401 protein-coding genes, 4 tRNA genes, 1 other RNA gene, 6 pseudogenes and 2 riboswitches (2 of these 414 running past the window's edge) are annotated in these 461373 nt (G+C 73.3%); of the genes and pseudogenes, 216 read left to right on the top strand and 196 right to left on the bottom strand.

Features of this window, described 5'->3' with window-relative positions; genetic code table 11:
• Both F0L17_RS07395 and F0L17_RS07390 read right to left on the bottom strand, forming a co-directional pair.
• A protein-coding gene (locus F0L17_RS07395) for an ABC transporter substrate-binding protein (protein WP_155070442.1) crosses the window boundary here: on the bottom strand, positions 1–349 show its 5' end (the start). Its footprint begins 992 nt before the window's first position; only the first 349 of its 1341 coding nucleotides appear in the window; it begins with the start codon at positions 347–349; its stop codon lies off the left edge, out of view.
• A gap of 200 nt (positions 350–549) precedes the next feature.
• Complete coding sequence (locus tag F0L17_RS07390; RefSeq protein WP_155070441.1) at positions 550–1617, bottom strand: LacI family DNA-binding transcriptional regulator; 1068 nt, start codon at positions 1615–1617, stop codon at positions 550–552.
• 231 nt (positions 1618–1848) lie between these two features.
• Between F0L17_RS07390 and F0L17_RS07385 the strand changes: the two genes are divergently transcribed.
• The gene (locus F0L17_RS07385; protein WP_238419290.1) at positions 1849–3198 is read left to right on the top strand and encodes an endo-1,4-beta-xylanase; all 1350 of its coding nucleotides are present in this window, start codon (positions 1849–1851) and stop codon (positions 3196–3198) included.
• A 162-nt stretch (positions 3199–3360) separates the two neighbouring features.
• Here F0L17_RS07385 and nirD read toward each other — a convergent pair whose 3' ends face one another.
• The 9 genes from nirD to F0L17_RS27455 all read right to left on the bottom strand — a co-directional run bounded on the left by nirD (position 3361) and on the right by F0L17_RS27455 (position 13661).
• Entirely contained in the window at positions 3361–3774 is a 414-nt protein-coding gene (gene nirD / locus F0L17_RS07380) for a nitrite reductase small subunit NirD (protein WP_155070439.1), read from the bottom strand.
• Positions 3771–6371 carry a nitrite reductase large subunit NirB gene (gene nirB / locus F0L17_RS07375; RefSeq protein ID WP_155070438.1) on the bottom strand — a complete coding sequence of 867 codons (2601 nt, stop codon included), beginning with the start codon at positions 6369–6371 and terminating at the stop codon, positions 3771–3773. The genes nirD and nirB overlap by 4 nt, the downstream gene beginning before the upstream one ends.
• A 2-nt stretch (positions 6372–6373) precedes the next feature.
• Entirely contained in the window at positions 6374–7732 is a 1359-nt protein-coding gene (locus tag F0L17_RS07370; protein WP_155070437.1) for an NAD(P)/FAD-dependent oxidoreductase, read from the bottom strand.
• An 82-nt stretch (positions 7733–7814) separates the two neighbouring features.
• Complete coding sequence (locus F0L17_RS07365; protein WP_155070436.1) at positions 7815–9101, bottom strand: cytochrome P450 family protein; 1287 nt, start codon at positions 9099–9101, stop codon at positions 7815–7817.
• The gene (locus F0L17_RS07360) at positions 9098–10516 is read right to left on the bottom strand and encodes a cytochrome P450 (protein ID WP_238419287.1); all 1419 of its coding nucleotides are present in this window, start codon (positions 10514–10516) and stop codon (positions 9098–9100) included. Before F0L17_RS07360 ends, F0L17_RS07365 begins: the two co-directional genes overlap by 4 nt.
• The gene (locus F0L17_RS07355) at positions 10513–11223 is read right to left on the bottom strand and encodes a GTP-binding protein (RefSeq protein ID WP_155070435.1); all 711 of its coding nucleotides are present in this window, start codon (positions 11221–11223) and stop codon (positions 10513–10515) included. Before F0L17_RS07355 ends, F0L17_RS07360 begins: the two co-directional genes overlap by 4 nt.
• The gene (locus F0L17_RS07350) at positions 11201–11557 is read right to left on the bottom strand and encodes a DUF742 domain-containing protein (RefSeq protein ID WP_155070434.1); all 357 of its coding nucleotides are present in this window, start codon (positions 11555–11557) and stop codon (positions 11201–11203) included. Before F0L17_RS07350 ends, F0L17_RS07355 begins: the two co-directional genes overlap by 23 nt.
• Positions 11554–12000 carry a roadblock/LC7 domain-containing protein gene (locus F0L17_RS07345; RefSeq protein ID WP_162465920.1) on the bottom strand — a complete coding sequence of 149 codons (447 nt, stop codon included), beginning with the start codon at positions 11998–12000 and terminating at the stop codon, positions 11554–11556. Before F0L17_RS07345 ends, F0L17_RS07350 begins: the two co-directional genes overlap by 4 nt.
• A complete protein-coding gene (locus F0L17_RS27455) occupies positions 12000–13661 on the bottom strand; it encodes an ATP-binding protein (RefSeq protein ID WP_338017995.1) in 1662 nt (553 codons plus the stop codon). Before F0L17_RS27455 ends, F0L17_RS07345 begins: the two co-directional genes overlap by 1 nt.
• A gap of 408 nt (positions 13662–14069) precedes the next feature.
• On the opposite strand from F0L17_RS27455, the gene cutA reads away from it, so the two are divergent.
• Positions 14070–14453, top strand: coding sequence for a divalent-cation tolerance protein CutA (cutA, locus tag F0L17_RS27450; protein WP_338017994.1), 384 nt, complete (start codon positions 14070–14072; stop codon positions 14451–14453).
• Between the two features lie 4 nt (positions 14454–14457).
• On the opposite strand, the gene F0L17_RS07330 is transcribed toward cutA, so the two are convergent.
• The gene (locus F0L17_RS07330) at positions 14458–16674 is read right to left on the bottom strand and encodes a molybdopterin oxidoreductase family protein (protein ID WP_155070432.1); all 2217 of its coding nucleotides are present in this window, start codon (positions 16672–16674) and stop codon (positions 14458–14460) included.
• Positions 16675–16835: 161 nt separating this feature from the next.
• Here F0L17_RS07330 and F0L17_RS07325 point away from each other — a divergent pair, with 161 nt between their 5' ends.
• Both F0L17_RS07325 and F0L17_RS07320 read left to right on the top strand, forming a co-directional pair.
• On the top strand, positions 16836–17618 hold the full coding sequence (locus F0L17_RS07325; RefSeq protein WP_155070431.1) for a sirohydrochlorin chelatase: 783 nt from the start codon (positions 16836–16838) through the stop codon (positions 17616–17618).
• Between the two features lie 112 nt (positions 17619–17730).
• Positions 17731–19035, top strand: coding sequence for a deoxyguanosinetriphosphate triphosphohydrolase (locus F0L17_RS07320; RefSeq protein WP_155073288.1), 1305 nt, complete (start codon positions 17731–17733; stop codon positions 19033–19035).
• A gap of 75 nt (positions 19036–19110) precedes the next feature.
• Here the strand turns inward: F0L17_RS07320 and F0L17_RS07315 are convergent, their stop codons facing one another.
• Positions 19111–19863 (bottom strand): lytic polysaccharide monooxygenase, encoded by a 753-nt coding sequence (locus tag F0L17_RS07315; RefSeq protein ID WP_155070430.1) that lies wholly within the window; start codon positions 19861–19863, stop codon positions 19111–19113.
• Positions 19864–20510: 647 nt separating this feature from the next.
• On the opposite strand from F0L17_RS07315, the gene F0L17_RS07310 reads away from it, so the two are divergent.
• From F0L17_RS07310 to F0L17_RS07290, 5 genes are all read left to right on the top strand, one after another.
• The gene (locus F0L17_RS07310; protein ID WP_155070429.1) at positions 20511–23516 is read left to right on the top strand and encodes a LuxR family transcriptional regulator; all 3006 of its coding nucleotides are present in this window, start codon (positions 20511–20513) and stop codon (positions 23514–23516) included.
• A 242-nt stretch (positions 23517–23758) separates the two neighbouring features.
• Positions 23759–25117, top strand: coding sequence for a PucR family transcriptional regulator (locus F0L17_RS07305; RefSeq protein WP_238419286.1), 1359 nt, complete (start codon positions 23759–23761; stop codon positions 25115–25117).
• 247 nt (positions 25118–25364) lie between these two features.
• Positions 25365–26627: an FAD-dependent oxidoreductase gene (locus F0L17_RS07300; protein ID WP_162465919.1), complete on the top strand. Its 1263-nt coding sequence runs from the start codon at positions 25365–25367 to the stop codon at positions 26625–26627.
• 114 nt (positions 26628–26741) lie between these two features.
• Positions 26742–28655: a DNA primase gene (gene dnaG / locus F0L17_RS07295; RefSeq protein ID WP_162465918.1), complete on the top strand. Its 1914-nt coding sequence runs from the start codon at positions 26742–26744 to the stop codon at positions 28653–28655.
• A 175-nt stretch (positions 28656–28830) separates the two neighbouring features.
• Positions 28831–30210, top strand: a complete 1380-nt coding sequence (locus F0L17_RS07290; protein ID WP_420802392.1) for an RNA polymerase sigma factor — start codon at positions 28831–28833, stop codon at positions 30208–30210.
• A 58-nt stretch (positions 30211–30268) separates the two neighbouring features.
• On the opposite strand, the gene F0L17_RS07285 is transcribed toward F0L17_RS07290, so the two are convergent.
• From F0L17_RS07285 to F0L17_RS07260, 6 genes are all read right to left on the bottom strand, one after another.
• Entirely contained in the window at positions 30269–31750 is a 1482-nt protein-coding gene (locus tag F0L17_RS07285) for an FGGY family carbohydrate kinase (RefSeq protein WP_155070427.1), read from the bottom strand.
• A 43-nt stretch (positions 31751–31793) separates the two neighbouring features.
• Positions 31794–33050, bottom strand: coding sequence for a cation:proton antiporter (locus F0L17_RS07280; RefSeq protein WP_155070426.1), 1257 nt, complete (start codon positions 33048–33050; stop codon positions 31794–31796).
• A gap of 2 nt (positions 33051–33052) precedes the next feature.
• On the bottom strand, positions 33053–33526 hold the full coding sequence (locus F0L17_RS07275) for a cation:proton antiporter regulatory subunit (RefSeq protein ID WP_155070425.1): 474 nt from the start codon (positions 33524–33526) through the stop codon (positions 33053–33055).
• 179 nt (positions 33527–33705) lie between these two features.
• Positions 33706–34227: a hypothetical protein gene (locus F0L17_RS07270; RefSeq protein WP_155070424.1), complete on the bottom strand. Its 522-nt coding sequence runs from the start codon at positions 34225–34227 to the stop codon at positions 33706–33708.
• Positions 34228–34390: 163 nt separating this feature from the next.
• Positions 34391–34464, bottom strand: a tRNA-Ile gene (locus F0L17_RS07265).
• A gap of 211 nt (positions 34465–34675) precedes the next feature.
• Positions 34676–34748, bottom strand: a tRNA-Asn gene (locus tag F0L17_RS07260).
• 202 nt (positions 34749–34950) lie between these two features.
• Between F0L17_RS07260 and F0L17_RS07255 the strand changes: the two genes are divergently transcribed.
• Complete coding sequence (locus F0L17_RS07255) at positions 34951–35262, top strand: YtxH domain-containing protein (protein ID WP_155070423.1); 312 nt, start codon at positions 34951–34953, stop codon at positions 35260–35262.
• A gap of 12 nt (positions 35263–35274) precedes the next feature.
• Here the strand turns inward: F0L17_RS07255 and ligD are convergent, their stop codons facing one another.
• The gene (gene ligD / locus F0L17_RS07250; RefSeq protein ID WP_155070422.1) at positions 35275–36177 is read right to left on the bottom strand and encodes a non-homologous end-joining DNA ligase; all 903 of its coding nucleotides are present in this window, start codon (positions 36175–36177) and stop codon (positions 35275–35277) included.
• Between the two features lie 183 nt (positions 36178–36360).
• Between ligD and F0L17_RS07245 the strand changes: the two genes are divergently transcribed.
• Positions 36361–37140 carry an IclR family transcriptional regulator gene (locus F0L17_RS07245; protein ID WP_155070421.1) on the top strand — a complete coding sequence of 260 codons (780 nt, stop codon included), beginning with the start codon at positions 36361–36363 and terminating at the stop codon, positions 37138–37140.
• A gap of 76 nt (positions 37141–37216) precedes the next feature.
• The gene (locus tag F0L17_RS07240) at positions 37217–38089 is read left to right on the top strand and encodes an SMP-30/gluconolactonase/LRE family protein (protein ID WP_155070420.1); all 873 of its coding nucleotides are present in this window, start codon (positions 37217–37219) and stop codon (positions 38087–38089) included.
• 15 nt (positions 38090–38104) lie between these two features.
• On the opposite strand, the gene F0L17_RS07235 is transcribed toward F0L17_RS07240, so the two are convergent.
• Positions 38105–38575: a MarR family winged helix-turn-helix transcriptional regulator gene (locus F0L17_RS07235; protein WP_155070419.1), complete on the bottom strand. Its 471-nt coding sequence runs from the start codon at positions 38573–38575 to the stop codon at positions 38105–38107.
• An 84-nt stretch (positions 38576–38659) separates the two neighbouring features.
• On the opposite strand from F0L17_RS07235, the gene F0L17_RS07230 reads away from it, so the two are divergent.
• The 6 genes from F0L17_RS07230 to arfA all read left to right on the top strand — a co-directional run bounded on the left by F0L17_RS07230 (position 38660) and on the right by arfA (position 45995).
• Positions 38660–39676, top strand: coding sequence for an NADP-dependent oxidoreductase (locus F0L17_RS07230; protein WP_155070418.1), 1017 nt, complete (start codon positions 38660–38662; stop codon positions 39674–39676).
• Positions 39677–39949: 273 nt separating this feature from the next.
• A complete protein-coding gene (locus tag F0L17_RS07225) occupies positions 39950–41302 on the top strand; it encodes an extracellular solute-binding protein (RefSeq protein WP_155070417.1) in 1353 nt (450 codons plus the stop codon).
• Positions 41299–42270 carry a carbohydrate ABC transporter permease gene (locus tag F0L17_RS07220; RefSeq protein ID WP_155070416.1) on the top strand — a complete coding sequence of 324 codons (972 nt, stop codon included), beginning with the start codon at positions 41299–41301 and terminating at the stop codon, positions 42268–42270. The genes F0L17_RS07225 and F0L17_RS07220 overlap by 4 nt, the downstream gene beginning before the upstream one ends.
• A 149-nt stretch (positions 42271–42419) precedes the next feature.
• Positions 42420–43223, top strand: coding sequence for a carbohydrate ABC transporter permease (locus F0L17_RS07215; protein WP_338018245.1), 804 nt, complete (start codon positions 42420–42422; stop codon positions 43221–43223).
• Between the two features lie 143 nt (positions 43224–43366).
• On the top strand, positions 43367–44368 hold the full coding sequence (locus F0L17_RS07210) for an arabinan endo-1,5-alpha-L-arabinosidase (protein WP_155070415.1): 1002 nt from the start codon (positions 43367–43369) through the stop codon (positions 44366–44368).
• Positions 44369–44492: 124 nt separating this feature from the next.
• A complete protein-coding gene (gene arfA / locus F0L17_RS07205) occupies positions 44493–45995 on the top strand; it encodes an arabinosylfuranosidase ArfA (RefSeq protein ID WP_155070414.1) in 1503 nt (500 codons plus the stop codon).
• Between the two features lie 73 nt (positions 45996–46068).
• Here the strand turns inward: arfA and F0L17_RS07200 are convergent, their stop codons facing one another.
• The 8 genes from F0L17_RS07200 to F0L17_RS07165 form a co-directional block, all read right to left on the bottom strand.
• Positions 46069–47232, bottom strand: a complete 1164-nt coding sequence (locus F0L17_RS07200) for an aldose epimerase family protein (protein WP_338017993.1) — start codon at positions 47230–47232, stop codon at positions 46069–46071.
• A complete protein-coding gene (mmsB, locus tag F0L17_RS07195) occupies positions 47229–48374 on the bottom strand; it encodes a multiple monosaccharide ABC transporter permease (protein ID WP_202917959.1) in 1146 nt (381 codons plus the stop codon). Before mmsB ends, F0L17_RS07200 begins: the two co-directional genes overlap by 4 nt.
• A 143-nt stretch (positions 48375–48517) precedes the next feature.
• A complete protein-coding gene (mmsA, locus tag F0L17_RS07190) occupies positions 48518–50080 on the bottom strand; it encodes a multiple monosaccharide ABC transporter ATP-binding protein (RefSeq protein ID WP_155070413.1) in 1563 nt (520 codons plus the stop codon).
• Between the two features lie 26 nt (positions 50081–50106).
• A complete protein-coding gene (gene chvE, locus F0L17_RS07185; protein WP_155070412.1) occupies positions 50107–51240 on the bottom strand; it encodes a multiple monosaccharide ABC transporter substrate-binding protein in 1134 nt (377 codons plus the stop codon).
• A gap of 5 nt (positions 51241–51245) precedes the next feature.
• Complete coding sequence (locus tag F0L17_RS07180; RefSeq protein ID WP_338017991.1) at positions 51246–52241, bottom strand: hypothetical protein; 996 nt, start codon at positions 52239–52241, stop codon at positions 51246–51248.
• A gap of 146 nt (positions 52242–52387) precedes the next feature.
• Complete coding sequence (locus F0L17_RS07175) at positions 52388–53380, bottom strand: alcohol dehydrogenase catalytic domain-containing protein (RefSeq protein ID WP_162466759.1); 993 nt, start codon at positions 53378–53380, stop codon at positions 52388–52390.
• Between the two features lie 175 nt (positions 53381–53555).
• On the bottom strand, positions 53556–54716 hold the full coding sequence (locus tag F0L17_RS07170; RefSeq protein WP_162465916.1) for an enolase C-terminal domain-like protein: 1161 nt from the start codon (positions 54714–54716) through the stop codon (positions 53556–53558).
• A gap of 111 nt (positions 54717–54827) precedes the next feature.
• Positions 54828–55778, bottom strand: coding sequence for an SGNH/GDSL hydrolase family protein (locus F0L17_RS07165; protein WP_155070411.1), 951 nt, complete (start codon positions 55776–55778; stop codon positions 54828–54830).
• A 352-nt stretch (positions 55779–56130) separates the two neighbouring features.
• Here F0L17_RS07165 and F0L17_RS07160 point away from each other — a divergent pair, with 352 nt between their 5' ends.
• Complete coding sequence (locus F0L17_RS07160; RefSeq protein ID WP_162465915.1) at positions 56131–56625, top strand: DUF3145 family protein; 495 nt, start codon at positions 56131–56133, stop codon at positions 56623–56625.
• Between the two features lie 139 nt (positions 56626–56764).
• Here the strand turns inward: F0L17_RS07160 and F0L17_RS07155 are convergent, their stop codons facing one another.
• Positions 56765–57409, bottom strand: coding sequence for a TetR family transcriptional regulator C-terminal domain-containing protein (locus F0L17_RS07155; protein WP_162465914.1), 645 nt, complete (start codon positions 57407–57409; stop codon positions 56765–56767).
• Positions 57410–57555: 146 nt separating this feature from the next.
• On the opposite strand from F0L17_RS07155, the gene F0L17_RS07150 reads away from it, so the two are divergent.
• Complete coding sequence (locus F0L17_RS07150; protein ID WP_162465913.1) at positions 57556–58509, top strand: beta-ketoacyl-ACP synthase 3; 954 nt, start codon at positions 57556–57558, stop codon at positions 58507–58509.
• 143 nt (positions 58510–58652) lie between these two features.
• Here the strand turns inward: F0L17_RS07150 and fabF are convergent, their stop codons facing one another.
• The 5 genes from fabF to F0L17_RS07125 all read right to left on the bottom strand — a co-directional run bounded on the left by fabF (position 58653) and on the right by F0L17_RS07125 (position 63641).
• Positions 58653–59915: a beta-ketoacyl-ACP synthase II gene (gene fabF, locus F0L17_RS07145; RefSeq protein WP_162465912.1), complete on the bottom strand. Its 1263-nt coding sequence runs from the start codon at positions 59913–59915 to the stop codon at positions 58653–58655.
• 89 nt (positions 59916–60004) lie between these two features.
• The gene (locus tag F0L17_RS07140; RefSeq protein ID WP_155070408.1) at positions 60005–60253 is read right to left on the bottom strand and encodes an acyl carrier protein; all 249 of its coding nucleotides are present in this window, start codon (positions 60251–60253) and stop codon (positions 60005–60007) included.
• Between the two features lie 68 nt (positions 60254–60321).
• The gene (locus tag F0L17_RS07135; protein WP_155070407.1) at positions 60322–61356 is read right to left on the bottom strand and encodes a ketoacyl-ACP synthase III; all 1035 of its coding nucleotides are present in this window, start codon (positions 61354–61356) and stop codon (positions 60322–60324) included.
• Between the two features lie 43 nt (positions 61357–61399).
• Positions 61400–62338, bottom strand: a complete 939-nt coding sequence (locus F0L17_RS07130; protein ID WP_162465911.1) for an acyltransferase domain-containing protein — start codon at positions 62336–62338, stop codon at positions 61400–61402.
• A gap of 100 nt (positions 62339–62438) precedes the next feature.
• The gene (locus F0L17_RS07125; protein ID WP_162465910.1) at positions 62439–63641 is read right to left on the bottom strand and encodes a helix-turn-helix domain-containing protein; all 1203 of its coding nucleotides are present in this window, start codon (positions 63639–63641) and stop codon (positions 62439–62441) included.
• A 216-nt stretch (positions 63642–63857) separates the two neighbouring features.
• Between F0L17_RS07125 and F0L17_RS07120 the strand changes: the two genes are divergently transcribed.
• Positions 63858–64925 (top strand): aldo/keto reductase, encoded by a 1068-nt coding sequence (locus F0L17_RS07120; RefSeq protein ID WP_238419285.1) that lies wholly within the window; start codon positions 63858–63860, stop codon positions 64923–64925.
• Here the strand turns inward: F0L17_RS07120 and F0L17_RS07115 are convergent.
• Entirely contained in the window at positions 64877–65761 is an 885-nt protein-coding gene (locus tag F0L17_RS07115; RefSeq protein WP_155070404.1) for an NAD(P)-dependent oxidoreductase, read from the bottom strand. The genes F0L17_RS07120 and F0L17_RS07115 overlap by 49 nt on opposite strands.
• A gap of 179 nt (positions 65762–65940) precedes the next feature.
• Between F0L17_RS07115 and F0L17_RS07110 the strand changes: the two genes are divergently transcribed.
• On the top strand, positions 65941–66909 hold the full coding sequence (locus tag F0L17_RS07110; protein WP_420802463.1) for a GlxA family transcriptional regulator: 969 nt from the start codon (positions 65941–65943) through the stop codon (positions 66907–66909).
• Between the two features lie 59 nt (positions 66910–66968).
• On the opposite strand, the gene F0L17_RS07105 is transcribed toward F0L17_RS07110, so the two are convergent.
• The gene (locus F0L17_RS07105) at positions 66969–67829 is read right to left on the bottom strand and encodes an NAD(P)H-binding protein (protein WP_155070402.1); all 861 of its coding nucleotides are present in this window, start codon (positions 67827–67829) and stop codon (positions 66969–66971) included.
• 131 nt (positions 67830–67960) lie between these two features.
• Here F0L17_RS07105 and F0L17_RS07100 point away from each other — a divergent pair, with 131 nt between their 5' ends.
• Both F0L17_RS07100 and F0L17_RS07095 read left to right on the top strand, forming a co-directional pair.
• On the top strand, positions 67961–68395 hold the full coding sequence (locus F0L17_RS07100; protein WP_155070401.1) for a winged helix-turn-helix transcriptional regulator: 435 nt from the start codon (positions 67961–67963) through the stop codon (positions 68393–68395).
• A gap of 284 nt (positions 68396–68679) precedes the next feature.
• Positions 68680–69492, top strand: coding sequence for a class I SAM-dependent methyltransferase (locus F0L17_RS07095; RefSeq protein ID WP_155070400.1), 813 nt, complete (start codon positions 68680–68682; stop codon positions 69490–69492).
• Positions 69493–69584: 92 nt separating this feature from the next.
• Here F0L17_RS07095 and F0L17_RS07090 read toward each other — a convergent pair whose 3' ends face one another.
• The 3 genes from F0L17_RS07090 to F0L17_RS07080 all read right to left on the bottom strand — a co-directional run bounded on the left by F0L17_RS07090 (position 69585) and on the right by F0L17_RS07080 (position 72032).
• Positions 69585–70634 carry a C40 family peptidase gene (locus tag F0L17_RS07090; protein WP_155070399.1) on the bottom strand — a complete coding sequence of 350 codons (1050 nt, stop codon included), beginning with the start codon at positions 70632–70634 and terminating at the stop codon, positions 69585–69587.
• A 337-nt stretch (positions 70635–70971) separates the two neighbouring features.
• Complete coding sequence (locus F0L17_RS07085) at positions 70972–71214, bottom strand: DUF397 domain-containing protein (RefSeq protein WP_155070398.1); 243 nt, start codon at positions 71212–71214, stop codon at positions 70972–70974.
• Positions 71211–72032 (bottom strand): helix-turn-helix domain-containing protein, encoded by an 822-nt coding sequence (locus F0L17_RS07080; RefSeq protein WP_238419284.1) that lies wholly within the window; start codon positions 72030–72032, stop codon positions 71211–71213. Before F0L17_RS07080 ends, F0L17_RS07085 begins: the two co-directional genes overlap by 4 nt.
• 94 nt (positions 72033–72126) lie before the next feature.
• Here F0L17_RS07080 and F0L17_RS07075 point away from each other — a divergent pair, with 94 nt between their 5' ends.
• From F0L17_RS07075 to F0L17_RS07065, 3 genes are read left to right on the top strand one after another with little or no spacing between them, the layout of a single operon-like run.
• Positions 72127–72621, top strand: coding sequence for a hypothetical protein (locus tag F0L17_RS07075; protein WP_338017990.1), 495 nt, complete (start codon positions 72127–72129; stop codon positions 72619–72621).
• The gene (locus F0L17_RS07070; RefSeq protein WP_155070397.1) at positions 72618–73085 is read left to right on the top strand and encodes a hypothetical protein; all 468 of its coding nucleotides are present in this window, start codon (positions 72618–72620) and stop codon (positions 73083–73085) included. Before F0L17_RS07075 ends, F0L17_RS07070 begins: the two co-directional genes overlap by 4 nt.
• A gap of 31 nt (positions 73086–73116) precedes the next feature.
• Positions 73117–73791: a pirin family protein gene (locus tag F0L17_RS07065; protein ID WP_155070396.1), complete on the top strand. Its 675-nt coding sequence runs from the start codon at positions 73117–73119 to the stop codon at positions 73789–73791.
• 74 nt (positions 73792–73865) lie between these two features.
• Here F0L17_RS07065 and F0L17_RS07060 read toward each other — a convergent pair whose 3' ends face one another.
• Together F0L17_RS07060 and F0L17_RS07055 are read right to left on the bottom strand one after the other, a co-directional pair.
• Complete coding sequence (locus F0L17_RS07060) at positions 73866–75494, bottom strand: N-acetylmuramoyl-L-alanine amidase (protein WP_155073277.1); 1629 nt, start codon at positions 75492–75494, stop codon at positions 73866–73868.
• Positions 75495–76313: 819 nt separating this feature from the next.
• Positions 76314–77684, bottom strand: coding sequence for an SGNH/GDSL hydrolase family protein (locus F0L17_RS07055; RefSeq protein WP_155070395.1), 1371 nt, complete (start codon positions 77682–77684; stop codon positions 76314–76316).
• A 527-nt stretch (positions 77685–78211) separates the two neighbouring features.
• On the opposite strand from F0L17_RS07055, the gene F0L17_RS07050 reads away from it, so the two are divergent.
• Positions 78212–79114 (top strand): YVTN family beta-propeller repeat protein, encoded by a 903-nt coding sequence (locus tag F0L17_RS07050; protein WP_162465909.1) that lies wholly within the window; start codon positions 78212–78214, stop codon positions 79112–79114.
• Positions 79115–79319: 205 nt separating this feature from the next.
• Here the strand turns inward: F0L17_RS07050 and F0L17_RS07045 are convergent, their stop codons facing one another.
• Both F0L17_RS07045 and F0L17_RS07040 read right to left on the bottom strand, forming a co-directional pair.
• Complete coding sequence (locus tag F0L17_RS07045; RefSeq protein WP_155070393.1) at positions 79320–80036, bottom strand: type 1 glutamine amidotransferase; 717 nt, start codon at positions 80034–80036, stop codon at positions 79320–79322.
• A gap of 22 nt (positions 80037–80058) precedes the next feature.
• Positions 80059–80877: a serine hydrolase domain-containing protein gene (locus F0L17_RS07040; protein ID WP_155070392.1), complete on the bottom strand. Its 819-nt coding sequence runs from the start codon at positions 80875–80877 to the stop codon at positions 80059–80061.
• Positions 80878–81013: 136 nt separating this feature from the next.
• Between F0L17_RS07040 and F0L17_RS07035 the strand changes: the two genes are divergently transcribed.
• Complete coding sequence (locus F0L17_RS07035; RefSeq protein WP_155070391.1) at positions 81014–81595, top strand: MerR family transcriptional regulator; 582 nt, start codon at positions 81014–81016, stop codon at positions 81593–81595.
• A 48-nt stretch (positions 81596–81643) separates the two neighbouring features.
• On the opposite strand, the gene F0L17_RS07030 is transcribed toward F0L17_RS07035, so the two are convergent.
• Together F0L17_RS07030 and F0L17_RS07025 are read right to left on the bottom strand one after the other, a co-directional pair.
• Positions 81644–82564, bottom strand: coding sequence for a DUF4429 domain-containing protein (locus tag F0L17_RS07030; RefSeq protein WP_155070390.1), 921 nt, complete (start codon positions 82562–82564; stop codon positions 81644–81646).
• Positions 82565–82803: 239 nt separating this feature from the next.
• Positions 82804–83502, bottom strand: a complete 699-nt coding sequence (locus F0L17_RS07025; RefSeq protein ID WP_420802391.1) for a TetR/AcrR family transcriptional regulator — start codon at positions 83500–83502, stop codon at positions 82804–82806.
• Between the two features lie 80 nt (positions 83503–83582).
• Here F0L17_RS07025 and F0L17_RS07020 point away from each other — a divergent pair, with 80 nt between their 5' ends.
• Together F0L17_RS07020 and F0L17_RS28280 are read left to right on the top strand one after the other, a co-directional pair.
• A complete protein-coding gene (locus F0L17_RS07020) occupies positions 83583–85184 on the top strand; it encodes an MFS transporter (RefSeq protein WP_155070388.1) in 1602 nt (533 codons plus the stop codon).
• 190 nt (positions 85185–85374) lie between these two features.
• Positions 85375–85875: a peptidase inhibitor family I36 protein gene (locus tag F0L17_RS28280; protein WP_155070387.1), complete on the top strand. Its 501-nt coding sequence runs from the start codon at positions 85375–85377 to the stop codon at positions 85873–85875.
• On the opposite strand, the gene F0L17_RS07010 is transcribed toward F0L17_RS28280, so the two are convergent.
• A complete protein-coding gene (locus tag F0L17_RS07010; RefSeq protein WP_155070386.1) occupies positions 85856–86659 on the bottom strand; it encodes a potassium channel family protein in 804 nt (267 codons plus the stop codon). The two genes, F0L17_RS28280 and F0L17_RS07010, sit on opposite strands and share 20 nt — an antisense overlap.
• A gap of 69 nt (positions 86660–86728) precedes the next feature.
• On the opposite strand from F0L17_RS07010, the gene F0L17_RS07005 reads away from it, so the two are divergent.
• Positions 86729–87022 carry a small hydrophobic protein gene (locus F0L17_RS07005; protein ID WP_238419280.1) on the top strand — a complete coding sequence of 98 codons (294 nt, stop codon included), beginning with the start codon at positions 86729–86731 and terminating at the stop codon, positions 87020–87022.
• Positions 87023–87141: 119 nt separating this feature from the next.
• On the opposite strand, the gene aceE (F0L17_RS07000) is transcribed toward F0L17_RS07005, so the two are convergent.
• Positions 87142–89874, bottom strand: coding sequence for a pyruvate dehydrogenase (acetyl-transferring), homodimeric type (gene aceE, locus F0L17_RS07000; protein WP_162465908.1), 2733 nt, complete (start codon positions 89872–89874; stop codon positions 87142–87144).
• Positions 89875–90298: 424 nt separating this feature from the next.
• Here aceE (F0L17_RS07000) and F0L17_RS06995 point away from each other — a divergent pair, with 424 nt between their 5' ends.
• The 6 genes from F0L17_RS06995 to F0L17_RS06970 all read left to right on the top strand — a co-directional run bounded on the left by F0L17_RS06995 (position 90299) and on the right by F0L17_RS06970 (position 94917).
• Complete coding sequence (locus F0L17_RS06995) at positions 90299–90739, top strand: DUF3052 family protein (protein ID WP_162465907.1); 441 nt, start codon at positions 90299–90301, stop codon at positions 90737–90739.
• 173 nt (positions 90740–90912) lie between these two features.
• Positions 90913–91371 (top strand): peroxiredoxin, encoded by a 459-nt coding sequence (locus F0L17_RS06990; protein ID WP_155070384.1) that lies wholly within the window; start codon positions 90913–90915, stop codon positions 91369–91371.
• A gap of 116 nt (positions 91372–91487) precedes the next feature.
• Positions 91488–92063, top strand: a complete 576-nt coding sequence (locus F0L17_RS06985; RefSeq protein WP_162466758.1) for a TerD family protein — start codon at positions 91488–91490, stop codon at positions 92061–92063.
• Positions 92064–92222: 159 nt separating this feature from the next.
• Positions 92223–92798 carry a TerD family protein gene (locus F0L17_RS06980; RefSeq protein WP_155070382.1) on the top strand — a complete coding sequence of 192 codons (576 nt, stop codon included), beginning with the start codon at positions 92223–92225 and terminating at the stop codon, positions 92796–92798.
• Between the two features lie 73 nt (positions 92799–92871).
• Entirely contained in the window at positions 92872–94023 is a 1152-nt protein-coding gene (locus tag F0L17_RS06975) for a DUF475 domain-containing protein (protein WP_162465906.1), read from the top strand.
• A gap of 135 nt (positions 94024–94158) precedes the next feature.
• A complete protein-coding gene (locus F0L17_RS06970) occupies positions 94159–94917 on the top strand; it encodes a Tellurium resistance (RefSeq protein WP_155070381.1) in 759 nt (252 codons plus the stop codon).
• A 75-nt stretch (positions 94918–94992) separates the two neighbouring features.
• Here F0L17_RS06970 and F0L17_RS06965 read toward each other — a convergent pair whose 3' ends face one another.
• Positions 94993–96033 (bottom strand): TerD family protein, encoded by a 1041-nt coding sequence (locus tag F0L17_RS06965; protein ID WP_155070380.1) that lies wholly within the window; start codon positions 96031–96033, stop codon positions 94993–94995.
• A 188-nt stretch (positions 96034–96221) separates the two neighbouring features.
• On the opposite strand from F0L17_RS06965, the gene F0L17_RS06960 reads away from it, so the two are divergent.
• From F0L17_RS06960 to F0L17_RS06945, 4 genes are all read left to right on the top strand, one after another.
• Positions 96222–97394 (top strand): HpcH/HpaI aldolase/citrate lyase family protein, encoded by a 1173-nt coding sequence (locus tag F0L17_RS06960; protein ID WP_155070379.1) that lies wholly within the window; start codon positions 96222–96224, stop codon positions 97392–97394.
• Positions 97395–97504: 110 nt separating this feature from the next.
• Positions 97505–99952: a phosphoribosyltransferase domain-containing protein gene (locus tag F0L17_RS06955; RefSeq protein WP_162466757.1), complete on the top strand. Its 2448-nt coding sequence runs from the start codon at positions 97505–97507 to the stop codon at positions 99950–99952.
• Complete coding sequence (locus F0L17_RS06950) at positions 99949–100791, top strand: HAD family hydrolase (RefSeq protein WP_338017989.1); 843 nt, start codon at positions 99949–99951, stop codon at positions 100789–100791. Before F0L17_RS06955 ends, F0L17_RS06950 begins: the two co-directional genes overlap by 4 nt.
• Positions 100788–101459, top strand: a complete 672-nt coding sequence (locus tag F0L17_RS06945; protein WP_155070378.1) for an O-methyltransferase — start codon at positions 100788–100790, stop codon at positions 101457–101459. The genes F0L17_RS06950 and F0L17_RS06945 overlap by 4 nt, the downstream gene beginning before the upstream one ends.
• A 51-nt stretch (positions 101460–101510) precedes the next feature.
• On the opposite strand, the gene F0L17_RS06940 is transcribed toward F0L17_RS06945, so the two are convergent.
• The 3 genes from F0L17_RS06940 to F0L17_RS06930 all read right to left on the bottom strand — a co-directional run bounded on the left by F0L17_RS06940 (position 101511) and on the right by F0L17_RS06930 (position 103922).
• Positions 101511–101732, bottom strand: a complete 222-nt coding sequence (locus tag F0L17_RS06940) for an FmdB family zinc ribbon protein (RefSeq protein WP_155070377.1) — start codon at positions 101730–101732, stop codon at positions 101511–101513.
• A gap of 74 nt (positions 101733–101806) precedes the next feature.
• On the bottom strand, positions 101807–103117 hold the full coding sequence (locus F0L17_RS06935) for a hypothetical protein (protein WP_155070376.1): 1311 nt from the start codon (positions 103115–103117) through the stop codon (positions 101807–101809).
• Positions 103118–103154: 37 nt separating this feature from the next.
• Entirely contained in the window at positions 103155–103922 is a 768-nt protein-coding gene (locus F0L17_RS06930) for a DUF4097 family beta strand repeat-containing protein (protein WP_155070375.1), read from the bottom strand.
• 171 nt (positions 103923–104093) lie between these two features.
• Here F0L17_RS06930 and F0L17_RS06925 point away from each other — a divergent pair.
• Positions 104094–104165 (top strand) — tRNA-Val (locus tag F0L17_RS06925).
• A gap of 63 nt (positions 104166–104228) precedes the next feature.
• Here the strand turns inward: F0L17_RS06925 and F0L17_RS06920 are convergent.
• Both F0L17_RS06920 and F0L17_RS27440 read right to left on the bottom strand, forming a co-directional pair.
• A pseudogene (locus F0L17_RS06920) lies at positions 104229–104606 on the bottom strand (tyrosine-type recombinase/integrase); the annotation flags it as partial.
• Between the two features lie 203 nt (positions 104607–104809).
• Positions 104810–105127 (bottom strand): annotated as a pseudogene (locus F0L17_RS27440) (HD domain-containing protein); the annotation flags it as partial.
• Between the two features lie 433 nt (positions 105128–105560).
• On the opposite strand from F0L17_RS27440, the gene F0L17_RS06910 reads away from it, so the two are divergent.
• Positions 105561–105860: a hypothetical protein gene (locus F0L17_RS06910; protein WP_155070374.1), complete on the top strand. Its 300-nt coding sequence runs from the start codon at positions 105561–105563 to the stop codon at positions 105858–105860.
• A gap of 166 nt (positions 105861–106026) precedes the next feature.
• On the opposite strand, the gene F0L17_RS06905 is transcribed toward F0L17_RS06910, so the two are convergent.
• On the bottom strand, positions 106027–106674 hold the full coding sequence (locus F0L17_RS06905) for a response regulator (RefSeq protein WP_238419278.1): 648 nt from the start codon (positions 106672–106674) through the stop codon (positions 106027–106029).
• Positions 106675–107967: 1293 nt separating this feature from the next.
• The gene (locus F0L17_RS06900; protein ID WP_155070372.1) at positions 107968–108522 is read right to left on the bottom strand and encodes a DUF4262 domain-containing protein; all 555 of its coding nucleotides are present in this window, start codon (positions 108520–108522) and stop codon (positions 107968–107970) included.
• A gap of 1055 nt (positions 108523–109577) precedes the next feature.
• Between F0L17_RS06900 and F0L17_RS06895 the strand changes: the two genes are divergently transcribed.
• The 3 genes from F0L17_RS06895 to F0L17_RS06885 all read left to right on the top strand — a co-directional run bounded on the left by F0L17_RS06895 (position 109578) and on the right by F0L17_RS06885 (position 112491).
• On the top strand, positions 109578–111146 hold the full coding sequence (locus F0L17_RS06895; protein ID WP_155070371.1) for a PQQ-dependent sugar dehydrogenase: 1569 nt from the start codon (positions 109578–109580) through the stop codon (positions 111144–111146).
• Between the two features lie 245 nt (positions 111147–111391).
• Positions 111392–111802 carry a Rid family hydrolase gene (locus F0L17_RS06890; protein WP_162465905.1) on the top strand — a complete coding sequence of 137 codons (411 nt, stop codon included), beginning with the start codon at positions 111392–111394 and terminating at the stop codon, positions 111800–111802.
• Between the two features lie 128 nt (positions 111803–111930).
• Positions 111931–112491: a TerB family tellurite resistance protein gene (locus tag F0L17_RS06885; RefSeq protein WP_162465904.1), complete on the top strand. Its 561-nt coding sequence runs from the start codon at positions 111931–111933 to the stop codon at positions 112489–112491.
• Between the two features lie 72 nt (positions 112492–112563).
• Here the strand turns inward: F0L17_RS06885 and F0L17_RS06880 are convergent, their stop codons facing one another.
• The 7 genes from F0L17_RS06880 to F0L17_RS06850 all read right to left on the bottom strand — a co-directional run bounded on the left by F0L17_RS06880 (position 112564) and on the right by F0L17_RS06850 (position 117819).
• Positions 112564–113466 (bottom strand): GvpL/GvpF family gas vesicle protein, encoded by a 903-nt coding sequence (locus F0L17_RS06880; RefSeq protein WP_338017987.1) that lies wholly within the window; start codon positions 113464–113466, stop codon positions 112564–112566.
• Complete coding sequence (locus F0L17_RS06875; RefSeq protein ID WP_155070370.1) at positions 113463–113777, bottom strand: gas vesicle protein K; 315 nt, start codon at positions 113775–113777, stop codon at positions 113463–113465. The genes F0L17_RS06880 and F0L17_RS06875 overlap by 4 nt, the downstream gene beginning before the upstream one ends.
• A 40-nt stretch (positions 113778–113817) precedes the next feature.
• Positions 113818–114714 carry a gas vesicle protein gene (locus tag F0L17_RS28020; RefSeq protein ID WP_338017986.1) on the bottom strand — a complete coding sequence of 299 codons (897 nt, stop codon included), beginning with the start codon at positions 114712–114714 and terminating at the stop codon, positions 113818–113820.
• 49 nt (positions 114715–114763) lie between these two features.
• Positions 114764–115204, bottom strand: coding sequence for a gas vesicle protein (locus tag F0L17_RS28015; RefSeq protein ID WP_155070369.1), 441 nt, complete (start codon positions 115202–115204; stop codon positions 114764–114766).
• A 255-nt stretch (positions 115205–115459) separates the two neighbouring features.
• A complete protein-coding gene (locus tag F0L17_RS06860; protein ID WP_155070368.1) occupies positions 115460–116044 on the bottom strand; it encodes a hypothetical protein in 585 nt (194 codons plus the stop codon).
• On the bottom strand, positions 116041–116391 hold the full coding sequence (locus F0L17_RS28275) for a DUF6415 family natural product biosynthesis protein (protein WP_155070367.1): 351 nt from the start codon (positions 116389–116391) through the stop codon (positions 116041–116043). Before F0L17_RS28275 ends, F0L17_RS06860 begins: the two co-directional genes overlap by 4 nt.
• A 243-nt stretch (positions 116392–116634) precedes the next feature.
• Positions 116635–117819, bottom strand: coding sequence for a helix-turn-helix domain-containing protein (locus tag F0L17_RS06850; RefSeq protein WP_162465903.1), 1185 nt, complete (start codon positions 117817–117819; stop codon positions 116635–116637).
• Positions 117820–117917: 98 nt separating this feature from the next.
• On the opposite strand from F0L17_RS06850, the gene F0L17_RS06845 reads away from it, so the two are divergent.
• The gene (locus F0L17_RS06845) at positions 117918–118481 is read left to right on the top strand and encodes a flavoprotein (RefSeq protein ID WP_155070365.1); all 564 of its coding nucleotides are present in this window, start codon (positions 117918–117920) and stop codon (positions 118479–118481) included.
• A gap of 60 nt (positions 118482–118541) precedes the next feature.
• On the opposite strand, the gene F0L17_RS06840 is transcribed toward F0L17_RS06845, so the two are convergent.
• Complete coding sequence (locus F0L17_RS06840; protein WP_338017985.1) at positions 118542–118886, bottom strand: alpha-amylase; 345 nt, start codon at positions 118884–118886, stop codon at positions 118542–118544.
• A gap of 565 nt (positions 118887–119451) precedes the next feature.
• Positions 119452–119874 carry an ATP-binding protein gene (locus tag F0L17_RS06835; RefSeq protein WP_155070364.1) on the bottom strand — a complete coding sequence of 141 codons (423 nt, stop codon included), beginning with the start codon at positions 119872–119874 and terminating at the stop codon, positions 119452–119454.
• 190 nt (positions 119875–120064) lie between these two features.
• Here F0L17_RS06835 and F0L17_RS06830 point away from each other — a divergent pair, with 190 nt between their 5' ends.
• Genes F0L17_RS06830 through F0L17_RS06820 form a run of 3 tightly spaced genes read left to right on the top strand, consistent with a single transcriptional unit; the run spans position 120065 to position 122005 of the window.
• Entirely contained in the window at positions 120065–120904 is an 840-nt protein-coding gene (locus tag F0L17_RS06830) for a helix-turn-helix domain-containing protein (protein WP_338017984.1), read from the top strand.
• Positions 120905–120907: 3 nt separating this feature from the next.
• Positions 120908–121144 (top strand): DUF397 domain-containing protein, encoded by a 237-nt coding sequence (locus F0L17_RS06825; RefSeq protein WP_155070363.1) that lies wholly within the window; start codon positions 120908–120910, stop codon positions 121142–121144.
• Between the two features lie 39 nt (positions 121145–121183).
• Positions 121184–122005 (top strand): SAM-dependent methyltransferase, encoded by an 822-nt coding sequence (locus F0L17_RS06820; protein ID WP_155070362.1) that lies wholly within the window; start codon positions 121184–121186, stop codon positions 122003–122005.
• Between the two features lie 101 nt (positions 122006–122106).
• Here F0L17_RS06820 and F0L17_RS06815 read toward each other — a convergent pair whose 3' ends face one another.
• Positions 122107–122757: a VTT domain-containing protein gene (locus F0L17_RS06815; RefSeq protein ID WP_162465902.1), complete on the bottom strand. Its 651-nt coding sequence runs from the start codon at positions 122755–122757 to the stop codon at positions 122107–122109.
• Positions 122758–122947: 190 nt separating this feature from the next.
• Between F0L17_RS06815 and F0L17_RS06810 the strand changes: the two genes are divergently transcribed.
• The gene (locus F0L17_RS06810) at positions 122948–123688 is read left to right on the top strand and encodes a superoxide dismutase family protein (RefSeq protein ID WP_155070361.1); all 741 of its coding nucleotides are present in this window, start codon (positions 122948–122950) and stop codon (positions 123686–123688) included.
• A 165-nt stretch (positions 123689–123853) separates the two neighbouring features.
• Here F0L17_RS06810 and F0L17_RS06805 read toward each other — a convergent pair whose 3' ends face one another.
• The gene (locus tag F0L17_RS06805) at positions 123854–124516 is read right to left on the bottom strand and encodes an HNH endonuclease family protein (RefSeq protein ID WP_155070360.1); all 663 of its coding nucleotides are present in this window, start codon (positions 124514–124516) and stop codon (positions 123854–123856) included.
• Positions 124517–125009: 493 nt separating this feature from the next.
• On the opposite strand from F0L17_RS06805, the gene F0L17_RS06800 reads away from it, so the two are divergent.
• Positions 125010–125591, top strand: a complete 582-nt coding sequence (locus F0L17_RS06800) for a TMEM165/GDT1 family protein (RefSeq protein WP_162465901.1) — start codon at positions 125010–125012, stop codon at positions 125589–125591.
• A gap of 185 nt (positions 125592–125776) precedes the next feature.
• Here the strand turns inward: F0L17_RS06800 and F0L17_RS06795 are convergent, their stop codons facing one another.
• The 3 genes from F0L17_RS06795 to F0L17_RS06785 all read right to left on the bottom strand — a co-directional run bounded on the left by F0L17_RS06795 (position 125777) and on the right by F0L17_RS06785 (position 128217).
• Positions 125777–126511 (bottom strand): HAD-IA family hydrolase, encoded by a 735-nt coding sequence (locus F0L17_RS06795; RefSeq protein WP_155070359.1) that lies wholly within the window; start codon positions 126509–126511, stop codon positions 125777–125779.
• Between the two features lie 173 nt (positions 126512–126684).
• Positions 126685–127626, bottom strand: coding sequence for a peptidoglycan-binding protein (locus F0L17_RS06790; RefSeq protein WP_155070358.1), 942 nt, complete (start codon positions 127624–127626; stop codon positions 126685–126687).
• Between the two features lie 252 nt (positions 127627–127878).
• Positions 127879–128217 carry an antibiotic biosynthesis monooxygenase family protein gene (locus F0L17_RS06785; protein WP_155070357.1) on the bottom strand — a complete coding sequence of 113 codons (339 nt, stop codon included), beginning with the start codon at positions 128215–128217 and terminating at the stop codon, positions 127879–127881.
• Between the two features lie 268 nt (positions 128218–128485).
• Here F0L17_RS06785 and F0L17_RS06780 point away from each other — a divergent pair, with 268 nt between their 5' ends.
• Positions 128486–130546, top strand: coding sequence for a bifunctional glycosyltransferase 87/phosphatase PAP2 family protein (locus F0L17_RS06780; protein WP_338018244.1), 2061 nt, complete (start codon positions 128486–128488; stop codon positions 130544–130546).
• A gap of 94 nt (positions 130547–130640) precedes the next feature.
• Here the strand turns inward: F0L17_RS06780 and F0L17_RS06775 are convergent, their stop codons facing one another.
• Genes F0L17_RS06775 through F0L17_RS06745 form a run of 7 tightly spaced genes read right to left on the bottom strand, consistent with a single transcriptional unit; the run spans position 130641 to position 137760 of the window.
• Complete coding sequence (locus tag F0L17_RS06775) at positions 130641–131129, bottom strand: hypothetical protein (RefSeq protein WP_155070355.1); 489 nt, start codon at positions 131127–131129, stop codon at positions 130641–130643.
• Positions 131126–131869: a hypothetical protein gene (locus F0L17_RS06770; protein ID WP_155070354.1), complete on the bottom strand. Its 744-nt coding sequence runs from the start codon at positions 131867–131869 to the stop codon at positions 131126–131128. Before F0L17_RS06770 ends, F0L17_RS06775 begins: the two co-directional genes overlap by 4 nt.
• A gap of 36 nt (positions 131870–131905) precedes the next feature.
• On the bottom strand, positions 131906–132790 hold the full coding sequence (locus F0L17_RS06765) for an ECF transporter S component (RefSeq protein ID WP_162465900.1): 885 nt from the start codon (positions 132788–132790) through the stop codon (positions 131906–131908).
• Positions 132787–134490, bottom strand: coding sequence for an ABC transporter ATP-binding protein (locus F0L17_RS06760; RefSeq protein WP_155070352.1), 1704 nt, complete (start codon positions 134488–134490; stop codon positions 132787–132789). Before F0L17_RS06760 ends, F0L17_RS06765 begins: the two co-directional genes overlap by 4 nt.
• On the bottom strand, positions 134487–135698 hold the full coding sequence (locus F0L17_RS06755; RefSeq protein ID WP_155070351.1) for a CbiQ family ECF transporter T component: 1212 nt from the start codon (positions 135696–135698) through the stop codon (positions 134487–134489). Before F0L17_RS06755 ends, F0L17_RS06760 begins: the two co-directional genes overlap by 4 nt.
• Positions 135695–136429, bottom strand: coding sequence for an SCO2322 family protein (locus F0L17_RS06750; protein ID WP_162466755.1), 735 nt, complete (start codon positions 136427–136429; stop codon positions 135695–135697). The genes F0L17_RS06755 and F0L17_RS06750 overlap by 4 nt, the downstream gene beginning before the upstream one ends.
• 2 nt (positions 136430–136431) lie before the next feature.
• Positions 136432–137760 (bottom strand): prenyltransferase/squalene oxidase repeat-containing protein, encoded by a 1329-nt coding sequence (locus F0L17_RS06745; RefSeq protein ID WP_155070350.1) that lies wholly within the window; start codon positions 137758–137760, stop codon positions 136432–136434.
• 152 nt (positions 137761–137912) lie between these two features.
• A riboswitch (cobalamin riboswitch) is annotated at positions 137913–138035 on the bottom strand.
• Positions 138036–138510: 475 nt separating this feature from the next.
• Here F0L17_RS06745 and F0L17_RS06740 point away from each other — a divergent pair.
• Positions 138511–140109 carry a peptidoglycan-binding protein gene (locus F0L17_RS06740; protein WP_155070349.1) on the top strand — a complete coding sequence of 533 codons (1599 nt, stop codon included), beginning with the start codon at positions 138511–138513 and terminating at the stop codon, positions 140107–140109.
• 129 nt (positions 140110–140238) lie between these two features.
• On the opposite strand, the gene F0L17_RS06735 is transcribed toward F0L17_RS06740, so the two are convergent.
• Entirely contained in the window at positions 140239–140907 is a 669-nt protein-coding gene (locus F0L17_RS06735) for a TetR family transcriptional regulator (RefSeq protein WP_238419273.1), read from the bottom strand.
• 282 nt (positions 140908–141189) lie between these two features.
• Here F0L17_RS06735 and F0L17_RS06730 point away from each other — a divergent pair, with 282 nt between their 5' ends.
• The 3 genes from F0L17_RS06730 to F0L17_RS06720 all read left to right on the top strand — a co-directional run bounded on the left by F0L17_RS06730 (position 141190) and on the right by F0L17_RS06720 (position 144462).
• A complete protein-coding gene (locus F0L17_RS06730; RefSeq protein WP_162465899.1) occupies positions 141190–142545 on the top strand; it encodes a glycosyltransferase in 1356 nt (451 codons plus the stop codon).
• An 88-nt stretch (positions 142546–142633) separates the two neighbouring features.
• On the top strand, positions 142634–143398 hold the full coding sequence (locus tag F0L17_RS06725) for a methyltransferase domain-containing protein (RefSeq protein ID WP_162465898.1): 765 nt from the start codon (positions 142634–142636) through the stop codon (positions 143396–143398).
• A complete protein-coding gene (locus F0L17_RS06720; protein ID WP_162465897.1) occupies positions 143395–144462 on the top strand; it encodes a prenyltransferase in 1068 nt (355 codons plus the stop codon). Before F0L17_RS06725 ends, F0L17_RS06720 begins: the two co-directional genes overlap by 4 nt.
• Positions 144463–144591: 129 nt before the next feature.
• Here the strand turns inward: F0L17_RS06720 and F0L17_RS06715 are convergent, their stop codons facing one another.
• From F0L17_RS06715 to F0L17_RS06700, 5 genes are all read right to left on the bottom strand, one after another.
• The gene (locus tag F0L17_RS06715) at positions 144592–145572 is read right to left on the bottom strand and encodes a DUF5336 domain-containing protein (protein WP_162465896.1); all 981 of its coding nucleotides are present in this window, start codon (positions 145570–145572) and stop codon (positions 144592–144594) included.
• Between the two features lie 180 nt (positions 145573–145752).
• Entirely contained in the window at positions 145753–146715 is a 963-nt protein-coding gene (locus tag F0L17_RS06710; protein ID WP_155070348.1) for an N-acetylmuramoyl-L-alanine amidase, read from the bottom strand.
• 42 nt (positions 146716–146757) lie between these two features.
• Positions 146758–147351 (bottom strand): class I SAM-dependent methyltransferase, encoded by a 594-nt coding sequence (locus tag F0L17_RS06705; protein ID WP_238420348.1) that lies wholly within the window; start codon positions 147349–147351, stop codon positions 146758–146760.
• Positions 147352–147667: 316 nt separating this feature from the next.
• Positions 147668–147820: a hypothetical protein gene (locus tag F0L17_RS26995; RefSeq protein WP_202917844.1), complete on the bottom strand. Its 153-nt coding sequence runs from the start codon at positions 147818–147820 to the stop codon at positions 147668–147670.
• Positions 147821–147881: 61 nt separating this feature from the next.
• Entirely contained in the window at positions 147882–149201 is a 1320-nt protein-coding gene (locus F0L17_RS06700) for a hypothetical protein (RefSeq protein WP_155070346.1), read from the bottom strand.
• Positions 149202–149397: 196 nt separating this feature from the next.
• Between F0L17_RS06700 and F0L17_RS26990 the strand changes: the two genes are divergently transcribed.
• From F0L17_RS26990 to F0L17_RS26980, 3 genes are read left to right on the top strand one after another with little or no spacing between them, the layout of a single operon-like run.
• Positions 149398–150282, top strand: a complete 885-nt coding sequence (locus tag F0L17_RS26990; protein ID WP_338017983.1) for a Nif3-like dinuclear metal center hexameric protein — start codon at positions 149398–149400, stop codon at positions 150280–150282.
• Positions 150279–151022 carry a zinc ribbon domain-containing protein gene (locus F0L17_RS26985; RefSeq protein WP_202917958.1) on the top strand — a complete coding sequence of 248 codons (744 nt, stop codon included), beginning with the start codon at positions 150279–150281 and terminating at the stop codon, positions 151020–151022. Before F0L17_RS26990 ends, F0L17_RS26985 begins: the two co-directional genes overlap by 4 nt.
• 26 nt (positions 151023–151048) lie before the next feature.
• The gene (locus tag F0L17_RS26980) at positions 151049–152326 is read left to right on the top strand and encodes a bifunctional RNase H/acid phosphatase (RefSeq protein ID WP_338017982.1); all 1278 of its coding nucleotides are present in this window, start codon (positions 151049–151051) and stop codon (positions 152324–152326) included.
• Here the strand turns inward: F0L17_RS26980 and eda are convergent.
• Positions 152301–153047: a bifunctional 4-hydroxy-2-oxoglutarate aldolase/2-dehydro-3-deoxy-phosphogluconate aldolase gene (eda, locus tag F0L17_RS06690; protein ID WP_155070345.1), complete on the bottom strand. Its 747-nt coding sequence runs from the start codon at positions 153045–153047 to the stop codon at positions 152301–152303. The genes F0L17_RS26980 and eda overlap by 26 nt on opposite strands.
• Positions 153048–153147: 100 nt before the next feature.
• The gene (gene yaaA, locus F0L17_RS06685; RefSeq protein WP_162465895.1) at positions 153148–153945 is read right to left on the bottom strand and encodes a peroxide stress protein YaaA; all 798 of its coding nucleotides are present in this window, start codon (positions 153943–153945) and stop codon (positions 153148–153150) included.
• Positions 153946–154071: 126 nt separating this feature from the next.
• Between yaaA and F0L17_RS06680 the strand changes: the two genes are divergently transcribed.
• A complete protein-coding gene (locus F0L17_RS06680) occupies positions 154072–155439 on the top strand; it encodes a DUF2254 family protein (RefSeq protein WP_155070343.1) in 1368 nt (455 codons plus the stop codon).
• 175 nt (positions 155440–155614) lie between these two features.
• Positions 155615–155971, top strand: a complete 357-nt coding sequence (locus F0L17_RS06675; RefSeq protein ID WP_155070342.1) for a hypothetical protein — start codon at positions 155615–155617, stop codon at positions 155969–155971.
• Between the two features lie 46 nt (positions 155972–156017).
• On the opposite strand, the gene F0L17_RS06670 is transcribed toward F0L17_RS06675, so the two are convergent.
• On the bottom strand, positions 156018–156887 hold the full coding sequence (locus F0L17_RS06670; RefSeq protein WP_338017981.1) for a hypothetical protein: 870 nt from the start codon (positions 156885–156887) through the stop codon (positions 156018–156020).
• Positions 156884–157693 (bottom strand): MerR family transcriptional regulator, encoded by an 810-nt coding sequence (locus F0L17_RS06665; protein ID WP_155070341.1) that lies wholly within the window; start codon positions 157691–157693, stop codon positions 156884–156886. The genes F0L17_RS06670 and F0L17_RS06665 overlap by 4 nt, the downstream gene beginning before the upstream one ends.
• A gap of 97 nt (positions 157694–157790) precedes the next feature.
• Here F0L17_RS06665 and rnpB point away from each other — a divergent pair.
• An RNA gene (gene rnpB / locus F0L17_RS06660) (RNase P RNA component class A) lies at positions 157791–158208 on the top strand.
• 85 nt (positions 158209–158293) lie between these two features.
• On the opposite strand, the gene F0L17_RS06655 is transcribed toward rnpB, so the two are convergent.
• From F0L17_RS06655 to F0L17_RS06645, 3 genes are all read right to left on the bottom strand, one after another.
• Positions 158294–159094 carry an SDR family NAD(P)-dependent oxidoreductase gene (locus tag F0L17_RS06655; RefSeq protein WP_155070340.1) on the bottom strand — a complete coding sequence of 267 codons (801 nt, stop codon included), beginning with the start codon at positions 159092–159094 and terminating at the stop codon, positions 158294–158296.
• A 166-nt stretch (positions 159095–159260) separates the two neighbouring features.
• The gene (locus F0L17_RS06650; protein WP_238419272.1) at positions 159261–159794 is read right to left on the bottom strand and encodes a GNAT family N-acetyltransferase; all 534 of its coding nucleotides are present in this window, start codon (positions 159792–159794) and stop codon (positions 159261–159263) included.
• Positions 159791–161035 (bottom strand): helix-turn-helix transcriptional regulator, encoded by a 1245-nt coding sequence (locus F0L17_RS06645; protein ID WP_155070338.1) that lies wholly within the window; start codon positions 161033–161035, stop codon positions 159791–159793. Before F0L17_RS06645 ends, F0L17_RS06650 begins: the two co-directional genes overlap by 4 nt.
• Positions 161036–161271: 236 nt before the next feature.
• On the opposite strand from F0L17_RS06645, the gene F0L17_RS06640 reads away from it, so the two are divergent.
• The 3 genes from F0L17_RS06640 to F0L17_RS06630 are packed head-to-tail and all read left to right on the top strand — an operon-like array spanning position 161272 to position 161983.
• Positions 161272–161508: a hypothetical protein gene (locus F0L17_RS06640; protein ID WP_155070337.1), complete on the top strand. Its 237-nt coding sequence runs from the start codon at positions 161272–161274 to the stop codon at positions 161506–161508.
• A complete protein-coding gene (locus F0L17_RS06635; RefSeq protein ID WP_162465894.1) occupies positions 161505–161768 on the top strand; it encodes a hypothetical protein in 264 nt (87 codons plus the stop codon). The genes F0L17_RS06640 and F0L17_RS06635 overlap by 4 nt, the downstream gene beginning before the upstream one ends.
• Positions 161765–161983 (top strand): hypothetical protein, encoded by a 219-nt coding sequence (locus F0L17_RS06630; protein ID WP_155070336.1) that lies wholly within the window; start codon positions 161765–161767, stop codon positions 161981–161983. The genes F0L17_RS06635 and F0L17_RS06630 overlap by 4 nt, the downstream gene beginning before the upstream one ends.
• Positions 161984–162072: 89 nt before the next feature.
• Here the strand turns inward: F0L17_RS06630 and F0L17_RS06625 are convergent, their stop codons facing one another.
• Entirely contained in the window at positions 162073–162840 is a 768-nt protein-coding gene (locus F0L17_RS06625; RefSeq protein WP_155070335.1) for an ALF repeat-containing protein, read from the bottom strand.
• A gap of 245 nt (positions 162841–163085) precedes the next feature.
• Here F0L17_RS06625 and F0L17_RS28270 point away from each other — a divergent pair, with 245 nt between their 5' ends.
• The 4 genes from F0L17_RS28270 (at position 163086) to F0L17_RS06610 (ending at position 164917) form a co-directional block, all read left to right on the top strand.
• Positions 163086–163232: a hypothetical protein gene (locus tag F0L17_RS28270; RefSeq protein WP_338017980.1), complete on the top strand. Its 147-nt coding sequence runs from the start codon at positions 163086–163088 to the stop codon at positions 163230–163232.
• The gene (locus F0L17_RS28265) at positions 163232–163483 is read left to right on the top strand and encodes a Uma2 family endonuclease (protein WP_338018243.1); all 252 of its coding nucleotides are present in this window, start codon (positions 163232–163234) and stop codon (positions 163481–163483) included. The genes F0L17_RS28270 and F0L17_RS28265 overlap by 1 nt, the downstream gene beginning before the upstream one ends.
• Before the next feature lie 133 nt (positions 163484–163616).
• Positions 163617–164075 carry a cupin domain-containing protein gene (locus F0L17_RS06615; protein ID WP_202917843.1) on the top strand — a complete coding sequence of 153 codons (459 nt, stop codon included), beginning with the start codon at positions 163617–163619 and terminating at the stop codon, positions 164073–164075.
• 104 nt (positions 164076–164179) lie between these two features.
• Entirely contained in the window at positions 164180–164917 is a 738-nt protein-coding gene (locus F0L17_RS06610) for an HAD family hydrolase (RefSeq protein WP_155070333.1), read from the top strand.
• A 35-nt stretch (positions 164918–164952) separates the two neighbouring features.
• Here the strand turns inward: F0L17_RS06610 and F0L17_RS06605 are convergent, their stop codons facing one another.
• The 3 genes from F0L17_RS06605 to F0L17_RS06595 form a co-directional block, all read right to left on the bottom strand.
• A complete protein-coding gene (locus tag F0L17_RS06605; protein ID WP_155070332.1) occupies positions 164953–165177 on the bottom strand; it encodes a hypothetical protein in 225 nt (74 codons plus the stop codon).
• A gap of 86 nt (positions 165178–165263) precedes the next feature.
• Positions 165264–166487, bottom strand: a complete 1224-nt coding sequence (locus F0L17_RS06600; protein WP_155070331.1) for a lactate 2-monooxygenase — start codon at positions 166485–166487, stop codon at positions 165264–165266.
• Positions 166488–166554: 67 nt separating this feature from the next.
• Positions 166555–167457: a PhzF family phenazine biosynthesis protein gene (locus tag F0L17_RS06595; RefSeq protein WP_155070330.1), complete on the bottom strand. Its 903-nt coding sequence runs from the start codon at positions 167455–167457 to the stop codon at positions 166555–166557.
• Between the two features lie 159 nt (positions 167458–167616).
• On the opposite strand from F0L17_RS06595, the gene F0L17_RS06590 reads away from it, so the two are divergent.
• Together F0L17_RS06590 and F0L17_RS06585 are read left to right on the top strand one after the other, a co-directional pair.
• Positions 167617–169248, top strand: coding sequence for an alkaline phosphatase D family protein (locus F0L17_RS06590; RefSeq protein WP_238419271.1), 1632 nt, complete (start codon positions 167617–167619; stop codon positions 169246–169248).
• A gap of 112 nt (positions 169249–169360) precedes the next feature.
• Positions 169361–170758 (top strand): multidrug effflux MFS transporter, encoded by a 1398-nt coding sequence (locus tag F0L17_RS06585; RefSeq protein ID WP_155070329.1) that lies wholly within the window; start codon positions 169361–169363, stop codon positions 170756–170758.
• Positions 170759–170896: 138 nt separating this feature from the next.
• On the opposite strand, the gene F0L17_RS06580 is transcribed toward F0L17_RS06585, so the two are convergent.
• From F0L17_RS06580 to F0L17_RS06565, 4 genes are all read right to left on the bottom strand, one after another.
• Positions 170897–172177 (bottom strand): FAD-dependent oxidoreductase, encoded by a 1281-nt coding sequence (locus F0L17_RS06580; protein ID WP_162465893.1) that lies wholly within the window; start codon positions 172175–172177, stop codon positions 170897–170899.
• Positions 172174–172383 carry a ferredoxin gene (locus F0L17_RS28260; RefSeq protein ID WP_162465892.1) on the bottom strand — a complete coding sequence of 70 codons (210 nt, stop codon included), beginning with the start codon at positions 172381–172383 and terminating at the stop codon, positions 172174–172176. Before F0L17_RS28260 ends, F0L17_RS06580 begins: the two co-directional genes overlap by 4 nt.
• Before the next feature lie 80 nt (positions 172384–172463).
• Positions 172464–173417, bottom strand: coding sequence for a pyridoxamine 5'-phosphate oxidase family protein (locus F0L17_RS06570; RefSeq protein WP_162465891.1), 954 nt, complete (start codon positions 173415–173417; stop codon positions 172464–172466).
• 126 nt (positions 173418–173543) lie between these two features.
• On the bottom strand, positions 173544–174008 hold the full coding sequence (locus F0L17_RS06565) for a VOC family protein (RefSeq protein ID WP_155070328.1): 465 nt from the start codon (positions 174006–174008) through the stop codon (positions 173544–173546).
• 145 nt (positions 174009–174153) lie between these two features.
• Here F0L17_RS06565 and F0L17_RS06560 point away from each other — a divergent pair, with 145 nt between their 5' ends.
• Positions 174154–174759: a CGNR zinc finger domain-containing protein gene (locus F0L17_RS06560; RefSeq protein ID WP_155070327.1), complete on the top strand. Its 606-nt coding sequence runs from the start codon at positions 174154–174156 to the stop codon at positions 174757–174759.
• Between the two features lie 176 nt (positions 174760–174935).
• On the opposite strand, the gene F0L17_RS06555 is transcribed toward F0L17_RS06560, so the two are convergent.
• A complete protein-coding gene (locus F0L17_RS06555; RefSeq protein ID WP_155070326.1) occupies positions 174936–175538 on the bottom strand; it encodes a CGNR zinc finger domain-containing protein in 603 nt (200 codons plus the stop codon).
• Positions 175539–175645: 107 nt separating this feature from the next.
• Between F0L17_RS06555 and F0L17_RS06550 the strand changes: the two genes are divergently transcribed.
• Both F0L17_RS06550 and F0L17_RS06545 read left to right on the top strand, forming a co-directional pair.
• Positions 175646–176215 (top strand): HPP family protein, encoded by a 570-nt coding sequence (locus F0L17_RS06550; RefSeq protein ID WP_420802389.1) that lies wholly within the window; start codon positions 175646–175648, stop codon positions 176213–176215.
• Positions 176216–176321: 106 nt separating this feature from the next.
• Positions 176322–176798, top strand: a complete 477-nt coding sequence (locus tag F0L17_RS06545; protein WP_155070324.1) for a GNAT family N-acetyltransferase — start codon at positions 176322–176324, stop codon at positions 176796–176798.
• Between the two features lie 210 nt (positions 176799–177008).
• On the opposite strand, the gene F0L17_RS06540 is transcribed toward F0L17_RS06545, so the two are convergent.
• Positions 177009–177407: an ATP-binding protein gene (locus F0L17_RS06540; RefSeq protein WP_155070323.1), complete on the bottom strand. Its 399-nt coding sequence runs from the start codon at positions 177405–177407 to the stop codon at positions 177009–177011.
• 341 nt (positions 177408–177748) lie between these two features.
• Here F0L17_RS06540 and F0L17_RS06535 point away from each other — a divergent pair, with 341 nt between their 5' ends.
• The 4 genes from F0L17_RS06535 (at position 177749) to F0L17_RS06520 (ending at position 182515) form a co-directional block, all read left to right on the top strand.
• Positions 177749–179455, top strand: a complete 1707-nt coding sequence (locus tag F0L17_RS06535) for a PucR family transcriptional regulator (RefSeq protein ID WP_155070322.1) — start codon at positions 177749–177751, stop codon at positions 179453–179455.
• 249 nt (positions 179456–179704) lie between these two features.
• A complete protein-coding gene (locus tag F0L17_RS06530) occupies positions 179705–181027 on the top strand; it encodes a type III PLP-dependent enzyme domain-containing protein (RefSeq protein WP_155070321.1) in 1323 nt (440 codons plus the stop codon).
• A 112-nt stretch (positions 181028–181139) separates the two neighbouring features.
• The gene (locus tag F0L17_RS06525) at positions 181140–181379 is read left to right on the top strand and encodes a hypothetical protein (protein ID WP_155070320.1); all 240 of its coding nucleotides are present in this window, start codon (positions 181140–181142) and stop codon (positions 181377–181379) included.
• 77 nt (positions 181380–181456) lie between these two features.
• Positions 181457–182515, top strand: coding sequence for a small ribosomal subunit Rsm22 family protein (locus F0L17_RS06520; protein WP_162465890.1), 1059 nt, complete (start codon positions 181457–181459; stop codon positions 182513–182515).
• A 66-nt stretch (positions 182516–182581) separates the two neighbouring features.
• Here the strand turns inward: F0L17_RS06520 and ddaH are convergent, their stop codons facing one another.
• Positions 182582–183391, bottom strand: coding sequence for a dimethylargininase (ddaH, locus tag F0L17_RS06515; RefSeq protein WP_338017979.1), 810 nt, complete (start codon positions 183389–183391; stop codon positions 182582–182584).
• Between the two features lie 359 nt (positions 183392–183750).
• On the opposite strand from ddaH, the gene F0L17_RS06510 reads away from it, so the two are divergent.
• A complete protein-coding gene (locus tag F0L17_RS06510; protein WP_155070319.1) occupies positions 183751–184488 on the top strand; it encodes a bifunctional DNA primase/polymerase in 738 nt (245 codons plus the stop codon).
• Between the two features lie 52 nt (positions 184489–184540).
• Here the strand turns inward: F0L17_RS06510 and F0L17_RS06505 are convergent, their stop codons facing one another.
• The 3 genes from F0L17_RS06505 to map all read right to left on the bottom strand — a co-directional run bounded on the left by F0L17_RS06505 (position 184541) and on the right by map (position 188443).
• Positions 184541–185533, bottom strand: coding sequence for an SCO2278 family lipoprotein (locus F0L17_RS06505; protein ID WP_338017978.1), 993 nt, complete (start codon positions 185531–185533; stop codon positions 184541–184543).
• A 121-nt stretch (positions 185534–185654) separates the two neighbouring features.
• The gene (locus F0L17_RS06500; RefSeq protein ID WP_155070318.1) at positions 185655–187346 is read right to left on the bottom strand and encodes a cellulase family glycosylhydrolase; all 1692 of its coding nucleotides are present in this window, start codon (positions 187344–187346) and stop codon (positions 185655–185657) included.
• A gap of 239 nt (positions 187347–187585) precedes the next feature.
• Entirely contained in the window at positions 187586–188443 is an 858-nt protein-coding gene (gene map, locus F0L17_RS06495; RefSeq protein WP_155070317.1) for a type I methionyl aminopeptidase, read from the bottom strand.
• Between the two features lie 53 nt (positions 188444–188496).
• Here map and F0L17_RS06490 point away from each other — a divergent pair, with 53 nt between their 5' ends.
• From F0L17_RS06490 to F0L17_RS06480, 3 genes are all read left to right on the top strand, one after another.
• A complete protein-coding gene (locus tag F0L17_RS06490) occupies positions 188497–188760 on the top strand; it encodes a hypothetical protein (RefSeq protein ID WP_155070316.1) in 264 nt (87 codons plus the stop codon).
• A gap of 107 nt (positions 188761–188867) precedes the next feature.
• Positions 188868–189584, top strand: coding sequence for an NADPH-dependent F420 reductase (gene npdG, locus F0L17_RS06485; protein WP_155070315.1), 717 nt, complete (start codon positions 188868–188870; stop codon positions 189582–189584).
• Positions 189585–189773: 189 nt separating this feature from the next.
• Positions 189774–190025 carry a hypothetical protein gene (locus F0L17_RS06480; protein WP_338017977.1) on the top strand — a complete coding sequence of 84 codons (252 nt, stop codon included), beginning with the start codon at positions 189774–189776 and terminating at the stop codon, positions 190023–190025.
• Here F0L17_RS06480 and F0L17_RS06475 read toward each other — a convergent pair.
• Entirely contained in the window at positions 190012–190809 is a 798-nt protein-coding gene (locus F0L17_RS06475; protein ID WP_155070314.1) for a site-2 protease family protein, read from the bottom strand. The two genes, F0L17_RS06480 and F0L17_RS06475, sit on opposite strands and share 14 nt — an antisense overlap.
• A 124-nt stretch (positions 190810–190933) precedes the next feature.
• On the opposite strand from F0L17_RS06475, the gene F0L17_RS06470 reads away from it, so the two are divergent.
• Positions 190934–194269, top strand: coding sequence for an ATP-binding protein (locus tag F0L17_RS06470; RefSeq protein WP_155070313.1), 3336 nt, complete (start codon positions 190934–190936; stop codon positions 194267–194269).
• Between the two features lie 49 nt (positions 194270–194318).
• Here the strand turns inward: F0L17_RS06470 and F0L17_RS06465 are convergent, their stop codons facing one another.
• The 3 genes from F0L17_RS06465 to panB all read right to left on the bottom strand — a co-directional run bounded on the left by F0L17_RS06465 (position 194319) and on the right by panB (position 197266).
• Positions 194319–195191, bottom strand: coding sequence for an ABC transporter permease (locus tag F0L17_RS06465; protein ID WP_162465889.1), 873 nt, complete (start codon positions 195189–195191; stop codon positions 194319–194321).
• Positions 195188–196207 carry an ATP-binding cassette domain-containing protein gene (locus F0L17_RS06460; RefSeq protein WP_155070312.1) on the bottom strand — a complete coding sequence of 340 codons (1020 nt, stop codon included), beginning with the start codon at positions 196205–196207 and terminating at the stop codon, positions 195188–195190. Before F0L17_RS06460 ends, F0L17_RS06465 begins: the two co-directional genes overlap by 4 nt.
• 201 nt (positions 196208–196408) lie before the next feature.
• Positions 196409–197266 carry a 3-methyl-2-oxobutanoate hydroxymethyltransferase gene (gene panB / locus F0L17_RS06455; RefSeq protein WP_155070311.1) on the bottom strand — a complete coding sequence of 286 codons (858 nt, stop codon included), beginning with the start codon at positions 197264–197266 and terminating at the stop codon, positions 196409–196411.
• Between the two features lie 268 nt (positions 197267–197534).
• Here panB and F0L17_RS06450 point away from each other — a divergent pair, with 268 nt between their 5' ends.
• From F0L17_RS06450 to F0L17_RS06435, 4 genes are all read left to right on the top strand, one after another.
• A complete protein-coding gene (locus F0L17_RS06450) occupies positions 197535–199175 on the top strand; it encodes an MFS transporter (protein ID WP_155070310.1) in 1641 nt (546 codons plus the stop codon).
• Positions 199172–199846, top strand: coding sequence for a TetR/AcrR family transcriptional regulator (locus F0L17_RS06445; RefSeq protein ID WP_155070309.1), 675 nt, complete (start codon positions 199172–199174; stop codon positions 199844–199846). Before F0L17_RS06450 ends, F0L17_RS06445 begins: the two co-directional genes overlap by 4 nt.
• 317 nt (positions 199847–200163) lie before the next feature.
• Positions 200164–201210 carry an endonuclease/exonuclease/phosphatase family protein gene (locus F0L17_RS06440; protein WP_155070308.1) on the top strand — a complete coding sequence of 349 codons (1047 nt, stop codon included), beginning with the start codon at positions 200164–200166 and terminating at the stop codon, positions 201208–201210.
• Positions 201211–201437: 227 nt separating this feature from the next.
• Entirely contained in the window at positions 201438–202700 is a 1263-nt protein-coding gene (locus tag F0L17_RS06435) for an MFS transporter (RefSeq protein WP_155070307.1), read from the top strand.
• A gap of 111 nt (positions 202701–202811) precedes the next feature.
• Here F0L17_RS06435 and F0L17_RS06430 read toward each other — a convergent pair whose 3' ends face one another.
• Entirely contained in the window at positions 202812–204566 is a 1755-nt protein-coding gene (locus F0L17_RS06430) for an NAD+ synthase (RefSeq protein WP_162465888.1), read from the bottom strand.
• Positions 204567–204946: 380 nt separating this feature from the next.
• Here F0L17_RS06430 and glnA (F0L17_RS06425) point away from each other — a divergent pair, with 380 nt between their 5' ends.
• From glnA (F0L17_RS06425) to F0L17_RS06415, 3 genes are all read left to right on the top strand, one after another.
• Positions 204947–206308, top strand: a complete 1362-nt coding sequence (gene glnA, locus F0L17_RS06425; RefSeq protein WP_155070306.1) for a type I glutamate--ammonia ligase — start codon at positions 204947–204949, stop codon at positions 206306–206308.
• Positions 206309–206387: 79 nt separating this feature from the next.
• Entirely contained in the window at positions 206388–209435 is a 3048-nt protein-coding gene (locus tag F0L17_RS06420) for a bifunctional [glutamine synthetase] adenylyltransferase/[glutamine synthetase]-adenylyl-L-tyrosine phosphorylase (protein ID WP_162465887.1), read from the top strand.
• A 101-nt stretch (positions 209436–209536) separates the two neighbouring features.
• Entirely contained in the window at positions 209537–209731 is a 195-nt protein-coding gene (locus F0L17_RS06415) for an antitoxin (RefSeq protein ID WP_155070305.1), read from the top strand.
• Positions 209732–209826: 95 nt separating this feature from the next.
• On the opposite strand, the gene F0L17_RS06410 is transcribed toward F0L17_RS06415, so the two are convergent.
• The 3 genes from F0L17_RS06410 to F0L17_RS06400 all read right to left on the bottom strand — a co-directional run bounded on the left by F0L17_RS06410 (position 209827) and on the right by F0L17_RS06400 (position 213298).
• Positions 209827–210633: a phosphatase PAP2 family protein gene (locus F0L17_RS06410; RefSeq protein ID WP_238419260.1), complete on the bottom strand. Its 807-nt coding sequence runs from the start codon at positions 210631–210633 to the stop codon at positions 209827–209829.
• A 75-nt stretch (positions 210634–210708) separates the two neighbouring features.
• Positions 210709–211779 (bottom strand): substrate-binding domain-containing protein, encoded by a 1071-nt coding sequence (locus tag F0L17_RS06405; protein WP_162465886.1) that lies wholly within the window; start codon positions 211777–211779, stop codon positions 210709–210711.
• Between the two features lie 181 nt (positions 211780–211960).
• On the bottom strand, positions 211961–213298 hold the full coding sequence (locus F0L17_RS06400; RefSeq protein ID WP_155070303.1) for an extracellular solute-binding protein: 1338 nt from the start codon (positions 213296–213298) through the stop codon (positions 211961–211963).
• A 238-nt stretch (positions 213299–213536) separates the two neighbouring features.
• On the opposite strand from F0L17_RS06400, the gene F0L17_RS06395 reads away from it, so the two are divergent.
• The 7 genes from F0L17_RS06395 (at position 213537) to pulA (ending at position 227371) form a co-directional block, all read left to right on the top strand.
• Positions 213537–214814 (top strand): extracellular solute-binding protein, encoded by a 1278-nt coding sequence (locus F0L17_RS06395; RefSeq protein WP_155070302.1) that lies wholly within the window; start codon positions 213537–213539, stop codon positions 214812–214814.
• A gap of 32 nt (positions 214815–214846) precedes the next feature.
• Positions 214847–215866 (top strand): carbohydrate ABC transporter permease, encoded by a 1020-nt coding sequence (locus F0L17_RS06390; protein ID WP_155070301.1) that lies wholly within the window; start codon positions 214847–214849, stop codon positions 215864–215866.
• Positions 215867–215871: 5 nt separating this feature from the next.
• Complete coding sequence (locus F0L17_RS06385; protein ID WP_155070300.1) at positions 215872–216825, top strand: sugar ABC transporter permease; 954 nt, start codon at positions 215872–215874, stop codon at positions 216823–216825.
• Between the two features lie 63 nt (positions 216826–216888).
• Positions 216889–218544, top strand: coding sequence for a glycoside hydrolase family 13 protein (locus tag F0L17_RS06380; RefSeq protein WP_155070299.1), 1656 nt, complete (start codon positions 216889–216891; stop codon positions 218542–218544).
• On the top strand, positions 218529–219653 hold the full coding sequence (locus tag F0L17_RS06375; RefSeq protein WP_155073248.1) for a LacI family DNA-binding transcriptional regulator: 1125 nt from the start codon (positions 218529–218531) through the stop codon (positions 219651–219653). The genes F0L17_RS06380 and F0L17_RS06375 overlap by 16 nt, the downstream gene beginning before the upstream one ends.
• A 451-nt stretch (positions 219654–220104) precedes the next feature.
• Entirely contained in the window at positions 220105–221787 is a 1683-nt protein-coding gene (locus tag F0L17_RS06370; protein ID WP_155070298.1) for a carbohydrate-binding module family 20 domain-containing protein, read from the top strand.
• Positions 221788–221968: 181 nt separating this feature from the next.
• Entirely contained in the window at positions 221969–227371 is a 5403-nt protein-coding gene (pulA, locus tag F0L17_RS06365) for a pullulanase-type alpha-1,6-glucosidase (RefSeq protein ID WP_162465884.1), read from the top strand.
• 73 nt (positions 227372–227444) lie between these two features.
• On the opposite strand, the gene F0L17_RS06360 is transcribed toward pulA, so the two are convergent.
• The 9 genes from F0L17_RS06360 to F0L17_RS06320 all read right to left on the bottom strand — a co-directional run bounded on the left by F0L17_RS06360 (position 227445) and on the right by F0L17_RS06320 (position 238033).
• Complete coding sequence (locus tag F0L17_RS06360; protein ID WP_155070297.1) at positions 227445–228272, bottom strand: DUF4253 domain-containing protein; 828 nt, start codon at positions 228270–228272, stop codon at positions 227445–227447.
• Positions 228273–228316: 44 nt separating this feature from the next.
• A complete protein-coding gene (locus F0L17_RS06355) occupies positions 228317–229096 on the bottom strand; it encodes a TetR/AcrR family transcriptional regulator (protein ID WP_155070296.1) in 780 nt (259 codons plus the stop codon).
• Between the two features lie 81 nt (positions 229097–229177).
• A complete protein-coding gene (locus F0L17_RS06350; RefSeq protein WP_338017976.1) occupies positions 229178–232342 on the bottom strand; it encodes an alpha-N-acetylglucosaminidase in 3165 nt (1054 codons plus the stop codon).
• The gene (locus F0L17_RS27420; RefSeq protein ID WP_155070295.1) at positions 232339–232491 is read right to left on the bottom strand and encodes a hypothetical protein; all 153 of its coding nucleotides are present in this window, start codon (positions 232489–232491) and stop codon (positions 232339–232341) included. The genes F0L17_RS06350 and F0L17_RS27420 overlap by 4 nt, the downstream gene beginning before the upstream one ends.
• A gap of 317 nt (positions 232492–232808) precedes the next feature.
• On the bottom strand, positions 232809–233909 hold the full coding sequence (locus F0L17_RS06340; protein ID WP_155070294.1) for a phosphatidylinositol-specific phospholipase C domain-containing protein: 1101 nt from the start codon (positions 233907–233909) through the stop codon (positions 232809–232811).
• 163 nt (positions 233910–234072) lie between these two features.
• A complete protein-coding gene (locus tag F0L17_RS06335; RefSeq protein ID WP_155070293.1) occupies positions 234073–235224 on the bottom strand; it encodes an alkaline phosphatase PhoX in 1152 nt (383 codons plus the stop codon).
• Positions 235225–235399: 175 nt separating this feature from the next.
• Positions 235400–237043, bottom strand: a complete 1644-nt coding sequence (locus F0L17_RS06330; RefSeq protein ID WP_155070292.1) for a phytoene desaturase family protein — start codon at positions 237041–237043, stop codon at positions 235400–235402.
• Positions 237044–237095: 52 nt separating this feature from the next.
• On the bottom strand, positions 237096–237569 hold the full coding sequence (locus F0L17_RS06325) for a hypothetical protein (RefSeq protein ID WP_155070291.1): 474 nt from the start codon (positions 237567–237569) through the stop codon (positions 237096–237098).
• Entirely contained in the window at positions 237566–238033 is a 468-nt protein-coding gene (locus tag F0L17_RS06320; RefSeq protein WP_155070290.1) for an SRPBCC family protein, read from the bottom strand. The genes F0L17_RS06325 and F0L17_RS06320 overlap by 4 nt, the downstream gene beginning before the upstream one ends.
• Positions 238034–238246: 213 nt before the next feature.
• Here F0L17_RS06320 and F0L17_RS06315 point away from each other — a divergent pair, with 213 nt between their 5' ends.
• Positions 238247–239146, top strand: coding sequence for a Gfo/Idh/MocA family protein (locus F0L17_RS06315; RefSeq protein ID WP_155070289.1), 900 nt, complete (start codon positions 238247–238249; stop codon positions 239144–239146).
• 248 nt (positions 239147–239394) lie between these two features.
• On the opposite strand, the gene F0L17_RS26975 is transcribed toward F0L17_RS06315, so the two are convergent.
• On the bottom strand, positions 239395–240126 hold the full coding sequence (locus tag F0L17_RS26975; RefSeq protein WP_202917842.1) for a DUF4232 domain-containing protein: 732 nt from the start codon (positions 240124–240126) through the stop codon (positions 239395–239397).
• A 204-nt stretch (positions 240127–240330) separates the two neighbouring features.
• Here F0L17_RS26975 and F0L17_RS06305 point away from each other — a divergent pair, with 204 nt between their 5' ends.
• Both F0L17_RS06305 and F0L17_RS06300 read left to right on the top strand, forming a co-directional pair.
• A complete protein-coding gene (locus F0L17_RS06305; RefSeq protein ID WP_155070288.1) occupies positions 240331–241671 on the top strand; it encodes a helix-turn-helix domain-containing protein in 1341 nt (446 codons plus the stop codon).
• 334 nt (positions 241672–242005) lie between these two features.
• Positions 242006–242752, top strand: coding sequence for a polysaccharide deacetylase family protein (locus F0L17_RS06300; RefSeq protein WP_155070287.1), 747 nt, complete (start codon positions 242006–242008; stop codon positions 242750–242752).
• 68 nt (positions 242753–242820) lie between these two features.
• Here F0L17_RS06300 and F0L17_RS06295 read toward each other — a convergent pair.
• A pseudogene (locus F0L17_RS06295) lies at positions 242821–243236 on the bottom strand (alpha/beta hydrolase family protein); the annotation flags it as partial.
• A 262-nt stretch (positions 243237–243498) separates the two neighbouring features.
• On the opposite strand from F0L17_RS06295, the gene F0L17_RS06290 reads away from it, so the two are divergent.
• On the top strand, positions 243499–244770 hold the full coding sequence (locus F0L17_RS06290; RefSeq protein ID WP_162465883.1) for a helix-turn-helix domain-containing protein: 1272 nt from the start codon (positions 243499–243501) through the stop codon (positions 244768–244770).
• A 48-nt stretch (positions 244771–244818) separates the two neighbouring features.
• Here F0L17_RS06290 and F0L17_RS06285 read toward each other — a convergent pair whose 3' ends face one another.
• A complete protein-coding gene (locus tag F0L17_RS06285; RefSeq protein WP_155070286.1) occupies positions 244819–245769 on the bottom strand; it encodes an alpha/beta hydrolase in 951 nt (316 codons plus the stop codon).
• 470 nt (positions 245770–246239) lie between these two features.
• On the opposite strand from F0L17_RS06285, the gene F0L17_RS06280 reads away from it, so the two are divergent.
• From F0L17_RS06280 to F0L17_RS06250, 7 genes and pseudogenes are all read left to right on the top strand, one after another.
• Positions 246240–247040 (top strand): polysaccharide deacetylase family protein, encoded by an 801-nt coding sequence (locus tag F0L17_RS06280; RefSeq protein WP_202917841.1) that lies wholly within the window; start codon positions 246240–246242, stop codon positions 247038–247040.
• A 40-nt stretch (positions 247041–247080) separates the two neighbouring features.
• Positions 247081–248433: an SGNH/GDSL hydrolase family protein gene (locus F0L17_RS06275; RefSeq protein ID WP_155070285.1), complete on the top strand. Its 1353-nt coding sequence runs from the start codon at positions 247081–247083 to the stop codon at positions 248431–248433.
• Positions 248434–249143: 710 nt separating this feature from the next.
• A complete protein-coding gene (locus F0L17_RS28255) occupies positions 249144–249593 on the top strand; it encodes a KTSC domain-containing protein (protein WP_338017975.1) in 450 nt (149 codons plus the stop codon).
• An 89-nt stretch (positions 249594–249682) separates the two neighbouring features.
• Positions 249683–251548: an ATP-dependent nuclease gene (locus F0L17_RS06265; RefSeq protein WP_155070284.1), complete on the top strand. Its 1866-nt coding sequence runs from the start codon at positions 249683–249685 to the stop codon at positions 251546–251548.
• Positions 251549–252371: 823 nt separating this feature from the next.
• Positions 252372–252629 (top strand): annotated as a pseudogene (locus F0L17_RS28250) (DUF3631 domain-containing protein); the annotation flags it as partial.
• Between the two features lie 204 nt (positions 252630–252833).
• Positions 252834–253031 (top strand): annotated as a pseudogene (locus F0L17_RS06255) (helix-turn-helix domain-containing protein); the annotation flags it as partial.
• Between the two features lie 115 nt (positions 253032–253146).
• Positions 253147–254482 (top strand): annotated as a pseudogene (locus tag F0L17_RS06250) (tyrosine-type recombinase/integrase).
• Positions 254483–254494: 12 nt separating this feature from the next.
• Here F0L17_RS06250 and glnA (F0L17_RS06245) read toward each other — a convergent pair.
• Entirely contained in the window at positions 254495–255904 is a 1410-nt protein-coding gene (glnA, locus tag F0L17_RS06245; protein WP_155070283.1) for a type I glutamate--ammonia ligase, read from the bottom strand.
• A 238-nt stretch (positions 255905–256142) separates the two neighbouring features.
• Between glnA (F0L17_RS06245) and F0L17_RS06240 the strand changes: the two genes are divergently transcribed.
• Positions 256143–256610: an RDD family protein gene (locus F0L17_RS06240; protein WP_162465882.1), complete on the top strand. Its 468-nt coding sequence runs from the start codon at positions 256143–256145 to the stop codon at positions 256608–256610.
• Positions 256611–256767: 157 nt separating this feature from the next.
• On the opposite strand, the gene F0L17_RS06235 is transcribed toward F0L17_RS06240, so the two are convergent.
• From F0L17_RS06235 to lipB, 3 genes are all read right to left on the bottom strand, one after another.
• Entirely contained in the window at positions 256768–257457 is a 690-nt protein-coding gene (locus F0L17_RS06235; protein WP_155070282.1) for a DUF4191 domain-containing protein, read from the bottom strand.
• Between the two features lie 253 nt (positions 257458–257710).
• Positions 257711–258649 carry a lipoyl synthase gene (gene lipA, locus F0L17_RS06230; protein ID WP_162465881.1) on the bottom strand — a complete coding sequence of 313 codons (939 nt, stop codon included), beginning with the start codon at positions 258647–258649 and terminating at the stop codon, positions 257711–257713.
• Positions 258650–258711: 62 nt separating this feature from the next.
• Entirely contained in the window at positions 258712–259491 is a 780-nt protein-coding gene (gene lipB, locus F0L17_RS06225; RefSeq protein WP_162465880.1) for a lipoyl(octanoyl) transferase LipB, read from the bottom strand.
• Between the two features lie 286 nt (positions 259492–259777).
• Here lipB and F0L17_RS06220 point away from each other — a divergent pair, with 286 nt between their 5' ends.
• On the top strand, positions 259778–261274 hold the full coding sequence (locus F0L17_RS06220; protein WP_155070281.1) for an NsdA family TPR-like regulatory protein: 1497 nt from the start codon (positions 259778–259780) through the stop codon (positions 261272–261274).
• A 132-nt stretch (positions 261275–261406) separates the two neighbouring features.
• Here F0L17_RS06220 and F0L17_RS06215 read toward each other — a convergent pair whose 3' ends face one another.
• On the bottom strand, positions 261407–262819 hold the full coding sequence (locus F0L17_RS06215) for an FAD-dependent oxidoreductase (RefSeq protein WP_155070280.1): 1413 nt from the start codon (positions 262817–262819) through the stop codon (positions 261407–261409).
• Between the two features lie 224 nt (positions 262820–263043).
• Positions 263044–263934, bottom strand: coding sequence for a TIGR01777 family oxidoreductase (locus F0L17_RS06210; protein ID WP_155070279.1), 891 nt, complete (start codon positions 263932–263934; stop codon positions 263044–263046).
• A gap of 50 nt (positions 263935–263984) precedes the next feature.
• On the opposite strand from F0L17_RS06210, the gene F0L17_RS06205 reads away from it, so the two are divergent.
• The gene (locus F0L17_RS06205; protein ID WP_155070278.1) at positions 263985–264542 is read left to right on the top strand and encodes a GNAT family N-acetyltransferase; all 558 of its coding nucleotides are present in this window, start codon (positions 263985–263987) and stop codon (positions 264540–264542) included.
• 43 nt (positions 264543–264585) lie between these two features.
• Here the strand turns inward: F0L17_RS06205 and F0L17_RS06200 are convergent, their stop codons facing one another.
• Positions 264586–265116 carry a DUF4240 domain-containing protein gene (locus tag F0L17_RS06200; RefSeq protein ID WP_155073238.1) on the bottom strand — a complete coding sequence of 177 codons (531 nt, stop codon included), beginning with the start codon at positions 265114–265116 and terminating at the stop codon, positions 264586–264588.
• Positions 265117–265271: 155 nt separating this feature from the next.
• On the opposite strand from F0L17_RS06200, the gene F0L17_RS06195 reads away from it, so the two are divergent.
• Complete coding sequence (locus tag F0L17_RS06195) at positions 265272–266222, top strand: SDR family oxidoreductase (RefSeq protein WP_155070277.1); 951 nt, start codon at positions 265272–265274, stop codon at positions 266220–266222.
• Positions 266223–266234: 12 nt separating this feature from the next.
• Here F0L17_RS06195 and F0L17_RS06190 read toward each other — a convergent pair whose 3' ends face one another.
• Positions 266235–267257 carry a helix-turn-helix transcriptional regulator gene (locus F0L17_RS06190; RefSeq protein ID WP_155070276.1) on the bottom strand — a complete coding sequence of 341 codons (1023 nt, stop codon included), beginning with the start codon at positions 267255–267257 and terminating at the stop codon, positions 266235–266237.
• 146 nt (positions 267258–267403) lie between these two features.
• Here F0L17_RS06190 and F0L17_RS06185 point away from each other — a divergent pair, with 146 nt between their 5' ends.
• Together F0L17_RS06185 and F0L17_RS06180 are read left to right on the top strand one after the other, a co-directional pair.
• Positions 267404–269011 (top strand): sodium-dependent transporter, encoded by a 1608-nt coding sequence (locus F0L17_RS06185; protein WP_155070275.1) that lies wholly within the window; start codon positions 267404–267406, stop codon positions 269009–269011.
• Entirely contained in the window at positions 269011–269112 is a 102-nt protein-coding gene (locus F0L17_RS06180) for a methionine/alanine import family NSS transporter small subunit (protein ID WP_155070274.1), read from the top strand. The genes F0L17_RS06185 and F0L17_RS06180 overlap by 1 nt, the downstream gene beginning before the upstream one ends.
• 180 nt (positions 269113–269292) lie before the next feature.
• On the opposite strand, the gene aceE (F0L17_RS06175) is transcribed toward F0L17_RS06180, so the two are convergent.
• From aceE (F0L17_RS06175) to F0L17_RS06140, 8 genes are all read right to left on the bottom strand, one after another.
• Complete coding sequence (aceE, locus tag F0L17_RS06175) at positions 269293–271974, bottom strand: pyruvate dehydrogenase (acetyl-transferring), homodimeric type (RefSeq protein ID WP_155070273.1); 2682 nt, start codon at positions 271972–271974, stop codon at positions 269293–269295.
• A gap of 142 nt (positions 271975–272116) precedes the next feature.
• Complete coding sequence (locus F0L17_RS06170; protein WP_155070272.1) at positions 272117–272740, bottom strand: GntR family transcriptional regulator; 624 nt, start codon at positions 272738–272740, stop codon at positions 272117–272119.
• 152 nt (positions 272741–272892) lie between these two features.
• Positions 272893–274734, bottom strand: a complete 1842-nt coding sequence (sucB, locus tag F0L17_RS06165) for a 2-oxoglutarate dehydrogenase, E2 component, dihydrolipoamide succinyltransferase (RefSeq protein ID WP_155070271.1) — start codon at positions 274732–274734, stop codon at positions 272893–272895.
• Positions 274735–274793: 59 nt separating this feature from the next.
• Positions 274794–276182, bottom strand: a complete 1389-nt coding sequence (lpdA, locus tag F0L17_RS06160) for a dihydrolipoyl dehydrogenase (RefSeq protein WP_162465879.1) — start codon at positions 276180–276182, stop codon at positions 274794–274796.
• Positions 276183–276584: 402 nt separating this feature from the next.
• Positions 276585–278156: a leucyl aminopeptidase gene (locus F0L17_RS06155; protein WP_162465878.1), complete on the bottom strand. Its 1572-nt coding sequence runs from the start codon at positions 278154–278156 to the stop codon at positions 276585–276587.
• Between the two features lie 195 nt (positions 278157–278351).
• On the bottom strand, positions 278352–279182 hold the full coding sequence (locus F0L17_RS06150) for an adenosylcobinamide-GDP ribazoletransferase (RefSeq protein ID WP_155070268.1): 831 nt from the start codon (positions 279180–279182) through the stop codon (positions 278352–278354).
• A gap of 39 nt (positions 279183–279221) precedes the next feature.
• Entirely contained in the window at positions 279222–280346 is a 1125-nt protein-coding gene (locus F0L17_RS06145; RefSeq protein WP_155070267.1) for a nicotinate-nucleotide--dimethylbenzimidazole phosphoribosyltransferase, read from the bottom strand.
• 246 nt (positions 280347–280592) lie between these two features.
• The gene (locus F0L17_RS06140; RefSeq protein ID WP_162465877.1) at positions 280593–281858 is read right to left on the bottom strand and encodes a bifunctional adenosylcobinamide kinase/adenosylcobinamide-phosphate guanylyltransferase; all 1266 of its coding nucleotides are present in this window, start codon (positions 281856–281858) and stop codon (positions 280593–280595) included.
• Positions 281859–281995: 137 nt separating this feature from the next.
• Here F0L17_RS06140 and F0L17_RS06135 point away from each other — a divergent pair, with 137 nt between their 5' ends.
• Entirely contained in the window at positions 281996–282208 is a 213-nt protein-coding gene (locus F0L17_RS06135; RefSeq protein WP_155070266.1) for a hypothetical protein, read from the top strand.
• Between the two features lie 119 nt (positions 282209–282327).
• Here F0L17_RS06135 and F0L17_RS06130 read toward each other — a convergent pair whose 3' ends face one another.
• From F0L17_RS06130 to F0L17_RS06120, 3 genes are all read right to left on the bottom strand, one after another.
• The gene (locus tag F0L17_RS06130) at positions 282328–283389 is read right to left on the bottom strand and encodes a S1C family serine protease (RefSeq protein WP_155070265.1); all 1062 of its coding nucleotides are present in this window, start codon (positions 283387–283389) and stop codon (positions 282328–282330) included.
• Between the two features lie 188 nt (positions 283390–283577).
• The gene (locus F0L17_RS06125; protein WP_155070264.1) at positions 283578–284438 is read right to left on the bottom strand and encodes a class I SAM-dependent methyltransferase; all 861 of its coding nucleotides are present in this window, start codon (positions 284436–284438) and stop codon (positions 283578–283580) included.
• An 81-nt stretch (positions 284439–284519) separates the two neighbouring features.
• Positions 284520–285068 (bottom strand): DUF3043 domain-containing protein, encoded by a 549-nt coding sequence (locus F0L17_RS06120; RefSeq protein WP_338017974.1) that lies wholly within the window; start codon positions 285066–285068, stop codon positions 284520–284522.
• Positions 285069–285383: 315 nt separating this feature from the next.
• On the opposite strand from F0L17_RS06120, the gene F0L17_RS06115 reads away from it, so the two are divergent.
• Positions 285384–286172 carry a PspA/IM30 family protein gene (locus F0L17_RS06115; RefSeq protein ID WP_155073236.1) on the top strand — a complete coding sequence of 263 codons (789 nt, stop codon included), beginning with the start codon at positions 285384–285386 and terminating at the stop codon, positions 286170–286172.
• A 196-nt stretch (positions 286173–286368) separates the two neighbouring features.
• Positions 286369–286671, top strand: a complete 303-nt coding sequence (gene pspAA / locus F0L17_RS06110) for a PspA-associated protein PspAA (RefSeq protein ID WP_162465875.1) — start codon at positions 286369–286371, stop codon at positions 286669–286671.
• A 91-nt stretch (positions 286672–286762) separates the two neighbouring features.
• On the opposite strand, the gene nadA is transcribed toward pspAA, so the two are convergent.
• Positions 286763–287989: a quinolinate synthase NadA gene (gene nadA / locus F0L17_RS06105; RefSeq protein WP_420802388.1), complete on the bottom strand. Its 1227-nt coding sequence runs from the start codon at positions 287987–287989 to the stop codon at positions 286763–286765.
• 248 nt (positions 287990–288237) lie between these two features.
• Here nadA and erpA point away from each other — a divergent pair, with 248 nt between their 5' ends.
• Positions 288238–288594, top strand: a complete 357-nt coding sequence (gene erpA / locus F0L17_RS06100; protein WP_155070263.1) for an iron-sulfur cluster insertion protein ErpA — start codon at positions 288238–288240, stop codon at positions 288592–288594.
• A 190-nt stretch (positions 288595–288784) separates the two neighbouring features.
• Here the strand turns inward: erpA and F0L17_RS06095 are convergent, their stop codons facing one another.
• Positions 288785–290254 (bottom strand): hypothetical protein, encoded by a 1470-nt coding sequence (locus F0L17_RS06095; protein WP_162465874.1) that lies wholly within the window; start codon positions 290252–290254, stop codon positions 288785–288787.
• Between the two features lie 241 nt (positions 290255–290495).
• Between F0L17_RS06095 and F0L17_RS06090 the strand changes: the two genes are divergently transcribed.
• Positions 290496–291470, top strand: coding sequence for a PfkB family carbohydrate kinase (locus F0L17_RS06090; protein WP_162466749.1), 975 nt, complete (start codon positions 290496–290498; stop codon positions 291468–291470).
• 28 nt (positions 291471–291498) lie between these two features.
• Here F0L17_RS06090 and F0L17_RS06085 read toward each other — a convergent pair whose 3' ends face one another.
• On the bottom strand, positions 291499–292983 hold the full coding sequence (locus F0L17_RS06085; RefSeq protein ID WP_155070262.1) for a cysteine desulfurase/sulfurtransferase TusA family protein: 1485 nt from the start codon (positions 292981–292983) through the stop codon (positions 291499–291501).
• Between the two features lie 242 nt (positions 292984–293225).
• Between F0L17_RS06085 and ctaC the strand changes: the two genes are divergently transcribed.
• The 4 genes from ctaC (at position 293226) to F0L17_RS06065 (ending at position 297614) form a co-directional block, all read left to right on the top strand.
• On the top strand, positions 293226–294170 hold the full coding sequence (ctaC, locus tag F0L17_RS06080; protein ID WP_162465873.1) for an aa3-type cytochrome oxidase subunit II: 945 nt from the start codon (positions 293226–293228) through the stop codon (positions 294168–294170).
• Between the two features lie 3 nt (positions 294171–294173).
• Entirely contained in the window at positions 294174–295913 is a 1740-nt protein-coding gene (gene ctaD / locus F0L17_RS06075) for an aa3-type cytochrome oxidase subunit I (RefSeq protein WP_162465872.1), read from the top strand.
• Positions 295910–296308 carry an aa3-type cytochrome oxidase subunit IV gene (locus F0L17_RS06070; RefSeq protein ID WP_162465871.1) on the top strand — a complete coding sequence of 133 codons (399 nt, stop codon included), beginning with the start codon at positions 295910–295912 and terminating at the stop codon, positions 296306–296308. The genes ctaD and F0L17_RS06070 overlap by 4 nt, the downstream gene beginning before the upstream one ends.
• Before the next feature lie 130 nt (positions 296309–296438).
• A complete protein-coding gene (locus tag F0L17_RS06065) occupies positions 296439–297614 on the top strand; it encodes a L,D-transpeptidase (RefSeq protein ID WP_155073229.1) in 1176 nt (391 codons plus the stop codon).
• A 118-nt stretch (positions 297615–297732) separates the two neighbouring features.
• Here F0L17_RS06065 and F0L17_RS06060 read toward each other — a convergent pair whose 3' ends face one another.
• A complete protein-coding gene (locus tag F0L17_RS06060; protein ID WP_155070261.1) occupies positions 297733–298134 on the bottom strand; it encodes a DNA-binding transcriptional response regulator in 402 nt (133 codons plus the stop codon).
• 228 nt (positions 298135–298362) lie between these two features.
• On the opposite strand from F0L17_RS06060, the gene ctaE reads away from it, so the two are divergent.
• The 5 genes from ctaE (at position 298363) to trpD (ending at position 303812) form a co-directional block, all read left to right on the top strand.
• On the top strand, positions 298363–298971 hold the full coding sequence (gene ctaE, locus F0L17_RS06055; RefSeq protein WP_162465870.1) for an aa3-type cytochrome oxidase subunit III: 609 nt from the start codon (positions 298363–298365) through the stop codon (positions 298969–298971).
• Positions 298972–299025: 54 nt separating this feature from the next.
• The gene (gene qcrC, locus F0L17_RS06050) at positions 299026–299844 is read left to right on the top strand and encodes a cytochrome bc1 complex diheme cytochrome c subunit (RefSeq protein ID WP_162465869.1); all 819 of its coding nucleotides are present in this window, start codon (positions 299026–299028) and stop codon (positions 299842–299844) included.
• Positions 299841–300908 carry a cytochrome bc1 complex Rieske iron-sulfur subunit gene (gene qcrA / locus F0L17_RS06045; RefSeq protein ID WP_155070260.1) on the top strand — a complete coding sequence of 356 codons (1068 nt, stop codon included), beginning with the start codon at positions 299841–299843 and terminating at the stop codon, positions 300906–300908. Before qcrC ends, qcrA begins: the two co-directional genes overlap by 4 nt.
• Positions 300905–302542: a cytochrome bc1 complex cytochrome b subunit gene (gene qcrB / locus F0L17_RS06040; RefSeq protein WP_155070259.1), complete on the top strand. Its 1638-nt coding sequence runs from the start codon at positions 300905–300907 to the stop codon at positions 302540–302542. Before qcrA ends, qcrB begins: the two co-directional genes overlap by 4 nt.
• A 202-nt stretch (positions 302543–302744) precedes the next feature.
• Positions 302745–303812 carry an anthranilate phosphoribosyltransferase gene (trpD, locus tag F0L17_RS06035; RefSeq protein ID WP_155070258.1) on the top strand — a complete coding sequence of 356 codons (1068 nt, stop codon included), beginning with the start codon at positions 302745–302747 and terminating at the stop codon, positions 303810–303812.
• Between the two features lie 164 nt (positions 303813–303976).
• Here the strand turns inward: trpD and F0L17_RS06030 are convergent, their stop codons facing one another.
• On the bottom strand, positions 303977–304258 hold the full coding sequence (locus tag F0L17_RS06030) for an Lrp/AsnC ligand binding domain-containing protein (protein WP_162465868.1): 282 nt from the start codon (positions 304256–304258) through the stop codon (positions 303977–303979).
• A 550-nt stretch (positions 304259–304808) separates the two neighbouring features.
• On the opposite strand from F0L17_RS06030, the gene F0L17_RS06025 reads away from it, so the two are divergent.
• The 5 genes from F0L17_RS06025 (at position 304809) to F0L17_RS06005 (ending at position 310503) form a co-directional block, all read left to right on the top strand.
• Complete coding sequence (locus F0L17_RS06025; RefSeq protein ID WP_155070257.1) at positions 304809–305048, top strand: hypothetical protein; 240 nt, start codon at positions 304809–304811, stop codon at positions 305046–305048.
• Positions 305049–305067: 19 nt separating this feature from the next.
• Positions 305068–306414 (top strand): NYN domain-containing protein, encoded by a 1347-nt coding sequence (locus F0L17_RS06020; protein WP_162465867.1) that lies wholly within the window; start codon positions 305068–305070, stop codon positions 306412–306414.
• Between the two features lie 375 nt (positions 306415–306789).
• Positions 306790–307818: an NlpC/P60 family protein gene (locus F0L17_RS06015; protein ID WP_162465866.1), complete on the top strand. Its 1029-nt coding sequence runs from the start codon at positions 306790–306792 to the stop codon at positions 307816–307818.
• Between the two features lie 316 nt (positions 307819–308134).
• Positions 308135–309190 carry a C40 family peptidase gene (locus F0L17_RS06010; RefSeq protein ID WP_162466748.1) on the top strand — a complete coding sequence of 352 codons (1056 nt, stop codon included), beginning with the start codon at positions 308135–308137 and terminating at the stop codon, positions 309188–309190.
• 32 nt (positions 309191–309222) lie between these two features.
• Positions 309223–310503 carry a hypothetical protein gene (locus tag F0L17_RS06005; RefSeq protein ID WP_338017972.1) on the top strand — a complete coding sequence of 427 codons (1281 nt, stop codon included), beginning with the start codon at positions 309223–309225 and terminating at the stop codon, positions 310501–310503.
• 99 nt (positions 310504–310602) lie between these two features.
• On the opposite strand, the gene F0L17_RS06000 is transcribed toward F0L17_RS06005, so the two are convergent.
• On the bottom strand, positions 310603–311895 hold the full coding sequence (locus tag F0L17_RS06000) for a glycosyltransferase family 87 protein (protein WP_155070255.1): 1293 nt from the start codon (positions 311893–311895) through the stop codon (positions 310603–310605).
• 93 nt (positions 311896–311988) lie between these two features.
• Between F0L17_RS06000 and F0L17_RS05995 the strand changes: the two genes are divergently transcribed.
• Positions 311989–313146: a glycosyltransferase family 4 protein gene (locus F0L17_RS05995; RefSeq protein WP_155070254.1), complete on the top strand. Its 1158-nt coding sequence runs from the start codon at positions 311989–311991 to the stop codon at positions 313144–313146.
• A 106-nt stretch (positions 313147–313252) separates the two neighbouring features.
• Here F0L17_RS05995 and F0L17_RS05990 read toward each other — a convergent pair whose 3' ends face one another.
• Entirely contained in the window at positions 313253–315046 is a 1794-nt protein-coding gene (locus tag F0L17_RS05990) for an AMP-dependent synthetase/ligase (RefSeq protein ID WP_155070253.1), read from the bottom strand.
• A 297-nt stretch (positions 315047–315343) separates the two neighbouring features.
• Here F0L17_RS05990 and F0L17_RS05985 point away from each other — a divergent pair, with 297 nt between their 5' ends.
• The 6 genes from F0L17_RS05985 (at position 315344) to F0L17_RS05960 (ending at position 320732) form a co-directional block, all read left to right on the top strand.
• Entirely contained in the window at positions 315344–316123 is a 780-nt protein-coding gene (locus F0L17_RS05985) for a metallophosphoesterase family protein (protein ID WP_155070252.1), read from the top strand.
• Positions 316124–316263: 140 nt separating this feature from the next.
• Positions 316264–316713 (top strand): SRPBCC family protein, encoded by a 450-nt coding sequence (locus F0L17_RS05980; protein ID WP_155070251.1) that lies wholly within the window; start codon positions 316264–316266, stop codon positions 316711–316713.
• A gap of 23 nt (positions 316714–316736) precedes the next feature.
• Positions 316737–317999 carry an ArsA family ATPase gene (locus F0L17_RS05975; protein ID WP_155070250.1) on the top strand — a complete coding sequence of 421 codons (1263 nt, stop codon included), beginning with the start codon at positions 316737–316739 and terminating at the stop codon, positions 317997–317999.
• A 185-nt stretch (positions 318000–318184) separates the two neighbouring features.
• On the top strand, positions 318185–318733 hold the full coding sequence (locus F0L17_RS05970; RefSeq protein ID WP_162465865.1) for a DUF5304 family protein: 549 nt from the start codon (positions 318185–318187) through the stop codon (positions 318731–318733).
• Between the two features lie 142 nt (positions 318734–318875).
• Positions 318876–319817, top strand: coding sequence for an ROK family glucokinase (locus tag F0L17_RS05965; RefSeq protein ID WP_155070249.1), 942 nt, complete (start codon positions 318876–318878; stop codon positions 319815–319817).
• A gap of 132 nt (positions 319818–319949) precedes the next feature.
• Complete coding sequence (locus F0L17_RS05960) at positions 319950–320732, top strand: endonuclease/exonuclease/phosphatase family protein (protein WP_155073223.1); 783 nt, start codon at positions 319950–319952, stop codon at positions 320730–320732.
• Here F0L17_RS05960 and F0L17_RS05955 read toward each other — a convergent pair.
• The 4 genes from F0L17_RS05955 to F0L17_RS05940 all read right to left on the bottom strand — a co-directional run bounded on the left by F0L17_RS05955 (position 320716) and on the right by F0L17_RS05940 (position 323798).
• Complete coding sequence (locus F0L17_RS05955; protein WP_155070248.1) at positions 320716–321672, bottom strand: CU044_5270 family protein; 957 nt, start codon at positions 321670–321672, stop codon at positions 320716–320718. The two genes, F0L17_RS05960 and F0L17_RS05955, sit on opposite strands and share 17 nt — an antisense overlap.
• Positions 321665–322273, bottom strand: a complete 609-nt coding sequence (locus F0L17_RS05950) for an RNA polymerase sigma factor (protein WP_155070247.1) — start codon at positions 322271–322273, stop codon at positions 321665–321667. The genes F0L17_RS05955 and F0L17_RS05950 overlap by 8 nt, the downstream gene beginning before the upstream one ends.
• A gap of 120 nt (positions 322274–322393) precedes the next feature.
• The gene (locus F0L17_RS05945) at positions 322394–323041 is read right to left on the bottom strand and encodes a hypothetical protein (protein WP_162465864.1); all 648 of its coding nucleotides are present in this window, start codon (positions 323039–323041) and stop codon (positions 322394–322396) included.
• Complete coding sequence (locus tag F0L17_RS05940) at positions 323028–323798, bottom strand: alpha/beta fold hydrolase (protein WP_162465863.1); 771 nt, start codon at positions 323796–323798, stop codon at positions 323028–323030. Before F0L17_RS05940 ends, F0L17_RS05945 begins: the two co-directional genes overlap by 14 nt.
• 264 nt (positions 323799–324062) lie before the next feature.
• Here F0L17_RS05940 and F0L17_RS05935 point away from each other — a divergent pair, with 264 nt between their 5' ends.
• From F0L17_RS05935 to F0L17_RS05920, 4 genes are all read left to right on the top strand, one after another.
• A complete protein-coding gene (locus tag F0L17_RS05935) occupies positions 324063–324875 on the top strand; it encodes a lysophospholipid acyltransferase family protein (RefSeq protein ID WP_238419259.1) in 813 nt (270 codons plus the stop codon).
• Positions 324876–324902: 27 nt separating this feature from the next.
• A complete protein-coding gene (gene macS / locus F0L17_RS05930) occupies positions 324903–326147 on the top strand; it encodes a MacS family sensor histidine kinase (RefSeq protein WP_238419258.1) in 1245 nt (414 codons plus the stop codon).
• Positions 326137–326832, top strand: a complete 696-nt coding sequence (locus tag F0L17_RS05925) for a response regulator (protein WP_155070245.1) — start codon at positions 326137–326139, stop codon at positions 326830–326832. The genes macS and F0L17_RS05925 overlap by 11 nt, the downstream gene beginning before the upstream one ends.
• A gap of 174 nt (positions 326833–327006) precedes the next feature.
• On the top strand, positions 327007–328044 hold the full coding sequence (locus F0L17_RS05920; protein ID WP_155070244.1) for an ATP-dependent 6-phosphofructokinase: 1038 nt from the start codon (positions 327007–327009) through the stop codon (positions 328042–328044).
• A 67-nt stretch (positions 328045–328111) separates the two neighbouring features.
• On the opposite strand, the gene F0L17_RS05915 is transcribed toward F0L17_RS05920, so the two are convergent.
• Complete coding sequence (locus tag F0L17_RS05915) at positions 328112–329992, bottom strand: anthranilate synthase family protein (RefSeq protein ID WP_155073219.1); 1881 nt, start codon at positions 329990–329992, stop codon at positions 328112–328114.
• Between the two features lie 369 nt (positions 329993–330361).
• On the opposite strand from F0L17_RS05915, the gene F0L17_RS05910 reads away from it, so the two are divergent.
• Complete coding sequence (locus F0L17_RS05910) at positions 330362–331711, top strand: class II 3-deoxy-7-phosphoheptulonate synthase (protein WP_162465862.1); 1350 nt, start codon at positions 330362–330364, stop codon at positions 331709–331711.
• A gap of 181 nt (positions 331712–331892) precedes the next feature.
• Positions 331893–332273 (top strand): (2Fe-2S)-binding protein, encoded by a 381-nt coding sequence (locus F0L17_RS05905; protein WP_155070243.1) that lies wholly within the window; start codon positions 331893–331895, stop codon positions 332271–332273.
• A 37-nt stretch (positions 332274–332310) separates the two neighbouring features.
• Here F0L17_RS05905 and bfr read toward each other — a convergent pair whose 3' ends face one another.
• Positions 332311–332823 carry a bacterioferritin gene (gene bfr / locus F0L17_RS05900; protein WP_155070242.1) on the bottom strand — a complete coding sequence of 171 codons (513 nt, stop codon included), beginning with the start codon at positions 332821–332823 and terminating at the stop codon, positions 332311–332313.
• A gap of 156 nt (positions 332824–332979) precedes the next feature.
• Here bfr and F0L17_RS05895 point away from each other — a divergent pair, with 156 nt between their 5' ends.
• Positions 332980–333603: a sulfite oxidase-like oxidoreductase gene (locus F0L17_RS05895; protein ID WP_155070241.1), complete on the top strand. Its 624-nt coding sequence runs from the start codon at positions 332980–332982 to the stop codon at positions 333601–333603.
• Between the two features lie 88 nt (positions 333604–333691).
• Here F0L17_RS05895 and F0L17_RS05890 read toward each other — a convergent pair whose 3' ends face one another.
• The 6 genes from F0L17_RS05890 to thiO all read right to left on the bottom strand — a co-directional run bounded on the left by F0L17_RS05890 (position 333692) and on the right by thiO (position 340214).
• Positions 333692–334609: a deoxyribonuclease IV gene (locus F0L17_RS05890; RefSeq protein ID WP_162465861.1), complete on the bottom strand. Its 918-nt coding sequence runs from the start codon at positions 334607–334609 to the stop codon at positions 333692–333694.
• Positions 334610–334718: 109 nt separating this feature from the next.
• Positions 334719–335510, bottom strand: coding sequence for a transglycosylase SLT domain-containing protein (locus F0L17_RS05885; protein WP_155070240.1), 792 nt, complete (start codon positions 335508–335510; stop codon positions 334719–334721).
• A gap of 312 nt (positions 335511–335822) precedes the next feature.
• Positions 335823–337811, bottom strand: a complete 1989-nt coding sequence (pknB, locus tag F0L17_RS05880) for a Stk1 family PASTA domain-containing Ser/Thr kinase (protein WP_162465860.1) — start codon at positions 337809–337811, stop codon at positions 335823–335825.
• Positions 337812–337989: 178 nt separating this feature from the next.
• Complete coding sequence (locus F0L17_RS05875; protein ID WP_155070239.1) at positions 337990–338787, bottom strand: thiazole synthase; 798 nt, start codon at positions 338785–338787, stop codon at positions 337990–337992.
• Positions 338788–338793: 6 nt separating this feature from the next.
• Complete coding sequence (gene thiS, locus F0L17_RS28005) at positions 338794–339072, bottom strand: sulfur carrier protein ThiS (protein ID WP_155070238.1); 279 nt, start codon at positions 339070–339072, stop codon at positions 338794–338796.
• Positions 339069–340214 (bottom strand): glycine oxidase ThiO, encoded by a 1146-nt coding sequence (gene thiO, locus F0L17_RS05865; RefSeq protein WP_155070237.1) that lies wholly within the window; start codon positions 340212–340214, stop codon positions 339069–339071. Before thiO ends, thiS begins: the two co-directional genes overlap by 4 nt.
• Positions 340212–340324, bottom strand: a riboswitch (TPP riboswitch). (Overlaps the previous gene by 3 nt.)
• Positions 340325–340523: 199 nt before the next feature.
• Here thiO and F0L17_RS05860 point away from each other — a divergent pair.
• The 5 genes from F0L17_RS05860 (at position 340524) to F0L17_RS05840 (ending at position 345057) form a co-directional block, all read left to right on the top strand.
• A complete protein-coding gene (locus F0L17_RS05860) occupies positions 340524–341765 on the top strand; it encodes an NAD(P)/FAD-dependent oxidoreductase (protein ID WP_338017971.1) in 1242 nt (413 codons plus the stop codon).
• Between the two features lie 32 nt (positions 341766–341797).
• Positions 341798–342163 carry an Rv2175c family DNA-binding protein gene (locus tag F0L17_RS05855; protein WP_162465859.1) on the top strand — a complete coding sequence of 122 codons (366 nt, stop codon included), beginning with the start codon at positions 341798–341800 and terminating at the stop codon, positions 342161–342163.
• 106 nt (positions 342164–342269) lie between these two features.
• Positions 342270–342917 (top strand): thiamine phosphate synthase, encoded by a 648-nt coding sequence (gene thiE, locus F0L17_RS05850; RefSeq protein ID WP_155070235.1) that lies wholly within the window; start codon positions 342270–342272, stop codon positions 342915–342917.
• A 154-nt stretch (positions 342918–343071) separates the two neighbouring features.
• Positions 343072–343989: a methylenetetrahydrofolate reductase [NAD(P)H] gene (gene metF / locus F0L17_RS05845; protein WP_155070234.1), complete on the top strand. Its 918-nt coding sequence runs from the start codon at positions 343072–343074 to the stop codon at positions 343987–343989.
• Positions 343990–344010: 21 nt separating this feature from the next.
• Complete coding sequence (locus F0L17_RS05840; protein ID WP_155070233.1) at positions 344011–345057, top strand: hypothetical protein; 1047 nt, start codon at positions 344011–344013, stop codon at positions 345055–345057.
• Between the two features lie 55 nt (positions 345058–345112).
• On the opposite strand, the gene F0L17_RS05835 is transcribed toward F0L17_RS05840, so the two are convergent.
• Together F0L17_RS05835 and F0L17_RS05830 are read right to left on the bottom strand one after the other, a co-directional pair.
• Positions 345113–346630, bottom strand: coding sequence for a phytoene desaturase family protein (locus tag F0L17_RS05835; RefSeq protein WP_155070232.1), 1518 nt, complete (start codon positions 346628–346630; stop codon positions 345113–345115).
• A gap of 249 nt (positions 346631–346879) precedes the next feature.
• Positions 346880–347515, bottom strand: coding sequence for a TetR/AcrR family transcriptional regulator (locus F0L17_RS05830; protein WP_155070231.1), 636 nt, complete (start codon positions 347513–347515; stop codon positions 346880–346882).
• 238 nt (positions 347516–347753) lie between these two features.
• Between F0L17_RS05830 and F0L17_RS05825 the strand changes: the two genes are divergently transcribed.
• From F0L17_RS05825 to F0L17_RS05815, 3 genes are all read left to right on the top strand, one after another.
• Positions 347754–348269 (top strand): SAV_6107 family HEPN domain-containing protein, encoded by a 516-nt coding sequence (locus F0L17_RS05825; protein WP_155070230.1) that lies wholly within the window; start codon positions 347754–347756, stop codon positions 348267–348269.
• 192 nt (positions 348270–348461) lie between these two features.
• On the top strand, positions 348462–349211 hold the full coding sequence (locus tag F0L17_RS05820; RefSeq protein ID WP_155070229.1) for a methyltransferase: 750 nt from the start codon (positions 348462–348464) through the stop codon (positions 349209–349211).
• Positions 349212–349467: 256 nt separating this feature from the next.
• Positions 349468–349878, top strand: a complete 411-nt coding sequence (locus tag F0L17_RS05815) for a DUF3040 domain-containing protein (RefSeq protein WP_162465858.1) — start codon at positions 349468–349470, stop codon at positions 349876–349878.
• A 349-nt stretch (positions 349879–350227) separates the two neighbouring features.
• Here F0L17_RS05815 and F0L17_RS05810 read toward each other — a convergent pair whose 3' ends face one another.
• From F0L17_RS05810 to F0L17_RS05795, 4 genes are all read right to left on the bottom strand, one after another.
• Complete coding sequence (locus F0L17_RS05810) at positions 350228–352750, bottom strand: transglutaminase TgpA family protein (RefSeq protein ID WP_155070228.1); 2523 nt, start codon at positions 352748–352750, stop codon at positions 350228–350230.
• Positions 352750–354069: a DUF58 domain-containing protein gene (locus F0L17_RS05805; RefSeq protein WP_155070227.1), complete on the bottom strand. Its 1320-nt coding sequence runs from the start codon at positions 354067–354069 to the stop codon at positions 352750–352752. Before F0L17_RS05805 ends, F0L17_RS05810 begins: the two co-directional genes overlap by 1 nt.
• Entirely contained in the window at positions 354069–355094 is a 1026-nt protein-coding gene (locus F0L17_RS05800) for an AAA family ATPase (protein WP_162465857.1), read from the bottom strand. Before F0L17_RS05800 ends, F0L17_RS05805 begins: the two co-directional genes overlap by 1 nt.
• 140 nt (positions 355095–355234) lie before the next feature.
• Positions 355235–355765 (bottom strand): beta-class carbonic anhydrase, encoded by a 531-nt coding sequence (locus F0L17_RS05795; RefSeq protein WP_155070226.1) that lies wholly within the window; start codon positions 355763–355765, stop codon positions 355235–355237.
• A gap of 467 nt (positions 355766–356232) precedes the next feature.
• On the opposite strand from F0L17_RS05795, the gene rsmH reads away from it, so the two are divergent.
• The 16 genes from rsmH to F0L17_RS05715 all read left to right on the top strand — a co-directional run bounded on the left by rsmH (position 356233) and on the right by F0L17_RS05715 (position 374569).
• Entirely contained in the window at positions 356233–357189 is a 957-nt protein-coding gene (gene rsmH, locus F0L17_RS05790) for a 16S rRNA (cytosine(1402)-N(4))-methyltransferase RsmH (RefSeq protein WP_162465856.1), read from the top strand.
• Between the two features lie 80 nt (positions 357190–357269).
• Entirely contained in the window at positions 357270–357614 is a 345-nt protein-coding gene (ftsL, locus tag F0L17_RS05785) for a cell division protein FtsL (RefSeq protein ID WP_338017970.1), read from the top strand.
• The gene (locus F0L17_RS05780; protein ID WP_162465855.1) at positions 357611–359617 is read left to right on the top strand and encodes a peptidoglycan D,D-transpeptidase FtsI family protein; all 2007 of its coding nucleotides are present in this window, start codon (positions 357611–357613) and stop codon (positions 359615–359617) included. The genes ftsL and F0L17_RS05780 overlap by 4 nt, the downstream gene beginning before the upstream one ends.
• Positions 359618–359644: 27 nt before the next feature.
• Complete coding sequence (locus tag F0L17_RS05775) at positions 359645–361369, top strand: UDP-N-acetylmuramoyl-L-alanyl-D-glutamate--2,6-diaminopimelate ligase (RefSeq protein ID WP_420802386.1); 1725 nt, start codon at positions 359645–359647, stop codon at positions 361367–361369.
• The gene (locus F0L17_RS05770) at positions 361366–362769 is read left to right on the top strand and encodes a UDP-N-acetylmuramoyl-tripeptide--D-alanyl-D-alanine ligase (protein ID WP_155070225.1); all 1404 of its coding nucleotides are present in this window, start codon (positions 361366–361368) and stop codon (positions 362767–362769) included. The genes F0L17_RS05775 and F0L17_RS05770 overlap by 4 nt, the downstream gene beginning before the upstream one ends.
• The gene (gene mraY / locus F0L17_RS05765; protein WP_155073210.1) at positions 362769–363827 is read left to right on the top strand and encodes a phospho-N-acetylmuramoyl-pentapeptide-transferase; all 1059 of its coding nucleotides are present in this window, start codon (positions 362769–362771) and stop codon (positions 363825–363827) included. The genes F0L17_RS05770 and mraY overlap by 1 nt, the downstream gene beginning before the upstream one ends.
• Positions 363824–365371: a UDP-N-acetylmuramoyl-L-alanine--D-glutamate ligase gene (gene murD / locus F0L17_RS05760; RefSeq protein ID WP_155070224.1), complete on the top strand. Its 1548-nt coding sequence runs from the start codon at positions 363824–363826 to the stop codon at positions 365369–365371. Before mraY ends, murD begins: the two co-directional genes overlap by 4 nt.
• A 499-nt stretch (positions 365372–365870) precedes the next feature.
• Complete coding sequence (gene ftsW / locus F0L17_RS05755) at positions 365871–367118, top strand: putative lipid II flippase FtsW (RefSeq protein ID WP_338017968.1); 1248 nt, start codon at positions 365871–365873, stop codon at positions 367116–367118.
• Positions 367119–367124: 6 nt separating this feature from the next.
• Positions 367125–368219 (top strand): undecaprenyldiphospho-muramoylpentapeptide beta-N-acetylglucosaminyltransferase, encoded by a 1095-nt coding sequence (gene murG / locus F0L17_RS05750; protein ID WP_162465854.1) that lies wholly within the window; start codon positions 367125–367127, stop codon positions 368217–368219.
• Between the two features lie 57 nt (positions 368220–368276).
• Entirely contained in the window at positions 368277–369143 is an 867-nt protein-coding gene (locus F0L17_RS05745; protein WP_162465853.1) for a cell division protein FtsQ/DivIB, read from the top strand.
• A 276-nt stretch (positions 369144–369419) separates the two neighbouring features.
• Positions 369420–370682: a cell division protein FtsZ gene (gene ftsZ / locus F0L17_RS05740; protein WP_162465852.1), complete on the top strand. Its 1263-nt coding sequence runs from the start codon at positions 369420–369422 to the stop codon at positions 370680–370682.
• Positions 370683–370722: 40 nt separating this feature from the next.
• Positions 370723–371487 carry a peptidoglycan editing factor PgeF gene (gene pgeF / locus F0L17_RS05735; protein WP_338017967.1) on the top strand — a complete coding sequence of 255 codons (765 nt, stop codon included), beginning with the start codon at positions 370723–370725 and terminating at the stop codon, positions 371485–371487.
• The gene (locus tag F0L17_RS05730; protein ID WP_162465850.1) at positions 371484–372215 is read left to right on the top strand and encodes a YggS family pyridoxal phosphate-dependent enzyme; all 732 of its coding nucleotides are present in this window, start codon (positions 371484–371486) and stop codon (positions 372213–372215) included. The genes pgeF and F0L17_RS05730 overlap by 4 nt, the downstream gene beginning before the upstream one ends.
• Before the next feature lie 148 nt (positions 372216–372363).
• Complete coding sequence (locus tag F0L17_RS05725; RefSeq protein WP_155070223.1) at positions 372364–373041, top strand: cell division protein SepF; 678 nt, start codon at positions 372364–372366, stop codon at positions 373039–373041.
• A gap of 70 nt (positions 373042–373111) precedes the next feature.
• Positions 373112–373396, top strand: a complete 285-nt coding sequence (locus F0L17_RS05720) for a YggT family protein (protein ID WP_155070222.1) — start codon at positions 373112–373114, stop codon at positions 373394–373396.
• 48 nt (positions 373397–373444) lie between these two features.
• A complete protein-coding gene (locus F0L17_RS05715) occupies positions 373445–374569 on the top strand; it encodes a DivIVA domain-containing protein (RefSeq protein WP_155070221.1) in 1125 nt (374 codons plus the stop codon).
• A 232-nt stretch (positions 374570–374801) separates the two neighbouring features.
• On the opposite strand, the gene ileS is transcribed toward F0L17_RS05715, so the two are convergent.
• On the bottom strand, positions 374802–377966 hold the full coding sequence (ileS, locus tag F0L17_RS05710) for an isoleucine--tRNA ligase (protein ID WP_155070220.1): 3165 nt from the start codon (positions 377964–377966) through the stop codon (positions 374802–374804).
• 505 nt (positions 377967–378471) lie between these two features.
• On the opposite strand from ileS, the gene F0L17_RS05705 reads away from it, so the two are divergent.
• From F0L17_RS05705 to F0L17_RS05695, 3 genes are all read left to right on the top strand, one after another.
• Complete coding sequence (locus F0L17_RS05705; protein WP_155073206.1) at positions 378472–379206, top strand: TraR/DksA family transcriptional regulator; 735 nt, start codon at positions 378472–378474, stop codon at positions 379204–379206.
• Between the two features lie 35 nt (positions 379207–379241).
• The gene (gene lspA, locus F0L17_RS05700; RefSeq protein WP_338017966.1) at positions 379242–379886 is read left to right on the top strand and encodes a signal peptidase II; all 645 of its coding nucleotides are present in this window, start codon (positions 379242–379244) and stop codon (positions 379884–379886) included.
• An 84-nt stretch (positions 379887–379970) separates the two neighbouring features.
• A complete protein-coding gene (locus F0L17_RS05695; protein ID WP_162465849.1) occupies positions 379971–380912 on the top strand; it encodes an RluA family pseudouridine synthase in 942 nt (313 codons plus the stop codon).
• A gap of 89 nt (positions 380913–381001) precedes the next feature.
• On the opposite strand, the gene F0L17_RS05690 is transcribed toward F0L17_RS05695, so the two are convergent.
• Positions 381002–382144 carry a mechanosensitive ion channel family protein gene (locus F0L17_RS05690; RefSeq protein ID WP_155070217.1) on the bottom strand — a complete coding sequence of 381 codons (1143 nt, stop codon included), beginning with the start codon at positions 382142–382144 and terminating at the stop codon, positions 381002–381004.
• Positions 382145–382283: 139 nt separating this feature from the next.
• Between F0L17_RS05690 and F0L17_RS05685 the strand changes: the two genes are divergently transcribed.
• Positions 382284–382865, top strand: coding sequence for a dienelactone hydrolase family protein (locus F0L17_RS05685; RefSeq protein ID WP_338017965.1), 582 nt, complete (start codon positions 382284–382286; stop codon positions 382863–382865).
• Between the two features lie 185 nt (positions 382866–383050).
• Here the strand turns inward: F0L17_RS05685 and F0L17_RS05680 are convergent, their stop codons facing one another.
• The 3 genes from F0L17_RS05680 to F0L17_RS05670 all read right to left on the bottom strand — a co-directional run bounded on the left by F0L17_RS05680 (position 383051) and on the right by F0L17_RS05670 (position 386533).
• Positions 383051–384724 (bottom strand): alkaline phosphatase D family protein, encoded by a 1674-nt coding sequence (locus F0L17_RS05680; RefSeq protein ID WP_162465848.1) that lies wholly within the window; start codon positions 384722–384724, stop codon positions 383051–383053.
• Positions 384725–384994: 270 nt separating this feature from the next.
• A complete protein-coding gene (locus F0L17_RS05675; RefSeq protein WP_155070215.1) occupies positions 384995–385792 on the bottom strand; it encodes a DsbA family protein in 798 nt (265 codons plus the stop codon).
• Positions 385793–385840: 48 nt separating this feature from the next.
• On the bottom strand, positions 385841–386533 hold the full coding sequence (locus tag F0L17_RS05670; protein WP_155070214.1) for a hypothetical protein: 693 nt from the start codon (positions 386531–386533) through the stop codon (positions 385841–385843).
• Positions 386534–386816: 283 nt separating this feature from the next.
• On the opposite strand from F0L17_RS05670, the gene dnaE reads away from it, so the two are divergent.
• Entirely contained in the window at positions 386817–390359 is a 3543-nt protein-coding gene (gene dnaE, locus F0L17_RS05665) for a DNA polymerase III subunit alpha (RefSeq protein ID WP_162465847.1), read from the top strand.
• A gap of 277 nt (positions 390360–390636) precedes the next feature.
• On the opposite strand, the gene F0L17_RS26970 is transcribed toward dnaE, so the two are convergent.
• Entirely contained in the window at positions 390637–390807 is a 171-nt protein-coding gene (locus F0L17_RS26970; RefSeq protein WP_202917840.1) for a hypothetical protein, read from the bottom strand.
• Positions 390808–391163: 356 nt separating this feature from the next.
• Between F0L17_RS26970 and F0L17_RS05660 the strand changes: the two genes are divergently transcribed.
• The 4 genes from F0L17_RS05660 to F0L17_RS05645 all read left to right on the top strand — a co-directional run bounded on the left by F0L17_RS05660 (position 391164) and on the right by F0L17_RS05645 (position 395174).
• On the top strand, positions 391164–392483 hold the full coding sequence (locus tag F0L17_RS05660; RefSeq protein ID WP_162465846.1) for an NYN domain-containing protein: 1320 nt from the start codon (positions 391164–391166) through the stop codon (positions 392481–392483).
• Between the two features lie 30 nt (positions 392484–392513).
• A complete protein-coding gene (locus F0L17_RS05655; RefSeq protein ID WP_420802385.1) occupies positions 392514–393551 on the top strand; it encodes an ABC transporter ATP-binding protein in 1038 nt (345 codons plus the stop codon).
• Positions 393548–394399, top strand: coding sequence for an ABC transporter permease (locus F0L17_RS05650; RefSeq protein WP_162465845.1), 852 nt, complete (start codon positions 393548–393550; stop codon positions 394397–394399). Before F0L17_RS05655 ends, F0L17_RS05650 begins: the two co-directional genes overlap by 4 nt.
• A 76-nt stretch (positions 394400–394475) precedes the next feature.
• On the top strand, positions 394476–395174 hold the full coding sequence (locus tag F0L17_RS05645) for a hypothetical protein (protein WP_162465844.1): 699 nt from the start codon (positions 394476–394478) through the stop codon (positions 395172–395174).
• Positions 395175–395196: 22 nt separating this feature from the next.
• Here the strand turns inward: F0L17_RS05645 and ybaK are convergent, their stop codons facing one another.
• From ybaK to F0L17_RS05630, 3 genes are all read right to left on the bottom strand, one after another.
• A complete protein-coding gene (gene ybaK / locus F0L17_RS05640; RefSeq protein WP_162465843.1) occupies positions 395197–395697 on the bottom strand; it encodes a Cys-tRNA(Pro) deacylase in 501 nt (166 codons plus the stop codon).
• Positions 395698–395757: 60 nt separating this feature from the next.
• Positions 395758–396555, bottom strand: a complete 798-nt coding sequence (locus F0L17_RS05635) for an LON peptidase substrate-binding domain-containing protein (protein ID WP_162465842.1) — start codon at positions 396553–396555, stop codon at positions 395758–395760.
• Positions 396556–396684: 129 nt separating this feature from the next.
• Positions 396685–398304, bottom strand: coding sequence for an oxidoreductase (locus F0L17_RS05630; RefSeq protein WP_162465841.1), 1620 nt, complete (start codon positions 398302–398304; stop codon positions 396685–396687).
• Between the two features lie 167 nt (positions 398305–398471).
• Between F0L17_RS05630 and hisD the strand changes: the two genes are divergently transcribed.
• The 8 genes from hisD (at position 398472) to hisF (ending at position 404360) form a co-directional block, all read left to right on the top strand.
• A complete protein-coding gene (hisD, locus tag F0L17_RS05625) occupies positions 398472–399803 on the top strand; it encodes a histidinol dehydrogenase (protein WP_155070211.1) in 1332 nt (443 codons plus the stop codon).
• Positions 399800–400915 (top strand): histidinol-phosphate transaminase, encoded by a 1116-nt coding sequence (locus tag F0L17_RS05620; RefSeq protein WP_162465840.1) that lies wholly within the window; start codon positions 399800–399802, stop codon positions 400913–400915. Before hisD ends, F0L17_RS05620 begins: the two co-directional genes overlap by 4 nt.
• Positions 400912–401502 (top strand): imidazoleglycerol-phosphate dehydratase HisB, encoded by a 591-nt coding sequence (gene hisB, locus F0L17_RS05615; protein WP_155070210.1) that lies wholly within the window; start codon positions 400912–400914, stop codon positions 401500–401502. The genes F0L17_RS05620 and hisB overlap by 4 nt, the downstream gene beginning before the upstream one ends.
• 31 nt (positions 401503–401533) lie before the next feature.
• A complete protein-coding gene (locus F0L17_RS26965; protein WP_155070209.1) occupies positions 401534–401692 on the top strand; it encodes a hypothetical protein in 159 nt (52 codons plus the stop codon).
• A gap of 2 nt (positions 401693–401694) precedes the next feature.
• Positions 401695–402336 carry an imidazole glycerol phosphate synthase subunit HisH gene (gene hisH / locus F0L17_RS05605; protein WP_155070208.1) on the top strand — a complete coding sequence of 214 codons (642 nt, stop codon included), beginning with the start codon at positions 401695–401697 and terminating at the stop codon, positions 402334–402336.
• A gap of 98 nt (positions 402337–402434) precedes the next feature.
• Complete coding sequence (gene priA / locus F0L17_RS05600; RefSeq protein ID WP_155070207.1) at positions 402435–403166, top strand: bifunctional 1-(5-phosphoribosyl)-5-((5-phosphoribosylamino)methylideneamino)imidazole-4-carboxamide isomerase/phosphoribosylanthranilate isomerase PriA; 732 nt, start codon at positions 402435–402437, stop codon at positions 403164–403166.
• Entirely contained in the window at positions 403163–403576 is a 414-nt protein-coding gene (locus tag F0L17_RS05595) for a RidA family protein (protein ID WP_155070206.1), read from the top strand. Before priA ends, F0L17_RS05595 begins: the two co-directional genes overlap by 4 nt.
• A gap of 13 nt (positions 403577–403589) precedes the next feature.
• Positions 403590–404360 carry an imidazole glycerol phosphate synthase subunit HisF gene (gene hisF, locus F0L17_RS05590; protein WP_162465839.1) on the top strand — a complete coding sequence of 257 codons (771 nt, stop codon included), beginning with the start codon at positions 403590–403592 and terminating at the stop codon, positions 404358–404360.
• Positions 404361–404495: 135 nt separating this feature from the next.
• On the opposite strand, the gene F0L17_RS05585 is transcribed toward hisF, so the two are convergent.
• Entirely contained in the window at positions 404496–405569 is a 1074-nt protein-coding gene (locus F0L17_RS05585; protein WP_155070205.1) for an inositol-3-phosphate synthase, read from the bottom strand.
• A 1098-nt stretch (positions 405570–406667) separates the two neighbouring features.
• On the opposite strand from F0L17_RS05585, the gene F0L17_RS05580 reads away from it, so the two are divergent.
• On the top strand, positions 406668–407342 hold the full coding sequence (locus F0L17_RS05580) for a response regulator (RefSeq protein WP_338017963.1): 675 nt from the start codon (positions 406668–406670) through the stop codon (positions 407340–407342).
• 91 nt (positions 407343–407433) lie between these two features.
• Here the strand turns inward: F0L17_RS05580 and F0L17_RS05575 are convergent, their stop codons facing one another.
• A complete protein-coding gene (locus F0L17_RS05575; RefSeq protein WP_155070204.1) occupies positions 407434–408066 on the bottom strand; it encodes a TIGR03085 family metal-binding protein in 633 nt (210 codons plus the stop codon).
• Positions 408067–408126: 60 nt separating this feature from the next.
• On the bottom strand, positions 408127–409035 hold the full coding sequence (locus F0L17_RS05570; protein ID WP_155070203.1) for a hypothetical protein: 909 nt from the start codon (positions 409033–409035) through the stop codon (positions 408127–408129).
• 196 nt (positions 409036–409231) lie between these two features.
• Here F0L17_RS05570 and hisI point away from each other — a divergent pair, with 196 nt between their 5' ends.
• From hisI to trpA, 8 genes are all read left to right on the top strand, one after another.
• The gene (hisI, locus tag F0L17_RS05565) at positions 409232–409642 is read left to right on the top strand and encodes a phosphoribosyl-AMP cyclohydrolase (RefSeq protein WP_155070202.1); all 411 of its coding nucleotides are present in this window, start codon (positions 409232–409234) and stop codon (positions 409640–409642) included.
• The gene (locus F0L17_RS05560; RefSeq protein ID WP_155070201.1) at positions 409639–411168 is read left to right on the top strand and encodes an anthranilate synthase component I; all 1530 of its coding nucleotides are present in this window, start codon (positions 409639–409641) and stop codon (positions 411166–411168) included. Before hisI ends, F0L17_RS05560 begins: the two co-directional genes overlap by 4 nt.
• On the top strand, positions 411165–411833 hold the full coding sequence (locus F0L17_RS05555; RefSeq protein ID WP_162465838.1) for a TIGR02234 family membrane protein: 669 nt from the start codon (positions 411165–411167) through the stop codon (positions 411831–411833). Before F0L17_RS05560 ends, F0L17_RS05555 begins: the two co-directional genes overlap by 4 nt.
• 48 nt (positions 411834–411881) lie before the next feature.
• Entirely contained in the window at positions 411882–412124 is a 243-nt protein-coding gene (locus tag F0L17_RS05550; RefSeq protein ID WP_155070200.1) for an HGxxPAAW family protein, read from the top strand.
• 265 nt (positions 412125–412389) lie between these two features.
• Entirely contained in the window at positions 412390–413199 is an 810-nt protein-coding gene (gene trpC, locus F0L17_RS05545; RefSeq protein ID WP_162465837.1) for an indole-3-glycerol phosphate synthase TrpC, read from the top strand.
• Between the two features lie 49 nt (positions 413200–413248).
• Entirely contained in the window at positions 413249–413437 is a 189-nt protein-coding gene (trpM, locus tag F0L17_RS05540) for a tryptophan biosynthesis modulator TrpM (RefSeq protein WP_155070198.1), read from the top strand.
• Between the two features lie 189 nt (positions 413438–413626).
• Positions 413627–414886, top strand: a complete 1260-nt coding sequence (trpB, locus tag F0L17_RS05535) for a tryptophan synthase subunit beta (protein WP_155070197.1) — start codon at positions 413627–413629, stop codon at positions 414884–414886.
• Complete coding sequence (trpA, locus tag F0L17_RS05530; protein ID WP_155070196.1) at positions 414886–415707, top strand: tryptophan synthase subunit alpha; 822 nt, start codon at positions 414886–414888, stop codon at positions 415705–415707. Before trpB ends, trpA begins: the two co-directional genes overlap by 1 nt.
• Positions 415708–415815: 108 nt before the next feature.
• Here trpA and F0L17_RS05525 read toward each other — a convergent pair whose 3' ends face one another.
• The 6 genes from F0L17_RS05525 to F0L17_RS05500 all read right to left on the bottom strand — a co-directional run bounded on the left by F0L17_RS05525 (position 415816) and on the right by F0L17_RS05500 (position 421859).
• Entirely contained in the window at positions 415816–417294 is a 1479-nt protein-coding gene (locus tag F0L17_RS05525; RefSeq protein ID WP_162465836.1) for a sodium:solute symporter family transporter, read from the bottom strand.
• Positions 417291–417698, bottom strand: a complete 408-nt coding sequence (locus F0L17_RS05520; RefSeq protein WP_202917839.1) for a hypothetical protein — start codon at positions 417696–417698, stop codon at positions 417291–417293. Before F0L17_RS05520 ends, F0L17_RS05525 begins: the two co-directional genes overlap by 4 nt.
• Positions 417699–417706: 8 nt before the next feature.
• A complete protein-coding gene (locus F0L17_RS05515; RefSeq protein WP_155070195.1) occupies positions 417707–418486 on the bottom strand; it encodes a LytR/AlgR family response regulator transcription factor in 780 nt (259 codons plus the stop codon).
• Positions 418483–419589, bottom strand: a complete 1107-nt coding sequence (locus F0L17_RS05510) for a sensor histidine kinase (protein ID WP_338017962.1) — start codon at positions 419587–419589, stop codon at positions 418483–418485. The genes F0L17_RS05515 and F0L17_RS05510 overlap by 4 nt, the downstream gene beginning before the upstream one ends.
• Positions 419590–419790: 201 nt before the next feature.
• Positions 419791–421485, bottom strand: a complete 1695-nt coding sequence (locus F0L17_RS05505; protein WP_155070194.1) for a solute symporter family protein — start codon at positions 421483–421485, stop codon at positions 419791–419793.
• Complete coding sequence (locus tag F0L17_RS05500) at positions 421482–421859, bottom strand: DUF485 domain-containing protein (protein WP_338017961.1); 378 nt, start codon at positions 421857–421859, stop codon at positions 421482–421484. The genes F0L17_RS05505 and F0L17_RS05500 overlap by 4 nt, the downstream gene beginning before the upstream one ends.
• A 416-nt stretch (positions 421860–422275) precedes the next feature.
• On the opposite strand from F0L17_RS05500, the gene lgt reads away from it, so the two are divergent.
• From lgt to F0L17_RS05480, 4 genes are all read left to right on the top strand, one after another.
• Positions 422276–423238, top strand: coding sequence for a prolipoprotein diacylglyceryl transferase (gene lgt, locus F0L17_RS05495; RefSeq protein ID WP_155070193.1), 963 nt, complete (start codon positions 422276–422278; stop codon positions 423236–423238).
• A 237-nt stretch (positions 423239–423475) separates the two neighbouring features.
• A complete protein-coding gene (locus F0L17_RS05490) occupies positions 423476–424231 on the top strand; it encodes a VIT1/CCC1 transporter family protein (RefSeq protein ID WP_155070192.1) in 756 nt (251 codons plus the stop codon).
• A gap of 366 nt (positions 424232–424597) precedes the next feature.
• Positions 424598–429169 carry a glutamate synthase large subunit gene (gltB, locus tag F0L17_RS05485; protein ID WP_155070191.1) on the top strand — a complete coding sequence of 1524 codons (4572 nt, stop codon included), beginning with the start codon at positions 424598–424600 and terminating at the stop codon, positions 429167–429169.
• Entirely contained in the window at positions 429162–430625 is a 1464-nt protein-coding gene (locus F0L17_RS05480) for a glutamate synthase subunit beta (RefSeq protein ID WP_155070190.1), read from the top strand. The genes gltB and F0L17_RS05480 overlap by 8 nt, the downstream gene beginning before the upstream one ends.
• Positions 430626–430782: 157 nt before the next feature.
• Here the strand turns inward: F0L17_RS05480 and F0L17_RS05475 are convergent, their stop codons facing one another.
• The gene (locus F0L17_RS05475) at positions 430783–431253 is read right to left on the bottom strand and encodes a PPOX class F420-dependent oxidoreductase (protein ID WP_155070189.1); all 471 of its coding nucleotides are present in this window, start codon (positions 431251–431253) and stop codon (positions 430783–430785) included.
• A gap of 97 nt (positions 431254–431350) precedes the next feature.
• On the opposite strand from F0L17_RS05475, the gene F0L17_RS05470 reads away from it, so the two are divergent.
• Positions 431351–431683 (top strand): chorismate mutase, encoded by a 333-nt coding sequence (locus tag F0L17_RS05470; protein ID WP_155070188.1) that lies wholly within the window; start codon positions 431351–431353, stop codon positions 431681–431683.
• Between the two features lie 82 nt (positions 431684–431765).
• Entirely contained in the window at positions 431766–434291 is a 2526-nt protein-coding gene (gene pepN, locus F0L17_RS05465) for an aminopeptidase N (RefSeq protein WP_155070187.1), read from the top strand.
• A gap of 56 nt (positions 434292–434347) precedes the next feature.
• Here the strand turns inward: pepN and F0L17_RS05460 are convergent, their stop codons facing one another.
• Genes F0L17_RS05460 through F0L17_RS05450 form a run of 3 tightly spaced genes read right to left on the bottom strand, consistent with a single transcriptional unit; the run spans position 434348 to position 437655 of the window.
• Positions 434348–434839 carry a hypothetical protein gene (locus F0L17_RS05460; RefSeq protein WP_155070186.1) on the bottom strand — a complete coding sequence of 164 codons (492 nt, stop codon included), beginning with the start codon at positions 434837–434839 and terminating at the stop codon, positions 434348–434350.
• A gap of 38 nt (positions 434840–434877) precedes the next feature.
• The gene (locus F0L17_RS05455) at positions 434878–437178 is read right to left on the bottom strand and encodes a DUF6571 family protein (RefSeq protein ID WP_155070185.1); all 2301 of its coding nucleotides are present in this window, start codon (positions 437176–437178) and stop codon (positions 434878–434880) included.
• Positions 437179–437205: 27 nt separating this feature from the next.
• Positions 437206–437655 (bottom strand): hypothetical protein, encoded by a 450-nt coding sequence (locus F0L17_RS05450; RefSeq protein WP_155070184.1) that lies wholly within the window; start codon positions 437653–437655, stop codon positions 437206–437208.
• A 528-nt stretch (positions 437656–438183) separates the two neighbouring features.
• Between F0L17_RS05450 and pyk the strand changes: the two genes are divergently transcribed.
• Positions 438184–439617, top strand: a complete 1434-nt coding sequence (gene pyk / locus F0L17_RS05445) for a pyruvate kinase (protein ID WP_155070183.1) — start codon at positions 438184–438186, stop codon at positions 439615–439617.
• Between the two features lie 555 nt (positions 439618–440172).
• Here pyk and F0L17_RS05440 read toward each other — a convergent pair.
• A tRNA-Leu gene (locus F0L17_RS05440) sits at positions 440173–440247 on the bottom strand.
• 123 nt (positions 440248–440370) lie between these two features.
• Here F0L17_RS05440 and F0L17_RS05435 point away from each other — a divergent pair.
• The 6 genes from F0L17_RS05435 to F0L17_RS05410 all read left to right on the top strand — a co-directional run bounded on the left by F0L17_RS05435 (position 440371) and on the right by F0L17_RS05410 (position 446783).
• The gene (locus tag F0L17_RS05435) at positions 440371–441027 is read left to right on the top strand and encodes a response regulator (protein ID WP_162466740.1); all 657 of its coding nucleotides are present in this window, start codon (positions 440371–440373) and stop codon (positions 441025–441027) included.
• A gap of 412 nt (positions 441028–441439) precedes the next feature.
• Complete coding sequence (locus F0L17_RS05430) at positions 441440–442600, top strand: ABC transporter substrate-binding protein (protein ID WP_162465835.1); 1161 nt, start codon at positions 441440–441442, stop codon at positions 442598–442600.
• A 172-nt stretch (positions 442601–442772) separates the two neighbouring features.
• Entirely contained in the window at positions 442773–443696 is a 924-nt protein-coding gene (locus F0L17_RS05425; protein WP_155070182.1) for a branched-chain amino acid ABC transporter permease, read from the top strand.
• Positions 443693–445084, top strand: a complete 1392-nt coding sequence (locus tag F0L17_RS05420) for a branched-chain amino acid ABC transporter permease (RefSeq protein ID WP_155070181.1) — start codon at positions 443693–443695, stop codon at positions 445082–445084. The genes F0L17_RS05425 and F0L17_RS05420 overlap by 4 nt, the downstream gene beginning before the upstream one ends.
• On the top strand, positions 445081–446019 hold the full coding sequence (locus F0L17_RS05415) for an ATP-binding cassette domain-containing protein (RefSeq protein ID WP_162465834.1): 939 nt from the start codon (positions 445081–445083) through the stop codon (positions 446017–446019). The genes F0L17_RS05420 and F0L17_RS05415 overlap by 4 nt, the downstream gene beginning before the upstream one ends.
• Positions 446016–446783: an ATP-binding cassette domain-containing protein gene (locus F0L17_RS05410; protein ID WP_162465833.1), complete on the top strand. Its 768-nt coding sequence runs from the start codon at positions 446016–446018 to the stop codon at positions 446781–446783. The genes F0L17_RS05415 and F0L17_RS05410 overlap by 4 nt, the downstream gene beginning before the upstream one ends.
• Positions 446784–446819: 36 nt before the next feature.
• Here F0L17_RS05410 and F0L17_RS05405 read toward each other — a convergent pair whose 3' ends face one another.
• The 3 genes from F0L17_RS05405 to F0L17_RS05395 all read right to left on the bottom strand — a co-directional run bounded on the left by F0L17_RS05405 (position 446820) and on the right by F0L17_RS05395 (position 450677).
• Complete coding sequence (locus tag F0L17_RS05405; protein ID WP_338017960.1) at positions 446820–447713, bottom strand: trypsin-like serine protease; 894 nt, start codon at positions 447711–447713, stop codon at positions 446820–446822.
• Between the two features lie 113 nt (positions 447714–447826).
• Positions 447827–448297 carry a PaaI family thioesterase gene (locus tag F0L17_RS05400; protein WP_155070180.1) on the bottom strand — a complete coding sequence of 157 codons (471 nt, stop codon included), beginning with the start codon at positions 448295–448297 and terminating at the stop codon, positions 447827–447829.
• A gap of 103 nt (positions 448298–448400) precedes the next feature.
• Positions 448401–450677 carry an FdhF/YdeP family oxidoreductase gene (locus F0L17_RS05395; RefSeq protein ID WP_155070179.1) on the bottom strand — a complete coding sequence of 759 codons (2277 nt, stop codon included), beginning with the start codon at positions 450675–450677 and terminating at the stop codon, positions 448401–448403.
• Between the two features lie 91 nt (positions 450678–450768).
• On the opposite strand from F0L17_RS05395, the gene polA reads away from it, so the two are divergent.
• Positions 450769–453507 (top strand): DNA polymerase I, encoded by a 2739-nt coding sequence (polA, locus tag F0L17_RS05390; protein WP_420802384.1) that lies wholly within the window; start codon positions 450769–450771, stop codon positions 453505–453507.
• Between the two features lie 392 nt (positions 453508–453899).
• Positions 453900–455486 (top strand): lytic transglycosylase domain-containing protein, encoded by a 1587-nt coding sequence (locus F0L17_RS05385; protein WP_338017959.1) that lies wholly within the window; start codon positions 453900–453902, stop codon positions 455484–455486.
• 69 nt (positions 455487–455555) lie between these two features.
• On the opposite strand, the gene hrpB is transcribed toward F0L17_RS05385, so the two are convergent.
• Positions 455556–458147 carry an ATP-dependent helicase HrpB gene (gene hrpB, locus F0L17_RS05380; protein WP_155070176.1) on the bottom strand — a complete coding sequence of 864 codons (2592 nt, stop codon included), beginning with the start codon at positions 458145–458147 and terminating at the stop codon, positions 455556–455558.
• A gap of 107 nt (positions 458148–458254) precedes the next feature.
• On the bottom strand, positions 458255–459076 hold the full coding sequence (locus F0L17_RS05375) for a class I SAM-dependent methyltransferase (RefSeq protein ID WP_155070175.1): 822 nt from the start codon (positions 459074–459076) through the stop codon (positions 458255–458257).
• Positions 459077–459477: 401 nt separating this feature from the next.
• Between F0L17_RS05375 and rpsA the strand changes: the two genes are divergently transcribed.
• Both rpsA and F0L17_RS05365 read left to right on the top strand, forming a co-directional pair.
• The gene (gene rpsA, locus F0L17_RS05370) at positions 459478–460977 is read left to right on the top strand and encodes a 30S ribosomal protein S1 (protein ID WP_155070174.1); all 1500 of its coding nucleotides are present in this window, start codon (positions 459478–459480) and stop codon (positions 460975–460977) included.
• A 299-nt stretch (positions 460978–461276) separates the two neighbouring features.
• On the top strand, positions 461277–461373 hold the start of the coding sequence (locus F0L17_RS05365) for a PAC2 family protein (protein WP_162465832.1). Its footprint extends 899 nt past the window's final position; 97 of the gene's 996 nt are visible here — the first part of the coding sequence; it begins with the start codon at positions 461277–461279; its stop codon lies beyond the right edge, outside the window.

Genomic DNA, 461373 nt, shown 5'->3' with positions numbered 1-461373 from the left:
TGGCGATGCTGCCGCCACCCCAGTTGAAGAAGATGTCGGGGGCGTTGGGGGTGCCCATGGCACTGCGCATCTTGTCCTGGTAGTTCTGCCCGGGCACCTCGACGAGCTCGGCCTTGATGTCCGACTTCTCGTTGAACCGCTCGACGGCCGCCTGCTGCACCGTGACCGAGGCGTCCTGGTAGACCCAGACCTCCAGGGCCGCGTCCGACGACTCTTCACCGGGACCGCCGCTGCCGCAGGCGGTGAGCACCAACGAGGCGGCCAGCGCGGTCGCCGTCAGCGCGGCGGCGCGGTGCCGCCGGGTTCCCTTGCGGCCACCTCTGGCCGGGCCCTGTACTGCTGTTCGCATCGCATACCTTCCGGAAGGACTCCGAAAATTATCGGTAGTAGTGGTGGGAAAGTACGTATGCGTTTCAGCGGTGTCAACAGGTCTGACAAAAAAGGGGACCTGAGACCCGACAGCGTGATGCGCCCGTTATATGGAGTTGTTCAGTCCGCCTCCGGGCGGCCTCCGGACGACCTCCGGCCGGCGCCCGGTCCGTCGCCGGATCAGGCGGCCGGCGGCGCCGTGCTGGCGCGCACGACCAGCTCGGTGGCGAGCTCCACGCGCGGGGAGTCGATCTCCTCGCCGCGCGCCTGGCGCAGCACGGTGCGCGCCGCCACCTTGCCCATCTCCACCAGCGGCTGACGGACCGTGGTCAGCGGCGGGGCCGACCAGCGGACCTCCGGCAGGTCGTCGAAGCCGACGATGCTCACGTCCTCCGGCACCCGCATGCCGCGCCGCCGCAGCGCCTCGATCGCGCCCAGCGCCATCTGGTCGCTGGCCGCGAACAGGGCGGTCGGCGGCCTGTCCAGGTCCATCAGCCGGTTGCAGCCGGTGAAGCCCGACTCGTGGTAGAAGTCGCCCGGCACCATCAGCCGCTCGTCCACGGCCACTCCCGCGGCCTCCAGCGCGGCCCGGTAGCCGTCCAGGCGGGCCCGGCTGCACAGCAGTCTCGGCGGCCCGGCGATGAACCCGATCCGACGGTGCCCCAGCTCCAGCAGGTGCTCGGTGGCGGACATCCCGCCGGCCCAGTTGGTGGCGCCGACGGTCGGGGCGTCCAGGGCGGGCGAGCCGGAGGGGTCCACCACGACCAGCGGCACGCCCAGTCGGTGCAGCTCCTCGTGGAGGACCGGCTCCAGGACGGAGGTCACCAGGATCACCCCGCCCGAGGCGCGGGCCCGCAGATTGCGCATCCACTGCCGGGCCGAGCCCGCGCGGTCGTGGATCGCCGAGACCACCGTGCCGAAGCCCACCTCGTGCGTGGTCTCCTCCACACCGCGGATGATCTCCACGGCCCACGGGCTGTCCAGGTCGTTGAAGACCAGGTCGATCAGGGCGGGACGGTCGCCGGACGAGGCGGTGCGGCGCCGGTAGCCGTACTGCCGCAGCAGCTCCTCGACCCTGGCCCGGGTCGCCGGGGCGACATCGGAACGGCCGTTGACCACCCGCGAGACGGTGGGCACCGAGACCCCCGCCTCCTGGGCGATCGCCGTGATCGTCACCTTCTGTTCCACTTTGGACGCGCCCCGTTGCTCGGCGACCCTGCCCGCCGTCGTGGCCGCGGCGTCAGCCATGCCGTCTCCCATGCCCTCTCCTCCACACACACGCACACCGTTGACGGGCGATCCCATCGGCTCTACCGTTCCCGGCGCACCCTCGAAACCTTCCAACAGTCTTCCGGAAAGAGTTCCGGGGCGTCGAGAGAGGGACACCCCAGCATGAGGTCACACCGTGAAAGAACCGTACGTCGTTTAGCCAGGGCAGCCGTAGCCGCCTCCGCCGCGGTCGCGACGCTGACCTTCGGAATGGCCGGTACGGGACAGGCGGCCAACCCCACCCTGCGCGAGGTCGCCGAGCCCACCGGCCGCTTCATCGGGACGGCGATCAACGACAGCCTGCTGAGCAACGGCACCTACAGCACCATCGCGAGCACCGAGTTCGACAGCGTCACGGCCGAGAACGTGATGAAGTGGGAGTCGGTCGAGCCCCAGCGCGGCCAGTACAACTGGGCCGGCGGCGACCGCCTGGTGCGGTTCGCCCAACAGAACGACCAGCTCGTCTACGGCCACACCCTGGTGTGGCACAGCCAGATGCCCGACTGGTTGGAGAACGGCTCGTTCTCCAACAGCGAGCTGCGGACGATCATGACCAACCACGTCACCACCCAGGTCGGCCGCTACCGCGGCGACGTCCAGCGCTGGGACGTGGTCAACGAGGCGTTCAACGAGGACGGCTCCTTCCGACAGAGCAAGTTCTACCAGCAGCTCGGCTCGTCCTACATCGCGGACGCCTTCCGGGCCGCCCGCGCCGCGGACCCGAACGCCAAGCTCTTCATCAACGACTACAACACCGAACTCGACAACGCGAAGAGCGACGGCCTGTACCGGCTGGTCAGCGACCTGCTGGCGCAGGGCGTGCCCATCGACGGCGTCGGCTTCCAGAACCACCTCATCGTCGGCAACGTCAACGGTCCGGCGATCCGGCAGAACCTCCAGCGCTTCGCCGACCTGGGCCTGGAGGTCGTGATCACCGAGCTGGACATCCGGATGCAGATGCCGGCCGACGGCTCCAAGCTCCAGCAGCAGGCGCGGGACTACCGGGCCGTGGCCGACGCCTGCCTGGCGGTCGCCCGCTGCTCCGGCATCACCGTCTGGGGCATCAGCGACCGCGACTCCTGGGTGCCGGACGTCTTCCAGGGGCAGGGCGCCGCCTGCCCCTGGGACGACAACTACCGGCCCAAGCCGGCCTACGACGCGCTGCGCGACGCCTTCATCGCGGCGGGCGGCGGCGACCCGGGCGACCCGGACGACCCGGACGACCCGGGCGACCCCGACCCGCCCACCGGTGACTGCTCGGCCACCTTCACCGTCTCCAACCGCTGGGCCACCGGTTCGGTCGTCTCCGTCACCATCCGCACCGGAGCGGCCCTGAACGGCTGGCGCGCGCAGTTCGACCTGCCGGCCGGGGTGAGCCTGGCCAACGGCTGGAACGGCGGGTTCTCGCAGAGCGGCAGCACCGTCACCGTCACCAACGCCGCCTACAACGGCACGGTCCCGGCCGGGGGAACGATCTCCTTCGGCTTCCAGACCGGCGGTGGCGCCGCCCAGGACGGCACCCGGGTCAGCCTCGGCGGCCAGGAGTGCGCCGCCGGATGACGGACCCCCGTCCGGAGCGCCGCCTGTCAGGGCAGGGCGGATGGCGCGTCGGACGGGTTCGGCCCCGGTCGCGGCCCGCCCCACACGGGCCGCGGCCGGGGTCCGCTCGCGCGCGGACCCCGGCCGTGTTCCCGATCGTGCCGGCGGGCGGCTCCCACGCCGTCAGCGGACGCGGACCTCGTACGTCGGGACGGACACCTCCTCGTCGTCCAGACACCGTCCCGTGGCCAGCTCGAAGCGCTGCTTGAGCAGGGGCGACGCCACGAACGTCCGGCCCTGCGCCGAGCCCAGCAACCCCCGTGAGAGCACCTGGGCACCGGTGAACGGGTCACGGTTGGAGATGGCGTACGTCCGCCCCGAGCGGTCCCGGAAGACGGCGATCTGCCGCCCGTCGGGCAGCAGTGCCGCCACCCCCCGGCCGGGCACCAGGTCCGCCAGGCCGCACACGGCGGCCCAGCCGTCGCCGACGCGCACCTCCACCGGTGCGTGGACCGGGCCGGCGGCCCGCCCCGGAGCGGCGGTCGGCGTGGCGGTCGGAGTGGCGGTCGGGGCGTTCTCGACGGTGGTGACGGTCATCGCGAAGCGGTCCCTTCGAGAGTGCGGACGGGGATGTCGGGGCCGGACAGGAGCGTCAGGTCGGGCTTGACCTGCTCGCGCTCGGCGACGAAGCGCACCGACGGATCGGGCGTGTCCGGAGCGTTGACGAAGGACACGAAGCGCCGCAGCCGCTCGGGGTCGTTCAGCGTCTCGGCCCACTCGTCGCGGTAGTTCGCCACGTGCTCGGCCATCAGGGCCTCCAGCTCGTCGCAGAGCCCCAGCGAGTCGTGGACGACCACGTCCCGCACGTGGTCCAGACCGCCCTCGATCCGGTCCAGCCAGGCCGAGGTGCGCTCCAGCCGGTCGGCGGTGCGGATGTAGAACATCAGGAAGCGGTCGATCAGTCGGACCAGTTCGGCGTCGGACAGGTCCTGGGCCAGCAGGTCGGCGTGGCGCGGGGTGGCGCCGCCGTTGCCGCCCACGTACAGGTTCCACCCGTTGGCCGTGGCGATGACGCCGAAGTCCTTGGACCGGGCCTCCGCGCACTCGCGCTGGCAGCCGGAGACCCCCGACTTCAGCTTGTGCGGCGCGCGCAGGCCCCGGTAGCGCAGCTCCAGGGCGATGGCCATGCGCACCGAGTCCTGCACCCCGTAACGGCACCAGGTCTGCCCCACGCACGACTTCACCGTGCGCAGCGCCTTGCCGTAGGCGTGTCCGGACTCGAAGCCGGCGTCCACCAGCCGCGCCCAGATCGCGGGGAGCTGGTCCACGCGGGCGCCGAGCAGGTCGATCCGCTGCGCACCGGTGATCTTGGTGTAGAGGCCGAAGTCGCGGGCCACCTCACCGAGCACGACCAGCTTCTCGGGGGTGATCTCGCCGCCGGGGACGCGCGGCACGACCGAGTACGAGCCGTTGCGCTGCAGGTTGGCCAGGAAGTGGTCGTTGGTGTCCTGGAGCGCGGCCTGCTCGCCGTCCAGGATGTAACCGTCGGCGCCCAACGTCGGGGCGAGGGAGGCGATGATCGAGGCGACGGTCGGCTTGCAGACCTCGCAGCCGTCCCCGCCGCGGGCCTCCTCGCGGCCGTGGCCGTCCAGCAGCTCGGCGAAGGACGTCAGCCGCCGGGTGCGGACGATCTCGTACAGCTCGCCGCGGGTGTGGGCGAAGCAGCCGCACAGGCCCTTGTCGACGGTGACGCCGTTCGCCTCCAACTCGTCGTCGACCAGCGTGGAGAGCACCTTCACACAGCTTCCGCAGCCGGTGCCCGCCCGGGTGCACTTCTTCACCTCGGGCACGGTGGAGCACCGGTGATCGGTGACGGCGGCGCGGACGGCGCCCTTGGTGACGTTGTGGCAACTGCAGATCACCGCCTCGTCGGGCAGCGCGGACGGCCCCAGCGCCGCCGGCGCCCCGACCCCGGCGGGCAACACCAGCCGCTCGGGCGCCACCGGCGGGACGCTGCCGGTCAGCGGACGCAGCGTGCCGTACGCCTCGGCGTCGCCGACCAGCACACCGCCCAGCAGGGTGCCGTCGGAGCCGATCACCAGCTTCTTGTAGACCCCGGCGCGCGAGTCGGAGTAGACCACGTCCAGGGATCCCTCGGCGCTCCCGTGCGGGTCGCCGAAGGAGGCGACGTCCACGCCCAGCAGCTTGAGCTTGGTGGAGGTGTCGGCCCCGGTGAAGGACGCCCCCGTGCCCCCGGCGATCGTCTCGGCGGCCACCCGCGCCATCTCGTAGCCGGGTGCCACCAGGCCGTACACCGTGCCGTCCACGGCTCTCGCGCACTCGCCGACGGCGTACACGGACGGGTCGGAGGTGCTGCGGCACCGCTCGTCGACGACGACGCCACCGCGCTCGCCGACCGCCAGGCCACACGCGCGGGCGAGCCGGTCCCGGGGGCGCACGCCCGCCGAGAAGACCACCATGTCGGTGTCGATCACCGAGCCGTCCGACAGGGTCATCGAGACGACGGCCCCGTCCCCGCCGGTGGTGATCTCCTTCCCGCCCACCCCGGTGTGGACGACCAGCCCCATCCCCTCGACGGTGCGGCGCAGCGCGGCGCCGCCGCCCTCGTCGATCTGGAGGGCCATCAGGCGCGGGTTGAACTCCACGACGTGGGTCTCCAGCCCCAGCCCGCCCAGCGCGCCGGCCGCCTCCAGCCCCAGCAGTCCGCCGCCGACGACCGTGCCGATCCGGCTGCCCCGCGCGTACTCCTCGATGGCGAGCAGGTCCTCGACCGTGCGGTAGACGAAGCAGCCGGTGGCGTCCCCGCCCGGCACGGGCGGCACGAACGGGTGGGAGCCGGTGGCCAGCACCAGCGTGTCGTAGCCGATCTCCAGACCGGCGCGCGAGGTGACGGTGCGCGCCTCGCGGTCGATCGAGACCGCCGGGTCGCCCAGGTGCAGCTCGATGCCGTGCTCCGCCATGAAGCCGTCGTCCACCAGGGACAGCTCCTCGGGCGAGGTGCCGGAGAAGTACGAGGTGAGGTGGACCCGGTCGTAGGCGGGCCGGGGCTCCTCGCAGAGCACCACCACCCGGGCCCGCTCGGTGACCTTCCGGCTCGCGAGCTCCTCCAGGAACCGCTGGCCGACCATCCCGTGTCCGACGAGCACGATCGTGGGGCGTGGCGTCCGGGGCATCTCTACAGGCCTCCATCGTTGGTGATCAGGTGGAGCAGCGGGGCGGAGGGGAGCGGCTCGTCGCCCTCCCAGGCCCGGGCGAGGGCGCCGACGCTGCCGAGGTCGCCGAGGAGGATTCCGCCGACGAGTCGGTCGCCGCGGACGACGACCTTGCGGTAGACGCTGCGCGTGGCGTCGGTGAGGTGGACGACGTCGTCACCCGGTTCGGGGACGGTCTCGCCGAACGCGGCGAGGTCCAGCGCGCGGCCCCGCCCCGTGGGGGAGGGGGCGAGGGTGAGACGGGTCAGCGCCCGGGTACCGGTGTACGCGGTGGCGGGGAGGGGCGGGTCCACGGTGCCGCCGACCTCCGCCAGCAGCACGCGGGCCAGCGCGTCGGCCTGCTCCTGGGCGGCGCCCGCCAGCCCGTAGACCACCCCGTCGTGCTCGGCGCAGTCGCCGACGGCGTGGACCTCCGGGTCGGAGGTGCGCAGCTCGTCGTCGACGACGATTCCGCGCCGCACCTCCAGTCCGGCCGCCCGGGCCAGTCCGGTGCGGGGCCGCACCCCGCAGGCGAGCACCACCAGCTCGGCCGCCAGCCGGTAGCCGTCGGCGAGCTCGACGCCCTCGACCACCGTCTCCGACGCCTCCCGGCCGTCGTCGGGGCCGGTGAGCAGGCCGCGGACGCGGCACTCGGTGTGCACCTCGACGCCCAGCTCCGCCAGGTGCTCGCGCAACAGCGCCGAGGCCCGGCCGTCGAGGTGGTGTTCCAGCAGGTGCTCGCCCTGGTGGGCGAGGACGGTCCGGACACCGCGCTCGGCCAGCGCGCGGGCCGCGGAGACGCCCAGCAGGCCGCCGCCGATCACGACGGCCCCGGCTCCGGGCCGGGCCCGGCGGGCCAGGGCCCGGCAGTCGGACAGGGTGCGGAAGGGCCACACGCCCCGGGGCAGCTCACGGCCGCCGCGCGGCGGGACGCCGGGGGACGGGGCGCCGGGGGACGGGGAAGCGCCGCCGAACAGTCCGCGCAGCGGCGGCAGCACCGGGTTGGAGCCGGTGGCCAGCACCAGCGTGTCGTACGGCAGCGAGGCGCCGTCGTCACACCGCACCAGCCGCTCGGCCCGGTCCAGGCGGACCGCCCGCACGCCGCGCAGCCAGCGGACGGTGGACGGCACCGGGAGGTCGACGACCTCCGGTTCGTACCGTCCGGCCAGCACCTCGGCCAGCAGCACGCGGTTGTACGGCGCGTGCGGTTCCTCGCCGACGACCGTCAGGTCCACGGCGGGACCGGCGGCGGACCCGGCGAGCCGGGCGGCGGACAACTGCCCGGCGAGCCGGGCCGCGGCCATCCCGCCGCCGATCACCACCACACGCTTCTTCGAGGTCATGCAGGCAGCGTGCGCCGCCGCTGTTTCCCGACCGCGTCCCTCCTGTTTCCCGGGGGCAACGCTGCCCTCAGCGCGTTCGGACCTACGCTGTGAGCTCCGAATCCGGCCCCGGACGGACGGGCAGGACGTGGACGCTGTTGCTCACGAAGCTCCTCGGCCGGGGCAGGTCGGCGTCCGGCTCGGCCGGTGCGATGTCGGGGAAGCGGGTGAAGAGCCCCTCCAGGGCGACGGTCGCCTCCATGCGGGCCAGTGGGGCGCCCAGGCAGTAGTGCGGGCCGTGGCCGAAGGACAGGTGCCGTCCGGCCGGGCGGGTGACGTCGAACCGGTCGGCGTCCTCGCCGTGCGCCCGCGGGTCGCGTCCGGCCGAGGAGTAGGAGGCCAGCACGGGTGTCCCGGCCGGGATCACGGTGCCCTCCACCTCCAGGTCGCGGACGGGGTAGCGGAACGGGAAGTGGCTGACCGGGCTGTCGTGGCGCAGGGTCTCCTCCACCACGTCCGCCCAGCCGGCCCGCCCGGAGCGGACCAGTTCCCGCTGGTCGGGGTGGGCGAACAGGGCGCGCACCGCGTTGGTGATCAGGTTGAGGGTCGTCTCGTGCCCGGCGACGATCATCAACAGCAGGGTGCCGACCAGCTCCTGTTCGCTGAGCCGGTCGCCGTCCTCCTCGCGGGCCGCGATCAGCGCGCTGGTCAGGTCGTCACCGGGACGCTCGCGGCGCTCGGCGGCCACCTGCGCCAGGAGGGCGACGATCTCCTGGTTGGCCGCCACGGTCTCCTCGGGGGAGATCTCGGTGCTGACGATCCGGTTCGACAGCCGGTGCAGCCGCAGCCGGTGTTCGGGCGCCACCCCCAGCAGCTCGCAGATCACGCTCATGGGCAGCGGGAACGCGAAGTGCCGGCGCAGGTCGGCGACGCCGTCGCCGTCCCGGGCCGCCTCGGCCAGGTCGTCCAGCAGCTCGGAGACCAGCTCCTCGATCCGGGGGCGGAGCGCCGCCACGCGGCGGGGGGTGAAGGCGCGGGTGACCAGGGAGCGCAGTCGGCGGTGGTCCGCGCCGTCGGCGGTGGTCATGCCGGGGACGGTGGCGAAGGTGCGCAGCGGCCAGCTCTCGGGGATCTCGCCGCGTTGCAGGGCGGCGAAGTGGCAGGCGTTCTTGGCCACCGAGGGGTTGCTCAGGAAGTCCCTCAACGCGTCGTGGCGGGTCACCACGTACCCCTCGACCCCGCCGGGAAGGAGAACGGGCACCGCGGCGCCCCGCTCCCGCAGTCGCTCGTTCGTCGGGTGCGGGTCGGCGCCGCCGGGGTCCAGCACGTGCGGCGCGGTGTCCCGCGGGGCGTCGGGGCGGGGGGCCGCGGGGGCGGCTTCGGAGGTCATCTCGGGTCTCCCGATCCGGAGGTGTCGGCGTGCGCCGGGGTGTGCGCGGTGGCGGAGGTCGGCGCGCCGGTCGGGCTGGCGTCGGAGGGACGGGGCGTGGTGAACCGGACGGGCAGCGCCGCCAGCCCCTTGGTCCAGGGCGAGGAGGCCCAGGCCAGCTGTTCCTCGGGCACGGCGAGTTCCATGTCCGGCAGGTGGTGGCGGATGGTGTCCACGGCGGTGCGGGCGATCAGCCGGGCCGGGTCCTGGGCGGGGCAGGTGTGCGGGCCGGCGCTGAACGCCACGTGGGCCCGGTTGCCGGTGACGGGCCGTCCGTCCTCGGGCAGCACCTCGGGATCGGTGTTGGCGGCGGCCAGGCCCAGGACCAGCATGTCCCCGGCCCGGATGTCCTGACCGCCGAAGCGCAGGTCGCGGGTGGCGTAGCGGGCGGGGAAGTTCTGGGTGGGCGGGAAGCGCCACAGCACCAGGTCCAGGGCGTCGTCCACGGTCAGGTGGCCGCCGGTCAGCGACGAGCGGAGCGCGGGGTCGGTGAGCAGGACGCGCAGCGTGGTGGCGATCCAGTTCTTCGTCGTCTGGTTGCCGGCGACGATCATCACCACGATGTTGTGCAGCACCTCCTCGTCGCCGAGCCCGGCGGGGTGGGCCAGCAGCCGCGAGGTGACGTCGTCCCCCGGCTGCCGCCGCTTCTCCTGGATGAGCGCCATCAGGATCTGCCCCATGCGACGGCTGGCGTTGGCCGAGTCGGCGCTGGCGGCGGCCGTGCCCGCGATGGCCTCGGCCAACTGCAGCCCGGTGCGGTCGTCCACACCCAGCATCTGGGCGATGACCCGGATCGGCAGCTTGTGGGCGTAGTGCGGCACCAGGTCGGCCTCGCGCCGGGAGGCGAAGGACTCGATCAGGTGTTCCGCGGTGGTCCGCACCATGCGGCGCAGCTCGTGCCCGTTGACCTGGGCCAGCGCGTCGGCGACGGCCGCCCGCATCCGCCGGTGCTGCCGGCCGTCGGCGAACATCAGCGCCGGACGCCAGCCCACGAAGGCCATGATCGGGGAGTCGGCCGGCACCCGCCCCTCGCGCAGCAGGTTCCAGCGGCGCGGGTCGTGGCTGAAGTCCTGCTCCTCGCGCGCGAGGCGGAGCAGCTCCCGGTAGCCCAGCACCAGCCAGGCGTGGACGCCCGGCGCCAGGGCGACGGGCGCGACCGGGCCGTGCTCGGCGCGCAGCCGCTCGTACAGCGCCGGCAAGCCGTCCCCGTCCAGGTCCGGTCCGTACAGCGGGGCGGGACGCCGGCCCTGGTGGGCCGGGCAGCCCGGCGGCGGGCCGGCGGACGCGTGCTCGGGGTGGGCGGCACCGGCGGGGTCGGAGAAGTCGGAGAACCCGGAGAAACCGGAAGGGGACGACTCGCCGAAGGAGGAGGTCATGACGGGTTCTCCCCGCCGCTCTCGATGAGGTGGGTGATCAGGGCGATCAGAGCCCGCAGGGACGAGTCGTGGTCCCGGGCGTCGCAGAAGGTCAGCGGGGTGTGCGGCAGCAGGTCCAGCGCCACCCGCAGCTCCTCCTCGTCGTACCGGGGACTGTCCGGGAAGGCGTTGACCGCGACGCTGAAGGGCACGTCCAGGTCCTCCAGGTGTCCCAGGGAGTCGAAGGACGCCTCCAGGTCGCGGGTGTCCACCAGGGCGAGCGCGCCCAGGCAGCCGTTGGCCAGCTCCCGCCAGGTGGGCAGGAAGCGCGGCTGCCCGGGGGTGCCGAACAGGTAGAGCACCAACTCCCCGTCGAGCGTGATGCGCCCGAAGTCCAGGGCGACCGTGGTGGTCTTCTTCGAGCGCTCCCCGCCCGTGTCGACCCGGGCCGCGGCCTGGGTCATCACGGCCTCCGTGGACAGCGGCCTGATCTCCGACACCGAACCGATCAGGGTGGTCTTGCCCACCCCCAGCGGCCCGACGACCAGGATCTTGGCCGCGCCCGCGACGGTCGGCCGCACGTACACGCCGGACGTGTCCCCGTCCCGTTCGGTGGGAGGCCCCCCGGGCGGGACGGTGGCGGGGGAGGCGGCGGACGCGCCCGGCGGGGCACCGCCGTCGGGCGGGGTGACGCCGACGGGGGCGTCAGAGGCGGCTCTCGAGCCCATGAAGCACCTTTCTCAGCAGGGAAACATCGGCACGCTCGGCCGGCGGCACCGGCGGCCGGGTCTCGACGAGACCCCACTCGACGAGGTCGGCCAGCAGCACCTGCACCACGGGCGGCGGCTGTCCCAGGTGGGCGGCGACCTCCGCGAGCGACAGCAGCCCCTGGCAACACTCCAGGATCCGCAGGTACTCCGGCTGGAGCGTGGCCGGCGGCGTGACGCCGGAGGCCATCACGAGCGTTTCCCAGGGCAGCGACACCGAGGAGCCGGAACGGCCTCGCGTGATCACGTAGGGACGTACCGAGGAGGTGGTCCGTCCCTGCTCCGGGCCGCTCATGCGGACGGGTCCGCCTGGTCGCGGGGTTGGGCGCTCAGGTGTGCGCCGATCTTGCCGACCAACAGCTGCATCTGCTGGGCTATCAGCCCCACGTCCGCGTCGGCGTCGGTGGCGACCCCCAGGTGGGCTCCCTCGCCGGCCGAGGTGAACAGCGCGAAGCCGTACTCGGACTCCAGCATCAACTGGCGGACTCCGGCCTCCTCTCCGAAGAGCAGGGACACCGTGGAGCGGCCGGTCATGGTCAGCGCCGCGCAGGCGGCGGAGAGCGACTCGGCCTCGTCCACGCTCAGCCGCGGCACAGGGCCCGACAACCCCTCGGCCGACGCGTGCCCCAGTCGGAGCCCGTCCACGGACACCACGACGGCGTGGCGCACTCCGGGGATCTCCGTCAGGGGACGCAGCATCCAGCCCACGTCGGGCAGTCTGGTGATGGCTCCGGCCACTACCGGCCTTCCTCTCGTTCGTCGTTCTGCGGGGCGTTTTTCTGCGGGGGGTTCTCCAACTCGGCCCTTCCGCGCCGGGTTCCGGAGACGATGTCGGCCACCGACGCGGCCGCGGACTCCGGCGACCAGGGCCTGGTGGGACGCGGGGCCGGACGCCCGACCGTACCCGTCGTCTCCCCCGTCCCCGCCCGGTACTGCCGTTCCCACGGCTGGGGTTGCCGGTGATGCGGCGCGTCGGGGGAACGCCGCCGGCTGCGCCGCCGGGGCAGCCCGGCCGGCGTCCGGACCGTGTCGGTTCCCGCCTCCGCCTTCGCGTCGGGACCCGCGCCGGTCCCCGCGCCGGCGTCCGTCTCGGTGGTGGAACCGGTTCCCCACCCCGTGGGGATGGGGTTCCCGGTCGCGGTCTCGGGTGTGGTCTCGGGTGTGGTCCCGGCCGTCGCTCCGGCGCCACCGACGTTCCGGACCGGGAGGGCCGGGGCCGCCGGGGTGTCCGGCGTCCGGGGCGCGGACGCGATCTCCGGTGGCCGGGTGCGCGGGGACTCGGCCACCGCGCCGGTCGACGCCGGCTCCGCGTCGACCGGTTCGGTCAACAGTCGGTGGGGCACGAACAGCACCGCCCGGGTGCCCCCGTACGCCGAGGCGGTCGTCAACTCCACCCCGAATCCCAGCTCCCGCGACCAGCGGCCCACGCACGCCAGGCCCAGTCGGGGCACCGCGCCCAGTTCGGCCAGGTCCAGCCCGTTCCGGAGTTGGCCCAGGGCATGCTCCAGCACGTCCGGGGGCATGCCCAGGCCCGCGTCGTCGATCTCGACGACCGCGCCCGCGGCCACCTCCCGGACGGAGACGACGACCTGGGTGCGCGAGGGCGAGAACACCGTGGCGTTCTCCAGGAGTTCGGCGGTGGCGTGCATCAGGCCCTCCACCGCGGGCGGCACGACGTACAGGTTCTGCCCGCCGTGCACCTCCACCCGTCCGAACTCCACGATCCGCGACTGCGCGCCGCGCACGCAGTCGAACAGCGACACCGGGCGGGACTCGCGTCGGGTCGGCCAGATTCCGCACATCACCAGCAGCGTCTGGGCCTTGCGGGTCATCTGGGCCGCCGCGTGGTCGGCCTTCATCACCTCGGCCATCAGCACCGGGTTGTCGATGAGCCGCTCCACGTGGTCCAGGACCTGCTGCTGGACCGTCGCCATCGCGTGCATGTTCCGCGCGACGGACTCGAAGGCGGCCTGGACCGAGTCCCGCAGGGCTCGCTCGCGGCGCACCGCCTCGTCCGAGCCCAGCGCGGCCACGACGGACTCCAGCGCCCGGGCGAAGTCCTCGCCGGTCCGCTCGGCCGGCAGGGCCGGTCCGGGGATCCCGTCGAGTCCGCGCCCCTCGCGCACCCGCTCGGCGATGGCCGGTGCCCGCACCGTCGCCAGGTGCGCGACCTCGGCGCCTCGCGCGGCGGCCGCGGCCTGCTCGCGGGAGACCTGCTCCCGGGCGTCGGCGAGCCGCCGACGCAGCAGGGCGATGCCGGCCAGACTCAGGACCGGCGCCGCCGCGGCGACGCCCGCGCCCGTGGCGAGCCACCACACGCCCGACGACGGGAAGTCCGCCGGGAGGAGTGCGGCCGTCACCATCGCGGCCACCGCACCGCACACGGTGGCCACCGTCACGGCCGGCCACCAGAACTTCCGTCCTCCCGCTTGCCGGTTCACCACGGGTGACAACGACCTCTCAGACGAAACGATCAGAATCGGTCAGGTTCCGCACCTGGCCGAGCGGGCCTAGGGCCGCAGAGATCCTACTCGTCAATTGGCTTGAAAAAAGCGGGAGATCCCGAGTCCCGGCTTCGGGCGATGATGGGCCTCACGGTATGGCCGGGTGGTTACGTGGTTGTGAACTATCGGCCGAGAAACCGGTTCAGGTCCCGTTGCCCACCCTCCCGTCCGGTCTCCGACGACGAGACCGGGGGCGGCGACGGGAGGCGGGGCGCGCGGTGCGGCGGCCCCACCACACGGAGGCCGCCCCGGCTACGGTGGGACCGCAGGAGCCGTGCGAGGGCGAGGAGACGAGGAGCGGCCGTGGAGGAGACCCCGACGGAGACCCTGACCGTACTGACCACCACCGACACCCCCGAGAAGGCCGAGGCACTGGCGCGCGGGGCGGTGGAGGCGCGGGTCGCCGCGTGCGCCCAGATCTCCGGACCGGTGACCTCGGTGTACCGGTGGGAGGGCGCGGTGCGGGCCGAACGCGAGTGGCAGGTGTGGCTGAAGACGACGGCCGCCCGCTACGACGCCCTGGAGGCGCACCTGCGCGCCGCGCACGACTACGACACCCCCGAGATCATCGCGATCCCCGTCGTCCGCGGCGGCGCCGACTACCTGGCCTGGGTCGCCGAGGAGACCGCCGAGGAGACCGCGGGGAAGGCCGCGGAGGAGGCGGACACCGGGGCGTTCGACGCCTGAGGGATCACGGGGCCGCGCCGTCGGACCCGCTCCCGGCCGCCTCCACCCGGACCGCGCAGACCTTGAACTCCGGCATCCGCGAGACGGGGTCCAGGGCCGGGTTGGTGAGGGTGTTGGCGCGGCCGGCGCCCGGCCAGTGGAACGGCATGAACACCGTGTCCGGGCGGATGTCCGGGGTGATCCGGGCCGGGGCCACCGCGCGCCCCCGCCGTGAGACCACCGCCACGGGGTCGCCCTCGGCCACCCCCACCCGCTCGGCCAGTCGCGGGTGGAGCTGTACGAACGGTCCGGGCTCGGCGGCGTTCAGCTCCGCCACCCGGCGGGTCTGGGCGCCCGACTGGTAGTGGGCCGGAACCCGCCCCGTGGTCAGCAGCAGTGGGTGGTCGGCGTCCGGCTCCTCCGCCGAGGGCCGGTGGGTGACGGGCACGAAACGGGCCCGGCCGTCCTCGGTGGCGAAGCGGTCCAGGAACAGGCGCGGGGTGCCGGGGTGCGGGGCGGGCGGCCCGTCCGGGGCGGGTCCGTCGTCCTCGCCCGCCGCCGGAAGCCGGGGACGCAGCGGACAGGGCCAGAAGACGCCGTCCTCCTCGGCGACGCGCCGGTAGGTGATGCCCGAGTAGTCCGCCGGGCCCCCGGCCGAGGCCCGCCGCAACTCCTCGAAGACCTCCTCCGGGTCGGAGGGGAAGCCCCTCTCCCAGCCCAGCCGGGCGGCCAGCGCGCTCAGCACCTCCAGGTCGGTGCGCACCCCGGGCGGCGGGGAGACGGCCCTGCGGCGCAGCAGCACCCGCCCCTCCAGGTTGGTCGTCGTCCCCGTCTCCTCCGCCCACTGCGCCACCGGCAGCACCACGTCGGCCAGTTCGGCCGTCTCCGACAGCACCACGTCGCACACCGCCAGGAAGTCCAGCGAGGCGATCCGTTCCGTCACATGGGCGGCGCGCGGCGCGGAGACCACCGGATTGGAACCCGTCAGCAGCAGGGCGCGCACGTCGGTGCCGAGGGCGTCCAGCAACTCGTACGCGCTGCGTCCCGGCTTCGGGAGCACCTGGGGGTCCACGCCCCACACCCGCGCGACGTGCTCGCGCGCCGCCGGGTCGTCCAGCCTGCGGTAGCCGGGGAGCTGGTCGGCCTTCTGGCCGTGCTCGCGTCCGCCCTGGCCGTTGCCCTGGCCGGTCAGACAGCCGTAGCCGGACAGCGGACGGCCCGCCCGGCCGGTGGCCAGGCACAGGTTGATCCAGCTCCCGACGGTGTCGGTGCCCTTGGACTGCTGTTCGGGACCGCGCGCGGTGAGCACCATCGACGACTCCGCGTCGCAGAACATCGCCACCGCCTCGCGCAGCGCGGGCACCGGCACCCCGGTGACCCGCTCCACCCACTCCGGCCAGTGGGCCATCGCCGCCGCCCGCGCCTCGGCCCAGCCGGTGGTGCGGGCCGCCACGAACTCCTCGTCCACCCGCCCCTCGGCGACCACCAGGTGCAGCATGCCCAGGGCCAGCGCCAGATCCGTGCCGGGGCGCGGGGCCAGGTGGAGGTCGGCCTGTTCGGCGGTGCGCGTGCGCCGGGGATCGACGACGATCAGCTTCCCCCCGTTCTCCCGCAGTTCGGTGAAGTAGCGCAGGGCGGGCGGCATGGTGTCGGCGGGGTTGGCGCCCACCAGGATCACGCAGCCGGTGCGCGCGACGTCCGCCAACGGGAACGGAAGCCCCCGGTCCAGCCCGAACGCCCTGTTCAGCGCGGCGGCGGCGGAGGACATGCAGAACCGGCCGTTGTAGTCGATCTGCGAGGTGCCCAGCACCAGCCGGGCGAACTTGCCCAGCGCGTACGCCTTCTCGTTGGTCAGTCCGCCCCCGCCGAACACCCCGACGGCGTCCGGACCGTGCGCGGCCCGCACCCCCGACAGGCCCTCGACGACGCGGTCCAGCGCCTCCTCCCAGCCGGCCGGCTCCAGCGACCCACCGGGGCGGCGGCGGACCAGGGGCCCGGTCAGGCGCACCCGGGAGGAGAGCAGGGCGGGAGCGGTGCGGCCCTTGCCGCACAGCGCGCCGCGGTTCACGTCGAACGCGGTGCGTTCGACGACCTCCAGGGGGACGTCCGACGCCGCCTCCCCCGAGGCGGGCCTCAGACCCATGCCGCACTGCAGGGCGCAGTACGGGCAGTGGGTGTCCACGGTCGCCGCGGCGGTGCCTCGCGGGTGCGGTCCGGTGGGTGGGGCGGTCGTCGCGCTCATGCGGCACAGCGTGCTCCGCGCGTGTTACGCCGCGCGCCGCCGCGGGTTACGGCGCGGGTACACCGACCTCAGCCCCCGCCGGGGCGCGCGGTGAGCCTCCGTGCAACACGACGACACGGCCGCGCAACGGCGGGGCAATCACCGACCGCCACACTCGCCGCATGACGGCCTCGCACCCCCTTTGCCCCGCGTCCCTCCCGCCCCTGGTCGCGGTCGCCCACGGCTCCCGCGTCCCCGAGGCGCCGCGCACCGTCACCGGGCTGCTCGCGCTGGTGCGGTCGCTGCGGCCCGGACTGCGGGTGGTGCTCGGCCACGTCGAGCTGAACGAGCCGCCGCTGCCGGACGCCCTGGACGCGCTCCCGGCCGGTGACGCGATCCTGGTCCCGCTGCTCTTCGGGCGCGGCCACCACGTCAAGCACGACCTGCCGCGGGCCGCCGCCGGCGCCGCCCACCTGTCGGTGCGGATCGCGGCCCCGCTGGGCCCGCACCCCCTGCTCGCCGAGGCCCTCGCCGGCCGGTTGGCCGAGACCGGCTGGACGGGGGCCGGGCGTCCGGACGGCGGTGTGGTACTGGCCGCGGCGGGCTCCCGCGACCCGGAGTCGGAGGCGGGGGCCCGGGGCACGGCCGCCCTGCTCTCCGCCCGTCTCGGGGGGACTCCGGTCGTCCCCGCGTACGCCTCGGCCGCCGAGCCGACCGTTCCCGGCGCGGTGGCCGCCCTGCGGGCGGCGGGGCGCCGGAACATCGCCCTGGCCTCGTGCTTCGCCGCCCCCGGCCGCTTCGCCGCCCACTGCGCCGAGGCCGTCCCCGCGCTGCCCGCCGCCCGTCCGCTGGGCGCCCACCCGGCGCTGGCCCGCCTCGTCCTGCACCGTTACGACGAGGCCCGCGCGCGGGCCGGTGCCCCGGCCCTCCACCCGTCGAGGGGCGGTCTGGCCCGCGCCTCGTGACCACGCGCTCCGCGTTCCCCGGTGGCGCCGTCCCGCACTCCGGACGCCCGTGGCCGTCACCCGGGGCGACTACCGTCGGTGTGTGGACGACGGATGCGGCGATGCGTACGGCATGGACGGCAACAACGAGTTCCCGCACGGTGCCGGGCACTACGACGAGGCGGCACTCCGGCGGTGGGTGTCCGAGCACGACAAGCGGCCCGGCCGCACGGCCTTCCAACGCGACCGGGCCCGCGTACTGCACTCCGCCGCGCTGCGGCGGCTGGCCGGGAAGACGCAGGTCGTCACTCCCGGGGCCACCGCCCAGGCGTGGGACGCCACGCCGCGCACCCGGTTGACGCACTCGCTGGAGTGCGCCCAGGTCGGCCGGGAGCTGGGCGCCGCGCTGGGCTGCGACCCGGACCTGGTGGAGGCCGCCTGCCTCGCCCACGACCTGGGCCATCCGCCCTTCGGCCACAACGGCGAACGGGCGCTGGACGAGATCGCGGCTCCCTGCGGCGGTTTCGAGGGCAACGCCCAGTCGCTGCGGTTGCTCTCCCGGCTGGAGCCGAAACGGTTCGTCGAGGAGGAGGGCGGGAACGGCGTGGTCAGCGTCGGGCTCAACCTCACCCGCGCCACGTTGGACGCCGCCACCAAGTACCCCTGGCCGCGCGGCGGCCGTCCGGGCGATCCGGCGTCGAGGAAGTTCGGCGTCTACGAGGACGACCTGCCGGTCTTCGAGTGGTTCCGACGCGGCGCCCCCGGGCGGCGCAGGTGTTTCGAGGCACAGGTCATGGACTGGTCCGACGACGTCGCCTACTCCGTCCACGACGTCGAGGACGGTCTCCACGCCGGGCACCTGGACCCCAACCTGCTGCTGGCCGAGCCCGAGCGCCGCGAGGTCTTCGCCGTCGCCGCCGAGCGCTACGCCCCGCCCGACGCCGAGGAGGCCGAACTCGCCGAGGCCCTGGACCGGCTGCTGGAACAGGAGTGGTGGCCGCACGGCTACGACGGGACGGCCGTCGCCCAGGCCCGGCTGAAGGACGCCACCAGCCAGCTCATCGGCCGCTTCTGCCTGGCGGCCGAGGGGGCCACCCGGGCGGCGTACGGCTCGGGCCGGCTCACCCGGTACGCCGCCGACCTGGTGGTGCCGCGCGGGACGCGGCTGGAGTGCGACGTCCTCAAGGCCGTCGCCGACCGGTACGTGATGCAGCGCCCCGACCAGGAGCGCCTGCGCCGGGACCAGCACGCCGTGCTCGTCGAACTCGCCGAGGCGCTGGTCGCCCGTGCCCCGGACGGTCTGGACCCCCAGTTCCGCGCGCTGTTCACGGCGGCGGACGACGACGCGGCGCGGCTGCGGGTGGTGGTCGACCAGATCGCCTCCCTCACCGACGCCTCGGCCCGCCGTCTCCACGCCCGCCTCACCGGCGCGGGGTGACCCGGTGGCTCCGAAGGCCCCGGCCGGGCGTGCTCCGGCCCGGCGCGGGCGTTCCGCGCCGGGCCGGAGACGGGGTCAGCAGGCGCCCAGGTCCCGCCAGACGCCGGACGTCCCGCCCGGCTCCTCACCGCGCGTCCACCAGGCGGCCCGCCAGGCGTGGCCGCGGTGCGTCGCGGACTGACCGCCGGTGTAGACGGTGCTCGGGTTCCAGGCGGCGGAGGAGCACTCGGCCGGTCGGGTCGGGTCGGGCGTCTCACCGCCGCCACCGTCGCCGCCGCTGCCGACCTGCACGTCCACGCAGTTGTAGAACGCGTTGACGGTGTCGGCGACGTTCCACACGGCGAGGATTTTGTGCTTGCCGCTCGGCAGTCCGGTCAGGGTGTGCGAGATGTTCGACGGGGGTTGGGTGTTGCCCTGGTCGAACCGCTTGAACAGCACGCCGTCGACGTAGTAGTCCCAGGTGCTGGTGCGGTGGGCGGCCGTCAGACGCCACTGGAAGGTGACCGAGCTCGACACCTGGGTCACCGGCCAGTTCTTGCTCTCGTCGTCCAGGACGGTCCAGCCGCTGCCGCCGCTGCACAGCCGCGAGCCCTTGGGCGCCTCGACGCTCTGCGGCTCGTACTGCAGGCCGCCGCAGCCGGTGACCCGGCCGGTGGCGCAGTGGTCCTGGCGGCTGGGCGGGGAGGTGATCCAGCCGTGGGCACCGGCCGTGTTTGCCGAAGTCATGACAATCGCGAGCGGCAACGCCAGGGCGAAGGCGAAGAGCGAGGCCAGCAGCCTCACGGGACTCCGCCTCGCCGTTCGGGAGGTGGGTTCGGTTCGATGCATGGGGGGCTCCTTCTCCGTCTTCCCCGTCCTCCCCGTCGTCGCGCCGGTCGGCCCGGCCGGCGCGTGGAGCGGTACGGGAGTGCGGCGACCCGCCGGAAGCGGGGCGTTGCGCAGGACGATAGATTGGTACAGACCAATCGTTAAGGTTGGATTTCGGCCAGGTTCTGTGGGACGTGGCGGTGGACACTCGGGGCGGGCGGCCGGGAGCGAGGTGCGATCACCGCAGGCGAGGTCCGTCTCGGGGGAGGGGGAGCGGACCGGTCGAGCCCGGTCGTGTGCCGGGTGTGCGGGGCAATGCGGCGGATTGTCGTGCCGGCCGAATCCGGCCCCGATCCGGTGTCGGTGTCGGTGTCGGTAACGGTGTCGGTGACGGCGGGTGCCGCGCACCGACCGGACGTGCCGGGAAGCGGCGGGGCACCGAAGCGGCCCGGCGGGAGTCCCCCGCCACCGGCCGACGGCCGGTGGCGGCGGTCCGAAGCCGGTACGGGTGAGCGGCGGCCGTCCGTTGTGCGGGCGCACACACCGTCCCGGTGCCCGTTGGGCCGTGGTCGCGGCGCCCGCCGCTGTCATGGACACTGTGTGGTCCCGGTGCTGTCGTGGGGAGGACCCGGGCGACCTGGAAGTCCCTTCCGAGGAGGGATGCACGGATGCACGGTGCCGACGTGGCACGGACGGCCGTCGCGGAACTGGTCGGCGGCGCACGCGCGGGACGCGGCGGAGCGCTCCTGGTACGGGGCGAGCCGGGACACGGCACCAGCACCCTGTTGGAACACGCCGCCGGCGCCTTCGCGGCGGAGGGCACGGGCGGCACCGTGCTGCGCGTCCGGGGAGTGGCCGCCGAGGCCGCCGTCCCCTACAGCGGACTGCACGCCCTGCTGCGCCCGGTCGCCGCTCGGCTCGTGCCCGGCACCGCGCGGACCGCGGCCCTCGCCGACGCCCTGACGCTCGGCGCGCCGGCGACCGTCGCCGACGCCGGCGACGGCCCGGTGCTGGCCGCCCTGGCCGCGCTGTTGGACGGGCTGGCCGCCGAGGGACCGCTGCTGGTCTGTGCCGACGACGTCCACCTCCTGGACGAACCGTCCCGCCGCGCCCTGGGCTTCGCCGCCCGACGGATGGGCCCGCCACTGCCCGCCGCGATGCTGCTCGGCACCCACCCCGAGGGCGCCGACGACCCACTGCTGGCGGGGCTGCCCGTGCTCCGGCTGGGCCCCCTGGACGCGGCGGCCGCCGCCGCGCTGCTGGACGAGCTGCTGCCCGCCGACACCGACCCGGCCGTCCGGGAGGAGCTGCTGCACACCGGCGGCGGCAACCCCGGCCTCCTCACCGACCTGGTCGCCTCCCTCGACCCCGGCCGGCTCACCGGCGCCGAACCGCTGCCCCACCCCCTTCCGCCCGCCGGACCCCGGCTGCGCGCCGCCGTCTCCGTTCTGGCGGAACTGCCCGAGGCCACCCGCACCCTGCTCCTGCTGGCCGCCGCCGCGCACGAACTCGGCGGCACCGCGGACCACTCCACCCTGCTGCGCGCCGCCGCCCCCGCCGGAGTCGGACCGGACGACGCGGAACCGGCGCGGAGACGCGGACTGGTGCGCCACGAGGGGGACGCCCTGCACTTCGCCCACTCCCTGCTGCGCCGCGCCGCCTACTGGGGCGAGCCGTCCGAGCGGCGCCGCACCGCCCACCGGCTCCTGGCGCGGGCCCTGGAGGACACCGGGACCGGACGGCCGGGGGACGCCCCCGGCCCCGGCCCCGGGACGGGGACGGGGACGGGGACGGTGGAGGCGGCGGAGACGGCGGAGACGGCGGAGGGGGCGCCGGCGGAGGCGCCGAACCGGCTCCTCGCCCTGCGGCACCGCGCCGCGGCGGCCGACCCCGCGTACGGCCCCGCCCCCCGGCTCGCCGACGCCCTGGCCGCCGCCGCCCACGACCGGCCCGCCACCGACGTACGGCTCCACGCCGAACTGTCCGACGCCCTGTGGCGCGCCGCCGAACTCACCGGTGAGGACACCGGCGCCGCCGGCACCGACGAGGTCGCCGGGGTGCGCGCCGCCAGACTGACCGCCGCCGCCGAGCACGCCTGGTCGGCCGGACGCCCCCACCGGGCCCTGCGCCTGCTGGACCGGGCCCGCGCCCTGCCCGTCCACGACGCGGCGCGCGGCCGCATCGAACTCGTGCGCGGCCTCCTGGAGCTGCGCAACGGCGTGGTCACCGACGCCCACGAGGTCCTCACCCACGCCGCCCGACTGCTGGGTCCGTACGACCCGCACGCCGCGCGCCGGGCGCTGCTCCACGCGAGCGACGCGTCCTGGGCGGTCGGCGACATCGCCGGGCTGCGGGCCGACCTCGCCCGCGTCGCCGAACTGCGGTCCGCCGAGGAGGACCCGCTGCTGGACGACTACCGCGCCGGGATGGACGCGGTGCTGTCCGGGGACTTCGCCCGGGGCGTCGCCCCACTGCGCCGCGTCCTGGACCGGGCCGCCGGGGAGGGGCGGCCCTGGCGACTGATCCGCGCCGGGGTCGCCGCCCTGGTGCTCGGCGACGTCGCCGCGGCCCATCGCCTCGACACCCGTGCCCTGGCCGCCGCGAGCGCCCGCGGCCCGGCCTCCCTCGTCCCCGAGGCGCTGGAGCACCTGGCCTACAGCGAACTGCGGGCCGGCCGGCACCGCCGGGCCCGGGCCCACGCCGAGACCGGGCTGCGCCTCGCCCTGCGGACCGGTCGGAGCAACTGCGCGGCCCACCACCACGCCGTGCTGGCGATGGCCGCGGCGGTGGAGGGACGGGCGGACACCTGCGCCGAACACGCCCGCGCGGCCGGCGAGGGGGCGGGGCCGCACGGTCTGGGCGTCGCCGCCACGCTGGCCCAGTGGGCGCTGGCCCGGTGCGACATGGGGCGCGGACGTCCGCACGAGGCGGCCGCCCGGCTGGAGCCGCTGGTGGGCTCCGGGCCGGGGGTGGGGCCCGGGGCCGGGCGGGGGCACTTCGCGCTCCAGGCGCTCGCCGCGCCGTGCCTGGTCGAGGCGGCGGTGGCGGCGGGGGACCGGGCGGTGGCCCGTGCCGCGCTGGAGCGCTTCGAGGCGTGGACGGCCGTCACCGCCGACCCGATGGCGCCCGTCCAGCTCGCCCGCTGCCGTGCCCTGACGGCCGCGCCGGAGCGGGCACCCGCGCTGTTCGAGCGGGCGCTGGAGGAACACGCGCGGATCGACAGCGACTTCGAGCTCGGCCGCACTCGGCTGCTGCACGGCAAGACCCTGCGGCGCGGCCGGCGTCCGGGCGCGGCCCGCCGGGTGCTGCGCGACGCGCTGCTGGCCTTCGAGCGGTGCGGGGCCCGCGGCTGGGCCGAGCAGGCCCGCGCCGAACTGCGCGCCACCGGCGAGGCGGCGGGAGCGGTGGTGGGGGTGGCGGAGGCGGCGTCCGGGGTCGTCGGGGGCGGACGGCCGCGGACACCGCCCGGGTCCTGGGCGCTGGCCGGTCTGACCCCCCAGCAGTTGCGCATCGCCCGGTGCGTGGCGGAGGGCGCCACCAACCGGGAGGTGGCGCTGCGGCTCTCGGTCAGCCCCCGCACGGTCGATCACCACCTGCGGAACGTCTTCGCGGCCCTGGGCATCCGTTCCCGGGTCGAACTCACCCGCGTCCTGGCGGCGGCGGGCGACGGCTGACGGCTCCCGCGGTCCGCGGCCGCTCCCCTTTTGACGCGCGTCCGCGCAGGTCGCCCCCCGAAGTCGGGCCGGGCCGGGCCGACCTCGCCCGCGCCGCCCTCCGGCCCTCTGGAGGCCCGGTGGCGGACCTGGCAGACTGAGCGGTCGCTAAGGGATTTCCGCAAACCCCTGGATATCCCGGAGCGGGCCCGCCGACAATGCTGCACCAGCCGCCCACCACACCCGCCAGGTGGAGGACCGTGATGCACTCCGTCGTACGCGCTCCCGTGAACGCCGAGGCCGTGGCCGTACTGCACCGGGCGGCCCGCCCACTGATGGACGAACTGCCCCTGCTCACGGACCGCGTGGTCGCGCTGCTGCGCGAGGAGGAACCCGCCTACCGCGCCGCCTCCGTGGATCCGGAGGGACTGTGGCAGGAGGTGTACCGCTCGCTGCGGCACAACGTGGGCTCCCTGCTCCGCCCCGGGGAGCTGCGCGAGGCCGCCCGCCGGTGTTCGTGGCGGATCGGGGCCGAGCGCGCCGAGCAGGGCCTGCCGCTGGACGCCCTGATGCGGGCCTTCCGGATCGGCGGCGCCGTGGTCTGGCAGGCCCTGGTGGACCGGGTCACCCGACACGACCCCGACGGCGCCCGGCTGCTGGTCCACGTGGCCGCCGAGGTCTGGGACTTCGTCGACGAGCACTGCGCGGTGGTGGCCGAGGCGTACCGGCGGACCGAACGCCGGCTCACCTGGCGCGGCGAGAACCGTCGGCGGCTGATGGCCGAGGCACTGCTGGAGGGCACCGTGCGGATGGCCGACCTGCCCGAGGTCTCCGAGGTGCTGGGGCTGCCCGAGCGCGGCCGGTACGCGGTGGTGGTGGTCACCGGGCCCGGCCGGGAGGCCCACCGGGCCGTCCACCGCTCCCGGACGCCGGCGGGCGTGCGGATGCTGTGGCACTCCCGGTCCGACGCCGACCTGGGCGTCGCCCTGCTCGGCGGCGGCGCGGGCGCCGGCGTGGGCATCGGCGCGCGGGAGGGCGGGGGCGTGGGCGCCGGCGTGGGCGTCGGCGCGCGGGAGGGCGGGGACGCGGGCACCGAGGGCCTTCTGGAGAAGCTGGCCGCGTCCCTGCCCGCCCTGCCCGGAGCCCGGACCGGGATCGGATCCGCCGTGGACGGCCTGGCCGCCGTCGGCGACGCCCGTCGCCTGGCCGAGACCGCGCTGCGTTCCGCCACCGCCGGAGGGCCCCCCGTCCTGTTGCACGAGCACCTCCCGGCCGCCCTGCTGGTCTCCTCGCCCGGCCTGGCCGCCGAGTTGGCGCGGCGGGTGCTGGGGCCGGTGCTGCGGCTGGAGGGCTCCGACCGCGACCTGCTGCTGCACACGCTGGCGGTGTGGCTGGAGTGCGACGGATCGGCACGGCGGGCCGGTGACCTCCTCTTCTGCCACCGCAACACCGTCCTCAACCGGCTGCGCCGCTTCGAGCAGCTCACCGGGCGGTCCCTCGCCCGCCCCCACGAGGTGGCCGAACTCTCCCTCGCCCTGACGGCCCGCCGCGTGCTCCACGGCACGGCGTACGACGGCGGGACGTACGAGGGGGAAGGCGAGCGGACGCACACCGCGGTGTGAGCCCGGCGCACGACGAGGACGCCTTCCGGCCGTCCCGCGTCCCTCCGCCCCGCCCGCTCCCGGACCCGCGCGATCGGCCGGGTGCACGGGGGCGGCCGATGGGGAAGACAACGGGGGAGGGGGCCGCGGTCGGGGCCGCGGAGCACACCCGGACGGTCCACCGGCCGCCCCGCCCACCGGCGCGGCCGGCGCGGCGCGTCCACGGAAACGCCGACGACAGGGGGGTATCGCAACGAGGAGGAACCACGTGGTCGACGCACATCGCACGTTCGTCATCGTCGGTGGAGGCCTGGCCGGGGCGAAGGCGGCCGAGACCCTGCGGGCCGAGGGCTTCACGGGACGCGTCATCCTGATCGGCGACGAACGCGACCACCCCTACGAACGACCTCCTCTCTCCAAGGGCTACCTCTTCGGCACCACCGGACGCGCCGACCTCCTCGCCCACGAACCCGCCTGGTACACCGGGGCGGGGATCGAACTCCACCTGGGCCAGCCCGCCGTCCGCCTCGACCGCGCCGCGAGGGCGGTGGAGCTCGGCGACGGCACCCGGATCCACTACGACGCCCTGCTGCTGGCCACCGGCGCCGAGCCGCGCCGTCTGGACGTTCCCGGCACCGACCTGGCCGGTGTCCACCACCTGCGTCGCCTCGCCCACGCCGACCGGCTGCGCGGCACCCTGGCGGGGCTGGGCCGCGACAACGGACACCTGGTCGTCGCGGGCGGCGGCTGGATCGGTCTGGAGGTGGCGGCGGTCGCCCGCACCTACGGCGCCGAGGTCACCGTCATCGAACAGCACCCCACCCCGCTGCACTCCGCCCTCGGTCCCGAACTGGGTGCCGTCCTCGCCGATCTGCACGGCGAGCACGGGGTGCGCTTCCGGTTCGGCACCCGCATCACCGAGATCGTCGGCCAGGACAGCCAGGTGCTGGCCGTGCGGACCGAGGACGGCGACGAGCACCCGGCGCACGCCGTGCTCGCCGCCGTCGGCGCCGTGCCCCGGGTCTCCCTGGCGCGGGCCGCCGGGCTGGAGCTGGCGGAGGAGCCCGTCGGGGGCGTCGTCGTGGACACCTCGCTGCGCACCGGCGACCCGCACGTCTACGCCGCTGGCGACGTCGCCGCCCTCCACCACCCCCTGTTCGACACCCGGCTGCGGGTCGAGCACTGGGCCAACGCGTTGAACGGCGGGCCGGCCGCCGCCCGCGCCATGCTCGGCCGGGAGGTCGTCTACGACCGGGTGCCGTACTTCTTCTCCGACCAGTACGATACGAGCATGGAGTACTCCGGTTGGGCACCGCCCGGCTCCTACGACGAGGTGGTGGTCCGCGGCGACCTCGGCAAGCGGGAGTTCGTGGCGTTCTGGCTGAGCGGGGGACGGGTGCTGGCCGGGCTGAACATGAACGTGCGGGAGGTCACCGGCCCCGTTCAGGAGCTGGTCCGCTCCGGTCGCGAGGTGGACCGGGAGAGGCTGGCCGATCCCTCGGTGCCCCTGGAGGCCGTGGCCGCCGGCTGACGCGGGCCGCGCTCCGTCCCCGTCGAGGACCTCCGGGCGGAAGCGAGGACGGCGGGGACCGCCGGGCCCGCCCGGCGGCGCCGGGGTGTCACCGGACGGCCGTAGACTTCTGCCGTGGCGGGACGGATCAACGACGACGACGTGAAGGCGGTGCGGGACGCGGTCCCGATCGACGCCGTCGTCTCCGAGTACCTCCAGCTCCGCCCGGCGGGCGGCGGCAACCTCAAGGGGCTGTGCCCCTTCCACGACGAGAAGTCCCCCTCCTTCCACGTCAGCCCCAGCAAGGGCCTGTACCACTGCTTCGGCTGCCAGGCCGGCGGCGACACCCTCGACTTCGTGATGAAGGTGGACCACCTCTCCTTCTCCGAGGCCGTCGAGCGGCTCGCCTCCCAGGCCGGGATCACCCTGCGCTACCAGGAGGGCGGCTACGCGCCCGGCCGTCAGCAGGGCGAGCGGATCCGACTGGTCCAGGCGCACAAGGCCGCCGCCCGCTTCTACGCCGAGCAGCTCGACGGCCCCGAGGCCGAGGTCGGCCGCCGCTTCCTCGCCGAGCGCGGCTTCGACCGGGCGGCCGCCGAACACTTCGGCGTCGGCTACTCCCCGGCCGGCTGGGACCACCTCACCCGCTTCCTGCGCGGCCAGGGCTTCAGCGACAAGGAGCTGATCCTGGCCGGCCTCGCCCAGGAGAGCCGCAACGGCCGGCCCATCGACCGCTTCCGGGGCCGCCTGATGTGGCCCATCCGCGACATCACCGGCGAGGTCGTCGGTTTCGGCGCCCGCAAGCTCCGCGAGGACGACAACGGGCCCAAGTACCTCAACACCCCCGAGACGGCGATCTACCGCAAGTCCCAGGTGTTGTACGGCATCGACCTGGCCAAGCGGGAGATCGCGAAGACCGGCCGGGCCGTGGTCGTCGAGGGGTACACGGACGTGATGGCCTGCCACCTCGCGGGCGTCACGGGCGCCATCGCGACCTGCGGCACCGCCTTCGGCGGCGAGCACATCAAGATCCTTCGGCGGCTGCTGATGGACAACTCCCGGTCGGAGGTCGTCTTCACCTTCGACGGGGACGCCGCGGGGCAGAAGGCCGCCCTGCGCGCCTTCGAGGACGACCAGAAGTTCGCCGCCCGCACCTCCATCGCCATCACCCCCGGCGGCATGGATCCGTGCGAACTGCGCCTGGCGCAGGGCGACGAGGCGGTGTGCGCCCTGGTGGAGGGCCGCTCGCCGCTGTTCGAGTTCGCCCTCCGCTCGGTCACCGGGCGGCACAACCTGGACACCGCCGAGGGGCGGGCCGCCGCCCTGGACGAGGCCGCGCCGATCGTCGCCCGGATCAAGGACGGCTCCATCCAGCACCAGTACGCCGTGCGCCTGGCCGGCCTGCTGGGCATCCTCGACACCGAGTTCGTCGTACGGCGCGTGGGGCAGCTCGCGCGCTGGGAGCGCGAGCGCCGCGCCGCCGGTCCCGGCGGCTCCCGGCAGCAGCACCCGCCGGCCGGTCCGCCCGTACCGCAGGTCGCCCCCGGCCCGTCCCCGCGCGGTCCCCGGCTGGACCTGCGCAGCCCCCAGCGGCTGGCCGAGCGCGAACTGCTCAAGCTGGCACTGCAGTTCCCGCAGCTCGTCTCCCCGCTCTTCGACGCCTACGGCGCGGACGAGTTCACCGCCGCCCCCTACGCGGCGGTGCGCGAGGCCGTCGAGAAGGCCGGGGGCGTGGAACGGGCCGACGACGAGTACCTGGCCCGGGTGCGTGACGCGGCGCCGGACGACACCGTGCGGTCGCTGATCACCGAGTTGAGCGTCGAGCCGTTGCGCACTCCGCGCGAGCCCGACCAGGCGTACGCCGGGGAGTTCCTGGTCAAGGTGCGGCTGGAGGCCGTCAACCGCCGCATCGCCGAACTGCGCGGCACCTTCGAGCGCATGGTCAACAGCGGTGACGAGGGCCAGGGCGCCGTCGCCGAACAACTGTGGACCCTGGAGCGGTACGGCCGGTCGCTGCGCGACCGCGGCGCCGACGCCCTCTGGGGCTGACCCCGCACGGCTCCCGCCACGCCCGCGGGTCCGCTCCGCCCGCCGGCGCGGGCCCGGGGCGACGGTCGGATCCCCCGCTTCCGCTGCGTTCCGTACCCGGCCCGTCACCGAGGAGTTCAAAAACCGGGCGCACGACCCTCGTGGCCGGAGTGTGTCGTACCCCACACTGGAGGCGGTGCCCGAGTTACCGGAGCGCGGCTCTCCCACGACACCGCACGTCCGTCCCGGTGCGGACGGCGGTGCGGTCGCGCCCGGTCTCGTCTCGCGTGTCGTCCCCACCCCGGCAGCGAACAACCTGGAGGCCGCCCCCGTGCAGACCCGGACCCTGACCGGCGAGGCTCCCACCGCCCCCACCGCCCCCACCGCGACCGCCTCACCGACGGCCCGCGCCGCCGCTCCGCCCCTGGCGGCCGCACCCACCGCGGTGCCCCTCGCCGAGCTTTTGGCCACGCCGCCCGACCATCCGGAGCGGGTTCCCGCCGCGCGGGAGGTCCCTTTGACACCGCGGACGCCGGACGTGGTGGCGGACGCTGTGTCGGACGTGGTGTCGGACACGGCGTCGGACGTGGTGTCGGACGAACCGGAGGACCGGGGCCCAAAGGAGCCGTCGCTCGTCCCCCGACCGGCGCGCTCCGACGGAGCCGGCCCCTCCGCGGACCTCTTCCGCCAGTACCTGCGCGAGATCGGCCGCGTTCCGCTGCTCACCGCGGCGGAGGAGGTCGAGTTGGCACGGCGCGTGGAGGCCGGCCTGTTCGCCGAGGAGAAGCTCGGCGGCACTCCCGACCTCGACGAGCGGCTCGCCCTCGACCTCGACCGGCTGGTGGTCATGGGCCGGGTGGCCAAACGTCGGCTGATAGAGGCCAACCTCCGGTTGGTGGTCTCGGTGGCGAAACGATACGTCGGACGTGGGCTGACCATGCTCGACCTGGTCCAGGAGGGCAACCTGGGCCTGATCCGGGCCGTGGAGAAGTTCGACTACACCCGGGGCTACAAGTTCTCCACCTATGCCACCTGGTGGATCCGGCAGGCGATGTCCCGCGCGCTGGCCGACCAGGCCCGCACCATCCGGGTCCCCGTCCACGTCGTGGAGCTGATCAACCGCGTCGTCCGCGTCCAACGCAGCATCCTCCAGGAACGGGGCTACGAGCCGACGCCCGAGGAGGTGGCGGCCCACCTGGGCCTGACCGGGGAGCGGGTGGGCGAGATACTGCGGCTGGCACGGGAACCGGTGTCGCTGCACGCGCCGGTGGGCGAGGAGGACGACGTCAACCTCGGTGATCTCATCGAGGACGGCGACGCCCCCTCGCCGGTGGAGTCCGCCGCGTTCATGCTGCTGCGCGAGCACCTGGAGGCGGTGCTGTCCACCCTGGGCGAACGCGAGCGCAGGGTGGTGCAACTCCGCTACGGGCTGGTGGACGGCCGCCCCCGCACACTGGAGGAGATCGGCCGCCTCTTCGGCGTCACCCGCGAGCGCATCCGCCAGATCGAGTCCAAGACCCTCGGCAAGCTCCGCGACCACGCCTACGCCGACCAACTCAGGGGCTACCTCGACTGACCGGCCGGTCCGACCCACCGCCCGGCGCACCACCGCCCCGGACGTCCCCCGGCCCCGGTCAGCCGAACGCCCCGGGGTGGGTCTGTTCCCGCACCGCCACGTACTGCTGCCGCACCGCCTGGCCGGCCGCCAACTCCTCGCCCGGTTCGAAGACCCGGCACGCCGGGGCCGGCCAGAGCGGCGGCTGCCGCGGCGAGAGCGTGCCCCGGGCCGCCCCCAGGGCCCAGGCCGCCTGGCGGGCGGCGCCCAACGCCGTGTAGTCCGCGGGCTCCGGCACCGCGACCCGCGCCTCCAGCAACGTCGGGGCGATCGCCTGGACGGCCGGGAGGTCGGCGGCGGGCCCCAACAGGAAGACCCGGTGGACCGCCACGCCCCGGCTCCGCAGCACGTCCAACGCGTCCGCGAGCCCGCACAGCATGCCCTCGAACGCGGCGCGCGCCAGGTGCTCCGGCCGCATGCTCTCCCGCCGCAGTCCGGCCAGCGTGCCGGCGGTGTGCGGCAGGTCGGGGGTGCGCTCGCCCTCCAGGTAGGGCAGCAGCACCAGCCCGTACGAGCCGGGCGTCGACTTCAGCGCCAGCTCCGACAGCCCCTCCAGATCGGTGCCGAGCAGCTCGGCGGTGCCGCGCAACACCCGGACGGCGTTGAGGGTGTGCACCACCGGCAGGTGCATGCCGGTGGCGTCGGCGAACGAGGTGATCATCCCGGTGGGCTCCACCAACGCCTGGTGGTGGACGGAGAAGACCGACCCGGACGCCCCCAGCGAGACCACCGCGTCACCGGCCCCGACGCCCAGCCCGAAGGCGGCGGCCATCGTCTCGCCCGTGCCGGCGGAGATCAGCAGTCCCTCCGGGGTCTGTCCGGCGGCCTCGGCCGGACCGATCACCTCCGGCAGCTTCACCCGGTGACCCAGCGCCAGCTCCGTCAGGTCCGGCCGCCAGGACTCGGCCGCGGCCGACCAGTAGCCCGTCCCCGAGGCGCCGCCGCGGTCGGTGGTGCGCCGCGCCGGGCGCCCCAGCAGTTGCCACACCAGCCAGTCGTGCGGCTGGAGCACCTCGGCCACGCGTCGCGCCGCCTCCGGCTCCTGCCGGGCCAGCCAGCGCAGCTTCGCCACCGGCTGGGCCGGTCGCGGCACGCAGCCGACCGCCTGCGCCCACGCCTCGCGGCCGCCCAGCGCGTCGACGAGGTCGGCCGCGGCCGTCTGCGCCCGCCGGTCGTTGCCGACCAGCGCGGGCCGCACCGGGCTGCCCGCCTCGTCCAACAGGACCAGCCCGTTCTGCTGGGCCGACACCCCGATGGCCTGGACGCCCTCCAACAACCCACCGGCCGCCGCCTCGCCGAGCGAGAGCAGCCAGGCCTGCGGATCGATCTCGGTGCGTCGCCCCGCGGCCGACGGGCCGCCCTCCCCTCCGTCGGCGCCCTCGGCGCCCTCGGGCACGGGATGCGGGGCGTACCCCTGTCTGACGACGGCTCCGGTGTCGGCGTCGCAGACGACGATGCGGGTGTACTCGGACGAACTGTCCAGACCGGCGACTATCCCCATGGGGGAGATGATGCCTCACCGGCCGCCGGGAGCTTTCCCGGCCCTACGGCTTGGTGGGGGAGTCCGCGCGGGCCGCCGTGTCGGAGGGGGCCTCGGGCTCCTCCCGCACCTCGGACGGCTGCCCGGACACGCCGGCGGGAGCCGGTACCAGCCGCGGCAGCAGCGCCCTGACCGCGGGCTCGGTCCAGCGGGCGGCCAGCGGGCCGATGATCACCATCAACAGCACGTACGCGGTGGCCAGCGGTCGGATCTCGGTGGCCACACCGGCCGCCAGGCCGGCGATGACGATGGAGAACTCGCCGCGCGCCACCAGGGCACCCCCCGCCCGCAGCCGGCCCTTGGGGCTGATGCCGGCGCGCCGCGCCGCGTACCAGCCGGTGACCACCTTGGTGACGACGGTCACCACGGCCAGGAGCAGCGCCGGGACGATCACCGGCGGGATGTTGTTCGGATCGGTGGACAGACCGAAGAAGACGAAGAACACGGCCGCGAACAGGTCGCGCAGCGGGGCGAACAGCCGGTGGGTGTTCTCGGCGACCTCCCCGGAGAGCGCGATGCCGACGAGGAACGCGCCGACCGCCGCCGAGACGTGCAACTGCTGGGCGATGCCGGCGATCAGGAGGGTCAGGCCGAGCACCACCAGCAGCAGCAGTTCGGGGTTGTCGGAGGAGACGGACTTGCTGATCAACCGACCGTGGCGCAGCGCCACGTACAGCACCAGGCCCACCGTGCCCAGGGCGATGACCAGGCTGATGCTGCCGCCCGCCAGGCCGACGCCCGCCAGCAGGGTGGTCAGGAGCGGCAGGTAGACGGCCATCGCCAAGTCCTCCATGACGAGGACGCCGAGGACGACGGGGGTCTCGCGGTTGCCGAGCCGGCCCAGGTCGGTGAGGACCTTGGCGATGACGCCGGAGGAGGAGATCCAGGTGACGCCCGCCAGCGCCACCGCGGCCACCGGCCCCCAGCCCATGACGAGGGCGGCGACGGCACCGGGCGTGGCGTTGAGGACGAAGTCCACCGCCCCGGAGGGGTACTGAGTCCTGAGGTTGTCGACGAGTTCGGAGGCGCTGTACTCCAGGCCCAGCAGGAGCAGCAGCAGGATCACACCGATCTCGGCGCCGATCGCGACGAACTCCTCGCTCGCGCTGAGCTCGAAGATCCCGCCGTGTCCGAAGGCGAGACCGGCCAGCAGGTACAGGGGGATGGCGGACAGGCCGACCCGTCCGGCGAACCGCCCGATGATCCCCAGCCCGAGGATGATGGCGCCCAGTTCGATGAGCAGCGCGGTGGTGTCGTGCATACTCAGCCCCCCGCGATGATCTGGGCGAGTTCCTCGACGCCCTCGCGGGTGCCCACGACCACGAGGAGGTCGCCCGCCTCCAGCCTGAAGTCCGGTCCCGGGGCCGGGTGGGGAGCGGTACGCCGCAGCACCGCGACGATGGACGCTCCGGTACGGGTGCGGGCGCGGGTGTCGCCCAGCGGCCGCCCCCGGTACGGCGACTTGGCGGTCACCGGGATCCGTTCGGTGGCCAGGTCCAACTCCCCCACCGCCAGGTCGGGCGGGCCCGGATCGGGGGCGATCAGGGCGGCGAGCGAGGCCGCCTCGTCCGCGTCCAGCTTGAACGACGCCTGGCAGGTGTCGGGGTCGTCGGCCGCGTAGAACCCGAGGAAGCGCCGACCGTCCTGGTGGACGACGACGGACAGGTGCCGTCCGGAGCGCGTGGCGACGTCGTACTGGACTCCGACACCGGGAAGCGGCGTGCGTTTCATGGACAAGACTCTCTCCGGAGGAACGGGTCGGGCGGGTCCTGTACCGACGGCGGACGGGCCCGGTGGGGGGAGCGTCGACGATTTTCTCACGGGGCGCCCGAGCGGCGATCGAACGGCCGTGCCCATGAGGGCGGCCGCCGTGTCGCGGGGCCCGGCCCGGTGGGTCCGGGGGCGGGGCGGGAGGGCTACCCGGCCTCCTCCAACTCTCCCAGACGGGCGAGGATCCGCCGCGACAGCTCCGCGGCGGTCAGTCGGTAGGGCGCCCAGCGGTCCCCCGACCCCTCCTTCATCGAGGCGGAGAACCTGTACTGCCCCTTGCCGTTGGGCTTCTTCACCATCTCCGCGAACACCGGGCTCGGCACCAACCACGCGGTCATGATCGCGGCTCTGTCCACGTCCACCGCCACGAACAACAGGTCCAGGCCGGCCCGCGGCCGGAAACCCTGCGACCGCACGTTCGCCAGGTACTGCTGCCTCCGGACGACCGAGGCGGTGGACATGCGGGCCTTCACCTGCACGGCCAGGGTCGCCGAGCTCCCGCGTCGGTGGAACACCAGATCCACGCCCTCGTCGTCCACCAGTGACGTCGAGACGTTCAACTCGCCCCGGGTGGCGAGGACGCAGGAGGCCGCCACCAGGTGTTCGGCGGCCTTCCCCATGCGTCCGGCCGCCGGGCTCTTGGCCAGGTACTCCTCGTCGTCGGACATGGTGGGAAGCTACAGCCTCCCGCCGACGGCCGGGCCGCTTCGGGCGAACGGGGGGAGCGGGCGGTGGACTCCGATCGGCCGGCCATGTGACCGTCCGGAGTCCGCGCCGTCGCTCCGGTCCTCCCTCGGGAGGGGCGGGGTGCTCCCCGCCGGTGGTTCGGGGTGGGGCGGGTGGGACTCGAACCCACGGCCGACGGATTATGAGTCCGCTGCTCTAACCGGCTGAGCTACCGCCCCGGGACGGCGTGCCGCGCACATCTGTGCGCGCCGTCTGCCGCAGCATAGCCGCTCATACGATCTCCCGCCCGTGCCGGGGGAGGCATGTGCCGATGAGTCCGTGATCACCGGGTTGTCGACTTCCGCTGCGGCGGGACGCCTACCCGGGACACCGTGCGGTACGCGGACCGATACGCCGAGAGGGGCCCTTCCGGGCCCCTCTCGGCGTCTGCTCCCCCGACTGGACTCGAACCAGTAACCTGCCGGTTAACAGCCGGCTGCTCTGCCAATTGAGCTACAGGGGAATGCTCCCTGGAGATCGCCCGCCCGGTTTCCCGGGGGCGTTCCCCGCTGGCGAGGAATACAGTAGCGCATCCTCCGGCCGGCTCCGAAATCGGTATTCGCCGAGCGTCCCGGGGTACCCGGGGGATGTCCGCCGCAGACCGGCAGGGCGCGTGCCGCGGAGCCGGTGCGCGCCGGGAGAGAGACCTTTCAGGAAGGGGAGCCATGCGCTACCGGCTCACGTTTGTCGCAGGAGTGGCCGTCGGGTACGTGTTCGGCACGAGGGCCGGGCGGGAGAAGTACGAGGAGCTGCGCGCCAAGGCCCGGCGGCTGGCGGAGAACCCCGCGGTGCGCAACGCCTGCGAGTCCGCCACGCAGAACGGGCGGGAGATGGCGGGCAAGGCCCTGGGGGCGGTGTCCGAGCGGATGGGCGACCGCATGCCCGGCACCGTCTCCGACCGGGTGCGCACGTTGCGCGTCCGCCGGGTGGAGCAGCGCACGCCGTTCGACGACGGCTGGGGCACCGGCAACAACTGATCCGGGCCGGTGTCACCCGGGCAGCCGTCCGGCCCGTGCGGCGTCGAGCAGCGGGTCGAGCAGGTCGCCGTGCCGCTCCAGCCGGGCGGTCGGATCGCCGGCGGTGAAGGCGTCGGCGGTGAAGAGGAGGTCGTCGGGCCGTTCGCACCCGGCGACCTCGTCCCACGTCACGGGCGTGGACACGGTCGGCCGCGGTGTGGCGCGCAGCGTGTAGGGGGCGGCGGTGGTGCGCGTCCAGGCGTTCTGGCCGTGGTCGACGAAGACCCGGCCCTTCCGCAGCCTCCGGGGGACCCGGTGCACCACCAGTTCCGGCAGCTCCTCCGCGGCCTCGCGGGCCAGCCGTTCGGCGTAGCCGGCCACCGCCTCGGAGTCGGTGGGCCGCAAGGGAGCGAGCACGTGCAGGCCCTTGGAGCCGGAGGTCTTGGCCCACGCCTCCAGGCCGTCGCGGGCCAGCCGGTCGCGCAGCCACTCGGCGACGGCGCAGCACTCGACGATCGTGGCGGGGGCGCCGGGGTCGAGGTCGAACACCAGCCGGTCGGCCCGTCCCTCGTCCGGCAGTCGCCACTGGGGGACGTGCAGTTCCAGGGCGGCGAGGTTGGCGGCCCACACCAGGGTCGGCAGGTCCTGCACCGTCACCTGGCGGTCCGTCCGCCCGTCGATGCGGTGCACCTCGCGGACGGTGACCCAGTTCGGGGTGCCCGGCGGCACGTGTTTGGCCATGAAGGACTTTCCGGTCACGCCCGCGGGGGCGCGGACGAAGGAGGCGGGCCGGTCCCGCAGGTGGGGCAGGATCGCGTCGGCCACGGTGGTGTAGTAGTCCACGACGTCGCCCTTGGTGAAGCCGACCTCGGGGTACAGGACCTTGTCCGGGCGGGAGAGGGAGAGGGTGCGGCCCTCCACGACGGTGTTCGGCATGGGGGACGGGTGCCACGGCGGCCCGGTCCCACACCGCCTCCGCGCCGGGGTCCGTTGCCGGGCGGTTCGGCCTGACGCTAGCCTACGTTCGTGATTCCGGCCATCCTTCGGAATCTCGAACGAACGGAGGGTCCGGCGCCGGGCACCGAGCGGCCGGGCCCGGGGGAGAAGGGAAGGGCGGCGATGGGACGCCTCGTACCGGCCGTGACCAGGGCGCTCGACATACTGGAACTCTTCCTCGACGGGGACGGCACCCTGTCCGCGCCGGAGATCACCCGGAAGCTGGGGCTGCCCCGCACCACCGTCCACGAACTGGTGACCACCCTGGCCGCACGCTCCTACCTGGTGCCCGTGCCCGAACAGCCCGGACGCTACCGGCTGGGAGTGCGCACCTACCAGCTCGGCAGCCGCTACGCCGAGCAGCTCGACCTCGCCGCCGAGGGCCGCCAGGTGGCCCGGAACGTCGCCGAGACCTGCGACGAGACGGTGCACGTGGCGATCCTGGAGGGCACGGACGTCATCTACATCGCCAAGGTGGACAGCACCCACGCGGTCCGCATGGTCTCCGCCGCCGGACGCCGCCTGCCCGCGCACTGCACCTCCGTGGGGAAGATGCTGCTGGCCTCCCTGCCCCGGGAGGAGCTGGAGGCACGGCTGCCCGGCCCCGGTGACGAACCGCTGAGGGCGATGACGCCGAACTCCATCACCTCGCCCGACGAGCTGCGCGAGGCGTTGACGGAGATCCGGGCGCGGGGCGTCGCCGTCGAGCGGCGCGAGTCCAACCCGGACGTGAGCTGCGTGGCCGCTCCCGTGCGCGACAGCGCGGGCCGGGTGGTGGCGGCGCTGAGCATCTCGGTGCCCACGGTCCGCTGGACCGAGGAACGGAGGGTCGAACTGGAGGCCCTGGCGGCCGAGGGGGCCGCCGAGCTGTCGGCGCGCCTGGGGTACCGGGGCGCCGCCTGAACGGACGCACGACGTACGGCGCGCGGGCGGACGAACGCGCGGGCGCGCGACCACACGGAGGAAGGGGCGGGACGGCATGACCGGAACGGGGAGGGGCGCGCGGCTCGACGCCGTGGTGCGTCAGGAGGCGCTGCTGGGCGAGGGGCCCACCTGGGACGCGGAACGCGGACGGCTGATCTGGGTGGACGTCCTCTCCTGCCGGGTGCACACCTGGGAGCCGGGCGGCGACCGTCGCACGGTGCGGGCCACCGAGCAGCACGTGGGCGCCGCCAAACCGCGCGCCGGTGGCGGTCTGGTGGTCAACCTCCGCGACGGCGTGGGCCTGTACGACGAGGACGGCTCCTTCTCCTGGCTGCACCGCGACCCCGTCCCCGGCCGGCGGGGCAACGACGCCGCCGTGGCTCCGGACGGCGCACTGTGGGCGGGCACGATGGCCTACGACGAGAGCCCCGGCGGGGGCACCCTCACCCGCGTCGCCCCCGACGGGACGGCCACCACCGTCCTGCCGGAGGTGACGGTCAGCAACGGCACGGGGTGGAGCCCGGACGGACGACGGATGTACTACGTCGACACCCCCACGCGCCGGATCGACGTCTTCGACGTGGCCCCGGACGGCGCCGGCGTCACCGGTCGCCGGCCGCTGGCCGTGGTGGAGGAGGGCGCCGGCTTCCCCGACGGGCTGACGGTGGACGCCGACGGATGCGTCTGGGTCGCCCTGTGGGACGGCGGCGCGGTGCGGCGCTACACCCCCGACGGCAGGCTGGACCGTACGGTGGTCGTCCCGGCCTCCCGGACGACCGCGTGCGCCTTCGGCGGGACGGGGCTGCGCGACCTGTACGTCACCACGGCCCGGACGGGCGTGGACCCCGCCGCCGAGCCGCTGGCCGGGGCGTTGTTGGTGCTGCCGGACGCGGGGGAGGGCCTGGCCCAGCCGCCGTTCGCGGGCTGACGCCCCGCGGGGCGCTCAGCCTTCGGCACCGCCTTCCGGGGCGTCCTCCGCGCTCCCGGCCCCCAGCATCCGTCTGAGCAGGTCGCGCAGGACCGCGCGTTCCACCGGGGTCAACTCGCCCAGCGGCTCGCGGGCGAAGTCCAGGGATCCGCGCAGCCGTTCGGCGGTGTCGAGCCCGCGCTCGGTGAGGGCGGCGAGCTTGACGCGCCGGTCGGCCGGGTCGGGGCGGCGCTCGACCAGGCCCCGGGACTCCAGCCGGTCGACGATGCCCGTGATGTTCGACGGCTCGCACTTCAACCGCCGGGCGATCTCCCGCATGGGCAGGGGCCGGTGGTGGAGGAGGGCGATCAGTCGGGCCTGGGAGCCGGTCAGGGAGTGTCGGCCGGCCGCCTCGTCGTACTCCCGGTGGAAGCGGTCGACGACGGTGCCGATCAGCTCGACCACTTCCAGGGTGAGCCGGTCGGCGGGCGCGGTGCGGGAGGTCATGGCACCAGGATACCGATTTGCTTGACAACGTGAAATATCAAGGGGATGGTTGTTTCGGTATCTGAAGCATATGGAGGGTTTTCCATGGCACTGCCCACCACCGGCCGAGAGTGGCACCTGACGGCCCGCCCGGAGGGCTGGCCCGTCCCCGAGGACTTCGCCCTGCGCGAGGCGCCCGTGCGAGCCCCCGGCTCCGGCCAGATCCTGGTGCGCAACCTCCACATGTCGGTCGATCCGTACATGCGTGGCCGCATGGACGACCGCGAGTCCTACGTGCCCCCGTTCCGGCTCGACGAGCCGATGGACGGCGGGGCGGTGGGCGTCGTCGTCGCCTCCGAGGCCGAGGGGTTCGCCCCGGGCGACCACGTGCTGCACGGCCTGGGGTGGCGCGAGTACGCCACGCTGGACGCCCGGCGCGCCTCGAAGGTCGATCCGGAGCTGGCGCCGCCGACGACCTACCTGGGGGTGCTGGGCATGCCCGGCCTGACGGCCTACGCGGGGCTGCTGGAGGTGGCCTCCTTCAAGGAGGGGGACGCCGTCTTCGTCTCCGGGGCGGCGGGCGCGGTCGGCAGCCAGGTCGGCCAGATCGCTCGGCTCAAGGGCGCCTCGCGGGTGATCGGCAGCGCCGGTTCGGCGGAGAAGGTGCGGCTGCTCACCGAGGAGTTCGGCTTCGACGCGGCCTTCAACTACAAGGACGGGTCGGTGTACCGGCAGTTGAAGGAGGCCGCGCCCGACGGCATCGACGTCTACTTCGACAACGTCGGCGGCGAGCACCTGGAGGCCGCCATCGGCTCGTTGAACGTCCATGGGCGCGTCACCGTCTGCGGCATGATCGCGCAGTACAACGACACCGAGCCGCCCGCCGCCCCGCGCAACCTCGCGCTCGTCATCGGCAAGCGGCTGCGGATCCAGGGGATGCTCGTGGGCGACCACTCCGCCCTGCGGCCGACGTTCGTGGAGGAGGTCTCGGGGTGGATCCGCTCCGGTGAGCTCAAGTACCACGAGACGGTCGTGGAGGGCATCGAGAACGCCGTGGACGCCTTCCTGGGCATGCTGCGCGGTCGGAACGTCGGAAAGATGGTCGTCAGCCTCGACGACTGACCGACCCGCTCCGGGGCCCGTGTTCCGTGCGTCGGCGTCGCCGACGGAAAGTTCGACATCGTCCGACGCGGCCTCACGCCGCGCCCGAGGGGAAGGGCCGTCCCGCGCCGCCGGGGCGGCCCTTCGGTGTGCTCGGCGGCCCCGCCGTCCCGCCGTCTCCCGTCCCGTCGCGGTGGGTTTCTGCGCAAACCATTGACGCGGCAGGTGTTCGCTCCTACCTTCCCGTTCGGACTTCCGATCACTATTCGATATTTCGAACATGGGGTGGAGCGTATGCGTCAAACCTCCCTGCCGACCCGTGCCCCCGGCAGGCGGCGTGTGCTCGGTGGCATGGCCGCCCTGGCCGCCCTGGCGGCCACCGGCACGGGCGCCGCGGGATGCGCCGCCCCGGCCGCCGTCGGCGCGGGACGCACCCGGGTGCGTTTCTGGCACCTCTTCGGCGGCGGCGACGGGGTCAACATGCGGACGATGCTGGAGGCCTACCGCGCGGCACACCCCGAGATCGCACTGGAGGCCTCCACCCTCCAGTGGGGCGCCCCGTACTACACCAAGCTCGGCATGGCGGGGGTCGGCGGACGCGCCCCCGAGGTCGCCGCCCTGCACCTGGCACGGCTGCCCGGCTTCGGTCCCGGCACCCTGCTGGACCCCTTCGACCTCGACCTGCTGGCCCAACACGGCGTCACCGAGGAGGACTTCCCCGCCGACCTGTGGCGGCGCGGCCGGATCGACGGAGCGCAGTACGCCGTCCCGCTCGACACGCACCCGATGGTCCTCTACTACAACACCGACATCTGCGAGAAGGCCGGACTGCTCGCCCCAAACGGGAGGTTGGCGCCGATCCGCGGCACCGAGGCGTTCGCCGCCGCGCTGCGGGCGGCCGGGAAGGTCACCGGCGGCCCCGGACTGGTGGTGGAGACCCTCGGCGCCGACACCATCGGCCCCTGGCGGCTGTTCTCCACCTTCTACTCCCAGGCCGGCGGCACCCTGCTGGACGAGAACGCCACCCGCGTCACCATCGACGACGCCAAGGCGATGAAGGTGCTGCGCTTCATGCGGCGGCTCACCGAGGAGGGCCTGGCCCACCACCGGGTCGACTACAACGGGACGGTCGGCGTCTTCGGCGGCGGCGAGACCGCCTTCCTGCTCAACGGCGAGTGGGAGGTCAGCACCTTCGCCAACCTGGAGCTCCCGTTCTCCATGGCCCGGGTCCCGAACCTGTTCGGCCGGCCCACCGCCCAGGCCGACTCCCACTGCTTCGTCCTGCCCCACCAGCGTGACCGCGGAGGGGAGACGAACGAGGCGGCCCACGCCTTCGTCGCCTGGATGCTGAGGCACACCGTCGAGTGGGCCAAGGGAGGCCACGTCCCCGCCTACCTCCCCGTCCTGGAGGAGCCCGCCTACCTCGACCTGCACCCGCAGTCGGAGTACCGGTCCGTGATCGACGACGTGGCCCTGGACCCGCCCGCCTGGTTCGCGGGATCCGCCTCGACGATGTGGATCGAACTCGGCGCGGTCCTCTCCGGGGTCCTCACCGGCTCCCGCACCCCGCGCGGTGCCCTGGAGGAGATGAGGGACCGGCTCCAGGCCCTCCTCGACACCCCCGACCCGCTCGGAGGAGACGCATGACCGCGACCGCGCCCACCGCCCCGGCCCCACCGCCCGCCGGGGGGACCGGAGCCGCCACGCCCTCCGCGTCCCGGCCGCCGGCCGTGCGCCGCCGCCGGCTCGAACACGGCCTGGTCTTCGTCGCGCCCTTCCTGCTGTTCCACCTCCTCTTCCTGGTCTGGCCGCTGCTGTTGGGCCTGAAGATGAGCCTGGGCGACGACAACATCACCGGTGCCGGCGGCAGCTTCGTCGGCCTGGACAACTACGTCGAGGCGCTGGGCGACCCCGACGTGTGGTCCTCGTTGTGGCACACGGTGTGGTTCACGCTGCTGTCCACCGCGCCGCTGGTCCTCACGGGACTGGTCATGGCCCTGCTCGCACACCACCTGAGAGTGTTCCAGTGGCTGTGGCGGCTGTCGTGGTTCGCGCCGTTCCTGCTGCCCTCGGGCGTCGTCGGCCTGCTGTGGCTGTGGATGATCTACCCCTCCGACTTCGGCCTGGCCGACCTGCTGCTGAACTCCCTCGGTCTCGATCCCGGGATCGGCTGGCTCACCGACACCCGCTACGCGATGCTCTCCATCGTGCTGACCACCGTGTGGTGGACGGTCGGCTTCAACTTCCTGCTCTACCTCGCCGCGCTCCAGGCCATCCCGCACCACCTGTACGAGGCCGCCGAACTGGACGGCGCCGGCGCCCGGCAGCGGCTGCGGCACATCACGCTGCCGATGCTCGCCCGCACCACCGGGGTGGTGGTCATCCTCCAACTCCTGGCCTCGCTGAAGATCTTCGACCAGATCTACATCATGACCGGCGGCGGACCCGACGAGAGCACCCGCCCGATCCTCCAGTACGTCTACGAGGCGGGCTTCACCGGTTACCGGATCGGCTACGCCTCGGCCGTCTCCTACGTCTTCTTCGCCCTGATCGTGATCGTCTCGCTGGTCCACCTGCGAATGACCCGCCGCTCCCGTGAGGAGGCCGCCAAGTGAGCGTGACCGCACAGGACGGAACCGCCACCGGTCCGGCGACCGCACCGCCCCCCGCACGCACCGCCTTCCGGCCGCTCGCCCGGTTCGCCGGGCCGCCCTCCGCGCCGGCCGGCGACGGCGGCCGGCGACCGCGCTGGACCCCGGGACGCGTGGTGACGCTCGTCGTCGCGCTCGCCCTGGTGGTGCTCTGGGTGCTGCCGCTGGCCTGGGCCGTCGCCACCTCCCTCAAGCCCGAGAACGAGACGACGCGGACCTCGCTGGAGTGGATCGGCTCGCGCGTCACCTTCGAGGCGTACGAGAAGGTGTGGGCCTCCGGCGACCTGATCCGATGGATGCTCAACTCCGCCTACGTCTCGGTCGTGACGACCGTGCTCACCGTGCTGACCTGCGCCATGGCCGCCTACGGCTTCTCGCGCACCGAATTCCGCGGCCGGAAGGCGCTCTACGGGCTGGTGATGGCGGGGATCATGGTGCCGCCGCAGGTGCTCATCGCCCCGCTCTTCGCCGAGATGGTCTCCCTCGGACTGGTCGACACCTACTGGGGCGTGATCCTGCCCCAGGTGGCCGTCCCCGCCATGGTGTTCATCCTGGTGAAGTTCTTCGAGGGGGTGCCGCGGGAGCTGGAGGAGGCGGCCTACGTCGACGGTGCCGGGCGCTGGCGGGTGTTCTGGACGGTCGTGGTGCCGCTGTCGCGGCCGGTCCTGTCCGCCGTCGCCATCTTCACCTTCATCCAGACCTGGAACAACTTCCTGTGGCCGTTCCTGGTCACCACCGACCCGAGCGCGATGACGCTCCCGGTCGGCCTGGTCAACGTCCAGTCCACCTACGGTGCCCGCTACGCCCAGGTGATGGCCTCGCTGGTGATCGCCGGTCTGCCGCTGCTGCTGGTCTTCGCCTTCTTCCAGCGGCAGATCGTCCGCGGCGTCGCCCACACCGGGCTGGCGGGACAGTGAGGGCGAGGGCGAGCCGGGGCCGGGCCCCGGCAGTGCTCTCGGCTCCTCGGCCCCTCGTCCCCCTCGTCCCCCTCGGTCCCGGAGAGGAGGAGATCGGGGCGTGCGCCCCGAACGATCCCCGGAAGAACCCCGAAGGAGTCCTGATGAACGATCGACCGAGCGGACGCGCCACGGCCGTCCGCCGCTCCCCGACAGTGCTGGTCGCCGTGCTCCTGGGGCTGCTCGTCGCCCTGGTCCCCGGCAGCGCGAACGCCTACCCGAACCCCGGTCGGGTCACCGGTGACATCTCCGTCCACGACCCGTCGATGATCCGCCTCGACGACGGCCGGTACATCCTGTACTCCACCCACAACGGACCCCAGGCCCGCGTCTCCACCGACCGGATCCACTTCACCCACGCCGGCCCGGCCTTCCCCACCCCGCCCTCCTGGTGGGCCGAGTACTCGCCGGAGCGCAGCCCCTGGGCGCCCGACATCTCCCGGCACAACGGCCGGTACTGGCTGTACTACTCGCTCTCCACCTTCGGCTCCAGCCACTCCGCCATCGGGCTGGCCACCAGCACCAGCGGCCTGCCCGGCACCTGGACCGACCACGGCATCGTGCACTCCACCACCTCGAACTCCGGCTACAACGCCATCGACCCCAACCTCTTCGTCGACGACGACGGGACGTGGTGGCTGACCTTCGGCTCCTGGTGGTCGGGGATCAAGACGATGCGGCTCGACCCGGCCACCGGCAAGCGGCACCCCGGCGACCGGACCCTCCACTCCGTCGCCGCCCGCAACCCCACGAGCAACGGCATCGAGGGACCGACGCTGATCAAGCGCGGCGGTCACTACTACCTCTTCGCGTCCTTCGACAAGTGCTGTGCCGGCACCGACAGCACCTACAGCATCCGGGTGGGCCGCTCCACCAGCCCCACCGGGCCGTTCCGCGACCGCCGCGGGGTGGACATGCGGAACAACGGCGGCACGATCGTGCTGGAGACCCACGGTCGGGTCGTCGGCCCCGGTGGCCAGTCGGTCATGTCGGATGTCGACGGGGACCTGCTCGTCTACCACTACTACAACCGCGACGACAACGGCGCGCCCACCCTCGGCATCAACCTGATGCGCTGGGACGACGGGTGGCCGGTGGCCCACTGAGAACCCGCCGGCCGCGGACGGTGACCACCTCGCCCCGTCCGCGGCCGGCGCGAGCCCGGCCCGCTGCCTCCGCTGCCCCCGCGGTCCCCCGCGGACCCCGAACCTCCCCGGACGGAAGGAATCCATGAGCACCACCGCACGTTTCGCCCTCGACCCCGCCTTCACCGTCGGCGAGGTCGACCCCCGGCTGTTCGGCTCCTTCGTGGAGCACCTCGGCCGCTGCGTCTACACGGGTGTCTTCGAACCCGGACACCCCTCCGCCGACGACCGGGGCCTGCGCACCGACGTACTGGACCTGGTCCGCGAACTGGGCGTGACCGCCATCCGCTACCCCGGCGGCAACTTCGTCTCCGGCTACCGCTGGGAGGACAGCGTCGGCCCCGCCGAGCGGCGTCCCCGCCGGCTCGACGCCGCCTGGCGCTCGGTGGAGACCAACCGCTTCGGCCTGGCCGAGTACATCGACTTCGTGCGCAAGGTCGGCGGCGAGCCCATGATGGCCGTCAACCTCGGCACCCGCGGTGTGCAGGAGGCCCGTGAACTGCTGGAGTACGCCAACCACCCCGGCGGCACCGAGCTGTCCGACCTGCGCGCCGCCCACGGCGACAAGGAGCCCTACGGCATCCGGCTGTGGTGCCTGGGCAACGAGATGGACGGCCCCTGGCAGACCGGCCACAAGACCGCCGCCGAGTACGGCCGGTTGGCCGCCGAGACCGCCCGCGCCATGCGCCAGCTCGACGACTCCCTCGAACTGGTCGCCTGCGGCAGCTCCAGCCAGGCGATGGAGACCTTCGCCGCCTGGGAGGCCACCGTCCTGGCCGAGACCTACGACCTGGTGGACCACATCTCCCTGCACGCCTACTACGAGGAGATCGACGGCGACCGCGACTCCTTCCTGGCCTCGGCCGTGGACATGGAGTCCTTCATCGAGAACGTCGTCGCCACCTGCGACCACGTCGGAGCCCGGCTGAAGTCCCGCAAGCGGATCAACCTCTCCTTCGACGAGTGGAACGTCTGGTACCAGCGGCGCTTCCAGGCCGAGCCCCTGCCCGACTGGGAGGAGGCGCCCCGACTGCTGGAGGACAACTACTCCGTCACCGACGCCGTGGTCTTCGGCTCCCTGGTGATCGCCCTGCTGCGCCACGCCGACCGGGTGACCGTCGCCTGTCTGGCCCAGCTCGTCAACGTGATCGCCCCGATCATGACCGAGCCCGGCGGCCCGGCCTGGCGGCAGACCACCTTCTTCCCCTTCGCCCAGGCCTCCCGCCACGGCCGGGGGCGGGTGCTGGACGTGCGGGTGCAGTCGCCCACGTACACCACCGCCAAGTACGGCGAGGTGCCGCTGCTGCACGCCACCGCCGTGCGCGACGAGACCACCGGCGCCGTCACCGTCTTCGCCGTCAACCGCGGGCAGCACGACGCCCTGCCGCTGGAGGTGGACCTGCGCGGACTGGCTCCCGAACGGGTGGTGGAGCACAGCGTGCTGGCCGACTCCGACCCCGAGGCCCGCAACACCCTCACCGATCCCGAGCGGGTCCTTCCGCACCCCGGTGAGGGCACCGAGCTGAGGGACGGAACGCTGCGCGCCACCCTGGAGCCGATGTCCTGGAACATGATCCGGCTCGGCTGACGTCCGTCGCCGGGGAGCACGGCGGCGGGGGCGGTCCGCTCGGGACCGCCCCCGCCGTACGCGCGCCGTGTGCCTATTCGACGGAGAAGGAGTGCACGGTCGTGCTCCGGTACGTCCGGCCCGGACGCAGCACGGTGGTGGGGAAGGACGGCCGGTTGGGGGAGTCGGGGAAGTGCTGGGTCTCCAGGCAGAACCCGTCGCCCTGCCGGTACACCCGCCCCGAGGTGCCCTCCAGGGTGCCGTCGAGGAAGTTGCCGCTGTAGAACTGCACGCCCGGCTCGGTGGTGGCGATCCGCATCACCCGGCCCGAGGTGGGCTCGGTGACGGTGACGACGTGCTCCGGCTCGGCCGTGATGCCCTTGTCCAGCACGAGGTTGTGGTCGTAGCCCTGCGCGAACAGGATCTGCTCGTGCGCCTCGCGGATGTCCGTCCCGATCGGTTTGGCCCGGCGGAAGTCGAACGGGGTGCCCGCCGCCCGCGCGAGTTCGCCCGTCGGGATCAGCGTCTCGCCGACCGGGGTGTAGCGGGAGGCGGCCACTTCCAGGTGGTGGTCCAGGACGCTGCCGCTGCCCTCCCCGGCGAGGTTGAAGTAGGTGTGGTTGGTGAGGTTGACGACGGTGGGCCGGTCGGTGGTGGCCTCGTAGTCGATCCGGAAGTCGCCGTGCCGGTCCAGTGTGTACTCCACCCGGACCTCCAGCGTCCCGGGGAAGCCCATCTCGCCGTCGGGGCTGGTGCGGGTCAGGACCAGCCCGACCTCGCCGCGCCGGGTGAACGGCTCGACCCGCCACACCCGGGCGTGGAAACCCCCCTCGCCGCCGTGCAGGCAGTGCCCGTTGTCGTTGCGGGGCAGTTCGTACGTCCGTCCGTCGAGGGTGAAGCGCCCGTTCGCGATGCGGTTGCCGTAGCGGCCGATGAGCGCGCCGAAGTACGGGGAACTCGCCACGTAGGAGTCCAGGTCGGCGAAGCCGAGCGAGACGTTGGCGTGCCGGCCGTTCCGGTCGGGCACCTCCAGGGACTGCACGACGCCGCCGTAGGAGAGCACCTTCAGTCGGGTGCCGCCGTTGGCCAGCGTCCAGACGTCCACCGCGGTGCCGTCCGCCAGTTCGCCGAACCGCTTCCGGCGCGGCTCGGACGGGCCGTGGCCGGCCGCGTGCGCCGCCCCGGTGCCCGGTCCCACGGTGGCGGCCATGCCCGCCGCCGCGGCCGCCGTGATCACTGCGCGTCTACCGGCGTTCACGATCCCACCTTCTTCTTGTTCCAGACGTCGAATCCCACCGCCGCCAGCAGGACCAGGCCCTTGATGACCTGCTGGTAGTCGGTGCCGATGCCCACCAGGGACATCCCGTTGTTGAGCACCCCGAGCACCAGACCGCCGATGACGGCACCCAGCACGGTACCCACACCGCCGCTCATCGAGGCACCGCCGATGAACGCCGCGGCGATCGCCTCCAGCTCGAAGTTGATGCCCGCCTGCGGGGTGCCGGCGTTCAGCCGGGCGGCGTACACGCAGCCCGCCAGCGCCGCCAGCACGCCCATGTTCACAAAGACCAGGAAGGTCACCTTCCGGTCCTTCACGCCCGACAGCTTGGCCGCCGCCCGGTTGCCGCCCAGGGCGTACACGTGGCGGCCGACGACCGCGTTGCGCATCACGAAGCCCAACCCGACCAGGATGGCGCACATGACCAGCAGCACCACCGGCACGCCCCGGTAGCTGGCCAGGGTGAGGGTGAACGCCAGCACCGCCGCCACGATGGCCACGCACTTGAGGACGAACAGGTTCGTCGGGAGCACCTGGAGTTCGTACTCCCGCTGTCGCCGCCGGTCGCGCCACTCCTGGGCCAGCACCACCGCCACCACGGCCACCCCGATCAGCACCGTCAGGTCGTGGTAGTTCGACAGCGGGCCGCCCTCGGGCAGGAAGCCCTGGCTGATGTTCTGGAAACCGCGCGGGAAGGGCGCCAGGGACTGGCCCTCCAACAGGATCTGGGTGCCGCCCCGGAACAGCAACATCCCCGCCAGCGTCACGATGAACGACGGGATGCCGACGTAGGCGATCCAGAAGCCCTGCCAGGCGCCCGCCAGCGCGCCGATCAGCAGCGAGCAGGCCAGTGCGACGGGCCAGGCCAGGTCGTACTCGACCATCATCACGGCCGCCGCGGCGCCGACGAAGGCGGCCAGCGAACCGACGGACAGGTCGATGTGGCCGGCGATGATCACGATCATCATGCCCATGGCCAGGATCAGGATGTAGCTGTTCTGTTGGACGATGTTGGACACGTTGACGGGCTTGAGGAGGTTGCCGTCGGTCCACACCTGGAACAGCACCACGATCAGCGCCAGCGCGACGAGCATCCCGTACTGCCGCATGTTGGCGCGCATGCCGCGCGCCAGCAGTGCCAGTGCCCCGGCGCCGCCCGCACGGCCGCCGCTCCCGCCGGGGCCCTTCCCGGCGGTCCTCCCCGAGGCGCCCCTTCCCGCGGGGGCCCCTCCCTCGGTTCCTTCGGTGATGGTGTCGTCGCTCGTCACGCGCCCCGGCTCCCGTCCTCGGTCATGTAGCGCATCAGCACCTCCTGGCTCGCGTCCTCGCGGGCCACCTCACCGGTCAGCCGTCCGGCCGCCATGGTGTAGATCCGGTCGCACATCCCCAGCAGCTCCGGGAGCTCCGAGGAGATCATCAACACCGCCTTGCCCTGCGCGGCGAGCCGGTCGACGACGGTGTAGATCTCGTACTTCGCCCCGACGTCGACACCGCGCGTGGGCTCGTCGAGGATCAGCACCTCGGGGTCGGCGTGCACCCACCGGCCGAGCACCACCTTCTGCTGGTTGCCGCCGCTGAGCCGCCCCACCTGCTCGAAGACGGTCGGGGTCTTGATGTTCATCGACGTTCGGAAGCGTTCGGCGACCCGCCGCTCCCGGTGCTCGTCCACCACCCCGGCGCGGGCCAGCTTCGGCAGCGAGGCCAGGGAGATGTTGCGGCTGACGGTGTCGATCAGGTTCAGCCCGTAGGTCTTGCGGTCCTCGGTGACGTACGCCAGGCCGCGGGCGACGGCGGCGGGCACGGTGCGGGTGTCCGCCTCCTCCCCGTCGATCCGTACCGTGCCGCCGTCGTGGACCCCGTAGGAGCGGCCGAAGACGCTCATGGCCAGCTCGGTGCGGCCCGCGCCCATCAGGCCGGCGATGCCGACGATCTCGCCGCGCCGCACCGTCAGCGACACGTCGTCGACCACCTTGCGCCGACGGTCGATGGGGTGGCGGACCGTCCAGCCGGAGATCTCCAGCGCCGGCCGCCCGGCGTCCGGGCCCTCGTAGCGGGTGCGTTCGGGGAAGCGGTGGTCCAGGTCGCGGCCCACCATGCCGCGGATGATCCGGTCCTCCGAGAGGACCGCGGGCGCCCCGGGCGAGGGGCGGACGGGGAGGGTCTCCACCGTCCGTCCGTCGCGCAGCACGGTGACGGTGTCGGCGACGCGGCGGATCTCGCCCAGCTTGTGGGAGATCAGGACGCAGGCGATGCCCTGGGAGCGCAGCTCCAGGATGAGGTCGAGGAGCTTGGCGCTGTCCTCGTCGTTGAGCGCGGCGGTCGGCTCGTCCAGGACGAGCAGCCTGACCTTCTTCGCCAGCGCCTTGGCGATCTCCACCAGTTGCTGCTTGCCCACGCCGATGTCGGCGACGCGGGTCTGCGGGTTCTCGTGCAGCCCGACCCGTCGCATCAGCGCGGCGGCGTGGCGGACGGTGTCGTTCCACCGGATGACGCCGCGCCGGGCGTGCTCGTTGCCCAGGAAGATGTTCTCGGCGATGGACAGGTAGGGCACCAGCGCCAGCTCCTGGTGGATGATGACGATGCCGCGCCGTTCGCCGGCCCGGATGTCCCGGAAGGCGCACGGTTCGCCCTCGAAGAGGATCTCCCCCTGGTAGCTGCCGTGCGGGTGGACGCCGCTGAGCACCTTCATCAGCGTCGACTTGCCCGCGCCGTTCTCCCCGCAGACGGCGTGGATCTCGCCGGGGCGGACGGTCAGATCGACCCCGGACAGCGCTCTGACCCCGGGGAAGGTCTTGGTGATCGAGCGCATCTCCAGAACGCTGCTCATGTCTTCTCCTCGCGGCCCCGCACGGACTACGTGAGCTGGTCGGCGGTGTAGTACCCCTCGTCCACGAGCAGATCGGTGTTGGACCTGTCGATGCTGACGGGCTCCAGCAGGTAGGCGGGGACGACCTTGGCGCCGTTGTCGTAGGACTCGGTGTCGTTGACCTCGGGCTCGCCGCCGCCGAGCACGGCGTCGGTCATCTGCACGGCCCGCTTCGCCAACTCGCGGGTGTCCTTGAAGACGGTCTGGGTCTGCTGCCCGGCGAGGATCGACTTGACGGAGGCCAGCTCGGCGTCCTGCCCGGTGACCACGGGGTAGGGCTTGCCCTCGGTGCCGTAGCTGGCGCTCTTGAGCGCCGAGATGACGCCGATGGAGATGCCGTCGTAGGGGGAGAGGACCGCGTCCAGGCGCTCACCGCCGTAGTGGCGGCTGAGCAGGTCGTCCATCCGCTTCTGGGCGGTGCCGCCGTCCCAGCGCAGGGTGGTGACCTGGTTCAGCTCCGTCTGGCCGCTGCGCACGACGAGCCGCCCGCTGTCGATGTGGGGCTCCAGGACGCTCATCGCGCCGCGGAAGAAGAAACCGGTGTTGTTGTCGTCCGGCGAGCCGGCGAACAGCTCCAGGTCGAACGTCTCCCCCTTGTTCTCCTCCAGCTCCAGCGCGTCGACGATGTACTGACCCTGGAGTTCGCCGACCGTGAAGTTGTCGAAGGTGGCGTAGTAGTCGACGCTCTCGGTGCCGCGGATGAGGCGGTCGTAGGCGATGACGGGGATGCCGGCCTCCTCGGCGCGGCGGAGTACGTTGGTCAGCGAGGAGCCGTCGATGGCGGCGATCACCAGTGCGTCGTGGCCCTTGGAGATCATGTTCTCGATCTGCGCGACCTGGTTCTCCACCTTGTCGTCGCCGTACTGCAGATCGGTCTCGTAGCCCTTGGCCTCGAACTGCTCCACCATGTTCTCGCCGTCGGCTATCCACCGCTCGGAGGACTTGGTGGGCATGGCGATGCCGATGGTGCCGCCCTCGGCGGCGTTGTCGGCTCCGTCGTCCCTGCTGCCGCCCTCGGAGTTCTGGCCGCAGGCGGTCAACGCCAGGGCGAGGAGGGCGCAGACGCCGACGGCGGCTCTGGTGGTGCGCGTACGGGTGCGGGCACGGGTGCGGTCGCGCATGGTGATCAGTTCCCTTCCGGTGTGCTGCCGTTCTCTTCGGGGAAGCGGTCGAGCGGGCCGGGCAGTCGGGACCCGAGGGGGGACATCCCGGTGTCGGCGCCCATCCGGGCCAGCAGGTCCAGGGCGAGCCGCCCGCGGCGGACCCGTTCGCGGGCGGTGTCCAGGGTCAGGTCGCGCAGGTGCGCGCCGTAGGGGTAGATGCCGGGCGCCTTGCTGAGGCCGAACTTGAGGTAGATCGGCGCGCCGCGCCGGATCAGCTCGGCGGCGTCGTACATCCGCACGTAGCCGCCGAGGTCGTCGGGGGCCTCCAGGTAGAAGTCCATCGGGGCGCGGCTGACGCGACGGATCTCGGTCAGGTGCTCCAGGGACAGGTCGGAGGGCACGTTGATCGAGTCGGCGCCCAGGCGTTCGAAGACGGCGAAGGAGACCGGGTTCACCGGGCCGATCAGCGCCGAGACCTTGAAGGTGGTGTCGGCGGGCAGGACGCCGCGCGTCCGCAGCCGGTGGAGGGTCAACAGCACTCCCTCGTCGGCCACCAACAGGCACCGCACGCCGAGTTCGGTGGCGCGCAGGGCGTCCTCCACGCACCCGGCGAGCGCGTCGTGGCCGCGGGCGCGCAGCCCGGCGCCGCCGGAGGGGGTGCGGGTGCCGGCCCCGGTGTCCCAGGTGCCGCGCGGCCCGGTGAACAGGCACAGTTCGGCGCCGTGTTCGGCACAGGCGCCGACCATCTCGGCGATCTCGGTGTCGGTCAACATCCACGCGCCGCTGCCCTGGCTGACGCGGTGGACGGGAACGTCCAGCGCCTCGGCCTCCTTCAGCACGGTGGTCAGTGCCTCCGGCCCCTCCACGGAGGGGATCTCGGTGCGCCAGGTGCCCCCGTCGGGGAAGGCGTGCGGCGAGGCGTCGGATGAGGCGTACTCGGGGTGGGCGTAGCCGAGGGAGGCGAGGGCGGCCTCGCCGGGACGGCGGGGGCCGGAGGGTTCGATGGACGCGTCGGTCACGATGCTCCCAGGTTCGATATGTCGTACGGCGTTCGTGGTCGAGGGTGTGGAACGGGATCGGGCTCGGACGGGGGCGCGGGACGTCGGATCCGGTGGTCCGGGCCCGCCCGGTGTCGGGCGGGCCCGTCCCTGACCAGGCCTGGCGGTCAGGGACGCAGCAGCACCTTGCCGACCTCCGGGTCTTCGCCGCCGACCAGTGCGACGGCCCGGGCGAACTCCTCCAGCGGCAGTTCGTGGGTGATCAGGGCGGCCGGCGCGAGCAGACCGGTCTCGAAGGCGCGCACCGCGTACGCCCAGGCGGCCGACGGCGCGCCGAAGACGGTCCGGACGGTGATCTGCCCGACGGTCAGGTGGATCGGGTCGATGCCCGCCGCGCCCGGCTCGGGCAACCCGGTGAGGACCACCCGACCGCCGCGCCGGGCCAGCAGACAGGAGTCCCGTGCGGTGGTGGGCGCGCCCGCGGTCTCCACCACCAGGTCGTAGCGGCCGTGCAGTTCCCCGGTCGCCGCCGGCTCGCGCGCCTCGGTGGCGCCCATCGCCGTCGCCTGCCGGGCGCGCTCGATCCTGGGATCCACCACCAGCAGCTCGGCGGGGGAGGAGGCGGCCAGGAACTGGACGGCCAGCAGGCCGAGCGTGCCCGCGCCGACCACCGCGATCCGCTCGCCGGGCCGGGGCTCCGCCGCCAGCGCGGCCGCGGCGACCACGGCGGCCGGCTCCAGCAGGGCCGCGGAGCGCAGGTCGGCGCCGTCGTCCAGGACGTGCAGCAGCCGGGCGGGCAGGGTCAGGGCGTCGGCGAAGGCGCCGGGCCGGGTGAAGCCCGTCTCGTCGTAGCCGCCGACGCACAGGCTGCCGGCGCCCTCCCGGCAGCGGTCGCAGACCAGGCAGGCGCGGAACCCCTCGCCCACCGCCTTCCGCCCGACCAGCGCCGGGTCGACGCCCTCCCCGACCTCCTCCACCGTCCCGGACCACTCGTGGCCGGGGACGACGGGGTAGCGGACGTAGCCCTCGGCCCGGGTGCCGGCGTACACCTCGCGGTCGCTGGCGCAGACCCCGGCCGCGAACACCGCCACCCGGACCTCGCCCGGTCCGGGCGGGGCGTGGGACACCTCGGCGAACCGGTGCGCGCCGGGCCGCTCCACGACGACGGCCCGGCCGGGACGCGGGGCGCGCGGTGCGGCGTGGGGGGCGCGGCCCGGCTCGGTGGTCCGTGGGCCCTGGTCGTGTACCGGTGTGTTCACCGCCGGATCCTCCCCGCTTCCCGAGATCCGTACGCGTGCGGGGCCCGTGCCGCGGCGCCGCGTGCCGCCCGGCCCCTCACGCCCGCGTCCCGCGCGGGTTCCGCTTCTCCCAGCCCTCGGCCCACAGGTCGAACCGGGCCTGCTGCTGCGGGAACTCGGCCGCCGCGTCGGTGTCCAGCTCCACGCCCAGCCCGGGGGCGTCCGGGAGGGCGAAGTAGCCGTCCACGACCTCCGGCGCGCCCTTGACCACCCTCTTGATCTCGGCGTCCGCGAAGTCGTTGAAGTGCTCCAGGATCTTGAAGTTCGGGGTGCAGCCCGCCAGTTGGAGCGAGGCGGCGGTCAGCACCGAGCCGCCGACGTTGTGCGGCGCCACCATCATGTAGTGGGTCTCGGCGGTGGCGGCGAGCTTGCGGGTCTCCAGGATGCCGCCGAGGTGGCCCAGGTCCGGCTGGATGATGTCGACGGCCTGCGACTCGAACAGCTCGCGGAACTCGATCCGGTCGTGGATGCGCTCGCCGGTGGCGATCGGCATGTCCACCTTGTCGGCCACCTTCGCCAGGGCCTTGAGGTTCTCCGGCGGCACGGGCTCCTCCAGCCAACTCGGCCGGAACGGCTCCACTTCGCGGGCGATGCGGACGGCCGTGGAGGGGCTGAACCGGCCGTGCATCTCCAGCAGCAGCTCGCGCTCCGGCCCGATCGCGTCCCGCACCGCTTCCACCAGGGCGACCGAGCGCAGCGTCTCGGTGTGGTCCAGCTCGAAGTGGCCGGTGCCGAAGGGGTCCAGCTTGAGCGCCCGGTAGCCGCGCTCGACGACCTTCAGGGCCGCCTGGTGGAACGCCTCGGGGGTGCGTTCGACGGTGTACCAGCCGTTGGCGTACGCCTTGACCTTCTCGGTGACCCGTCCGCCGAGCAACTGCCAGACGGGTACGCCCAGTGCCTTGCCCTTGATGTCCCAGCAGGCCATCTCCACGACGGCGATGCCGGACATCACGATCTCGCCGGCCCGCCCGTAGTCGCCGTACTTCATGCGGCGCACCAGGTCCTCGACGGCGAAGGGGTCGGAGCCGGCGATGTGGTTGGCCTCGGCCTCCCGCAGGTAGCCGACGAGCGCGTCGGTGTGCCCGAGCATCCGGGTCTCGCCGACGCCGGTGAGTCCCTCGTCGGTGTGCACCTGGACGTAGGTCAGGTTGCGCCACGGAGTACCGACGACATGCGTGCTGATTCCGGTGATGCGCACAGCGGTGCCCTTCTATGTCGTTCGATATTTCGTCACACGTTCGAAATGCTGGCGTGAATGTAATGACGTGCTCGGACCGACGTCAATGGGGTGGACGTGGATTCGCGCCGCTCAGGCGGGCGGACGCTCGGCGGTCACCACGCGGTGGGCGATCTCGGCGAGCCTGCGCTGCCCCTCCACGCCCGGGTGGAACCAGTCCCAGGTGCTCAACTCCCGGGTGGTGAAGCGGTAGGCGTGGACCGCCCCGCCGTCGTGACGGCAGCGCGCGTCGCCCGCGCAGACCTCCTCCAGCGCCGAGTTGTACGCCCGCACCCGCTCCGCCACCTTTCCGCGCCGCTCGGCGGCCGCGGTGTCCAAGGGGTCGGAGGTGCCGCCCAGCATCGACGGGCAGATGCCCAGCTTCCACACCTGCGAGGCCAGGGGGTGGGAGCGGCCCACGGACCACAGCCGCTCCAGGTCCGGCAGGCTCGCCACGAAGACCTGCGTCCTCGGCGACGCGGCGCGCAGGGCGCGCAGCGCCTCGGCGAAGTCGGCTCGGAACTCCTCCACCGGCGTCATCTCCCCGACGGTCGGTCGGCAGGCGTCGTTCGCGCCGACCAGCACCGTCACCAGCTCCGGCCGGTGGGCGGCGGCCCTGCGGGCCTGACCGGGCAGGTCGGACATCAGGGCGCCGGAGCGCGCGTGGTTCCAGCGGGCGGAGGCCGGCACGTCCAGCCGTCGGGCCAGGCTGTCCACCTCCGGCGAGGTCCCGGTGGCCCAGGACGCCTCCGGGCAGTCGTCCAGCAGCGAGCAGGCGTCGAAGGCGCGGGTGATGGAGTCGCCCAGGGCCGCCAGCGAGTCCGGCCCGGTGTCCCAGGTGGGGGAGGGGGAGGCGCTCCGGGGTCGCGGCGCGTCGTCGTTCCCCTCGGAGCCGGCGTCGCCGCCCCCGGTCGGGCCGCCGCACGAGACGGCGAACACGATCAGGGCCACCACCGCGGCGACGACCGCGCACGCGGCGCCCAGCACCCCTCGGTGCCCGCCCCGCCGGGCCCGGCGGGGGTCGGACGACAGGTCCTCTCGCATTTCTTCCTCCCGCCGTTGCTTCCCGTGCCGACCGTTTCCCGGTGGGACGATGGTTCGGTCGGGTGGGATGACCGCCGTGACGGACGGTACGTCACCCCATGTGCGCCGCGGCACGGTAGCTTTTTCCGTGACGGTCCGAAAATGGCCGCTGGACACGGCTGACAGATTACATCGCGTCACTTGATGTCCCTTTTAGGGAGAATCAGCACGAATAGTGTTTACTGTTCGTAACCTCGGAGGCTGGAAGACAGGTGACCGATGTGACAAGACGCCAAGCGGTGCTCCGGCGCACGGCCGACAGGGTTTCGAGGCCGCCACGGAAGGTCGCACTCGAACCGCACAGGAGGTCCCGGTGACGACACGTGGAGTTCTGTACGTCCACTCCGCGCCCCGCGCACTGTGTCCACACGTCGAATGGGCCGTCGCCGGAGTGCTCGGCGCCCGCGTCGGACTCGACTGGATCAAGCAGCCCGCCGCGCCGGGCACCTGGCGCGCCGAACTGTCCTGGCAGGGCGAACCGGGCACCGCCTCCAAGCTGGCCTCCGCGCTGCGCGGCTGGCGGATGCTCCGCTACGAGGTCACCTCCGAGCCCTGCTCCACCGCCGAGGGCGAGCGCTACAGCTCCACCCCCGAACTGGGCATCTTCCACGCGGTGACCGGCCTGCACGGCGACATCCTCATCCCCGAGGACCGGCTGCGCTCCGCCCTCGACCGCGCCGCGCGCGGCGAGACGGAGCTGGAGACCGAGATCGCCAAACTGCTCGGCAAGCCCTGGGACGACGAGTTGGAGCCCTTCCGCTACGCGGGCGAGGGCGCTCCGGTGCGCTGGCTCCACCAGGTGGTCTGACGGGCGGTCCGGCACCCGCCCTCCCGGTCCGGCGCCCGTCCTCCCGGTCCGGCACCCGTCCTCCCGGTCCGGCCACGGGTTTCCGCCGGTTCTTCCGCCCGATGCCCCCGCCGACGCTCCTCGGCTCCCTCCGGCCGCCTCAGGAGGAGGCCGGAGGGGAGGGCCGGGCCGCGGTCGGCCCCGGCGCGGGGGGCAGCAACCGGTCCACCGCGCGCCGGGCGCGGCCGGCGGCCGCGGTGTCGCCGTCGAGCTGGAGGGCGTGGTTCAGGCTCATCAGGATTCCGTAGAGCTCGAACACGACCTGCTCCGGATCGGTGTCGCGGGGCAGCTCGCCGCGTCGGACGGCCGTCCGCACGTCCGCCGAGAGCCTGTGCCGCCACGCGCCGAACTGGCGCCGCAGCAGGTCCCGCACGGGCCCGACGCGACCGTCGTACTCGAAGGTGGAGCCGACGAAGAGGCAGCCGCCGGGGAACACCCCGCGCTCCAGGTAGGAGATCCACGTCGCGCAGACCGCGCGCAGCCGCGCCAGTCCCGGCTCGGCGCCGGCCGCGGGACGCCAGACCTCACGGTCGAAGATCGTCGCCGCCCGTTCCAGGGCGGCGATCTGAAGTGCCTCCTTGGTGCCGAAGTGGCCCAGCAGGCCGGACTTGCTGAGCCCCAGGTCGGCGGCGAGCCGGCCGATCGTCAGCCCTTCCAGGCCCTCCAACGAGGCGAGGGCGACACTGCGTTCGACGATCCGCTCGCGGGTGCGGCGGGCTTCGGCGGCGGATCTGCGGGGGCTCACGGACGCCATCGTACGGCGTACCGAGTGTTGGACCTCGTTAGAGTCCGATCGATCGGTCGCTATAGGGTCCGGGTATCGACGAGTCGAGGCCGGGTCCGAACGCGCGTACCCGCCCCGGGCCACGGCCGAGCCGAGGAGGACCAACAGTGCCCCGTACCCGTATCGCCGCCCTGGGCCACCACCAGCCCGACCACGTGCTGACCAACCACGACCTGGCGGGCATGGTGGAGACCAGCGACGAGTGGATCCGGCAACGGACCGGTATCGTCACCCGCCGCGTCGCCCGCGAGGAGACCGTCACCGATCTGGCCGCCGCCGCGGCGGGCAAGGCCCTGGCCGCCTCCGGGCTCGATCCGGCCGACATCGGACTGGTCACCGTCGCCACCTGCTCGGCCCAGGACCGCTGTCCGTCCATCGCCGCCCAGGTCGCCGGGCGCCTGGGCGTTCCCGGCGCCGTCGCCTTCGACCTCAACAACGGCTGCGCGGGCTTCACCACCGCCCTGGCCACCGCCGACCACTCGCTGCGCGCCGGGGCCGCGCGGCACGCCCTGGTCGTCGGCGCCGAGAAGATGTCCGACGTCACCGACTGGACCGACCGCTCCACCTGCGTCCTCCTCGGTGACGGGGCGGGCGCGGCCGTCGTCAGCGCCGAGGAGGGCGGCGACGCCGGCCGGGACGGCATCGGCCCCGTCGTCTGGGGCTCCGACCCCACGCGCGGGGACGCCGTACGGCTGAAGGGCGCCTGGCGGCCGCGCTTCGCCCAGGAGGGCCAGACCGTCTTCCGCTGGGCCACCACCGAGCTGGCCCCCCTGATCGAGCGGGCGTGCGAGAAGGCCGGTGTCGCCCCCGGGGACCTCGGTGGCATCGTCACCCACCAGGCCAACCTGCGCATCATCGAGTCCCTGGTGCGCCGCCTGAGCGTGGACGGCGTCGTGGTGGCGCGCGACGTGGTCGACTCCGGCAACACCTCGGCCGCCTCCGTTCCGCTCGCCCTGTCCAAGCTGGTCGAGCGCCGTGAACTCGAACCGGGGGCGCCCGTGCTGCTGTTCTCCTTCGGCGGTGGGCTCTCCTGGGCCGGGCAGGTCGTCACCTGCCCCTGACCGGGGCGGCGGGCGCGGGAACGCCCCGCGGGGGCACGTCGAGGGGCCCTGGCCGGTCGTACCGGCCAGGGCCCCTCGGGATCCGTCTCGCGCCTGTGACGGCCCGTCGGACGCGCTCTCGGGTCCGTGCGTCGGGTCGCGCGTCAGACGGTCCGGAAGGCCACGACGACGTTGTGGCCGCCGAAGCCGAAGGAGTTGTTGAGGGCGACGAGCGGGCCCTCGCCCAGCGAGCGGGCCTCGTCGCGCACGATGTCGGCGTCGACCTCCTCGTCCAGGTTCTCGACGTTGACGGTCGGCGGAGCCGTGCGGTGGTGCAGGGCGAGCACCGCCGCCACCGTCTCGACACCGCCCGCGCCGCCCAGCAGGTGGCCGGTCATGGACTTGGTGGCGGAGACGGCCACGTGGTCCAGGTCGGAGCCCAGCACCTTGCGCAGTGCCTTGATCTCCGCGACGTCGCCCTGCGGCGTGGAGGTGGCGTGCGCGTTGACGTGCGCGACCTCCGAGGGCTTCAGGCCGGTGGTCTCCAACAGGTGCTGGAGCGCGGCGGCGATGCCCCGGCCGGTCGGCTCGGGCTGGGCGATGTGGTGGTTGTCCGCGGACAACCCCTGGCCCAGCACCTCGCAGTAGACCCGCGCGCCCCGCCGCGCGGCGTGCTCGGCCGACTCCAGCACCACGATGCCCGCGCCCTCGCCGAGCACGAAGCCGTCACGGGCCGTGTCGAAGGGGCGCGACGCCCTCTCGGGCGCGTCGTTGTTCTTGGACATCGCCATCATGTTGGCGAAGGCGGCGACGGGCAGCGGGTGGATGGCCGCCTCGGTGCCGCCGGTGACGACCACGTCGGCGCGTCCGCTGCGGATCATCTCCACGGCGTAGCCGACCGCCTCGGCCCCCGAGGCGCAGGCGCTGACCGGGGTGTGCACGCCCGCCTGGGCGCCCACCTCCAGGCCGACGTTGGCGGAGGGGCCGTTGGGCATCAGCATCGGAACGGTGTGCGGGGAGACCCGGCGCGCGCCCTTCTCCCTCAGCACGTCGTACTGGTCGAGCAGCGTGGTGACGCCGCCGATGCCGGAGGCGACGACGGTGCCGAGCCGGTCCGGGTCCACCTGACCGCTCTCTCCGGCCTTGCCCTCGAAGCCGGCGTCGGCCCATGCCTCGCGGGCGGCGATCAGCGCGAACTGCGCCGAGCGGTCCAGCTTGCGGGCCAGGGGGCGGGGCAGGACCTCGGAGGGCTCGACCGCCACCCGGGCGGCGATCCTCACCGGCAGCTCGGCCGCCCAGTCGTGCTCCAGGGCCCTGACGCCGGAACGGCCGGCGACCAGGCCCTCCCACGTCGATGCGCTGTCGCCACCCAGCGGTGTGGTTGCGCCGACACCGGTGACGACCACGGTGCGATTGGTCGCGTTCACGGGTTTTCTCGTCTCCACTGGTAGGGGATGTGCGGTCATCCGCCACCGCGAACGGGTGGCGACAAACGCCTCGACGGATTCCGGACGGATCAGTCCTGGTGGGTGGTGATGTAGTCCACCGCGTCACCGACGGTCTTGAGGTTCTTGACGTCGTCGTCCGGGATCTTCACGCCGAAGCGCTCCTCGGCGGCGACGACGACCTCGACCATGGACAGCGAGTCGACGTCCAGGTCGTCGGTGAAGGACTTCTCCGGCTGGACGTCCTCGACCGGGATGCCGGCGATCTCGTTCACGATCTCGGCGAGACCGGCGACGATCTCTTCCTTGGTGGCGGCCATGTGTGGCGCTCCTTCTCGTTGTGTTGCCTTGTGCTGCGGTCTGTTGCGGTGCGGTGTGGAACGACCGACTAGGGGAGGGTAACGACCGTTGCCGCGTAGACGAGACCCGCCCCGAATCCGATGACGAGCGCGGTGTCGCCGCTCTTCGCCTGCCCGGTCGCCAACAACCGCTCCATGGCGAGCGGGATGGAGGCGGCCGAGGTGTTGCCGGTGGTCTCCACGTCACGGGCGACCGTGACGTGCTCCGGCAGCTTGAGGGTCTTCACCATCGAGTCGATGATCCGCATGTTGGCCTGGTGCGGGATGAAGACGTCCAGGTCGTCGGCGGTGATCCCGGCGGCCTCCAGAGCCTGCTGGGCGACTTTCGCCATCTCGAAGACGGCCCAGCGGAAGACCGTCTGCCCCTCCTGCCGGAGCGCCGGGAACTTCAACGTGCCGTCCTCGCCGACGGGCAGCCGCGACACGTCGCCGACGCGGAAGTCGTCCCACGGCACGGTCTGCGAGATGACGTCCGCCTTGTCGCCCTCCGACCCCCACACGACGGGGCCGATGGCGGGCTCCTCGGACGGGCCGACGACCACCGCGCCGGCGCCGTCGCCGAAGAGGAAGGCGGTGGTGCGGTCCGTCAGGTCCGTCAGGTCCGACAGCCGTTCGACGCCGACCACCAGCGCGTACTCGGCGCTGCCGTCCACGATCAGGCCCTTGGCGATGGTCAGGCCGTAGCCGAAGCCCGCGCAGGCCGCGGAGATGTCGAAGGCGGCGGCCTTGTCGGTGCCCAGCCGGTGGGCGATCTCGGTGGCGATCGAGGGCGTCTGCTTGAAGTGGGAGACGGTCGAGATGACGACCGCGCCGATCCGCTGCGGATCGATTCCGGCGTCCGCGATGGCCTTGCCCGCCGCGGCGAGGGTCATCTCCGCGACGGTCTCCTCCGGGCCCGCCCAGTGCCGGGTGGCGATCCCGGAACGGGAACGGATCCACTCGTCGGAGGAGTCGATGTGCTTCAGGATCTCCTCGTTGGGCACTACACGGGTCGGCCGGTAGCCGCCCACACCGAGGATGCGCGCGTACGGCGCGCCCCTGGAGGGCCTGATCTTCGCGGTCATGCTTCTCGAAGCTCCTATCGGCTGCTGTCCGGCCACTGTCCGGTTATGGGGCCGGCGTGGAAGCGTGCTCGGCGATCAGCTCACGGGCCGCGTCGAGGTGCTCGGGGGTCTTGATCGCCAGCGTCTTCACGCCCGGCAGGGCGCGCTTGGCCAGACCGGTGAGGGTGCCGCCGGGGCAGACCTCGATCAGCGCGGTGACGCCCAACTCGCGGAAGGTCTCCATGCACAGGTCCCAGCGCACGGAGTTGGAGACCTGTTCCACCAGCCGCCGCACCACCTCGCCGCCGTCCGCGACGACCCGCCCGTCCCGGTTGGAGACGTAGCGGACGACCGGGTCCTTCGCCTCGACGCCTCCGACCGCCTCGGCCAGGGCGTCGACGGCCGGGGCCATGTGGTGGGTGTGGAAGGCGCCGGCCACGGACAGGGCCTTCACCATCCGCACGCCCTCGGGCTTCTCCTCGGCCAGGGCGGCCAACTGCTCGGTGGTGCCGGCGGCGACGATCTGTCCGGCGCCGTTGACGTTGGCCGGGGTCAGCCCCAGCTTCTTCAGGTGCGCGGTCACCGTCTCCGGTTCGCCGCCGATGACGGCGGCCATGCCGGTCGGGGTGACGGCGGCGGCCTCGGCCATCGCCCGGCCACGGGTGCGCACCAGCCCCATCACGGCCTCGGGGGTGAGGACTTCGCCGATCGCGGCGGCGGTCAGCTCGCCCACGCTGTGGCCCGCGACGGCGCCGAGGGCGTCCTTGGGCACGCCGTCCAGCAGCGCCTGCGCGGAGACCAGCCCCGCTGCGACCAGCAGGGGCTGTGCCACGGCGGTGTCACGGATTCGCTCGGCGTCGGCCTCGGTGCCGTAGTGCACCAGGTCCAGGTCGATGGCGGTCGACCACTCCCGCAGGCGGTCGGCGACACCGGGGAGTTCGAGCCAAGGGGTCAGGAAGCCGGGTGTCTGGGCACCCTGGCCGGGAGCGACGAGTACGAGCACTCTCACACTCTCTCTTGTCGACGGAGGTCCCCGCCGGTGGGGACCGACACGAAGAACGCTCAGGGTAATTGTCCGGAGCGGACAAAACCGCCCGGCGCGACTATAGCCGCCCCCCTCCGTCGGCCAGACGCCCCAGAATGAGGGCCACACGCAGCGTGAACGCCGAGCGCACATCCGACGGGGACCACCCGGTGACATCCGTCACACGGCGGAGCCGGTAACGGACGGTGTTGGGATGGACGAACAACATCCGCGCCGCCCCCTCCAGGCTGCTGGCCTGCTCCAGATACACGCTCAGGGTCTCCAGGAGGGCCGCGCCGGCCTCCTGGAGCGGCCTGTAGATCTCCTCCACCAGCAGGGTGCGCGCGGTGGCGTCCCCGGCCATCGCGCGCTCGGGCAGCAGATCGTCGGCGAGCACCGGGCGCGGCGCGTCCGGCCACGCGGCGCACGCCTTCAGCCCGGCCGCGGCGGCCCGCGCCGACCGCGTCGCCGACAGCAGGTCGCCCACCACGGGCCCGGCCACCACGGGCCCCGGCGCGAACGGCCCGATCAACGACTTGGCCATGTGCAGCGGATCGTCGGAGCCGCCCGCGACGACCACCAGGCGGTTGCCCAGCACCCCGGTGAGCACCTGGAGCCTGGCGTGCCGGGCGGCGCGCCGTATCGCCTCCACGGTCAGTTCGTTGTCCCCGTCGGGCGCGGTGCCCAGCACCACGGCCACGTGGTCGGGGGAGTTCCAGCCCAGCGCCGCGGCGCGGGAGACGGCCCCTTCATCGGCCTCGCCCGAGAGGACCGCGTTGACCACCAGGGACTCCAGGCGCGCGTCCCACGCGCCGCGCGCCTCGGCCGCCTGGGCGTACACCTGGGCGGTGGCGAAGGCTATCTCCCGTGCGTAGACGAGCAGCGCCTCGCGCAGCACGCCCTCGTCGCCGGGCGCGGCCACCTCGTCGATCGCCGACTCCACGACCTCGATGGTGGTGCGGACCATCTCCACCGTCTGTCGCAGCGTGACCGCCCGCGTCAACTCGCGTGGCGCGGTGCCGAACACGTCCGTGCTGATCGCCTGCGGCGTCTCCGGGTGCCGGAACCACTCGGTGAACGCCGCGATGCCCGCCTGCGCCACCAGTCCGATCCACGACCGGTTCTCCGGTGGCATCGCGCGGTACCAGGGCAGTTGCTCCCCCATCCGAGCCAGGGCGGCGGCGGCCAGCTTGCCGGAGGACTGCTCCAGCCGCCGCAGCGTCGCGGGGTGCGGATGCGGGCGCTGCTTGTCGGGTGCTGGGGTGTGAGTGGGTTCTGGCACGGGGACAAGCCTGCCCCATTGGTACGGAGAGGAGGAGGGCGGGTGTCGGATCCGCACAACCGGGCCGGTGCGGCGGGGCGGCGGGAGGAGGTCCCCGTCCGCCGGAAAAACGGTTGGAGCGGCACCGCGGAGCGGACGAGGTCGGACGTGTGGCGCACGTCATGCCGCACACGGCGTCGAACCCGGGGGAGAACCGACCGGACGAGGACCGGCAGGTTGGGGTGGAGCACGGTGGAGGTCACCGAACCGGGCTTCGGCGGCGGGCCGCTGGGCGGCCTCTTCGAGCCGCCGGACGACGACACCACGGCCGGAGTGCTGGAGGCGGCCTGGCAGAGCGGGATCCGCTACTTCGACACCTCGCCGCACTACGGCATCGGGCACTCCGAGCGCCGCATCGGCGACTTCCTGGGCCGCAGGCCGCGGAACGGGTTCACGCTCTCGACGAAGGTCGGCAGGCTGCTCGTGCCGCAGGACCCGGCGGGCCGGACCGACGAGGCGTTCATGGTGCCCGCGACGCACCGGCGGGTGTGGGACTTCTCCCGCGACGGCATCCTGCGCAGCGTCGAGGACTCCCTCGCCCGCATGGGCGTCGACCGCTTCGACGTGCTGTTCCTCCACGACGCGGAGGACCGCTTCGAGGACGCCCTGCGCCACGGCTACCCGGCGCTCGCCGAACTGCGCGCCCAGGGCGTGGTGGGCGCCGTCGGGGCGGGGATGCACCACACCGGCATGCTGACCAGGTTCGTACGGGAGACCGACGCCGACGTGGTGATGCTCTCCGGCCGCTACACGCTGCTGGAGCACAGCGCCCTGGACGACCTGCTGCCCGCGTGCGCCGAGCGCGGCGTCTCGGTGCTGGCGGTCTCCGTCTTCAACTCCGGTCTGCCGGCCGCGCCGCGGCCCGCCGACGGCGCGTTCTACGACTACGGCCCCGCCCCGTCCGAACTGCTGCGGCGGGCCCACCGCATCGCCGACGTCTGCGAGGCGCACGGGGTGACCCTCCCTCAGGCGGCGATGGTGTTCCCCCTGCTCCACCCCGTGGTCGCGGGCATCGTGGTCGGCATGCGCTCGGCGGAGGAGGTGCGGGCCGACGTGGCGGTCTTCGAGGCGGACGTACCGGCCGGGCTCTGGTCCGACCTGCGCGGCGAGGGCCTCCTGGACGAGCGCGCCCCGGTGGGGGACCGAGGCGCGGGACCGCCGGGGAGCCGGCCCCCGCCCGGCGCCCCGGCGCGCGGTCACCCGCCGGCCGACGGACCCCGCAGGACCTCGATCACGCTCGCGTAGCTGTCCGAGCCGTGCCCGGCGGCCTTAGCCCGTTCCATGGTGGCCTTCAGCAGCGCGGGCAGCGCGTTGTCCAGGCCGCGGGCCTCGGCCGCGTGGAGGAGGTGGTCGATCGTCGCGATCTGCACGTCGACGGTGGCGTCGTCGCCCGGGTAGCGGCCGGCGTCCACCTGGGGCGCGTAGGTGGTCATGAAGCCGGCCACGGCGGTCAGCCAGCGCACGGCGACGGGGGTGAACGCCGTGGCCTGCGTCCCCTCCGCACCGACCAGCGCGGTGCCGTGCAGCCAGCCGGTCAGCACCGCCCACATCAGACCGAGCAGGGCGGCGTCGTAGAGGGACGCCGTTCCCGGGTCGGCCCCCAGGTACAGGGGATCGCCCAGGGCCGCCAGGATCGGCCGGTGGGCCTCGAAGACGGGCTCCGGGCCGCTGTAGAAGAACATCATCTCCGGGCTGCCGACCCCCGGCGGGGTGGTCATGATCGCGCCGTCGAGGTAGTCGGCCCCGTGCGAGCGGGCCCACTCGGCGGTCTCCCGGGCCTGCTCCGGCGAACCGGAGGTGAGGTTGACCAGCGTCCTGCCCGCCAGGGTGTCGGCCACGGGGTCGAGGACGGTGCGCAGCGCGTCGTAGTCCAGGACGCAGGCGACGACCAGCGGGCTCGCCGCGACCGCCTCCCCGGCCGTCGCAGCCGGCAGGGCGCCCCGCGCCACGAGTGCCTCCGCCTTGTGGGCCGAGCGGTTCCACACGGTGGTCGGGTGCCCCCGGTCCGACAGTGCGGCGGCCAGTGCCGAGCCCATCGATCCCAGGCCCAGGACGGTCACGGCCGGATAGTGCGCGTTCATGCCACCACTCCCCGAAGTGCGTCCGCGCGCGGCGGACGGTCGTGTCGTTCACGTGGGGACCACGCTCGCAGCGCGTGGCGGCCCGGGACAGTGACGGCGGTGACGGCCGGCGCCAAATTCCTGCCACACCGTCGGCGGTGTGGCCTACGCTTCGGGGCATGGGTGCCGGTTCCGTCGCCGTGGTCGTGCCCGAGGGCATCGAGATCTCCTCCTGGGACCTGTACGAACTCGGCATCCCCTGCACCGTCTTCGGGAAGCCGCAGCCGGATCTGGCCGACCCCTGGTACGAGCTGCGGCTGTGCGGGACGGGGGACGGCCCGCCGGACGGCGTGGGGCTGGCCCTGCGGACCCCCTACGGCCTCGACGACCTCGTCGGCGCGGACACCGTGATCGTTTCCTCCGTCCCCGACGCCTGCGTCGAGGACGGCGAGCCGATCCCGGCGGAGCTGGTCAAGGCCCTGCGCCGCGCCCACGAGGGCGGCGCCCGCATGGTCTCCCTGTGCACCGGCGCCTTCGCGCTCGCCGAGGCGGGCCTGCTGGACGGCCGCCGCGCCACCGCCCACTGGATGCACACCGCCCAGCTCGCCGCCCGCTACCCGGAGGTGGAGGTCGACGACTCGGTGCTGTACGTCGACAACGGCGACGTCCTCACCAGCGCCGGACTCACCGCCGGCCTCGACCTCTGCCTCCACCTCGTGCGCCGTGACCTGGGCGCCCACGTCGCCAACCAGCTCGCCCGCCGGATGGTCGTGCCCGCCCACCGGCCGGGCGGCCAGGCCCAGTTCGTCGACCTGGCCGTGCCCGCCACCGACGACGAGGGGCTGGCGCCGGTCCTGGAGTGGGCCCGCGCGCACCTGGACGAACCGCTGACGGTCGGGGACCTGGCGCGGCGCGCGGCGATGAGTCCGCGCACGTTCTACCGGCGGCTCCGGGCCGCCACGGGCACCACGCCCGTGCGGTGGCTCCTGGGCCAGCGCCTGGCCAGGGCCCAGAGCCTGCTGGAGTCGACGGACCTGCCGGTCGAGAGGATCGGCGAACTGAGCGGCCTGGGCACGGCGAACAACCTCCGCCACCACTTCCTGAAGCACGTCGGGGTCTCGCCGAGCGACTACCGCCGCACCTTCCCCAAGGCACCCCCCCTCCCGTAGGCGCGCGGCCGCGTCCGGCGGGGCCACGCGCGCCCAGGGGGCGGGGGCGCGGTCCGGGCTCAGCCCTTGAGGGCCTCGGCGACGGAGTCGGACAGCGGGGTGGTGGGGCGCCCCAGGAGGGTGGGCAGGTCGTCGGTGACCCGCTCCAGGGCCCCCTGGGCGACCTTGGTGTCGGAGTCCACCACCAGCTCCACGACGAAGTCCGGCAGTCCCGCGTCGGTGAGGATCCGCGCGTACTGCTCGGCGGGCAGGTCGGTGTAGACGACCTCCCGGCCCGAGACGGCGGTGGCCGCCGCGGCCAGGTCGGCGAGCGTCCAGGTGCGGTCGCCGGTCAGCTCGTACACCTTGCCCGCCTGGCCGTCGCGGGTCAGGACGGCGGCGGCCGCCTCGGCGTAGTCGGCGCGGCCGGCCGAGGCGATGCGGCCCTCGCCGGCCGAGCCGACGATGGCGCCGCGCTCGACGGCGTCGGGCAGGGCGGCGGTGTAGTTCTCGGTGTACCAGCCGTTGCGCAGCAGCACGGTCGGCAGGCCGGAACCGGCCAGGGCGGCCTCGGTGTCGCGGTGGACGCGGGCCAGGCCCAGCGGGTTGGTGTCGGCGTCGACGATCGAGGTGTAGGCGACCAGGCCGACCTCGGCCTCCCGCGCGGCGGCGACGACGGCGCGGTGCTGGGCGATGCGCAGGTCGTCGGGCCCGTTGGCGGAGACGAACAGCAGCTTGTCCGCCCCGGCGAAGGCGGGGGCGAGGGTCTCGGGCCGGTCGTAGTCGGCCTCGCGGACCTCCACGCCCCGGGCGGCCAGGTCGGCGGCCTTCTCGGGGGTGCGGACGGCGGCGGCGATCTCGGCGGCGGGCACGCCGCGCCCGATCAGCTTCTCCACGGCCAGGCGGCCGAACTGTCCGGTGGCACCGGTGACGACGATCATCGAGGGCTTCCTTCGATCGGGAGGTGGCGGGGGCGGACCGGATCCGCGGGACCCGGCGCACCGCCCACCGTACACGGCGGAATTGAAAGCGCAAACTTTTTGAAAGTGCTGTGCTCCGGTAGCCTGCGGGCATGGACACAACGACCCCCACACCCGAGGCGGCGGAGGACCGGGCGGCCCGGGAAGCGGCATTCGACGTGTTCGCCCGCGCCTGCCCCTCCCGACCGGTCCTGGGGCACCTCACCGGGCGCTGGGGCGTCCTGGTCCTGGCCGGCCTGTACGACGGGGCCGCCCGCTTCAACGCCCTGCGCCGCTGCGTCGACGGCGTGAGCGAGAAGATGCTCGCCCAGACCCTCCAGGCCCTGGAGCGCGACGGCTTCGTCCACCGCGAGGTCCGCGCCGTCATGCCGCCGCAGGTGGAGTACAGCCTCACCGAGCTGGGTCGCACCACCACCGCCAAGCTGATCGACCTCATCGAGCACCTGGAGGCCCACATGCCCCAGGTGCTCGCCGCCCAGGAGCGCCACGACCGCCGGCACGGCGACCCGGCGCGCGACGACGGCTGAGCCCGCCGCACCCGGCCCGGCCCCCGGTACGCCACCCGGCGCCGAACCCGTGGAAAAACCGTCCCCGGACAGGCCGGCGAAGGCCCCGTGACGGCCCGGTGCGGGGGGACGCCCGGCCGTTCGCCCCACCCCCCGCACAGGGACCTTCCCCACCCCGCGCCCGGCCGCCGGGCGCCCGCCGGCGCCCTCGCGCCCACCGTCCCGTCCCGGCCCGTCCTGGCCCGTGGGCCGCCCCGCTCCTAGAGTCCGGGGGACGGCGGCGGACCGGACGAAGGGGGCGCCGGATGCGGCGGGACATCCGCACGGTGGAGGACGTACTCGGGCTTCTCGACGGGCTGTTCGCGCCCGGGGCCGACCGCTGGACGGCCGGCGCGGCCTCCTGGTGGGACGGCTTCTACGCGGACCGCTCCCGGCCTGTGCCGTTCTTCGCGGCGAAACCCGACGAAAGCCTGGCCTCGTACCTGGAGCGCGGCCTGATCACCCCGGGCCGGGCCCTCGACCTGGGCTGCGGACCGGGCCGCAACGCCCTCCACCTGGCCGCCGCGGGCTTCACCGTGGACGCCGTCGACCTCTCCGAGCGGGCGATCGCCTGGGCCGGCGAGCGCGTCCGCGAGGCGGCGCCCGACACCCGCGCCCGCGTCCGCCTCCACCGCGGGGACGCCTTCGCCCTCACCACCGACGAACTCCCCGGGCCCTACGACCTGATCTGCGACTCCGGCTGTCTCCACCACCTGCCGCCGCACCGCCGCGTCGGCTATCTGGCCCTCGTCGACCGGGTGCTCGCCCCCGGCGGCCACCTCGCCCTCACCTGCTTCGCCGCCGGGCCCGGCGGGATGGGCTGCGAGCTGCCCGACGCGGAGCTGTACCGCCCGTCGGGCCCGTCCGGCCCGCCCGGCCTCCACGGTGGACTCGCCTACACCCCCGACTCCCTGCGCCGGATCTTCTCCGACCTGGAGGAGGTCGAGTCGCGCCGGATGCGCGACGAGCCGTCCGATTCCTCGTACTTCGGCGAATCCTTCCTCTGGACGGCCCTGTTCCGTCGCCCCGCCCCGGTCCCCTCCGACGGGCCGTGGAGCGGTCCGCGCCGGGACGTCTGAGGTCCTGAAGCCCTGAGTTCGGAGGAAGACACCGCCCCCGTCCCGCGAACGCGGGCCCGGGGGCGGTGTCGGGATGGACCGGTCGGGGCCGGTCAGATCAGGGCGGCCCAGGTGCGGGGGCCGACGATGCCGTCGACGGTCAACCCGCTCCGGTCGCGCTGGAAGTCCAGCACGGCGTCCTTGGTGAGCGGTCCGAAGACGCCGTCGACGGTCACGTTCGGGTAGCCGTACTTCTTCGCCAGCAGGGTCTGCAGCGCACGGACCGCCTCGCCCCGCGCCCCTTCCCGGAGGGTGACGACGAGTTCGGAGAAGGTGTCCGGCCCGATCACGCCGTCCACGGCGAGTCCGTTGGCGCTCTGGAAGGACCTGGCCGCCGACGCGGTCTTGGGACCGTAGACGCCGTCGGCCGCGACGTCGGTGTGGCCGTGGGCCCGCAGCAGGTACTGGGCGGCGGTGACGTTCGTCCCCGTGGACCCCTGCTTCAACACCGGGTAGTCGGGCGTCGGGGCCGGCGTTCCGCCGCCACCGCCCAGCTTGACGGGGCGGTAGGGCTTGTACTCGCTCCCCGCCGTCAGCCCGTAGCCGAGGGTCCGGTGGGTCGTGCCGTAGGTGCCGCGCTGCTCGTAGGCCCAGTAGGCGGTGCGGGAGGAGTTGGCCCACTTCTCGAAGATCACCACGTGGCGGGTGGTGTTGGTGCCCTCCGCGTCGATCAGCAGGTCGCCCGCGCGGAGGTCGCTCACGCGGATCGGCGTGGTCAGGCTCCGGTCGGTGGCGAGCCCGACGGTGTTGGGGCCGGGCTTCCACAGCCCCAGCGCCATCGAGACGTAACCGGAGCAGTCCGTGCGGTAACCGCCCCAGGTCGCGGTCTGGCTGTACGGCACCGGGCCGCCGTTGTAGGCGGTGAGCCAGGTGGCCGCGCGGTTCAGCATCTCCTGGGGCGTCATGGTGCTCGCTGTCGCCACCTGCGACGACGAGACCGGGGACGCGACCGGAGCGGCGGTGGCGGTGGCGGGCAGGAGGGAGACGCCGACGGCGGCGAGGGCGCCGACCACGGCCGAGACCAGGGCCGTTCGGACCCGGCGTCTCGTCCGGGGGGTGGGCGGCGGGGTGGGGAACGACGCGGGGAACGACGCGGGGAACATGGTGCCTCTCTGGTGGAGGGGACGGGGGCGCCGCCGGGAGGGTGACCCGGCGGACGAGGTCCTCCCTACCCCCGCGTCCACATCGACGTCTCCGGCCGGAACGAGACTTCATCGATCGGACACCGAACGATCACAAGCGGAGGGGGATCGATGGCGACAGGTCGGATGTGGGAGACACATCGCGAACGGGCGGGTACGGGTTCCCTCGTCGTGATCGGTCACGTCCTGGTATCGGCCACCACACCGTCTTCACCGACGCCCCTTCGCCGACCGCCGGTCCGGCCCACGGACTCGTGCCGGGCCGACGGTCGGGGCACCGTGGCACCGGGGAGGTGCGTCAGGCGCGGGCGGAGCCGAGGAAGGCGGACCAGGCGTCGGGGGAGAAGGCGAGGTGGGGGCGGGAGACGTCCTTGGAGTCGCGGACGTGCACGGCGTGCGGGCAGGTCGCCACCTCCACGCACTCGCCGCCCGCACTGCCGCTGTGGCTGGACTTGTGCCACTCGACGGCCACCTCGACGCAGTCGCCACCCTGACTGCCGCTGTAGCTGGATTTGAGCCAGACCAGGTCTGCGGTGTTCATAGCTCGCGGATCATCTCCTCGATCAACTGCGCGGAGTCCTTCGGGGTTAGAGCCTGCGTTCGCAGCATCCCATAGCGCGTCTGGAACTCGCTGACCGTGTGCCGGTCGTCGATCACATCGCCTCCGGCCTGCCTCTCGACGTAGGCGACCCACTGGCGGTCGGGAGTCTCCAGCAGGGTGAAGGGGCCGTCGAACCCGGCGTGGGTCTCGTAGTGCGCTGGCATGAGCTGAACCGACACGTTCCGTAGCTCGGACAGCTTCAGCAGCCGCTCCAACTGCGCCTTGAGGGTGGTCCTCCCACCCACCGGACGCCGCAGCACCCACTCCTCGACCACCATGGCCAGCGAGACGGACGGTTTGCGCGTCAGCAGCACCTGGCGTTCCATGCGGGCCTGTACCCGGCGCTCGATCTCCTCCTCGTCCAGGGTGGGGACGTAGGCGCTGAGGACCGCGCGGGCGTAGTCCTCCGTCTGCACCAACCCCTTGATCACGTGCGTGTCGTACGTCCACAGGCTCACCGCCTCCTGCTCCCGCCGCGCGTACTCGCCGAACCACGACGGCAGCCGCGTCCACTTCAGGTGCGGTGCGGCGGCGCGCAGTGCGCCCCTGGCGTCCAGCAGCTCCTCCGCCTTGGCGATGAACGCCGGACTCGCCAACCGTTCCCCGTACTCGATCTTGGCGACCGTCGACTTCGAGTAGCCGACCTGTCGGCCGAGTTCCTCCCGTGTGGTTCCGTGTGCTTCGCGCAGGGCGCTCAACACCGCGCCGAAGACCTTCATCCCGTCCGAGCCCGTGCTGTTGGGCGTGGTCGCGGACATGCCTCTCACCCTCCCCCGGGTCCCCTGCGACAACGCAGGGATGTGGATCGATCACCGCTGGTCACGGTAGACACGAGCGGCCAGAGTCGGTGGCGTGAACGGAGAAACAACCACCGAAAGCGTCACCCCCACCCCGGACGCGGCCCCGGCCGCCGACCGCGATCCGACACCGGGATGGGAGTGGTTGCCGAAGGCGGGGCATTCGCTGCGACTGGCCGGAGTGCACTTCGACGCCGTGCGCGTCGCCGGAGAGTTGGCCGAGGAGGCGGCGCGGGAGACGGACGGGCCGGTCGTCCGGGAGCACGCGGGGGAGCGGTACACGTACTTCCTGCTGCCGCCGGGCACCGTCCGGGCGTACCGCTGGCCGCCCGGCGCACGCGGGTTGACCAGCGGCGACCGGTACGCCTCCTACGTCGGCGTCCCGGCCCTGCGCGGCGCCACGTGGCCGTTGTCCTGGCGCCGTACGCCCACCGAGCGGACGCCCTTCGTGGAACCGGCCGCGCTGCACCGGCTGCTGTGCCGCCTCACCGGCCCGCGTTCCCTCCCGACCGCCCCGGCCGCCCCGACCACGGAGGAGGGCGGCCGGTGAGCGCCACCCGCATCACCGGGCTGCCGCGCCGCGTGGCCACCTGGACCTGGCTGGAGGCGACCGAGGTGGGCCGCATGGCCTTCCTGCTGATCGCGCCGCCGGCGCCCCTCTCCTGGGGGAGCACGGCCCAGGAGGTCGAACGTCGGATGCTCCGCCTGGCGACCCTGCTGGGGCTGGACGAGGCGAACCGCCCGCTGGTGTACGTCGGACCGTGCGTCACACTCCCCGCCGACCGGAGCGACACCCGCTCCGGCCCGACCGTCCGGTTGGGGGAGTGCGGCGCGGGACTGCGGGCGCGGGCGTGCCGCGAGTGGACCGACTTCGCGCGGGCCGGCGGGCCGGTGGCGCTGCTGGTCGGCCTCGATCCGCTCGCCCCGGACTCCCCACCGGACGGGGTGGAGGAGTACCTGCGCACCCGCACCGCCCTGGGGCGGCTGTGGATGGGGACCACGGCCGCCGTGTGACGCTCCGGGTCCGTGCACGTACCGTGGAGGAATGCTGCACATACGGCGCGGTGCGGACCGCTACAGGGGCGGAGACGCGGCGGCCGGCATCGACACCCGGCACGCCTTCTCCTTCTCCGGTTTCTACGACCCGTCCAACACGCGTTTCGGGTTGCTGGTCGCCTGTAACGAGGAACGACTCGCCCCGGGCGCGGGCTTCGCCGAACACCCGCACGCGGACGTGGAGATCGTCTCCTGGGTGGTCGAGGGCGAGCTGACGCACGAGGACTCGGCCGGACGCCGCGCGGTGATCCGGCCCGGGGACGTGCAGCGGCTGAGCGCCGGGCGCGGCATCCGACACGTGGAGCGCAACGCCGGGAGCGAGCCGCTGCGGTTCGTGCAGATGTGGCTGGTGCCGGGGGTGTTCGGGGGCGAGGCCGAGTACGAGGTGGTGCGCGGCATCGCCGACAACACCCCGTACGCCCTGGCCCGTGCCGACGCGGTGCTGCACGTGCGGCGGCTGAACGCCGGGGAACGCACGGCGATACCGGACGCGCCGTGGGTGTACGTGCACGTGGTGCGCGGTGGACTCCGCCTGGGCGACGAGCTGTTGGAGGCCGGTGACGCGGTGCGGATCACCGATGCCGAGGGACTGGAGGCGTCCGGGGGCGAAGCCGGGGTCGAGGCACTGGTCTGGGAGATGCACTCCGAACCGTCCTACGGCTGACGGGCCCGGCCGCCCCGGTGTGCGGGGCGACCGGGCCCGTGGCGTCGGAGCCGGTCCGGTCGTTCGGGGCTCCGTCAGGAGGCCATCGCGGCGGCCTGGGTGCGGATGTTCGGGAGCTGGGAGTAGAGGTTCGCTCCCGGGCACAGCGTGGCGTAGCCGTCACGGTGACCGGATATCCGGTGGAGCGTCGCCCGCTCGCCGTTCTTCCAGACACCGGTGTCGGCCGCGGCGGTGAGCGTCACCTCCCCGGCCGGGTCGACCCCGTGCAGACCGAGCTTCCAGGCGGAGATCCGGGCGACGGACTCCAGCGCGGCCCGGGTGGGCCGGGCGCCGTCCTCGTAGTTGCCGAGCACGGTGACGCCGGAGGAGTAGCCGTTGAAGCCGTAGGTGTGGGCGCCCCGGACGGCCTTGTCGACACCGCCGGCGCGACCCTCGAAGATCGTGCCGCACTTGTCGACGAAGAAGTTGTAGCCGATGTCGTTCCAGCCGTTGGTCTTGACGTGGTAGGTGAGGATGCCGCGGACGACGGCGGCCGAGTCGGCGCAGGCGTAGTTGTTGGTGCCGGCGGTGTGGTGGACGAAGACGGCGTCCACCCGGTCGAGGTAGGAGGGCGGGTCCTCGACCAGCGACTCGTCGGCGCCCCACTCGGCGCGGCTGACGATCTCCGGTACCCCCGCGTCGGTCGGTTCGGTGGTCGGTTCCGGGGAGGTGGGGGTGTCGGTCGGCTCCCCGGTCGGTTCCTCGGTGGGTGTGTCGGTGGGTTCGGTGGTGGGTTCCGAGGTGGGGGTGTCGGTCGGTTCCTCGGTCGGTTCTCCGGTGGGGGTGTCGGTCGGCTCCCCGGTCGGCTCTCCGGTGGGTGTGTCGGTGGGTTCGGTGGTGGGTTCCGAGGTGGGGGTGTCGGTCGGCTCTTCGGTCGGTTCTCCGGTGGGGGTGTCGGTCGGCTCCCCGGTCGGCTCTCCGGTGGGTGTGTCGGTGGGTTCGGTGGTGGGTTCCGAGGTGGGGGTGTCGGTCGGTTCCTCGGTCGGCTCTCCGGTGGGGGTGTCGGTCGGCTCCCCGGTCGGTTCCTCGGTGGGTGTGTCGGTGGGTTCGGTGGTGGGCTCCGAGGTGGGCTCACTGGTGCCGGGCTCCGGCTCGTCCGACGGCTCCGGCGTGCCCTCGTCCTTGTTGCCGCCGTCGATCTTGCGCCAGCCGCCTCCGATGTCCTCGCCCGGCTCGCCCAGCTCGCCCGGGTCGATCAGGTCCAGCCGGAGCCCGTCGGGCAGTTCGGCCGTCTTCCCGCTGTCCGCCACGACCCGGGCTTCGACCGCGTCGGACTTCCCCACCCACAGGGGTTCGGAGGCGCCGCGCACCCCACCGTCCTGACCCTCCTCGGTCTCGGGCGGCCGGATGCCGAGGTCGAGGTCCTGCCACTTCGTCCAGGCCCCGGTCTCCGCGCTGCGGGTGCGGATCTGGGCGGTGCCGTCGAGTTCGGCCTTCGGGTCCTCCCAGGAGACGCCGAGCAGGGAGAAGAGCCGGGTCTCCGTGCGCGGCACCGAGCGCTCCTTGGAGCCGTCGTCGCCTTCGAACGCCTCGGTGTACGCCGCCACGGGTCGGAAATCGTCGCTTCGGCCGTGGTCGTCCGAGGTGGTGGCGACGGCGACCGTCGCCGCCACCGACCCCCCGAGCACGACGGAGCCGACCGCCAGCCAGGTCCGGCGTTTCATGCCGGCCTGCCGACGGGCATGGCTTCTCTTCGATCTCACGTGTCCCAACCCCTTGTGAAAAGACTGCGGTGCGTCCGGTCGCCACCGGGTTCTCTCCACCGTCTTCGGCGGCCGGCGGCGGATTCGGACGCGGGGAGCGGACGGTGGCGGCCGCACGAGCCGCGCGGGGGCGTGCCCGGCGGAGCCGCCGGTACGGAAGGGACTCTCCCCCCGGTTCCCCCGACTTCGTGATCCGCGTTTCCCGCCCCCGGGACACGACGACGAACCCCCGCTCCGGGCAGCGGCGGCACCACGACCGGTGCGCGTGGCAGGTCGGCACGGAGCCGCCCGTCCGCTGCTGAACGGGCCGGTTATACCCCACTCGTTCCCCGTGCGTCACTCGGAGGAACAAGAGCCGCACAGAGGGATGTAGCGGTCGGCAGGGCAAGGGAATTGACGGGGAAGCCGGGCTCGCCTCCGGTTCCGGTAAGGGGGACGAACCCGCCCGCGCCGTTCGCCGGACAGTCGGGGCGACCGGCCTTCACCAGGGAGGTCTCCAGGTCCACGGAATGGCGCCACGGCAGTGTGCCCAACCGGGAAAGCGGTTCCACATAGAGCTCGGGGAAAAGTGTGCGTTCCGATGCGCTCGGCCTCTGTGAAGGGGAGCGTACGGCTGAAGTTCACGCAGAGTTCCCGTTCCACGGCCGGGAGGGAAGCCGAGCGTCGTGGTCCGCTCGCCCCGATGGGGCTCCTCGTCCCGGCGGCGGAAGCGGCGCCGGTCCGCCCGGAGCACCCGTCCCACGGCCGCCGACGCGGCGGCCGTGGGACGGGGGAAGCGGGCTAGCGGAACACGCGGTCCGGGACGGCGGCGGCGAGCAGGCCGTACCCCTTCGGGTTGAGGTGGAGCCAGTCCCCGTCGTGAACGTCCGGCCGGAGCCGGTCGGGGCTGCCCGGATCGCGGACGGCGCGGTCGAAGTCGATGACGCCGTCGAAGCGGCCGCCGGTACGGATCCAGTCGTTGACCGTCTGTCGGGCGCTCTCACGGTGCCCTGCCGGGTCGTCGTACATCGCGTTGTCGCCGAAGGGCGTCAGCGTCGCGCCGTACACCTCGATGCCCCTGGCGTGGGCGCGGGTGACGATCTGCTCGTAGGCGGCGACGAGGTCGGCGGCGACCCGCTTCTGCGCGGCCTCGGTGGCCTCGGCGGTGCCGATGTCGTTGACGCCCTCGAAGACGATCAGCGACTCCACCCCGGTCTGCGCCAGCACGTCGCGGTCGAGACGGGCCAGGAGGTTGGGGCCCAGGCCGTCGTGGAGGACGCGGTTGCCGCCGGCGGCCTGGTTCAGCACGGCCACGCGGGGGGTGTGCCGACGGTCCTGGAGACGGTCGAACCACTGGTCCGGCCAGCGGTCGTTGCCGTTGGTGGTGGAGCCCCGGCCGTCGGTCAGGGAGTCGCCCACCACGGCGACCGCCCGGGTGGACCGCGCCGACCACGTCTCGACGCCGCTGAGGAAGTACCAGTGGTCGGTGGGGGTGGCCCCCGGCAGGTCGCCGGCGTTCAGGTGGTTGCCGCGCAGCAGGTGGGAGGTGGTGCGGGAACCGGGGTGCGAGGTGATCTCGTTCGACGCCTGCCCCTCGGCGAGGTAGAGCGTCACGGTGAGGTTGGCGCCGGGACGCACCCGCATGTCCAGCGGGTCGGAGACGACCTGGGCCCCGACCGGGACGACGGTCGAGGAGCGGCCGCTGAAGGTCAGCGCGCGGGACGTGCCCGGACGTATCGCGGCGACGCCGGCCTTCCCGTCCGCCGGGAGGGCCACGGAGGCGGCGGTGATGGGCAGCGCGGTGCCGCCGAAGGCGTTGGAGAAGCGCAGCCGCACCCTGTCGCCGCCGACCGTGACGCGGACGGTCTGCCGCAGGGTGGTGTCCTCCATGACCAGCCCGTCTTCGGTGAAGGGGGCGGGCGGCATGTTGTGGGGCTCGGTGAGCTGCGGCATCGACGTCCAGGTGTTCACCCAGTGCCGCGCGGCCTTCTTCGACGCGGCCGGCGCGCCGGCGGCCCCGGTGCGGTGCTCCCCGGCGGAGGGCGGGGCGCCGGTCACGGCGGTCGCCGCGAACACGGTCGCGGCGAGGGCCGCCGCGGCGGCCAGGCCGGACAGCCGGGACAGGCGGGACAGGTGGGACGGGCGGGACAGAGGTGGCTTTCCGCTTCTCATGGGTCGGTGTGCCCTCCGTGGTGGGGGTGATGGGCGTCACGTGCGGGCGTGACGTTAGCCGCCGGGCGCGGCGGAAGGGCAAGACCGGTGACCGCCTACTGCGGCGTACGGCGGCGGTGAGCGGTGTACGGCGGCGGAGCGGCATCCGGTCGGACGCCGCGGAGGGGCGTGCGGGGCCGTTGGTCGCCCGTGCGTGCCGCCCCTCGCCCCCGCCCGGGGGCCCATCCGGAATGTCCGGCCAAGGCGGGAGGTGAGGCCGTTCGGCTATGCCCGCTGCCGACTGGAGCAAGTGCGCGCTCCTGGCGTGGAAGCCGGGAGGGCGAGTGGGCAGGATGCGATGCGAGGCGTGTGTGACCTCACCGTCGGCCGGTCCGATTCCCGGGCTCGCGGACATCGATCCCCACCAGTCAGGAGGACCCACTATGTACGGGGGTTTCGTCGAGAATCGCCGAAGGGCCGGTCGCCGGAGAGCATGGGGAGCCCTTGTCGCGGCTCTTGCCTGCTTGTTCGGCTGGTTCGGCCCTCCCATGGCCTCTGCCTATCCCGCGCGTGTCGCGGCCTACGTCAGCAACAGCGGATCCAACACCGTCACCGTGGTGGACACCCGATTGGAACGGATGGTGGAGACCGTACCGGTCGGCGCCGGGCCGATCGGGATCGATGCGGCACCGGACGGCGAGGCCGTGTACGTGGCCAACGAAGAGGGCGGCACGATCTCGGTGATCGACACCACGAGGCATCGGGTGATCGCCACGGTCCCGGTGGGGCGCCGGCCGTTCGACGTGGAGGTCTCCCCGGACGGGCATCGCGTGTACGTGCCCGCCTTCGGTGAGAACAGGCTCGTCGTCGTCGACACGGCGACACGGCGGATCGTGGCGAGGATCGATCTTCCGCGGCTTCCGCACAGTGTCGTGGCCGGGCCGAACGACCGGGTGTACGTCAGCAACAACGGCGCCGGCAGCGTCTCCGTGGTGGACGCTCGCACCCTGCGCGTCGTGGCCACCATTCCGGTCGGGACCTTCCCGGCACAGATGGCTCTGGCCGCGGACGAGGGCAGGCTGTACGTGGCGAACACCGGATCCGACACCGTCACGGTCGTCGACACGCTCACCAACCGTCCGGTGCGGACCCTGCCGGTGGGCGACGCCCCCCGGGGCATCGCGCTCTCCCCGGACGAGGGCAGGCTGTACGTGGCGAACAGCGGATCCGGGACCGTCACGGTGCTGGACACCGCCACCGGTGACAGGCTCGCCACCGTGCGCGTGGGAGGCGACCCGACCGGTGTCGCCGTGACGCCCGGCGGCAGCCGCGTCTACGTGACCGACGAGGCCAACGGGACCGTCGTGATCATCGACGCGGTGACCCTGCGGGTTCACACCGCCGTGCGCACCGGACACGAGCCCGAGGCGGTGGCCGTCGCACCGCGATGACCCGCGGAGCCGGGAGCCCGTCCGTGGCGAAGAGGTCGCCCCGACCCCGGTGAGGCGCACTTCGCGCCTCACCGGGGTCGGGGCGAGGGGGCGAGTCGGTGGTGGGTGTTCGACTGCTCCGTCACGGGCGAGAACGCGCTGCTCGACGCCACCGGTGAACCGTTCCACCCGGACGTGACGGGCGGGCGGACGCCGGAGCGCCGGCTCAGCGGCCGTCGCGGACGAGTGCGGCGAAGCGGAGGGCGACCGTGCGCCAGACCTCGGCCGCGGCGGGCTCGTCGGCCTCCGCGCGACGCACGGTCTCGACCGGGTCGAAACCGTGCCGGGCCAGGCGCTCGGGATCCCACGTCCGCACCCGGGCGGCCGTGGCCTCGGGGTGGAACTGTGTGCCCCACGCCCGGTCGCCGACGGCGAACGCCTGGTACGGACAGTGCTCGCTCTCGGCCAACCACCGTGCTCCGCGCGGGAGTTCGGTGACGGCGTCGACGTGGTGCTCGATCGCCGTGGTACGGCGCGGCAGTCCGCGGAAGAGCGGGTCGTCCTCCGCCTCCGGTCGGAGCGTCAGCGCCGTGCTGCCCATCTCCGGCCGGCCGTGCTCCGCCGCGACCGTGCCGCCCGCGAGCAGCGCCAGCATCTGCCCACCCAGGCAGATGCCGAACACCGGCACGCCGTCGTCCAGCGCCTGGGAGACCAGGGCGCGGGTGGGGGCGAGCCAGGGGGCGCGTTCGTCGTCGTCCGGCAGGTAGCCGCCGCCCAGGACGAGGAGCGCCCGGTGGGAGAGACGTCCGGGCAGCGGCGTGCCGTCGTACGCGCGGATGACGTCCAGGGCGAGCCCACCTTCGGCCAACCACCGGCCGAACCGGCTCGGGCCGCCGTTCGGGGTGTGCTGCACGGCCAGCACGCGCGGCCGCTCCTCTCCCATGCTCCGGCCCTCCCGGTGTCGTTCAGTGCCCGCGCAGCTCGGCCAGGACCGCGTCGGTGAAGGGCGGCCAGGCCTCGATCGCCCAGGGGCCGAAGGCCCGGTCCGCCAACGCCACGCAGGCGGCGCCGGCGTCCGGGTCCACCCACAGGAAGGTGCCCGACTGCCCGAAGTGGCCGAAGGCGCGGGGCGAGGAGGAGGATCCCGTCCAGTGCGGGGACTTGCCGTCGCGGATCTCGAAGCCCAGGCCCCAGTCGTTCGGCTTCTGGTTGCCGTAGCCGGGCAGCACGCCGGACAGGCCGGGGAAGACCACCGAGGTGGCCGAGGCGACGGTCCGCGGGTCCAGCAGGCGCGGGGCCTGCAGTTCGGCGGCGAAGCGGACCAGGTCGGACACGGTGGAGACGGCGTCCTTGGCCGGGGAACCGGACAGCTCGGTGGCGGTCATGCCCAGCGGCTCCAGGACGGCCTGCCGCAGGTACTCGGGGAAGGGGATATCGGTGGCCTTGGCGATGTGGTCGCCGAGGGTCTCGAAACCGGTGTTGGAGTAGATCCGACGGTCGCCCGGCGCGGCCATCACGCGCTGTTCGTCGAAGGCCAGCCCGGAGGTGTGGGCCAGCAGGTGCCGGACGGTCGAACCCTCGGGACCGGCGGGCTCGTCCAGGTCGATCGCGCCCTCCTCGACGGCGACCAGCGCGGCGTACGCCGCCAGCGGCTTGGTCACCGAGGCCAGCGGGAAGCGGTGGTCGACGGGGCCGTGCGTCCCGGCCACCGTGCCGTCGGCGCGGACGACGGCCGCGGCCGCCGTGGTGACCGGCCAGTTCTCGATCGTGCGCAGGCTCTCCATGGGGCACGAGCCTAACGCGGGGCCCACGGCGTCCCCACGGCATCCCCACGGTGCCCGGGAGCACGGTGGTGCCGGGCCGGCGGAACGGCCCCACGGGCTTGCCTGGAGTGCGCTCCAACTCCGTAGCGTTCACCATATGACCGTGGTGGGGACGCAGACGGAGCGGGAACGACCGGGAGACGAGAGCGCGCGGAGCGCGGCGGGGGTGCCACCCCTGGACGCGTGCGCCTCGACGGAGGTGGTCCACCCGCGGCCCGACGGCCAGGACCGGTACACGATCAGCGAGGTCGCCGCCGTCACCGGGCTGAGCGCCCACACGCTGCGCTGGTACGAGCGGATCGGCCTGATGCCGCACATCGACCGCTCGCACACCGGGCAGCGGCGCTTCACCAACCGCGACCTGGACTGGTTGGCGTTCGTCGCCAAGCTGCGTCTGACCGGGATGCCGGTCGCGGACATGGTGCGCTACGCCGAACTGGTGCGGGAGGGCGACCACACCTTCGAGGAGCGGCAGGATCTGCTGCGCGCCACGCGCGAGGACGTGCTGCGCAGGATCGACGAACTGCGCAGCACGCTCGCGGTGCTCGACCTCAAGATCGACTTCTACGCGGACGCCCGCCGGGCGTCGGAGCGGATCCGACCCGACGCGCACGGCGAACACCGGAACCGGAACGCCCGGCCGACGCGCGCCCCGCGTCCGCCGGCCGGGCACGGGTGAGGGCGTTCCGCGTGAGGAGCGCGGAGCGGGGGCCCCGGGGCGGGGGACTCACAGCTCGGCCAGGAGCTCGGCCTTCTTCACGCTGAACTCGTCGTCGGTGAGCAGCCCGGCGTCGTGCAGCTCGCCCAGGTGCCGGATGCGGTCGGCTATGTCGGCGGGAGCGGGCCGGACCGACGTGGACAGGTCCCGGGCGTGGGGAACGGGCGTCGCCACGTCCGCGTCCCGGCACGGGGACGCCCCGGCCGCCCGCACCGCCTCCAGCACCGAGGCCGCCAGCGGCAACGACTCGTGCACCAGGCCGTACCCCAGACCGAAGACGACGGCGGCCGGATCCTGGTCGGGCTCGGGAGGAGGCTCCTGGGACCCGCCGGGGGGACGGTCCCGCTCGCCGTGGCGCACCAACCGCAGATGGCCGCCCACGACCTCGGGCGAGCGCCACTCGACGTCCTCCAGCTCACCGACCGCGAACGTCTGGTCGCCCGCCTTCCACTTCGCCGAGGACGCTCCCGTCCAGAACCAGCGGAACGACACCGTCTCCCCGTCGAAGGAGACCTTGCCGTCGTACGCCTTGAACTGCAGGGGAGCGGCGGGGGCCGCCACCAGGTGGCGTTCGGCGGGCTCGGCGGAGGCCGGACCCAGGACGGAGGCCACCTCGCTGACCCAGGACGCGGCCAGGGGCTCGTACTCGGTGGGGAGGACCAGGCGGTAGGGGTCGCTGGTCTCCCTGAGCTGACCGGCGGCGACGTCCATCAGCGGGTCGGCGCCCGGCCGGGGCTCGGCGCGCAGCACCACCGTGCCCTTCCTGGTGCCGGGGGCCAGCTCGACCGATCTCAGGGCCTCGTAGGGGACGCGCCGCTCGCCGAGCACGTGGAACAGCTTCGGTGTGCGAATCCCCCGTTCGAAACGGACGAGCACGGAGTCGGTGTCGAACTCCCAGGAGGAGTTGATTCCGGCCAGCACGTCACCCATGTGGGTCATCGTATGCGTCGGTGGGCCGGTCGTCCTCCCAAGGAGGGACCACATAGGTCACACCCCGTGCACCCGGTGGTGGGAAGCCGTACCCACGGCTGTCATGTTCGCCGGGGCGGCGGCGCCGGGGGCGAAGCGGCCGACGTGACCCTCCTCGTGTTTCACCGCGTGGAACTCGTCCGAAGCGTGGAACTCGTCCGAACGGGTGAAGGGTGGTGCCGCGGCCGGCTGTCACCCGCTCACCTCCGGACGGGCCGTGTGTCGCCGGCGCTCCCGCGGTACGGCTCCCACTCCTCGGCCAGGGCGGGGCCCAACTGTTCGAGGTAACCCCGGAAGAGCCGGCGGGCGCCCTCGACGGTGACACCCGAGTCGGCCGCCCAGCGCCGTCCGGCGAGCTGTATCACCCCCGAGAAGGCGGCGACCAGTACCCGCGGGCGGGGGTCGTCGTCCGGATCGACCCCGGCGCGACGCGCGATCTCGGCGACGAGCCGGTCCTCCTGCTCCGCGCAGTGCCGCAGGTGGACGGCGACCAGAGCCGGCGTCGTCTCGATGACCTGCCACATCCGCATGTACAGCTCGATCGGCACGACCTCCCGGATGGCGTCGCCGATGCCGTCCCACGCCGTGTCGAGCGCGTTGCCCAGGACCCGCATCGGCGTCTCGCGCTCGGGGCGTTCCGCCACGGCGGTGAGGAACCGCTCCTGGACCATTCGCTGGAGGGTGAGGGCGACCTCCTCCTTGCCGGCGAAGTAGCGGAAGAAGGTCCGTTGGGAGACGTTCACGGACTCGGCGATCTCGTCGACCGTGGTGCGCTCGTACCCCCGCTCCACGAACAGTTCGTGGGCCGTGCGGACCAGCGCGTCCCGAGTGCGTCGCTTCTTGCGTTCGCGCAGGCCGGTCAACCGGTCACCTCCTGCCGGCTCTGTGGTGGCGGACACCTTATCCGTGAGCCGCGCGACAACCGGGCGACACATGAACGACTCCGAATGTGTCAGCCGCTGACACTAAGCTCACGGCCATGACTTCCGAGACCGCTCCCGCCCCTCCCGTCACACCCGGGTCGGAAACGGCGCCCTCCCGCACCGGAGTGCGCGGCCACCCCTGGCTGACGCTCCTCGCCGTCGCGCTCGGCGTGGTGATGGTCGCCCTGGACGGCACCATCGTGGCCATAGCCAACCCCGCGATCCAGAAGGACCTCGGCGCCTCGCTCGCCGACGTCCAGTGGATAACCAACGGCTACCTCCTCGCCCTGGCCGTCGCGCTGATCACCGCGGGCAAGCTCGGCGACCGCTTCGGCCACCGACAGGCGTTCCTGGTGGGCATCGTCGGCTTCGCCGCCACCTCCGCGGCCATCGGTCTGTCCGAGGGCGTCGCCATGGTCATCACCTTCCGGGTGCTCCAGGGACTCTTCGGCGCCCTGCTGATGCCCGCCGCCCTGGGGCTGCTCCGCGCCACCTTCCCGGCCGAGAAGCTCAACATGGCCATCGGCATCTGGGGCGCGGTGATCGGGGCCTCCACCGCGGCCGGCCCCATCGTGGGCGGACTCCTGGTGGAGCACGTGAGCTGGGAGTCGGTCTTCTTCATCAATGTGCCCGTGGGCCTGCTCGCCGTGGTCCTGTGCCTGGCGATCCTGGTGGACCACCGGGCGGAGAACGCCCCGCGATCCTTCGACGTCCCCGGCATCGCCCTGCTGTCCGCCGCGATGTTCTGCCTGGTGTGGGCGATCATCAAGGCACCCGAGTGGGGCTGGGGGGACACCGGGACGTGGACGTTCCTCGGGATCGCCGCGGCCGCCTTCACGGCCTTCGTGCTCTGGGAGGCCAAGGTCCGCGAGCCCCTGCTGCCGCTGGGCATGTTCCGCTCCGTCCCGCTGTCGGCGGGCGCCGTGCTGATGGTGCTGATGGCCTTCGGCTTCATGGGCGGGATCTTCTTCGTCACCTTCTACCTCCAGAACGTCCACGGCATGAGCCCGGTGGAGAGCGGGCTGCACCTGCTGCCGCTGACCGCGATGATGATCGTCTCCTCGCCCCTCGCGGGAGCGCTGATCACCAAGGTCGGTCCGCGCGCCCCACTGGTCGGCGCGATGATCGTCACCGCGGTCGCCATGTTCGGCCTGTCCACCCTGGGACGGGGGACGGGCACCGTCGAGATGTCGCTGTGGTTCGCCGTGCTCGGTCTCGGCCTCGCCCCGGTGATGGTCGGCGCCACCGAGGTCATCGTGGGCAACGCCCCGCTGGAGCACGCCGGGGTCGCCGGCGGCCTCCAGCAGGCGGCCATGCAGGTCGGTGGCAGCCTGGGCACCGCCGTCCTGGGCGCGGTGATGGCCTCCCGCGTCCACGACGTCCTGCCGGGCAAGTGGGCCGACGCCCAGCTGCCCCAACTGCCGCCGGAGCAGGCGGACGCCCTCGGAGAGGCCGCCGAGCTGGGCATCGTCCCGCCGGCCCCGGAGGGGACCCCGGAGCAGGTGGTCGACTCCATGACCGGGGTGGTGCACGACTCCTTCCTCTCCGGGATGAGCCTGGCCTTCACCCTCGCGGGCATCGTGGCCGCCCTGGCCGCGGGCGTCGCGCTGTTCACCAAGGGCGGTCAGCATGACACGGGGCCCTCGGTGCACGTCTGATCCGACGCGGGGCTGTGGACAACCGGCCGGTTGTGGACAACTCCGTTACCCGTCCCGGTGAAACGGCCGGTCTGCCCTTGGCAGGCCGGCCGTCACGCGTCGAAGCTGATCACCGCGCGGTGGCTGCCGACCGGTCGTCGTCCGGCCGCCGCGCGACGATCACGACACGACCGACACGGGGGAGACCCACATGCGCCACGCACACGGCACTCGTCACATCCGCACCGCGGGCGGCCCGGCCCGCTCCCCGGCCCACGGTTCGGCTCACGGTTCGGCTCACGGTCCGGTCCACCACGGGCGCCGGGGGCGAGGGGCGCGCGCCGCCCTGCCGGTGGCCCTGGCCTCGGTGGCGACCGTCCTGCTCGCCGCCCTGACACCCCAGACGGCCGTCGCGGCGGACCGGGGGCCGCGCCTGGGCGAGTGCGCCGCCGGGCAGCTCTGCCTGTGGGAGCGGACGGAGTTCCGCGGCCCGCGCCACACCCACGAGCTGGCCGACACCGACATCGAGAGCTGTGCGCCCCTGCCCCGGGGCACCAGCGCCACCTCGCTCGCCAACCGCACCGGCAGGCCCGTGACGGCCTACCAGAGCGCCGAATGTGCCGAGACGGGCGAGTTCGACACCTACCCGTCGGGCTCCTGGGCGCCGCGGGCCGACTACCAGGTGCGGGCGATCAAGATCTGGGAGAGCTGACGTGCGGCGACGCACCGGTCGCGGAATCGTCGGAGCCGGCGCTCCCGCCCCGCAGCTCCGTGACCTCCTCCCGCAGGGCCCGCACCTCCGCCGTCAGCGCCTCGATCGCGGCGGTCTGCCGCCGCTCCTCGGACGCCTCCTGGTCGAACCGCGCGATGAACCAGGCCGCGATGTTCGCGGTCACCACACCGAGCAGGGCGATGCCCGAGAGCATCAGGCCGATGGCCAACACCCGGCCCAGTCCGGTGGTCGGTGCCAGATCGCCGTAGCCGACCGTGGTCATGGTGGTGAAGGACCACCACACCGCATCGCCCAGCGTCTGGATGTTGCCGTTCGGCGAGTTCCGCTCGACCTCCAGCACGGCCAGCGAGCCGAACATCAGCAGGCCCGCACAGGAACCGGCCACATAGGTGGTCAGCCGCACCTGGAAGGTCATCCGGGCCCGCTGCCCGACCAACAGCAGAGCGGAGACCAGGCGCAGCAGCCGCAGGGGCTGGAGCAGGGGAAGCAGCACGGCCAGGAGCGCGAGCGGTTGCTCGCGTACGAACCTCCACCGTCTGGGAGCCAGCCGGAGCCGGATGGCATAGTCCAGGGCGAAGAACGCCCACACGCTCCACTCGATGTACCGGCAGGCGGTCCGGATCCACGGAGCGACGTCCGTCACCACGATCGGCACGGCATAGGCGACGGCGAAGAGCACCGCCGCCACCAGCAGCGGTCCCTGTGTTCTGCGTTCCCAGCGCTCCTTGGCCGCGCTGTCCCCGGTTTCCGTTTTGCCCGTCATCCCAGCATCGTATGGACCCCTCGGGGAATCAGATACGGCAGCCCGGTCCGACGACCTCGGGAGGCGATGATGACGGGCACACGGTACTTCGAGGGCAAGCGACGTGGCGGTGGGGACCTCACCGGGGACGAGCGTTCGTCGTTCGGTGTCATCGGCGTGGTCTGCGCGGTCGCCGGGTTCTTCGTGATGGGGATCGTGCTCGGGCCCATCGCGATGGTCTGCGGCTGGCTCGCCATGGGACGGAGCTGGTCCGGCAACCGCCCGACGCTCGCCGTGGTGGCCCTCGTCCTGGGGGCGGTGGACACCGTCCTGGGGCTGATATGGCTGCTGACCACCGCCGGTCCGTGGGGCCTGGTGATGTGACCGCGCGGAACGTCGAACAGGTCTCGGCCCCGGCCGAAGCAGCCGGGGTCGAGACCTGTCGGAGGGCGGGTGAGGAGCCCCGTGGGCTCCTCACCCCCCGTGGTTCCCGCCGAGGCCCGTCAGGCGTCGCCGCCCTCCGGGCCGGGGTCGGCCGCGGCCACATCGAGCAGTCGGTACCGGTCGATGGCCTGCTTGAGGACCGAGCGGTCCACCTTCCCCTCCCCGGCCAGCTCGGTGAGCACGCCCAGGACGATCGACTCGGCGTCGATGTGGAAGAAGCGGCGGGCGGCACCGCGGGTGTCCGCGAAGCCGAAGCCGTCGGCACCCAGCGACTGGTACCGGTTCGGGACCCAGCGTGCGATCTGGTCCGGCACGGAACGCATCCAGTCCGAGACGGCCAGCACCGGGCCCTCGGTGTCCCGCAGCTTCCGGGTCACGTACGGCACTCGCTGCTCCTCCTCCGGGTTGAGCAGGTTGTGCTCCTCCACCGCCACGGCTTCCCGACGCAGCTCGTTCCAGGAGGTGGCCGACCACACGTCCGCCCGGACGTTCCAGTCCTCGGCGAGGATCCGCTGGGCCTCCACGGCCCACGGCACCGCCACGCCGGAGGCGAGGATCTGCGCCGGGATCGACCCGGCCTCGCCCTGCCGGTAGCGGTACAGACCCTTGAGGATGCCCTCGCGGTCCACGCCCTCGGGCTCGGCGGGCTGCGCGATCGGCTCGTTGTAGACGGTCATGTAGTAGAAGACGTCCTCGGCGTTCTCGCCGTACATCCTCCGCAGCCCGTCCTGCACGATGTGGGCGATCTCGAAGCCGAAGGCCGGGTCGTAGGCGACGCAGGCCGGGTTGGTCGACGCCAGCAGCTGGGAGTGACCGTCGGCGTGCTGGAGACCCTCACCCGTCAGGGTGGTGCGGCCGGCGGTGGCACCGAGCACGAAGCCCCGCGCCAACTGGTCGGCCATCTGCCAGAACTGGTCGCCGGTCCGCTGGAAGCCGAACATCGAGTAGAACACGTAGACCGGGATCAGCGGCTCGCCGTGGGTGGCGTAGGCCGAACCGGCGGCGATCAGCGAGGCCGTGCAGCCCGCCTCGGAGATGCCGTCGTGCAGCATCTGGCCGTTCGGGGACTCCTTGTAGGCCAGCAGCAGCTCGCGGTCCACCGACTCGTAGGTCTGGCCCAGCGGGTTGTAGATCTTGGCCGACGGGAAGAACGAGTCCATGCCGAAGGTGCGGTACTCGTCGGGGGCGATCAGCACGAAGCGCTTGCCGATCTCCTTGTCCCGCATCAGGTCCTTCAGCAGTCGGACGAACGCCATCGTGGTGGCGACCTGCTGCTGTCCGGAGCCCTTCTTCACCGTGGCGTAGGTCTTGTCGCCCGGCAGCACCAGCGGCTTGGAGCGGTCCACGCGCGTGGGTACGTAGCCGCCCAGCTCGCGCCGCCGGTCGTGCATGTACTGGATCTCCTCGGAGTCCCGCCCCGGGTGGTAGTACGGGGGCAGGCCGGACTCCAGCTCCTTGTCGGGGATCGGCAGGTGCAGCCGGTCACGGAAGCGCTTGAGGTCCTCGACCGTCAGCTTCTTCATCTGGTGGGTGGCGTTGCGGCCCTCGAAGTTCGGGCCGAGCGTCCAGCCCTTGACCGTCTGCGCCAGGATCACCGTCGGCTGACCCTTGTGCTCCCGGGCCGCCTTGTAGGCCGCGTACACCTTGCGGTGGTCGTGACCGCCGCGCCCCAGGTGCAGGATCTGCTCGTCGGTCATGTTCTCGACCATCTTCCGCAGCCGGTGGTCGCCGCCGAAGAAGTGCTCGCGGATGTACGCGCCGGTCTCGGTGGCGTACGTCTGGAACTGGCCGTCGGGAGTGGTGTTCAGCTTGTTGACCAGCACGCCGTCGCGGTCCTGCGCGAGCAGCGGGTCCCAGGAGCGGTCCCAGATGAGCTTGATCACGTTCCAGCCGGCGCCGCGGAAGTACGACTCCAGCTCCTGAATGATCTTGCCGTTGCCGCGCACCGGACCGTCGAGCCGCTGGAGGTTGCAGTTGACCACGAAGGTCAGGTTGTCCAGCCCCTCGCGGGCCGCCAGGGAGAGCTGGCCCAGCGACTCCGGCTCGTCCATCTCGCCGTCGCCGAGGAAGGCCCACACGTGGCAGTTGGAGGTGTCCGCGATCCCGCGCGCCTGCATGTAGCGGTTCATCCGCGCCTGGTAGATCGCGCCGATCGGGCCGAGGCCCATGGAGACCGTCGGGAACTCCCAGAAGTCGGGCATCGACCGCGGGTGCGGGTAGCTGGACAGACCGTCGGGGTACTTCGACTTCTCCTGGCGGAAGCCGTCGAGCTGGGTCTCGGTGAGCCGGTCCAGCAGGAAGGCGCGGGCGTAGATGCCGGGGGAGGCGTGTCCCTGGAAGAAGACCTGGTCCCCGCCGTCACCGCGGTCCTTGCCGCGGAAGAAGTGGTTGAAACCCACGTCGTACAGCGAGGCGGAGGAGGCGAAGGTGGCGATGTGGCCGCCCACTCCGATGCCCGGCCGCTGGGCGCGGGAGACCATCACGGCCGCGTTCCAGCGGGTCGCGTTCAGGATCTTGCGTTCGATCTCCTCGTTCCCGGGGAAGAACGGCTCGTCCTTGGTCGCGATGGTGTTGACGTAGTCCGTGCTGCGCATCTCCGGCACGGCCACACGCTTCTCGCGGGCACGCTCGATGAGGCGGAGCATCAGGTAGCGGGCACGTTCCCGGCCTCGCTCGTCGACGGCCGCGTCGAGCGAGTCGAGCCATTCCCGGGTCTCCTCGGGATCGAAGTCCGGGACCTGGCTGGGAAGGCCACCAATGATGATCGGGTTGCGATCGGATCCGGAAGCCACGCTGTTCCTTCGCTTGTTCGGTCTTGCTCTGCAGGGATGTCGCGCCGTCTCCCATCGTGTACCGCTGGGGCGGATACGTCATCTCTACCGAGCGGTAACCCCACTCGGTGAGACGCCCGGGTGCCCGGGCCGGTGCGGCCGGGGCGTGAGGCGGCCGAACGGCAACCCTACGCCCCCGCCGCCGGTGGTCCACGCACGGCCGTTCGACTCCTCCCCTATTCGTCATTCAATGGGGCAAAATAGGCGTACGGCCGTCCGGCGCGTCATGCTGGTTCAGGTGGTGCGCGGCGACACGTCAACGTTTGGGCGGCCCCGACGGCCGGGTACTTGCGCGATCGGTCCGGCCCGTGTGGACTACGCCCCATGCCCCGCGCGTCCGCGCGGGAGCACCCACTACTTTTCGAAAGATGACAGGAGGCAATCCGTGAGCGCGACCGCGGACCACGCGGAGGAGCGGACCAACCCTGCCGCGAGGCTGGGTTTCCAGCCCGGGCAGGTGGTCCAGGAGCTCGGTTACGACGACGACGCCGAGCAGGCACTCCGTGAGGGAATCGAGGCCATCACGGGCCAGGAGCTCGTCGGCGAAGACTACGACGACATGGCCGACGCCGTGGTCCTGTGGTTCCGCGAGGACGACGGCGACCTGACGGACGCGCTGGTGGACGCCATCACGTTGATCGAGGACGGAGCCCCGGTCTGGCTGATGACGCCGAAGACCGGCCGTGACGGGTACGTCGAGCCGAGCGAGATCGGCGAGGCCGCCCAGACCGCCGGCCTGGCCCAGACCAGCACCGTCAACGCCGGCAAGGACTGGACCGGCAGCCGCCTGGTCACCCCGAAGACCGCCCGTACCGGCAAGCGCTGAACCGCGGGCACCGTGCCCGGAACCGGACCGCCGACCGAACCGGTCGGCCCACGGTCCGGTCGGCCCGCCCCGCGGGCCCGGGACGGCGCCCCAGACCCCGAGCCCCCGCGCGGACACACCGCGCGGGGGCTCGCTGCGTAGGGTGGGGCCGTCACCTACCGAAGGGAAGCCCCATGGCGATCGAGGCCGGTACCGAAGCCCCGGATTTCGAGCTGAGGAACCAGCACGGCGAGACCGTCCGGCTCGCCGACTTCCGCGGACGCAAGAACGTCGTCCTGCTCTTCTACCCCTTCGCCTTCACCGGTGTGTGCACCGGTGAGCTGTGCGCCCTGCGCGACGAGCTGCCCCGCTTCGTCAACGACGACGTCCAGCTCCTGGCCGTCTCCTGTGACTCGCCGTTCACGCTGCGCGTCTTCGCCGAACAGGAGGGGTTGGACTACCCGCTGCTGTCGGACTTCTGGCCGCACGGGGCCGCCGCGCGCGCGTACGGCGTCCTGGACGAGGAGAAGGGCTGTGCCCTGCGCGGCACCTTCGTCATCGACAAGGAGGGCGTGGTGCGCTGGAGCGTCGTCAACGCGCTGCCCGACGCGCGGGACCTGAACGAGTACGCCAAGGCGCTGGAGAACCTGTAGGCGCACGGGTACGAGCCCCTACGGGGGGAGGGAACCGATCACTAGGATCGGCTCGTTGTCCACAGCACACGCATTTGGGGGCACACCGTGCTCTCATGGAACCACCGGGAGGACTCGTGGGAGTCAGCCTCAGCAAGGGCGGCAACGTCTCGCTGACCAAGGAAGCCCCCAACCTGACCGCCGTCATGGTCGGTCTGGGCTGGGACGCCCGCACCACCACGGGCGCGGAATTCGACCTGGACGCCAGCGCGCTGCTGACCAACACCGAGGGGAAGGTCGCCGACGACCGGAACTTCGTCTTCTTCAACAACCTCACCAGCCCCGACGGCTCCGTGGAGCACACCGGCGACAACCTCACCGGTGAGGGCGACGGCGACGACGAGGTCATCAAGGTGAACCTCGCCGGGGTGCCGGCGGACGTCGCCAAGATCGTGTTCCCGGTGTCGATCTACGAGGCCGAGGCCCGTCAGCAGAGCTTCGGCCAGGTCCGCAACGCCTACATCCGGGTGGTGAACCAGGCCGACGGCCGGGAGCTGGCCCGCTACGACCTCACCGAGGACGCCTCCACCGAGACGGCGATGGTCTTCGGCGAGCTCTACCGCCACGGTTCCGAGTGGAAGTTCCGGGCCATCGGCCAGGGCTACGCCTCGGGCCTGCGCGGCATCGCGCAGGACTTCGGCGTCAACGTCTGAGGCCACCGGGGCGCACCGCACCGTCGTCGCCTGCCGTCGGTCGGTCGCACCCGAGCTCGACGGAGTCCGGCGCCGCAGACTTCCGTGTTCGGGGGGTGTGCGGCGCCGGACGGGCTTGACGACACCGACCGCACCGCCGCACCGGGAGAGGAAGGGAACATGGGCGTCACGCTCGCCAAGGGGGGAAACGTTTCCCTCTCGAAGGCCGCACCGGATCTGATCCGGGTCCAGGTCGGTCTGGGATGGAAGGCCCGTTCCACCACGGGCGCGGGATTCGACCTGGACGCCAGCGCGCTGCTGTGCGCGGGCGGCCGGGTGCTCGGTGACGAGTACTTCGTCTTCTACAACAACCTCACCAGCCCCGACGGCTCGGTCGAGCACACCGGCGACGAACTGGTCGGCGGCACGGGCGGCGACGACGAGACGATCACGGTGGACCTCTCCCGGGTGCCCCCGCGGGTCGACAGGGTCGTCTTCGCGGTGTCGATCCACGACGCCGACGCCCGCCGGCAGAGCTTCGGCCAGGTCACCGACGCCTACATCCGGGTGGTGAACCAGGCCGACGGCGTCGAGCTGGCCCGCTACGACCTCACCGAGGACGCCTCCTCGGAGACGGCCATGATCTTCGGCGAGCTCTACAGGCGCGGCGCCGAATGGAAGTTCCGCGCGGTGGGGCAGGGGTACGCGTCAGGGCTGAGGGGCATCGCCCTAGACTTCGGGGTCAACGTTTCGTAAAGCGGACCGCGAACAGCGGCCCCGTCGCCCACGACGTGGGGGGATTCCCACGACAGAGAAGATTGGGTAGTCAGTGGTTCTAAGGACATTCGGCTGGTCCTTCGGCGTCACCGCCGCCGGACTCGTCACCGCCTTCTTGTTCGGAGGGTGGGAGGCGTTCGCCCTGGTGGGGATCCTCTCCATCCTGGAGATCTCGCTGTCCTTCGACAACGCCGTCGTCAACGCCGGTGTGTTGAAGAAGATGAACGAGTTCTGGCAGAAGATCTTCCTCACCATCGGCATCCTCATCGCCGTGTTCGGCATGCGCCTGGTGTTCCCCATCGTGATCGTCTCCGTCTCGGCCCAGTTGGGGCCGATCGAGGCGGTCGATCTGGCCCTGAACGACCAGGAACGGTACGAGCAGCTGGTCACTGACGCACACCCGTCGATCGCGGCCTTCGGCGGCATGTTCCTGTTGATGATCTTCCTCAACTTCCTCTTCGACAAGGACCGCGACATCCACTGGCTCAAGCCGATCGAGCGCCCGCTGTCCCGCTTCGGGCAGGTCGAGGGCCTCGCGGTGGTCGTCGCCCTGATCGCCCTGCTGATCTCGGGCAGCGTCCTGGGCACCCACGCCGTGCTCTACGAGGGCCACGCCGACGAATCCGCGACGGTCTACCTCGCGGGCATCGCCGGTCTTCTCACCTACCTGATCGTCAACGGTCTCTCCAGCCACTTCGAGAACAAGATCGAAGAGGACGAGGAGCAGCTGGAGGAGGCCGAGGAGGCCGCCCGGCGCGCCGGCAAGGAACCCTCGGTCGTCCTGCTGGCGGGCAAGGCCGCGTTCTTCATGTTCCTCTACCTGGAGGTCCTGGACGCGTCCTTCTCCTTCGACGGTGTCATCGGCGCCTTCGCGATCACCAACGACCCGGTCATCATCGCCCTGGGCCTGGGCATCGGCGCGATGTACGTCCGGTCCCTGACGGTCTACCTGGTCCGGCAGGGCACGCTGGACGAGTACCGCTACCTGGAGCACGGTGCCCACTACGCCATCGGTGCCCTGGGCGTCCTGCTGCTGATCACCATCCGGTGGCACGTCAACGAGGTCGTCACCGGCCTCATCGGTGTCGCCCTGATCGGATCCGCCTTCTGGACCTCGGTGCGGCACAACCGCCTCGACGCCGCGAAGGGCGGCGGCGAGGGCGGTGCCTCGAAGGAGAAGCCGGAAGTCCCCTCCGGGGTGTGACGGTTCCACGATTGCGGAACGCTCTGTGCGGGGCGGCCACGAGGCGGAGCCTCGTGGCCGCCCCGTCGCATCACGTACGGCAGGGATCGTGGGCGACGGAGACGGACGTCCGCTCGGAAGGTGGGGTGGGAAGGCATGGTCTCCCTCTGGGAGAACTGGCGCGGCGGCATGCGCAGGGGCCCGAGGTTCGACACCATCGGCGGCCCGGGGACGTACGCGATGGAGCTGTCCAAGCGGCACCCGACGGTCTCGCTCACCCGACAGGGCGCCGACAGCGGCCATCTGCAGATCAACCTCTCCTGGCGGATGCGCTCCTCCGACTTCGACGGGCGACCGCGACGCGACAGCCTGTTCCGCAACCCGCTCCGGGCGTTCAAGCCGGAGCCGGTGCAGGGGCACACCCAGAGCATGGTGACGGTCGACCTCGACCTGGCCTGCCTGTACGAACTGAAGGACGGCTCCAAGGGCGTCGTGCAGTCCCTGGGCGGCCTGCTGGGGGAGATCAACGCGCCGCCGTACGTCAAGCTCAGCGGTGACGACCGCTTCGGCGGCTCCTCGGGCGAGACCATCTACGTCAACCTCGACCACAAGGACGAGATCCAACGGCTGCTGGTCTTCGTCTACATCTACGACGGCACCCCCGCGTTCGACCGTACGCAGGGGGTGGTCACGCTCATCCCCGGCAACGGCCCCCGCATCGAGATCGGGCTCGACGAACGGGCCCCCGAGGCGCGCTCGTGCGCGGTGGTGCTGATCGAGCACGACACCAAGGGGCATCTGGTGGTGCGCCGCGAGGTCCGCTACGTCTACGGCTTCCAGTCCGAACTGGACCGACTCTACGGCTGGGGCCTGCAGTGGGGACGCGGCTACAAGAAGAAGACCTCCCGGGCCTGACGGACGCCGGCCGGCGCCCCACCCGGGCCGGGGCGGACCGCGCACGGTCCCTCTCCCGGGCGGGGCGCCGGCCGGTCAGCGCCCCAGGAACTGCGGCCCCTGCGGGGGCAGCGTGAAGGCCGGATCGGGCTGCGCGGGCGGAGCCGCCGGAGGCCGCACCGGCGGGGGCGGCGGCACCGTGCCGTGCGGATACCCGTACGCGGGCCGGGGCGGCGTGTGCGCCGGCGGCTGCGGGTAGCCGCCCGCCGGAGGCTCCCCCGGAGGCACGGGGGGCGCCGGAGGGAAGGCCGGAGGGCCCGCGGCGGGCTGCGCGGGCACCGGTGCCGTCGGGTGGGAGGCCGGGACCGGAGCCGAGGCGGCGGCCGGTTCGGGGCTCGGCTGTGGCTCGGGCTCCGGCAGCGGCTCGGGACCGGGGGTGGGCCCGGGGACGGGACGCGGCGGCGGAGGCGTCGGGCCGGGCGGCGGCTCGGGGTGCGGCTCGGGCTCCGGCCGGGGCTCGGGCGCCGGGTCCGGGTCGGGGAAGTCCGGCTCGGGAGGCGGCTGCGGAATCGTCTGGGCGGGGCCGCCCTCCGTGTCCGGGGCGTCCTCGACCGTGACTCCGAAGTCCGTGGCCAGCCCCGTCAGCCCGGTGTCGTACCCCTGGCCCAACGCCCGGAACTTCCAGCCGTCCCCGCGCCGGTACAGCTCGCCGCAGATCAGCGCGGTCTCCGAGCCCGTCTCGGGGTGGATCTCGAAGTGGGCGACCGTCTCCCCGCTCCCGGCGTCCACCACCAGCAGCACCAGGTCGCGCACGTCCGCGAAGGTGCCGCCGTCCGCCGAGGCCGACAGCATCACCCGCTCCACGGACGGGTCGAGTCCGGCGAGGTCCACCTCGACCGTGTCGGTCAGGCCCTCGGGCTCGTTCCGCTTGGGGAGGTACCGGACCAGTCCCGAGGGGTGTCGCGGTTGGTTGTAGAAGACGAAGTCCTCGTCGGAGCGCACGCGCCCGTCCGTGCCCAGCAGCAGCGCGGAGGCGTCGACGTAGTGCACGTCCGTGCCCGGTGTCCAGCGCAGTACGGCGCGCACGGCCGCCGCCTGGAGCTGGATGTTCGACCCCTTCAGCATTGCGTGCGTCATACGGCCATCCTGCCTGCCCCGGCGCGTCGGTACAACGCGGGAGCCGTGACCCCCGAGGTTTACCCGTACATCATGCTTTGTTCGTGCGTGGGGTAACTTTCGAGCCGCGCATCTGCGTACTGTGCAGGAGGCGATTGGCCGGTTCGCGTTCATGAAAGCCATGAAACCGGTCAGGAAACGGGGGTCCCATGCAGCATTTCGGACACCTTCGGCCCGAGGTCCGACGCGAGCTGTTCCACCGGGAGCCGGTCGAGTTCACGTCACACTCGCCGGCCCGACTGCTCTCGGTGGCCCTCGGCGCCACCCTCTACAGCCCCGCGACCCGTCCCCGGCTCGCCGACGACGTACTCAAACAGAGGCGGCGCGGAGTGGTCTCCATGGTCCTCTGCCTGGAGGACTCCATCGGCGACGCCGACGTGGCCCGGGCCGAGGAGAACCTGGTCGCGCAGCTCACCGTGCTGGCCGACGACACCGGCACGGGCGTCGACGAACCGCCGCTGCTGTTCGTCCGGGTCCGCGAACCCTCCCAGATCACCGGCCTCGCCCGCCGGCTGGGCCCCGCCGCGCGCCTGCTGTCCGGATTCGTGCTGCCCAAGTTCACCGAGGAGCGCGGCATCCCCTTCCTGGAGGCGCTGGAAGACGCCGAGGCCGCCTGCGGAAGACGGCTTTTCGCCATGCCCGTCCTGGAGTCCCCCGAACTGCTGCACCTGGAAACGCGCGTGGAGACCCTGACGGGCATCGCCCGCACCGTCGACAAGTACCGCGAGCGGGTCCTGGCACTCCGCCTCGGCGTCACCGACTTCTGCTCCGCCTACGGGCTGCGCCGCAGCCCCGAGATGACCGCCTACGACGTGCAGATCGTCGCCTCCGTCATCGCCGACGTCGTCAACGTGCTCGGCCGTGCCGACGGGACGGGGTTCACCGTCACCGGACCGGTGTGGGAGTACTTCCGGCTCCAGGAACGGATGTTCAAGCCGCAACTGCGCCGCAGCCCGTTCACCGGCCGCGCCGAGGAACTGCGCACCGAACTGATCGCACACGACATGGACGGCCTGCTGCGCGAGATCGAACTGGACCGTGCCAACGGCCTGACGGGCAAGACCTGCATACACCCCTCCCACGTGGCCCCCGTGCACGCCCTGTCGGTGGTCAGCCACGAGGAGTTCAGCGACGCCACGGACATCCTGAGGCCCGAACGCGACGGAGGCGGCGTGGTGCGGTCCGCGTACACCAACAAGATGAACGAGGTGAAGCCGCACCGCGCCTGGGCCGAACGTACCCTGCTGCGGGCCGATGCCTTCGGCGTCGCCCGCGAGGGCGTGGGGTTCGTCGAGTTGCTGGCGGCGGGAACGGCCTCGTGAACCCACCACGGACGAACACGGCGACGACGAAGGACACGGACGACACGGTGACGACGGAAAAGCACGGGGACGCGGCGACGGACGGACGGACGGACGACGACGGACGGGCCGTGGAGGACGAGCGGCCCCCCACGTCCCGGCGGTGGCCGGGGGAGTGGGTCGCACGGCGCCTGGGCGTCCGGCTGGAGACGCCCCCGGGCGAACCCGACGGTCTGCGCGACCTGGTCGGCCTGGCCCTGCGCCGCAACCCCCGCCGCGCCCACCTGCTGGTCTCCCGGGTGCTGGGCAAACACGTGCCGCAACTCCCGGAGATCGTCCACGGGACCGGGGTCGGCCTGGGCGAGAGGGTCCGAGCCCTGCTGGGCGACGACGCCGACCGGGCCGTCGTCCTCGGCTACGCCGAAACGGCCACGGCGCTCGGCCACAGCGTCGCCGACGGCCTGGGCACCGCCGACTACCTCCACTCCACCCGCCGCCGCGTCCCCGGCGTGCGACCCGTCGGCGGCTTCGAGGAGGAACACTCCCACGCCACCTCGCACCTGCTGCTGCCCGAGGACCCGGAACTGCTCGCCGGGGACGGCCCGCTGGTCCTGGTGGACGACGAGTTCTCCACCGGCACCACCGTCCTGAACACCATCGCCGCCCTCCACCGCGCCTTCCCGCGCGAGCGCTACGTGATCGTCGCCCTCACCGACCTGCGCGGCGAGGCCGACCGTGCCCGCCTGGACAAGTTCGCCGCCGACCTCGGCGCCCGCCTCGACGTGGTGGCCCTGGCCACCGGCACCGTACGTCTCCCCGAGGACGTGCTGGAACGCGGCGCCGCCCTGGCCCTGGCCCACGACACCCCGCCGCCCCCGCCCGCCGACGGGCCGTACGAGGTGCGCCGCGTCGACCTGGGCTGGCCCCTGGGCGTCCCCGACGGCGGACGGCACGGCTTCACCCCCGCCCACCGCGCCCGCCTGGAGGCCGCCCTGCCGGCGATGGCCGAGCGGATCGCGGCGCACCTGCCCGACGGGGCGTGGCGGGTCCTCGTCCTGGGCTGCGAGGAACTGATGTACGCGCCGCTGCGGCTGGCCGGCGCGCTCACCGACGCCACCGACGCCGAGGTGCGCTTCTCCACCACCACCCGCTCGCCCGTCCTGGCGGTCGACGAGCCCGGCTACGCGATACGCACCCGCCTGGTCTTCCCCGCCCACGACGACCCCGCCGACGGCACCCCCGACGCACCGGGCCTCCGCTACGCCTACAACGTCCACGACACCACCGGTCGGGGCTTCGACGCCATCGTCACCGTGGTGGACTCCGCCGCCGACACCCCCGCCCTGCACGCCCCCGACGGCCTGCTCGCCCACCTCGCCGCCCACACCGGCCGGGTGCTGCTCGCCGTCGTGCCCTCCCACCTGCCGCTGCCCTCCCCGCTGCGCGGCCCACGGTTCTCCTCCTACCGGGCCGAGGACGTCGGCTGGCTCCTCCAGGACCTCTCCGACGTCCGACTGGAGGCACCCACCGAGGAACGCGAGGAGGCCATCCAGTCCGGCGGCGCGCACTACGCCGAGTCGCTGCCGGTGGAGTACCAGCCGAGCCGGGAGTACCAGCGGCTGTTCCACCAGGCCCTGGAAGCCTCCGCCGCGCGCGTCGCCCACGCGGTCGGAACCGTCACCGAGACCCTGCTCGCCGAACGAGGCCCCCGAGGGCCCCGGGGGCGGGGCATCGTCCTGGCCTCCCTCGCGCGCGCCGGCACGCCCGTCGGGGTGCTGATGCGCCGCTGGGCCCGGCACGTCCACGGCCTGGACCTGCCGCACTACGCCGTCTCCATCGTCCGCGGCCGCGGCATCGACACCACCGCCCTGCGCTGGCTGGCCGCCCACCACGACCCGTCCGACATCGTCTTCGTCGACGGCTGGACCGGCAAGGGCGCCATCACCCGCGAACTCGCCGACGCGCTGCGGCCCTTCCCCGGCTTCGACCCGGAGATCGCCGTCCTGGCCGACCCCGGCGGCTGCGTGCGCACCTACGGCACCCGCGAGGACTTCCTCGTTCCCTCGGCCTGCCTCAACTCCACCGTCTCCGGCCTCGTCTCGCGCACCGTGCTCCGCGCCGACCTCGTCGGCCCCGGCGACTTCCACGGCGCGAAGTTCTACCGCGAGCTGGCCGACGCGGACGTCTCCCGGTACTTCCTGGACACCGTCGAGACCCACTTCGACACGGTGCGCCCCGACGTCGCCGTCTCCACACGGGAGCTGCTCGCCGCCGACCGCACCCCCACCTGGGCCGGTCGGCGGACGGTCGAGCGGATCAGCGAGGAGTACGGCATCGGGGACGTCAACCTCGTCAAGCCCGGCGTGGGCGAGACCACCCGGGTACTGCTGCGCCGCGTCCCCTGGCGGGTGCTGGTACGGCGCGGCGCGGGCGCCGACCTGGACCACATACGGCTCCTCGCCGACCAGCGCGGCGTGCCCGTCGAGGAGACCGACGACCTGACCTACTCCTGCGTCGGTCTCATCCACCCCCGCTACACGCGCGGCGCGACCGGCGCCGACGGAAAGGTCGCCCGGTGACCGCCCCCGCCACCTCCGGGGCGCTGATCGCCAGCGACCTGGACCGCACCCTCATCTACTCCGCCGCCGCCCTCGCACTGACCGTGCCCGACGCCGAGGCCCCCCGACTGCTGTGCGTGGAGGTCTACCGCTCCGCGCCCCTGTCGTACGTCACCGAGGCCGCCGCCGTGCTGCTGGCCGAGCTGGCCGAGCGGTCCGTCCTCGTCCCCACCACCACCCGCACCCGCGAGCAGTACGGACGCGTCCACCTGCCCGGCCCGCCCCCGACCTACGCGGTCTGCGCCAACGGCGGCCACCTGCTGGTGGACGGCGAGTCCGACCCCGACTGGCACGCCCGGGTGCGTCGCGCCCTGGCCGCCGACTGCGCCTCCCTGGACGAGGTCCGCGCCCGCATGGTCGGCACCGCCGACCCCACCTGGCTGCTCAAGGAACGCGTCGCCGAGGACCTGTTCGCCTACCTCGTCGTCGACCGCGAGAAGCTGCCCGACACCTGGGTGAAGGAACTGGCCGACTGGGCCGGACCACGCGGCTGGACGGTCTCCCTCCAGGGACGCAAGATCTACGCCGTTCCCCGCCCGCTCACCAAGAGCGCCGCCGTCGCCGAGATCGCCCGCCGCACCGGGGCCGAACGGGTGCTGGCGGCCGGCGACTCCCTCCTCGACGCCGACCTGCTGCTCGCCGCCGACGCCGGCTGGCGTCCCGGCCACGGGGAACTGGCCGACCTGGGGTGGACGGCCGAACACATCACCGCCCTGCCCGAGCTGGGGGCGGCGGCGGGGGAGCGGATCGCGCGGGAGATGCTGCGGGCCACACAGGACCGGGTGAGGATGTCGACATGACCACACCGGCACCCCGCGACAAGCGTCCCCCGCAGACCCCCGAGCTCCACCGGTACGTCCTGGACCACAACCCGCCGCTCGACCCCGTCCTGAGCGAACTGGTGGAGACCACGCGCGCCCGCCACCCCGACGCCGCCAGGATGCAGTCGGCCCGGGAACAGGCACCCCTGCTGGCCTTCCTCGTCCGGCTGATCGGTGCCCGCCGGATCGTGGAGGTCGGCACCTTCACCGGCTTCTCCTCCCTCGCCATGGCCCAGGCCATGCCCGAGGACGGCCGGCTGATCGCCTGCGACGTCTCCGAGGAGTGGACGGCCCTGGCGCGCGAGGCCTGGCGACGGGCCGGCGTCGAGGAGCGCGTCGACCTGCGCCTGGCCCCCGCCCTGGAGACCCTGCGCGCCCTGCCCGCCGAACCGTGGATCGACCTGTCCTACCTCGACGCGGACAAGGACAACTACATCCACTACTGGGAGGAGCTGGTGCCGCGGACGCGGCCGGGCGGGCTGCTCGTCGCCGACAACGTGCTCTACCGCGGCGAGGTCGCCGACCCCGGTGCCACCGGCAACGCCGCCGCCATCCGCGCCTTCAACGAACACGTGGCCGCCGACGGGCGCACCGAGGCCGTGCTGCTGACCGTCGCCGACGGAGTGACGATCGCCCGCAGGCGGTAGCCGCCGGCCGGGCGTCCCGACGACCGCCGCCGCGACCCCGGCGCGGGACGGTCAGCCGCAGCAGCCGCCTCCACAGCACCCGCCACCACCGCCACCACCGGGCGCCGGAGCGGAGGACCGGGCGGCAGTGCCGCCCACGGCCACCGTGGACAACAGCTTCACCGTGTCGTCGTGGCCCTCCGGGCAGCTCGCGGCAGCGCCGGACTCGGCCATCGGGCGGTTCACCTCGAACGTGGTGCCGCAAGCGCGGCAACGGAACTCATAGCGGGGCATGCGAGCAGGATAGCCGCAGGTCAATCGCCACGGACAGGCTGTGGACAACCCGGTGGAGGGGTTCGGCCGGACGGTCAGCCACCCGCCGCCCGCTCCCGCCGTATCTCCCGCACCACCCGCGCCACCGTCTCGCGGATGGCGTCCAGCTCCGTCACGAAGTGCCACCAGTCCGGATGCCGCCCGGACAGCCCCGCCTCCGCCCGCTCCAACCGGGCCACCGCGCCGTCCAGCGGGCCCGCGTGCCGGGGATCGGGCCGACTGCGCCCGCTCATCGCCAACCGCTGGGCGTCACGGATGGCGAAGCGCACCCGCTCCACCTCGCCGGAGTGATCGAAGGAGACGTCGTTCAACCGCTGGAGACGGTCGCCGGCGGCCGACACCGCCTCATCCGCCTCGTTCAACAGCGCGCGCACCGTGGCCAGCAGCGCGGTGGCGTCCGCCCACCGCTGCTCCTCCCGCGCCCGACGGGCCTCGGCCAGCCTCTCCTCCGCCTGCAGCACCGCCCGCGTCGCCTGCTCGGGCACCTGCTGGAGATCCTCCCAGCACGCCGCGGTGAACCGCCGCCGCAACTCGCTCAGCACCGGCTCGACCTTGCCCGCCCGGGTGTGCAGGGCCTGGGCGCGGGTGCGCAGCGAGGCGAGCCGCCGGTCGATCTCGGCCGCCCGCTCCGGCAACCGCTCGGCCTCCTCGCGCACCTCCTCCGCCTCGCGCAGCAACCGGTCCGCCCGCTGGATGGTCTCCCGCACCCCGTGGCGCCCCGCGCCCTCGTTCAGCTTCGTCAGCTCCGGGGAGAGAGCCGCCAACCGGGCGGCCAGGTCGTCGGCCCGCAACCCCGAGGCCCGTACCGCGTCCAGCGCCTCGGTGGCGGCCAACAGAGCCTGCCGGGCCCGCTCCACGGCGGGCGCCAGCCGGGCCAGTCGGCTCTCCGCCTTCTCCAGCAGCGGGGTGAGCCCCTGCCCGAACCGTTCCAGGTCCCGGCGGGTGCGCTCCAGCGCCTCCCTGGCCTCGACCAGGGCCCGACGGGCACGGGAGGCGGTGTCGGCGTCCAGATCGTCGCGGTCCAGGTCGTGGGCGTCCACGGCGCTGATGTAGTCGTGGCTGACCCGGTCGATCCGCCGGCCGAACTCCGCGAAGTCGGCCACGGCCCGACGGGCGGCCGGGGAGTCGTCGACGGCGTCGAGCGTCTCGATGGAGATCCGCAGATCGCGTTGGGCGGTGTCCAGCTCGTAGAACGCCGCGGCCGCCGCGTCCTTGGCGTCCTGGGCCTCGGCACGGCGGTTCTCGGCGCGACCGCCGCCTCCCCAACCCCAGCGACGCGCTCCGCCGCCGTTCACACTCGCCACGTGTGTCCTCTCCCCGTACGTGCTCACCGGCCCGGGTGTCATTCTCCCACCCGGTACCCACGAACACACGGGGCGGCGATCAGCCCGCCGTGCGCACCGTCACGTTCCCGTTGGAACTGTGGGCGGCGACGGTGCGTTCGCCGTGGGGGTCGCGCGGCACCTCCACCCGGACGCTGCCGTTGTCGGCGCCCGCGTCCACCCGGTACGCGGCGCGCGGCAGCTCGACGGTGACCGAACCGTTGTGGCTGCGGGCCTCCACGCTCCCGGGCACCCCGGTCAGGGCGAGCTTCAGCCCGCCGTTGTCCGTCTCGGCGACGACCTCGCGGGAGCGGACGTCGGTGGCCTCCACGGAACCGTTGTCGCCACTGAGCTCCAACGGCCCGGTCACGTTCCGCACCCGAACCTTCCCGTTGTCCACCTCGACGGCGAGCGCGGCGCGGAAACCGCCGGCGGTCACGTCACCGTTGTCGCCGACCACCCGCACCGCCACCCCGTGGGGCACCTCCACCCGGTGCCGGATGTCGCAGCTCGCCGGCCCCGCGCACCGTGGACCCAGGGAGAGGGTGCCGTCCTCGAAGGTCCACCGGGCGCCCGCGCTGCCGCCGTAGGCGAGGCCGTCGAACCACCGGGTGACCCGTACGTCCCGCCGGCCGGTCGCGACCAGCTCCAGCGGCGAGTCGTCCACGTCGACCACCAGGGCCCGCCGGTCCTTCCCGAGTTCGAAGACGCGGTGCTCGGGCGCGGCGTCGTCGGCGTCCGCGCAGCCGGCGACCCCCGCGGCCACGGTGACCGTCATGGCGACGGCGGCCAGGACGCGTACGGTGCTGCGGCGGGTCTCGGTGGTCATCGGGCGTCTCCTCCGTCGGCTGCCGTGACGGACCGTCACGACCACCGACGGTAGGGTCGCCGACCCCGCCGCGGTATCCCGCGCGCCACCGGCCCGGGGGTGGGGACAGCCCCCGCTCGACGCGGTTTGTGGCACATCACCCCGGGCGCGGTAGGCTGTGAACTCATCCCCGGGCGCATAGCTCAGCGGTAGAGCGCTGCCCTTACAAGGCAGATGTCGGCGGTTCGAACCCGTCTGCGCCCACCGGCACGAAGCCCCCCGGCCGAACGAGGCCGGGGGGCTTTGACATCACCATCTGACATCAACGGCGGCGGTCAGCAGCGTCGCGCAGCCGTGCCGGGCGTCGTGCAGCCGGATCACCCGGAGGTCAGCGTTCTTCGCGACGCGGGTGAAGGACCGGTACAGGTTCCGCGGTTCGATCGGACGGCCGGTCCGGGTGGTGAAGACGTGGCCCGGCTCCTGCCAGTCGGGGCCGGCCTTCTCCCACTGTGCCGCCTGCCTCGTCCGCTGCCACCGCAGGGGAGCGATGCACATGGCTGGGAGCGGCAACGTCTGGCGACGGCGACGCCCCTTGGGATCGTCCTCGTACAGCTCCCCGCCGACCCGCTGCCGCTGCTTCCGAACGCGAATCTCCCGCCGCTCCAGGTCCACGTCGGCCCAGCGCAGACCGACGATCTCCCGGCGCAGCCGGTTGGTGAAGCGCTGCCACAGCTGTCCGGCGCGGTGTGCGCCTCACTGCCCGGCTCGTAGCGCACCAGGATCTCGTCAATGCGCCGGCCGAAGTCGAAGCGCCGGCCTGCCGGTCCGGTGGTCATGTCCGAGTAGATCAGGGCGTCCAAGAGTGGCGAGTCCTCCCGCTCGTAGGGGTCGAGCTCGGCGACCAGGCCCCGTTGCTCAGCCTCGTAGACGGCGCCGGAGTGGTGGGCGACCAGACAGACGAGCCGACGCGGAGCGCCCAGCGATTCGAGGTGCCGGGCACCATCGAGCGGATGGAAGCCGGCCTCCCGCAGCTCGGGTGCGTACCCGATGTCGTGCAGCCAGGCAGCGGCGACGAGAAGATCCCGTTCATCCTCGGGCACAGTCGGAGACACCTCACGGGCCCGCTCCGCGACCGCCTGAGTGTGCAGCCAACGGTTCCCAAGCGGGGGTGGCAGCGACTCGGCCGGCTCGGCCGCGCCCTGGGGCGTATCCAGCGAAGACGACATGCCCACACGGTGGCCGAGCAGGAGCGCCGACATCAGGGCCCAGGAGCCGAGCAGCGCGGTAAGAGTTTCCCTACTTCATCAAGGCGCTTCCGCCGCGCACGGCGCGGCGTCGCGCGGCCCGGCGGTCCGGCCCGTCGCTCATGTCTTCGCCCCGCTCCGGCCCGGACCGCCGGCCACGCGCCGAACGGCGAGGAGCTGGCTGAGGAGAACCCGCGGTGGCTGGGGCCGGCCGGCTCCACGGCTTTAGGCAGCCACCTTGGGGCGAGCCTTGAAGATCGGGGCCCACATCGGGCATTAGCGGGCAGGTCCACAGACCGCCCGAGTCGCCGAAAGCTTACGGGCCCCGACCTCTCGCCCCAAGGCAGCTCCCGCCCAAAGCCTTTCCACACCGGCCACGCGATACGGTGCGGCTCTCTGGTCGAAAGGAGCGGAGATGAGCGACCGCGTGTGGCGACTGTGCCGTGGTGAGGAAGAGGTCGGCAAGCTCTCCCTCGAAGGCGTCGACATGTTCTGGCATGACTGTCGGTTCGAGGCTTCGAGCGGTTGGCCCGCCCTCAGGCCTCTCTTCGAGACTTCACACGCTGCTTGGGAGCGACAGGACACCGATGCTGCCGTGGAGGCCGACGAGGCCATCTACGCATTGGAACTTGAGTTGGTTCCAGAGGACGGAAGCGAGCCCATCACGGACTTCCTACTGCGCATCAACGGGGATTCCGCGCGCTTCCGGTACTGACCGCTGGGCCGTCCGAGGGCAACCGAAGGCGACCAACGTTGACAACCGTCGGCGGGTAAGTCGCAGGTCACAGCGTTGGTCGCCTGAAGGCCTCAGGTCAGCGAGGCACCGCGTCACTTCTTCGGCTTCTGAGCGCTCCCGCCTCGCCTGGCTCGTCATCAAGACTTCACCAACCTCGGACATTCGGTGAGCCGAACCTGACTCGCTCCAAGAGGTCGATTACGTAGTGCGCCACTTCCACCGGGTTATTGGTCGCGGCAAAGATGCGACGGTCAACCCCAAGTTCAGGGTTGAAGTTGGCCGAGTAGACCAATACCGGAAGATTGATCGCTTGAGTCTCCAGCTCGCGTAGCATGCTGATACCTGCCTGCGGATCCCCGTGCCGGTCTATGTCGCTGAGGATGATGTCGTACGAATCGCGGCGCAGGGCAATCAACGCGTCATCGGTTGAGCGCACTGCGTCCACGCGCATTTCCATAGACCGGAATATTTTGGTCAAGGGGTAATTGAACTCCGGGTGGTCATCGACCCAGAGGATACTGCCGCCCCGCAGAGTTTCGGCCGCATGCTCCAGTCTGTTCAGGACTCCACGCCTATCAGCCGGCGTCACGGGGATGTCGCTCCGCTCGGTGGCTTGATCGAGCAGCTGACCGGCGATTTCCACCTCGACCCCAAGAGCCCGAAGCGCGGTGACCCGGGGAACCAGACTCTGGATAATCGTTTTCCGTAACGACAGGTAGACAACGGTGGCGAAGGTCACCCAGAAGAGGCTGGGCAGGGTACCTATTAGCTTGATCCAGATCGCTTCCGGCATCCAGTCATGATTGAGCATGGAGGTTGAAGCTGTACAGCAGCGGGCGCGGCAACCGGCGTGGTCGCGGCCGACCGGCGCACCTAGGACGACGGCCGGCCGGCCCGGCGAACCTCAGCAACCGTCCCGCCGGTGGTTCGCAACGAGAGGATCAGTCCTTGCCGCAGTCGTGCCACAACGGGCGGGCAATCACGGTCAACACCGGTTCCCGGCAGCCAAGAGGCGCCGTTGAAGAAGGGCCCGGGAGCCGAACAGTACGGTAGGAGTTTCCCCACGGCAACAAGCCCCGGCTGCGCTCCGCTCCGCCCTCCGCGCTCATGCCTCCGGCCCGCGCTGCGGGCGCTGCGCCGACGCACTCCCACGCGTGGGCAGGGCAGGTGCCCGTGAGCCGAGCACCCGCACGAACGCGGCCGCGGTCAAAGCAGGGCCTCCGGCGGGGGATCGGCCGGCACCGGGATGGGGGGTGCCGTTTCCGGCTGCGGGTCCGTAGTGGCGTGCGCGGGGAGCTGGGGCGTGTGGTGGGTGAGGGAGGTGTGTACCTTGCAGTGGACGCTCAGGGGAGGGGCCAAATGCCGAGTGCGCTGCGATTCAGTTGGGATCTGACCGGGTTTGGTTGGGCAGACTGCCGAATAGCGGATGGGCGGTCGGAGTACAGGGCCCACGCCGGCTACTGCACGAATGCTCTTGCCGACTTGCTTGGTGGCGTAGGTGGTCTCTACGGCCCTGGCTCCACCCGGCGCTTCTCCTTCGACGGGGAGCCGACCGAGCACAGGTGGGTGCTCCGCGACCGTGGGTCGGATGTCGAGATCGTGATCTATCGGTTCCGTGACATATACGAGGACTCTGACCTACCCGACCATCATGGTGAGCTTTCATGGAGCTCCGTCCAGCCGCGCAGCGATTTCGTTCACGCCGTCTTGGAGTCGGCGCAGGCCGTACTGCAACTGCACGGCGAGGAGGGGTATCACGCGAAGTGGGTGCTGCACCCCTTCCCCGTGGCTGAGCTACAAGATCTCCGCCGCCTGCACCTGAAGAACGATGCTTGCGACCTTCACCATGAAATGTCGTTTCCGTAGGAGGGCGCTCCCCTCGCGTGCCCGGGCGACCGGGGAGCCGCGGGAAACAAGGGGGTGCTTACAGGCGGCAACCATGACGGAGGCCCCTGACCGTCCTGGCTGGTCGAGGGCCGTGGAGACGCGGAGGCACTTGGCCCACGGTGGCGTCGCCACCGCGACGGTCTTCGAGATCGCGTACGACTTGACGTGCCCGTTGGGAATGCACCGATCCCGTGTGTGTCTATGTCTCGGGGGCGAGGTCCGCCCACGGGCCGTCCGAGTCTTCCTTTGGGATCCACAGCAAGGGCTGACCGGCGCGGCAGTGGTCCTCCGCCTCCTCCTCCCACGGGAACCGTCCGGCCTTGTCGGGCCAGAACAGCTGCGCGACGGGGAGCGGTGGGGTCTGGTGGAAGTCGATGCCCGCGCCGAAGAAGTCCGGGTACCAGCTGGGATGCACAGGCCGGACCGCCACGTCGTAACCGTTCAGGACATCTCCTCGCCGCTGGTCGGGCTGGAGTCGCTCCCCGTCCCGTATCGCGGCACCGGCAGCGTTCACCACGCGCATCGCGGTCTGTGAGGGGAGTCCGAAGACGCTGACCTCGGGACTGCGCAACGTGTGCCAGAGACCGATGGAGTAGCCCCAGTCGTCGGGGGCGTCACCGCCGGCCATCACGCCCATGACGTGCCAGCCGAAGTCGGCGACGTTCTTCGCTATGCGGCCGTCACGTTCCTCCCACGCGGGACCACCCCGCTGCGTGGGGGCACAGAGGAGGCAGAAGCAAGGGGACTCGTCCATCCAGGGAGAGTAGGCCGGCCGCGGGCCGGGGCCGTCTCCGGGCCGCCGGAGGGGGCAGGTGGTGACAGAGGACGGTCGAGGGTGACCACGGTCTTCCTGTTCCGGCCTGGGCCGCCGGAGTCGATCTGCGACGCTGGAGAGGTTGTGCCCGTACCCGGAGAACCCGCCTGATCCCTTCCGGCCGGACGTGAGCCCCGAGGAGCGCGGCGACCAGGGGCGCGTACGTGCTTCGGGAACGCTTCGGCGGTTTCTGTGTGCGCCCTCCCACGGAACCGCAGCGCCAGGCGACCCTGAACGGGTCGAGGTGGCTCATGAGGCAGGGGAGGGCTCATCGTGGCGCGTACACAGTCGAAGTGCGGAGCGTGGACGGAGAAGGGCACCCGGTGTCAGAACCTCGCGATGGTCGGTGCGTCACGCTGCCACCACCATCGGGGTGACTGGTCGTCGTACACCATCGAGAGGCGCAAGGCGAAGACACGCAAGCGCCGTAAGAAGTGACCCCGGGCACCGCTGCGGCTGACATCACCGGGTGACGTCAACGTCCCCGGACGACGGTGGACCGAGACGGCCGCAGGAGGAGCAGGAGCCGTCAACCGTGCGGAGGCCGAGCAGGCCGCGCGGCCCGGTGGTCGAACCTACGGGGCGGATGTCGGCGGTTCGAACCCGGCTGTGCCCACCGGCACGAAGCCCCCGGCCGAGGCCGGGGGCTTCGGCGTCGGTTCCGACGTCGGCGCGTTCATCCCGGGTCGGGTGCGGTGGGCGTGTCCGTAGGGGCTGTCCCGGTTTGTTCCGGTGTCGCCCGCCGGGCGCGGGTGCCCGGCGGCGGCTCCGACGGGCCGTCCCACATGGCGGACCGGGTGCGACGGGGGTCTGGCGTGGTGGTTGGGGTAGCGGATACGTTCCCTCAGGCGCACCGAAGTGACGGATGTCGAGCCGGCCTTCACGGCCCCGCGCGGTCCGGACGCGATCGACGTGGCCGGGGCGGGCTGGCACGTTCGAACATGCCTCGCACCCCCGGTACCCCCCACGGAAACGTCTTCACATCTGGAGCCCGCATGTTACGACGCAGCTGGACCGGTTCACTGCTGCTGGCCCTCTCCCTGGCCGTGATGGCCCCCTTCTCCGCGTCCGCCTCCCCACCCGCCGCCTCGGCGGGGACCTCCGCCGAGGCGCGGATCGAACGGCGGGCGGACGCCGCCGCGTCGGTTCCGCTGGAGAACATCACCACGACCACCACCCAGGTCGCCTCCGGTCTCAAGCGCCCCACCGCCATCGTCGCGCCCGACGACGGAACGGGCCGGCTGTTCATCACCGAGAAGCCCGGCACCGTCCGCGTCTACCACCCGGACACGGGGCTGGCGGAGACCCCGCTCGTCGACATCACCTCGGAAGTGGACAACTCGGGCAACGAGCGGGGGCTGCTCGGCATCGCCCTGCCCCCCGACTTCGCCGACAGCCAGGAGCTGTACCTGGCGTACACGGCCCTGCCGGACGGCGCGGTGACCCTGGCCCGCCACCGGCTCGACGGCGACGGCCCGGAGGTGCTGCTGGCCCAGGAGCACGCCGAGTACAGCAACCACAACGGCGGTCAGCTCGCCTTCGGCCCCGACGGCTACCTGTACTGGAGCATCGGTGACGGCGGCGGGTCCGGGGACCCCTTCCGCAGCGGGCAGCGACTGGACACCCTGCTGGGCAAGATCATGCGCATCGACGTCGGCGGAAGCTGCGGGGACCTGCCCTACTGCATCCCCGAGGACAACCCGTTCGTGGGAGTCGAGGGCGCCCGTGAGGAGATCTGGCTGTACGGGCTGCGCAACCCCTGGCGGTTCTCCATCGACCCCGCGGACGGCTCGATGTGGATCGGCGACGTCGGCCAGGGCCGCTGGGAGGAGATCAACCACCTGACTCCCGAACAGGGCGGGGCGAACCTCGGATGGTCCTGCTACGAGGGGCTGGAGGTGTTCGACGAGGAGCACTGCCTGCCCGGCGAGGAGTACACCGAGCCGGTCTTCACCTACCCCCTCAGCGGTGGCGGCTGCGCCGTCATCGGCGGGCACGTCTACCGCGGTGAGGAGTACGCCGACCTGATGGCCGGCACCTACGTGGCGACCGACTACTGCTCGTCCACCGTGTGGGCGCTGCGTCCGGACGGCGAGGGCGGCTACGAACAGGCCGAGATCGGGAAGACGCCCACCCAGGTCACCGCGATCGGCACCACGGCGGAGGGCGAGTTCTACGTCGTCAACGACCTTCCCGGTGGACTGCACCGGGTCTCCTTCGAGGACTCCGAGCCCGTCCGGACCTGCCACGTCGACTACACGATGCGCACCTGGGGCACCGGCTTCACCGCCGACGTCACCGTCACCAACACCGGCGCCACCCCGATCGAGGGCTGGGCGCTCTCCTTCGCCCTCCCCGCCGGGCAGGACATCATCTCGGGTTGGAACGCCGTCTTCTCCGAGGCCGCCGTCGTCACCGTCGGCAACGCCGAATACAACGCCACGATCCCCCCGGGCGCGAGTGTCGACTTCGGTTTCGTGGCCTCCCACACCGGCGACACGTCCCCGCCGCGGCGGTTCGAACTCAACGGGGGCGAGTGCGCCACCGGTACCGCCGGCGACTGACGCGCACCGCGCCCCCACCGGGGAGCGGACGGTGAGTGCCGTTCGCCGGAGCCGGTGGGGCGGGTGACGCCGCGACCGGACCGGCAGGCGTCCCGGACCGCCCGGGGTGGTCCGGGACGCCTTCGGCCCCCGACGGCCTCACCGCGCGTCGGGGAGCCCCCCGAAGGGTCCCGGGAAAACCGGTGGCGATCGGCCGGGGGCAGCCGGAGGATGGCGGCCTTGGAACCGGTCGGAAGGGAACCACCGTGCCTCGTGCCGTCACACTGATCCGCTCCACCGCTCTGTCCGACGTCGCGGAGTACGCCTACGCCGCCACCGCGCCCGCCGACGCGCGTCTGGTGTTCCTCGCCGGAGCCTGCCCCCTGGACGAGGAGGGCGCCACGGTGGCGGTGGGGGACTACGCCGGGCAGGCCGCCAGGGCGGTGGAGAACATGAGGACCGCGCTCGCCGAGGCCGGAGCGACGATCGAGGACGTCATCAGCACCCGGGTGCTCGTCGCCTCCGACCGGCAGGAGGATCTGGTGACCGCCTGGGAGGTGGTCCGGGACGCCTTCGGCGACCACGACGTCCCCAGCACCCTGATGGGCGTCACCGTCCTCGGCTACGACGCCCAACTGGTGGAGATCGAGGCGGTCGCCGCCGTGCTCGACTCCTGACGGGCGGACGCCGACGGCCGTCCCGGCGTTCCAGGAACCGGGAGGCCACCCGCGGGCGTTGTCGTGACAGACCGTGGGACACGGCGGCCCGTACGAGACGGGCCGCGATCGAAGCCGAGGTGGCACCAGTGGCGATGTGGGATCGGATCAAGGACCAGGCCAAGAGCCTTCAGCAGTCCCGGGGCGGACAGGGGGCGGGCGGCCTCGGGCAGGGCCACGGTTCCGGCGGCTCCGGCGGTGGAGGGGGATCGCGCGCCCAGCTCGTCGGCCTGTTGAAGTCCCAACTCAGCGCGGCCAAGGCCGAGTTGAAGAGCGGTGCCTACCGGGACGCCAGCATGGCGATGTGCGCCCTGGTGGCCGCTGCCGACGGGCAGATCGACGCCTCCGAGCGGCAGCAGATGGAGACGATGATCGTCGGCAACGACGTCCTCCAGAACTTCCCGCCCGACCAGTTGCGCCAACGGTTCAACAAGCACATCGAGCGGCTCATGGCCAACCCCCAGGCGGGCCGTGCGGAGGCGATGCAGGAGATCGCCAAGGTCGCCAAGAAGCCCTCCGAGGCCCGGGCGGTGGTTCGGACGGGCATCGTCGTCGCGGGCGCCGACGGCTACTTCGCCCAGGCCGAACAGCACGTCATCCGCGAGGTCTGCGCCGCGCTGGGCCTCTCCCCGTCGGAGTTCGACATCTGAGGACGGCCCCCCGTCGGTCGCCGGTGGCCCGACCACCGGCGACCGACGGGGCCGGCCGTGGCGAGTCCGCCGTCAGCCGCGGACGGCGGGCGGTTCGGGAGGTGTGCCCTCGGGCAGTTCGGCGAAGGAGTACGGCGGCCAGGGGCCCAGGAAGCGGATGCGGGCGGCCGGGTTCTCGTCCTGGACGGTCGCGAGGACGGTGCCCACCGCCTCGATGTCCGAGGTGCGCACCAGCAGGGCGGCGGAGAGCACGTCCGCCTCCCGCGGATCCCGTACGGCCCGGCCGCGCTCGCGCAGGTCCTCGGCCACGGCCAGCAGTCGGTGGCGCACGTCGGCGTGGAGGGCGTCGGCCAGCCGCTCGGAGGACTCCCGCCGCAGCTGCTCCAACTGTTTCGACATCAACCGCCGCAGCCCCGGGGAGTGTCGGGCCATCTCCTCCTCCAGGGCGCGGGCGCGGTCGTCGTCCCGCGCCGCGGCGGCTCGGTCGATGGCGATCTCCACCCGCAGTTCGGCCCGGTCGGTCAGGGCCCGGAAGCGGGCGTGCAGGTCGGAGGCGTGGGAGGCGATCCAGTCGCGCAGCCGGTCCTCGGCCGGACGCGGCGGGTCGGCAAAGGCGTCGGGGGCGACCAGCACGTTGAAGGTCATGGGCAGCAGCGCCCCGGTGCGCTCCCACACCGTCACCACCGCCTGGTCCTGCTCGGCCACCCGGCGGCGCACCTCCTCGTCCGTCCCCTCGTAGGGGGCGGGGTCCGCGTCGTGCACCAGGGCGGCGATCCCCGTGCCGGGCGCGGCCACCAGGCGCAGGGGACGGCCGTCGACGCCGGTGACGCCGTCCGCGGCGCCCTCCTGGTCCGGGAGCAGGGCGTACACGTACAGGGCCCGGTCGGTCGGGCGCGCCGGACGCGGTGATTCCGTCATCTCCCGCGCCGGAGCGTCCCCCGCCGGGATCCGGTTCCGTGCCACGGTGTCCGTCACCTCCGTGCCTCCTCGGCCCAGCGGCCGGGATCGACCAGCTTGTCCACCACGTCGTCGACGACCTCGTCCAGCCCCCGGTGGAGGTCCGCGACGGAGTCGGTGATGCCGTGGTCCGCCTTGATCTCCTCGATCGCCTCGTCCAGTTCGAGGAGCGCGTCACCGAGGCGTTCGAGTTCCTCCGGGGTGAGGTCGCCGCCGTTCATCCGGCGCAGCGCCTGCCGTTCCAGAGCCTCCTGGATCACCTCCACCAAAGTGACGACCAGGGACAGCACACCTTGTTTCAGGCTCTTCTCGTCGACGGTGATGGCCATGTTCTCTCCTCCCAGCTACCGGTTCCGGGGCCCCGGCGCGTCACGACGTCCGGAGCGGCCGCGACGGTTCGCGGCGCAGCGCGTCCAGGGCCCGCGCCCAGCGGCGCGGTTCGTCCGTCCCGAGCGTCACCGTCCCCTGCGAGGTCGTCTCCAGGGTGAGGACGGTCCCCTCGCCGCCCGGACCGTCGCCGGGGGCGGGGCGCGCCGCGACGACGGCGTCGGCGGGGACGACGAGGGCGGGCCGGGCGTCCAGGGGCGACTTCCAGACCAGTCCGTCCGGGGTGAGCCGCCCGTGCCCGCCCCGCCACAGGGAGCCGTCCCGGCGCGGCTCGTGGTACCAGAGGTGCCCCTCGACGACGGTGCGGCCCTCGTCGGGCTCCCGGGGCGGGGGGCCGGTCTCCAGGGGGCCGGGGCAGGTGCTCGCCAGCAGTTCGCGCAGCCTCTCCGGGTCGGAGGCGGAGAGCAGGCCCTCGCGTCCGTCGTCGAGGACGACGCGCAGCCGGGTGCGCACCTCGCCGCCGACGGTGCGTTCGGTCTCCGGCCGCACCGCGCGGATCGCCGTCAACTCCGTCTCCCACAGCACCTCGCGCGGCTCCCGGCGCAGCACGACCAGCCGTCGGTCGGTGAGGTGGACGGTGCCGGGCCGCCAGGTGGTCCGGAAGCCGTCCTGGAGCAGGTGGCCGCCGCGCATGTGGGCGACGTGGTGTTCGCCGGGCGCCGGCTCCAGGTCGCGGCGGGCGGTGGAGCGTTCCACCCAGGCGCGGGTGTCCTCGTCCCACCGGCGCATCATGCCGTACTCCAGCATGGTCTCCATGCCGGCGATCGCGGCGCGCAGGCTGACGCCGATCAGCGGGATGTCGGCCACCGCCACGATGAGGTCCAGGTGCAGGACGGCGCCCTTGTTCAGCAGGACCTCGACGAGGTCGTCCAGCGTCACGCGCGGATCCCGCGTCGGCCTCAACGGTGTCGTGCCGGAGGGCGTCCGCTCAGCCACGGTCCCCGTCCTCCCGGGAGGCCGCCGCGGCCGGCTTCCCCGCGGACCGCTCGCCCGAGGGAGCGTCGGAGGTCTCCGGCAGGGCGGGCGCGACGCGGTCGGCCAGCCGAGCCCGCGCGCTGCGCCACCCGCACCACGGGCACATGTCCTCCAGCAACTGCCGTACCGGGGAACGCTTGCCGCACTCGGGGCAGGTGTCCCGCTCCTCGCGGGCCTCGCGCCAGGCGGCGGTCTCGACGTCGGTGCCGGAGGGGAACTCCAGTCCGTACCGCGCGGCCGTCTCGAACGAGGCGAGGGCCGCGCGCAGTCGGATGCCGAGGAGTTCGACACCGGCCACCGACACCATGATGTCCGCGTTGAGCACCAGGCCCTTGTCGAGGAGGGTCTCCACCACATGGGCCAGGCTGCCCTCGCCGTCCCGTCGCGGCTCCAACGGCCGTGGGGGCGACGGTCTGGCCCGTGGCGCCACGGGTGCGCGCGGCGGCGCGGGCGAGGTCGCGTCGGCCCCGGTGGGAACGCCTCTCTCCTGGTAACTGGTCACCCCGTACGCCTATCCGGGTGACCGCCTCCCATGCGTGCGCCCCGTGCGCCGGGCGCACGGGGCCGTGGGGTCCGTTGCGGGGCACCGCGGGACGGAGGGCGGGTCAGGGGAGCGGTGGGGTGGGGACCGCTCCCGTCCGGGGGTTCGTCACGCGGGTTCGACGGCCGCCGACTCCTGGGCCGCCGCCGCGGCGGACAGGGCCTCGGTGTAGGCGTCCCGCAGGTCCGCCGCGCGGGTCAGCGTCCCGCGGCCGTCCGGGGCGACGAGCCAGCCGCGGCTCCCGACCCGCCGGGGCTCGACGGTCTCCGGGGGCGGCAGCAGGACGAGCGTGCCGCGGCCCAGCACGCTCGTTCCGGTGACGGCCCAGCCGTCCGCCGAGCCGGGCGCGACGACGAAGTCCGTGCCCAGGGGGGTGGTGAGGACGGGACCGAGCGGCGCCCGGGTGGCGCGGAGCCGCCGCACCGTGTCGGGGCCCAGTTCGGAGGGGACGCGCACGACGTCCCAGGCGATCCCGGTGGGAACCTCGGCCAGCACGCCGTGTCCCCAGGCCGACAGCACGGCGGGGACACGTCCGGTGGGGCGCAGCCAGCCGGTCGCCGGGGAATCCCCGTCGGTGCCGGGGCGGAGGTCCGGTGTGTCGTCCATCGCGGGGCGCGGCCGGGGGACCGTACCCGCCGACGGAGCGGTGCGGTCGGCCCGGTCGCCCGGCGTGGAGCGGGGGGAGATGGTCACGGTGTCGCCTTCCTGTTCCACTCGGGGGTCTGGTGCAGCAGCCAGCGGCAGTCCTGGGCGAGGGACCGCACCTGTTGCCGGGCGGACGGCAGCCCTTCGCCGAGTCCGCGGCCGACCTGGTTGGCGATCCACTCCAGGCGTGCCCGGTACCGCAGCCGTTGCGGGGAGACCGGCCGCAGCGCCGCCGCGCGGGCCCGTGCGATGGGCAGCAGCCGTCGGATGTGCTCCCGCAGCAGTGCCTCCAGCTCCACCAACTCCTCGTGGTGGGGGAGCGCGCTGCCGTGGGCCAGGGCCCGGCGGATGGTGCGTCGGACGGCCTCGACGTCCACCGGTGCCGGTGCGTCCACCGGTCCGGGCGCGTCCGCCGGTCCCGGGGCTCCGGTTCGGCGGCCGTCCGCGGGAGGGACCGCGGGGGTGGGCGATGTGGCGTCGGGCGGCGTCTGCAACGGAGGTCCCCGGGCGTCGTCATGGTCGCTTACGCACCCAGGGTGGCGGCGCGGACACCCCTCAACTGTCACTCTTCGGTGACACCGGCCCCCGGCGTCCGCCGCCGGCGTCCGAGGGGGCATCCGCCGCCGCACGGGCGCCCCTCAGACCCCCACCCACGCGGCCATCCGCGTCAGGGCGTCCGGCGAGCGGCGCCGCAGGTTCAGCAGGCCGCTCACCGTCTCCCGCACCCGGGGGTGGAAACGGGTCTGCTGGGGCGCCAGTTCGCGGGCCCTGGCCAGCGAGGCGAGCGCCGCCTCCACCCGTCCGGTCTCCATCTCCGCGCGGGCCCGGTCCACCAGCAGCGCGGCTCGCCGCGACGCCGCCCAGCCGCGCGGCGGACGGACGGCCCGCGCCGCCGCGAGCGCCTCGTCGTACTGGCGCAACTCCAGCCGGGCGAACACCTCGTGGGCCCCCACGTTCGCCGGGCCGAAGGAGAGCCAGTGCACCGCTCCGACCTCCCCGGTGCGCCGGGCGATCTCACCGGCCCGTTCCAGGTGGCACTCCACGGCGCTCCGGTCGCCCGCGCGGGCGGCGATCACGGCCGCGCCCAGGTGGAGTTGCCCGGCCACCGCCAGGGACTCGGTGGTCTCGACGGTCTGGCGCAGCATCTCGTGTCCGGCCGCCACCATGCGCAGGCCGATGCGGTGCTCGGCGTCCCGACTGCGGTAGGACAGGGCTCGTTTGTACTGACGGATCGCGCCGAGCAGGGGGTCGCCGGCCTGCTCGGCGGCCCAGCCCATCCGGTCCAGCGCCACCGTCGCCAGGTCGTAGCAGCCGAGCTTCGTCGTCACGTCGTGCGCGCTGCGGCAGGCCGAGGCCAGGGCCCGCCACAGTTCGGTCGCCGGGCGTTCCCGGCAGGTGGCGCTGAGGTCGGCGAGGAGCCCGGGCAGGACCGTCGCGGCCTGGTACAGCCGTGCTCCCCGCACGTCGCGGCAGAGGGCGTCGGCGGCCGCGACCAGCTCGTGGGGCGGCGCTGTGGGCAGATGGGGGTCCGGTGGCAGGTCGTACAGGTCGAGCGCCTCGCGGACGGGCTGCACCAGGGAGGTGACGCGGTCGGGTCGGGGGGAGGGGGTGTGCTGTCCCGTCAGCACCGCGGTCTCGATCCCCAGGGCTCGGGCGACGGCGGCGACGAACTGCGGCGACGCGCTCTTGTGGCCACTCTCGACGTGCCGCAGGAGGCTGTAGGAGTAGGGGATGCGTTGGGCGAGGCCCTGCTGGGTGAGTCCGGCGCGTTTCCGCTGTGCCGCGATCCGGATGCCGATGTGATCGTCGTCGAGTGAGGGCACCCCGGGTTCCTCCGTTCCGTGCAATTGCAGGAACGCTACCCGGGTGCGGCCCTCCTTCCCACCTGCCCGCGCTGAACAGGTGTGATGAACTTCCGGGCATGAGGAAGCGAGTCATGTACCTCTTCGGCTGCGCGGCCCCGCCGGTCGTATACGTCGATCGCGCGGTCCGCGACGCGCAGGCGCGGGGGTGGGACGTGTGCCTGGGGCTGACGCCCACCGCGCGGGAGTGGTTGGCGGACCGGCTGGAGGAGTTGGAGGAGCTGACCGGGCACCCGGTGCGCAGCTCCTACCGGGCGTACGGCCGGCCCGAGACGTGGCCCCGGACGGATGCCGTGGTGGTGGCCCCGGCGACGCTGCACACGGTCAACGCCTGTGCGCTGGGCATCACTTCGACGTTCGTCGTGGGGTTCACGGCGGAGGCCATGGGCAAGCGCATCCCGCTCGTGATGATGCCGTGCCTGAACTCGACCTACGCCCGGCACCCGCAGTTCGACCGCTCGGTGGAGACCCTGCGCGGGGCGGGGGTGCGGATGCTCTACGGCCCCGGCGGGTTCGAACCGAACCCGCCGGGGCAGGGGCGGCCGGAGGAGTACCCGTGGCATCTGGCGCTGGAGGCCGCCGGCGAGGCGGTGGAGGCGCGGGAGCGGGGCGGCGCGGGGTGAGGGGTTACGGGCCCCGCGGGGCCGGTGGTCGGCTCCCGGACGCGCCGCGGCCGGGGCGGGTCAGGACGGCACGGCCGGGCAGGCGCGCACCCCGGTGACGTCGACGCCGGTCCCGAAGCCGTGGCCGGGGAACGTCACGGTCTCGCGGGGCGCGGCGGTGCGGCAGGGGACGGTCCGGCCGTCGGAGTACTCCACGGTGAGGTGTCGGACGGTGTCGCAGTCGTTGGTGACGAAGGTGTAGCGCCAGCCCGCCGAGTACCGGAGGCAGGACGGGGCGGAGCTCTCCCCGGCGTGGGGCTCCTCGGCGGCCCGTGCCGGGGAGCCGAGGGCGATTCCCGCGCACAGCAGGGCGAGGGCGGCCGCGGGAACGGCCGCGAGGAGGGAACGGCGTAGCGGAGCGCGCACGGTGGCTTCCCTTCGTGGGACATGACGACGGGTCGGCTTCTCGGTGCGAGCGTAGGGAACCCCGATTCCCTCATGGAAGAATTTGCGACTCCTTGCGCAAGAGCTGACGTCCTCCGCGCTGTGGTGCCGAGGGGGCGGTACGGGACGCTCCGCCGCAGGACGAACCGGTTTTCCTCCGTTTCGCTCGGTTGTGGGGTCTCCTCGCTCGTCGGGGACGCCGTGGCTTCGGTGCCCCCGACGGGCGGTGGAGTCGGCGCTGTGGCCAGCGGGGGAGCGGTGCCGAGGCTTTGACGCTCTTCGGCGGAGGAAGTGGCCGAAAGAATTTTCAACTCATTGCGCAAGTAGGGGCCGTTGGCGCTCCGTCACCGCGCGCGGCGGGAGGAGAAGAGGGAGAAGAGGAAGAAGGGGAGGAGGGAGGGGGAAGAAGGGAGAGAAGGACGAGGAAAGGAGGGGAGGGGGTCCGAGCCGCCCCCACGCGGTTCGGACCCCCTCCCGTCCGCGGCCCGGTCCCGCCCCCTCGCCGAGGCGGGTCCGGGCCCTTGCGGTCATCCGGCCGCTGGACGGCTCAGGGCCGGATGACGGCCCACACGATGTGGCCCAGTCCGAGTCCTGCGGACTCCACCCCCCAGGCCTGTGCGAGCGTTTCGATGAGCTGGAGTCCCCGGCCGCGCTCCTCGTCGGCCCCGGGGAAGCGCAGCATCGGGGTGCTGGTGTAGCTGCCCTGATCGCGCACCTCGATGCGGACCTGACCGTCGGCGACGTAGAGCAGGCAGCCGATCCGGTCGCTGTCCGTGTGCAGCACGGCGTTGGTGAACAGTTCGGAGACCACCAGCCGTGCCGTGTGGCAGACCTCCGGGGCGAACCCCCACTGGAGCAGACGCTCGTGGACCCGGTTGCGCGCGTCGGCGACGGAGACGGCCTGGGCCGGCAGCTCGAAGGTCTCCTGACGCAGGTCGGGGCAGAGGCCGACCGAGGTCGGGAGCGTCATCGTGCCTTGGGGTAGCGCCACGGCCGTCCGCCTTCCGTGTCCATCGTCCTGCGGGGAGTCCTCACTATCCTCGCTGCGGTAGGCAGAAGGCAAGAGGCGTCTTGCAAATTGCAGAATATCGGGGGCAGGCTGTGTCCGGCATCGACGGTGTGTCAGACTCTCTTTTCGATCGGGGTTTTGAGGAGGAAACGTGGCGACCGTCGGGCGGATAGTGCTCGGCCTGAGGCTCCGCGACCTGCGGGAACGGGCCGGATGCTCCTTCGAGGAAGCCGCCCGGGCGCTCAGCGTGAACGCCGCCACGGTGCGGCGGATGGAGAAGGCCGAAGTCGGCTTGAAACCGCTGTTCGTCGAGAAGCTGCTGGAGACCTACGGGGTCGAACGGCGGGAGATCGACTCCTTCCTCGCACTGGTGGAGGAATCCCGCAGGCCGGGATGGTGGCACCGGTTCCGGGACGTGCTGCCCGACTGGTTCGGCCTGTACGTGAGCCTGGAGGGAGCGGCCAACGTCATCCGCGGCTACGAGCCGCACTGCGTTCCCGGGCTGCTCCAGACCGAGGACTACGCCCGCGAGCTGCTGCGCACCGGTTTCCCCAACGCCTCCGAGGAGGAGCTGGACCGCCGCGTGGCGCTGCGCATGGAGCGGCAGGCGCTTCTGGTCCGGAACGACGCGCCCAGGCTGTGGGTCGTGATGGACGAAACGGTCCTGCGCAGGCCGGTCGGGGGTCCCGAGGTCATGCGGAAGCAGATCGACCGGCTTGCGGAGGTGCTGGCGGCACCGAACGTCTCCCTCCAGGTCCTGCCGTTCGAGGCGGGACCCCACCCGGGGATGTTCGGGCCCTTCCAGCTCTTCCGGTTCGACATACCGGAACTCCCGGACATCGTCTACACCGAGGGCCTCACCGGTGCCGTCTACGTCGACGAGCGCCCCGACACGGCCGCCTACCTGGAGGTGTTGGACCGCATGGGTGCGCAGGCCGCATCAGTACGACACACCGAGGAGTTCCTCGGTGCCATTCGCAAGGAGTTCTGACCGATGGGTCACATTTACAACGGGATGCCGGCCAAGGAACTCGGGACCGAGGGCTGGCAGAAGCCCTGGAGCGGCACCAACGGCGGCAACTGCGTGGAAGCGATGAAGCTCGGCGACGGCCGGGTGGCCCTGCGGCAGTCCAGTGACCCCGATGGTCCCGCCCTGATCTACACCTACCAGGAGATCGAGTCGTTCATCCGGGGAGCCAAGCTCGGCGAGGCCGACTTCCTGCTCACCTGAGCGGCTCCGAGTCCACCACCACCCCCCACGGGAGAGCAGATGACCGCCCAGGGCTTCCACGCCGACGACATCGACACCAGCAGGCCGCACTCGGCCCGCATGTACGACTACTTCCTCGGAGGAAAGACCAACTACGAAGCCGACATCCAGGGAGCGGAGGCCGTCATCGGCATCTGGCCCGGGGTGCGGACCGGCGCCCGCGTCAACCGCGCCTTCATGCACCGGGCCGCGCGGTGGCTCGTCCGCGAGGCCGGCATCCGCCAGTTCCTGGACGTCGGCACGGGCATTCCGACCGAGCCCAACCTGCACCAGGTCGTCCAGGGCACAGCGCCCGAGGCGCGGGTCGTCTACGCCGACAACGACCCCATCGTGCTGCGCTACGCGCAGGCGCTGCTGCGCAGCACGCCCGAGGGCCGCACCGCCTACCTGCACGCGGACGCGACCGATCCGGACTCGATCCTGAACCACCCCGAACTGCGCGAGGTCCTGGACATGGACCGTCCGGTCGCGCTCTCCCTCAACGCGCTGCTCCACTACATCAACGACGACAAGAAGCCGTACGAACTGGTGGCACGGTTGGTGGACGCGCTGCCGTCGGGCAGCTACCTCACCCTCACCCACTGCACCCCCGACCTCGACCCCGAGACGTGGGAGCGGCTGCACCAGATGTCGATGTCGGGTTCCGCGGCCGGGGCCCAGGACCGCACCCGGGAGCAGATCCTGCGCTTCTTCGACGGGCTGGAGTTCGTCGAACCGGGTCTGGTGGTGCCGCACCGCTGGAGGCCGGAACCCGACCAGCCCTACGCGGACGTCACCGACGCGGAGGTCTCCCTCTACGCGGGAGTCGCCCGCAAGCCCTGACCCCTTGAGCCGTCCGCCGGCCCCATCGTCGACGGCCCCGCCCCGCCGCCCCGCGCGGCGGGGCGTGCGGAGCCCCGCGGACGCCGGAGAAAGGCGCGGGGTCAGGCCGCCCGCGGGGCCGACGCGTTCCTGCGTCGGACCAGGCAGGTCGCCACTCCGCCCGCGCCGAAGAGGGCCAGTGCCGGAACCGCCGCGCCCAGCCACGTCGAGCCCAGCCACTGCCCCCCGAAGTAGCCGATTCCCACGCTGTACAGCGCCCACGCCAGGCCCGCCAGGGCCGACCAGGGCAGGAACTCCCGCGTGCGGCGCTGCGCGACGCCCGCCGCCAGACTCATCACCGAGCGGCCGGCCGGGGCGAACCGGGCCAGGACGAACAGCGGACCGGCGCCCTGCCGCAGCGCCTGTCCGAGCCGTTCCTGGGCGGTCGACAGCCGCCGGGAGCGGGCCACGGCCCGGTCGAAACGGGTGCTGCCGTGACGGGCGAGCCGGTACACCACCAGATCCCCCAGGACCGAGGCGCTCGCGGCACAGAGCACCAGGACGAACGTCTCGGGCAGTGCGGCGCTCGTCGTCGCCGCGGCGAGCCCGGCGGATTCGGCCGCCTCGGCGGCGGCCCCCGCGGCGACAGTCGCGGCCGCGACGACGATGACGCCGCTGGGCAGGAAGGGGAGGAAGACGTCGAGCAACACCGACAGTGCCACGAGCACGTAGACCCAGGGGGCGTAGATCAACTCCCCCAGTGTTTCCTGCACTTCCACCCCCCGCTCGGCCCCGACCCCGGTTCCGTCCGCGAGCGGTATGCCGCCGAACAGCCTACGCCCGTGTCACCCGTGAGGATCGGCCGGGGTGCCGCGACACGGCTCCTCCCCGTCGACCGACCCGACCTGGCGGAGCATGGGCGACCGACCGGCTCACCACGACCACGGGAACAGGAGGGCTGACATGCCCAGGGGCAGGAAAGTGGCGTACACCGTTCCGAGGGCCGCGCTGCGGACCGGGCTGACGGCCGCGTTGGCGGTGGCACTGGCGGCGGCGGGCACGGCGAGCGCCGCGGGAGAGCCCGGCCCCGGCCTTCCGGGAATCATCGGCCTCGTCGACACCGCCCGGCTCGCCGAGGCAGTCGACGGCGCCGTCAACGTCGGCCGGACGGGCCACGACCGGCTCACCGAGGGCAACCGGGTCGCCTGGGCCAGGGGCACCTTCGCCGCGCCCGGCGACTCGGGGGCGCGCTCCGCCCTGACGTACGACCGGCGGTTGGTGCCCGCCGGAGCCACGGTCGAGGTGGCGCAGTTCAACGGACGTCGGGGCATGACGATCACGCTCGGCGTCCAGGGGTTGCCGGAGGGGCGCGGTTACGGGGCGCACGTCCACACCGGGCCGTGCACCGCCGACCCCGCGGCCGCCGGCTCCCGCTACCAGAACGTCCGGGACCCCAGGACGCGTGTCACCTCCCCCGACTTCCGGTACACCAACCCCGAGAACGAGGTCTGGCTGGACTTCACCACCGACGAGAAGGGCGAGGGCGAGGCGGTCTCCGGTCACTCCTGGCACTTCCGGGCGGGCGAGGCGCGCTCGGTGGTGGTGTACGAGCACCGCACGCGGCGCGATCCCGCGCACGCCGGCGCGGCGGGACGGCGGGTGGCCTGCGTCACCGTGCCGTTCGACCCGGCGGGACGGGGATAACGGAACCACCGGAGCCCGGGCCCGGCCGTCGTGTCCGGACGGGCCCCTCGCCGAGCGCCGTCTTCGGAGGGGATCCGTCCGCCTCCGGGGCCGCGGCCGCTCGGGGCCCGCGCCCGGTCCAGCCGCGACCGGGCGCGGGCCCGCACGGGTCCGGCGGCGGACCGCTCAGCAGCCGCTCAGAACGCTGCTCAGCCTGGACTTCTCGGCGGAGTCCACGGACAGGCCGTAGTCGTACTTCACCCACACCCACATCCGGGCGTAGACGCAGTGGTAGGAGGAGCGCGGCGGCATCCACTCCGCCGGGTCCTTGTCGCCCTTGGACTGGTTGACGTTGTCGGTGACGGCGATGAGCTGCGCGATGGAGAGGTCGTTGGCGAACGCCTGCCGCCGGGAGGTGGTCCAGGAGGAGGCTCCCGATCGCCAGGCCTCGGCGAGCGGAACGACGTGGTCGATGTCCACGTCGGAGGCGGCGTACCAGGTGGCGCCGTCGTAGGGCGAGTACCACCTGCCGCTGACCGCCGCGCAGCCGCCGTCCTGGACGACGCCGGTGCCGTCGCGCTTGAGGACCACCTCGCGGGTGTTGCAGTTGCCGCCCTGGCCGGACCAGTGCGGGAACCTGTCGCGGCTGTAGCCGTCGGAGGATCCCTCGGCCCGTACCGTCAGGGCGCCGAGGTAGGAGCGGGCGACGGAGGCGCTCGGCGGGGTGGGGGGAGCGGCCTGGGCGGCGGGGCCGGTCACGAGGAACAGGCCGGCGCAGAGCGCCAGGAGTGCGCCGAGCGTGGTGGATCGACGCGCGTAGAGGCCGCGTCGCGAGACGGACGTGCGCATGCCGTGCATGGGAACTCCCTTGGGTGGGGGAAGACCGGACGGGCCGGGTGGGGGACGCCGACAGAGTGGCGCCGAAAGGTTTCCGCCCGGTGGGTGTCAGGTAACAGGCTGGCGACATGAGCACGTCATATCAAGGCCGCTGCCAGGACCGATTCGGGAGCGTGAGGCATCCGACCCGCGTGCGGTGCCCGCCCGGAACACCGGGAGCCGCCCCGCGCCGGGAGGGGGAAGCCGGGAGCCGGACGGGGATCGCGTAGGCTGGGGCGAGTCTGAAGGGGAGTAGCTCTTCGCCGGACCGTCGACATACTGGCCGACCGCTCGACCGCGGCCGGCCCGGCGCCCGGAGCCGGTGCGCGGCGCGCGCCGGCTGGCGAGACCTTCGGCCGCAGTGTCCAGGACTGCCCACGGCAGTCGCCACGACGCTGCCGTGCCGAAGCGCGCTCCCACCACGGGCCCCTCGGCAGGGCAGCCCGATCGACGAGGAATCCTTTCCGTGTTCAGCCTTACCGCAGCCGCCGTGACCTTCGGCGTCGTCTTCCTGGCCGAACTGCCCGACAAGACCGCCCTGGCCGGGCTGGTGCTCGGCACCCGCTACCGCGCCTCCCACGTCTTCGTCGGCGTCGCCGCCGCCTTCGCGCTCCACGTCGCGCTCGCCGTCGCCGCGGGCAGCGTGCTGACCCTGTTGCCGCAGCGGCTGGTGCAGGGGGTCACCGGCGCGCTGTTCCTGGCGGGGGCGTTGGTGCTGCTGCTGAAGAAGGGCGACGACGACGAGGAGGTCCGCAAGCCCGCCGACCAGTCCTTCTGGAAGGTGGCGAGCAGCGGTTTCATGCTGATCCTGATCGCCGAGTTCGGCGATCTCACCCAGATCATGACGGCCAACCTCGCCGCCCGCTACGAGAACCCGCTGTCGGTGGCCCTCGGCGCGGTGCTCGCGCTCTGGGCGGTCGCCGCCATCGGCATCCTGGGCGGCCGGGCGCTGATGCGACGCGTCCCGCTGCGGCTGATCTCCCGGATCGCGGCGTGCGTGATGCTCGTGCTGGCCGCGCTCAGCTTCCACGAGGCGCTCACCGGCTGACGTCCGGCCGGAAACGGAGCGGCGGCGCCGGGGGCACCCGGCGCCGCCGAGGCTGCCACGCCCCGCCGCCCGGGTCGGCGGGGAGGAAGACCCTGGGTGAGGGGCGTGTGTCGGTGGGGGCCGTCCGGCGGAGGCGGCCGGCTCGGACGGCCCGGGAGCGGGCGCCCCGGCCGGGGCGCCGTGCGTCAGGCGGAGTCCCGGCCGGGGGCGCCCTCGGGGAGGACGCTCAGCCGTACGCCCTCGCCGTCCAGCGGCTCGACGCGCAGGCGCTCCAGCGACGGAACGTGCAGGGTGGGGGAGAGGGCCCCCGCTCGGGGGCCGACGCCGACCACCCGCATACCGGCCGCGCGGCCCGCCGCGACGCCCGCCGCGGAGTCCTCGAAGACGACGCAGTCCTCCGGGGCGAAGCCCAGCTCGGCGGCGGCCTTGAGGAAGCCCTCCGGGTGCGGCTTGCCGGCGCCGACCGCCTCGGCGGTGACCCGCACCCGCGGCATCGGCAGCCCCGCCGCCGTCATCCGTGCGGTGGCCAGGGGGAGGGTCGCCGAGGTGACCAGGGCGTGGGGGAGGTGCTCGATCGCCGCGAGGAAGGCGGGGGCACCCGGGATCGGCACGACGTCGTCGGTGTCGGCGGTCTCCAGGGCCAGCAGGCGCCGGTTCTCCTCGTGGTTGACCTCCATCGGGCGGTCGGGCAGCAGCTCGGCCATCGTGGCGTAGCCCTGCCGCCCGTGCGCCACCCTCATGACCTCGTCGCCGTCCAGGCCATGCTCGGCGGCCCAGCCGCGCCAGACGCGCTCCACGGCGGCGTCGGAGTCGACCAGGGTGCCGTCCATGTCCAGCAGCAGGGCACGGGCCGTCAGCGGGGCGGCGGCCCGCGGGGCGCCGTCGGACGGCACGGAGGGCGTGGAGGGCTCGGACGGCATGGCGCGCGACTCCAGGGACGGACCGGGAAGAGGACAGTGGCTCCGCCCGCCGGTCAGGGAGGCCGTTCGTCAGGGAGGAACGGGGAACGGGCGGAACCACTTTGTTCCTCCACGATACAAAGCGGTCCGCCTTCGCGCCACCCCCGGCTACGTGTCGGTCCTCCGATCTCCGCTCAGCGCCTCCCGCGACGCCCGTCGGTGGCGCCCTCCAGCGCCCGGCGGGTGTTCGGGCCGTAGACCCCCTCCGGGTCGCCGCGCACCCCGTACCACTCCTGGAACCTGGCCACCCCGTCGCGGACCTCGTCGTCGTAGCGGCCGTCGATCTCACCGCGGTAGGCGTACGTCTGGCGCAGCCGGTACTGGAGCTCGGCGACCTGCGGGCCGGTGTCGCCCTCGCGCAGCACCGGCGATCCGCCGCCGTCCCCGCTCCGGGGCTCCTCCCCGTCCCGGCCGTCCCCGCCGTCCCGGTCCTCGTCGTCGCCCGGGCCGGCTCCGGCCGGCGCGGTGGAGGACGAGTGGTCGGAAGGGGCGGAGGAGTCGGGAGAGTCGGGGGAGGCGGCGGAATCGGAGGAGCCGGAGACCGGCGGAGCGGTGGACGAGGAACCGGCGGAGACCGAGGACGAGGCGGAGGCCGACGGGCTCGTGGACGGCGTGGTGGACCCCGACGGCGACGCGGAGGGGGAGGCGGTCCCCTCCGGGCTCGCGCCGGGCGACTCCCCCCTCCCCTCGTCGGCGGGGAGGACGGCGGTCGGCGCGCCCGCCCGGCCGTCGAACCGGGCCTCGTCGAAGGGGTCGCCGCCCTGGGTGAACAGACCCACGGCCAGCGCGCCCGAACCCACCACGGCCAGTGTGGTGGTGCCCACCGCGAGCACCATGCCCCGCCCGACGCGGCGGCGCGGCTTCGGCTCCGCGGGGGCGTCGGGTTCCGCGGGGGCGTCGGGCTCCGGGGCCGCGTCGGGCCCTGGGGGAGCGCCGGGCTCCGGGGCCGCGTCGGGCCCTGGGGGAGCGCCGACGTCCACGACCGGCAGGGGGGCGGTGTCACCGTCCGCCCGGCCCGGGTCTTCCGGGAACATCGCCAGGTCGGCCGGGTTCGGCCCCTGGTCGGGCCGGGTCACCGGCCGGGGCAGCGCCCCGGCGCCGGCGCACCGGCAACCGGCTCGGCCCGAGTCGTCGGCGGGTTGTCGGCATATGGGACAGACAGGTGCTTCCGCCACGGTGGGCTCCCCTCCCTCGGAAATGCCACAGAGGTTACTGGACGCCCCTGCCCCCACTTCGCCCCCGGTTTCCCGCGTACGACCGGGGCCGCGCGCGTCGGCCCCGCCGGTCGCCCCGCGCGTCCCGGCGGGGCGACCGGACTCGACGGGGGGTCAGTCTCCGGAGGCGCCCTCCGGCTTCGGACCGGCCTGCTGGACGACCTCGAAGGTCCAGACGGTGGAGTCGTCGGCCGCCGGGCGCCGGCCGGCACCCGCCCCACCGCCCTGGTGGGCGGCCTTCATCGGGCCCTCCATCCACGCCTGGAAGGCCGCCTCGTCACGCCAGCGGGTGTAGACGAGGTACCGGTCGGTCCCCTCCAGCGGCCGGAGGAGCTCGAACCACTCGAACCCGTCGGAGCTCTCCACGACCCCGGCGCGGGAGGCGAACCTCCGCTCCAGCACCTCACGCTGCTCGGCGGGGACGGTCAGGGCGTTGATCTTCACGATGCTCATGCACCCATCGTGCCTCCCGGGCGCCGTCGGGGCCCGTCCGGGGCCACGCTCAGGTGTCCTCGCGGTGTCGTGCGTCCGACCCGTCGGAGATGATGTGCACATCCGCGTTCACGCGGACGTCCATCGCGCCGGGGGCGCGGCGGACGGGAGGAACACAGCGGAACCTGGGGGGATACGGGGCGTGGTGGGCACGGAGGGGCGCGATACGGCACCGGGTACACCGCCGGGTACGCCGCCGGGTACACAGCCGTGGGAGTCGCGCGGCGTGGTGGCGCTGGTGGCCCTGTGGCTCCTGGCGCTCGCGTTGGCCGCGCGCCAGGCCGCCGCGGTACTGCGGCAGCCGCCGGGCGAACGCCTGGTCGACCTCGACGCCTGGATCGGGGAGCAGGGCGTCCTGGAGGTCAGCGGCCCCCTCTACGAGGGCGACGGCGCGTTCACCGGGACACCGTTCTCCGGGGTGGTCCTCGGACCGCTGACCGACGCCGCCGAGCAGGTCCTCGGCGTCACCTGGACCTTCGGCACCCTGCTGCTCGTCGCCGCGCTCGGCGTCGTGGCCGTACGCGCCCTGCCCGGACCGAGCACCCGGCTCACCCGGACGGCGGCCGCCCCGGTGGCGATCATCCTGCTGGTGCTCTCGGTGCCGGTGCGCAACACCTTCCACCTCGGCCAGACCAGCATCATCCCGGTGCTGCTCGCGCTCTGCGGCCTGCTGTACGCCGCGCGCCTGCCGCGCGGCGCGGGCGCCGCCGTCGGGCTGGCCGCGGCGCTCCAGCCCACCGTGCTGCTCTTCGCCCCGTTGCTGTGGCTGACCGGCAGGCGCCGGGCCGCGGCCGTCTCGGTCGGGGTCTTCGGCGGGTGCACCGCGCTGGCCTGGGCCGCCCTGCCGTCCGACTCCTGGACGTACTGGGTCCACCACGTCGCGGGGGCCGGGCTGGGCGCCCCCGCCGACGCGACGGCCAACCAGTCCCTGCACGGGCTGCTGCTGCGGCTCGGGCTCGCGGGCCCGGTCGAGATCGCGCTGTTCGTCGTCCTGGCCGGGGCGGTGGCGGTGCTCGGAGTGCGCAGGGCCGCCCGGTACGCGCTGGACGGCCAGCTCCTGCTCGCCGCCGCCGTCACCGGCTGCGTCGCCGTCGCCGTGTCGCCCACCGCCTGGCAGCACCAGCAGGTGTGGATCCTGCTCGCCGCCGTCGGCCGGGTGGGCCGCCGCTCCGGCGACCGACTGGTGTGGCCGGTCTTCCTGGTGCTGGTGATGACGCTCGACGGCACCGCGCTGGTCCCCCACATCGCCGTCCTGACCCCGCTGGGGGAGAACGCGCCGCTGATCGCCGCCCTGTTGGCGGCCTGCGTCCTGCCCTTCGTCTCCCCGCGCTCCCCGCTGTGGGACGCTCCCGAGCGCTCCGGTCCGTTCAGCCGGCCCAACCTGATGCTGGAGTTGCTGCTCATCCGGGTCGGCTACTGGCTCTACTCGCTCGTCCGCTCCCTGGCGCCGGACGGCCGTGACCTCGCCGAGTCGCACGGCCGGCGGATCCTGGAGATCGAGGACGCCCTCGGAATCGACGTGGAGCACGCGCTCAACCACGCGGTGGCGAGAACACCCTGGCTGGAGTCGGGCATGAACGCCTACTACTCCGGCCTCCACTTCCTGGTGCCCATCGTCCTGCTCGCCTGGCTGTACGCGCGCCGTCCGCTCGCCTACCGCTGGGCCCGCACCTCGTTGTCCTTCGCCACCCTGTTGGGGCTGGTCGGCTTCTGGCTCTACCCGTTGGCGCCGCCGCGCCTGATGCCGGGCCTGGGCTACATCGACACCGCGCACGGCCCGCAGGACTTCGACGATCCCGACTTCGGCGTACTGACCGGCATATCCAACCAGTACGCGGCGATGCCCTCGCTGCACGTGGGCTGGTCGCTGTGGTGCGCGGTGGTCGTCGTCCGTCTCGCCCCGAACGTGTGGCTGCGGGTGCTCGGCGCTCTCCACCCGCTGTTGACCACGGTGGTGGTGATGGGCACCGCCAACCACTACCTGTTGGACGCCGTGGGCGGCGCGGTGGTGGTCGCGGCCGGTGTCGGTCTCACCCTGCTCTGGTTCCGCCACGGTCCCGCGGGACGCGGGGCGGGGCCACGGGAGGCGGCGACGGAAGGGGTGACGGAGGTGGTGGCGGGGGCGCGGTCGCGCGGCGGGAAGCCGGGCGTCCCCGCCGCGCGACCGGCGGCGGACACCGCGGACGGCGGGGCAGTCCCGGGCGTCCCGGCCCGGAACGCCGCCACCGGAGCGGGAGGGGCCGTCCCGGCGGAGGGGGACGGGAGCCGGCGTGCCGGAGTGGCCCGGTGACCGGAGGGGCCGCCCCGGTGGGCGCTCCTCGACGGCCCCTCCACCCGTGGGTGGAGGGGCCGCGGTCCGCCTCGCCCGTTCCCGTCGTCGTGTCTCACAACCGCAGCAGTCGCTCCGCGGCGTCCCGGTAGTGCCGCAGGACGTTGCGCAGTTCCTCCGTCTCCGCCGCGCCCTCCCGGCCGTCCCGTCCGTGCCAGGACGCGCGCAGCCCGTGGTGCCGGTCGGTGATGATCGCTTCGATGCGGCGGGTGATGTCCTCGAAGAGGGCGTCCGCCTCCTCGACCGAGCGCCGGGGGCCGTCGACGAACTCCTTCACCGCCTGGTGCATGCGCCGGGCGAACTCCTCGCGCTCGTCGGCCGAGAGCAGCGTGTCGTGTGCGTCGCCGGGGCCGGTCGCGCCGGTCGCGCCGTCACCCGTGTCGAGCGGGGTCGGGGCGGACGCGTCACGGGTGCCGTACGTGCCGTCCCGCCCGGGGAGGGGAGGCGTCACGGCGCCGTCCCGTTCGTCGACCACCGGGGGGCGGGAGCGGCCGTCGGTTCCGTCGGGCGTGTGGACCGGTCCGGTCCGGTGGGGAGTGGTCATGCGCTCCTCCTGGGGGCGTCGTGACGGTGCGCGGCGCGGGTGACGTGCAGCTTCTCGGCCAGTCGGCCGTGGTGTCGAGGCTCGCCGTCGAGGCGGGAACCGTCATGGCCGCGGTGACCGTCGGGGGAGCCGTCGGGGGAGCCGTCGACTCCGTGCGGACGCCCACCGACGTGCTTGTCGGCACGGTCGTCGGCACGGTCGTCCGCGGACGGTTCGACGAGATCCTCGTACAGGGCACGGGCGTGCACCAGGGCTTCGCGCAGTCGCTCGGTGTCCGCCTGGCCCTCGCGGGCGAGGACGGCCACCGCGTGCACCTCGCGGTACCCCTGCACGCGCCGGGGGTGGTGGACGGAGAGCGCGGAGACCCGCTCGTCGAACCCGTCGCCCGGGAAGCCGCGCGCCTCGGTCAGCCGGTCCAGCAACCGGTCCGCCTCGACGACCGCCTCGACGGGCGACTCGACGAACCGCTCCTGCACGGCGGCCCACCGGGCGGCGTACCGTTCGCGCTCCTGCGGTGCCAACGGCCGCTGCCGCACGTCACCGTGGCGCCGGAGCCGCTCCCGCAACTCCCGTTCGGCGGCTTTCGTGTCGCCGCCGTGCTGGGCGACGGTCCGCTCGTACTCGGGGCCGAACCGGCGCTTCACCGACTGCCGGCCGCCCATCCTGCCGCTGAACAGCAGGACGAGTGCGAGGACGGCGACCGCCGCCACGATCAGAGTGATGATCAAGCCTGTGGACATGGCTCGCCTTCCACGAGTGTCCCCTTGCTCGGGCTGTCACTCGTCCGGATTGCCGCTCTTGTCTCCCTCAAACGGAGTACCGGGGAACGCTCTTGGGGCGTCGAACGCCGCCCGCCGCGTGGCCCGGCGCAGCGCGCGCAGCACCGCGCCGCCCAAGGTCAGGGTGAGCACCACGGTCAACAGCGCGCGCGGCAGGTCCCACCCCAACGACGTGGCCAGGACGTAGGCGGCGAACTTGGCGAGCTTCACCTCCAGCGGATCGTCGGGAACGTGCGAGATGCCGGTGGCCATACCGGTGATGTACGGCCAGCCCTGGAGGTTCATCACCACGCCGTACAGCACCGCCGCCACCGCTCCGTACGCGGCGAGCATCGCCAACTCCGCCCGCCCCCGCAGCCGGTGGGGGCCGGGCAGCAGGCCCGCGCCCATCGCCACCCACCCCATCGTCAGCATCTGGAACGGCATCCACGGCCCGACGCCACCGGTCAGCAGGGCGGAGGCGAACATCGACAGCGCGCCCAGGACGAAGCCGAACCCCGGCCCCAGCACCCGCCCGGAGAGCACCATCAGGAAGAACATCGGCTCCAGCCCCGCCGTGCCCGCCCCCAGCGGGCGCAGCGCGGCGCCCGCGGCGGCCAGCACGCCCAGCATCGCCACGGCCTTGGCGCCCAGGCCGGTGTCGGCGACGGTCGCCACCGCCACGGCCAACAGCAGCGGCATCAGCAGCGCGAACAACCAGGGCGCGTCCCCCGAGTGGGCCAGGCCGGAGGCGGAGTCGGCCAGCAGCGGCCAACCGAAGGCGGCGACCCCGACGGCCGAGACCAGGGCCAGGGCCGCGACGGAGCGCGGACCGAGCCGTACGGGCCGTGCGCGGGCGCCGGTCCCGGTCCCGCTCCCACCGGGGACGGTGCCGTCGCTCACGCGGCGCCTCCCTCCGTCCGCCCCGTCTCCTCCGCCCGTTCCAGGGCCGCCCGCACCCGGCCGACGGTGAGCCAGGGCTGGGGAGCGAGGACCTTGGCCACCTGCGGGGCGAAGGCGGGGGAGGAGGTGACGACCTCGGCGGACGGCCCGTCCGCCACCACCTCGCCGTCGGCCAGGACGACCACGCGGTGGGCGAGTTCGGCGGCCAGTTCGACGTCATGGGTGGCCAGGACGATGGCGTGGCCTTCGGCGGCCAGGGAACGCAGTACGCCCGTCAGCCGCTCCTTGGCCGCGTAGTCCAGGCCGCGGGTCGGCTCGTCCAGGAGCAGCAGCGGCGGAGCGGCGGTGAGGACGACGGCCAGGGCCAGCGCCAGGCGCTGGCCCTCGGACAGGTCGCGCGGATGCGTACCGTCGGGCACGTCCGGCAGCAGCGAGGAGACCAGGGAGCGGCAGGTTCCGGGTTCGGCGCCCGCGTCCCGGTCGGCGGCGGCGCACTCGGCGGCGACGGTGTCCGTGTACAGCAGGTCGCGGGGATCCTGCGGGACCAGGCCCACGTGGCGCACCAACTCGCCGGGCCGAGTGCGGTGCGGGACGACCCGACCGCCGGACGCGCCGGTGGAGGCGTCGGTGGAGGCGCCGCCGAGGAGCACCCGGCCGCGCGCCGGCTCGTGCATCCCGACCAGGGCGCCCAACAAAGTGGACTTGCCGGCGCCGTTGCGGCCCATCAGCGCCACCGTCTCGCCCGGCCGCACCGTCAGGTCCACGCCGTGCAGGACGGGGTTCCGGCCGCGGCGGACGGCCAGCGAGGCGACCTCGACCAGCGGCGCCCCGTCGGGCGCGGACGCCGGCGCGCCGCCCGGCGCCGGGGTGGGGTCGGGGACGAGGGGGGCCAGCCGCTCCCGCAGCCCGGCGGCCCGGCGGCGGGCGTCGCGCACCGACAGGGGCGGCGGCGACCAGCCCGCCAGCCGGCCCAGGGCGACCACCGGCGGGTGGACCGGCGAGAGCGCCATCACCTCGGCCGGACCGCCCACCACGGGCGCGGCGCCCGGCGCGGGCAGCAGCAGCACCCGGTCGGCGTACTGCACCACGCGCTCCAGCCGGTGCTCGGCCATCAGCACGGTGGTGCCCAGGTCGTGGACGAGGCGCTGGAGCACCGCGAGCACCTCCTCGGCGGCGGCCGGGTCCAGCGCGGAGGTCGGCTCGTCCAGAACCAGCGCCCTCGGGTGGGTGGTGAGCACCGAGCCGATGGCGACGCGCTGCATCTGTCCGCCCGAGAGGGTGGCCAGGGGACGTTCGCGCAGTTCGGCCAGGCCCAGCAGGTCCAGGGTCTCCTCGACGCGGCGCCGCATGGTGTCGGCGGGCAGGCCGAGGCATTCCATGCCGTAGGCGAGTTCGTCCTCGACGGTGTCGGTGACGAAGTGCGCGAGGGGGTCCTGGCCCACCGTGCCCACCACGTCGGCCAGTTCGCGCGGCCGGTGGTCGCGGGTGTCGCGGCCGTCGACGGTGACCCGGCCGTGCAGGGTGCCGCCGGTGAAGTGCGGCACGAGTCCGGAGACGGCGCCCAGCAGCGTGGACTTGCCGGTGCCGGACGGGCCGACGACCAGCATCAGCTCGCCCTCGTCGACGGTGAGGTCCACACCGTGCAGAGCGGGCGCGACGGCACCCTCGTAGGTGACGGAGACCTGGTCGAAACGGATCATGCGCGGGATGTCTCCTTCGCCGACGGGGTTCTCCCGGACCGCCGCCCGGCCCCGCCGCCCGCTTCCGGCCCGGCCGTCGAGGAGGCCGGAACGGGGGCGACGAGGGCCGGGAGCAGTCCGAGCAGGACGGCCGCCGCGGGCCACAGCGGCAACTCGGGCGCGGTCAGCGGGACCACGGACGGGCGGAGCGCCTCGGGGGCGGTGGACGCGGCCCGGATCACGGCCGCGGCGACGACCGCGCCGGAGGCCGACACCAGCCAGGCCCGTGCCCCCCAGCGGTCGGGCCGGTAGCGGGTGCGCACCGAGCGGCGTCCGCCCAGCCACAGCCCGCCGAGCGCGGCGGCCAGTCCCGGCAGCAGCACCGGCAGCCCCAGGGCGGCGCCCTGGGCGGCCATCAGCCCGTAGGTGCCCACGCACACGCCCAGCAGCCCACCCAGGGTGAGGGCGGCGGTGGTGCGGCGCACGGCGGGCGGCACCCGAGCGGTGCGGCCGTAGCCGCGGGCGTCCATGGAGGCGGCCAGCGCCACCGACCGCTCCAGCGCGCCCTCCAGGACGGGCAGCCCGATCCGCAGCACCGCCCCGATCCCCCGGTCGTCGCGGCCACGCAGCCGGCGGGCCGCGCGCAGCCGCCGCACGTCGGCGACCAGGTGCGGGGCGAACGTCATCGCCACGACCACCGCCACCCCCGCCTCGTACAGCGCGGCCGGCAGGGACTTCAGCAACCGCACCGGACTGGCCAGGGCGTTGGCCGCGCCGACGCACACCAGCATGGTGGCCAGTTTCATTCCCTCGTACAGGGCGAAGGTCAGGCCCTCGGCCGTGACCCGGCCGCCCAGCCGCACCCCCTGCGCCCACTCGGGCAACGGGACCTCGGGGAGGGTGAACAGCACCACGGTGCCGGGGATCGGGGAGCCCAGCAGCGTCGCGAACACCAGCCGGACGGCCAGCACCAGCAGGGCGATCCTGAGGAAGACGCCGTAGCCGCGTGCCCAGGGCGCGTCGGTGCGGCGGGCCGCGACGACGTACCCGGTGACGGCGACGAGCAGGGCGAGCAGCAGCGGGTTGGTGGTGCGCGAGGCGGCCGTGGCCAATCCGAGCGCCCACAGCCACCACGCGCCGGCGTGCAGGGCGCCCGCCCGGGTCGCCCGCGGGGCGCGCAGCGCGGTGACGAGGGCGGAGGGGGTGGGGACGGTCGGGCGTGGGCTCATGACCGGCGTCGTCGGGCCCGCAGGACGGCCGCGGCGCCCAGGGCGGCGACGGCCGCGGCGCCCACGAGCAGCCCGACGGACGGACCGCCGTCGGTGGCCTCGGAGGCGCCGTCGGCCTCGGAGGCGCCGTCGGAGGGACCGGCCGTGGCGTCGGTGCCGGTCTCCCGGTCGGAGCCGGAGATCTGCTCGCCGCAGCCCGTCCGCGGATAGCCGGCGATGGCGCACAGCAGCGACTCGGAGTTGTACCGCAGCGGCTTCAGCTCGGCGGCCAGCGCCTCGGCGGCGGTCCCGTCCTCGGGGACGACCGCGCAGGCGGTGCGGCCCTTCGGCGGGGTCTCACCGGAGGGCGCGTCGGCTCGGTCGCCGAAGTCGACGCTGAGCGCCACCCGCTTGGAGCCCGGTTCCGGATCGGTGCCGCCGCAGATCGCCTCGAAGGACGCCGCGCCGCGCGGCTCGGCGGCGTCGGCGGAGTCCTCGCTCACCGCGAACCGGAAGCCCAACACGTCGCCGTCCTCGGGGCGCAGCGTGCCGGGACCCTGGGTGGCGTAGGCCCAGGCGTCGCCGTTCCGTTCCCAGAAGGACCAGTAGCGGTACCCCTGGGCGTGCGCGGGCGCCGCGCCGGCCACCGCGAGGACGCCGGCTCCCAGGAGGGCCGGCAGGACGGTGCGGAGGGCGGCGCGCGGGGCGGTGCGGACCGTGGCGCGGACGGGGGACCGCGGGGCGTGCGGCACGCTCACTTCGACCGGTTCCTCTTCCGGGCGCTGAGCAGGAAACCGATGCCCGCGCCGACCGCCAGGCCCAGGCCGATCAGGGCCCACACCGGCGGGGTGCCGCCGGCACCGTCCGTCCCGCCGTCGTTCTCGCCGTCCTTCTCGCCGCCGTTCCCGTCGTCGTCACCGCCGCCGTCGGGAACGGCGGCCGGGGCCGGGCCGGTGGCGTTCAGCAGCTCCACCAGGTCGGTGCCGCCGAAGTCGAACGGGTCGCCGCCCGCGGCGCGGGCGGCCAGGACCAGCCCGCCCAGGGCGGCCGGGCTGGTCTCGAACGCCTCCCACTTCGGAGCGTTCTTCTCCAGCCAGGTCAGGGAGTCGCGGGCCGCCTCGCGGTGGCCGGCGGCCGCGAGGGCGATCACGGCGTCGGCGGTGTTGCCGTAGTCGGGCTGCTCCTCGGCGCCGGGCATGGCCGACTTCAGGTGGCCGCCGCCCTCCTCCAACCTCTTCGCCAGGTACGCGGCACCGCCCTGGGCGGCCTCCTCGGGGGTCGGCTGCCGGGTTTTCCCGTCGGCCTCGCCGGCCTCGCAGGCGGGGGCGGCCCGCGGGGCGCCGCCGTCGCTCCCGCCGGGCTCGACGAGCAGGTCCTCGCCGAGGGCGGCCGGGACGGCGGCGGCCGTGGCGTCGTCGTTGGCGTACAGCCGGCCCTCGTCCGGTCGGTGGGCGAAGGCGCCGCGCTCGTCGGCCTCGGCGTCGCAACCCAGCCGGAAGCCCAGCAGGGAGTCGTACGGGGTCCTCCCGTCCCCCGCCGCGCGGACCTCGGCCGGGTCCTCGCCGGCCGCCACCAGGGCGCCGATCACGACGGAGACGGAGTTGGCGTCGCTGTCCTCGCCCGGGGCGTAGCCCCAGCCGCCGTCGTCGTTCTGAACGAGTTTCAGCCACTCCACGGCCCGCTCCACCCGCTCGTCGTGCCCGCCGAGGGCGGCCAGCGCCTGGACGGCGAGGGCGGTGGCGTTGACGTCGGCCGCCGTCTCGGTCGTGCACGGCTCGGTGGGGTCGGGGCGGTAGGCGGCGAAGGAGCCGTCCTCGCACTGCTGTCGGACCAGCCACTCCACGGCCTTCTCCGCGGGCTCCACCCCGACCGTGTCCTGGGCCAGCAGTGCCGTGGACTGTCGCCACACGGCGTCGTACTGCGGATCGCCCTGCCCGTACAACGCGGACGGCAGCTCCCGCTGCGTCGGGGTCTGCGTCGGGGCCTGCGCGGGCGGTGACTCGTCGGCGGCGGCGGACGGGGCCGCGACCGCGCAGAGCGCGGTGGCCGCGGTCAGGGCCGCGGCGGTGCGACGCAGGGACATGGCGGTGCCTTTCTCGTGCGTTCCCGAGGGTGGTGCCGGCCGGGCACGGACGGCCGGCCGCGCTCGCGCACGGGGCACACCGGGCTCGGCTCCGCATTCCTCGACGGTGCCGGCGCCGGCGCCGCGTCCACGCGGGGCGGGGAGGCGGCACCGGGAGCCTTCGCGTCCGGGCGGGTGCTCCGGCTCGCACCGGCGGACGGGGCCCGCCGCGCTCACGGTTGCGGGTCAGCGCCGGATTCGCACCGGCTTTCCCCACTCGGACACAGACGTTCTCCGGCTCACTCTAACGGGCCGCGGGGGGAGCGTCGTCGCCGCCGGGAGGAGGATCACACCGTGGCCCGGGTGCCGGCGCGCCCCTTCCCGCCGCCGTCCCCCGCTTCCCCTCCAGAGGTGCGACCAATGAACTCCCGTCGCCGTCGGCGCATTTCGTTGACGCGCGTAGTTCGGGACGCCACCCTCTTCGGGGGGTCGGAATCCCCCGGTGCGGGGACGGTCGCATCGGGGGCGTCCCCGTGGGCGGTGGCGGGATCGGCGGACGGACTCGGCGGGTGGACTCGGTGATGGTGGCGCGTCCGTGTTCGGCGTCTCCCGGCGCGTGCGTCCGGTTCCCGTCGGGTGGTGGGCGGGAGAGGCGCCGTTGTCGGGGCGTTATTGACGTGTTCATGTCTTGCCGATAGGAACTCCCCAGTCCATCGGCGTGAGCGAGCAGCGCGTGCTCACCCCCCACGCACATGCTGACCGGGAGGAAGAATGTCCCTGCGTCCCCCCACCCGCGGACGGGTGCTGCCGACCGTCGTCGGCGGTCTGACCGCGGCCGCCCTGCTCGTCGGCGCCCAACCCGCCGGCGCCCAACCCGCCGAGCGGGCGGCGCGCGCACCGGTGAATCGGGCGTTCGAGCGGGCCGCCGAGGAGTTCCAGGTCCCCCGCGACCTCCTCGTCGCCGTCGGCTACGGGGAGACCCATCTCGACGACCACGACGGAAAGCCCAGCCACGCGGGCGGCTACGGCGTGATGCACCTGGTGGACAACGCCACTCGGGACACCCTGGGCGAGGCCGCCGAACTGACCGGCCGACCGGAGGCGGAGCTGAGGCGGGACACCGCCGCCAACATCCTCGGCGGCGCCGCCGTCCTGCGCGCCCACGCCGACGCGGTGGGCCTGGACGCCGCCGAACGCCGTGACCCGGACGCCTGGTACCCGGTGGTGGCCCGCTACGGCGGCGCCGAGGACGACCGCGCGGCGCGGCTGTACGCCGACACCGTCTACGACTTCCTCGCCGAGGGCTTCAGCGCGCTGACCCCCGCCGGCGAGCGCGTCACCGTGCCGGCCGGAGACGTCGAGCCCGAGCTCGGCCGCTACGCGGGGGTCGCTCCGCTGGGCGAGCCCGTGGCGTCCGCCGACGCCTCCGAGGTGGGCGTCCTGAGCACCGACTACCCGCCCGCGCGGTGGGTGGCGGCCCATTCGAGCAACTACACCCCCGGCCGCAGTTCGTCGATCACCCACGTGGTCGTCCACGTCACCCAGGGCTCCTACGCCGGATCGATCAGCTGGTTCCGGAACCCCGACTCCGACGTCAGCGCCCACTACGTGATCCGGTCCTCCGACGGCGAGGTCACACAGACGGTCCGGGACCGGGACACCGCCTGGCACGCCCGCTCCGGCAACGCCTACTCCATCGGGATCGAGCACGAGGGCTACGTCGACAACCCCGCCTGGTTCACCGACGCGATGTACCGCTCCTCGGCCGCGCTCACCCGCCACCTGTGCGACCGCCACGGCATCCCCAAGGACCGCTCCCACATCGTCGGCCACCACGAGGTGCCGGGCAACGACCACACCGACCCCGGCCCCAACTGGAACTGGACCTACTACATGCAGTTGGTCCGCGACGGCGACGCCGACGCCCCCGTCCAGTTGGACCACGCCTCCTACGGCACCCTGCGGGAGGGCTCCACCGGCGCGCAGGTCGGGGCCGCCCAGCACCTGCTGAACCAGACCGGCTTCGAGGCCGGCGAGGTGGACGGGATCTTCGGGTCCCGCACCGGGAGCGCCGTCAGGGAGTTCCAACGCAGCCGCGGCCTGAGCGTCGACGGCGTCGTGGGGGCCCGCACCTGGACGGCCCTGCTGTCGGCGGGCACCAGGCCGACGCTGCGGAGGGGCGATGCGGGAGCCGACGTGCGGCGGCTCCAACGCGCTCTCACCGCCGCGCACGGCCGCACCGTCGAGATCGACGGCCTCTTCGGGCCCGACACCGAGACGGCCGTCCGCGACTACCAGCGCAGCCGCGGCCTGGCCGTGGACGGCGTCGTCGGAGGCGGCACCTGGGGGGCACTCCAGGCCGGCAGGTGACGGCGCGGACCTCCGTCGGTCCGGAGCCGGAGCCGGAACCGGAACCGGAATAGAACCGGAGCCGGGTCGGGGCACCCCGGCCCGGCTCCGGCGCTCCGTCGGGCGACGCCGCCGGGCGGGCGGCCCCGCCTACCGGCGCGCGGTCTCCGGGGCGCCCCCGGGGATCAGGGCGCACACCGTTCCGATGTCGGTGTGCACCTGTTCGACGGAGGCCCTTCCGGAGATCCAGGCGATCAGCGCCGAGTGCCAGGTGTGCCCGACCACGCGGACCACCGAGAGCAGCTCGGGCGTCGGCGGCTCCCGCCGTCCCATGGCGTCCAGGACGATCGCCGCGGTGAGCCGGGACACCGCGTCCACCTCCGGACCCGCGGAGCGGTCGGCGAAGGTGAACGCGCGGAGCATCGCGTCGGCCAGGTTCGGGTCCCGTCTCAGCGAGCGGAAGGCGCGCAGCAGCGTCTGCGCCACCCGGGCCGCCGGTTCCGCCTCCCGCGGCGGTCGGCTGTGCAGCGTCCCGTGCAACCGTTCCAACTGGTCGTACATGGTGGCGACCAGCAGGTGGACCTTGGAGGGGAAGTAGCGGTAGAGCGTCCCCAGCGCCACGTTCGAGGACTCGGCCACCTCGCGCATCTGCACCGCCTCGAAGCCGCCGCGCCGGGCCAGTTCGGCACTGGCCTCCAGGATGCGGCGGCGGCGCGCCTCCTGACGCTCGGTGAGCGGCGCGGCGGAGGGGGCCGAGGGGCGACCCGGGAAGGCGCTCGGGGAGGGGGGATTGGACTGTTCCGTCATCGCTTCTGCCATCCGTTCGGCTCCGCCGTGTCCTGCCCGCCGCGACCGCCGCCTCGCGGTGGCGGGGCGGGACCGCATCCTCCCAGGAGGGGGCCGTGGTGTGAATCACCCGGACCGGCTCGCTCCGGATCGCCTACCGGCCGGTAATCTTGCGGGTCCGGACCGCGGGGCGCCACCGGACCGGGGCACCCGCCGAGCGCGTCCGGGCCTCTTTGAAACTTGTTCCAGATTAATGCGAGCGGTTACGCTCCGGCGGAAGTTCCGCCGCGAGGACCTGCCAGAAGGGGGCCGTGAGTGACGGCAGAGGCCACCCGGGACGCCGTGCCCGGACCCCTGGCGAGCGCGGCCGCCGACGGCGACCGGCCGCTGCGGATCGCGCTGCTCACCTACAAGGGGAACCCGTTCTGCGGCGGGCAGGGCGTCTACGTCCGCCACCTCTCCCGTGAACTGGCCCGCCTCGGCCACCGCGTCGAGGTCATCGGCGCCCAGCCCTACCCCGTCCTGGACGACGACCGGGACCTGCCGGGGAGCGTCACCCTCACCGAACTCCCCAGCCTCGACCTCTACCGCCAGCCCGACCCCTTCCGCACGCCGAAGCGCGAGGAGTACCGCGACTGGATCGACGCGCTGGAGGTCGCCACCATGTGGACCGGTGGCTTCCCCGAGCCGTTGACCTTCTCGCTGCGCGCCCGTCGTCACCTGGCCGCCCGGCGCGGGCAGTTCGACGTCGTCCACGACAACCAGACCCTCGGCTACGGGCTGCTCGGCCTGGAACGGCTCGGCTTCCCCCTGATCACCACCGTCCACCACCCCATCACCGTGGACCGCCGGCTGGACCTGGCCGCCGCCGAGGGCTGGAAGCGGCGGGCCTCGGTGCGCCGCTGGTACGGCTTCACCCGGATGCAGAAGCGCGTCGCCCGGCGGCTGCCGACCGTGCTGACCGTCTCCGGCTCCTCCCGCCGGGAGATCACCGAGGACCTCGGGGTGCGCCCCGAGCGGATCCACGTCGTGCCCATCGGCGCCGACGCCCGGCTGTTCTCGCCCGACGCGTCCGTGCCCGAGGTGCCCGGACGCATCGTCACCACCTCCAGCGCCGACGTCCCCCTCAAGGGCCTCGTCCACCTCGTCGAGGCGCTGGCCAAGGTCCGCACCGAACACGCCGACGCCCACCTGGTGGTCGTCGGCAAGCGTCCCGAGAAGGGCCCCGTGGCCGACGCCGTCGAGCGCTACGGCCTCGGCGGCGCGGTCGAGTTCGTCAAGGGCATCGACGACCGGGAACTGGCCGACCTGGTGCGCGGCGCCCAGGTCGCCTGCGTCCCCTCCCTCTACGAGGGCTTCTCCCTCCCCGCCGCCGAGGCCATGGCCACCGGCACCCCGCTGGTCGCCACCACCGGCGGCGCGATCCCCGAGGTCGCCGGACCCGACGGCGAGACCTGCCTGGCGGTGCCCCCGGGAGACGCCGGCGCGCTCGCCGCGGCGCTGGGCCGCCTGCTGGGCGATCCGGAGCTGAGGGTGCGGCTGGGCGCGGCCGGTCGGGAGCGGGTGCTGCGCCGCTTCACCTGGGAACAGGCCGCCCGAGGCACGGTGGAGCACTACCGCGCCGCCCTCGCGTCCCGCCCCGCGGGCGCCGCCGCGCCGGCCCTCCCCTAGCCCCGTCCGCGCCCCGAGCCACCGCACCCGCACCCGCACCCGCACCCCAGGACCGTCGGACCGTCACCGAGGAAGGCAGACCCGCCAAGTGCTGACCGTGGATTTCTCCCGTTTCCCGCTCGCCCCCGGTGACCGGGTCCTGGACCTGGGGTGCGGCGCGGGCCGTCACGCCTTCGAGTGCTACCGGCGCGGCGCCCGCGTCGTCGCCCTCGACCGCAACGGCGAGGAGATCCGCGAGGTCGCCAGGTGGTTCGCGGCGATGAGGGAGGCGGGGGAGGCACCGGCGGGGGCCGAGGCCACCGCCCTGGAGGGCGACGCCCTCGCCCTGCCCTTCCCCGACGACAGCTTCGACGTCGTGATCGTCTCCGAGGTGATGGAGCACATCCCCGACGACAAGGGCGTCCTCGCCGAGATGGTCCGCGTGCTGCGTCCCGGCGGCCGGATCGCGGTGACCGTGCCCCGCTACGGTCCGGAGAAGGTCTGCTGGACGCTCTCCGACGCCTACCACGAGGTCGAGGGCGGCCACATCCGCATCTACCGCGCCGACGAACTGCTGGCGAAGATGCGCGAGGCCGGGCTGCGCCCGTACGGCACGCACCACGCGCACGCGCTGCACTCCCCGTACTGGTGGCTCAAGTGTGCCTTCGGGGTGAACCGGGACGGCGACGAGGCCGCGCTGCCGGTCCGCGCGTACCACAAGCTGCTGGTCTGGGACATCATGAAGAAGCCGCTGGCCACCCGGCTCGCCGAGGACCTCCTCAACCCCGTGCTGGGCAAGAGCTTCGTGGCATACGCGACCAAACCCCACCCGCCCTCCGACGCGGACGCGCCTCTCGGCGGGGAGCGGGCGTGACGAGCCCGGGCCGCACCGAACGGCTCGCCCTGCCGGGCGTCCTCACCGCCGAGCAGGTGCGGCGGACCGTGGCCGGCATCGCCGCCCTCCAGCGCGACGACGGCGCCATCCCCTGGTTCCGCGGCCACCACCTCGACCCCTGGGACCACGTCGAGGCCGCCATGGCACTGGACGCGGCCGGCGAGCACGAACGGGCCGAGGCCGCCTACCGCTGGCTGGCCGAGCACCAGAACGCCGACGGCTCCTGGTACGCCGCCTACGCCGACGGGGACGCCGGGCGCCCCACCGACCCGGGCAAGGAGAGCAACTTCTGCGCCTACGTCGCCGTCGGGGTCTGGCACCACTACCTCGCCACCGGGGACGACACGTTCCTGGAGCGCATGTGGCCGGTGGTCGTCGCGGCCGTCGAGTTCGTCCTCGAACTCCAGCAGCCCGGCGGTCAGATCGGCTGGAAGCGGGAGGCCGACGGGACGCCCGTCACCGACGCCCTGCTGACCGGCTGCTCCTCCGTTCACCAGGCGCTGCGCTGCGCGCTGGCGCTCGCCGGGCACCGCGAGGAGCCGCAGCCCGGGTGGGAGCCGGCGCTGGGGCGGCTCGGCCACGCGATCCGGCACCACCCCGAGCGTTTCCTGGACAAGTCGCGCTACTCCATGGACTGGTACTACCCCGTCCTGGGCGGGGCGGTGACCGGCCCGGCGGCCAAGGAGCGCATCGAGTCCGGCTGGGACCGCTTCGTCGTCCCCGGCCTGGGAGTGCGCTGTGTCCTGCCCAACCCGTGGGTGACCGGCGGGGAGAGCGCCGAGCTGGCCCTCGCCCTGTGGGTGATGGGGGAGTCCGACCGGGCCCTGGAGATCCTGCGGTGGATGCAGCGTCTGCGGGAGCCGGGCGGCCTGTACTGGACCGGGTACGTCTTCGAGGACGACGCGTTCTGGCCGGAGGAGCTGACCTCCTGGACCGCGGGCTCGCTGCTGCTGGCCGTGGCCGCCCTGGGCGGCGACGAGGCCACGGTGGCGGTCTTCGGCGGGGAGGGACTGCCGTCGGGCCCGGAGCCGGACTGCTGCTGAGCCGGGCCCGGGCCCCGGGCCCGTCGCACGGGCCGGGGGCGGAGCGGCAGGACCCCCGTCCGGTGTCGGACGGGGGTCCTGCCGTCGGCGCGTCCGGGGGCGCCCCGGACGCACGTCCCTCGGGCGGGCTCAGCCGCGCTGGATGCCCGAGGTGTCCTGCAGGACGCCCCGACGACCGTCCTGCGTCTGCGCCACCAGCGCCTGACCACGCTGCTCGACCGCCAGGTACCAGGTGCCCGGAGCCAGTTCGGCGACCGGGCCGGGGGTGCCGTCCTCGGAGAACAGCGGCCGGGCGACCGGCACGGCGAACCAGAACGGCTGGAAGTTCGGGTCGGGCGCCGGGGCGGCTCCGCCGCCCGCCGGAGCCGACTGCTGCTGCATCGGCCCGCCACCGCCGTACGACTGCTGCGGCTGGCCGGGCTGAACGGGCTGCGGTCCGCCGGGAGCGCCGGGGCCGCCGGGGTAGCCGTAGCCGCCCTGCGGCTGGCCGGGCTGGCCGGGCTGCGGTCCGCCGGGGCCGCCGGGGTAGCCGTAGCCGCCCTGCGGCTGGCCGGGCTGAGCGGGCTGCGGTCCGCCGGGAGCGCCGGGGTAGCCGTAGCCGCCCATCTGCGGGCCCGGACCGTAGGGGTTCGGGGCCTGCGGCTTGGGGGCCGGGACCAGCGGGGCCTTCAGCGCGGCGACGCTGTTGCCCAGGACGGCGAAGGCGGCCATCAACAGACCGCCGACGAGGGTCAACCAGGCCCCCACGCCCAGGTCCAGCACGTCGTTGAGGTTCTGGCCCTCGGGGTCGGGCATGACGTTGGCGAACATCGACCACAGTGCCGACCAACCGACGAAGACGGCCAGCGCGGTGCCCCACTGGTCGAGGCCGAGCCCGGCCACCTTGCGCTCCCCGGGCAGCATCCGCCCGACGGCGATCAGGGCGGCCGCTATCAGCGCGGCGAGCGTCACGGTCGGCAGGAGCGGGAAGAGCGCGGGCTCCCAGCTGTTGACCGTGCAGTTCGCGGTGCATTCGTCGGCCTTGAAGAAGGCGGGGAACGAGGCGATGAACAGCAGCACCGCTGCTCCGATTACCGCGCCATCGCTTCGGGTGAGCGAGCGGATGTTCACGTGAGGTCCTTAGTCGGTCTGGTCATGGTCTGGTCAGACGGGGGGCGGGCCCTATCGTACGGAAGGACGCCTGTCGGACTCCGGCGGGTGCGCGTACCCCATGCCGTCCCGCCGCCCGCGGCGCGGACCGCCTCCGCGGCCCCCGCCACCGCCGGCCGTCGTGCCCGCCGTCACGCGCCGTCAACGCCCGTCGGTGTCGAGCAGATGGGCCGTGACGCCGTCGGCGATGCCGTGGGCCGCCCGGTCCCGCCACGCCGGGTCGGTCAGCAGACCGGCGTCACGGGCGTCGCGCATGTTGCCGCACTCCAGGAACACCTTGGGCACCCGGGAGAGGTTCAGCCCGCCCAGGTCGCCGCGGGTCACCAGGCCGGTGTCGGCCACGGCCCCGCCCAGGTAGTCGGCCGTCCCGGTGCCGGTCGCCTCGGCGAAGGCGTCGACCAGGTGCCGGCCCAACCGGCGCGACGGGCCGGTGATCCCCGTGGTGTCGGCGGCGCCCGCCGTCACCCGCGCGGGGACGATCACGTGGAAGCCGCGGTTGCCCTCCCCGGAGCCGTCGGCGTGCACCGAGACGGCGGCGTCGGCCCCCGCCTCGTTGCCGATCACCGCGCGTTCGTCCACGCACGGCCCGAACGGACGGTCGCCGTCGTGGGTGAGGACCACCACGGCGCCCCGCTCCTCCAGCAGGGCGCGGGCGCGCCGCGTGACGTCGAGGGTGAACGCCGCCTCCGGGTAGCCGGCGTTCGTCGCGGTGCCGGTGGTGTCGCACTCCTTGCGGTGCGTGCCGACGTCCACCCGGCGCGCGATCTCGCGGACGTGCTCGCGGTTGCCCGGGTTGTGCCCGGGGTCGAGCACGACCACCCGGCCGCGCAGGGGTTCGTCGGGATCCTCCGCCCCGTCCCTCCCGTCGGGGCCCGCGGACCCGGAAGGGGACAGGGAGGGGGACAGGGAGGGGGAGGCAGCCGGCGAGGGCTCCTCGGCGGCCGCCGTCGAGGAGGAGGCCGTCGGGGAAGACGCCGCCGGGACGGGGGCCGCGCCGGGCGTCCGGTCGCCGTCCGCCCGCGTCGACCGCCACGCCACCCAGCCCGCCAGACAGACGGGCAGCACGATCGCGAGGACGACGAGCAGTCGTCTGCGGAGGGACATGGTCGGATCGTATCGGTGCCGCGCGACGCGTGGGGCCGCCGGTCAGATTCCCGGGCCGGTCCGCCGCAGCACACGCAGCGAGCGCACCGCGCGCTCCTCGACGAAGGCGCCCGACGCCAGCGCCCGGCGGTAGATCCGGTAGGGGGCTCGGCCGCCGTCGGCCGGGTCCGGGAAGACGTCGTGGACGACGAGCAGCCCGCCCTCGGCCAGGTGCGGCGCCCAGCCCTCGTAGTCGGCCGTGGCGTGCTCGTCGGTGTGACCGCCGTCGACGAACACCAGCCCGAGCGGACCGCCCCACACGGATGCCACCCGCGGCGAACGGCCGACGAGCGCGACGACGTGGTCCTCCAGCCCGGCGGCGTGCAGGGTGCGGCGGAAGAAGGGCAGGGTGTCCATCAGCCCGACCTCGGGGTCGACCAGCTCCGGGTCGTGGTACTCCCAGCCCGGCTGCTGCTCCTCGCTGCCCCGGTGGTGGTCGAGGGTGAGGACGGTCACGTCCCCCTCCGCCCGGCGCGCGGCGTCGGCCAGCAGGAGGGTGGAGCGACCGCAGTACGTGCCGATCTCCAGCAGCGGCAGTCCCAGCCGCGCCGCGTCGACGGCGGCGGCGTACAGCGCCAGCCCCTCGTCGGCGGGCATGAACCCCTTCGCCGCCTCGAAGGCGTCGAAGACCTCGGGCGACGGCTCCGGTGACGGCTTCTTCGACGATGTGACTGCGGACTGCACGGACGACCTCCTGACCCCTGCCGACCTGCCCGGATCCGGTCCGGTGGGTCCGGTGGCGGCGTCCCTCATGCTGCCGCACGGGCCGCCGGCCGGAGCGGGCGGGGTCGGCCGGGTGGAGGATCCGGCCCCCGTCCCGCCCCCGGCCCCGCAACGGGCCGGGCCCGGGACGCCGCGGGGTGTCGCGGTGTCCCGGGCCCGGGTGCCGGGGGTGGGGCGGGGGAGGGCCCGGTCAGCCGTCCCGGCCGTCCCGCTCCTGTGCGGAGGGGCGGCGGTGGCGGCCCTGGGCGGGCACCCGTGCCTCCTCGCCGACGGCGGCCGGGCCGCGGTGCCGGCCCCGGCCCTCGGTGGTCTCGCGGCTCGTCTCGGTCTGGGTCTGGGACATCGCGGAAGTACTCCGTGGATCGCGGTCTCTTCACTCCGTACCGGACCAGATCGTAGTAGTTCTACGATCTTCGTTCCGCATGGTTTCGCGCGAGGGGCGCCTGCTGCAACGGCACAGGTCGGAAGGGCAGTGGGCGCCCCATCGGTGGACCGATCGGTTCCGCTTCCGCCGGCTCCGGAGGGCGTCGGTCGCGGGGGCGGGGCAGCGGCGTGAACGGCGCGAACGGCGCGTGCGGGGAGGGCCCCGCCGGCGCTCTCGGAACCGGGCCCGGGGCGGGGTTCGACACGGAGTCCGACACGAAGTTCGACACGGAGCCCGACGCGGAGTCCGACGAGCGTGTCGCCGCTGCCGCCGGCGGCTCCGGCTCCGGGCGCGGCAGCGCGACGCGGGCCAGACCGCACCGCGTCTGACCCCCCGCGTACGGCAGCCGCAACTCGCCGTCGGTCGTCCACAGCCCCGTGCCGCGCACCCATCCGGGCGGGGCCGCCAGGTGCCGCAGCCTCCGCCGGGCCGGCCACCACACCGCCACCCACGTGCCGTTCGGTCCGTCCACGCGCAGCGCCACCGCGCAGCCCTCCGGGTCGAGGGCCTGGCCGGGCTGGACGGCGAAGGGAGTCAGCGCGACCCCGGGCGGACGCAGGGCGTCGGGGAAGCGAACGGGACGGTGACTGCCGAGCACCCCCCAGCCCAGCCGGGCCTCGCCCGGCGCGTCGGAGCGCACCAGGAGCAGCCCGCTGTCGGGGTCGGCCAGCAGCAGCCGGTCGTCGCTGTCGTCGGTGATCTGCAGCAGCGGCGACACCTCGCCGCCGCGTTCCAGATCGACGACGACGGTCTTGGTGCGGCCCGAGGCGTCGGTGCGGTCCAGGGCCAGCAACCGTCCCTCGCGGTCCAACCAGACCCCGCCCGAGCAGCGGCCGGACACCTCGGCGACCGGCTCGGGGCCGTGGGGGCCGCCGTGCACCAACCACACCGTCGTGCCGCGCTCGCCGGGGGAGAGGGCGTGGGCCGAGGCGCCGCGCGGCGTGGGCGGCAGCAGCCACAGCCGGTCGCGCTCCACGGTGCCCAGGTGCAGTTCGCCGGTGCCCGGACCGGTGGGGTAGAGCAGGGCCAGGTGGTGGCGGTCGGCGATCTTCCGGCGGATCAACACCCGCCCGTCGGACAGCGGCGACACCTCGGTGCCGGGCCCCTCCGGCCGCGGACCGGGCAACGGCACCGCGTACGGCTCGGGGCCGTCCAGGGTCCAGCGCTCGGGCGTTCGGCCCCGCCCGTCGCCGGCCGGGACGAGCCGGGCGGCGTAGGAGCCGTCCGCGGCGATCGCGAAGCCGGAGCACGCCGATCTCGCACCCTCACCGGGCGCGGCATCGACAGTACGGAGTGTCATCGTCCCATCACCTCCGGTCACGAAACTAGTTTTCGTGCCTCCCGGTGAGGGCGCGAGGAGGGCGCCTTCACACGTATGGGGGACAGAGGGCGGTTTCTCCGGAGAAACTGCCGTCCGATGTGCTGTGCGCGCCCCGGATGTCCCCGTCCCGTACGGGGCCGTCGCACGGGGGCGCGTGGAAGGTAACCTCTCACCCGTGCCTGCACTCTCCGATGTCATCGCCGCGCTCGACGAACTGTGGCCCCCCGAGCGGGCCGAGCAGTGGGACGCCGTCGGAACGGTCTGTGGAGACCCCGACGCCGAGGTGGGCCGGGTGCTGATCGCCGTCGACCCGGTGCGGGAGATCGCCGACGAGGCGGTGGAGCTCGGCGCCGACCTGCTGATCACCCACCACCCCCTCTACCTGCGCGGCACCACCACGGTCTTCGCCGGCACCTTCAAGGGCCGGGTCGTCCACACCCTGATCCGCGCCGGGATCGCCCTGCACGTCGCGCACACCAATGCCGACCGCGCCGCCCCCGGGGTCTCCGACGCCCTCGCCGAGGCCGTCGGGCTGCGGGTCACCGGCCCGCTGGTGCCCGACCCGACCGACCCCGCGGGCCGTCGCGGCCTGGGGCGGATCTGCGAACTGGACGCGCCCGAGCCGCTGGGACGCTTCGCCGAGCGGGTCGCGGCGGCCCTGCCCGCCACCGCCCAGGGCGTGCGGGCGGCCGGCGACCCCGACCGGCCGGTGCGCACCGTCGCGGTCTGCGGCGGCTCCGGCGACAGCCTCTTCGACGAGGTGCGGGCGGCCGGCGTCGACGCCTACGTCACCGCCGACCTCCGCCACCACCCGGCCTCCGAGGCCGTGCAGCACGGCACCCCCGACGGGGGACTCGCGCTGGTGGACGCCGCGCACTGGGCCACCGAGTGGCCCTGGTGCGAGCAGGCCGCCGCCCAGCTCGACGCGATCTCCGAGCGGCACGGCTGGGGACTGCGCGTCCACGTCTCCCGCACGGTCACCGACCCCTGGACCACCCACGCGGCCGCCGGCCCCGCCGCCGACACCGCCCCCACCACCATCACAGGAGCCCCCAACTGAACGCCGAGCCCGCCGACCAGATCCGCCTCCTCGACGTCCAGGCCCTGGACACCCGGCTCACCCAGCTCGCGCACCGCCGGAAGAACCTGCCCGAGCACGCCGAGATCGACGGCCTGAACGCCGACCTCGCCCAGGTGCGCGACCTGCTGGTCGCCGCGCAGACGGAGGAGAGCGACACCGCCCGCGAGCAGACCAAGGCCGAACAGGACGTCGACCAGGTGCGCAAGCGCGCCACCCGCGACCAGGAACGCCTGGACTCCGGCGCGGTCACCTCTCCCAAGGACCTGGAAAACCTCCAGAAGGAGATCGCCTCCCTCGCCAGGCGCCAGAGCGACCTGGAGGACGTCGTCCTGGAGATCATGGAGCGCCGCGAGTCCGCGCAGGAGCGGGCCGGAGAGCTGGCGCGGCGGGTGGAGTCCGTCCAGGCCAAGATCGACGACGCGGTGGCGCGGCGCGACGCGGCGCTGGCGGAGATCGACGCCGAGACCGCCACGGTGACCAAGGAACGCCAGGTGGTGGCCGGTTCCGTCCCCGCCGACCTGCTCAAGCTCTACGACAAGCTGCGCGACCAGCAGGGCGGCGTCGGCGCGGCCCGCCTCTACCAGCGGCGCTGCGAGGGCTGCCGCCTGGAGCTGAACATCACCGAGATCAACGAGATCCGCCAGGCCCCGGCGAACGCGGTGGTGCGCTGCGAGAACTGCCGCCGCGTCCTGGTGCGCACCCCCGAGTCCGGGCTGTGACGGCGCGTTCCCCCAGGACCCTCGTCGTGGAGGCCGACGGAGGGTCGCGCGGCAACCCGGGGCCGGCCGGGTACGGCGCCGTGGTCCGCGACGCCGGGACCGGGCAGGTCCTGTCGGAGACGGCCGCGTACATCGGCACCGCCACCAACAACGTCGCCGAGTACCGCGGTCTGATCGCGGGGCTGCGCGCGGCCCACGCGCTCGACCCGGAGGCGACGGTGCGGGTGCGCATGGACTCCAAACTGGTCGTCGAGCAGATGTCGGGACGCTGGAAGATCAAGCACCCCGACATGCGGCCGCTGGCCATGGAGGCGAGGTCCGTCTTCCCGCCGGAGGCGGTCGCCTACGAGTGGATCCCGCGCGAGAGCAACCGTCACGCGGACCGGCTGGCGAACGAGGCCATGGACGCCGGCCGCCGCGGCGAGACCTGGCAGCCGTCGACCTCCACCGCGGAACTCGCCGCCCCCGCCCCGGAGCCCACCGCCGCCCCGGAGCCCGCCCCCGCACCGGCCGGCGCCGAGGGTTCCGCCGAGGCGCGGGCGGCGGCGCGGGCCGCCGTGCGCCGGGCGGTGGACGGCGCACGGGACACCTCCCGCACACCGGGCCCGGAACGACGGGGCGCGGAAACCGACCCCACGGCACCCGAGGCCGCCGCCGCCCCCCGGGGCTGGGCGGCGGACCTGGGCACCCCCACCACCCTCGTGCTGCTGCGGCACGGCGAGACCCCGCTCACCCCGCACAAGCGCTTCTCCGGGAGCAACGGCACCGATCCGGAGCTGTCGGACACCGGGCACCGCCAGGCCGAGGCGGCCGCCGCCGCGCTCGCGGCACGCGGCACGGTCCAGGCCGTCGTCAGCTCCCCGCTGACCCGCTGTCGCCAGACCGCACAGGCGGTGGCCGACCGCCTCGGCCTGGCGGTGGAGATCGACGAGGATCTGCGCGAGGCCGACTTCGGGGCCTGGGAGGGGCTGAGCTTCGCCGAGGTGCGCGAACGCCACCCCGAGGATCTGAACGCCTGGCTGGCCTCCCCCCACACGGCCCCCACCGGCGGCGAGTCGTTCGCGTCCGTCGCCCGCCGCGTCGAGGCCGCCCGCGACCGGCTCCTGGAACGTCACCGGGGCCGCACCGTGCTGGTCGTCTCGCACGTCACGCCCGTCAAGGTCCTGGCCTGCCGGGCCCTGGGCGCCCCGCTGGAGTCGCTGTTCCGGATCGAACTGTCGGCCGCCTCCCTGACGGCGGTGGCGTACTACGCCGACGGCAACGCCTCGCTGCGGCTGCTCAACGACACCTCCCACCTGCGCTGACGTCCCCCTCCGCCGGGCGTCGGCGCGGCCCGTCCAGGCGGGCCGCCTCGCGGGCCAGGCGCTCGACGCGAGCCCAGTCCCGGGCGCGCACCGCCTCGGACGGCAGCATCCAACTCCCGCCGACGCAGGCCACGTTGGGGAGGTCCAGATAGGCCCCCGCCGTGTCCGGGGCGATGCCGCCGGTCGGGCAGAACCGCACCGCCGGCAACGGCGAGGCCAGCGACGCCAGATACGCCGGGCCGCCCGCGGCGCGGGCCGGGAAGAACTTCATCTGGGTCACCCCCCGCTCCAACAGCGCCATGGCCTCGGACGCGGTGGACACCCCCGGCAGGAACGGCACCGCCGAGGCACGCGCCGCCTCCAACAGTCGCCCGGTGCAGCCGGGGGAGACCAGGAAGCGGGCCCCGGCGTCCGCGGCCGCCGCCACCTGCCCGGCGTCCAGCACCGTGCCCGCGCCGACCACGGCCTCGGGCACCTCCGCCGCGACCCTGCGGAGCGCCGCCAGGGCGCCCGGGGTGCGCAGCGTGATCTCGACCGCGCGCAGACCGCCCGCCACCAGCGCCCGGGCCGCCGCGACGGCGTCACCGGGATCGGCGCCGTCCTCCAGGACGACGACCGGCAGCACGGGACCGTCGATCAGGGAGAGCGGAAGGGGCGGAGGGGGCGGAGGGGACGGAGAGGACGAGGAGGGCACGGGCGGTGGGGACGGCGCGGTGGTCATGGCGCCATCCTGCCGCCCCGCTTTCACACTCCGCAACGGATGTTGCGCATGCTGCAACGCACGGTGAGGAATGACGGCCGTACGACCCTCGCACCCCGGTTCACACCTCGGTGACCACCACGTCCAGCCGCCACGAGGTGCCGCCCTTCGCCGGGGCCGCGCACTCCACCGTGTACCCCAGCCCGCGCAGCACCTCGACCAACTCCGCCGGACCGTCCGGCTCCGCACCGCTCCGCAGCAGCGCGCGGACGATCCGCCCCTTGGTGGCCTTGTTGAAGTGGCTGACCACCGACCGCTTCTCCACGCCGTCGACGACCTTCGACTGGAGCACCCGCACCGTCGCGGTGCGCTCGGCGAGCCCGCCCTTCGGCTTCCACATCGCCCCGTACGCCGCCGACCGCAGGTCCAGCACCACCCCGTCGCCCGCCGCCTCGGGCAGCACCGCCGCCAGCGGCTCCCGCCAGTGGCGGCCCAGGTTCCCCAGCCCCGGCAGCCGCACCCCGCCCGAGCAGCGGTAGGGCGGGATCGGGTCGTCGATCCGCACCGCGCCCCACAGTCCGGAGAACACCAGCAACCGGCGCCCGGCCCGCTCCCGCTCCGCCGCGTCCAGCGAGGGCAGGTCCAGCGCGTCGTAGAGCACACCGGTGTAGACCTCGCCCGCCGGCAGCGTCGGCGCCGTCCGCAGCGCGGCGTTGCGCGCCACCTCGCCGCGCAGCCCCTCGCTCAACCCGAGCACCTCGCGGGCCTTCTCCTCGTCGGCCGAGCAGAGCTCCACCAACTCCTCCAGCACCGCCTCGCGGGCGGCCGTCAGGCCGGGCAGCGAGAGCGCGCCCAGATCGAGCGCGGGGCCGGTGGCCCCGGTGGCCTTGCCCTCGGACGGCGGCAGCAGGACGAGCACGGTGTTCTCCTCACAGGTGGTACGTGCGCCACGGCGACCGGCGCGCTCAGCAGCGTACGTCCGCTCGGCGGACGCGATGGTTCCGGGCGGCGGGTGCCGACGGCGGTGACGGGTAGCCGAGCCGGGGTGAAGCACTTTCCGGGCATCGGGACGCCCCATGCCGAAGGATCCCGTCAACCCCTGTGGACCTGGCCCGCCGTCGGCGGCGTCTGCGCCTTCGCCGCGGCGCTGGTGCTGGGGCCGCTGCGGCCCGCGGCCGGCAGCGCGCTGTCGGGCCTGTGGCCCGGCGACGTCAACTCCGCCTCCACGGCGATCCAGGCGGTGGCCACCGCATCCGTCACGGTGACCACCCTGACCTTCAGCGTCACCGTGGTGACGCTGCAGATCGCCTCGCAGCAGTTCTCGCCCCGGCTGCTGCGGCGGTACGCGCGCGACAGGGTGATCAAGTCCGTCCTGGCCGTCCTGATCGCCACGTCCGTGTTCGCGCTCACGACCCTGGCCTTCCTCGACGCGAAGCAGCCGGTGCCCACCGTCTCGGTGTTCCTCGCCTGCACGCTCGGTGTCGCGTCGCTGGCGGCCGTGCTGGCGTTCCTCTCCCACATCGTCCGCGAGGTGCGGGTGGACTCCATGATGGTGTCCGTCCACGACGAGACCGGCCAGGCGATCAGGATGTTCTACCCCGGCCGGGACGAACCGGCCCGGCTCTCCCCGGAAGAGCTCGGCCTGGACGAGGCGCCCGGCACGACGGTGTACGGGCGGAGCAGCGGCTTCGTTCGGCTGGTCCGCGTCGACAGGCTGGTGGCGGGCGCGCGGCGCGGGGAGGCCGTGGTGCGGCTCCTCGTCCGGCCCGGCGACCTGGTCGTCGCCGGGACCCCGGTCGCCACCGTGTGGAGGCGCGATCCGTCCACCGGGGCACTGGGCCCACACCCCGGGGAGGGGCCCGCGGTCGATGCGATCCACGACACCGTGCTGCTCGGCTACGAGCGGACCCTGGAGCAGGACGTGGCCTTCGGCTTCCGCCAGCTGGAGGACATCGCGGTCAAGGCGGTGTCGCCGGGCATCAACGACCCCGTCTCCGCCATCACCGCCATCGGCCACATGGCCGACCTACTGGTGAAGCTCGCCGGGTGCCGCCTGGGGGCGACCGCGCACAGGGACGGGGACGGCGTCGGGCGAGCGGTCGTCCCGGACCGCGACCTGCGGTACTACCTCGATCTGACCTGCGGGCAACTGCGGCGCTTCGCCGCCGCCGAACCCACCGTCCTGGCGGCGCTGCTGCGCATGCTGCGCGACCTGGCCACGGCCGTGCGCGACGAGCCGTCCGCCGCGGAGACCCGGCGGGCGGCGGACCTGGTCCTGGAGACGCTGGCCCCCTCCGTCGGGCCCCGGGACGCCGAACAGATCCACGATCTCCACGGACGCGTCCTGGCGGCGCTGGACGGGCGGACGGCCGAGGCGTACCTGGACCGCAGCGGCGAGACGCGGTCGGCGTAGCGGCCCGCCCTCCCGAACCGGGGGGCGGGCGGAGGCATACGGTTCCGCCGGACGGGCACCCACGCGCGGAGAAGGAACGCCCCGGTGATCCCGTCGGGGGATCCGTCCGGGTGAGGGGCGGCGGTCCGACACGGCCGCCCGGAAGGCACCGGACGGCCGGGGAAGCGAGGAACACATGGCCAGGCAGGACAGGAACCGCGACGAGGACCTGGCGGAGGTCGCCCGGGAACGCAACCGCCATCTGTCCGGGGAGACCGCCAAGGGCCGCGTCGACCCGGCCGCCGCGGGCGGACGGGCGAAGCGGGAGAAGACCTCGGGTGGCGGAGACACCTCCGGGAAGGGAACCGGGAACGTCCGGGGCACCGAGGGCATGCCCCGCTCCGGCGCCGACCTCGGCGACCGCAGCACCGGCGGCGAGGCCGCCCGTGAGGCGATCGGGGCCGACCCGGCCGAGTCCGGCGGCGAGACGAAGGACCGCAGCACCGGGAAGTCCACCCGGAAGGAGATGTTCGGCGACGAGGAGAAATCCTGACGGACGGAGGGCGCCCGGCCCGTGACGGGTCGGGCGCCGGCGCCGGTCAGCCGGCGGAGGCGGTCCGGACCCCGCCCGCCTCCCGGAGAGCGGCGACCGTCGCACGCGGGTCGTCGGCGCAGAAGCGCACCACCCGGGCCCGCTCCCGGCCGCCCAGCGGCCGGACCACCTCCACGGGCGTGTCCAGCTCCACCGTCACCGTGGTCCGCCCACCGACCACCAGCTCCATCACCCCGTCCGCGACCCGGAGCAGCCGGCCCGAAGGGAAACGGTGCTCCACCCGCGCCGAGACGATCAGCCCGGCCGGCACCCGCACGTCCACCAGCGCGCCGTACCGCACCCGCAGGGAGCCGTCCGCGCCCACCACGTGCGGGCGCACCGCGCAGGCGGCGTGCAGCCCCAGCAGCATCACCGCGCCCCACCCGTCCAGCACCAGCACCACCAGGTGGACCACCGGCCAGGGGAGCAGCACCGCCATGCCCACCGTCTCCACCACCGTCACGAACAGCAGCCCGTACACCAGCGGCGCCTGACCGGCCGCGTACCCGGCGACCGTGTCCCCGGCGCCCACCCCGTGCGGACGCCGGACCACCCAGCGGGCCAGGCTCGCCATCACCAGCAGTTCATGGGCCACCAGCCGCCGCACCGGGGCGGGCACGGCGCCCCGCACGGCCGCGCGCGCCGCCTCCCGGCGCCCCAGGCCCCGCCCGCGCGCCCGCCGCCACAGCCGCGCGACGGTCACCGCCTCCGCGCCCAGCGCACACCCCACCAGCACCTCGGCGAACACCACCAGCGGCACCGGCACCGCGACCCCGGCCGCCAGGCAGACCACCAGCGCCAGCTCGGCCGGCACCACCGTGAGCAGGGCCCACCGGCCCCACCGACCCCGTCGCGCCGCCCGCCCCGCCGGGCTCACCGGGCGCGCTCCGCCAGCAGCCGCATCGCCTGCCGCAGCACCTCCGCCTGGGCCGGGGAGAAGTCGGCGAACAACACCTTGGCGAAACCACCGGGAGCGTCCGAGCCGGACGCGGTGCCCGACCGACCCGCAACCGTCTCCAGCACCGCGTCCGGTACGGCGTCCGCCACCGCCCGCGCCGCCTGCGCCACGCGCGGATCGTCCGCCTCGGCTTCCGCCAGCCCGTCCAGCAGCGCGTACACCTCGTACATCCGGGCCATCGCCGCCGGATCGCCGCCCACGGACCCCAGCGCGGCGACCAGCTCCCGGCCGGCCTCGGGCGGCATGGTCGTCTCCAACAGGGCCAGCAACTCCCGCTCCCGGGCCGCCATCGACGGCTCGGGGCCGGGCAGGTCCGCCGCGGCCCGGCCCATCTCGCCGAAGAGCGCGGCCAGTGCGGGGGAGACCGGCCCCTCGGCCGGCAGTTCGCCGCGCTCGGCCAGCCGCAGCAACGCGCGCACCCGGGCCCGCCGCGCGCGCAGCGCCTCCTCCTGCCGGGCCAGATCGGCGTCCAGTTCGGCCAGTACCTCGCGCAGCTCGCTCCCGGCTCCAAAAGCGCCGACGGCCAGGACGTCGCGGACCTCCTCCAGGCTCAACCCCAGCTCCGTCAGCCGCCGCACCCGGGCCAGCAGCACCGCGTCGCGCAGCCCGTACTCGCGGTAGCCGTTCGCGCGCCGCGCCGGCTCGGGCAGCAGGCCCAGCTGGTGGTAGTGCCGCACGGTGCGGGTGGTGACCCCCGCCAGGGCGGCCAGTTCGCCGATCCTCATGGGGCCGAGTCAACACATTGACGCCGCGACAAGGTCAAGGGAGGACCGGGCGCCCGGCGGCCCGGCCGGCGACGGGTAGCATGGGCGGTACGGCAGACGAGTCGTGCGGGCGGTCGCGGCGGAATCCCTCCGGGGTGAACGTCGAGGAACGTCCGGGCTCCACAGGGCAGGGTGGTGGGTAACGCCCACCCGGGGTGACCCGCGGGAAAGTGCCACAGAAAACAGACCGCCGGGGGCCTCACCGCCCCCGGTAAGGGTGAAACGGTGGTGTAAGAGACCACCAGCGCCCAGGGTGACCTGGGCGGCTCGGTAAACCCCACCCGGAGCAAGGTCAAGAGGGGTTGCCGTCCCGGCAGGGACGGCGGCTCTGCGCGGATGATCGAGGGCGGCCCGCCCGAGTCCGCGGGTAGACCGCACGAGGCCGGTGGCGACACCGGTCCCAGATGGATGACCGCCTCCCGGCGGGCCGCGAGGCCCACCGGAGACAGAACCCGGCGTACAGCGCGACTCGTCTGCCGCCGTTCGGCGGGGGCGACCGGGCCGGTTGCCCCGGGCGGGAGCGGAGGGCGACACCCCTCGGCCGAGCCGCGGTGCCGCGGGTCAGGACGGGGCGTCCGTACCGGTCGGCAGCACCGCTTCCGGTGATTCGGGCAGGGTCTGGCCGCCGTCGACGGTGATGGCCTGTCCCGTGATGAACGACGCCCGTTCACCGGCGAGGAACTCCACCACGTCGGCGATCTCCTGCGGTCGGGCGAGGCGGCCCAGGGGAACGGTCGCGGCCATCTGGGCGAGGTAGGCCTCCCCCAACTCCTCGAGCCCCTCGGTCAACACGTTGCCGGGAGCCACCGCGTTCACGGTGATGCCGTACGGGGCGAGCTCCAGCGCGGCCGTCCGCATGAAGCCCAGTTGTGCGGCCTTGCTCGCGCCGTAGTGGCTCCAGCCCGGAAAGCCGGTGAGTGGGCCCGTAATCGAGGACGTCAACACGATCCGGCCGCGTCCGGACTCCCGCAGCAGCGGCACGCACGCCGTGACGGCGAGTATCTGGCTCTCCACGTTGGTGGCGAAGACCTCGCGTACGTCGGCGTGCGTCATGTCCGCCAGCGGCTTGTTGGGGAAGACACCGGCGTTGAGGCACAGCACGTCCAGGCCGCCGAGCGAGGTCCGGGCGGACTCGGCCAACCGGTGTGCGAAGTCGCGCTCGGTGACGTCGAGGGCCAGCCCCTCCACGGTCTGCCCGGCACGGCGCCCGGCTGCCCGGAAGGTCTCCAGCACGCGCTCCGGAACGCTGCGCCCGGTCAGCAGGACGTCCGCCCCGGCGGTCACGAACGTGGAGGTGATCGCGGCGCCGATGCCGCGCGTGCCGCCGACGACGGCGACCTTCGCGGGTAAGGGGTTGTCCATGTGGCCTGCCTCGTCTCCTGTGTGGGCCGGACGCGGGGTCCGACCGGGTCCCGCGGTGTGCGGTGGTGGTTTCGAGGTGAAGGATGTCCCACCGTGGGCGGCGTCATGCCGGCTCCGGCGGATCGGGCGTCGCGTACGCCGCACGGGTCCGCGCCGCACGGGGGGATCAGCCGGGCAGCGGCAGTTCGGCGAGCATGACGGCGAAGAGCGGGGAGTCCGCGAAGGGCTGCCGCTCGCCGACCTTCCGGTAGCCCCACGACTCGTACAGGGCCTGCACCTTGGGGCGCTTGACGTCCACCAGCAGGACGGCCAGGTCCTCGCCGCGCTTCGCCAGCAGCCCATGGTGCAGGAGCCGGGAGGCGCCGGTCTTGCGCCAGCGCGGGCGCACCATCAGCTCCGAGACGGCGAACGTGTCGGACGCCTCGGGAGCCGGGTCCAGGTACTCCCGCCACCACTCGCGGCCGGGCGTGGCCGGTGCGCCGTAGGCGTAGCCCACCGGCTCGCCGCCGTCGTAACCGATCAGGCAGGAGAAGCCGGGATTGCCGCCCCAGTGGTCCACGAACCAGGGGAAGCGCTGGACGAACGGATCGTCCAGCCGGTCCACGTAGGCGTCGGCGTGCACGTCCAGGAGGGTCTGCCGGATCTCCGGCAGGTCGTCGTGGGTGTAGTGGCGCAGATCCAGGCCGGCGGCGATCGTCATGCGAGGGTCCATTCGGTGCGGTGGCGGTCGGCCCACTCCCGTGCGGCGGCGGAGTCGGGGGCGATGGTGATCAGGTCGCGGTGGAAGTCGCCGAGCAGGGAACGCATCCTGCCCGGGAGAGGGTCGCCCTCCATCAGATCGAAAACCGTCTCGGCGGTGGCGCACGCCTGCTCGACATCGCGCTGGTGGAGTTGTGCCAGGGCGAGCCACGCCGTGCCCATGGCCCGGTTGCGGCGGAACCGGGCAGGGGTGGCGGCCAGATCCTTGTGAGAGGCGGCCTCGGCCCTGGCCGGATCACCGAGTCGGCCGTGAATGATCGAGGTGAGTCCGTACAACTCCCCAGGGCCGTAGAAGACGGCCCAACTCGGCCGAGACGTTTGCAGATCGGCCTTGGCCAGGGCCTCTTCGGCATACCCGAGAGACCGCAGGGCGGCTTGGCGGTCACCGAGATAGGCATGGCCGGTTGCGGTGCGGGCGTGGGCGAGCGAGGCGAAGAACGGGTCACGGCGGGCGGCGGTGGTGGTCTGTGCTGCCTGCGCGGCGTCCACGACCTGCGTGTAGTCTCCGCTCTCACGGGCCAGCATCGCGTACGAGTTCCACACCCTCAGCTCCGCAGTGTGGTTCCTGGACATCCGTGACAGGTACAGCGCGCGATCCAGATACTGCTGAGCCTGCTTGCGGTGACGGGCATCGATCGCGGACCAGGCGGCGGCTGCTGTGTAGTCGGCCGCCACGCCGAACAGGCGTTGCCTCACGCGCTGGGAGGCCGCCCGCTCCTGCATCCCCAGCGCCTGGGCGGCGCCGGACAGAGCCGCCCGTTCCAGGCTTTCGTGCCCGCCCCGGGTGTGGTCCAGAGTGGTCAGCGTCTCCAGGCCCTCGCGGAGCCGGATCACGTCGGAGGTGCCGACGGAGGACGGTCGGGCGGCGGCGACCAGGGGGACGGCTGCGGCGGTCGTCCCGGTGGTGGCGGTGAGGAAATGGCGGCGTCGCACGGGCTCCTCCTGCTCCGGTGAGGGCGCGGTGCCGCATCCGCCCGCCGGAGGTGTGAAGCCCAACTCCTCGACGGCGCAACCGAACACCGCTTCTAAAGCCTGCCTCTGCCGAGCATGCGGCCAAACCGTCTTTCCGGCCAGCCAGTTGCGCACCGTCCGGTCGCTGACGGTGCCCTCGTGCCCGTCGGAGCGCAGCCGGAGATTGACGGCCTCGGCCAACTCCTCCTGGGTGAGGCCCGCTTCGAGCATGCGACTTCTGAGGTACTGGTTCCTCTGCACTGACTCAAAGTAGCCACTCGGAGGCACTGCGTAGAAGTCGATGAGGGGAAATTTCCGGTTGGGGACGGTCCACGGTGGCCCGGCTTTTCCTTATCCCCCGCAGCACGCGGCCGTTGACTGGGTGGGACAGGAGCCGCGGGCCCGCCGAGGCGGCGGGAGGCGGCGGTCAGCTCCCAGAGCCCCGGAACGAGGCGATGACGACGACGATGACCACGACCACAGGCGGCCCCGCGTCCACCGGAGCGTTCTCCTGGCCGGCGGTCGGCATGCGCGTCCTGGACGCCGGGACAGGACGTGTCGCGGTGGTCCTGCTCCTGCGGGACGCCGCCGGGAAGGTCCACACCGAAGGGGCGGGCCGCCCGGCGCGGGCTCTGCTGCGCCCCGAGGGCAGACGCGAGCCGCGCTGGTGGGCCGAGGTCGGCGATCTGCGGAGCGCGCCGTGAGGGCGGCCGGGCGGGAGACGGGGCGGGAAACCGGGCTGGGGCACCGGGAGCACCCGCTGCTGGGGCGGACCGTGCTGGACACCGCCACCGGGCGGACCGGGATCCTGCGGGCGGTCTGCCCCGAGCCGGACAGCGCCACCGTGTGTGTGGCCCCGGCGCTCCGGCCGGGGAGCGGTCCGCCGGTGGCGTGGCTGGCTCCGGTCGGGGGCGGCGTGGAGTGGACCACCGAATTGGACGCGATCCGGGAGGTTGCCGGGTGAGCGCCCGCCGCCCTTTTCGCCTGCCGGAGCCGGACGGGCTCGTGGCCGGGGTCGTCCTCGCCGCCGCGAACGTGCTCGGCCTCGGAGCCGTGGCCGGCTCCGCGGGGATCGCCCCGGCCGTCCCCGGCGCGCTGCCCGTCACGGTCCTCGACGACGACGCACCCGTGTCCGGCCGGGGGCCGCTTCCGTCGGTGGGGGAGACGGGGAGGCGCTGACGAACGACTGTGCCCCGCGCCCGCCCCGCCCCCGCTCGGGAATGCGGGGGCCCTGCCCGTTCGGTGCGGTGCCGGACGGGGCCGTGGGGCTAGGCGTCCACCTCGTACCGCCCGGTCTCCAGGAAGTACCGCAGCTCCTCCGGCGTGCCGTCGATGACCTCCTCCGCGGCCTCGCGGAGGGCGTCGCTGATGGTCGGGTCCGCCAGGATGCGGGCGATGGCGACGCGGTCGTCTTCGGCTTGGGCGAGGCGGTAGCCGGTTTCCAGGAAGGCGCGCGCGGCTTCGGGGCTGCCGTCGTCGAGGGCTTTGTTGGCTTCGCGGATGACTGCCTTGTCGCCGTTCTGTTGTGCTTGGTACAGGATGCGGGCGATGGCGACGCGGTCGTCTTCGGCTTGGGCGAGGCGGTAGCCGGTTTCCAGGAAGGCGCGCGCGGCTTCGGGGCTGCCGTCGTCGAGGGCTTTGTTGGCTTCGCGGATGACTGCCTTGTCGCCGTTCTGTTGTGCTTGGTACAGGATGCGGGCGATGGCGACGCGGTCGTCCTCGGCCTGGGCGAGGCGGTAGCCGGTCTTCAGGAACTCCCGCATGTCCTCCACGGTGCCGTCGAGCGCCTCGTTGGCCTCCCGGGCGACTCCCTTGCCGGAGTCCTCGTCCGCCAGGATCCGCAGGATCGCGGCGCGCAGCTCCTCCTCCGACATCTCGTCCACCGGCTTCTCGGACGCGGTGGTCGCGGTGGTCGTGGTCGCCGTCGCGGTCGTCGGAGCGGCCGCCGGGTCGGCGGCGAACGCCGGGGTGGTGAGGAGGAGGGCGGGCGTCAGGGCGGTGGCCGCGACGAGCAGGGCGGCGCGGGACGGTTTCATGAGTGGGTGCCTCCGTGGTGAAGCTGTCGGTGGGAGGATCCTCACCCCTGCGCACCCTCAAGATCACTACCAGATCCCGGCAGTGTTCACAGGCCGTCGTTGCCGCCCCCGCGCCCACGCGCCGGGCACCTTCTTCACCCGTTCGACTGACCGCCCGCCCGCTCCGCCGTGCTCCCGGACACTCGCCGTCACCGTGCGCGCGGGGCGGACGGCGCCGCTACCGTGGAGGCGAAGGGAGACCCGTGATGACCATGGCCATCGATCGGTCCGCGCGGACGGACGACTCCGCGCAGATGAGCGTCGAGGAGTTCGAGCAGCTCGAAGCCGCCGCCCCGCGGACGGTGAAGCTGGAATTCGTACACGGAGAGCTGAGGGTCAAGCCGGTGTGCTGATGGTCGTCGAGGTCACCTCCACCCGGCCGGGCCGGGACCGCGCGGAGAAGCCCGACGGGTACGCGGCGGCGGGCATCCCGGTGTACCTGCTGGTCGACCGCGAGCGCCACGAGCTCGTCGTCCACTCCAACCCCGAGAAGGGCCGCTACCGCGACGTGCACACCACGACCGGTCTCGGCGAGGAGCTGCGGCTGCCCGATCCGGTGGGGGTCGTGTTGGAGACCGGTGAGCTCAAGGAGCCGATGGCCTGACGGTCCGCGCCGCACGCGTCACCGCCCGGTCGTCCGCCCCCGTGCCCGACTCCGTCCGCGCGCCGGGCCGGCGTCCCCGCCCCGGGGCCGGTCACCGCCGATAATGCCGGTACGCGACGGAAGGACCACTCCCATGAGCTCCGAGGCGTTCAAGGACCACGGGCCGCGCCCCCACGTGCTCGACATCGAGCAGGCCACCCTGACCAACGACCGCTTCCGCACCGCGCTGTGGACCGGCACCAACCTCCAGTTGACGGTGATGAGCATCGAGCCGGGCGGCGAGATCGGCCTGGAGATGCACATCGACCGCGACCAGTTCCTGCGCGTGGAGGCGGGCCGGGGCCGGGTGCTGATGGGAGGGGAGAAGGACCGGCTCACCTTCGACCGGGAGGTCGTCGACGACTGGGTGGTCCTCGTCCCCGCCGGGACCTGGCACAACGTCGTCAACACCGGCGACGAGCCGCTGAAGCTCTACTCCCTCTACGCCCCGCCCGAACACCCGCACGGCGCCGTGCACCGCACCAAGGCCGACTCCGACGCCGCGGAGGAGGCGGAGCGGGCCGAGGGGCCCGGCGAGTACGGGGGAGAGTGACCGACGAGCGCCCTTGGCCGGTGTGGCGGCGCGTGCCATGCTCGCGGCACGGTGAGGCCGGACGGCCGCCGGGGCGTTCGGCCGGCAGGACGGGGAGGAGCGGCATGGTGGCGGTGCGCGGGGTGCTGTTCGACGTCGACGACACGCTGTTCGACTACTCGGGTTCGGACGAGGCCGGGCTGCTGGCCCATCTGGACGCCGAGGGCCTGTTGGAACGCTTCTCCGAGCCCTCCGCGGCGGTCGCGCTCTGGCGGGAGGTCACCCGGGCCGAGTACGCCCGCTACACCGCCGGTGAGATCACCTTCGCCGAGCACCGGCGCGCCCGGGTGCGCCGGTTCCTGGCCCGTCTCGGGCAGCCGGGGGCGGACGACCTGTCCGACGAGGAGGCCGGCGCCTGGTTCGCCGGGTACACGGCCCACCGGGACGCCGCGCGCAGGGCCCTGGACGGCGCCGCGGCCGTCCTCACCGAGTTCGCGCCCCGCTACCGCCTCGGCGTGGTCTCCAACTCGTCCCTGTCGCACCAGCGGAAGAAGCTGGCGGCCATCGGCCTGCTGGCGTACTTCGGCGACGCGCTGGTCTGCTCGGTGGAGCACGGCGAGGCCAAGCCCGCGCCGGGCATCTTCCTCGCCGGATGCGCCCTGCTGGGCCTGGAGCCGCACGAGGTGGCCTACGTCGGGAACGACCACGCGATCGACGCGGTGGGGGCGCGCGACGCGGGTCTGCGCGCGTACTGGCTGGACCGGGGGAACACCGGCTGGGGCGGCACCCGCCAGGGGGCGCCCGCCGAGGGGGTCCGGGTGATCCGCTCCCTGCCGGAGCTGCCGGCCGCCCTCGCCGGTTGACCTCCCGCGCGAGCCTTCCGGCGCGACGGGACGGGTCAGGGCCGGTCGCCGGGGCGCCAGGCGCGGTGGCAGGCGCGGCATTCGAGCATCCCGTCCAGCCGGTCGTCGGAGACGACCGCGGTCACGCGCCGTCCGCCGCAGTTCGGACAGGACCGCCCGTGGGGGCGCCCCCGTCGGGGGCGCCAGGAGTCCAGCCGGACGAGCAGGAAGACCAGGGCGGCCACGAGGGCGATCGAGACGGCGGCGACGACCACGGACACGGGTCCTCCGGGTGAGTGGGGATGGCGGGGTGGCGGGTGGCGGGGAGGGGCGCGGATCCGGGCGTCCCCGTCCGCCGCCGGCCGGGTCAGCCGTACCGCAGCGAGTCCGGGGACGGTTCCGCCGGGGAGCGGTGGCCGGACAGACCCAGCGTCAGGTCCAGATCGGCGAGCAGGCCGCGCAGCACGTGCCGCACGCCGTCCTCGCCGCCCAGCGCCAGGCCGTACGCGTACGGGCGGCCGACCAGTACGGCCCTCGCGCCCAGCGCCAGCGCCTTGAGGACGTCCGCGCCGGTGCGCACCCCCGAGTCGAACAGCACCTCGATCCGGTCGCCGACGGCCTCGGCGATCTCCGGCAGCACGTCCAGGGAGGCCACCGCGCCGTCCACCTGGCGTCCACCGTGGTTGGAGACCACGATCCCGTCCATGCCGGCGTCCGCCGCGCGTCGGGCGTCGTCCGGGTGCTGGATGCCCTTGAGGACGATGGGGCCGTCCCAGTGCTCGCGGAGGAACGGCAGCCGGTCCCAGGAGCGGTCGGTGCCGGTGAACATCGGCACCCAGCGCAGCACCGCCGAGATCGGGTCCTCCTCCGGGGACTTGGCCAGCCCCGCCCGGAACGCCGGGTCGGAGAAGGGGATGGCGGTGCCCACGCCCCGGATGAACGGCAGGTAGGACAGGTCCAGGTCGTGCGGGCGCCAGGCCAGGGTCCAGGTGTCCAGGGTGACCACCAGGGTGGTGAAGCCCGCCGCCCTCGCCCGGCCCAGGATGCTGACGCAGACCTCGTCGTCGTTCGGCCAGTACAGCTGGTACCAGCGCGGTCCGTCGCCGCTCGCCCCGGCCACGTCCTCGATGGTGTGGGAGGAGGCGGTGGACAGCACCATGGGGACGCCCAGGGAGGTCGCCGCCCGCGCGGTGGCGAGTTCGCCGTCGGGGTGGAGGATCGACTGCACGCCCACCGGGGCGAGCAGTACGGGGGCGGGCATCTCGGTGCCCAGCACGGTGGTGCGCAGATCGCGGACGGTGGCGTCGCGCAGCATGCGGGGCACGATCCGCCGGCGGTCGAACGCCTCCCGGTTGGCGCGGGCCGTCGCCCCGGAGCCGGCCGCTCCGGCCACGTACCGGAACGGGCCGGGCTCCAGTCGCTCGCGGGCGGAGTCCTCCAGGGCGGTGGGGTCGGTGGTGAAGGGCGGGAGCCGGCCGTCCAGGCCGTTCAGATAGATCTCGCTCTGGTAGGCGCCGAAGGTCGAGCCCACCGCCCCCTCGGCCGCTCCGGCCGCTCCGGCCGCCGCGGAGGCCGCGTCCGTGTCGCCCATCGTCCGTCCCCTCTCTCGCGTTCCTCGTGTTCCCGCGCGTTCCGCGGGTCGCGCAAGGTCGCGCGGTTCACCCGATGCGGGCCGCGCTCCCCGACACCCGCACGCGCGGGTCGTCCGCGCGCAGTTCGACCTCCAGCAGGCCGGGGCGCCCCATGTCGTGCCCCTGGTGGAGGGTGAGTCGCGCCGGCGCGGCGACCAGGCCCAGGGCGCGAAGATACCCGCCGAGCGCCGCCGCTGCCGCCCCCGTGGCGGGATCCTCCACGACTCCTCCCACCGGGAACGGGTCGCGGACGTGGAAGACGGTGCCGGGGCGGCCGTCCGCCGTCGGCTCGCGCCACACCAATTGGAGGGTGGTCAGATCCAGGCGGAGCATGAACGCCTTCAGCCGCTCGACGTCGTACTCCAGCGCGGCCAGCCGCTCGCGCGTGGCGGCGGCGAGGACGAGGTGCCGGGCCCCGGCGTAGGCGATGCGCGGCGGCAGGGCCGGGTCCAACTCGGCGGGCTTCCAGTCGAGCGCGGCCAGGGCCTCGGCCACGTCCGCCCCGTCGACGTCCACCACCTGCGGCTCGACGCTGGTGAGGGTGGCGCGCGGGGTGCCGTCGGCCGCCTCGGCGACGGTGACGGGCACGGTGCCGGCCGGGGTGGCGAAGACCAACTCGCCCGGCCCGGTCCGCTCGGCCAGCGCGACGGCCGTGGCCACCGTGGCGTGTCCGCAGAACGGCACCTCGGCCAGTGGGCTGAAGTAGCGGATGCCGAAACCGCGTCCGGGCGGGGCGTCGAGCCCAGGGGGCGGGGGCGTGACGAAGGCCGTCTCGGAGTAGCCGACCTCGGCGGCGACCGCGAGCATCCCCGTCTCGTCCAGGCCGCCCGCGTCGAGCACGACTCCGGCCGGGTTGCCGCCTCCCGGGTCGGAGGAGAAGGCCGTGTAGCGCAGCACTTCGGGGGTGACACTTCCGGTGTTCGTGGTCATGCCCGGTCAACTCCGTTCCGTGCCGTGGATGTTCCGACACGCGCCGGGGCGCACGAGACGCGGGGTGGCGCCCGATGTCACCCGTGCGCCATAGAAGCGTCGTGTACGCGACAACATTGCGACGCCGTGTCGCCGTCCCCGGCGGCTGCAATCGCGTACATGACGCACCCGACGAGCGCCACCGCCGAAATGAGAGCCGTCGCCCGCCACCTGAACCGCCGCCGCTTCCTGACCGTCTCCGGTGCCGCCGCGGCCCTGGCCCTGGGCACCAACCTGCCCTCCACCGCCCACGCCGCGCCCGCCCTGGACCCCGCCCGGATCGGCGCGGACCCCTTCACCCTGGGCGTGGCGTCCGGCGACCCCCGCCCCGACTCCGTGGTGCTGTGGACCCGGCTGGCCCCCGAGCCGTACGAGACGGACAGCGGGATGCCCGCCCGGCCGGTCGTCGTCCAGTGGGAGATCGCCCACGACGAGCGTTTCCGCCGCACGGTCCGACGCGGACGGGTCGTCGCGCACCCGGAGCTCCACCACGCCGTGCACGTCGAGGCCGACGGCCTGCTCCCGGGCCGCGACTACCACTACCGGTTCCGCGTCGGCCGCTGGACCAGCCCCGCCGGACGCACCCGCACCGCGCCCGCGCCCGGCACCACGCCCGCCGCGCTCCGCTTCGGCCTGCTGTCGTGCCAGGCGTACCACGACGGCTACTACACCGCGCTCGGTCACCTCGCCCGTGAGGAGGACGTCGACGCCGTCCTCCACCTCGGCGACTACCTGTACGAGTACGCCGTCTCCGCCGTCGGCGGCCACCGCGGCTACACCGACCGCACCCTGCCGGAGGTCTTCGCCCGGGAGACGGTGACGCTGGAGGACTACCGGCTGCGGTACTCCCTGTACAAGTCCGACGCGGACCTGGCCGCCGCCCACGCCGCGCACCCGTGGATCGTCACCTGGGACGACCACGAGACGGAGAACAACTACGCCAACGGCATACCGGAGAACGGTGTCCCGCCGGAGGAGTTCCTGCTGCGCCGGGCCGCCGCCTACCGCGCGTACTACGAGAACATGCCGCTGCGCCGCCCCCAGCGCCCCCAGGGACCCGACCTGAGGCTCTACCGGCGGCTGCACTACGGGCGCCTGGCGCAGTTCGACGTGCTCGACACCCGTCAGTACCGCGACAACCAGGCGAACGGTGACGGCTGGAAGGTGCCCACGCCCGAGTCCGAGGACCCCTCGCGCACCATGCTCGGCGCCGGCCAGGAGCGCTGGCTGATCGACGGGTGGCGTCGGTCGCGGGCGGTGTGGAACGTGGTGCCGCAGCAGGTGGTCTTCTCCCGGCGCCGCAACCGGGTCGCCGGCCCCTGGCCGCTGTCGATGGACGCCTGGGACGGCTACCCCGGTTCGCGGGAACGGGTGCTGGCGGGCGCGGACGCGGCCGGCGTGGAGAACCTCGTCGTCCTCACCGGTGACGTCCACGTCCACTACGGGTTCGACATCAAGCGGGACTTCGACGACCCCGACTCCCGCACCGCGGGCGTGGAGATCGTCACCACCTCCGTCACCAGCGGTCGGGACGGCGCCGAACGGCCCGGCAACTGGCAGACGCTGATGACCGCCAACCCCCACCTGAAGTTCTACAACGGCCGGCGCGGGTACGTCATGCTCGGTCTGGACCGGGAGCGGCTGCGGGCCGACTACCGGACCGTTCCGGCGGTGACGGTCCCGGGCGCGCCGATCACCACGGCGGCGTCGTACGTGTCGCCGGCGGGCGAGCCGGGCCTGCTGCCGGCCTGAGGCGGAATGTTCGGTCCTGTCCTGATGTGAGCGATGTTGCAGTAATGGTGATGTGCCGGGGGCGGAAAACCTGGGATGATTGGACGGCTTCCACGAACTCCTGGAGAGGTGCATGTCCGACCCCGGCCCGTCCCCGGCCGCAGCCGAACGCCAGATACCACAGCAACTGCCCACGCCCCCGGTCCCCGAGGCCGGCGGCACCCCCGAGCCCGACGGGGCGCCACGAGCGCCCGAGTCGGCCAGACCCACCGACCGCGGTCGCGCCGGGCTGCTGACCGTCCTCATCCTCGGCAGCCTCACCGCCCTTCCCGCGCTGTCGATGGACATGTACCTCCCGGCGCTGCCGGACATCGGAACCGCCTACGGCAGCCCGGCCGCCGAGGTGCAGCTCACCCTGACGGCCTGTCTGCTCGGCCTGGCCGTCGGGCAGATCGTCGTCGGCCCGATGAGCGACCGGTTCGGCCGGCGCCGCCCGCTGTTGATCGGCATGGCGGGCTACGTCCTGGCCAGCGTCGCCTGCGCCCTCGCCCCCGGCGTCCACTCCCTGACCGCGTTCCGCCTCGCCCAGGGCCTGGCCGGGGCGGCGGCCATCGTGATCGCCCGCGCGGTCGTCCGCGACATGTTCGACGGGCTGGCCATGGCCCGCTTCTTCTCCACCTTGATGCTGATATCCGGCCTCGCCCCGATCCTGGCACCGGTGTTGGGCGGCCAGGTGCTGCGGTTCACCGACTGGCGCGGCGTCTTCCTCGTCCTGGCGGGCTTCGGCCTGATCACCACCGTGGTCACCGCCCGCTGCCTGCCCGAGACCCTGGCCCCGCGGGACCGGCACGCCGGTGGGGTCGGCGAGGCGCTGCGCACCGTGCGCGGGCTCCTGGCCGACCGGGTGTTCACCGGCTACCTGCTGGTGGGCAGCTTCGCCTTCGGCGCGCTGTTCGCGTACGTGTCCGCCTCGTCGTTCGTCGTCCAGGAGATCTACGGGGCCTCGCCGCAGACGTTCAGCCTGCTGTTCATGGTCAACTCCATCGGACTGGTGGCCACCGGGCAGGTCAACGGCAAGCTGCTGGTGGGCCGGGTCTCCCTGGACCGGGTCATCGCCGTCGGCCTGGCGGTGATCCTGCTGGCGGCCGTCGCGCTGCTGCTGATGACCTCCGGCGTCCTCGGCTCCGTCGGCCTGTTCCCCGTCTCGGCCGCGCTGTTCGTGCTGATGTCGGCCATGGCGCTGGTGCTGCCCAACGCCAACTCCGAGGGGCTGATGCGCGCCTCGCGCGCGGCCGGCTCGGCCTCCGCGCTGCTGGGTGCCTCCCAGTTCCTCGTGGGCGCGATCGCCTCCCCGCTGGTGGGCATCGCGGGCGAGGGCACGGCCGTGCCGATGGCGGTGGTGCAGTTGGGCGCCGTCCTGGTGGCGGGGACGAGCTTCGTCCTGCTGTGCCGTCCGGGACGTCCGCGCGCCCGGATGGAGTCCCCGGCGGCCTCGGCCTCGTCGGGGTCCTCGGCCTCGTCGACGACGTGAGCGGTCGTCACACCGCCCGGCGCTGACGCGCCACCACACCCGAGCGGCTCCGCGCCGGTCCCCGGAACCCGGGGCGCGCGGGGCCGCTCGGCGTTCCCGCCCGTCGACGGGGCACCGTGCGAAGGGCGGGAACGCGGTTCAGGCCACCGGTGGAACCGCGGCGCGACGCCGCGCGGCCCGGACGGCCTCGACCAGGAGGGGGCGGTGGGCGGCGAGCCGCCCGGCGCGGTTGACGGCGAGGACGCCCACCGGTTCGCCGGCGCGGTGGTAGGAGACCACCAGACGACGGCCGGGCGGGTCGTACTCGACCGTCCGCGCCTCGTCGGCCAGGTGCGGCAGGCCCAGCGAGCGGATGCGGACGCCGTGCAGGTCGGACCAGAAGGAGGGCACCGTGGCGGGGGGCTCGGGCGGCGCGCCGTCCGCCTCCCGGCGCAGCAGGACCCGGGCGGCGAGGGCGGAGTGCTCCACCGCCGCGCTCCAGTGCCCCAGGTGGAGCGTGCCCGGGGCCAGGGGGTGGGGCCGGCGCGACGCGTCGCCGACGGCGACGACGCCCGGCACCACCGTGCCGTCCTCGGCGAGGGCGCGGCCGAACTCGTCGCAGACCACGGCGCCGTCCAGGAGCAGGCCGCTGCCGCGCAGCCAGGCCGTGCGGGGGACGGCGCCGAGGGCCGCCAGGACGACGGTGGCCGGGACGTGGGTGCCGTCGTCGAGGTGGGCGCCGGTGACGCGGTCGGTACCGGTCAGGGACCGGACCCGGGTGCCGGTGCGCAGGTCGATGCCGGCCTCGCGGTGCAGCCGGGCGACGAACTCCCCGACGGCGGTGCCGACGGCACGGACCAGGGGGAGGGTCCCGGCCTCCACGAGGGTCACCGGAACGCCCCTCCGCACCGCCGCGGCGGCGACCTCCGAGCCGAGGAAACCGGCGCCGACGACGAGCAGCCGGGCGTCGGGGGCGGCGAGCGCCCGGCGCAGCGCGCGGGCGTCGTCCAGGGTCCGCAGGGTGTGCACGCCGGCGGGCGCGGGGGTCGGCCAGGGGCGGGCGGCCGCCCCGGTGGCGACGACCAGACCGTCCCAGCGCAGCCGGTCGCCGTCGGTGAGGAGGAGCGTGCGGTCGGCCGGCCGCAGCGCGACGGCGGCGACGCCGGCGCGCAGCTCCACATCGAGGTCGTCGACGGTCGGCAGCGCGATCTCGGCGAGGTCCTCGGCGAGATCCTCGGCGGTGTCGCCGACGGTGCCGTCGGCGTCGGTCCACCGGTCTCCGTCGAGGATCCGCTTCGACAGCGGCGGTCGGTCGTAGGGGGGATGCGGCTCGTCGCCCACCAGGGTCAGCCGGCCGGTGAAGCCCTGCTCCCGCAGGGCTCGGGCCGTTCTGGTGCCGGCCAGCGAGGCCCCCACCACGATGACGTGACGCGCACTCACGCGACGGCCCCGTCGGTGCGGAGGGAGATCGCCCGGACGGGGCAGGCGGCGGCGGCCTCCCGCACGGCGGCGCGGACGGTCTCGTCCTCGGGGACGTCCTCCCGGTGGAGGAGGTTGTCGTCCTCGTCGAACGAGAAGTGGTCGGGGGCGGCGAAGACGCACTGGCCGTGGCTCTCGCAGCGGTTGAGGTCGACGTGGATGCGCACGGGTGCTCCAGGTGGATGCGGTCCCGGGGACGGGAACGGTGGTGGCGGTGGCGGTGACACGGCGCCCGGACGACGGCCCGTCAGGCGGCGCCCCGGCCCCCGTCCCGCGGAACGGGGGGAACGGGAGGGTTGAAGCGGGAGGCCACGGGAGGCGTCCAACCGGCGGGAAGGGTGCCGGGGAGCCGGACGACGCCGGTGACGGAGAACTCGACCAGGCGGCCGGTCCCGGCCGGACCGGCCCCCTCGACGGTTCCGGCGTCCCAGAGGACCTCCGCGGTGCCGGTCAGGTGGAGGGTGGCGCCGGTCGCGTAGTCCGGGACGACCAGGCCCGCCCGCGGGTTGAGCAGCAGGTTCCCCAACGTCAGGAACATCGCGTTGCCCGGGTAGTCGGGCCAGCGCAGCCTGGTGGGCGACAGGACCCGGAGGAAGCCGGGGTTGCCGCCCCGGTGGGAGGCGTCGGCGCGGCCGTGCCCGTCGGCGGTGGCGACGAAGAAGGTGTCGGCCCCGGAGAGGAAGCGCTGTTGCTCGGGGTCGAGCCGGTCGGTCCGGCGGACCTCGAAGGGCGGCGCCGGCGGCGGCTCCGCGTCCGCCGCCGGCGGGGTGCGCTTCTGGATGTACTTGGGGCAGTTGGCGACCACCTGGTCGAGGCGGACGAGGAGGCCGTCCTTGCGGGGGTGGGCCGTGCCGTTCATCCGCATGCGGCGCCGGGTGGCGGCCTCGATGGCGAGCATCCCCAGGTGGGCCGGTCCCCGCAGGACGGGGGCCAGGGGGTCGTCCGGGGCCGGGCGGGCCGCGACGAGCAGGTCGCGCTCGTTCGGGACGCGGAGGAACCCCGCGGGGCCGGTGAGCACGGTGGCCCAGACGTCGCCGCGGTCGTCGGCGGCTCCGACGACCAGCGTGCGCTGCTCGGCGAGGAAGGAGGCGGCCACGGGAGGCACGGTGTCGCGGATCGCGCGCCCGGAGACCTCGGCCTCCTCCCGGAGGCCGGCGCGCCGCTGGGCCTCGCGCTCGCCGTGGTGGTAGGGGCCGGTCACGGTGGTCGCTCCTCGGAAGGCGGTGGGGTGCCGGGGCACCGGGCGTGGGGGAGGGGTGGAGCGGGCCGGGGGCGGCCGCCGGTCGGGGAGTGGAAGGGCGGCGGCCACCCGGCCGTGTGGGGCGGCTCAGAAGAAGCCGCAGGTGGGAGCCTCGGAGACGGGGGCCGGGGCGGAGTCGGCGCCGGTCGGGGCGTAGATCTCCAGGCGGATGCCGTCGGGGTCGGTGAAGAAGATGCCTCCGGAGGAGGCGCCCTCGCCGTGCGGCACGACACCGTCGTACGCGAACCCGGCTCCCAGGTCCCGCAGGACGGCCTCGGCCGAGCGGACCTCCTCGATGCTCTCCACCTGGAAGGACAGGTGGTGCAGGCCGGGGAGACCGGGGGCGTACCCGCCCTCGCCCTGCTGCCACAGGGTCACCATCAGGTGGCCCTCGCGGCCGAGGAAGGCGTAGGCGCGGCCGGGCTCGCGGCCCTCTGCCTGGACCTCGAACCCGAAGACCTTCCGGTAGAAGTCCAGCGAACGGTCCAGGTCGGTGACGTTCAGGCCGATGTGTCCGGTCCGGAGGGCGGTGGGGACGGTGGCTGCGGACATGGCGGGATACCTCCAACGCGGCGTTCGGGACCACCCCGAACTAACCGTTGTCGATGAATTTAGGGGTTAGAAGCGAGACGGGTCAACTCCCTATGGGGCGATAGCCGGTTAGGCTGGTGGCAGGTGTCGACGGAAGGGAGTGCGCATGGGTGCCGGCGCGGAGGAGACGGTCCCCCCGGCCGCGGGGGTCGGCGCCGATCCCCGGCCCCTGAAGGACGAGCCGCTCGGCCTGGACCTGCTCAACACCCGCTGGATCGACGGCGGGATCCGGCACGACCTCCTGGCGGATCTCGACGGGCTCGCTGTCTGGCTGACCGGCCACGACCTGCTGGAACGGAGCGGCGGCGCCACTCCGGCGGTCCTGGAGGCCGTCCGCGCCGCCCGTGACGCGCTGGCCGCCGTCGTCGCCGACCCCGACGACGCCCGCGCCCGGAGGGAACTCAACGCCGTCCTGGCGCACGGCCGCGTGCTGCGCCGCCTGGACCCCACGGGTCCCGCCGAGGACGTCGAGACCGACGACCCCGCCTGGCTGGCGGCCTGGCTGGCCGCCGACGACTACCTGCGCCTGGTGCGCACCGCCCCGGACCGCATCCGGGCCTGCGCCAACGACGACTGCGTCCTGCACTTCTACGACGTCTCCCGGAACGGCACCCGCCGCTGGTGCTCCATGTCGGGCTGCGGGAACCGGGCCAAGGCGTCGCGCCACTACGCGCGCACCCGCCGTCGCGAGGGCTTCGAGGACCGGGCGTAGGAGTCGCCCGCGCGGGGCGTTCCGGGCCGAGGGCGACGCCGGGCGGCCGATGCCGGGCGGCCGACGCCGGGCGGCCGACGCCGGGCGGCGTCGTGGCCCGGCGGCCTTCCGGCCCGAACCGCTTCGGGCGGACCGCGTGCGGGTCCGGCGGGAGCGGCGCGGGGCCTCCGCCGAACTCAGCCGCGGTGACGTCCGTGGTGGCGGGCGACCCGCACCCGGTTGCCGCAGGCCGGTGTGCACCACTCCCGGCGCCGATGGCTCCGGACGAAGTACAGGACGCAGCCCGGCGCGGCGCAGGCGCGCAGATCCCGCCGGCGCGGGCCCGTGAGCAGGTCGACGCCGGAGACCGCCACCACGCCCAGCAGGGCCAGGTACGGGTCCTCCTCCGCCCAGCGCACCACCGGACCGGCCGTCTCCCCGGGGGCCAACTCGGGCCAGCGCTGGGAGAGTCGCGCGGCGCGGTTCACCACGGCGGCCGCCTCCTCGCCGTGGGGCTCCCCGGCGACGCAGGAGCGGCTCAGCTCCCGCAGCGCCTCGCGCAGGCGCCGGAACTCCGCCAGGTGCGAGGGCGTCGCCGGGCCCCGCGCGGCGAGCCCGTCGGGGAACGCCTCCGCGTGCTCGTCGAGCCAGCGGCCCAGTTCGGTCGGGGTGGTCAGCGCGTCCACCGGGCTGCCGCGCAGCCCTCCGTGGATGAACACGGTGTTCACCAGGTCCAACGCCAGTGGCTCCCCGACCAGCGGAGGCCGGGGCGTCCGTTCGCTCTCCGTCGTCGCCGACATCTCCTCTGGGCGCGGGGTGTTGCCTCGCCGTCGATAATGCCATACTCCCGAGCTAATGGATTAGATGCGAGTTCATCCATTACATGGCCCGCGACCCGGAGGTCCCCGTGACAACAGAAGAATCCCTCGGCACCGCACCGGCCCCCGCGCCCGCCGTCCCCGCCCAACCGGCTCCGGCGGCCACCCCCGGGCGGCCGGCCGGCAAGGCGCCGCCGCGACCGGCCGCGCTCACCATCGCCGTGGCCACTGCCGGCTCGGTCGTCGGACTGGTGCTGCTGGTCGCCATCGGCGCGTGGCTGGACCAGGTCTGGCTGATCCCCCCGCTCGCGGCCAGTTCCGCCCTCGTCTTCGGCGCCCCCGCCCTGCCCCTGGCCCAACCGCGCAGCGTCATCGGCGGACAGGTGCTGTCCGCCCTGACCGGATTCGCCGTCCTGGCGGTGGCCGGCAGCTCCACCTGGGGCGCCGGCGTGGCGGGCGGACTCGCGCTCGGCGTGATGATGCTGGCCCGCACACCCCACTCGCCCGCGGCGGCCACCGCCGTCATCGTGGTGGCCCAGTCGCCCGACCCGCTGCTCTTCCTCGTCCTGCTGGCCGCCGCCGCCACGCTCCTGGTCGTCGTCGGCACCGCGACCGGCCGGCTGCGCGCCGCCCCGAACTACCCGACCTACTGGTGGTGAGAGCGGCCCACCCACGGTCACCCCGTCCCGGCCGACCGACGCTCCGCCGCCGTTCCGGGGCAGGAGGCGGAGCGTTTGACGTTCGGGGTGTCTGTAGGGTGCGGGCATGACAACGGCGCTCCGCCTGGAGAAGGTGACCCCCGACAATGTCCTCGACGCGTGCCGTCTGGCGGTCCGGCCCGGACAGGAGCGGTTCGTGGATCCGGTCGCGCAGTCGCTCGCCGAGGCGTACGTGCATCCCGAGATCGCCTGGCCGCGACTGATCTGCGACGGCGACCGGATCGTGGGCTTCGTGATGGCCTTCTTCGACGTCCCCTTCGACGTCGACGGTCCGGACGGCTCGCCCCGCTCCGGCCTGTGGCGGCTGGCGATCGCCGCCGACGAGCAGGGGCGCGGATACGGCCGCTTCGCGGTGGAAGCGGTCTGCGAGGAGATCCGCAGGCGCGGGGGAACGCGGGTGACGGTGACCTGGAAGCCGGGCGAGGGCGGGCCCGAGGAGTTCTACCTGAGGCTCGGCTTCCGGCGTGCGGGAGAGACCGACGACGGCGAGGTCATCGGCGAACGGGAGCCGGCCGGGGCCTGAGGCGGGCCCGCCCCGGACCCGTCCCGACCTCGTCCCGACCCCGCCCCGAAAGTCGTCCGTCGCCGGAGAGCGGGCGGACGGGGAACGCCCGAACCGCGCCCGCAACCGTGCCGGCATATTCCACGGGCATTTCCGAGAAGTGGAACGGTGAACGGGTCGGAGAATTTCGACCGGTGACGGGGCCGCCGCGTGTTCCCCCGACCCGCGCCGTCACGCCCGGAGGGGAAACGCCGCCCGGATCGTCTTGCCCTCTCCGGGGCGTAGCACGACCGTGACCTCGGAGGCCAGCTCGCGCACCAGCAACCAACCGAATCCGCCGGGCACCGAGGGGTTTATCTGGACCGTCCGGGGACGCCGGACACTGGCATCGGAGACCGACACCTCGACTCCGCCGTGCGTGGCCTCCAGGTGGAAATCCGTCACCCCGCCGGCGTGGCGAACCGCGTTGGAGACCAGCTCCGAGACGCCCAGCAGCACGGCGTCCACATCCGCGACCTGCGCGTTCGGCTTTATGGCGCGCACGAATCCGCGGGCGACCTCCCGTGCCCGTTCCCCGGTCTGCGGGGGGCGGTTCGGCAGCCGTTCCCGGGACCGGCCCTTCTTGCGCATCGGTCCTCCCTGTGTCGCGAGCTGTTTCCCCGGCTCTCGTCCCCGCCTTCCCGCCCGATCGCCGGGACGAACCCGACGGGCGCGGGAAAACGTGGTGTTCCCCACGGACACGTTCGGTGCTTTCCGGACCGCTCACGGCGATTCCCCACGCTTCCCCTCACGCTCCTTTCGGGGAATCGCCGCGCGATATCGCGAACACGGTGGAGCCGGCGCTCCGGGGAATTCCGAATCCGTCCGGCCGGAGCTCCGCGAAAGGCGGGACCCGGAGCCGGAGCCTGTCCTACGCTGAGTGCCCGCCGTGAGTTCCGCTGTGCCGGCTCGACGGCGGGGAGGGGGAGTCGATGGGGGCGAACGGTACGGGGGACACGGACGGCACGGACGGCACGGGCGCCACGGGCGGGCCGCCCGAGGGCCCCGCGGGGAGCGCGCCCCGGGTCACCCTGGAGGGTCTGCTGTCCGTGGTGGGGGCCGGGGCGGTGGAGCCGTGCGTGGCCCCCCGGGGGCTGGGGGCGCCGGTCACCGGGGTGACCGTGCTGGACGAGACGGAGCCCGCGACCGGCCCGGGGGAGCTGCTGCTGGTGGTCGGCGTCGACCCGGAGTCGGCCGTCGCCGTCGACATCGTGCGCCGGGCCGGAGAGGCCGGAGCGGCGGCCGTGGTGTTCGGGCCGGGGCGCTCGGGGCGGCCGTCCACGGCGCTGCGGGAGGCCGCCGAGGAGACCGGCACCGTGGTGCTCCTCCGCACGGCGTGGAGCCCCTGGGCACAACTGGTGAGCGTGCTGCGGGCGGGACTGGCCTCGGTGGGCGTCCCGCCCGACCCGGCGATGGCGGCCGTGGCGCCGGGCGATCTGGACGGGCTCGCCGAAGCGGTGGCGGCGCTGGTCGACGGCGCGGTGACCATCGAGGACACCCGGTCGCGGGTGCTCGCCTACTCCTCCGAACAGCAGGAGGTGGACGAGGTGCGACGGCTGACGATCCTCGGCCGCCGCGTCCCGGAGTGGCGCGTCGCCGCGATGCGGGAGGACGGCTTCTTCCGGGCGCTGTGGAGTTCGGGGGACGTCCTGCACCGACCGGCGCGGGGAGACGCCCCGGAGCGTCTGGTGGCGGTGGTCAGGGCGGGCGGTGAACCCCTGGGCTCGATCTGGGTGGCGGCCGCCGGGCGCCCCCTCGCGCCGAACGCGACGGACATCCTGCGGGCGGCGGCCCGGACGGCGGCCCCCCACCTGATCCGTCACCGCACCCGCGGAGGGCACGAACACCTCGTCGAGGAGGCGGTGCGGGCCCTGCTGGAGGGACGCGGCTCCCCCGAGGCGGCGGCCGAGCGGGCCGTACTGCCGGCGCGCGGGTCCTACGCGGTGCTGGCGGTGCGCGTCGTGCCGGGCCGGGAGGACGCCGGACCGGGTCGGGAGGACGAGACCTCCGCGCGGCTGTCCGGCATGTTGACGCTGCACTGTGCCGCCCGGGGGCACCGGGCCGTGGCCGTCCTGCTGGGCGGCGCGGTCCTGGTGGTCGTGGGCGCCCTGGAGGCGGCCGGGGAACGGGCCGAAGCCCAGGTGGCGCGGCTGGGGGCCTCGCTGGTGCGGCAGGCGTCGGCCGCGTTGGGCGCGGAGGTGAGGATCGGCCTGGGAGAGGTGGTGGACGGCCCCGCCCGGCTGCCCGAGTCCCGCCGATCGGCCGAGGAGGCGCTGCGGGCCCTGCTGGAGACCCGCGGAGCCCCCACCCACGCCCGGGTGGGGGAGGTGGCCGAGGCGGTCGGCATGGGCCGGATCGCCGACGCGCTCGAAGGACTGTCGCTGCCCCCGCAGACGCCCGTGGCCCGACTGGCGGCGTTCGACGCCGAGCACGGCGGAATCTCCACGGTGGAGACCCTGCGGGCGTACCTCGACCACTTCGGCGACGTGCCCGCCGCCTCCCGGGCCCTGGGCGTGCACCCCAACAGCCTGCGCTACCGCCTCCGTCGGCTCGTCCAGGTGTCGGGGATCGACCTGGCGGACCCCGACTCCCGTCTGTTGGCCCAGATCCAACTGCGGCTGCTCGACCGCGGCGCCTGAGCCCACGCCCGCGCGGGGCGGCGCCCCGTCCCGCGCGGGTCCTCGTCCGGGGACGAGAGAGGACGGGGCCGTCTCTCGTCGCCGCGCACGACGGCGGCGGCGTCCGCCCGGGAACCGCCGCCGTCGCACCGCGGTCGCCCCGACATCCGGGAGGACGTCACGAAGACTCCCCGGCCCGTCCGCGAGCACTCTGGTGACAGGTCCGGCGACCACGCCGGGCACTCCAGCCGACCGACACCGGAGGGCGCCATGACCACCGACCCCACAGAACTCGCCGGCCTCACCGAGCCCGCCCGGCGGCGGGAGCACGTCCTGCGGGCGGCCGTGCGCGAGGGGCTGCTCCACCCCGAGCGGGATCCGCTGGCCGGGTTCGTCGACCTCGACGGTCTCGCCACGACGGCCGGCGCCCTGCGCCGCGCGTTCCCCGACTCGCTCGACGTCCTCCACGCCTTCGCGGTCAAGGCCAACTGCCTGGTGCCGGTGCTGGCGGAGCTGGTCCGCAACGGCATGGGCTGCGAGGTCGCCACCGCCGGCGAACTCGACCGGGCGCTGGAGGCGGGCTGCCCGCCGGAGCGGATCGTGTTCGACTCGCCGGCCAAGACCCGCGCTGAGCTGCGACGGGCCCTGGACCTGGGGATCGCGGTCAACATCGACAACTTCCAGGAGCTGTCCAGAGTCGACGCCCTCCGGGCGGACCGGATGTCCCGATCGCCGATCGGGCTGCGCGTCAACCCGCAGGTCGGCGGCGGCACGATCGGCGCGATGAGCACCGCCACCCGTCATTCGAAGTTCGGCGTGCCCCTGGAGGACGACGGCAACCGGCAACGGCTGCTGCGTATCTACCGGGAACGCCCCTGGCTCACCTGGGTGCACGCGCACGTCGGCTCCCAGGGGTGCCCGCTGGACCTGATCGCCCAGGGCGTCGCCCGGGCCGTGGAGTTCGCCGAGGAGGTCAACCGCCACATCGGGCGGCGGCAGGTGGTCGGGATCGACATCGGGGGAGGGCTGCCGGTCAACTTCGCCGGCGAGGAGGTCCGGCCCGGCTTCGACGAGTACGTCTCCCGGCTGCGCGCGCACGCGCCGACGCTCTTCGACGGGAGGTACGCCGTCGTCACCGAGTTCGGCCGCTCGGTGGCGGCCAAGAACGGCTTCACCGCCGCGTACGTGGAGTACACCAAGAACGCGGGCGGCCGCCCGGTGGCGATCACCCACGCCGGGGTGCAGGTCGCCACGCGGACCGTCTTCGCCCCCGACTCCTGGCCGGTGCGGATCGAGGCCCACGGCCCCGACGGCGGGGCGAAGGACGGAGCGCCCGTGCGGCAGGACATCGCCGGCCCGGCCTGCTTCGCGGGCGACCTGCTGGCGCGCGACCGGGCGCTGCCGCCGCTGGAGCCCGGCGATCTCGTCGTCGTTCCGGACACCGGCGCGTACTACTTCTCCACGCCCTTCCACTACAACAGCCTGCCCGAACCCGCCGTCCACGGCTTCCGCGTCCTCGCCGACGGCCGGGTCGGCTTCGAGCCCGTCCGCCCCGTGCGGGCGGAGCGGAGCCTGCCGGTGGCCGTCGGTTGAGCACCGACCGGGGCGCCCCCTTCCACGACGCACGGGTCGCCCCGAACGCACGGAACACGCGGAACGAACGGAACGCACGGAACACACGGACGCACGGGAGGAGTCGACGGTCATGAGGGTGAGGCGCACCCCCGAGGGGTGTTCGACGCGGGAGACGGAGGCCGCGCGGCCGCGGAGCCGAGGGCGTCGCCTGGCCGCCGCCGGGAACCGCTGCCGTCGAACGGCGCGGGCGGGCGCGCGGTGGGCGGCGCGGCGCCGGAACGTGGCGGCCGACCAGTTCCTGCGGGGCGCCTGCTACGGCGCGGGAGCCACCGCGGTGAGCCTGTTGGCGGTGTGGGCGCGGACCCGCTGAGGGGGCGCCGGGCCGTCGTGGGCGCTCCGCCGGCCCGGCGCCCGCCCCACCCGGACGGGCCCGCCTACACTTGCCGGGTGCTTGCCCCCCTCCACATCGACGAAGAGCTGCGCGACGCGCTCGCCGGACTGCTCGACGGGCTGCCGCCGCGCCGGGCCGCCGGAGCCGTCGAGCGGCTGATCGCCGGCTACCGGGGGAGCGACCCCGCCGGTGTGCCCGTGCTGCGCGACCGGGCGGACGTGGTGGCGTACGCCGCCTACCGGATGCCCGCCACCTTCGAGGCCGCCGCCGCCGCGCTGGGCGCCCTCGCCGATCGGGCCCCCGACCTGGATCCGGCCACCCACCTGGACGTGGGCGGCGGCACCGGCGCGGCCGTGTGGGCCGCCGCCGCGACCTGGGGCGACGGCGGCGGGCACACCAGGGCGACCACCGTCCTGGACCGGGCCGAGCCCGCCCTCGCCCTCGGCCGCGAGCTGGCGGAGACCTCCGAATCGGCCGCCGTGCGCGCCGCCGAGTGGCGACGTGCCCCGATCGGCACCGACGGCGGGCTGCCCGCCGCCGACCTCGTCACCGTCTCCTACGTGCTGGGAGAGCTGCCCGAGAACGTCCGACACCGCCTGGTGGACGCCGCCGCCGAGGCGGCCGGACGGGCCGTGGTGATCGTCGAGCCGGGCACCCCCGCGGGCTACGGGCGGGTCATCGAGGCGCGCGGTCGGCTGATCGACGCCGGACTGCGCGTCCTCGCCCCCTGCCCGCACAGCGGGGCCTGCCCCCTGGAGCCGGGCGCGGACTGGTGCCACTTCGCCGTCCGCGTCAGCCGCTCCTCCCTCCACCGACAGGTGAAGGGAGGCTCCCTGGCGTACGAGGACGAGAAGTTCTCCTACGTGGCGGCCGTCCGCCCCGACCCGGACGGCACCCTGCCCGGCGCTCCCGCCGGGGCGCGGATCGTGCGCAGGCCGCAGCTCCGCAAGGGGCAGGTCCTCCTCGACCTGTGCACCGGCCCGGACGGGGAACGCGGCGGCCTGCGGCGCGCGACCGTCACCCGACGGCACCGCCCGGCCTACCGCGCCGCCCGGGACGCGGCCTGGGGCGACACCTGGGACGAGGAGCCGGGGGGCGAGGAGGCGCGGGAGTGAGGAGCCCACGGGCCGGAGCCGTGCCCCGGGCCGTGCCCGAGGAGCCGTGCCCGGCGCGCGTCCGGCTCAGGTCCGCAGCTCCGCCGTGCAGCACTTCACACTGCCGCCGCCCTTGAGCAGCTCGCCCAGGTCCACGCCGATCGGTTCGTAACCGCGCTCCCGCAGCGGCTCGAACAGCCCCACCGCAGCCTGCGGCAGCAGCACGTGCCGCCCGTCGCTGACGGCGTTGAGACCGAAGGCGCGGGCGTCCGCCTCCCCCACGACGACCGCGTCGGGAAAGAGCCGGGCCAGCACCGTGCGGCTGCCCGGCGAGAACGCCCCCGGGTGGTACATGACGGCGTCGTCGCGGGAGTCGTCCAGGACGCACAGAGCCGTGTCCAGGTGGTAGAAGCGCGGGTCGACCAGGTCCAGGCCGATCACCGGGCGGCCGAAGAACTCCTGCGCCTCGGGGTGGGAGAGCGGGCTGCTGCGGAAGCCGCGGCCGGCCAGCAGCCAGGAGGCGGTGACGGCGAAGTCCCCCTCGCCCTCGTTGACGTGCTCCGGCTCGTGGACCTCGGTGAACCCGTGGGCGCGGTACCACGCCAGGTGCGCCGCCGCCTCCCCGGCCCGTTCGGGGTGGGCGAAGCGGGCGCCCAGCACCCGGCCGTCGACCACGAGCGCGCCGTTGGCGGCGTACACCATGTCGGGCAGCCCCGGGTCGGGGGCGAGTTCCTCGACGGTGTGGCCGAGCGAGCGGTACAGGTCGCGCAGGGCTTCCCACTGCGCGACGGCGAGCGGGAGGTCCACGGGCTTGGTGGGGTCCATCCACGGGTTGATGGAGTAGCTGACCTCGAAGTGCGCCGGTGGGCACATCAGGTAGCGGCGGGCTGAGTACACGGGGGCTCCTCACAGGATCGCTGCGTGGCGGAGGTGTCGCACGGTGTGAGCACATGGTCCACCCGCCGGGGCCGCCGCGTCCCCGGCACGGCGGGTTTTCCCTCCCCGGGAGGCGTGCGTCACACCGGCGGCGCACCCGTGCCGACCGGGAGGGGGCCGTGCCCGCCGCCGTGCCCGCCGCCGTGTCCGTCACCGCACCCGTCGCTGTGACCATCGCGACGGGCTTCCGATTACGCATCGGCGCCGCGGAGGGCGCAGGATGGAGAAGGTCATCCGAGATCCGTGGATTCGGCCCGGCTGAGGGCCTTCGGTTCCGTACCCTCGAAAACCCACGGTCCCGGTCGCGAGTGAGGCGGTTCATGGAACGCGAAAGCAGAATCTCCCGATGGCTGCGCCGACGCTCTCGGAGCGGTACGCACGCGAGCGCCGTGCAGGAGGCGGCCCGCGTCCGGGAGGATCTGCTGCTGACCGCGGCGGCCGCCGGCTTCCCCCTGGCACCGGCCGCGCACCCCGAGGGCTACGGCTGTTCCTGCGAGCGGATCGGCTGCCCGACCCCGGGCCGACATCCGGTCTCCTTCGCCTGGCAGACCCAGGCCACCACCGATCCCGAGCAGATCGCCCGCTGGGCGGCGAACCAGCCCCTGGCCAACTTCGTCACCGCCACCGGACGCACCCACGACGTGCTGGACGTGCCCGTGGTGGCCGGCCGGGCCGCGCTGGAGCGGCTGGAGGCCGAGGGCGTGGAGGTCGGGCCGGTGGCGGTGTGCGGAAACGATCCGTGGTCGGGTCGGATGCTGTTCTTCACCGCCACCCGGGGAACCCCGGACGACGAGGACGAGTGGTGGCCCTGCGAGCTGGACTGCCACCCCGAGACGCTCGACGACCACCCCGGCCTGCGCTGGCACTGCCGGGGCAGCTACGTCCTGGTGCCGCCCGCGCGGCTGCCCGGTGACGAGCGCGACCCCGCGGTCGGGTGGCTGCGCGCGCCCGAGCGGCCGCTGCCCGACCCGTTGACCCTGCTGGAGGCCCTGACCGACGCGTGCGCCACGCACGCGGAGGAACAGCCCGAACACTCGGCGCCCTGGCCGGTCCGCTGACCGTACGGTTCGCGCCGGCCGGGCCCGCGCGAACCGCCCGGCCGGCGCGGCCTCACTCGCCCTTGGCGCCGGTCAGCCGCTGAAGGCGGTAGAGCAGTCGCACCGTCGGGTCCGCGGCGTCCGCGGCGGGGACGGCGGCGACCTGGAGGGCGAGCCGGAGGTACGTCACCGACTGTCGGGGCGTGCCCTCCAGCAGCGCCTTGACGTAGGGGTCCTTGACCTGCGGGCGGTACCCCTCGGCGACGGTCTGCCTCATCTGGTGGTGGGTGGTGAAGAAGACCAGCGCCCCGCCGTCGCGCGTGCGCAGCCCCACCGGGGCGTAGCGCGCGTCCTCGGCCGGCAGGTCGGCCCACTCGGTGCGGGATCCGGAACCGACCGCCGTCTCCTTCCGCCGCTCCCGCAGGGCACTGGTCAGCGCGCCGTCGGCGAAGGTGTCGCCGCCCTCGCGCAGGTAGTCGGCGTAGGCGCCGCTCAGGTCCCGGGGAGCCAGCGCCAGGCCGGCGGTCTCGTCGACGGGGACGGCCTCGACGTGGCCCTCGCCGTCCCGCTCGAACTCCGGCATCGCGGCGGGAGCCAGCACCGACAGGTACGACGCCTTCCAGTCCTCCTCGATGCCGCCACGGGTGAAGACCAGCAGCCACCGCTTGCCCGGACTCCGGTCGGAGGCGGTGTCGGCGACGAAGAACTTCGGCCAGCCGGCCTGCCGGGGGATCAGGAAACGGGCGTCGTCCAGCTCCAGCGGCCTGTGGTCCGGGTTGCCCTGTGGGTGGACGGCGCGACGGGCCCTCAGCCCGGCCTGGTCGACGGTGCCCAGGGGGCCCGTCTCGATGGTGGCGTTCAGCTCGGCGTCGAGGGCGCGGTTGGCCTCGTTGTTGGTCTCGGTGAAGTGCTCCAGGACCTTCGCCGCCTCGGCCTCGGTCGTCGCCGGGACCAGGGCCTCCTCGCCGTGCACCGTCACACAGCCGGTCAGTCCCGCCAGGCTCGCCAGCGCCACCGCCAGCACCGCCGCGGTCCGCAGTCCCAGCCCACGCGCCTTCGTCCGCACTCTCTCCGACCCCTCCCGGACCCTCACGAGGCTCTACCGGCGGAACCCTACCGGTGCCCCGGGCCGTCCGGGCTCCGGGTGGGGCCCCGGCACCGTCCGGCGCCGGGCCCCACCCGTCGGGTCAGGAGGTCGAGCAGGGACCGCCGTTGAGCGTGAACGCGTCCGGGGCCGTGTTCTCGCCGTTCTCGCCGTTCTCGCCGTTCCAGGTGCCGGTGAAGCCGATGCTCACCGAGCCGCCCGCGGGGATGGTCGCGGTGTACGAGGCGGGCCGGACGGTGACCGCCGAGCCGCTCTGGGTCGGCGTGCCGCCCCACATGTTGGTGACGGTCTGCCCGTCGGCGAACTCCCACTCCAGCGTCCAGCCGTCGATCGCCGAGGTGCCGGTGTTGCGGACGGTGACCTCGCCCTGGAAGCCGCCCTGCCACTGGCCGACGATCCGGTAGGCCACCGTGCAGGCGCCGACGGGCTCCTGGTCGCCCGCGCGGGTGGTGACGGTGACGCCGGCCGAGCGCTGCGAGCGGTTGCCGGCGGCGTCCTTCGCGTACACGGCGAAGGTGTAGGAGGTGTTCGCCGTCAGACCGGTGAGGGTGGCGGAGGTGCCGGTGGTGGAGCGGACGACGGTCTCGGAGGTGCCGTCGACGCGCACCACGTCGTATCCGGCGACCCGGTCGTCGTCCGTCGAGGCGCCCCAGGACAGGGTGACGCCGGTGGAGGTCACGCCGGAGGCGGTGGGAGTGCCGGGGCGGGACGGCGGGGTGGTGTCGTCCCCGCCGGAGCCGCCGCCGTAGACGGTGGCCTCCTCGGCGGTCGCGGCGATGCCGTTGGCGCCGTCGAAGAGCCGCTCGCCCCAACTCGTGAGCGCGTTCGGGTCGAAGCCCTCGACCATGTCCAGGTACTCGACGCCGCCGCCGTTGCCGCTCCAGGACCAGCCCAGGTACCCCAGGCCGAGCCGCTCGGCGGTGGCCAGGATGGCGTCCTCGTCGGGGTTGCCGTCGCTGTGGTCGTGGCCGAACTCGCCGACGGCGATGGGCAGTCCGGCGGTCACGAAGTGGTTCAGGTAGTCCTGGACCTCGGCGGCGGTGTCGTACACCCCGTACATGTGGATGGAGAAGATCGTGTTGCGGTCGGGGTCGGCGGCGAAGACGGTGGAGGCGTTGGCGCGCATGGTGCCCGACCAGTCCTGGCCCCAGTTGGGCGCGTCGACCATCAAGGCGTGGTCGAAGCCGGCGTCGCGCAGCTTCCGGATCGCGGCGCCGGTGTCGGCCGTCCACCGCTCGTAGCCGCTGTTGCCGTGCGGCTCGTTGCCGATGTTGACGACGATGTGGTCCTCCTGGCCTTCCAGGGCGCTGCGGACACTGATCCAGTAGTCGGCGGCCCGGTCCAGGGAGACGGCGCCGCTCTGCTCGCCGTAGCCGGTGGTGTCGTGCACCTCCAGGACACAGATCAGTCGGTTCCGCTTGCACTCGGAGACGACGTTCGCCACGTCGGCGACGTCGTTGCGGGTCCAGCGGTCGCCGCTGCTGAGGACGACGCGGACGGTGTTGGCGCCCTTGGCCTTGATGTGCTCCAGGGAGTCCAGCTCGCCGGTGTACCAGGCGTGGGGGTGGTTGACGCCCCGCATCACGAAGTCGTTGCCGTTGGCCTCCAGCAGGCGCCCGTCCTCGACGTGGAGGCCGGTGGCGGCGTCGGTGGTGTCGGTGGTGTCGGTGGTGTCGGTGGCCGCGTGGCCGGGCTGGCCGAGACCGAACAGGGACAGCGCCAGGCCGAGGACCAGGCCTGTGGCAGTTGTGGTGCGGGTGGTGCGTGGTCTCATCTGTCCCTCCAGTGGGGCGATGGGTCTGACAACGATGTCGAGGTGTGCTGCGACGGGTGGCGCGGCACGTACCTGGGAGCGCTCCCAATGAACCCCTGTTGTCCATGTCACGTCAAGAGGGGCGACAAGAGTCGGTGTTCGGCCATCACCCGGCGCCGCCGGAGCCCCGCCCCGGCCGACGGGGGACGGGGCGGGGCCGGCGGCGGCGCCGGTGTCCCGCCGACGGCCCGTCCGCGCGGTCAGGGCAGGGTCAGGATCTCCGCCCCGGACTCCGTGACCACCAGTGTGTGCTCGAACTGTGCCGTCCGCTTGCGGTCCTTGGTCACCACCGTCCAGCCGTCCTGCCACATCTCCCACTCGTGGGTGCCCAGCGTCAGCATCGGCTCGATGGTGAACGTCATGCCCGGCTTCATCACCGTGGTGGCGCGCGGGTCGTCGTAGTGCGGGATGATCAGCCCCGAGTGGAACGAGGTGTTGATCCCGTGTCCGGTGAAGTCGCGCACCACTCCGTACCCGAAGCGCCTGGCGTAGGACTCGATGACCCGACCGATGACGTTGATCTGCCGTCCCGGCTTCACCGCCTTGATCGCGCGGTTCAGCGACTCGCGCGTCCGCTCGACCAGCAGCCGCGACTCCTCGTCCACCTCCCCGCACAGGTAGGTGGCGTTGTTGTCGCCGTGCACGCCGTGGACGTAGGCGGTCACGTCCAGGTTCACGATGTCGCCGTCGCGCAGCACGGTGGAGTCCGGGATGCCGTGACAGATGACCTCGTTGACCGAGGTGCACAGCGACTTGGGGAACTTCCGGTACCCCAGCGTCGAGGGGTAGGCGCCGTGGTCGCACAGGTACTCGTGCGCCACCTCGTCCAGTTTGTCGGTGGTCACGCCCGGGGCGATGTGCTCGGCGGCCGCCTCCATGGCGCGGGCGGCGATCCGTCCCGCGATCCGCATCTTCTCGATCGTCTCGGGGTCCTGCGCCTCGGGGCCGGTGTACGGGGCCGGCGCCTCCTTGTCGACGTACTCCGGACGCGGGATCGAGGCGGGGACGGCGCGGCGCGGCGAGAGGGTGCCGGGGACGAGAAGTGACTGGCCAGACATGTGCGCGAGTCTAGCCGCGGTAACGGACGCCCCTTCGGGGCAGCATGGATCACATGGCACTGTTCAATCGCAAGGCGACCGGCAGGCCCGGCGAGTGGTTCTACTGCCTCGAACACCGTGTGGTCGAGGAGGGGCCCCAGTGCCCGGCCAGGAACCGCATGGGGCCCTACCCCTCCCGCTCCGAGGCCGAGCGGGCGATGGAGACGGCCCGGGAGCGCAACGTCCGGTGGGAGAACGACGCCCGCTGGAACGACGACGACCCGGGTGGCGACCCGGGTGGCGACCCGGGCGACGAGCGGGGGGACGGGGAGCGCTGACGGGTGCCGCGCCCGGCGGCGGCCGGCCCCGCCGTTCCGAACGCGCTCGCTACTCACCGGTAACCCCTGGTGGTGCCGACCGACGGGACCCTGGCAGGATCGGACCCATGACCTCGAACGAAGCTTCCGCAGAGACCCCGAAGAAGGCCCCCGCCACGGACCCCTGGGAGCTGCCCGACGTCTCCGGCCTGGTGGTCGGGGTGCTCGGCGGCACCGGTGACCAGGGGCGCGGCCTGGCGTACCGGCTGGCCAGGGCCGGGCAGAAGGTGATCCTGGGCTCGCGCACCGCCGACCGGGCGCGGGCCGCCGCCGAGGAGTTGGGCCTGGGCGTGGAGGGCGCGGACAACGCCGAGTGCGCGCGCCGCAGCGACGTGGTGATCGTCGCCGTCCCCTGGGAGGGGCACGCCGCGACGCTGGAGAGCCTGCGGGAGGAACTGGCCGGCAAGCTCGTCGTGGACTGCGTCAACCCGCTCGGCTTCGACAAGAAGGGCGCCTACGCGCTGAAGCCGGCGGAGGGCAGCGCCGCCGAGCAGGCCGCCGCGCTGCTGCCCGACTCCCGGGTGACCGCCGCCTTCCACCACCTGTCGGCCGTGCTGCTCAAGGACCCGGAGGTCGAGGAGATCGAGACCGACGTGATGGTGCTCGGCGAGGTGCGGGCCGACTGCGAGATCGTGCAGGCGCTCGCGAGCCGCGTTCCGGGGATGCGCGGCGTCTTCGCCGGCCGGCTGCGCAACGCGCACCAGGTCGAGTCGCTGGTGGCGAACCTGATCTCGGTCAACCGGCGGTACAAGGCGCACGCCGGGGTGCGGCTCACCGACATCTGAACGACGTTCCCCGGGCGCGGAGTGCGGGGCACGGGACGCGGACCACTCCCCGGCCCCGCTCTTCCCCGCTCTTCCCCGCTCCCCCCTGCTCTTCCCCGCCCCTCCCCGCCGCCCGGGTGCCGGCGGGGAGGGGAGCCGGAGGCCGCCGGGGCGCCCCCGTCGCCGTCGGGCCGATGGGTGACAATGGGGATGTCGTGTCGCAACGCCGTACCCCTGGAGCACGCCCTCATGGCCCCCTCGTTCCCGCCCCGGCGGCTGTCCGCCTTCGCCCTGGTCGTCTGCGGCCTCGCCGTCGTCGCCGCGCTGGTGGCCTTCGTCAAGGGCGCCTGGCCGGTGGGGGTCGTCTGGATCCTGATGGCCGGGCTGTCGTCCAACATGGCCTGGTACTACGTGCGCCGCGACCGGCTGGAGCGGGCCTCGGCGCAGGTCAACGGGGAATGAGGCCGGTGGGCGGCTCGCCCTCCCAGAAGCGGAAGTACTCCAACCCGTAGGCGGTCTCCCACCAGGAGACGCCCAGCGCCTCCAGCACCGCGTCGATGCCCGTCCAGAAGACGGCGTTGACCTCGGGAATCCACAGGCAGGCGAAGACCGCGAGCAGCCCGAAGGGCGCGAAGGGCTCCACCTGGCGGCGGATCCGGTACGACAGCCAGGGCTCCAGGACGCCGTAGCCGTCCAGACCGGGTACCGGCAGGAAGTTCAGGAGCGCGGCCGTCACCTGGAGCATCGCCAGGAAGGCCAGCGCGCACCGGAACGCCACCGGCGCGTCGTCCATGGCGCCGAGCCAGAACGGGGCGGTCAGGGCCAGGGCGAGGAAGGCGTTGACCAGGGGGCCCGCGGCCGAGATCAGGCTGTGCCTCAGCCGTCCCCGGACGCGGTCGCGCTCGATGAACACCGCGCCGCCGGGCAGCCCGATGCCCCCCATGATCACGAAGAGCACGGGCAGGACGATGCTCAGCAGGGCGTGGGTGTACTTCAGCGGGTTGAGGGTGAGGTACCCCTTGGCGCCGATGGAGAGGTCGCCGCCGTGCAGGGCGGTGCGCGCGTGCGCGTACTCGTGCAGGCAGAGCGAGACGATCCAGCCGGAGACGACGAAGAGGAACACCGCGAAGCCGGTGTTGGTCGCGAAGCCCGACCAGACGCCCCACGCCGACACCCCCAGCACGGCCACGAGGGCCAGGAATATGGGACTGATCCGCCGGTCCGTACGGGGGTGGGTCGCTGTCATGGGCACCGACCGTACTCGGCGCGGTCGCCCGGCCGCCAACCCGGTCGCCGCCGACGTCCGCGCCCCGGCCCGTGCCCGGTGGGAACCGTTCACGCGGTGATCCCCGAGCGGGGAGAATGGCGGGATGCGCTATCGGTACGAGGTACTGGGCGGCACGCGCGTCCTCGACGAGGACGGCGCCGCCGTGCCGCTGGGTGGCACCCGGTTGCGGACACTGGTGACCGCGCTGGCGCTGGCGGGAGGGCGGACGGTGTCCACGGGCGCGCTGGTGGCAAAGGTCTGGGCGGACGGGGATCCGCCGGCCGACGCCGTGGGCGCCCTCCAGGCCCTGGTCGGACGGTTGCGCAGGACGCTGGGGCGCGACGCCGTCGTCTCCCAGGAGGGTGGCTATCGGCTCGCGGCCGACCGGGACGACGTGGACGTGTTCCGCTTCGAGCGGCTGGTGGCGGAGGGCACCCGGGCGCTGGACGCCGGGGACGCCGCGGGCGCGGTCGGGCCGCTGGACGAGGCCCTGGCGCTGTGGCGGGACGATCCCCGGACCGACCTCCCGGACGCGGCCGAGACGGCGCGGATCGAGCGCCTGCGACTGGCGGCCGTCCGGGCCCGGACCGAGGCGCGCGCCGCGCTGGAGGGCCCCCGGGAGGTCCTCGCCGAACTGGCCGAGCTGTGCGCCCGCCATCCGCTGGACGAACCGCTGCAGGCGCTGCGGCTGCGGGCTCTGCGGGACGCGGGACGGACGGCCGAGGCCCTGGCGGCCTACGAGGAGGTGCGCCGCGAACTGGCCGAGCGGCTCGGGGCCGACCCGGGCGCCGAGCTGCGCGCCCTCCACGCCGAACTGCTCCGCCGGCCCGCGCCCCGGGAGGCGCGCGGGAACCTGCGGGCCCGGCTGACCTCCTTCGTCGGGCGCGAGGCGGAGCTGGCGGCCGTACGGGAGGGCCTGGCCGCGCACCGGTTGCTCACCCTGGTGGGGCCCGGCGGCTCGGGGAAGACGCGGCTGGCCCAGGAGGCCGCCGACGGTGTGGCGCGGCGGTGGCCGGACGGGGCGTGGCTGGCCGAACTGGCCCCGGTGGGAGAGGCGGCCACGGTCGCCGAGACGGTGCTGACCGTGCTCGGCGGACGCGAGACCGTGATCCGCGGGGCGGGCGGCGACACGGCCCGGTCCGCCGCCGACGCGTCGGCGCGGTTGGCCGAGCTGTGCGCCCACCGGGAGTTGTTGCTGGTGCTCGACAACTGCGAGCACGTGGTCGGCGCGGCGGCGGAGCTCGTCGAGACGCTGCTGACGCGCTGCCCCGGTGTGACGGTGCTGGCCACCAGCCGGGAGCCGCTGGGGGTGCCGGGCGAGGTGGTGCGGTCGGTGGAGCCGCTGCCGGTTCCCGTGGCGCTGCGGCTGCTGGAGGAGCGGGGGGCCGCCGTGCGGCCCGGTTTCTCGACGGCGCGGGACCTGCGGGCGTGCGAGGAGATCTGCCGTCGGCTGGACGGCCTGCCGCTGGCGGTCGAACTGGCGGCGGCCCGGCTGCGGGCCCTGTCGCCCCGGCAGATCGCCGACCGGCTGGACGACCGCTTCCGACTGCTGACGGGCGGGAGCCGCACGGTGCTGCCCCGACAGCAGACCCTGCGGGCGGTGGTCGACTGGTCGTGGGAGCTGTTGGAGGAACCGGAGCGGGCCGTGCTGCGGCGCCTGTCGGTCTTCGCGGGCGGCTGTGAGCTGGAGGAGGCCGAGGCCGTCTGCGGCGGCGACGGCATCCCGGCGGACGAGGTGGCGGTGCTGCTCGCCTCACTGGTCGACCGCTCCCTGGTCGTCGCGGAGACGGCGGACACGGCGAACACGGCGGACACGGCGGACCCGGCGGGGGGGACGGGAACGGGGACGGAGAAGCGCGGGGACGGTGCGGACGGCGAGGGCGGTCGGATGCGCTACCGCCTGCTGGAGACCGTCGGCGAGTACGCGGCCGAACGGTTGGCGGAGGCGGGGGAGCGGGAGGCGGTCGAACGACGTCACCTGGTCGCCTACCGGGAGCTGGCCCGCACCACCGACCCGCTGCTGCGCGGCCCCGAACAGCGCCGCCACCTGGACCGGTTGGAGCGCGAGCACGACAACCTGCGCGCCGCGCTGCGCCGGGCCGTCTCCGCGGGCGAGGAGCAGGAGGCGCTGTGCCTGGTGCTGTCGCTGAGCTGGTTCTGGGACCTGCGCGGCCACCGCACCGACGCCCGCACCTGGTCCGGGGCCGTCGCGGAGCTGGGGCCCGACCCGTTCGAGCCGCCCGTCGCCCCCGCTCCACCACTCGTGGCACGCTGCACCGACACCCCGCCGCCGATGCCGCCCGAACAACTGGTGGAGGCCAGGAGGCAGGTGTGGCTGATCCACCTCACCAGCGGCGAGCCGGACATGGAGCAGCTTGAGACCCCGCGGACGTGGGCCCGCCTGCGGGGCCTCGCCGACGCCTACCGGCCCGGTCTGCCGCAGGTCTGCCGCCCGCCGGGCATGTCCTGGTTCTACGCGCTGGTGCTGCTGGGCGAACAGGAACTGATCGACGAGGTCTTCGACGCGGCCGTGGAGACCTGCCGGAGGCTCGGCCGGCAGTGGGAACTGGCCTGCGCCCTCCAGCTCCGCGCCAAGATCCTGATCGGGTGGAGCGACAGCGTCGCACGGGTCGTGCGCGACACCGACGAGAGCCTGGAGATCTTCTCCCGCCTCGGGGACGCCTGGGGCGTCGCCGAGGCGCTGTCCGGCCGCGGCGAGGCACGCGAGCGGCACGGCGACCTCGCCGGCGCCGTCGAGGACTACCGCCGGGCCATCGGGGTCGCGGAGGAGTTGGGCGCCCACACCCAGGTGGTGGTGTTGCGCACCCGGTTGGGCAGCGCCCTGCTGGAGTCGGGCGGTGTCGGGGCGCTGCCGGGCGAGGACGGCGAGCGGATGCTGCGCGAGGTCGTCGCCGATGCCGACCGGACCGCCGGTGACGCCGCGCACTTCGCGCGCATCCAACTCGTCTTCCACCTGGGCGTCACGGGCCGGACCGCCGCGGCCCGGGAGCACCTGGCGGAACTGGAGGACCGGTTCCGGGGTGGGGCGCCGGACATCTTCCTCGGCATGGTCCGGGGGCTGCGCGGTTGGCTGGACGTGCTCGACGGGCGGTACGAGGAGGCGATCGAGGTGCTGCGCGAGTCCCTGCGCCGGACCCAGGACGGCCTGGCCTGGTTCGTCGCCCCCCGGCTCGCCGTCTCCCAACTGCCCTACGCGGCCCACGCGCTGTCCGCCGTCGGGCGGGCGGCGGACGCGGCGCGCCTGCTGGGCGCGTACGACGGGACGGACCGGCCGTACGGACCCGGCGAGGCCACCGTCCGGGAGAGCCGCGCGCGGGCCGAGGCGGCGGCCCGCGCGGCGCTGGGGGACGAGGCGTACGAGCGGGCGCACGCCGAGGGCGGCGGCCTGTCCCTGCGGGAGGCCGCCGCCCTCGTCTGATCCGTCCGGCCCGGCCCGGTTCCCCGGCTCCCGGGTCCGGGCGGGGTCGTCACCCCGTGCGGCGGAACCGCGCCACCGCCGGCGGTGCCGTCACCGCCGTGATCGCCACGGCCCACAGCAGCGTCACCGTCGCCGGGCCGGCCACCGCGCCCTCGCCGTTGACCAGGTGGCGGGCGGCGTCCGCCAGGTTGGACAGCGGGTTGACCTCGGTGAAGGACCGCAGCCAGTCGGGCATCGTGGCGGGGTCGGCGAAGATCGACGACCCGAACTGGAGGGGCATCAGCACCGTGAACGCCGCTCCCTGGACGGCCTGCGGCCCCGGCAGTACCAGCCCCAGCAGGATGAAGACCCACATCAGGGAGATCCCGAAGGCCAGGGACAGACCGACCGCGGCCAGCAGCTCCGGGAGCCCCGACCGGAGCTCCAGGCCCAGGAGCAGTCCCACGGCCAGCAGGATGACCGTCGCGACCACCAGCCGGCCCGTCTCCACCACGACCCTGGCGACCAGCACCGAGGAGCGGGCGATGGGCAGCGTCCGGAAGCGGTCCATGACGCCCTTGCGGACGTCGTCGTTGACGCCGGTGCCCACGGCCATCGCGATGTTCAGGCCCATCATGGCCATCAGGCCCGGCACCACGTAGTTCACGTACTCCTGTCGGTCGCCGGCCAGGGCGCCGCCGAAGACGTAGACGAACAGCAGCGTGAAGACGACCGGCATCAGCAGGACGTCGAACATCGACTGCGGGTCCTGGCGGATCTGGAGGACGTTGCGGCGGGCCAGGGCGGTGACGTGCCGCAGGGTGGCGCGCGGTCCGATCCGGCCGTCGTGCCCGCCAAAGGGGCGCGGGGGGACGGCCCCCGTGGCGGCCGTGGTGCCGGTCCCGGTGGTCCCGGTGGTCCCGGTGGTTTCGGTGGTGCTCACGCGGCTGCCTCCTCGCGCGGCTCGGACGTCCTCTGGCCGGTGAGGGCGAGGAAGACCTCGTCCAGGCTCGGCAGGTGGGTGTCGATGTCGGCGACGGCGAAACCGCGCGTGGCGAGCACCGAGATCACCTCGGTGAGCCGGCCGTCGTCGGTGACGGGGACGTGGACCAGCCCCTCGACCGGGTCCGCCGTGGCGGTGCCCAGGCCCGCCCGGGCGACGGCGTCGACCAGGTGGTGCAGCTCGCCGGGGTCGGCGGGGCGGATCCGCAGGGTGCGGCCGCCCACCTTCTCCTTCAGCTCGCCGACCCGGCCCCCGGCGACCACCCGACCCCGGTCGATCACCGTCAGCTCGTCGGCGAGCCGCTCGGCCTCCTCCATGTACTGGGTGGTGAGCAGGACGGTCATGCCGTCGCCGACCATGCGCTCCACCTCGTCCCACACCTCGTTGCGGGTGCGCGGGTCCAGACCGGTGGTCGGCTCGTCCAGGAACAGCACCCGTGGGCGGCCGATCATGGAGGCGGCCAGGTCCAGCCGGCGGCGCATGCCGCCGGAGTACTGCCCGGCGGGCCGGGTGGCGGCCTCGGTGAGGGAGAATCGTTCCAGCAACTCGTCGGCCCGGCGGCGGGCACCGGCGCGGGAGAGGTCCAGCAGCCGCCCGATCAGGTAGAGGTTCTCGCGGCCGGAGAGCTTCTCGTCCACCGAGGCGTACTGCCCGGTCAGTCCGATGACCCGGCGCAGCGCGTGGGGCCGGCGCACCACGTCGTACCCGGCCACGGAGGCGGTTCCGGCGTCCGGGGTCAACAGGGTGGCCAGGCACCGCACCAGCGTCGTCTTGCCCGCCCCGTTGGGGCCGAGCACACCCAGGACGGTGCCCTCCGCCACGTCGAGGTCCACCCCGTCGACGGCCCTGGTGTCGCCGAAGCCCTTGACCAGTCCGCGCACCCGCACGGCGGCGCCGTCGCCGGGCTGCCGGCCGTCCGCCGGGGCGGCCGTGTCCGTCGTCTGTCGTCGTGTCATGCGGCCACGTTCGCAGCCGCCGCCGACGGACCGCCGACACCCGACCGACGGACGGCCGACAGCCCGCCGACGGCACCTCGCGGGTCTGTCGGCGGGCTGTCGTGGGGTGACCGGCGGGGGAAACCGGTCGGAGGGTGGTCGGTGCCGGACCGGCGGCCGGGGTCGGCCGGGGTCGGCTGCGGACGGACCGGGGCGGACCGGTCAGCGGAAGCTGTGCTCCTCGGCGGGGAACGCGCCGTCCACCACGTCCCGGGCGAACTCCCGCGCGGCGTCGCCGAGCGTCTCGCGCAGCTTCGCGTACTGCCGGACGAAGCGCGGCACGCGGCCCGACGTCATGCCCGCCATGTCCGTCCACACCAGCACCTGCGCGTCGCACCCGGCGCCGGCGCCGATGCCGACGGTCGGGATGTGCAGGGAGCGGGTGACCTCGGCGGCCAGCTCGGCCGGGACCATCTCCAGGACGAGCGCGAAGGCGCCCGCGTCCTGGGCGGCCTTGGCGTCGCGCAGCAGTTGCTGCGCGGCCTCCTCGTCGCGGCCCTGGACGTAGTAGCCGCCCAGCGCGTTGACCGACTGCGGGGTCAGTCCCAGGTGGGCCATCACGGGGATGCCGGACCGCACGAGCAGCTCGGTCTGGGGCAGGGACCGCTCGCCGCCCTCCAGCTTGATCGCGCCCACGCCCGCCTCCTTCAGCAGGCGGGTGGCGTTGCGCAGGGCCTGGACGGGCCCCTCCTGGTAGGCGCCGAAGGGCAGGTCGGCGACGACCATCGCGCGCCTGGTGCCGCGCACGACAGCGGCGGAGAGCACGGCCGTCTCGTCCATGGTGACGGGCACGGTGCTGTCGTAGCCGAGGTGGCAGTTGCCCGCGGAGTCCCCCACGAGCAGGACGGGGATGCCCGCCTCGTCGAAGACGGACGCGGTCGTGGCGTCGTAGGCGGTGAGCATGGGCCACTTCTCGCCGCGCTCCTTGGCGGCGGCCAGGTCCCTCACGGTGATGCGTCGCTGCTGCGTCCCGCCGTACAGCGCCTTGCTGCCGTCGGCGGACTTCTGGGCGTGCGTCATTGCGCCGGCTCCTGTGTTCGTCGTCTCGAGGCGCCCTGACGGCGTCCCCGGATTCACGTCCATGGTGGCACTCCGGGTGGGGGGAGGGAAGGGGGGTCGTGGTACCGCGCGCACGGGGCGGGAGGGGGGGGGCCGGAGAGGAACGGAGCGACCGGGGAGGGGCGGGAGGAAACCGTGGTGGGAGCCGTGGGGGAGGCCCGCGCGAGGAGCCGGGGAGCGTGAAACGATACGAGACGGTCCCGTATCGTATCGGGTCTACACTGGCCGCATGTCCACACCGAGCCCCGCCCCCGCCCACCCGCCGATACCCGAGGCCGTCCACCGCCGGCGCTGGGCGATCCTGGCCGTGCTGATGCTCAGCCTGTTGATCGTCGTGCTGGACAACTCGATCCTCAACGTGGCGATGAAGACCATCGCCACCCCCGCGCCCACCGGCCTGGGCGCCACCCAGGGCGAGTTGGAGTGGGCGGTCAACTCCTACACGCTGGTCTTCGCGGGGCTGCTGTTCACCTCGGGCCTGCTGGGCGACCGCTACGGGCGCCGGAAGGTGCTGATGTCCGGCCTGGCCCTGTTCGGCGTCGCCTCGGTGCTGGCGGGCATGTCCGGGTCCCCCGGCGAGCTGATCGCCTTCCGCGCCCTGATGGGGTTCGGCGGCGCCTTCGTCATGCCCGCCACCCTCGCGATCCTGATGAACGTCTTCGACCGCGACGAGCAGCCCAGGGCCATCGGCATCTGGGCCGCCGGGGTCGGCCTGGCCATCGCCATCGGGCCGATCACCGGTGGTGTGCTGCTGGAGCACTTCTGGTGGGGCTCGGTCTTCCTGGTCAACGTTCCCATCGTGGTCGTCGCGCTGGTCGCCATGGCGCTGCTGGTCCCCGAGTCGAAGGACCCCGCCCCCGGCCGCCCCGACCCCCTGGGCGTGCTGCTGTCGGTCGTCGGACTGGTGCTGCTGGTGTACGGCATCATCAAGGGCGGACAGCTCGCCGACTTCACCGACCCGGAGGTGCTGCTCACCGTCGGCGGCGGCCTCGCCGTCCTGGTGCTCTTCGTCCTCCACGAGAGGCGCAGCGACCACCCCGCCCTGGAGATCGGGTACTTCCGCGCGCCCGCCTTCTCGGCCGCCGTCGTCGCCGTCGCGCTGGTCTTCTTCGCGCTGATGGGCGTGACGTTCTTCATGGTCTTCTACACCCAGAGCGTGCGCGGCTACACCCCGTTCCAGACCGGTCTGCTGCTGCTCCCGCTCGCCGCCGCGCAACTGGTCTTCGCCCCCCGGGCCCGGCTGGTCGTCCAGCGGTTCGGCGCCCGCGCCACCTGCACCGGCGGCATGCTGGCGGTCGCCGTGGCCATGGCGGCGTTCCTGCTGCTCGACACCGACACCCCGATCTGGGTGCTGGAGGTCCTCCTCGTCCTCCAGGGCACCGGGATGGCGCACATCATGCCGCCGGTCACCGTCACCGTCATGCAGTCGCTGCCACGCCGGAAGGCCGGTTCCGGATCGGCGATCAACAACGTGTTCCGCCAGGTCGGCGGGGCGCTGGGCGTCGCGGTGCTCGGCTCGGTGCTCTCCACCGCCTACCGGGGCCGGATCGAGGACGAGCTGGCCGCCGTGCCCGGACTGACCGAGAGTGCGCGGCATACGGCGGGCGAATCCATCGAGGCGACCCTGGCGCTGGCCGACCGGCTGGGCCCGGCGGGCGGGGCCCTGGCCGAGCGGGCCGCCGCGGCGTTCGTCCACGCCATGCACGTCACGGCCCTCGGTTCCGCCGCGGTCGCCCTGCTCGGCGCGCTCGTCGTCGTACTCTTCCTGCCCGGGAGGCGGGCCGCGCCGGCCGGCGCCGAGGAGCGGCACGGCGCCTTCGAGGGGGCCGGGGAGGACTCCCCACGGGACTCACTGGAGGCGGAACGATGACCGGGGTCGAGGTCGAGGGCACGGACGGCGGCGGGAACGGCGGTGGGAACGGCGGTGGGAAGGGGAGCGTGCCGGAGACGGGCGCCGCGCGCGCCGCGCGCGGCAGACCGCGCAGCGTCGCCGCCGACCGGGCGATCGTCGAGGCCGTGCTGCGCCTGCTGGAGCGGGGGGTCGGCGTCGACGCGCTCTCGATGGAGGGCATCGCCCGCGAGGCGGGGGTGGGCAAGGCCACCGTCTACCGCCGCTGGCCCGGCAAGGACGCCCTCCTGCTGGAGGTCATGCGCACCCTGGACGAGCCGCCGATCGTCCCACGCGGCGAGTCCGTGCGGGACGACCTGGTCGAGATCCTGGAGCAACTGCGCCGGCGGGGCCTGGCCAAGCGGAACTCGGCGTTGCTGAGGGCCATGATGGGCCACTTCCACAGCCACCCGGAGCTGTGGAGGGAGTACCACGACTCCACCATCCGCGCGCGGCGCGATCTGCTCCACTCGGTGCTGCGACGCGGCATGGCCGCCGGGGAGATCCGCACCGACCTGGACGTCGAGTTGCTGGGCGAGCTGTTCGTCGGGCCGATGCTGTCACGGGCGATGCTGCACGAGTGGAAGGCGCTGCCCCCGGGACTGGCGGAGGACATCGTGGACGGGGTGCTGGACGGCGCCCGGCCACGCTGAGCGGGCCGTCCGTTCGGGGCCGCCCCGCCGCGGAGGCGCCGTCCGCCGCCGGCCGATCACCGGCCGGCCCCTCCCGCCCGGGGCGGACGCCCGTGCGTCCGACACCCCGGCGCGGTGCCGGAATGTGCGCGTTTCGTTACAGTGGCGAGGGGGCGCCGGAGATCAGGAACCCGCCGCCCGACCGTGTTCGTCCAGGCAGACGTACCGGCGTACGGGCCGCCCCCGCGGACCGGCACGCCCAACACACGCAAGACCGGCCACCACCCGGAGAGCCGGACCGGGGTGGCGGCCGTTGTGACGGCAAGTGAGGACGGCGGATGGCACGGGCGTACATGACGGACACGGAGTCGCGGACGTCGGGAGAGGAGGCGCCCGGCCGCTCCGGACCCGCCCGCCCGGCCGTCGCCCGGCTCCGGCGCGCGTTCACCCGGCTGGGCGGGGAGGGACGGTGGCGGCGCGGGTGGGTGCTCGCGGCGCTCGCCGCGCTGGTCGCCCTGCTGATGGTCCTGCACTCCCGCATCCCCAACCGGTTCGGCAACCTGGGCAGTCTGCTGGAGACCTTCCTGCCGTGGCTGGGCCTGTCGATCCCGGTGCTGCTGGGGGCCGCCCTGCTGCGCCGTTCGGCCACCGCGCTCGTCGCGCTGCTGCTGCCCGCCCTGGTGTGGGCGAACCTGTTCGGCGGACTGATCGCGGACAAGCGGGGCAGCGGCGGCGACCTGACGGTCCTCACCCACAACGTCAACGCCGACAATCCCGACCCGACCGGCACGGCGCGGCAGCTCGCCCGGGCCGGCGCCGACGTGGTGGCGCTCCAGGAGCTGCCGAAGCGTTCGGTCCCCCGGTACGAAGCGGCGCTGGAGGACGCCTATCCGTACCACTCCGTGCAGGGCACGGTCGGCCTCTGGAGCAGGTATCCGCTCAGCGACGCCAGGCCGGTGGACATCGGGATCGGTTGGACCCGGGCCATGCGCGCGACCGTCGACACGCCCAAGGGCAGGATCTTCGCGTACGTGGCGCACCTGCCGTCGGTACGGGTGAAGTTCGAGGCCGGCTTCACCGCCCGGCAGCGGGATCTGGCCGCCGACATGCTGGGCGAGGCCATCGTGCTGGAGTCCATCGAGCGGGGCGTGCTGCTCGGCGACCTCAACGGGACGATGAACGACCGGGCGCTGGCGTCCGTCACCTCCCAGATGCGCTCCACCCAGGGTGCGGCCGGCGACGGCTTCGGCTTCAGCTGGCCGGCGTCGTTCCCGATGACGCGGATCGACCAGATCATGGTGAAGGGGGTCGAACCGGTCTCGTCGTGGTCGCTGCCGCGGACCGGGAGCGACCACCTGCCGCTCGCGGCGTCGGTGAGCTGGTAGCCGGCTCGGCGGGCGCGCCGCCGGGCGGTTCGCGGTCGCCGTCGGCGGCGCGGAGGGTCCGCCCCCACATCGGGGGGACGGACCCTTTCGCTGCTCGTAGCACGGCCGTCACCTATTTGTTTTGTTGCGGAACAAAAAGCTGCCACACTGGGTTGTGGCCGGAGCACACCGACTCCGTCCACTTCTGCGACACGCAACAACCCCCGCGTCGGAAAGGCACCTCCCTCATGCCCTTGGCCCTGCTCGCACTCGCAGTCGCGGCCTTCGGGATCGGTACGACGGAATTCGTGATGATGGGCCTGCTGCCCAACGTCGCGGACGACCTGGGCGTCACCGTGCCCACCGCCGGCCACCTCGTCTCCGCCTATGCCATCGGCGTCGTCGTCGGTGCCCCGCTCCTGGCGGCCGTCGGCGTCCGCGTCCCCCGCCGACGGATGCTGATCGCCCTGATGGGCCTGTTCACCGTCGGCAACCTCGCCTCCGCCCTCGCCCCCGACTACGGGACCCTGCTGGCCGGCCGGGTCCTGGCCGGGCTGCCGCACGGGGCCTTCTTCGGGGTCGGCGCGGTCGTCGCCGCCCGCCTGGTCCGGGAAGGGCGGCAGGCCCGGGCCGTGGCCACCATGTTCCTCGGGCTGACCGTGGCCAACATCGTCGGCGTGCCGGGCGGCACCGCGCTGGGACAGCAACTGGGATGGCGCGCCACGTTCCTGGTCGTCACCGTGATCGGACTGGCCGCGATGGCGGCGCTGGCGGCACTGGTGCCCCACCTGCCGCCGGAGCGACGGGACCCCGCCGACGCCGTCGCCGGCGGCGTCGGCGCCGAACTGCGCCGCGAGGTGCGGGCCCTGGGGAACCGCCAGGTACTGCTCGGGCTCCTGACCGCCGTCTTCGGCTTCGCGGGCGTCTTCGCCCTCTACAGCTACCTCGCGTCGATGGTCACCGAGGTCACGGGGATGGCGGAGTCCTCGGTGACGGTCGTGCTGGCCCTCTTCGGCGTCGGCATGACGCTGGGGGCGCTGGCCGCCGGTCCCCTGACCGACCGGGCGCTGCGCCCCACGCTCTACGGGGCGTTGGCGGCACTGGCACTGGTGCTGGTGGCCTTCCGCCTCACGGTGCACGTGCCGTGGGCGGCGATGGCGACCGTGGTGGTGATCGGCGCGGTCGGCTTCATGACCACCACGCCGCTGCAGATGCTGGTGATGGAGAAGGCGCGCAACGCGCCCACGCTGGCCGCCGCCTCCAACCACTCCGCCTTCAACCTGGCCAACGCAGGCGGCGCGTGGGCCGGCGGCACGGCCATCGCGGCCGGCTGGGGGTGGACCTCGCCGGCCCTGGTGGGGGCCGGTCTGGCCGTGGTGGGACTGGCGATCGCGGTGACGGCGGGGGTGCTGGACCGGGGCGGCGCGCGGCGCTCCCGGGTGGTGGCCCGCGGGGCGCGCGCGGACGCGAACACGACGGACCGCGCGGACGCCGGGGCCGGGGCGCGCTGAGAGCGGCGGCGCCGGCACGCGGCCCCGCCGCTTCCGGGCCCGGGACCGCGGCGGAACGGCGGCGGGGGTCACCCGCCGCCGTTCCGCCGTTCCGCCTCCGACGGGACGACGTCAGCCGGTCTCGCGCCAGCGGTTGGTGATCGGCAGGCGCCGGTCCTTGCCGAAGCCCTTGGCCGAGATCTTCGTGCCCGGCGGGTACTGCCGCCGCTTGTACTCGGCGGCGTCCGTCATCCGCAGCACCCGGGTGACGGTCTCCTCGTCGAACCCCCGGGCGATGATCTCCTCACGACCCTGGTCCCGGTCGACGTACAGCTCCAGGACGCGGTCCAGGACGTCGTAGTCGGGCAGGGAGTCCGAGTCCACCTGTCCCGGACGCAGCTCGGCGCTCGGCGGCTTGGAGATCGAGTTCTCCGGGATCGGCGGAGTCTCCCCGCGCTCGGCCGCGGCCTTGTTGCGCCAGAGGGCGAGGCGGTAGACGGTCGTCTTGTAGACGTCCTTGATCGGCCCGTAGGCGCCCACCGAGTCGCCGTAGAGGGTGGAGTAGCCGCACGCCAGCTCGGACTTGTTGCCCGGGGCGAGGACGATGTGTCCCTCCTGGTTGGAGAGCCCCATCAGCAGGGTGCCGCGCAGCCGGGCCTGGAGGTTCTCCTCCGCGAGCCCGGTGAGGCGCAGCGACTCCATGTAGGCGTCGAACATCGGTCCGATCGGCACGGTGCGGAAGTTGAGGCCCGTGCGCCGGGCCATCTCCGCCGCGTCGCCCCGGGAGTGCTCCGAGGAGTAGCGCGAGGGCATGGAGACGCCGTACACGTTCTCGGCACCGAGGGCGTCGCAGGCGATGGCGGCGGTGAGAGCGGAGTCGATGCCGCCGGAGAGGCCGATGAGCACCGAGCGGAAACCGTTCTTCAGGACGTAGGCGCGCAGCCCCGTGACGAGGGCGGTGTAGATCTCCTCGTCGTCGTCCATGCGCGGGGCCTCGGCACCGGTGACCTTGGGCTCGTACGGCGGGAGGGGATCGGCGGTCAGGACGCGGTGGTCGATGCGCAGGCCGTCGGCGACCTCACCGGAGGGGGGCGTGTCGGGGGCGGCGGGCAGGTCGAGGTCGAGCACGACGCAGCCCTCCTCGAACTGCGGTGCCCGCGCCAGGACCTCGCCGTCGGCGGCGACGACGATGGAGTCGCCGTCGAAGACCAGGTCGTCCTGGGCCCCCACCATCGCCAGGTAGGCGGTGGTGCAGCCCGCCTCGCGGGCGCGGCGGCGCACCAGGTCCAGGCGGGTGTCGTCCTTGTCGCGCTCGTAGGGGGAGGCGTTGATCGACAACAGCAGACCCGCCCCGGCGGCGCGGGCGGCGGGAACGCGCCCGCCGTCCTGCCACAGGTCCTCGCAGATCGCCAGGGCCACGTCGATTCCGCGCACCCGGATCACGGGCAGCGTCTCGCCGGGGACGAAGTAGCGGAACTCGTCGAAGACCCCGTAGTTGGGAAGGTGGTGCTTGGCGTAGGTCAGCACGACCTCGCCGCGGTACAGCACGGCCGCCGCGTTCCGCGGAGCGCCGGCGGGCTGCCCGTAGCGCGGCTGGGCCTCCTCCGCCCGGTCGAGGTAGCCGACGACCACGGGCAGTTCGCCGAGCCCCTCGTCGGCCAGCCGGGCGGCCAGCGCGGTGAGGGCGGAGCGACTGGCGTGGACGAAGGACGGGCGCAGGGCCAGGTCCTCGACGGGGTAGCCGGTGAGCATCATCTCGGGGAACGCCACCAGGTGCGCACCCTGTTCGGCCGAGTGCCGCGTCCAGCGGACGACCGCGTCCGCGTTCCCGGCGAGATCACCGACGGTGGAGTCGATCTGGTTCAGGGCGAGTCGTAGCTGAGGCACACGGTCAGTCTAATCGTCGTACTGACGCGATCTCGGGAGGCGGGCTCCCGGGGGAGAACCGCGTGTCGGATCCGTTCGGGTGAACGCCTCGTCCGGTACGTGGCGGGGCACCCGACTCACGGGCGGTGCCGCGTGCGCGCGGCTCGTCCGCCGGGAGAGCCCTTCGCGCTGTCCGGGGCGGTCGGCGCTTCCGGTGGCGTCGGAGGGGAGCCGAGGGCTCGGACGGGGCCGCGGAACCGCCACCGCACCGCGTGGATCTCCCGGCCGCCGGGGCGGCGTAATGTGGCGGTAACCCCTCACCGTGATACTGGTGTGCCGGCCGCCCCCTCATCGTTGGGCGGTGCGGGGAAGGGCCGTCTGACCAGCGAGGATGGGTGACCATGGACAAGCAGCAGGAATTCGTGCTCAGGACGCTCGAAGAGCGCGACATCCGGTTCGTCCGGTTGTGGTTCACCGACGTGCTCGGCTTCCTGAAGTCCGTCGCCGTCGCGCCCGCGGAACTGGAACAGGCCTTCGACGAGGGCATGGGCTTCGACGGGTCCGCGATCGAGGGCTTCGCGCGCGTCTACGAGTCCGACATGATCGCCAAGCCCGACCCCGGCACGTTCCAGATCCTGCCCTGGCGCGCCGAGGCCCCGGGCACCGCCCGGATGTTCTGCGACATCCTGATGCCCGACGGCTCCCCCTCCTACGCCGACCCGCGCTACGTCCTCAAGCGGGCCCTGAACAAGACCTCCGACCTCGGCTTCACCTTCTACACCCACCCCGAGATCGAGTTCTTCCTGCTCAAGGACAAGCCGGTGGACGGCACCCGACCCACTCCGGCGGACTCCTCCGGCTACTTCGACCACACCCCGCAGCACGTCGGCCAGGACTTCCGCCGGCAGGCGATCACCATGTTGGAGTCGATGGGGATCTCGGTGGAGTTCTCCCACCACGAGGGCGCCCCGGGCCAGCAGGAGATCGACCTGCGGTACGCCGACGCCCTGTCGACGGCCGACAACATCATGACGTTCCGCCTGGTGATGAAGCAGGTCGCGCTGGAGCAGGGCGTGCAGGCCACCTTCATGCCCAAGCCGTTCTCGGAGCACCCCGGTTCCGGCATGCACACCCACCTGTCGCTGTTCGAGGGCGACCGCAACGCCTTCCACGAGTCCGGCGCCGAGTACCAGCTCTCCAAGGTCGGCCGCTCCTTCATCGCCGGGCTGCTGAGGCACGCCGGGGAGATCTCCGCCGTCACCAACCAGTGGGTCAACTCCTACAAGCGCATCTGGGGCGGCGCCCAGCGCACCGCGGGCGCCGGCGGCGAGGCCCCCTCGTACATCTGCTGGGGGCACAACAACCGCTCCGCGCTGATCCGGGTGCCGATGTACAAGCCGGGCAAGACCGGCTCCACCCGCATCGAGGTGCGCTCCCTGGACTCCGGGGCCAACCCGTACCTGGCCTACGCGGTGCTGCTCGCCGCCGGCCTCAAGGGCATCGAGGAGGGCTACGAACTCCCGGCCGGCGCCGAGGACGACGTGTGGGCGCTGTCGGACGCCGAACGCCGCGCGATGGGCATCGAGCCGCTGCCGCAGAACCTGGGCGAGGCGATCGGGCTGATGGAGCGCAGCGAACTGGTCGCCGAGACGCTCGGCGAGCACGTCTTCGACTTCTTCCTGCGCAACAAGAAGCAGGAGTGGGAGGAGTACCGCTCGGAGGTCACCGCCTTCGAGCTGCGCAAGTCCCTGCCGGTGCTGTAGTCCCGACCGCGGGTGGGCGCGCCGGCGCGCCCACCCGCGGGGGCGGGGTGGCGCACACGGCGAGGAGGTTGGGAGCACGGTGGTACAGGGCGGTCGGCGCGACAGCCGGTTCGGACGGTTCGCACGGCGTGGGTTCACCGATCCGGGGACGGCCGGACGGCTGATGGACTCGCCCGCCGTGGACCGGGTGCGGGACGATCCGGCCCTGCTGGACGCCCTCGGCGGCACCGCCGACCCCGACCTGGCGCTGCGTTCCTTCGTGCGTCTGGCGGAGGCCCAGCCGGACGAGGAGGAGCGCCGGCTGCTGCTGGGCACCGTGCAGGCCGCCAAGCCGCTGCGCGACCGGCTGCTGGGCGTGCTGGGGTCATCCGAGGCCCTCGGCGACCACCTGGCGCGACACCCCGGGGACTGGCGGGCCCTGCAGGCGTACGAGACGACCGACCTGCACCCCGGCGTCGAGGAGTTCGAGGCGGCCCTGGCCGCCGCGGAGGACCCCGACGAGCTGCGCGTGGCCTACCGTCGGGCCCTGTTGGCCGTCGCCGCCCGCGACGTGTGCGGCACCACCGACGTCGCCGAGACTGCCGCCGAACTCGCCGACCTGGCCACCGCCACCCTGCGCGCGGCCCTGGCGATCGCCTCCCGGGAGGCGCCCGAGGACGCGGCGCTGTGCCGGCTGGCCGTGATCGGGATGGGCAAGTGCGGCGGCCACGAGTTGAACTACGTCTCGGACGTGGACGTCGTCTTCGTCGCCGAGCCGGCCGGAGGCGGCGGCGGGGAGGACGGGGACGGCGACGGGGAGGCCAGGGCGTTGCGGGCCGCCGGTCGGCTCGCCTCCCGCATGATGCGGATCTGCTCCGACACCACCGCCGAGGGCACCATCTGGCCGGTGGACGCCAATCTGCGTCCCGAGGGGCGCAACGGCCCGCTGGTGCGCACCCTGAGCAGCCATCTGGCGTACTACCAGCGCTGGGCCAAGACCTGGGAGTTCCAGGCCCTGCTCAAGGCCCGGCCGGTGGCCGGCGACGCGGCGCTGGGCCGCGAGTACCGCGAAGCCGTCGGGCCGCTGGTGTGGCAGGCGGCCGAGCGGGAGAACTTCGTCACCGACGTCCAGCAGATGCGGCGCCGGGTGGTGGCCGGCATCCCCGTCGCACAGCTCGACCGCGAGCTCAAGCTCGGTCCCGGCGGCCTGCGGGACGTGGAGTTCGCCGTCCAGCTCCTCCAGCTCGTCCACGGTCGCAGCGACACCGCCCTGCGCAGCCCCACCACCCTGGCCGCGCTGGACGCGCTCGCCGCCGGCGGGTACGTCGGCCGCCGGGACGCGGCCGCGCTCGGCGACGCGTACCGCTTCCTGCGCACCCTGGAACACCGCATCCAGCTCCACCGGATGCGCCGCACCCACCTGATGCCCCAGGACGAGGCCGAGCTGCGGATGCTGGGACGCTCCCTGGGCTTCCGGCAGGACCCGGTGGCCGAGCTGACGCGCGCCTGGAAGCGGCACGCCGCGGTGGTGCGGCGGCTGCACGAGAAGCTCTTCTACCGTCCGCTGCTGGACGCCGTCGCCCAGCTCGCGCCGGGGGAGATCCGGCTCTCCCCCGGGGCCGCCCGACAGCGGCTGGAGGCCCTGGGCTACGCCGATCCGGCCGCGGCCCTGCGCCACCTGGAGGCGCTGACGTCCGGCGTCAGCCGCAAGGCCGCCATCCAGCGCACCCTGCTTCCGGTGCTGCTGGGCTGGTTCGCCGACTCCGCCGACCCCGACGCCGGGCTGTTGGGCTTCCGCAAGGTCTCCGACGCGCTCGGCCAGACGCCCTGGTACCTGCGGCTGCTGCGGGACGAGGGGGTCGCCGCCGAGAACCTGGCCCGGGTGCTCTCCGCCGGGCGCCTCGCCCCCGACCTGCTGCTGCGCGCCCCCGAGGCCGTCGCGCTGCTCGGGGACCCGGAGGGGCTGCGGCCGCGCGGTCGGGAGGCGCTCACCCAGGAGGTGCTGGCGGCCGTCGGCCGCGCCGACGGGCCCGAACAGGCCGTCACCGCGGCCCGTGGGGTGCGGCGCAGGGAGCTGTTCCGCACGGCCGCCGCCGATGTCGTGGGCGCCTACCGGGCCGCGGTCGCCGAGGGGGAGTCCGATGAGGGCGTCGGCGCCGACGAGGGTGCCGGGATCGCCGCCGCCGTGGACCGGGTCGGCCGGGCGCTGTCCGACCTCAACGCCGCGACGATCGCCGGGGCCCTGCGCGCGGCGGTGGACGCCCGCTGGGGCGACACCCTGCCCACCCGCTTCGCCGTCATCGGCATGGGTCGTTTCGGCGGCCGCGAGCTGAACTACGGCTCCGACGCCGATGTCCTCTTCGTCCACGAACCGCGCGAGGGCGTGGGGGAGCGCGAGGCGAGCGAGGCCGCCTTCGCCGTCGCCAACGAGATGCGCAGGCTGCTCCAGCTGCCCAGCTCCGACCCGCCGCTGACGATCGACGCCGATCTGCGGCCGGAGGGGCGCAGCGGCCCGCTGGTGCGCACCCTGGCCTCCTACGAGGTGTACTACCGGCGCTGGTCGCAGGTGTGGGAGCGGCACGCGCTGCTGCGCGCCGAGCCCGTGGCCGGTGACGAGGAGCTGGGGCGCCGCTTCGTCGCGCTGATCGATCCGCTGCGCTACCCCGAGGGCGGTCCGGACGAGGAGGCGGTGCGGGAGATCCGCCGGTTGAAGGCCCGGATGGAGTCCGAGCGGCTGCCGCGCGGCGCCGACCGGACCACCCACACCAAGCTGGGCAGGGGCGGCCTGTCGGACGTGGAGTGGACGGTGCAGTTGACGCAGCTGTGCCACGCGGCGGACGAGCCGGGGCTGCGGACCACCCGCACCCGCCCGGCCCTGGCCGCGGCCCGGGACGCCGGGTTGATCGCCGAGGAGGACGCGGCGGTCCTGGACGAGGCGTGGCTGCTGGCCACCCGGGTGCGCAACGCGGTGATGCTGGTGCGCGGGCGCCCCGGCGACACCTTCCCCTCCGAGCCGCGCGAGCTGGCTGCGGTGGGCCGCTACCTGGGGTACGAACCCGGTCACGTGGGGGAGTTGCTGGAGGACTACCGGCGCACCACGCGCCGGGCGCGGACGGTGGTGGACCGGCTGTTCTACGGCGTCGACTGACCGGAACCCCTGCCCGGATGAGGTGAATTGTTGGGTTTTGTCCGACCCGAGGCGGTTACGAGGAGGGCAGAACGAACGGACGCCGCCACGAGGAGGCCGACATGGGCAAGCTGGGCGACATGGCGAAGAAGGCCAAGGAGATGGCCAAGGGGCACCCCGACAAGGCGGACCAGGCCGTCGACCGGGCCGAGCGGACGGTCGACGAGCGCACCGGGGACCGCTACGACGCCCGGACGGACCGGGCCGCGGAGAGCGTCCGCCGTTCCTACGGCGGCGACGAGAACCGCCCGCGGTAGTCGATCGGCCCGCACCTCGGGAACGACGGACGGGGCCGGTGACGCACCGCGCGTCACCGGCCCCGTCCGTCGTCCTCGGGGCGCCGTGGGCCCGTTCACGGTGAGGCCGGCACCATCCGCGGCAGGCGGTGGGCCGGCGCTCCGTACCACAGGCAGGAGACGGCGAAGCCTATGCCCAGGCAGGCCACCCCTCCCACCGCGTCCAGCCAGAAGTGGTTGGCGGTGCAGACGATCACGACGAGGGTGACGGCCGGGTAGAGCCAGCCGAGGATCCTCACCCACAGCGGCGCGGCGAGCACGGCGATGGTGATGCCGCACCACACCGACCAGCCGATGTGCATCGAGGGCATGGCCGCGTACTGGTTGGAGACGCTCGCCATGTTGCCCGAGGCCATCGAGCCCCAGGTGTCGTGGACCTTCACGGTGTCGATGAAGTGCACGCTCTCCATCAGCCGCGGCGGCGCCAGGGGGTAGAGGTAGTAGCCGAGCAGGGCGACGGCGGTGGTGGCGAACAGCACCGTGCGGGAGGCGGCGTAGCGGCCGGGGTGTCTGCGGTAGAGCCACACCAGCACGCCGATGGTCACGACGAAGTGCAACGTCGCGTAGTAGTAGTTCATCGTCACGATCAGCCAGGTGACGCCGTTGACGGCGTGGTTGAGCGACTGCTCGACGGCGATGCCGAGGGCGCGTTCGACCTCCCACAGCCAGTCGGCGTTCCGCAGCGCCTGGGCCTCCTGCTCCGGCACGGCGTTGCGGATCATGGAGTAGGTCCAGTAGCTGACCGCGATCAGCACGATCTCGAACCAGATGCGGGGCCGGCGGGGGGCGCGGATGCGCTGGACGACGGTTCGGCGCGGCGCCGGAACACGTCCGCGTTCATCTGCCGGAATGACGGTGGTCATCTCGGCTTCTTCCGTCGTCCTCGTAATCGGTGCCCCCATGGGGCGACAGTTTGCCAGAATCCGGCCCCCGACCGATCATCCCCCGGTCTGGTCCTGTCCGCTCCGGCTCCTCCCCGAGGCCGACGTCCGCCCCTGAGGAGCGGAGGCGGTGGAGCCGCGGACGACCAGTTCGGGCAGGAAGACGAACTCGCTGTGCGGGGCGGGGGTGCCGCCGATCTCCTCCAGCAGCGCCCGCACGGCCGCCTGCCCCATCGCCGTCACCGGTTGGCGGATGGTGGTCAGGGGCGGGTCGGTGAAGGCGATCAGCGGGGAGTCGTCGAAGCCGACCACCGAGATGTCGCCGGGGACCGACAGGCCGAGCCGGCGGGCGGCCCGGATGGCACCCAGGGCCATCATGTCGCTGGCGCAGGCCACCGCCGTGCAGCCGGCGTCGATCAGCGAGGTGGCGGCGGCCTGGCCGCCCTCCAGGGTGTAGAGGGAGTGCTGGACGAAGGCCCCCGCCTCCTCCGGCGTCATGCCCAGCTGCTCCTGGAGGCTGGCGGTGAACCCCTCCGTCTTGCGCTGGACGGGCACGAAACGGGCCGGCCCCAGGGCCAGCCCGATCCGCTCGTGGCCCAGCGAGACCAAGTGGGTGACCGCCAGGCGCATCGCGGCGCGGTCGTCCGACGAGACGAAGGGCGCCCGGACCTTGGGGGAGAACCCGTTGATCATCACGAACGGCACGCCCTTGCCGCGCAGTTGCTCGTAGCGCTGCGTGTCGGCGCTGGTGTCGGCGTGCAGGCCCGAGACGAAGATGATCCCGGCCACGCCCCGCTCCACCAGCATCTCGGTCAGCTCGTCCTCGGTCGAGCCGCCGGGGGTCTGGGTGGCGAGGACGGGGGTGTAGCCCTGACGGGTCAGCGCCTCCCCGATGACCTGGGCGAACGCCGGGAAGATCGGGTTGTCCAGCTCGGGGGTGATCAGCCCCACCAGGCCCGCGCTGCGCCGGCGCAGCCTGGTGGGTCGCTCGTACCCCAGCAGGTCCAACGCGGCGAGGACGGACTCGCGGGTGGCCGGGGAAACGCCCGGTTTGCCGTTGAGGACGCGGCTGACCGTCGCTTCGCTGACCCCCGCCTGGGCTGCGATGTCAGCTAGCCGTGCGGTCACAGCACTGGACTGTACCGGCCGTGTGTCGCACTGCCCACCGTACCCGGGAGTTCGCCGGATTCATGGTGGTTCCCTCGCGCGGAAGGGCGGATTCCGGTGGTGGCGAAGGCGGACCGGACCCACCCGGGCCCGGTCCGGGGCCGACGCGGGACGGAACGGACGCCGCGCGGCGGGGCCGGCGTCAGCGCTCGACGCGGTAGCCCGGCAGCAACTGCTCGTTCCACTCCTCGGCGGTGCGCGCCAGGCCCTCCTCGGGGGTCTCCTCACCGCGCAGGATGGCCGTGTAGTGGGGCTGGAGCAGGGTGAACAACCGGCCGCTCTCGGGGATGGAGGGCCGGGCCACGGCCTTGGTCAGCGCCAGGTAGAAGGAGTTGCGGACCGGATCGGAGAGCACCTTGTCGGTGTACGCGGCGGTACGGGTCGGCAGCAGGCCGAGCGCCAGGGCGGTCTTCTCCTGCTGCTCGGCGTCCGTCATGAACCTGACGAAGAGGTAGGACGCCTCCAGGTCGTCCGAGTCCGCCGCGACCACCAGGTTGTGGCCGCCGGTGGGCGAGCCGGCGGTGCCGGTGGAGCCGGCCGGGACGGCGGCGATGCCCAGGTTGTCGCGGTTCTCGAACTCCGGGGAGGTGAAGATCTCGGAGGTCGCCCAGGGGCCGTTGATCATCATGGCCGCCTCGCCCTCCTTGAACGCGTTCTGCATCGCGGCGTACGCGTCCTCGCGCGGCGGCTCGGGAGCGGCACCGGAGGAGACCAGGTCGGCGGCCGTGGACACGCCGCGGACCGACGCCTCGTTGGCGACGGTGATCGACTGGGCGTCGACGTCGACCAGGTCGCTCTCCTCGCCGTAGAGGAACGGCAGCGAGAAGAACGGGTCGGGGTTGAGGACGATGCCCTCCGCGCCCGTCTCCTCCCTGATCCTCAAGGCGACGTCCTTGAGCTCCTTCCAGGTGGCCGGGGGCCGCGCGATCCCGGCCTCCTCGAAGATCCGCCTGTTGTAGAGCAGGGCCAGGGTGTCGGTCACCTGTGGGACGCCGTGGACGCTGCCGTCCTCCCGCACCACGCTCGCGGTGGTGCTCGGCAGGAAGTCCTCGGAGATGTCGCCGTCCAGGGCGGAGGTGCCGGTCAGGTCGGCCAGGTGCCCTTCGGCGGCGAACCCCGCGGTCCAGCCGACGTCGGCGCGCAGCACGTCGGGCACGTCCCGCCCGGACTCCACCGCGTCCAGGAACTTCTGTCGGGCCTGGTCGAAGGGCACGCCGACGTGGTCGACCTCGATGGCTGGGTACTCCGCCTCGAAGGCGGCGACCAGTTCGGCGAAGTGGGGGTTCTCCGCCTCGCCGGAGGTGTCCCACCAGGTGATCGTGCCCGAGACGGTCGAGGCGCCGTCACCGGAGTCCCCCGTCAGTCCGCAGGCGCCGGCCGTGAGGGACAGGGAGAGGCAGACGGCGGCGGCCGCGACCGCGCGGCGCCGCCGGCCCCGTCCGGCCGAACCGGGAGTTCCGGGCTGTATGCGGTTTTCCATCGTGCTCTTCCCGTCTGACCTCAACCGGAGGATCCGCTGTGGACCGGGAGGAAGGTAGCAGGGATGCAACTTCTTGCGGAAGCCGTTGCGGACTCGTTTGCAGAAAGTTGCCGCAAGGTCTTTCTAAAAGATTGCGTCGCTGTTACGTTCCTCGTCAGCCCGGCGCCGCGACCGAGCGGCCCGCGCGGAGTACGCCCGTGCCCCCGCGAGACGGGCACCGGAACATGGAGGAGTTCATATGCGGCGTGGCATAGGGACCACCGCACTGGTGGCCGCCATCGCGCTGGCGGCCGGCGCCTGCGGCGGCAGCGACGACGGCGACGGCAAGAAGAACGCCGGCGGCGAGCTGTCGGGCACCGTCGAGTTCTGGGACACCTCGGGCGACGCGGAGAAGGACTTCTTCAAGAAGGTCGCCGAGGAGTTCGAGAAGGAGCACCCCGGGGTCGAGGTCAAGTACGTCAACGTGCCCTTCGGCGAGGCGAGCAACAAGTTCAAGAACGCCGCCGGCGGCGGCGCCGGCGCCCCCGACGTGATGCGCACCGAGGTCGCCTGGGTCGCGGACTTCGCCAGCCTCGGCTACCTGGCCCCGCTGGACGACACCGTCGCCGTCGACGGCAAGGACGACTTCCTGCCGCAGGCCTGGGGCAGCACCCAGTACGAGGGCAAGACCTACGCCGTGCCGCAGGTGATCGACACCCTCGCGCTCTTCTACAACAAGGAGCTGCTGGAGAAGGCCGGCGTCGAGGTCCCGAAGTCCTTCGAGGACATCGAGAACTCCACCGGCAAGTTCGAGAAGGAGGGTGTCACCCCCTTCTACCTGCGCGGTGACGACCCCTACTTCGTCCTGCCCTTCCTCTACGGCGAGGGCGGCGACATGCTCGACGCCGACACCAAGAAGATCACCATCGACGACGAGCCCGGTGTGCGGGCGTTCGAGGTGATGAAGGACCTGGTGGACTCCGAGGCCGCGATCACCGACACGACCGACGGCTGGGAGAACATGCAGAAGGCCTTCAAGGACGGCAAGGTCGCGATGATGCTCAACGGCCCCTGGGCCATCGAGGACACCCTCGCGGGCAGGCAGTTCAAGGGCCGGGAGGACAACCTCGGTGTCGCCGCCGTCCCGGCCGGCAGCGCCGGCCAGGGCTCCCCGCAGGGCGGTCACAACTACTCCGTCTACGCCGGCTCCGACAACCTGGACGCCTCCTACGAGTTCGTGAAGTACATGAGCTCCGCCGAGGTCCAGAAGCGCACCACCGAGGAGCTGAACCTGCTGCCGACCCGCACCTCGGTCTACGAGGAGCAGACCGTCAAGGACAACCAGATGGTCCAGTTCTTCAAGCCCGCCGTGGACAAGGCCGTCGAGCGCCCCTGGATCGCCCAGGGCAACTCCCTCTTCGAGCCGCTCCGCGTCCAGTTGGCCGAGGTCCTCACCGGCAGGACCACGCCGGAGGACGCCGCGAAGAAGGCCGGCGAGGAGTACGCCGAGCTCCTCGAGGGCGGGGACTGGAAGTAACCGAGGAACTCAGGAGAGGCTGACCGACGACCATGGCTGTCGAGACCGGCCAGTCGGTGGCACCGGCCGCGGGCGGAGACGCCCGCGGCCGCGGCCGCGGAACTGGCGAGAAGTCCGGAAAGGCTCCCGGACCGCTGCGCCGGGCCCTGGCCACCCACTGGTACGCCTGGGCCATGGTGGCCCCCGTGGTGACCGTGATCGCGGTGATCATCGGCTACCCGCTGCTACGGGGCGTCTGGCTGTCCCTCACGAACGCCGACGAGTCCAACGTGGCCCGCACCATCGGCGTCAACGAGATCGAGGCGACCTACGAGTTCACCGGTCTGGAGAACTACACGGAGATCCTCACCGACGGCGTCTTCTGGGACCGGCTGGGCTGGACGGTGGTGTGGACGGTCGGCTGTGTCTCCGTCACCTTCCTGGCCGGCCTGGTCCTGGCCGTCATGCTCAACCGGAAGCTGCGCGGCCGGGCCCTGTACCGCATCGCCATCATCCTGCCCTGGGGCATTCCCGCCTTCGTCTCCGTCTTCGCCTGGAAGATGCTCTTCAACGAGAAGAACGGCATCCTCAACAAGGTGCTCTCCGGCGGCGGCATCGACGGCGTCCCCTGGCTGGGCGACCCCACCTGGGCGAAGATCTCGGTCATCGCGGTGAACGTCTGGCTGGGCGTGCCCTTCATGCTCGTCGCCCTGCTGGGCGCGCTCCAGGCCATCCCCGGCGAGCTGCTGGAGGCCGCCGAGGTGGACGGGGCGAACGCCTGGCAGCGCTTCCGCAACGTCACCCTGCCCGGCATCCGCTCGGTCAGCAGCACCGTGGTCCTGCTGAGCACCATCTGGACGTTCAACATGTTCCCGGTGATCTACCTGCTCACCCGCGGCGGCCCCGGTGACTCCACCGAGATCCTGGTGACCTACGCCTACCGGCTGTCCTTCCTCAACAGCCCGCGCGACTTCGCCACCTCCGCGGCCTGGGGCGTGCTGATCCTGCTGCTCCTGATGGCCTTCGCGGTGGTCTACCGCCGTTCGCTCCGCAAGCAGGGAGAGGTGTGGTGACGACCATGAAGACCACACGGACCACCACCAAAAGCACCACCGGAACCACCACGCCCGACCCCACCACGACCGCGCCCGCGCCGTCGGTGCCCGCGCCGCCGGCGGAGGCCGGCCGCCCCCGGCGCGTCCGCGGGCGCGGCGAGCGCGGCCCCCTGGCCTCCGTCGGCCTGCACGCGGGTCTGCTGCTGGCCGCCGTGGTCGCGGTGTTCCCGCCGTTCTGGCTGCTGGTGACGTCCTTCAAACCCAAGACCGAGACCTTCACCACCGCGCTGGTGAAGAACTTCACCCTCGAGAACTACGACCACGTCCTGAACGACACCTACTTCCTGACGTGGTTCTGGAACTCGGTGGTGGTCGTGGTCGTCACCACGGTGCTCGGCGTGTTCATCTCCGCCACCACCGGGTACGCCGTCAGCCGCTTCCGCTTCCCCGGCATGCGGCCGCTGATGTGGACCCTGCTGATCACGCAGATGTTCCCCATGGCGATCCTGATCGTGCCGCTGTACAACCTGATGGCGCAGCTGCGACTGCTCAACCAGCCCGTCGGCCTGATCATCACCTACCTCACCATCGCGGTGCCGTTCTGCGCCTGGATGATGAAGGGTTTCTTCGACACCATCCCCGTCTCCATCGACGAGTCCGGGCGCGTGGACGGCCTCAACCCCTTCGGCACCTTCTGGCGGCTGATCCTGCCGCTGGCCAAGCCGGGCCTGGCCGTCACCGGCTTCTACAGCTTCGTGACGGCCTGGGCCGAGGTCGCCTACGCGTCGGCCTTCATGACCGGCGAGGAGAACCTCACCCTCGCCGGCGGCCTGCAGACCTTCGTCAACCAGTACGTCGGCGACTGGGGTTCGATGACCGCCGCCGCGGTGATCATCGCCGTGCCGGCCGCGATCGTCTTCGGGATCGCCCAGCGGCACCTCGTCGCCGGACTGACCTCCGGCGCCGTCAAGTCCTGACCGGCCCCCACCCCAGCCCGCGCGGCGCCTCGCGTCCCCCCACTCACGACCACCAGGGATGACATGACCCAGCACTCCTCAGCCCCCGCCACCGGTACGGCTCCCGCCCTCCGCACGGACGCCTCGGGAGGGCCCACCAACTGGTGGCGCGACGCGGTGATCTACCAGGTCTACCCCCGCTCCTTCGCCGACGGCAACGGCGACGGCATGGGCGACCTGGCGGGCGTCCGCGCGCGGTTGCCGTACCTGGCCGACCTGGGCGTCGACGCCGTCTGGCTCAGCCCCTTCTACGCCTCCCCGCAGGCCGACGCCGGGTACGACGTCGCCGACTACCGGGCCATCGACCCGATGTTCGGCGACCTCCACGACGCCGACGCCCTGATCCGCGACGCCCACGAACTGGGCCTGCGGATCATCGTGGACCTGGTGCCCAACCACTCCTCCGACCAGCACGAGTGGTTCCAGCGCGCCCTGCGCGAGGGACCGGGCTCCCCGCTGCGCGACCGCTACCACTTCCGGCCCGGCCGCGGCCCGAGCGGCGACGAGCCGCCCAACGACTGGGAGTCCATCTTCGGCGGCCCGGCCTGGACCCGCACCACCAACCCCGACGGCACGCCGGGGGAGTGGTACCTGCACCTGTTCGCCCCCGAGCAGCCCGACTTCAACTGGGAGAACGAGGCCGTGCGGGACGAGTTCCGCTCGGTGCTGCGCTTCTGGCTGGACATGGGCGTGGACGGCTTCCGCATCGACGTCGCCCACGGCCTGGTCAAGGCCGCCGGACTGCCGGACATGGGTCGCTCCGGTCAGCTGAAGCTGCTGGGCAACCAGGTGCTGCCGTTCTTCGACCAGGACGGCGTCCACGAGATCTACCGCTCCTGGCGCCGCGTCCTCGACGAGTACCCGGGCGAGCGCATCGGCGTCGCCGAGGCGTGGACGCCCAGCCCCGAGCGCACGGCCCTGTACCTGCGGCCCGACGAGCTCCACCAGGCGTTCAACTTCCACTACCTCAACACCGGCTGGGACGCCGAGGCGCTGCGCGCGGTCATCGACGAGTCGCTGGACTCCATGCGCCCGGTCGGCGCCCCCACCACCTGGGTGCTCTCCAACCACGACGTCGTGCGGCACCGCACCCGGCTCGGCGGCGGTCTGCCCCGCGCCCGCGCGGCCTCGCTGCTGATGCTGGCGCTGCCCGGCTCGGCCTACGTCTACCAGGGCGAGGAGCTGGGCCTGCCGGAGGTCGTCGACCTGCCCGACGAGGTGCGCCAGGACCCGTCGTTCTTCAAGGACAACGGCCAGGAGGGCTTGCGCGACGGCTGCCGCGTGCCCATCCCGTGGACGGCCGACGGCCCCAGCCACGGCTTCGGTTCCGGTGGGAGCTGGCTGCCCCAGCCGGAGGAGTGGGCGGAGCTGTCGGTCGAGGAGCAGACCGGCGACCCCACCTCCACCCTGGAGCTGTACCGCAGCGCGCTGGCCGTGCGCCGCGAGCACCCGGCGCTGGGCGCGGGCGAGGAGGTGGAGTGGCTGGAGGACTTCCCCGCCGGGGTGCTGGCCTTCCGCCGTCGCGCCGCCGACGGTTCCGGGAAGGACTTCGTCTGCACCGTCAACACCACCGAGGCCCCGGTGGAGCTGCCCGCGGCACCCGGCCGGGCGCTGCTGGCCAGCGGGGAGTACGACGGTGGGGCACTCCCGGCCGACACCACCGTCTGGTGGACGGCGTGACCGAGGCGGGCACGGTCCCCGCACCGGTCCCGCCGCAGGGCGGGACGGTCGTGGGGGCCGGTCCGCACACCGCCCGGCTCGCCGACATCGCCGCCCAGGCCTCGGTCAGCGAGGCCACGGTCAGCCGCGTCCTCAACGGCAGGGCGGGGGTGGCGGCCGGCACCCGGCAGAAGGTGCTGGCCGCCCTGGACGTGCTGGGCTACGAGCGGCCGGTGCGGCTGCGGCAACGCAGCGCCGGCCTGATCGGGCTGGTCATCCCCGAACTGACCAACCCGATCTTCCCGGCGTTCGCGCAGGTCATCGAGCAGGTCCTGGCCGGGCACGGCTACACGCCGGTGCTGTGCACCCAGATGCCGGGCGGCGCCACCGAGGACGAGCTGGTCGACCAGCTCGTCGAGCGCGGCGTCAACGGCATCGTCTTCCTCTCCGGACTGCACGCCGACACCACCGCCGATCCGGGCCGGTACGTCCGGCTCGCCGGGCGCGGCGTGCCGTTCGTGCTCGTCAACGGCTTCAACGAGCACATCGGTGCGCCCTTCGTCTCGCCCGACGACCGCGCGGCGGCGCGGATGGCCGTCCGCCACCTGACCGATCTCGGACACGATCCGCGGCGGATCGGTCTGGCGGTCGGCCCCGTCCGTTACGTGCCGGTGCGGCGCAAGGCGGAGGGGTTCACCGAGGCCCTGGCGGAGCGGGGCGTTCCGGCCGAGGAGACACGGCGACTGGTCCGGCACACGCTGTTCACGCTGGAGGGCGGCCACGCGGCGGCCGGGGCGCTGATCGACGCCGGCTGTACGGGCGTGGTCTGCGGCAGCGACATGATGGCGCTCGGCGTGGTGCGGGCGGCCCGGCAGCGGGGGCTGGAGGTGCCGCGCGACCTGTCGGTGGTCGGCTTCGACGACTCGGAGCTGATCGCCTTCACCGATCCGCCCCTGACGACCGTGCGGCAGCCGGTCAAGGCCATGGCGAGCGCGGCGGTGGGCGCGCTGTTGGAGGAGATCGGCGGGAGCCCGGTGCAGCACACGGAGTTCGTCTTCCAGCCCGAGCTGGTGGTGCGCGGCTCCACGGCCCCGCCGCCCGCCCCGGTGGGGGAGGCCCGGGTGCCGTAGGGGCCGGCAGGAGGGCTTCCGGGCATCCGGGGATCGTTCGTCCGGAGGGCGGACGTGCGCGGCGTGGGCCGTGCGCGTCCGCCCGTCGTCGTCGGAACCCGGCCCGACCGGCCGGGCGCGTGGGGTTCCTCGTGCGGAACCCCCGACCGGCCGGGCCGGGAGTGTGGTTGAACGTAGCACCATGCAATCCCTTGCGAAAGAGATTGCGCGGAGAAGGCGGTCACGTTTCCGGGGCGTGTCGAAAGCCTTGACGGCCGTCAGGGGCCCGTCTACGGTCTCCAGCGCGAAGACTTGCACGAATTTTCAGTCTTCTTGCAGCAAGAGCATTCGGCTTCCACGGCCTTACGGGCGCGGCGCGTTGCCCCCAGGCAGGCATGACGCATCTGCTTCCCCCACAGGAGGAAACGTGGCCAGAAGAGCGGCGGCCGCCGCACTCACACTTGTCGCGGGCATGGCAGGCTCGTTCGTCGCGGTCCCCGGGCAGGCACAGGCGGCCCCACCCGGGACCAAGGACGTCACCGCGGTGATGTTCCAGTGGCGTTTCGACTCCATCGCCAAGGCCTGCACCGACACCCTCGGCCCGGCCGGCTACGGGTACGTCCAGACCTCGCCGCCCCAGGAGCACATCCAGGGCGGCCAGTGGTGGACGTCCTACCAGCCCGTCAGCTACAAGATCGCCGGCCGGCTCGGCGACCGCGCGTCCTTCAAGAACATGATCGACACCTGCCACCGAGCGGGCGTGAAGGTCGTCGCCGACGCGGTCGTCAACCACATGTCCGCCCACGCGAGCGGCACCGGCACCGGCGGCACCCCGTTCGGCAAGTACGACTACCCCGGCATCTACCAGGGCCAGGACATGGACGACTGCCGGTCGGAGGTGAACGACTACCGGAACCGGACCAACGTCCAGAACTGCGAACTGGTGGGTCTGGCCGACCTCGACACCGGCGAGGAGTACGTCCGCGACCGCATCGCCGCCTACCTGAACGACCTGCTCTCCCTGGGCGTGGACGGCTTCCGCATCGACGCCGCCAAGCACATGCCCGCCACCGACCTGGCCGCCGTCAAGTCCCGGCTCTCCGACCCGAACGTCTACTGGAAGCACGAGGCCATCCACGGCGCCGGCGAGGCGGTCTCGCCCACCGAGTACCTCGGCAGCGGAGACGTCCAGGAGTTCCGCTACGGCCGTGAGCTCAAGCGGGTGTTCACCGGTGACAAGCTCGCCCACCTGAGGAACTTCGGCGAGGGCTGGGGCTTCATGGAGTCCGGCAAGGCCGGGGTCTTCGTGGAGAACCACGACACCGAGCGCGTCGGCGACACCCTCAACTACAAGAACGGCGCCGACTACACCCTGGCCAACGTCTTCATGCTGGCCTGGCCCTACGGCTCCCCGGACGTCCACTCCGGCTACGAGTGGTCCGACAAGGACGCCGGTCCGCCCAACGGCGGCCACGTGGCGGCCTGCTACACCGACGGCTGGAAGTGCCAGCACGCCTGGCGCGAGATCTCCTCCATGGTCGCCTTCCGCAACGTCGCGCGCGGACAGGCCGTCACCGACTGGTGGGACAACGGCAACGACGCCATCGCCTTCGGCCGCGGTTCCCGGGCGTACGTCGTCGTCAACCAGGAGCCCTCCGCCCTGAGCCGCACCTTCACCACCTCGCTGCCCGCCGGCGACTACTGCGACGTCCAGAGCGGACGGACGGTCACCGTCGACGGCTCCGGCCGGTTCACCGCCACCCTCGGAGCCAGGACCGCCCTGGCCCTGCACACCGGCGCCCGCACCTGCTCCGGCGGTGGCTCCGGAGACGACGGCGGCACGGGCGACCCCGGTGACCCCGCCGACGGCGCCTCGTTCAACGTCGACGCCACCACGGTGTGGGGCGAGAGCATCCACGTCACCGGCGACCGCGCCGAGCTGGGCAACTGGAACACCGCCGACGCCCTCGAACTGGATCCGGCGGCCTACCCGGTGTGGAAGCTGGACGTGGACCTGCCGCCCGGCACCACCTTCGAGTACAAGTACCTCCGCAAGGACGGCGGCGGCAACGTCATCTGGGAGAGCGGCGCCAACCGCACCGCCACCGTCCCCGCCGACGGCAGGGTCGTCCTGAACGACACCTGGCGCGGCTAGCCGTCCCGACGCCCGACGGCGCACCGCAGGACCGACCGCCCGGCCCCGTACCCGTGATCCCCGCAGTGGGCCGGGCGGTCCCCTCCTCCGTCCGCACGCACCGGCGGGACCCCGACGAAACTCCCGAGCACCGGAACATCCCCGCACCGACCCACCGCACCACACCCGAGGAGAACGACCCGTGAGAGGTCCCCTGGCGCGCAGAGGAACGGCCGCGAGCATCGTGGCCGCCGTCCTCGCGACGCTCGTCACCGCGGCGGCGCCCGCCGCCGAGGCGGCACCGCCGCCGTCCGACGCGAAACTGGCCGCCGAACCCACCCGGCACGACCTGACGCGCGAGCAGTTCTACTTCGTCCTGCCGGACCGCTTCGCCAACGGCGACCGCTCCAACGACCGCGGCGGGCTGACGGGCGACCGCCTCACGACCGGCCATGACCCCACCCACAAGGGCTTCTACCACGGCGGCGACCTCAAGGGCCTGACGGAGAAGCTGGACTACATCAAGGGCCTGGGCACCACCGCCATCTGGATGGCGCCCATCTTCGAGAACAAGCCGGTGCAGGGCGAGGGCGAGAACGCCTCGGCCGGCTACCACGGCTACTGGATCACCGACTTCACCCGGGTCGACCCGCACTTCGGCACCAACGCCGAACTGCGCGAACTGATCGACAAGGCCCACGCCAAGGGCATGAAGGTCTTCTTCGACGTCATCACCAACCACACCGCCGACGTGGTGGACTACGAGGAGAAGTCCTACTCCTACCTCTCCGAGGGCGCCTTCCCCTACCTCACCAAGGACGGCGAGCCCTTCGACGACACCGACTACGCGGCGGGGAAGCGCTTCCCGAAGGTCGACCGCGAGTCCTTCCCCCGCACCCCCGTGGTCGCCGAGGACGAGAAGGACGTCAAGGTCCCGTCCTGGCTCAACGACCCGACGATGTACCACAACCGCGGCGACTCCACCTTCGCCGGCGAGAGTTCCCTCAACGGCGACTTCCACGGCCTGGACGACCTGTGGACCGAGCGCCCCGAGGTCGTCGAGGGCATGAAGAAGATCTACCAGCGGTGGGTGAGGGACTTCCGGATCGACGGTTTCCGCATCGACACCGTCAAACACGTCAACCTGGAGTTCTGGACCCAGTGGGCCACGGCGCTGGACGCCTACGCCGCGAAGAGGGGCCGCGACGACTTCTTCATGTTCGGCGAGGTCTACAGCTCCGACCCCGCCCGGATGGCGCCCTACGTCACCCGGGGCGGGCTCGACGCCACCCTCGACTTCGGCTTCCAGGAGGCGGCCCGCTCCTACGCCTCCCGGAGCGGACCGGCGACCAAGCTGTCCGACCTGTTCGCCCAGGACCACCTCTACACCACCGGCCGGTCCAACGCCTACGAACAGGTCACCTTCACCGGCAACCACGACATGGGCCGGATCGGCACCTTCCTGCGGCAGGACAACCCCGACGCCGACGACGCCGAACTGCTCGCCCGGGCGAAGCTCGCCAACGAGCTGATGTTCCTCACCCGGGGCAACCCGGTGATCTACTACGGCGACGAGCAGGGCTTCACCGGCGCCGGCGGCGACCAGGACGCCCGCCAGACCCTCTTCGCCTCCCGGACGCCCGCCTACCTGGACGCGGAGAAGAACGACCGGATCGGCACCGACCGCACCCACGCCCGGGACGCGTACGACACCGACCACCCCCTGTACCGGTCCATCGCCGCACTGTCGAAGCTGACCCGCGAACACCCCGCCCTGCGCGACGGCGTCCAGACCGAGCGCTACGCCGAGCCGGGCGACGGCCCCGGCGTCTACGCCTTCTCCCGCACCGACGCGGAGCAGCGCACCGAGTACCTCGTCGCCGCCAACAACGGCGAGGAGGCCCGCACGGTGAAGCTCGCCACCGACTCGCCGAACACCGCCTTCCGCCCGATCCACGGCGGCGCCGACGCCACGGTCCGCACCGGCGACGACGCCACGCTGACCGTCACCGTCCCGGCGCTGTCCACCGTCGTCCTGAAGGCCGCCCGGCCGCTTCCCGTCCCGGACACCGGGCCCACCGTCGAGCTGAGGGCCCCCGCCGCGGGCGCCACCGGCACCGTCGAGATCACCGCCGACGTGGACGGTGGCGGTCTGAACCGCGTCGTCTTCGCCGCCCGGGTCGGCGACGGGAAGTGGCACACCCTCGGCACCGCCGACCATGCCCCCTACCGGGTCACCCAGTACCTGGGGAAGGAGGTGGCGGCCGGAACGCCGCTGCGCTACAAGGCCGTCGTGGTCGACGCCGCGGGCCGCACCGCGAGCGACCTGGCGGCCTCCACCGCGGGGCAGGCCCCGCCCGAGGAGAGGCCCTCGGCGGTCGAGCGGGACTGGGCCGTCGTCCACTACCACCGCCCGGACGGCGACTACGACGGCTGGACGCTGACCTCCGGCGAGCGGACCGCCGCCTTCGTCGGCCGCGACGCCTACGGCGCCTTCGCCTGGATGGAGGTCGCCGACGGACCGACCGAGCTGAGCTTCACCGTCACCAAGGGGGACACCGCCGACGGTCCCGAACGCACCATCGACCTGACGAGGACCGGCGAGGTGTGGGTCGAGCAGGGCGAGGACGGGCTCCTGACCGAGCGGCCCGAGGACGGCCACCCGCCGCAGGACGGCGAGAACACCGGCGAGAACACCGCCGTTCTCCACTACCACCGCGCGGACGGCGACTACGACGGCTGGGGCCTGCACACCTGGACCGGCGCCGCCGAGCCCACCGACTGGTCGAAGCCGCTGATGCCCACCGGGAAGGACTCCTTCGGCGTCACCTTCGAGGTGCCGCTGGCCGAGGGGGCCACGTCGCTGAACTACATCATCCACAAGGGCGACACCAAGGACGAGGACGCCGACCAGTCGCTGGACTTCGCCACCCACGGCCGCGAGGTGTGGAAGCTGTCGGCCACCCCCGGCTACCTGCTGCCCACCACCGGCAGCGCCCCCGTCCTGGACCCGACCAAGGCCGAGGCGCAGTGGATCGACCGCGACACCGTCGCCTGGAAGGTCAAGGCCACGGACGCCACCGGCGAGCAGCTCGTGTACGACCCCCGGGGCACCATCACGGTCGAGGACGGCGCCCTGTCCCACGAGGGACACTGGCTGCGGCTGAACCCCGTCCCCGGCGGACTGACCGAGGAACAGCGGAGGAAGTACCCGCACCTGAAGGAGTACGCCGCCTTCCGCGTGGACCCGCGCGACCGCGACCGGGTGCGCACCGCCCTGCGCGGCCAACTGGTCGCCACCCAGCGCACCGCCGAGGGCGCGCTGCTGGCCGCCACCGGGGTGCAGATCGCCGGCGTCCTCGACGACGTCTACGGCACGGAGGCCGCCGAGGCCGACCTCGGCCCGGTCTTCGACCGCAAGGGCCGCCCCACCCTCTCGGTGTGGGCGCCCACCGCGCACAAGGTCGCCCTCGAACTCGACGGCCGCACCGTGCGGATGCGGCGCGACGACGCCACCGGCGTCTGGAGCGCGAAGGGCAACCGGAGCTGGCGGGGCAAGCCCTACCGCTACCACGTCACCGTCTGGGCCCCCTCGGTGGGGAAGACGGTCACCAACAAGGTCACCGACCCGTACTCCACCGCACTGACCACCGACTCGCGGCGGAGCCTGGTGGTGGACCCGGCCGACCCCGAGCTCGCCCCGAAGGGCTGGGAGGAGCTGCGGAAGCCGGAGGCGGTACCGCTGCGGAACGCGCAGATCCAGGAGCTGCACATCCGTGACTTCTCCGTCGCCGACCCCACGGTGCGCCGGAAGCACCGGGGCGGCTACCTGGCCTTCACCGAGCGCTCCTCGGCCGGTATGGAACACCTGAGGGAGCTGGCGGAGGCGGGCACCACCCACGTCCACCTGCTGCCCTCCTTCGACATCGCCTCCATCCCCGAGCGGGCCGCCGACCGCGCCGAGCCCGACTGCGACCTGGCGGCCCTGCCCGCCGACTCCGAGAAGCAGCAGGAGTGCGTGGCCGAGGTCCGCGACAAGGACGCCTACAACTGGGGCTACGACCCGCTGCACTACACCGTGCCCGAGGGCTCGTACGCCACCGACCCGAACGGCACCGCCCGCACCGTCGAGTACCGGGAGATGGTCAAGGGCCTCAACGAGGCCGGACTGCGCGTCGTCCTGGACGTGGTCTACAACCACACCATGGCCGCCGGGCAGGACGACAAGTCCGTCCTGGACAGGATCGTGCCCGGCTACTACCACCGGCTGCTGGCGGACGGCACCGTCGCCACCTCCACCTGCTGCGCCAACACCGCGCCCGAGAACACCATGATGGGCAAGCTCACGGTGGACTCCGTCGTCGCCTGGGCCAAGCACTACAAGGTGGACGGCTTCCGCTTCGACCTGATGGGCCACCACCCCAAGGAGAACATCCTCGCCGTCCGGAAGGCGCTGGACGCCCTCACCGTGGAGAAGGACGGGGTCGACGGGAAGAACATCGTCCTGTACGGCGAGGGCTGGAACTTCGGCGAGGTCGCGGACGACGCCCGCTTCGTCCAGGCCACGCAGGAGAACATGGCCGGCACCGGCATCGCCACCTTCTCCGACCGGGCCCGCGACGCGGTGCGCGGCGGCGGTCCCTTCGACGCCGACCCCGGCGTCCAGGGCTTCGCCAGCGGTCTGTACACCGATCCCAACTCCTCGGACGCCAACGGCGACCGTGCCGAGCAGCGCCGGCGGCTGCTGCGCCAACAGGACCTGATCAAGGTCGGACTGTCCGGAAACCTCGCCGACTACACCTTCACCGACACCTCCGGGCGACGGGTCAAGGGCTCGCAGGTCGACTACAACGGCTCACCGGCCGGATACGCCGACGCGCCCGGCGACGCGCTCGCCTACGCCGACGCCCACGACAACGAGACCCTCTACGACGCCCTGGCGTTCAAGCTGCCCAAGGACACCCCGGCCGCCGACCGCGCCCGGATGCAGGTGGTCGCCATGGCCACCGCGGCCCTCTCGCAGGGGCCGGTGCTCAGCCAGGCGGGCACCGACCTGCTGCGGTCGAAGTCGCTGGACCGCAACTCCTACGACTCCGGCGACTGGTACAACGCCATCCACTGGAACTGCGAGGCCGGCAACGGCTTCGGCCGCGGTCTGCCTCCGGCCTGGGACAACCGGGACAAGTGGCCGTACGCCCGGCCGCTGCTGACCGCCGCCGACCTCACGCCGTCCTGCGCGGAGATCGAGGGCGCCTCCGCCGCCTACCGCGACCTGCTGTCGATCCGCTCCACCGAGGGGGTCTTCGGCCAGGCCACGGCGGCCGACGTCCAGCGGGCCCTGTCCTTCCCGCTGTCGGGGAAGGACGAGACCCCGGGCGTGATCACCATGCGGCTGAAGGACGGCGGCGACGACCTCGTGGTCGTCTTCAACGCCACCCCCGAGCGGCGGACGCAGACCGTCCCCTCGCTCGCGGGCGGCTCCTACGCCCTGCACCCGGCGCAGGCGTCCGGCTCGGACCCGGTGGTGAGGACCGCGACCTTCGACGCGGACCGGGGCACCTTCACCGTCCCGGCCCGCACGGTGGCGGTGTTCGCCGCGCGGTAGGCACCCCGACGGGAGACGGGGAGGGGCACGGCCACCGGGGCGTCCGGCGGCCGTGCCCCTCCCCGTCTCCGGCTCAGTCCCACCAGAACGACCACAGGTCCCGCCCCACCAGCCACTTCTCCGCGTAACGCGCCAGCGTCCCCGCGCCCTGCCGCACCACGGAGGGGCAGAAGGCGTAGTGCTCGGCGGCCTGCGGCAGCGCCTCCTCCACGTCGCGCGGCGGCGACGGCACCGACAGGTGCAGCGCGTCCGGCTCCAGCGCCACCACCCGCGTCCCGAACCGCTCCTCCCAGGAGCGCAGCACGGTGTGGTGGGGCGCGGTGTCCGCCTCGTGCGCCAGGGCGCCCGTCCAGCCGATCGCCGCCGGTATCCCGGAGCTGTGCCGCACCGGGACCAGGGCGAGTCGCGGCTCCCGCAGGAGGCCGCGCGTCAGCAGGGACCGGGCCACCGAGACCGCCACCGCGTCGGGGCGGCGGGGCTCCGCCGCGGACCGGCCGGCGGGGCGGGCGGGGCCGGGCCACCGCCGGCCGTACGGGCGCAGCACGGCACCGCCGTCCGGCTCCCGCGCGGCCTGCTGTGACCACCGGGCGGCCAGCACGGCGAACGCGTCCGGTGCCCCGCCGCCGGCCGCGGAACCGTCCCCGCGGCCGCGGCCGCGCCCGTCCGCCCCACCGGGGAGCAGGTCGTCCTCCACGGCGACGCCGCGGGAGTCCCGGCCCAGCAGCACGGGGTGCGGCCCGGTGCCGGGCGGCCCGGCCGGCAGCCGCTCCCAGCCCGCCGGCTCGGCGGGCCCGTCCGCGCGCCACAGCAGCGGCTCGGCGACCCGGCCCAGCACCGTTCGGTCGATCAGCGTGCCCGGCGGCAGATCCGCCGAGGCCACGAGCGAGCGCAGATCCGGCATTCGGCTTCGCGTGTCACAGGCCACGCGTCGACGGTACCGGCCGGCTACGACAGTGCCGCCGGCCCGGTGGGACCGTGACCACCGGGCGCGCCGTCACCGCCGGACGCGTCGCCGGGGAACCGGCCGCCGCCGGTACCGTCCGAGCCGTCGGGCACCAGGGCCGGCAGCCGCCGCACCAGCTCCCCGAACGGCCCGTCCGAGGGCTCCAGGGCGAGGACGCGCCCCAACACCCGGGCGGTCTCCTCGTCGTAGGCGGCCGACACCGCCGCCAGCGCCAACAGTTCCTGGACGAGCCGCAGTTCCAGCTCCCGGCGCGGCACCGAGCGGTCCGCCAGCCAGGCCAGCGCCGTCGTCTCGGCGACACCGATCCAGGAGCGGACGACCAGGGCCAGACGCGGTCCCGGAGAGGTCGCCCCCAGATGCGTCAGGAGCCGGCCGTACGCCGCCCGCCGCACCTCCTCGACGACGGCCCGGCCGCGCTGCGAACCGCCGCGCAACAGGGCCGAGAAACCGGAGGCGTGCTCCTCGACGAAGTCGAAGTAGCGACCCATCACCTTCAGCAGCCGGCTGCTGAAGGGACCCTCGGGCGGGACGACGAAACGGGCCGACAGCTCGTCCGCGGCCTTCCGCACGGCCGCCTCGTACAGGCTGTACTTGCCCGGGAAGTAGTGGTAGACCAGCGGCCGCGAGATTCCGGCCGCGGTGGCTATGTCGTCGATCGAGACGTCCTCGGGAGGACGGTCGCTGAATAACGCCAGCGCGACGTCGATGAGTTGCTGTCGACGTTCCTCGACACCCATCCTGCGGCGTACCCCGGTGGTCATGGGAACACCCTAGCGAGGGCCGTCCGGCGCGGGGTCCCGCGCCGGACGGCGGGAGGCCGGGCGAGGGGGCCGGGCGGCGGGTCAGCCCACCCGCCACCCGGAGAACTCCACCGTGCCGCTCGTCGCGCCGGCCGCCGTCATGCCCAGGCCGACGTCCTGCCGCCCGGCCGTGCCCGGCACCCGCACCGTCGCCACCGTCCGCCAGGACGCGCCGCCGTCGACGGACAGCTCGCCGGTGTGGTCGGCGCCCGCGCGCCGCAGCCGCAGCAGCACCGGGGCCCGCACCCCGGTGATCCGGCGGTAGGAGTCCAACGCGCCGTCGCCGTCGGAGTCGTACGACAGCACCACGCCGTTGGCCGGGGTCACCGACAGGTTGAGGAAACCGGGGGAGTCCGCCCGGGACAGGTCGTCGCGGACGAAGATCCCGGCCCGCGCCCATGGACCGGTCCCGTCCTGCGCGGTGACGGTCACGGTGACCGTGCCCCGCTCCCCGAGCCCGCCCGGCCGGTACAGGGCGCCGAACTCGGCGGTGCCCTTCCACAGGTCCGCGCCCCCGCCGTGGACGGCGTACCGCTCGCCCAGCCGCCCGAACACCGCGCCGTTGGTGGAGACCGTGCGCACCCCCGGCCCCAGCGGCCCGGCCAGGAACAGCGAACCGTCCGACCGCGTGCGCACCCGCCGACCGCCCTCGACCCCGTACGTCGCCTCGACCGAGTACGGCAGTTCCCGCAGCGGATCCGTCAGGGCCCCGCCCGGCGCGGTCAGGCGCCAGCGCACCCGGGTCCGACCGCCGGGCGGGACGCGATCGACGGCGGTGGGGCCCTGCGGCTCGGCCCGCGCGCCGGGCGGGGCGGTCAGGGACAGTTCCACCGGCCCGGCCGCCCGCAGCCCGTTGGTGTTGGCGAAGGTCGCGGTCAGCGTCCCGCGGCCGCCCGGCACCAGGGAGACCGGCTCCGTCTCCGTCTCCAGCCGCCCCTGGTAGGGCGCGCGGGCCAGCAGGTCGCGGACCCGGGCGGCGGTGGCGTACGGGTCGCCCACCGGCCGCAGCGGGTACTCCTTCCGCTCCCGCGTCCACGGCTCCTCCACCGCGTACCAGTCCACCGGGTCGGGCGTTCCGCCCGAGGCCAGGGCGGCGTCCAGCTCGTCCAACCACCTCCGCCAGCGCGGCAGGTGGAAGTCGCCGATCAGCCCGTGCCAGTCGCGGTTGGCGTAGTCGTGCAGCTTCCCCGCGTCGGAAGTGGCCCGCCCGTCCCACACCGTCAGCAGCGCCCGGGCGGTGCGCTCCAGCTCCGCCGCCTCCTCCGGCGAGGCGCCCGCGCGGCGGGCCGCCGCCGTCCACGGGCCCAGCAGGAACAGCCGGTGGGTGCCGGCCAGTTCGTCGGCGAGCGTCATCAGCCGCAGCCACAGCGCCGACAACTCGCGGAACCCGGCCAGGTCGCCGCTGCCGTAGGCGGCCCGCAACTGCGGCAGCAGCAGCCGGCTGCGGTTGGCCAGTGCCTGCCGGGCGACGTCCACCAGGTCGTGACGGTAGGCGTCGCTCCCGCGCCGAGGCGCCTCCACCGCCAGCAGCCCCTCCAGCGCCGCGTCGAAACGCGCGGGATCGTAGACCGGCTCGGTGGGGCCGTACTGCCCGGCCCGGGTGGCGGCCAGGTCGGGACGGGCGGCGAAGAGGCTGTCGTGGGCGAAGCCGTACAGGTGGGCCCGGTGCCGGTAGGCGGTGTCGTGCAGCGCTCGCCAGGCGTTGCGCGCCCCGGTGTCCGGGCCGCCGTAGCGGTACGTCGCGTACCGCTCGAACCAGGCCGGCAGGTCCACCGGCTCCTCGCGCCAGGCCAGCTCGGAGAAGAAGTCGAACGCGGCCGGGTCGCGGTCGGCCGCCTCCGGCAGGTACGCCGTCCCCACCAGGGCGCTGCCCGGCTTGTCGCGCCAGGCGTGGAAGCGCTCGTTCCACACCTGGGTCTTGGCGCCCAGCAGGGTGCGCCCGCCGAAGTTGGGGATCGCGCCGAAGCAGTAGGGGGTGCCGTTCCAGTCCGCCTCGCGGTCGAAGACGGTCTCGACGCGCTCGGAGATCCCGTCGACGATGAGCATGCGCCGCTTGTCCACGGCGTTCACCAGCTCGCGCCGCGGGTTGTCCTGCCAGCCCAGGATCACCCACACCGCCTCCGGAAGGGCCCGCCGCAGGGCGGCCTCCACACCCCGCGCCGCGTCCGCCACCGGCACGTCGCCCGCTCTCCCGCCCTCGTGCAGCAGGTCCATCTTGACGTGCGACGCCGGGCCGAACAGCTCCCCCTGGTGCCGGTAGAAGGAGGCGGCCGCCTCGGCGAAGACGTCGGTGCGCGGGTCCAGCCAGTCGGGCCGTTCGAACCCGTGCCAGGTGCCCTGGGGGACGGTGCGGGCGCCGGGGACGCGCGAGGCGAAGTCGCGCGGCACCGAACCGTAGTAGCCGGGCAGCACCGGGCTCATGCCCAGCTCCCGCAGCCGGTCGGTGATGCGGCGGCCCAGCTCCACCCGCGCCTCGATCAGCTCCCGGCTGGGCGGGCCGCCGTAGCCGCTGAGGTTCTGCAGGTGCCACCACGGCTGGTGGGAGGGCGCGGGCAGCCAACGACGCGCCTCGGCGTCCGAGTAGCCGAAGTCCGTCAGCATCCGGTGGAGGACGGCCTCCTGCCCGGCGATGACCAGGACCTGGTTGCAGCCGTTCAGGGCGAGGACGTCGATCAGGCGCTCCCAGTACGCCCAGTCGGCGTACGGGTTGGTGTAGCCGTCGTTGGTGTCGTTGAGGGCGAACCGGTTGGACAGGGTGGTGGAGCGCTCCAGGGGGCGCGCGGGCGCGGGCAGCGTCGCGGGCAGCGCCAGGTTGCTCCCCGCCCAGGAGACGTGCGCGGAGCAGACCTCCTTCAGGTACCAGTGGACTCCGGTGAGCAGCACCGCCGGACTCGTCCCGGCCACCTCGATCCGCCCCGCCGTCCCCGAGACCGAGAAGCGCTCCACGCCGTCGCGCACCGCGAGCGGCACCAGTCGGAACTGTCCGGCGTGGTCCGGCAGCAACCGGTTCAGCGCCGCCGCGGCCGGGCCGGTGGCGAAGGGCCGGGGCGCCGCCGTCGCGCCACCGCCGGCCCCCGACAGTCCCGGACCGACCGCCGCGGCCAACCCCGCCACCACCGTCCCCGCGCCCAGCACCAGCCGCCTGGACGGGCCCCGGTCCCCGACCCCCGAGCCCCCCGGCCCACCCGGGCCCGGCAGCCCGCTCACCGCTGTGCTCCCCGGACGCCCCGGACGGCCGGCACCCGGTGGCCGCCCCTGTCGGAGGCGGCGGCGGTGGCGGTGGCGGTGTGCCGGACGACCGCCCGTTCGGTGCTCCTCGGTCGCGTGGCGACCGCGTTCGACCGGCCCTGAACCATCAGTTCCCTCTCCCTCCCTCTCGCGCGGCGCCGGGCGGGCCGTCGGACGGTCCCTCCCACGCCGCGTCACCGGTTGCCGGATCGCCCGCGGGCCCCGGCCGTGCCGTCCGCGGCGGGCCGTGGGGGCGCACCGCGCCCCGCCGTCGGCGGACGACGGGGCGGGCTCGAAGGCGTACGCTCGAAGCAGCCGTACCAGGCCGTCGCGGTGCGGAAACGGGACTTCGGTCGGGGCAACACGCACGGCGGGCACCCCCGGACCGTCCGGTCGGGTGAGCCCGGCGGGCCCGGCGCTCACCCGACACGGCCGCCGACCGCCCTCAACCGCGCGGCAGTACGGTCGTCAGCACCGACGGCAACGCGGTCCAGTCGGAGGTGACGAAGCTCGCCCGTTCGGCCGCCAGCCGCGCCACTCGGTCGAGCGCCTCGCCCTCGGTGGGACGGGTGGCGCTGATGGCGGGTGCCACGGCGTGGGCGTCGGTCATCACCAGCAGGTAGTTCCGCTCCGCGTACCAGGTGGTGTCGATGCCGCCGGTCACGTACGCCGAGGCGTCCCCGTCGAACACCACGAACCAGGGCCGGATCGAGGGGTCGGAGTAGCGGGTCGCGCGCGGGTCCCCGGCCTCGGCCCGGTGCACGGCGGGGAAGGCGACGGCCCGGGAGAGGTTCCCGCCGGCGGCCAGGTCGCGCAGGTGGCCGGCGTACTCGCGGTCCGTCCACAGCGAGTCGAAGGGGTTGGACTCCTCGACGGTGCCGGGGATGAGGTGGACCAGGAACCTGCCGGCCAGCTCGTCCCGGCTCGGCCAGCCCCTCGCCCGCACCGCCTCGTCCAGCGTGGCGTGGCCGGCGGCCAACTCGCCGGGCCGGTACAGCGCGTCGCCGAGCGTCCCCGCGACCAGCGCGTCGAACTGCGCCGGGCCGCGCCCCAGGTTGGCGGCGAACCCGTCCTTCATCTCGATCTTGAGCAGGATCGGCCGGTGCCCGGGGTTGGCGTCGTGCCAGGCCCGCAGGTCGGCCAGGCACCCGGCCAGGCTCTGGTTGCGGGGCTTGGAGCGCAGCTCGGCGGCGGAGGAGGCGTTCTCGCAGTTGTTGTCGTTGCCCAGCGGGTTGTTGTGCGCCACCCGCCAGCCGCGACCGGAGAAGTTGGTCCACACGTCCAGCTCCAGCAGCGAGGCGCCGGAGTCCAGGGCGTCGGCGAAGTAGGTGTACCGGTTCTTCTCGTAGGCGTTGTGCACCCCGACGGAGGTGGCGCCCGAGTACGGCAGGCTCCCCGGATCCGCCGCTCCCGCGCCCGGCGCCGCCACCAGCACCGCCCCCAGGGCCCCCGCCGCCACCGCGGCCGCCGCCGATCGACGTCTCGTCCGTCGGTCGCCCGGACCCCGCCGGTCCCGCCGCCACCCGTTCCCAGCCTGCCGTCCCATCCGTGTCCCCTTGTCGTAGAGGGAGTCAAAACCCCTTCACGGTAGGGAAGTCGACCGTCGGGAGGGAGGGCGCGCGCATGACGGGAGGGGAAACGGCCGGCGGCCGACGGGGGACGCCCCCGGTGTCCGGCCGGCCGGACACCGGGGGCGAATGGCGCGCGCGTCAGCGCCGGAAGGGTCCCGACACCTCGAACGTCACCCCGCCCAGGCCCGCCGGGTCGCCCAGGGTGCCGCGCTGGGAGGAGAAGTACAGCCGGGAGCCGTCCGGGGAGAACGCCGGGCCGGTGATCTCCGAGTCGTCGTGTCCGTCCAGCCGGATCACCGGGGCCACCACGCCGTCGGGCGTGATCACGTTGATCTCCATGTTGCCGCCGTCCTCCGCCACGTACAGGTCGCCGGCGGAGGTGCCGGTGATGTTGTCCACCCCGTCCAGCGGCGAGTCCGCGTCGTAGGCCACGGACAGCTCGCCCCGCTCGGCGTCGTACGCCCAGACCCGGTTGTCGCCCTTGGTGGTGAACCAGCAGGTCCCGTCCGCGTAGTGACAGCCCTCGCCGCCGTCGAAGTGGCGGGCCGCGCCCACCTGGTGACGCGTCTGCCGCCCGAACACCGACGGCGTCGGGTCCGGGACCTCGCGCCACTCCACGCCGCCGCCCGCCGACTCGCACAGCACCTCCAGGCGGCCGTCCGAGAGGTCGCCCCACACCTCGGGCGTGTAGCGGTAGAAGCAGCCGTCCGACTCGTCCTCCGTCAGGTAGACCACGCGTCGGTCCGGATCACAGGCGGCGGCCTCGTGCTTGAAACGGCCCATCGCGTGGTGGGCGACCGCCTCGCGCCGCCCGTACGGGTCGGTCTCGAAGACCCGGCCCCGGAAGATCTCCTCGCACGACAGCCAGGTCCGCCACGGCGTCGCCCCGCCCGCGCAGTTGAGGTTGGTGCCCTCCAGGACGCGGTACGCCCGGTCGATCGAGCCGTCGGCGCGGAAGCGGATCGCCGAGGCGCCGCCCACCAGGGGCACCTCGGAGTTGGAGACGTAGATCCAGCCGTCGCCGTCCGGGTAGCAGGCGCCCCCGTCGGGCGCCGGGTGCCACCGGATGTCGCCCACCGGCAGGCTGGACCGGGCCACGACCCGGCTGCGGAACCCCTCCGGCAGCGCCACTCCGTTGGCGTCCGGCGCCCGCAGCGGTCCGTACGGGCCCGTTACGGTCGCGGCCACGGTCGTCCCCGCCGCGCCGGCGGCTCCCTGCCACAGCGTGCCGGAGAGGGCGACGGCGCCCGCGCCGACGGAGGCGGATCTCAGGAAGGTACGTCGCTCCATGCGGTCTCCCAGGTCGTGAAGGACGTGTACACGTCACCATTGCGCGTCCCGGGCGACCGTTGAAGGGGAGCGGGGGAGAAGAACCGGTGAACGGCCGCCCACCGGAGCACCACCCACGGACACGGACCGCGGTGGCAGGGCACCGGCGCGGGTCGGCACCGCGCCGGAGCGCGGGTCACCTCGGGCGGCCCCCGGTCCGCATCGCCGCGCGCTGGAGCGCCGACTGGGCCGGCCCCAACAGGTAGCGGGCGACGGGACGGTCGGCGGCCAGGGCCGCGCGGGCCGCGTTGGCACCGCAGGCGCCGTGGACGCCACCGCCGGGATGGGCGGAGGACGAGGCGAGGTAGAGGCCGCGGACGGGAGTGGCGGCGCGTCCGGTCCCGGGGACCGGACGGAAGAAGAGCTGCTGGTGGACGGCCGCCGTACCACCGTTGATCGCGCCGCCGACCAGGTTCTCGTCACGCGCCTGGAGGTCGACCGGTGCCAGGACGCGGCGCTTTCGGATCAGCGCGCGGAAACCCGGCGCGCGGCGCTCGACCTCCTCCTCCACCCGGTCGGCCATCGCCTCCCGCTCGCCCGGCCCCCACCCGCCGGTGACGCTCCCGTCGCCCGCGTCCCCGCGCACGCGCTGCGGCACGTGGGTGTAGGCCCAGGCCGACTCGGTGCCGGCGGGGGAGCGGGAGGGATCGGCGGTGGTCATCTGCCCCAGCAGGCAGAAGGGCCGGTCGGGCACCAGCCCGGAGGCCAACTGGGCGCTGTGGCGGGTGAGGTGGTCCATGTCGTCGGCCAGGTGGACGGTGCCCGCGCCGGCGGCCTCGGGCGCACTCCAGGGGATGGGCCCGGACAACGCCCAGTCCACCTTGACCGTGGAGGTGTCCCACTGGAAGCGGCGGATGTCGTCCCGCAGCCGGGCCGGGAGGTGCTCCCAGCCGACCAGCCCGCCGTACAGCACCGGGGCGGGCACGTCCGCCAGGACGGCGCGACGGGCCCGCACGGCGTCGCCGCCCTCGGTGACCACACCGAGGGCGCGGCCGCCCCGGACCACCACCTCCGTCACCCGCGCGCCGCAGCGGACCGTCCCGCCCAGCGACTCCAGGCGGCGCACCAGGGCGGCGGTGAGGGAACCGGCACCGCCGGTGGGCACCGGCCAGCCGACCTCCTGACCCAGCATCGCCAGCAGCCACCCGTAGACCGCACTGGCGGTGGACTCGGGGAAGAGGTCGGTGTGCAGGGCGCACCCGGCCAGCAGCAGCGGGCCGCCCTGGCCGCCGAACTCCTCCTCGCCCAGCCGCCGCACCGGCAGCAGCAGCGTCCGCAGCAGCCGCAGACCGCCGGCCGCCCGCAGCCGGGCGGCCAGGGAGAGGGCGGGGCGCACGGGAGGGAAGGGGGTCAGGGCGGCGCCGATCAGATCGGGGCCCAGCCTGTCCCACAGCCCGGCCAGCCGCAGGTACGCCTCCCCGTCGCCGGGGGAGAAGGAGTCCAGGACGCGGGCGGTGTCCTCCCGGTCGCGGTGGAGGACGGCGCAGCGGCCGTCGGGCAGCGGGTGGGCGAGGACGGAGGGGGCGTGGCTCCACTCCAGCCCCCAGCGCTCCAACTCCAGGGCGCCGATGGTGGGGGAGGCGGCGGCCAGCGGATAGAAGGAACTGAACAGGTCGCTGACGTAGTCGGGATGGACGTCGCGGTCGCTGCGGACGGCGCCGCCCGGCTCGGGCTGGGCCTCCAGGACCACCACCCGCAGGCCCGCGTCGGCCAGGATGTTCGCGGCGACCAGCCCGTTGGGGCCGGCCCCCACCACGATGGCGTCGGGCGCGTCGGTCATGGGCGGGCGAGCCTCCTCGGGAGAGGGCGGATCGGTGGGCGGGGAGGAGGGGTCAGGCTCCGGGCGGAGTGGTGTCGGGCCGGGCGGTGTGGGCGGAGTGGCCGTGGGTGCGCCGGGCCTCCTTCATCTCCGCCTCGTACAGGTGCCGCAGTCCGCCGACCAGGTCGCGCACCCGCTCCTCGGCCGCGACGAACGGCTTGTAGTAGTGGTCGTCGTAGCCCTCGACGATCTGGAACGTCCAGTGGCCGGGGATGACGTTGCGGCCCAGGATCTCGACCTCCAACAGGCGGGCCTCCGCCTCGTGCCCGGCGCCGCGGAGCATCTCCACGGCCTCGCCCAGCAACAGGTCGGCCCGGCCGGTCATCTGGTGGAAGGAGTAGAGGTGGCCGCGGGCCCGCTCGGTCGCCTCCAGCGCCTCGGAGACCTTGCCGACGGCCTCGACGGTGGCGTCGTCCAGGCCGGGGGGACGGCGGTGGGCCCGGTCGGGGCCGTCGCCGTCGCGGCTCGGGGTGTGTCCGGTCGTCATACGTGCTTCCCCGCCTCCCGGTCGGCCTCCGAGCGACCGGCCTCCACCACGTCCCTGAGCCGGGCCAGCATCAGCCGGTGCCGCAGTTGCAGCAGCACGTCCACGGGAGCGGTGTGCAACTGGGCGACGGCGCCGCGCAGGGGGTGCTCGTCCATGGTGACCAGCGAGCCCTCGCCCCAGGGACGCACCCGGATGGCGATGCGCGCGGTGCCCAGTCTCCCCGCCGAGGCCTCCAGCTCCAACCGCTCGGGCGGTTCGCAGACGCGGACGATGGTGTGGCCGTGCATGTTCAGCGGCCCCATGCCGATCGCGTAGGTCAGCTTGGTGTCGACGTCCGGCCACTGCCCTTCGGCGGTGTGGGTCTCGCGGGTTCCGACGACCCACCTCTGGTACTGCTCCGCGTCGCCGAGGACGTTCCACACCTGGTCGGGCTTCCTGTTCACCCACACGTGTCGCACTGCCATGCGGGCCGGGTACCCGCTTTTCCCCGATGCACCGCACCCGGGGAGCCCCCGACCCCCTTACGGGCGAGTCCCCCACGGCGCCGGCCGCGGCGGCCGGCGCCACCGCGGCCGGGACCCGGTCCGCGCCGGCCGGGGGGCCTCGGGCATGGTGGTGGGACCACCCCGCGGCGTGCCCGGCCCGCCGGGAGCCGTACCCGAGAGGAGAGAGACGGCATGAGAATCGGCCTGCTCGGCACCGGCCCCTGGGCGGAACTCGCCTACGGGCCCGCCCTCGGCGCCCACCCCGACGTCGAACTGACGGGGGTGTGGGGCCGCAGGCCCGAGGCGGCGGCGGACATCGCCGGACGCTTCGGCACCCGCCCCTACCGGGACGTGGACGCCCTGATCGCCGACTGCGACGCGATCGCCGTGGCGCTGCCCCCGGACGTGCAGGCGCCCTTGGCCGCGCGCGCCGCCAGGGCGGGACGCCACCTGCTGCTGGACAAGCCGGTGGCCACCGACGTGGCGGCCGCGCGCGAGATCGCCGCGGCGGTCGAGGAGGCGGGCGTGGCCTCGGTGGTCTTCTTCACCATGCGGTTCCGTCCGGAGACGGCGGCGTGGATCGAGGAGCAGCGGGCGGTGGCCGGCTGGCAGGTGGGGCGCGCCGACTGGCTCGGCGGGATCTTCGGCGAGGGCGCCGAGCACAGCCCGTTCGCGAACTCGCCCTGGCGGCGGGAGAAGGGCGGGCTGTGGGACGTCGGTCCGCACGCCCTGTCGGTGCTGCTGCCGGTGCTGGGCGACGTGGCGGACCTGGACGGTTCCCTGGCCGCCGTCTCCGGCGCCGCCGGCACGGTGCACCTGGCCATGCGCCACGTCTCGGGCGCCTCCAGCACGTGCGCGCTCAGTCTCGCCGTGGCCCCGGCGGCGGCCGTGACCGCGGTGGAGCTGCGGGGAGCGGCGGGCGTGACGGCTCCCCCGGAGGGGGACACCGACGCGGTGACCGCCCTCGGCCGTGCCGTCGACGCGCTGCTGGAGTCGGCCCGGACCGGGCGGCCGCACCCGTGCGACATACGGTTCGGGGTGCGCGTGACGGAGATCCTGGCGGCGGCCCAGGCCCGACTCGACGGGCGCTGAGCGGACCTACGCGTTCCACGGTTCGCGGGCCACGACCGGCGGACTCCGGCGCGGGCGCGGCGGGACGTGACGCCCCGTCGGGCACGGCCGGGAGCCGGCCGGTTCACGGCGCTCGCCACGGGCGTTCGGGCCGGGGCGGTGGATCCCTGCCGGCCGCCGTGGCCGCCGTGCCGGTCCCGACCGACCGCACCGTCCCCCGTGCGGCGCGTGGGTCGCACGGGGGACGGTGCGGTCGAAGGTGCGGTGGGTTACCAGACGAGCGCGTCGGCCGCGGTCGAGTGCCAGTGGCCGACCCAGGCACTGCTGTTGATCACGACGCCTCCCGCGGGGAGGGCCGGCTTCGCCCGGACGCCGGTGGAGTTCCCGTCCCGGTCCGCGAACAGCAGGCTCAGGGTGCGGGCGGTGTACTCGTGGTCCCCGTCGGGAGTCCAGGTGCCGATGCCCGCGTACGCGGACTCCCCGGGCGCGAGCGTGACGACCGCCTGCGGCGCGCTGTCCTCGGCGATCCGGACGGCGGAGTGTCCCTCGTCGAAGCGCAGGAACGGGGCGCCGTAGGCGAAGCAGGTCCCGGTGCCGGTGTTGGTGGCGGTCAGCAGCAGGTGGTTGATGGGGCGGGTGACCTTGGTGACGGTGACCTCGGTGTTGGCTGCGGTGCAGGTGACCGGCCCGTCGTCGCCGGCCCGTGAGCTGCCTGCGGTGCCGCCCTTCACGGAGCTGTCGCGCGCGGTGACGCGCTCCGCGGTGGCGGTCTCCCGGCCTCCGGGGTCTTCGGACTCGCCGTGCTCGCCGTGCTCGTCGGTCCCCGCGGGGGTCGGTCGCGATTCGGCGTTCCCGACCGGGGAGGAGAGGGCCGGGTCGGGGGCATTCCCCGCCTTCACACCGCCCTCGTCCCCGCAGGCGGTCAGGGAGAGGGCGGCGAGGGCCGCGCCGGCGGCGGTGAGAAGGACACGGACACGGGAGCGGGTGTGGTAAGCGGACATGGTGATCCCCCTGAGAGAAAGGCCGGATTGGCACGGCGCCCCGTTCGGTCGTCGGGAGGCGGCGTGCTTGGATGGCGACAGTCTGTGTCCGGCCCCGTCCCACCCGCCACGGAACCCGGGGGATTCGGGAAGGTGGGACGTTCGCGTCGGCACCGACCTGGGGGAATGTCCCTTGTCTCGAATGACCGAACGGGATGAGAAGAGATGGCTGCGGCTGAAGAGAGAGCGGAGTTCGCGGAGCTGTTACGGCTTCTGAAGGAGCGCTCGGGGCTGAGTTACGGCGTGCTGGCCAAGCGGTTGCACATGAGTTCGTCGACGCTGCACCGCTACTGCAACGGCGACGCGCTGCCGACGGACTACGCGCCGGTGGAGCGCTTGGCCAGGATCTGCGGGGCGACGCCGGAGGAACTCTCCGACCTGCACCGACGGTGGCTGTCGGCGGACACCGTGCGGCTACGGGAGCGACGGGCCGCCGCCGAGGGCCGGTCGTCCACCGCCGCCACCATCCGGCCGGACCCGGCCGGGACCGGCGGGGAAGCCGCCGGCCCGGCGGACGGAGGCCACACCGGCCCGGCCGACGCCGCTCCCGTTCCCGACGCCGCTCCCGCCCCCGTACCCGTCGGAGGCGTCCCGACCGTGGGCAGGCGGCGCACGGCGTGGCTCTCCGCGGTGGCCGCCGCCGCGGTTCTGGCCTCCGCCGTGCTCGCCCTGAACACGGCGGGCGGCGACTTTGAGCGGGAGACGCCGCCGGCGGCCACGCCCACCGAGGCCGCCGCCAGGAGGACGCCGCACCTCCGAGCAGCGCCCTCCTCCCCCTCCGCTTCCCCCTCCGCTTCCCCCTCCTCCGCCCGCCCCACCACACGCCGCCCTTCCACCGCCTCGGCGGAGGGGAACGCCCCCTCCGCCCCGCGCGACACGCGCCGTGAGGAGCCCACGCCCCGGGCGCACGCCGAGCCGCTGACGGTCGGCGTGCGGCCGTACGCCTGGAGGCATCCTTGTCAGGAGCGCTACCTGGTCGACCGCCCTCCGGGGCAGGTGCCCCCACCGCCCACCGAGCAGGACGCCCCCGGCTGGGCGAGCGCGCTGGGGGCCGTCCCCGCCGGCGACCACCTCGTCGAGCTCACCGTTCAGGGCACCGGCGAGGAGACCGTGGTGTTGAAGGACCTGCACGTCCGCGTGGTCGAGCGCGGCGCTCCGCCGGCCTGGAACGCCTACGTCATGGGCGTCGGCTGTGGCGGCAACGTCTCGACCGGGTCCTTCGACGTCGACCTGGACGCCGACCGTCCCCGGGCCCGGCCGGTGTCGGGCAGGCGGGACTTCCCGTACAAAGTGAGCGAGTCCGAACCCCTGGTGCTGTACGTCACCGGCCGCACCGCCGCCCACGATGTCTCCTGGCAACTGGAGCTGGAGTGGTCCAGCGGCGACCGCCACGGCACCCTGCTCGTCGACGCCGGCGGGAGACCCCTGCGCACCGCGGCCCTGGAGGGCCGTCCGTTGTACGGCCACCCCCTGGGGGGGCACGAGTGGGTCCTCCAACCCGACTGAGCACCCGCCGTCCGACCGGGCGGACCCCCCGGGGACGGAAGACCCACCCGTCTCGGACACTTGGCGGAGGGGCGGCGGCCCGGGTCCGACGACTGTCCGTTTCTCAAGCCCCACCGCTCGCTTGAAAAGTGGTCCACCCCCTCCCTGAGCTGCGAAAACGCGATACGGAGCGGCGACGGGCGACGGTTGACGCCGCGGAGGGGCCCTCCTATGGTCTCCCCGTTCGTCCGGAAAGGTTCCGAAAACCCTCACCCCCACATCCGTGCCCCGGGCCCGTGCGCGCCGACGTGAGCCCCGGCCCCGGCCGCACGCCAGGAAGGAACCGGAGTTGACCATGACCGCGAGGAAGACCCAGAGGGCCACCGGGAGCCGTCCGCGCCCCCGACGCGCGGGCCGCCGCCTGCGCCGCCTGGTGACGCCCCTGCTGCTCTGCGCCGGGCTGTGCCTGGGCACGGCGGGCACGGCGGGCACGGCCCAGGCCGTCGACAGCACCGTCGTCACCTCCACCCAGAGTGGCGGCAGGACCGTCTCGTTCACCTTCGACGACGGCCCGGACCCGACCCACACCCCGAACCTGCTGGCCGTCCTCCGCAAGCACAACGTCAAGGCGACCTTCTGCCTGTGGGGCGACCGCGTGCGGCAGTACCCCCACCTGGTGCGCCAGATCGCCGCGGACGGCCACCGACTGTGCAACCACACCATGTCCCACCAGGATCTGGGCGGCTGGTCGCAGTGGCAGGTTCGGCAGAACCTGGAACAGACCGACAACGTGATCCGCCAGGCCGCCCCGGGCGCGCGGATCACCTACTTCCGTGCTCCCTACGGCAGTTGGGGCCAGTCCCCGCAGGTGGCGGCCTCGATGGGGATGCAACCGCTGGGCTGGCGGATGGACATCGGCGACTGGCAGCCCCCGGGCACGGCCGAGCTGGTCCGCCGGATCACACAGGGCGTCACGCCCGGAGCCGTGGTGCTGATGCACGACGGGGGCGGTGACCGCAGCCAGACGGTCGCGGCCGTCGACCAGACCATCCCGCAGCTCAAGTCCCAGGGCTACACGTTCGACCAGCCCGCCGTCCGCTGACCCGCGCGCCGACCCGTCCGTCCACGCGCACGCCGCCGACCCCCGGCGGGGGCCTCCCCGCCGGGGGTCGGCGTCCGCTCCCCGGTACCGCCGTAGCGGGTGCGCGTCCAGTTCGACCGCGGACGGTCGGTGTACTCGGGCGTCCGGCTCACCCCGTGGACGTCGGTCCACTGCTCGATCCGCCCGGTGAAGTCCGGGTGGCGCAGGGTGTCGTCCTCGGTGCCGTGCCGGATCTGCGTCCGGGGCCAGGGGCCGCCCCAGCGGGGTTGCGCGCCGCGCACCAGGTCGCCCCACTGCCGCGGTGTCCTGTTCGGCGTGCCGTTCGCGCAGGAGCCGTTCCGTTCCGGCCCGAACCGTCGGTGGTGGCGAAGCGGGAGTGCGGCACGCCCATGAAGGCCGCGCCCGCCTCGAACACGTCCGGGTGGTCGCCCACCAGGACGTTGGTCGTCATCGCGCCCGAGGAGGCGCCGGTGACGCAGGTCCTTCGCGATCGGCGCCCGGACGCTGTCGGGCACGTACGGGAGCATCCGCGGGTTGCCGGGGTCGGCGCCGAAGTTCGTCACCTCGGTCGGCGAGGCCGCCGAGGCGGGCTGCGCGCCGAGCGCCGGCAGGAACGTCACCACCAGGGCCGGGACACCGCTCGGAAGCGCCGCGGTCCGTAACCCGATGGGATCCCTTCCGGTTTTCTCCTCCGCCGGGTGCGCGGATCTGTCGGTCGTGTGCTCGTCCTTCCTAGACTGCGGAACGTGAAGGGACTGCTGCTGCGGCTGTCGGCGCTGGACGCGGACGCCGCCACCGCCGTACGTGTGATCGCCCACTTCGAGGCGCTGCTCGGCGGCGGTCCGGACCCGGCCACCCTGGCGCGGTCCACCGCCGGACTGGCCGGTTGTCCGGCGGGGCTGGAGCTGCCCGACGGCCGCGCGGCGCGGTTCGGACCGGACGGCGCCGCCCTGCCCGGCGCCCCCGCGCACGTCTCGGGCCGGGTGGGGCTGGAGCCGGCCGGCCGTGTCTGGCTGGAACGGCCCGGGGTGCCCGGCCCGTTCGACGAACTGGTCCTGGAGTGGATGGCCATCGCCGCCCGGGTGCTGGCCGGGCGTCCCCGGCAGACCCGCCCGCCCCGGGCCGCCGACCCCGCGTTGGTCGAGCTGGTGCTGTCCGGGCGCGAGGACGCCGCGGACCGGGCCCGCGCGCTGCGCCTGCTGGGCCTGGACCCCGCGGTGCCGCTGCGGGTGGTCGCGGTGACCGGGGGCCCGGGCGCGGACCCGGGCGTGGAGGCGGTGGCCCTGCTCGGTCGCGGAGCCGTGCGGGGCGCCGTGCGGGTCGCCCGCGTCGGGGCGCTGGGCGCGGTACTGGTACAGCGGCCGGACGGCGCGCCCGAGGACCCCGCCGGCGCCAAAGGTGCCGACGCCGGCCCCACCACCCGCGCCGCGTCGCCGACCGCGGAGCTGCGGGCGGCCGTCCGCGAACGCGCCCGCGACCGGAGCGCGGGCCGCGCCCACGGGCTCGGGGACGGACCGTCCCCCGGACGCGGGGTGCGGGTCGGCGTCGGAGGCGCCACCGACCCGCTGGACGCCTGCGCCTCCTGGAGGCAGGCCCGTGCCGCCCTGCGGTTCACCGCTCCCGGCACCCCGGAGGAGGCGGTGGCCGACCACGACGAACTCGGCCCCGTGGCACTGCTGGCCGACATCCCCGTCACACGGCTGCGCGGGCAGGCCGACGTGCGGCGACTGGCGGAACTGGCCCGCGGCGCCGGCGGCGGGGGAGGCCAGGGCGCCGACCTGCTGGCCGCCCTGGCGGCGTTCTGCCGCACCGGTTCGCTGCGTCAGGCCGCCGCCGGGCTCCATCTGCACCACAGCTCGGTGGCCGCGCGCCTGGCCCACGTCGAGAAGGGGACGGGGTGGCGGCTGCGCGATCCGCAGGACCGGTTCCGCGCCCATCTGGCGCTGTACGCCCTGCGGCTGATCGACACCGGCACCGACACCGGGGACGCCGTCGGCGCGGGCACCGGGACCGGCTGAGGCGACCGGCACGGCGGGAGGGGGACGGCCGGCCGGGGACGCACCGGCTCACCGCCCCAGCGCCCCGCGCAGCACCGCCACCGCCTCGGCGGTCGCGCGGCGTATCACGGCGGCGTGCTCCACGGCCCACGCGCCGTGGAAGGTGCCGGGCAGCAGGTGCAGCTCGACGGGCACCCCGGCGGCCGACAGGGCGCGCGCGTAGTCGACGCCCTCGTCCCGCAGCGGATCGAACTCCATCACCGACACGTACGCGGGAGGCAGCCCCGACAGGGCGACCACCTCGGCGCGGGCGGGCGCGGCGTACGGGGACACGTCGGCCGTGCCCGGCACCCCGTGCCCCAGGTACGCCTCCCAACTCAGCCGGGCGTTGCGCCGGTTCCACACGGGTGTGTCGGTGAACAGCCGCGCGCTGGGCGTGTCGAGCCGGTCGTCGAGCGCCGGACTGCACAGGTGCTGGAAACGGATCGGCGGCCCGCCGCGGTCACGGGCGAGCAGGGTCAACCCGGCGGCCAACCCGGCTCCCGCGCTGTCGCCCCACAGGACGATCCGGTCGGGGTCCGCGCCCAGCTCCCCGGCGTTCGCCACCAGCCGGCACAGCCCGGCGTAGCAGTCCTCCAACGGGGCGGGGAAGGGGTGCTCGGGCGCCAACCGGTAGTCGACCGAGACCACCAGCGCCCCGAGCTCCCGGCACAGCATCAGGTTCCAGTCGTGGTCGACGTCCGGCGAACCCAGGACGAACCCGCCCCCGTGGATGCCGTAGACGACGGGCAGCGGACCGGCGACCCCCACCGGCCGGTGGAGACGCAGCCGCACCTTCGGCGCGCCCGCCGGTCCGGGCACGAGCACCTCCTCGATCTCCACCCCCGTGGTGTCCGCCGCCGCGACCGCGGCGGCCAACTGCTCGGCCTGTGCGGCCCGGGCCGCCTCCAGGTCGAGGATGTCCACCTCGGGCATCATCGGCAGCGCCGCGGCCAGTTCCGGGTCGAACCGGTGACGCATCGGTGTCCTCCGGTCGTCTGCGCACGGGGTGGGGGCGGGGGCGGGAGGGAGAAGGGGCTCGGTGGCTCCGGGGCGGCCGGCGGAACGTGGCGCGCCGCCGTGAGAAGACGGTGTCACGGGCTTCCTCCCGGATCATCAGACGGGTGTCGGGAGTCCGGCCGCCCCGGACCGACACATGTGCGGCCTTTCCGGCGCGGCCGGTGGCCGACGGCCCTGTCAGGACCCCCGAACACCACGGTGAACAGCGGAAACGCCCCACCGGGCGGACGGTGAGCCGTGCTTGACGCCATGTGGGGGTCTCCCTATGGTCTCCCCGCCCGGCCGGAACGCCTCCGGAAGGTCCCGGCCGCGCCCGTGCGGCGCGCCGGGGACCGCCGGCCGCCCCGCACGCGTGTGCCGTCCGCGCCCACTGCGCGTCCGCCCCACCGCCCCGCCGCCTCGTGGCGAGGCACCCGAAGGGACCACCAGCGTTGACCGAGACCACCGAGACCACCGAATCCGCCGAGACCGTTCCGGCCACCGGGCCGCGCCCGCCGCGCCCTCGTCGGCCCCGCCGCCTGCGCCGTGTGGCGACGCCCCTGCTGCTCTCCGCCGGACTGTGCCTGAGCACCCTGACCCTGGCGGGCCCCGCCCAGGCCGGGCAGGAGACCGGCCGGGCGAAGGGCGAGGCGACCGCGACCGTCGTCGACTCCACCCGACACGGCGGCCGCACCCTCGCCCTCACCTTCGACGACGGCCCCGACCCCACCGACACCCCGCGGCTGCTGAAGGTGCTGCGCAAGCACCACGTCAAGGCGGTCTTCTGCCTGTGGGGCGACCACGTGCGGCAGCACCCCGAACTGGTGCGCGCCATCGTCCGGGGCGGCCACACCCTGTGCAACCACACCATGAGCCACGACGACATGGGCACCTGGTCGCCCGAGGAGGTCCGCGCCGACCTGGAAGCGACCAACGCCGAGATCCACCAGGCCGTTCCCGGTGTGCCGGTCCGCTACTTCCGCGCCCCCTACGGCAGTTGGGGCCGAACCCCGCAGGTGGCGGCGGAGTTGGGGATGCAGCCGCTGGGCTGGCGGCTGGCCGTCGGCGACTGGGAACCGCCGGGCACCGACGAACTGGTCCGCCGCGTCGTCGAGGGCGTCACGCCGGGGGCCGTCGTCCTGATGCACGACGGCGGCGGCGACCGCGACCAGACCGTCGCGGCCGTCGACCGGATCGTTCCCCTCCTGCGCGCCGAGGGCTGGCGCTTCGACCGCCCCGCCCGCCGTGCCTGAACCGCCCCGTCCACACCACCGGCACCTCCGGGAGAACCGCATGTCCGACGACCGCGCGCGCCGCGGACGCCGCACCGGGAGCGCGGCGAACCGCGTCGTGACCCTGCTCATCGGCGCCCTGCTCCTGCTCACGGCCCAGTCCACGCCCGCCGCGTCCGGTACCGGGAGCGAGCCCGGCCAGGGGCGGCACACCGCCGATCGGGGCGGACGGACCTGGGTGGGCACCTGGTCCACCACGCCCACGGCCGTGCCCGCCTCGGACGGCACCGTCTTCGAGGACCAGACCGTCCGGCAGACCGTCCACACCAGCGTCGGAGGCAACCGGGTCCGCGTCCGGTTCTCCAACGAGTTCGGCGACCGGCCCCTGGTCATCGGCGAGGCCCGCATCGCCCGCCGGAGCGGCGACGGATCCACCACCCGCATCGACCCGCGCACCGACCGGGCCCTCACCTTCGGCGGACGCGCCGCCACCACCGTCCCCGCCGGCGCGCCCGCCCTCAGCGACCCCGTCGACCTGGCGGTGCCCGCCGGCTCCGACCTGGTGATCAGCGTCCACCTGCCCGAGCGCACCCCCGGCTCGACGGTCCACGCGTTCGCCTTCCAGCACAACCACGCCGCCCCCGGCAACGTCACCGGCGCGGCGGACATCGAACCCACCGCCACCTTCGACCGCTGGTACTTCCTGACCGGCGTCAGCGTGAGCACCCACCGCGGGGCCTCGGCCGTCGTCGCGTTCGGCGACTCCATCACCGACGGCTCCGACACCGACGTCAACGCCAACCACCGGTGGCCCGACATCCTCGCCCGGCGGCTGCGCTCCGCCCACGGCCCCCACGCCCGCGGCGTGCTCAACCAGGGCGTCAGCGGCAACCGCCTGCTGCACGACCCCAACCCACCGGCCGGCTCCGACGCCGAGAACTACGCGGCCTACTTCGGACAGAGCGCCCTGCGCCGCTTCGACCGCGACGTGGCCGCCCAGCCCGGCGCCGAACACGTCATCGTCCTGCTCGGCGTCAACGACCTCGGGCATCCGGGCACCACCGCCCCCGCGTCCGAGAAGGTCACCGCCCAGGACCTCATCGACGCCCACCGCCAGATCATCGCCCGTGCCCACGAGCGGGGACTGAAGGCCCACGGCGGCACGATCCTGCCGTTCAAGGGCGACACCCTCGGCTTCCACAGCGAGGAGAACGAGGCCGCCCGCCAGGCCGTCAACCGCTGGATCCGCACCAGCGGCGAGTACGACGGGGTCGTCGACTTCGACCGGGCCCTGCGCGACCCGTCCGACCCGCTGCGGCTGAACTCCCGCTACGACAGCGGCGACCACCTCCACCCCAACGACGCCGGAGCGAAGGCGATGGCCGGCGCCGTCCCCCTCCACCTGCTGCGCTGACCGGCCCACGACCCCACGGCCGGTCCCGCACGGGAGGTGTGTCCCCGCCCGGCAGCACACCGGGGGGGACGTGGTGCTCCCGGCCTCGGCCGCCCACCGGGCGTCGACGGCAGACGACGGAGGAGAGCGACGGGCACCACCTTCCGCGGGAGTCTCCGAATCCTGCCCTGGGTCCGAGGCCCGCAGGAGGCGCGACGCCGTCGGCCCCGCACCGGAGTGCGGGGCCGACGGCGTTCCCGGGTGCCGGGGAGCGGCGTCCCGGTCCCGATCAGTTGTCGAAGAACTGATGTGCCGAACCTGCTACCTCGGGGACCATGTTCCCGCACCTCGCTGACCAGTGGGACACGGCCTTTGACGGTTGTTGCTGGTCGTCCCTGGGGCTTTCCGACGGCTCAGTCAACATCCACAAGGTCACCTGACCACCGCTTTACCAGTTCGGCCTCGCCTCGTCGCCAGCAGTCGGACCACGTCCCCTCTGCTGAAGCAAAAATTGGGCTTCCCGGACTTCTACGACATGATCAGGATTGTCTTCTGGGGCACTACTACTGGCCTGGTCAGGGTTCCGGGTTGTTTGCGATCTCCGGTGTGGGGACAGCTACGTGCCGAGAAGCAAACCCGTGCCCTAGGGACAGGGAGCGTTGTGCACGGCAGGACAGAGGTTGGCTCTGACCTGCAGGAAAAGCCTTGGCAGATGCTTTGGAGCCAGGCTGATGGTGGCCCGTGTTGTCTATGGTTTCGCGCCCCAGACTGACATGAAGGCGGCGAAGACCCTCAGTGCGATTGTTTGTTCGAATTCGGGTATTCAGGCTCCCGCGAGTGGGAATGGCATCGACCTTGGAACCTTTGAGGCTCTTGGGGCTAGCCGTTCCGGTGCTACCATCGTTCCCTTGTTGGCTGGTGAACTACTCACAAGCCCAGGGGGGTTGATGTTGCATCAGGTCGTTATCTCGTCACATCTGTCTTCGGTTGGGTATGACCCTGGCGAAGATCTCCTTGAAATTCGCTTTCAAAGCGGCGCGGTCTACCAGTATCGCGGAGTCCCGAATCATCTGTACGCGGAGTTGATGGCTGCAGGCAGCAAGGGAAAGTACTTTCATCAATTCGTAAAGGGAAAGTATCCATACCAAAAAGTGCATCCGTCAACCCAAGGGGAAGTTTAACGCAGGGGCAGCTTAGGGTGAATCCCCATGCGGGCGATTCCGGCCGCACGTAAACGGGAATCTTTATATAGGGATGATCGAGGTAGTAAATGCAGATCTGCGACATTTCTGTTGAGGGATTTCGCTCCCTCTTCAATGTTTCATTCGTGCCCATCAAAAACCAGACAATCATTACCGGGCAGAATGACGGTGGAAAGAGTGCACTGTTGGATGCTCTTAATTTCTTGATTTCAGGGAAAGAGCCGTCCGAGCATGATCTGTCGCAACTGTCGGCGGCACCTTCCGATAGTGATGACCAGCAGCCTGCGGTGACTGTAAAGCAGATCGTAGTAACCGGGACTTTTCAACTTAGCCAGTCGGAACGTGTGGAACTCGGCCTTTCGGAACTTGTCAAAATTCGCAGACGTTACAGCCCTGATGAAGGCTCTCATCTTGAAGTAAGGATGAGTGTCTGCGAAGTCGAAGAATTGCGCAATATCGAATCAGAAAAAATAGCCCGCCTTAAGGAAGTCGCAGCCAAGTACAACATCCAGCCGGTTGGACGTGCAAACGCCCGGGAAAGTTGGACGACTCCTCTAGCTCGACTAGCTGAAGGAATGCCGACCGTGGAGGAATGGGTACCTGTTTCTAACGCCCTAGCAGGGCGCTTGCCTGTGGTGGTGTACTTCAAAGGTGATGCTGTGCAAGCGCCTGAAATTGTTGTGCAAAGCATCCTCAATTCGAAGCTGAGGGAGTACAGCAAAAGTGAGTCCTCACAGAAAAGGATTACTGAACTAGAAGATCATCTGGCGGATTCGCTGGTCGCCGATATTGACCACATCCGTAAGCATGTTATGAAGAGGTGCGGGTTTTCTGCCCTTCGGCTCAACCCTCAGGTACAGGTTCGTCCTTCTCTGGCCGGGGTCGAAGTCAGGGTGGCAAACAGGAACGGCCATGAGGTGCCACTATCTGCCGCTGGTACAGGGAGGTCGCGTAGGATCTCGCTGGCGCTTTGGGAAAGTAGCAGTCAGGTACTCGGCAGCAATAAAGACGATGAGGGCAGTGGCGGAGAGAGCAGGGATACAGATGTAGTATTTGTTTATGATGAGCCGGATACTCATCTCGATTATGAGCATCAGCGGCGTGTCATGAACCTCATTCATGAACAGTCCGCACGGCCCAATGCCCGGGTGGTCGTAGCAACGCATTCTATGAACTTGATTGATGGAGTTGACATTGCCAACGTGGTGCATCTTCGCGTGTCGGAGGAAGGAACTTACGCTGAGCTGCTCTCCGATGAGAGTAAAGACGAGGAAGTACGAAGGCACCTCTCGACCATCGCTACAGCGCTAGGCTTCAGGAACAGCGTGCTTTTGCATGAACGGTTCTTTGTTGCCGTGGAGGGCCCTTCCGAGATGGCGGCCTTCCCAATCCTTTTCAAGAAATACGCTGGCGTCCCTATTCAGTCTGTGGGAATCTGCCTCTGGGATGGAGGGAACAACGAAGGGGCGCTTAAATTCGCACGGTTTTTGAAATCTCACAAAAGGAACGTCGCCTTCGTGGTCGACAAGGATAGTCGCACCAACAACAAAAAGACATTCCGGGATGACAAGCTTAAGGAATACGGGTTCGACCTGCAGCGCGAGTGTCACTACATTGGTCTCCCTAATGAACTGGAAGACCTGTTCGATGATGAAGACTGGGCGCATGCTGCCAATGAACTTTGGAAACGTAAGGGGGGGCATGAGTATTGGACGCCGGACGACTTTGCTGCCCATCGTGGGAAGAAGTTCAGCTCTGCCGTTTTGGACATGCTCAAAAAAGGCTCTGATTACGGGCCGAAGGGGAAGGATGTCATGATGACTGGCATTGCCACAGTAATCACCAAAGATAGGATCCCCCCTGCCCTTACTGAAACCTTTGACATCCTCGTTAGTAAAGCTCAAGACGCTGGTCCGCACTACTGGGATGCTTGATTTCGCTTCACATCTCCTCGTGCCGCACGCCGCGCCTGCATGCGCTTGAGTCGCTGCGCGGGTGTGGGAGCTTCCCAGAGATGAAGGCCAACCGAGGCAACCCATTGGTATCCATGATGATATTGGGAATCCCCACACCACCGACATCCATTTGGGCTGGGGATGTCTGAGTGATGTATGCGAGTCTTGCGGCCGCTGGTCATGGCGTACCACTCCTCGGTTCGTTGACCCCTCACACTAGCTCTCGTTCAGCGCCAGTACAGATAGGCTGACAGATGGCACTGACAATAACTTAAAGTAGTCAGCGTCACATTCTGTAGCCTTGATGTGAGTGTAGGTATCCTGCTTCTATTCCCCTGGTGACATCCTTCACACCAACACGATGGCAGAGATTACTTCTGGGGCACCCGTAGCGAGAGCTAGGTGGCGGGCAGAGTGTCAACGCTAGGTGGTCGCTCGTCAGCCAGGCAGCTTTCCTCAAGGCCACCCAGTCGGTGCAGGCGCTCTTGTCCTACTGCGCGATGGCCGCCGCTGGCCTCGGTAGTCTGCCGGACACGACCCTGACCCGCTCAGTCATCATCCGGATGCGCCGCCGCGCCCCTAACGAGAAGGTCGAGCGTTCTGGCGGCGCATTCACGAGAAGGGGGATCACGCGCTGCGCGACCGGCTGACCGCCCCTGGGCCGCCGTCCGCCCGGCTGTGGAGGGGACGCGGCTTGCATGCCGGAGGGCATCACCGAACGGCCCGCCGACGTCTGAGAACCCCTCTCGGCGGTTGCCGACATGGCCGGAGGTGCCTGGTTGAGCGGGCCCGGGTTGCGTGTGTGGAGCTGGTCACCGCCGTCCAGGACGACAACAAGGCATCGCTGGGTATCCGGCTACTGACCGGCCTGCGTGATCAGGCGCTTCAAGAGGTCGGCCAGATGCCCACCGCCGTCATCCTCGACATCCTCAACGCGACGGAAGAAGCGTCCTGGGGCGACGTGGGCGACAAGCCACTCACCCCCCGGGGCCTGTCGCGGATGCTCGGCGAGTACGTCACTGCGGACAACAAGCCCATCAAGCCGCACCCCGTCCGCACCACCGCCGGGGTGCCGCGGGGTTACTACGCCGAGAACCTAGCCAGCGCCTGGGAGCGGTACTGCCCGTCCCCGCCGAAGTCCGCTGTAGCTGTTACACCGCAGGTCACCGACGGTGCGGATGTAGTGGGCCCCAGAGAAGGGACGCTTCCGCCTTTATCGGCGTCACGGAGGAGATACCGCCGCAGGGCATTCGCCACGACCACGTTGCGGGCCGGGCTTCCGGACCGCTACCTCACTCCCGACGACATCGCCGACCTGTTCGGCGCCCCCCTGGAGACCGTCTACGCCTGGCGCAAGAAGCACACCAGACCGCCCGGATTCTGCGTCGGTAAGCACCTGCGCTACGACCCCGCAGCCGTCCGGCGCTGGGCCGCTGAACGCATGGCCACAGACATGGCCGCTAGCCACCACCAACCGAGCACAACGCCGCAGGGCGGGACCACACCGGTCCTGTCCTGTGGCGCTTCCAGAGGAGATCACGCACCGCATGGCAGACCACATTCAAGACCGCTGATACATGACTGAGCCCGGCCTCGACGGCAAGCCGTGCCGCGTCAGGACCGACCGCTACGGCACCGGCATGCGCTACCGCGACCGTTACGTCGCGCCGGACAGCACCGAGCGCAGCAAGTCGTTCCCCGACAAGTAAAAGCGCCTCGCCGAAATATGGTTGACGCAGATCGCTGCCGACATGGCCCGTGGGTAGTACGTCGACCCGTTGGCGGGAAGAGTCACATTCCAGCAGTTCGCCGCGCAGTGGCTCGCATCGCGGACGACCGCCCCGTCCACCCTGGGAGCCATGGAGTTGCGGTTCCGGTTGCACGCCTTCCCGCACATCGACTCACGCTCCCTCAGCGCCTTCCAGCCCGGCCACATCCGCACGTGGGCCCGCGAGCTGAAAGACTCCGGCATCACGTCGTCTTACCAGCACGTCATGTTCGCCAACGTCTCCGCCGTGCTCGCCGCGGCCGTCGACGACGGCATCATCGCCCGTAACCCCTGCCGTGCCGGTTCGGTGAAGGCACCTAAGCTGGACGCGAGGAAGCTCAAGTCGTGGACCCGTGAGCGTGTCCATGCGGTCCGGCACGGTCTTCCCGCTCAGTACGCCGCGATCGTGGATGTGGGTGCCGGTTGTGGTCTGCGGCAAGGGGAGATTTTCGGGCTGGCGGTCGATGAGGTCGATTTCCTCGGAGGGGTCGTCCACGTCGTCCGGCAGGTCAAGATGGTCGACTCACGCTTGGTCTTCGCCCCGCCCAAGGGCGGCAAGTTGCGTGACGTGCCGCTGCCCGATGTGGTGGCCCAGGCGGTGGACGAGCACATCACCCGGCGACCGCCTCTTGAGATAACGCTGCCGTGGAAGACGCCGGCCGGGCCGCCCGTCACGGCCGCGCTGCTGTTCTACTCGTGGGAGCGGAAGGCGCTGAACTGGAACTACTTCAACGCGTACCTGTGGAAGCCTGCTCTCGTCTCCGCCGGGGTCATCCCCGAGCGCGCGCCGGGAGAGCGGTTCAAGGAGTCGCGGGAACACGGCGTTCATGCACTGCGCCACTACTACGCGTCGGTGCTGCTGGACGCCGGAGAGAACATCAGGGCTCTCGCCGAGTACCTCGGCCACTCGGACCCGGGCTTCACGCTGCGTGTGTACACGCACCTGATTGCCGAACAGCCGGGACCGTGCCCGGAAGGCCATCGACGCAGCATTCGGCGTGGGCGCGGCCAGTGGTGGTGATGAGGGAACGGCCTCGGTCGCGGCTGAACGGAGCGCCCACAGAAACGGCCGTCGGCCGCGCCTTCCCCCCAAAGGCGCGGCCGACGGCCCACAGACGGCCCAGGAGAGCGGGAGCCCGCTCTGACCTGCGGTGATCTTAGATGTCGAAGTACATCTCGAACTCGTGCGGGTGCGGACGGAGCTGGATCGGGGCGATCTCGTTGGTGCGCTTGTAGTCGATCCAGGTCTCGATCAGGTCCGAGGTGAACACGCCGCCCGCCTGCAGGTACTCGTTGTCCTCCTCCAGGGCGTTCAGGACGGCGCCCAGGTCGGTCGGGACCTGCGGGACGTTCGCGTGCTCCTCCGGGGCCAGCTCGTAGAGGTCCTTGTCGATCGGCTCGGCCGGCTCGATCTTGTTCTTGACGCCGTCCAGTCCGGCCAGCAGCAGGGCCGAGAAGGCCAGGTACGGGTTGGAGGACGGGTCCGGGGCGCGGAACTCGACGCGCTTGGCCTTCGGGTTCGAGCCGGTGATCGGGATGCGCATCGCGGCGGAGCGGTTGCGCTGCGAGTAGACCAGGTTCACCGGGGCCTCGAAGCCGGGCACCAGACGGTGGTAGGAGTTCACCGTCGGGTTGGTGAAGGCCAGCAGCGACGGGGCGTGCTTGAGGATGCCGCCGATGTAGTACCGGGCGGTGTCCGACAGACCCGCGTACCCCTGCTCGTCGTAGAAGAGCGGCTCACCGCCGGACCACAGCGACTGGTGGACGTGCATGCCCGAACCGTTGTCGCCGAAGATCGGCTTCGGCATGAAGGTCGCGGTCTTGCCGTTGCGCCAGGCGACGTTCTTCACGATGTACTTGAAGAGCATCAGGTCGTCGGCGGCGGCCAGCAGCGTGTTGAACTTGTAGTTGATCTCGGCCTGGCCGGCGGTGCCCACCTCGTGGTGCTGGCGCTCGACCTGCAGACCGGCCTTGGCCAGCTCCAGGGAGATCTCGGCGCGCAGGTCGGCGAAGTGGTCGACCGGCGGGGCCGGGAAGTAACCGCCCTTGTAGCGGACCTTGTAGCCGCGGTTGTCCTCCAGGGCGCCGGTGTTCCAGGCGCCGGCCTCGGAGTCGATGTGGTAGAACGACTCGTTCGCGCTGGTCTGGAAGCGGACGCTGTCGAAGACGTAGAACTCGGCCTCCGGACCGAAGAACGCGGTGTCGGCGATGCCGGAGGAGGCGAGGTACGCCTCGGCCTTCTTCGCCACGTTCCGCGGGTCACGGCTGTACTGCTCGCCGGTGATCGGGTCGTGGATGAAGAAGTTGACGTTGAGCGTGGCGTCCTTGCGGAACGGGTCGAGGCGCGCGGTGGACAGGTCCGGCACCAGGGCCATGTCGGACTCGTGGATGGCCTGGAATCCGCGGATCGACGAGCCGTCGAACATCAGCTGCTCCGTCGGGTCGAAGACCTCGACCGGAATGGTGAAGTGCTGCATGATGCCCGGCAGGTCGCAGAATCGGACGTCGATGAACTTGACGTCGTTGTCCGCGATGTATTTCCTTGCCTCGTCGGCGTTCTGGAACATCCAAGTCCTCCTAGTCCCGCCGCGAGGGGACGGGGTGGCAGCTCGAGTGGCAGTCCAGTGTGGCGTCCTGCTGCGCCCGACCTTAGATTTGCGGGATTTCTCGGGCATGACTCGTTCGTTTCGGCGATGTTAACCGGGTGGACAGGCGGAAAGGCGCTCGTGACGTCCCCGCGCGGCCCGTGTGTTCGGTGTACAGCCCCGTCGGGTACCCCGAAGCGCCGCGCGTTACCGTTGGTGCGTGGACAACAGGCAAGTCATCGGATCGTGGCTCTCCGGCCCCCGTGCGGCGGCCGAGGAGATGGGCGCGGACTTCGGCTACCGGGGCGAGCGGCTGGGCCTGCCCCAGGACGGGCCGGGGTCGGTCGCACCGGTCGGGCGACGGGTCGTGGCGATCCTCGTCGACTGGGGCCTGTGCCTGTTGATCGCATACGGTCTGATCACGGGCGGTGACTTCCGGTCGGCGGGGAACTGGGCGCTGTCGGTCCTCGCGGTGCTCTCCGTCCTCACCGTCGGCACGGTCGGCTCCACCCCCGGCAAGCGGCTGATGGGCCTGCGGGTGGTCTCGGTGGGCGGCGGACGGCTCTCGTTGCCCCGCACCGTGCTGCGCACGGTCCTGTTGGTGCTCGCCGTCCCGGCGCTGGTCTGGGACCGCGACACGCGGGGGCTGCACGACCGGCTCTCCGGCGCCGTCCAGGTGCGGATCTGAGCCCTGTCCGCCTCCGACGAGGCGGACGCCTCGGCGGAGAGGCCGACCGACACGGCGCCCCGACACGGCGGAGGGCCCGGAACGAGCGTTCCGGGCCCTCCGCCGTGTCGGTTCCCGTCTTGCCACCGCCGCGCCGTGCGGTCGCCGGCCTCCCGGCTCAGCGGCGGGTCGGCCCCTTCGGCATCCGCATGCCGCGCGGCATCGGTCCCTTGGGCAGCGGCAGGTTGTTCATCAGGTCGCCCATCGCCCGCAGACGGTCGTTGACCTCGGTGACCTGGTGCCCCGGAAGCGTCCGGGGGAGTTTGAGCAGCTTGGTGCGGAGCTTCTTCAACTCCGTCTGGCCCTCTCCGGTGCCCACCACCACGTCGTGGACGGGGACGGTGCCGACGATGCGGGCCATGCGCTTCTTCTCGGAGGCGAGCAGGTTCCGCACCCGGTTGGGGTTGCCCTCGCCGACCAGGACGATGCCGGCCTTGCCGACCGCGCGGTGGACGACGTCCTGCTGGCGGTTGACCGCCACCGCCGGAGTGACCGTCCAGCCCCGGCCGATGTTGTCCAGTACCGCCGCCGCGGCGCCCGGCTGGCCCTCCATCTGGCTGAAGGCCGCCCGCTCGGCCCGTCGGCCGAAGACGATCGCCATCGCCAGGAAGGCCAGCAGGAAGCCGAGGATGCCCAGGTAGACCGGGTGACCGAGCCAGAAGCCGATCGCGAGGAGAACACCGAAGGTGACGACACCTACGCCCGCGATGACGAAGCCGATCCACCTGTCGACGCGCCGCGTCATCTTGTACGTCAGGGCGATCTGCTTGAGCCGCCCCGGATTCTCGGATGTTTCCTTCCTCGCCATATGGCGAAGTCTACGTCGTCCGTGCCGGTCGCCTCGTGCGGGTGGCCACCGCCCGCCGGCCGGCGCACCGCCCCGTCGGAGTCCGCGGCGCGGCGCGCGTCGGGGGCCTCCTCCGGATTCCCCCGGGCCCCTCCGGAGTGCCACCGTCGCCCCTCCCGACGGTGCCGGGAGGGGCGACGGCGGCGAAGGGGGCGGAGCGTCGAGGGGACTCGGAAGGAGCCGGAAGGACTCCGCCCGGCCGGGCGGGACCGCGTCAGGCCGCGGTGGCGCCCCGCCGGTCGATCGCCTGCTGGTACAGCCGCCCGGCGCGGTAGGAGGAGCGGACCAGCGGGCCGGACATGACACCGGCGAAGCCGATCTCCTCCGCCTCCTCCTTCAGCTCCACGAACTCCTGCGGCTTCACCCAGCGCTCCACGGGGTGGTGCCGCGGCGAGGGCCGCAGGTACTGGGTGATGGTGATCAGCTCGCAACCGGCTCCGTGCAGGTCGCGCAGGGCCTGGGAGACCTCCTCGCGGGTCTCGCCCATGCCCAGGATCAGGTTGGACTTGGTGACCAGTCCCTCCGCGCGGGCCCGGGTGATCACCTCCAGCGACCGCTCGTAGCGGAAGGCCGGACGGATGCGCTTGAAGATCCGCGGCACCGTCTCCACGTTGTGCGCCAGCACCTCGGGGCGCGAGGAGAAGACCTCGGCGAGCTGCTCGGGGACGGCGTTGAAGTCGGGGATCAGCAGCTCGACGCCGGTGTCCGGCATCAGCGCGTGGATCTGGCGGACGGTCTCGGCGTACAGCCAGGCGCCGCCGTCGGGCAGGTCGTCGCGGGCGACGCCGGTGACCGTGGCGTACCGCAGCTCCATCTGCCGCACGGACTCCGCGACCCGGCGGGGCTCGTCCCGGTCGAACTCGGCGGGCTTCCCCGTGTCGATCTGGCAGAAGTCGCAGCGCCGGGTGCACTGCTCACCACCGATGAGGAAGGTCGCCTCGCGGTCCTCCCAACACTCGAAGATGTTGGGACAGCCCGCCTCCTGGCAGACCGTGTGCAGGCCCTCGCGCTTGACCAGGGACTGCAGCGCGTTGTACTCGGGGCCCATCTTCGCCCGGGTCTTGATCCACTCGGGCTTGCGCTCGATGGGGGTCTGGCTGTTCCGGACCTCCAGGCGCAGCAGCTTCCTACCGTCGGGTGCGACAGCGGACACGTCCGGCTCCCTACGACTTCGATTCTTCGGCGATCCCCAGGGTACGCCTCGGCTTGTTCGGGTCAGACGGCGCGGGGCATCGGTTCCGTCGACTCCAGCACCGCGCGCAGGTGCTTCTCCACCACGGGCAGCACCTCGGCGACGGTCACCTCCCTGCCCAACTCCCGGGAGAGGGAGGTGACACCGGCGTCCCGGATGCCGCACGGCACGATGCGGTCGAACCAGGTGGTGTCCGAGTCGCAGGTGAGGGCGAAGCCGTGCATGGTGACGCCCTTGGCGACGCGGACGCCGATCGCCGCGAGCTTGCGGTCCTCGCCGCGCCGGCCCGCGTTGGAGGGCGCGTACTCCGGGCCCCTCAGGCGGGGGTCGTACTCCTCCTCGTCCGTCGGGGGGGCGAGGTCCAGCTCCAGTCCGCCCAGCTCGGGCCGCTCCGCCGGTTCTCCCAGCACCCACACCCCGCTGCGGCCCTCGATCCGGGTGGTCTCCAGGCCGAACTCCGCGCAGGTGCGGATCAGCGCCTCCTCCAGCCGCCGCACGTGGGCCACCACGTCCACCGGACGCGGCAGCTTGAGGATCGGGTAGCCGACGAGCTGGCCGGGACCGTGCCAGGTGATCTTGCCGCCGCGGTCGACGTCCACCACCGGGGTGCCGTCCAGCGGCCGCTCGCTGTCCGCGGTGCGGCGGCCGGCGGTGTAGACCGGCTGGTGCTCCAGGAGCAGGCAGGTGTCGGGGATCTCGTCGGCGAAGCGGGCCGCGTGGACCTCCCGCTGCCGCTGCCACGCCTCGCGGTACTCCACGGCGTCCGCACCGAAACCCAGATGCACAAAGCGCAGCTCGCTCACGACGGGATCCTCCTCGCGGTCCTCGGGCCGAGGTCCGGGCCGTCCCGGGACCTGGCGCGTCCCCGGCTGCCACTGTACGGCGCCGGGTGGGGAAGGGCGCCGGGAGGTGGCCGCCGGGAGGGACCGTGCGGCCCGGGGCCCGTGGGAAACCCCCACTCACACGTATGGATGAAAGCTGGGCGCATGCCCCCGACACGCCGCGCGGGACCGCTACATTCGCGCCGTTCCAGCAGGGCGCCCCGGCGTCTGTCGTACCCAAGCCGTGAGGCAGGAGACCGCAAAGCCGATGACGACGGAACGACCTGGGAAGTCTTCCCAGCGCACCCCCAACCGCCAGCTCGCCGCACTCATCGCCGAGGCCGGGTTCTCCAACGCCGGACTCGCCCGGCGGGTCGACCAACTCGGGTTGGAGCACGGGTTGGACCTGAGGTACGACAAGACCTCGGTGACCCGCTGGTTGCGCGGCCAGCAGCCGCGCGGCACGACACCGGCCCTGATCGCCGAGGTCTTCACCCGCCGCCTGGGCCGCAGGCTCACCGCGCAGGACCTGGGGCTGGACGCCTGCGCGCCGGTCTACGCGGGCCTGGAGTTCGCGGCCACGCCCAGCGAGGCGGTGGACATCGTCGGCGGGCTGTGGCGCAAGGACACCGGCAGCCACGCCGAACTGCGGAAGATCGCCTTCACTCCTGCCGGGCTGGTGGTGCCCAGCCGGGACTGGCTGATCGGACGCCCCGACGAACGCGTCGCGCGCGGCGAGCTTGCCCCGGAGGTCCCGCGGGTGCCCGCGCAGGGCCGGGGGCCCGGGCACACGCCAGCCGCCGTACCACCGCCCCGCGCGGCCCAGACCGTCCGCGTCGAGCGGGTCGAACGCGGTCCGGGCCAACGGGTCACCGCCGGGGACGTGGCGGCGCTGCGCTCGGTCGGCGAGCTGTTCCGCGGCCTCGACCACGCCTACGGCGGCGGCCACGCCCGGCAGGCCCTGGTGCGCTACCTGGAACACGAGGCCGAGCCGATGCTGCGCGGCGCCTACGGGGAGCAGATCGGCCGCCGGCTGTTCGGCGCCGCGGCCGACCTGACCCGCCTGGCGGGCTGGACGGCCTACGACATCGCCGCCCACGGTCTGGCGCAGCGCTACTTCGTCCAGGCGCTGCGCCTGGCACAGGCCGCCGGGGACCGGGCGTACGGCAGCTACGTCCTGGTGACGATGAGCCGACAGGCCGTCTACCTCGGGCACGGTCGGGAGGCGGTGCAACTGGCGCGGGTCGCCCAGCAGGGGGTGGGCTCCTCGGTGCCGCCGGTCGTCCAGTCGCTGCTGCACGCGGTGGAGGCGCGCGGGCACGGGGTGCTGGGGGAGGTGCGGGCCTGCGCGGCGTCGTTGGCCAGGGCCGAGCGGGCGCTGGAGCAGGCGCGGCCGGGCGACGAGGTGCCGCACTGGGCGCGGTTCTTCGACGAGGCGCAGCTGGCCGACGAGTTCGGCCACTGCCACCGGGATCTCCAGCAGTACCGGGCGGCGGCCCAGCACGCCGAGCGCTCCCTCCAGCTGCGGGGTGCGGGCTACGTCCGCAGCAGGCTGTTCTGCAAGGTGGTGCTGGCCACGGCCCGGCTGGGGCTGGGCGACGTGGAGCAGGCGTGCGCGCTGGCCGCCGAGGCGGCGCACCAGGCGTCGGAGATGCGGTCGGTGCGGGCGCACGAGTACGTCAAGGACTTCGAGCGCCGCCTGGAGCCGTACCGGGACGCCACTCCGGTGCGTGCCTACCGCGAGCGCGTCGCCGCCATGGTCTGACGCTCTTCCCGACGCCTTCCCGGCCGTTCCGTCCCCCGGTCCTCCGCCTCCCCGCCCGTCCGGGTGGAGGAGGTCGGGGAGCCGGTCGGAGGGCGCGTCCTGCCGGGGCGTGTCCGCGCGGGCCCGGAGCCGTCACGCGGCGGCGGACAGCGGCGGGCCCTGTGGACACGTCCGGATGCCGAAGTCGCGGCGGATCGCCTCCGCGGCACGGCGGGCCGAGCGCAGGGCGCCCTGGGCGTCGGGGAAGTCGCGGTGGTCGCCGCAGACGTACAGCCCGTACAGCACCCGGACGGAGCGCCGTGGGTCGTGCGGAGGGGGCGCGGCGGGAACGGCCCACGGGTCGTGCCGGGCGGCCAGCAGCCGCCAGCGGCCGGTCGGGACGCCGTACAACCGGGCCAGTTGGGCGCGGGCCGTCCGCTCCAGCCCGGCGGGGGGCCGCGCCGCGGCGGGACCGAGCACCACCGAGGTGACCAACGCCCGGCCCGGACGGGCGCGGGAGGGGTCGACGGCGCTGGCGACGGTGGAGTACGCGACCGGGCCGCTCCGTCCGGCGTCCAGCACCAGCGCCGGGCCGGTCGCGGGCACCGCGTCCGCCGCCGCGTCCTCCACCGCGTGGTGCAGCACGGTGACGGGGTGGAAGCCCGGAACCCGCAGCCCCGGCAGCAGCTCCGCCGCGTCGCGCGCCCCGGTGGCGATGAGCACCGCGCGGCAGCGCAGGGTGCCCAGCTCACGCGTGACGACCGCGTTGACGGCCACGGAGGTCACCCGCACGCCGGTGTGGACGGTGCCGGCCGGCAGTCCGGCCGCCAGGGCCCGGGGCAGTGCCGAGGCGCCGCCCCGGGGCAGGCACAGTCCGCCGCGGGCGAAGCCGCGCAGCGCCAGGTCGCCGACGCGGCTGGAGGTCGTCAGCTCCGGGTCGCACAGCAGCGCGCCCAGCAGGGGCCGCAGCACGCCCTCGACGGTGCGGGGCGGCAGCCCGCGGAGGACCGGAGCCCGGGAGGCGGGCAGCTCGGGGCGGGCCCGCAGCCGCCGGGTGGAGGTCGTGGCGAGCCGGGCGAGTTGGGCGCGCAGTCGGGCCAGGTCCAGCGTTCCGCCCAGGGTGGTGCCCAACGTGCCGCCCACGGCGCCGACGTTCGTCGGACGTCGGGCGCCGGTCAGGGCGCCGACCGCCGCGTACGCGCCCTCGGCGCCCATGAGGGGCCGGGGGGCGCGGGGCGGGACGACGCGCAGGGTCCGGTCCCCGGCGCGGACCAGCACCCCCGAGGAGAAGGGGCGCAGCACCAGTTCCTCCAGGCCGGGGCAGCGACTCAGCTCCGGCCAGTCGGCCGACAGCGGGCGCACGGAGTGGTCCAGCCGGTAGCCGTCCACCTCCTCGGTGGCCATTCGGCCCCCGATCTCCTCGGCGGCCTCCAGGACGGTGACCCGCAGCCCGGCCGTGGTCAGGTGTCGTGCGGCGGCCAGGCCCGCCAGGCCCGCGCCGATGACGACGACGTCGGTGGTGTCCCGGTCGGTGCCGGGGTTCGGACGGGGCGCGCTGCCGAGCATGTGCCCTCCCGTGGTCGACACTGCGGCGCGAGGGGGGAGAGGCCCAAAGGGGTCCGGTTCGCCGACGAGGCGTTCGACTCGCGCTCTCGAACGACCCTAGAGAAGCGCCGGAGCACGGCCAGTGGCGTACGGACGGGGGCACGGTCGCACGGGTGGGTCGCGCACGGGTGTACGGAGGTCGCACAGATTCGTGGAGTCCGGTGGCGTCGGGCGGAGCCCCGAGGTCAGCGCAGCGCCGCCCTGATGGCGTCCTCGATCCGGGGGAAGGCGAACACGAACCCGGACTCCGACAACCGTCGGGGCAGGATCCGCTGACTGCTCAGCACGTCCTCGGAGAGTTCGCCGAGCACCAGGCGCAGCACCGGCGCGGGCACGGGCAGGACGGCGGGCCGGTGCAGCACCCGTCCCATCGCGGCGGCCACCTCCCGCTGGGGGACCGGTTCGGGGCCGGTGAGGTTGACGGGCCCGGACAGCCCCTCCGTCTCCAGCAGGTGCCGCAGGGCGGCGATGTGGTCGTGCAGCGCGATGGGGCTCCAGTACTGTCGGCCGCTGCCCAACGGGCCGCCCAGTCCGGCCCTGACGATCGGGAACAGCCGCCCCCAGGCGCCGCCGTGCCGGGCCACCACCGGACCGGTGCGGGCGTACACCGTCCTGATGCCCGCCTCCTCGGCGGGCGCCGCGGCCGCCTCCCAGTCCCGGCAGACGTCGGCGAGGAAGCCGGTGCCGGGCGGCGCGTCCTCGTCCACGGCCCGGTCGCCGGTGTCGCCGTAGTACGCGATGCCGGTGCCGACCACCAGGACGCGCGGCGGGGCGTCGAGCGAGGCGAGGGCCTCGGCGATGGTGGACGTGCCGATCACCCGGCTGTCCCGGATCTCCCGCTTGTACGCCTTCGTCCAGCGGTGGTCTCCCACGCCCGCGCCGGCCAGGTGCACCACGGCCTCGACGCCGACGAGCCCGGCGGCGTCCACGTACCGCCCCTTGGGGTCCCACCGCACCTCGTCGCCGGAGCGGGCCGGGCGCCGGACCAGGCGCAGCACCTCGTGGCCTTCCGCGCGCAGGGAGGAGACGAGGGCGCGGCCGATGAGTCCGGACGAGCCGGTGACAGCGATGCGCATGGCCCCATCCTGCTGGACGGGGCCGCCGAAGGCCAGGCAGAGTGATCGACATGTCGACGCCCTCGCGCCCCGCACGCCGCGAACCCCCCGTCATACGGCCCGCGCTCGTCGAGGACGGCGACGCGCTGGGAGAGCTGGACCGGCGGGTCTGGTCGCCGGTGCACGCGGTCACCGCCCGACCGCAGCCGCCCTACGCCCCGTTCTTCGACTCCGTCGACCGCCCCCGGGAGTTCCTCGTCGCCGAACTGGGCGGCGTGCTCGTCGGCTACGTCAAGGTGGCCCGGCCCACCGCACTGGTCTGCAACGCCCACGTCCGCCGGATCCAGGGACTGGCGGTGGACGGCCGGGCGCGCGGCAGGGGAGTGGGACGGGCGCTGCTGCGGGCGGCGATGGACGAGGCGCGGCGGCAGGGCGCCGCACGGATCACCCTGCGGGTGCTGGGCCACAACGCGCCGGCGCGGGCGCTGTACGAGTCCGAGGGGTTCGTGGTGGAGGGCGTGCTGCCCGGCGAGTTCCTGCTGGAGACCGGTTACGCGGACGACGTGCTGATGGGACGCCCGCTGGGCCCCGAGGGGGACGCGCCCCGAGGCACCGGGAGCGCCGGGTGACCGCCGGATGACCGCCGGATGACCGCCGGGTGACGAAGCCTCCTCACTCCCTCCCCGGCTCCCCGAACCGCTCCCACAGCCGGGGGTAGCGGGCCGCCAGGGCGCGGTCGTCCTCGAAGGGCGGCGGGGTGCCCTCCGGCTCCGGGGGCGGCTCGGGCACGCCGGGGTCGGGCAGCTCCGTGCCGGTGAGCCGCTCGTACGCCTCGTACGGGGCGCAGCCCAGGTCCGCGCCCTCGCCGTCGGTCTCCGGGTCGAAGTCCTCCAGCAGGTCGGCGAGCGACTCCGGGTCGTGGAGGGCGCCCTCGAACACCTTCCGGCCCCGGCCGACGAGCCAGCAGCGGAAGGAGTCGAAGGCGTCGTCGCTCGCCCCGTCCAGCAGCACCCAGGCCGCGCCCCACAGGTCCCAGCGCCAGGCCCGGTTCACCCGGGTCTCGAAGTGGTGGGCGAAGTCCACGACCGTCTCCGGGTCGAGCGCCGACAGCTGCTCGGCGAGCAGGTCGGCGTGGTCCTCCGGGTCGCCTCCGGACGCCTCGCGGGTGCCGTCGACCAGCTCCCAGAACTCCGCCTCGTGCATCGTCACGGCTCCAGCATCCGCCCCGATCGCCCGAGGCGCACGCGCGACACCGGAACCCGGCCCATCGAACGGAAAACCCGACAGAAGGTGTCCGGTATCGGTGGCAGCGTGATCGACGCACACATCGACGCACGCATTCGCGGGAGGACGCGCGCATGAGCACGGCAGCGGTTTCCGAGGACCCGAAGACCCCGAGGGACCTCAGGGGCAGGGTGGCCCTGGTGGCGGGGGCGACGCGGGGCGCGGGCCGGGCGATGGCCGTGGAGCTGGGCCGGGCCGGCGCCACGGTGTACGTCACCGGCCGCACCACCCGGGAGCACGTCAGCGAGGTGGGACGCCCCACCGAGACGATCGAGGGGACCGCCGAGCTGGTCTCGGCGGCCGGGGGCACCGGCATCGTCGTGCCGACCGACCACCTCGAACCGGAGCGGGTACGCGCCCTGGTGGAGCGGATCGACCGGGACCACGGGCGGCTGGACGTCCTGGTCAACGGCGTGTGGGGCGGCGACCACCTGCTCGACTTCGACACCCGGGTGTGGGAGGTCGAACTGGAGAAGGGGCTGCGGATGCTCCGGCTCGGAGTGGAGAGCCACCTGATCACCAGCCACTTCGCGCTGCCGTTGCTGGTCCGGCGGCCCGGCGGCCTGGTGGTGGAGGTCACCGACGGCACCGCCGAGTACAACGGGCCCCGGTACCGCGGCAACCTCTTCTTCGACCTCGCCAAGAACGCCCCGATCCGGGCGGCGTTCGGCCTCGGCGAGGAGCTGAGGGAGCACGGCTGCACGGCGGTGTGCCTCTCGCCGGGCTTCCTGCGCTCGGAGGAGATGCTCGACGCCCTGGGAGTGACGGAGGAGAACTGGCGCGACGCCGTCGCCAAGGAGCCGCACTTCGCCATCGCCGAGTCGCCCGTCTACATCGGTCGGGCCGTCGCGGCGCTGGCGTGCGACCCCGACGTGGCGCGCTGGAACGGCCGGTCGCTGGACAGCGGGCGGCTCGCGCGCGAGTACGGCTTCACCGACGCCGACGGCTCGCGACCGGACGGCTGGCGGTACATCATCGAGGTCGTCCACGGCGGCAGGGACGCGAGCGTCGAGGACTACCGGTAGGACGCGAGCGGGCTACCGGTAGAGCGCCGCCGCCCGCTCGGCCGCCCGCGCCATGCGCTCGCGCAGCGCGGGCGGCTCCAGTACCTCGCACTCCGGACCCAGGGCGAGGAGCTGGGTGTAGGCGACGTCCAGGGACTCCACGGGCAGGGTGACGGTGGTCAGCCGCCGCCCGTCGGCGTCCGCCCGCCCGTGGGTCTCCCCCCGCTCCAGCGCCTCCTCGGCCACCGTCCGGTCGACGGCGTGCCGCAGGGCCCGTACGCCCTCGTCGGTCAGTCGCACCACGACGGTCTCCCGCAGGATCGAGCGGACGAAGGCGGCGGCGCGCTCCTCCCAGAAGGCGGACAGGTCGAACTCCTCGTCCCGTTCGAACCGTTCGGTCAGCGGCTCGGCGCGGACCAGGCGGTCCACCCGGTAGACGCGGTGCTCGCCGCCCGGGTCCCGGCCGTCCCACGCCGCCCCGGCCCCGCCGGTGACCCGAGCGACCAGGTACCAGACACCGGCCTTGAGCACCAGGCCGTACGGCTCCAGGTCCCGCTCCACCTCCTCGCCGTCCCGACGCCGGTAGCGCACCGCCAGCCGCCGGTCCTCCCACACCGCCCCGGCGACCGCCGGCAGCCCGTCGGGCGTCTCGGGCGGCCGCCACCAGGCGGGGGCGTCCAGGTGGAACCGCTGCGCCGCGCTGTGCGGGGCGTCGGCCAGCTCGGGCGTGAGCGCCGCCGCCACCTTCAACCGGGCCGCCGAGGCCGCGTCCGCCAGTCCCATGTCCCGCAGCGCGGTGGGCACCCCGGACAGGAACAGCGCTTCCGCCTCGTCGCGCCCCAGCCCCGTCAGCCGGGTCCGGTAGCCGCCCACCAGCCGGTAGCCGCCCGTCCGGCCCCGGTCCGCGTAGACGGGGATGCCCGCCTCCGACAGTGCCAGCGCGTCGCGGGCCACGGTCCGTTCGGAGACCTCCAGGCGGTCCGCCAGTTCGGCGGCGGTCATCGACCGCCGGGTCTGGAGCAGCAGCACCATCTTGATCAGCCGGGCAGCGCGCATGGGGCCATCATCCCGCCGTGGACCCCGCGAAACACACGCCGGAGCGCCCCGGGGCGCATTCCGAGGAGCCCACGGGGGCGCGCGGCGCCCCGTGCGCTGTTAGCGTGCTGTCAACTCACAGGCTCACACGCCAAGGAATGTCGTACATGGCTACTGAAACCAGCGGCGCCCCACCTCGCGCGCAGTGGGGATCCCGCACGGGCTTCCTGCTGGCGGCGATCGGCTCGGCCGTCGGACTGGGCAACATCTGGCGCTTCCCGTCCGAGGCGTACAAGAACGGCGGCGGCGCGTTCATGTTGCCCTACCTGATCGCCCTGCTGACGGCGGGCATCCCGATGCTGATCCTCGAATACACCGTCGGCCGCCGCTACCGGAAGTCACCGCCCGCGGCGTTCCGCCGCATGGCACGTCCGGCACAGGTGATCGGCTGGTGGCAGGTGGCGATCTCGTTCGTCATCGCCGCCTACTACGCCGTCATCCTCGCCTGGGCCGTCCGCTACGTCGGCTTCTCCCTCACCGAGAGCTGGGGGGACGACGCGGACGCCTTCTTCTTCGGCGAGTTCCTGCGCACCGCCGAGCAGCCGGGGTGGATCTCCTCCTACATCGGCGGGGTCTTCTGGCCGCTGTTGGCGGTGTGGGTCGTGGTGCTGGCCATCCTGGCCCTGGGCGTGCGGCGCGGCATCGAGCGGGCGAACAAGATCTTCATCCCCCTGCTGGTGGTCTTCTTCATCGTCCTGGTGGTCCGGGCGGTCACCCTGGACGGAGCCGCCACCGGTCTGAACGCGCTCTTCTCGCCCGACTGGGACGCCCTGACCAAGGGCAGCGTCTGGGTGGCGGCCTACGGGCAGATCTTCTTCTCCCTCTCGGTCGGCTTCGGCATCATGATCACCTACGCCTCCTACCTGCGGCGCCGCGCCGACCTGACCGGTTCCGCGCTGGTCGCCGGCTTCGCCAACAGCTCCTTCGAGGTGCTGGCGGGCATCGGCGTCTTCGCCACGCTCGGCTTCCTCTCCGCCGGCAGCGGCACGCCGGTGGACGAGACCGTCACCAGCGGCATCGGGCTGGCGTTCGTCGCCTTCCCGACGATCATCTCCAACATGCCGCTGGGCGTCCTGTTCGGGTTCCTGTTCTTCGCCTCCCTGGTGATCGCCGGCCTGACCTCGCTGATCAGCATCGTGGAGGTGGTGGTCGCCGCGGTGCAGGACCGGACCGGCATCGGACGCCTCCCGGCCGTCCTGGGCGTCGGCGGGCTGCTGGCGGCGGTCTCCGTGCTGCTCTTCCCGACCGACAGCGGGCTGTACCTGCTGGACGCCGCCGACCACTTCATCAACCAGTACGGCATCGTGCTGGCGGCCCTGGTCGCGGTGGTCACCGTCGCCTGGGTGCTGCGCCGTCTGCCGGTGCTCCAGAAGGACGCGGACGCCACCTCGGCGGTCCGGCTGGGCGTGTGGTGGCGCATCGCGCTGGGCGTGATCACGCCCCTGGTGCTGATCTGGATGATGATCGACAGCCTGCGGGCGGAATTCGACGAGAACTACGGCGGCTACCCGAGCGACTTCCTGTTCTGGGCCGGTTGGGCGGTCGCCCTGGGCGCCGTGCTCCTCGCCGTCCTGGCGTCCCTGCTTCCGTGGCGCGGGGAGCCGGCGGGAACGGAACCGAAGGAGGCCACCGTGGGCACGGAGCCGGACGGGCCGCCGGGCGGGCAGTCGAACGGGCAGTCGGACGGGCACGGCCCGGTGGAAGGGAGGCCGTGATGTCGGCTGGAGCCGTCGTGATGATGATCGTCGCCATGCTGGTGGTGTGGGGCGGACTGCTGGCCGCCATCCTCAAGCTCCGCGGCCACCCGGACGAGTAGCGGGAACCGGAGCCGCAGGGGAGGAGGGCCGACCCGGGGGACCGCCCCGGGTCGGCCGGCGACGAAGGCGCCGGCACGACGACCGGGTGCGCCCACCCCCGTGGGGGCGGGCGCACCCGGCGCGACGCCGAAGGACCGAAGGACCGAAGGAGGGGCGCCCCGTGCGGGGCCCCTCGGCCGTCAGGCCGAACCGTAGCGCCGCGCGGCCTCCCGCACCGTCTCCCGCTTGACCTCGCCGCGCCGGGCCAACCGGTCCAGGGCCGCCACCGTCACCGACTCGGCGTCCACCCCGAAGTGGCGGCGGGCCGCCTCACGGGTGTCCGACAGGCCGAAGCCGTCGGTGCCCAGCGAGGACCAGTCCTGCTCCACCCACGGGGCGATCTGGTCCGGGACCGCCCGCATCCAGTCGCTGACGGCGAGGACCGGGCCGGGCGCGCCACGCAGCGCGCGGGTGACGTACGGGACCCGGTCCTCGCCCCGAAGCTGCGCCGTGTCGCAGGACAGGGCATCACGGCGCAGCTCGCTCCAGGAGGTGGCGGACCACACGTCGGCGATCACACCCCAGTCGTCGGCGAGGAGCCGCTGGGCGTCCAGCGCCCAGTGGATCGCGGTGCCCGAGGCCAGCAACTGGATCCGGGGGGAGTCGGGCGCGGCGGGGACGCCCTCGCGGAAGCGGTACAGGCCCCGCAGGATGCCCTCCTCGACCCCCTCGGGCATCGCCGGCTGGACCTTGGGCTCGTTGTAGACGGTCAGGTAGTAGAAGACGTCCTCCGGCTCGGGCCCGTACATCCGACGCAGGCCGTCGCGCACGATCACCGCGATCTCGTAGGCGAACGCCGGGTCGTAGTTGAGCGAGGCCGGATTGGTGGACGCGATCAGGTGGGAGTGCCCGTCGGCGTGCTGGAGGCCCTCGCCGGTGAGCGTGGTGCGACCGGCGGTGGCGCCGACGACGAAGCCGCGGCCGAGCTGGTCGGCGAGCTGCCACAACTGGTCGCCGGTGCGCTGCCAGCCGAACATCGAGTAGAAGATGTAGAGCGGGATCATCGGCTCGCCGTGCGTGGCGTAGGAGGTGGCGGCGGCGATGAAGTCGGCCATGGCGCCGGCCTCGGTGATCCCCTCGTTGAGGATCTGACCGTCGTCGGCCTCCTTGTAGTACATCAACTGGTCGCGGTCGACCGGCTCGTACGTCTGGCCCTTGGGCGAGTAGATGCCGGCCGAGGGGAACAGCGACTCCATGCCGAAGGTGCGGGCCTCGTCGGGGACGATCGGCACCCACCGCCTCCCCGTCTCCTTGTCCCGCATCAGGTCCTTGACCAGGCGCACCAGGGCCATGGTCGTGGCCAGCTCCTGCTTGCCGGAGCCCTTCGCCAGGGCCTGGAAGGCGCGTTCGGAGGGTTCGGGCAGGGCGGGGACGGGGTGCGTGCGGCGGGCCGGGGCGGGACCGCCCAGGGCGGCGCGGCGCTCGACGAGGTAGCGGACCTCGGGGGAGTCGGCGCCCGGGTGGCCGTAGGGCACCGGGCCGTCGTCGAAGGCGCGGTCGGGGATCGGGAGGTCGAGCAGGTCGCGCATGTCCTTGAACTCGTCGACCGTCAGCTTCTTCATCTGGTGGTTGGCGTTCTTGGACTCGAAGCCCTTGCCGAGGGTGTGTCCCTTGACGGTCTGCGCGAGGATCACGGTCGGCGCGCCCCGGTGCGCGAGGGCGGCCCGGTACGCGGCGTACACCTTGCGGGGCTCGTGGCCGCCGCGCGAGACGCCGAAGCACTCGGTGATCTTCGCGTCGGTCAGCAGCTTCGCCATCTCGACCAGGGCGGGGTCGGCGCCGAAGAAGTGCTCGCGGACGTAGGCGGCGTCGCGGGCGGCGTACGTCTGGAACTGCGCGTCGGGCACCTCGCGCAGCCGCCTGACCAGCGCGCCCGTGGTGTCCAGGGCGAACAGCTCGTCCCAGGCCGAGCCCCACAGCGTCTTGACGACGTTCCAGCCGGCGGCGCGGAACTGGGCCTCCAGCTCCTGCACGATCTTGAAGTTGGCGCGGACCGGTCCGTCGAGGCGCTGGAGGTTGCAGTTGACGACGAAGGTCAGGTTGTCCAGCCCCTCGCGCGCGGCGAGGGTGAGCGCGGCGGTGGACTCCGGCTCGTCCATCTCGCCGTCGCCGAGGAAGGCCCACACGTGGGAGCCGGAGGTGTCCTTGATGCCGCGGCCGGCCAGGTAGCGGTTGAAGCGGGCCTGGTAGATCGCGGAGAGCGGCCCCAGCCCCATGGAGACGGTCGGGAACTCCCACAGCCAGGGCAGCCGGCGCGGGTGGGGGTAGGAGGGCAGGCCGTCGCCGCCGGCCTCCCGGCGGAAGTTGTCCAGGTGGGCCTCGGTCAGCCGGCCCTCCAGGAAGGCGCGGGCGTAGATGCCGGGGGAGGCGTGCCCCTGGAGGTAGAGCTGGTCGCCGGAGCCGGGGGCCTCGGCGGATTCCTTGCCCCGGAAGAAGTGCTGGAAGCCGACCTCGTACAGCCAGGCCGCCGAGGCGTAGGTGGCGATGTGACCGCCCACGCCCAGCCGGCTGCCGCGGGTGACCATGGCGGCGGCGTTCCAACGGTTCCAGGCGGTGATCCGCCGCTCCATCTCCTCGTCGCCGGGGAACTCCGGTTCGGCGGCGGTGGGGATGGAGTTGACGTAGTCCGTCTCCGGCAGCGGAGGGAGGGCGAGCCCCGTGCGCCCGGCGTGCTCCAGGGTGCGCCGCATCAGGTACGCGGCCCGGTGCGGACCGGCCTCGCGGGCGACGGCGTCGAGGGACGCGGCCCACTCGGCGGTCTCCTCGGGGTCGCGGTCGACGAGCTGGTCCAGCTCGCTGGGGATGCGTTCGGCGTCGGGCATGGTGGCCGCCTTCCGGACAGGACGGAACGGGGGTGGGGGTGTCACACCCATGTTCGGACTGTACGCCCACGATCGATGATCGATCAAAGGGTCGGAGAAGAGAAAACGCCCCGAAGCCGAAATTGGCATTCAGTGCCGCTTATCAGGCACGCGGTGCACAGCCGAGGACGTGCTCCTTGACCAGCTCGCCGATGCGCGGATCGCGGGCGCGGAACGCCTCGACGACCGCCTCGTGCTCCTCGGCGTAGGACTGCTGCCGGGTGCCGAGCCAACGGATGGCGAGCGTGGTCCACACCCCGATGCCCAGTGACTCCCAGGTGTGCAGCAGCACGCTGTTCCCGGCCGCGCGCACCAGCTCCCGGTGGAAGGCGACGGTGTGCCGTACCTGTGCCTCGCCGTCCCCGGCGCGGTCGGCCTCGTACAACAGCGCCACGTGCTCGACGAGCGCCGAGGCGTCCCGCGCCAGCCGGTCGGCCGCCAACTCGGCGGCCATCTGCTCCAGACCGGCGCGCACCGGGTAGATCTCCTCCAGATCGGCCGCGGTCAGGTTCCGCACCCGCACGCCCTTGTTCGGCGCCGACTCGATCAGCCGCAGCGCCTCCAACTCGCGCAGCGCCTCCCGCACGGGCGTCTGACTGACCTCCAGCTCCACCGCGATCCGCCGCTCCACGATGCGCTCGCCCGGCTTCCAACGCCCCTGGACGATGCCCTCCACGATGTGCTCGCGGATCTGCTCGCGCAGGGAGTGGACGACGGGAGGGGTCATGGACGCTCCTTGCCGGGGGGACGGTGACGGGCCGGAAACGGGCCGGGACCACCGACGATACGGCGGCCGACACGGTGACCGGTACGGCGGCGCCCCCGTCCGGAGTCCCGGACGGGGGCGCCGCCGGCTGTCGCGGGCCGGTCAGAGCCGGGTCACAGACCCAGCTCGCCCTCGAACTCCCCGGCCTCCAGACGGGCCTTGACGTCCGTCAGGTAGCGGGCGGCGTCCGCGCCGTCGACCAGCTGGTGGTCGTAGGACAGGGTCAGGTAGACCATGTCCCGGATGGCGATGGTCTCGCCCAGCTCCGGGTGGTCGACCACGACCGGGCGACGCACGGTGGCACCGATGCCCAGCTCGGCCACCTGCGGGTAGTTCACGATGATCGTGTCGAACAGCGCACCGCGCGAACCGGTGTTGCTGATCGTGAACGTACCGCCGGACATGTCGTCCGGGCTGAGCTTGCCGGTGCGGACCTTGCCCGCCAGCTCCGCGGTCTTCTTGGCGATGCCGGCGAGGCTCAGGTCGCCCGCGCCCTTGATGACCGGGACCATCAGGCCCTTCTCCGAGTCCACCGCGATGCCGATGTTCTCGACGTCGTGGTAGGTCACGGTGCCGTCGTCGTTGATCTTGGCGTTGATCGACGGGTGGGCCTTCAGGGCCTCGGCGGCGGCCTTGACGAAGAACGGCATCGGGGAGAGCTTGACGCCCTCGCGGGCCAGGAAGTCCTCCTTGGCCCGGGCCCGCAGCCGCATGATCCGCGTGACGTCCACCTCGACCACGGAGGAGAGCTGCGCCTGGTTGTGCAGCGCCTTCATCATGTTCTCGGCGATGACCTTGCGGATCCGGGTCATCGGAACCGTCTGGCCGCGCAGCGGCGACGGCTCGGCCGGAGCCGGGCCGCGGCCGGCCGACGGGGCGGCGGCCGGAGCCTGGGCCTTGGCGGCCGCGGCCCGGTCGGCCGCCTCCACCACGTCCTGCTTGCGGATACGGCCGCCGACGCCGGTGCCCTTGACGGTGGACAGGTCGACGCCGTTCTCGGCGGCGAGCTTGCGCACCAGCGGGGTCACGTAGGCGCCCTCGCCGCCCGCTGGGGCGGGCTGGGCCTGCCGGGCCGGGGCCGGGGCCGGGGCCGGGGCCGGGGCCGGGGCCGACGGGGTCGGCGTGGGCGCCGGGGTCTCCCGCTGCTGCGGGGCCGGCGTGGTCGGCGCCTGCGGAGCGGGCTCGGGCTGCGGCGCGGGCTGCGGCTCGGGCTGCTGGGCCGGAGCGGGCTGCGGCGCGGGCTCGGGCTCGGGCTGCTGGGCCGGAGCGGGAGCGGGAGCCTCGGCCCGGGGAGCCGGAGCGGCACCGGCGGCACCGATCACGGCCAGCTTGGCGCCGACCTCCGCGGTCTCGTCCTCGCCCACCACGATCTCCAGCAGGGTGCCGGACGTGGGGGCGGGGATCTCGGTGTCGACCTTGTCGGTGGAGACCTCCAGCAGGGGCTCGTCCGCCTCGACCTCGTCGCCCACCGACTTCAGCCAGCGGGTGACGGTGCCCTCGGTGACGGACTCGCCCAGGGCCGGCAGGACCACGTCGGTGCCTTCGGCGCCACCCGACGGGGCCTGCTGGGCGGGCTCGGGCTGCGGCTGGGCCTGCTGCGCCGGAGCCGGGGCGGGCTCGGGCTGCTGCGCGGGCTCGGGCTGCGGAGCCGGAGCCGGGGCGGCCTCGGCGGCGGCCGGAGCCTCCGCCTGGGCGGGAGCCTCGGCGGGGGCGCCGCTGCCGTCGTCGATCACGGCCAGCTCGGCGCCGACCTCGACCGTCTCGTCCTCGGCCACCTTGATGGAGGACAGGACACCGGACGCGGGGGCGGGGATCTCGGTGTCGACCTTGTCGGTCGACACCTCCAGCAGGGGCTCGTCGGCTTCGACGCGCTCACCCTCGGCCTTCAGCCAGCGGGTGACGGTGCCCTCGGTGACGCTCTCACCGAGCGCCGGCAGGGTTACGGAAACCGCCATGGTTTCGGTTGCTCCTAACGAAATGTGCGAGTGTCGTGGTGCGGTCGCGCCCGGGAGTGTCAGTCGTGAGCGTGCAGCGGCTTGCCGGCCAGCGCCAGGTGGGCCTCGCCGAGGGCCTCGTTCTGCGTCGGGTGCGCGTGAACGAGCTGCGCGACCTCGGCGGGAAGGGCCTCCCAGTTGTAGACGAGCTGGGCCTCGCCGACCTGCTCGCCGATCCGGTCGCCGACCATGTGGACGCCGACCACGGCCCCGTCGCGGACCTGGACCAGCTTGATCTCGCCCTGCGTCTTGAGGATCTTGCTCCTGCCGTTGCCGCCGAGGTTGTACTTCAGCGTCACGACCTTGTCCGCGCCGTACTTCTCCTTGGCCTTGGCCTCGGTGAGGCCCACGGAGGCGACCTCCGGGTGGCTGTACGTCACGCGCGGCACACCGTCGTAGTCGATCGGCACCACGTTCAGCCCGGCGAGCCGCTCGGCCACCAGGATGCCCTCGGCGAAGCCGACGTGCGCGAGCTGGAGGGTCGGAATGAGGTCGCCGACGGCGGAGATGGTCGGCACGTTGGTGCGGCAGTACTCGTCCACCAGGACGTAGCCGCGGTCCATGGCGACCCCGGCCTCCTCGTAGCCCAGGCCCTGCGAGACCGGGCCGCGGCCGATGGCGACGAGCAGCAGCTCGGCCTCGTGCTCCTTGCCGTTGGCCAGGGAGACCTTGACGCCGTTCTCGGTGTACTCGGCCTTCTCGAAGAAGGAGCCCAGGGAGAACTTGATGCCGCGCCGGCGGAAGGCGCGCTCCAGCAGCTTGGAGCTGTTCTCGTCCTCGGCCGGCACCAGGTGCGGCAGACCCTCGACGATGGTGACGTCGGTGCCGAAGGACTTCCAGGCGGAGGCGAACTCGCAGCCGATGACGCCGCCGCCCAGGATGATGACCGACCGCGGCACGCGATCCAGCGTCAGCGCGTGGTTGGAGTTGATGATCCGGTTGCCGTCGATCTCCAGGCCGGGGATCGACTTGGGCACCGAGCCGGTGGCCAACAGGATGTGCCGGCCCTCGTAGCGCTGCCCGTTCACGTCCACCGAGGTCGGGGAGGACAGCCGGCCCTCGCCCTCCACGTAGGTGATCTTGCGGGAGGCGATGAGCCCCTGCAGACCCTTGTACAGGCCGGAGACCACGCCGTCCTTGTACTTGTGGACGGCGGGCATGTCGATGCCCTCGAAGCTGGCCTTGACGCCGAACTCGGCGCTGTCGCGCGCCGAGTCCGCGACCTCGCCGGCGTGCAGCAGGGCCTTCGTCGGAATGCAGCCGTAGTGCAGGCAGGTACCGCCGACCTTGTCCTTCTCGATCAGGGCGACGTCCAAACCCAGCTGCGAAGCGCGCAGGGCAGCGGCATAACCGCCGCTACCGCCTCCGAGGATCACTAGGTCGAAAACGGTGCTGGCGTCGTTCGCCACGTCACGTCCTCCATGCATGGGTGCGCCGGAGCCGGTCCGTCGGGGACCGGGCGGCTGTCTTTCGGCCGCTTCTTGCTCGGCCCTGTGGGTTGAGCGGGCCCTGTCCTGCCGAGACAACATCTTTGCACTTGTCGGCGGGCGGCGGGACGCGGGGCCGGCGTCCGAACCGCGCATACCCTCATGAACAGGAAGGTTGTCGACGGCCACGCGTGTCTACCGGTGGGTAGGTCGGCAGGGATCGCCCAGAGCGAACACCGGGGAACGCGTCGGGAGGGGCGGGAGCGGGCGAACGGGAGGGGCGCGCGACCCCGCTCCGGCCCGGGACGGGGCGGACCGCGCCGAGGGCGGCGGTCCGGGCGCCCCCGTGCGCCCGGACCACCGCGGAGGCCGAAGGCCCGGATCTCAGAGCACGTCGCCCGAGGCGGCGCGCTCGGCGAGACGGACCAGGGTGCGCACCGCGGAACCGGTGCCGCCCTTGGGCGTGTAGCCGAAGGGACCGGAGTCGTTGAAGGCCGGGCCGGCGATGTCCAGGTGGGCCCAGGGGGTGCCGTCGGTGACGAACTCCTTCAGGAACAGGCCGGCGACCAGCCCGCCGCCCATCCGGTCGCCCATGTTGGCGATGTCGGCGACGGGCGAGTCCATGCCCTTGCGCAGGTGCGCGGGGAGCGGCATCGGCCAGGACGGCTCGCCCACCTCCTCGGCCAGTTCGTGCACGGTGGTGCGGAAGGCGTCGTCGTTCGACATGACGCCGAAGGTGCGGCTGCCCAGCGCCACCATCATCGCGCCGGTCAGGGTGGCGACGTCCACGATCGCGTCGGGCTTCTCCTCGCACGCCCGGGTCAGGGCGTCGGCCATCACCAGGCGTCCCTCGGCGTCGGTGTTGAGCACCTCGACCGTCTTGCCGCTGTACATGGTGAGCACGTCGCCCGGCCGGGTCGCGCTGCCCGACGGCATGTTCTCCGCCAGCGCCAGCCAGCCGGTGACGTTCACCCGCAGACCGAGCCGGGCGGCGGCGACCACGGTGGCGAAGACGGCCGCCGCGCCGCTCATGTCGCACTTCATGGTCTCGTTGTGGCCGGCCGGCTTGAGCGAGATGCCGCCCGAGTCGTAGGTGATGCCCTTGCCGACCAGGGCCAGGGTCTTCTTCGCCTTGGAGTGCGTGTAGGCCAGGCGCACCAGACGGGGCGGGTTGGCCGAGCCCTGGCCCACGCCGAGGATGCCGCCGAAGCCGCCCTTGGCGAGGGCCTTCTCGTCCAGCACCTCCACCGTCAGCCCGTGCTCCTTGGCGGCGGCCTGGACGGTGGTGGCGAAGGACTTCGGGAACAGGTCGTTGGAGGGGGTGTTGACCAGGTCGCGGGCCCGGTTGACCTCGGCGGCCACCACCTGGGCGCGCTCGGCCGCGGCCTTGTGGCCCTTGTCGCGCGGCTTGGTGCCGAGCAGGACGGCCTCGGCGAGCGGGGCGCCGCGGTCGGCGTCCCCGTCCTTCCCCCGGGCCTTGGACTTCTTCCCGGCCTTCGCGTCCTTGGCCTTGTCCTCCTTGCCGCGGTACGCGGTGAAGGCGTACGCGCCCAGCAGCGCCCCCTCGGCGACGGCCGCCACCGACGCCTCGTCCTCGGCCGGCAGCGCGAAGCCCGCCTTCTTCTTGCCGGACAGCGCGCGGGCCGCCGCACCGGCGGCGCGGCGCAGCGCCTCCGGGTCGTGGGAGGCGCCCTGCGGCGGGGCGTCGCCGAGTCCGACCGCCAGCACCAGGTCCGCCTTCACCCCGTCCGGCGCCGGCAGCTTGGTGACCTCGCCCTCGCCGCCCGAGGCGCCGAGGGTCTCCAGGGTGGCGGCCAGGGAGCCGCCGAACGCCTGGTCCACGGTCTCGCCGCCCGGAGCGACGACGGGGCCGTCCGGCCCCTTGACGACACCGACGACGACGGCGTCCGCGCGCAGCGTCGCGGCGGACGAGGAACTGAGAGTGAGAGCAGACACGGTGGTGGGAATCCCTCTTCCGGTTGGCAAGCCGTGTGGATGTGCACGGCTTCGAGCACGGGCCGAGCCTACGTCGCGGCCCGGACGGCCCCGGTGGCGGCTCCGGCGGCACGAGCGGGGCCCGCCGGGCGGAGCGGGGAGCGGTGGGAGCGCGGAGCCACGCCGGACCGTCCGTTCGGAATTCTCCGAGGGGCGCTAACCCAGCGCAAGCACCAGCAGGGACGTGGTGAGGGCGGCTTCGGCCAGGGCGCCGAGGACATCGCCGGTCACCCCGCCCAGCCGACGGCGGCAACGGGCCAGCAACCACTGTGCCGCGCACAGGCCCAGTACCGCCGCGGCGGCGCACCGCACCGAGGCGTACGCTCCCCACGGCGCGCCCGCGCCGCCCGCCGCCAACACCACCGCCGTGCCCGTCGCGGCCGCGACCCGGACCGGCACCACACCGGCGACCGCCGCGCCCAGCCCCTCGGGACGGGCCGCCGGGACGCCCTCGCGGGTGGCGAGCGTCAGCGCCGCACGCGCGACCACCGCGGAGACGACCACCGCCACGGCGCCGTGCGCCCACCCGTCGGCGTACAGCTCGGCGACGGCCGCCACCTGCCCCAACAACGCCAACACCAGGACGACCACCCCGAACGGCCCGATGTCGGAGCGCCTCATGACCTCCAGCGCCCCCTCGGCGGGACGCCCGCTGCCCAGCCCGTCGGCGACGTCCGCGAGTCCGTCCAGGTGCAGTCCCCTGGTCAGGACGGCGGGCACCGCGACGGTGGCGACGGCGGCGAGCAGCGGGGAGGCGCCGAGCGCCAGGGCCGACGCACCGACCGCCGCCGCGCACATCCCGACCACCAACCCGGCCGACGGCGCGCACGCCATGCCGTACCGGGCGGCGGCCCGGTCCCAGCGGGGCACCCGCACCGGCAGCACGGTGAGCGTCCCGAAGGCGAAGCGCACCCCGTCGACCACCCGGGCGGGCGGCGCGGACCCGGGGGGCGGCGGGTCGGACGGCGGTCGCGCGGTGGTGTCCATGGCGCGGCAGGCTACCGGCCGGAGCGGGGGCCGGCCGGGTCAGGTCGCGTCGAGCACCTCGGCGCCGTCCGCGCGGCCCGCCCCCGGCTCGTCCGCCCCGCCGGGCTCCTCCGCGTCCCGCACCGGGAGTTCGGCGGCCACCGCCGCGGCCGCTCGGACCAGGGGCAGGGCGAGCAGCGCGCCGGTGCCCTCGCCCGCGGTGACGCCGTGGTCCAGCAGCGGGTCGAGCGCCATCCGGTCCAACGCCTTGGCCTGCGCGGGTTCGCCGGCCGCCTGCCCGGCCAGCCACCAGTCCGGTGCCCGGAAGGCCACCCGCTGGGCGACCAGCGCGCAGGCGGCGGAGACCACGCCGTCGAGGATCACCGGGGTGCGTCGCACGGCCGACTGGAGCAGGAAGCCGGTGATGGCGGTCAGGTCCGCCCCGGCCACCGTCCTCAGCAGTCCCAGTTGGTCGCCGAGCGCGGGACGGGCCCGGCGCAGGCCGTCGCGGATGGCCGCGCACTTGCGCATCCAGGCCAGGTCGTCGATGTGCCCGCCGCCACGGCCGGTGACCACCGAGGCGTCGGTGCCGCACAGGGCGGCGATCAGGACTCCGGCGGCGGTGGTGCCGCCCACCGAGAGGTCGCCCAGGACCACCAGGTCCGTACCGGAGTCGGCCTCCTCGTCGGCGACGGCCATCCCCGCCCGGAAGGCGCGCTCGGCCTCCTCGGCGGTCAGGCTGTCCTCGATGTCCAACCGGCCGCCGGAGCGCCGCACCCGGTGCCGGGTGACCTCCTCCGGCAGCTCCTCCGGATCACAGTCCAGCGACATGTCGACGACCCGCAGCGGGACTCCCTGGTGCCGGGCCAGCACCGCCACCGGGCTGTTGCCCTCCAACACGGCCCGCACCAGGGTGTGCGCGCCGCCCGCGGGCCGGGCGGAGACGCCGAGTTCGGCCACTTTGTGGTCCCCGGCGAACAGCACGACCTTGGGGCGCGAGAGGGGTTCGACGGGGACGCGGCCCCGCGCCGCGGCCAGCCACTCGCCCAACTCGTCCAGCCTCCCCAGGGCCCCGGTCGGCAGTCCGGTCCGGGCCCGCCGCTCCTCGGCGTCCCGCCGGACGCCGCTGTCGGGGCGCTCGATGAGGTCACCGAAGTCGTCGAGGTTCAGGCTGCCGTCGCTCATCGGAATCCTTTCGCGGGTCCCGGTCTCGGCCGGGGTGGGGTACCTCCCGCTCGTGGGGAGAAGCGAAACCGCCGCACAGCGGCGTGGTGAGCGACGGATCGGGGCGATCGGTGCCGGATGATCCGCCGTCCGCCGGGCACGGCCCGCAGATGGTCACAGGCAGGCATGCTAACGAGTGGGCCGTACCGACCGCGTACGCGAGGCGGACGTTCCCCGACTCCGGCCCCGCTCCCGCCCCCGGCCGCGTCAACCGCGCAGGGGCAGGGCCGTGCCCGCCGTGACCAGCAGGACGTGCTCGCACTCGGCGGCCACCGCCGCGTTCAACCGTCCCAACTCGTCACGGAAGCGCCGGCCGGAGGCGGTGGCGGGCACGACGCCCGAGCCCACCTCGTTGCCGACCGCGACCACCGTGCGGGTGGCGGCCCGGAAGGCCGCGACCAGTTCCCCGACCCGGTCGGCCAGCGCGCGCCGGGCCGTGCCGGACCGCCAGCGCTCGTCGTCCCAGGCCCCGACCCGGTCCATCGCGTCGGTCAGCCACAGGGACAGGCAGTCGATCAGGATCGGCGGCGCGTCGGGCTCGGTGAGCAGCGGAGCCAGGTCGCGGGTCTCGACCGTGCGCCAGGACGCCGGGCGGCGTTCCCGGTGGGCCGCCACCCGCGACGCCCACTCCGCGTCGCCGTCCCGGGTGCCGCCCGTGGCCACGTACAGCACGTCGGGGAAGGCGGCCAGCCGCCGCTCGGCCTCGACGGACTTCCCCGACCGGGCGCCGCCCAGCACCAGGGTGCGTCGGGGCAGGTCGGGAACCGCCCGGTAGTCGCCGACCAGCAGCGTGGTGCCGTCCGGCACGGTGCGCGCCCCCGCGGCGGCCAGCCGGCGGCGCAGCTCCGAACCGGGCGGCACGTCGTGGTCGACGTGGACGGCCAGCACGTCCGTGGTCGGGCCGACGGCCCCGGCCGCCCGCAGCCGGGCGAGCGCGTCGGGGCGGCCCAGGACGTCCAGCACCACCAGCGCGTAGGGGGCGTACGGCGCGGGGGACGCCGCGGTGCCCCGCCCCGAACCGGTCTCGCGGGCGGTCCCCCCAAAGGGACCGACGAGGCCCGCCGGGGCCGCGCCCGGCGGCAGGTAGAGCAGGCGCTCGCCGTCCGGCCCGGTGATCTCGTACCCGGTGCCGGGCGTGTCCAGGGCCACCGCGCGCACCCGGTGGCCGTCGAGGAGGGCCAGTTCCCGGCCGTCGGGCACCCGCACCGGGGCGGGCAGTCCGGCGGGGACCTCCCGGGCGGGGCCGTCGTGCGGGTGCGACAACAGCACCTGTCGCACCCCGTGCAGGGTCCGGCCCGCGCGGGCGGCGGCCAGCGCGGGGCCGGGGGTCAGGTCGAGCAGCAGCACACCGTCCACGAGCAGCGCGGTCGCGGCCCGCGCGTCCGCGCCGACGGCGGTCGCGCAGCCGGCGCAGGTGCAGCCGGGACGGGGGAGGCCGGCGGGCGCGCCGGTGCCGAGCAGAGTGAGTTCCACGCCACGATCGTCTCGCGTCCGGGAACCGGTCGCGCGAGGGGCACTACTCTGCGCTCGACTGGACAGGATCACGGACGCACGGCCGGAGACGGCCCACAGGGAACAATCCGGGAACACCGGGAACAGGGGAGGCGCACATGGCGTGGACGTGGCGGTTCGAGAAGGCCGACGGCACGGAGACGGAACCCGCCGTCCAGCCGGAGGAGTTCCCCACCCAGGGGGACGCCGAGAGCTGGATCGGCGAGACCTGGCGCGAACTGCTGGAGGGCGGCGTCGAGCAGGTGACGCTGCTGGAGGACGGCACGACGGTGTACGGGCCGATGAGCCTGAGCGCCGCCGAGGAGGGCTGACGGGCGGTCGTGTCGTCCGGCGGGGTCGGCTCGGGTCCGGCCCGACCCGGCCCGGCTCGGTAGTGCCGCCCGTACCGTCCGGGTGCCGGGCCGCGCACACGGCCCGGCACCCGGACGGCTCAGCGTTCGCCGAGGGTGATCCGGGCGGTTTGTTCCTCGCCGCCGCGCCGGTAGGCGATCTCCACCTCGTCGCCGGGCTCGTGCGCGGCCAGCGCCCGGGCCAGGGCGGAGGTGTGCGGGGTCTCCTCCCCGCCGAGCCGGACGATCACGTCACCGCCGCGCAGCCCGGCGTCGTCCGCCGCGCCGCCCTCCTCGGCCTCCACCACGGCCACGCCCGCGGGCCGGAGGTCGTCGCCGAGCACGGTGCGCACCGTCGCCTCGATCGCCGCCTCGTCGGAGTCCACCACCTCGCCGTGCTCGATCATCTGGTCGGCCAGGTCGCGGACGGTGTCGGAGGGGATGGCGAAACCCAGCCCCGGTGCCGCGCCCCCGTCCCCGCCGGGTGAGCGGGCGGCCAGGGTGGGGATGCCGATCACCCGGCCGGAGAGATCGACCAGCGCGCCCCCGCTGTTGCCCGGGTTGATGGGGGCCGAGGTCTGGATCAGGCCGCCGATGGCGGTTCCCGGGCCCTCGCCGAGGGAGCGGTCGGTGGCCGAGACGATCCCCTCGGTGACGCTGGAGGACAGTCCCAGCGGGTTGCCCATCGCCAACACGATCTGACCGACCTCCACCTCGTCGGAGTCGCCGAACGTCGCCGGGCGCAGGTTGTCGGGCGGATCGGTGAGCCGTACGACGGCCAGGTCCTCGTCCGGGTGGTCGGCGACCAGCTCGGCCTCCCGGTCCTCCCGGTCGGTGGCGAGGGTGACGCGGAACCGCTCGGCGTCGCCCACCACGTGGGCGTTGGTGACGATGTGGCCCTCCTCGTCGTAGACCACGCCCGAGCCCAGCCCCTCGCCGGTGGTGATCTGGACGACGGACGGCAGCACCCGGTCGACCACCTCCTGGAAGGACTCCTGGAGGGCGCCGGCGGAGTCGGGCACGGCGAGGGACCCGCCGGGGGAGGGGGTGTCCCGCGAGCCGTCCGGGGAGTCCGATCCGGTGCAGCCGGTGAACAGGACGGCCGCCGCGCACAGCGCGGCGGCCGTCGCGCGGCGTGGACCGCGCGTGGGAGAACGGGTCATGGCGGTACGGGCCCCCTTCGCCGGCCGGTGACGGTCGAGGCGACGTCCCCACCGGGACGTCACGGCTGTGAGGCGTCCGCGTTCCCCGCCGGGAGCGTCGGAAACCGCCCGCACCGCCCGTACCGCCCGTACCGCCCACACCGCCCGTCACCGCGGCACGGTCGGCGGGCGCCCCCGCGGCCGGCCGGTCAGCCGCGCACGGCGCACAGGTGCAGCAGCGTCGCCACCGAACGGTAGGGGTCGGTGCGCCCGGCCCGCTCCTCGACGACCAACCGCCGTTCGCCCTCCCCGTCGGCGGGCAGGGGGACGTCGTCGGAGAAGACCCCCACCCCGTACCACTGCCGCACCGGGGTGCTCATTCCGGTCAGGGCGGCCGACAGGGCCTCGCGCCGCAGGGGACGCTCCCCGGGATCGGGGACGAGCCGGGCCAGGGCGTCCTCCCAGTCGCCGGCCAGCCCCGGGCGCAGGGCCGCCGCCTCGACGTTGGGCACCACCAGCGACAACATCCCGCCGGGGGCCAGCACCCGGCCCAGACCGGCGAGGAGCGGTCCGGGCTCGTCACCGGGGGAGAGCACTCCGTGGCAGAGCACCACGTCGAAGGTGCCGGGCAGGAAGTGGGCACCGGTGCTGCGGCTGTCCCCGGCGACGATCCGGGTGCGCTCCCGGATGCCGGCGGGCTCCGCCTCCAGGGCGCGGCGCACCACGTCGGCCAGGGCCGGGTCGGGCTCCAGGCCCGTCACCTCGTGCCCGGCCCGCGCCAGCGGCAGGGCCTGCCGGCCGTCGCGCAGCGCCACGTCCAGCACGCGCAGCCGCCGGCCCACCGGGAAGCGCGCGGTGATCTGCTCCTCGACCTGCCGGGTGATCAGGGCCTGGTGCACGGTGACCTCGCTCCGCGGGGCGCCCCGCGGAGCCGCGGCGGCGGGGGGATCGGCGGGCACCGGGGCGGGGGCCGGGATGCCCACCGGGGGCGTGGCGGCGGCGCGCGTGCCGGTCGCGCCGTCGGCGCCGCCCGCGCCGTTCACGTCGTCGTGTCGTACGGCGGTGTCCATCGATGGTCGTCCGTCGGGATCCGATCCGTCAGGGGTTCCGTCACCGGGCCCCGGCGGTCGCCGGGGCGGTCGGTGGCCGGTTCAGTGGCGTGGGGCCTCGCCCCGGGCGATCTGCGGCTTGGGCAGCCGCATGCGGCGCATCTGGAGCGTCCGCATCAGCGCGTACGCCACGGCGCCCCGCCGGTTCTCGTCGGGGAAGCGCTCGCGCAGGGCCTTCTTCAGCCTGAAGCCGGTGAGGAGGGAGTCGACGAGGATCATCACGATGACGCCCGTCCACAGCAGCAGCGAGGCATTCTTCACCTGGACCGACGGCATCATGCTCATGATCAGGATGAGCACGGCCAACGGCAGGAAGAACTCCGCCACGTGCCACTTGGAGTCCACGACGTCACGCGCGTAGCGCCGCACCGGGCCGCGGTCGCGCGCCGGCAGGTAGCGCTCGTCACCGCCGGCCAGGGCCTCGCGCTGCTTCGCCAGTTCGGCCCGACGGGCCTCGCGGGCGCGCTTGGCGGCCTCCCTGCGGTCGGCGGGGGGCTTCACCACGGCGCGCCGCAGGGCCTCGGCCTCGCTGCGCTTGGGCGTGGGCCGGCCCTTGGGGGCCTGCGGGTCACGGCGGTTGGCCGACGTCACGGTCTCCTGGGGAGCCGTGCTCTGCTCATCACGGGAACGGCTTCGGAACACACTGCCAAGAGTACGGGGCGTCCAGGTGTGGCCCCCACCCCCACGGGGAACGATCCGGCAACGGCGGAACGGCGGAATGCGGGCCCACCTACTTCCTGGGCCGGAGGAGGCCGTTCGTCGATCGTCCTGAAGGAGGAGCACATCGGGGGCCGGACAGTGCGGTAATGGAGACGGGGCCCGTAGTGTGGGACCTGTCGGTGTGTTGCGAGGCTCAGTCCGTCACGAAGGGGGCGCGCGAAGCCCATGAGCGGTGTCATGAAGCGTATGGGGATGATCTTCCGCGCGAAGGCCAACAAGGCCCTGGACCGGGCCGAGGACCCGCGCGAGACGCTCGACTACTCCTACCAGAAACAACTCGAACTGCTGCAGAAGGTGCGCCGTGGCGTCGCCGACGTGGCCACTTCGCGCAAGCGCCTGGAGCTCCAGCTCAACCAGCTCCAGTCGCAGTCGACCAAGCTGGAGGAACAGGGCCGCAAGGCGCTCGCCCTCGGCCGTGAGGACCTGGCGCGCGAGGCGCTGTCCCGTCGCGCCGCCCTCCAGCAGCAGGTGGCCGACCTCCAGCAACAGCACCAGACGCTCCAGGGCGAGGAGGAGAAGCTGACCCTCGCCGCCCAGCGCCTCCAGGCGAAGGTGGACGCCTTCCGCACCAAGAAGGAGACCATCAAGGCCACCTACACCGCCGCCCAGGCGCAGACCCGCATCGGGGAGGCGTTCTCCGGCATCTCCGAGGAGATGGGCGACGTCGGCCTGGCCATCCAGCGCGCCGAGGACAAGACCGCGCAACTGCAGGCCCGTGCCGGGGCGATCGACGAGCTGCTGGCCTCCGGCGCGCTCGACGACCCCAGCGGGTTGGCCAAGGACGACATCGCGGCCGAGCTGGACCGCCTCTCCGGCGGCTCGGACGTGGAGCTGGAACTCCAGCGGATGAAGGCCGAGCTGGCGGGGGGCACCGGCGGCGACCGGCAGGCCATCGAAGGCGGCCAGGGTCAGGCGCGGGAGGAGCAGGCCCGGCAGCAGCAGGCCCAGGACGCGCCCCGCTTCGACAAGCAGTAGGCCCGCGGTGGGCCGCGGGGCCCCGTCCCCGGTTCCGGCCGCGGCCCCGCCGCCTTCCGCGTCTCCCCGCGTCCCTCCGCCGCGCGCTCCCTCACCACGGCGGGCGGAGGACGGAACCGGTACGCGCGAGCATCACCCCCGACTCGGTGGGAACCCGTCCCGTCGGCCGCACGGGAACGGGAAGAAGGAGAGCGACGTGATCGTACGGATCATGGGGGAGGGACAGGTCAGGCTGGACGACAGCCACCTGCCCGGCCTGAACGCGTTGGACGACGAGCTGCTCGACGAGATGGAGCACGGGGACGAGCCCGGGTTCCGCCGTACGTTGGCCGCCCTGCTGGACGCCGTGCGTTCCCTGGGCACGCCCCTGCCCGACGACTCGCTGGAGCCCTCGGAGCTGATCCTGCCCGCGCCCGGGGCCACCTTGGAGGAGGTGCGCGAACTGCTGGGCGAGGACGGCTTCTTCCCGACCGACGCCGCCCCGGGCGCCTCCGCCTGACCCGGCCGCCTGACCCGGCCCCCGCGTCCGCCCCCGCGGGGGCGGCGGCGCGTGCCCCCGAAATCCGCGCCGCCGCCCGCGCCCCGGCCCGTCAGGGCAGGGCGAGCATCCGGTCCAGGGCCAGCCGGGCGAACTTCTCGGTCTCCGGATCCACCTGGATGCGGTTGACGACCTTGCCGTCGGCCAGCGACTCCAGGGCCCAGACCAGGTGCGGCAGGTCGATCCGGTTCATGGTGGAGCAGAAGCAGACCGTCCGGTCGAGGAAGACGACCTCCTTGCCCTCGGGCGCGAAACGGTTCGCCAGACGGCGCACCAGGTTGAGCTCGGTGCCGATCGCCCACTTCGAGCCGGCCGGGGCGGCCTGGAGGGTCTTGATGATGTACTCGGTGGAGCCCACGTGGTCCGCCGCCGCGACGACCTCGTGGCGGCACTCGGGGTGCACCAGCACGTTGATGCCGGGGACCCGCTCGCGCACGTCGTTCACCGAGTCCAGCGTGAAGCGGCCGTGGACCGAGCAGTGCCCGCGCCACAGGATCATCTTCGCCTCCCGCAGCTCCTCGACGGTCAGCCCGCCGTTCGGCTTGTGCGGGTTGTAGACGACGCACTCCTCCAGGGACATCCCCATGTCCCGCACCGCGGTGTTGCGGCCCAGGTGCTGGTCGGGCAGGAAGAGGACCTTGTTCTCCCGGCCGTCCCCCTGCGAGAACGCCCACTCCAGCGCCCGCCTGGCGTTGGAGGAGGTGCAGATGGTGCCGCCGTGCCGCCCGGTGAAGGCCTTGATGTCGGCGGAGGAGTTCATGTACGAGACCGGGACGGTGACATCGGCGACGCCCGCCTCGGTCAGCACGTCCCAGCACTCGGCCACCTGCTCGGCGGTGGCCATGTCCGCCATCGAGCAGCCGGCGGCCAGGTCCGGCAGGACGACCTGCTGGCGGTCGGAGGTGAGGATGTCGGCGGACTCGGCCATGAAGTGCACGCCGCAGAAGACGATGTACTCCGCCTCCGGACGGGCGGCCGCGTCCCGGGCCAGCTTGAAGGAGTCACCGGTGACGTCGGCGAACCGGATGACCTCGTCGCGCTGGTAGTGGTGGCCCAGCACGAAGACCTTCTCGCCCAGCCGCTCCTTCGCCGCGCGGGCGCGTTCGACCAGGTCGGGGTCCGACGGGGCGGGCAGGTCGCCGGGACACTCCACGCCGCGCTCGCTGCCGGGGTCGGCCTGGCGGCCGAGGAGGAGCAGGGCCAGCGGGGTCGGCTGGACATCCAGGGACTCCCCGGGGGTGGCCGGGGTGGCGGGCGGGGCGGTGTTCACGGCACGCACCCTTTCGTGGGGCTCAACGGTCTTTTCGTCGGATTGACATTATCTATCATAACCGCGCCGTGTCGGTTTGACGATGGCCATCGCGTCAATGTGACGCATCCCCGCCGGGAGGTTCGGGGAAGTGACCGCGGGGCACCCGGTGTGCGAGCATGAAAGCCGCAAGGAGACGTGCCCGGCCTGGAATGAAACCGGGAAGCCGTCTGTTGAGCAGGCGGCAGAGCAGTCCGTACAACCCGGGAGAGAAGCAGATGTCCGTATCGGACGAGACCGCTGTGACGACTGACGGAATCATCCTGTCCGACGCCGCCGCGGCGAAGGTCAAGAGCCTGCTCGAACAGGAGGGCCGCGAGGACCTGGCCCTGCGCGTCGCCGTTCAGCCCGGCGGCTGCTCCGGCCTGCGGTACCAGCTCTTCTTCGACGAGCGCTCCCTCGACGGCGACGTCGTCAAGGAGTTCGACGGGGTCCGCGTCGTCACCGACCGGATGAGCGCCCCGTACCTCAACGGCGCCTCCATCGACTTCGTCGACACCATCGAGAAGCAGGGCTTCACCATCGACAACCCGAACGCCACGGGCTCCTGCGCCTGCGGCGACTCCTTCAGCTGAGCCGTCCGCCCGCCCGGCGGGCAGGGCGCGCACCGCGACACGCCGAAGGCGGCGACCCGGGACCGGGTCGCCGCCTTCGGCGTGTCCGGGGGCTTCGGCGAACCGCCAGGGAGGCGCCGTCCGGAGGAGTCCGGCCCCGCCCGCCGCCGCTCCGGTCCGGGGCGGGTGGGGGCCGGTCGTCGAAGTCGCCTCAGGGCCGCCCCTCGGGCAGCGGTTCGCCCTCCGCGTCCAGAACCCTCCGGTCGCCGACGGGCTCCTCCAGCCGCACCTCGGCGGTCGTCTTCTCGGCGATCGCGGCGCAGGCCCGGCCCGGCTCCTCGGGCTCCCCGGTTATCCGCACCGTCACCGACTCCGCGCTCTCCTCCGCGGTCGCCGTGTACTCCTCGCAGACCCCGCCCCAGAAGTGGACGGTGAGCGTACGGTCCCCCGCGTCGTACTCGTCCAGGTGTGTCGCGGTCGACACCGGATGCTCCCCCGCCGGGTCACCGGGATCGGCCGGGGAGGACGTGGGGTCGTCACCATCACCGTCACCGTTCGCGGGAGACGGCGCCAGGTACTCCTCCTCCACCGCCGGGTGGGCCACCGTGCGTTCCCGCCCGTCCGGCCCCGACACCTCGAACAACCAGGACGGCACCAGCAGGTCGCGTCCCTCCGAGCGGTACGCCGACAGTCCGAACTCCGCCCCCGTCACCTTCAGGACCGCGCGTTTCCCGCCCGGACCACAGGGCTCCGGGCTCCCGGCCCCGCCGGGGGCGTCGGGATCGCCGTCCGCGGGCGGCACGACACCCGGCCCGTCCGCGCCGGGCCTCCCCGTGCCGGGCCTCCCCGCGCACAGGACGTCCGGCCCGATCCGGCCACTGCGCTCGTTGAGCGCGGCCAGGGTCTCCTCGGCGCTCATCACCGGGTACTCGGCGTCCCCGCCCATCCGCACCGGCTCGGTCAGTCGTCCACCGCCGTCGGCCAACGCGCCCCCGTGGCCGACACCGATCTCGGTCGTCCGCCCGTGGACGGGCAGCCCGTCCCGCCGCGGATCGACACGGACGACCCGCAGTCCGTCCCGCTCCCGCCCGGCGTCCACCTCGGCGCCCTCCAGTCCGAGGGCCTCGACCACGGGCCGGGCGGCCTCCTTCGCCTCCTCGGGCGAGACGTCGCCGGCCTTCAGCGGGATCGGCGCGGTGAACGTCCAGGCGCCCGTGGCGGAATCCACCCGCAGCGTCCTGCCCTGCCCCTCGTCGGCGCCGCCGACCGTCCACGCGCCGTCCTCCTCGCGGACCTCGCCGGGCACCTCCAGCGCCTCGGCCAACGCGGCGACGCCCTCGCGGTCGACGTCGACGACCGAGCGGTAGGCCGGAGCCGACTCGGGCCCCTTCGGCAGCGGCCCGGTCGCCCTGTGGACGGGACCGCCGTCCGGGGCGGGCTCGCCGGGGGCGATCCCGCGCTCGACCGGGGTGGTCGCCGGTCCGCCGTAGCCGTCCAGGACCAGGGCGGCCGGCCTGCTCGCGGAGCCGTCCCGAGCCGCGTCCGCTCCCGCGCCGCCGGTGCCGTTCGCGGCCCAGTAGGCGCCGCCTCCGCCGGCCAGCAGGACGGCCAGGGCCACCGAGACGGCCGTCGGTCCGCGCCGCCGGGGGCGGGTGGGTTCCGGGGTGTGGTCGGCACTCACCGCATCGCTCCTTCGCTGGCGTGCGCCGCGCGTACCGCGTGTCCGGGTGGACTCGGGCGCACTCGCCTGTTCGTCGTGCGTGTTCTTCCAGCCGTGCGCCGATGTGACGTGGCCGGGACGCGGGAGGTTCCCCGGCCGCGTCCGACCCGGTGCCCTGGCGCGACGCCGGGGTGGAAGGGGCAGTAGCGTGGTGGCGTTTTCTCGCCCGTTCCCTCCCACCCTCTCCCAGGAGCAGCCCGCCGTGCGCATCGCCGTCACCGGATCCATCGCCACCGACCACCTGATGACCTTCCCCGGTCGTTTCGCCGACCAGCTCGTCGGCGACCGGCTCCACACGGTCTCGCTGTCGTTCCTGGTGGACACCCTCAACGTCCGGCGCGGTGGGGTCGGCGCGAACATCAGCTTCGGCATGGGGCAGCTCGGTGTGCGCCCGATCCTCGTCGGCGCGGCGGGCGCCGACTTCGGGGAGTACCGCGCCTGGCTGGAGCGGCACGGAGTGGACACCGACTCGGTGCGCATCTCCGAGGTGCTGCACACCGCCCGCTTCGTGTGCACCACCGACGCCGACCACAACCAGATCGGCTCCTTCTACACCGGTGCGATGAGCGAGGCCCGGCTGATCGAGCTCAAGGCCGTCGCCGACCGGGTGGGCGGCCTGGACCTGGTGCACATCGGCGCGGACGACCCCGAGGCGATGATGCGCCACACCGAGGAGTGCCGTACCCGCGGCATCCCCTTCGCCGCCGACTACTCCCAGCAGCTCGCGCGGATGGAGGGCGAGGAGATCCGCGGCCTGACCGAGGGCGCCGCCTACCTGTTCACCAACGAGTACGAGGCCGGCCTGGTGGAGTCCAAGACCGGCTGGAGCGCCGAGGAGATCCTGGCGAAGGTCGGCACCCGCGTCACGACGCTGGGCTCCAACGGCGTGCGCATCGAACGCGCCGGGCAGGAGACGATCACCGTGCCCTGCCCGCCGGAGGAGGAGAAGGTGGACCCCACCGGCGTCGGCGACGCCTTCCGCGCCGGTTTCCTCTCCGGTCTGGCCTGGGAGCTGGGTCTGGAGCGGGCCGCCCAGCTCGGCTGCATGCTCGCCACCCTGGTGATCGAGACGCTCGGCACCCAGGAGTACGAGCTGCGGCGCAGCCACTTCCTGGAGCGCTTCACCAAGACCTACGGCGAGGACGCGGCGGCCGAGGTCCGCGTCTCCCTGTCCTGAGTCCCGCGGCCGGGCGTCCGGGCCACGGTCACGCCAGCCGGCGCACCCGGTAGGCGTGACCGTCCGAGCCCAGGTACTCGTGACCGCGCATCCCGCACCAGGCGGGAACGTCCAGCCGGGCCGCCTCGTCGTCGGCGAGCAGCAGCACCGTGCCGCCCACCGGAACCCGGTCGATCACCTTCGCCAGTTCGATGACGGGGACCGGGCACCGCCGGCCCCTGGCGTCGACGGTGAGCGCCGGGGCGGGAAGGGGCTCCTCGGCGGCCGTCCCACCGGAAGCCCCCCGCGGCTCCTCCGCCCGGGGGCGGGTGAACCCCCTCCCGTCGGACCCCTCCTCGGTGGCCCTCCCCTCGGGGCCCCTCCGCGCGACGGCGGGCGCGCCGAGCCGGTCGCGCACCCCCCGCACCGCGTCCGGCAGCACCGCCAGGAAGGACTCCACGTCCGCCTCGGTCGTCCCCGGCGGCAGCGAGACGCGGACGTTGCCCTCCGAGAGCACCCCCATCGCCCGCAGGACGTGACTGGGCGTCAGGGTGTCGGAGGTGCACGAGGAGCCCGAGGAGACCGAGAAGCCCGCCCGGTCCAGCGCGTGGAGCAGCACCTCGCCGTCCACGTACAGGCAGGAGAACGTCACCACGTGCGGCAACCGCCGCACCGGGTCGCCCACCACCTCCACGTCCGGCACCAGTTCGGGCACCCGCGCCCGGATGTGGTCCACCAGGGCGCGCAGGCGCGCCGCCTCCGCGCCGGCCTCCGCGTGCACCGCCCGCAGCGAGGCCGCCGCCGCCACGATCGCCGGGAGGTCGGCGAACCCGGGGGACCGTCCCGACTCCCGCTCGTCCGCCGGGGGCGGCGGGGCGAACCGCGTTCCCTTGCGCACCACCAGCAGTCCGACCCCGCCCGGACCGCCCCACTTGTGCGCGCCGGCCGCCAGCAGCGACCAGCCGCCGCCCACCGGGCCCCACGGCAGCGACTGGGCGGCGTCCACCAGCAACGGCACCCCGGCCGCCGCGCACGACTCCGCGACCTCCGCCACCGGCTGCTCGGTTCCCACCTCGTGGTTGGCCGACTGGAGGCAGGCCAGCGCCGTGCCGCCGGTCTCGTCCTCCCGCAGCGCCGCGCCGAACTCCTCGGCCGACACCCGGCCCGTGCGGTCCACGGGCACCCTCACCACCGTCCCGCCGCCCGACTCGTGGGCCTCGGCCGCGTGCAGCACGGCGGAGTGCTCCACCGCGGAGACCACCAGACGCCGCCCGACCCGTCGCCGTCCGGTCAACGTCCCGGCGATCCCGGTGTGCAGCGCCCGGGTGCCCGAGGAGGTGAAGGACAGCTCGTCCGGCCGGCACCCCACCGCCTCGGCGGCCGCCTCGCGCGCGGCGTCCAACAGCAGCCGGGCCCGTCGGCCCTCCCGGTGCAGTCGGGTGGGGTCGGCCCAGCCCTCGTCGAGCGAGGCGAGCAGGGCCTGGCGGGCGACGGGGTGCAGGGGGAGGGAGGAGGCGGCGTCGAAGTAGGGCATACCGGCACGCTAACGCGCTTCGCGCGGCTCCGGGAGGAGAGCGCCCGACCATGGCCGGAGGCGCCCGTTCCACCCCATCGGAGGGAGGCGCGGCGCGTTGGGCACCCTCCCCGCGCGACCCGGAATGGCGTCCAGTAGGGTTTGGTCCGCATAAACATCCAAACCCCTGCCCGCGCCAGGGCCGCGCCCGACCACCAAGGCCGAGCCGGGCCGAGCGGGCGAGACTCTCGGGAAGGCGCTACGTGAGTCCCAACGGCTCCGACCGCTCGTCGCGGCGCCCGATGCGGCGGAAGCTGCCGCAGGCGCTTGCCGCGGGCCTGGTCCTGGCAACCGCCACCGGTTGCACATACGAGGACTTCCCCCGCCTCGGTATGCCCACCCCGGTCACGGAGGAGGCGCCGCGGATCCTCTCCCTGTGGCAGGGCTCGTGGGCGGCCGCGCTCGCGGTGGGCTTCCTGGTGTGGGGACTGATCCTGTGGTGTGTCATCGTCTACCGGCGCACCAGGACCAAGGTCGAGGTACCCCCGCAGACCCGGTACAACATGCCCATCGAGGCGCTGTACACGGTGGTCCCGCTCATCATCGTCTCGGTGCTCTTCTACTTCACCGCCCGGGACGAGTCGAAGCTCCTGGAACTCTCCGAGAAGCCCGACCACGTCATCAACGTCGTCGGCTACCAGTGGAGCTGGGGCTTCAACTACCTGGAGGACGTGGACGGTGACCCCGCCACGTCCAACAAGGACGCCGACGAGCTGGAAGGCATCCCCGCCTCCATGCTGGAGGCCGTCCCCGAGGGCGCCGAGGGCGTCCACGTGGCGGGCACGCCGGCCGACAGGAACCCGCAGACCGGCAACCCCGGCCCGACGCTGTGGCTGCCCAAGGGCGAGAAGGTCCGGTTCGTCCTGACCTCGCGTGACGTCATCCACTCCTTCTGGGTCGTGCCGTTCCTGTTCAAGCAGGACGTCATCCCCGGCCACACCAACCAGTTCGAGGTGACCCCCGAGAAGGAGGGCACCTTCCTGGGCAAGTGCGCCGAGCTGTGCGGTGTCGACCACGCCCGGATGCTGTTCAACGTCAAGGTCGTCTCCCCCGAGCGCTACCAGCAGCACCTGGAGGAACTGGCGGAGAAGGGCCAGACCGGCTACATCCCGGCGGGCGGAGCCCGCCAAGAACGAGAAGGCCAGTAACCCGTGAGCATCCTCAACGAATCCCAGGGTGCCGCCGCGACCGACCAGCCGGCGGCAACTCCCGCCCCACTGCGCCGGAACGAGCGCGGCAACCGAGTGGTCCAGTGGCTGACCACCACCGATCACAAGACGATCGGCACGCTCTACCTGGTCACCTCGTTCGCCTTCTTCTGCATCGGCGGTGTCCTGGCGCTCTTCATGCGCGCCGAGTTGGCCCGGCCGGGCCTGCAGGTCATGTCGAACGAGCAGTTCAACCAGGCGTTCACCATGCATGGCACGATCATGCTGCTGATGTTCGCCACCCCGCTGTTCGCCGGCTTCGCGAACTGGATCATGCCGCTGCAGATCGGCGCGCCCGACGTGGCGTTCCCGCGGCTGAACATGCTCGCCTACTGGCTGTACTCCTTCGGCTCGCTGATCGCGGTCGGCGGCTTCCTCACCCCGGGCGGCGCCGCCAGCTTCGGCTGGTTCGCCTACACGCCGCTCAGTGACGCCGTCCACAGCCCGGGCGTCGGCGGCGACATGTGGATCATGGGCCTGGCGCTCTCCGGCTTCGGCACCATCCTGGGCGCGGTCAACTTCATCACCACGATCATCTGCATGCGCGCCCCGGGCATGACGATGTTCCGCATGCCGATCTTCACCTGGAACGTGCTGCTGACCGGTGTGCTGGTGCTGCTGGCCTTCCCGGTGCTGGCCGCCGCGCTCTTCGCGCTGGAGGCCGACCGCAAGTTCGGCTCGCACATCTTCGACCCGTCCAACGGCGGCGCGCTGCTGTGGCAGCACCTGTTCTGGTTCTTCGGCCACCCCGAGGTCTACATCATCGCGCTGCCGTTCTTCGGCATCGTCTCCGAGATCGTCCCGGTCTTCAGCCGCAAGCCGATCTTCGGCTACGTCGGTCTGGTGGCCGCGACGATCGCGATCGCGGGTCTGTCGGTCACCGTCTGGGCGCACCACATGTACGTCACCGGCGGTGTGCTGCTGCCGTTCTTCTCCTTCATGACCTTCCTGATCGCGGTGCCCACCGGTGTGAAGTTCTTCAACTGGCTCGGCACCATGTGGAAGGGGTCGCTCTCCTTCGAGACGCCGATGCTCTGGACGATCGGCTTCCTGATCACCTTCCTCTTCGGTGGTCTGACCGGCGTCATCCTGGCCTCCCCGCCGCTGGACTTCCACGTCTCCGACTCGTACTTCGTGGTGGCGCACTTCCACTACGTCGTCTTCGGCACCGTGGTCTTCGCGATGTTCGCCGGCTTCCACTTCTGGTGGCCGAAGTTCACCGGCAAGATGCTCGACGAGCGGCTGGGCAAGATCACCTTCTGGACGCTGTTCGTCGGCTTCCACGGCACCTTCCTGGTCCAGCACTGGCTGGGTGCCGAGGGGATGCCGCGCCGGTACGCCGACTACCTGGCGGCCGACGGCTACACCGCGCTGAACACGTTCTCCACGATCTGCTCGTTCCTGCTCGGCATGTCGATGCTGCCGTTCTTCTACAACGTCTGGAAGACGGCGAAGTACGCGCCGAAGATCGAGGTCGACGACCCGTGGGGCTACGGCCGCTCGCTGGAGTGGGCCACCTCCTGCCCGCCGCCGCGGCACAACTTCGTCTCGCTGCCGCGGATCCGTTCCGAGGCCCCGGCGTTCGACCTGCACCACCCGGAGATCGCCGAAGTCGACCAGCTCGAGAACGCCCAGGGCCCCGAGGGCCCGGTCCTCTCCGGCGCCAAGGAGGGCGGCAAGTGAAGATCCAGGGACGCATGTTCATCTGGCTGTCGGTCTTCATCCTGGCCGTCGCCGTCGTCTACGGCGTGTGGGCCAAGGAGCCGGTCGGCACCACCGCCCTGTTCATGTCCTTCGGCCTGTCGATCATGGTCGGCTACTACCTGGTGTTCACGGCCCGCCGGGTGGACACCGGGGCCCAGGACAACAAGGACGCGGACGTCGCGGACGACGCCGGCGAGCTGGGCTTCTTCAGCCCGCACAGCTGGCAGCCGCTCGCCCTGGCGGCGGGTGCCGCGTTCGCCTTCCTGGGCGTGGCCGTCGGCTGGTGGCTGGTCTACATCTCCGCGCCGCTGCTGCTCGTCGGCCTCTTCGGCTGGGTCTTCGAGTACTACCACGGGGAGAGCCAGAACCAGTAGCACTACCCCACTACGCACGGGTCACCTCCGGAAACGCTCCGGAGGTGACCCGTTCGTACGTATCCGACTCGTCCGTTCCGCGCAGCGTTCCTACCGTGACAGCATGAGTCGTGGATCACACAGGAAGGCAATGACCTGCTTCCTGATACTCGTGCCGCTCGCGGTGGGACCCGCCGCCTGCGGCAGTGACGACAAGACCCAGGACGCGGCCCCTCACGACGCCACCGCGCACGTGGTGCTGAGCATCGACGAGGAGAGCCGCGCGGCCGACCCCGACAAGCCCCTGGAGATCACCGCCCGCGACGACCACCGCATCACGGACGTCCGCGCGGTCGACGCGGCGGGCCGCCGGCTGACCGGCGAGCTCTCCGCCGACGGCACCCGCTGGCGCAGCGCCACACCGCCGGCCGGAGCCACCCGCTACACCGTCGTCGTCGGCACCGAACGGGGCGACGGCACCCCCGGCCGACGCACGGCCGAGTTCACCACCCGCCCGGCCGGGGGGAAGAAGCTCACCGTCGACCTGGGGCCGGAGAACGGTACCTACGGCGTCGGCCGGCCCCTCACGGCCGAACTCGACCAGGCGATCAGGAGCAGGGAGCAGCGCGCGATCGTGGAACGCGCCCTGAAGGTGGAGTCCACTCCCGCGGTCGAGGGTTCCTGGCGGTGGATGGACGACCGGACGCTGCACTACCGTCCGCGCACCTACTGGCCGGCGCACGCCACCATCACGGTGCGCGGCGCCCTGAAGGGCCTGTGGATCCGGGACGGACTGCGCGGTGCGGCCGTGGAACCGGTGCGCATCCGCACCGGCGACCGGATCGAGGCCGTCGTCGACGTGGCGGAGACCCGGATGACGGTCCGGAAGAACGACAAGGTCCTGCGGACCATCCCCGTCACCACCGGGAAGCCCGGTTTCCGCACCCGCGAGGGCATCAAGGTCGTCCTCGGCAAGCAGGCCGCGGTGCGGATGACCGGCACCAGCATCGGCATCCCCGAGGGGAGCCCCGAGTCCTACGACCTGCCCGTCGAGTGGGCGACGCAGCTGACCGACAGCGGTGAGTTCGTGCACGCGGCGCCATGGTCGGCCGAGTACCACGGCCGGGAGAACGTCAGCCACGGCTGCACGGGCATGAGCACCGAGAACGCCCGCTGGTTCTTCGAGACCGTCCGTCCCGGCGACATCGTCCGGTACGTGGGCGGGGAGGGGGAGAGGATGCCGGTCTTCGGCAACGGCCTGGGCGACTGGAACCTCTCCTGGAAGGAGTGGCGCGAGGGCAGCGCCCTGCACGGGACCGGAGCCTGAGCGGGGCCGAGCGGCCCGCCCGGACCCCGTGGTGTCACTCGAAAGAGAACACGGAACGACGGACGGCCGCCGCGGACACCCTCCGGTGCCCGTGGCGGCCGTCCGTCCGTTCGCGTCCTCAGGCGGCCGTGCGCCGTGCGCCGCGCAGCAGCCCGGCCAGGGAGTCGGCCAGGAGCGCCGGGTCGATCGGGTGCGGAACCGCAGCCTCCGCGCGGCTCCAGGTGGCTAGCCAGGCGTCCTGCGGGCGACCGATCAACAGCAGGACGGGCGGGCAGGCGAAGATCTCGTCCTTGATCTGGCGGCACACCCCCATCCCGCCGGCGGGCACCGCCTCGCCGTCCAGCACGCAGACGTCGATCCCGCCCTCGTCCAGGGCGGCGAGCACCGCGGGGAGCGTGGCGCACTCGACGTACTCCACCGGCGGCACGTCGGCGGCCGGCCGGCGCCCGGCGGCCAGCCGCACCTGCTCGCGGGTGTTGGCGTCGTCGCTGTAGACCAGCACCGTGGCGGTCGGCTGCATGGTTCCTCCATGTCCTTGGAAGGCCCATGGGTCCACGAGGGCATGGGGCCATGGGTCCGGATGTGCCGTAACAAGCCGTCGTTGGCGGATGCTACTCCTCCCCGCCCTCCCCCGTCAGGGATCCGGCAAGCCCCTCGGATGGGCCATCTGAGCTGGACACGGGCCACTGACACACCGAACGGCACCCCCCGGGGTGAGGGCGGGATAAGCGACCGACATAATGTCGGCGTGGCGACAGCAACAGCAGTAGATACCGGGCACGCGCACCCGTCGGTCAACCGGCCGAACCTCACCAGCGTCGGAACCATCATCTGGCTGAGTTCCGAGCTGATGTTCTTCGCGGCCCTCTTCGCGATGTACTTCACCCTGCGGTCGGTGACGGGAGCCGAGTACTGGGGGGAACGGGCCGACATCCTGAACCTTCCGTTCGCGGCGACGAACACCACGATCCTGGTGCTCTCCTCCCTCACCTGCCAGCTGGGTGTCTTCGCCGCCGAGCGCGGTGACGTGAAGAGGCTCCGTCTGTGGTTCGTGGTCACCTTCGTCATGGGGGCGATCTTCATCGGCGGCCAGGTCTTCGAGTACACGGAGCTGGTCCACGAGGGGGTCTCGATTTCCTCCGGGCCCTACGGGTCGGCGTTCTACCTGACCACCGGCTTCCACGGCCTTCACGTGACGGGCGGTTTGATCGCGTTCCTGTTCGTCCTCGGCCGGACGTACATGGCACGGCGGTTCACGCACCACCAGGCCACCGCGGCCATCGTGGTGTCCTATTACTGGCACTTCGTCGATGTCGTCTGGATCGGCCTCTTCGCCACCATTTACCTGATCAAGTGATCCGGTAGTCCAGCCACAGCATCGACGCAGAAGATCCTGACACCGGGGTAATCCGTGAAAAAGCTCTCCGCACGACGGCGCCATCCGCTGGCGGCGCTCGTCGTCCTACTCTTCGCGCTGGCGGCAACCGGGGGGCTGTACGCCGCGTTCGCTCCAGCGGACGAGGCGAAGGCCGACACCTCGGCAGCGTCCTCGCAGTCCCTCGCCATCGAGGAGGGCGAGAAGCTCTTCGCCACCGGCTGCGCCAGTTGCCACGGCACCGGGGGCCAGGGCACCAGTGACGGTCCCTCGCTGGTGGGCGTCGGCGCCGCCGCCGTGGACTTCCAGGTGGGCACCGGCCGCATGCCGGCCCAGTCCCCGGGCGCCCAGGCGCCCAAGAAGCCGCAGGTGTACACCCAGGCACAGATCGACCAGCTCGCGGCCTACGTCGCCTCGCTCGGCCCCGGTCCCAGCATCCCGACCGAGGAGCAGTACGACCCGGCCGGCGCCGACGTCGCCGCCGGTGGCGAGCTGTTCCGCACCAACTGCGCGCAGTGCCACAACTTCACCGGCGAGGGCGGCGCGCTGACCCACGGCAAGTACGCCCCCGAACTCGACGGCGTCTCCGACAAGCACATCTACGAGGCCATGCTGACCGGCCCGCAGAACATGCCCGCCTTCCCCGACAGCATCATGCCGGAGAAGGAGAAGAAGGAGATCATCGCCTACGTCAACGAGGTCCAGGGCGAGAACGCCGAGTCCCCCGGCGGCTTCAAGCTGGGCGGCTTCGGCCCGGTCGCCGAGGGCATGTTCGCGTGGACGATCGTCCTCGCGCTTCTGATCGGCGTCGCCGTGTGGGTCGCGGCACGTACCGCCAAGGCCAGGAAGTCATGAGTAGCCACACCGGATCCCACGAAGACGTGCCAGACGAGAACCTGCCGGGCGAGCGTACGGCGCGCGGCGAGGCGGCGACCAGGGAGGAGAACCCCTTCGCCGACCCCGGCCTGCCGCCCCACGAGCCGCGCGTCCAGGACATCGACCAGCGGGCCGCGAAGCGCTCCGAGCGCACCGTCGCCCTGCTGTTCACCGTCTCGATGCTGGCCACCGTCGGCTTCATCGCCTCGTACGTGATCTTCCCGATCGACCAGTACGTCCACATCTGGCCGCTCGGCGAGATCAGCGCCCTGAACTTCTCGCTGGGTCTGACGCTGGGCATCGCCCTGTTCTGCATCGGCGCCGGCGCGGTCCACTGGGCCCGCACGCTGATGTCGGACCACGAGCTGATCGGCGAGCGCCACCCGGTCGAGGCGGACGAGGACACCAAGGAGAAGGTCCTCGCCGACTTCCACCAGGGCGCCAAGGAGTCGCAGATCGGCCGCCGCAAGCTGATCCGCAACACCATGTTCGGCGCGCTGGCCGTGGTGCCGCTCTCCGGCGTGGTGCTGCTGCGCGACCTCGGCCCCCTGCCCGAGGACAAGCTCCGCCACACCGCCTGGAGCAGGGGCAAGCTGCTGGTCAACCAGAACACCGGTGAGCCGCTGCGCCCCGAGGACGTCACCGTCGGCTCCCTGGTCATGGTCCAGCCCGAGGGGCTGGAGGAGGGCAGCCACGACTTCCAGAAGGAGATCGCCAAGGCCGCCGTCATGCTCGTCCGGCTGGAGCCCGAGGACATCAAGGACAAGCGGGAGCTGGACTGGTCCCACGAGGGCATCGTCGCCTTCTCCAGGATCTGCACCCACGTCGGCTGCCCCGTCACCCTGTACGAGCAGCAGACCCACCACGTGCTGTGTCCGTGCCACCAGTCGACGTTCGACCTGGCCGATGGAGCACGTGTGATCTTCGGCCCGGCCGGTCACCCCCTGCCGCAGCTGCGGATCGGTGTCAACGACGACGGCTTCCTCGAAGCGCAGGACGACTTCGCGGAGCCCGTCGGCCCGAGCTTCTGGGAGCGCGGATGAGTACTGCAGGCGACGCCCCGAAGCGCCGGGGCAAGGCGCCCGCCGGCGAGCGGGTCGCGGACTGGGCCGACGGACGGCTGGGGATCTACACCCTGGCCAAGGCCAACATGCGCAAGATCTTTCCGGACCACTGGTCCTTCATGCTCGGAGAGGTCTGCCTCTACAGCTTCATCATCATCATCCTGACCGGTGTCTACCTGACGCTGTTCTTCCACCCGAGCATGGCCGAGGTGGAGTACCACGGCGCCTACGTGCCGATGCAGGGTGTGCACATGTCGGAGGCGTACGCCTCGACGCTGGACATCAGCTTCGACGTCCGCGGCGGTCTGCTCATGCGGCAGATCCACCACTGGGCCGCGCTGGTGTTCCTGGTCGGCATGTTCGTGCACATGATGCGCGTCTTCTACACCGGCGCGTTCCGCAAGCCGCGCGAGATCAACTGGCTGTTCGGCTTCCTGCTGCTGGTGCTGGGCATGTTCACCGGCTTCACCGGCTACTCGCTCCCGGACGACCTGCTGTCGGGCACCGGCATCCGGTTCATGGAGGGCGCGATCCTCTCCGTGCCGGTGGTGGGCACCTACCTCGCCATGTTCCTGTTCGGCGGCGAGTTCCCGGGCACGGAGATCATCCCGCGGTTCTTCGTGGCGCACGTGCTGCTGCTGCCCGGCATCATGCTCGGCCTGGTGGTGGCGCACCTGATCCTGGTCTTCTACCACAAGCACACCCAGTTCGCCGGTCCCGGCCGGACGGAGAAGAACGTCGTCGGCATGCCGCTGCTGCCGGTCTACATGGCCAAGGCGGGAGGCTTCTTCTTCCTGGTCTTCGGCATCATCGCGGTGATCGCGGCGACGGTGACGATCAACCCGGTCTGGGTGCTGGGCCCGTACCGGCCGGACCAGGTGTCCACCAACGCGCAGCCCGACTGGTACATGGGCTTCTCCGAGGGCCTGATCCGCGCCATGCCGGGCTGGGAGATGGTGCTGCCGGGCGGCTACACCCTCAACCTGGGCGTGTTCATCCCGCTGATGATCTTCCCGCTGATCCTGGCGGCGATCGCCCTGTACCCGTTCATCGAGTCCTGGGTGACGGGCGACAAGCGCGAGCACCACATCCTGGACCGCCCGCGCAACGCCCCGACGCGCACCGCGTTCGGCACGGCCTGGCTCAGCCTGTACTTCGTGTGCCTGATCGGCGGTGGGAACGACCTGTGGGCCACCCACTTCCACCTGTCGATCAACGCCATCACCTGGTTCGTCCGGATCGGCTTCTTCGCGGTGCCGGTGATCGTCTTCATCGTCACCAAGCGGATCTGCCTGGGGCTGCAGCGGCGCGACCGCGAGAAGGTGCTCCACGGCCGTGAGAGCGGCATCATCAAGCGGCTGCCGCACGGTGAGTTCATCGAGGTGCACGAGCCGCTCTCCCAGGAGAAGCTCCACACGCTCACCGCGCACGAGCAGTACAAGCCGCTGGAGATCGGCCCGGAGACGGACGAGAACGGTGTGACCCGCAAGGTCGGTCCCATCCGGAAGCTCCGCGCCAAGCTCAGCCACGGCTACTACGGCGAGGGCAACCAGATCCCCAAGCCGACGACGGAGGAGTACAAGGAGCTCACCAGCGGCCACGGCCACCACTGACGGAACACCCGGAAGTCGCCACACGCGGGCCCCGGTCCTCTCTCGGGAGGGCCGGGGCCCCGGCGTCTTCCCGGGGGCGCGCGCCGCCCCGCCCGTCCGGAGTGCGGGCATCGGGCATGGCCCGGCCGGCGCTCCCGCTAGGCTGACCGCGGGCCGCCGCGGACATCCGGCCCCCGTATCGAACACGCCAGGAGTGATTCCCATGAGTGCTGCTACCCCTACCGGAGGCGACACCGTGGCGGCCCGCACCTGGCCGGACGTGCTGAGCGCGCTGCTGGCCGGTGAGGACCTGTCCGCCGACAGCACCGCGTGGGCGATGGACCGCATCATGCGCGGCGAGGCGACCGACGCCCAGATCGCCGGTTTCGCCGTGGCGCTGCGCGCCAAGGGGGAGACGGTCGACGAGGTCACGGGCCTGGTCCGCGCGATGTACGAGCACGCCAACGTCATCGAGGTGCCCGGCCCGTCGGTCGACATCGTCGGTACCGGCGGCGACCGGGCCAGAACGGTCAACATCTCGACGATGTCCTCGATCGTGGTGGCCGGCACGGGCGCCCGGGTCGTCAAGCACGGCAACCGCGCCGCCTCCAGCGCCAGCGGCTCCTCGGACGTCCTGGAGAAGCTGGGGATCAACCTGGACCTCACCCCCCGGCGGGTCGCCGAGGTCGCGGTCGAGGCCGGCATCAGCTTCTGTTTCGCGGTGCGCTTCCACCCCTCCCTGCGCCACGTGGCGGCCGCCCGGAAGGAACTGGGCGTCGCGACGACCTTCAACTTCCTCGGTCCCCTGACCAACCCGGCCCGGGTGGGCGCCCAGGCCACCGGAGTCGCCGACGCCCGGATGGCGCCGATCATGGCGGGCGTGCTCGCCGAACGCGGGACCTCCGCCCTGGTCTTCCGGGGCGACGACGGCCTGGACGAACTGACCGTGACGGGCACCTCGACGGTGTGGGTGGTCCGGAACGGCGAGGTGCGCCGGGAGGTCTTCGACCCGCGGGAGGTCGGCATCGACCCGGTGCCGCTGGAGGCGCTGCGCGGCGGGGACCCCGCCCACAACGCGGACGTGGCGCGCCGCGTGCTGGACGGCGAACGCGGCCCCGTGCGGGACGCCGTGCTGCTCAACTCCGCCGCCGCGCTGGTCGCCCTGGAGCCGGCCGCCGGCACCCCGCTGGCCGAGGGGATCGCGGCGGGGATGGAGCGGGCGGCGGAGTCGATCGACTCCGGCGCGGCCAGGGCGGCCCTGGAGCGCTGGGTGGCCGCCAGCAACGCCTGAACGCGCCGCTGTGGTCCCCCCGCGCCCCGCCGGCCCGCGCGGCCCGTGGCGGCTCGTGGAGCGCTCCGCCGGCCGTGCGCCGACGGAACGCGGGGCGGAGGGGGAAAGTCGACGGGCCCCGGTCACCACGGACGAGGTGACCGGGGCCCGGTCCGTGCCGGGGCCTAGGAGTCCAGGCCGATGGCGAAGGCGGCTTCCAGGTCGTGCTGGGAGTAGGTCCGGAAGGCTATGTGGGTCTCGGTGGACTCCACGCCGGGGACCTTGCTGATGCGGCCCGGGATGACCTCGGCGAGGTCGTCGTGCCGGGCCACCCGCACCATGGCGATCAGGTCGTGGGCACCGGTCACCGAATAGACCTCGCTGACCCCCTCCAGAGCGGCGATCTGCTCGGCGATCTCCGGGATGCGGTCGGTGCTGGTCTTGATGAGCACGATCGAGGTGATCACGGTCTTCCCTTCTTCGGGGGAGTCTCGCGGGGAAGTGCCGCGGCGGGGCCGCCGCGGGCGGCGTCACCCGGGGGACTTCGGTTCCCTTGGCCGCCGGATCCGGCCCGATCACTGTAGCCCGACGCGTCCCGGGGCCCGCGAGCACGGCCCGGTCCGGGACGAGCGGACCCCGCGTTCCGTCGCGGAGCCGGCGCGGGCGGCGTGGTGCGGTCCCCGGCCCGGGGAGAGGATGGACGCAACGGGGCCCACGGGACGGACGGTGCCGGTGGGCGCCGGCCGGTGTCGGCTCGGATACGGGCCGCACGCCGCGACACACCGCGCCGTCCCAGGCCGTAGGGTTGCGTGAATACCCCGGTCGTGCGACGGGCGGCGCGGCGGCGGACAGGCCGCACGAGGGCGTCCGGGACGTCGGGGGCGCTGGACACGACGAGGGTGACGAGGACAGCGGGAGCGACAGGACGACCACACGGGACGAGCAGGAACGCCCGGAAGGCCGCCGGTGCCCGAAGGCACCGGCGGCGCAGGGAAGACCGAGGAAAGGACGAGCACGATGCCGGTTCCCCGACCGAACGAAGGAACGCGTTGGCGCTGCACCATGTGCGGCAACCTCACCCGTTTCGACGTGACGCGCTCCAGCAAGGTGGTGGAGTACGTCCATCTGGACCTGGCCGGGGAGCCGAAGGTCGAGGAGCGCGAGGTGCTCAGTGAGACGATCGAGTCGGTGCGCTGCCGCTGGTGCAACGCGGTGGACCAGGTCGAGCTGGTGGACCGTCCCGGCGCGCAGGTGTGACGACGGGCGGGTGTGAACCGTGGTGGAACGGACGGGTGGTGAGCGCGAGCCCGCCGACGAGGCGTTGGAGCGCCCGCTGCCGGAGAAGGTGCGTCGCCGGGTGGTGGCGCTGACCGGGGACGCGCTCGGCGGGTTCAGCGTCGTCGAACTCCCCGCCCCGCTGCGGCAGTACGCCCGTTTCACCCCCCAGCGACGGGTTCGCTTCGCGGGCAACGCGATGGCCGCCGCGCTGGAGAGCGACCCGGTCTTCCGGCAGCGCGTCGCCGAACGGCTGCGCGAGGCGCTGCCGGAGCTGGCCGGCGCCGTGGAGGAAGGCACCTTCCCGGCCGCCGCCGATCCGGTGGACGTGGCCGCGGTCGCCTATGTGGTGCGCCCGGAGGGGTGGGCCAAGCTCGTCGCCGCGGCGGGGGAGGAGGCCCAGCGGGCGCAGGCCGAGCGGGCGGGGGAGGAGGCCCAGCGCGAGCTGGCCCGGCTCCGCGAGGAGCTGGCGAGGGCCAGGACCGCCGCGCGCACCGACACCGAGCAGCTCCGCGCCGAGCTGGAGACCGTCCGCAAGGAGAACGACTCCCTGCACCGCAGGCTGCGCAGCGCGCTCAGCGACGTCAAGCGCGGCGAGGCGGCGGCGCGCAAGGCGCGCGCGGAGCTGGAGGAGGCGCGGGCCACGGCCGCCGCGGAGAAGACGAAGGCCGAGAACGAGGCGCGACGCCTGCGGGCACGGCTGTCGGAGGCGGAGGCGGCCCTGGAGGCGAGCCGTCGGGCGGTGCGCGAGGGACGCAGCGTGGAGGACATGCGGCTGCGGCTGTTGCTGGACACGGTGCTGGACGCGGCCCAGGGGCTGCGGCGCGAACTCGCCCTGCCGCCCGCCACCCACCGTCCGGCGGAGACCGTGGAGGCGGTGGAGCCGGGGCGGATGACGCCCCGGGACATCGCGCGGCGCGCCCTGGCCGAGGACGACCCGGCGCTGCTCGACCAGTTGTTGGCGCTGCCCCAGTCGCACCTGGTGGTGGACGGCTACAACGTCACCAAGACCGGGTATCCGTCGCTGCCGCTGGAGAAGCAGAGGCTGCGACTGCTGGGCGGGCTGGCGGGGCTGGCGGCGCAGACCGGCACCGAGGTGACCTGTGTCTTCGACGGCGCGGACCTGGCGACGCCGGTGCTGCTGGCACCGCCGAGGGGGGTGCGGGTGCTGTTCAGCAAGCCCGGACAGACCGCCGACGAACTGATCCGCCGGCTGGTGCGCGCCGAACCCCCGGGGCGTCCGGTGGTCGTGGTCTCGGCGGACCGCGAAGTGGCCGACGGGGTGGCCGCGGCCGGTGCCCGCCCCGTGTCGTCCGTGCTGTTGCTGCGCCGGCTCGGCCGCACCTGAGGCCGGCGCCGGCCGGGTCTCCACCGTCCGCGGGGCGGGTGTGGGACGGCGCGGCGCGGGGTATGGTCCGGCAGGATCCGACGAGCCGTCAGAAGAGCGCGGAGCGGCCCGAAATGTCCGTCGAATGGGAACGCAGCGTCAGCGCCCGGTCGCCGGCAGTGGGCCGATGGTAAAGGATGTGGCCGTCGGGCGGGTTTTTTCCCATGATGATTTGAAGCGACCACGGCGCATGGCTAGTGTCTGGCCCGAACCTCCGCGCGGTTGATCACCCAACCGGGGTGGCAGCGGGGGTACCGCCGAATCCGCGGCGCTCATCGCGGAGCCGGGTGGCCAACCACCTCCGGCAGGCGGCTGAGGAAGAAGGAGCTCGCCCCAGTGGCGTCCCACCGTCGACCCAAGCAGCCGAACCGCACCCGGGTGACCGTGCTCACCGCGACCGCAGCAGCGGCGGTCGCGCTCACCTCCCAGGCGGCCCACGCCGATCCGAAGCCCACCAAGAAGGAAGTCAAGGCCAAGGTCGACAAACTCTACGAGGAGGCCGAGGCCGCCACCGAGAAGTACAACGGCGCCAAGGAGAAGCAGGAGAAGCTGGAGAAGCAGATCAGCAACCTGCAGGACAGCGTCGCGCGAGGCCAGGACGAACTCAACGACCTGCGCGACAGCCTCGGTTCGATGGCCACCGCCCAGTACCGCGGCGGCGGCATGGACCCGTCCCTGCAGCTGTTCCTCTCCGCCGATCCCGACAGCTACCTGGAGAAGGCCTCGGCACTCGACCAGCTCGGCAGCAAGCAGAGTTCGGCCCTGAAGAAGATCCAGACCAAGCAGCGGACCCTCGCGCAGCAGCGCGAGGAGGCCTCCGACAAGCTGAAGGACCTGGAGGACACCCGCAAGGAACTCGGCGACAAGAAGAAGAAGGTCCAGAGCAAGCTCGCCGAGGCGCGGCGGCTCCTGAACAGCCTCACCGCGCAGGAGCGGCGGGAGATGGCCGCCGAGGATGCGCGCGCCAGCCGCAACTCCGAGGCCCGCGTGGACCTCGGCAGCACGGCCTCCGCCAGCCAGCGGGCCTCGGCCGCCCTCGGCGCGGCCCAGTCGAAGATCGGCTCGCCCTACGTCTGGGGCGCCACCGGCCCCAACTCCTTCGACTGCTCGGGGCTGACCTCCTGGGCCTACGCCCAGGCCGGGGTCTCGCTGCCCCGCACCTCGCAGGCCCAGGCCAACGCCGGCACCAGGATCTACTCCCAGAGCCAGCTCGCCCCGGGCGATCTGGTCCTCTTCTACGGCGACCTGCACCACGTCGCCCTCTACGCCGGCAACGGGCAGATCCTGCACGCCCCCAGGACGGGCACCACCGTGCGCTACGAGTCCATCAACAACATGCCGTTCATGTTCGGCGTGCGCGTCTGAGCGGACCGGAGTCGCTCCGGCCCCCTCCGGCCTCTTCCGCGGCCTCCTTCGTCCGGGTGAATCCGGACGGAGGAGGCCGTTGTCGTCCCCCGGCCGCGGCCACCGCGTGACCTGGGCCGGAGGCGAGGAGCGAGGGGTTCCGGGGCCGGCGGGCCACGGGGTGACGGACCGTGAACCGAGCGTGGCGATTCGACTACTCTCGGCGGTCACCGTCCCGACGGGCGGCCGCGCACCCGTACGGCACACCGGCACACGCCGGCCCACCTTCCGCGCGGCGGCCCGCGAGCACCCCAGAGGAAGGGAGAGCGGCTCCACCGTGGTCTCGCACCGGTCCCCCCGACACGGCACCCCGCGGCGACGCGCCCCGCACCCCGGAGCGTTCGGACTGGGCGTCCGGGCCACCGCGTTCTCCGCCGCGGCCGGCGCCGTCGCGGTCCTGACGGCGGCACCGGCCGGCGCCGAGCCCGGCGCGGAGGAGTCCCCGGCCGCGCTGAACGCCCGGGTGGACCGGCTCTACACCGAGGCGGCCCAGGCCACCGAGGAGTACAACGCCACCGCCGAACGCGTGGAGGAGCTGCGCGGACAGGTCGAACGGGCCCAGAGCGCCGCCGCGCGCGACCAGGCCAGGGTCAACCGGATGCGGGACGACCTGGGAACCCTGGCGGCGGCCCAGTACCGGGGAGGGGAGGTGGCCCCCTCCCTCGCGCTGTTCCTCTCCGACGAGCCCGACGAGTACCTGGCCAGGGCCGCCGCCCTGGACCGGATCAGCAGTCGTCAGGCCGCCCGGCTCCGGGAGTACCGGCACGCGGTGCGGTCGCTGGAGGAACAGCGGGCCCGAGCCGGCGGGAAGCTCGCCGAACTCGGGCACCGACGCGAGGCGCTGCGCAGGCACCGCGCGGCCGTCCAACGCAAGCTCGGTGCCGCACAGCGGCTCCTCAACCGGCTCCCGTCCGAGGAGCGCGCCGCCCGCGAACGCGCCTCGCGCGGCACCGGACGTCCCGCGGCACCGGGGGCCGGCGGCCCGTCCTCGCGAGCCTCGGCGGCGGTGGCGGCCGTACGGCGGGCGGTCGGCTCCCCGTACGCCTGGGGCCAGGCCGGACCGCACGCGTTCGACTGCTCGGGGCTGACCTCCTGGGCCTACGCCCAGGCCGGGGTCTCCCTGCCCCGGACCTCACAGGGGCAGTCGCGGGCCGGGCGGCGCGTCCCGCGGGAGCAGGCGCTCCCGGGGGACCTGGTCGTCTACGGGCCGGACGCCGGGCACGTGGGGATGTACGTCGGCGGCGGACAGGTCGTGCACGCCCCACACCCGGGGGCCCGGGTCAGGTACGACCCGGTCGGGATGATGCCGGTGGCCGCCGTGGTCCGCCCCTGACTCCCGGCCCGGGGCCCCGTACGATCGGCGGTGTGAGACGGCGGTGGCGGGGCGCGGTGGCGGCGTGGACGGCCGGTCTGCTGGTGTTCTCCGGCGCCTGTACGGCCCCGGGGGAGGACGGCGCCGAACGCGCCGCGGCCCAGGCCGTGCTGGACCGTCAGGCCGACGCCGTCCGGGGCGGCGACGCCGGGGCCTACCTGGCGACCGTCGACCCCCGGGCGGAGGAGTACCGCGCCGACCAGCGCAGGGTGTTCCGCAACCTCGCCCGGCTCCGTTTCGACCACTGGTCCTACCGGGTCACCGCCGTCGGGGGCGACGCCTTCCCGCTCCCGGACGCGGACGGCGGGGGCGGGACGCGCGGCGCGCCGCGCCGGCTCGCGGTGCGGGCCGAACTCCGTTACCGCGTCGAGGGGTACGACCCGGTGCCGGTGCGGGACGTGGAGCACCTGACGCTCACCCGGCGGGCGGGGCGCTGGTACGTCTCCGGGGACGACGGCGGGGAGCCCCGAGGGCAGCGGAGCACCGAACAGCCCTGGGAGCAGGGCGAACTGACCGTCGTGCGCGGCGAGCGGAGCCTGGTGCTGGGCTCGGGGCGCCCCGAGGCGGATCTGCGGGCCCTCGCGGAGGACGCCGATCGGGCGGTGCCCGCGGTCGAGGCCGTCTGGCCGGAGGACTGGCCGCGCAGGGTCCTCGTGCTGGCCCCCGCCTCGGTGGAGCGGCTGGCCGGGTTGCTGGGCGGCGAACCCTCCTCCTACCAGGGCATCGCGGCCGTCACCACCGGCGAGGCGGGCGGCGGCGGGCGGACGCCCGCGGAGCGGGTCGTGGTCAACCCCGAGACGTACTGGCTCCTGGGCGAGGACGGCCGACGGATCGTCATGACCCACGAGGTGACCCATGTGGCGACCCGCGCGCACACCACCGGCTCCACCCCGATGTGGCTCTCCGAGGGCTTCGCCGACTGGGTCGGCTACCGGGGCACCGGACGGCGACCCACCCGGGTCGCTCCCGAACTGACCGCCGCCGTGCGCGGGGGCGAGACGCCCCGCCGGCTGCCGACGGACGAGGACTTCGACTTCGCCGGGGACGCCGAACGGCTCGCCCTGGCCTACGAGGGCGGCTGGCTGCTGTGCCGGATGGTGGCGGGGCGCTGGGGCGAGGAGAAGCTGGTGGAGCTCTACCTGGCGACCGGCCGCGCCGGGGAGGGAACGGTGGACTTTGCGGTCCGCGAGGTGCTCGGCCTCGACGTCACCGAGCTGACCGAGCGGTGGCGCGCCTACCTCGGGCGGGAACTGGGCCGGGCCGCGGGGGAGTAGCGGCCGCCCCCCCCTTGTCGGGACGCGGCTCCGCTTCGGCGTCTCCCGGTGCGTCTCCGGTGCCCGGTGCCCGGTGTCTCCCGGTGTTCTCCGGCGCCCTCAGCGGGCCAGGAGCCGTCCGGAGGCGGTCGCCCCGGCGTCCGCCTCCGGCCCGTCCCCACCGTCGGACCCGGTGGCGCCGGGCTCCTCGCCGTCGCGCCCGTCCTCCGCGCGGCGCGACGGCTCGGTCACCGTCGTTCGCCACAGCCGGGCGCAGGCCAGTGCGGCGGCGGCCAGCAGCAACCCGTTGCGCACCACCAGCAGGGTGATCCCCAACGCGTCGCTCGCCACCACGCTCCCGAAGTGCAGGGGGAACTCCAGCAGTGTCACCCCCGTCGCCACGACCACCAGCACCGCGGGCAACCCCTGCCGGCCGGTGCGCAGTGCCACGCACACCGCCGCCAGCCCCACCAGCCAGACCATGTACTGCGGACTGATCACCCGACTGGTGACGGTGAACAGCAGCACGGCGGCGAACGCGGCGTCCGCCGCCGTGCTCGCCGTCCACCGCACGGCCCGCAGCCGCCACCGCAGCAGCCACCCGAAGGCCGCGACCGAACACACCAGAGCCGCGGCGCTGACCGTCTCCACGTGGGGCCCCAGGAACTCCACCGAGCCGTAGTTGAGCAGCACCCGGCCCTCCCAACCGAAGTGGCGCGCCACGTGGAAGACCAGGGCCCCCACCGACTCCACCTCGGTGCCCCGGTCGCGCTGGTGGGTGAGGAACTCCAGCGCGCCGGGCATGGCGGCGGCGAACGCGGCGGTCAGCGCCACGGCCGTGACCAGCGCGGTGCCCCACACCACCCGGGTGACGCGCCCGCGCGGGGTACCCGCCAGCAGCAGCGCGGGCCACACCTTCAACAGCGCGCCGAGGGCCACCAGGGCCCCGGCCACGCGCGGCCGGCGGGCCAGGACCGTCAGCGCGGCGACCGCGACGGCGGTGACCATCAGGTCGTAGCGGGCGTAGACGGTCGGCCCCAGCAGCGGCACCCCGGCCACCCACACCCACGCCCCCGCGTACCGCCGCCGAGCGACCCCGGGCGCCCGGCGGGAGGCGTGCAGCAGCAGGGCGAAGGCGACCGCGTCGGCCGCGCAGGCCAGCACGTAGAAGGCCGCCGGGTACTCCAGGAACGGCAGCAGGGCGGGGGAGAGGATCGCCAGCGCGGCGGCGGGCGGGTACTGCCAGGTGACGTCGCCCTGGGGGAAGGCGCCCGTGCGCAGCACCTCGTACCAGCCCTGGTAGATCACCGAGACGTCGCTGGTGACGTCCGGCCCCGGCACGGTGATCACCTTGAACACGCACAGGAGCAGTACGGTCCGGGTGGCGGCCCAGGCCGCGACGGGAAGGCGCATGCACCGACCGTACCGGGTGCGGTCGGCGGTTCCGTCTCCGCCGCCGCACCCGGCGGCGGGGACGCGCGGTGGACGGTTGTACTGTCGGCGGCGATGGACAAGACCCTGATCGTCACCAACGACTTCCCGCCCCGCCCCGGCGGCATCCAGGCGTTCCTGCACAGCATGGCGCTGCGGTTGGATCCCGAGCGGGTCGTCGTCTACGCCTCGACCTGGAAGCGGGGCCGGGAGGGCGCCGAGGCCACCGCCCGCTTCGACGCCGAGCAGCCCTTCACCGTGGTCCGCGACCGCACCACCATGTTGCTGCCCACCCCGCGCGTGACACGCCGGGCGGTGGAGCTGCTGCGCGAACACGGCTGTACGTCGGTGTGGTTCGGGGCCGCGGCCCCGCTGGGCCTGATGGCCCCGGCGCTGCGCCGCGCGGGCGCGCGGCGGCTGGTGGCGACGACCCACGGCCACGAGGCCGGCTGGGCCCAACTGCCCGCCGCCCGGCACCTGCTGCGCCGTATCGGCGAGGGCACCGACACCCTCACCTACCTCGGCGAGTACACCCGCTCCCGGATCGCCGCCGCGCTCACCGACGAGGCGGCGGCCCGGATGGTCCACCTGCCGCCCGGCGTGGACGAGAAGACCTTCCACCCCGACTCCGGGGGCGCCGCCGTCCGCGCCCGGCTCGGGCTGGCCGACCGGCCGGTCGTGGTCTGCGTCTCCCGGCTGGTGCCGCGCAAGGGGCAGGACACCCTCGTCCGCGCCATGCCGACGGTGCTCGCCGAGGTCCCCGACGCGGTGCTGCTGATCGTCGGCGGCGGTCCGTACGGGGCGACGCTGCGCACGCTCGCGCGGGAGACCGGCGTCGCCGACTCGGTGCGCTTCACCGGACCGGTGCCCTGGGAGGAACTGCCCGCCCACCACGGGGCCGGCGACGTCTTCGCCATGCCCTGCCGCACCCGTCGGGGCGGACTGGACGTCGAGGGGCTCGGCATCGTCTACCTGGAGGCCTCGGCCACCGGGCTGCCGGTCGTCGCGGGCGACTCCGGCGGCGCCCCCGACGCGGTGCTGGACGGGGAGACCGGCTGGGTGGTGCGCGGCGGCGCCCCGGACGGCGCCGCGGAGCGGGAGACCGCCGAGCGGATCGTCACCCTGCTGAAGGACCCCGAACTGCGCCGCCGGATGGGCGCGCGCGGCCGGGAATGGGTCGAGGAGCGCTGGCGCTGGGACCTGCTGGCCGAGCGGCTCCGGACGCTGCTGTGACTCCGGACGCCGGTGCGGCCCCGAAGCGGTGACCGCCTCCGGCGGGGAGAACGAAGCTCCCCCGGCGTGTGCCGTGCGTGCCGTGTCGGCCGCGCGGGCCGTCCGCCTACGAGTACAGCGCCTCGATCTCCCGGGCGAAGTCCCTGGCGACCACGGCGCGCTTGAGCTTGAGGGAGGGCGTCAGGTGTCCCGACTCCTCGGTGAACTGGGCCGGCAGGACACGGAACCTGCGGACCGACTCCGCCCGTGAGACCGCCGCGTTGCCGTCGTCGACGGCCTGCTGGACGGCGGCCAGCAGCTCGGTGTCGGCCAGCAGCTCGTCCCGCGACAGGCCCGACTTGCCGTGCTCCTCGGCCCAGCGCGGCAGGAACTCCTCGTCCAGCGTGATCAGCGCGCCGACGAAGGGCCGGCCGTCGCCGACCACCATGCACTCGGCGACCAGGGCGTGGGACCGGATGCGGTCCTCGATGACGGCGGGGGCGACGTTCTTGCCGCCCGCCGTCACCAGGATCTCCTTCTTGCGGCCGGTGATGGTGAGGTAGCCGTCCTCGTCGAGGGTGCCGATGTCGCCGGTGTGGAACCAGCCGTCCGCCATCGCCTCGGCGGTGGCGGCCTCGTTGTTCCAGTAACCGCTGAACAGGTGCTCGCCGCGCAGCAGCACCTCGCCGTCGTCGGCGATCCGCACCGTCGAGCCCGGCAGCGGCTGCCCGACCGTGCCGACCTTCGGCCGGTCGTAGGGGTTGAACGCGGTCGGCGCGCAGGACTCGGTGAGGCCGTACCCCTCCAGCACGGTGAAGCCGATGCCGCGGTAGAAGTGGCCCAGCCGCTCGCCCAGCGGGGCGCCGCCGGAGATGGCGTGGGTGGCCCGGCCGCCCAGGACCGCGCGCAGCTTGCCGTAGACCAGCTTGTCGAACAGCCTGTGCCGCAGTCGCAGGCCCAGCGAGGGGCCCGAGGGGGCGTCCAGCGCGCGGCTGTAGGCGATCGCGGTCTCCGCGGCCCGGTCGAAGATCTTCCCCTTGCCCTCCGCGCGAGCCTTGGCGCGGGCCGAGTTGTAGACCTTCTCGAAGACCCGCGGCACGCCCAGGATCAGCGTCGGGCGGAAGCCGGCCAGGTCGTCGGTGAGGTGCTTGATGTCGGGGCTCAGCCCGAGCCGGATCGGCGCCATGACGGCCGCCAGCTGCACCATGCGGCCGAAGACGTGGGCGACCGGCAGGAACAGCAGCACCGATCCCTCACCGGGCACGAACAGCGGCCTCAGACGTTCCACCACGTTGCCGCAGTCCGCGAAGAACGCCCGGTGGGACAGGACGCAGCCCTTGGGGCGGCCGGTGGTGCCGGAGGTGTAGACGATGGTGGCCGGCGAGTCGGCGTTCGCGACGGAGCTGTGCTCGTCCAGGACGGCGTCGGAGACCTGCGCGCCGGAGTCGGCCAGCTTCTGCACCGCGCCGTCGTCGACGACCCACAGGTGTTCCAGGGCCGGCACCCGGTCGCGCACGGACTCCACGGAGGCGGCGTGGGTGCCGCTCTCCACGACACAGCCCACCGCGCCGGAGTCGCCGAGGATCCACTGGATCTGCTCGGGGGAGCTGGTCTCGTAGATCGGCACGGTCACCGCGCCGGCGCTCCAGATCGCGAAGTCCAGCAGCGTCCACTCGTAGCGGGTCCGCGACATCAGGCCGATCCGGTCACCGGGGCGGATGCCCGCGGCGATCAGTCCCTTGGCCGCCGCCCGCACCTCCGCCAGGAACTCCCGGGAGGTCAGGTCCCGCCAGGTGCCGTCGGAGTCCTTGCGGGCGATGACGGGAACGTCCGGGTGCTGTACGGCGTTGCGACGGACGAGGTCGGTCAGGTTCCCGTCCGCGGGCACCTCGTACAGGGCCGGAAGACTGAACTCGCGCAAAACAGATGCTCCTCATCGGCACCGCCACGGAACCGCTGGGGAACGGCCTCCGTCGGCTCTGGCCACGAGACAGGGGGTCTCGAGGGTTGGACGGCCACGGACGTTACCCACCGGTACGGGGCTCGGGGTAGGGGGTGGCGCCGATCTGTTCGGTGCGTCACACACCACGTGTCCGTCTCCGAGCAGGGTAGTCCACCCCCGCGAGGTCACGAACCGACGGCCGTTCCCCGGGGCGGAGACGACCGTCGGGGACGCCGGGGCGGGGCACGGACCGTAGGGTGACCGTAGGGTGGGGGCATGCGAGTCCACGTGGTGAGCGACGTGCACGGCGACAGCCGGAACCTGGCCACGGCGGGGGACGGGGCGGACGCGCTGATCTGCCTGGGCGACCTCGTCCTGTTCGTCGACTACGCCGACCACGGCCGCGGCATCCTCCCCGACCTGTTCGGCGCGGAGAACGCGAGCCGCTACGTGGAACTGCGCGCCGCCCGCCGCTTCGACGAGGCCCGCGAGTTCATGGCCGGGCTGTGGGCCGGGATCGGCGCGGCGGAGGACGGCGGGCGCGCGGCCCTGCTGGAGGAGGCCGTGCGCCGCCAGTACGCCGAGCTGTTCGCCGCCTTCCCCACACCGACGTACGCCACCTACGGCAACGTGGACGTCCCCCGACTGTGGCCCGAGTACGCCGCGGAGGGCACCACCGTCCTGGACGGGCGGACGGTGGAGATCGGGGGCCTGCGCTTCGGTTTCGTCGGCGGCGGGCTGCCCAGCCCGATGCGCACGCCCTACGAGGTGGACGAGGAGACCTACGCGGCGAAGGTCGCCGCGCTCGGCGAGGTCGACGTCCTGTGCTCCCACATCCCGCCCCTGGTGCCCGACCTGTGCTACGACACCGTCGCCCGCCGCTTCGAGCGGGGCAGCGAGGCGCTGCTGGAGGCGATCCGCGCGGTGCGTCCCCGCTACGCGCTCTTCGGGCACGTGCACCAGCCGCTGGTGAGGCGGACCCGGATCGGCCCGACCGAGTGCGTGAACGTCGGCCACTTCAACGCCACCGGCAGGCCCTGGGTGCTGGAGTGGTGACCGTGGCGGCGCGGGGGCGGGGAACGCGCGGGGCCGTACGCCGAGCGCGGTAGCCTTCCCGCAGACGGCAGGCAGCGGAGCCCGCACGGGCCGGGCGACGGGAGCCGGGCGCGACGGCGGCAAGCGGAGGAACCACAGGGATGGCCGAACACACCAGGTCGAGCATCATCGTCGAGGCGGCACCCGCCGAAGTGATGGGGGTGATCGCCGACTTCGAGCGCTACCCGGAGTGGACCGGCGAGGTCAAGGAGGCCGAAGTGCTCTCCACGGACGACCGGGGCCGCGCCGAGCGGGTCAGGCTGCTCCTCGACGCCGGCGCCATCAAGGACGAGCACACCCTGGCCTACGAGTGGGTCGCCGACGGCGAGGTCCGCTGGTCGTTGGTGAGGTCGCAGATGCTGCGCACCCTGGACGGCGTCTACAGCCTGCGGGCGCTCGGGGACGGCGAGCGCACCGAGGTGACGTACCAGCTCACCGTGGACGTGAAGATCCCCATGCTCGGCATGATCAAGCGGAAGGCCGAGAAGGTCATCATCGACCGCGCTCTGGACGGGCTGAAGAAGCGCGTCGAGAGCGGCGCGCGGTCCTGAGCGGCGGCCCCGGCGTCCCGCGGATGCGTACGGTCCTGGTCACCGGTGGCGGCGGCAGCGGCCGCACCACCGTCGCCGCCGCCACCGCGCTGGCCGCGGCGCGGTGCGGGCGGCGGGTCCTGCTGCTGGGCACCGGATCCCCCGGCGGTCCGGAGGCGCTGTTCGACGGCGGCGCCGGTCCGGACGGCGCCGAGCCGGACGGCGGAGGGGCGCCCCGTCGGGTGGCCCCCGGCCTGTGGCTGGCCCGGACCGACTCCGGCGCCGCCTTCCGGGCGCGGGCCGTGTCCCTCCAGGAGCGCGCCCGCTCCGCCCTCGACCTGCTGGGCGCCGAATCGCTGGACGACGACGAACTGGCCGAACCGCCCGGCGTGGACGCCCTCGTCCTGCTGGGCGCGTTGCGTGCCGCGCACGCCCCCGCGGAGCCCGGCGGGGGGCCGGCGTACGACCTGCTGGTGGTCGACCTGCCCCCGGCCGGACAGGCCGTGAGGACCCTGGCGCTGCCCGAGCTCGCCCGGCGGTGGCTGCGCCGACTGCTGCCGCCGGAGCGGCAGGCCGCCCGCGCGCTGCGACCGGTGCTCGCCCAGCTCGCGGGGGTGCCGATGCCGGCTCGGTCCCTGTACGAGGGCGCCGAGCGGCTGGACGGCGAACTCGCCGCCGTGCAGGGGGTGGTCGAGTCCCCGAAGACGTCGGTGCGGTTGGTCGTCGAGCCCGGGGGCGCGGCCGTCCGCGCGCTGCGCGAGGCCCGTGCCGGGTTGGCGCTGCACGGTCTGGCCGTGGACGCGGTCGTCGTCAACCGTCTGCTGCCGGACTCCTCCGCCGATCCGTGGTTGGCGGAGCTGGCGGCCCGACAACGGCGGACGGCCGCGCTGATCGCCGGGGAGTGCCGGGAGGAGACCGTGCCCGTGTGCGAGCTGCCGCACCTGGGGCGGGAGCCGGAGGGGCTCGGAGACCTGGAGAAGTTGGCCGAGCTGCTCCCCGACGGACCGGAGGAGGACGTCGGCCCGCGGGCGGGCGGCACCGGAGCGGACGGGCCGTGGGTGGTGGAGGACCGGTTGGCCGCCGACGGCGTGCTGGTGTGGAGGTTGCCGCTGCCCGGGGCCTCCCGGGACTCCCTGACGCTGGTGCGGCGCGGTGACGAGGTGATCGTCACCACCGGGCCGTTCCGGCGGGCACTGTCGCTGCCCGCCGCGTTGCGCCGCTGCGCGGTGACCGGTGCCCGGCTGGCCGACGGCGAGCTGTCGGTGCGCTTCGAACCCGAGCCCGGTCTCTGGCCCGCGCGCGACTGATGCGCGACCGCCGTGTGACGGTGACGCCGGGGCGCCGACCGTGCCCGCCCGTCCGCGCGGGGGCGTTCGGGTACCGTCGAGGCGGAGGAGACCTCCCGCGGCGGCCGCCCGGCCGTCCGCCCGGTCGCCACCCGCCGCGGCCCGCCGCGGCGTCCGTCCGCAGCCCACCGCCTCAGGAGCCCGCCGTGAGCGATGCCAACGAGCGCCCCACCGACACCGACACCGACGCCTGGGCCGCCGCCTGCGAGGAGGACCTCGCCGCCGAGCGGGAGCGCCGTCGCGAGCGGTACGGGACCCCGCCCGGCAGCGCCGCCGAGGAACTGCGCAAGCTGGCCGAGGCGGTCACCGGGAAGCTCGCCGAACTCGGCGCGTCGCCGGTCGGTCCGGCCGCGGCGGGTGCCGTGCGACAGCTCGCCGAGCAGGCCAGGGCGGCGGTGGAGCCCGTGGTGGAGCGGAACCCGAGGGTCTTCGAGCACCTGGCGGCCGCCGGAGGCGAACTCCTGGCCGCCTACCGGGCCGCGGTCACGGGGCAGGAGGGCCGCTGGACCCGCGGCGACACGGAACCGGAGGCGCGGGGCGAGGAGGCCGGCCCCCGGGAGACCGGCGGGGTGCCAAAGGGCCCGGACGGCGACCGGGACCACCCGGCGGGCCGGAACGGGACGGACCGGGACGAAGACGGCGACGTCCCCCGGGGTGACGGCTCTTCCGGCTCCCAGCGGATCGATCTCGACTGACCCCCCGGCACCCTTCCGTCGCCGTTCGGATCCCGTTCAGTTCTTGTACGAATCGGGTTGGGTTCCCCGGTCCGTCCGTTCAAACCTCCTTCCTCCGGTACGGTTGGGCACAGCGGGGATCGACCGAGTAACTGAGGGACACATGGGACTCACCATCGGCGTCGACATCGGCGGTACCAAGATCGCGGCCGGCGTGGTCGACGAGGAGGGCGCGATCCTCGAAACCAGCACGGTGCCCACCCCGCCCACGGCGGACGGCGTCATCGACGCCATCGCGGAGGCGGTCCGCAAGGTCAGCACCGGACACGGGGTCGAGGCGGTCGGCATCGGCGCGGCCGGCTACGTCGACGACAAGCGGGCCACCGTGCTCTTCGCCCCCAACATCAACTGGCGGAACGAGGCGCTCAAGGACAAGGTCGAGCAACGCGTCGACCTCCCGGTCGTCGTCGAGAACGACGCCAACGCCGCCGCCTGGGGCGAGTACCGCTTCGGCGCGGGCAAGGGGCACGACGACGTCGTGTGCATCACCCTGGGCACCGGACTGGGCGGCGGCATCATCATCGGCGGGAAGCTGCACCGCGGACGCTTCGGCGTCGCGGCGGAGTTCGGCCACATCCGGGTCGTCCCCGACGGCCTGCTGTGCGGCTGCGGCAGCCAGGGCTGTTGGGAGCAGTACGCCTCCGGGCGAGCGCTGGTCCGCTACGCCCGGCAGCGTGCCGCCGCCACCCCCGAGAACGCGAAGATCCTGCTCGCCCTGGGGGACGGGACTCCCGACTCCATCGAGGGCCGGCACGTCAGCCAGGCCGCCCGGGAGGGCTGCCCGGTGGCCGTCGACTCCTTCCGCGAGCTGGCCCGCTGGGCGGGCGCGGGGCTGGCCGACCTGGCCTCCCTCTTCGACCCGTCCGCCTTCATCGTCGGCGGCGGGGTCTCCGACGAGGGCGACCTCGTCCTGGAACCCATCCGCAAGTCCTTCCGCCGCTGGCTGGTGGGCGGCCAGTGGCGTCCGCACGCCCAGGTGCTCGCCGCCCAGCTCGGCGGCCGGGCCGGTCTGGTGGGAGCGGCCGACCTGGCCCGCCAGGGCTGACGGACGGGGCCGCCGCCACGGACGGGGGACGCGGCGCGGATGAGCACGGCCTCCACGGGGAAGAGCGGGAACACCGCCCGGCACACCACCGATCACCGGCACACCACCGGCACGACGGAGGACGACCGCCCCATGACGACCGAGAAGCTCGACGATCTGCCCGCCTCCCGCACCGAGCCCGACGGCTCGGCCGTGGTCCGGGTGCTCAGCTACAACGTCCGTTCCCTGCGCGACGACGTGGGGGCGCTGGTCCGGGTCGTCCGGGCCTGCGCCCCCGACGTCGTCTGCGTCCAGGAGGCGCCGCGCTTCTTCCGGTGGCGCAAGCACGCCGCCCGGTTCGCCCGGGCGGCGGGCCTGGTCCACGTCACGGGCGGGGCGACGGCCACCGGACCGATGATCCTGACCTCGCTGCGCGCCGGCGTGGAGCGCACCGAGGACATCCTGCTGCCGCGCACCCCCGGGCTGCACCGCCGCGGGCTGGCGACGGCCGTGCTCCGCTTCGGCCCGTCCGCCCGGCTGGCGGTGATCTGCTGCCACCTCAGCCTGGCCGAGTGGGAACGCCACGAGCAGGCGGGGGCGGTCCTGAAGCGGCTGGCGGAGATGGGCGAGGGCGCGGCGGTGGTGGCCGGGGACCTCAACGACGAGCCCGACGGCCGGGCCTTCCGCCGGCTCGCCGCCGAGCTCCGGGACGGCTGGGCCACCAGCCCCTGGGGCGGCGAGAACACCTCTCCGGCCCGCGGGCCCCGCAAACGCATCGACGCCGTGCTGGCCGGTGGGGCGGTGGAGGTGCTGGGGTGCGGAGTGCCCGCCGGCCTGCCGGGCGTCACCGAGGCGGACCTGCGGGCGGCCACGGACCACCTGCCCGTCCTGGCCGCCCTGCGCATCCCCGCCGCCGGTCTCAAGGGCGCCGGCTAGCCCCGTCCACCACCGCGTACTCCTCCAGACGGGAGCTGATGCGGACCCTTTGGCCGTCCACGACGCGCTCGTCGCGCACGTCGAGGAGGACGTGGGTCTCCGCGTCGAAGACGAACACGGTCTCGGCCGCGGCGCCCTCGGCCCACGGGTTCGCGTAGGAGACCTCGACGCCCTCGACGTGCTCCCGGCCCACGCCGGCCGTGATCCCCGGGATCCGGGCGAGGGCCTCGTAGGCCGCCGCCCGCAGCCCCTCGGGCATCACCGGTGTGTCGCGCAGCAGTTCCACCAGAAAGTCCCCCGCGTCCGGCCGGTCGTCGGCGGTGGCCGGGCGGCCGGTGTCGGGATCCAGGCGGATCTCGTCGCGCAGGAGGCGCAGGAGCTCGTCCGGGTCGGTCGGCAGCGCCTCCAGCTCCCGCCAGGTGCGCGGCGGCCACACCGCCCCGGCCCCCGCCGAGGGCCGGGAGTCCCCCACCGGCATCCAGGACTCGTCGGTGCGGGTCCGGGTCTCGCCGGTCGCCGCGATCCGTTCCTCGACGGTCTCCCTGACGTAGACGAACCGGCCGTCGCGCGGCACGACGGTCTCGGAGTGCTCCCGCTCGTACGCGGCCGCCCTCCTGAGGATCTCCGCGGGGCCGGGGCCGTACGAGGGCGGGGCGGGCGGCGGGGCGAACGAGGAGGAGGCGGGCGGGGAGACGAGCAGACCGCCCGGGTCCCCGCCGAGGTCCGCCGCGGCCAGGACGCCGGCGGCGACGGCGGCGGCCAGCGCGCCGCCGAGGGCGACGACCGGCACGGGACGGCGGCGACGCCCGGTCGGTTCCGGCGCGTGGTACGGGCCGGAGCGTGCCGCGGTGAGGAGCCGCGCCCGGACCCGGGCGCGGGCCTCGTCGGTGAGCGGAGCCTCCTCCGGCTCCCAATCCCCGAGCAGTTCGATCTCACGCATGGTCGGGCACCTCTCGAAGAGCGGTCGGATCGGATCCGCCCAGTGCTTCGCGCAGTGTGCCGCGAGCCCTGCTCAGCCGTGACCTGACGGTTCCGACGGGGACGCCCAGGGCCCGTGCCGTCTCCTCGTAGCCGAGGTCGGCCCAGGCCACCAGCAGCAGGACGTCCCGGTTGCGGGCCGGGAGCGCGGCCAGCGCGGCGGCCAGTTCGCGGCCGACCTGCCGGGCGCCCGCCCGTGCCGTGGCCCGTTCGGCCACGCCCTCCTCGTGGTCGGCCGGCGCGGGGAGCCGGGAGAGCGCTCTGAAGCGCCGGGCCTCGGCCCGCCGCCGGCGGCCGATGAGGTTGGTCGCGATGCCGAACAGCCACGGCCGGGCGTCGGCCCGCCCGGTGTCGTAGCGGTGGCGCTGCTGGAAGGCGATGGTGAAGGTGTCGGCCATCAGGTCCTCCGCGGCCTGCGCCCCGAGCCGGCGCGCGACGTAGCGGTGCACCGCGTCGGCGTGCCGGTCGAACAGTTCGGCGAAGACCTCGGGCTCGTCCCGGGACCGCTCGATCACCCGGGCGTCGCTGTCCCGCGCCACCCCTCCACCCGGTTCGGCGGTCAACGGGGCTCCTCTCGTCCGTGAAGACAGTCCGAAGACATGGGCTCTCACGGATACTTCGCCGCTCGCGCCGATTCGGTTCCCGGTCCCCGTCCGCGGGACCGGGAACCGGGGCCGCCGGGGTCAGACGACCGCGCCGCGCCCCGGGTCGTCGAAGCCGTCCTCGTCGTCGTCGCGCAACCGCGTCACCAGGGTGGCGAAGCCGCCCAGGAAACCGCCGATGCCCAGGGTGGCGATCCACCACGTCACGTCCTGCCGGAACAGGACGGTGAGCATCAGCAGCAGCGGTCCGCCCAGGACGGCCAGCCAGGCGAACCTGCCGACGGTGTCCCCCCGGGGGAGCGGCGGGGGCTCCGGCGGCACGAAGTGGCCCTCGTCCTCCTCGCCGAGATCGCCGCCGGACGGCTCGGCCGGGCTCCAGTCGCGCGGCCCGGAGCCGGCCGGGAAGACGGTGAAGCCGCGCACCGGCGCCTCGCCGGCGGTCCCGCGCACCTCCGTCGACGGCCCGTCCCCGCTTCCGTCCCCGTCCCTGTCTCCGGCGTCGTCTCCGGCGTCGTCTCCGTCATCGTCCCCGTCACCGGCCCGGTCCCCGTCCCGGTTCCGGTCGGTGTCGTCGCCCCCGGTCCCGTCCGTGTCCCGGCCGGGGGTGCGGTCGAAGGGGTCCGGGGGGTCCGCGGGTTCCTCGCCGTAGGCGGCCACGATCTGCGCCCAGGCGGCCTCCTCGTCCAGGGGCTCGGGGCCCTCGCCGCGGTTGTGATCACGCTCCGTCACGTGCCGTCTTCCTCGCTGTGAGGCGGGTGATGAATCCGTACGAGTCCGCGAAGATCCGCTCCGCGTCGTGGTCCAGTGTGGCCACGTGCAGGCTGCGCTCCAGCACCGTCTCGGTGACGTCGCGCGAGGAGACCCGGCTCAGTACCAGTGCCGAGTCCGACGGCGACACCACATGGTCCACCCTGCTGTGCAGGACCATCAGCGGCCGGGTGACCCGGGGCAGTTCGGCGCGGGTCACCCGCAGCAGGTTCAGCATCGAGTGGGCGGCGTGCAGCGGCACCCGGTCGTAGCCCACCTCCGTGACGCCCTCCTTGGCGATGTCGCCGACGATGCCCGGGATCGAGGACACCAGGTGGCGCAGGACGGGCAGCGCGTGGCCCTGGAGCCGGGGGAGGGTCGCGGCCGGATTGACCACCACGACGCCCGAGACCGCCTCGCCGTGTCGGGCCGCCAGCCGCAGCGCGAGCGTCCCGCCCATCGACAGGCCGCAGACGAAGACCTGCTCGCAGCGCTCGCGCAGGCGGCGCAGCTCCACGTCCACGGCGGCGTACCAGTCCTCCCAGCCGGTGACGGCCAGGTCCTGCCAGCGGGTGCCGTGGCCCGGCAGCAACGGCAGGGAGACGGTCAGACCGCGCTCGGCCAGGTACTCGGCCCAGGGCCGCATCGACTGGGGACAGCCGGTGAAACCGTGGCACAGCAGGACGCCGACCTCGCCGCCGTCGCGGCGCATCGGTTCGGCACCGGGGAGCAGGGGCACCGTTGGTCTCCGTTCGGTGGGGCTACTCGGACTGCTCGGACTGCTTGGACTGCCCGGCGGGTGCCCCGTCGCTCCGCGTCCCGCCGGGGGCGGGGCCGGGCGCGCGGGGCGACGGGCGGGAGTGTTGACACCCTACGCGCACGCCGCGTGACGGGGTAGGCCGGACGACCCGCGCGGGGACCGGAACGGCGGAGGGCCCCCGGCGGGGGCGAGATAAGGTCTCCCCGTCGGATACAGGAGGTTCCTCGGTTGTTGTACGGCGTCATGAAACTCTCCCTCGGAAACGGGCTCAAGCTCGCGTTCCGTCCCTGGGTGGAGGGTCTGGAGAACATACCGGCCGAGGGCCCGGCCATCCTGGCGAGCAACCACCTGTCGTTCTCCGACTCCTTCTTCCTCCCGGCCGTCCTCGACCGCAAGGTCACCTTCATCGCCAAGGCCGAGTACTTCACCACCCCGGGCCTCAAGGGCAGGCTGACGGCCGCGTTCTTCAAGGGCGTCGGTCAGCTCCCGGTGGACCGCTCGGGAGCGCGCGGCGCGGGCGAGGCGGCGATCAGGAGCGGCATCCGGGTGCTGGAGCGCGGTGAGCTGTTCGGCATCTACCCCGAGGGCACCCGCTCCCCGGACGGCCGGCTCTACCGCGGCAAGCCGGGGGGCCTGGCCCGGGTGGCGCTGGCCACCGGGGCGCCGGTCGTCCCCGTGGCGATGATCGACACCGAGAAGATCCAGCCGCCGGGGAAGGTCGTACCGAAACTGATGCGGCCCGGCATCCGGATCGGCAGGCCGTTGGACTTCAGCCGCTACCAGGGCATGGACGGGGACCGCTTCGTCCTGCGGTCGATCACCGACGAGGTCATGTACGAGATCATGAAGCTCTCCGGCCAGGAATACGTCGACATGTACGCGACGGCGGCCAAGCGGATGATCGCGGAGCGGGAGAAGGCGGAGAAGGCGGAGCGGGCCCAGGCCCAGAAGGCGCGGAAGGCCGCGACGAAGGCCGAGGAGGGGGACGCCGGGGAGGGCGGCGCGTCCGGTGGCACGTCCGGTGGCGGGGACGGCGGGGCGGACGAAGCGGCGTAGCGGCCGCGGCGGGATCGGGGGAGGCGCATGGCCGCGAGGATGTCGGTCGAACAGCCGCTGTGGAGCGCGCTGACGGCGTACCGGGTGCTCACCATGGGGTACGCGTTGGCGTTGTACGCCGTCGCGTACGACGAGTACGCCCACCCGCTGGGAGCCGGGAGCTACCTGGCCGTCCTGGCCCTGTGGACCCTCGCGACCGTCCGCCGGGTCTCCTCCGCCGAGCGCTGCACCCTGCCCTTCCTGGCGGTCGACCTGTCCGTCGCCGTCACCGGCATCCTGATCACCCCCCTGGTGGACACCCAGGCGCGCATCGCGGCGGGCGGTCCCACCCTGCCGACCATCTGGACGGCGGGCGCGGTCCTCGGCTTCGCGATCAAGAAGGGGTGGCGCTGGGCGGCCGGCGCCTCGACGCTGGTCGGCGTCGCCAACGTGATCGAGGTCGGCGGCCTCGAACGGGACAGCCTGCACGACGTGCTGCTGGTGTGCATAGCCAGCATCGCCATCGGCTACGTCGTGGAGGTGGCGCGGGCCAGCGAGCGCACCCTCGCCCGCGCCCTGCGGATCGAGGCCGCCACCCGCGAGCGGGAGCGCCTGGCCCGGGACATCCACGACAGCGTGCTGCAGGTGCTGGCCATGGTGCAGCGCCGGGGAGCCGCCATCGGCGGCGAGGCGGCGGAGCTGGGCCGGATGGCGGGCGAGCAGGAGGCGGCGTTGCGCACGCTGGTCTCCAGCGGCGTGGTGCCGGAGGCCGACGGCCCCCGCGCCCCCGCCACCGCCGTCCCGGCGGCCGCGGTCCCGACCGGCCCGCCCCCCGGCACGGACCGGTCCGGGGACGGGAGCGCCGGGAGGGGGAGCGCCGCCGCGGAGGCCTGCGACGTGCGCGCGCTGCTGTCCGCGTACTCCGGCCCCCGGGTCTCCTTCGCCGAACCCGGTGCCCCGGTGACCCTCCCCGCCCCGGCGGCCCGGGAACTGGCGGCGGCCGTCGGCGCCGCCCTGGACAACGCGCGGCGGCACGCGCGCGGCCCCGGGGGCGAGGAGGCACAGGTGTGGGTCCTGCTGGAGGACGAACCGGACGCCGTGGTGGTGACGGTCCGGGACGACGGCCCCGGCATCCCGCCCGGACGGCTGGAGGCGGCGGAGGCCGAGGGCCGGATGGGGGTGGCGCTGTCCATCCGCGGACGGCTGCGGGACCTGGGCGGCAGCGCGGAGTTGCTGTCGGTGCCGGGGCAGGGAACGGAAGTCGAGATGAGGGTGCCCAAGGATGACCGGTGAGAGCGGTGTGCGCGACGGGCGGGCGACCGTGCGGGTCATGGTCGTCGACGACCACCCGATGTGGCGGGACGCGGTCGCCCGTGACCTGACCGAGGCGGGCTTCACGGTGGTGGCCACCGCCGGGGACGGCCCGCAGGCCGTGCGCCGGGCACGGGCCACCGAGCCGGACGTGCTGGTGCTCGACCTCAATCTGCCGGGGCTGCCGGGAGTCGAGGTGTGCCGGCAACTGGTCGGCCCGGACGGCACGGGCCCGCGGGTGCTGGTGCTCTCCGCCAGCGGCGAGCACGCGGACGTGCTGGAGGCGGTGAAGTCCGGGGCGACGGGCTACCTGGTGAAGTCGGCGAGCACCGGGGAACTGCTGGAGGCGGTGCGCCGCACCGCCGACGGGGACCCGGTGTTCACCCCGGGACTGGCCGGCCTGGTGCTCGGCGAGTACCGGCGGCTGGCCGGCGGCCCCGAGCGGCGCGAACCCGACAGGCCCGCCGCGCCCCGGCTGACCGAGCGGGAGACCGAGGTGTTGCGGCTGGTCGCCAAGGGGTTGTCCTACAAGCAGATCGCCGAGCGGTTGGTCATCTCGCACCGCACCGTCCAGAACCACGTGCAGAACACCCTCGGCAAGCTCCAGCTCCACAACCGCGTGGAGCTGGTGCGCTACGCGATAGAGCGCGGTCTGGACGACGCCTGAGCGCACGGGGCGCGAACCCCCCGCCTTCCCACCCGCCACGCCCGCCCCTGCCCACCCGTCGTGCGCCGACGCGTGTTCCACCGCCCCACCCGGGCACCCGGCCGTTGGCGGGACCGGGACGGACGCCGACGGGAGAGGACCGGAGCCCGGACACACGGGCGGAGAGGGGAATCCATGCGGGTCGGAGTGCTCACCGGTGGCAGCGACTGCCCCGGGCTCAACGCGGTGCTGCGCGCGGTCGTCCGCAAGGGCGCGCAGGTGTACGACGACGAGTTCGTCGGTTTCCGCGACGGCTGGCGCGGCGTGCTGCGGGACGAGACCGTGCCGCTCGACATCACGGCGGTGCGCGGCACCCTGCCGCGCGGCGGCACCATCCTGGGGTCCACGCGCACCAACCCCCTCCTCCTCGACGACGGCCTCGACCGGGTGCGCGGAACCCTCGCCCGCCACCGGCTGGACGCCCTGATCGTGGTCGGCGGAACGGCGACGCTCGGCGTCGCGGCGCGACTCGCCGACGACCACGGCGTCCCCCTCGTGGGCGTCCCCAAGACCATCGACAACGACATCCCCCTCACCGACCGCACCGTCGGCTTCGACACGGCCGTCGGCGTCGCCACCGCGACCATCGACCGGCTGCACACCACCGCCGAGTCCCACAAGAGGGTGCTGGTGGTGGAGGTGATGGGGCGCAGCGCCGGGTGGATCGCGCTGCACGCCGGAATGGCCGGCGGCGCCAACTGCATCCTCATCCCGGAGAGGCCCTTCAGCGTGGAGAAGGTGTGCGAGTGGGTCGAGTCCCGCTTCCGCGCCACCTACGCCCCGATCGTCGTCATCTCCGACAGCGCCCTGCCCGAGAGCGGCGAGATCACCCTGCGCCACGACGTCACGCCGCCGCCCGGCGCCGACCCCCGCGCCCGGCTCTCCGGGGTGGGCGAGTGGCTGGGGAGGGAGATCGAGCGGCGCACCGGCAAGGAGGCCCGCACCACCGTGCTCGGCTACGTCCAGCGCGGCGGGTCGCCCAGCCCGTTCGACCGCTGGCTGGGCACCCGCTTCGGACTGCACGCGATCGACGCGGTGCACGACGGCGACTGGGGGACGATGACGGCGCTGCAGGGCAACCGGATCGCCCGGGTGCGACTGGCCGACGCGACCTCCACGCTCAAGACGGTCGACCCCGCGCAGTACGAGGAGGCGAGCGTCTTCTTCGGGTGACGGGCGCCCCCCGCTCGGGCCGCGCCGCGCCCCGGCGGACGGGTGGGGCGCGGCCCGGGCGGGCGACTCAGACCAGGACGGCGGCCAGCAGTTCGGCCGTGATCGCCGAACCCTCCAGCGTCAGCACCGACTCCGGGTGGAACTGCACACCGGCGAAGTGGGGGCCGCGCAGCGCGTGGACGTCCCCGTCGGCCGGGTCACGGCTCAGCTCCACCCCGCGCGCGGCCAGCGCGCGGGCGGTCGCCTCGTCACAGCGGGCGGTGTAGGAGTTGTAGAAGCCGACGGTCCGCTCGGTGCCGAACAGGTCGATCCGCTCCTGCGCGCCCTGGTGGGGCTCGTCCTTGCGGACGAGGGGCAGGCCCAGCTCGGCGGCGATCAGCTCGTGCCCCAGACAGACCCCCAGCAGTCCGTCACGGTGTCCGCGCAGCAACGCGGCGGCGAGCGAGCGCAGCAGCCGCATCTTCGGGTCGGCCGCGTCGCGGGGGTCGCCGGGGCCGGGGCCGAGGACGACGGGACCGGGGTGGGCGAGGGCCGCCTCGCGCAGTCCCGGCTCGTCGTACCGCCGCACCGTCACCGCCGCCCCGGTGGAGCGCAGCAGGTGGGCCAGCATCGAGGTGAAGGTGTCCTCGCCGTCCACCACCAGCACCTCACCGCGGACCGTGCCGGTGGAGGGGGTCCGCATCCGCAGCCAGAACGGGGCCAGGCCCGCGCGCCGCGCGTCCAGGGCGGCCCGCACCCGCGGGTCGTCGGCCAGTCCCCGTCGTCCGGCCGGTTCCGTGTCGTTCCCGGTCGGCCGCGCCGGAGCGGGACGCACGCCCAGCGCGGTCAGCACGCCGGCCGCCTTGGCGTGGGTCTCGGCGACCTCGGCGGCCGGGTCGGAGGCGCGCACCAGCGTGGCGCCCACCGGCACCCGCAGCCGCCCGGTCGCCGCGTCGATGTCGGCGGTCCGGATCAGGATGGGCGAGTCCAGCGTCGGGGCGCCGCCGCCGTCGCGGCCGATCAGCGCCAGCGCGCCCGCGTAGTAACCGCGCCCGCCCGTCTCGTGGCGCCGGATCACCCGGCAGGCGTTCTCCACCGGGCTGCCGGTGACGGTCGCGGCGAACATCGTCTCGCGCAGCACGTCGCGGACGTCGAGCGTGCTGCGTCCGCGCAGCTCGTACTCGGTGTGCGCCAGGTGCGCCATCTCCCTCAGGCGCGGACCGACCACCACCCCGCCCATGTCGCCGACGGCGCACATCATCTTCAGCTCCTCGTCGACGACCATCGACAGTTCGTCGATCTCCTTGCGGTCGCCGAGGAAGGCCAGCAGGTCCTCCACCGTCGGGCCGGAGGCGGGATAGCGGTAGGTGCCGCTGATCGGGTTCATCACCACGGTCCCGCCGCTCATCCGGACGTGGACCTCGGGGCCGGCCCCCACCAGCGTCCGGTCGCCGGTGTGCACCACGAACGTCCAGTACGCCCCGCGCTCCCCGGCCAGCAGCCGTCGGAACAGGGCCAGCGCGTCGGCCCGGCCGTAGCCCTCGATCATGCCCCGGTAGGTGCGGCGGACGACGAAGTTGGCGCCCTGGCCGGTGCCGATCTCGTCCTCGACGACCCGGCGCACGATCTCCTCGTACTCCTCGTCGGACACGTCGAAGCCGCCGTCGACGACCCGGACCGCGTGCCGGGGCAGCGCGGCCGTCAGCGCGTCCAGGGGGAGCTCGCGGGTCTCGGTGGGGACGAGGACGGCCAGCGGGGTGCCGTCGTCGGTCGCCTCGAAGCCGCGCTCGCGGATCTGTCGGAACGGCACCAGGGCCAGGGTGGGCGCCTGCCCGACGGGGATGTCGGCCAGGCGCTCCACCTCGGTGACCGGGCCGAGCAGCACCTCGACGGTGTGCTCGTCCCGGCCCGGGGTGCTCCGCCGCAGCAGCGCGAAGGGGGTGTCGTCGGCCAGCAGCCGTGCGACCAGGGCCTCCGCGTCGGCGGGATGTCCCGCGGGGGCGTCGGTTCCGGCGGCTTCGGGTCGTTCGGTGGTGTGGGGGATCTCCACGGTGGGTCCGTTCCTTCCTGCCCGGAAGGGACGGCCGGGTGCGCCGGATGCCGTCCGACACGACGAAGGCCGCCCCTGGGGCGGCCTTCGCGTCGATGGTCGTCAGTGCGCGCGTCGGTGGGCCGCCGAAGGGGCGGACCACCACCGGGCGGCGGCCGGGTGGGCCGCCGGGCTCGTCTGCGCGAACATGCTCCGGACCCTACCCGACGTTCCGCCCCGGGGGCGGGCCGTGTCTCATCCTTCGGTCAGGGGAACGGAGGGTCCGGGGCCGGCCCGTAGTCTGGTGGTGTGACCGTGAACGCCAATCCCGACGCCGGTGTCAACACCTGGCGAGACCTACCCGCGGCGCAGCAGCCCGACTGGCCGGACTCCGAGGCTCTGCGCGATGTGATCGCCGAGCTCGAGTCCTATCCGCCGCTGGTCTTCGCCGGTGAGTGCGACCAGTTGCGCGAGCGGATGGCCTCCGTGGCCAGGGGCGAGGCGTTCCTGCTCCAGGGCGGCGACTGCGCCGAGGCATTCGACGCCGTCTCCGCCGAGCAGATCAGGAACAAGCTCAAGACGCTGCTCCAGATGGGGGCCGTGCTCACCTACGCCGGGTCCGTCCCGGTGGTGAAGGTGGGCCGGATCGCCGGGCAGTACAGCAAGCCGCGCTCGAAGCCGACCGAGACCCGCGACGGGGTCACGCTGCCCTCCTACCGGGGCGACTCCGTCAACGGCTTCGAGTTCACCCCCGAGGCCCGCACCCCGGACCCGCAGCGACTCAAGCGGATGTACCACGCCTCGTCCGCGACGCTGAACCTGGTGCGCGCCTTCACCACCGGCGGCTACGCCGACCTGCGTCAGGTGCACGCCTGGAACCAGGACTTCGTGAAGAACTCGCCCTCGGGGCAGCGCTACGAGGCCCTGGCCCGGGAGATCGACCGGGCGCTGAACTTCATGAACGCCTGCGGGGTGGACCCGGAGGAGTTCAAGACCGTCGAGTTCTACGCCTCCCACGAGGCACTGATCCTCGACTACGAGTCGGCGCTGACCCGGGTGGACTCCCGCACGGGCAACCTGTACGACGTCTCCGGCCACATGGTGTGGATCGGCGAGCGGACCAGGCAGTTGGACGGCGCGCACATCGAGTTCGCCTCCCGCATCCGCAACCCGATCGGGGTCAAGCTGGGCCCGACCACCACGCCCGAGGACGCCCTGACGCTGATCGAGCGGCTGGACCCGGAGCGCGAACCCGGTCGGCTGACGTTCATCACCCGGATGGGCGCCGACAAGATCCGCGACCGACTCCCCACCCTGGTGGAGAAGGTCACGGCCTCCGGCGCCCAGGTCGCCTGGGTGTGCGATCCGATGCACGGCAACACCTTCGAGGCGGCCAGCGGGCACAAGACGCGGCGCTTCGACGACGTGCTGGACGAGGTCAAGGGCTTCTTCGAGGTCCACAAGAGCCTGGGCACCCACCCGGGCGGCATCCACGTGGAGCTGACCGGCGACGACGTCACCGAGTGCGTGGGCGGCGGCGACGAGATCTTCGTCGACGACCTGCACCAGCGCTACGAGACGGCCTGCGACCCGCGGCTGAACCGCAGCCAGTCGCTGGACCTGGCCTTCCTGGTCGCGGAGATGTACCGGGACCAGTGAGCCGAGCGGACGGGCGACGGCCGGGCCGGAAGGCCCGGTGAACCGTACGCGGCACGCCGAGTGATGGGGCGCGGATCACATCGATCCGCGCCCCGTCGACCTGTGGGAAGCGGCTCGATGCAACTAAGGTAAGGTTTACCTGACCTGCCCGAGGGTGGGTGTCCGACCCTGTCCGACCGCCATGGCGGAGGTGAACCGCGTGTACGTCTGCTCGTGCTTCGGCGTCACGGAGGAGCAGATCCGCGAGCACGCGGCGGCCGGGGCGTGCACCCCGCGCGAGATAGCCTCCGCGAGCCGGGCGGGCACCGACTGCGGCTCCTGCGTCCGCCGCATCCAGGGGCTGCTGGGGCGCGGTGGCTGCCCGCGCCGCGACCCGACGGTCCGCTCCCTCCCCACCGGCCGGACGTCCGACGCGCCGGCGGAGGCGTCCGGCGCCCCGGCTCCGGCCGTGCCCGGTGTCCCCGGTGTCCCCGCCCCTCCCGCGCTTCCGGCCTCCGTGCCCGCCGCGTCCGCTGCCCCCGCCGCGTCGTCGTCCCGCTCCGTACGGAGCGCCGCCGCCTGACGCCGCCCGACGCGCCCCGGTCTCCCGCGGTGGCGCGTCACCCCTTGTTCTCGTAGCCGTGCCCGTACCCCCGGCCGTCCGGCTGCTCGATCTGCTGGGCGATGTACAGCGGCTCGCCCAGCTCCTCGATCAGTCGGAGCTGGGTGTCGAGGTAGTCGATGTGCTCCTCCTCGTCGGCGAGGATGCCCTCGAAGATGTTGGCCGAGGTGATGTCCCCCTTGGCGCGCATCACCTCGACGCCGCGCCGCAGTCGGTCGATCGCCTCGGCCTCGACCTGGCGGTCCGCCCGGAACATCTCGGTGAGGGTCTGGCCGACCCGGACGTGGAAGAGCCGCTGGTAGTTGGGCAGCGCCTCCAGGAAGATGATGCGGTCGGTCAGTCGTTCGGCGTGTCGCATCTCGTCGAAGGACTCGTCCCGGGTGTACTTCGCGAGCTTCGTCCACCCGTTGTGCTCCTGCAGCTTGGCGTGCAGGAAGTACTGGTTGATCGCCGTCAGCTCGGCCGTGAGCTGTTCGTTGAGGAACTCGATGATCTCGGGGTCGCCCTGCATGCCGCCTGGTTCCTTCCGGTGGGACTGGTCGGATGCGCGCATCCTCGCACCGCCGCCGTCATTGTTCCAGTAAGAGAGTGATTGTCCGTTGTGTTGGCTTTCGGTGTGATGGGGTGGTGGTCGGCGGCATCCTCGGGGGTCTGTCACCATGGAGTCATGGTTCAGCCGGAAAGCCGCGAGGAGGAGCACCCACGTCTCCCGCCGGGGCAGCGGCTCCAGCGCGGCTGGCCGGTGACGCACTACGGGCCGGTGCCCAGGTTCCGACCCGAGCGCTGGGAGTTCCGCGTCTTCGGGGCCACCGCCGACGGCGGCACCTTCGGCTGGAACCACGAGGAGTTCTCGACGCTGCCGCACGAGACCGTGGTCGGCGACCTGCACTGCGTCTCCCGCTTCAGCATGGTGGGCGTCGAGTGGGGCGGGGTGCCCGCCCGCACGATCCTGGCGAAGGTGCCGCCCGCGCGGCAGGTCACCCACGTGATGGTGTGGGCCGAGTACGGCTACAGCGCCAATCTGCGGCTGTCGGACTTCACGGCCGAGCACACCCTCTTCGCCACGCACCGCGCGGGCGAGCCCCTGACCGCCGAGCACGGCTTCCCGGTGCGACTGGTGGTGCCCCACCTGTACGCCTGGAAGGGTCCCAAGTGGGTGCGGGGCGTGGAGTACATGACGGCCGACCGCCGGGGCTTCTGGGAGGAGCGGGGCTACCACAACATCGGCGACCCCTGGCGCGAGCAGCGCTACTCGTACCAGGAGGAGCCGGGCGACGGTCCGAGGCTGTGAGTCTCGGGGTGAGTCGCGGGTGAGTCGTGGGTGAGCTGCGGGCCGGCCCGACTCCTCCCGCGCCCGCCCGGTGGCGGGCCCGTCCGCTCTAGCCCCTGAGACGCTTCAGGAGCGCCACGTCCGCCGCGTGCCGCTCCTTGCCGCCCGGGGTCTCGATGATCAGCGGAACGCCCTCGGTCGCCGGGTGGCGCAGCAGTTCGCGGAACGGCTCCGCGCCGATGTGACCCGCGCCGATGTTGGCGTGGCGGTCCCGGTGGGCGCCCACGACGTCCATGGAGTCGTTGGCGTGGACCAGCCGCAGCCGTCCTGCCCCCACCACCGCCGTCACCTCGTCCAGCAGGGCCTTCATGCCGCCCTCGACCGCCGTGTCGTGTCCGGCGGCGAAGGCGTGGCAGGTGTCCAGACAGACTCCCAGACGGGGGTGGTGGTCCAGGGCGTCGAAGTACGGTCCGAGGTCCTCGGCCCGCGCGCACAGCGAGGAGCCCTGGCCGGCCGTCGGCTCCAGCAGCAGCCACGGGTCCGCCGAGTCGCCGCCCGGGGCCGGCTCGTCCAGCAGCGGCATCACCAGCTCCCGCACCTGGGCCAGGGCCGCCGCGCGGTCGCGTCCACCGGTGGCCGAACCGGTGTGCACCACCACGCCCAGGGCGCCGATCCGGCGGGCCCGGTGGAGCGAGTGGCGCAGCGAGGCGGCCGACGCCTCGGCCGTGTTCCGGTTGTGGGAGCCGAAGTTGATCAGGTACGGGGCGTGGACGTAGGCCGGTACGCCCTCCTCGGCGCAGGCCGCGCGGAACGCCTCGTCCTGTCGCGGGTCGCCGGTCGGGGTGGCCCAGCCGCGCGGGTTGGCGACGAAGACCTGCACGGTCTCGGCGCCGATCTCGCGCGCGTAGGCCAGCCCCTTGGTGGCGAGCCCGCCGGACACGGCGACATGACTGCCGATCGGGTTGCGGGACCGGCCCGCCGGGGCGAGGGGGGAGACGTCGGGGGAGGAGGAAGGTGCGGTGCTCACACACCGAGGGTGCCAGGTGGGCACGGCACACGGCCCGGCGGCCCGCTCGCAGCGGGCCGCCGGGCGTGGGGAAGGGGTGTGCCGTCCCGCGCGGGACGGGGCCGGTCGGTCAGTAGGCCGAGTCGACGTTGTCCATCGAGCCGTACCGGTCGGCGGCGTAGTTGCACGCGGCGACGATGTTGGCCACCGGGTCGTACAGGTCCCAGGAGGTGCCCTCGACGTGGTAGGCCTCGAAGGTGGGCTGGATCACCTGGAGCAGGCCCTTGGAGGGGACGCCGTTGCGGGCGTTGATGTCCCAGGTGTTGATGGCCCGCGGGTTGCCGCTGGACTCGCGCATGATGTTGCGGTGGATGCCCTCGTAGCTGCCGGGGATGCCCTCGCGCTCCATGATGGCCAGGGCCTCGCGTATCCAGCCGTCGAGGTTGTTCGGGTACTCGGGGGTGGCGGCCTTCTCGCGTTCGTGCGAGCGGTCGGCGGCCTGCTCGGTGGCGGCCTTCTCGCGCTCGGCCTTCGCCTCGCGCTCGGCCTCGGCCCGGGCCTCGTCCTGCTCCGTCGCGGCCGCCTCGTCGGCCTTGCCGGCCTGCTCGGTCTTGTCGGCCTGCTCGGCCTCGATGGCGTCGGCCTGCGCCTGCTGGTAGGCGGTGGAGACACGGGCGCGCAGCCCGCCCTGCTCGATCGAGGTGTCGTCGGCCTGGGCGGCCGGGCTCGCCGGGAGGGCGGTGGAGGTGGTCGCGGGCCGGGCGTCGGCGCGGGTGTCGTTCCGCTCGGCGTCCGGCGCGAAGCCGAGGGCCAGGGTGGCGGCGCCGGTGACGGCGGCGAGGCCGACGGCGGAGGCGCGCTGGGCGGTGTTCGGGCGGATGCCGGTCAGGCGGAACTGGTCGAGGATGCGGGACACGGTCATGGGGAGGGGAACCTCTTCCGATCGCTTGCGTCGCAGAGCCGGGCCGGCCGGGCCGGCCATGGGGGCCGGGTGGTTGCGCCGGGTTCTGCTCCTCGGCGCTGGGCGACTCCTGCATTGTTAGCGGCCGGAACTTATGGGGACAAAGGAATGACTTACTACCCGAAGTAGTAGCTTCTCCGTTCACCGGGTGCCCGAACGGACATCGCGGCCGCTCAGGCGGCCGCGATGTCCACTATGCCCTTTCGTAAGTGATCCGGGTCCTATGGGGCGTCTCACAACGGATGCCCGTTCAAGCAACGCTCGGTGAGCGGGTCAGCGCACCCAGATGGTGATCGTCGAACCACGCGGCGCCCGCTCGCCGCCGTCGACGGACTGGTCGAAGACCGTGCCGGTGAAGAAGACCCTGCGGACCTTCACCTCGAAGTCCGCGTCCTCCAACGCCCTGACGGCCTCGTCCTCGCCCATCCCCTCCACGTCGGGGACGGCGACCATGTCCGGCCCCTTGGAGACGGTGATCGTGACGGTGTCGCCCTCGGCCGCGACCGAGCCCTCGCCGGGGGACTGCCGGGCCACCGTGCCCGCCTCCTCCCGGGAGAAGACCCGCTCCGGAGCCACCTCGGCCGTCAGCCCGGCCTCGGTCAGCCGCTGCCGCGCGGTGCCCTCGGCCTCCCCGACGACGTCGGGAACCTCGATCCGCGCTCCCTTGGAGACCGTGAACGCCACGGCCGTGCCGGGGCGGCGCGCCTCGCCCGCCGCCGGATCGGTGCGGACCACCGAGCCCCGCGCCACGTCCTCGGAGAACTCCCTGGTCACCATGCCGGGCTCCAACCCGGCGTCCCCGATCCTCCGACGCGCGTCGGCGAGCGTGTCGCCCGTCACGTCGGGGACCTCGACCCGCTCCGGGCCCCGGGAGACGGTGATGGTCACCGTGCCGTTGGCGCGGATGCGCTCGCCGCGCCCCGGAACGGTGGAGACCACCCGGCCCCGCTCCACGGTCTCGCTGTGCTCGCGGGCGATCCGCCACTCCAGCCCGGCCCGATCGACGGCCCGCTTGGCCTCGGCCTCGGTCAGGCCGAGCACCCCGGGGGTGCGGGTGAACTGCCCCGCGCTGACGTACCACACGCCCAGCGCGGTGCCCAGCACCAGCAGAACGGTGACGACCAACGCCGGCACCGGTCGGCGCGGCCGCCACCCAAGCCGGCGGAACGGGCGGCCGCGGCGGCCGTCGGCGTCCGGTTCGGGCGGGGCCGTCCCTCCGGTTCCGCCGGCCCCTCCGGGAGGCGCGGACGGCTCTCCGACGGGCGTGGGCAACACACTGGTGTGCTCCGGGCCACCCTCGTCCGCCGCGCTCCCGGCTGTGGGCGCGCGGCGGGGGAGGACGGTGGTGCGGTCCTCGGCCCCGGGGGGCGTGTCCGTGCCGCGGGCGGCGGGGGGAAGGGCGTCCAACTGCTCGTCGGTCAGCGACCGCCGCACGGCGCCGACCTCGGCGAGCAGCTCCACGGCGTCGGCCGGACGCCGTTCGGGGTCGCGGGCCGCGGAGCGGGCGACCAGTTCGTCCAGCGCGGCCGGCAGGCCGGGGACGGCCCCGGACGGCGCCGGGACGTCCTCCTGGAGGTGCTGGTAGAGGACCTGGGCCGGGGTGCCGCCGGCGTGCGGCTTGGATCCGGTCAGCATCTCGTAGAGCACCACGCCGCAGGCGTAGACGTCGGCCCGGGCGTCGGCGACGCCGTGCTCGATCTGTTCGGGGGCCAGGTAGGAGACGGTGCCCATCACCGAACCGGTGGAGGCGGAGGTCTGCTGGCCGACGGCCCGCACCAGGCCGAAGTCGGCGACCTTCACCCGCCCGTCGTCCCCTATCAGGACGTTCTCCGGCTTCACGTCGCGGTGCACCAGCCCCGCCAGGTGGGCGGCGCCCAGCGCGGCCAGCACCGGTTCCAGCACGTCCAGGGCGGCCCGGGGCTGGAGCGCCCCGCGCTCGCGCAGCACGTCGCGCAGGGTGCAGCCCTCGACGTACTCCATCGCCAGGTAGACACAGCCGCCGTCCGAGCCCTGGTCGAAGACCCCCACCACGTTGGGGTGGGCCAGCCGCGCGGCGGACTTGGCCTCGCGGATGAACCGGTCGACGAAGGAGGCGTCGTCGACGAGCGAGGGGTGCATCACCTTCAGGGCCAGCACCCGGTCCAGCCGGGTGTCCAGAGCACGGTAGACCGTGGCCATGCCGCCGACGGCGATCCGCGCCTCCACGCGGTACCGACCGTCCAGCACGTGCCCGATCAGCGGGTCCCGAAGGGTGGTGTCCACGGCGCAGAGTCTACGAGCCGGTGTCCGCGCTCCCCGCCCGCACCGACCGCGGGCGCACCGGATCGCGGCGGAACGGTGACGGAACCGCGGCCCGGACGAGACGCGACGCGGCGGCCGTCCGGGCCCGGCCGGGCGGAAGGGGAGGCCGCCGGAGCCCCGGCGGCCTCCGGCCCGCGCCTCAGCCGAACGCCGGGCGCTCCGGGTCGAGGTCCGCCACGCCCTCCGTCGGCGAGGACGCCAGCGCGAAGTGGCGGCGCGGGATGCGCCCGGCCCGGTGCGCCAGCCGCCCCGCCTCCACCGCGTGCCGCATCGCCTCGGCCATCAGCACCGGCTCCTGGGCCCGGGTGACCGCGGAGGCCAGCATCACCGCCGCGCAGCCCAGCTCCATGGCGAGCGCCGCGTCCGAGGCGGTGCCCGCGCCCGCGTCCAGGATCACCGGGACGGACGCCCGCTCGGTGATCAGTCGGAAGTTGTGCGGGTTGCGGATGCCCAGGCCCGAGCCGATGGGGGACCCCAGCGGCATGATCGCCGCGCAGCCCACGTCCTCCAGCTTCCGGGCCAGGACGGGGTCGTCGTTGGTGTACGGCAGCACGGTGAAGCCGTCGTCCACCAAGGTCTCGGCGGCGTCCAGGAGTTCGACCGGGTCGGGCAGGAGGGTGCGCTCGTCGGCGACGACCTCCAGCTTGACCCAGTCCGTCCCCAGCGCCTCACGGGCCAGCCGGGCGGTGAGAACGGCCTCCCCGGCGGTGAAACAGCCGGCGGTGTTGGGCAGCACTCGGATGCCGTGTCGTCTCAGCACCGTCAGCACCGACCCGGAGACGGTGGGGTCCACGCGCCGCATCGCGACGGTGGTCAACTCGGTGCCCGAGGCGACCAGGGCGCGCTCCAGCACCTCCAGGCTGGGCGCGCCGCCCGTGCCCATGATGAGCCGGGAGGAGAAGGTGGCGTCGGCGATGACGAGCGGATCGTCGGCCATGGTGGGTCAGCCTCCCTGGACCGCGGTCAGGACCTCGACGCGGTCGCCGTCGACGAGTTCGGTGGTGGGCCACTGCCCGCGCGGCACCACGGTCTCGTTGACGGCCGCGGCGACGCCCGTGGCGGCGGAGGTGAGGGACGCCACCAGCCGGTCCAGGGTCAGCCCGGCCACGACCTCGGCCGGCTCCCCGTTGACGGTGACGGTGACGGTGGCGGCGGCGCTGGTGGTGGCGTTGGCGGTGTCCGTGGTGGTGTCGGCGGCGCCGGCGGACGCGCGGGTGGTCATGCGTGGACCTCCTGGAGAGGGCGGGAGAAGCGCCGGGGCGTGAACGGGCGCGCCTCCTCGGGGAGTTCACCGGTGGTCAACGCCTCGGCCAGGGCGTCACCGGTGACCGGCGCGAGCAGCACCCCGTTGCGGTGGTGGCCGGTGGCCAGGTACAGACCGGGCAGGGCGGTCGGGCCCAACAACGGCGCGTTGTCGGGGGAGCCGGGGCGCAGGCCCGCGCGCGTCTCCACCAACGGCAGTTCGGTGATGCCGGGCACCAGTTCGTGGGCGTCGCGCAGCAACTCGTAGACGCCGCCCGCCGTCACCGTGGTGTCCCAGCCCTGTTCCTCGCTGGTGGCGCCCACCACCAGCTCCCCGTCCACCCGCGGCACCAGGTAGACGTGGCCGCCGCGGACCACGGCCCGCACGGTGCGGGAGAGGAACGGGGCGTACACCGGCGGAACGCGCAACCGCAGGATCTGGCCCTTGACCGGGCGGACCGGCGGCAGCGCCTCCGCGGGCACCCCCGCCAGCCGCCCGCTCTCGCTGCCCGCCGCCAGCACCACCCGCTCGGCCTCCAGCGCGGCCCCGTCGGCCGACACCACGCCGGTCGCGCGGTCGCCGGTCACGACGAGCCGCTCGGCCCGCCGCCGCACGAAGGCGACGCCCGTGCGCTCGCAGGCGGTCAGCAGCGCGGCCGTCAGCCGTCTCGGGTCGGCCTGGTGGTCGCCGTCGACCCGCAGCCCACCGCGCACCCCGGGGGCCAGCATCGGCTCCAGACGCCGGCACTCCCGGCCCGTCAGCCAGGTCGGGTCCAACCCGCAGCGGCGGTGCAGCGCGTGCAGTTCCCGCAGGTGGGCGCGGTCGTCGGCGTCCAGGGCGACGGCCAGGGTGCCGCAGGCGCGGTAGCCGATCCCCGCCCCGGACACCTCCTGCAACTCGGCCGCGAACTCCGGATAGCGGCGCGCCGAGGCGAGGTTGAGGGCGAGCAGGGCCTCCTCGCCGTAGTGCAGCTCCGTGACGGCCGCCAGCATCCCGGCCGCGACCCGGGCGGCCCCGCCGCCCGGCTCCGGATCGACGACCGTGACCTCCGCTCCGCGCTGCGCCGTCCGCCAGGCCGTGACCAGCCCGATGACACCGCCGCCGATGATCACCACACGCATGTGCGCCGTGCCCCTCCCTTCGCCGGCATGACCCGGATCAGGTTCGTACGGTCGGAGGCCGCGCACGCCTCCCTCTCAGCCCGGTGCGCCGGGCTCCCGCGAGTCCTCGTGCTCGATGCGCCCGGCGACGGTCCCGCCGGGACCCGCCGTGGTCCCGGTCGTGGTGCCGCCGTCCGAACTGCCGCCAGCCTAGCCCCGCGCCCGGCGGGGATGAAGGGGAGCCCGGCACAACCGCGCGGGGAGCCGGTGGCCGGGGCGGAGTTCCGGTGTGCGGCTCCGCCCGGCCCGTCGACCTCCTACAGTGATCGGGTGAACGTGCGAACCGAACAGCGGAGCGGAGAACGGGTCCTCGTCGTCGGTGCCGGGATGGCCGGGGTGCAGACCGCCGTGCGACTGCGCGAGCGGGGCTGGACGGGACGGATCGTCCTGGTCGGTGCCGAGCCCCACCGGCCGTACGACCGTCCGCCGCTGTCCAAGGCCGTGCTGACGGGCGGGGCCGCCGGGTCGGCCTTCGACGTCGACTTCGACGCCCTCGACGTGGACCTGCGCCTGGGCGTGACCGTCACGGGCCTGCGGGCCGCCGACCGGGAGGTGGACACCGCGAGCGGGCCGGTGCCCTACGACCGGCTGGTCCTGGCCACCGGCGCCGAGCCGGTGTCGCTGCCCGGCGGCGGGGGCGTGCCCGGGGTGCACCTGCTGCGCACGCTCGACGACGTCCACCTGCTGCGGCCGGTGCTCGCCGAACGGCGGGACGTGGTGGTGGTCGGCGCGGGCTGGATCGGCGCGGAGTTCGCCACCGCCGCCCGCGAGGCGGGCTGTCGGGTCACCGTGGTCGAGGCCGCCGACCGGCCGCTGGCCGGAGTGCTGCCGCCCGAGGTCGCGGCCCCCATGCGCCACTGGTACCGGGAGGCGGGCGCCGAGCTGCTCACCGGGCGCGCCGTCACCGCCGTGCGCCCCGCGGACCGCGGCCGCGTCGAGGTGGAGCTCTCCGACGGCGCGGTGCTCCGCGCCGGGGGCGTCGTCGTCGGGATCGGCGCCCGCCCGGCCACCGGCTGGCTGACCGGCTCCCCGGTGGCGCTGGGCGAGGACGGGGCCGTCCTCGCCGACGACCGGCTGCGCACCTCCGTCCCCGACGTGTACGCCGTCGGCGACTGCGCCTCCTTCCCCTCGGCCCGCTACGGCCGCCGGCTGTCGGTGCACCACTGGGACAACGCCCTCCAGGGGCCGCGCACGATCGCCTCGGTGCTGGTGGCGGGCGAGGCCGAGACCCCGCCGTACGACCCGGTGCCGTACTTCTGGTCCGAACAGTTCGGCCGCTTCGTGCAGTACGCGGGCCACCACGACGACGGCGACGAGCCGCTGTGGCGCGGCGACCCCGGGGACGCGTCGTGGTCGGTGTGCTGGCTGCGCGAGGGGGTGCTGAACGCCGTGCTGGCGGTGGGGCGGCCGCGCGACCTGACCCAGGGGCGGAAACTGATCGAACGCGCCGCGACGTTGGATCCGGCACGTGTCGCCGACCCGTCCGTCCCCCTGAAGAGCGCCGTGCGCTAGTGGCTGTCGGTGGGAGGTGGCAGGCTTGTGCCGTGAACGAGATTGACGCGAAGACCGATGCTCTCGTCCCGGCCTGGCTCACCCTCCCCGACGTCGCCGAGAGGCTCGGCGTCGAGGTGACGCGCGTACGGCAGCTCGTCAAGGAGGGACAGCTCATCGCGGTGCGCCGGGGTGAGAACAGGGTGCTCCAGGTGCCCGCCGACTTCATCGGCGACGGCCGCATCGTGAAGGGGCTGTCCGGGACGATCACTCTGCTCAGGGACGACGGCTTCAGCGACGAGGAGATGCTGGAGTGGCTGTTCACGCCCGACGACTCCCTGCCCGGCACCCCGGCGCAGGCGCTGCGGGAGAACCGCGGCACCGAGGTGAAGCGACGGGCCCAGGCGCTGGCCGTCTGAGCCGGGCGTCCGGCACGGCCGGGCCGAACAGCACGACGGAACCACCGCACGACACACCGACGTGCGGGCCCGCCGCGGACGCCCGATCCGGGGGAGCGAGACCCGCATGACGGCCACCGCACGAGAGCGGCTCGACGACGCGCGCCTGTACCTGTGCACGGACGCGCGCAAGGACCGCGGCGACCTGCCCGAGTTCCTGGACGCGGCGCTGTCCGGCGGGGTGGACATCGTGCAACTGCGCGACAAGGGCATGGAGGCCGGCGAGGAGCTGGAGCACCTGGCCGTCCTCGCCGACGCCTGCCGCCGGCACGGGAAGCTGCTGGCCGTCAACGACCGCGCGGACGTCGCCCACGCGGCCGGGTCGGAGGTGCTCCACCTGGGCCAGGGCGACCTGCCGGTGCCCGCCGCCCGCGCGATCCTGGGCGACGACATCCTGATCGGCCGCTCCACCCACAGCGAGACCGAGGTGGACGCGGCGCTGACCGAGCCCGGCGTCGACTACTTCTGCACCGGACCCTGCTGGCCCACCCCCACCAAGCCCGGTCGCCCCGCCCCCGGACTGCCGCTGGTGCGGTACGCCGCCGCGCGCGCGCCGCGACGACCGTGGTTCGCCATCGGCGGGATCGACACCTCCAACCTGGACGAGGTGCTGCGGGCCGGGGCGCGGCGGGTGGTGGTGGTCCGTGCGATCACCGAGGCGGACGACCCGGAGGCCGCCGCGGCGGAACTGGCGGAGCGGCTGCGCTCGGCGTAGGGGGCGGCCGACCGCCGGGCCGCCCCGGTGGCGCGCCGGACGCCCTCGGCCGGTTCCGGGTCCGGCTGTCCACCTACTGGACAGCAGTCGGGCCAAACAGACAAAAGCCCTCGTGGAAGCGGTTGCGGGGCCTCCTCGTGGTTAGCCTGCCCCCATGGCCCTCGGTACCCCTTCCACCAGGACGGATCACGCGCCCACCGTCCGTGAGCTGCTCGCCTCCGGCGAGCACTCGTACTCCTTCGAGTTCTACGCGCCCAAGAGCGAGAGGGGCGAACGCACCCTCTGGAACGCCATCCGTCGAGTGGAGGCCGTCGCCCCCACCTTCGTGTCGGTCACCTACGGCGCCGGGGGCTCCTCCCGGGAAGGCACCGTACGAGCCACCGAGCGGATCGCCACGGAGACCACCCTCACCCCCGTCGCCCACCTCACCGCGGTGGACCACTCCATCGCCGAACTGCGCAACGTCATCGGCCAGTACGCCGACGCCGGAATCCGCAACATGTTCGCGGTCCGGGGCGACCCGCCCGGTGACCCGACGGGGGAGTGGACGCCCCACCCGCAGGGCATCACCTACGCCGCCGAACTCGTCCGGCTGATCAAGGAGTCGGGGGACTTCTGCGTCGGCGTGGCGGCCTTCCCCGAGATGCACCCGCGCTCCACCGACTGGGAGAGCGACATCCGGCACTTCGTGGCCAAATGCCGCGCCGGCGCCGACTACGCCATCACGCAGATGTTCTTCTACGCCGACGACTACCTGCGCCTGCGGGACCGGGTGGCCGCGGCGGGTTGCGACACCCCGATCATCCCGGAGATCATGCCCGTCACGAACGTGCGGCAGATCGAGAGGTTCGCCAAGCTCAGCAACGCGACCTTCCCGCCGGACCTGGCCGAACGCATCCTCGCGGTCGAGCACGATCCGGCCGCTGTACGCTCATTGGGCATCGAGTACGCCACGGAGCTGTGCGCGAGGCTGATGGCGGAGGGTGTCCCCGGACTCCACTTCATCACCCTCAACCACTCCACGGCGACGCTGGAGATCTACGAGAACCTGGGCCTGCACCGGCGAGGCTAGGACGGGTGGGGGAGGACGTACGTGGGGTGGACGCTCCTCTACATCGCGTTCGGAGCCGTCGCGGTGTGGCTGCTGGCCGAGGTGTTGTTGCAGTACAAGGCGCGGCTGCGCTGGAGGTTGCTGGCCTTCGGCGGTTTCGCCGCGGTGGTCGTCGGCGTGGTGGTGTTCTCGTCGGTGGTGGTGATCTCGGTGGGCGCCGCGGCCTTCGCCGTCGGCCAGACCTTCGTGACGCTCTCCTACCGGCGCGGCTTCACCGCGGGCTGGGCGCTGGGCGGCATGCCCGGCAACAGCAGGCGCCGTCGGGAGGGGCGGCCCGTGCGGCCCGGTGACGCCGAACCGAGCCTGGAGGTCTCCGGGCTGGAGGTCCACGCCCCCGAGGCCCGGGAGTCCGAGATCCCCGCCCCCCGGGAGGGGGACGAGCTCCACGCCTATCGGCCCGAGCCGCTGCCGGACGACACCGGCGGCTACGGCGTCTACCGGCGGGAGGACGCCCCCCACGAGGAGCGGCCCGGGTCGGACCGGCCCGAGGCCGACGCGTACGCGGGAACCGACGCGTACGCGGAAACCGAGGGGTACGCGGGAACCGAGGGGTACGCCGGGGGCGAGGGGTACGCGGACACCGGTCACCCCGGTTACTCCGACTCCCCCGACCACGGCCGCGGCGACGAGTACGGGTACGGGTACTCCTACGACCACGGGTACGCCACCGGCCCCTCCGCCGACCCCTACGCGGGGGACACGGCCCAGGGCGTCCAGGGGTACGCCACCGACCCCTCCCACTCCTCCGACGGCTACGGCACCGCCTACACCACCGGGTACGCCGAGTACACCGAGTACACCGGGTACGCCGCCGGGTACACCACCGACCCGTACGCCGGACAGGTCCCGACCGACGGGGCGTGGGTGCCGCAACAGCGCGGCGCCGAGCCACGGTACGAACCGTACGGCTACGCCCCGGACGCCCCGGACGACCCGAACGCGCCGGACCCCCGGGACGGCGCCGCCGGGTACGGCGACCACGACGCCCCCTTCGGGGCCGGCCACCACGGGGAACAGCCCCGGTACTGAACCGCGGGGCCGACGGCCCCGCGGCCCCGCGCCGGGGCGCGCCGGTGCCCCCGTCTCACCGCGAGCCGCGCCAGTCGTCGCCCTCGACGATCAGCCCGGCGACCAGCGCCCCCGACATCCCGGCGTGCGCCAGCCCGCCCCCGGGGTGCGCCGAGCCGCCCGCCCGGTACAGGCCGGCCGTACGCGTCGGATTGGCGGCCCGCAGGAACGCGCCCTCCGCCCCCGCCAGCGCCGGGGCCGGCACGGCACCGCCGGGGGCGCCCGTCTCCCGCTCGGTGTCGGCCGGGGTGCGCACCTCGCGCCACAGCACCCGACCGCCCAGCGCCGGCCCTGTCACGTCCACCGCCGCCAGCGCCTCGTCGGCGATCCGCTCCGCGGCGCCCGGTGCCGTCCAGTCCACCGGGCCGCCGTCCCAGGCCCGCGCACCGGTCCCGGCGAGCCCCTCGGGCCGCCCGGCCCCCGCGCGGTGCGGGGGCACGACCATCGACAGCACCACCGCCTCGTGATCGCCGTCGGGGACCAGGGCGGGGTCGTCGGGGCGCAGCACGGTGACGGTGCGCGCCGGCTCGCCCGGGGCGGAGACGTGCACCACCGTGCGGTGCGCGGTTCCCTCCGGGCGGGCGCCGCGCAGCGCCAGGAGCACGGTCAGCCGCCCGGTCGCGTACCCGGGGCCGCCCTCGGCCCCGTCGCCCCGGCCGCCGTACATCGACCGGGGATCGGCCCCGCAGACCACGGTGTCGGCCGCCACCCGACTCCCGTCGGCCGACTCCACGCCCGTGGCCCGGCCGCCCTCCACCACGACGCCCGACACCTCCGCGCCGAAGCGGAACTCCACGCCGCGCTCCAGACAGCGCCGGTACACCGCGTCCGCCAGCGCGCGCATCCCCCCGGCCACGTACCAGGTGCCGAAGGTCTGCTCCAGGTACGGCAGGACGGCGGCGCTCGCGGGGGCGCGGCGCGGATCGAGACCGTGCGCGAGCACGTGCCCCTCCAGCAGCGCCACCAGCCGCGGATCGCGCAGTTCGGCGCGGGCGACCTCGGCCAGGGTCGGGGGGCGGCGGCGCAGCAGTCCCGGCCGCCGCCGTGCCGGGTACGGGTCGCGGGCCAGCGGCCCGGGGTCCGCGGCGGAGGTCAGCGGTTCCTCCAGCAGCGGACGGCGAGCGACCTCCCACGCCCGGCGGGCCCGGACCAGGAACTCGCTCCAGCGCTCGCCCGCGCCCGCGCCGAGCGCGGCGTCCAGGGCGTCGACCGCTCCGCCCCGGGAGCCGCCCGGCAGACGGACGGTCGTGCCGTCGGCGAGGACGTGCTCCACGGCCGGTTCCACCTCGGTCAGCGCCACGCACGACTCCAGCGGCTCGCGCCCCGTCTTGACGAACAGGTCGCGCCAGACGGCCGGCAGGTGCAGCACCCCCGGCCCGGTGTCGAAGCCGAAGCCGTCCCGCTCCAGACGGCGCACCGCGCCGCCGTGGGTGTCCGTCCGCTCGTACACCGTCACCCGCCGGCCGGCGACGGCCAGCCGGGCGGCGGCAGCCATCGCGCCCATACCGGCGCCGATCACCACAGTCCGTGCCATGGGCAGTGACTCTAGTCGGGCGGCGGTAACGGCTTCGGGCGGCTGTACGCAGAGGTGGGTAGAAGTACCTGAGTAGGGTTCTGAGTACCCGTACGGATGGGCTTCGACCGGCACGGACGGCAGAGTCGGAGACGGCGGACACACCGCGCCGCACCGCCGACACGGGGCGGCGGAACGGCACGGCGGCCGTCCGTGGGGGAGTTCTCGGGGGAACGGGGGAGAACGGGGGACGGGAGCGGGCGGTACGGCTCAGGCCGGACCGCCCGCTCCCGTGAGCCGGCCGTCCAACAGCGCCGACAGCGCGCGGTGCACCTCCTCCACCGTCCGCTCCGGCTGGAACACCTTCCAGTCCAGCGCCGTCACCAGCACCGTCCCCACCAGGGCCGAGGCGGTCAGCGGCACGTCCACGCGGTCGTCCGGGCCGCCCGGGGCCGCCTCGGCGCGCAGCTCCTCCTCCACCACGGCCACGACCCGGCGGCGCACGGCCGCCAGGGTCGCCTGCCAGGGACGCTCGGTCCGCCACACCTCGGCGACGTAGAGCTTGGCGAAGGCCGGGCAGCGGTCGATGAAGGCCAGCCCGGCCCGGAGCATCGCGTCCAGCGTTCCCCCGGCGCCTCCGGTGTCCCCGGCGTCCCCGGCGCGTCGTTTCGCGCCGTCCGCGGCCTGCCGCAGCGAGGTGGCCAGTTGCTCGGCACCGTGCAGCAGCAGCGCCTCCAGCAGCCCCTCCTTGCTGGTGAAGTTGTAGTAGACCGTGCCCTTGGCGACACCGGCGCGCTCGGCGATCTCGTCCACCGTGGTGGCGGAGAAGCCCTGTTCGGCGATGAGCGTCACGGCCGCTTCGTAGAGCCTCTGCCGGGTGGCGTTCCATCGCGTGACGCTGTGCATGCGCCGATTCTCACCGATGCGCGTGGGTGGAGGGGACCCGACCCGCCCACCGCGGGGGAACCCGGACGCACCGGGGGCGAGGTCTGTCCCGGTACGTCGGAGAGCTGGGGCAGGAGGGTGTTTGCCCAGCTCAGGGCCGATTGTCAGTGGCATGCGCAACGATGTTCCCAGAGCGACCGACGAGGCGTGACCAAGCAGACGCGAACGGCACAGTCAGACGGCGACAGGAGGTTCGCAGATGAACGGGCCCGCGAAGGACGTCCACCCCGTGCTGCGTCGGGCGTCGGCCCCGCCGGCCGCGCTCGACCTGCTCGCGCAGGCGCGGCACGGTCTGGACGAGGCGGCGGAGCTGGAGCATCCCAACGACCGCTACGCCACCGCGCACCTCGCCGCCCTGCGCACCGCCGCCGCGGTGCTGGCGGTGCGCGGCCGCCCCGAATCCACCGCACGCGCCAGAAAACGCATACGCAGCGCCTGGGAGGTCCTCCCCGAGGTGGCTCCCGAACTGGACGAGTGGAGCAGGCTGTTCGCGGCCGGGGCGCCGAAGCGGGCCCGTGCCGAGGCGGGCATCGAGGGGGCGGCCGGTGCGCGCGACGCCGACGACCTGATGCGCGACGCCGGCATGTTCCTGCGGATCGTCGAACAGATGCTGGTGCGGCAGCCCGTCCTGCCGCACCCCGGGGTCGCCGCGGAGGAGCCGCGGGCGCGGGCGGGCCGGGGCGACGGGGCCGAGCCCGGGTTGCGCGCGGGCTGAGCAGGGGGCGAGCGCCGAGCACGGACTCGCGGGTCCGCGCCCGCCGGTGGGAGCCCGCCGGGTCCGTCGCCGCGGTCCGCCCGCGACGGGTCACGTGCCCGGCGGCGTGCCTGGCGCGGGGCGGGCGGTCGTGTGCTCGGCGACGCAATAGGCTTGGGGCAGCCACGTCCGAGCCGCCGAGGAGCGTCCGCCATGTCCCGCCCCCACACGCACGTCCGCACCGCCGTGGTCTGGGAGGTCCTGAGGGAAGCGCTCGAGGAACGGGCCGAGACCGCCGGACGGGAGTCGCTGGAGGTTCTGGACACCGGGGGCGGCACCGGCAACTTCGCCGTGCCCGTCGCCAGGCTCGGCCACCGGGTCACCGTGGTGGACCCGAGCCCCGACGCACTGTTCGCGTTGGAGCGGCGCGCGGCCGAGGAGGGGGTGGCCGACCGGGTGCGCGGTGTGCAGGGCGACGCGCACGGTCTGTTCGACGTGGCCGAACGCGGCGGCTACGACGTGGTGCTCTGCCACGGGGTCCTGGAGTACGTCGACGATCCGGCCGAGGGCCTGCGCAACGCCGCCGCCGCACTGCGGCCCGAGGGCGGCACCCTGAGCGTGCTCGCCGCCGGCCTGGGCGGCGCGGTGCTCGCCCGTGCCCTCGCGGGCCACTTCACCGAGGCCCACCGGGCGCTCACCGACCCCGACGGCCGGTGGGGCGACGGCGACCCGGTGCCCCGGCGCTTCACCCCCGAGCGGCTCGCCGACCTGGTCGCCGCCAGCGGCCTGGAGGCCGGCGCGGTGCACGGCGTACGGGTCTTCGCCGACCTGGTGCCCGGTGCCCTGGTGGACACCGAACCGGGCGCCCCGGAGGCACTGGCCCGCCTGGAGGAGGCGGTGGCCGAACTGCCCGACTTCCGGTCCGTCGCGGCACAGCTCCACGTACTGGCGCGTACACGCTGAGTCCCGGCACGCGTTGCGGTCGCGATGCGGGTGGGCACGGGAGACCCGAACGGTCGCTACCCGCCGTATGATCGAAACACACCGTCCGGCATGACGGCACGGCGGCGGGGGAATGAGAAGCCCGAAACCGCCATCCGGCACCCCGGTCCCGGTGGCACAACTGGCGTAGAGGGGCGGGTTTCACGGGGGCGAATCCCAGCCTATCCTTGAAGGGTCGCACCCGGTCGCCCCCGCGACCGACGAGTAGGAGGACTCCGTGCCGCTCTCTGAGCACGAGCAGCGCATGCTCGAGCAGATGGAGCGAGCGCTGTACGCCGAAGACCCCAAGTTCGCGACAGCGCTCGAGGGAAGCGAGCTGCGCACGTACACCCGGCGACGGGTCTACCAGGCGGTCGCGGGCTTTCTGGTGGGCGTCGCGCTCCTCATGGCCGGGATGGTCGCGAAGATGGTCGTCGTCAGCGTGTTGGGCTTCCTCGTGATGCTCGGCTGCGCCGTCCTCGCGGTGACCGGCTGGCGCAAGGCCCCCAAGCCCGGTGAGCAGTCCCAGGACGGCGGAGGGCCCGACGGCGGATCCCCGTCCCACCCCCGCAGGCAGGCGCGTCCACGGCGTTCGATGATGAATCGCATCGAGGATCGCTGGCAGCGCCGCCGCGACGAGCAACAGTAACGGTCCTCCCACCCCGTACGCCCCGCAGCGCCGTGCCGGTGCCCACCGGCGCGGCCCGCTCCTCGAAGCGCCATTCACGCGATCTTCCCCACCCACCGGGTGTGAATCCGGGCACCTCCCGCTCCCGTCCGCCCGGCCGGTCCCGTCCGAGGCCGGCCCCGCGGCGGCCACCGCGAGAAGCGGAACCGGATCCGGCACAGGACGGGAACCCGGCGGGTTCCCGGCCCCCTCGTCCTGCCCGTCCCGCCCGTCTCGCCGTCCGCCCCTCGCCCCCGGTCGGGCGGGCGCGAGCCGGCAGACGTCGGCCGCCGATCCCGCGCCCGAGCCGCGGAGGGCGGAGCCCCGGGCCTCAGGCCCGCTGCCGGGACGGCCGGAACCGCGCCACCGTCCGCCGCACCCGCCCGGCGAGGCCGTGCCACCGCCCGGCCAACGCCGCCCGGCGCGCGGAGAGGGACCACAGCATCCGCACCGACGACCGTGGCAACAGCAGGGCCCGGAGCCGCTCGCGCCGCCCGGCCGCCGCCCGCAGCCCGGCCCGGACCCGCCGCACGTCCTCGGCCAGTCCCCGGGCGGGGCGGGCCTCGGCCGCGTACAGGGCGTGCTCCAGGGCCGTGGCCAGCCGGTGCGTGGCCTTTGCGGCCTCGCCCTCCAGACCGCCCAGCCGCACCACCCGGGCGGCGGCCGTCCGCGGGGTCGCGGACTCCTCCGGCAGGACGCCGTAGTCCCAGGCGGAGTCGGTCATCTCCCGCCAGGCCGCGAGCGTCCGGAGGCCGGCATCCTGCTCCGGCGGCCCTCCCGAGGCCCCGGACGGGCCGCCGGGGGCGCCCTCGGGCACGGTGCCGCCCACGGCGGCGGCCCCGTCCGCGCCCGGTGGCTTCCCCCGGGACGGCGGCTCGGACATCTCGCCCATCCGCCGGGCCCGCACGGTCCTGCGCCACAGCAGGGGAAGCGCCAACAGGGCCAGGAGCACCAGGGCGGCCAGCACCGCTGGCAGTGCGCCCGTCACCGCCGTCAGCACCCGTTGCGCCAGGGACTCGTCCCCGGAAGGGCCACCGCCCGGGGCGGCGGCCCCGTCGCAGTCCTCACCGTGCCCGGCGAGGCACTCGACGGACCGTGACGGCTCGGGTTCCGGAGTGCCCCCGTCGGTCGGCAGCGGTTCGGGCACGGACGGCCGGTCCGGGGCGGGCAGGTCGGGCTGGGTGTAGTCCGGGACGCTGCCCCGGCTCGGGGTGGGCTCGAAACGCGTCCAGCCCACGCCCTCGAAGTACAGCTCGGGCCAGGCGTGCGCGTCCTGCAGGCCGACCACCATCCCGTCGGCGCCGTCGGAGACGCCCGGGGTGAAGCCCACCGCCACCCGGGCCGGGATGCCCAGGGTGCGGGCCATCGCGGCCATCGAGAAGGCGAAGTGGACGCAGAAGCCCTCCCGCTGCTCCAGGAAGCGCGCGATGGCGGCGCTGCCGCTGCCCGCCTTCACGCGGGTGTCGTAGCGGAAACCGCCGTCGGCGGAGAACCACTCCTGGAGCCGTACGGCCTGCTCGTAGGCGCCGGAGGCGTTCACGGTGACCTCCCGCGCCGTCCGGGCCACCACCTCCGGCAGCGAGTCCGGGACCCGGGTGTACTCGTCCAGCACCTGCCGGGGAGGGTCGGGCGCCCCCGTCAGCTGCTCGATGGTCGGCCGCACCTGGAGGCTCTCCACCTCGTACCGCGCGCCACGGGTGGTCTGCCCGCGGTCGCCCACCAGCGCACGGCCCTCCGGTTCGAAGCGCCAGCGGCCGTCGATGCGGACGTCGGCGGCCGGGTACGGCATGGGCAGCCAGTTCTGGGCGTACCAGCCGGCCGCCCGGAACGAGGTGGTGATCCGCTCGGTCTCGACGGACGGCGACAGGCCGGACACCGGCGGCAGCGGCCGCGGCAGATCGGTGATCCGCCGCTCCGAGGGGCGCCAGGACGTGCCGTCGAACCGGTCGAGGGCCACGATCCGCAGGTAGAGGTCCGCGGTGCTCTCCGCGTCCGTGGCGTACGTGAGCACCGTGCGGTTGTCCGGCTGGTTCAGGCTGTCCTGGAGGGCGACCAGCGGATTGACCGCCGAGACGGTGCCGCCGTCCCCGCTCGTGCCGCCCCCGCCGCGCGCGGTGTCCAACAGTCCCTCGCCCAGGGACGGCAGCGCGGCCGGTACGACCAGGGCGATGCCCAGGGCCAGCACGCCGATCCGACGCCCGCCCCGGGCCGGCGTCGGGGCGGGACCGCCCGGCGCGGTGGGCCGCGCGGGGCCGCCGGAGGGACCGAAGGACCACCCCCACCGGGAGAGCCGGTCCCGTCCCTCCGCCAGGAGCAGCAGCAGGTAGCCGGCCGCGGCGCACAGGAACCACGTCCAGCGGGTGCCGTCCGGGGAGAGTCCGGCGGCCACCGAGTACAGCGCCAGCAGCGGCAGCCCGGCCGGGGCCGCGCTGCGGTACGTCACCGCCGAGGCGTCGACCAACAGGCCGATCAGCACGACCCCGCCGACCAGCAGCAGCCGGATGCCGTCGGTGACCGGGGCCGGGATCGCGAACCGACCGACGTCCGCGGTGCCCTGCGCCAGCAGCGTGCCGAACGCCTCCAGCGCGTCCGGCCCCGGCAGGATCCCGAAGACCGCGTCCCGGCGGACGAAGACGAAGGTCAGCAGCAGCAGCGTCACCGACGACTGCGCCCCGACCGTCGCCGCGCGGCTCGCCGAGGCCCGCCGCACCGCCACGCCCACCAACGTCTGCGCGCCCAGCAGCAGGGCGGCTTCGAGGAGCCAGACCGACGGGGCGACCAGCGGCAGCAGCGATCCCGCCGCCGCCAGGGTGGCGACCCAGGCGCAGAGCGCCAACCGGACTCGCCCGTCCATCACCGTTCACCTCCCACGGTCCGTCCCGGGGCGAGGCCGCCGGCCCGGTCGGCCTGCCGCCACAGGGCGGGCAGCGCGTCGCCGGGCGCGTACGGCAGTGCCGTCCACCCCGCCTCGCGCAGCGTCCGCCGGGGACCGTCCCCGGCGGCCGGTTCCCCCGGAACGCGGGGGACGAAGGCCAGTGCGCCCCCGACGCGGTGCCGCATCCGGCGGACCAGCGCCCCGTCCTCCTCGTCGAGCCGGCCGAGGAACGCCACCAGCAGGCCCCCGTGCTCGCCGTCGCCGCCCTCCAACGCGTCGACCGCCCGGGACAGCCCCGGCTCCCGGGAGCGCTCCACCACGGCCAGGGCCTCCAGGAGCAGTCCGGCCGTCTCCGAGGGGGAGCTTCCCGGACCGGTGCCCTCCGGGCCGGGCAGCGGTGCGCCGGTGGTGGTCAGCAGACGTACCGAGTAACCGCGCTCCAGCAGGTGGACGACGACCGAGGCGGCGCCCGAGACCGCCCACTCGAAGGCCGAACCCGGGCCGGAGCCGGCCCAGGCCCGCAGCCGGGTGTCCAGCAGCACCGTGCAGCGGGGGCGGTGCGGCTGTTCCTCGCGGCGCACCATCAGCTCGCCGTACCGGGCGGTGGAGCGCCAGTGCACCCGCCGCAGGTCGTCGCCGTGCCGGTAGCCGCGCGGTATCACGTCGTCGTCGCCCGCCGTCGCCAGGGAACGCTGCCGGCCCTCGTCCCAGCCGGCGGCCTCGCCGGCGAGGCGCACCGCCGGCAGCGGCTCGGTGCGCGGCACGACGGTGAGGGTGTCGTACGAGCTGAAGGACCGGGTCAGCTCCACCAGGCCGAAGGGATCGGTCAGGCGGAGTTGCAGCGGCCCCAGCGGATAGCGGCCGCGCAGGTCCGAGCGGACCCGGTAGGAGACCTGGCGCCGGCCGCCCGGCTCCACCCGGTCCAGCACGAAACGCGGACGGGAGCCCAGCACGTACGGGACCCGGTCCTGGAGCATCAGCACACCGGTCGGCATCCGCGAGACGTTCTCCACCAGCAGGTGCACCCCCGCCTCGGTGCCCGTGGGCACCGAGGCGGGGGAGAGCCGTCGGGAGGCCGCCACCCGGTGGCGGGTGCGGTGCAGGGCGCCCACGCACACCAGGGGCAGCGCGGTCAGCAGCACCCCCACCCGCAGCAGGTCGGCCTGGCCCAGGACGTAGGCGCAGACGACCGCGGCCCCGCCGGCGGCGAGGAAGGAGCGTCCGCGGGTGGTGAGGCCGCCCAGCGCCGCGCGCAGCGAACCCCGCCACTCCCCGGGCTCGCCGGGGCCGCCGGCCATCAGTACCCCCGCTGGGGCTGCCGGCCGTACAGGGGAGGACGCGAGGTCGCCTCCCGGTGGTTGGCGGCGGGCACCGGGACGTGCCGGACGATGTCCACGACGATCTGTTCCGAGGTGCGTCCGCCCATCCGGACCTGGGCGGTGGGCAGCAGCCGGTGCGCCAGCACCGGGACGGCCAGCGACTGGACGTCGTCGGGCAGGACGAAGTCGCGGCCGGCCAGCGCCGCCGTCGCCTTGGCCGCCCGCAGCAGGTGCAACGTGGTGCGGGGCGAGGCGCCCAGCCGCAGCTCGGGGTGCTCGCGGGTGCCCGCGACCAGGTCCACCACGTACCGGCGGACCGGCTCGGAGACGTGCACACCGCGCACCGCGTCCACCAGTTTGGAGATGTCGTGCGCGTGCGCGACCGGCTGGAGGTCGTCCAGCGGGGAGACCCCGCCGTGCATGTCGAGCATCCGCAGCTCGGCCTCCGGGCTCGGGTAGCCGATCGACACCCGTGCCATGAAGCGGTCGCGCTGGGCCTCGGGCAGCGGGTAGGTGCCCTCCATCTCGACCGGGTTCTGCGTGGCCACCACCATGAACGGGTCGGGCAGCGGGTAGGTGTGCCCGTCGACGGTGACCTGTCGTTCCTCCATCGACTCCAGCAGCGCCGACTGCGTCTTGGGCGAGGCGCGGTTGATCTCGTCCCCGATGACGATCTGGGAGAAGATGGCGCCCGGCTTGAAGTCGAACTCGTGCCGCTGCTGGTCGTAGACGCTCACCCCGGTGACGTCGGAGGGCAGCAGGTCGGGCGTGAACTGGATCCTGCGCACCGAGCAGTCGATCGATCTGGCCAGGGCCTTGGCGAGCATGGTCTTGCCCACGCCCGGCACGTCCTCGATCAGCAGGTGCCCCCCGGCCAGCAGGACCGTCAACGAGAGCCGCACGACCTCCGGCTTGCCCTCGATCACGCTCTCCACCGACCGGCGCACCCGGTCCGCCGTGGCGGTCAGATCGTTGAGGTCCGCCCGCTCGTCATAGGTCGTCACCCGGCCCTCCTCGGCCCAATCCCATGGGCCGGCCCCCTCACGGGCGACCGGCCCACCCAGAACAACCCGCACCTCGCCCCCGGAGTTCCCGTGGGGAGGGGCCGTCACTCACGCATTCTTCACACAGATCGGCTCCCGCGTCACCGTCCCGCGTCCCCGACCGGGTCGATCTCCCGCAGCAGACCCGTGGTGACGTCGAAGACGAAGCCCCGCACGTCGTCGGTGTGCGGCAGGAACGGGGAGGTGCGCACCCTCTCCATCGACTGGCGCACGTCCTGGTCCGCGTCCTTGAAGGACTCCACGGCCCACGACGGTCGCTGGCCGACCTCCAGTTCCAGCTCGTGCCGGAAGTCCTCGGTCAGGTTCAGCAGGCCGCATCCGGTGTGGTGGATCAACACGACCGAACGGGTGCCCAGGGCGCGCTGACTGATGGTCAGGGAGCGGATGACGTCGTCGGTGACCACACCGCCGGCGTTGCGGATGGTGTGGCAGTCGCCCAGTTCCAGGCCAAGAGCCGCGTGCAGGTCCAGACGGGCGTCCATGCAGGCGACCACGGCGACCTTCAGCACCGGCCGGGCGTCCATGCCCGGGTCGGTGAACTCCGCTGCGTAACGTCGGTTGGCTGCGATGAGGCGGTCGGTGACCGGGCCCTCGGGAGAAGACGATGGCATGCCTATGACCGTAACCGCCTCTTCTCGGTCCGGCTCGCCGTGGGGTGGGCGAAATCGGTCAACGCGCTCCGCTGTGAGGCACACCACACGTCGGGCGGGGTCCGTCCGGGCGAATCCCCCGGGAGGGGAGGGGCGGAGGACGGGGCCGCCCGCGAGGTCCGCGGACGGGCCCGGGGCGGACGGCGGACCCGGCGCGTCGGGCCGGTCGGCGGTCGTGACGCGCCTGACCAGTTGGTTGACCGGCGGGACGAGTGGACTAAAGTGACGCGAAGCGGGAGCCGGGATCACGCGCCGAGCTCCCCGTTTCCCGTTCCAGACACATGTGCGCGGGCGCGCGTACGGCCGCGTACGGTCCGGCCTCCTCCCGCTCCCGGCCACGGGCGTCCCTTCCCCGGCGCCACCGGCCGCTTTCCCATGGCGAGCGGGCGGGGACCCGGCCGTACGGGCCGGCTCGAGGAGAGAGTCCAGTGAGCACCAACGAGCGGCACGTCCCGGTCATGCTCCGGCGTTGTCTGGATCTGCTCGCACCCGCCCTGGACGGGCCCGGCGCCGTCGTCGTGGACTGCACCCTCGGGCTCGGCGGGCACAGCGAGGCCATGCTGGCCGCCTTCCCCGGGCTGCGGCTGATCGGACTGGACCGCGACCCGGAGGCCCTGCGGCTGGCCGGCGAGCGACTGGCCCCCTTCGGCGACAGGGTCACGCTGGCGCACGCCGTGTACGACGAACTGCCCGAGGTGCTGGACCGGCTCGGGACGCCGCGCGTCCAGGGCGTCCTGTTCGACCTCGGTGTCTCCTCCCTGCAGTTGGACGAGGCCGAGCGCGGCTTCGCGTACGCCAGGGACGCGCCGCTGGACATGCGGATGGACCAGACGAAGGGCGTCGGCGCCGCCGAGGTGCTCAACACCTACCCACCGGGCGAGCTGGTGCGCGTCCTGCGCGCCTACGGCGAGGAGAAGCAGGCGAAGCGGATCGTCGAGGCGATCGTGCGGGAGCGGGAGAAGGAGCCCTTCACCACCAGCGCCCGCCTGGTGGAGCTGATCCGCGACGCGCTGCCGCAGGCCGCCAAGCGCACCGGGGGCAACCCCGCCAAGCGGACCTTCCAGGCACTGCGCATCGAGGTCAACGGCGAATTGGCCGTACTGGAACGGGCGCTGCCGGCGGCCGTGGCCGCACTGGCGGTGGGCGGCCGGATCGCCGTGCTGTCCTACCACTCGCTGGAGGACCGCCTGGTCAAGCGGGTGCTGGCCGCGGGGGCCGCGAACACCGCGCCCCCCGGCCTGCCGGTGGTGCCCGAGCGCTACCAGCCCCGGCTGAGGTTGCTCACCCGGGGCGCCGAACTCCCCACGGAGGAGGAGGTCGCCGAGAACCGCCGCGCCGCGCCCGCCCGCCTGCGCGGCGCCGAGCGCATCCGGGAGGAGCCCTGAAGGACACACCGAGGAACCGGCGGGACCGGCGGGACCGGCCCCCGACCCCGCAGCAGAGGCTGACCCGACTGGCGAGGCTGGTGCCCGCCGGCGGGCCCTCCGCGCCCGCCCGCACCCCCTTCGTGCTGCTGGTGGTCCTGTTGCTCGGTTCCGGACTGCTGGCCCTGCTGCTGCTCAACGCGGCCGTCAACCAGGGCTCCTTCGAACTGGACGAGCTGGAGAAGCAGGCCGAGGAGCTGGCCGAGGAGGAGCAGGCGCTCCAGCAGGAGCTGGACTCCCACTCGGCGCCCGGACCACTGAGCGAACGGGCCCGCGAGTTGGGCATGGTGCCGGGCGGGAACCCGGTGTTCATCCTCCCGGACGGCACCGTCCGCGGCGTTCCCGAGCCCGCCCCCGAGATCGAGGCAGGAGAGGAGGGCCCGTGAGCGAACGCCCGCGCCGCACACCCGACCGGCGTCCGGTCGGGGGAGCCGGGGGCCCCCGGGGAGCCGGCGGTTCCCGGGGGACTGGTGGAAGCGGAAGGGGAACCGGTGGCGCCGCGGCCCGCGCCGGCGGGGGCACCCGTCCGGCCCGTCCCGCCCGAACGACCTCCCGGCCCAGGCCGCCGGGGACGATCCGGCTGGTCGGCCACCGACCCCGGCTGAGGCTGTTCGGCGTCGTGCTGACCCTGGTGATGCTGACCTTCACGGTGCGGCTGCTCCAGGTGCAGGCCGTGGACGCGAGCGTCTACGCGGACAAGGCCGACGTCAACCGCTACATCACCGTCCCGCTCGCCGCCGAACGCGGCACCGTCACCGACCGCGACGGCGTACCGCTGGCCACCACGGTGGACGCCTACGACATCACCGCCGACCCCTACCTGTTCACGCCCGAACAGACCGAGGTCGCCGACGCCCCCGCCCAGGCGGCCGAGCTGCTGTCCCCGATCCTCGACGTGGACGAGGAGACCCTCGTCGAGCGGCTCTCCCGGGAGGGGACCCGCTACGTCCTCCTGGCCCGACAGCGTTCCCCGCAGGTCTGGCGGCAGATCACCGACCTCAAGCGGGCACTGGCCAGGGAGCACACGGGCGACGGGATCCACGTGCTGTCCGGGGTGTACTCCGAGGAGCACGCCAAGCGGGTCTACCCCAACGAGCGGCTCGCGGCCGGCGTGCTCGGGTTCGTCAACGCCGAGGGGGAGGGCCGCGGCGGCCTGGAGGCGATGTACGACGAGGTGCTGGCCGGGGAGGACGGCAAGATCACGTACGCCCAGTCCGGTGGACGTCAGGTGCCGACCGCGGGCGAGGACGAGCAACCCGCGAAGCCCGGCTCCGACGTGGAGCTGACCTTGGACCGCGACATCCAGTGGGCCGCCCAGCGGGCCCTGGACGAGCAGGTCGCCGACTCCGAGGCCGACGGCGGCTACGTGATCGTCCAGGACGTGCGCACCGGGGAGATCCTCGCCCTGGCCACCGCCCCGGGCTTCGACCCCAACGACCTGTCCAGGGCCAGTGCCTCGGCCCTGGGCAACCCCGCGCTCCAGGACGCCTTCGAACCCGGCTCCACCAGCAAGGTGATGTCCATGGCCGCGGTGCTGGAGGAGGGCGTCGCCACCCCCCACACCCACGTGGTGGTGCCCAACCGGCTGCCGCGGGCCGACCGGAGCTTCGCGGACGACCACGACCACCCCACCCTGTACCTCACCCTCAACGGGGTGCTGGCCAGGTCCAGCAACATCGGCACGATCCTGGCCGTCGAGCAGCTCGGCGACACCCAGGCGGAGACCAACCGGGTGCTCCACTCCTACCTGCGGAAGTTCGGTCTGGGGCAGAAGACGGGCCTGGACTTCCCCGGCGAGACCCCCGGCATCCTCGCCGACCCCGAGGACTGGAACGCCTCCCAGCAGTACACCATCCCCTTCGGACAGGGCCTGTCCGTCAACGCCGTCCAGGCGGCGTCGGTGTACTCCACCGTCGCGGCCGGCGGCGTGCGCGTCGAGCCGTCCCTGGTGCGCGGCACCACCGCCGCCGACGGGACCTGGATCCCGGCGCCGAAGCCGAAGCGGACCCGTGTCGTCAGCGAGAAGACCGCCCGGACGCTGGCCGCCATGTTGGAGTCCGTGGTGGCCGACGACACGGGGACCGGCACGGTGGCGCGGATCCCCGGCTACCGGGTGACGGGGAAGACCGGCACCGCCAACCGGGTGGACCCCGAGACCGGCCGCTACAACGGCTACACCGCTTCCTTCGCCGGCTTCGCCCCGGCCGACCGGCCCCGTGTCACCGTCTACTGCGCCGTGCAGAACCCGAAGAAGGGCGAGTACCACGGCGGCGAGGTGTGCGGCCCGGTCTACCAGGAGGTCATGAAGTACACCCTCAAGGCGCTCCGGATCCCCCCCACCGGATCCGAGCCACCCCGTCTGCCCGTCACCTTCGACCCCGGGGACTGACCCCCGGCACCGAACGGAAAGCGACCCGTGAGAACCATCACCGACGACCCCTCGAACCGCGCCGGCGCCACCGGCGGAACCTCCGGCACGTCCGGCCCCTCGCTTCGCGACGGAACGGACCGGCCGGGTACGCTCACCGCCGTGCCACACGCTGATCAGACCTCCTCCCTGCCTCCGGCCCCACCCCGTCCCGAGCGGGTCGTCCCCGTTCCGCTGGCGGAGCTGGCCCGGCAGCTGGACGTCACGGCCCCCCCAGGGGACGTGGCCGTCACCGGAATCACCCACGACTCGCGCGCGGTGCGTCCCGGCGACATCTACGTCGCCCGCCCCGGCGCCCGCTTCCACGGCGCGGACTTCGCCGTCCAGGCCGCCCGGCTGGGCGCCGCCGCGGTGCTCACCGACCCGACGGGCACCGAACGGGCCGCGGCCACCGGCCTGCCCGTGCTGACGGTCCCCGACCCGCGCGACCGGCTGGGCGAGCTGGCCGCCGCCATCTACGGCCACCCCGGTCGGGACCTGCTGCAGATCGGCATCACCGGCACCTCCGGCAAGACCACCACCGCCTACCTCGTCGAGGGCGGGCTGCGCGCGGCGGCGAAGGAGGGGGAACCGGCCGGGCTGATCGGCACGGTCGAGTCCCGCATCGGCGACGAGCGGATCAAGTCCGAGCGCACCACCCCCGAGGCCACCGAGCTCCAGGCGCTGTTCGCCGTGATGCGCGAGCGCGGGGTCCGCTCGGTGGCCATGGAGGTCTCCAGCCACGCGCTGGTGCTGGGCCGGGTGGACGGCTGCGTCTTCGACGTCGCCGTCTTCAACAACCTCAGCCCCGAGCACCTGGACTTCCACCCGGACATGGAGGACTACTTCCGGGCGAAGGCACAGCTGTTCACCTCGGCCCGCTCCCGTGCCGGCGTGGTCAACCTCGACGACGAGTACGGGCAGCGGCTGGCGGACGGCGTCAGCGAGGTCCCCGTCACCACCTTCTCCGCCGAGGGACATCCGGACGCCCACTGGCGGGCGCGGGACGTGGAGATCGGTCCGCTCGGCTCCACCTTCACCGTCGTCGGCCCCGACGGCGAGACGGCGCGGGCCGCGGCCCCGCTGCCCGGACCGTTCAACGTCTCCAACGCGCTCGCGGCCATCACCGCCCTGGTGGTGGCCGGGATCGACCTGGAGACCGCCGCCCGGGGCGTCGCCGCGGTGCCGGGGGTCCCCGGGCGTCTGGAGCGCGTGGACGCCGGACAGCCCTACCTGGCGGTCGTGGACTACGCGCACAAGCCCGACGCCGTCGACTCCGTGCTGAGGGCCCTGCGCAAGGTCACCGACGGCCGGGTGCACGCGGTGCTCGGCTGCGGTGGCGACCGCGACCCGCACAAGCGTCCCGCCATGGGCGCCACCCTGGCCCGACTGGCCGACACCGCCGTGCTGACCTCCGACAACCCCCGCTCGGAGGACCCCCTGGCCATTCTGGCCGCCATGCTCGCGGGGGCCGCCGAGGTCCCGATCCACGAGCGCGGCACCGTGCTGCTGGAGGAGGACCGGGCCGCCGCGATCGATGCCGCCGTCGCCCGCGCCGAGCCCGGGGACACCGTGCTGGTCGCCGGCAAGGGCCACGAGGTGGGTCAGGACATCGCCGGCGTCATCCGCCCCTTCGACGACCGCGAGGTGCTGCGCGAGGCCATCGAGCGCCGCCGGGCGACCGAGCGGCGGGCCGCGGCGGGGAGCGGGGACACCGGGGAGAGCACGTCATGATCCCGCTGACCCTCGCAGAGATCGTGGAAGCCGTCTCCGGCCGGCCCCACGACATACCGGATCCGGGCGCGACGGTCACCGGACCCGTGGTCAAGGACTCCCGCGAGGTGGTCCCCGGCGCGCTGTTCGTGGCGTTCGCCGGCGCGCGCGTGGACGGCCACGACTTCGCGGGCAAGGCCGTGACCGACGGCGCGGTGGCCGTGCTGGCCTCCCGCCCCGTCGGGGTCCCCGCGATCGTCGTGGACGACGTGGAGACCGCCCTGGGGGCCCTGGCCCGGCACGTCGTACGGCGGTTGGGCGCCACCGTCGTCGCCCTCACCGGCTCGGCGGGCAAGACCGGCACCAAGGACCTGCTCGCCCAACTGCTGCGGCGGCACGGCCCCACCGTGTGGACGCCCGGCTCGCTCAACAACGAGATCGGTCTGCCGCTGACCGCGCTCGGAGCCGAGGAGGGCACCCGTCACCTGGTGCTGGAGATGGGCGCCCGGGGCATCGGCCACATCCGTTACCTCACCGGCCTGACCCCGCCGCGCGTCGGCGTGGTCCTCAACGTCGGCTCGGCGCACATCGGCGAGTTCGGCGGACGGGAGCAGATCGCCCAGGCCAAGGGCGAGCTGGTGGAGTCCCTGCCCCCGGCGGAGGAGGGCGGGATCGCCGTCCTCAACGCCGACGACCCCCTGGTGCGCGCCATGCGCGCCCGCACCGACGCCCGCATCGTCTTCTTCGGCGAGTCCGAGGACGCCGACGTCCGCGCCGAGAATGTCCGACTCACCCCGAAGGGGCAGCCCGCCTTCACCCTCCACACCCCCACCGGGTGCGGCGATGTGACGATGCGCCTGTACGGTGAGCACCACGTGTCGAACGCGCTCGCCGCGGCCGCCGTAGCCCACGAGTTGGGCATGCCCGTCGACGGGATCGCCACAGCGCTCTCCGAGGCCGGCACGCTCTCCCGCTGGCGGATGGAGGTCACCGAGCGCTCGGACGGCGTGACCGTCGTCAACGACGCCTACAACGCGAACCCCGAATCCATGCGGGCTGCGCTCCGCGCGCTCGCCGCCATGGGCAAGGGGCGTCGCACGTGGGCGGTGCTCGGCGAGATGGCCGAGCTCGGCGAGGAGTCGCTCGCCGAGCACGACGCGGTCGGACGGATGGCCGTCCGGCTCAACGTCAGCAAGCTCGTGGCGGTCGGCGGCCGGGAGGCCCGCTGGATCGACATGGGCGCCAAGAACGAGGGTTCGTGGGGTGAGGAGTCGGTGCACGTGTCCGACGCTCAGGCGGCAATCGACCTGTTGCGCGACGATCTGCGGCCGGGGGATGTGGTACTGGTGAAGGCCTCCAGGTCGGCCGGCCTGGAGAAGGTGGCGCTCGCGCTGGTCGAGGGCGAGGTCGCCGGCCGATGATGAGGCAGATCCTCTTCTCCGGGGTCATCGGGCTCTTCCTGACCCTGATCGGCACGCCCCTGCTGATCAAGCTGCTGGCCCGCAAGGGGTACGGGCAGTACATCCGCGACGACGGCCCGCGGGACCACCACAGCAAGCGCGGCACCCCCACCATGGGCGGCATCGCCTTCATCCTGGCGACGCTGATCGCCTACGCGCTCACCAAGGTCATCACCGGCGAACCGCCGTCGTTCTCCGGCGTGCTGGTGCTCTTCCTGATGGCCGGCATGGGCCTGGTCGGCTTCCTCGACGACTACATCAAGATCGTCAAGCAGCGCAGCCTGGGCCTGCGCGCCAAGGCCAAGATGCTCGGCCAGCTCATCGTCGGCATCGCCTTCGCGGTCCTGTCGCTGAACTTCGCCGACTCCCGCGGCCAGACCCCGGCGTCCACCAAGCTCTCCTTCATCCAGGACTTCGGCTGGTCGATCGGGCCGGTGCTCTTCGTCGTCTGGGCGCTGTTCATGATCCTGGCGATGTCCAACGGCGTGAACCTCACCGACGGTCTGGACGGCCTGGCCACCGGCGCCTCGGTGATGGTCTTCGGCGCCTACACCTTCATCGGCGTCTGGCAGCACCAGGACTCCTGCGCGCTGACCGGCAGTCCGAGCTGCTTCGAGGTACGCGATCCCCTCGACCTCGCGGTCGTCGCCTCCGCGTTGATGGGCGCCTGCTTCGGCTTCCTGTGGTGGAACACCTCGCCCGCCAAGATCTTCATGGGCGACACCGGTTCGCTGGCCCTGGGCGGCGCGCTGGCCGGTCTGGCCATCGTCTCCCGCACCGAGCTGCTGCTCGCCCTGCTCGGCGGACTGTTCGTCCTCATCACCATGTCCGTGGTCATCCAGGTCGGGTCCTTCCGGCTGACGGGCAAGCGGGTGTTCCGGATGGCGCCGCTCCAGCACCACTTCGAACTCAAGGGCTGGAGCGAGGTGTTGGTGGTGGTCCGTTTCTGGATCATCCAGGGCATGTGCACCATCGTCGGTATCGGACTCTTCTACGCAGGGTGGGCGGCCGGCAAATGATCCAGGACCCCACCGGCGAGATCGCCGGTCGGCACGTCACCGTCGCCGGCCTCGGCGTCTCCGGGATGCCCGCGGCCCGCGTGCTGCGGGCGCTGGGCGCCGAGGTGACGGTCGTCAACGACGGCGACGACGAGAGCGCGCGGCGGCAGGCGACCGACCTGGAGGCCCTGGGCGTCGCGGTCCGCCTCGGCGACGGCGACACCCTGCCCGAGGGCACCTCACTGGTCGTCACCGCGCCCGGCTGGCGGCCGGACAAGCCGCTCTTCGCGGCGGCCGCCGCGGCCGGGGTGCCGGTGTGGGGCGACGTGGAGCTGGCCTGGCGGCTGCGCGGCCCCGACCCCGCGCCCTGGCTGGCGGTCACCGGCACCAACGGCAAGACCACCACCGTGCGGATGCTGGCCTCCATCCTCGAAGCCGCCGGGCTGCGCACCGCCGCCGTCGGCAACATCGGCGTCTCGCTGCTGGACGCGGTCCTGGCCGACGAGCCGTACGACGTGCTCGCCGTGGAACTCTCCAGCTACCAGCTCCACTGGGCCCCCTCGATCCGACCCCACTCGGCCGCCGTGCTCAACCTGGCCCCCGACCACCTGGACTGGCACGGCTCGATGGAGGCGTACGCGGCCGACAAGGGCCGGATCTACGAGGGCAACGAGGTCGCCTGCGTCTACAACACCGCCGACCCGCGCACCGAGGAACTGGTGCGCCGGGCCGACGTGGTGGAGGGGTGCCGGGCGATCGGCTTCACCCTCGGCAGCCCCGGCCCGTCCGAACTCGGGGTGGTGGACGGCCTCCTGGTGGACCGGGCGTTCGTATCGCCTGACGACACACACGAGGCGACACACGAGGCAGCCGGGTCGCGGAGCGCCACGGTGCCCGCGCACTCGCCCGGCGGGCGGAGGAGCCAGGCGGAACTGGCGCGGTACAGGCAGCGGCGGGCGCAGGAGTTGGCCGAGGTGGCGGACGTGGACCCGCCCGCCCCGCACAACATCGCCAACGCCCTGGCCGCCGCCGCCCTGGCCCGCGCCTTCGGTGTGAAACCGGGGGCGGTCCGCGCCGGCCTGCGCGCCTTCCGGCCCGATCCGCACCGCATCGAGCACGTCGCCGACGTGGCCGGCGTACGCTACGTCGACGACTCCAAGGCGACGAACACCCACGCCGCCGAGGCGTCCCTGGGCGCCTACGATCCGGTGGTGTGGATCGCGGGCGGCCTGGCCAAGGGGGCCACCTTCGACGAGTTGGTGGCGAAGGCGGCGAAGCGGCTGCGCGCCGCCGTCCTGATCGGCGCGGACCGGGCCCTGATCGGTGAGGCACTGGCGCGACACGCCCCGGATGTTCCGGTCGTCGACCTCGACCGGACCGACACTGGGGCGATGACGGCGGCGGTGCGCGAGGCGGCCCGGCTGGCCCGCCCCGGGGACACCGTCCTGATGGCCCCGGCCTGTGCCTCGATGGACATGTTCACCAACTACCACGCGCGCGGCGAGGCCTTCGCCGCCGCGGTGCGCGAACTGACCGCCGGTCGGTCCGCGGCCCGGGAGCGATAGCCCGCCGTCCCCGTGCCGAGAACCGGACGGCACGGGGAGACAGGAGGGGACGATGACGACCGAGCGCCCCGTGCCACCCCCGGTGGCACCGGTCGCCTCCGCGCGGGCCCTTGGCGCGCGCGGAGGCATGGCGCGCGTGGCGGCCCGCGCGCGCCGTGTGGTGGCGACCGCCGCCGGGGCCCTCGCGGCCGTCGGGCCGTCGGTCGCGGTCGCGGGCGCCCCCTCCCCGCCGGCTCCCGCCCTGCGCGAGACGTGGCGCTCCTCCCCGGGGCCGCGGCCGGAACCGGGGCGGAGCTCCGGGCGGAGCCCCCGTCAGGGGACGCGCGCGGCGGGCTCGAACGACCGGCGTTCCCCGCGTCCGGCCACACCCGGCGGGGCGCGGGGCGCCGCGCGGACTCCGTCCCGCGCTCCCGCGCAACGTCCGCCGCGCCCCCCGCGCTCCCCGAGCCCCCAGCGTGCCGGGGGCGGCCCCCGCGGGCCGCGCCGCGCGGTACGGGCCGTGCGCGGGCTGTACCTGCGGGCGCGACGGGCCTGGGACCGGCCGCTGACCGCCTACTACCTGATCCTCGGCGGCAGCCTGATGCTCACCGCTCTGGGACTGGTGATGGTCTTCTCCGCCTCCCAGATCGAGGCGCTGCGCTCCGGCCTGCCCTCCGCCTACTTCTTCCGCAAACAGCTCCTGGCGGCCGTGCTGGGCGGCGTGCTGATGTTCGCCGCGGTCCGGATGCCCGCGGCCCTCCGGCGCGGACTGGCCTATCCGTTGCTGGCCGCCTCCGTCTTCCTGCTCTGCCTGGTCCAGGTGCCCGGGGTCGGGCACGAGGTGGGCGGCAACCAGAACTGGATCCGGCTCGGCGGTTCCTTCCAGTTCCAGCCCAGCGAGCTCGCCAAGTTGGCCCTGGTGCTGTGGGGCGCCGACCTGCTGGCCCGCAAGGGCGACAGGCGCATGCTCGTCCAGTGGAAGCACCTGCTGGTGCCGCTCGTCCCGGTGGCGTTCCTGCTCCTCGGTCTGATCATGCTGGGCCGGGACATGGGAACGGCGATCATCGTCGCCGCGATCCTGGTCGGGCTGCTGTGGCTGGCCGGCGCGCCCCTGCGGCTCTTCGCCGGAGTGCTCGCCGTCGCCGGGACCCTCGGGACCCTCCTCATCGCGACCAGCGGCAACCGGATGGCCCGGTTCGCCTGTCTGGGCGCCACCGATCCCGGCCCGAACGACCAGTGCTGGCAGGCGGTGCACGGCATCTACGCCCTGGCCTCCGGTGGGTGGTTCGGCTGGGGGCTGGGAGCCAGTGTGGAGAAATGGGGGCAACTACCCGAACCGCACACCGACTTCATCTTCGCCGTGACCGGGGAGGAACTCGGCCTGACGGGGACGCTGTCGGTGCTCGCCCTTTTCGCGGCTCTAGGCTATGCGGGTATCCGCGTGGCCGGACGCACGGAGGACCCCTTCGTCAGGTACGCCGCGGGAGGCGTGACCACCTGGATCACGGCCCAGGCCGTGGTCAACATCGGTGCGGTGCTCGGGCTGTTGCCGATCGCCGGCGTCCCCCTCCCGCTGTTCTCCTACGGGGGTTCCGCCCTGTTGCCGACGATGTTCGCCGTCGGGCTGCTGATCTCGTTCGCGAGATCGGAACCCGCCGCGAAGGCGGCACTGGCCATGCGGCAGCCTGCTGTGAGAAAGAAGCTGGCTGGGGTGAGACGGAAGACGATGAGACGGAGCGCCGTACGGCGCCCGTCCGGAGAGCGGTGAAATTCGGTGCATGTCGTACTCGCCGGTGGGGGGACCGCCGGCCACATCGAGCCCGCGCTCGCCCTCGCGGACGCCCTGCGCAGGCAGGACCGGACCGTGGGGATCACGGCACTCGGCACGGAGCGGGGGCTCGAGACCCGGCTCGTCCCGGAACGCGGCTACGAGCTGGCGCTGATTCCGGCCGTGCCGCTGCCGCGCAAACCCACCCCGGAGCTGATCACCGTGCCGGGGCGGCTGCGCGGCACCATCAAGGCGGCAGAGCAGGTCCTGGAGCGGACCAAGGCCGACTGCGTGGTCGGCTTCGGCGGCTACGTGGCGCTGCCCGGCTATCTGGCCGCCAAGCGGCTCGGGGTGCCGATCGTGGTCCACGAGGCCAACGCCCGGCCCGGCCTGGCCAACAAGATCGGCTCCCGTTACACCCGCTTCGTCGCCGTCTCCACTCCGGACAGCAAGCTGCGCAACGCCCGCTACGTGGGCATCCCGCTGCGCCGCTCCATCGCCACCCTGGACCGGGCGGCGGCGCGCGCCGAGGCCCGCGCGGCCTTCGGGCTGGACGCCAACCTGCCCACCCTGCTGGTCACCGGCGGCTCCCAGGGCGCGCGGCGGCTGAACGAGGTCGTCCAGGCCATCGCCCCGGCCCTCCAGCGCTCCGGGATCCAGATCCTGCACGCGGTCGGCCCGAAGAACGAGCTGCCGCAGGTGGACAACATGCCCGGCATGCCGCCCTACGTCCCGGTGGCCTACCTGGACCGGATGGACCTGGCCTATGCCGCGGCCGACATGATGCTCTGCCGCGCGGGCGCGATGACGGTCGCCGAGCTGTCCGCCGTCGGGCTGCCGGCCGCCTACGTCCCGCTGCCGATCGGCAACGGCGAACAGCGGCTGAACGCCCAGCCGGTGGTCAAGGCGGGCGGCGGGCTGCTGGTCGACGACGCCGAGCTGTCGCCGGAGTGGATCCAGAACCACGTCCTGCCGGTGCTCACCGATCCGCACCGGCTGCTGGCGATGTCCCGCGCCGCCGCCGAGTTCGGCCGCCGTGACGCCGACGAGCTGCTGGTCGGCATGGTGCACGAGGCGATCGCGGCACGCCGTCAGGACTGATGTGCGGCCCCGGGGTTCCCGGGGCCGAAGGAGCGGCAGGCGGAAGGGGCAGGGAACGTGGTCGGACGGACGGGCGCCGAACGCGACGGTGCCCGGCGGCGGCCGGAGGCGGACTCCGCTCCGCCTCCGGCCGCCCCGCGGCCGCGCCCCGGCGGGCCCGGACGGCCGCACCTCCGGGCCCGCCGCCTGCCGCTCGTCCTCGCGCTCGCCCCGGCCCTGCTGCTGGGCGGCTTCGCCCTGTGGGTGCTCTACGGCTCCGCCTGGCTGCGGGTGGAGGAGGTCACGGCCGAGGGCGAACGGGTCCTGACCGAGCGGGAGGTCCTGCGGGCCGCCGAGGTCCCCGTGGGCGAACCGCTCGTCTCCGTCGATCCGGAGGCCGTGGAGCGGCGGCTGCTGGACGGGCTGTCCCGGATCGACTCCGTGGACGTCACGCGTTCCTGGCCGCACGGCGTCGAGGTGGCGGTCACCGAACGGAAACCCGTCGCCGTCATGGTGCAGAACGCGCCGAACGGGGAAGGCGGGAGCGATGAGGACGGCGCGAGGGAGCGGACGTATGTGGAGGTGGACGACGAGGGGGTGCGGTTCGGCACGGTCGCCGAACGACCCGACGGGGTCCCCGTGCTCGCCCTGGAGCTCGACGACTCCCCGAGCCGGCACCGCTTCGGCGAGGAGCGGATGCGCGAGGAGGCGGTGAAGGTGGCCGCGGCCCTTTCCGACGCGGTGCGCCGCGACACGCGCGCCATTCGGGTCCGTTCCCACGACTCCATCACCCTGGAGATGGCGGGCGGACGCACGGTGGTGTGGGGAAGTTCGGAGAAGAGCGCGGCCAAGGCGCGTTCGCTCTCCTTGCTGATGAAGGCCGCCGAGGACGCCCGGAGGTTCGACGTGAGCGTCCCCACCGCCCCGGCGGCGTCGGGGAGTTGACGTACGTATGTGCAGGCCAGCACCCTGGTTGGCTACCACATCGACTGATCACATAGGGTGAGAGGAAAAACGGGAGGTTCGGCGTGTTCATTGAACGCGAACCGCTTGTCGACCTAGTGTCCGTTCCTAGGAATCCGAGGAACGACAGACATTGGTAACCCTAAACTTCAACGTTAGGGTTCGGGTCGGCGTCCGGACCGTCCCACTCGGCATAGGTCGGCGCACCGCAGGAACCGTGGAGCGGCGACACGTAACTCGAGGCGAGAGGCCTTCGACGTGGCAGCACCGCAGAACTACCTCGCAGTCATCAAGGTCGTCGGTATCGGCGGCGGTGGCGTCAACGCCATCAACCGGATGATCGAGGTCGGTCTCAAGGGCGTCGAGTTCATCGCGATCAACACAGACGCACAGGCCCTGCTGATGAGCGACGCCGACGTCAAGCTCGACGTCGGCCGCGAGCTCACCCGCGGCCTCGGCGCCGGTGCCAACCCCGACGTCGGCCGCAAGGCGGCCGAGGACCACCGCGAGGAGATCGAGGAGGTCCTCAAGGGGGCCGACATGGTCTTCGTCACGGCGGGCGAGGGCGGCGGCACCGGCACCGGTGGTGCGCCCGTCGTCGCGAACATCGCACGCTCCCTGGGCGCCCTCACCATCGGCGTCGTCACCCGCCCGTTCACCTTCGAGGGCCGCCGTCGGGCCAACCAGGCCGAGGACGGCATCGCGGCCCTGCGCGACGAGGTCGACACCCTCATCGTCATCCCCAACGATCGACTGCTGTCCATCTCGGACCGCCAGGTGAGCGTGCTCGACGCCTTCAAGTCGGCGGACCAGGTGCTGCTGTCGGGTGTCCAGGGCATCACCGACCTGATCACCACCCCGGGCCTGATCAACCTGGACTTCGCGGACGTCAAGTCCGTGATGTCCGAGGCGGGTTCGGCGCTCATGGGCATCGGCTCGGCGCGCGGCGACGACCGCGCGGTGGCCGCCGCCGAGATGGCGATCTCCTCGCCGCTGCTGGAGGCGTCCATCGACGGCGCCCGCGGCGTGCTGCTCTCCATCTCCGGCGGTTCGGACCTCGGCCTGTTCGAGATCAACGAGGCCGCCCAACTGGTGAGCGAGGCCGCCCACCCCGAGGCGAACATCATCTTCGGCGCGGTCATCGACGACGCCCTCGGCGACGAGGTGCGGGTCACCGTCATCGCGGCGGGCTTCGACGGCGGGCAGCCGCCGTCGAAGAACCGCGACAAGGTGCTCGGCTCGTACGGGAGCAAGGAGGAGGGCGCCGCCTCCACGGGGTCCCGTCCGGTGCCGGACGAGAGCGACCGGCCGTCCTTCGGCGGCCTGGGATCGGTCACCCCGCGCGAGGAGGAGCCCTCGCCCGCCCCGGTGAGCGAGCCCGCGCCCACCTACGGGGTGCCGGCCCCCTCGCCGCTGTCCGGCGGCGACACCGGTCCGACCACGGCCCCACAGGTTCCCCCGGCCCGTCCCTACCAGGACGGGTCCGCAGAGGAACTCGACGTGCCGGACTTCCTCAAGTGAGCACCGGCGACGTGACGACGTGATAACCGGGCACGACGGCGTGAGCGGCGCGCACTTCGCCTTCACCGACAGGTGGGGCGGGGTGAGCGCCGCTCCGTATGACGAACTCAACCTCGGCGGCGCGGTCGGGGACGACCCCGGTGCCGTACGGGCCAACCGCGAGCTGGCGGCGAGGACACTGGGTCTCGATCCGGCCGACGTGGTCTGGATGAACCAGGTGCACGGACGCGACGTGGCCGTCGTCGACGGCCCCTGGCACACCGGCGACGTCCCCCGGGTGGACGCGGTGGTGACCACCCGTCGGGGACTCGCGCTCGCCGTCCTCACCGCCGACTGCGTCCCCGTCCTCCTGGCCGACCCCGTCGCCGGGGTGGCGGCGGCCGCGCACGCCGGGCGGCCCGGCCTGGTCGCCGGGGTCGTCCCGGCGGCCGTGGAGAGGATGACGGAGCTCGGCGCCGATCCGGCGCGGACGGTGGCGCGCGTCGGCCCGTCGGTGTGCGGGCTCTGCTACGAGGTGCCGGCGGCGATGCGCGAGGAGGTCGCCGCCGTGGTGCCCGAGGCGTACGCCACCACCCGTCGGGGCACACCGGCCGTCGACGTGGCGGCGGGGGTGCGGGCCCAGCTCGCCCGACTCGGTGTTCCGGCGCCGCCGCGGCAGCCGGTCTGCACGATGGAGTCCACCGACCACTACTCGTACCGCCGGGAGGGGACCACCGGCCGGTTGGCGTGCTACGTCTGGTTGGCCGACGCGGCCGTCGGCGGGGAGGGAACCGCCGGCGCGACGGACGGAGGGGAGCGGCAGTGAGCGGAACGGCGAACGACCGCAGGGCCGAACTGGCCGTCAACCTCGCCCGGGTGGAGGAGCGCATCGCCCGCGCTTGTGTCACCGCGGGGCGCGAGCCGAAGGACGTGACCCTGGTCGTCGTCACCAAGACGTACCCGGCCGACGATGTGCGGCTGCTGGCGGAGCTGGGGGTGCGGCAGGTGGCGGAGAACCGCGACCAGGAGGCGGCGTCCAAGGCGGCCGCCTGCTCCGACCTGTCGCTGAGCTGGCACTTCGTCGGACAGTTGCAGACCAACAAGGCTCGGTCCGTGGTGCGTTACGCCGACTTCGTGCACTCGGTCGATCGGGCCCGGCTGGTCACCGCGCTCTCCTCGGCGGCCGAGCGCGAGGGGCGGCGGATCGGTTGCCTGGTCCAGGTGGCCCTGGACCGCGAGTCGGGCGCGGCCGGACAGCGCGGCGGTGTGGGGCCCGACGGCGTGGGGCGGTTGGCCGACGCGATCGCCGCGGCGCCCGGACTGTGGCCGGCCGGTGTGATGACCGTCGCACCGTTGTCCGGGCCGTACGCGGGGAGACCGGACGCCGCCTTCGAGCGCCTGTGGGAAATCTCAACCCGCCTACGGGCGGACCATCCTGCTGCGAACATGGTCTCGGCGGGTATGAGCGCGGACCTGGAGGAGGCGGTGGCGGCCGGTGCGACACATGTGCGCATCGGCAGTGCGGTACTCGGAGTACGCCCCGGGCTCCGGTAACGTCGCCAAACAAGTCGGACCACAGCAGAAAATATGGTCATTTCCGCCCGGAGGGGATGGCCGTGTGGATCCTGGGCCACCGGAGAGGGAGCCTCGGCTTCTCCCCGTCGGAGACCGGGGAGCCACCACAGAGCGGAGGACGCAGAGAATGGCCGGCGCGATGCGCAAGATGGCGGTCTACCTCGGCCTCGTGGAGGACGATGGGTACGACGGCCCGGGGTTCGACCCCGACGACGAGTTCGAGCCCGAGCTGGAGGCGCCTTCCGGCGGCCACGCCGGGGGAGAGCCCGACCGGGACCGGCACAGGCAACAGGCGCACCAGCCCCTGGGGGCTCCCACCGTGAAGACCGGTGACGAGCCCGAGTCCGAGGAGCCGGTGCGGGTCGTCCACCCTCCGGCCCACCGGGAGCGGGAGCAGCCCCCCGCGATCGCCGACGACGGCGGGCGACACGGGAGAATCGCCTCCGTGGCATCCATCACACCCGAGCGCCAGAACCTGGAGAAGAACGCACCGGTGATCATGCCCAAGGTCGTGTCCGAGCGGGAGCCCTACCGGATCACCACGCTCCACCCCCGGACGTACAACGAAGCCCGTACCATCGGGGAACACTTCCGCGAGGGCACCCCGGTGATCATGAACTTGACCGAGATGGACGATACCGACGCGAAGCGTCTCGTCGACTTCGCCGCGGGTCTGGTCTTCGGTCTCCACGGGAGTATCGAGCGGGTGACGCAGAAGGTGTTCCTGCTGTCTCCTGCTAACGTCGATGTAACGGCGGAGGACAAGGCCCGCATCGCAGAGGGCGGGTTCTTCAACCAGAGCTGATGGTCAACACGAACGGACAGCCCGGCCGGCAGGCGGCCGGACACGGCCAAAAGGGAGAGGGAAGCGCACGATGGGCGTCGCACAACAAGTGATCCTCATTGCGCTGCAATGCTTCCTCGTGGTGCTGATCTTCCGCCTGGTGATGGACTACGTCTTCATGTTCGCCCGCTCATGGCAGCCCGGCAAGGCGATGGTGGTCGTCCTGGAGGCCACCTACACTGTCACTGATCCGCCACTCAAGCTTCTGCGGCGGTTCATACCGCCGCTGCGCTTCGGGGGCGTGGCGCTCGACCTGTCCTTCTTCGTACTGATGATCATCGTCTACATCCTGATCAGTGTCGTGGCCAGGCTGTGAGCGATACGGTCTTGCCGATATGCCGATGACTTACGTTGAGGTGAAGAGATGCCGCTGACCCCCGAGGACGTGCGGAACAAGCAGTTCACGACCGTCCGCCTACGAGAGGGCTACGACGAGGACGAGGTCGATGCCTTCCTCGACGAGGTCGAGGCCGAACTGACCCGACTGCTCCGCGAGAACGAGGACCTGCGGGCCAAGCTGGCCGCCGCGACCCGCGCCGCGGCGCAGAACCAGCAGCAACAGCAACAGCAGCAACAACAGCAGCAGCAGCAGCAAGGCATGCGCAAACCCGAACCCCAGGAGCGTTCGGGGCCGGTGCCCGCCGCCATATCGGGTCCGCAGCCGGTCCCGCCGGGGCAGATGGGCGGCCCGCCCCAGCTGCCCGGCGGTGCGCCGCAGCTGCCGGCCGGTCCAGGCGGGCACGGGCCGCAGGGCCCGCACGGTCCCGGGCCGATGGGCCACGGCGGACCGATGGGCGGCCCCGGCGGCCACGGCGGCCCGGGTCTGCCCCAGCCGGGGCAGGGCGGCCCCGGCGGCGACAGCGCGGCCCGCGTGCTGTCGCTGGCGCAGCAGACCGCGGACCAGGCGATCGCGGAGGCCCGTTCCGAGGCCAACAAGATCGTCGGTGAGGCGCGCAGCCGAGCCGAGGGCCTGGAGCGGGACGCCCGCGCCAAGGCCGACGCCCTGGAGCGGGACGCGCAGGAGAAGCACCGCGTCGCGATGGGCTCGCTGGAGTCCGCCCGTGCCACGCTGGAGCGCAAGGTCGAGGACCTGCGCGGCTTCGAGCGCGAGTACCGCACGCGCCTGAAGTCGTACCTGGAGAGCCAGCTGCGCCAGTTGGAGAACCAGGCCGACGACTCCCTGGCTCCGCCCCGCACCCCGGCCACGGCCTCGCTGCCGCCGTCCCCGTCGATGGCGTCGGCCGGTGCCTCCGCCGGCAACACCATGGGCGGTCACCAGGCGATGGGCGGCGGTCAGTCCATGGGCGGACCGGGCAACCACGGCGGCGGCCACAACACCCAGGGCGGCGGTCAGTCGTACGGCGGACAGCAGCAGATGTCCCCGGCGATGACCCAGCCGATGGCGCCGGTGAGGCCCCAGGGGCCGCAGCCGATGCAGCAGGCGCCCTCGCCGATGCGGGGCTTCCTCATCGACGAGGACGACAACTGACCGGTCGCTGACCGGCATCGAGGAGCCGCCGAAGGCGCGGTGGATCGGCATATCGCAGCGGGCCGGGCCCGGGAACCGAAAGGTCCCGGGCCCGGCCCGTCGGCGTGTACACCTCATTTCGGCCCGCGCCCCGTCGCTTCGGACGGCCGGCGGACCGGCGGGAGACGACGGCGGCCCCTCCCGGCGCGGCACCGCGCCGGGAGGGGCCGCCGAGCCGGTGGACCCGGCCGCCTCAGGACTGCCGGGACTCCACCCGACGGAGGCGGAAGACCAGGGACAACCCCTCGTCCTCGAACGGCTCGCCGAAGGAGTCGTCGCCCTCGCCCTCGGCGTACTCCACCGCCAGGACCTCGTCGGCGATGAGGGCCCGGTGTTCGGCGAGCGCACGGGCGACCTCCGCGTCGTCCGACCGCCACCGCAGGGCGATCCGGTCGGCGACGTCCAGACCGCTGTTCTTGCGGGCCTCCTGGATCAGCCGGATGGCGTCACGGGCGAGCCCGGCCCGCCGCAGCTCCGGGGTGATCTCCAGGTCCAGGGCGACCGTGGCGCCGGCGTCGGAGGCCACCGACCACCCCTCGCGCGGGGTCTCGGTGATGATGACCTCCTCCGGCGACAGCGCGATCGTCTCGCCGTCGACCTCCACCGCCGCCGTGCCGCTGCGCAGCGCCGCCGACAGGGCCGGCGCGTCCGCCGCGGCGATGGCCCGGGCGACCGCCTGCGTGCGCTTGCCGAAACGACGCCCCAGGGCGCGGAAGTTCGCCTTGGCGGAGGTGTCGACCAGGGAGCCGCCCACCTCCGACAGGGAGGCCAGCGAGGTGACGTTCAACTCCTCGGCGATCTGCTCCCGCAGTTCGTCGCCGAGCAGTTCGAAGCCCTGCGCCGCCAGCAGCGCCCGCGACAGCGGCTGTCGGGTCTTGACGCCCGACTCGGCGCGCGTGGCCCGGCCCAGCTCCACCAGTCGCCGCACCAGCAGCATGTCGCGGGAGAGGTCCGGGTCGACGGCGCTCAGGTCGGCCTCGGGCCACGAGGCCAGGTGGACCGAGTCCGGGGCGCCGGGGGTGACCGGCACGACCAGGTCCTGCCAGACCCGCTCGGTGATGAACGGGACCAGCGGGGCCATCAGCCGGGTGACCGTCTCGACCACGTCGTGCAGGGTGCGCAGCGCGGCGGCGTCGCCCTGCCAGAAGCGGCGCCGCGAGCGGCGCACGTACCAGTTGGACAGGTCGTCCACGAAGGTCGACAGCAGCTTGCCGGCGCGCTGGGTGTCGTACGCCTCCATGGCCTGGGTGCACTGGTCGACCAGGGCGTGCAGCTCGCTGAGCAGCCAGCGGTCCAGCAGCGGCCGCTCGGCGGGGGCCGGGTCGGACGGGGTCGGCGCCCACCCCGAGGTGCGGGCGTACAGGGCCTGGAAGGCGACCGTGTTCCAGTAGGTCAGCAGCGTCTTGCGGACGACCTCCTGGATGGTGCCGTGGCCGACGCGCCGGGCGCTCCACGGGGAGCCGCCGGCCGCCATGAACCAGCGCACCGCGTCCGCGCCGTGCCGCTCCATCAGCGGGATGGGCTCCAGGATGTTGCCCAGGTGCTTGGACATCTTCCGACCGTCCTCGGCGAGGATGTGGCCCAGACAGACCACGTTCTCGTAGGAGGACCGGTCGAAGACGAGCGTGCCGACCGCCATCAGCGTGTAGAACCAACCGCGGGTCTGGTCGATGGCCTCGGAGATGAACTGCGCCGGGTAGCGCTTCTCGAAGACCTCCTTGTTGCGGTACGGGTACCCCCACTGGGCGAAGGGCATCGAGCCCGAGTCGTACCAGGCGTCGATGACCTCCGGGACGCGGGTGGCCGGCAGGGCGCAGCCCTCGGCGGTGCAGGTGAAGGTGACGTCGTCGATGTAGGGCCGGTGCGGATCCAGGCCGGACTGGTCGGTGCCGGTCAGCTCCGTCAGCTCCGCCAGCGAGCCGACGCAGGTGAGGTGGCCCTCCTCGCAGCGCCAGATCGGCAGCGGGGTGCCCCAGTAGCGGTTGCGGGACAGCGCCCAGTCGATGTTGTTGTTCAGCCAGTCGCCGTAGCGGCCGTGCTTGACCGACTCCGGGAACCAGTTGGTCCGCTCGTTCTCCCGCAGCAGCTCGTCCTTGATCGCGGTGGTGCGGATGTACCAGGACGGCTGCGCGTAGTAGAGCAGCGCGGTGTGGCAGCGCCAGCAGTGCGGGTAGCTGTGCTCGTACGGCAGGTGGCGGAAGAGCAGGCCGCGCGCGTCGAGGTCGGCGACCAGCGCCTCGTCGGCCTTCTTGAAGAACTGCCCGCCGACCAGGTCCACACCCTCCTCGAAGGTGCCGTCGGGCCGGACGGGGTTGACCACCGGCAGTCCGTAGGCGCGGCAGGTGAGCAGGTCGTCCTCGCCGAAGGCGGGGGACTGGTGGACCAGTCCGGTGCCGTCCTCGGTGGTGACGTACTCGGCGTTGACGACGTAGTGGGCGTTCTCGATCTCCACCAGCTCGAACGGGCGGCGGTAGGCCCAGCGCTCCATCTCGCGCCCCGTGAAGGACCGCCCGGTGGCCGTCCACCCCTCGCCGAGCGCCTTGTCCAGCAGCGGCTCGGCCACCACCAGCTTCTCGCTGCCGTCGGTGGCCACTACGTAGGTGACGTCGGGGTGGGCGGCGACGGCGGTGTTGGACACCAGCGTCCAGGGGGTGGTCGTCCACACCAGCAGCGCGGCCTCGCCCGCCAACGGACCGGAGGTCAGCGGGAAGCGGACGTAGACCGAGGGGTCGACCACGGTCTCGTACCCCTGGGCCAGCTCGTGGTCGGACAGGCCGGTGCCGCAGCGCGGGCACCAGGGCGCGACCCGGTGGTCCTGGACGAGCAGGCCCTTGCCGAAGATCTGCTTCAGCGACCACCAGACGGACTCGATGTACTGCGGGTCCATCGTCCGGTAGGCGTCGTCCATGTCGACCCAGTAGCCCATCCGGGTCGTCAGCTCGGCGAAGGCGTCGGTGTGCCGGGTCACCGACTCGCGGCACTTGGCGTTGAACTCCGCGATGCCGTACGCCTCGATGTCCCGCTTGCCGTTGAAGCCCAGCTCCTTCTCGACCGCCAGCTCGACCGGCAGGCCGTGGCAGTCCCAGCCGGCCTTGCGCGCCACGTGGTAGCCGCGCATGGTGCGGAAGCGGGGGAAGACGTCCTTGAAGACGCGGGCCTCGATGTGGTGGGCGCCGGGCATGCCGTTGGCGGTCGGGGGGCCCTCGTAGAACACCCACTCGGGGCGGCCCTCCGACTGTTCCAGGGTGCGGGCGAAGACCTTGTTGTCCCGCCAGAAGTCCAGCACGGCGCGTTCCAGGGCGGGGAGGTCCACCTGGGCGGGCACCGGGTGGTACTGGGGCGGGGACTGTGGGCTCATGGCGAGCTTCCTCCAACGGACGTCGTGACTTCCGCCGGAGGGACGAGACGTCGCCGCACGGCGCCGACTCCCGCGGTACCACCCTCCTTGGCGGCGGTCGCGTGGATCACGCGTCCACCACCCACTCATTGGTGCTGCGATGTCGGTTCTACTCGCCGCTCCTCGACGGGACGCTTCGGAGGGCTTTCTTCCGACGGCTCCGGGGTGATCTTCACGCCGCGCTCGCCCCCGGGCTTCCACCGTCCCCGGGTCGCTCGTGGCTGCGTACGGACGCTACTCGTCCCCTTCGACGCCTCTCGCTCAGCCCAGTGTAAGGGTGCCGCCCAATGGGGGCGGACCGGTTTTCGGGCTGCGCGGTGGGGCACAACTGGGCAGGGGCACGGGATCGCACCGGACCGAGGAGGAACGGACGACCGGCGTGCCCCGTTGTCGAGCAATGGGTGGCGTTTTATCGTTCCGGTCACGTTTCGTGAGCAAGATCATAGTATGTGAAGGGGCCATGGCCATGGTGGCGGGAGAGACCGCGGGGGAGAAGGCGGAAGCCGTGCGGAAGTCCGCCGCGAAGGCTGCCGGCGGGATCGCGGGGAAGGCCGCGCGGGCCGCCGGAGAGCCCCGAACGGCCGAGGGTGCCCGGGCCGCCGGAGGGAAGAAGGAGGCGGCCGGCGACGCCTCGGCGGGGAACGCCGGCCGGAACGCCGCCAGGGAGCCGTCCGCCGGGAAGGCGGCCGACAGGAAGACGGGAGCCAAGACGGTGGTTGCCAAGAAGTCCACGACGGGAGCCCAGGCCGCCGAGCAGGCGGCCGCCCCGGTCCCTCCGGCCCGTGCGGCCGCGGTGCCCGCCGCCCCCGACGAACTGCTGGTGCGGCCCGGGGAGGATCCCTGGACCGCGCAGGAGGTGGAGGAGGCGCGCGCGGGGCTGTCCCAGGAGGCCGAGCGGCTGCGCGTCGAGATCCACACCGCCGAGGAGGCCCTCAACGGTCTGATGCGGGATTCCGCCGACGGCGCCGGGGACGACCAGGCCGACACGGGCACCAAGAACATCACGCGCGAGCACGAGATGGCGCTCGCCGAGAACGCCCGAGAGATGCTCTACCAGACCGAGCGCGCCCTGGACCGACTGGAGGCGGGCACCTACGGTGCCTGCGAGAACTGCGGCCGGCCGATCGGCAAGGCGCGGATGCAGGCGTTCCCCCGGGCCACGCTCTGCGTGGAGTGCAAGCAGCGGCAGGAACGTCGCTGAGGAGTCCCGCACGGGTGTGACGTACCCTGCATCACGTGACAGAGGTGGAGCGGGCCGACGAACGGCCGGGCGAGGCCCGGAGCGAGACCGAGAACCCGGCGCGCGCGTCGGAGGGGACGACGGGCAGGGCCGATCCCGAGGGCGGCGGTCCCGAGGGCGGCGTCCCCGACGGCGGTGAGCGGCCGGCCCGGCGGGGCAGGCGCCGGATCACGGAACTCGCCGTCGTGGCGGCGGTCGCGTACGCCCTGGATCTGATCACCAAGATCCTCGTGGTCGAGAAGCTGGAGGGCCACGCCCCGATCGAGGTGATCGGCACCTGGCTGCGCTTCCAGGCCGTGCGCAACCCCGGCGCGGCCTTCGGCATCGGCGAGGCCCTCACCATCGTCTTCACCCTGATCGCGGCGATCGTGATCGTCGTGATCATGAGGATCGCCCGCAAGCTGTACAGCACGCCGTGGGCCGTGGCGCTCGGACTGCTGCTGGGCGGAGCCCTGGGCAACCTCACCGACCGGGTCTTCCGCTCGCCGGGGCTGTTCCAGGGCCACGTCGTGGACTTCATCGCGCCCGCGCACTTCGCCGTCTTCAACCTCGCCGACTCGGCGATCGTCTGCGGCGGTGTGCTGATCGTGCTGCTGTCCTTCCGGGGGCTGGATCCCGACGGCAGCGTCCACCGCGACTGACCGCCGACCGGGGCGGGGCCTCCCTCGCGCCTCCCTCCCGGCCGCCGGGAAGGGATGCCTCTCCCGTCCGGCATACTCGATCGGGTGAGCCAGCTTCCCGAGATCCGCACCCTGCCCGTACCCGACGGCCTGGAGGGCGAGCGCATAGACGCCGCCCTGGCCAGGATGTTCGGCTTCTCCCGCACCAAGGCGGCCGAGCTGGCCGCGTCGGGGAAGGTCCGGCTCGACGGGGGCGAGGTGGGCAAGTCCGAGCGCGTGCGCGGCGGAGCCTGGATCGAGGTCGAGATGCCCGCGCCGCCCGCCCCGGTGAAGGTGGTGGCCGAGCCCGTGGAGGGCATGGAGGTGGTCCACGACGACGAGGACGTGGTGGTGGTCTCCAAACCGGTCGGCGTGGCCGCCCACCCCAGCCCCGGCTGGACCGGCCCCACCGTGATCGGCGGGCTCGCCGCCGCCGGGTTCCGCGTCTCCACCTCCGGCGCGGCCGAGCGCCAGGGCATAGTCCACCGGCTGGACGTGGGCACCTCCGGTCTGATGGCGGTCGCCAAGTCCGAGCGGGCCTACACCCTGCTCAAGCAGCAGTTCCGCGAGCGCACGGTCGACAAGCGCTACCACGCGCTCGTCCAGGGGCACCCCGATCCGCTCAGCGGCACGATCGACGCGCCCATCGGGCGGCACCCCGTCCACGACTACAAGTGGGCCGTCACCGCCGACGGCAAGCCGTCGGTCACCCACTACGACCTGATCGAGGCGTTCCGGGCGGCCAGCCTGCTCGACATCAAGCTGGAGACCGGCCGCACCCACCAGATCCGCGTCCACATGGCCGCCCACCGGCACCCGTGCGTCGGGGACACCACCTACGGCGCCGACCCGACGCTGGCGAAGCGGCTGGGCCTGACCCGGCAGTGGCTGCACGCGGTCCGGCTCGGCTTCGAGCACCCGGCGGACGGCCGGTGGGTGGAGTTCTCCAGCGACTACCCCGAGGACCTGCGGGCCGCACTGGAGCGGGTCCGCGCCGAGAGCGCGTAGCGCACGGAGGGGCGGCGTGCCCCGCCGCCCGGCCGGGCGGCGGGGCGAAGCCGGAACGGCCCCGGGCCGGGGGGGCCGGTCCGGCCCCCTCAGCTCGGTTTCCGGGCGTCGGGTATCCCCGCCCGTCCGTTCCCCGTCCCGGTGTCACTGTCGCTGTCGCCGTCGCGTTCCGCGGCCCGGAGCGGCTCGGTGTGCGGCGGCTCCGGCGCGGCCTGTGCCGTGGTGACGCGGGGCAGGGCGTAGGGGTGCTCCCGGTGGAGCCAGGTGATCAACCGCTCGCGGACCTCGCAGCGCAGCGTCCAGATGTCGTCGGCGTTGCGCGCCGTCATCGTCGCGCGGACCTCGATCGTGGAGGGTGTGGTGTCGGTCACCACCAGGCCCCAGGAACGACCGTCCCAGGCGTCGCTGGCGCGCACGATCTCCTCCGTCTTCGCGCGGATCGCCGAGATGGGCGCCGAGTGGTCCAGATGGAGGTAGACCGTTCCGGTCATCTGCGCGCCGCCGCGCGACCAGTTCTCGAACGGCTTGTTGGTGAAGTACGACACCGGCATGGTGATCCGGCGCTCGTCCCAGGTGCGCACCACCAGGTAGGAGACGGTGATCTCCTCGACGTTCCCCCACTCGCCGTCCACGATCACCGTGTCGCCGATGCGCACCATGTCGCCGAAGGCGATCTGGAGCCCGGCGAAGAGGTTGCCCAGCGTGGACTGGGCGGCGATGCCGACCACGATGCCCATCACACCGGCGGAGGCCAGCATGGAGGTGCCCAACTTCTCCATCGCGGGGAACCGCAACAGCATCGCCGCTCCGGCGATGATCACGACCACCGTCGTCGCCAACCGCCGCACCAGGGTCAACTGGGTGCGCACGCGTCGCACCCGCGCCGCGTCGTGCGCGAGTCCGGCGTAGCGGGAGAACGCCGTCTCCACCACCGCGGTGAGAGCCCGCAGCACCAGCCACGCGGTGGCCCCGATGAGTATCAGGCTCAGGCACAGGTCGACGGTCTCCCGGTGGTTCCGGGCCAGGTGCGTCTCGTCGGAGAAGACGTTGAGCAGGCCGACGAAGACCACCGCCTGGAGCGGCACCCGACCGCTGCGCAGCAGGCCCCACATGGGGGTTTCCGGGTGCCGGGCGTCCATGCGCCGCAGCGCCCGGTCCACCGCCCAGCCGACGGCGAAGGCCAGGAGGACCGCGCCGCCGAAGACGATCAGCGGCCGCAACACGTTCTCCATGCTCTGTGAACTCCTCGGGGGACTCCGGACGACGACGGGGAACCCCATAGACCGTACCTGGCACCATGGGACGGATCCCGTTCCCGGGCTCGGCGCCCGTATCCGGATCACGACCCTGACCTGCGAAGGAAGTGACACCGTGCCCACCGTTGTGATGTTCCACTCCGCCTACGGGCTGCGCCCCGCCGTCCTGGAGGCGGCAGAGCGGCTGAGGGAGGCCGGGCACGAGGTGCACACCCCGGACCTGTACGACGGGCGGACCGCCGACACCGTCGAGGAGGGCATGGCGATCAAGGACGAGATCGGCCGGGACGACCTGCTGCGGCGGGCCGTGGCCGCCACCGCCCCCCTCTCGGAGCGGGGACTGGTGTACGCGGGGTTCTCCCTCGGCGGGGCGATCGCCCAGAACCTCGCCCTCGCCGACACCCGCGCGCGCGGGCTGCTGCTGCTCCACGGCACCTCCGACATCCCGGAGGACGCCTCCGTCGACGAACTGCCGGTACAGCTCCACGTCGCCGACCCCGACCCCTTCGAGCCGCACGACTGGCTCAACGCCTGGTACCTGCGGATGCGGCGGGCGGGCGCGGAGGTCGAGGTCCACCGCTACGCCGGGGCCGGACACCTGTACACCGACCCCGGCCTGCCCGACCACGACGCGGAGGCCGCCGAGCGGACCTGGCGGATCGCGCTGGACTTCCTGGCGGAGTCGGCGGAGCGCTGAACCGGCGGAGCGCGGCGGGACGCCGGGGACGCGGGCGGCGACCCCGCCGCCCGTCCCGCCGCTGCCGAGACCTGCCGGCGGCTCGGAGCGTCCGTCCCCGGTCCGTCCGGACCGGGTGTGCCCCGGGGGCTCTCCGCCGGCGCGGGTCGGCGCGCGGGGAAGCCCCCGCGCCCTCCGCGACGGGATCAGCGCACGGGGCCCTCCGCGCGCTCCACCCGCTGCGTCCCCGAGCCGGTGCGGTAGGACCGGACGTGGTGGGCCGTGGCCCGCGGGTCGGTCTTGTCGGACAGGGCGTAGTAGTCCATCTGGGTCCGCTCGGCGGTGACGTCCAGGACGCCGTAGCCGTGCGAGTCCATGTCGACCCACTTGGTGTGGCGGTTGGCGGCGCGCACGGCGGCCTCCGCGACGGAGGAGACGGTGTGGGCCGGCACCCTCAGGAAGTCGTCGAGGTTGTCGGAGGTCACCGAGGTGACCACGAACTCGGTGGCGACCGGCCTCTGCAGCGGGTACGTCGCCGCCCGCACCGGCACGTCGCTTGCGAACGCCATGTGGATGTCGCCGGTGAGGAAGACGGTGTTGTCGATGCCGCTCTCGCGCAGGTGGGTCAGCAGCTCACGGCGGTCGTCGGTGTATCCGTCCCACTGGTCGACGTTGACGGCCAGCCCCTCGCGCGGGACGCCGAGCAGCTCCGCCAGCGGCCCCAGCAGGTACGCGGGCACGGAACCGAAGGCCATCGGCGAGATCATCACCGAGGTGCCCACCAGGTGCCACCGCGTGGGGGAGGACGCCAGGGAGGACTTCAGCCAGTCCAGCTGGGCGCGCCCGGTGATGGTGCGGTCGGGGTCGTCCACGTCGCCGCTGCCGAAGCCCGCCTGCCGGTCGCGGAAGGAGCGCAGGTCCAGCAGGTGGAGGTCGGCCAGGTCGCCGAAGCGCAGCCTGCGGTGGACGGTGCCCTCGACCGAGGGCCGCACCGGCATCCACTCGAAGTACGCCTGCCGGGCCGCCCTCGCGCGCGCCGCCCAGTCGCCCTCGGCGCCGGGGGTGTGGTTCTCGGCACCGCCGGACCAGGTGTCGTTGGCCACCTCGTGGTCGTCCCAGATCGCGATCACCGGGTGGGCGGCGTGCAGGGCCGCGAGGTCCGGGTCGGACTTGTAGTGGGCGTGGCGCTGCCGGTAGTCGGCGAGGGTGACGGTCTCGTGGACGGGCCGCATCTCGCGGACGACGCCGTCCTTCAACGGGAACTCGCCCTTGCCGTACTCGTAGATGTAGTCGCCCAGGTGCAGGACGGCGTCGAGGTCGTCGCGGGCGGCCAGGTGGCGGTAGGCGGTGAAGAAGCCGCTCTCGTAGTGGGAACAGGACACCACCCCGAAGCGGACCCGGTCGGCCGTGGTGCCGTCGGCGGGCGCGGTGCGGGTGCGCCCGACGGGGGAGCGGGTGCCGGCGACGGAGAAGCGGTAGTGGTACTCGGTGGCCGGACGCAGTCCGCGCACGTCGGCCTTGACGGTGTGGTCGGAGGCGGCCGTGGCGGTGGTGCGGCCGGACGTGACGACGGAGGTGAAGCCGGGATCCTCGGCCACCTCCCAGGCGACCTCCACGGCCGGGCCGGTGCCGGAGCCGGGGGTGGCCTCGGGGACGGGGGTGACGCGGGTCCACAGCAGGACGCCGTCGGGCAGGGGGTCGCCGGAGGCGACGCCGTGGGCGAAGACGGGGGTGTCGGCGGCGGTGCCGTCGGCGGCACGGGCGCGCCGGCCGGTCAGCGGCAGCAGCGCGGCGCCGGCGGCGCCGGCGACGACGACGGTGCGCCGGGTGGGCGCGGGGAGGCGGGTGACGTCGTGGGAAGTGGTGTGGGTGTCGGTCACGGCGGCAGATGTTACGCGCCGGTAGAGTCAACGGACAGAGCGTGTGCGGGAGTTCGCCGAGCCGTCGCAGACCGTTGGCCGAAAAGAGCGCCAAAGGTCCCGATCCGGCCTCCTTCCGGTACGCCGCGGTGCCGTCGTGGCGCCGTCGTGGTGCCGCCGTGTGCCGCCCGGAACGGGCCCGGCCCGGCGCCCACCGCGGGGGTGCGGCGGGCGCCGGGCCGGTCGTGCGAGGGGGCGTGGGCGGAGGGTCCGGTCGGCCCGGACCCCGGGTCACCCGAGCTTGACGCCCAGCTTCCCCAGCTCCTCGGGCAGCTTGGAGACCTCGACGTCCTTGCCGTCGATCCGGACGGTGGGCGTGCCCTGGATGCCGGCCTCGTTGAAGCTGTCGACCATCTCCAGGGCCCACTTGTCGTAGGTGCCCTCCTTGACGGCCGTCTCGAACTCCGCGTTGTCCTTCAGCGCCTCGACGTTCTCCGCGACGTCGAGCAGGTACTCGTTGTCGGCGAACTTGTCCTCGGTCTCCGCCGGGTGGTGCTCGGAGGAGTACAGCAGGGAGTGGTACTCGCTGAAGGCCTCGGTGCTCACGTCGAGCGCGGCGCCCAGCGCGCTGATGGCGTTCTTGGAGCCGTTCCCGCCCATGTTGCCGTCGATGATGCTGCCGAGGTGGATCTGCAGCTTGTACTTGCCGTCCTCGGCGCCCTGCTTGAGGGGCTCGCCGAGCTGCCGCTCGAAGTTGGCGCAGGCCGGGCAGCGCATGTCCTCGTAGACGTCGATGGTCTTCTTCGCGTCCTCGCCACCGACGACCACGGTCGTGCCGTTCTCGCCGGAGGCGTTGGCGGGCTCCACCAGCTTCCGGTCGGCGACGTCCTCCCAGGACTTGTCGCTGCCGCCGCGCTCCATGTTGGCGACGGCGAATCCGATGCCGCCGGCGACCGCGAGGATCGCGACGATCGAGGCGGCGACGATCAGCTGGCGGCGGAGCTTCTCCTTCTTGGCCTGCTTCTCGCGCTCGACCCGCAGCCGCTCGCGGGCGGCGCGCTTGGCTTCCTGGCTGTTGCGCTTGCTCATGGGGGTGTGTTCTCCGTGTCGTGTGCGTATGCGTGGGGACGGTGGTGCTCAGGCGGCGACGGCCACCGGGCACGGAGGTCCCCGTCGCACGACGGAGTGGACCAGCAGCGGGAGCGCGCGCGGCACCGTGGGGCCGGAGGCCGGGCGGAAGCCGCGACCGGAGGACGCGTGCGGCGCGGACAGGACGGTGGCCGCCAGCAGCAGCGGCCGGAAGACGGCGACCGCCGCGGCGCGCAGCAGCCTGGCGAGCGCGGCGTCACCGCGGCGCAGCCAGGCGGCGGCCGCCAGGCCCACGGCCACGTGCGCGGCCAGCAGCAACCAGGGCGCCGCCGGATGGGCGGCCACGGGGAGCGGGGAGGAGCCGGGAGCGGCCATCCGCGCCAGGGGCGTGCCGAAGTCGCCGCCCGCGCACAACAGGTCCAGGCCCAGGGCGCGCAACGGCCCGGCGACGGGACCGCCGGCCTGTCCGTAACAGGTGTGCTGGCCGGTGGTGAAGACGGTGTCGGCCGCCAGTTCCAACGGCACCAGCAGGCCCGCGATCGACCAGTAGCCCCGTTCCCGCCCGGCCAGCGCGAAGGCGATCGCGAAGACCGCCGCGCCGACCAGCAGGAGCGGCGCGTACGGCAGGGGCTCGGCCGTGAGCAGTACGTGGGCGCCCGAGGACAGGGCGAGGCACAGCGCGGTGAAGACCGCGGCGCGTACCGCTCGAAGACCCGTGTCGGGGGTGCCGGTCCTGTCCATCGCAGCCGAGTGTGCCATGCGTTGCGCTAAGACGGGCCTAAAGAACGGGCACGGGTGACGATCGCAACGCCGCTCGGGGGTCCGCGGCCCGCGCACCGGTGTCCGCACAGGGGTGCGGTGTGGTGCGCGCGCGGGCGCGCGAGGTGCGCGGGGGAAGAGAGCGTGCCCCACGCGTGGGACGGCCGGGGCGGAGGGTCGTGGAGGGGCGGGACCGGTCCGGCGACGTAGACTTCGGACCCGTTCAGGGAACCGCCGCACACCCGCTCGTTGGAGGTCTTCCGTCGTGGCCAAACCGCCGTTCACGCACCTGCACGTACACACCCAGTACTCGTTGCTGGACGGTGCCGCGCGGCTGCAGGACATGTTCGAGGCGTGTCAGGAGATGGGCATGACGCACATCGCCATGACCGACCACGGCAACCTCCACGGCGCCTACGACTTCTTCCAGCACGCCACCAAGGCGGGCGTCACGCCGATCATCGGGATCGAGGCGTACGTCGCCCCCCAGTCGCGGCGGTACAAGCGGCGCGTCCAGTGGGGACAGCCCCACCAGAAGCGCGACGACGTCTCCGGCTCCGGCGGTTACACCCACAAGACGATCTGGGCCTCGAACAAGACCGGTCTCCACAACCTCTTCCGGCTCTCCTCCGACGCGTACATGGAGGGGTTCTTCGTCAAGTGGCCCCGCACCGACCGGGAGATGATCGCCGAGTTCTCCGAGGGCCTGATCGCCTCCACCGGCTGCCCCTCGGGCGAGGTGCAGACCAGGCTGCGGCTCGGCCAGTTCGACGAGGCCCTCAAGGCCGCCGCCGACTACCAGGACATCTTCGGCAAGGACCGTTACTTCCTGGAGCTGATGGACCACGGCATCGACATCGAGCGCCAGGTCCGCGACGGGCTGCTGGAGATCGGGAAGAAGCTGGGCATCCCGCCGCTGGTCACCAACGACAGCCACTACACCTACTCCCACGAGGCCGAGGCCCACGACGCGCTGCTGTGCATCCAGACCGGCAAGAACCTCTCCGACCCGGACCGCTTCCGGTTCAACGGCGCGGGCTACTACCTGAAGTCCACGGAGGAGATGTACGCCGTCGACTCCTCCGACGCCTGGCAGGAGGGCTGCCGCAACACCCTCCTGGTCGCGGAGCAGATCGACACCACCGGCTGGTTCGAGAAGCGGGACCTGATGCCCCGCTTCCCCGTCCCCGAGGGGCACACCGAGGAGTCCTGGTTCCGTGAGGAGGTCCGGCGCGGCATGCGGCGCCGGTACCCGGGCGGCATCCCCGAGGACCGGCAGAAGCAGGCCGACTACGAGATGGACGTCATCGTCCAGATGGGGTTCCCCGGCTACTTCCTCGTCGTCGCCGACTTCATCATGTGGGCCAAGAACAACGGCATCGCCGTCGGCCCCGGGCGAGGCTCCGCGGCGGGCTCGATCGTGGCGTACGCCATGGGCATCACCGACCTCGACCCGATCGACCACGGACTGATCTTCGAGCGGTTCCTCAACCCCGAGCGCGTCTCCATGCCCGATGTCGACATCGACTTCGACGAGCGCAGGCGTGGTGAGGTCATCCGCTACGTGACCGAGAAGTACGGCGCCGACAAGGTGGCCCAGATCGGCACGTACGGGACGATCAAGGCGAAGGCCGCGATCAAGGACTCCGCCCGCGTCCTGGGGTACCCGTACGCGATGGGGGACCGCATCACCAAGGCGATGCCCGCCGACGTCCTGGGCAAGGGCATCCCGCTGTCGGGCATCACCGACCCCGAGCACCCCCGCTACAGCGAGGCGGCCGAGGTGCGGTCGATGTACGAGAACGAGCCGGACGTGAAGAAGGTCATCGACACCGCGCGCGGCATCGAGGGCCTGGTCCGGCAGATGGGCGTGCACGCGGCGGGCGTGATCATGTCCAGCGAGCGGCTGGTCGATCACGTGCCGGTCTTCAGCCCCAAGAACGACGGCGCGGTGGTGACCCAGTGGGACTACCCCACCTGCGAGTCGCTGGGCCTGCTGAAGATGGACTTCCTGGGCCTGCGCAACCTCACGATCATGGACGACGCCGTCAAGCTCGTGAAGGACAACAAGGGCGTCGACATCACCCTGCTCGACCTGTCGCTGGACGACCCCAAGACCTTCGAACTGCTCCAGCGCGGCGACACCCTGGGCGTCTTCCAGTTCGACGGCGGCCCCATGCGCTCCCTGCTGCGCATGATGAAGCCCGACAACTTCGAGGACATCTCCGCGGTCTCGGCCCTGTACCGGCCCGGCCCGATGGGCATGAACTCCCACATCAACTACGCGCTGCGCAAGAACGGGCAGCAGGAGATCACGCCGATCCACCCGGAGCTGGAGGAGCCCCTCAAGGAGGTCCTCGACGTCACCTACGGCCTGATCGTCTACCAGGAGCAGGTGCAGAAGGCCGCCCAGGTGCTCGCCGGCTACAGCCTCGGCCAGGCCGACCTGCTGCGCCGGGCGATGGGCAAGAAGAAGAAGGAGGTCCTGGACGCCGAGTTCGTCAACTTCCAGAAGGGCGCCCGCGAGAAGGGCTACTCCGACGAGGCCATCCAGGCCGTGTGGGACGTGCTGGTGCCCTTCGCCGGATACGCCTTCAACAAGGCGCACTCCTCGGCGTACGGACTGGTCTCCTACTGGACGGCCTACCTCAAGGCGAACTACCCGGCCGAGTACATGGCCGCCCTGCTGACCTCCGTCCGCGACGACAAGGACAAGTCGGCGGTCTACCTCAACGAGTGCCGCCGCATGGGCATCAAGGTGCTGCCGCCGGACGTCAACGAGTCGGAGGCGAACTTCACCCCGCGCGGCGACGACACGATCGTCTTCGGCCTGACCGCCGTGCGCAACGTCGGCCAGAACGTGGTGGACTCGATCGTCGCCTGCCGCAAGGCCAAGGGGAAGTACACCTCCTTCCCGGACTTCCTCGACAAGGTGGACGCGGTGGTGTGCAACAAGCGCACCGTCGAGTCGCTGATCAAGGCGGGGGCCTTCGACAACCTGGGGCACACCCGCAAGGGGCTGACCGCGCACTTCGAGTCGATGATCGACAACGTGGTGCAGATCAAGCGGAAGGAGGCCGAGGGACAGTTCGACCTGTTCGGCGGGATGGGCGACGACTCGGCCGACAGCGGTCCGGGCTTCGGCATGGACGTGGAGTTCTCCGCCGAGGAGTGGGACAAGAGCTACCTGCTCGCGCAGGAGCGGGAGATGCTCGGCCTCTATGTCTCCGACCACCCGCTGTTCGGACTGGAACACGTCCTGGCCGACAAGACCGACGCGGCGATCTCCCAGCTCACCGGCGGCGACTTCGCCGACGGGTCGATCGTCACCATCGGCGGCATCATCTCCGGCCTCCAGCGGAAGATGACCAAGCAGGGCAACGCCTGGGCGATCGCCACCGTCGAGGACCTGGCGGGCTCGATCGACTGCATGTTCTTCCCCGCCACCTACCAGCTGGTCTCCACCCAGCTGGTGGAGGACGCCGTGGTCTTCGTCAAGGGGCGGCTGGACAAGCGGGAGGACGTGCCCAGGCTGGTCGCCATGGAACTGATGGTCCCCGACCTGTCGGACGTCGCCTCGGACGCGCCCGTCACCATCACCATCCCCGCGGTCAAGGTGACCCCGCCGCTGGTGGAGAGGCTGGGCGAGGTGCTCACCCACCACCGCGGCTCCACGGAGGTGCGGGTCAGGCTCCAGGGCGGCCGCAAGACGACGGTGCTCCGCCTGGACCGGCACCGGGTCACCGCGGACCCGGCGCTCTTCGGCGACCTCAAGGCGCTGCTCGGGCCCTCCTGCCTGGCGGGCTGACGGGCTCCGGCCCCCCGCGGCGACCGGCCGGCGACCGGCGCGGCGTGTCGTACGGTGCGGCCCTCCGGCGCGGAGTGCGCGGGGAGGGCCGCACCGCCCGTGCGGCGGGGCGCTCCGGTGTCCCGGGGCGCCCGTGCCGCCCTGCGCCGCGGCCAGGGCCGGGAACCGCGGACATCAGGCTTCGGTGGGTTCGGCGACCGGGCCGGCGGACCTCGGACGGGACCTCGGGCGTGCCCGGTGCGCCGGGCCCGCCGACCGTCGTCCGGTCTCGGTCGGATCAGTTGTGGCCGAAGCGCCGGCGGTGCCTGCGGGCCACGTCGGCGGGGCCGACGGGGTCGGCCTGGGAGGCGGGGCGGGTCTCCGCGGTGGTCTTCGCGTCCTCCCGGGGCCGCGCGGAGAGGCCGCTGTCGCGCTGCTGCCGGCGTTCTTCCTTCTTGCGCTTGCCCATGGTCTCCTCCTGCACGGAACTCGAAGCGATGGGCCGTGCCTCAGCCTCGCACGAGTCGGCAAAAGTCGCATGTCGGGTAATTTCCCTGGGGGGTCGGGGTCTTCGGGCCCGACGGAGACGCCGCCTCGGTGGCCGGTCCCCGTGGTCGGTTTCCGCGATCGGCCTCCGCGTGGTGGACACCGACCGCCCGCCACGCCGAAGATCGGGTTCGGGAGCGACAAGCCCCCGTACGGTCGGGCAGACTCGAACCAGAGCCGAGAGCACGGGCCCGAGGGACACGGACCGAGGTCGCGCGGGACACCGCCGGCCGGGGTGACCGTGCCGGCCGTACCGGTCGTACCGAGAGTGGGTGGAGCGTGGACCGCTGCGTCGTCCTGGTGGACGCGGGATATCTCCTGGGCGCCGCCGCGAGCCTCCTGGCGGGGGAACCCGCGCGCTCCCGGATCACCGTCGACCACGCCGTGCTCGTCCAAGGACTGCGGGAGCGGGCCGAGGAGGACACCGACTGCCGACTGCTGCGCATCTACTGGTTCGACGGCGCCCCCGACCGGGTGCCGCAGCCCGAACACCGACGACTGCGCGTGATGCCCCGCGTCACCGTACGACTCGGGGCGCTCACGCGCAGCGAGGGCAGGTGGGCCCAGAAGGGCGTGGACGCCGCCATGCACGCCGAACTCACCGAACTGGCGCGCAACCGGGCCTGCTCCGACATCGTGCTGGTCACCGGCGACGGCGACCTGCTGCCCGGCCTGATGTCCGCCAAGGAGCACGGTGTCGCCGTCCACCTGTGGGCCGTCCAGGCCGCCGACGGTGACTACAACCAGTCCGAGGACCTGGTCGCCGAGGCCGACGAGCGGCGCGTCCTGGACCGCGCGTGGATCACCCGCGCCATCCGCGCCCGGGAGATCACCGGCGTCTGCCCGCCCCAGCCCGACACCCGGCCCGAGATCGCCGCCATCCTCTCCGCCCCGTTGCCGGAACCTCCCCCTGCCTCCGGGGGAGGCGGCCCCGCCGGAGGCGGCGACGACCCGGAACGACAGCGGGGCGGAGCCACCCCCGTCCCCCGCGCCCCCGCCGGCGCGGACGACGCCGCCCCCGCCGGCGCCCCCGACTCCCCCACCGGGGAGGCGCCCCACCGGGAAGGCGGACGCACCGACGACAACGGCACCGGCAGGGGCGTGCCCACCCCCAAGGACCTGGCCGGGCTCGGCCGCCCCGGCACCCACCACCCCAACCCCCCGCACCCCGCCCCCGCGGGCGCCACCCTGCGCTGGTCCTCGGACCGGGGCTGGGTCGACCGCGGCGCCCCCGCCGAGTCCGCCGAGGCGGCGACCCTGCCCACCCTCGCCCAGCTCACCACCGCCGAGCAGCGCTGGGCCGACCGGGAGGAGGACATCACCGCGGTCAGCGGCGACCCCTTCGAGGTCGGCCAGGTCTTCGCCCGCCGCTGGGTCGAGCGGCTCGCCAACCCTGCCCACCTGCGGGTCCTGTCCGCCGAGTACCCGCGCGTTCCGCACCGCATCGACGGCGAGCTGCTGCGCTACGCCGCCCGCTTCGGCCTGCTGGCGCACAAGGACGACCAGATCGACGAGCACGACCGCTACGCGATCCGCGCCGGCTTCTGGCGCGAGGTCGACGCCCGCACCGCGGGTGAACGCGCACCCGCCGGTGAGTGACGCCGACGCGGGCGCGTACCCTCGTAGCTCGTGAGCACGGGCACGCGGCAGGTGGCGGACGGCGCGGGAGGCGGCGGGGACGCGTCGGCGCGGGCGGCGGTACGCGTCCGCGACCTGGTCAAGACCTACCCCGCCCGCCGCGGCCGGCGCGGCGCTCCCGGCACCCCGGCCGTACGGGCCAGCGACGGCGTCAGCCTGACCGTCGGACGCGGCGAGGTCTTCGGACTGCTCGGACCCAACGGCGCCGGGAAGTCCACCCTGGTGCGGCAGCTCACCGGCCTGCTGCGGCCCGACTCCGGGCACGTCGACGTCCTCGGCCACGACCTGGTCCGCCATCCGCGGCGCGCGGCCCGCCTGCTGGCCTACCTCGGGCAGGAGTCCACCGCCCTGGACGAGCTGACCGTGGCGTTGGCGGCCGAGACCACCGGACGACTGCGCGGCCTGGACGCCGCCGGAGCACGGCGCGAACGCGACGCCGTCCTGGAGGAACTGGGTCTCGGGCCCCTGGCCGACCGCCCCCTGAAGCGACTCTCCGGCGGGCAGCGGCGGCTGGCCTGCGTGGCGGCGGCCCTGGTGGGGGAGCGCCCCCTGCTGGTGCTGGACGAGCCGACCACCGGCATGGACCCGGTGGCGCGGCGCGCGGTGTGGGCCGCGGTCGACCGGCGGCGGGTCGAACGCGGCGTGACCGTGATCCTGGTGACGCACAACGTCATCGAGGCCGAGTTGGTGCTGGACCGGGTGGCGGTCATGGACCGCGGTCGGGCCATCGCCTGCGACACCCCGGCCGGACTGAAGGCCGCGGTCGGCGAGGAGGTGCGGCTGGAGCTGGTGTGGCGCGACCGGGCGCCGACGGAGGTCCCCGAGGTCGCCGCCCTGGAACGGGTCGCGGCGGCCGTCGGACGCCGCTGGACGCTGCGGCTGCCCCCCGGACAGGCGCGCGCCGCCGTCGCGGCCGTCACCGGCGGCCCGGCCTTCGCCGCGCTGGACGACTTCACACTCGCCACGCCGACCCTGGAGGACGTCTACCTGGCGCTCGGCGGACACACGGAAGGTCTGGTGAAGGCGTGAGCACCGCCACGGCGAGGACCCGGAGGACAGGAGGGTCCGGGCGGCCCGGAACCGGCACGGACGGCCCCGAGGCGCTCGACGCCGCCGCGGCACCGCTCGCGCCGGGCGCGGCGGTGCGCCCCGCCCTGGCGGCCGTCTACCGGGCGCAGCTCTCCCGGGCACGGGTGGCCCGCGTCCCGCTGCTGTTCGTGGCGACCTTCCAGTCGGTCGGGATCATGATCCTGATGCGCGGGGTCGTGGAGGGCGGGCCCGGCGAGGAGGCACGGGCGGTGGTGGCCGGATCCAGCGTGCTGGTGGTCGCCTTCGTCGCGCTCAACCTCCTCGCCCAGTACTTCGGGCAACTGCGTGCCTCCGGCGGCCTCGACCACTACGCCACCCTGCCGGTGCCGCCCGCCGCGGTGGTCCTGGGCGCGGCCGCCGCCTACGCCTCCTTCACGGCGCCCGGGGTGGCGGTCACCGCCGTGACCGGTGCGCTGCTGTACGGCCTGCCCATGGGGGGACTGTGGGTGTTGGCGGCGGTGGTGCCCCTGGCCGGTGCCGCCCTCGCCGGGCTCGGCGCCGCCCTCGGACTGCTGGCGCCCCGCCAGGAACTCGCCACCCTCTGCGGACAGCTGGGCATGTCCGCCGCGCTGCTGCTGGGTGTGCTCCCGGCCGGCGGGCTGCCGGAACCGGTGCGACTGCTGCGGGACCTGCTGCCCTCGACGTACGGCGTGGAGGCGCTGGCCGCCGCGCTGGTGCCGCGGCCGGACTGGGGCTCGGTCGCCGTCGACCTGGGGGTGTGCGCGGCGGTCGGGGCCGTCGCGCTGGCCGCCGCCACCTGGGCGTACCGACGGGCCGCCGTCCGCTGAGGGCCCCGGCCGGGGCGTCGCCGGGACACCTCGGGCCCCCCGCCCGGTCCGGGAGCGGACCTGGCACGATGGCAGCGTGACCGCACCGACGCCTCCCTCCCCGCACGACGGCCCGGATCGGCCGGACGGCCCCCACGACCCGTGGGGGCCGCCCCCGCACGACGAGCCCCCCGGTGCGGTGGGGAGCGTCGAGCGGATCGAGGTCGCGCGCGAGGCGGCCGACGCCGCACGGGTGGCGGCGGCCCTGACGGCGGCGGGGGTGGTCCTGGGGTTGCTGTGGCTGTGGCTCGCCCCCCGGGTGCCGGTGGTGTCCGACGGCACGGCCGTCTACCTGAGGAACTCCGAGGGCGAGGAGGCCGTCGGCGCCGACGGCACCTTCGTGCTGCTCGCCCTGGGGATCGGTGCGCTGAGCGGCGCGGCCGTCTTCCTCGCCCGGCGCCGCGGGGGGATCGGAGTGCCGATCGGCCTGGCCGTCGGCGCGGTCCTGGGCTCGGTGCTGGCCTGGCGGCTGGGCGTCTGGCTCGGACCCGAACAGGACCTGGTGGCCCGCGCCCGGGAGGTGGGCGAGGGGAAGGTCTTCGACGGGCCGCTGGAGCTGCGGGCCAAGGGAGCCCTGCTGGCCTGGCCGCTGGCCGCGTTGGCGACGCACCTGGCGCTCACGGGGGTGTTCGACCCCCGGGACCCCGAGCCCGGGGAACCCGCCCACCCCGCCCACCCCGGCTGGGGGCCGCCGCCCGGCGGCCCCGGCTCGGGAACCCCCGAGGGGACGGGGTAGCGACCGCCCGGCGCCCGGCCGGCTACGGCCGGGCGATCGGAGCCGTCACCGCACCGGTGAGCTTCACCAGGTCGGCGGGCGCGAGTTCGATCTCCAGGCCCCGGCGCCCGGCCGAGACACAGACCGTTTCGTGCCGCTCGGCGGAGGAGTCCACCACCGTCGGCGACGCCCTGCGCCGACCCAGCGGGGAGATGCCGCCGCGCACGTAGCCGGTGAGGCGCTCGGCGACGGCCGGATCGGCCATCGCGGCCCGCTTGCCCCCGACCGCCGACGCCAGCGCCTTGAGGTCCAGCGACCCGGAGACGGGGACGACCGCGACGACCGGCGCGCCGTCGACGTCCGCGACGAGCGTCTTGAACACCCGGTCCGGATCGACCCCCAGCGCCTCCGCGGCCTCCTCGCCGTAGGAGGGGGCCGCCGGGTCGTGCTCGTAGGAGTGGAGGGTGAAGGACACCCCCGCCTTCGTGGCGGCCACGGTCGCGGGGGTGCCGCCGGAGCCGGGCTTCTGCTTCTTCCTGGCCACGCTCGTCCTGCCTCGTTCCGGTGGGCCGGTCCGTGCCGGCGCGGCCGGTGGGCCCGTGGGTCAGTTGGGGCTGGTCGGCGTACGGGTGAGTTCCGCCGCCGGCACCGACGGGAGCCTACCGATCAGCGCCGTCTCCCGCCGCAGGATTCTCAGCTCCTCGGCCAGCCGTGTGGCGGTGTCCGGGGCCTGGAGGAGCCGCTGCCTGGTCGGGGTGTCCAGCACGGTCGCCGCCGCCACCAGGTACGACACCACCGACGGCTCGTCCGGCAGTTCCTGACCGCCGGCCAAGGTCCGCTCCCGGGCGCCGGCGAGCTGCTTCTGGTAGGCGCGGAACGCCCGCAGCACCCCGGACGCCAGGGCCCCCGCGCCCTCGCCGCCGTCCTCCGGCAGCTCCTCGACCTCGCCGACCAGGTACGGGCCCGAGGCGTCGACGGACAACAGCCGGAAGCGGGTGGTGCCGGTGGCGAGCACCTCGTAGCCGCCGTCGCCGCCGCGCTCGTCGGTTCCCTCCTCGCCGTCCTCGTCGTCCGCACCGCCCCCGTCGGAACGCTCGCGGATGGACGAGGCGTCGGCGACGCACCCCACGGTGTGGAAGGCCCGCATCGGGTCGGGGCCGAAGCCCGCCGTCGGGCCGGCCTCGGACGGTCCCGTGGGGTCGGGCATGCCGAGGGCGGTGGGGGCCACCTCGCGGCCGTCCCGGATGGCCACCACCCCGAAGCGCCGCGGCGCGTCCTCCGGAATCTCCAGCAGGTCGCGCACCAGCGCCCGGTAGCGCTGCTCGAAGACGTTCAGCGGTAGTACCAGCCCCGGGAACAGCACGGTGTTGAGGGGAAAGATCGGTAGGCGCGTGATGCTCACACACGGCAGCCTAAGGCCACGGGCCGTGCCGCCGTGGGTCGGTCGCCCCATCGGCACCGCCGACCCCACCGCTCCCCCCGTGCCGTACCACGGGGTCGGAGGGCCGCGCCGGGAAGGACGTCCGCCCCGTCACTGCCGCCTCAACAGCCTGGTGGCTCCCGCGGCGACCGTGGTGGCCAGCACCCAGCCGAGCAGGATCAGCGCCGTGGCCGTCCACTGGTAGGCCCCGGCGGGTTTCCAGTGGGTGTCCTGGCCCAGGTCGATCACCGGCAGCAGCAGGTCCAGGACGTACAGCGCGGCGTTCCAGTGCGGCGACTCCCCGGGCTTGAGCGGATCCGGCGGGTTCCGGGCGAAGCACACCGTCCCCGAGGCCCACAGGACCGCCATCCACAGCGCGGCCTGCCCCGGCCGGTAGCCGTAGGCGACCGTCCAGTCCTGGAGGTACCCCCACAGCTTGGCGGCCGGCGGCAGCGTCTCGCGACGGCGGCGCTGCTTGGCCAGCAGGACGGCCCGCGCGTCCGCGTCCTCCCCGCTGTTGCGCATCACCGCCGCCAACTGCTCGTACGGCTCCGGCGCGTACTCCGGCGTCGCCGTCGCCAGCCACTCCAGGCGTTGGGCGAGGCTGAAGGGCCCGCGCGGGATCAGGTTCCGGTAGGTGAACCCCGCCATCCACAGGCCCTCGCCGACCGGCCAGCTCTCCACCCTGTCGACCAGGTTGTCCACCGTCGCCCCCGCCAGCACCACCCGGCCGCCTCCCGGCCGTTCGGGGGCGAAGCACAGCTCCGGCGTCTGGATGCGGCGCAGCGACACCTCCTGGTCGCGCTCCAGCACGAACCGGGCGTCGTCCAGCACCAGGGAGTCGCCGAACTTCCCGTCGTCCAGCTTCATCCCGCCCGTGCACTCGAACCGCTTGGACCGCCGCACCATGTGGCTGTGCTCGTCCGGCGGTGGCCAGGCGGTGCCGTCCGGCGGGGTGGCGCCGTGGACGACCGGGAGCCGGCGCGGACCGGAGACGGCGAAGTGCGCGAAGTGCTCCACGGTCATCTGTGGCGCGTACAGCGCGTACTGCCCGTTGTGGTTGCGCAGGACGCTGCCGTACATGAACAGCGAGCCGCCCACTTCCGCGCCGCGCAGGCTCACCTCTCCGGTCGCCAGCATCAGACTGGCCTGGAGGTCCTGGGCGACCTGGATGCCGTCGGCCGAGAACGACCGCACCCGGCGTCCGCTGCCGACCGTCATCTCGTTCAGCATCAGATCCGTGCCGATGGACGCGTCGGTCAGCCGCACGCCCCCGGGCACGGTGCAGCGCGGCAGGTGGAGATCGCCCTCGGTGCTCATCCGGGCGGCCTCCAGCCGCGGTATGTGGCAGTCGATCATCCGGGCCGTGGTGATCCGGCACTCGTGCAGCAGCACCTCCTGCTCGAAGCGGCACTGTCTGAACTCGAAGTACGGCTCCACCGTCCCCCCGGACAGGTCCAGCCGCCCGGTGACGTGGGCGCCGGTCAGTTGCAGGGAGGCGACACGCCCGAGCAGCGGCGGCGGGCCGTGCAGCAGGAGCAGGGCGATCACCCGGGCCCGCACGGTGCGGTGCGGGCCCCACTCGTGCTCCCCGTTGGGATCGTCCAGCTCCGGTTCGCCCGAGCGCAGATCGTGTTCGCTGCCGTTGCGGAACGCCTGCCACAGGCCCCACTCCGCGGTGGTCAACCGCAGACCGGGGGGCGGATCCCCGTTCTCGATGGATTCGCTCACGACTCGTTCCCCCAAGTCACGAATGCTCTGTGTGGTGGCCCGTACGCTATCGGTGACCACTGACAGCAGGATGCCCCCTCGAACCGCTCCCGTATCACGCACTGATACGTGGAACCGGGCACGGGACCGCGTCTGAGACACTGGTACACGTGCTTCGATCCGTATCCATGACCCGACTCGACCTGCGCGGGCGAGACCTCGCCGCCGGCGTCGACCGGGAGCTGCTGCCCCGAGCCGAACTCGACGTCGAGGCCGCCCTGGAGAAGGTGCGGCCGATCTGTGACGCCGTGCACCATCGCGGCACGGCAGCGGTGATCGAGTACAACGAGCGCTTCGACGGCGTGCGGCTGGACCGCGTGCGGGTCCCGGCCGAGGCACTGGAGAAGGCCCTGGCCGAGCTGGACCCGGCGGTGCGCGCGGCGCTGGAGGAGTCCATCCGCCGAGCCCGGATCGTCCACCGCGACCAGCGACGCACCGACTCCACCGTCCGCGTCGTCCCCGGCGGCACCGTCACCGAGCGCTGGGTCCCGGTCGAGCGGGTGGGCCTGTACGTGCCCGGCGGCCGCGCCGTCTACCCCTCGTCCGTGGTGATGAACGTGGTGCCCGCGCAGGAGGCCGAGGTCGGCTCGCTGGCGGTCGCCTCGCCACCGCAGAAGGGCGTCCCCGGACACTGGGCGGCCGGGCTGCCGCACCCCACGATCCTGGCCGCCTGCGCCCTGCTGGGCGTGGACGAGGTGTACGCCGCCGGCGGCGCCCAGGCCGTCGCCATGTTCGCCTACGGCACCGAGGAGTGCGCACCCGCCCAGTTGGTCACCGGCCCCGGCAACATCTGGGTCGCCGCCGCCAAGCGCCTGCTCAAGGGCCGCATCGGCATCGACTCCGAGGCCGGTCCCACCGAGATCGCGATCCTCGCCGACGACACCGCCGACGCCCGGCACGTCGCCGCCGATCTGATCAGCCAGGCCGAGCACGACACCCTGGCCGCCGCCGTCCTGGTCACCCCCTCCGAGGCGCTGGCCGACGCGGTCGACGCCGAGCTGACCTCCCAGGTGGCCTCCACCAGGCACGCCGAGCGCATCGCCGAGGCCCTGGCCGGACGGCAGTCCGGCACCATCCTGGTGGACGACCTGGACCAGGGGCTGGCGGTGGTGGACGCCTACGCCGCCGAACACCTGGAGATCCAGACCGAGGACGCCGCCGAGGTGGCCGCCCGGGTCCGCAACGCCGGCGCCGTCTTCGTCGGCCCCTGGGCCCCCGTCTCCCTCGGCGACTACTGCGCCGGATCCAACCACGTGCTGCCCACCGGGGGCTGCGCCTGCCACTCCTCCGGCCTGTCCGTGCAGTCGTTCCTGCGCGGCATCCACGTCGTGGACTACACCCGCGACGCGCTGGCCGACGTGGCCCACCACGTCGTCACCCTGGCGGAGGCCGAGGACCTGCCCGCGCACGGGGCGGCCCTGAAGGCGAGGTTCGACTGGAAGGTGCCCGAGGGAAAGTGACCGGCATCGACGACCTGCCCATCCGGGACGAGCTGCGCGGCCAGTCCCCCTACGGGGCGCCGCAGCTCGACGTTCCCGTACGCCTGAACACCAACGAGAACCCCCACCCCCTGCCCGAAGCGCTGGTGGCCCGCATCACCGAGCGCGTCACCGAGGCCGCCCGGAACCTCAACCGCTACCCCGACCGCGACGCCGTCGAACTCCGCGGCGAGCTGGCCCGCTACCTCACCCGCACCACCGGGCACGGGGTCGCGACGGAGAACGTCTGGGCCGCCAACGGCTCCAACGAGGTCCTCCAGCAGCTCCTCCAGGCGTTCGGCGGCCCCGGCCGCACCGCGCTCGGTTTCGAGCCCTCGTACTCGATGCACGCCCTGATCGCCCGCGGCACCGGCACCGGTTGGATCTCCGGGCCGCGCGACGACGACTTCCGCCTCGACCTGGAGGGGGCGCGGGCGGTCATCGCCGAGCGCAGGCCGCACGTGGTCTTCGTCTGCTCGCCCAACAACCCCACCGGCACGGCCGTCGACGCCGACACCGTGCGGGCCCTGTACGAGGCGGCGCAGGCGGCCCGGCCCTCGCTGGTGGTCGTCGACGAGGCGTACGGCGAGTTCAGCCACCGGCCCTCGCTGCTCCCGCTGCTCGAGGGCCGCCCCAACCTGGTGGTCTCGCGCACCATGTCCAAGGCGTTCGGCGCCGCCGGACTGCGGCTGGGCTACCTGGCGGCCGCCCCGGCCGTCGTCGACGCCGTCCAGTTGGTGCGCCTGCCGTACCACCTGTCCGCCGTCACCCAGGCCACCGCGCTCGCCGCGCTGGAACACACCGACACCCTGCTCGGTTACGTCGAGCAGTTGAAGAACGAACGGGACCGCCTGGTGACCGAGCTGCGCGCCATGGGCTGCGAGGTCACCGAGTCCGACGCCAACTTCGTGCAGTTCGGGCGCTTCGAAGGCCCCGGTGGGGCCCACGCCGTGTGGCGGGCCCTGCTGGAGCGGGGCGTTCTGGTCCGGGACAACGGAGTGCCGGGCCGGCTGCGGGTCACCGCGGGCACCCCGACGGAGAACGACGCGTTCCTCGACGCGATGCGCGCAGTACTGAAGGAGAACGACAGATGAGCCGCGTGGGACGCGTGGAGCGCACCACCAAGGAGACCTCCGTACTCGTCGAGATCGACCTCGACGGCACCGGGAAGGTCGACGTGTCGACCGGGGTCGGTTTCTACGACCACATGCTCGACCAGCTCGGCCGCCACGGTCTGTTCGACCTCACGGTCAAGACCGAGGGCGACCTGCACATCGACAGCCACCACACCATCGAGGACAGCTCGCTGGCCCTGGGCGCCGCCTTCCGGCAGGCGCTCGGCGACAAGCGCGGCATCGTCCGCTTCGGACACGCCGCGGTGCCGCTGGACGAGTCCCTCGCCCAGGTGACCGTGGACCTGTCGGGCCGCCCGTACCTGGTGCACACCGAGCCGGAGAACATGGCGCCGATGATCGGCGCCTACGACACCACCATGACCCGGCACATCCTGGAGTCGTTCGTCGCCCAGGCCCAGATCGCGCTGCACGTCCACGTCCCCTACGGGCGCAACGCGCACCACATCGTGGAGTGCCAGTTCAAGGCGCTCGCCCGCGCCCTGCGCCAGGCCGGCGAGCTCGATCCGCGCCAGACGGGCATCCCCTCCACCAAGGGCGCGTTGTGAGGACGGACGGGGCAGCGAGCGAGAGGACACCGTGAACGCCGTCTCGACACTGCTGATCTTCGTCGGCCTCTTCCTCCTCGGCGGTGCCGTCTCCTTCTGGAAGCAGGGGATGCCCAGGGGGGTCGTCATACTGCTCGGCATCGGGTCGGCACTGTCCCTGCTCGCCGGAATCCTGCGCCTGGAGGTGTGACCATGACGGAGAAGAGGAAGGTCGTCGTCTTCGACTACGGCTTCGGCAACGTGCGCTCCGCCGAGCGCGCCCTGGCCCGGGCCGGCGCGGAGGTGGAGATCACCCGCGACTACGCCACCGCGATGAACGCCGACGGTCTGCTCGTGCCCGGTGTCGGCGCCTTCGCCGCCTGCATGAAGGGGCTGCGCGAGGCCCGCGGCGACTGGGTCGTCGAGCGCCGGCTGGCCGGTGGGCGCCCGGTGATGGGGATCTGCGTCGGCATGCAGATCCTCTTCGGCCGGGGCATCGAGCACGGGGTGGAGGCCGAGGGACTGGCCGAGTGGCCCGGTACCGTCGGTCCGCTCAAGGCGGACGTCGTGCCGCACATGGGCTGGAACACGGTGGAGGCGCCCGAGGGGTCGAAGCTCTTCGCGGGGCTGCCGGCCGACGCCCGGTACTACTTCGTGCACTCCTACGCCGTGCGCGAGTGGGAGCTGAAGGCCACCAACCCCGCCATGCCCGCCCCCAGGGTCACCTGGGCCACCCACGGCGAGCGCTTCGTCGCGGCCGTGGAGAACGGTCCCCTGTGGGCCACCCAGTTCCACCCCGAGAAGTCCGGTGACGCCGGCGCGCAGCTACTGGCCAACTGGATCGGCACCCTCTAGCCCCGGCGGTCCCGGGGCACCGGCCGGCCACCGGATCCGGAGCCCCGGGCGCGCCACCCCCGACATCCGTCCCTCCCAGCACCGAGGACCCCCACCCGATGAGCACCCACCGTCTCGAACTCCTCCCCGCCGTCGACGTCCGCGACGGGCAGGCCGTCCGCCTCGTCCACGGCGAGTCCGGCACCGAGACCTCCTACGGCGATCCGCTGGACGCCGCCCTGGCCTGGCAACGGGCGGGAGCCGAGTGGCTGCACCTGGTGGACCTGGACGCCGCGTTCGGCACCGGCGACAACCGCGAGCGGATCGCCGAGGTCGTCCGCACCATGGACATCAAGGTCGAACTCTCCGGCGGCATCCGTGACGACGCGTCCCTGGCCGCCGCCCTGGGCACCGGCTGCACCCGCGTCAACCTGGGCACCGCGGCACTGGAGAGCCCCGAGTGGGTCGCCAAGGTCATCGCCGAGCACGGCGACAGGATCGCCGTCGGCCTGGACGTGCGCGGCACCACCCTGCGCGGACGCGGCTGGACCCGCGACGGCGGCGACCTCTACGAGACGCTGGAGCGCCTGAACTCCGAGGGCTGCGCCCGCTACGTCGTCACCGACATCGCCAAGGACGGCACCCTGGGGGGCCCCAACCTGGAGCTGCTGAGGAACGTGTGCGCCGCCACCGACCGTCCGGTCGTCGCCTCCGGCGGCGTCTCCTCCCTGGACGACCTGCGCGCGATCGCCGGCCTGGTGCCCGAGGGCGTCGAGGGTGCCATCGTGGGCAAGGCCCTCTACGCCAAGGCCTTCACCCTGGAGGAGGCCCTGGAGGCCGTGTCCCGATGACGGACTCCGCGGGGGAGGGGCGCGCGCCGGTCGAGCGGGTCCGATCCGACAGCCCGTGGGAGGAGACCATCGGCTCCTCGCGCGCCGTCGCGGTCGGCGACCTGGTCCTCGTCTCGGGCACGATGCCCCTGGTCGACGGCGCCGTACAGGGCGAGGGGGACCCGTACGTCCAGACCCGTACGGCCCTCGGCAACGCGCTGGCCGCGCTGGAGCCGTTCGGACTGGACGCCTCCCACGTCGTCCGCACCCGCATGTACATCACCCACGCGCGCGACGTGGAGGAGGTGGGACGGGCCCATCGGGAGGTCTTCGGGTCCGTCCGCCCCGCCGCGACGCTCGTCGTCGTCTCCGGTCTCGTCGACTCGCGCGTGCTGGTCGAGGTCGAGATCGAAGCCTTCCACACCACGTAAGGAGCGTCCCCGAGTGTCCCTGGCCGTACGAGTCATCCCCTGCCTGGACGTGGACGGCGGCCGGGTCGTCAAGGGGGTCAACTTCCAGAACCTGCGTGACGCCGGCGATCCGGTCGAGATGGCCAAGGTGTACGACGCCGAAGGCGCCGACGAGCTGACCTTCCTCGACATCACCGCCTCCTCCGGCGACCGCGAGACCACCTATGACGTGGTGCGCCGCACCGCCGAGCAGGTCTTCATCCCGCTGACGGTCGGCGGCGGCGTGCGCACCGCCGAGGACGTGGACAGACTGCTGCGCGCCGGTGCCGACAAGGTGGGCGTCAACACCGCGGCCATCGCCCGTCCGGAGCTGATCCGGGAGGTCTCCGAGCGCTTCGGCAGTCAGGTGCTGGTGCTGTCGGTGGACGCCCGCCGTTGCCCGGAGGGCACGACGACGCCCTCCGGTTACGAGGTCACCACCCACGGCGGCCGCCGCGGCACGGGCCTCGACGCGGTGGAGTGGGCCCACCGGGCGGCCGAACTGGGCGCCGGGGAGATCCTGTTGAACTCCATGGATGCCGACGGCACCAAGGACGGCTACGACCTCGCCATGATCGAGGCCGTCCGCAGGCACGTCACCATCCCCGTGATCGCCTCCGGCGGCGCGGGGAAGCTCTCGGACTTCGACCCGGCGGTGACGGCGGGCGCGGACGCGGTGCTGGCCGCGAGCGTCTTCCACTTCGGTGACCTGCGCATCGGCCAGGTCAAGGAGGCCCTGCGGGAGGCCGGTCACCCGGTGCGCTGACCGGTCGCGCCCCGCCGTCCGTCGGTGGGGCGCGGGCCCCGGGCGTCCACCAGGTCTTTCGCCGCCTCGCGCAGCGCTCGTCCGGCGCCGGCGAACCGGGGCGGGCGGTGCGGGCCCGGTGCCGCGCGGGAGGTGTCACACGGGCACGCTCAGGCCGCGCGCCCAGGCGACCAGGGCCGCGTACCGGCCGCCCGGGGGGCCCGCGCGGTCGGCGGAAGCGTCGGGGGCCGTCCCGTCGAAGAGGAGCGCCGGCTCGGGCACCGGTCCGTGGAGGCCCGCCCGGTCCGCCAGCGCCACGAGCCGGGCCAGGTCGATGACCAGGGAGGCGGCCGGGGCGGGTTCGCGACTCCACCGGTCGGACCGCCGGGCCGTTCGGGCGCCCGGGAAGTCCTCGGCGGACACCCGTTCCCGGGCGGGCCGCCGGACGTGGTGGGCACGGGCGCCGGTCGCGCCGTCACCCGCCACGTACGGCACGCCCCGCTCGGAGGCCAGCTCGGCCAGGGCCGGGAGGCGCCGGCCGGGTGGTGTGGTGAGGTCGACGTAGGAACAGTCGGCCCGCAGGGCGGCACAGGCGTACAGGGCGCCGCTCGGCAGGATCCGCTCCCCGGCCGCCAGGGCCCGCCGCAGCGTGGACGACGAGAGGTGCGCGGGGTGGGGCGGCGCGGCCGGCCCGGGTGGGGCGAGATCGATCACGACCACGCGCTCCAGGCCCAGTCGCCGTCGGAACGAGAGGAGGTCGCCGGTCAGGCGCCGGATCGTCTCCTCCTGGTCCTCCCGGTCCTCCCGGTCCTCCTGGGTCCCCCGGTTCTTCCGGTCCCGCCCGTTCTCCCCGCTCGGTCGGTCGCGGTCGTCGTCGGCCCCGGTCGCTCCGGGGCGCACCTCCTCCTCGGCCGCCAGCAGGCCGTCGCGCACCAGCCGGGGCAGGCCCGGTGGCACGACGCCCTCGTCGGCGAGCCGCTCGGCCCGCTCCGCCAGGGGGGTCCGGGCGATGTCGTGTCCGCCGAAGACCAACTCGTCGAAGCGGGGCAGGGACGCCGAGGCGAAGTCGCGCCGGGCCGTGACGCACCCGGTGGGCCGCACCAGGCCCGCGCGCAGCGCCAGCGCGCCGACGATCGTGGTGGTTCCCGTCGAACCGCGGGCCCCCACCAGCCAGACGCCGACGGCGCCCCGTCCGCCGAGGGTGTCCCACATCGTGTCCCATGTCGTCACGGCGTTCCCTCCCCGGCGTGGGTGTCCGTCCGGGTGGCGTTGCGGTCGCCATTGACGGAGAAGGACGGGGCAAATCCTTCTCCGGGACTTCCGGCGGGGTGCGCGCCAAAGGGAGAGGAGTTCCCCGGCGACCCGGTACGGCCCTCGGTTTCCCGGTCCGCGCGGACCGGTATTCCCGGCAGGGCGGTCGGGAGTGGGGGAGGATCGGCCGTCGCCACCGCTTCCGGTGTCCTTGTGAACGGCCGTGAAGTCCGCGGCCTTGTGGCTTCGCGCACCATGGAATTTCCCTTCGGGGGTGGCAGGGGGAGGCGGGGGCGTCGCCGGGAGGGCGCCGGATCGCGTCGCTCCGTCGGCGGCCGGACGCTTCGGACCTCTTCAACGTAGGAGGCCGGAAGTCCCGGTTTCGTGGGAGCGAAGTCCCGAGAAGTCCCGGTCATGGGCCCGTATGGTGCGGTCAGGAGGGCGGAACGGGGACGGGGGGCGTCCGGGGCGTCTTGCCGGCAACCGTCTTTTCCCGCCACTTTCGGCCCCTCGGAGGGCTTCCGTCACATGTCGCTGTCACGCCGGAACCCGCTGTGACGACGGGGGGAAATGCCTGATCAGCGCCGTTCACCGGTGGCCGAATACATCCCTCCGGAAAGAGTCGCAACTGTATTAATGTTCGAGACTCAGAGGAATTGGGGGGATTTTCATGGTGGCGTCGAAGAGTCGCGTGGCCGAGCGGTTCGGGCGTCGAGAAGCGGAGTCGGAGGGGGAGTCGCCGCGGTGGAGGGAGAGGGCGGAAGTATGTGAATTGGAAACGAAAGCGCTTCCGGGGGTTCCGTGCGATGTGGCCGGCGACCGGTCGGGGAGTCCCGGAAACGGGGGCGCGGAGCCCCCTCCTCACAGACTTGTGCTTTCCACCTGTGAAGGGAAAACGGGACGGAAAGGGTGTGCTTCCGGCCGTGTCTTCGAAGCGACCGGGAGCCGGGGGGCCGGCGCGCGCGGCTCGACGGCCCGGCCGGACGGCGCGTCCGCGACCGTCACCGCGGGCGCGCCGGGGCGCCGGTGCCCCGGCCGGAGGGCCCGGACCGAGGCCGTGCCGCCGCGGAGGTTCCCGTGACGATCCGGGTCTTCCTCGTCGACGATCACCCGATGTTCCGGGCCGGGACGCGGCACGCGGTGGAGAGTGTGGACGACATGGACGTCGTGGGGGAGGCGGCCACGGGGGAGGAGGCCGTCCGGACCCTGTGCGGGGGAGAGGTGGCCGCGGACGTCGTCCTGATGGACCTCGGCCTGCCCGACGGCCCGGGGACCGAGGCCGCCCGGAGGATCATCGCCTCGCCGGAGCCCGGGGCGGGGGCCGTCGGCGTACCGCCCCGGGTGTTGATGATCTCGGCCCGGGAGGAGGACGACGCGGTGATATCGGCGCTCCGCGCCGGGGCCCGCGGTTACGTCGCCAAGGGAGCGCCGCGCGAGGAACTGCTCAGGGCGGTGCGCACGGTCGCGGACGGTGGGGCGGTGTTCAGCCCGTTCGTCGCGGACCGGTTGGGCGACTACTTCTCCGCCGTCCACGACATGCCCGGCCGGGCCGCCTTCCCGCAGCTCACCAACCGGGAGCGCCAGGTGCTCGATCTGCTCGCCCGCGGCTACGGCAACCGCCGCATCGCTCGGGAGCTGGTCCTGTCCGACAAGACCGTCCGGAACCACATCTCCCACATCTTCGCCAAGCTCCAGGTGACCGACCGGATGGCGGCGGCCGACCGGGCGCGCCGGGCGGGGTTGGGCTGCTGAACCACCGCAGCGGGGTCGCCGGTCGGGAGCGGAGGCCGACGGGAGCGGCCGGCCGTTTCCCCACCGGCGGCCGGGGCCGCCGGTGGGCGCGTCACAGGCCCAGCTTCGCCTCGCGGACGCGCGCCACGGCCTTCTCGTCGCCCTCCAGCTCCACCCGCGCCACGGACTGACGCCCGGAGACGAAGACGAGCAACTCGGAGGGTTCGCCGGAGACGGTGACGACCGGGGTCCCCTTGCGGGCCACCGCCACCTGACCGTTGGGACGGCGCAGTACCACGCCGACCGGGCAGCGGCGCCCGTACACCCGGGCCGTGGTCTCCAGCCGCCTCCACAGGGCGTCGGCGAAGACGGGGTCGATCGTGCGCGGCGTCCAGTCCGGACGGGCCCGGCGCACGTCCTCGCCGTGGAGGAAGAACTCCACGGTGTTGGCGGCCTCGTCGACCTGCTTGAGGGCGAAGGGGGACATCCGGGGCGGACCGGTGCGGACGAGCTGGATCAGCTCCTCGTACGGCTTGGCCGCGAACTCCTGTTGCACACGTTCCAGTCGGGGCTGGAGGGCTTTGAGCAGCACCCCGCCGGCCGCGTCGGCGCGGCGCTCGCGCACCACAAGATGGGCCGCGAGGTCCCTGGTGCGCCACCCGTCGCACAGGGTGGGCGCCTCGGGTCCGGAACTCTCCAACAGATCGGCCAGCAGAAGGCGTTCGCGCCGGGCGTGGGTCGACATGCGGCCAGCCTACGACCGTGCGGCGACCCACGCCACGCACGCCACGCGTCCCGCCTCGGGTCAGCCCGGCAGCGGCGCCCGCAGCTTCGTGCCGTCCCGGGTGTTGCTGAGCGTCAGCGAGCAGGAGATCTCGTCCTTGCCGCGGTACTCGTACGTCGTCAGCGTCGGGTAGATGACGTAGAAGTAGTACCTCTTGCCGTCCGTGATCCGTTCCATCCGCTTCTCCGCGTCCGCCCGGCATATCTCCATGGCCTTGTCCTGGAGCGCCTTGGCGTCGTCGAAGTCACCGGTGAGCGTCCCGTTGGAGATCACCTCGGCGTTGTGCGGACCGTCGCAGGACCGCTCCTCGATCCGGGTGACGTCACTGCTCAGCGACGGGTGGTCGAAGCAGGTGCCCGGTTCGAGCACCACGTACCGGACGACCTCGCCCGGGTCGACCGTCGCGTCCGGCGGGAGGTCGGGCGAGGGCGGGTCCGAACTCGGCGGCTCTGTCGGCCCGTCTGTCGGCTCGTCTGTAGGCTCGTCCGTCGGCCCGTCCGTCGGCTCCTCGCTCTCCCGCGGGGTCCGCTCGGCCTCGGTGGTGGCGTCGGACGTGGCGCTCGGCCCGGCGGCCCGGTCCACCGCGCCTGTGCCGCCGTCGGACAGGACGAGCACGCCCCCCACGATCAGACCGGCGACGAGCACCGCGGCGATGATGATCGCGGCGACCTTCCCTCCGTTGCCCCCGCCGCCTCCGCCCGGCGGGGGAAAGTAGGGGCCGAGACCGCCGGGACCGTAGCCCGGGGGGCCGCCGGGGCCGGGCGGCCCCGGCGGCCCCGGGTACCCGTAGCCGCTCGCCGGGGGGCCGGGATGGCCGTGGCCCCCCGCGGGCGGGCCCGGCCGCTCGGGGGGACCGAAGCCCTGGGGCGGACCGAAACCGCCGCCGGGGGCGGGGTTGTGCGCGCCGTCGGACGGCGGTGGATGACTCATGGCGAAAGAATGCCGCACCGCACCGACACGCGGTGCCCCGGACGCGTCACAACACCGACACGGCCCGGTGACGGCCGGCGGACACGGACGCCGCCGCCCGCGAGCGGCCCCGGAACGCCTCGAAGGCGCCCCGCCGACCCGTTCCGCCCCGCGGACGCCGGCACCGCGCACCGCGCACCGGCGGCACAATGGCCCCATGCCCCGATCCCCACTCGATCCAGCCGTGGCCGCCCGCCTCAAGCGCACCCCCGACGGTCTGGTGCCCGCCATCGCCCAGCAGTACGACACCGGAGAAGTGCTGATGCTGGGGTGGATGGACGACGAGGCGCTGCACCGTACCCTCACCACCGGCCGCTGCACCTACTGGAGCCGCAGCCGACGCGAGTACTGGGCCAAGGGCGACACCTCCGGGCACGTCCAGCACGTGAAGTCCGTGGCGCTCGACTGTGACGGCGACACCGTCCTGGTCAAGGTCGACCAGGTGGGCGCGGCCTGCCACACCGGGGACCGGACCTGCTTCGACGCCGGGGAGATCCCGCTGGGCGGCCCCGCGGCGAACACCTCGAACACCACCGACACCGCGGGTGACGAGGGAGGCCCGGCATGACCGCTCCACGCACCACCCCGGACCGGGAGACCTTCCGCACGCTCGCCAAGGACCGCCGCGTCATCCCCGTCACCCGCCGGCTGCTGGCCGACGGCGACACCCCCATCGCCCTCTACCGCAAGCTCGCCGCCGAGCGCCCCGGCACCTTCCTGCTGGAGTCGGCGGACGGGGGCACCTGGTCGCGCTACTCCTTCGTGGGCGTGCGCACCTCCGCCACCCTCACCGTCCGCGACGGGCAGGCCCACTGGCTGGGCACCCCACCGGTCGGCGTCCCCACCGACGGCGATCCGACAGCCGCGCTGCGCGCCACCGTCGAGACCCTGCACACCCCGCGCGACCTGCACCGCGACGCCGAACTGCCGCCCTTCACCGGAGGCATGGTCGGCTACCTCGGCTACGACGTGGTGCGGCGCCTGGAGCGCATCGGCGACAGCACCCGCGACGACCTGGGGCTGCCCGAGCTGACCATGATGCTCACCTCCGACCTGGCCGTCCTGGACCACCGCGACGGCACCGTGCTGCTGATCGCCAACGCCATCAACCACAACGACCTGGACACCGGCGTGGACGAGGCGTACGCCGACGCGGTGCGGCGCCTGGACGCCATGACCGCCGACCTCGACCGTCCCGTGTCCGCCGGCGCCGTCCCGCTGCCGCCGTCCGGGTCCGGGGAGGAGGAGGCCCCCACCCCCCGCTGGGGCGGAAGGGCCTACCAGGAGGCGGTGGAGGGCATCAAGGAGCGCATCCGCGCCGGCGAGGCGTTCCAGGTGGTGCCCTCGCAGCGGTTCGAGGCGCCCTGCCGGGCGAGCGCGCTGGACGTCTACCGGGTGCTGCGTGCCACCAACCCCAGCCCCTACATGTACCTGCTGCGCCTGGACGGCTTCGACGTCGTCGGCTCCAGCCCCGAGGCCCTGGTGAAGGTCGAGGACGGGCGCGCCGTGATGCACCCCATCGCCGGCACCCGCCCGCGCGGCGCGACCCCGCGGGACGACGCCGCGCTCGCCGAGGAGCTGCTGGCCGACCCCAAGGAGCGCGCCGAGCACCTGATGCTCGTCGACCTGGGCCGCAACGACCTGGGCCGGGTCTGCGAGCCCGGCAGCGTCGAGGTCGTCGACTTCATGTCGATCGAGCGCTACAGCCACGTGATGCACATCGTCTCCACGGTGACCGGGCGCCTGGCGGAAGGCCGCAACGCCTTCGACGCGCTCACCGCCTGCTTCCCGGCCGGCACCCTCTCGGGCGCCCCCAAGCCGCGCGCGATGCAGATCATCGAGGAGGTGGAGCCCACCCGCCGCGGTCTGTACGGCGGCTGCGTCGGCTACCTGGACTTCGCCGGCGACGCCGACACCGCCATCGCCATCCGCACCGCCCTGCTGCGCGACGGGACGGCCTACGTCCAGGCGGGCGCCGGGGTCGTCGCCGACTCCGACCCGGTGGCGGAGGACACCGAGTGCCGGAACAAGGCGGCGGCGGTGCTCAGGGCGGTGCGCGCCGCCGAGCATCTCGGGAGTAGCGTGGAAGAGTGAGTTCCCCGACTTCCCCCGCCTCCGAACCGGACGCCCCCGCCGGCGGTTCCGCGGCCGCCGCCCACCGGCGCGCCCTGGCCGCGGCCCTGGCCGCGGGCGCGCTCGGTGCCGCCACCGTCCTGGTGGCCTCGGGACGGGTCTGGAGCGAGGGCACCGCCGTCCTGCCCCAGGGAGAGATCCCGGTCCGGGTCACGGGCGGCGAGGTGACCGGGCTGCCCAGCGCGTTGGCGTTGGTCGGCCTCGCCGCGCTGGTCGCCGTCTTCGCCGTCCGTCGCACCGGCCGCACGCTCGTCGCCGCGCTGCTGACCCTGTGCGGCGCGGGCGTCGCCGTCGCCGCGCTGCTCGGCACGGGCGACGACGGCGCGCTGGAGGCGAAGGCGTCCGAGGTCAGCGGACTGGCCCGGGGGACGGTCGAGGGCGTCTCCCACGGCATGTGGCCCCACGCGGCCGCGCTCGGCGGTCTGCTGCTGTTGACGGCCGGGCTGCTGGCGCTGCGCCACGGGCGTCACTGGCCCGCGATGTCGGGCCGCCACGAGCGCGCGGGAGCCTCCGTCGGTCCCGGCGCCCGACGTCCGGCCCCCGACCCGGACCGTCCCGAGGAACTGTGGAAGGCACTGGACCGGGGGGAGGACCCCACCACCGGCGGAGCCGGAAACCGTCCCTGACACAATGGCCGCTGAGCGAGCCCAGAACGGACCTACGAGGAGCACTCAATGGCGGGCAACAACCACGGACACACCCCTGCCGCCTGGACCGGCGTCACCATCGCGTTCATCGGCTTCTGTGTGGCCTCGGCCTTCACGGTGATGGCCGAGCCGGTGGGGTTCTGGGCCGGGGTGGCCATCGTTCTCCTCGGCGGTGTCGTCGGCCTGGTGATGCGCTCGATGGGCATGGGGCAGCCGGAGCAGTCGCAGGGCCGCCGCCTCGACCAGTCCAAGGAGCGGGCCGAGGCGTAGCGGGGCCGCCCGAGGCGGCTCCTTGGAGCGCGGTGCCGGTGGCCGGCGCCGCGCTTTTCCGTCCGGGCCCGGTTCGGCGGGGCCGGACGGGGCCGACGGGGGGAGCGACACGGGACCACCGCCCGGTATGTGGGACCGCGGTCGCCCGGATGCGGGTTCGACGCCCCGGGACGGATACCATCGCTGTGCACGCGTACCAGTCCAGCCCCGCGCCCACCGCAGGGACGAGCCAGCCAGGAAGCCAGCCAGGAAGGGGGCCGCTCGCGTGAGTGTGCTCGACGAGATCATCGACGGGGTCCGTGCCGACCTCGCCGAGCGGCAGGCGCGCGTCGGCCTCGACGAGCTCAAGGAGCGCGCGGCCGGGGCGCCACGGGCCCGCGACGGCGTGGCCGCGCTCAAGGGCGACGGCGTCAGGGTCATCTGCGAGGTCAAGCGGTCCAGCCCCTCCAAGGGCGCGCTGGCCGCCATCGCCGACCCGGCCCGGCTCGCCGCCGACTACGAGGCGGGCGGCGCGGCGGTCATCTCGGTGCTCACCGAGCAGCGGCGCTTCGGCGGTTCGCTGGCCGATCTGCGCGCCGTGCGCGAGCGGGTGGACCTCCCCGTCCTGCGCAAGGACTTCATCGTCACCTCCTACCAACTGTGGGAGGCACGGGCGCACGGCGCCGACCTGGCCCTGCTGATCGTCGCCGCCCTCGACCAGGAGGCGCTGGTCTCCCTGGTGGAGCGGGCCGAGTCCATCGGGCTGACCCCGCTGGTCGAGGTGCACGACGAGGAGGAGGTCGAGCGCGCCGTGGACGCCGGGGCGAAGATCATCGGCGTCAACGCCCGCAACCTCAAGACCCTGGAGGTCGACCGCGGCACCTTCGCCCGGGTCGCCCCCGAGATCCCCGAGGGGATCGTGAAGGTCGCCGAGTCGGGGGTGCGCGGCCCGCACGACCTGATCGCCTACGCCAACGAGGGAGCCGACGCGGTGCTCGTCGGCGAGTCGCTGGTCACCGGCAAGGACCCGAAGGCGGCCGTGGCCGACCTGGTCGCCGCCGGCACCCACCCCGCCCTGCGGCAGGGCGGCGGCTGAGCCGTACGGGACGGAAGGCGAGCGGAGAGACGAGCGGAGGACGACGCCGATGGCCCTGAGCGCGTGCCTCGCCCGCGGCTGCCGTCCGCGCGGCTGCCGCGCGCCCGCTCGACGGGTGCTGGGTCGGCGTGTGCGCTACCACATCGGCCGCGAGCCCGGTCAGATCAACGGGAGGCGATGGCACGCCCGTGCCGCGTGTGCCGCCGTGGTCGGTCGCGTTCCCGCCACCGACGCCTGACCGCACCGGTACGCGCCGGTACGCGCCGGTACGCGCCGGTCGCCGCGCGGTGGCGCGTCCGCGGCGCACCACGCACCACGACACGGTGAGCCACCGCCCCGTCCCGTCCCCCGGTGTCGGGGCGGTCGCCCTCCCCTTTCTCTGGCCACACCTTCTGTGGGGCACGCGCCCCGACAAGGAGCACGTCGGATGTCTACCGATCTCTTCGTTCCCGACCCCGAGGGCCGGGTGCCGACCGCCGAGGGCTACTTCGGCGCGTTCGGCGGCAAGTTCATCCCGGAGGCGCTGGTCGCCGCCGTGGACGAGGTGGCCGCCGAGTACGACAAGGCCAAGGCGGACCCCTCCTTCGCCGCCGAGCTGGAGGACCTGCTCGTCCACTACACCGGTCGGCCCAGCCCGCTGACCGAGGTGCGGCGCTTCGCCGAGCACGCGGGCGGCGCCAGGATCTTCCTCAAGCGCGAGGACCTCAACCACACCGGCTCACACAAGATCAACAACGTGTTGGGGCAGGCCCTGCTGACCAGGCGGATGGGCAAGACCCGCGTCATCGCCGAGACCGGCGCGGGCCAGCACGGCGTCGCCACCGCGACCGCCTGCGCCCTGTTCGGCCTGGAGTGCACCGTCTACATGGGCGAGATCGACACCCAGCGCCAGGCGCTCAACGTCGCCCGGATGCGGATGCTGGGCGCCGAGGTCGTCCCCGTCACCTCCGGCAGCCGGACGCTGAAGGACGCCATCAACGAGGCGTTCCGCGACTGGGTCGCCAACGTCGACCACACCCACTACCTCTTCGGTACCGTCGCGGGCCCCCACCCCTTCCCGGCGCTGGTGCGCGACTTCCACCGCGTCATCGGCGTCGAGGCCCGCCGGCAGATCCTCGAGCGCACCGGACGGCTGCCGGACGCGGCGTTGGCCTGCGTCGGCGGCGGTTCCAACGCCATCGGCCTGTTCCACGCCTTCCTCCCCGACACCTCCGTACGCCTGATCGGCCTGGAGGCCGCCGGGCACGGCGTGGACTCCGGCGAGCACGCGGCCACGCTGACCGCGGGCGAGCCGGGCATCCTGCACGGCTCGCGCTCCTACGTCCTCCAGGACGACGAGGGCCAGATCACCGAGCCGTACTCCATCTCGGCCGGCCTGGACTACCCCGGCATCGGGCCCGAGCACTCCTACCTCAAGGACACCGGGCGCGGCGAGTACCGCCCGGTCACCGACGACGAGGCGATGCGGGCGCTGCGCCTGCTGTCGGAGACCGAGGGCATCATCCCGGCCATCGAGAGCGCCCACGCGCTCGCCGGCGCCCTCGACGTGGGCCGCGAACTGGGCCCGGACGCGCTGCTGCTGGTGAACCTCTCCGGCCGGGGCGACAAGGACATGGACACCGCCGCCCGCTACTTCGGGCTGTACGACGCCCCCGGCGGCACCGAGACCGAACGGGGAGCCGAGTGATGGCGGGGCAGGCACGGGAGCTGGGGCGCGTCCTGGCGGCGGCGAAGGACGAGGGACGGGCCGCGCTGGTGGGCTACCTGCCCGCCGGCTTCCCCACCGTCGACGGCGGCATCGCCGCGTGCACGGCCCTGCTGGAGGGCGGCTGCGACATCGTCGAGGTCGGACTGCCGCACAGCGATCCGGTCCTGGACGGGCCGGTCATCCAGACCGCCGACGACATCGCCCTGCGCGGCGGGGTGCGGATCGCCGACGTGCTGCGGACCGTGCGCGAGACCCATGCCGCCACCGGCGCGCCGGTGCTGTGCATGACGTACTGGAACCCCGTCGACCGCTACGGCGCCGAGCGCTTCGCCACCGAGCTGGCCGAGGCCGGCGGAGCGGGCTGCATCCTGCCCGACCTGCCGGTCGAGGAGTCCGAGACGTGGCGCAAGGCCGCCGAACAACACGGCCTGGCCACCGTCTTCGTGGTCGCTCCCAGCAGCCGCGACGAGCGGTTGGCGAAGATCACGGCGGCGGGCAGTGGATTCGTCTACGCCGCCTCCCTGATGGGCGTCACCGGCACCCGCGAGTCGGTGGGCCGGGAGGCCGAGGACCTGGTGCGCCGCACCCGCGCCACCACCGATCTGCCGGTCTGCGTCGGTCTGGGCGTCTCGAACGCCGACCAGGCCGCCGAGGTGGCCTCCTTCGCCGACGGCGTGATCGTCGGTTCGGCCTTCGTCAAGCGCCTGCTGGACCACGCCGGCGATCCGGACGGCGGACTGGCCGCGGTCCGCTCGCTGGCGGGCGAGCTGGCCGAGGGCGTACGGCGGCGCGGTCGCTGACCCGACGGTCGCCGACCCGACCCGACCCGACCCGCGGCCGAGGCCGAGGCCGAGGGCGCACGGCGGGTGGGACGGACGGCACACCGCCGTCCGTCCCACCCGTCCCCCTCAGGGCGCGTGCAGCCGCAGCACCGCCCGCTCCGACCAGTCGGCCGGGGTGCCCCGCAGCGAGACGGTGACCATCGTCAGGAACGCCAGCGGCACCGTCCACGACGCCGGCTGGGCCAGCAGCACCGTCAGCCACGGCGACGCCGGTCGCGTGGTCGCCGACAGCACCGCCGCCCCCGTCGCCGTCACCACCCCGGTGGCCAGACCGGCCGCCGCGCCCGCCACCGTCAGCCTCGTCCACCAGATGCCCAGCACCAGCAGCGGACAGAACGTGGACGCCGCCACCGCGAACGCCCAGCCCACCACGACGTTGATGTCCAGGTGCGCGGCCGGCAAGGACAGCAGCACCGCCACCGCCGCGCCCGCCGCCACCGCCACGCGCAGCCGGGCCACCCCGCCCCCGAACAGGTCGTGGGAGAGCCCACCGGCCAGCGCCAACAGCAGCCCGGAGGAGGTGGACAGAAACGCCGCGAACGCCCCGGTGGCCACCAGCGCCGTCAGCACGCTGCCCAGCGTCCCCTGGACCGCCGTCCCCGGCAGCACCACCGAGACGGTGTCGGTGGCGTTGCTGTGCACCAACTGCGGGGTCAGCACCCGCCCCAGCAGCCCGTACACCGCCGGGAACAGGTAGAACACCCCCAGCAGCCCGATGACCATGACGGCCACCCGACGGGCGGTCCGGGCCGTGGGACTGGTGTGGAACCGCATGATCACGTGCGGCAGGCCGATGGCCCCCAGCGTGGTCGCCAACAGCACCGACCAGGTGGACAGCAGCGGCAGCCCCGCCCCCTCGATGTCGACGAGCGGGCGGGTCCACTCCCCGGCGGTGACGCCCGGGGCCGCCGCGCCGGCCGGTCGCAGCGCCTCGGCCCGGACCCCCGGGCCGACGTGCACCACCAGGTAGATCGCCGGCACCGAGATGAACACCAGCTTGACCAGGTAGTGGAACGCCTGGACGTAGGTGGCCGACCGCATGCCGCCCACCGCGATCGACGCGCTCACCACCAGCCCGGCCAGCACCACGCCCACCCAGTAGGGGGTGCCGCTGACCAGGTGCAGGACCACCCCGGCCCCCTTGAACTGCGGCACCAGGTACAGCAGCATGATCACCAGCACGATCACCCCGCACAGCCTGCGGATCGCCGGTGACCCCAACCGGTACTCCGCGAAGTCCGGAACGGTGAACGCCCCCGAGCGCCGCATGGGTCCGGCCACCAGCGCCACCACCGCCACGTATCCCGCGGTGAAGCCGACGGCGTACCACATCGCCCCGATGCCGTCCTTGAGCATCAGACCCGCCAGCCCCAGCACCGAGGCGGCCGAGACGTACTCGCCGGCGATCGCCATGGCGTTCCAGCCGGGGGAGACGCGGCGCGAGGCGACCAGGAAGTCCGGGCTGGTGCGCGCGGCGTGGACGCCGTAGAGGCCGATGGCCAGGCTGGCGACCAGCACCAGGCCGATCGTCGTCAGACCGGTCACGGGCCGCCTCCCGGCCCGGCGCGGTCCTCCACCCGTTCGGTACGCCGCACGTGGCGGAAGGCGAGCACCAGCAGCACCGGGTAGGTGGCGACGGCCAGCACCAGCCACGACAGCGGGACGCCCCCCAGCGAGACCCGGTCCAGCACGGGCAGCGCCGCGATCGTCCCACTGGTCCCGAACAGCACCGCGCCCAGCAGCGCCACCGTCCGCAGGGCGGTGCGGCGCTGCGCCGCGAAGACGGCGCGGGCGGCCTCGGCGTCAGCGGGCGCGGGCAGCGGCAGCAACTGGGGGTGGCGACGGTGGCCCCGGGCCAGGGCGAGCCGGGTCTGCGGGCTGGTGACCTTCACCCGCCGGACGCCACCGGGCTGGGCGCCCCTCGCCGGACGCCCCATCGGACGGCTCATCGAGGGGCTCACCGGGCCGCCCTCCCCAACTGCCCGCTGCGCGCCGCATCCAGCAGCCGCTCCTTCAGGCTCCGGGCGTGGCGCCGGCTGACCGGTACGTCACCGGCCGGAGTGCACGCCACCAGCCCCGAGGAGCTGGTCACCCGCAGGTCGTGCACCCAGTCGATCGCCACCAGATAGCCGCGGTGGACCCGCACGAAGCCCGCCGGCGCCCAGATCTCCTCCAGGTACGACAGCGACAGCCGGATCAGGTGCGTGCCCTGCGCGGTGTGCAGCCGTATGTAGTCGCCGTGCGCCTCCACGAACTGGACGTCGTCGCGCCGTACGAACACCGTCCGCCGGCCGTGGTCGATCTGGACGACCGCCAGCTCGTCGCGCGGCTCGTCGCCCCCGTCGTCGGTCGCCGCCCGGTGGGCGGCCGCCACCCGCGAGACCGACTCCGCCAGCCGCTCGGGCCGGACCGGCTTGAGCAGGTAGTCCACCGCGCCGATGCCGAACGCCTCGATGGCGTGCGACTCCGAGGCGGTGACGAAGACGATCGCGGGCGGAGCCGAGAGCCGGCCGATCACCCGGGCCACGTCCATCCCGTCCAGACCGGGCATGGAGATGTCCAGGAAGACCGCGTCGAAGGCCGTCGCCCCCAACAACTGCACGGCCCGGGTGCCGCTCTCGGCGGTGTACACCTCCTCGACCTCGGGGACGTCGCCGAGGAGGTCGGCGAGTTCCTCGCGGGTGGAGGCCTCGTCCTCGACCACGAGGACCCGCAGGGCCCGCGGTGCGCTGCTCATTGGACAACCACTCCTCGCATGAATTTCGGCACCCTGATCGTCACCTTGGTGCCGCTGCCCGGCGCGGTCTCGATGACGAGTCCGTACTCCGGGCCGTAGACGGTGCGCAGCCGTCGGTCGACATTGGCCAGACCGACGCTCCTGGCGGGAGGACCGACTCCGGCGAGGATCGCCCGTGCGAGTTCCGGTTCCATGCCCACGCCGTCGTCCTCGATCTCGATGACGCACAGCGGGCCCTCACCGAACCCCGAGACGCCGATGTGTCCGGGGCCGGCCTTCTTCTCCAAGCCGTGTCGCACCGCATTTTCCACGACGGGCTGGACGACCAGGAAGGGGATGGCGACGGGCAGCACCTCCGGCGCCATCCGGACGGTGATCTCCATGCGGTCGTCGAACCTGGCTCGCTGCAGCTCCAGATAGGTCTGGGTGGCCTGGAGCTCGTCGGCCACGGTGACGTAGTCGCCCGCCGTGGAGAAGCTGTAGCGCAGGTAGTCGGCGAAGTCGGTGAGCAGCCGGCGGGCGCGGCCGGGGTCGCTGCGGATGTGCGCGGCGATGACGGCCAGGGAGTTGTGCACGAAGTGCGGCGAGATCTGGGCCCGCAGCGTCCGCAGGTCCGCCGCCGCGATCCGGGCGCGGGCGCTGCGCAGCTCGGTGTGGTCCAACGCCTGCGAGACCAGCTCGGCCAGCTCGGCCACCTCCCTCTCGCCCGGCGTCCTGGCGTCGGGCGCGAAGGCCGCCACCAGGCAGCCGGTCAGCTCGTCCGCCACCAGCAGCGGCGCGGCGCACAGCGGCGGTTCGCGGAAGGCGGCGCCGTGCTCGTACACCCGCGCGAGCACCGTGTCCAGGTCGGTGCCCTCCGGCAACGTCCCGTGCCGGACGACGGGCCCGTCCAGGTCGGCCAGGACGACGGCGTCGGCACCCACCAGCCGCCGGACGCGGCGCGCGGCCGCCGCCGTACGGCCGCCGTGCAACCCCTCCTGGAGATCGGCGCCGATCAGCCGCACCTCGCGCAGGACGTCGAAGGTGCCCGACGGACCGGGTCCGGCCGAACCCGACCGGCCCGCCCGTCCGCGCCGGTCGCCGAACCACGATCTCCAGACCACGGGCCGACCGTACAACGCGCCGAACGACTGTGGGGAGCCTCCGGACACGTGCCGCCGGGGGCTCCCCACGATCCGGAGGACGATCCGGGAGGACCCGGTGGCGGGCCCGGCGCCGAGCGTGGGGGGTCGCGCCGGAGGAAGCACCCGCCACCGGGAGTTCCGACGGGCCCGGCGGTGTTCCGCCGCCGGGCCCGATGGGGATCAGTGCCGGACCGCGCCCTCGGCACCGGCCCCGGTCAGGGCCCGCACCTGGAGCTCGGCGAAGCGCCGCGGGTTGTTCTCGCCGGACGTCAGCGTGCCGACGATCGCGCACAGCAGGCCGAGCGGGATGGAGACCAGGCCCGGGTTCGTCAGCGGGAACCAGGCGATGTCGATGCCCGGGACGAGGGCGTTCTCGGCGCCGGAGAACACCGGGGAGAAGATCACCAGGCCGACGGCGCCGATCAGGCCGCCGTAGATGCCCGCGAGCGCGCCCCGGGTGTTGAACCGCCTCCAGAACAGGCTCAGCAGCAGGGTCGGCAGGTTGGCCGAGGCCGCGATGGCGAAGGCCAGACCGACCAGGAAGGCCACGTTGAGGCTCTGGGCGAAGATCGCCAGGATGATCGACGCCGCGCCGATGCCGAACGCGGACAGTCGGGCGACCTTGATCTCCTCGTGCTCCGAGGCCCGGCCCTTGCGCACCACGCTGTTGTAGAAGTCGTGCGCCAGGGACGAGGAGGAGGCGATGACGAGACCGGCGACCGTGGAGAGGATCGCCGCGAAGGCGACGGCCGCGATGACGGCGAGCATCACCGAACCGAAGAGTTCGCCACCGAAGTGGTCGCCCACCTCCCGGGCCAGCTGGGGAGCGGCGGTGTTGCCGGCCGCGTCCTGGGCCGTGATGGCCTCCTTGCCCACCAGGGCCGCGGCACCGAAGCCCAGGATCAGGGTCATCAGGTAGAAGGTGCCGATCAGGCCGATGCCCCAGTTGACGGACTTCCGCGCGGCCTTGGAGTCGGGGACGGTGTAGAAGCGGATCAGGATGTGCGGCAGGCCCGCGGTGCCCAGTACCAGCGCCAGTCCGAGGCTGATCAGGTCGAGCTTGTTCCACATCGTCTGCAGGGCGTCACCGGGCACCTCGACGCCGTACCGCAGACCGGGTTCCAGGAAGGACTGCCCGGAACCGCTGGCGTTCGCGGCGTCGCTCATCAGCGCGCCGAAGTCGAAGCCGTAGATGGCCATCACCAGGGCGGCCAGCAGGACGGTGCCGCCCATCAGCATGGCGGCCTTGATGATCTGCACCCAGGTGGTGCCCTTCATGCCGCCGAAGGTGACGTACAGGGTCATCAGGATGCCGACGACGACGATGCCCACGATCTTGGCGGTGTCCGCGTCCATGCCCAGGTACGTCTCGCCCGGCTTGATGCCCAGCAGGAGCGCGACGACCGCGCCGGCCCCCACCATCTGGGCCAGCAGGTAGAAGATGGACACGGTGATCGTGGAGACGGCCGCGGCGGTGCGCACCGGACGCTGCTGCATCCGGTACGACAGCACGTCGGCCATCGTGAACCGTCCGGAGTTCCTCAGCAGCTCGGCGACCAGCAGCAGGGCCACCAGCCAGGCGACGAGGAAGCCGATGGAGTACAGGAAGCCGTCGTAGCCGAAGAGCGAGATCATGCCCGCGATGCCCAGGAACGAGGCGGCGGACATGTAGTCGCTGCCGATGGCGAACCCGTTCTGCATGCCGGTGAACCCGCGGCCGCCGGAGTGGAAGTCGGCCGCCGACTTGGTCTGGCGCCCGGCCCACACGGTGACACCGAGCGTCACGGCGATCATGAGGGTGAACACCAGCATGGTGAGGGTGCGGCTGCTGGAGCTGACCTCCGCGGCCAGGAACACGTTCGGGATGCCGGTCATGCCCGTCCTCCCTGCCGCGCGTCGCCCGCGCCGGTCAGCTCGGCGCGCAGGTCGTCGGCGAGCGGGTCCACCTTCCGGCCGGCGTAGCGGGAGTACAGGATCGCGATGCCGAAGGTGCTGGCGAACTGGAGGAGCCCGAACACCAGCGCCACGTTGACGTCGCCGAACAGGACCGTGGACATCACGCCACGGGCGTAGGCCGACATCAGCACGTACAGCAGGTACCAGGCCAGGAAGGCGATGCTCATGGGGAGGACGAACGCCATCAGGCTGCGCTTGAGGTTCTCGAAGCGCGGGTCGCCGTGCATGGCGACCATACGGTCCTCCGCTTCCCCGGCGGGGTCCAGGGTTTGTTGCGGACGTTCTGCGGACACTGCCGCCTCCTTCATCGACACGACGCGGCACAACACGACGTAACGGGAGCGGAATAAGGAATGCGGGGAACGTAAGGTGCGTCACAGTCCGGGTGAAGACACCGTTCGGGGTGTGCGGCGAACGCCGGATGCGTGCGCCGAACGGCAGGTCGTCGTGCGCCGAGCGGTCGCCGTTCGGCGCCGAACGGTCACCTGGGTGGCGGACGGCCGGGACGAGCGGGTGACGTGCGGTGATGTGCGGGGAATGCGCGGGGACGTCCGGAAGGCGTCCGGGAACACGGCGTCCACCGGGCGGTTCGGGGCCGTGACGCGCCGCGGAGCCCCGTCCGCCCGGCCCCGGGCCGGCCGCGCGTTACGGACCCGTTGCCGGACCGGACGCCGGCCGGCGCGCCCGGCACGGTAGCGTTCGTTGCGCCATGGACACCCTTGCCTTCATCCCCAGCCCGTCGTCCGGCGAGATCGTGCTCGGACCGATCCCGCTGCGGGGCTACGCGTTCTGCATCATCGCCGGTGTCTTCGTCGCGGTCTGGCTCGGCGGGAAGCGCTGGGTCGCCCGTGGCGGACAGCCCGGAACGGTCGCCGACATCGCCGTGTGGGCGGTGCCCTTCGGCCTGGTCGGCGGCCGTCTGTACCACGTCGTCACCGACTACCAGCTCTACTTCGGCGAGGGCCGGAACTGGGTCGACGCCTTCAAGATCTGGGAGGGCGGCCTCGGGATCTGGGGGGCGATCGCCCTGGGCGCGGTGGGCGCCTGGATCGGCTGCCGCAGGCGCGGCATCCCGCTGCCCGCCTACGCGGACGCCATCGCCCCGGGCATCGCGCTCGCCCAGGCCATCGGCCGCTGGGGCAACTGGTTCAACCAGGAGCTGTACGGACGCCCCACCGAGCTGCCGTGGGCCGTCAGCATCGACAACGGCGTCGACACCGGCACCTTCCACCCCACCTTCCTGTACGAGTCGCTGTGGTGCGTGGGCGTGGCCCTGCTGGTGATCTGGGCCGACCGCCGCTTCACCCTCGGCCACGGCCGGGCGTTCGCCCTGTACGTCGCGGCGTACACGGTGGGCCGCTTCTGGATCGAGTACCTGCGGATCGACGAGGCCCACGAGATCCTCGGACTGCGGCTGAACAACTGGACCTCGATCGCGGTGTTCCTGGGAGCGGTGGCCTACATCGTCCTTTCGGCCAGGCTCCGTCCGGGGCGCGAGGACGTGGTGGAACCGGCGGCCGGGAAGCCCGCCGGGGACGACGAGTCGGCCGGGGACGGGGAGGACGGCGAGGCCGCGGCACGCGGCGACGCCTTCTTCGACGACGAGGAGGCGCCCGCCGCGCGGAGGTCCACCCGCGGCACGGGCGGCGACTCCCCCGCCGCGGGCGACTGAACCGACGCCTCCGGGCCCTCCCGGCTCCCGCTCCGGCCCCGGCCGCGCCCCGCGCGGCCGGGGCCCTCCGCGTCGGGGCCCTCCGCGCCGGCCGTGGTGAAAGGGCAGGCCAGGGAGGTTAGTACGGCCTTCCTTGCCGGCGCCCGCGCGACCGATGGGCGTACGGTCGAAGGACCGGCCCGCGTTCGGAGAGGCGACACGAGGCGGGAAGCCCGGGGGAGGAGGAGGTCGTACCCCATGGTGTCCACGGCCAAAGAGGAAACCGACACGACGCTGCGGTCGGGAGCACCCGACTCGGCCCACACCGACCACCACACCCACCGCGACGTGAGCGGCGGCTGGCTGCGTCCGGCGGTCTTCGGTGCCATGGACGGGCTGGTCTCCAACCTCGCGCTGATGACGGGCGTCGCGGGCGGTGCCGTGGACCGGAACGTGATCGTCATCACCGGTCTGGCCGGGCTCGCCGCCGGTGCGTTCTCGATGGCGGCCGGCGAGTACACCTCGGTGGCCTCCCAGCGGGACCTGGTCGTGGCCGAGCTGGAGGTCGAGCGGCGCGAGCTGAGCCGCAACCCCGAGGAGGAACAGCGCGAGCTGGCCGACCTGTACCGGGCGAGGGGGCTGCCGGACGAACTGGCCGAGGAGGTCGCCGGACACCTGTCGAAGGACCCCGAGCGGGCCCTGGAGATCCACGCCCGGGAGGAGCTGGGCGTGGCCCCCGGCGAGCTGCCGTCCCCGATGCTCGCCGCCGTCGCCTCCTTCGCCTCCTTCGCGGCCGGTGCCATGCTGCCCGTACTGCCCTACCTGCTGGGAGCGACCGTGCTGTGGCCCGCGGTGGTGGTGGCGCTGCTGGGGCTGTTCCTGTGCGGCGCGGCCGTGGCGAGGATCACCGCCCGGTCCTGGTGGTACAGCGGGCTGCGGCAACTGCTGCTGGGAGGCTCCGCGGCCGCCGTCACCTACGGGCTGGGTACCCTGTTCGGAGTGGCCGTGGGCTGAACCCGTCCGGGGCCGCCGGCCGCGAGGCGTGGGACGGGCCGGGTGTGAGCCGTTCCACTTCGTTCCGGGCGGTCTCCGGGTTACCCGGTGGTTTCGGGTGTGTCACCTTCGGGAATGAACAGCGAGCGCTTCTGGCAGTGTCGCCGGCGCCACCGGGTCGATACGGCGCACACGCGCCGTACGACCACCTCGACTCCCACGGCAGCGTCCGCATGATGGACCCGGGTGTCCGCCCCTCGGGAAAAGCCCCATCATGTAACCTGCACGAAAATTTGTTCAGCAAGCAGAGGGCCAACGTCGTCCCTCGGCACCGTCCCCCAGGCCCCGGCCGGGGACACACCAGCCACGATGACGACGGGAGAGCCGATGCGTGCTGCGCCCCTGACGGCCCACCCTGCCAAGCAGGGAATGTACGACCCGCGCGATGAGCACGACGCCTGCGGCGTCGGCTTCGTGGCCACCCTCACCGGCGAGGCGAGCCACCGGCTCGTGGAACAGGCCCTGACCATCCTGCGGAACCTGGAACACCGCGGCGCCACCGGCGCCGAGGCGGACTCCGGCGACGGCGCGGGCATCCTGGTCCAGATCCCGGACGCCTTCTTCCGCGAGGTGGCCGACCTCGACCTCCCCGAGGCGGGCTCGTACGCCGTGGGCACCGCCTTCCTCCCCACCGACGGAACGGAGCGCGCCGAGGCCGTCTCCCGCATCGAGACGATCGCCGCCGACGAGGGCCTCACCGTCCTGGGATGGCGCGAGGTCCCCGTCGCCCCCGACCTGCTGGGCAACGGCGCGCGCGCCACCATGCCCGCCTTCCGCCAGATCTTCGTCGCCGACGGGGTCAACAGCGGCCTCGCCCTGGACCGCAAGGCGTTCGTGCTGCGCAAGCGCGCCGAGCGCGAGGCCGGCACCTACTTCCCCTCGCTGTCCGCGCGGACGATCGTCTACAAGGGGATGCTGACCACCGGACAGCTGGAACCCTTCTTCCCCGACCTGTCCGACCGCCGTTTCGCCACCGCCATCGCGCTGGTCCACTCGCGGTTCTCCACCAACACCTTCCCCTCCTGGCCGCTGGCCCACCCCTACCGCTTCGTCGCCCACAACGGCGAGATCAACACCGTGCGCGGCAACCGCAACTGGATGCGCGCCCGCGAGTCCCAACTGGTCTCCGACCTCTTCGGCGACAGCCGGGACGGCAAGGACCTGGCGCGGATCTTCCCCGTCTGCACCCCGGACGCCTCCGACTCCGCCTCCTTCGACGAGGTCCTGGAGCTGCTCCACCTCGGCGGCCGCTCGCTGCCCCACTCCGTGCTGATGATGGTCCCCGAGGCGTGGGAGAACCACCCCTCCATGGACCCGGCCCGACGCGCCTTCTACCAGTACCACTCCACGATGATGGAGCCCTGGGACGGACCGGCCTGCGTCACCTTCACCGACGGCACCCAGGTCGGCGCCGTCCTGGACCGCAACGGTCTGCGTCCGGGCCGCTACTGGGTCACCGACGACGGCCTGGTCGTCCTCTCCTCCGAGGTCGGCGTCCTCGACATCGACCAGGACCGGGTCGTCCGCAAGGGCCGCCTCCAGCCCGGCCGCATGTTCCTGGTGGACACCGCCGAGCACCGGATCATCGAGGACGACGAGATCAAGGCCTCCCTCGCCGCCGAGCACCCCTACCAGGAGTGGCTCGACGCCGGGATCATCGAACTGGGCGACCTGCCCGAGCGCGAGCACGTCGTCCACACCCACGCCTCGGTCACCCGCCGCCAGCAGACCTTCGGCTACACCGAGGAGGAGCTGCGCGTCCTGGTCGCCCCGATGGCCCGCACCGGCGCCGAGCCCATCGGCTCCATGGGCACCGACTCGCCCATCGCCGCGCTCTCCGACCGTCCGCGGTTGATCTTCGACTACTTCACCCAACTGTTCGCGCAGGTCACCAACCCGCCGCTGGACGCCATCCGGGAGGAGCTCGTCACCTCCCTGATCTCCTCCCTCGGCCCCCAGGGCAACCTGCTGGAGCCCACCGCGGCCTCCTGCCGCAGCGTGACCCTGCCCTTCCCGGTGATCGACAACGACGAGCTGGCCAAGCTCGTCCACATCAACGCCGACGGTGACATGCCGGGGATGACGGCCGTCACCCTCTCCGGCCTCTACCGCGTCGCCGGCGGCGGCGAGGCCCTGGCCGCCCGGATCGAGGAGATCTGCGCCGAGGCCGACACCGCCATCGCCGACGGCGCCCGGCTGATCGTCCTGTCCGACCGGCACTCCGACGCCGAGCACGCGCCGATCCCGTCGCTGCTGCTCACCTCCGCCGTCCACCACCACCTCATCCGCACCAAGCAGCGCACCCAGGTGGGCCTGCTGGTCGAGGCCGGGGACGTCCGCGAGGTCCACCACGTCGCCCTGCTCATCGGCTACGGCGCCGCCGCCGTCAACCCCTACCTGGCCATGGAGTCCGTCGAGGACCTGGCCCGCGCCGGCACCTTCCTGCCCGCCGGCACGGAGCCCGAGGCGGCCATCCGCAACCTCATCAAGGCGCTCGGCAAGGGCGTGCTGAAGGTGATGTCCAAGATGGGCATCTCCACCGTCGCCTCCTACCGCGGCGCCCAGGTCTTCGAGGCCGTCGGCCTGGACCAGGAGTTCGTCGACACCTACTTCCACGGCACCGCCACCAAGATCGGCGGCGCGGGCCTGGACGTCATCGCCAAGGAGGTCGCCGCCCGCCACGCCAAGGCCTACCCGGCCTCCGGCATCGCCCCGGCCCACCGCGACCTGGAGATCGGCGGCGAGTACCAGTGGCGCCGCGAGGGCGAACCCCACCTGTTCGACCCCGAGACGGTCTTCCGCCTCCAGCACTCCACCCGCACCCGCCGCTACGACATCTTCAAGCAGTACACCAAGCGCGTCGACGAGCAGTCCGAGCGCCTGATGACGCTGCGCGGCCTCTTCGGCTTCGCCTCCGACCGACCCTCGATCCCCATCGACGAGGTCGAGCCCGTCTCCGAGATCGTCAAGCGGTTCTCCACCGGAGCCATGTCCTACGGCTCCATCTCCCAGGAGGCCCACGAGACCCTCGCCATCGCCATGAACCGACTGGGGGCGAAGTCCAACACCGGCGAGGGCGGCGAGGACCCCGAGCGGCTGTACGACCCCGCCCGCCGCTCGGCCATCAAGCAGGTCGCCTCCGGCCGCTTCGGCGTCACCAGCGAGTACCTGGTCAACTCCGACGACATCCAGATCAAGATGGCCCAGGGCGCCAAGCCCGGCGAGGGCGGTCAGCTCCCCGGACCCAAGGTCTACCCCTGGGTGGCCAAGACCCGCCACTCCACCCCCGGCGTCGGCCTGATCTCCCCGCCGCCGCACCACGACATCTACTCCATCGAGGACCTCGCCCAGCTCATCCACGACCTGAAGAACGCCAACCCCCAGGCGCGGATCCACGTCAAGCTGGTCTCCGAGGTCGGCGTCGGCACGGTCGCGGCGGGCGTCTCCAAGGCCCACGCCGACGTCGTGCTGATCTCCGGCCACGACGGCGGCACCGGCGCCTCCCCGCTCACCTCCCTCAAGCACGCGGGCGGGCCCTGGGAGCTCGGCCTGGCCGAGACCCAGCAGACCCTGCTGCTCAACGGACTGCGCGACCGGATCGTCGTCCAGACCGACGGTCAGCTCAAGACCGGCCGCGACGTGGTCATCGCCGCCCTCCTCGGCGCCGAGGAGTACGGCTTCGCCACCGCGCCCCTGGTCGTCTCGGGCTGCGTGATGATGCGCGTGTGCCACCTGGACACCTGCCCGGTGGGCATCGCCACCCAGAACCCCGTGCTGCGCGAGCGCTACAACGGCAAGGCCGAGTTCGTCGTGAACTTCTTCGAGTTCATCGCCGAGGAGGTCCGCGAAATCCTCGCCGAGCTGGGCTTCCGCACCCTGGACGAGGCCATCGGCCACGCCGAGGTGCTCGACGTCGACCGCGCGGTGGACCACTGGAAGGCCCAGGGCCTGGACCTGGCACCGCTGCTGCACGTGCCCGAGCTGCCCGAGGGCGCGGCCCGCCACCAGGTGGTCGCCCAGGACCACGGCCTGGAGAAGGCCCTGGACAACCAGCTCGTCAAGCTCGCCGCCGACGCCCTGTCGGCCGACACCGCCGAGGCCGCCCAACCGGTCCGCGCCCAGGTCCCCATCCGCAACGTCAACCGGACCGTGGGCACCATGCTCGGACACGAGGTGACCCGGAAGTTCGGCGGCGCGGGCCTGCCCGACGACACCATCGACATCACCTTCACCGGCTCCGCCGGCCAGTCCTTCGGCGCCTTCCTGCCGCGCGGCATCACCCTCCGCCTGGAGGGCGACGCCAACGACTACGTCGGCAAGGGCCTGTCGGGCGGACGCATCGTCGTCCGACCCGACCGGAGCGCGAAGCACCTGGCCGAGTACTCCACCATCGCCGGCAACACCCTCGCCTACGGCGCCACCGGCGGCGAGATGTTCCTGCGCGGCAGCGTCGGCGAACGCTTCTGCGTCCGCAACTCCGGCGCGCTGGTCGTCTCCGAGGGCGTGGGCGACCACGGGTGCGAGTACATGACCGGCGGCACCGCCGTCGTCCTCGGCCCGACGGGACGCAACTTCGGCGCCGGCATGTCCGGCGGCACCGCGTACGTCGTCGACCTCGACCCCGCCGGCGTCAACCCCGACGTCGCCGGCGCCGTCGAACCCCTGGACGACACCGACCGGCAGCGGCTCCACGACATCGTGCGCCGCCACCACGAGGAGACCGGATCCACCGTCGCCGAGGCGCTGCTCGCCGATTGGGACGGCGCCGTCGGCCGCTTCAGCAAGATCATGCCGACCACGTACAAGGCAGTGCTCGCCGCCAAGGACGCCGCCGAGCGAGCCGGACTGTCCCAGGCCGAGACCCACGAGAAGATGATGGAGGCGGCGACCAATGGCTGACCCCAAGGGCTTCCTGACCACCGATCGCGAGGTCGCCAAGACCCGCCCCGTGCCCGAGCGCGTCAAGGACTGGAACGAGGTCTACGTCCCCGGCTCCCTGCTGCCGATCATCGGCAAGCAGGCCGGACGCTGCATGGACTGCGGCATCCCGTTCTGCCACAACGGCTGCCCGCTGGGGAACCTCATCCCCGAGTGGAACGACTACGCCTACCGGGGTGACTGGCAGGCCGCCAGCGAACGGCTGCACGCCACCAACAACTTCCCCGAGTTCACCGGCCGGCTCTGCCCCGCCCCCTGCGAGTCCGCGTGCGTGCTGGGCATCAGCCAGCCGCCGGTGACCATCAAGAACGTCGAGGTCTCCATCATCGACAAGGCCTGGGAGGCCGGGAACGTCACCCCGCAGCCGCCCGAGCGGCTGTCGGGCAAGACCGTCGCCGTCATCGGCTCCGGCCCCGCCGGCCTGGCCGCCGCCCAGCAGCTCACCCGCGCCGGCCACACGGTCGCCGTCTACGAGCGGGCCGACCGCATCGGCGGACTGCTGCGCTACGGCATCCCCGAGTTCAAGATGGAGAAGCGGCACATCAACCGCCGCATCGAGCAGATGCGCGCCGAGGGCACCAAGTTCCGCACCGGTGTCGAGATCGGCCGCGACATCGACGCCGCCGACCTGCGCAAGCGCTACGACGCGGTCGTCATCGCCGCCGGTTCCACCACCGCCCGGGACCTGCCCGTCCCCGGCCGCGAGCTGAACGGCGTCCACCAGGCGATGGAGTACCTGCCGCTGGCCAACAAGGTCCAGGAGGGCGACTACGTCGCTCCCCCGATCACGGCCGAGGGCAAGCACGTCGTCGTCATCGGCGGCGGCGACACCGGCGCCGACTGCGTCGGCACCGCCCACCGCCAGGGCGCCCTCTCCGTCACCCAGCTGGAGATCATGCCCCGGCCGAACGAGGAGCGGGACCCGGTGACCCAGCCGTGGCCGACCTTCCCCATGCTCTACAAGGTCACCTCCGCGCACGAGGAGGGCGGCGAGCGGATCTACTCCGTCTCCACCACCCACTTCGAGGGCGACGAGGACGGCAACGTGCAGGCCCTGCACCTGGTCGAGGTCGAGTTCAAGGACGGGAAGTTGGAGCCCAAGCCCGGCACCGAGAGGAAGATCCCCGCCCAGCTCGTCACCCTCGCCATGGGCTTCACCGGCATCGACAGGACCAACGGTCTGGTCGACCAGTTCGGCCTGGAACTGGACGCGCGCGGCAACGTCGCACGCGACGGCGACTACGCCACCAACGTCGACGGCGTCTTCGTCGCCGGCGACGCCGGCCGCGGTCAGTCGCTGATCGTGTGGGCCATCGCCGAAGGCCGCTCCGCGGCCCGCGCCGTGGACCGCTACCTCACCGGCGACAGCTCCCTGCCCGCCCCCATCCGGCCCACCGACCGCGCCCTGGCGGTCTGACGGCCACCCACCCCGGCCACCCGTCGGGCCCGCGCGGCACCACCTCCGCGGGCCCGACGGGACGACCCGCGGCGCCGGCCCCCTCCCCGACCGGGGGCCGGCGCCGCGTCACACCCGGCCCCGGCCGAAAACCGACACGTCCGGCCGGAGGGCTCGCTCAGGAACCCTCCGCCAACCGTGCCGGGAAACCACCCGTCGCCACCGGTCCCCACCGCACCGGCGTGATCCGCAGCAGCGACTTCCCCTGCCGCACCATCGCCTCCCGGTACTCGTCCCAGTCCGGATGCTCACCCGCGACCGACCGGTAGTACTCCACCAGCGGTTCCACGGACTCCGGCACGTCCAGCACCTCCGCCGTGCCGTCCACCTGCACCCACGGCCCGTTCCAGTCGTCCGACAGCACGATCACACCGACGGACGGGTCGCGTCGGGCGTTGCGGACCTTGGCCCGCTCCGGGTACGTCGAGACCACGATCCGCCCCTCGCCGTCCACCCCGCACGTCACCGGCGACCCCTGTGGGGAACCGTCGGCGCGGCGGGTCAGCAGGAGCGCCCGATGGCGAGGACGCACGAACTCCAGCAAAGTGTCGAGGTCGACACGGGTATTGGTCGCGATGGAAGGACTCATGCCCCGAGCCTAGGCCCGGAGCGTGCTCCACCCCGCACCCCGTACGCCGGGCCCGCGCGGCGCGACGCCCACCCCCCGGGACATAGGGTCGACGACCATGACCGACAGCGAGATCGATCCGGCCGTGCGCGCCGAACTCACCCGACTGCGCGACAGCATCGACAACATCGACGCGGCCGTGGTGCACATGCTCGCCGAGCGCTTCAAGTGCACCCAACAGGTCGGCCGCCTCAAGGCCGAACACGCCCTGCCCCCCGCCGACCCCGCCCGCGAGGCCCAGCAGATCGCCCGACTGCGCCACCTCGCCGAGAGCGCCAAACTCGACCCCGCCTTCGCCGAGAAACTGCTGAACTTCATCGTGGCCGAGGTCATCCGCCACCACGAACGGATCGCCGAGGACACCCGGAACGGCGGGCAACCGACGCGGTGACACCACCGACCGCGCCCCGCCGCCCCACGCCCACGGCGAACCCCCGTGCGCGCCGCCCGACGGCTGCGGCAGCATGAGCGCCATGCCAGCACTCACCCGCGCCGAGGCGCACACCCGCGCCCACCTCCTCGACGTCCGGCAGTACACGATCGACCTCGACCTGACCCGCGGCGAGGAGGTCTTCGGCTCCACCACCACCGTCCGCTTCACCACCCGCGAAGCCGGCGACACCTTCGTCGAGGTACGGCCCCACACCCTCCACCGGGCCGTCCTCGACGGACACGACCTCGACACCGCCGCCCTCGCCGAGGGACGGCTCCCCCTGACCGGACTGACCGCGGGCGACCACGAACTGCGCGTCGAGGCCGACATGGCCTACTCACGCACCGGCGAGGGCATGCACCGCTTCACCGACCCCGCCGACGGTCGCACCTACCTCTACACCATGTGCTTCCAGACCGAGGCACCCCGGGTCTTCGCCGCCTTCGACCAGCCCGACCTCAAGGCCCCCTTCACCGTCACCGTCACCGCGCCCGAGGAGTGGACCGTCCTGGGCAACGGCACCGCCCAGCGCGTCGACGGCGCCCCCGGCCGCTGGAAGTGCGCCACCACACCGCCGCTGAGCACCTACTTCGTCGCCGTCGCCGCGGGCCCCTGGCACACGGTGCGCACCGAACACGCCGGCATCCCCTTCGGCCTCCACGTGCGGCGTTCCCTCGCGCCCCACCTCGACACCGACGCCACCGAAATCCTCGACATCACCCGCGCCTGCTTCGACCGCTACCACCGGATCTTCGACGAGCCCTACCCCTTCGACTCCTACGACCAGGCGTTCGTCCCCGAGTTCAACGCCGGAGCCATGGAGAACCCCGGACTGGTCACCCTCCGGGACGAGTTCATCCACCGTTCCGCCGTCACCGAAACCCAGCGCCAGTCCCGCGGCATGGTCATCGCCCACGAGATGGCCCACATGTGGTTCGGAGACCTCGTCACCCTGCGCTGGTGGGACGACATCTGGCTCAACGAGTCCTTCGCCGAGTACATGGGCTTCCAGGTCCTCGCCGACGCCACCCGCTTCACCGACACCTGGACCGACTTCGCCGTCAACCGCAAGTCGTGGGGCTACGACGCCGACCAGCGGCCCTCCACCCACCCCGTCGCCCCCGAACCCGACGCGGTGCCCGACACCGCCACGGCCCTGCTCAACTTCGACGGCATCTCCTACGCCAAGGGCGCCTCCGCCCTGCGTCAACTCGTCACCTGGCTCGGCGAGAAGGCCTTCCTCGCCGGCGTCAACGACCACTTCGCCCGCCACCGCTTCGGCAACGCCACCCTCGCCGACTTCGTCGACTCCCTCACCCGCGCCTCCGGCCGCGACGTCCACGCCTGGGCCGACCGCTGGCTGCGCACCACCGGCGTCGACACCCTCGCCCACCGGAACACCACCGACGAGGACGCCCACCGCTGGAATCTGGAGATCACCCACACCGGCAACCGTCCTCACCGCATCGCCGTCACCCCCTACGACCTGGCCGCCGACGGAAGCGGGGCCCTCGTGCCACGCGACCCCCTGGAGATCGACGTGGCCGCCGACGACGACCGGCACACCCTCACCGCCGACGGCCCCCGCCCCGACCTCGTCCTCCTCAACGATCGCGACCTGACCTACGCCAAGATCCGCCTCGACGAGACCTCCCGACGGACCGCACGGCACCACCTGTCCGCCCTGCCCACCCCGATCGCCCGCGCCACCGTCTGGAACGCGCTGCGCGACACGGTCCGCGACGGCGAGCTCCCGCCCGCCGAATACCTGGACACCGCCCGCGACAACCTGCCCCACGAAACCGACAACGCCATCGCCGCCGGCGTCCTCGGCTTCGCCCGCAACGAACTCGCCGACCGCTACCTCGCACCGCAGCGGCGCACGGCCGCCCTGGAGACCATCACCCACACCGCCCGCGCCCTCCTGGAGAACACCCCCAGCGGCGGGCGGGACGGCGGGGGAGGCGCGCGACTGACCGCCGTGCGCACCCTGATCGACAGCACCACCGACCCCCGTGAGCTCCGCGCCTGGTGGGACACCGAGACCCTTCCCGGCGAACAACCCCTCGACCACGAACTGCGGTGGCGGCTGCTGCACCGGCTGGCCGCCCTCGGCGCCGCCGGACCCGACGACATCGACACCGCCCTCGACGCCGACCCCAGCGCCACCGGCACCGAGGGGGCCGCCCGCTGCCGCGCCGCCCTGCCCGACCCCGAGGCCAAGGAAGCCGCCTGGCAGGCCGTGTTCGACGAGGCCGACACCCTCTCCACCTACGGACTCGTCGCCACCCTCCAGGGCTTCTGGCACCCCGAGCAGCGCGACCTGCTGCGCGACTACGTTCCCCGCTACTTCGAACAGGCCCCCGCCCTCGCCGCCCGTCGAGGAGAGGCCGTCGCCCAGGCCCTGACCCACTACGGCTTCCCCCGGCCCTTCACCGACCCCGACACCCTGACGGCGGGGGAGAGGTGCCTGGCCGCCCCCGACCTCACCGCAGCCCTGCGCCGTGGCCTGACCGACGCGCTCGACGACCTCGCCCGCGCCCTGCGCGTCCGCGAGGCGCACTGACGGCACCGGTGTGGGCGAGACCGTTTGTAGGTGGTCTCGCCCACACCGGTGCCGAGTCACTCCACTTCGTCGCAAGGGGCGTGCCCTGCCAAGGAAGCGTGGTACTCGGCGAGGAACTTCCTCATGGCTTCCGCGTCAGCCGTGTTCTCATCTGCTTTGGCCACAATGAACAAGTCCTGGTCATCTTCTTCGGGGCTGCAGCGCACCACGCCGAGTCCACTCCTGTCCGAGTAGACATAATTCTCGTCGGGCGTCTGGTGATCAGGTTTCACATAGGCGTGTACGGTGGCGAAGCGTCGAGTTGACCATCCTTCTTCCCACCACTCCCGCTTCACCTCGAATATCACATTGCCGTTGACCGACACGCTGCATGTTTTCCTGAAATCGTCCGTTCCCTCTTCGGTCAGGGTTATGTCCTTGCCGGGGGGCAGGAAAGGGGAGAGTGTAGCCGGCTTCACGTCCACATCGCACAGAGAACTCGGAATGGCGTACTCTCGTTTTTCCTGGGCCTCCCCGCACGCTGCTACTGTCAGCAGCAGGGAGGCCACGGGAGCGAAAAAACCGATCCTTCGAATGTTTCCCATGCTCACGAGGCATCACCGGAAGATCTCAAATTTACCCCTTCGCTGTGGCTGTTTCCCGTCTGGGTGCGAACTTCCTCCTGAATGTCTCTGATGGTTTCGGGGTTGATGTTCGGATGGTCTCTCGTTGCGCGCGCGACGGCCTCCTTGGCTGCGTCGATGGCTGCGTCACGCCCTTTGGTGTAATCCCGGCTTCCATCTTCTCCGATATCGATGACGTCTCTCTCGGCGCTCTTCACCACGCTTTCGGTGATGTCCTCTGCCAGCCAGTTGGCGACCTCGCCCACTACGGGGACACGCTGCGGAATGAGGGAAGTCCCCAGTTCGACGGTGCGGGTGACCCACTTTCCCTTTTCCGCTGCGGCCTCGTTGAAGTCCTTGACCACCGCAGTGTTGTAGTCGTGGACGGCGTCGGCGCGGGCCTCGCTCATGATCCCCGCCATCACGGCGCCGGGGGCGACCGCGTTGCTGACCCGCTGTTCCAGGGAAACCGTCGACTGCGTTTCCTCGTTGATGGTCCGATCCACCATCAGCGTCGTGTACGCCTGCTGGGCACCGGTGACCGTGGCGTAGGCGTTCGGGTCCTGTCCCACCTCGCCGAGGAACCGCATCACATGACTGCTGTTCTCGAAGACCGCCGGTACGCCGTTGATCGGGAAACGGTCCGACGGATCGTCCCCGTACATCACGCGTTGGAAGTCGCCCATGTACTCGGCGGTGATGTTGCCGAGACTGTCCCGTAGCACGTGGAGCGGGCCGGACTTCAGGTCCTTCGCCTCCCCGTTCTCGTTGTGGCGGATCAGGTCGGGGTTCTCGCCGAAGTGCGACACCAGGTACTCGACGAACTCCGCACGCTCCGCCGTGTGCTCGATCGGTTCCGTCGAGTCGCTGTCGTACGCGCGCCCGGTGGCCGCGGCCTCCAACGCGTGACCGAGCGCGTTGGGGCCGTGCTTGAAGGCGTCTTCCGAGCCCTCCAGGCCCGGCATCGCCAGGGTGTCCGGTGGCCAGGGGAAGTCCTTCTTGAGGAGTTCTTCCTTGTATGTGTAGCCCAGCTCCGCTTTCTTGTCCGGGTTCACCGTGCCGTCTTCCCGGTACACCGTCGGTTCGCCGGTGAAGAACTTCTCCAACGCCTCCGGGCTGTGCCCCAGCGCCTCCAGGACGCTCGTCAACGGGTCGTAGCCGGCACCGCCCTTGCCGGACGGGTTGTAGCCGAGGTCCAGGTCCCCCGTGCCCACCGGCTTGTTCGACATGAACCGCATGGGTTCCTCGTGGTGGAGCTGGGTGACGTGTTCCGCGATCGGGGTGAGGAAGTCCGCGTCGTAGTTCCCGTACCGCAGCATTCCGCCGAGGACCTGGTATCCGTACGGCTGCCGACCGAACGCTCCCGGTTCCAGCTCGATCTGTTGGGTGCCGAGCTTGCGGAACTCGTCACCCCAACCGGCCGGCAGATGCGTCCTGTTGTCCGGATCGGTGGCTGTGGCCAGCGCGATGCCCATGTTCCGCTGGAGTTCACGGGACAGTGCCAGACGTTCCTTGTTCTCCTCCCCGTCACCCAGCGTGCCGTCGAGCGACATGCGGCCGTAGAAGCGCAGGGCCTCCTCGGGGCCGCCCAGGCCCTTGTAGAAGGAGGTGGAGAACTCCGGGTCCCGGGCGTTGAAGGTCATCAGATCGTTGAACTCACGGTACTGGTCGGCGGACATCTTCGGGCCCAGCTTCGCCAGCTCAAGGGCCCGTTCGGCCTCGACCTCGTCGAACGACGTGTAGGTGGCGTGCCCGAAGTTGTGGGTGTCACCGCCGTGCACCCTCTTCAAAGCCCGCGCGGCCAGGTCGTCGATCTCCGCCGCCCGCACGATCAACCGGTCGATCCGAGCCGCCAAGTCCTCCCCGGCTCGCCGTTGCTCCTCGGAGGGAGGGCTGTTGTCCGGCTGACGGTCGAAAGCGCACCGTACGGTTCCGTCACCGCTGTCCACCACCCGGATCCCCTGCTTGCGCCCTTCCTCGACCTCTTTCTTCAGGTCGGACTGGACGGCCTTCAGGTCGGCGTGCGCGTCCTTGAGGATGTTCTTGACGCTCTTGGCCTGGGCTGCCGCGTCGTCGAACTCCTTGGCGGTCTTGTGGACGAACGGCTTGGTGACCTCCGCGTTCTCACCGCTCCACTCCGCCTTGTCGGCCTTGGCCGCCATGCCGGTGCGGGCGTCGTCCGCCAGCGTCTCCAGCTTGGTGACCATCGATTCCCAGTCCGAGACCGCCGCCGCCAGGGTGGAGAAGGAGACGCCGTACAGATCGCTGAAGGTCAACTTGGCCATGACGCTGTTCCCCCGGTTCTCCGCCCGTCACCTGTAGTACCGCTCGATCTCGGACACCGACATGGCCGAGCCGTCGCGGTGCCGCATCCGGGCCTCGATCTCCTTGTCCTGCCGGGCGTAGGACTTCGCGCTGTAATCGAGGTGGTTGGAGATGTGCGCGCAGGACTGCAGCAACGTCTTGAGCTGGGAGTTCCACACGCCGATGGTGAGACCGAGTTCTTCGCCCAGGGTGAAGTCGGCGTTCTTCAGGGTGACGGAGGCGGTGTCGCTGGACTCGCGGGCGATGTCGCCGTCCTTCCGTAACCGTCCGAACAACACGTAGGCGTCGTGCCCGATGGCGCCCAGCTCGTCCTGGCTGGTCGACAGGTCGTGCCGTCCACCGTCCCCACCGGGGCCGGCGCTGTTCGGCTGTGTCCGTACGCCGCCCTGCTCCGAAGCCCTGGCCACCAGAGTGGCCCATTCCTCGTCGAACGACATGCATCCCCCATGACTCTTCGGACCGGCTCGGTGACCGGACGATAACAGTGTGGAGTCGTCGCGTGCGTGACGGCCCGGGGGCGGGAGGAACATCCGGCCCCGGACCGTCGCCACGGAACCGCCCGGGGCCCACCGCGGGAGTCGGTCCGGTCGGTCGGAGGACCGGGACTTCCTCGCGCACCGGCCGCCGGTCCACCGAGGCGGACCGCGCCGGGGCGGTCCCCCCGTTCGCCCGGCGGTCGTTCACCGCCGGCACGGACCGGTCGTCGTCCGCCCCGGTGGTCGCGGTACGGCCCGGGGCGAACCCCGGTGAGGAGTCGCGAAATGTCGCACGGCGGTAATGCGCGCGGACGACTTCGGAACTCCCCGGAACGCACGTCCGTCCTCTGTCGCTCGACACGACGCGAATGCTCATCCGAGCAATACCGCGCCCATTTCACTGGTTGTCGACGGCCTTATGAGAAACGCTTGTTGAACAGTTGTCTCCCCACAGTTCCCTACCCACAGGTAAGTCATAAGGTCACTGCCATGCGCCGCGCCAAAATCGTCTGCACACTCGGACCCGCCACCGACTCGTACGAGCAGATCAGGGCGCTCGTCGAAGCCGGAATGGACGTCGCACGCCTCAACCTCAGCCACGGCAGCCACGCCGAACACGAGGAGAGGTACCACCGGGTGCGCCGCGCGGCGGAGGAGACCGGACGCAGCGTCGGCATCCTCGCCGACCTTCAAGGCCCGAAGATCCGACTCGGACGATTCCGCGAAGGCCCCGTACTCCTCGAACGCGGCGACGAGTTCACCATCACCACCGAGGACGTCGAGGGCGACCGCGAGCACTGCGGCACCACCTACGAGGGTCTCGCCGAGGACGTCTCCCCCGGAGAGGCGATCCTCGTCGACGACGGGCGCGTCGCCCTGGAGGTCACCGCCGTCGACGGTCCCCGCGTCCGCACCAAGGTCGTCGAAGGCGGCATGGTCTCCGACCACAAGGGCCTGAACCTCCCCGGCGTCGCCGTCTCCGTGCCCGCCCTCTCCGACAAGGACGTCGACGACCTGCGCTGGGCGCTGCGCACCGGCGTGGACGTCGTGGCTCTCTCCTTCGTGCGCGGTGGACACGACATCGCCGACGTCCACCGCGTCATGAAGGAGGAGGAACGCCGGCTCCCCGTCATAGCCAAGATCGAGAAGCCCCAGGCGGTGCGGAACCTCCACGACATCGTCGCCGCCTTCGACGGCCTCATGGTCGCCCGCGGCGACCTCGGCGTCGAGATGCCCCTGGAGGCCGTCCCGATGGTGCAGAAACGCGCCGTCGAACTCGCCCGACGCAACGCCAAACCCGTGATCGTCGCCACCCAGATGCTCGACTCGATGGTCGACTCCTCCAGGCCCACCCGCGCCGAGGTGTCCGACGTCGCCAACGCCGTCATGGACGGCACCGACGCCGTGATGCTCTCCGGCGAGACCAGTGTCGGCAAGTACCCCGTCGAGACGGTCAGGACCATGAGCCGCATCGTCGTGGCCGCCGAGGAGAACATGCTCGCCAAGGGGCTGTCCCCACTCACCGAGGGCGGTAAGCCCCGCACCCAGGGCGGCGCCGTCGCCCGCGCCGCCGCCGAGATGGGCGACTTCCTCGGCGCCAGGTTCCTCGTCGCCTTCACTCAGTCCGGCGACACCGTCCGCAGGCTCTCCCGCTACCGCTCGCCCATCCCCGTCCTCGCCTTCACCCCCGACCCGGCCACCCGCGCCAGGCTCAACCTGACCTGGGGTGTGGAGACCTTCCTCGGGCCCACCGTGCGGACCACCGACGAGATGGTCCGACAGGTCGACGAGCACCTGTTGCGGATCGGCCGCTGCCGCGAGGGCGACAAGGTGATCGTCACCGCGGGCTCCCCGCCGGGAGTCCCCGGCACCACCAACATGGTCCGCGTCCACCACATCGGCGAGAGCGACCCCGGACGCTGATCCGTCGCCCCACCGGGCCGACCCCACGAGCCGGAGGCCCCGGCCGCCGTCCCGCGCCAACGGCGGCCGGGGCCTCCTTCGGTGATCCGGCAGCCGTCGGAGCGGACCGGACCCCGGACCGGCGCCCACGGATGTTCGTCGACGACCTGCCGCTGCCAGGGGGCCGGGACGACGCGCCGCTCGTGTTCCCCGCCCGGGGCGTGCCGCGGGAGGCGAACGTCACACAGTCCTGTGCCGGTACACGGTGGGCGTCGCGGCCGGCGGGACGGCGGTGGTCGCATCACGGCACGTGTCGATCGGGCCGGGCCGGGCGTCGGCGCAGGCGATCAGCGGGTGAGGGCCTGTGCGCCGTGGACGAGGGCCGGTGCGGCCGTCACCGAGTCGAGGCCGCGTCCCCGGCCGACGAGTGTGGGTTACGTGCCCGCGGGCGTCGAGGCCGTACATGCTCGCGGGTGTGTACGGAGCGGTGCCCGCACGGAGCGGCGCAGGGGGGGTGGTTACCCCTGACCGGCGGGATTCCCGAGGTCGCTCGCGACCTTGGAAACGAAGGGAAAGTGCCCCGGGTCGGACTCGAACCGACACTGTATGGGTTTTGAATCCATTGCCTGCTGCCAATTGGGCTACCGGGGCCATGGGAATCGAAGGCCAGGCCATCCCGACGTAGGTACACCTTACAGGAACTAGGTAGGCTCATGTGGTCCACCTGGCCGGAAAACGAGGAGCCCAGTGAGCACCGCGGACACCCCCGAGCCCATCAGCCCCGACAGCGTCGAAGACGTCGACGACGGCGCCGGCGAGCGCGCGCACGTGCCGCCGGAGACGACGCGGGTCGTCATCGCCGAGGACGAGGCGCTGATCCGTCTGGACCTCAAGGAGATGCTGGAGGAGGAGGGCTACACCGTCGTCGGTGAGGCCGGGGACGGGCAGACCGCCGTCGACCTGGCGCGGGAGCACCGCCCGGATCTGGTGATCATGGACGTGAAGATGCCGGTGCTCGACGGCATCTCGGCGGCGGAGAGGATCGCCGAGGAGGCGATCGCGCCGGTGTTGATGCTGACGGCGTTCTCGCAGCGCGAACTGGTGGAGCGGGCGCGGGACGCGGGGGCGATGGCGTACCTGGTGAAGCCGTTCAGCAAGAGCGACGTCGTGCCCGCCATCGAGATGGCGGTGTCGCGGTTCAACGAGATGAGGGTGCTGACGCAGGAGGTCGCGGACCTGGCGCAGCGGCTGGAGACGCGCAAGCTGGTGGACCGGGCCAAGGGGCTGTTGCAGACGCAGTACGGGCTGTCGGAGCCGGCGGCGTTCCGGTGGATCCAGAAGACCTCGATGGACCGGCGGCTGTCGATGAGGCAGGTGGCGGAGGCCGTGATCCAGGACGCGGAGGAGAAGAGGCAACAGCAGCGGAAGTGACGCCGGGCGTTCCCGCCCCGGCCCCTCCCGGGGCCGGGGCGTCGGTGTATCGCGGCCGTGCGGCCGGACGGGGGGTGTCCTTTGGGGAGGGGCGGGGACGTGGCGGCGCGGTGGCGTCCGGGTGCGCTGCCGTCACGAGGTCGGTGGGAGTGGGGACTTCGGCGGAGGAGTCGGAATTCGGCCGGCCCGGCCTTTGATGATCTTTCCCTTTCTGTCCGATCTCCGGTAAGGAGTGTTCTGTTTCCGGCACATGGCGCAGGTCACAGGGAGATCACATCTGCCGCTCTCACCTGTTTGGCCAGCCCCCTTGGGCAATAGATTCCGGGCCACACCGCACGTACGTACGTGCGGATCGCGACGCCGGGACGATACGGCGATCGTCGTGATCTGAGCTGGCTCCAGGGGGTTCCAGGTGCTCAACAAGACCATCGTCAAGCTGGCCGTTCCCATGGCCATCGGTGCGCTCGCGCTCACCGGATGCGGCGGGGGGGACAGCGGAAGCGACGGCGCTTACAAAATCGCCTTCCAGGGCCCGCTCTCCGGTGACAACGTCCAGCTCGGCCAGAACATGGAGAACGGTATCAAGCTGGCGATCGACCAGGCGAAGGCCTCGGGCGACCTCGATTTCGAGGTCGAGTACGTGTCGGTCGACGACCAGGGTCTGCCGGACAAGGCGACGACCGCCGCGCAGAAGGCGATCGACGACGAGAGCGTCGTCGCGGTGATCGGCCCGGCGTTCTCGGGGCCGGCGGACACCGCCGCCGAGATGTTCGGCGCCGCGGGCCTGGTGGCGCTGTCCCCCTCGGCGACGCGCGCGGACCTGACCACCAAGGGGTACAAGACGTTCCTGCGCGCGGTGCCGAACGACAGCGCCCAGGGCTCCGGCATGGCGAAGTACCTGTCCCAGAAGGTCAAGGCCGACAAGGTCGTGGTGGTCGACGACAAGACCGACTACGGCATCGGCCTGGCGGACGTCGCGGAGAAGGACCTGAAGGCGGCGGGCGTGGACGTGGTGCGCCAGAGCGTGCCGCAGAAGACCCCGGACTACAGCGCAGCGGCGAAGAACGTCGTGAAGAACAAGCCGGACGCCATGATCTACGCCGGCTACTACCAGGACGCCGGCCCGTTCGCCAGGAAGCTGGAGGAGGCGGGCTTCGACGGCGTGACGATGTCGGGTGACGGGACCAACGACGCGCAGTTCATCGATCTGGCGGGTGACGCGTCCGACGGTTGGCTGCTGACCTGCGCGTGCACGGACGCCACGAAGGAGGAGGCGACGAAGAAGTTCGCCGCCGACTACGAGAAGGAGTTCAAGCAGGCTCCGGGCACCTACTCGGCCGAGTCCTACGACGCCACGATGATGATCATCGAGCAGATGAAGAAGCTGCACGCCGAGGGCGGTGTCGAGCGCCAGGCGCTGGTGGACGCGCTGCGCGGCGCGAAGTACAAGGGCCTGACGAAGGAGTTCTCCTTCGACGACAAGGGCGAGTTCACCAACCAGGCCATCTACCTGTACGAGGTCAAGGGCGAGGGCATCGAGTACCAGGGCGGCATCGACGAGCTGGTGGGCTGAGCCCGGCCGGCGCTTCCGGCCGGTCGGCGCGGGGGCGGGGCTCCCGCGCCGGCCGGTGCGACACCCGGCGGACGTCCGTGTTCGGGGTGTCCGCCCCCGTGATCTCCGAGCCGCTCCTCGCCGGTGCCGAACGCACGGCCGGGCGGCACATTTCCACAAGGAAGACAGTTCGATGTCCCTCAGTGAGTTCTGGGACTTCCTCGTCCTAGGGGTGGTGCTCGGCAGTCTCTACGCCGTCATCGCCATCGGCTACACGCTGGTCTACGGCGTGCTCCAGCTTCTGAACTTCGCGCACAGCGAGGTCTTCATGTTCGGCGGTTACGGCGGCCTGTTGGCCCTGACCGCTCTGATACCCGAGACGACGCCCTCCGGAACGGGTTCGGTCGTCTACGTCCTGATCGGCATGGTGGCGGGTGCCGCGTTGGGGGGTGCGGTGGCCTTCGGACTGGAACGGGTGGCGTACCGGCCGCTGCGCAGGCGGGGCGCGCCGCGCCTGGTGTTCCTGATCACCGCCATCGGCGCCTCGTTCTTCCTGTACAACCTGGCGGGCAAGCTGTTCGGCCGCAATCCGCTGCCGATGCCGACGATGTACGAGAACAAGAGGGTGCTGAGCGTCTTCGGCGCGGAGTTGACCATCACGCAGGTGCTGATCCTGGTGTCGGCGGTCGTGATGATGATCGGCCTGGACTACGTGGTGAACCGCACGAAGATGGGATCGGGCATCCGCGCGGTGGCGCAGGATCCGGATGTCGCGTCGTTGATGGGCGTGGACATCGACAAGGTGGTGTCCCGGACGTTCGTGCTGGGCGGTCTGCTCGGCGGCGCGGCCGGTTTCCTCTTCGGCACCAACAGCCAGGTGTGGTACACGATGGGTTTCCTGCCCGGCATCACGGCGTTCGCCGCGGCGGTGCTGGGAGGCATCGGCAATGTGCGCGGTGCGATGCTCGGCGGCCTGCTGCTGGGTGTGGTGGAGACCATGACGGTCGGTCTGTGGGGTGACGACTGGCGCTACGTGGGGGCCTTCGTGGTGCTGGTGCTGGTGCTGATGGTCCGTCCGACCGGCATTCTCGGCGAGCGTCTGGGGAGGACGGCATGAGCACGAAGACCTCGGCCCCGCCGGCGGGGACTTCGCGGGGCGCCTCGGACGTGTTGGCGTCGGCGGCGCGGCTGCGGAAGGTGAGCTGGTACCAGCGACCGCGGTGGCGTCGGCTGGGCGCGGTGCTGGCGGTCGCGGTGACCCTGGCGCTGATGACGGGCGAGGAGGGCACCACCCAGGACCTGTTCTTCGCGCTGCGGGAGGACTTCACCGGCCCGGCGCTGTGGATCTGGGTGGCCGCCGCGGTGGCCGTCTGGGCGGTGCGGGAGTTCCTGGGGGAGCAGACCTCCCACGCGGTGACGAGGGCCAGGGGGGCCGCCGCGAGTCCGTTGGGGAAGGCGCGGCACCTGTGGGAGACGGACCGCCGGGTGCGCCTGGGTGCGCCGGTGCTGCTGCTGGCGCTGGTGGCGTTCGGGCCGCTGGGCGTGGAGCGGTACTGGCAGCAGGTGCTGGTGGACCAGATCGCGATCTTCGTGCTGTTGGCGATCGGCCTGAACGTGGTGATCGGCTGGGCGGGCCTGCTGGATTTGGGCTTCATCGCGTTCTTCGCGATCGGTGCCTACAGCGCGGCGTACTGGACGGGCGCGCTGCCGGTGCAGCCGCCGGTGGTGCTCAACAACTTCCTGGTGCTGCCGATCGCGGTGGCCACCTGTCTGGTGGCGGGAGTGATCCTGGGCGCGCCGACACTGCGGTTGCGCGGCGACTACCTGGCGATCGTGACGCTGGGTTTCCACGAGATCGTCTACCTGGTGGCGAAGAACGCCGACGGCGTCACGGAGGGCACGCGGGGCGTGAAGGTCGAGCGGTTCAGCATCGACCTGGGCTTCTTCTCGTACGAGTGGAGGCTGGACCCGATGCCGTACTACTGGCTGCTGATCGGGTTCATCGTGCTGGCGATCTTCCTGTTCCTGCGGCTGGAGCACTCCAAGGTGGGCCGGGCCTGGACCGCGATCCGCGAGGACGAGGTGGCCGCGGCGGCCACGGGCGTGAACACGGTGCGGTACAAGCTGATGGCGTTCGCGATCGGCGCGTCGACCTCCGGGGTGGCGGGCGTGGCGTACGCCAGCAAGGCCGGCTACTTCAACCCGGAGAACTTCGCGATCCTGCTGTCGGTCCTGGTGCTCGCCTACGTGATCTTCGGTGGGATGGGGTCGATTCCCGGTGTGCTGTTCGGCGCCGCGTTCCTGGTGTGGTTGCCGGAGTACCTGCGGGACTGGGTGGATCCCAAGGACCGCTACATGTACCTGGGCGCTCTCCTCGTCATCATGATGATCTACCGGCCGCAGGGCGTGTGGCCCTCCCGTCGCCGCAAGCGTGAGCTTTCGATGGCGGAGGCGGGGGTCGGCGACGCCGACGCGACCGGTCCGGCGGAAGGCGGACAGCGGTGACCACCGAGGCGACGAAGACGGACCGGGCTCCGGCGCGGGACGCGGCCGGGGACCTGGTGTTGGAGACGTCGGGCGTGACGCTGCGGTTCGGCGGCCTGACCAGCCTGGACGGGGTCGAGCTGCGGATGCGGCGCGGCGAGGTGCTGGCGGTGATCGGCCCCAACGGAGCGGGCAAGACGTCGCTGTTCAACTCGTTGACCGGCGCGTACGTCCCGCAGGAGGGGCGGATCACCTACCGCCCGCGGGGTGGTGGCGAGCATCTGCTGCTGGGCGCCAAGCCGCACGTGGTGAGCCGGTTGGGCCTGGCGCGCACGTTCCAGAACATCCGGTTGTTCGGGGCGCTGACGGCGCTGGAGAACGTGAAGATCGCGGCGGAGACGCGGCTGAAGGCCGATCCGGTGTCGATCATGCTGGGGCTGCCCGGCGCCCGGAGGGCCGAGCGGACCAGTGACCGCAGGGCGCACGAGGTGCTGTCGTTCGTGGGCCTGCTGAAGAAGATGAACGAGCTGGCGGGGTCGTTGAGCTACGGCGACCAGCGGCGGCTGGAGATCGCGCGGGCGCTGGCGACCGACCCGGAGGTGCTGCTGCTGGACGAGCCGGCGGCGGGCACCAACCCGACGGAGAAGCTGGAGCTGGAGGAGCTGATCCGGCGGATCAACACCGAGCTGGGCGTGAGCGTGCTGCTGATCGAGCACGACATGCGGCTGGTGATGTCGGTGGCCGACCGGGTGATGGTGCTGAACTTCGGCAGGAAGATCGCGGAGGGGTCCCCGGCGGAGGTGCAGCGGGATCCGGCGGTGATCGAGGCGTACCTGGGGGTCGTGGACGAGGCCGCGGAGGCGACCCCGTCGGACACGGCGGTTCCCTCGGGACCCTCGGACCCGGACGGCGAGGTCCCGAAGGCGCGGACGCAGGACACCAAGGAGCACGAGTGAGCGTCACCACGCAGCTGGAGAAGGAATCGGCCGGCGGCGAGCAGTCCGCCCCGGTGCTGCTGGAACTCCGCGGCCTGCGGGTGTTCTACGGCGCGATCGAGGCGCTCAAGGGGGTCGATCTGACGGTCCGCCGCGGTGAGGTGGTCGCGTTGCTGGGCGCCAACGGCGCGGGCAAGTCGACCACGTTGCGGACGGCGTCGGGGATGATCGCCCCGCGCGAGGGCCAGGTGCTGTTGCACGGGGAGCGGGTCGACGGCATCAAGCCGCACGACCTGGTGCGGTTCGGGATCGGCCACGTCCCCGAGGGACGCGGGGTCTTCCCGCGGATGACGGTCCTGGAGAACCTCAGGATGGGGGCGTACCGGTTCGCTTCGGTGGACAAGGCCGACCTAGACCGGGTGTTCACCCTCTTCCCGCGGCTGGGGGAGCGCAAGAGCCAGTTGGGCGGGACGCTCTCCGGCGGTGAGCAGCAGATGTTGGCGATCGGCCGGGCCCTGATGGGCAAGCCGGAGCTGCTGCTGCTGGACGAGCCGTCGATGGGATTGGCGCCGCTGATCGTGCAGCAGATCTTCGACATCGTGAAGGAGATCAACGAGCAGGGCACCACGGTGCTGCTGGTGGAGCAGAACGCCGCGCAGGCGCTCCAGTTGGCGAACCGCGGCTACGTGCTGGAGACCGGTTCGGTGGCCATGGAGGGCGAGGCGTCCGAGCTGCTGTCCGACCCTCGGGTCCGGGCGGCCTACCTGGGCGAGGGCGCCGCGTAGCGGCCCGCGCCCGACTCCCACCCGCGGCGGTGCCGCTCAGGGCAGGTCGGTGTACGGGGCCAGGAAGGCGCGGGCGCCGGGGCTGTCGAGCCGGTAGGCGACGTTCGTGGCGTAGCAGGGGGAGTCGCCGGTGATGGTGGTGCCCACCAGGAGGCGTTCGCCGCCGATCTCGGCGAAGTTGGGGCCGCCGGAGTCGCCGTAGCAGGCACCGCCGTTGTCCTGGGCGCCGATCATGGACACCCGCACCCACGCCTTGTTGAGGGCGTTGAAGCTCGTGGGCGCCTTCATGCGCACGCCGCCGCCCGGGTGGGTGTGTCCGCCGGGGCCGCGGTGGGCCTCCTGGGTGCCGTAGCCGACGACGGTGAAGTCGGTGTCGTCCAGCGCGGTGGAGCCCAGGGCGTCGAGCTGCCCGGCGGTGGGCAGGGTGGCCGGGGTGAAGTCCCAGCGCCGCGCCATCTCGTCGGCGGGAACCTCGACGACGGCGATGTCGTGGGTGTCGGAGGAGGGGCCGGGGTAGTCCGGGTGGTCGTGCACGGTGCCCTCCACGGCGACGGCCGCGGCGACGGCGCCGGAGTCGCCGGGGTGCTCCTCGGCGGCGGCATCGAGAGCGGCCTGCACGTCCTGGTCGAGGGAGACGTGGAAGTCGGTGCCGGTCGGCCAGCCGGTGGTGCAGTGGGCGGCGGTGAGGAAGGTGTCGCGGTCGATCATCGTGCCGGAGCAGACCCAGTCGACCCGCTCGGGTGTGGCGGGGTCCTCGTCGTGGTCGTAGGAGACCACCAGCGCTCCGACCTCGGTCCGTTCGGGAGCGGGGGCGGAGTTGTAGGAGCTGATCGCCGTGGCGGGTGCCGCGGCGGCCAGTGCGAGGGCGGCCGCGGCCGCGGCGGTGACCGCGGCGCGCCTTTGGGTGGGTGTCAGGCGTATGGCCCGCACGTCGGTGCCCTTTCGGTTCTGGCCGCCCCGGTGGCGGCCCGGGCCGGTATTGAAACGCACCGGGGACCGGCCGGAACACCCTTGGGAGCGGGAAATTCCGCGCGGGGCCCGGATCAGCCGCGGGCGCCCTCGGGCGCGTCGCGCAGCAGGCAGGTGAGGCGGGCGGAGCACACGCGTCGGCCCCGCTCGTCGGTGACGGCGATCTCGTAGGTGGCGGTGGTGCGGCCGCGGTGGACGGCGGTGGCGGTCCCGGTGACGGTGCCGGAGCTCAGGCCTCGGTGGTGGGTGCAGTTGAGGTCCACGCCGACGGCGATCCTGCCCGGTCCGCCGTGGAGCATGGCGCCGACGGAGCCGAGGGTCTCGGCCAGGACGGCGGAGGCGCCTCCGTGCAGCAGCCCGTAGGGCTGGGTGTTGCCCTCGACGGGCAGGGTGCCGACGACCTTCTCCGGGGACGCGTGGAGGATCTCCAGACCCATGCGGCGGCCGAGGTTCCCGGCGGAGAACAGGGAGGGCAGGTCCACGCCGGACCCGGACCACTGGTCGATGATCTCCTGCGGGAACGTGGTGCTGGTCGGCTCGCCCATGGCTCACGGCTCCGATCGTCGTGCCGGGAGCGGCGCCGACGGCGCCGCTCCGGTGGGGATGGTTGTGCTCTACGGCGTCTTGCTTACCAGAGGACGGCCCCGGCTATCCGGCGGGGGTCAGCCGTATCACCACGGACTTGCTCGCGGGAGTGTTGCTGGTCTCCGCGGTGGCGTCGAGGGGGACCAGCACGTTGGTCTCCGGGAAGTAGGCGGCGGCGCAGCCGCGCGCGGTCGGGTAGTGGACGACGCGGAAGCCGGGCGCGGTGCGTTCGCGGCCGTCGTCCCACTCGCTGGTGAGATCGGCGTAGGAGCCGTCCGGCAGGCCCAGCTCGGCGGCGTCCTCGGGGTGGACGAGCACCACACGGCGGCCCCCCTTGATGCCGCGGTAGCGGTCGTCGAGGCCGTAGATCGTGGTGTTGTACTGGTCGTGGGAGCGCAGGGTCTGCAGCAGCAGCCGACCGGGCGGGACGCGCGGCCACGTCAGCGGCGCGGCGGTGAAGTTGGCCTTGCCGGTGGCGGTGGGGAAGCGGCGCTCGTCGCGCGGGGCGTGGGGGAGGACGAAGCCGCCGGGGCGGGCGACCCGGTCGTTGAACCCCTCGAACCCGGGGACGACACGGGCGATGCGGTCGCGGATCGCGGCGTAGTCGGCCTCGAACTCCTCCCAGGGGACGGGGTGGTCGGGGCCCAGGACGCGGCGGGCCAGCCGGCAGACGATGGCGGGCTCCGACAGCAGGTGCTCGCCGGCCGGGGCCAGCCGCCCGCGGGAGGCGTGGACCACGCCCATGGAGTCCTCGACGGTGACGAACTGCTCGCCGCCCGCCCGGACGTCGCGTTCGGTGCGGCCGAGGGTGGGCAGGATCAGGGCCCGGGCGCCGGTGACGCAGTGGGAGCGGTTGAGCTTGGTGGACACGTGCACCGTCAGTCGGGCGCGGCGCATCGCGGCCTCGGTCACCTCGGTGTCGGGGGAGGCGGCGACGAAGTTGCCGCCCATCGCGAAGAACACCCCGGCCCGCCCGTCGCGCAGGGCGCGGATGGCGCCCACCACGTCCAGGCCGTGCTCGCGCGGCATGGGGACGCCGAACTCCTCCTCCAGGGCGTCCAGCAGCGCGGGAGAGGGCTTCTCGACGATCCCCATGGTGCGGTCGCCCTGCACGTTGCTGTGGCCGCGCACCGGGCACACCCCGGCGCCGGGGCGGCCCACGGCACCGCGCAGCAGGAGGAGGTTGACGACCTCGCGGATGGTGGGCACCGCGTGTCGGTGCTGGGTCAGGCCCATGGCCCAGCACACGACGGTGCGCCGCGAGGCGAGGACCAGCTCGGCGGCCCGGTCGATGTCGGCCCGTTCCAGTCCGGTGGCGCGCAGCACCTCGTCGGGATCGGTGGCGCGGGCGGCGGCGGCGAACTCCTCGTAGCCGTGGGTGTGCTCGCGGACGAACTCCTCGTCCACCCCGCCGTCGGCCAGGAGGACGCGGCGGCACAGCTCGCGGAAGAGGGCCTGGTCGCCGCCGATCCGGATCCGCAGGAACAGGTCGGTCAACCGGGTGCCGCGACCGACCAGGCCGCGCAGGGTCTGGGGGTTGTCGAACCGCTCCAGGCCCGCCTCGGGCAGCGGGTTGACGGTGATGATCCGCGCGCCGTTCCGCTTGGCCCGCTCCAGGGCGGAGAGCATCCGGGGGTGGTTGGTGCCCGGGTTCTGGCCGGCGACGATGATCAGATCGGCGCGGTGGAGATCCTCCAACAGCACGCTGCCCTTGCCGACGCCGAGGGTCTCGGTCAGGGCCGCGCCGGAGGACTCGTGGCACAGGTTGGAGCAGTCGGGCAGGTTGTTGGTGCCCAGGCAGCGGGCGAGGAGCTGGTAGAGGAAGGCCGCCTCGTTGCTTGTGCGGCCGGAGGTGTAGAAGACGGCCTCGTCGGGCGAGGACAGGGCGCGCAGCTCGTCGGCGACGATGTCGAGGGCCCGCTCCCAGTCGATCGGCACGTAGTGGTCGGAGCCCTCCGCCAGGTACATCGGGTGGGTGAGGCGCCCTTGCCCTCCCAGCCAGTAGCCGGAACGGGTCGCCAGCTCGGAGACGGGGTGCTCGGCGAAGAAGGCGGGGGTGACGCGCCGCAGGGTGGCCTCCTCGGCGACGGCCTTGGCGCCGTTCTCGCAGAACTCCGCGGTGTGCCGCCGTTCCGGTTCGGGCCAGGCGCAGCCGGGGCAGTCGAAGCCGTCCGCCTGGTTGACTCCCAGCAGGGTCAGGGCGGTGCGTCGCGCCCCCATCTGCCGATGGGCGACGCGCAGGGAGTGGGCGACGGCGGGCAGCCCGGCGGCCGAGTGCCGCGGGGCGCCGACCTCGGGGGCGTCCTGGACGGGGTCGGTGGCGGGCGACTCGCGCTTCATGGGGAGTGATCCTGCCACGCGTCGCCGACATGCGACATGGGCCCGAGGGCGCCCGGGAGGGATTGTCGGCGGCGCGTGGCAGGATCGGGGCGTGGCCAACAAAGCATCGACAGCGACCCCAGCACCGACGGATCCGTCCACGCCCGCCGAGAAGCGCCTGCTCCTGCTGGACGGGCACTCCCTCGCCTACCGGGCGTTCTTCGCGCTCCCCGAGGAGAACTTCTCCACCACCACGGGGCAGCCGACGAACGCCGTGTACGGATTCGCCTCGATGCTGGCGAACACCCTGCGCGACGAGGAGCCCACCCACCTGGCGGTCGCCTTCGACGTCTCCCGCGTCACCTGGCGTTCGCAGGAGTTCGCCGACTACAAGGCGAACCGGTCCAAGACGCCGGACAGCTTCAAGGGACAGGTGGAGCTGATCGGCGAGCTGCTGGACGCGATGAACGTGCGGCGGTTCGCGGTGGAGGGGTTCGAGGCGGACGACGTCATCGCCACCTTGGCCACACAGGCGGTGGCGGAGGGCTTCCGGGTCTCGATCGTCACCGGCGACCGCGACTCCTTCCAACTCGTCAACGAGTCGACCACGGTGCTGTACCCCACCCGGGGGGTGTCGGAGCTGACGCGCTTCACGCCCGAGAAGGTGGAGGAGAAGTACGGCCTCACCCCCGAGCAGTACCCGGACTTCGCCGCGCTGCGCGGCGACCCGTCGGACAACCTGCCCGGCATCCCCGGCGTGGGGGAGAAGACGGCCGCGAAGTGGATCAGGCAGTTCGGCAGCCTGGCCGAGCTGCTGGAACGGGCCGACGAGGTCAAGGGCAAGGTCGGCGAGAAGCTGCGCGAGCACCTGGAGGGCGTCCGCCTCAACCGCCGACTGACGGCCCTGGTGCACGACGTGGAGCTGTCCGCCGGCCCGGCCGACCTGGAGCGCGTGCCGTACGACCGCGCGGCGCTGGAGACGGTGCTCGACGCGCTGGAGTTCCGCAACACCGGCTTCCGCGACCGGCTGTACGCCGTCGATCCGGGCGCGACCACGGAGGAGACCGCCCCGGAGGAAGGCGTCGAGATCGACGGCACGGTCCTGGACACGGGCGAGCTGGCGCCGTGGCTGGCGGAACACGCCGCACCCGGTTCCGGGCCGCTGGGGCTGGCCACCGTCGACGCCTGGAAGCTGGGCGCGGGCGGCGTCACCGAGGTCGCCCTGGCCACGGCCGCCGGCCCGGCCGCCTGGTTCGATCCGACGCGGCTGGACGAGGCCGACGAGAAGGCGTTCGCCGCGTGGAGCGCCGACGCCGGCCGCCCGAAGGTCGTGCACGACGCCAAGGCCGTGATGAGGGTCTTCGCCGAGCACGGCTGGCGGTTCGACGGGGTGGTGATGGACACCGCGCTGGCCGCCTACCTGGTGCAGCCGGGCCGGCGTTCCTTCGCGCTGGACGCGCTGTCGGTGGAGTTCCTGGGGCGCGAGCCGGCCCGTACCGCCGAGGCGAGCGGGCAACTGACCCTCGGTGCCGACGAGGAGGCCGAGGCGGACGCCCTGATGGGACGGGCCCGCACCATCCTGGACCTGGGCGACGCCCTGGCGGGGCGGCTCGAACAGGTGGGCGCGGCCGATCTGCTGAAGGACGTGGAGCTGCCGACCTCCGAACTGCTGGCGCGGATGGAGCGGGCGGGCATCGCCGCCGACCGGGCGTGGCTGGAGAACATGGAGCAGCAGTTCGCCGCGGCGGTCCAGCAGGCGGTGCGCGAGGCGCACACGTCGGTGGGGCACGAGTTCAACCTCGGTTCGCCCAAGCAGTTGCAGGAGGTGCTCTTCGGCGAGCTGGGCCTGCCGAAGACGAAGCGGACCAAGACGGGCTACACCACGGACGCCGACGCGCTGGCCTGGCTGGCGACGCGGACCGAGCACGAGCTGCCGGTGATCATGCTGCGCCACCGCGAGCAGTCCAAGCTGCGCACCACCGTCGAGGGCCTGATCAAGACGATCGCCGCCGACGGCCGCATCCACACCACCTTCAACCAGACGGTCGCCGCGACGGGGCGGCTGTCCTCGACCGACCCCAACCTGCAGAACATCCCGGTCCGCACCGACGAGGGCCGGGCCATCCGCCGCGGCTTCGTCGTCGGTGAGGGCTACGAGTCGCTGCTGACGGCCGACTACAGCCAGATCGAACTGCGCGTGATGGCGCACCTCTCGGAGGACGAGGGCCTGATCGAGGCGTTCACCTCCGGCGAGGACCTGCACACCACCGCCGCGTCCCAGGTCTTCGGCGTGCCCAAGGACCGGGTGGATCCGGAGATGCGCCGCAAGATCAAGGCCATGTCGTACGGGCTGGCCTACGGGTTGTCGGCCTTCGGCCTGTCACAGCAGCTCGGCATCACGCCCGACGAGGCGCGCAGGCTGATGGACGCCTACTTCGAGCGCTTCGGAGGGGTCAGCGACTACCTGCACCGGGTGGTGGAGGAGGCGCGGGCCACCGGCTACACCTCCACCATCCTCGGTCGCCGCCGCTACCTGCCCGACCTCAACAGCGACAACCGGCAGCGCCGTGAGATGGCCGAGCGGATGGCGCTCAACGCCCCGATCCAGGGCACCGCCGCGGACATCGTGAAGATCGCGATGCTGAAGGTGGACCGCGCGCTGACCGAGGAGAAGTTGCGTTCGAGGATGCTGCTCCAGGTGCACGACGAGATCGTGCTGGAGGTCGCCCCCGGGGAACGGGAGGCGGTGGAGGAGCTGGTGCGCCGGGAGATGGCCGGGGCCGTCGAGCTGCGAGCGCCGCTGGACGTGTCCGTGGGCTCCGGGGAGAACTGGGAGAACGCCGCCCACTGAGGAGGCTCCGAGGCCGGGGACCGGGCGGCGCACGACGGTCGACGACCGTCGTGCGCCGCCCGGACTTCGGCCCGTGACCCGTCACCGTGTCCATCGGGCACGTATGGCGGAACGGTGAACCTCCGTGGACGTCCGGTGGAACCGGGATGCCCACCCGGGCGTCCTGGACGGAGGTGGTGGAACAGGTGCCGAAGTTGCCGTAGTGTCACGATCGTTGTCACCCGCACGGGGGTCGGGACGAGCGGCGGGCACACGGTGCGGCACCGGGGCACCGGGGCACACAACGAAACACGTGGGATCCGGCGCGCGCGAACCGTCGTGCCGGCGTGAGGCATCAGCGTGGAGGGTCTGGTCGGATGGCGGGTCGGCTCGTGGGCAGGGTCCGTAGGGGCGTGACCGGCACCGCGGTGGCTGCGGCGGCGATGGCCGCGCTCACCGCGTCGCAGGGGCCCGGCGTGGAACTCGTCCAACAACCCGGCGGCAGAGACACCGCCGCCTCCCCCTCCCCCGACGTCCCCGCCGACGGCAACTCGCCGTACCACACCGAACTTCCGCCGTTGGTCAAGCCGGACGAGCCGGATGCCTCCAACGACCTGCCGGACGTCGTCGGCCCGACCGAGTCGGGCATCCCCGCCACCGTCCTGGCCGCCTACAAGAAGGCGGAGAGGGCTCTGCGGGACGAGCGGCCCGGCTGCAACCTCCCCTGGCAACTCCTCGCCGCGATCGGCAAGGTGGAGTCCGGGCAGGCGCGCGGCGGCGCGGTCGACTCCGAGGGCACCACCCTCAAACCGATCCTCGGCCCGCCTCTCAACGGCGTGGGCTTCGCGCACATATCGGACACCGACAACGGCGCGTACGACGGTGACACCCGGTACGACCGGGCTGTCGGACCCATGCAGTTCATCCCCTCCACCTGGGCCGGCTGGGGAGCGGACGGCAACGGTGACGGCCGCGAGGACCCCAACAACATCTACGACGCGACACTCGCCGCCGGACGCTACCTGTGCGCGGGCGGCAGGGACCTGTCAAAGCGGGCCGACCTGGAACAGGCCATCCTCAGCTACAACCAGTCGCGGGAATACCTGCGGACCGTGCTGTCCTGGCTGGAGTTCTACCGCAAGGGCGTCCACGAGGTGCCCGACGGCGAGGGTGTGCTGCCCGAGAGCCCCGGCGCGGGCAACGAGTCGCGGCCGGCGAAGCCGAGCGCCGAACCGGTCACCGACTCCACCACGCGCCCCGGGAGCGGGGCCGGCGGAGCGAAGGACGACGCCGACGGCAAGGGCAAGAACGGCCAGGGCGAGGGCGACCGCACCCCGTCGCCGCAGCCGTCCGTCTCCGTGGGGGGCACCATCAGCCCCCGGCCGCCCTCCGGCTCCCCCGGGACCGGCACCCAGACTCCGGAACCCCCTGGGTCCGAGGAGCCGGAGGAGCCCGGTGAGGAGCCGGAGGAGCCTGGCGAGGAGCCGGAGGAGCCTGGCGAGGAGCCGGAGGAGCCCGGTGAGGAGCCGGAGGAGCCCGGTGAGGAGCCGGAGGAGCCCGGTGAGGAGCCGGAGGAGCCCGGTGAGGAGCCGGAGGAGCCCGGTGAGGAGCCGGAGGAGCCCGGTGAGGAGCCGGAGGAGCCCGGTGAGGAGCCGGAGGAGCCCGGTGAGGAGCCGGAGCCCACGCCCACCTGCCCGGCGGAACCCGATGAGCCCTCGCCCTCGCCGTCCGAGACCGAGGTGCCGGCTCCTTCCGAGACGCCCACCGCAACGCCGTCTCCCACGCCGACCGGGGACCCGGAGCCCGGTGAGGAGCCGGAGGAGTCCGAGGAGTCCGAGGAGCCCTGCGAGGAGCCGGAGGACGAGAGCACCGAGGACGAGAGCACCGAGGACGAGAGCACCGAGGACGAGCGGCAGGAGGAACGGGACGGTGAGGGGGAGCGGGACGGGACTCCCGCCCCGTCCGTCGAGGCCACCGTCCACGGCCGCCCGGAGGACTGACCGGCGGCCCGGGTCCCGGCAGGCGGTCCGGGGCCCGGGCCGCCGGGGCCCGACCACCGTGGGGCGGCGTCAGCGCCCCCGCTCGGCCGCCCCGCGCGCCGCGGCGGTCGTGCGTCCCGTCGGCTCCGCGGTCAGCGGGTCCTCGGGCCAGGGGTGTCTGGGGTAGCGCCCGCGCAGTTCCGCCCGCACCGAGCGGTAGCCGTCGCGCCAGAACGACGCCAGGTCCGCGGTCACGGCGGCGGGCCGCCCCGCGGGCGACAGCAGGTGCACGAGCAGCGGCACCCGACCGTCCGCCAGTCGGGGCGCCTCCCGCCAGCCGAACAGCTCCTGCAGTTTGACCGCGAGCACCGGCCGCTCCCCGCCGTAGTCCACCCGTATCCGCGAACCCGAGGGCACCTCGATCCGCTCCGGTGCCAGTTCCCCCAACCGGGCGGCCTGACCGGTCGTCCACGGCAGCAGGGCGTCCAACAGCCGCCCGGCGTCCACGCGTTCCAGGTCGGCCCGTTGCCGTGCCGTGCCCAGCGCCCCGCCTAGCCACTCGTCCACCCGCGCGAGCAGCGCCTCGTCGGACACGTCCGGCCACGGCTCGCCCAGTTCCCGGTGGAGGAAGGCCAGCCGCTGCCGCAGTGACACCGCCTCCCGCGTCCAGCGCAGCAGTCCCACGCCCTCACGCCGCACCCCGTCCAACAGGGCCGTGCGCACCAGCGCGGGGTCGGGGTCCCGGATCGGGCGCGAGGACAGCTCGACGGCGCCCAGCCGTTCCACGCGGCGGGCCACGACGTCGCGCCGCCCGGTGGACCAGAAGATCTCCTCGGTGTCCGCGTACAGCGCACCCGCGGCCTCCCGCGCCGTGTCCTCGTCGACCACCGCGGCCAGCCGCACCCGTGCGGTGGCCGACCCGACCGGCCGGTCCGCGACGGCGACCGCCAGCCACGGGGCGTCGCGCAACCCGGAACCGGGGGCGACCTCGGCCCGGGTGCCGGAGGCCATCAGGAACGTGCGCTCGCCGCGCGAGCGGGCCACCCGTTCGGGGAAGGCGAGGGCCACCAGCATCCCCGCGGCCGCGTCGTCGGCCGTGTCCGCGGTTCCCCTCCGACCGGGGACGCCGCCGGGGACGCCCCCGAGCAGGGCGCCCTCGAGGCGACGCGCCTCCCGGCGCCAGCGGGTGGCGTAGGCGTCGCCGCCGCGGCGCGCGGCGCGCCACACGGCCGCCACCTCGTCGCCGTACTCCCGCGGTGGCTCCTCGCTCAACAGCGCCACCACCTCGGCCGCCCGGCGCGCCCCCACCAGGGGCGCGCCGTCCAGCAGGGCGCGTGCCAGCCGGGGGTGCAGGCCGAGGGCCGCCATCGCCGTCCCGCGTCCGGTGGCCCGCCCCGCCCCGTCCACCGCGCCGATCGCGCGCAGCACCTCGTGGGCCGCGGCCATCGCACCGTCCGGGGGCGGGTCGGGCAGCGCCAGGCCGCGGGCGTCCGGATCGCCCCAGCAGGCGGCGCGCAGGGCGAAAGCGGTGAGGTCCGCGACCGCGATCTCGGGGGAGCCGAAGCGCGGCAGCCGGTCGTGTTCGGCCTCCGGCCAGCAGCGGTAGACCACGCCCGGTCCCTCGCGGCCGGCCCGGCCCGCGCGCTGCCGCGCCGACGCCCGCGAGACCCGTACCGTCACCAGGGCGCCCAGGCCCCGGGCGTGGTCGGTGCGCGGCTCGCGGGTCAGGCCCGAGTCCACCACCACCCGCACCCCCGGTACGGTCAGGCTGGACTCGGCGACCGAAGTGGCCAGCACCACCCGGCGCCGTTCACCGCCCCCGGACAGCACCGCGTCCTGGACGGCGGCCGGAGCGCGCCCGTGCACTCGGAGCACATCGGCGTCCACGTCGTCCCAACCGCCGCCCTCCAACCGTTCGGCCACCCTCGCGATCTCGCCGACGCCGGGCAGGAAGCACAGCACGTCACCGTCCTCCTCGCGCAGCGCCCGCCGCACCACGGCCGCGACGTGCTCCAGCAGCGCCGGGTCCACCCGCAGGCCGTGGGTGGGGCGCACCGGACGAAGGCCGGGGGGAGGCGCCCACACCACCCGCACCGGGTGCGCCGCGCCGGGGGACTCCACCACGGGGGCGTCCAGCAGCCGCGCCCAGGCCTCGGCGTCGGTGGTGGCCGAGGCCGCGACCAGGCGCAGCTCCGGGCGCAGCGCCGCCCGCACGTCCAGCAGGAACGCCGCGGCGGTGTCCGCGTCCAGATGGCGTTCGTGGCACTCGTCGAGCACCACCACGTCCACTCCGGGCAGCTCGGGGTCGCGCTGGAGGCGCTGGAGCAGCACGCCGGTGGTCACCACCTCCACCGCGCACCGCGGACCCACCACGCGCTCCCCGCGCACGGTGAACCCGATCCGGTCGCCCACCTCCTCGCCCAGCAACCACGCCATCCGACGGGCCGCGGCCCGCACCGCGATGCGGCGCGGCTCGGCCACCAGCACGCGCCGTACGGAACCGGGGCCGGCCGCCTCCGCCGGGCCGTCCAGCCCGGCCAGGGCGAGCGGTACGAGGGTGGTCTTGCCGGTGCCCGGGGGTGCGCACAGCACCGCCGCGCCGTACTCCTCCAGGGCGGAGGAGAGGGCGGGCAGGCAGGAACGCACGGGCAGGTGCCGAAGGGCGTCGGTCCGCTGGGGCATGTCCCCATCCTCCCAGTCCCCCCGGTTCCCCCGGTCCCCCCAGCTCCCTCAATCCCCCCAGCCCTCCTGGGAGGGGCGCGTCCCCCGGCCGGTTCCCGGCCCGCCGCTCAGTCGCGCTCGCAGACGAAGATCGCCGTTCCGGGGATCAGACGTCCGCGCAGCGGCGACCAGCCGCCCCACTCCCGGTGGTTCCACCCGGGCCACTCCGGTTCCACCAGGTCCACCAGGCGGAAGCCGGCGGCGACGAGGTCGCGGACCCGGTCCCCGAGCGTGCGGTGGTGCTCGACGTAGACGGCCCGTCCCCGGTCGTCCTGCTCCACGTAGGGAGTGCGGTCGAAGTAGGAGGCGGCGACCGTCAGTCCTTCGGGACCGGGCTCGTCGGGGAACGCCCAACGGATCGGGTGCGTCACCGAGAACACCCAGCGTCCGCCCGGCCGCAGCACCCGGCGCACCTCGCGCAGCACCCGCACCGGATCGGCGACGAAGGGCAGCGCCCCGTAGGCCGAACACGCCAGGTCGAAGGAGCCCTCGGCGAAGGGCAGGGCGCCGGCGTCGGCCTGGACCAGGGGGAACGCCGACGACGTCGGGGAGGTCTCCCGGATGCGCAGGGCGTGCTGGAGCTGTCGGTGGGAGATGTCCAGCGCCACCGGTCGCGCGCCGCGCGAGGCCAGCCAGCGCGAGCACTGGGCCGCTCCGGCCCCGAGTTCCAGCACCGACCGGCCGGCCAGTGCCTCCGCCGGGCCCAGGAGGCCGGCCTCCTCCTCGTCCAGGCCCTCCGGGCCCCACACGAAGCGGTCGTCGCCGAGGAAGTCGCCGTGCTCGCGCTGGTAGTCGTCCGCGTTCCGGTCCCACCAGCCGCGGCTGGCCCGGCTGCTCTCCGCGGCGCCGCTGTGGCGGCGGGTGACCTCTGGTTCGGTGTCTTGGTTCATGGCGCCCGTCGTCGTAGCCTTCGGTTCCGGCACGGCCGTCCGCGGCGCTCGGTGGGCCGTCGGGGCCTTCCCGGCGGAGGGCCGGACGAGGGGGGTTCCGGACGTGACCGGGGTGACGTGTGCCGGAAATGAGATGTGAGCCCGGTGTGTCCTCGTTCGTGCATTGACCCCGCCCGGCTGCCCCCGTATGCTACAAGTTGCGCTGCGGGCCTGCGCGCCTCGGACGGAGCAGGTCGCGCTCGCATCTGTTGTATGTCCCCTCGGTGTGTCGAGGTGCTTGTGGTTTCCTCGGGAATCCTTCGACAGGCGCCTCCCAGGCTGTCCGGCTTCGGCAGTGCGATACGGGCTCTCGGCGTAGCAGTACCTACGACTTCAATGTCCGTACCGGAGCCCTTTTCCACATGACGAGCAGCACCGAGACCACCGTGACCACCCCGCAGGTTGCGGTCAACGACATCGGTTCCGAGGAAGCCTTCCTCGCCGCGATCGACGAGACGATCAAGTACTTCAACGACGGCGACATCGTCGACGGCGTCATCGTGAAGGTCGACCGGGACGAGGTCCTGCTCGACATCGGCTACAAGACCGAAGGCGTCATCCCTTCCCGCGAGCTGTCGATCAAGCACGATGTCGACCCGAACGAGGTCGTCGCCGTCGGTGACGAGATCGAGGCCCTGGTCCTCCAGAAGGAGGACAAGGAGGGCCGCCTGATCCTCTCGAAGAAGCGCGCCCAGTACGAGCGTGCCTGGGGCACCATCGAGAAGATCAAGGAAGAGGACGGCATCGTCACCGGTACCGTCATCGAGGTCGTCAAGGGCGGTCTCATCCTCGACATCGGCCTCCGTGGCTTCCTCCCGGCCTCCCTGGTCGAGATGCGCCGTGTCCGCGACCTCCAGCCGTACGTCGGCAAGGAGCTCGAGGCCAAGATCATCGAGCTGGACAAGAACCGCAACAACGTGGTCCTCTCCCGCCGCGCCTGGCTGGAGCAGACCCAGTCCGAGGTTCGCCAGACCTTCCTCACCACCCTGCAGAAGGGCCAGGTGCGGTCCGGCGTCGTCTCCTCGATCGTCAACTTCGGCGCCTTCGTGGACCTGGGCGGCGTGGACGGTCTGGTCCACGTCTCCGAGCTGTCCTGGAAGCACATCGACCACCCGTCCGAGGTCGTCGAGGTCGGCCAGGAGGTCACGGTCGAGGTCCTGGACGTCGACATGGACCGCGAGCGCGTCTCCCTGTCGCTGAAGGCGACCCAGGAAGACCCGTGGCAGCAGTTCGCCCGCACCCACCAGATCGGCCAGGTCGTCCCCGGCAAGGTCACCAAGCTGGTGCCGTTCGGTGCGTTCGTCCGCGTCGACGAGGGCATCGAGGGTCTGGTCCACATCTCCGAGCTGGCCGAGCGCCACGTGGAGATCCCCGAGCAGGTCGTCCAGGTCAACGACGAGATCTTCGTCAAGGTCATCGACATCGACCTGGAGCGTCGCCGCATCAGCCTCTCGCTGAAGCAGGCCAACGAGGCCTTCGGCGCCGACCCGCTGGCGGTCGAGTTCGACCCGACCCTGTACGGCATGGCCGCGTCCTACGACGACCAGGGCAACTACATCTACCCCGAGGGCTTCGACCCGGAGGCCAACGACTGGCTGCCGGGCTACGAGAAGCAGCGCGAGGAGTGGGAGCGCCAGTACGCCGAGGCGCAGCAGCGCTTCGAGCAGCACCAGGCGCAGGTCCTCAAGTCCCGCGAGGCCGACGCCCAGGCGGAGGCCGAGGGCACCGGCGGTGCCGGCGGCCAGCAGGGCGGCGGCGGTGGCGGCTCGTACTCCTCGGAGTCGGACGACAGCTCCGGTGCGCTGGCCTCGGACGAGGCTCTGGCGGCCCTCCGCGAGAAGCTCGCGGGCGGCCAGAGCTGATCTGACCCGGTCCCGTCCGGCCGCTTCGCCGGCGGAGCACGGCAGAGCCCGAGCAGGGCCCCCTTCCCGACGCGGGGGAGGGGGCCCTGCGGCGTTCCCGCACCACCCCCCTCCGCAGGGGCCGCCGGAACGGCGGCGCTCCCTCCGCCCGGCGGGACGGACCGAGCCCGGCGGCGGTCGCGGTACGGAGGCGTGGCACCATCGTGATCACGAAGGACCTTCGGTCACCCGACCACGGGAATGCGCACGCGGCGACGGACGTTGCCGACACAGGGAAGCGACACGGAGGAGCGGCAGCAGTGCTGGACCCGCAGGGTTTGTACGAGTGGGATCCGACCGGCCTGGTGGAGGCCGAGAGGATCGTCGGCGAGCCGGGCAGCGCCGGTCTCGTCATGC

Source organism: Streptomyces taklimakanensis (assembly GCF_009709575.1).
In the GTDB taxonomy this organism is placed as follows: Bacteria; Actinomycetota; Actinomycetes; order Streptomycetales; family Streptomycetaceae; genus Streptomyces; species Streptomyces taklimakanensis.
Note: the sequence above shows the minus strand (reverse complement) of the source record. Positions and strands in the feature narration are given on the sequence as shown.

What these genes read in the sequence shown, in the direction of transcription:
- F0L17_RS07090 (WP_155070399.1), bottom strand. Translation starts at nt 70,634, where the DNA reads ATGTTCCCCGCGTCGTTCCCCGCGTCGTTCCCCACCCCGCCGCCCACC.
- F0L17_RS07210 (WP_155070415.1), top strand. Translation starts at nt 43,367, where the DNA reads ATGAACGATCGACCGAGCGGACGCGCCACGGCCGTCCGCCGCTCCCCG.
- F0L17_RS05455 (WP_155070185.1), bottom strand. Translation starts at nt 437,178, where the DNA reads ATGGCCAAGTTGACCTTCAGCGATCTGTACGGCGTCTCCTTCTCCACC.
- F0L17_RS07050 (WP_162465909.1), top strand. Translation starts at nt 78,212, where the DNA reads ATGGCCTCTGCCTATCCCGCGCGTGTCGCGGCCTACGTCAGCAACAGC.
- F0L17_RS06795 (WP_155070359.1), bottom strand. Translation starts at nt 126,511, where the DNA reads ATGCCGTCCGAGCCCTCCACGCCCTCCGTGCCGTCCGACGGCGCCCCG.
- F0L17_RS07095 (WP_155070400.1), top strand. Translation starts at nt 68,680, where the DNA reads ATGCGGCGGGACATCCGCACGGTGGAGGACGTACTCGGGCTTCTCGAC.
- mmsB (WP_202917959.1), bottom strand. Translation starts at nt 48,374, where the DNA reads ATGCGCGCCAACATGCGGCAGTACGGGATGCTCGTCGCGCTGGCGCTG.
- F0L17_RS05425 (WP_155070182.1), top strand. Translation starts at nt 442,773, where the DNA reads ATGTCCCTCAGTGAGTTCTGGGACTTCCTCGTCCTAGGGGTGGTGCTC.
- F0L17_RS06305 (WP_155070288.1), top strand. Translation starts at nt 240,331, where the DNA reads ATGGCTGCGGCTGAAGAGAGAGCGGAGTTCGCGGAGCTGTTACGGCTT.
- F0L17_RS07245 (WP_155070421.1), top strand. Translation starts at nt 36,361, where the DNA reads ATGGGACGCCTCGTACCGGCCGTGACCAGGGCGCTCGACATACTGGAA.
- F0L17_RS05675 (WP_155070215.1), bottom strand. Translation starts at nt 385,792, where the DNA reads ATGAGCAAGCGCAACAGCCAGGAAGCCAAGCGCGCCGCCCGCGAGCGG.
- F0L17_RS05885 (WP_155070240.1), bottom strand. Translation starts at nt 335,510, where the DNA reads ATGACCGTGTCCCGCATCCTCGACCAGTTCCGCCTGACCGGCATCCGC.
- F0L17_RS06540 (WP_155070323.1), bottom strand. Translation starts at nt 177,407, where the DNA reads ATGCGCAAGAAGGGCCGGTCCCGGGAACGGCTGCCGAACCGCCCCCCG.
- F0L17_RS05895 (WP_155070241.1), top strand. Translation starts at nt 332,980, where the DNA reads ATGGTTCAGCCGGAAAGCCGCGAGGAGGAGCACCCACGTCTCCCGCCG.
- glnA (WP_155070306.1), top strand. Translation starts at nt 204,947, where the DNA reads ATGGACAAGCAGCAGGAATTCGTGCTCAGGACGCTCGAAGAGCGCGAC.
- F0L17_RS07220 (WP_155070416.1), top strand. Translation starts at nt 41,299, where the DNA reads ATGACCGCGACCGCGCCCACCGCCCCGGCCCCACCGCCCGCCGGGGGG.
- F0L17_RS06710 (WP_155070348.1), bottom strand. Translation starts at nt 146,715, where the DNA reads ATGTCCCTCCGCAGACGACTGCTCGTCGTCCTCGCGATCGTGCTGCCC.
- ileS (WP_155070220.1), bottom strand. Translation starts at nt 377,966, where the DNA reads ATGAGCCCACAGTCCCCGCCCCAGTACCACCCGGTGCCCGCCCAGGTG.
- qcrA (WP_155070260.1), top strand. Translation starts at nt 299,841, where the DNA reads ATGAGTAGCCACACCGGATCCCACGAAGACGTGCCAGACGAGAACCTG.
- F0L17_RS05595 (WP_155070206.1), top strand. Translation starts at nt 403,163, where the DNA reads ATGACGGACTCCGCGGGGGAGGGGCGCGCGCCGGTCGAGCGGGTCCGA.
- F0L17_RS26995 (WP_202917844.1), bottom strand. Translation starts at nt 147,820, where the DNA reads ATGTCCCAGACCCAGACCGAGACGAGCCGCGAGACCACCGAGGGCCGG.
- thiS (WP_155070238.1), bottom strand. Translation starts at nt 339,072, where the DNA reads ATGACCACCCGCGCGTCCGCCGGCGCCGCCGACACCACCACGGACACC.
- F0L17_RS07060 (WP_155073277.1), bottom strand. Translation starts at nt 75,494, where the DNA reads ATGAAACGCCGGACCTGGCTGGCGGTCGGCTCCGTCGTGCTCGGGGGG.
- F0L17_RS06210 (WP_155070279.1), bottom strand. Translation starts at nt 263,934, where the DNA reads ATGCGCATCGCTGTCACCGGCTCGTCCGGACTCATCGGCCGCGCCCTC.
- F0L17_RS06325 (WP_155070291.1), bottom strand. Translation starts at nt 237,569, where the DNA reads ATGACGACCGGACACACCCCGAGCCGCGACGGCGACGGCCCCGACCGG.
- F0L17_RS06965 (WP_155070380.1), bottom strand. Translation starts at nt 96,033, where the DNA reads ATGACGCACGCAATGCTGAAGGGGTCGAACATCCAGCTCCAGGCGGCG.
- F0L17_RS06845 (WP_155070365.1), top strand. Translation starts at nt 117,918, where the DNA reads ATGAGGAAGCGAGTCATGTACCTCTTCGGCTGCGCGGCCCCGCCGGTC.
- F0L17_RS06535 (WP_155070322.1), top strand. Translation starts at nt 177,749, where the DNA reads ATGGGGGCGAACGGTACGGGGGACACGGACGGCACGGACGGCACGGGC.
- trpB (WP_155070197.1), top strand. Translation starts at nt 413,627, where the DNA reads ATGTCTACCGATCTCTTCGTTCCCGACCCCGAGGGCCGGGTGCCGACC.
- F0L17_RS06900 (WP_155070372.1), bottom strand. Translation starts at nt 108,522, where the DNA reads ATGGACGAGTCCCCTTGCTTCTGCCTCCTCTGTGCCCCCACGCAGCGG.
- hisH (WP_155070208.1), top strand. Translation starts at nt 401,695, where the DNA reads ATGACGGAGAAGAGGAAGGTCGTCGTCTTCGACTACGGCTTCGGCAAC.
- F0L17_RS06440 (WP_155070308.1), top strand. Translation starts at nt 200,164, where the DNA reads ATGGCACGGGCGTACATGACGGACACGGAGTCGCGGACGTCGGGAGAG.
- F0L17_RS07280 (WP_155070426.1), bottom strand. Translation starts at nt 33,050, where the DNA reads ATGCACGACACCACCGCGCTGCTCATCGAACTGGGCGCCATCATCCTC.
- F0L17_RS05570 (WP_155070203.1), bottom strand. Translation starts at nt 409,035, where the DNA reads ATGAGTCATCCACCGCCGTCCGACGGCGCGCACAACCCCGCCCCCGGC.
- F0L17_RS06300 (WP_155070287.1), top strand. Translation starts at nt 242,006, where the DNA reads ATGACCGCGAGGAAGACCCAGAGGGCCACCGGGAGCCGTCCGCGCCCC.
- F0L17_RS06820 (WP_155070362.1), top strand. Translation starts at nt 121,184, where the DNA reads ATGACCGCCCAGGGCTTCCACGCCGACGACATCGACACCAGCAGGCCG.
- priA (WP_155070207.1), top strand. Translation starts at nt 402,435, where the DNA reads ATGAGCACCCACCGTCTCGAACTCCTCCCCGCCGTCGACGTCCGCGAC.
- F0L17_RS06555 (WP_155070326.1), bottom strand. Translation starts at nt 175,538, where the DNA reads ATGTCGGCGACGACGGAGAGCGAACGGACGCCCCGGCCTCCGCTGGTC.
- F0L17_RS06380 (WP_155070299.1), top strand. Translation starts at nt 216,889, where the DNA reads ATGACCCAGCACTCCTCAGCCCCCGCCACCGGTACGGCTCCCGCCCTC.
- F0L17_RS06435 (WP_155070307.1), top strand. Translation starts at nt 201,438, where the DNA reads ATGCCCTTGGCCCTGCTCGCACTCGCAGTCGCGGCCTTCGGGATCGGT.
- F0L17_RS06060 (WP_155070261.1), bottom strand. Translation starts at nt 298,134, where the DNA reads ATGCAGCCGACCGCCACGGTGCTGGTCTACAGCGACGACGCCAACACC.
- macS (WP_238419258.1), top strand. Translation starts at nt 324,903, where the DNA reads ATGGCCGCGAGGATGTCGGTCGAACAGCCGCTGTGGAGCGCGCTGACG.
- F0L17_RS06645 (WP_155070338.1), bottom strand. Translation starts at nt 161,035, where the DNA reads ATGCTCGAAGCGGGCCTCACCCAGGAGGAGTTGGCCGAGGCCGTCAAT.
- qcrB (WP_155070259.1), top strand. Translation starts at nt 300,905, where the DNA reads ATGAGTACTGCAGGCGACGCCCCGAAGCGCCGGGGCAAGGCGCCCGCC.
- F0L17_RS06190 (WP_155070276.1), bottom strand. Translation starts at nt 267,257, where the DNA reads ATGCGCGCTGCCCGGCTGATCAAGATGGTGCTGCTGCTCCAGACCCGG.
- F0L17_RS05825 (WP_155070230.1), top strand. Translation starts at nt 347,754, where the DNA reads ATGAACGGGCCCGCGAAGGACGTCCACCCCGTGCTGCGTCGGGCGTCG.
- F0L17_RS05980 (WP_155070251.1), top strand. Translation starts at nt 316,264, where the DNA reads ATGGCCGAACACACCAGGTCGAGCATCATCGTCGAGGCGGCACCCGCC.
- F0L17_RS05810 (WP_155070228.1), bottom strand. Translation starts at nt 352,750, where the DNA reads ATGGACGGGCGAGTCCGGTTGGCGCTCTGCGCCTGGGTCGCCACCCTG.
- F0L17_RS06560 (WP_155070327.1), top strand. Translation starts at nt 174,154, where the DNA reads ATGGGTGCCGGCGCGGAGGAGACGGTCCCCCCGGCCGCGGGGGTCGGC.
- F0L17_RS06275 (WP_155070285.1), top strand. Translation starts at nt 247,081, where the DNA reads ATGTCCGACGACCGCGCGCGCCGCGGACGCCGCACCGGGAGCGCGGCG.
- eda (WP_155070345.1), bottom strand. Translation starts at nt 153,047, where the DNA reads ATGACCACCGCGCCGTCCCCACCGCCCGTGCCCTCCTCGTCCTCTCCG.
- F0L17_RS05375 (WP_155070175.1), bottom strand. Translation starts at nt 459,076, where the DNA reads ATGAACCAAGACACCGAACCAGAGGTCACCCGCCGCCACAGCGGCGCC.
- F0L17_RS07320 (WP_155073288.1), top strand. Translation starts at nt 17,731, where the DNA reads ATGGACGGCAACAACGAGTTCCCGCACGGTGCCGGGCACTACGACGAG.
- F0L17_RS06340 (WP_155070294.1), bottom strand. Translation starts at nt 233,909, where the DNA reads ATGGGACGGCAGGCTGGGAACGGGTGGCGGCGGGACCGGCGGGGTCCG.
- F0L17_RS05805 (WP_155070227.1), bottom strand. Translation starts at nt 354,069, where the DNA reads ATGGCCGGCGGCCCCGGCGAGCCCGGGGAGTGGCGGGGTTCGCTGCGC.
- F0L17_RS06960 (WP_155070379.1), top strand. Translation starts at nt 96,222, where the DNA reads ATGCAGCATTTCGGACACCTTCGGCCCGAGGTCCGACGCGAGCTGTTC.
- F0L17_RS06805 (WP_155070360.1), bottom strand. Translation starts at nt 124,516, where the DNA reads ATGCGCACGTCCGTCTCGCGACGCGGCCTCTACGCGCGTCGATCCACC.
- F0L17_RS07255 (WP_155070423.1), top strand. Translation starts at nt 34,951, where the DNA reads ATGCGCTACCGGCTCACGTTTGTCGCAGGAGTGGCCGTCGGGTACGTG.
- F0L17_RS06735 (WP_238419273.1), bottom strand. Translation starts at nt 140,907, where the DNA reads ATGGCAGAAGCGATGACGGAACAGTCCAATCCCCCCTCCCCGAGCGCC.
- F0L17_RS06835 (WP_155070364.1), bottom strand. Translation starts at nt 119,874, where the DNA reads ATGACGCTCCCGACCTCGGTCGGCCTCTGCCCCGACCTGCGTCAGGAG.
- F0L17_RS28270 (WP_338017980.1), top strand. Translation starts at nt 163,086, where the DNA reads ATGACCATGGCCATCGATCGGTCCGCGCGGACGGACGACTCCGCGCAG.
- F0L17_RS07360 (WP_238419287.1), bottom strand. Translation starts at nt 10,516, where the DNA reads ATGACCTCCTCCTTCGGCGAGTCGTCCCCTTCCGGTTTCTCCGGGTTC.
- F0L17_RS07230 (WP_155070418.1), top strand. Translation starts at nt 38,660, where the DNA reads ATGGCACTGCCCACCACCGGCCGAGAGTGGCACCTGACGGCCCGCCCG.
- F0L17_RS06410 (WP_238419260.1), bottom strand. Translation starts at nt 210,633, where the DNA reads ATGACCACCGTCATTCCGGCAGATGAACGCGGACGTGTTCCGGCGCCG.
- F0L17_RS06000 (WP_155070255.1), bottom strand. Translation starts at nt 311,895, where the DNA reads ATGCGCCTTCCCGTCGCGGCCTGGGCCGCCACCCGGACCGTACTGCTC.
- F0L17_RS06565 (WP_155070328.1), bottom strand. Translation starts at nt 174,008, where the DNA reads ATGTCCGCAGCCACCGTCCCCACCGCCCTCCGGACCGGACACATCGGC.
- F0L17_RS06265 (WP_155070284.1), top strand. Translation starts at nt 249,683, where the DNA reads ATGCAGATCTGCGACATTTCTGTTGAGGGATTTCGCTCCCTCTTCAAT.
- gltB (WP_155070191.1), top strand. Translation starts at nt 424,598, where the DNA reads ATGCGTGCTGCGCCCCTGACGGCCCACCCTGCCAAGCAGGGAATGTAC.
- F0L17_RS06585 (WP_155070329.1), top strand. Translation starts at nt 169,361, where the DNA reads ATGTCCGACCCCGGCCCGTCCCCGGCCGCAGCCGAACGCCAGATACCA.
- F0L17_RS07325 (WP_155070431.1), top strand. Translation starts at nt 16,836, where the DNA reads ATGACGGCCTCGCACCCCCTTTGCCCCGCGTCCCTCCCGCCCCTGGTC.
- F0L17_RS06775 (WP_155070355.1), bottom strand. Translation starts at nt 131,129, where the DNA reads ATGACCACTCCCCACCGGACCGGACCGGTCCACACGCCCGACGGAACC.
- map (WP_155070317.1), bottom strand. Translation starts at nt 188,443, where the DNA reads ATGTCTGGCCAGTCACTTCTCGTCCCCGGCACCCTCTCGCCGCGCCGC.
- F0L17_RS28255 (WP_338017975.1), top strand. Translation starts at nt 249,144, where the DNA reads ATGGTGGCCCGTGTTGTCTATGGTTTCGCGCCCCAGACTGACATGAAG.
- F0L17_RS05395 (WP_155070179.1), bottom strand. Translation starts at nt 450,677, where the DNA reads ATGAAGCGCGAGTCGCCCGCCACCGACCCCGTCCAGGACGCCCCCGAG.
- F0L17_RS06655 (WP_155070340.1), bottom strand. Translation starts at nt 159,094, where the DNA reads ATGGACAACCCCTTACCCGCGAAGGTCGCCGTCGTCGGCGGCACGCGC.
- F0L17_RS06990 (WP_155070384.1), top strand. Translation starts at nt 90,913, where the DNA reads ATGGCGATCGAGGCCGGTACCGAAGCCCCGGATTTCGAGCTGAGGAAC.
- F0L17_RS07350 (WP_155070434.1), bottom strand. Translation starts at nt 11,557, where the DNA reads ATGAGCGGCCCGGAGCAGGGACGGACCACCTCCTCGGTACGTCCCTAC.
- F0L17_RS07045 (WP_155070393.1), bottom strand. Translation starts at nt 80,036, where the DNA reads ATGGGAGAGGAGCGGCCGCGCGTGCTGGCCGTGCAGCACACCCCGAAC.
- F0L17_RS07225 (WP_155070417.1), top strand. Translation starts at nt 39,950, where the DNA reads ATGCGTCAAACCTCCCTGCCGACCCGTGCCCCCGGCAGGCGGCGTGTG.
- F0L17_RS05475 (WP_155070189.1), bottom strand. Translation starts at nt 431,253, where the DNA reads ATGAGTCCTTCCATCGCGACCAATACCCGTGTCGACCTCGACACTTTG.
- F0L17_RS06215 (WP_155070280.1), bottom strand. Translation starts at nt 262,819, where the DNA reads ATGCTCGGCAGCGCGCCCCGTCCGAACCCCGGCACCGACCGGGACACC.
- F0L17_RS06460 (WP_155070312.1), bottom strand. Translation starts at nt 196,207, where the DNA reads ATGACACGACGACAGACGACGGACACGGCCGCCCCGGCGGACGGCCGG.
- F0L17_RS06610 (WP_155070333.1), top strand. Translation starts at nt 164,180, where the DNA reads ATGGTGGCGGTGCGCGGGGTGCTGTTCGACGTCGACGACACGCTGTTC.
- F0L17_RS26975 (WP_202917842.1), bottom strand. Translation starts at nt 240,126, where the DNA reads ATGTCCGCTTACCACACCCGCTCCCGTGTCCGTGTCCTTCTCACCGCC.
- F0L17_RS07240 (WP_155070420.1), top strand. Translation starts at nt 37,217, where the DNA reads ATGACCGGAACGGGGAGGGGCGCGCGGCTCGACGCCGTGGTGCGTCAG.
- F0L17_RS07035 (WP_155070391.1), top strand. Translation starts at nt 81,014, where the DNA reads ATGACCGTGGTGGGGACGCAGACGGAGCGGGAACGACCGGGAGACGAG.
- F0L17_RS06320 (WP_155070290.1), bottom strand. Translation starts at nt 238,033, where the DNA reads ATGGCAGTGCGACACGTGTGGGTGAACAGGAAGCCCGACCAGGTGTGG.
- F0L17_RS05420 (WP_155070181.1), top strand. Translation starts at nt 443,693, where the DNA reads ATGAGCACGAAGACCTCGGCCCCGCCGGCGGGGACTTCGCGGGGCGCC.
- F0L17_RS06490 (WP_155070316.1), top strand. Translation starts at nt 188,497, where the DNA reads ATGGCACTGTTCAATCGCAAGGCGACCGGCAGGCCCGGCGAGTGGTTC.
- F0L17_RS05770 (WP_155070225.1), top strand. Translation starts at nt 361,366, where the DNA reads ATGATCCCGCTGACCCTCGCAGAGATCGTGGAAGCCGTCTCCGGCCGG.
- F0L17_RS06700 (WP_155070346.1), bottom strand. Translation starts at nt 149,201, where the DNA reads ATGACACTCCGTACTGTCGATGCCGCGCCCGGTGAGGGTGCGAGATCG.
- hisD (WP_155070211.1), top strand. Translation starts at nt 398,472, where the DNA reads ATGACCCGACTCGACCTGCGCGGGCGAGACCTCGCCGCCGGCGTCGAC.
- hisB (WP_155070210.1), top strand. Translation starts at nt 400,912, where the DNA reads ATGAGCCGCGTGGGACGCGTGGAGCGCACCACCAAGGAGACCTCCGTA.
- trpA (WP_155070196.1), top strand. Translation starts at nt 414,886, where the DNA reads ATGGCGGGGCAGGCACGGGAGCTGGGGCGCGTCCTGGCGGCGGCGAAG.
- F0L17_RS06945 (WP_155070378.1), top strand. Translation starts at nt 100,788, where the DNA reads ATGACCACACCGGCACCCCGCGACAAGCGTCCCCCGCAGACCCCCGAG.
- F0L17_RS07005 (WP_238419280.1), top strand. Translation starts at nt 86,729, where the DNA reads ATGACGGGCACACGGTACTTCGAGGGCAAGCGACGTGGCGGTGGGGAC.
- F0L17_RS07310 (WP_155070429.1), top strand. Translation starts at nt 20,511, where the DNA reads ATGCACGGTGCCGACGTGGCACGGACGGCCGTCGCGGAACTGGTCGGC.
- pepN (WP_155070187.1), top strand. Translation starts at nt 431,766, where the DNA reads ATGCCAGCACTCACCCGCGCCGAGGCGCACACCCGCGCCCACCTCCTC.
- F0L17_RS06470 (WP_155070313.1), top strand. Translation starts at nt 190,934, where the DNA reads ATGCGCTATCGGTACGAGGTACTGGGCGGCACGCGCGTCCTCGACGAG.
- F0L17_RS05550 (WP_155070200.1), top strand. Translation starts at nt 411,882, where the DNA reads ATGGCGGGCAACAACCACGGACACACCCCTGCCGCCTGGACCGGCGTC.
- F0L17_RS06770 (WP_155070354.1), bottom strand. Translation starts at nt 131,869, where the DNA reads ATGTCCACAGGCTTGATCATCACTCTGATCGTGGCGGCGGTCGCCGTC.
- F0L17_RS05450 (WP_155070184.1), bottom strand. Translation starts at nt 437,655, where the DNA reads ATGTCGTTCGACGAGGAATGGGCCACTCTGGTGGCCAGGGCTTCGGAG.
- F0L17_RS06590 (WP_238419271.1), top strand. Translation starts at nt 167,617, where the DNA reads ATGACGCACCCGACGAGCGCCACCGCCGAAATGAGAGCCGTCGCCCGC.
- F0L17_RS06400 (WP_155070303.1), bottom strand. Translation starts at nt 213,298, where the DNA reads ATGGAAAACCGCATACAGCCCGGAACTCCCGGTTCGGCCGGACGGGGC.
- F0L17_RS06905 (WP_238419278.1), bottom strand. Translation starts at nt 106,674, where the DNA reads ATGCCGGAAGCGATCTGGATCAAGCTAATAGGTACCCTGCCCAGCCTC.
- F0L17_RS06525 (WP_155070320.1), top strand. Translation starts at nt 181,140, where the DNA reads ATGAGGGTGAGGCGCACCCCCGAGGGGTGTTCGACGCGGGAGACGGAG.
- F0L17_RS26970 (WP_202917840.1), bottom strand. Translation starts at nt 390,807, where the DNA reads ATGGGCAAGCGCAAGAAGGAAGAACGCCGGCAGCAGCGCGACAGCGGC.
- murD (WP_155070224.1), top strand. Translation starts at nt 363,824, where the DNA reads ATGATCCAGGACCCCACCGGCGAGATCGCCGGTCGGCACGTCACCGTC.
- F0L17_RS28265 (WP_338018243.1), top strand. Translation starts at nt 163,232, where the DNA reads ATGGTCGTCGAGGTCACCTCCACCCGGCCGGGCCGGGACCGCGCGGAG.
- F0L17_RS05835 (WP_155070232.1), bottom strand. Translation starts at nt 346,630, where the DNA reads ATGGCACGGACTGTGGTGATCGGCGCCGGTATGGGCGCGATGGCTGCC.
- F0L17_RS06450 (WP_155070310.1), top strand. Translation starts at nt 197,535, where the DNA reads ATGTCCACACCGAGCCCCGCCCCCGCCCACCCGCCGATACCCGAGGCC.
- F0L17_RS05875 (WP_155070239.1), bottom strand. Translation starts at nt 338,787, where the DNA reads ATGGCCGACGATCCGCTCGTCATCGCCGACGCCACCTTCTCCTCCCGG.
- F0L17_RS06205 (WP_155070278.1), top strand. Translation starts at nt 263,985, where the DNA reads ATGTCGACGCCCTCGCGCCCCGCACGCCGCGAACCCCCCGTCATACGG.
- thiE (WP_155070235.1), top strand. Translation starts at nt 342,270, where the DNA reads ATGACGGCCACCGCACGAGAGCGGCTCGACGACGCGCGCCTGTACCTG.
- F0L17_RS05515 (WP_155070195.1), bottom strand. Translation starts at nt 418,486, where the DNA reads ATGAGCAGCGCACCGCGGGCCCTGCGGGTCCTCGTGGTCGAGGACGAG.
- F0L17_RS06330 (WP_155070292.1), bottom strand. Translation starts at nt 237,043, where the DNA reads ATGACCGACGCGCCCGACGCCATCGTGGTGGGGGCCGGCCCCAACGGG.
- thiO (WP_155070237.1), bottom strand. Translation starts at nt 340,214, where the DNA reads ATGCGTGTGGTGATCATCGGCGGCGGTGTCATCGGGCTGGTCACGGCC.
- F0L17_RS06930 (WP_155070375.1), bottom strand. Translation starts at nt 103,922, where the DNA reads ATGACCACCGAGACCCGCCGCAGCACCGTACGCGTCCTGGCCGCCGTC.
- F0L17_RS06200 (WP_155073238.1), bottom strand. Translation starts at nt 265,116, where the DNA reads ATGCACGAGGCGGAGTTCTGGGAGCTGGTCGACGGCACCCGCGAGGCG.
- F0L17_RS06360 (WP_155070297.1), bottom strand. Translation starts at nt 228,272, where the DNA reads ATGCCGGATCTGCGCTCGCTCGTGGCCTCGGCGGATCTGCCGCCGGGC.
- F0L17_RS05985 (WP_155070252.1), top strand. Translation starts at nt 315,344, where the DNA reads ATGCGAGTCCACGTGGTGAGCGACGTGCACGGCGACAGCCGGAACCTG.
- F0L17_RS07355 (WP_155070435.1), bottom strand. Translation starts at nt 11,223, where the DNA reads ATGGGCTCGAGAGCCGCCTCTGACGCCCCCGTCGGCGTCACCCCGCCC.
- F0L17_RS06640 (WP_155070337.1), top strand. Translation starts at nt 161,272, where the DNA reads ATGACCACGACCACAGGCGGCCCCGCGTCCACCGGAGCGTTCTCCTGG.
- F0L17_RS05520 (WP_202917839.1), bottom strand. Translation starts at nt 417,698, where the DNA reads ATGAGCCGTCCGATGGGGCGTCCGGCGAGGGGCGCCCAGCCCGGTGGC.
- F0L17_RS06600 (WP_155070331.1), bottom strand. Translation starts at nt 166,487, where the DNA reads ATGGGCGACACGGACGCGGCCTCCGCGGCGGCCGGAGCGGCCGGAGCG.
- F0L17_RS06415 (WP_155070305.1), top strand. Translation starts at nt 209,537, where the DNA reads ATGGGCAAGCTGGGCGACATGGCGAAGAAGGCCAAGGAGATGGCCAAG.
- F0L17_RS06760 (WP_155070352.1), bottom strand. Translation starts at nt 134,490, where the DNA reads ATGATCCGTTTCGACCAGGTCTCCGTCACCTACGAGGGTGCCGTCGCG.
- F0L17_RS07040 (WP_155070392.1), bottom strand. Translation starts at nt 80,877, where the DNA reads ATGGAGAGCCTGCGCACGATCGAGAACTGGCCGGTCACCACGGCGGCC.
- F0L17_RS07370 (WP_155070437.1), bottom strand. Translation starts at nt 7,732, where the DNA reads ATGACCTCGAAGAAGCGTGTGGTGGTGATCGGCGGCGGGATGGCCGCG.
- F0L17_RS07235 (WP_155070419.1), bottom strand. Translation starts at nt 38,575, where the DNA reads ATGACCTCCCGCACCGCGCCCGCCGACCGGCTCACCCTGGAAGTGGTC.
- F0L17_RS06650 (WP_238419272.1), bottom strand. Translation starts at nt 159,794, where the DNA reads ATGACGATCGCCGCCGGCCTGGATCTGCGCCACTACACCCACGACGAC.
- F0L17_RS07305 (WP_238419286.1), top strand. Translation starts at nt 23,759, where the DNA reads ATGCACTCCGTCGTACGCGCTCCCGTGAACGCCGAGGCCGTGGCCGTA.
- F0L17_RS05935 (WP_238419259.1), top strand. Translation starts at nt 324,063, where the DNA reads ATGAAACTCTCCCTCGGAAACGGGCTCAAGCTCGCGTTCCGTCCCTGG.
- F0L17_RS06125 (WP_155070264.1), bottom strand. Translation starts at nt 284,438, where the DNA reads ATGGACACCGCCGTACGACACGACGACGTGAACGGCGCGGGCGGCGCC.
- F0L17_RS05505 (WP_155070194.1), bottom strand. Translation starts at nt 421,485, where the DNA reads ATGACCGGCATCCCGAACGTGTTCCTGGCCGCGGAGGTCAGCTCCAGC.
- F0L17_RS06625 (WP_155070335.1), bottom strand. Translation starts at nt 162,840, where the DNA reads ATGAAACCGTCCCGCGCCGCCCTGCTCGTCGCGGCCACCGCCCTGACG.
- F0L17_RS07385 (WP_238419290.1), top strand. Translation starts at nt 1,849, where the DNA reads ATGGCCGGTACGGGACAGGCGGCCAACCCCACCCTGCGCGAGGTCGCC.
- F0L17_RS06545 (WP_155070324.1), top strand. Translation starts at nt 176,322, where the DNA reads ATGACAACGGCGCTCCGCCTGGAGAAGGTGACCCCCGACAATGTCCTC.
- F0L17_RS07285 (WP_155070427.1), bottom strand. Translation starts at nt 31,750, where the DNA reads ATGGGGATAGTCGCCGGTCTGGACAGTTCGTCCGAGTACACCCGCATC.
- F0L17_RS06135 (WP_155070266.1), top strand. Translation starts at nt 281,996, where the DNA reads ATGGCGTGGACGTGGCGGTTCGAGAAGGCCGACGGCACGGAGACGGAA.
- F0L17_RS05480 (WP_155070190.1), top strand. Translation starts at nt 429,162, where the DNA reads ATGGCTGACCCCAAGGGCTTCCTGACCACCGATCGCGAGGTCGCCAAG.
- F0L17_RS06355 (WP_155070296.1), bottom strand. Translation starts at nt 229,096, where the DNA reads ATGACCACCGGGGTACGCCGCAGGATGGGTGTCGAGGAACGTCGACAG.
- F0L17_RS06445 (WP_155070309.1), top strand. Translation starts at nt 199,172, where the DNA reads ATGACCGGGGTCGAGGTCGAGGGCACGGACGGCGGCGGGAACGGCGGT.
- F0L17_RS07105 (WP_155070402.1), bottom strand. Translation starts at nt 67,829, where the DNA reads ATGATCGTCGTCACCGGTGCCACCGGACAGTTCGGCCGCCTGGCCGTG.
- F0L17_RS05995 (WP_155070254.1), top strand. Translation starts at nt 311,989, where the DNA reads ATGGACAAGACCCTGATCGTCACCAACGACTTCCCGCCCCGCCCCGGC.
- F0L17_RS05560 (WP_155070201.1), top strand. Translation starts at nt 409,639, where the DNA reads ATGACCGCTCCACGCACCACCCCGGACCGGGAGACCTTCCGCACGCTC.
- F0L17_RS05905 (WP_155070243.1), top strand. Translation starts at nt 331,893, where the DNA reads ATGGCGGAGGTGAACCGCGTGTACGTCTGCTCGTGCTTCGGCGTCACG.
- erpA (WP_155070263.1), top strand. Translation starts at nt 288,238, where the DNA reads ATGTCCGTATCGGACGAGACCGCTGTGACGACTGACGGAATCATCCTG.
- F0L17_RS06335 (WP_155070293.1), bottom strand. Translation starts at nt 235,224, where the DNA reads ATGGAGCGACGTACCTTCCTGAGATCCGCCTCCGTCGGCGCGGGCGCC.
- F0L17_RS06145 (WP_155070267.1), bottom strand. Translation starts at nt 280,346, where the DNA reads ATGAGCGACGGCAGCCTGAACCTCGACGACTTCGGTGACCTCATCGAG.
- mraY (WP_155073210.1), top strand. Translation starts at nt 362,769, where the DNA reads ATGAGGCAGATCCTCTTCTCCGGGGTCATCGGGCTCTTCCTGACCCTG.
- F0L17_RS05925 (WP_155070245.1), top strand. Translation starts at nt 326,137, where the DNA reads ATGACCGGTGAGAGCGGTGTGCGCGACGGGCGGGCGACCGTGCGGGTC.
- F0L17_RS06285 (WP_155070286.1), bottom strand. Translation starts at nt 245,769, where the DNA reads ATGCGTCACCGGTTCGACCCGGAACTGGCCGCGGCGCTGCCGATGATG.
- F0L17_RS06025 (WP_155070257.1), top strand. Translation starts at nt 304,809, where the DNA reads ATGCCGGTTCCCCGACCGAACGAAGGAACGCGTTGGCGCTGCACCATG.
- F0L17_RS07365 (WP_155070436.1), bottom strand. Translation starts at nt 9,101, where the DNA reads ATGACCTCCGAAGCCGCCCCCGCGGCCCCCCGCCCCGACGCCCCGCGG.
- arfA (WP_155070414.1), top strand. Translation starts at nt 44,493, where the DNA reads ATGAGCACCACCGCACGTTTCGCCCTCGACCCCGCCTTCACCGTCGGC.
- F0L17_RS05920 (WP_155070244.1), top strand. Translation starts at nt 327,007, where the DNA reads ATGCGGGTCGGAGTGCTCACCGGTGGCAGCGACTGCCCCGGGCTCAAC.
- F0L17_RS07080 (WP_238419284.1), bottom strand. Translation starts at nt 72,032, where the DNA reads ATGTCCGCGACCACGCCCAACAGCACGGGCTCGGACGGGATGAAGGTC.
- F0L17_RS06935 (WP_155070376.1), bottom strand. Translation starts at nt 103,117, where the DNA reads ATGACACCCGGGCCGGTGAGCACGTACGGGGAGAGGACACACGTGGCG.
- F0L17_RS07270 (WP_155070424.1), bottom strand. Translation starts at nt 34,227, where the DNA reads ATGTCCGACGACGAGGAGTACCTGGCCAAGAGCCCGGCGGCCGGACGC.
- F0L17_RS06480 (WP_338017977.1), top strand. Translation starts at nt 189,774, where the DNA reads ATGTCGTGTCGCAACGCCGTACCCCTGGAGCACGCCCTCATGGCCCCC.
- F0L17_RS06185 (WP_155070275.1), top strand. Translation starts at nt 267,404, where the DNA reads ATGGCTACTGAAACCAGCGGCGCCCCACCTCGCGCGCAGTGGGGATCC.
- F0L17_RS06665 (WP_155070341.1), bottom strand. Translation starts at nt 157,693, where the DNA reads ATGAGGATCGGCGAACTGGCCGCCCTGGCGGGGGTCACCACCCGCACC.
- F0L17_RS05715 (WP_155070221.1), top strand. Translation starts at nt 373,445, where the DNA reads ATGCCGCTGACCCCCGAGGACGTGCGGAACAAGCAGTTCACGACCGTC.
- F0L17_RS07020 (WP_155070388.1), top strand. Translation starts at nt 83,583, where the DNA reads ATGACTTCCGAGACCGCTCCCGCCCCTCCCGTCACACCCGGGTCGGAA.
- F0L17_RS07135 (WP_155070407.1), bottom strand. Translation starts at nt 61,356, where the DNA reads ATGACCGCGAAGATCAGGCCCTCCAGGGGCGCGCCGTACGCGCGCATC.
- pyk (WP_155070183.1), top strand. Translation starts at nt 438,184, where the DNA reads ATGCGCCGCGCCAAAATCGTCTGCACACTCGGACCCGCCACCGACTCG.
- F0L17_RS06170 (WP_155070272.1), bottom strand. Translation starts at nt 272,740, where the DNA reads ATGACCCCTCCCGTCGTCCACTCCCTGCGCGAGCAGATCCGCGAGCAC.
- mmsA (WP_155070413.1), bottom strand. Translation starts at nt 50,080, where the DNA reads ATGAGCAGCGTTCTGGAGATGCGCTCGATCACCAAGACCTTCCCCGGG.
- F0L17_RS05955 (WP_155070248.1), bottom strand. Translation starts at nt 321,672, where the DNA reads ATGCGTGAGATCGAACTGCTCGGGGATTGGGAGCCGGAGGAGGCTCCG.
- F0L17_RS07065 (WP_155070396.1), top strand. Translation starts at nt 73,117, where the DNA reads ATGCTGCACATACGGCGCGGTGCGGACCGCTACAGGGGCGGAGACGCG.
- F0L17_RS06195 (WP_155070277.1), top strand. Translation starts at nt 265,272, where the DNA reads ATGAGCACGGCAGCGGTTTCCGAGGACCCGAAGACCCCGAGGGACCTC.
- F0L17_RS06615 (WP_202917843.1), top strand. Translation starts at nt 163,617, where the DNA reads ATGAGCTCCGAGGCGTTCAAGGACCACGGGCCGCGCCCCCACGTGCTC.
- F0L17_RS06220 (WP_155070281.1), top strand. Translation starts at nt 259,778, where the DNA reads ATGACGACGGAACGACCTGGGAAGTCTTCCCAGCGCACCCCCAACCGC.
- hisI (WP_155070202.1), top strand. Translation starts at nt 409,232, where the DNA reads ATGCCCCGATCCCCACTCGATCCAGCCGTGGCCGCCCGCCTCAAGCGC.
- F0L17_RS06370 (WP_155070298.1), top strand. Translation starts at nt 220,105, where the DNA reads ATGGCAGGCTCGTTCGTCGCGGTCCCCGGGCAGGCACAGGCGGCCCCA.
- F0L17_RS06740 (WP_155070349.1), top strand. Translation starts at nt 138,511, where the DNA reads ATGTCCCTGCGTCCCCCCACCCGCGGACGGGTGCTGCCGACCGTCGTC.
- F0L17_RS05830 (WP_155070231.1), bottom strand. Translation starts at nt 347,515, where the DNA reads ATGCACAGCGTCACGCGATGGAACGCCACCCGGCAGAGGCTCTACGAA.
- F0L17_RS06970 (WP_155070381.1), top strand. Translation starts at nt 94,159, where the DNA reads ATGGTCTCCCTCTGGGAGAACTGGCGCGGCGGCATGCGCAGGGGCCCG.
- F0L17_RS06385 (WP_155070300.1), top strand. Translation starts at nt 215,872, where the DNA reads ATGAAGACCACACGGACCACCACCAAAAGCACCACCGGAACCACCACG.
- nirB (WP_155070438.1), bottom strand. Translation starts at nt 6,371, where the DNA reads ATGCCCCGGACGCCACGCCCCACGATCGTGCTCGTCGGACACGGGATG.
- F0L17_RS06475 (WP_155070314.1), bottom strand. Translation starts at nt 190,809, where the DNA reads ATGACAGCGACCCACCCCCGTACGGACCGGCGGATCAGTCCCATATTC.
- ligD (WP_155070422.1), bottom strand. Translation starts at nt 36,177, where the DNA reads ATGCCGAACACCGTCGTGGAGGGCCGCACCCTCTCCCTCTCCCGCCCG.
- F0L17_RS05965 (WP_155070249.1), top strand. Translation starts at nt 318,876, where the DNA reads ATGGGACTCACCATCGGCGTCGACATCGGCGGTACCAAGATCGCGGCC.
- F0L17_RS07055 (WP_155070395.1), bottom strand. Translation starts at nt 77,684, where the DNA reads ATGAGAAGCGGAAAGCCACCTCTGTCCCGCCCGTCCCACCTGTCCCGC.
- F0L17_RS07115 (WP_155070404.1), bottom strand. Translation starts at nt 65,761, where the DNA reads ATGAACGCGCACTATCCGGCCGTGACCGTCCTGGGCCTGGGATCGATG.
- F0L17_RS06940 (WP_155070377.1), bottom strand. Translation starts at nt 101,732, where the DNA reads ATGCCCCGCTATGAGTTCCGTTGCCGCGCTTGCGGCACCACGTTCGAG.
- F0L17_RS06390 (WP_155070301.1), top strand. Translation starts at nt 214,847, where the DNA reads ATGGCTGTCGAGACCGGCCAGTCGGTGGCACCGGCCGCGGGCGGAGAC.
- F0L17_RS06825 (WP_155070363.1), top strand. Translation starts at nt 120,908, where the DNA reads ATGGGTCACATTTACAACGGGATGCCGGCCAAGGAACTCGGGACCGAG.
- F0L17_RS07390 (WP_155070441.1), bottom strand. Translation starts at nt 1,617, where the DNA reads ATGGCTGACGCCGCGGCCACGACGGCGGGCAGGGTCGCCGAGCAACGG.
- rpsA (WP_155070174.1), top strand. Translation starts at nt 459,478, where the DNA reads ATGACGAGCAGCACCGAGACCACCGTGACCACCCCGCAGGTTGCGGTC.
- F0L17_RS06065 (WP_155073229.1), top strand. Translation starts at nt 296,439, where the DNA reads ATGACCTGCTTCCTGATACTCGTGCCGCTCGCGGTGGGACCCGCCGCC.
- sucB (WP_155070271.1), bottom strand. Translation starts at nt 274,734, where the DNA reads ATGGCGGTTTCCGTAACCCTGCCGGCGCTCGGTGAGAGCGTCACCGAG.
- F0L17_RS07030 (WP_155070390.1), bottom strand. Translation starts at nt 82,564, where the DNA reads ATGGGTGACGTGCTGGCCGGAATCAACTCCTCCTGGGAGTTCGACACC.
- F0L17_RS06755 (WP_155070351.1), bottom strand. Translation starts at nt 135,698, where the DNA reads ATGAGCCCACGCCCGACCGTCCCCACCCCCTCCGCCCTCGTCACCGCG.
- F0L17_RS06115 (WP_155073236.1), top strand. Translation starts at nt 285,384, where the DNA reads ATGGGGATGATCTTCCGCGCGAAGGCCAACAAGGCCCTGGACCGGGCC.
- F0L17_RS05725 (WP_155070223.1), top strand. Translation starts at nt 372,364, where the DNA reads ATGGCCGGCGCGATGCGCAAGATGGCGGTCTACCTCGGCCTCGTGGAG.
- F0L17_RS05690 (WP_155070217.1), bottom strand. Translation starts at nt 382,144, where the DNA reads ATGGAGAACGTGTTGCGGCCGCTGATCGTCTTCGGCGGCGCGGTCCTC.
- F0L17_RS05720 (WP_155070222.1), top strand. Translation starts at nt 373,112, where the DNA reads ATGGGCGTCGCACAACAAGTGATCCTCATTGCGCTGCAATGCTTCCTC.
- F0L17_RS07330 (WP_155070432.1), bottom strand. Translation starts at nt 16,674, where the DNA reads ATGAGCGCGACGACCGCCCCACCCACCGGACCGCACCCGCGAGGCACC.
- F0L17_RS06235 (WP_155070282.1), bottom strand. Translation starts at nt 257,457, where the DNA reads ATGGCGAGGAAGGAAACATCCGAGAATCCGGGGCGGCTCAAGCAGATC.
- trpM (WP_155070198.1), top strand. Translation starts at nt 413,249, where the DNA reads ATGGCCCTGAGCGCGTGCCTCGCCCGCGGCTGCCGTCCGCGCGGCTGC.
- F0L17_RS07165 (WP_155070411.1), bottom strand. Translation starts at nt 55,778, where the DNA reads ATGCGAGAGGACCTGTCGTCCGACCCCCGCCGGGCCCGGCGGGGCGGG.
- F0L17_RS05490 (WP_155070192.1), top strand. Translation starts at nt 423,476, where the DNA reads ATGGTGTCCACGGCCAAAGAGGAAACCGACACGACGCTGCGGTCGGGA.
- F0L17_RS05470 (WP_155070188.1), top strand. Translation starts at nt 431,351, where the DNA reads ATGACCGACAGCGAGATCGATCCGGCCGTGCGCGCCGAACTCACCCGA.
- F0L17_RS05705 (WP_155073206.1), top strand. Translation starts at nt 378,472, where the DNA reads ATGGTGGCGGGAGAGACCGCGGGGGAGAAGGCGGAAGCCGTGCGGAAG.
- bfr (WP_155070242.1), bottom strand. Translation starts at nt 332,823, where the DNA reads ATGCAGGGCGACCCCGAGATCATCGAGTTCCTCAACGAACAGCTCACG.
- F0L17_RS07315 (WP_155070430.1), bottom strand. Translation starts at nt 19,863, where the DNA reads ATGCATCGAACCGAACCCACCTCCCGAACGGCGAGGCGGAGTCCCGTG.
- glnA (WP_155070283.1), bottom strand. Translation starts at nt 255,904, where the DNA reads ATGTTCCAGAACGCCGACGAGGCAAGGAAATACATCGCGGACAACGAC.
- F0L17_RS27420 (WP_155070295.1), bottom strand. Translation starts at nt 232,491, where the DNA reads ATGGTTCAGGGCCGGTCGAACGCGGTCGCCACGCGACCGAGGAGCACC.
- F0L17_RS06875 (WP_155070370.1), bottom strand. Translation starts at nt 113,777, where the DNA reads ATGGCCATCACCGTCGACGAGAAGAGCCTGAAACAAGGTGTGCTGTCC.
- F0L17_RS06910 (WP_155070374.1), top strand. Translation starts at nt 105,561, where the DNA reads ATGAGCGACCGCGTGTGGCGACTGTGCCGTGGTGAGGAAGAGGTCGGC.
- F0L17_RS06745 (WP_155070350.1), bottom strand. Translation starts at nt 137,760, where the DNA reads ATGTCCCTGCGTCGCACCGCCGCGGCCCTGACCGCGGCCACCGCGCTC.
- F0L17_RS06895 (WP_155070371.1), top strand. Translation starts at nt 109,578, where the DNA reads ATGTTACGACGCAGCTGGACCGGTTCACTGCTGCTGGCCCTCTCCCTG.
- panB (WP_155070311.1), bottom strand. Translation starts at nt 197,266, where the DNA reads ATGACGCACGCCCAGAAGTCCGCCGACGGCAGCAAGGCGCTGTACGGC.
- lgt (WP_155070193.1), top strand. Translation starts at nt 422,276, where the DNA reads ATGGACACCCTTGCCTTCATCCCCAGCCCGTCGTCCGGCGAGATCGTG.
- trpD (WP_155070258.1), top strand. Translation starts at nt 302,745, where the DNA reads ATGAGTGCTGCTACCCCTACCGGAGGCGACACCGTGGCGGCCCGCACC.
- F0L17_RS07085 (WP_155070398.1), bottom strand. Translation starts at nt 71,214, where the DNA reads ATGAACACCGCAGACCTGGTCTGGCTCAAATCCAGCTACAGCGGCAGT.
- F0L17_RS05960 (WP_155073223.1), top strand. Translation starts at nt 319,950, where the DNA reads ATGACGACCGAGAAGCTCGACGATCTGCCCGCCTCCCGCACCGAGCCC.
- F0L17_RS06395 (WP_155070302.1), top strand. Translation starts at nt 213,537, where the DNA reads ATGCGGCGTGGCATAGGGACCACCGCACTGGTGGCCGCCATCGCGCTG.
- F0L17_RS05575 (WP_155070204.1), bottom strand. Translation starts at nt 408,066, where the DNA reads ATGTCGACCCACGCCCGGCGCGAACGCCTTCTGCTGGCCGATCTGTTG.
- F0L17_RS07100 (WP_155070401.1), top strand. Translation starts at nt 67,961, where the DNA reads ATGGACACAACGACCCCCACACCCGAGGCGGCGGAGGACCGGGCGGCC.
- F0L17_RS05820 (WP_155070229.1), top strand. Translation starts at nt 348,462, where the DNA reads ATGTCCCGCCCCCACACGCACGTCCGCACCGCCGTGGTCTGGGAGGTC.
- F0L17_RS06500 (WP_155070318.1), bottom strand. Translation starts at nt 187,346, where the DNA reads ATGAGACCACGCACCACCCGCACCACAACTGCCACAGGCCTGGTCCTC.
- F0L17_RS07140 (WP_155070408.1), bottom strand. Translation starts at nt 60,253, where the DNA reads ATGGCCGCCACCAAGGAAGAGATCGTCGCCGGTCTCGCCGAGATCGTG.
- F0L17_RS06785 (WP_155070357.1), bottom strand. Translation starts at nt 128,217, where the DNA reads ATGAGCATCGTGAAGATCAACGCCCTGACCGTCCCCGCCGAGCAGCGT.
- F0L17_RS06085 (WP_155070262.1), bottom strand. Translation starts at nt 292,983, where the DNA reads ATGCCCTACTTCGACGCCGCCTCCTCCCTCCCCCTGCACCCCGTCGCC.
- F0L17_RS07010 (WP_155070386.1), bottom strand. Translation starts at nt 86,659, where the DNA reads ATGACGGGCAAAACGGAAACCGGGGACAGCGCGGCCAAGGAGCGCTGG.
- F0L17_RS05400 (WP_155070180.1), bottom strand. Translation starts at nt 448,297, where the DNA reads ATGGGCGAGCCGACCAGCACCACGTTCCCGCAGGAGATCATCGACCAG.
- F0L17_RS06705 (WP_238420348.1), bottom strand. Translation starts at nt 147,351, where the DNA reads ATGCCCGCCGACGAGGGGCTGGCGCTGTACGCCGCCGCCGTCGACGCG.
- F0L17_RS06980 (WP_155070382.1), top strand. Translation starts at nt 92,223, where the DNA reads ATGGGCGTCACGCTCGCCAAGGGGGGAAACGTTTCCCTCTCGAAGGCC.
- chvE (WP_155070412.1), bottom strand. Translation starts at nt 51,240, where the DNA reads ATGCGCGACCGCACCCGTGCCCGCACCCGTACGCGCACCACCAGAGCC.
- F0L17_RS05975 (WP_155070250.1), top strand. Translation starts at nt 316,737, where the DNA reads ATGCGTACGGTCCTGGTCACCGGTGGCGGCGGCAGCGGCCGCACCACC.
- F0L17_RS06595 (WP_155070330.1), bottom strand. Translation starts at nt 167,457, where the DNA reads ATGACCACGAACACCGGAAGTGTCACCCCCGAAGTGCTGCGCTACACG.
- F0L17_RS06810 (WP_155070361.1), top strand. Translation starts at nt 122,948, where the DNA reads ATGCCCAGGGGCAGGAAAGTGGCGTACACCGTTCCGAGGGCCGCGCTG.
- F0L17_RS06510 (WP_155070319.1), top strand. Translation starts at nt 183,751, where the DNA reads ATGGAACGCGAAAGCAGAATCTCCCGATGGCTGCGCCGACGCTCTCGG.
- F0L17_RS06675 (WP_155070342.1), top strand. Translation starts at nt 155,615, where the DNA reads ATGGCCAGGCAGGACAGGAACCGCGACGAGGACCTGGCGGAGGTCGCC.
- F0L17_RS06180 (WP_155070274.1), top strand. Translation starts at nt 269,011, where the DNA reads ATGTCGGCTGGAGCCGTCGTGATGATGATCGTCGCCATGCTGGTGGTG.
- F0L17_RS06530 (WP_155070321.1), top strand. Translation starts at nt 179,705, where the DNA reads ATGACCACCGACCCCACAGAACTCGCCGGCCTCACCGAGCCCGCCCGG.
- F0L17_RS06130 (WP_155070265.1), bottom strand. Translation starts at nt 283,389, where the DNA reads ATGACCCGTTCTCCCACGCGCGGTCCACGCCGCGCGACGGCCGCCGCG.
- F0L17_RS28280 (WP_155070387.1), top strand. Translation starts at nt 85,375, where the DNA reads ATGCGCCACGCACACGGCACTCGTCACATCCGCACCGCGGGCGGCCCG.
- npdG (WP_155070315.1), top strand. Translation starts at nt 188,868, where the DNA reads ATGACCTCGAACGAAGCTTCCGCAGAGACCCCGAAGAAGGCCCCCGCC.
- aceE (WP_155070273.1), bottom strand. Translation starts at nt 271,974, where the DNA reads ATGCCCGACGCCGAACGCATCCCCAGCGAGCTGGACCAGCTCGTCGAC.
- F0L17_RS05670 (WP_155070214.1), bottom strand. Translation starts at nt 386,533, where the DNA reads ATGGACAGGACCGGCACCCCCGACACGGGTCTTCGAGCGGTACGCGCC.
- metF (WP_155070234.1), top strand. Translation starts at nt 343,072, where the DNA reads ATGGCCCTCGGTACCCCTTCCACCAGGACGGATCACGCGCCCACCGTC.
- nirD (WP_155070439.1), bottom strand. Translation starts at nt 3,774, where the DNA reads ATGACCGTCACCACCGTCGAGAACGCCCCGACCGCCACTCCGACCGCC.
- F0L17_RS06150 (WP_155070268.1), bottom strand. Translation starts at nt 279,182, where the DNA reads ATGGACACCACCGCGCGACCGCCGTCCGACCCGCCGCCCCCCGGGTCC.
- hrpB (WP_155070176.1), bottom strand. Translation starts at nt 458,147, where the DNA reads ATGCCCCAGCGGACCGACGCCCTTCGGCACCTGCCCGTGCGTTCCTGC.
- F0L17_RS06315 (WP_155070289.1), top strand. Translation starts at nt 238,247, where the DNA reads ATGAGAATCGGCCTGCTCGGCACCGGCCCCTGGGCGGAACTCGCCTAC.
- F0L17_RS05795 (WP_155070226.1), bottom strand. Translation starts at nt 355,765, where the DNA reads ATGCCATCGTCTTCTCCCGAGGGCCCGGTCACCGACCGCCTCATCGCA.